Origin of the sequence: Bacillus sp. AFS031507 (assembly GCF_002584635.1) — a bacterium.
In the GTDB taxonomy this organism is placed as follows: Bacteria; Bacillota; Bacilli; order Bacillales; family Cytobacillaceae; genus Neobacillus.
Map to the genome: position 1 here is coordinate 1 of NZ_NUOW01000013.1, position 461,373 is coordinate 461,373.

The window sequence follows — 461,373 nt, forward strand, 5'->3', positions numbered from 1 at the left end:
TTACCTATCTGTATGAAGTACATAATTTTAATGACTGCAATTAAGCAGTAATTTTATCAACCCCAAGCTCCAACAACATTGACACAGACGGAGTATCCTTCAAAGGGATCTCTCGGGATCCTCTTTTATATCATGATCCGAAAAAGATCACAATTGCATTCCAATCGAAAAAATCCCTCGTGAGCCTTGGTCAGCTTGAGGGATCTTTTCTATTATATACTTAAGAAGAATAATGGATCATTTATCTCCTTTTGTTAGGTTTAACTCTTAGCCTGTAGTTTCTCTTACTAATCGGTGAAGTTCATCCTTTGGGTAACTAGCAATAACATTTTTCACAAACTCATGGTCTAACTCAACACCGTTTGATGTGAGTCCTCTTTGGTTCCCACGAATAACCACTTCTCGAATGCTACTGGTGTATGAATATTCTTTAATTATCCACCGTTCGAGACTATTTGCCTCGTAGGATTCAACAAGATAAATAAAGTTTTGCAACCGTCTAATTTCTTCTTTTGCACTTGGAACCGTTAATATTTTCACGTCAAAGATCCCTCCTTTTAACTACAAATTCGCTAGGAAGGATCACACCTTTCGTCAATTTTGTGAATTTCTTAAAATAAAAAAGGCACCCATGTGAGTGCCAATTTAATTATTAAATCAATTACTTTTTTAACTTAATAAGCATTTTCATTTGTTTAAATTCCTTAACATCTTTAACTTCCATTAATTTAAGGTCATTTCTAAATTCCTTCGTCTTCATATTAATTGGTGAAAGTACAAATTGGTCATTATAAACTGCAAGTGAAACGAATGTTTTATTTTTGTCTTTAACAAGGATATATGTATTAGATTCGGAAGCAAATCCATATCCAAGAAAAAAAGATGTCCCACATAATACGATAAAAACCAGCACTATTGAACCAAAAAAGCTCTTTCTTCTATATAAAAGAATAGAACTAAATATTAATATAGATGAAATAAAACCTGTAGAAACACCAAGTAAAACATAGTAAGTTAGGACTTTGATTTTAATTAAATACAATATTGTTGCTATAAATAACAAAACTAAAACTATATATAATACTAATAGGAACCGTAATAATCGAAATTTACCCTTTGTTTTCTTTTTATTTTTTCGACTTTGTCCACTAACTTGGTTTATTTCTGGGTTTGACTTTCGCTGTTTTGCTTTTTTTATCTTATTTAATAGAAGGACTATAACAATTGAACTACCAAAAAACGTTATTAATAACGGGGAAAAATGTAACATTGAATTAATAATGTTTTTAATACTAATCTCTATTAAAAATAGAGGAATTTTATAATAGTAAAATTGCCCGGCATAATACAAAAAGGAAATTACATATAATATTCCGGTTAAAATAGCAATTATAAAAGCAGTATCCAATGTTAATAATTTATTACTATCTGAACTCATTTCTTTTGACACTTCCTTATCAAATATACTGAAATATTTATTCAAAAAGACATAATTCGATAAAGAATGCGGATTTCCTTTTTTTATCAATTAAATAGTTTAAAAATATCGTGATTAAGATTAGTAGAAAATAATGATGTTACTTGCCTCCAAATAGTTTTGAAAAGAACGATCTCTTTTGAGGAAGTGATAATGGTCTCTCTTTGATTACTCCTGTTTTATAAAGTTCAACGCACTTTGCTTGTCCTCTTGTATATCCTCTTTCGTATTCCTCAATACAACCTTCATGTGTTCCCTCAGGAATATATTTAGCTAGGTTCCAATAACCATCATGTTGTCCAGCCTCATATAAGCCATTGAAACTAAGCTCCACTAACCAAGGTTCATATTGCTTTAAAGCATGCACCTTTCGTGTAAAGTCTTTATATTCAATTATAGGGTTGCAGGTATAACACTTATGTCCACCGTGTGTATAGTTTCTTCCGAACATTGATTGTGGAGCATGCCCACACTTGAAATCAATTTTAATAGAATTGGCGGATTGATATTTTCCCACAAAAGTATGGTTATCCTTTTCTAGTCTATGTGCGATGTCATCTAACACCCTTTTACTAGTTATTTTTACATCACCATCTTTTTTGATTAACGTTGAACACAATTCAATTCCTTTATAAGTTGTCATATCTTGCCTCCTCTCCTTAAGCCATAAATTTGGTCAAATACGACATTAAGATTTCTTTAGTTCCTCTGTCTCGGTTATATTTTCTGATGAAATACAAACATCTTCATGTAAGAAAACCATTAAGTTTTTATCCGGATCCCAATAACCTGTGTTTTTGAATAAAACATACTCAATTGCCTTTAGGACAAAATCTAAAGGTTTAAAACAATTGATATCCTCGAAGTTCACATGTAGGGATAGTTTCAATGGTTTAGCAGATTCTTTCCACTTTCCAACTAATTCAGGCATATTAATAAGTTTGCTAATATCCCATATAAACTCAGGGCATTCCCTAATATGCCTTACATTTGAATTATTTTCAGCATCTTCCTTTATCAAGAAACCATTTATACATTTATCTGTGTTAAAACGATGGAAAAGCATCTCATCCTTGAACTCTTTCCCCTTAAATTTAATTATTGGTGGTGAGCCTTCCTCATAGTGAATTTGAATCCCTAAATCAGCAAAAAAAGAAGAAAATATTTCATTTTTAATTATTGATTTTAAATTCAAAATTCCATTTTTCCGAAAACTACTATCATCTATTCCGGAAGTCAGATGGAACATAAGTAATTTATCAGGTAAAATTTCATCTTCACGTAAATTAAAATAATTTAGTACATCTTCAATATAAAGATTATCATAATGCCAACATTTATCTTTATTAGTTATTCGATACTTATTTCTCTTAATGAACAAATTTATAGTCTTTTCGTTAGTTTTAAGCAAATCAGATAGAGAATTTATTGTTGTTTCAACTGTTGAACAATCTAGTATACACAATTTAATTTCACCCTCATTGTAATTAATAGTCTTAATATTACTTCCGCTCACCCGTTTCTTGAAATAAAGAAAAAATACGCTTTACCCTTATTGAAGTAAAGCACTCCGTTAGTTAAAGAAGCAATATCAATATTAGGCATTATTTTTAAATAAGGATTTGGTTGTTAATATGATGTTCCATATGTTTAAGATAATCTTTTACGAGCCACTCTAATGTTTTTTGTTGATTATTTCCTATAGCACAAAGATTTGATAATCTCTCTTTTGGAATATTCGATATAATATTTATGATTTGCTTATTTAATGCTAAAAAAAGGTTTAATATCTCATCAAGTGGTCTTTCTTGATAATTCTGAAGTATTACCCATTGGTTTTGATTATATGATTGGATAACAAATGGTTGTTCTTCGTACTGAATCTTTATAAACCTATTAATATTATTTATTGCAGAGTCGCATAGATGTCCTAAAATCTCTTTTTTGGACCATTTATTTGGTAATGGGCGATTTGATATTTCTGTTTCTGACATTGAGTTATATACCTTCGGTAATGTTTGTATCCAGTGGTTTAATGCATTAATTATATCCTCCACACGCCTTCACCCCTTCAATATGTATCTAAAACAATATTCGTCTAAAGACATTAATATCCCTTCTTAAACTAAACTGCTTCGTTAGTTGAACAAGAAAATCAATTGTATCATTATTAAACCTTAAAAAATTGAGCGGGTCTTAAAAAGGCAAATTATCGTCCATAATCCTTTTCACTTCTTTATCTTCTAATTCCATTACTAACTCGGTAATATCTTGATCCCCATTCACTACAACTTTTTCTAACTCAGCATGTTGTGACATATTCTTTTTAATTTGTTTCCACCACTCAAGAGCAATGACTTCAGGCTTTTTGCCTCTCAGTGGAAAGGATCCTTGTTGTAAGGCTTTACTATTAGCATAATAATGGATCTCTATCTTTATCACGTTCATTTCTTTATATCTCCTAATGAAAGATCACATTTATAAATTGTACTTTTTCTTTATTTTATCCAACTTATTATTCAATTCACGGTTCTGTCGTTCAGAGAGGTTGACCTTTTTCTTTGGTTTCGTTGTGACGAAATGTACAAATATAACAAATACTATGAAACAAAAAACAGATGATGTCATGGTAAATCCTCCTGTGAAAAAACGATTAGTCGAATAAGTAAATTGTACCATGTTTTGGTAAAAAGCAAGCGATCAAAAAAAAGAGACCGCCGTAGCGATCCCAACTTACACATTTTTCAATGGACTAAACAAATTATGTTGTCTCTTGAGATCTAAGTTACTCATTTGAACGTACCTTTTGGTCATGGACATATCAGAGTGCCCCAATATGGTTTGCAAGCTAAACGGATCCCCACCGTTCATAATGTACAACACTGCACCAGTATGACGAAGAATGTGAGGTCGAATAGCCTTCTTGATCCCCGATTGTCCGGCTACTTCGTGGAGCCTTGTCCTCCAAGTGTTGCTCAACATCTCCCGCCCATCGTAAGTAAGGAATAAGAACCCTTCCTCGGTCTCTTCCGTTTCTTCCATGTATTCTTTCAATAGTTTGATCGTCTTGGATGAGATCAGCACCTCACGAGCCTTCCTTGTCTTTGTGTTCATCGCCTCTAGTTTTATGATGCCTTTCTTGAGATCCACATTGGAGCGTTTCATCGCAAGCAACTCGGAAATACGAACCATTGAATCAAGAAGAACCATAACCATGACTTTATCCCGAAATCCTACCCATGTTGAGAGATCGAAGTTATTCAGCAGTGTTTTGATCTCCACCGGAGATAATGTCTCGATCGGCTCTTGTACCGGTTTGCTCTTTGGTTTGAAATCCTCATGGATTGGATCCACAATATACTCCTCTTTATGGCACCAACGCAGAAATGCACGCATTGTCCGAATACGAATGTTGACCGTGTTATCAGCGAGTTTCATTACATCACGCATATGTTTTACCCATTTGAGAAATAATCCTAATGTCACATCATCAGCCGGCAGATCCTTTCCCAAGTAATCCATCAGCCAACGGAAATGAAGTTCATACTCTTCGATTGTCCTCGGAGCCAAACCCTCAGTGTTTTTGAACCACATAAATTTTTCGAACATTTCTGTCAAAGTGTACTCTTCGATCACCTTTTTCGTTGTTGCACCACGACCATGTTTACGAGTTGTTTTACGTTTGAAATCCATACAAAAAACCTCCAAATATTGTAATTTGAAGGTACATCAACACACGCAGTTTCGACCTTGCGAACTCTCCAAACTAGTCGAAAAACAACAATAAACTGTGTGGGTTACTTAAGCGTAAACCCATAACTATCAAAGACCTATGCCCCGCAACTGAATCGCAGTTTTGAAGACTGTGGAGGACACCAGTACCCCATTCAGCCCCATGGATGTTAAAATATCAAAGATGTTTGGACTACAGTAACACAGTCTTTTGGGGAAAGAAACAAATTACTTCGCTTCCCTATCATTTGATATCATATTACTATGGAATATGGTGATAATCAATAGAATCAATGGATTTGTCATTTTTTCGACAAGCTTTTCATCAGAAAACTACAGAACAATAAACTGTTTCGCACATTCATCATGATTCGATTCTTGATTAAAATCTAAAGTATAATTTCCTTCAATTTTGTCCAATACTTGTCTTAATTCATAAAAACAGACTATAATAAAAAGAAAAATAGTTATCTTGTAGGTGAATAGATATGCTTCATGGTTGGTTTCTATGGTTTATCCTGTTCTGGGTATTTTTCCTAGTTGGGTCATTTGCCATCGGTGGATTTTTTATGTTCCGAAAGTTTTTGAAGAAGATGCCGAAAGAAGATGGCAAATCCGTTATGGATTGGGAAGAACATTATGTAAATGAATCGCGGCACTTGTGGGGGCCCGAGGAGAAAGAACTCCTAGAGGATTTAGTCAGCCCTGTTCCCGAATTATTCCGTGATGTTGCCAGACATAAGATTGCCGGAAAGATTGGCGAAATCGCCCTTCGAGAAAAGGCATCAAAAATTACTCAGGACCTCGTCATTCGTGGCTATATTCAAGCCACACCAAAAAGAGATCATAAATTTTTACGAAAAAAGCTTTTTGAAAATAGAATTGATGTCGCTCCTTTTGAGCACTTATTTTAACCATCTAGCTAATAGATGGTTTTTTTATTTTGTCATCAACGGACACCATTGGATACATTTTTCATAGTTCTTTCCTAAAATTTGTCGTCAATAGCCCTCATTGGCGACACTTTTCTCTGATTTTCACTGACTTTTGTCGCCAATAGCCCGGAACTATGCAAACATTTTCGACCAATATTTCAAACTCATTATTTAACAAATCCTAAAAAGAAAAACTGATCCAATAAAGGACCAGTCTCTCACAAAATTATAATTGCTTATCACCATGAAGTTGCCTAAACAGCTTTTTGTAGTCCATATACATCGCAATCCGCCAGGGGACAATCATACAATAGGCAAGGAAAAAGAACATCCCACTTAATTCTCCCAAATCAATGCTTGCACTTAGTACCGACTTCATAACAAGGCGAACAACTAATAGACCAATTAAAATAAAGAAAAATGCCTTGGATCGCTTTAGATAAATATCGTTATCGCGGATCTCAAACTTTGAGGTTTTAATTAGTAAGATAGAGAATAGCATCCCAACAATCGCTGCCTCGATCATTTCTGCTCCAGTTAGTCTAAATTGCGGTTCTATATACATTAAAGCCCCACTCGACATGAAAAATGGAGGTAGAATTATTTTACGAGCATTCGTGGGTTTCTTTGCAGCTTTCATACGGACAACCAAGGCAAGGCTGCCCATAAAAACCGCTCCAATTGAAGAAGCAACAACTAAGTTCATTAGATTCATTCCTTATCTAATTTATTTACTAACCCATTATATCTCAAATAAATTCATTTGAAAAAAATTAACTCATGATAAAATGTTCCCAATTCCAACACTCAGGTGATTGACACAAAAAGGGAAAAAACCTTCTTAGGAATTTCCCTTTCAAAGAATATTATATTTTTATATATTTATCATTTTCGAGTTTACCTTTAGAACCCTGTAAAGCCGCCAAACAAATTAGAAAAAATCATAATGATTTTTGTCATCCAGTCAAAGAACAAAACAACCCCCATTACAATCATTATGTAACCGCCAATTTTTACAATTTTGCCGCTGTTCTTCTTAATCCAAGTCATGCGGCCAAGGAAGAACGAAAGAATAAAGAATGGTATGGCAAAGCCTAGACAATAGGCAATCATATACATCATACCTGAACCTGGATTTGTGGCTGCAAGGGAAATAACGAACGATAGAATTGGACCTGTACAAGGCGTCCAACCCGCGGCAAATGCCATCCCAATTAAAACAGAACCAAAATAACCTGAAGGACGATTTTTAAATTCAATGCGGCGATCCTTCATCATAAACTTCGGATTTAAAATCCCAACGATCACTAAACCAAAGAAAACAATAAAAATTCCACCTAGTTGACGAATAAGATCTTTATACTGTAAGAAAAAGCTTCCTAGAAACGAAGTTCCAAATCCAATGGCGATAAAAATAATCGAAAAGCCTAAAAGGAAAAATAATGTGTGGAGTAGACTCCGCTTTTGAAGCATGGCATTTTCAGCTTTAAGTTCCCCAACAGACATTCCTGTGATGTACGAGAGAAATGCAGGATAAAGCGGTAAACAACAAGGAGAAATAAAGCTTAAAAATCCTGCTCCTAATGCTAAAAATATATTTACATCTGACATATTAACACTCCCACTATAGTCGATACGTTTATATTCTAACAAATGTTTGATATAAATGATAATGGTTAACTTGAATATTTTGTGTCGGCGCTTTTTTTTGTTCCACTGAAATGTCTCCTCCATAAAATATATGCATAATTTTGGTTGGATATTTATTTACAAATGTCTTTGAAAAAATTTACATCATAGGTTATACTAGTAAAATCAATGTCATTTTGATATATTAGTAGTCTATTTGCACCATAATTTAGGAGTTACTCCGGAAAGGACATCGGCCGTGACAAAAAATGATTTAGTGACATTAATTGAAAAAAAACGAGCTGAATTAATACAAGTCGCCATTACGAACGGCTTGACATCCTCCGTTGCAATTCGTTACAGCCAGGAACTTGATCATCTCTTAAATGAATATCATAGAGTATATATAAACAAGATGCCTTCATCAGCTAGTTAAAAGAAAGTTCTTGTATGTCGTCACCATTAGAAATAGTCAATAGAACTATATAATGAAAAAAGCCTGGCAAATCGCCAGGCTTTTTTCTATCAATTTACAACATCCTCAAGACGTTCAACAGCTCCGTTTTGCAAAAGGAACATTTTATGGTACAAGCCACCTTGGGCAAGCAGTTCTTGATGGGTTCCCCGTTCAACAATTTCCCCCTGATGCAATACTAAGATTAAATCAGCATCCTGAATGGTTGACAGGCGATGCGCAATCGCAATTGTCGTTCGCCCATTTCGCATTTTGGCGAGTGCGGTTTGAATGGCTTCTTCTGTTTCTGTATCAATGTTGGCGGTCGCTTCGTCGAGAACCAATATTTTGGGATTAGCGGCGATCGTTCGGGCAAAAGCGATCAGTTGCCTTTGACCGCTTGAAAATGTGGTCCCACGCTCGACAACCTTATGTTCAAAGCCACCCTCCAACTTTTCGATAAAGGTGTGGGCTTGAACAAACTTTGCTGCTTCTTCGACTTGTTCATCCGTCATCTCATCCGAATGAAGGCGGATATTATCCTTTACCGTCCCGTAGAACAAGAATGGATCCTGTAAGACTAAGCTCATTTTCTCCCTGAGTTCTGTCTTTGTGAAGTTCCGAATCGATTGACCATCAATCAAAATGTCCCCCCGTTCATATTCATAAAAACGCATTAACAAATTGATAATCGAGCTTTTTCCACTTCCAGTATGGCCAACCAGTGCGACTGTTTCACCAGGATTTGCCTTAAAGGAAATAGATTTTATCACATCCCGTTTTCCATCATAGGAAAAACTTAAATTCGTAAACTCAATCATTCCTTTTTCAATGGAATTGGTCCGCTCTTCTTTTTGTATTGGTGCTAATTCTTCCTCATCCAGCAGTTTAAAAACACGGGAGCCAGCGACAATCGCTTGTTGGTACAAGGATAGCCTCATCATCATCTGATTAACCGGTTCGAAAAAACGATCCAAATAATTTATGAAGGCATATAACACGCCGATTTCCACCACATGGTTAAAAGACGTTATTCCAAAATAACTTAATACAATGATTAAGCCCAAAATATAAATTAAATCAATCGCTGGTCTTAATAGAAGGCCATCTATTTTGATATTTTTCATTCCTGCCTGATAGTGTTGGTCATTAATAGCTCCGAATTCTGCCCGGAGTCTTTTTTCCTGCCGAAACACTTGGATAATACCCATTCCAGATAATGATTCACTGAGCTTGGCATTTAACTGGCTTAGCCGTTCGCGCATATCAAGGTAAAATCGTGAACTTAATTTTCTGTATAGGTTCATGACAAACATTAATAACGGAAGGATCACCACACAAAATAAGCCAAGTTTGATGTTTAGAATAAACATCGCAATAAAAATACCTAGTAATAAAAATCCACCTTGGATAAACGTTGCAATAACGGTAACAAACATGTCTTTAATGGCTTCGGTATCATTGGTCACCCTTGAAACGATACTTCCTGCTGGGGTCTTATCAAAATACTTTAGCCCGAGCGACTGTACTTTAGAAAAAACATCAATGCGCAGCTGCTGGATAATTTTCAAAGCCAGTTCCTGGAATTTAACCAATTGAAAAAACATGAGAATCGCTTTAATGATTTGGATTGACATGTACGTGGAACCTAGGATCAATAGTGGCTGAAACTCTAGCTTCCCAGGAGTTAAATAATCATCGATAAATATTTTTACGATAATCGGCAAAACAATATCGCCGATCGTTGTTAATAGTAAGAAGATAAATGCTGTGACAATCGTTTTTTTATGTGGTTTCGTATAAGAAAGCAAACGGAATAAAATATTTCTTTGTTCACGATCTGTAAGCTGAATTTTCTCATCCATCTTAATGCCCTCCATGCTCAACCAACTCTTCTAGCTGCTGGCGTAAATACATTTCCTTATACCATTCACCCGATTCCATCAATTCTTCATGTGTACCTCTTTCGACAATCTTTCCATCCTCAAGAACGAGAATGAGATTTGCATGTTGAATGGCACTTAATCTGTGTGAAGTAATGATGGTTGTTTTTCCTTCCCTATTCTGTTTCAATGCTGAAAGAATGGCTTCTTCTGTTTTTGCATCTACTGCAGATAAGGAATCATCGAGTACTAACACCTCTGGCTTCATCAAAATAGCCCGGGCAATCGAAATCCTTTGCTTCTGCCCGCCCGATAAGGATACCCCACGCTCCCCAACAACCGTTTGATAGCCTTCAGTAAATTGAAGGATATCAGTATGGATATTGGCAAGCTTAGCGGCATTCTCGACTTCCTCTATTGATGCCCCGGAGTTCGTAAAGGCGATATTTTCACCAACAGAGGCTGAAAACAGGAAATGATCTTGAGGTACATAACCAATGGCCTCGCGTAATTTTTCAAGCCTGTAATCCTGCAGAGATTTCCCTCCAAATCTAATCTCACCTTGATAACTATCAAACTCACGAATGAGCAGTTTTAAAAGAGTGGTTTTACCAGCACCGGTTTTACCAACAATGCCCACCGTCTCGCCGGTATATAACGAAAAATATATATCCTTTAAAACCGGTGTGGTTTCTCCAGGATAAGTAAAGCTAGAAAGTTTGTATTCAATATCACCTGCGGGCACCACGTTTATTGCCCCCTCCTTATCGGTTATATCTTCTTTTTCTTGAAGGAGCATGGAAACTCGGTCATAGGAAGCACTGCCTCGCTCAACAATGTTAAATAACCAGCCAAATGCAAGCATCGGCCAGATGAGTAAACCTAAATATGTAGTAAACGAGAGTAATTGCCCGATAGTTAGTTCCCCATTAAGCACGTATTTTGCACCAAACACAATCGATAAGAAAAAGGAAAAACCAACAATGATCGAAATCGTTGGATCGAAAAGAGAATCAATTTTTGCGACGGTGATATTTTTTTGGACGACATCTTCTGATTGCTTCCGAAAATCCTCGATATCTTCCTTTTCCTGGCCAAACGTCTTAATCACTTTAATCCCGGTAATACTTTCTTGAGTTTTATCATTTAATGACGAAAATGCTTCCTGTGCCTGATAAAAGGTTCGATGGAGCATTGTTCCAAACCAGCTCGTAAGGATTACCATAAAGGGCATCGGAATTAAACAGATTAATGTTAATTTCCAGCTAATCGTAAATGCCATGGCACAGATGACAAACCCACCAGTTGAAAGAGAATCAACAAAGGTTAACACGCCGGCGCCCGCTGTTTGTTGAATGGCTGACAGATCGTTTGTGGCATGTGCCATTAAATCCCCAATCCGACGTTTTTGGTAAAATGATGGCGACATATTTGTAAAATGATGATATAGCCGATTTCGAAGCAACTTACTTAACTTAACTGATGATCCAAAAATCATAATTCTCCAGTAGTACCTAAGGAAATACATTGCAAGGGCAACAATAACTAATACGGCCATCCACTGCATGAGAATTCCCGTTGTCATCGTCCCATTCTTAATTTGGTCAGCAATGATTCCTATGATCTTAGGCGGCACTAGTTGCAATATTGCTACAAGCATTAGGAGGAAAATCCCGGATATATACGCTTTTTTCTCCTGTTTAAAATACCAGCCTAATTCTAAAAATACTTTCATTAAACCGCCCCCAAATCACGAGTAATCGAGCTGCCAAAAATTGAATACGTTGATAATTAAAGTTATTCGGAAAAATAATCCAACGGACTGAGGTTTAATTTTACCAAATTTTTATAAAATAATAAAGATTTAGAATATTATTATCAGCACGAAAAAAGCACCCATCTATATGAGTGCTAGTCCGTTTTATTTTGATTGTTGTTTGTTCATGGCAGCCATCATTTGGTTGATCTTCTTTTGTGATGGTTTTTGTCCCATTTGCATCATCATCATTTTTAACATTTGTTCATTGATTGGCGGATTTTTCTTTAAGTAGCTCATCATATATTTACGAGCAATGAAAAATCCTAGTGCTACACCAGCTGCTAATGCTAGTATACCAACTAGAATGTAATAACCCATATTCAACTTCCTCCTTCATGTTGTCTACCATACAGTGTACTAAATAAAACACGATTAGACAATATCTGCAATTAGATAAATTTTCTTTCCTTTATGGGCTTTAACCAACCGTATCGCTGATGTTCAAGGTCTAGTGCCAAAAAGGAAGACTCACATTTTCTTAGAACTTCAAAAAAAGCCGTCTCTGCTTCATAGCTTCCTTGTGCCTCGATTGTAATTAAGTCTTGAAAAACCTCTAATTTTGCCGTACTTAGTTTTCCACTTAATTCAATTGAATATGCACCATGCTCAGCTTTAAATCCCTTGATTTTTCCAAGCTGCTTTTGGGTAAGTTGATGGATCTTTAGAACCTCAACCTTTTTTGTTATATAGGAAATTTGTTTTTGTGTAATAAATTTAAATTCGCCGTTTGCTTTTCGATGTTCCTGAAAAAGCTGAAAAAACAATCGTTCTCTTCCGAAGTAATGGGTCGCAAATTCATCTTCTATTAAATATAGCTGATATTTTCTCACCACTGTTCTCTCCTTCGTTGATTATCCTTTTTACTATTATAAAAAAAGATTAACGAAACATATGTCTTACGGTGGCAAAAACTTTCACTATTTTTGTCGATTAGCAGGAATCTAAACTATTCTTCTATAAATTCTGTAGATTTGTTGAATTTTCCTGCAAATATTAACCTTGTTCATAATATTGTTGAAATTTGTACTCTTTGAGCCATCAAAAAAGGAGAACGGATGATTTCCGCTCTCCCTAAATTCTCATTATTTTATTTTTGCAAAAGTGCTTTTATACGTGCAACTACGTTGTTTACAGTGAACCCGAATTCTTCCATAATCTTTTCTCCTGGTGCTGAAGCTCCGAAATGATCAATAGCAAGAACATCGCCTTCGTCACCAGTGTATTTATGCCAGCCAAATGATGCTCCCACTTCAATTCCAAGACGCTTTTTCACACTTTTTGGCAGAACAGAGTCTTTGTACTCTTGAGATTGCTGCTCGAATCGATCCCATGAAGGCATACTTACAACCGAAACATGAACACCTTCTCCAGCAAGGGCTTTTTGAGCTTCCACTGCAAGGCTTACTTCTGATCCAGTTGCTAATAACAACGCATCTGGAGTTTCTCTTTCTGAAGGAGACACTACATATGCCCCTTTAGAAACTCCCTCGTACGCATTGGTATCGGTTCCTTTTAATGTAGGTAAATCTTGACGAGTTAAAACAAGTGCAGTTGGTTTGTTGGTAGACTCCACTGCAAGTTTCCAAGCAGCTGCCGTTTCATTACCATCTGCAGGACGAATGATTGATAATCCTGACATGGCACGTAATGCTGCAAGCTGTTCAACTGGCTCATGTGTTGGTCCATCTTCCCCTACAGCAATACTGTCATGGGTAAAGACATAAGTGACAGGTAATCCCATTAAAGCTGCTAGACGAATGGCAGGACGCAAGTAGTCAGAGAAGACAAAGAATGTTCCGCCAAATACTTTTACGCCGCCATGAAGAGCAATACCATTCATTGCCGCACCCATCGCAAATTCACGCACACCAAACCAAATATTGCGGCCTTCATACGAACCAGGCATAAAGTCTTTTGTATCTTTAATCATTGTTTTATTCGAACCAGCAAGGTCTGCGGATCCACCGATAAAAATAGGTAGATTCTTAGCAATACCATTTAATACTTCCCCTGAAGAAGCACGGCTTGCCAGGCTTTTCCCTTCAGGGTATACAGGGATATCTTTATCCCATCCTTCAGGAAGTTCATTATTTAATGCTTGTTCAAGCTGAGTAGCTAATTCAGGGTACTCTTTTTTATATTGAGCGAACAAATCATTCCACTCTTTTTCCTTTTTCTCACCATTTTCAACGATAAGTTTCTGGAAGTTATCATAGACTTCTTGCGGCACATGGAAATCTTCTTCAAATGTCCATTTATAAGCCTCTTTTGTAAGTTTTAATTCATTCGCTCCAAGTGGTGAACCATGAACACCTGAAGTTCCCGCACGGTTTGGTGAACCGTATCCAATTACTGTTCTTACTTCAATCATCGTTGGTCTGTCTAAATCATTTTTAGCTTCTTCAAGAGCTTTTGCAATTTCTTCTAAATTATTGCCGTCTTCGACACGGACATATTGCCATCCGTATGATAGGAAGCGATCTTTGACACTTTCTGAGAACGACTTATCTAAGTCCCCATCAAGTGAGATATCGTTTGAATCATAAAGGACTACCAATCGCCCTAATTTCAAGTGTCCTGCTAGCGAGGCTGCCTCAGCAGATACACCCTCCATCAAATCTCCATCTCCACAGATACTGTATGTAAAATGGTTCACAAGTTCATATTTATCTTTATTATAAACACTTGCAACATGGCGTTCTGCCATTGCCATTCCTACTGCCATTGCAATCCCCTGTCCAAGTGGACCAGTAGTTGCTTCTACACCTTCAGTGTGGCCATACTCTGGGTGTCCAGGCGTTTTAGAGCCCCATTGGCGGAATTGCTTTAAGTCATCCATTGTTAAGTTGAAACCAGACAAGTGAAGCATGCTGTATAACAAAGCTGAACCATGACCTGCTGACAAGACAAAACGATCACGGTTAAACCACTGTGGATTCTTTGGATTTTGGTTCAAGAAACGCGTCCATAAAGTATAGGTCATTGGCGCTGCACCCATCGGCATTCCTGGATGTCCTGAGTTTGCTTTTTCGATCGCATCAATGGAAAGCGTTCGAATGGAGGTAACAGATAAATCATCAATAGTATTAAACATGAATTACATCCTTTCTAATCACAAGGTTACTAAATACATTTTCAATTTTATATCGCTACCGTTTTTTATTCAACAAATAGCATAATAATAAGAAACAAAAGTCACTATTTTTTTATTTTTACACAAATATAGTCAGTATATGTAAAATAGGAATACAAAAAATGTATTCCTGAACTTTTAGTGAAGTGTATTTTTTTTCCTAGCCTTGATTTTTTCCGGTGTAACGTCATTTCCTTCCGGATCAATAAACTTGGTGTTGGTAAGGGTATCAAGCATATTCGAACGAAAAGTAGCCAAATATTCACTTCTTAATTTAGTTTGCTCTTTCGCTTCTGTTTCAGTCAATCCCGTTGCTTTTGCTTTTCGTGCCAGCTCATTAATTCTAGCCATCTTTTCTTTTGAAAGCATTTAAACACCTTCCTTTCAAACTATTTACATGACACCTGATTTTACTAAAAAAAAAACCTAATGACAAGGCAAAAGGTCTACTCTTCTTGTGATTCAATGTATTCCTGGAATCTTCTATGAACCGTGGCTTTAGAAATGTTATAGCCAAAACCTCTAAGTGTAGCAGCTATTTCTGAAAAAATTAATCCATTTTTTCTTAATCGGACAATTTCTCCAATTGGAACCTCAATTTTCTCGCGTCCAGAGGATTCTCCGAGATTTTTTAAGTTTTTTTCTGGTTTATATCCATTCTTGACTGCTCGCTTCATTCCACGTTTGATTTTTGCATTATGTAGTTTTCGTTGGTACTCTTCAACCATACTTACGATGTTCAAAACCATGGAATCCGATTCTGAAAGCTGTAATTCTCCACTATGGGAGATACTATAAAGTTTAATATTTTCTTTTAATATGCAATGCAAGAGTGCAATTTTGGCGTTACCTCTACCGAGTCGTGTTTCATCCTGAATTAAGATGGCTTGTACCTGCTTATCTCTAATTCGTTCTAATAATTGAAAAATCCCCTCACGATTGAAATCATAACCACTAGCCTTTTCTTTAATTACCCTATCAATCTCAAAGTGATAGGTGTTAGCTAGTTGCGTTAATTCCTCTTCCTGGCGCTTTAACGAAGATTCTTGTGTTTCCTTATTTGTGCTGACACGGCAGTATATAATTGCTTTCATAAAAATTCCTTTCTATTCACTAACGGCGCTAGCAAATTCATTCGTAGATGAGACTTCTTTACTCACCGGAATGATAATTTCGTCACCAGGAAAAATTTGATCATCATCTAATTCATTATGCTTTTTTATCCAAGCAACAAATTCCTTGTTTGATAATGAATGTTGACCCGAGAATTGATCAGAGATTTCCCATAGTGAATCTCCTTCTGAGATTGTAACCTTTAAATAATCATCTTGCGCGTTCGAATGATGTTGGAATGATAATATGATTGAAAGTGAACAACTTAAAATAATAAGAGTAATAGCATAGGAGTATTTGTTCCATAATTTTTTCATAAATAACACCTCTATAAGAATGTATGTTCGATTTGATATTTTCATTATAAATCGAACGTTTGTTTGTTGTCAACCATATTTTCGAACTTATGTTTGTATAAAAAATGCGAACATGTTATAATAAAGTCAACATTAACCAGGCGAGGTGGATTTTATCATGGCTAAAATATCAAAGAGGCAGCAAGATATCTTAGACTTCATTAAAAGTGAGGTTAAGAGTAAAGGATATCCCCCTTCAGTAAGGGAAATTGGAGAAGCGGTTGGACTCGCATCCAGCTCTACTGTTCACGGACATCTAGCAAGATTGGAAAGTAAAGGACTTATTAGACGAGATCCTACAAAACCAAGAGCAATTGAAATATTAGAAGCAGATGTTTCTGCACATATACCAAGAAATACAGTTGTCAATGTTCCAGTGGTTGGGAAAGTAACGGCAGGACTCCCAATTACAGCGATTGAAAATGTGGAAGAGTATTTTCCACTTCCAGAAAGTCTTGCACCTGCAGATGAACAAGTGTTCATGTTAGAAATCATGGGTGAGAGTATGATAGAAGCTGGGATCCTAGACGGGGATTATGTAATTGTGAAACAGCAGCCAAACGCTAATAACGGGGATATTGTTGTAGCAATGACCGAGGAAGATGAAGCCACCTGTAAAAGATTTTTCAAGGAAAAAGATTACATACGCCTGCAGCCGGAAAATTCTACAATGGACCCTATTATATTAAGGAATGTTTCGATTTTAGGTAAAGTTATTGGGGTTTACCGACATATTCATTAAGTTTAAGAGAGTTGGCATATACGTGCCGACTCTTTTTTTGTTGTGCAAATTAACCTCAAGCTGAAGGAATTACAGAAGCCGGGGTAGAGTGGGTCTACGTGACCTTTCTAGATGAATTCCTACGAGTTGGGGCACGTAGAGGCGGCCTACGTGACCGTTCCAGATGAATTCCAACGAGTTGGGGCACCTAGAGACGGACTACGTCACCTTTCCGGAAGAATTCCTACGAGTTGGGGCACCTAGAGACGGACTACGTCACCTTTCCGGAAAAATTCCTACGAGTTGGGGCACGTAGAGGCGGTCTACGTGACCGTTCCAGAAGAATTCCTACGAGTTGGGGCACGTAGAGGCGGCCTACGTGACCGTTACACAACAATTTCACAGAGTTGGGGCACGTAGAGGCGGCCTACGTGACCGTTCCAAAGAAATAACAATGAGGTCGTTTCCTGTTGTCTCTATGACAGAAGAGCTGCATTATTCAAACTAAAAAGGAGCAGCCATACGCCACTCCTTTATCTTCCTAATTCACTATTCTTGCTTGTATTTCAGATAGTTTCACCTTAAAAAGCACTTTATATACTTTCGTGTCCCCTTCATTAAAACTGGAATGTGTAACATACGTTCCTTTCAAGGTCTTGCGCTGTTCATCAAATAGAAAACATTCCTGACCTTTTGTTCCTGATTCTATCAAACTTAAAATAAGATCAGGCTTCTTATACGTCTTTTCTCGTAGTATTTCTTGGGTTAGAGCATTACAAATTTGCAGTTTATACAATTTAGAGCACCTCCCAAATGTTTACAACTTAAGCATATATTATTTAGGATTAAGTAAACCGTAAAAATTGTGAATTTTTAAAGAACATCAAGCACCTCTTCCTTTCTATTCTATTCCTATTAATTTTATTTAGAATGATCGAAGATGCCTAATTGGAAAAAGAGTCATTGTATGTATTGACGTCCGAAGTCGTTGAGAAAGAGTAATTTGGGTCAACAATCGGGCCTATTGACGACCGAACCTATTGAGAAAGAGCCAATCGGGTCGTCATTCATGCTTATTGGCTACCGTAATTGTTGTAATGGAACAAGCCTGGTAGCCAATGGGATAGCATTTTTCACTGAGAGAATTTTAGAAAAGAAGCGCGACATAGAAAAACCCTGACGCTAGGCGCCAGGGCTTTGATGAGATTAATACATGCTCATATATTGATCGCGTTCCCATTGGTGAACGACTGTGCGGAACATATCCCACTCGATTTCTTTTGCTTCAACAAAGTGTTCCATAATGTGCTCTCCAAGACCTGACACAATTACTTCGTCAGATTTTAGTTGATCTAATGCTTGAGCTAATGTTGCAGGAAGATCGACGATACCTTCTTCGATTCTCTCTTCTTTACTCATTACATAGATGTTTCTGTCAACTGGTGCCGGCGGAGTTAACTTGTTTTTAATTCCGTCTAAGCCAGCCTTAAGAAGAACAGCCATTGCAAGGTATGGATTAGCAGATGGGTCTACACTTCTTACTTCCACACGTGTGCTTAATCCACGAGAAGCAGGAATACGAATTAATGGTGAACGGTTTCTAGCTGACCAAGCCACATAGCATGGTGCTTCATAGCCAGGAACAAGACGCTTATATGAGTTTACAGTTGGGTTTGTTACCGCTGTAAAGGCTGGAGCATGTTTTAGAATTCCAGCGATAAATTGACGAGCATTATCACTCATTTCTAGATCACCAGATGGTTCGTAGAATGAATTAACTCCATCCTTAAACAATGAAAGATTCATGTGCATTCCAGATCCATTGACACCATACAATGGTTTTGGCATGAATGTCGCGTGCAAACCATGCTTACGTGCAATTGTTTTTACAACTAGCTTGAATGTTTGAATTTGGTCACAAGCTGTTAGTGCATCTGCATATTTAAAGTCGATTTCATGCTGACCTGGTGCAACTTCATGGTGGGAAGCTTCGATTTCAAAGCCCATTTCTTCTAATTCAAGCACGATATCACGGCGGCAGTTTTCGCCAAGATCGATAGGGGCTAAATCAAAATATCCGCCTTTGTCGTTTAGGTCTAATGATGGTTCGCCTTGTTCGTCTAATTTAAATAAGAAGAATTCTGGCTCAGGCCCTAAGTTAAAGCTAGTGAATCCAAGGTCTTCCATTTCTTTTAATACTCTTCTTAAGTTATTACGAGGGTCACCTTCAAATGGTTTTCCTTCTGGAGTATAAATATCACAAATTAAGCGGGCAACTTTCCCTTTTTCTGCTGTCCAAGGGAATACAACCCATGTGTTAAGGTCAGGATATAGTAACATATCAGATTCTTCAATACGTACAAAACCTTCAATTGAAGAACCGTCAAACATCATTTTGTTATCAAGTGCTTTTTCTAATTGGCTAATTGGAATCTCCACGTTTTTGATAGTTCCAAGGATGTCTGTGAATTGCAAACGAATAAATTTCACGTTTTCTTCGACCGCTAATCTTTTAATATCTTCTCTTGAATACTTTGCCATTTTCTTACCCCCTATTTTTTAAAAAGAAACTTTCACATTAATGAAAGAATCTTGACATATCTCCTTGACGTAAAGAGGATCGATTGTTTCGACCTAAATGCATCATTTCGTTGCGTAGCAACTTTCTAAGCTGTTCATCCGTTAATTCGCGCTTAGTTTTTTCTGTTTGTTGCTCAAGAATGTTTGATTGTTGCTCTTTTACTAGGAACAATTGTTTAATGCCTGCCATATTGACACCTTGATCAATTAAATCCTTAATTTCTAGAAGCCTATCAATATCATTTAAACAATATAGCCGTCTATTCCCCTCGGTTCTTGCTGGAGAAATCAATTGGTGTTCTTCGTAGTAACGAATTTGCCTGGCTGTAAGTTCCGTTAGTTGCATGACTGTTCCGATTGGAAACAGTGGCATGGAACGGCGAATTTCCTTTCCACTCATCTAATTCCTCCTCCCCTCGGGTTATTTATAATACTATTATATTTCGTGTTAGAAAAGTTGTCAATGATATGTTAGGTTTTCTTACATTAAAATTTTTAAAATAATTGGACACTTAGCTGTTCTCCTAAAACAATTCGATTAATCCTTTATCCGTTAATTGGTCTATGGCCAGACAAACAGCCATCTTTACATGTGCATAGGTTAATCCACCTTGTACATAGGCAACATATGGTGGTCTAATCGGTCCATCTGCGGTGAGTTCAATGCTCGCCCCCTGAATAAAAGTACCTGCTGCCATAATCACATCGTCCTCATACCCTGGCATATAGCTGGCATGGGGTGTGACATAAGAATTAATCGGTGATGCAAATTGAATGGCCTGACAAAAAGCAATCATTTTATCTCGGTCATCAAACTGGACAGACTGAATTAAGTCAGTCCTTTTAGCATTCCATTTCGGAGAAGAATTCATGCCTAATTTCTCCAACATCGCTGCTGTGAAAACGGCCCCTTTTAATGCCTGGCCAACCACATGGGGAGCAAGAAAAAAACCTTGATACATTTCTTGCAGACTATAGAGGGACGCTCCTGCTTCGGCTCCTATCCCTGGTGAAGTCATTCGATATGAACATGCCTCCACCCACTGTTTTTTACCAACAATATAGCCGCCAGTCTTCACAATCCCTCCGCCTGGATTTTTGATAAGTGACCCTGCGATTAGGTCCGCACCAACATGACAAGGCTCGATCTCCTCAACAAATTCCCCATAGCAATTATCTACAAATACGATCACATCTTGTTTAATTTCTTTGACAAACGTGATCATTTCTCCAATTTCTGCAACCGTAAATGATGGTCTTGTCGCATAGCCCTTGGAACGCTGAATGCCAATCATTTTTGTATTCGGTTTTATTTTCTTTGAGACAGCCTCCCAATCAATTCCACCTTGATTCGTCAGAGCTACACTATCATAGGAAATTCCAAATTCCTTTAATGAGCCAACCCCGTTCCCACGAAGTCCAACAATTTCTTCAAGCGTATCATAGGGTTTGCCCGTTATATATAGAAGTTCATCCCCAGGTCGAAGAACGCCAAATAAGGCAATGGAAATGGCATGTGTGCCCGAGATTATTTGCGGACGAACAAGTCCTGCTTCTCCCCCAAATACATCTGCATAGACCATTTCAAGTGTATCTCTGCCATGATCGTCATAGCCATAGCCGGTCGACGGATTAAAATGTGAATCACTCACTCTTTTGTTTTGAAAGCTTTTTAATACCCGAAATTGATTTGTTTCGATTCTATTGTCTATTTCTTTATGTACTTTAGTGATTTGTTGTTCAACTTCCTCAACCATCGGCTGAAGCTTTTCCCCATTTTTTAACTGTTGAAACATGTTGTGACTCCTATCTATATTGTGAATTTCTTTAATTGTCCTGTAATTTGATGATCCTGAAGTGTATATCCTTTGCATCGATAGAATTGATCTTCTTCATCAAATACAAGCTCTCTTAATATTGTCTCATTTTTTAATAAAGAAAGCAGCTTTCCTTCAGTGGACGGAATCTGAACTTCGTAAGAATCCATCATTTCCATAACTACCTTCTCCATTTGCTGCTTCAATGCTTGACGGTCCTCTGCATCAAATGCGCTAATAAACGCGGTCGGTGTATCAGCGGTTGGGACAAAATCTGAATGCTGTATATCTTTTTTATTATATACTGTTATTTGCGGGATATCTTTAACTTCCAAGTCTTCAAGCAACTTTTTAACTGTTTTTTCGTGATGGAAATAATCTGGGTTGGACATATCGACCACATGAAGAAGCAAATCAGCTTCCTTGACTTCCTCAAGCGTCGATCGAAATGCAGCAATAAGTGTTGTCGGTAAATCTTGTATAAACCCAACCGTATCGGTAATCAAGGCTAGGAAACCACTTGGTAAAATCAATTTTCGTGTCATTGGATCTAGTGTTGCAAACAATTGATTTTCCTCGTACGACTCTGCTTCGGATAAACGATTGAAAAGACTGGATTTACCGGCATTGGTATAACCGACAATCGCGACCTGAAAGGTTTTATTTTTCTTTCTTCTTTCTCTGTATCGATCCCTGTGCTGAACGATGACGGAAAGTTGGGTTTTAATTTCATCGATTCTGCGACGGATATGCCGGCGGTCAGATTCTAACTTTGTTTCACCAGGTCCTCTTGTTCCTATCCCAGCACCCAAACGTGATAATGCAGTTCCCTGACCAGCAAGACGAGGAAGCATGTATTGCAATTGGGCAAGTTCAACCTGTAATTTACCTTCTTTGGAGCGAGCTCTTTGTGCAAAAATGTCTAAGATGAGCTGGGTTCTGTCGATTATACGAGCATTTAGGTCCGTAGAGAGATTTCTTTTTTGACTTGGTGAAAGCTCGTCATTAAAAATGACTATATCTGCCTCCAATTCATCCACCAGGACATTAAGTTCCTCCACTTTCCCTTTACCTATATAGGTAGCTGGGTGGCGCCGGTCCCTTTTTTGAACGACTGACATCAATACTTCACCCTGAGCGGTTTCTGTTAGTGCACCTAACTCTTCCATTGAATAATGAAAGCGCAAATCAGTATCCCCATTGGTCTGACAGCCAACGAGGATCGCCTTCTCTTTCGTGTCTTTTTGTTCCATAAGGCATCGTTCCTTCCGTAATCTTCTATCTCCCATCATAACAAAAAAAGGTTGTATACTCTAATTTGCCCAACATTAGAAAAAACTTATTGTAATTTCCCCATATCCTGATATAATCTTACTGTTTTCTAATAACATTTTTATTACTATTTTCATAGAGTTAAATAAAATAAAGATTTCAAGGAGAATTCGGATAGATGACATGGGAAGTTTTAAGTATGATTGGAACAATCGCCTTCGCCGTTAGTGGGGCCATTGTTGCGATGGAAGAGGAATATGATATTTTTGGCGTATACATTTTAGGTATTGTCACCGCTTTTGGCGGTGGGGCGATTCGAAACCTATTAATCGGTGTACCTGTATCAGCACTTTGGGAACAAGGTTTATTTTTTCAAATTGCCTTATTATCCATAACTGCTGTGTTTTTATTTCCAAGTAACCTTTTAAAACACTGGCAAAAATGGGGGAACCTATTTGATGCGATTGGCCTTTCAGCCTTTGCCATCCAAGGTGCTCTTTACGCCGTTAAAATGAATCACCCGCTTAGTGCTGTTATTGTTGCAGCTGTGCTAACCGGAATCGGTGGCGGGATTATTCGTGATTTATTGGCAGGAAGAAAACCAATCGTCTTACGATCGGAAATCTATGCAATATGGGCAATATTGACTGGCCTTTTTATCGGACTTAAGATCGTGACGGATTCTTGGGAATTGTATTCTCTCTTTTTCATTGTGACGGTTTTACGCGTCCTTTCCTATACCTTTGATTGGAAGCTCCCGATACGTAAATTTGAGGCCAATTAATAACTAATCCAAATAGAAACGGCAGATTGCTTAGAATCTGCCGTTTTTTTGTCTCTAATCTTCTTCAAACACAAGATCATTACTTCTAATTGTCATTAATTCATGCCTGTCATAACTATTTAACATGAGCAGCCTCATGGCCTGGGCGCGGATCGATTTTTCAATGATATTTCGTACATACCTTCCATTTGAAAAACTATTTGGACTTAATACCGCTTTAACCCATATTAAATGTTCTTTTAACTTTTTTTCCGCCTCATGGCTAAACGTGTATTCTCTTTCGATTAACATCCTTGCCGAAATTTCCATTAGTTGATTTATATTGTAGTCAGGAAAATCAATAACTAATGGAAAGCGTGAATGGAGCCCAGGATTAAGTGTCAAGAAATACTCCATTTCACGAGAATATCCAGCAAGGATAAGAATAAACTCATGCTGCTTATCTTCCATATGCTTAACTAGTGTATCGATTGCTTCTTTGCCGAAATCCTTCTCACCGCCGCGCCCCAATGAGTATGCCTCATCGATGAACAAAATTCCCCCTTGGGCCTTCTTGATTAAATCCCTTGTCTTCTGTGCTGTATGACCAATATACTCCCCCACGAGGTCCGCACGTTCCGCCTCAATTAAGTGTCCTTTAGTTAAAACGCTCATTTTTTGAAATAACTTACCTATTAATCTAGCGACTGTCGTTTTACCTGTTCCAGGATTTCCTTTAAACATCATATGGAGGGCTTGTTTTCTTGCTTTCAAACCCATTTCCTCACGTTTTTTATTCACGTAAATCCATGCATAAATTTCCTTTATCATCTTTTTCATTTCTTCCATGCCAACAAGAGCCCCTAACTCCTCTTCAATTTCCTTTAGAGCCGAATGCTCAGGTGGAATGTCCTTTGGAACCACCTGAAAGTCAGGTAACTCTTTTGTCATCGTTTTCCCTATTTGCGAATTGAGAACTACTCTTATTTGGCCGTTACTTTTCATTCTGATGGGTTGGTCCAAAGCTTTCACCTCTCATTTTTACCAACAGTTTATATGATGCGTTTTTATGGCCACTCAGAATTTACATTCTGAACTGATTATTTGTACAAAGGAATGCATAATCCTTCATTTTATATGTATTCAAACTCCCTGAATTTCATTAAAAAAGTTTTTTAAAATAAATAGCAATGTTAAATTTCCATGTTGATTTCAGCTTCAGGCGCTTCGATTTCATCTCCAATCAACATGGTGCCAATATCAACAATGAGCTTTAACAGAGCAATATAAATAAAAAAAGCCCAATGTTTGGGCTTCTAAAAATGACTTATTGGTTATCCAGTTCAAGCTGCACGTTTCTTTGCGGTGCAAAAGTTGAAATTGCATGCTTATATACTAATTGTTGCTTTCCTTCTGATTCAAAAAGAACTGTAAAATTATCAAAGCCCTTAATTTGGCCTCTTAATTGAAAACCGTTAAGTAAAAAGACGGTAACATGTATGTTATCTTTGCGGCACTGGTTTAAAAATTGGTCCTGAATATTGATTGTTGTTTTCATTTATATTTCCTCCTCTTTTATCTCTACTAATATGTATTCGATTTTACTTTAAGCTTTCCTTCAACACAACGTGAAATTTCCGTTATTTTTTTTGAGGTGTCCTCCACATTGGTCATATCAAACCATGATACCTCCATTTTGTTCCGAAACCAAGTTAATTGCCGTTTTGCGTATCTTCTTGAATTTTGTTTTAAATTCTCAATAGCCGCTTCTAAAGGTACAATACCTTCTAAATAGGCATACATTTCTTTGTAGCCAATTGCTTGGATCGATTGACAATCGCGCAAACCCCTTTGATACAAACCTTTTACTTCCTCGATAAGCCCTTCCTGCATCATTAAATCCACTCGATAATTAATGCGCTCATAAAGTTTCTCGCGTTCCATCGATAAACCAACCATTGCTGTATTGTACAAAAGATCTGGTTGTTGAGTGCTTTGGAATTCTTGCATCGTCTTACCTGTAAGATGGAAGATTTCAAGTGCGCGAATGACTCTTCTTACATTATTTGGATGGATTTGTGAAGCACTACCTGGATCCACCTCCAACAATTCTTTATATAGTGCCTCATTCCCTATTTTCTGGGCTCTTTCCTCTAGCTTAAGACGATAAGTCTCATCGCCTGATACATCAGAAAATTGATAATCATATATGACGGACTGTATGTACAACCCTGTTCCACCGACAATTATGGGCAGCTTTCCCTTTTTAGCAATATCACCTATTTTAGCCCGAACAAGGAGTTGAAATTCAGCAACGGAAAAATTTTCAAAAGGCTCTTTAATATCAATCAGATAGTGAGGAATACCTTCCATTTCATCCTTTTTGATTTTTGCCGTCCCAATATCCATGCCACGATAGATTTGCATAGAATCTCCGCTGATAATTTCACCATTATAGCGTTTAGCCATGTCGATACTTAACTTTGTTTTTCCGACGGCGGTTGGTCCAATGATCACTAATAATTTTTGTTTTGAATCCAATATTTTCACACTGCCTTATCCCATTTTCAGTGAAAGCAGGTTTATGATTCCACTTCCACCCCTTTATCGTATCATAATTTTTAAAAGCAGTAGAACATCAAACTATTATATACATAAAAGTTCATTTCTATGCCGTTAATTGGACATGAATTTATTTTATCCATTTTTCTTCCCAAATAGGAATAATTTTCATGTTAATTTACAAAAGGATAACGGTTCATTTACAAAAGGCTTTCTACCCCCAAATTTATGGTAGACTAACGCGTAGCTTATTTTGAATGAAAAATAGGGAAATTAGGTGAAATAATATGTTATCTACTTTTGATATTGGTATTGATTTAGGAACTGCAAATATACTAGTTTATAGTAAAAATAAAGGAATCGTTATTAATGAGCCTTCTGTTGTGGCGATTGATACAGTGACAAAAAATGTTGTAGCTGTTGGTACAGAAGCAAAGGAAATGATAGGAAAGACACCAGAAAAAATCGTCGCCATTCGTCCCATGAAGGATGGCGTAATAGCAGATTATGATGTAACCACTGAATTGCTAAAACACATTATGCGCAATGCATCCAAAAAGATTGGTTTTGCTGTGCGTAAACCAAATGTCGTTGTTAGTATTCCATCTGGTTCCACAAGTGTGGAAAGAAGAGCGATTCAAGATGCAGTAAGACAGGCGGGGGCAAAAAAAATCAGCTTAATTGAGGAACCAGTTGCTGCCGCAATTGGTGCTGGATTACCCGTCGATGAACCAGTTGCCAATGTGGTAGTGGATATTGGCGGCGGCAATACTGAAGTAGCGATTATTTCCTTTGGCGGGGTAGTTGCATGCCATTCGATTAAAATTGGCGGTGACCGCCTCGATGAAGACATTATTCAACATGTTCGGAAAGAATATAATATCCTAATTGGTGAAAGAACTGCGGAAAACATCAAAATGGAAATTGGTTTTGCTCTCATTGACCATGAAGAACGTTTCATGGATGTCCGCGGTCGTGACCTTTTAACTGGACTGCCAAAAACGATTAAACTTTCATCCTATGAAATTCGTGTGGCGATCAAGGAAGCACTATTGCATATTTTAGAAGCCATTCGTGCAACCCTAGAGGATTGCCCAGCAGAGCTCAGTGGAGACATTGTCGACAGGGGTGTAATTCTGACTGGCGGTGGAGCATTATTGAATGGCATGGAGGCATGGCTAAGTGAAGAGATAGTTGTTCCTGTCCAGCTTGCCCCAAACCCTCTAGAATCGGTAGCCATAGGAACTGGAAAGGCCCTAATGTATATGAGCAAGCTCCCAGTAGCTGTGAAATAAGCAACTTTGGCGGCAAGATCATTTCCAGAGATTGCACTCAAATTAATAGTAATATCAAAGCTGCAGAAAAATCCTTTTCTGCAGCTTTTTTCTTTTGGGTTGTCATGAATAGCATGTCTACGTTACCCGATTCTTTATTTCCCCTCGGTTTCGGGCACGTAGAGCCATCCATCTTTTCAATAAAATCACTTAACCAACACTCAAAATAAAAGAACGCTCCTAATAAAATAGGAACGTTCTTCTTAGTTACATAACCCGTTTAAACATTTTCTCCATTTCATAAACCGAATAATGCACAATAATCGGTCTGCCGTGCGGACAAGTAAATGGATCAGATGCTTTCCTCAAATCATCAAGGAGTGCTTGAATCTCATCATTTCGTAAATGTCGATTTGCTTTTATGGATGCCTTGCAGCTCATCATAATCGCTGCTTCTTCACGTAGTTTCTTAATATCCACCTTTTTCATCAATAAAAGCTGTTCAATCATGTCTTCTATGATTTGTTTTTCTTCCCCTTTTGGGAACCACTGTGGATGAGAACGGACAATAAAACTATTTAGTCCAAATTCCTCAAGAAACACCCCGACCTTTTCAAGCTCACTTTGGTATTCATTTATTTTCAAAAATTCATCCGTCGAGTATTCAAAGGTTAATGGCACAAGCATTTCCTGCAGTTCTGATTGGACTTGCCCAACTTTCTCCCGGAAATACTCATACTTCAACCGTTCCTGGGCCGCATGCTGATCAATGATATAAAGGCCATTTTCATTTTGAGCAAAAATGTAGGTTCCATGCATTTGTCCAATCGGATATAGCCGTGGAACTCTGCTCTCGACCGAAACATTTCCTGTCTCAATAGGATTCACATTAGGTACAATCACTTTATTACTGTCATCTGGTTCATCATCTGATTCACTAAATGGATTAATAGATTGCCAACTGTCTCTTCCACCTGTCGCTTCATCACGCTGGAAACTCGGTAATTTTTTAAAAGGTGTCTCAACAGGCACTTCCAGCCATGGACGGTTCTCCTGGATAGTTGCAGCTGCAACTGGTTGTTTCCATTCAAACTCTTTCTCATCAGTTGCCGGTCTTGTACCTTCATCCAGAACCAATGAAGTTTGTTCTTCCTTCGGTACATCCTTTTTCACTGCTGTATATGCTGTCGGGATAAGGATCTTTGATTTAAACGCTTCTTTTATAATCGAAGTGACAAGCTCATTCAGTTCCGCTTCTTTACTAATGCGGACCTCCATTTTCGAGGGGTGAACATTGACATCAACGAGTAAAGGGTCCATTTCAATATTAAGGAGCACAATCGGGAACCTGCCGATCGGAAGCAAGGTATGATAGCCTTCTTGAATTGCCTTGGCTAATGGATAGTTCTTTATAAATCGTCCATTAATCATTGTCGAAATATAGTTTCTTGAGGCTCTCGTTACCTCAGGCATCGAAGCAAATCCATTAATTTTATAATCCAGCGATTGTCCGGTGATTGGAACTAACTGCTTGGCGATCCCCATACCGTAGATCGATGCCAGAACCTGACGAACATCCCCATTACCATTCGTTTGCAGCAGTTTGCGATCATTGTGTATCAGGCGGAAGGCCACCTCCGGATGAGAAAGGGCCAGTCGATTCACTACATCTGTAATATTTCCAAGCTCTGTATGAATCGTCTTCATATATTTTAAACGGGCAGGTGTGTTGAAAAATAAATCAGTAATCGAGATATCGGTCCCGCGCCTGCTTGATGCTTTTTCAAACGTTTCAACTTTGCCGCCTTCAATCACCAATCGATTTCCGGCACCTTCACCTGTAGAAGTCTTCATCTCGAGCCTTGAAACCGAGGCAACACTTGGCAGGGCTTCTCCACGGAACCCGAGAGTCCGGATACGGAACAAATCATTTTCATTTTTGATTTTGGATGTGGCATGACGTTGAAAGGCGAGTAAAACATCCTCTTCCTCGATGCCATTTCCATTATCAGTAATGCGGATTTTGGCGAGTCCCGCTTCTTCTACCTCAATTTCAATCACGGTGCTTCCGGCATCAATCGAATTTTCAACCAACTCTTTTACAACAGAGGCAGGCCGTTCGACTACTTCCCCGGCCGCGATTTTATTAGATAAGGCATCATCTAATTGAATAATTTTACCCATTCGGATTCACCCCCTACTTTAACTTTTTCTGAAGCTCGTACAACAGGTTGATCGCCTGAAGTGGTGTTAAATCCAATATATCAAGTTCCTTCATTTTCTCTATGACTCTTTTCTCCTTCGAAGACAGATCTTGCTTTTTCACTTCTTTTGGTTCATCAAAGAAAGATAGTTGGGCAGGTTGTTCTTGTACCTCCACTACTTCCACTACTTTTACCACATCTTTTTTTGGCTTGTCTGGTTGGATATCAGACTGCTCGAGTGCGGTTAATATTTCATTGGCACGGCTGATTAATTCTGACGGCAGCCCTGCAAGCTGGGCAACATGAATCCCGTAGCTCTTATCAGCCGGTCCTTCTTTAATTTTATGAAGGAAAACAACTTTTCCATTATGTTCAATCGCACTGACGTGAATGTTTTTTAACTTATCCAGTTCTTCCTCTAAAACCGTTAATTCATGATAATGGGTGGAGAATAGAGTCTTTGCCCCAATCTGGGTGTGAATATATTCAATGATGGCTTGAGCAAGTGCCATTCCATCATAAGTAGATGTACCGCGCCCAATTTCGTCAAACAAAATTAAGCTGTTTTGTGTCGCATTTGAAATCGCATTTTTGGCTTCCAACATTTCAACCATAAAGGTACTTTGTCCTGAGATCAAATCGTCAGCGGCACCGATGCGGGTAAATATTTGGTCAAAAATCGGCAGAACCGCTTCTGTGGCCGGAACATTACAGCCAATTTGGGCTAATATCGAGATTAACGCGATTTGGCGCATGTACGTACTTTTCCCTGACATGTTCGGACCCGTGATCAACATGACTTCGCGCTCGCTGTCCATGAAGCAATCATTCGGAACATATTCCTGGGCGTTTAATACCTTTTCAACGACTGGATGGCGGCCTTCCTTTACAACGACACGGCCTTCCATAGAAAACTGCGGTTTTATATAGTGCCGGTCTTCACTTACTTGAGCAAAACACTGCAAGACATCAAGCTCACTAATCGTTTTTGCCAAGGCCTGTAGGCGCGGGATTTGTTCCTTCACAATTTCGCGAATTTCGGTAAACAACTCATATTCAAGCTCACCGCATTTTTCTTCAGCTTGTAAAATTAATGCTTCTTTTTCCTTTAAATCTGGAGTAATAAACCTTTCTGCGTTCGATAAGGTTTGCTTCCGTTCATACTGACCTTCTGTTAAAAGATGCAGATTCGCCCGCGTAATCTCAATATAGTAACCAAATACACGATTATAGCCAACTTTCAACGATTTAATACCTGTTTTCTCGCGCTCCTCACGTTCAAGTTGGGCAATCCACGTTTTCCCGTTCCGGCTGGCATCACGATATTGATCGAGCTGAGCATTATATCCATCACGAATCATATTGCCTTCTTTTAAGGAAAGCGGTGGATTTTCAACAATCGACTGCTCCAATAGATCTGTGATCTCTTCACACGGGTCAAGAAGATCGGCAATTTGGCTCACCTTTTCATTTTGCATGCCTGCAAGGATTTGTTTCAAATAAGGGATCTGCATTAATGAACGCTTTAATTGGACCAAATCACGGGCATTAATATTGCCAAAAGCTACTCTTCCCGCTAATCGTTCTAAATCGTAAACTTCTTTCAGCTTTTCACGAAGTTCCTGACGCTCGAAATAATAAGACATCAGGACTTCTACGATGGTTTGACGTGATTCAATTTCATTCTGATTGATTAACGGTCGGTCGATCCAGTGTTTTAACATCCTGCCGCCCATTGCGGTCATCGTCTCATCCAGGAGCCATAATAATGAACCTTTCTTTCCTTTGGAACGAATCGTTTCCGTAAGTTCAAGATTGCGCTTTGAATAGTAATCAATTTTCATATATTGATGGATTTGATAGGTAGTAACTGGCTGAAGATGGTCCAAACTTCTTTTTTGTGACCGGTATAAATAGTTAAAAAGTCTTGCGATGGATTGCTTTAATTTTTCTTGATTCAAATCTTGAAGTAAATGAGAATAATTGATATCTATTGAACTATTATCTTCAAACGAAATCGCTAATACATCGCGTTCACGAAGTTTTTTTTGTAGTTCTCCGTCAAAACTGCTAGAGACAACGACTTCCTTTGCACTTAATACGGCTAACTCATTTAAAACTTCGTCAAAATTATTTGATAATAACGTAACCCGGCTTTCGCCGGTTGAGATATCATTGTAGGCAAAACCATAGGTTTGGTCATCAAAGCTTGTGATCGAGGCAATATAGTTATTCTCTTTATCATTTAATCCCTTGCCCTCCATCACTGTTCCCGGTGTGATCAATTGGACAACTTCCCTTTTTACCATCCCTTTGGTCAGTTTCGGGTCTTCAACTTGCTCACAAATGGCCACTTTATAGCCTTTTGAAATAAGTTGTTCAATATAGTTCGGTGCTGCATGGTAGGGAACGCCGCACATCGGAATCCGGTCATCGCTTCCACCTTGTCTGCTCGTTAAAGTTATTTCTAATTCTTGCGAAGCTCTAATCGCATCGTCAAAAAACATTTCATAAAAATCGCCTAAACGAAAAAATAAAAAGGCATCTTGGTAATCTGCCTTAATTGTTAAGTATTGCTGTATCATCGGCGTATATGCAGCCATAATGACCTCCACTAAATAAAGTCTTTCGATTTTCTTCGACAAATTATTATACCATAATTCGAGAAGACTTTATTAGGAAGAAAAAACCTAATCATAATCAAAAAGGAAATAATTAAAATTTCTTAAGAGGAGTAAAAGCAAATCCCATAGAATATAATTATTAAAGTAAAACTAGCATTAATTTACAATTGATAATTGTTTTGAATATTGTATACAGGGGTGGTGGTAATATGGATGGAGTGTTTGGCCGCAGTAACAAAAACTTTGATTTTGATATGTTTTCTGCAAGTCACTTTGTTATTATCTCTATCTTACTATTAGTTTCAGTCTGCCTGTTCCTGTTTAGGGATAAATTGAAGGCTAATGAATGGAGACGGACTGAAATCGGGGTCGCTATTTCGCTAATCATTATGGAATTGACTTATCATTTTTGGATGATTGTGAATGGACGTTGGGATGTAAGTCACGCTATCCCATTAGAATTGTGCAGCATCAGTCTGATATTAACCGTCATTTTATTGCTAACTAAGAAAAAAATAATCTATGAGATTTTATTATTCACAGCATTATTAGGCGCATCTCAGGCGTTATTAACCCCATCATTAAATTATGACTTCCCGCATTTTCGGTTTTTCCATTTCTTTTATACACATTTGATGGAAATCTGGGTGCCGCTTTATTTTACATGGGCAAAGGGATACCGACCGACGATATGGTCAGTATTAAAATTATGTATCTTTTTGAATGTGTTAATGCCGATTATTATGTTGATCAATAAGCTGGTGGACGGAAATTATATGTTCTTAAGTCATAAACCGGACAGTGCGAGTTTATTAGATGTTTTAGGACCTTATCCATGGTACATTTTATCGCTAGAAGGTCTATTAATTGGGCTTAGTATAATCGTCTGGTTGATTTTCCGTGAGAAGACTGCAAAAAAAACCGAAGTGGCGAGAGACCTGCCAATTCAATAATCTCAACTTTTTATTGACCTTTTAGAATTAACAAATTATAATAAATAACGTTCCTATTTGATTTGTCTCAGTAGCTCAGTAGGATAGAGCAACAGTTTCCTAAACTGTAGGTCGGAGGTTCGAATCCTCTCTGGGACATCATCGTTATTAAAGCGCTATGTATCGCGATTTGTCATCCGTCAATCAATACGGTGACAATGCGGTGACATGGCGTTTTTTTTTGTAGTCTGTAGGACGTGGTTTTTGACGCTGTAGGACGTAGACTGGTGAACGTAGGACACTTGCGGCTGAATTACAGAAGGAGCTAGAACCGTATGAAACGTAAGTTTATTGACGGTCGTCTTCGCCGGGCGCTTCTTGCTACCGTGTTCCTTTTATTATATACCCCAGGTAGGTATACTCGTAATGTCCTCTATAATTCCGTCAAATGAATAATATTAAGAAGGAAAACGCTTACAACTTGCCGAATGTATACTTTGAGTTACTAATAAAAGTACACGGAGGGATGTCTTTTGATGAACTGCAAAAAATGTGAAAAAGAGTTTTATTTCCAAGTTACGGAAATGAATGTCCCTGGAGGCAGAGAGCGTGAGTATATAAATTGCCCCCATTGCGGTGAAACAAATGGTTCAGTTGTAACGAGCGGTGTCGTGTATATTCATAAAATTGAGGAAAACTCTAAGAATTAATTATCGATACTTTACACGACAATTGGGCCCTGAACATAGGGCTTTCTTTAATTTTTGTACAAATAAAAACGCCACCGGTTAAGGTGACGCAAAGCAATCAATCAACGACCTTAACTCCGACAACACTATCGAACGCCACCCGCTCAAACTCTCCGACTTTAATTTCAATGCGTAGCTGATGCGTAATAGGATCCACGTGATGTATATGTCCGGTCATCTTCGTAGTAATGCCGTCCTCCCATACCGTAAGCCTCACCGCTAATTTGAACTCTATCGCGTAGTCTATCCGCTGGTCAAACTCCTCCGTATCGAATTCGCTTAGCAACGGCCATGGCTGGCGTTCTTGATCCTTGAACATTTCGCGCTGCTGCTCGAATACTTGCGGCATAAAGGACGTTGCATTCCATTTAATTAAACCGCGATCTTTTATCGTCATTACGGTCAACTCCTTCGCTATCATTATACACGAACGAACGTTCTGTATGTAGATAAAAAAAATCCAATGTAAATCTTTTCAGCATATTAATTCAAAATTGCGTATATTGTCGAAATTTTCTCATTCTTAATAATAAACAAATATGGTACTATTTTCTTATAAGCTTTAAAGCTTTAATACAGTAAAGGAAAACATCTAGAACGGGCTACAAAGCTTCATGCCTAAGGTTCTTCACTATGGTAGCTTAGCTATCAAAATATTTCAGGAGGATAGATGGATACAAATTTACCTAATGAAAAAGAACTAGATATGGAATGGATAGACCTAATTTTGGAAGCCCGAAATATAGGGATTTCTATCGAAAGAATTAGAGATTTCCTAATGCATTCTGCTTAGACCGTCAAGGGTCTTTTTTTTCTAAGCTATCTAATTTAGATTTGTTTATTACGATCGTAAAACAATTATTCACTTACTTTTTTATTTATTGTCGTTAATAACATAAAAAATGACCAACACACTGTCAAGAGAACCCTTATGTACACTGTGATTGTGAACATTTTAGTGAGAATGAGGAGTACATAAAATGTCAGATTTTAGACAAAAAAGCAGCTAACAACTTTATTTACATGTAAACTCTGTAATTATTCATGAACGTGCTTTCTAACCATTGTCAGCTTAGGGATTGTGTATATTAATAGACTTTGCTTAAGGAACATTTGCTCGACAAATTGTATACATTCTGTCATAAAAAGCTCAATAATTCCGCTGCTAAATACTTACGGACAGAGCTTAAAAAATTGCTGTGTACAGTGAACCAATGACTTAGGCAAAAAAAGAAGGTCAACCAATTTGGTTAACCTTTTTCAGAACGTTCCTTCAGCATACTATAAAGTTCTTCTTCGCTGACTCCAGTCATTTTAGTGATTCCTTCAATTTCCCAATCCCAGTCGTATAAATCCAATGCACTTGGATGGTCTTCTGGATTTACCTCTATCCTTCCTCTGGCTTTCTCAAGATCAGTTTTTGTTCCTTCCAGTTCTGCGATAACTCCAATCATATTGAACATAGCCTTTCCAACTGGAGTTGTTGTGTCGATTGAGTCACAAATGCTCACCAGATTGACTCCAAGCTCCTCTAGTTTCTCACTAATCTCAATTAAGTGTTGGATATTACTTACAAGTCTATCGAGCTTGTAAACAATGAGTATATCTCCAGAGCGTAACACGTCTAGACAACGGTCTAGTTCTGGAAGGGCTTTCTTTGTTCCAGACACTTTCTCTGTAAAGAGTCTTTCAACTCCAACTTTCTCTAGAGCGTCCAATTGTAAGTCCAAGTTCTGTTCCATTGTTGAACCACGAGCATACCCAATTTTCATTCCAAGCCCTCCACTTATTGGTTTTGTAAACAGTTAATAAAGGTATATGCTGACACATTAATTTAGAGACCACTGCTTATCTTAGTAATTTTCGTAAATTCAACTAATGTAACAGAATGTAAATTATGTTACATTCAGAACCTTATCAGACCAACATTCTCTTTATACAAATTCTTATACATTTCACAAACTTTGGATTCTAATTGATTCCAAAATGACCTTTTGAATAAAACCAACCGTGATAAGTGTTGGTTTTGAACGTCTAAATATCTTAATATTATTTAAATTTAGATTATTCGTAAAATATATATTTCATTGCTAATTTATATTTTCTCCATATAAATCATTACTCCACTCGAAGCTTCATTAAACTTGATTCAATCCATTTGACCGAACTTGTAATTAAGATTCCCATAATAATTATAACAATGATGCATACAAAAACACGGTCAACATTAATATTGGCTGATGATTGTGCCACAAAATAACCGATTCCTCCGGTAGAAACGACATTTCAGCGGCAATAACCCCAACAACCTGAAAAGGTTAGTCAGCTTGAGGATGAATGCGGTCTCATACGAGAGAAAGAAATTGCCTTTGCAAGGGAACCACTGGTTTCATCCGTGTCATCTGTATCCATCCCAATATTAATATAAGAAAAAACTGCTTGTAGCCGTAACAGTAGTGGGCTTTTCAGAGTTTATCCCTCAAAATGAAAATAACGAACTAGCTCATTATTTAATCCAAATCAGCAAAGATATTTCAGGTAGTTTCGGGTATATTTCACAAGTGGAATAGGAACTAGGATATATCAGTAAAAAAAGAGAAATAAATCTGATAAGGGACAAAACGAGGTTCGATTATAGAAGAAATGTCCTCCATCAAGCCGATGAAAGACAAAACTTGATTCGATCGCAGTAGAAATGTCCTTCATCATGCCTATGAAAGACAAAATTAAGTTAGATTATAGAAAAATGTCCTTCATCATTCCCATGAAAGACAAAATTAGTTAGATAGTAGAAAAAGTGTCCTTCATAGCGAGTATGAAGAACTTTTCCAACAAAAGGTTTCCCTCATTTCATCATTTGTTTAACCAATTCTCTATTGCGCTTCTTAAAGAGATCATTGTGGGAAGAGACCATCCCGATTTTACTTGCGTCAGGCTGAATAAATTGTTTTGCTTTATTTACTGCGTTCGCTGCATCTTGGAAGGCACCCGTTATTAAATTAACCTTACCAACATACATAAGGATATCACCGGCAGCATAAAGCCCCTCAATGGATGATTCACTCACTGAATTACCAGCAATATAATAATTGTCTGCTAGCTTTATATTTAAACTACTGTTTTCCAGTAATGCAGCGTCTTGTTCATATCCATGATTAATAATCACTTCATCAATTGGCAAATAAGAAACCTCTCCTGAAACATGGTTTGTCAGTTCCACCATTTCAATGGCTTCATGATTGCTGCTTGCAATCAGTTTGGTAATCGAGGTGTGAAATAAACAAACAGCCGAACTTTTCATTAACTGAGTTGCTTGTGCCTCGTGACCATTTAATGCATCTTTTCTATAGGTTACATAAACTTTTTTGGCAATCGACTCTAACTCATTCGCCCAATCAATGGCTGTATTTCCACCACCTGAAATGATGACAGTCTTATCTTTGAAATGTTTTAATGACTTGACTGTGTAATTTAAATTAGATACCTCAAATCTTTCAGCCCCTTCAATGTCCAGCTTTTGTGGGTTCAAGATTCCACTGCCGATTGCGACTATAACCGTTTTCGAAAAATGCATCTGGCCGGAAGCTGCTTGCAATACAAAAATACCATCTTCATTACGTGTAATCGACTCAACCTTTTCGTTTAACACTACGGTTGGATTAAACGTTAATCCCTGTGCAACCAATTGTTCTATTAATTTGGCTCCAGGAATGGGTGTTTGCCCGCCAACATCCCAGATCATCTTCTCTGGATAAACATGAATTTTCCCACCTAATTGCGGCTGGAATTCGATGATCTTAGTTTTCATTTCTCTAAGGCCGCTATAAAAAGTAGAATAAAGCCCTGCTGGTCCCCCGCCAATTACGGTCACATCAAATAATCCCTGCTGCTCCATCTATAAACACTCCCTGCCAAGACAATCTTTTTATGAATAATATGTAGTGGATTCATTACCATTTCGCGCATCACGTTCACAGACATGTTCAAAAGGACAAGATTCACAATTTTTTTCATTGTATACCTCATTAAATCTTGAAGAATTACCTAGTAAATGATTCATTAATTGCAAATAACGGATGCCTTCATCAATTCTTTCAGGTGTAGGAAAATAGGTATGCTTCCTTCCATCCAATAAAGTTGTCACTTCAATTCTACTAGGGATTTTATTAAATACCTTTTTTGAAAATACTGCGATTAAATAGTTATATAGCATTAACATGTCTTTTTCTGCGTCAACCAAGTATTTTTTAACAACAAAGGAGGAATTGGACCATTCCGCCACATCAATAGTTAACGAGAGATCCATATCTAGTTCTTGTATAGTGGATGTAAATTTTTCAAATAAAAACAAAGGCGGGGCTGAATCTGTTTCTGCGGTCAAATTTTGCATTAAGTAATCGGTAATTTTAGCTGTCATCGTATAATATTGAATTCGAGACTCAAATATTTGAGGAGAAATGTTGGACCAATATCGTTCAACCAATGAAAGTATCTTCGTTGCTGACCGCTGTTCAATTGGGAGTCGAAAATAGGAAAAAACGACATGATTTACCACCTGTTGCACCATATGTCTCCAGTCCTTTGGCCGTTTTTTCTTCTCAATATATTCATAATAAAATTTATAAGGACAAGTAATGAACTCTCTTAAATTTTCTTCTGTAAAATATTTCATTTCGTTCAGCTGGCTCTTCATGTCAAAGCCCCTCCCCTATCATCAATCCTACTCTGCTAATTGATAAATATTATCACTTAATCCCATTTTAATTGATAACGATTATCAATATCAAATGTTTTTTTAATTTTTTTGAATTTTTTTATTAAATTATCAACATCCACTCCGTCCTATCAACGATTTCCCACTCTTTTCACAACGATTCTCTGAAAAACTAAAAAAATAGTTATTGACAAGAAATAAATCGACCGAATATAGTTAGGTTTGAAAATGATAATCATTATCAACAACATGTTGTTACTAACTCTTGTTTAAAAGGAGGTCAATAATGGTTCGGTTATATACAGAGGATTTAAACATTAGCTATGATGAACAGTTGATTGTTAAAAATCTCAGTGTGAAAATACCCGATCGTAAAATTACAACCATCATCGGATCTAATGGCTGCGGGAAGTCTACATTATTGAAAGCAATCACACGGATTATTTCGCAGCAATCTGGAACCGTTTTGTTAGATGGAAAAGATATCTCAAAGGAAAATACCAAGATTCTTGCAAAAAAAATGGCCATTCTCCCGCAATCACCTGAAAGTGCCGGTGGATTGTCAGTGGGTGAGCTGGTTTCCTATGGCCGCTTTCCTTATCAAAAAGGCTTTGGCCGCTTAACGAAAAAAGATTATGAAGTTATTGACTGGGCACTTGAAGTCACAGGTTTACTAGACTTTAAGTTTCGTTCAGTCGATTCCTTATCAGGAGGTCAACGACAACGAGTTTGGATTGCCATGGCTCTTGCTCAAGAAACGGACATCATCTTTTTGGATGAACCAACCACCTATTTAGATATGGCCAATCAACTGGAAGTACTAGAGCTTCTTCAACGGCTGAACATTGAACAGGAACGTACAATTGTCATGGTCCTTCACGATTTAAATCATGCTGCGCGTTTCGCTGACTATATAATTGCTTTGAAAGAGGGCCATATCGTCAAGGCAGGAGATTGCGAGGAAGTTATGAATCCTGAAGTGTTGAAAAAAGTTTTCCAAATTGATGCCCAAATTGGACGAGATCCACGAACAAATAAGCCCATGTGTATTACTTACAACTTATTAAAAGGAGAAATTAATAATGAAAAAGCTGCTATTTCCGTTTATCCTGCTCCTAGTGTTAATTATTAGTGCCTGCAGTAACGAGACCTCAGGAAAAGAAGAGAGTTCCAGTAAAAAAGAAGAACAACCAAAAACCATTACATATCAATCAGAAAATGGACCAATAGAAGTCCCTGCCAACCCAAAACGTGTCATTTTGCTATCAGGATTCACCGGTAATGTCATTGATTTAGGTGTAAATATCGTTGGTGTAGATGTTTGGTCTAAAAATAATCCCACTTTTAAAGAAGAATTAAAAGATGTCGCAGAAGTATCTGATGAAAACCTAGAAAAAATTATCGAATTAGAACCAGATTTAATCATTGGGTTATCCAATATTAAAAACCTTGATAAATTAAAAGAAATTGCTCCAACTGTAACTTATACTTGGGGGAAAGCCGATTATTTAACTCAACACCTAGAAATCGGAAAATTGTTAAATAAAGAGAAAGAAGCCCAAGCTTGGATTGATGACTTCAAAACACGGGCCAAAACAGCGGGAGACGAAATTCGTTCAAAAATTGGTGAAGATACAACGGTTTCAGTCATCGAAGCTTATGATAAGGATCTATATGTATTCGGCAATAACTGGGCAAGAGGAACGGAAATCTTATATCAGGCCATGAATTTGAAAATGCCTGATAAGGTGAAGGAAATGGCATTGAAATCTGGTTACTATGCGATTTCAGCAGAGGTACTTCCTGAGTATGCTGGGGACTATGTGATCCTTAGTAAATACGCTGATGCGGATCACTCATTCCAAGAAACAGAAACATACAAGAATATTCCAGCCGTTAAAAACAATCGTGTCTTTGAACTAAATGGAAACGGTGCTTCCTTTAGTGACCCAGTTACATTAGATAAGCAATTAGACTTTTTTAAGAAGTCATTTCTCGGAAATTAATAATCTATGAGGGATTCTTATTCAAGAATTCCCTCTTCCCTTATTCTAGGAAAGAAAAGATGAGAGACTGATGACAAAAGAAAATTTCCCCTTTGTATATAAAATTATCGCTGCTTTCCTTGTTTTTGCTGGTATGACCATTGCTGCCTGTGTTTTTGGAGCGGCAGATACTACTGTCAAGGATGTATGGCGAGCGTTAACTTCAAATGTAAGTGATAATGCCACTTCGATGCTCCGTGAAATCCGATTTCCACGAGCAGCGGCAGCCATTTTTGTTGGTGCTGCTCTTGCTGTTTCAGGAGCAATCATGCAAGGACTGACGAGAAATCCACTAGCAGATCCTGGTTTACTTGGATTAACAGCTGGTGCGAATGCGGCACTTGCCATAACCATTGCGTTTATCCCTTCTGCCAATTATTTCAGCTTGACGATCGCTTGTTTTGTGGGGGCTGCTGTTGGAACATTGATGGTTTTTGGTATCGGTTCCATAAAGAAAGGCGGCTTTTCTCCGCTTAGAATTGTTTTAGCTGGAGCAGCGGTCTCTGCCTTCCTTTATGCAGTTGCAGAAGGAATTGGGATTTATTTCAAATTTTCCAAAAACGTTTCCATGTGGACTTCTGGAGGGATGATTGGGACGTCATGGAAACAGCTTCAAATCATCGTCCCATTTATTATTATTGGGATCCTTGTGTCACTTTTTCTCTCCAGACAGCTTACCATTTTAAGCTTAAATGAAGAAGTTGCCGTTGGACTAGGTCAAAAAACCACTCAAATAAAGACGATTCTATTTATAGTGATCATTCTATTAGCTGGTGCTTCTGTGGCACTTGTCGGGAATATGGCCTTCATCGGCTTAATGGTTCCCCATTTGGTTCGCGCAATCGTCGGAACGGATTACCGTTTCATCATTCCAATGTCCGCTATTTCTGGTGCCACTTTTATGCTTTTTGCTGATACCCTTGGCCGAACAATTAATGCTCCTTACGAAACACCTATCATTGCAATAATGGCTGTAATGGGGTTGCCCTTCTTCCTTGTTATTGTTCGTAAAGGAGGAAGAGTATTTTCATGATTCAACCTTCTTTATTAAAAAAACAGCGATTGCTTTTATCTATTTTATTAGTACTCATATTGATTTCAAGTATTATTGCCATGGGTTTGGGCTACTCCTCCCTTTCCTATGACAGACTCATACCAACCCTTCTCGGACATGGAACGTTTAAAGAAGATTTTGTTTTATTTTCTATCCGCTTACCAAGAATGATTATTACATTGTTAGCAGGGATGGCCTTGGCCTTATCTGGTTCTATTTTACAAGGAATCACACGAAATGATCTTGCTGACCCTGGTATTATTGGGATAAACTCTGGAGCAGGTGTTGCTATTACCGTTTTCTTTTTGTTTTTCCCGATCGAAGCAGGTTCATTTGTCTACGTGCTTCCCCTTGTTGCTTTTTGCGGTGCGATACTAACTGCCGCACTAATCTATCTATTTTCATATAAAAGAAATACTGGCATGCAGCCGGTTAGATTAGTTCTAGTTGGGATTGGTCTTTCGATGGCACTTTCTGGGGTGATGATTGTCCTGATTTCATCTGCCGAACGGGAAAAAGTAGATTTTATTGCTAAATGGTTAGCAGGGAATATTTGGGGAACGGATTGGCCTTTTATTTGGGCATTCTTACCTTGGTTATTGATTCTAATCCCCTACACATTATTCAAGGCTAATCGATTGAATCTTCTCGGACTAAGTGAGCCTGTAGCCATCGGTGTGGGTGTTTCGATAGAAAAGGAACGGATCGTTTTACTAGTAACAGCCGTGGCCCTTGCTGCTTCTGCCGTTTCAGTTACGGGAGGAATTTCCTTTATCGGATTGATGGCTCCCCATATAGCAAAAGCGTTGGTAGGACCTAGAAATCAACTATTTATTCCCTTAGCCATTCTAATAGGCGGTTGGCTCTTACTCATTGCTGATACAATTGGACGGAATTTGATTGAACCCAATGGTATTCCAGCTGGTATAATGGTTGCCTTAATCGGTGCTCCGTACTTTATGTATTTGTTATTGAAAAAATAAGAAACAATGAATCCCAATATTTGAGGGATTCATTGTTTCTTTATACTTCCTTGCTCATGCTCGAATTGTCCTCTTTCTGAATTCCTTCGGTGTCAGTCCATATTTCCCTTTAAATATCCGGTAAAAATAACTGATATTATCATAGCCAACCTGCTCCACAATTGAAGCAATCGCCATGTCGGTTCCTTCCAATAATTCTTTCGCTTTGATAAGTCGCCTCTCTTGCAGAAGCTCCTTGAATGTGTAGGAGGTAGCCTTTTTTATGGTTTTACTTAAACCATAGTGAGATTGTTTCAATCGATCGGCTAATTCATATAACGAGGCGTCCTTAAACTGTTCTTCAATATAATTAAGTGACTCTACTACCAAATAGTGATTGATAGATGCCTCTTCTTTTCTCTCCACCTTATCAGAATTTTTAATCAGTTCAATCAAGAAAAGCCCCATATACAGTTTAATGGTTGACTCTGAGAAAGCAGAAGGATGCATGATTTCCTCAATCATTTTTCCAATCATATCCTGAATAGCAGGTACATCAGCCACTTTAAAATAAAGGAATTGACCGTTCTGCGTGTTGTTATATAAGCTATTAAGCAGAAAATCACTGATTATATTTTCGGAACTTAAAAAGGAAAAAATAAAGTCGAAGAAAGAAGGACGAATGATAAAATTAATGACAATGTCTTCTTTGGAACAGGCCTTGATCTCATGTTCAATATGCTGATTTAATAAAAGAAGTTCTCCCTTTTTCAGGGTTAATTGTCTGCCGCCAACTGTTTGATTCAATTCCCCGTTATAAACATAATTGACTTCTATATAGTCATGTTTATGTAAGGGGAAATCAACAAATCTAGTGTGCTTTCGAACCATGATCATTTTGTCTTTGCTAAGGAATTTTTCGCTTTCAATAATAAAATTTGTCTTACTTGTGTATATGTCTTTACTTACTTCCGTTTTTTGCTCAAGGATGCTTTTCTCTTCATCCGTAATCTGTAAAAGTTCATTTAGAAGGTCATAGTTCATACAACTCACCTTTTTCCTGTGTTCTCTCCCAGCGTTGCATTCGTTAAGTCAAATCATATCATATCTCTCTTCACTCCATAGAACAAAAGACATGTTCCTTATTTCAGGAACACACCTTTGTTTACTTCTGATTAAATAAACAAAAACAGACCTCAAAGGTCTGTTTTTGTTTGGTCTTTTAGAATTAAACTAGCAAATCAATAAGATTTATCCTTCTAATAATAAAGAGTGCGGATCTTCCAACAATTCTTTCACTGCAACTAGGAAGCTAACAGCCTCTTTACCGTCGACAATTCGATGGTCGTAAGAAAGGGCAATATACATCATCGGGCGGTTTTCCATTCGTTCACGATCAATCGCTACTGGTCTTAATTGGATTTTATGCATACCGAGAATCCCCACTTGCGGACTATTCAAGATTGGCGTTGACATTAATGAACCGAAAACTCCGCCGTTTGTAATCGTAAATGTTCCACCTTGTAAATCATTTAAAGTAAGGGCATTATCACGAGCTTTTTTACCGAGATTACTGATTTCTTGTTCGATTTCGGCAAAGTTTTTCTGGTTCGCATTGCGTACAACCGGTACGACCAACCCCTCTGGTGCTGCCACGGCAATTCCGATATCATAGAACTTCTTCAAAATCAATTCATCGCCTTGAATTTCAGCATTTAAAAGCGGGAATTGCTTCAAAGCCGAAACCACGGCTTTTGTAAAGAACGACATGAACCCAAGACGAACCCCATGTTTTTCGAAAAAGGCGTCTTTCCGCTTAGTGCGTAAATCCATAACAGCAGACATATCCACTTCGTTAAATGTGGTCAACATCGCCGCTGTATGCTGGACTTCTACTAAGCGTTTAGCGATGGTTTGACGTCGGCGGGACATTTTCACACGTTCTACTGGTTTGTCAAACTCTTCATCTATTTGTTGTACGACGGGTTTTGGGCTGGTCTTTTCCAACTTTGGTTCTTCTTTAACCGCAGGTGTATGTGTATATGCTTTTACATCCTCTGTTCTAATTCTGCCAAGTGGATCACGGCTGCTTACTTGGTGTAAATCGATTCCCCGTTCTCTTGCCAATTTTCTTGCTGCTGGTGAAGCAATTGGACGTGCGGCTATCGAAAGTTCTGGCTCAGGTTGGTTGCTTTGTTGATTAAAAGTTTCTTCTGCCGGTCTTTCCGGAGCTGCATCTGGAACAGTTGGAGTGCCTGGAGTGGCTCCTGCAGCCGTATTCTCTTCGATAATCGCAATTACATCGCCTACTTCGACGATATCGCCCGTCTCTTTTAATAATTTTGAAACTATACCTGAGTATTCGGTATTTAATTCGATATTCACTTTGTCTGTTTCCAGCTCAACAACACTATCTCCTTTGGTCACTTTATCACCAATGTTAATGAGCCATTGTGAAATGGTACCTTCTGTAATGGATTCTGCCAGTTCTGGTACTTTTATTTCTATCATGTGGTGTATCCTCCTAGGTATGATGGTAAGTCTCCTATTATGCAAGTATTTCAACTATCGTAATTTGTGAGTGATGATGGTTAGTTAGAACTAAACTCTCTTTCTTGTTTCTGAGTATCTTCCAGACTCTATATAGTTCAAAGCCTGTTGGATAATGCGTTCTTGTTCCTTTTTATGAACGATTGGATCGCCGCCTGCCGTACTTGAACGCTCCTGACGTCCAATGTAACCAACTGTCAGGCTGCCGGAAGCAAGATCAAAGAGAATTGGGGCGATATAGTGCCACGCACCCATATTTTTCGGTTCTTCCTGTACCCAAATGATTTCCTTCAAGTTTGGGTAACGCTTCAAGATTGCTTCTACTTTTTCCTGAGGAAATGGATACAATTGTTCGATTCGAACGATGTGTAACTCTTCTAAGTTTTGATCTTCTTTCTTTGATTCGATCTCTACAGCAAGATCGATGGCCATCTTACCAGTTGTTAATACTAAACGCTTTACCTTGTCTGTCTCTTTTCCGAGCTGAGGCTGTTCCACTACTGTTTGGAAATGGCCTTCGCTTAGCGCAGTACCAGTAGAAGCAACCAACGGGTGACGAAGCAGACTCTTTGGTGTCATAATCACCAATGGCCGAACAAACTCTGTACCTAAGATGGAAGCTTGACGGCGTAAAATATGAAAATATTGGGCCGCACTTGTCAGGTTGGCAACTGTCCAGTTGTTTTCAGCTGCTAACTGTAAAAAGCGTTCCGGACGGGCACTTGAATGCTCCGGTCCTTGGCCTTCATACCCGTGAGGCAACAGGAGAATAAGCCCTGATTTTTGCCCCCATTTCGCTCTTGCGGATGAAACAAATTGATCATAGAGGGGTTGTGCTGTGTTGGCAAAGTCGCCATATTGTGCTTCCCACATGACAAGTGTTTCAGGAGCAAATACATTATATCCATATTCAAAACCTACAACCGCTGCTTCCGACAGCGGACTATTATGAACAGCAAACGAAGCCTGTGCTTGCGGAAGCTGGTGCAGTGGTGAATAGGTTTCGTTTGTTTCCGAATCATGGAGAACAATGTGCCGCTGCGCAAACGTTCCACGCTCAGAATCTTGGCCGGTTAGACGAATCGGCGTACCATCTTTTAACATCGACGCAAATGCCAACACTTCTGCTACCGCCCATTCTACTTTCCCGTTCTCTTCTAGTGCCGAATTACGGCGCTCCAGAATTCGTTTTAACTTTGGATATACATGAAAACCTTCCGGCCATTTCAGTAAATCTTGGTTTAATTCACGAAGGGTACCAAGGGGCACGCTTGTTTCTACCGGTGGAATTCCTTTGGCGATCACCCTCGGAACCTCTACTTCTGCAAGGGGTTCACTCTGCTTCTTCTCGGACGCTTTTTCAAACTCAGCCTGCAACAGTTCTTGCACGCTGCGGTTAATGTGCTCAACTTCATCTTGTATGAGAATGCCACTATTTTGCAACTGTTTGGAATACACTTCTCTTACCGTTGGATGGTTCGCGATTTTTTTGTAAACCTGTGGCTGGGTGACTGCTGCATCGTCCATTTCATTGTGGCCAAATCGTCGGTACCCAACTAAATCAATCAAAAAGTCCTTTTGGAACCGAGTTCGGTATTGATAAGCCAGACGAACGGCAGCCAGACATGCTTCTGGATCGTCCGCATTTACATGTACAATCGGAATCTCAAATCCTTTTGCTAAGTCACTCGAATATCTCGTTGAACGAGAATCGTGGCTATCTGTCGTAAAGCCGACCATGTTGTTGGCAATGATGTGGATGGTTCCACCTGTTCGATATCCTTTTAACCCGCTTAAATTCAAGGTCTCCGCTACAATTCCCTGGCCCGGAAAGGCTGCATCACCATGGACCAAAATCGCAAACGCCCTCTTAACATCCTGCTTAGGGTAACCGGCAGACTTTCGTTCTTCTTGGGCAGCTCTTGCAAAACCTTCGACTACCGGATCGACAAATTCAAGATGACTCGGATTATTGGCTAAAGTAATACGTGCGCGAACGTTTCCGGGGCCTTCCATGAATCGATTTCGGCCTAAATGGTATTTCACATCTCCAGTCCAGCCCTCACTTATGTCGACCAAATCTTCTGACGGACCCTGTTGTTTGGCAGACGAGTGCTGAAATTCAGAGAACATTTTTCTGTATGGTTTGTTTAACACATGCGCAAGAACACTTAGGCGGCCGCGATGCGCCATTCCAATCACTACATTACGTGCTCCATCCCCGACACCTTCGTGCACGGCTTCATTCAGCATCGGGACAAGCATGTCAACGCCTTCAATAGAAAATCGCTTTTGACCGACAAAGGTTTTATGCAAAAATTGTTCAAATCCTTCAACCTCTGTCAGACTCTGTAACAAGTTCGTTTGTTCTTCTTTAGATAAGGAGCGATGCAAAGAACCTGTTTCCACCATTTGAGTTAACCATGCTCGTTCATCCATATGTTGCACATGGTTAAATTCATAGGCTAGTGTGGAGGTATAACTACGCTTTAAATGGTTGATAGCATCCCATGCGGTTTGAATACCTGCTGGTGCCTCCTCCCAAACAAGTTTGGATGGAATCGCTTTCAGATCTTGCTTACTTACCCCATGTTTTTCTGGATTAAACAACTCTTGATTTTGTAGATTCCCCTCTAATGGGTTCATGTTTGCCGCTAAATGACCGTTTGAACGAATATCTTCAAGCAGTTTTACCACTTTAAGTACTTTCTGTATATTTATGGAATTATCAGGATTAACTGATTCATTATTGATGGTTTCTTCGGTATGACTTGATTCAAATGACAAAGGGGAGCCCCATTTAATAAAAAGCTCTTTTAATTTTGGATCAAGGGTGTCTTCACCGTTCGTGTACCGCTCATATTGTTCGATTACATAGCCCAGGTTTGGACCATTAAATTTCCGCCATGGATTATGTTCGTTTTTTTGTACTCCCATTCCCAATTCCCCCATTGTTGTGTTACTTTATATGTTTTGTTTCGGATTATTTAATGAAGTAATTATCAATTGCTTTAGGATAAGGATAATGTAATAATTGAAATAAATAAAATGCTAAAAAATTATATTAATCTATAAAAAATATTTATATCAGATAGATAGGTGGAAAAATGGATTACCGTGACTGGGAAATACTAAAGGTGCTTTATCATCAAAAGAATCTAACAAAAACAGCTCGCCTCTTATTTCTTACACAACCCGCGTTAACGACTCGATTAAAGCATATGCAGGAAGAACTTGGCGTTAAAATCGTAACTCGTGAAAGCAGAGGAGTGCATTTTACCCCACAAGGAGAATATCTTGTTCATTGTGCTGAGGAGGCCCTTGCTCATTATGAAAAGATTAAAGAAAATGTCCAAAATATGAGTAATAACGAAAGTGACGAAGTGGTAGGTACGTTGAAATTGGGGGTATCCAATTTTTTCGCGAATTATGAACTTCCATATGTTTTGAAATTATTTAAAATGCAATATCCACATGTGGAATTCAAAGTGGTTACAGGGTGGAGCAGAGACGTAACTCAACTTATACACAATAAGGATGTTCATATCAGCTTTGTTCGAGGAGACTATGGTTGGCGGGGATTATCAAAACATCAATTATTTGAGGAAGACATATGCATTGCGTCAATGGATGAGATTGATATAATGGATCTCCCTCGTCTTCCTAGAATCGAATATAGAGGAGATTATTTATTAAAATCAGTAATTGATCATTGGTGGGGTGAAAATTATTCGCAAGCGCCCTTTATTAGTATAGAAGTTGACCAAGTTGATACGTGTAAGGAAATGGTTATAAATGGTTTAGGCTATGGCATCCTGTCCAGCAGGGTACTTACCGGTATAGAAGATTTACATAAAATCCACCTACTTGATCAAGAAGGAAATCCCATATTGCGAAGAACGTGGATGTATTATCATAAGGAATCTCTGGAATGGAATGTTGTTAAGGCATTTGTACGCTTTATTGAAAACTTTGATTGGAAGGACAATTGAATTTAACAAGCTCAGTGGAGAATTTATTGAGCAAACAGGTTCCTAAATGTCAATATCGCTGACAATGCAAAAAAGAATATATCGAACAAAAAAACCAGCCGGAGACGCTTCCTGGCTGATTTTTGTTTCGTAACTATATTAAAATATATAATATTTTCAAACTTTCAAGGGAAGATAACTGTATAGATTAGATCCTTGACATCCTGACTGCCATGTATTGTCTGCCAGGGAGCTCGATTCGGAATTTTCCTTCATAGATTTCTTCCAATTCGTTAATTGTCATATTCCACGTATCAATTACTTCTACTTTATACTTCGTCTCTGGCTTCATCCGATATTCTCTGAAGCGAGGCTGGTTAAAGCCGTAATAGAAAAGATAATATTCGTCCGGTATTCCTGCCGCAGGTGCATCCCATGACATTTGCAAAGGATTCAATCCAACTTTTGGACCTTCTTCCATGATGCCCCTTAAGAATGCAATACGATCGGGACTGCTTCCATGCAGTTTGCCGCCTTTAGACCACCATAAAACCTCATCTGGACGCAGGTATGTTTCACCATGCCCAACATATCCTCCTCTTAAGGCACCTTCCCAGAATCGGCGTGTCATTTCTTCACCAGGAATGTTGCCCCAGCCTTGATCAATGTCTCCTTCATATGCACATTCGTCTATAACAATTGGCTTTTTCCATTGTTTCCGCCACTCATCAGTGCTTTCTGCCGTCTTGTATACATCAATGCGTTGAACGCTGCAATGAGTAATCCATGGTCGGTTGTAATCATAAAATTGTAAACAGTTGTGGATAGAGATCAAATGATTATAAGGGTCAATTTCCGTAATAATTTTTGCAAAACGTTCCCAATCATCTATTTTCTTAGACCACATTAAATCGTACTCATTGGCCAAAGACCACCAAACATGCCGATAGGCGGAAAGACGGGCAACGATGTATCGCAAATACCGATCGTCAGCGCCCTTTTTCATATCCGCAAATCCCCATCGATCATATGGGTGGAACAAAATCAAATCTGCTTCGATACCAAGTTTTCCGAGATCGATAATTCTTTGTTCCAAATGTTGAAAGAACAATGGATTGAATCGAGTATTATCCCAACCTTCCTCAATCGATCCCTCATACGGGTAAAAGGGAGGTTCGTTGGTATTGAAAGAATACGATTTCGGAAAAACACACATACGCAATTTGTTGAAAGGAGATGTTCCAAGCGTTTCCAGTGTTTGCTTAATCAAATTTTCCTCCTGATGGACCCAGGCATAACAAGTCGTACCGACCGGAATATACCTTGTTCCGTCCTCATGAGCAAAATGAAAGGTGTTTTGTACCCGAACCGGACCCTGATTCCCCTCCAATGCTTCCTTACAGACAAATTGACCTTCAATCCTATCAAGTGATCTGGCGGAGCTTTTCGTCCGAAATGCCCAGCTGCCTTCAGTGTCAGGCATAAATCGAATCCGGTAAACGCCTTCTCCGTCATAGAAACCTAGTGTTTCCAGTGTTCTATCTTCAAAACTAAATTCAGCACTTAGAGCTACGTCGACAAACGGATTTCCGTGATCCGGGCCCTGCAATTTCAACTCGAATACGCCCCACTTGTCGACATGATCAGGCAGTGTAATCGCCGCCGAACCTCTAGGCACCGATTCATTTTCATAATCAGTAGCAGGTGTAATCTCACCGCTGTCCTCCGACTCCTCCGAGACCTTTGCCAAATCCTGCTGCAGTGCTGTTACAATTTCCGACGTCAGTGTTAATTCTGGAATATACGAAGCAAGCTGTGGTAAATCAGCTAACCTAATAAATGTACCTAGACTTGGATCAAGCATTAAATCAAAAAGTTGAGGAATATGTTTTTCCAATATGCCCCTAGCTTCTTTATTAGACAAAACATTACCTAGTTTCGTTTTTTCTGTAAATTCCAAAATGATAACCTCCAGCTGGTAGAATTATTTAATATACTAAAACACCATTTACTGACTGTTTCCACCCTTGATAATACTTATCTCTTACATCACTTGTCATCAATGGGCGATACAATTCATGATCCTGATTAAGTTTATTTATTTCATCTTTAGATTTCCAAATTCCGACTCCTAAACCCGCTAAATAAACAGAACCCATTGAAGATAGTTCGGCTACTTCTGAAGCAATAACATCGCTATCCAACATATCTGCTTGATATTGCATTAAGAAGCGGTTGCTTGTTGCGCCTCCATCCACTTTTACACTTTTTATTTGAATATTGGATTCTGATTGCATCAGTTCAATAATATCCTTAACCTGATAAGCGATACTTTCTAATGCTGCACGCACGATATGTGGTTTTCCGGTATTGCGGGTCATTCCCATAATTGCGGCACGAGTGTACGGTTTCCAGTAAGGAGCTCCTAAGCCTACAAAAGCTGGTACAAGATAGACACCCTGATTATCTGATATAGAACTTGCCAACTGCTCAGCCTCATCAATTTCATCAATCAATTCGAGCTGATCCTTCAGCCATTTAATTGTGTCACCGGTACTATTAATAATCCCTTCCAGTGCATAACTTACTTTCCCATTCATTCCCCATGCAATGGAAGTGACTAAACCATTGGTACCATCCACCAATTCATCAGTTTGCATCAGTACGGAAGTGCCTGTACCATATGTCGCTTTGGCCATGCCCGGCTCAAAACATTTCTGCCCAAATAAAGCACCTTGAGAATCTCCAATTATCCCTGAGATAGGAAGTTGTGTGAACGGAAGAGCGGGATCCTCGGTAACACCAAATAGTTCATTGGAATCTTTTACTTCAGGAAGCATTTCTTTTGGGATACAAAAAAGTTCCAACAACTCATCATCCCACTGAAGGGTATGAATATTAAATAGAAGTGTTCGGCTTGCATTCGAATAATCGGTTGCATGGACTTTCCCGCCTGTTAATTTCCAGATGAGCCAGCTATCAATCGTTCCAAGTAGGAGCTCGCCTTCTCTTGCTCTTTCTTTGACGCCATCTACATGATCCATTATCCATTTTACCTTAGATGCAGAAAAATATGGATCTGCCTTTAACCCAGTTTTTGATTGTATAAGATGTTCATATCCCTGCTCTTTTAACTCTTGGCATTTGTCAGACGTTCTTCGACATTGCCAAACGATAGCATTATAAACTGGGATTCCTGTTTCTTTATCCCAAACGACTATCGTTTCTCGTTGATTTGTAATCGCTAAAACAACTAAATTTTCTTGTGAGACGACTGATGTTTGAACCATCTCTTCCAACAGTGTTTTAACATTTTCATAGATTTCAACCGGATCATGCTCTACCCATCCTGGGTGTGGATAGTATTTTGTATGACTTAAAGCACATTTATGAATTATTTGTCCTCTCGTATTAACGAGCAATACTTTTGTTCCCGATGTACTTTGATCAATCGAAAGAATATATTTCTCGTTTGTCATAGGAACACCTCATCCATTATTCACCATCTGCATGGCAATCTTCCTAACATTGGTTACACTTAATCCATAGTGTTCAAACACTTCAGCTGTTTTTCCTGCAACAGCTGGTTCGTCTGGCAGACCAAGAATCTTGACAGGTATCGGGTGGCTTTGTGAAACAACCTCAGCTACCGCTGAACCTAAACCGCCATAAATGCTATGCTCTTCGATGGTGATAATACTTCCTGTTTCCTGAGCAGCCCTTAGAATTGCTTCCTTATCTAACGGTTTGATCGTATGCATATTGATAACCCGACAATCGATTCCTTCCTGTTGAAGGGCTTCTGCGGAATCTAATGCAATTCTGACCGTCTCGCCAGTTGCAATAATGGTTATATCTGTTCCTTCTTTCATCGTCACTGCTTTACCAATTTGAAACTCATAGTCTTCAGATACATATGAATCTTCAACTGGATTGCGACCAATCCGAAGATATACCGGTCGATCATATTCAACTAATGCTTTAATCATTTTTTTCGCCTCATGACGATCCGCTGGCATCATTACATCTAGACCAGGAATGGCACGGGTCACAGCGAGATCCTGCAGAGAATGGTGAGACATGCCTAGTGCACCATAACTAACGCCGCCGCTAATGCCGATTAGTTTCACATTTGTATTGGAATACGCAACATCTACTTTGATTTGTTCAATACTTCTCATGCTTAAAAAACAAGCAGGTGATGCAACAAATGGTTTTTTACCAGAAGCCGCCAAGCCCGAAGCAATCCCAACGAGATTTTGTTCTGCAATTCCGACCTCTACAATTTGATGCGGTAATTCTTTCCCAAAATTCACAAGAGAAGCTGATCCTCTGGAATCACTGGTTAAGACTAAAATATCTCTATTTTCTTTCGCTAATTCTTCTAAAACCTCACTGATAGCTTGACGATTAGCGATCATATTTCCTTTTACACTTTTTAAAGCCTCTTTAGTCATTGTAGCACCTCCAGTTGCTTTGAAAGTTCTTCCATTGCTAATTCATATTCTTCTTTATTAGGTACGTAATGATGCCATTTTGCTACATTTTCAGCAAATGAAATTCCCTTACCTTTGACTGTATTGGCAACAATCATCGTTGGTTTTCCGCTCACTCTAGGCGTATTGCTCAAAACTTCTACTAACTGTTCGATATTATTTCCATCTACTTCTACGACTTCCCAGCCAAACGATCTCCATTTATCCCCTAACGGTTCAAGGGACATAACATCCTCGGTACTTCCTGTTATTTGCAATCTATTGCGATCAATAATAGCGACTAAATTATCCAGCTTGTACTGTGAAGCAGCCATAGCCCCTTCCCAAACTGACCCTTCTGCCTGCTCGCCGTCCCCCATTAAGGTATAGACTCGGTACGATTTTTCATCCATTTTGGCAGCCAAGGCCATACCAACTGAGATTGGCAACCCATGTCCCAACGCACCTGTATTCATTTCTACACCAGGCACTTTATTGTTCGGGTGACCTATTAATCTTGTATTAAATTGAGAGAATGTTTTTAATTCCTCTTTTGGAAAAAACCCCTTATCTGCTAATATCGCCCAGTATGATTCAACGGCATGCCCTTTACTCTGTATATATCGATCACGATTTTCCCATTTAGAATTCTTTGGATCCACATTCATAATATGATAGTAAAGAACCGTTAAGATATCGGTATTGGAAAGAGAGCCACCTGTATGACCGGTACCCGACTCATAAATCATTTTTAGCAGTTCCATTCGAATTTCTGTTGCTTTACGTTTTAGAAACTCAATTTTACTCATCCTTTTTACCCCCAGCTTTATTTATTAAGGTCGCTCCCACGAAGCCATGCTCTAATTTCACTTTCAGTTGGATCTACTGGATCAGGATTCAACCCAGGAATATATTCACATGCCTCAAACAGGACCGGGATAACGTTCGCGTGGACACCTACTGAGTGGTGAATATATGGTCCTTTCACTAACTTTTCTTCCCATAATGGCCAGTCATTTACTTCCACCCAAACGTATGAACCTCTGGTGAATGGACCTTCAATGCCCTTTGCTTTTCCAAGAAAGATAGAATATTCACCATGATCTCCGTCAAAACGTGCAAGCGTCATTTCTCCACCCTTTATTTCTCCTTCATGAGTTCCTGGAGAATGATCATCAAATAAGAAATGTTTGTTTAGCTTTGGCTTTTCTTCTACACTTAACGATACAGGGAAATTTCCGCAGTGGAATAATAACTCTCCATTTGGATTTTCAGGATGACGTACTGTAATATCTGCGAAAAACGTTGGTTTTGTATTTAATGTAGCTGCTTGAACCATAATGGAAGTTATCGCACCATGTATATCTGTTTCACAGGTTACTGGGATTTGTTCGTCTGTCAAAATCGCATTTGCCAAACATGGCATAATGCCAATAATATCTTGTAAGGTTGACCAGCATTGAATCGCAATCGCTGTACTTCCTGTATCTGCAGCCATTTGTTTCATCGCTACTTTTAATGAAGCGATTCGCCGGACATCCTGTTCTGTTACTCCACTCCAATCAAGCTTTTCCTTGATATAGCCAATTGCTTCATCTAATTCTGGGCTATCAGACTTTTCTATCTTCAATGTTCCTTTTTTCAACTCTTCGAGAGTGATCGGATGAATTTGTATTCCAAACGTCTCTAACAATTCACCCTCATTGCAGATAACAGACCAAAAGTCAGAGGGCCTAGTCGATATTTGCAAGATTCGTAGATTAGTAAATTGCTTTACAACATTGGCTGCACCAATAAAATTCTTAAACCCGCGTTCAAAAACAGGGCTATCCACACTGCAATTCGTAATATATGTAAACTTAACATTAAATCTTCTTAGCACTTTACCAGTTGCAAAAATTCCGCATTGTGAATCACGAAGGCGCATCCCATCTTCCAGTGGAGCCTCATCCCTTGGACCCCAAAGTAAAACAGGTTTTCCAATTGCTTTTGCTACTCGTGCAACAATATCCTCTGTTCCAAAGTTACAGTGTGGGAAGAATACAGCATCCACCTCTGCATCTCTAAATCGTTTAATAATGGCCGGTTCTTCTAATCGTTCATGCAACAACCCTTCTTCATTAATCCCTTCCAAATCAACAATTTCCATTTCCAATCCAAAGCTCTCAATTTTCTCTCTTATTAATTGTTTAAACTTCAATGCATCTTCTTTACTAAATACAAATCTTCGAGTGGGTGCGAATCCAAGCTTAATCTTTTCCATTCCCTATGCCTCCTAAGCAATTTCACATCAACTAAATTCAACTAAACATACTAAAACACTCATTTTATTTAAAGCGCATTCAAAAAACAAAAATGTTAAATAAACTAAAATTATTTATCTTATATAAACTACTTTAGTCAATAATATCAACAATTAAATTATCAGTCAATTATTTTGATAAATTTATTTAGTTGATTTCTTAGTTTTATGTAAACTTTTTTATTTAAGCAATTTTAATAACTTTCTCTTGAAACGTATAAATACTACCGAATTACTACTGAATATTTGTATATAAATTGATTTATTTTACTAAACATCCACTGAAAAAACTTGTCTTATGCTATAATCAAATGAAATAAGTTTATAAAACAGATCAGTACTTTTATCAACTAGGTAGGTGTTATATTTATGAAAATAGATGATATTGCTAAATTAGCCAATGTCTCAAAATCCGCTGTCTCTCTGGCGTTGAATGGAAAAAATGGGGTAAGTCAAAAAACGCGCGAGAAAGTCTTACGAATCGCACAAGAACATGGATACATTCCGCGCCCTATTATTAAAGCTGATCAATATTTTCAGCCAAACACAAAATTATTGAGATTTATTGCTTGCACAAATGCAGGAATAGTAACAGAGCAATATGAATCGCTCCCTTTTTTTATGGAGTTAATTCATAATCTTGACAAACAAATCGGCTCCAGTGGTTATTCTCTGTTGGTTTCATCTATCAGTATAGAAAGCCTTCAAGAAGAAGTATCGAGGCTCGAACAAGAACAAAAATCGGCAGGCATATTATTGTTAGGTACCAACTTAACGCCAGAGCAAATTAATCTAGTTGCAGACATACAGCCAAATATCGTTGTCCTGGATACTTGTTTTGAAACGTTAGATGTAAACTTTGTCGTGATGAACAACGTATATGGTGCGTACCAGGCAGGACAATATTTAATGGAGTTGGAACACCAGCAAATTGGTTATGTAGGGTCAAATACAAGAATGTATAATTTTGACATGAGGAAAAAAGGCTTTTTGCAAGCACTCACTGAAAACGGTTTAAAAATTGCCGAAAGTAATTACTTTTCATTATCCCCAACAGTGATTTCATCCCAAGATGCTTTTAAAGAAAAAATCAATAAACGGATGGGTCAATTACCCACTGCCTTATTTTGTGAAGCGGATTATATGGCCATTAGCGTAATTAAATCGCTCACTGAATTAGGTATAAAAGTCCCGGAGGACATTTCTGTTATCGGCTTTGATAACATTTTTGAATCACAAGTGATTACTCCTGAACTAACGACAATACATGTAAAAAAAGACAGGATCGCATTACTATCAGTAGAAAAACTAATTAGACAGATTGAAAATAATGACTCTGATAAAATAAAATTGTTTGTTGATACAGAACTCATTGAAAGGAATTCATGTGCAGTAAACAAAGAAACAAACTAGGAAGGATTAAATCAAAATTTGGTTTTAATACAACCTCTATTCGGAACTTTACAGACTCCGATTGGTGAATTTTGAACCCCTGTTGGTTGCCATGGCAAAAACCCACGGAATGTAATTTTCCGTGGGTTACTTATTTTTAAAATAAACTTGTGAGACAGCTTAAATTTGTTTTTTTTAATGCGGTTATTGTAATCCTTTCCATTAGGATTTCTTTGGGTCAAGCAAAAATTTTTCCTGCTACTAAACACGCTAAACAAATTTTAGTTTATATAATGAATTCTTTTCCTTATAGAAACTTTAAGCAGAGTAATTTGAACTAAAATATATCTTATTTATTTGCCCCCCTACTCAGTGAGAAGGGGGGCAAATAAGGTGTAATCTACTTATTTCTTAACAAAATTAGTTTCATTACTACCCGAGAATCGATTTAATTCGTCCATCAGATTTGTTAGCATTTCTTCTGTAAACGCACCCATGCTGAAGTTGACTAATGCACGAAGAGGCATATATTTCATCATGGCTTCCATCATTTCGGCAGCATCCCCTTCATTTGCTCCTAAATTCGGGAATGGATTGTGTTTATTTAATAATTCCGTCGCTAACGGTAGTAAAATTGGATCTGCCAGCAAATCACCAATTAAGGTATTGCGGTGAACCTGCTTTCTAATGGAAACTGTTGATTGAACAACGATGATATCTTTAAGGACAATCTCTTGCGACGATTCTCCTACTAAAATTTCAAACTCTCCTGTTTCCACATGCCAGTCTTTCATTTCCACATTATAGTAAGCAAATGCTCGCTTATTTAATAAGAACGTAACCGTTTTTTCCTCACCTGGCTGCAAGTCTACTTTTTCAAAGCCTTTCAGCTCTTTTTCAGGTCTGTTGACACTGCTCTTAACATCTTTTACGTAAAGCTGCACAATCTCTTTTCCAGCACGATCACCTGTATTTTTAACGGTTACACTGACTGCCACCGTTTCGGTATCTTGAATCTCTTTTTGACTGATTGAAAGATTGCTATATTCAAAAGTAGTGTAGCTTAATCCAAATCCGAACGGGAATTGCGGTTCAACTTTTTTCGTATCATAGTAACGATAACCGACAAAAATACCTTCCTTGTATTCCACTTTGTCGCCTTCTCCCGGGAAGTTCAAGAAAGAAGGGTTATCGCTTAATTGTTTAGGGAACGATTCTGCCAATTTTCCGCTCGGATTTGCATCGCCAAATAATAAATCTGCGATGGCACCTCCAAGTGCTTGTCCGCCTAAATAAGCTTCAAGTATACCTCTTACTTTTCCAATCCATGGCATTTCAATCGGTGAGCCGTTGCTTAACACGACAATGATATTGCGGTTCACTTCCGCTACTGCTTCGACTAATAGACGGTGGTTTTCTGGCATGCGCAAATGTTCGCGGTCATAGCCTTCCGATTCATACCGATCAGGAAGCCCGGCAAAAAGGATCACCGTATCAGCTTGAGCCGCCACTTCTTTTGCTTCTGCAAGAAGCGTTCCGTCAATTTCGTCAGAGTCGAGACTGTATCCTTGAGCATATAACACATTCGTGTTTTTACCAGCAGTTTTTTCGATTTCTTCCACAATGTTTTCAAGCTTTGTCGGTTTTACATGAGAACTTCCCCCGCCTTGATATCTTGGCTTTTTAGCAAATTCTCCAATAACGGCAATGGTTCCTTCTTTTTTCAGCGGAAGAATTGCTTCTTTATTTTTTAATAACACCATGCTTTCCCTTGCCATTTCTCTGGCAAGCTGGTGATGGGCATCTTTGTCATAGACAGCATTTTCTTTTTTATGATCAACGGCCATAAAAATAATCCGCAATAATCGTTCAACTGCTTTATTGAGTTTTTCTTCAGACAGTTTACCACTCTTCACAGCGTCGACAATCTTTTGGTCACCGATGCCATTACTAGATGGCATTTCAAGTTCCAATCCGGCTGATAATCCTTCTGCACGTTCATTCACCGCACCCCAGTCGGAAACGACAAAGCCTTCAAAACCCCATTCATCTTTCAGAATCTCATTTAACAAATATTCATTTTCAGAGGCGTATTCACCGTTTACTTTGTTGTAGGAGCACATAACTGTCCATGGCTGGGACTGTTTGACCACGCCTTCAAAACTGGCCAAATAAATTTCGCGTAATGTTCTTTCATCAACAACAGCATCCGTTGACATCCTGCGGTGCTCCTGGTTATTAGCTGCAAAGTGTTTCAAAGATGTTCCGACTCCCTGGCTTTGAACCCCTTTAACATGGTTGGCCGCCATTTCTGAAGCTAAATAAGGATCTTCAGAGAAATACTCAAAGTTTCTTCCACAAAGCGGTGAACGCTTAATATTCACTCCTGGTCCAAGTAAAACCGCAACATCCTCTGCCTGGCACTCCTCACCTAGAGCTATCCCTACTTTTTCAATGAGTTCGCGATTCCAAGAGCTGGCCATTCCGGCAGCTGACGGAAAACAAGTGGACGGGACACTGTTATAAATCCCTAAGTGGTCTGCACCCTGTGCCTGCTTGCGAAGACCATGCGGCCCATCTGTCACCATAAGAGATGGAATCCCTAGTCGTTCAATCCCTTTTAAATGCCAGAAATCTAATCCAGAGCATAGGCTCGCTTTTTCTTCTAATGTCATTTGTGAAATTAATTGTTTGATATCTCGCATTGTGAACCTCCTAGTATGGTTAATAGAAAACGCTTTCTATTTTTATATTGTATTAATTTCTCGTTGTTAGTTATGGTAATATTTATCGAAAAATAGTATTATCTTATTAACTAAATTAAATAATATTGAATTCGTTTACTTTAAAAGGGGAACTAACTAAGCATGCCATATCTTAATAGAGACCACTTAGAGTATATTTGCAGGCATATGAATGAGACTTTGAAAATTCCTTTTTACCTATTTGATTCAACCGGTGAATTACTTTTTGAATCCTCATCAGGTTATAGACAAAACCCACTAAACCTTGCAAAAATAGACTATTTAAGACAGCTAATGAGGAACGATGATTCATCAGAATACCCGATCATCAAATCGACTAAATTACTTGAAAATTACTTGATTGTTAATTTACAGGGTGGAGATACATTCCAAGGGAGTATTATTGGCGGTCCATCCGTTTTTACTAATTACTCTGAAGACATGATAAGAAGGATGAATCATGACCTTGGATTTTTTATCGATCAAGAATTCATTATTCTTTACTATCAATCACTTCCAGTTATGAAGCTACATGACTTGGCACGTGCCGGTATCCTTGTCCACTATATGATCTATCATCAATTACTGGATACAGAAAATGTTATCAAACAAAATCAAATAATGGAGCATCAGGAGGTTCTTACTGAAAGTCCCGACTTGGAAATATCTTTAAGACGTCAAAATACTAAATTCCATCATGATTATTTAATTGAAAAGAAACTTTTTGGAGCAATAACAAAAGGAAAAAAAGAGGAACTGTTAAACTATTTGAACATCGCTAATGAGGAATTTGAATATGGAGTCCTATCAAAGAATAGCCAATTAAGAAGTGAAAAGAATTTAACCATTTCAGGCATTACCTTAGCCACTAGAGCTGCAATGGAAGGCGGTTTATATCCAGAAATCGCCTATTCCTTAAGTGATTTATATATTCAAAGACTCGAAGAATTACAGGATATTCATGAGGTAAAGAAATTAATGGAAAAAGCATTTGGTGACTTTGCTGAAAGAGTTCACACAAGCCAAATTGAACAGTATTCTAAACCTATCTCACTCTGTCAGAATTTTATTTTTAACCATGTATATGAAAACATTACATTGTCTCAATTATCAGAGCAGGTACAATTGACTCCAAATTATTTATCCTCGCTTTTTAAAAAAGAAACAGGAGTTTCTTTGAGCGAATATATTCAAAAAGTGAAAATAGATGAAGCAAAAAATTTATTAACATTAACTTCCTATTCTCTTTCCGAAATTTGTACTCTATTAAACTTTACGGATCAAAGCTATTTTATAAAAGTGTTTAAGAAATTTACAGGTGTTACCCCCAAGCATTTTAAAGATAATCCTATAAATTAAAGAGACCGTGTATGTCTGCCACGGTCTCTTCAAAAATTATAAATGAATTTAGTAATCAGCTATCTGTTCATTTACGTTTTGCTCGTCTGGCTTCTAATTCAGCAATAATTTCATGATGCGGCTTTTCCCATTTATAGACAAAAGCCATAATAAGGATGGATACAACACTAAAAATAATTGGCAGCCAAAGGTAGCTAAGAGAAATCATTTGCAGAGTAGTCTCTGTTTGCTGTTGATTAGCAACGTAACCACCGGCAGCCAGTAACCAAGCAGGAATCGCACCACCCAGTCCAGATCCTAATTTAATTCCTATTCCTGCAGCTGATACAAGGATCCCCTGGGCACGGACTCCTGATTTCCACTCACCATAGTCAACAGTATCTGCCATTAAGGTAAACAGTAACCCTGCTGGCAATCCCATACCGATGGATCCTATGATCGTTCCAGCAATAATTATCGATACATTATCTCCACCTATAAAGATGATTAATTGACCAATGATATTGATAGCAATTCCTGTATTAATTAATAGTACTTTACTAAATTTCTTTGTTAAGAAAGGCACTGCCAAAATACCAACAAGTGAAAACATTGCAAGGGTGTTGACCGTAGAAATGATTTCAGGCTTACCGATGTTATAAGTCATGTAATAAATTCCGGCAGACAATTTCATGATATACAACATGAAGAAGACGATTCCTAATAAGGAAACAGCCATCCATGGGCGATTGCCTTTTATTGCTTTTAGACTTTCTTTTACAGGAATAGCTTCGTTACCAGAGATATTTTGAACACGTTCTCTTGTGTTTAGGAAGGTAACAAAGAACAAGATTAAACCAATAACAGAGAATAGTGCCATCGCATAGAAGAAACCTTTTTGCTGATTGCCAGCACCAAAATAAGCAACGAGTGGTAATAAAGATAAGTTAACAATTAATCCGCCCACCTGTCCGCCTAACATACGGAACACATTGGCAACGGTTCTTTCCTGAACATCGCTTGACATACTTGGGAGCATTGTTGTTAATGGGTTATTAACGGCTGCATATAACACATTGGCTGTAATATAAAATATGTAAGCGTAGGCCAATTTACCGGAAGCGCTTAATTCCGGTCCCATAAAGAGAAGGATGGAAACAATCGTAAATGGAATACTGGACCACAATATCCAAGGTCTTGATTTTCCCCATTTAGTATTTGTCCTATCGATCAAGACCCCAAAAATCGGACTATCAATCATATCTACAAATCTTGCAATTAACATTAAGGTACCAACTGCAGCCGCCCCAATTCCAAAAACATCCGTAAAGTAATACGTTAAATAAGTGGTTATAACCGTGTAAATTAAGTTTGAACCCGTATCTCCCAAACCGTAACTAACTTTTTCTAATAAGGACAGCTTTTGATTTGTACTTGAAGTATGGTTTACTTTTAGTAAATCTTGTTCTCTTAATGCCATGGTTTTTCCTCCTTAGATAGTTAAAACGTTTTCATTTTTGTTGATTTTTAATTTGTCATACTCTTTTCAACATGAGGTAAAATAATAAATTAATTTATTTTGTATTTTTAAAGCGCTTTATTTATTTATAGTATAAATAGATAGGAAGCTAGTTTATGGTATTATTTTAGGATAAATAGTATTTTTTAACTTTTATCAAAAATAAATAAATATTCTGAGATTACCTTATAAGGATAGTGAAATTACATAAAAATGGTCCAGGATAGCACCTGGACCATAGAAGAAATAATTATAGCTCAATTCTTAAAATGACTACACTATAAGCAGGGATTTCATACATATTACTATCCAACTGCAATACAGTTTCAAGAGGAATTACCTTGTTAGGGTCTTCCATTGTATTTGTATTGTTTGGATCGTCAGAGGTTAAAATAATCTGCTTACCCACTAGTTTCTCTTTCCCCTCAATATCAATCAATGTTCGTAGATTAAACTCAGAGGCATTAACTAATTTGACGATTACCTCATTATTCTTTTCATCAAGGGTGGTTACGGAAGTGAGATACGGTATGGTTACTATTTTATACTCATGCACCAGCCGACCATCAAGATAGCAATAAATAGAATCATTTGTAACTTTGGCACATAAATGATGAGCACCATCTGGATTAACATTCACAGCTTGATTAGGGGTCAGCTTCACTCGAGACCATCCATTGATATGAAGTAACCGACTCTCACCATTTGAGTCTAACTCCCAAAGAATATAGTTTTGCTGCCATTCTTTTGTGCTGTCAAGCAGTCGAATTTTTAGCCCCTGTTGCCCTAGCGTTGCATCCATAGTAACTGTATATTCTTTCCAAGAAGGTTCGCCAATCCGCAGTACATTCCATTCAAGGCGAGTTAATGAGTTATCTTCTGTTAAGTTTTCACTCTTAAATAGAAGTTGGTCACCACTTGTAATGCTTATTTCTTTAATCTTCTGAAGGTCATTTTGTGTGATTGCTACTTCACCTTTAAATGAAGGGAAGCGACTTTCTGTTTCTACTTTACTTTCTAGGACTATATCTCCCCTGTTTTCTGCAAACAATTTTTGAACATGATAGGATGGCGATACATACGAATCCGTTCCATTAAAATAAATGAGATTAGGTGTCCAGTTAATATGATTGACATTTGCAAATAATGGAGCGTAGGAAGACATCACGACAATATCCTGATTTCGTTCCATCCCTGTCATAAACGCAGCTTCACTTATCGCTCCTTTGAGAGCGCCCGCTCCATTGCCAAGTATCATTGCATATTCGCCAACATAGATCTTCGGACCATTCCGATCATAACTATCATACATATCGTGATACATGACATAATAATCAAAATCAGCATAAAAATGCTCATCTACTATTTCGACCGGCAAGCCTTTCGTCTCTGTTCCTACCTCCCAATGTGTATTCCAAATTGTGATAATTTCAGGATATTTTGCTTTTACTGCCTCATAAAACAATTTGTAGCGGACATTGTATTCGGGTCCAAAATTTTCATTCCCTATTTCGATATATTTCAAATTAAAAGAAGCTGGATGGCCGTTTTCAGCACGAAGAGAACCCCACTTGCTTGTAACAGGTCCATTCGCATACTCGATCGCATCCAGCATGTCCTGAATCCATTCATCAAGATCTTCTATTGGGACCTGCTCTCCTGGTCTTCCTTGACAAGTGAGCCCGCAGTTTACGACGTACATAAGCTCTAAGCCAAGATCCTCTGCCATTTGTAAATACTCATGGTAGCCTAAACCATTTGTTGACCGGTAATGCCAGAGCGTCCAGTGAGAACTCCTCTCGGTTACATCCCCTAGCGTTTTCTTCCAGCGAAAAGCCGTTTCCACTGAGAAACCTTCTACAAAGCACCCACCAGGAAATCTCAAAAAATTCGGCTTAAGGTCTGTAACCCTGTCAACTAAATCTGGTCGTAAGCCATTTTTCCTTTCCATAAAGGTTTTTTGGGGAAATAATGAAACAAACTCAAGCCAAAAAGTTCCTCTTTCATTCGTAGAGAATGCTAGAATTCCTTCTGACTCCTCGCCGTTACTTTCTAATACCAGCTCATATTTCTGCCAATTTTCGGATACTATTTCACAAGGTTTTGAGAACAATTTTACACCTTTTTTATTTTCAAGAGTGATTTCCAAATCTCCCGAAAATGTGGCGTCCTTTTTTGCATAGAAAGATAAATTGTATCTTTCATTTTTTTTCAAGGGGATTCCCCAAAATCCTTCATTATATACTGAAATCCATTTATCCAATGATTCTTCAATCTCTACCCTGAGAGAAAGAGGATTTTCATTATTAATAGGGTCATTTCTATCTAGGGAAATGCCTGCTTTACTATTCGGATCATCCGTGCGGAGATGCCAGCCTGGGATTGATCCCGGGGCTTCTTCAAAAGGTGAAACCCACCCTGCCGGTGAATGCAATTCACATCCCTCTACTTCGCAGCGGTCAGGAATGATCGTATCCTCAAAAGACCTATTTCGAATTAACTCCCCATAAATTCCTCCATCACCAGCACGGTTAATCTCCTCGAAGAAAAGACCATATAATGATAGACTTACAGGAAATTTTTTAGCTTTCGTATCAATGATTACTTTTGCTGACTTATTCAACAAAATCCCTCCAACTGAACAATTTCTTCATAATTTTTTATTGATTTTTAACTATTATTAATGATAAAAAAGGTGACCCCGGTATTAAAACCGGAGTCATTGGTTTACTTTAGAACAATCGTGTTAAAAGATTCAGGTTTTAAATCAAATTGATAGGATTTGCCTTGATATTCAAATACTAATTCCCGTTGTTTTTTTAGTGGATTGTTCACAATTAAGACAATGGAATTATCGGGATTTTGGAAAGCTAGCGAATGGGCCGTAAGATGACCGTTTGTTTCTAGTCTGACTGCTCCATTTTTCACAAAATGAGAATGGTGTTTTACTACATAAAATTCAGGATTATATGTGAAGTTGTTCGTTTCTGGATCCACGGTGATCATGGAATTTTGTTCCCAGCCCCAAGTGCTGCGGCCTTTAGGCTCTAGAACCGCATTCCAGTAAACATATCCATTAGCCCCATTGACAAAGTAATGGCGGAACAGGTTGCTGACATATTGAGCGTATTCCCAAGTATTTTTGCCGTTTCCACATTCATTTTCCGTTTGCAGAAAACGTATTTCAGGGTAGCTCTCTGCTGTCCGCTGGATCGCATGTTTTCCAGCCCATTGATAGCCAACACCACTGATATACTTATAGGCTTCAGGATCACTGAGTACAAGACCTGCGTACACATCAAAATCAGATGTCGTATCCGTCATTAACTCTTGCCAAGGTTCGGGTGCATTGATGGTCCCCAGCCAGATTTCTGTTGCAAGATTGTGCTTTTCAAAAGCGGGTCCAAGATAGTCTCGAATAAATTCCTGTAATTGTTCCCCTGTCCACTTACAAGAAGGAAATTTCTGGTCAGCCATTACTTCGTTTTGCACATGAATTTGGTTAATTTTTATTCCTTCGTTTTCATACGATTGGACAAATTTAACAAAATAAAGCGCGTAAGCCTCAAGTACTTTTTTCTCCCAGCGCAGTGTTCCATAATTATAAGCTTTCGGAAATTTCAGCCAAGTAGGAGGGCTCCAAGGTGAAGCGAAAAATTTCATATCCGGATTTCTTTTTTGTGCCTCACGAATGTATGGGATGAGATATTTTTGATCCCTTTCAATCGAGAAATGCTCCATCTCATAGTCGTCATCGGTTTCATTATGACTATACCATTCCAAAGCATAATCACTTGCACCGATTGGCAGGCGGCAAAGCGTAAACTGACAGTCTCCATCTGTCGCGAATAAAGAATCTAGCACTCTTGTACGATCCTCTTCAGACAGGGATTGAAGCGAATACATTCCTAGTTCATTAAAACAGCTGCCAAAGCCTTCAACGACACGGCCTTTATTAGCTGTTATGATTAAATTACGTTGGTTATCAGTAGTTTCAACAGGTTCCTTCGTTTGCCAATAATTATCACGAGTGGATTCAAACCATAAAACACTTTTTTCAGTCATGAATTCCATTCCTTTCAATTGCTAGTTTTAATTTATGTAAACGGTTTAATACTTGTCAGTTTATATCTTTTTTTAAAATATTTATGGTATTTTTTACGGAAAAATAGTATTTATCTTAGTCTATTGTCGAACAAGAACTAGTTTTTTATTTAACTCATCTAATTTTTCTGAAGAAGAAAACGAAGTGAATAATGGGAAATTAATTAATTCTTCCAATGATTTTTCAATAAATTGATCATTTTTTACAATCGGGTTATTTACGATTTCTGGCAGATTATTATTAATAATTTCTTTTGTTTCTTCATTGTTTAGAAGCTCTTTTAAACTACTGTTTGTGCTATAAGTTAAGATATAAGATTTTGTCGGTAGATATTGAAATACATATGTGCCTGCAGTAAGCTCACATAGAACTTCCTTACTATCCTGCTTAGCTTCCAAACCTCGATTAACGAGCAAGTCGCCATTTACCTTAATAGTTTCCAAAGCAGCATCAGGCAGGAAAACTTTAGCTGAAGTATTGAATGGTACAACAAAGCTAAAAGTTAACGACCCATCCTCTTTTAATTCCCAGCCGCTCTCAATATATCCAGACGGAGAAGAAAATTTCGCCTTGGCGTAGGATAATTTTCCATATGGTTTAGGACAAAGTTTAATCTTTCTAAACCCAGGTGCATCTTCAACCGGATTGATTCCGCACATATAACGATACATCCACTCAGCAATCGAACCATAAGCGTAGTGATTTAATGAGTTCATTCCTGTTCCACTAATGCTTCCGTCTGGAAGCACTGAGTTCCATCGTTCCCAAATCGTTGTAGCACCAAGTTTGACCGCATATAACCAACTTGGAAAATCATCATTTAACAATAAAGTATACGCATAATCATTAGCTTCATTTTCAGATAATACGTAACAGAAATAGGGCGTACCGACAAATCCTGTTTGTAAGTGCATTTTATCCTCACGAAGCTTAGCCATTAAATCTTCTATTAACCTTAGCCGAAAGCTTTCTGGTACCAAGTCCATATATAAGGCAACAATCATGGCGGTTTGAGTATTAATCGCACTTCTGCCATTTGGCGTAAAATATTCCTTCATGATTGCTTCTTTAATTTCAATTGCTAGATTGTCATATTGTTTCGCCATTCCAGTGTTACCCAAGACCTTTGCTGCTTTTGCCACTAGCTGTGCCGAATAACAATAATAAGCGGAAGCAATATAATAAGAATCGGTTCCACCCATAGGGCTTTGAGGATCCCTTCCATCTAATGCCAGCCAATCACCAAAATGGAAACCAACCTGCCACAGTCTCTTTGCACCTGATTCATCATCCACTTTTTTGATATAATCCACCCAGTCCTTCATTGCATCGAACTGCTGACGAAGAAGCTCTTTATCTCCATAGTACGTATATAATGTCCACGGAATAACAGTCGCAGCGTCACCCCATGCAGCTGACCCACTACCTGAAATAAAACCGTTTCCATCCTTTGGCTTTACGACAGGTACTGTGAAAGGTACGGAACCGTTTAACCTTTTCTGTTCTTCATGTAAATCAAACATGTATTTTTGGTAAAATGCAGGCGAATACATATTGTAGCAGGCTGTAGGGGCAAACACCTGTGCATCACCTGTCCAGCCCATCCGTTCATCCCGCTGCGGACAATCTGTAGGTACATCAAGAAAATTTCCTTTTTGTCCCCATAACGCATTTTGGAATAATCGATTTACCATTGGATTTGAAGTTTCAATTGTTCCCGTTTGTTCAATTTCACTGTAAATAACACAGCCAGTAAAGTCATCCAGGTTTATGTCTCCTTCAAAACCAGTAAGCTTTACATATCGGAAGCCATAGAAGGTGAAGTGAGGCTGGACCTCTCTTACACTTCCGTCAGAAATATAAACATATTCAGCTTTGGCCTCTCGCAAATTTTCGCGATAAAAATTTCCATTTTGAAGAATTTCACCGTATTGGAGCTGTAATATGCTTCCTTTCGGTGCATTGGTTTTAAAACGCACCCAGCCGGTAATTACTTGACCAAAATCAAGAACCACCTCTCCAGCAGGTGTATGTATAATCTCCATTGGTTTTCTTTCTTCCATGATTTTGATAGGCAAATTTCGTCTGGCTGTAAAACATTCTGTTTTGATTTCCGTTTTCCTTACACTAGTCCATGTACTGTCATCAAAATCAGGCAGCGCCCAGTTTTTACTCTCTAGATTTGCATCATAAATCTCACCATCATAAATGCCGCTAAATGTGATCGGTGCTGGTGCGCTCTTCCAGTCTTCATTCGTAGCAATGATGATGGTAGTTCCATCTTTTAGCGTTACAACGATTTCACCAATGCAAGCAAATTCACTTCCATATAATTCATGATATCCGCCTTCAAATCCAAAACGGCCTTTGTACCAACCATTGCCAAGCATAATACCAATCGCATTTTCCCCGCTCTTCAATACGTCCGTCACATCATAGGTTTGATACTGAAGCCAGAAATCATAAGCATTATAACCCGGAGTAAAATATTCCGCTCCAATTCTCATTCCGTTTATTTCAACATCATATAGACCCACTCCACAAAGATAAGCTCTGGCTGATACAATATCAGCAGGCAGTATAAAGTTTGTTCTAATCAATGGGTGGATTTCCTTATCCAATTCAGGCGTAATCCAATTTCCTTGCCATGACTCATTCATTTTTGCTGTTTCAAACCAGGCAGTTTCACTTGTTTCCACGTCACCAGCATTCCCCCATATAGTTACCCGCCAAAAATAACGAGAACGTGGTTTCAGCTGTAGGTCCGGAGTGTACCCTAAATTATCAATCTCTTGACTTTTCCCGCTATCAAAAAGAATCGATTCGAAGCCTGGATCAGCAGCTATTACCACTCTGGCGGCTGTTTGAAAAACAGAAGGGCTCTCCCCTGACTCGGTCACCCATGAAAGACTTAATCTATCGAATTCAAATCCGAGCGGATTCACAACGTGATTTGTTCTTAAATTACTAATCTCCATTTTTTTACCTCCTAATAAATCGTTTTAATTTCTTCGCATTGGCTTTTGCCTCTAAAATTAATTTACTTTAGTACTGCTTCCCGCGACGGAAAATTTAGCAGCTTTATTCATTTTTGCAAACACATAGTTACTAATCCACATAAGTAAAAATGCAATGAAACTCCCGCTGAAAAAAGGAAGAAGTCCTGGTAATTTTATAAATATAAAACAAAGGAACCCAGTCAGAATTCCCATACAAAACGTCGCCATAGGGTTAACAGTCATTAAAATAAAGGCATTTTTAATTCCTTCTGCCAGGCTGACATCAAAATGGACAAACACTGGAAAAATATATAAGAGAGTAAGTAGAAATATGAGAATAACAATCACATTTGGTATATATAGTAGTTTAAGTGCCTGTACCGTAGTTGCTTCCACGATTCTGATATTAGAATAAATAAAAATACCAACTAAAATAATGACAAGTCCTAATAGATTACCTTTTACAAATTCTTTTTTATAGGTGAGCCAAAAAGTTTTCAAGACTGGAATATCGGACTGCTTTAATATCCATTTACGAACCACTGTAAACATAGCAATAGTGGCAGGAAAAATGCCAAAAGCGATAAATCCCAGCATGGAAAATGCAATCCAAAGAATATTTACATAAGCAAACTTCATGATCCACTCCGAGATACTATAAAAGCCGCGCATAAAACCTTCCATCAGTTATTCCTGGTTACTAAAATCTATAAAAATCTACCCTTCGCCTCCAAACCAAGAAAAGAGACATACCGTGACGATTCTCACGTCATTCCATCAGGAAAGGAATTGAACCCTTGTCATGAACCTGCTGTTCAAGACACCCCGCGGTGCTCTGTTAGAGCCGGCGATTTGCAACAGACCATTCCTTCCATTGGTCAGCCTGCCGCAAAGATTGGATTTTAGTACCAGGACTACACCTCCTTGAATTGTAATTCCTGGTTCTTTATTATTAATGTTTTATGAATCACGTTCCATAGCTTCCAACAATGGTTTTCTTTGAATGTTTCTATATTTCTTAACAACATCCCCATATACTTCCGCCTTTGCTTGCCGTTTTTTGACTTTTTCTCGGATTCTTCCATTGACCCAAGAATGGAAATCAGTTTGGGCTTTACTAGCGTACGTACGTGGTTTAGGACTTCTTGCGGTATTTTTTCATCAAAACCAAGACCTCTTCTCCCAATGACAAAAGCAGCCGCTTCATGAACGGATAAGCCATATTTTTTACTATATTTAAACCGTCCAATGACAGATGTGTAAGCCGGGTTAACCTTTTTTATTTTAAACCCGAATTTAATTCCTCTTGAGATGATGGATTTTTGTATCTTTGTTTTTGCAAACGAATTTACAAGGCGATTGAATCGTTTATTCGTGTCATGATCTTGTTTTAATGTGATATCTTCTATGACCATAGCTCCCACGTTCCAAGTCAAAAGATACTGAATGATGTCTTTTGCGATTTCTCCTGAAATATTGGATCGGCGATTGCTTTTTACATATTCCATTTCATGAAAATAAAAGGTTAGGGATTCTAATAAATTTCCCTGTTTCGTTAAAATAGACACCGCTACTCGATCAATGTTCACATCAATCCCCGCCACTAGATCAGACAGAATCGTTTCATTCCCATTCCGTATTGAACCATAGACAACCTCATCGTAAGTGATATGGACATAGACCTTATTCTTTTTCCGTTTTAACTCAATGGAATAGGGGCTATATTCTTCGAGAGGTTTTTCCTTTGAGATAACACCAACTTCATTGGGGAACACGATCTCAACTATTTCATTGAAAAATTTGTCCGGAACTAGAAGTTTGAATCGTAATCTTGTACTTTTTTTTCGCCCCTCAACTTGCAGTGGATTTGCCACTTCTAGATAAAATTGCTGCTCCTTGTCATCGAATACGATTCGGGTATTCAAATTCCCCTTTTTAGACTTGTCACCACGAGAATAAAGAGTATTAGAACGTAAATCCCTCCATTCATCTCTCGAAATGTTCCCCTTCAATCGCTCATAAAAATTCCTTTTTCCACCAAAGATGACGGTCGGAATCGTCTGATCATTCTGGTGTTTTAATAAAATAGATTCCTTTATTTGAAGCTTTTCTAAGCGGGCACTCAACCCTTTTAAACAGATCTCAAGTGGGACTTTTTTCGGTCTTTTCTTACCTGTCTGATAATCTTCTATTTTCTTGCAGTTTTTTTTAATTTTCCCTTGTACGCCTTCGATTCTTAAGGGGAGAAGTTCTTTTTGACTTGAGATGATGGCTTGGGCTTGCATCACGGCATCTTCAGCATATCTTTTGTTCAAATGAAAGAGGGCACTTACCGATTTAATTAATCTACCTGACTGTTCACCCTCTACTAGGCGATTAAAGGAATACCGCCATGCAGCACAAAAAACAGCCATTAATCGATTTAGTTTTTCAAGCTCTACGGCATTCCCATCATCAATAAGGCAAATTTTCGTTACCTTCATTCCATCCACTCCTTCGGAACAAGTGTTCTATGTTAATTATAGGGATTTATTGGAAGTAATGCAAGAAATTAGTCGCCTTATCTTTGGTAGATTTTAATAATATTTTGTAGTTTCTTATAGATAATTTTAAGCAGTTGAAACCTCCTTTACTTTTACTCTTATCCTAGGAATATATCATTGGAAGGCCATTGCTTTGCAATCGACCCTCCATGTGATTAATTTAATTAATCATCCTTTAACAGATCCTAAAGCAATCCCTTTTACCAAATATTTTTGGAAGAATGGATAAGCAATCAGTATCGGCAGGACACCGATAACAGCAATCGCCATCCGTACACCAGTGGTTGGAACTTGCGAAGCAGCCTGGCTTGCGTTTGTGCCTAGATTGCTGCTTGCTAAAAACTGAATGTCTGACAGCATCCTGTTTAAGATGTTTTGGATACTAAATAATGACGGTTCAGTGATATAGATCAGTCCATTAAACCAATCATTCCAATATATGATCGTTTGAAGCAATCCAATCGTGGCCAGAATTGGCAATGAGAGCGGCAGAATGATAGAGAAGAAGGTTCTAAATTCACCTGCACCATCCATGCGTGCTGATTCAATAACTGGCTCTGGAATAGAAGTCATAAAGAATGTCCTCATCAACAATACGTTAAACCCGTTCATGAGTAACCCTGGAACTATTAGTGCCCAAATGGTGTTTTTAATATCAAATACTTGGGTATAAACAAGATAGGTCGGAACAAGTCCGCCATTGAACAATAGAGTAAAGAAAACCAGAAAAGCAAAAACGTTTTTATAAGGTAAATCGCGTCGAGAGAGCGCATATGCCAAGAACGAAGTCATCGCCAAGCTTACAAAGGTGCCAAATACCGTAACAATGATGGTGATTCCATAAGCCCTTAATATACTAGATGAATTATTTAGCAGGTAATTATATGCATCAAAGCTAATCTCCTTAGGAATAAAGGAATATCCCTCTTTCATGATGGCTGCTTCACTGTTCAGAGAAGAAGATAAAAGAATGATAAACGGAATGATGCTTCCTGCCGCAAGTATGATTAAAAAGATATGAGATACCCATTGTGTAATTCGATCAGATTTATACATCTTCTTCGACCTCCAGCTTAAAATAATGCATTATCTTTACTTTTTTTACGTACGAGATAATTTGATAATAATACAAGAACAAATCCGACGATCGATTGATATAAACCTGCTGCAGCTGACATCCCGATATCCCCAAGCTGCATTAATCCACGGTAAACATAGGTATCAATAACATTCGTTGTGTCATAAATAGCACCTGAATTCATTGGCACTTGATAGAACAAGCCGAAATCGGAGTAAAAAATGCGTCCTATCCCCAATAAAGTCATCATGATAATCACAGGCATAATTGAGGGAAGGGTAATGTGAATAATTTGCTTCCATTTGTTTGCCCCATCTAAAGTGGCTGCTTCATAGTATTCTTGGTCGATCCCGATAATCGCAGCTAAGTAAATGACGCACAAGAAACCGACACCTTTCCACATATTGATGAAGGTTAAAATATATGGCCAAAATTTTGCTTCGTTATACCACGAAATACCATCAAGCCCAAGTAACGGTAAAATTGTTTTATTCAGATAACCAACATCTTCGCTAAGGAAGGCAAAACCTAAATAACTGACAATAACCATTGAGATTAAGAATGGCAATAGGATGACACTTTGGTAAAAGCTTTTCGCCAGCTTATTTTTAATTTCATTTAACATGATCGCTACACCGATGGCCAATATCGTATTTAAGATAATAAATCCTCCATTGTAGAGAATGGTATTCCGGGTAATAACAAAGGCATCTCTTGTACTAAACAAATATTCAAAGTTTTTAAATCCAATCCAATCACTGCCGAATATTCCTTTAGCGTAGTTAATATCTTTAAAAGCAATCAAAAGGCCAAACATTGGTAAATAATTATTGATCAATAAGTAAATTAAGCCAGGCAGCATCATAATAAATAATGGCAGATACCTTTTAAATTTCATCATTCTAACACTCGTTTTTTTCCCAGTTGCAGCATGGACGTCCGTACTTAACGGCTTTACTGTAACTTCTGACATCCCCATTCCCCCTTGTTCTAATGAAATGTTTCCGCTTACAAAAACTATCCTTCCTGCTTATATATTTATTCTATTAGACTAGTAAATTTGTTACTATCCATAATACGACTTCTTATTTTTGTTTATCCGACTTTTCAGAATATATTTAAGTTAGTTTTTCAGCCATTTTAAATCTATGGATTTATAAAAAAAGAGAACTAGATCTACACTAGCTCTCTTCTCTTCGTTCTTATTTCTTTTCTTTCCACTTATCAAACTGTTTTTGTTTTTCTGCAATAATTTTATCAATGCCGGATGCATTAAGTTTCTTATTAAATTCCTTTAAACTTTTCTCTGGGTCTAAAGTACCAGATTCAATACCTAACTTATACTGATTTAATACGTTCGTCGATGCCGCAATTTCTGTTTTCACAGGATCTGGATTAAATGTAAAACCAAATGCCGGAGAAAATATCGCTGAATCATTATGTTTTTCCATAACTTCCCAATAATTCGCTGGATTTCCTTCCCAAGGGTATGTCAGGAAGTTATTACCGATTTGCCATTGGCCAAATACATATTTGGATTCTTTTACTCCTTCTGGCAATGTAATGACACCATCAGATTTAACTGCATAATGTTTCCCTTCAATACCGTTATCCAGTAAATTCATTATCTCTTTATCAGTGTAAAGTAAATTGATAAATTCCATTGCTTTTTCAGGATTCTGACTGTTTCTGGCAATGGACAAATTAAAGCCTGTTGCAGCATCGGTATACGAATATACATCCGTCAATTTTACAGATACCATTTCATGTCCAGTAATACCTTTTTCTTGTACTTCAAAGCCTGGTTTCATATGAGAGAAATAGCCAAATCCTTTATTAGCCTTCACAATGTTCGCTGCAACTTCTTGTGACGTTGCTGAATCCTTCATGATATAACCGGCTTTGAACCACTTTCTGGCTAACTGGACCGCATCAACATATTCAGGTTCTTCAAACATATTGTCGATTTTCTTGTCTTTAAAGGATACTACTCCTAGGTTGTCCCCAAGAATGTCAAATTTTCCACCTGCAATGACGGAAGCAACCGATACAGTTCCTGCGTTTACAATCGGAGTTAAAGTTGGTTCTTTTTCTTTGACAATTTTAAAAACACTTTCCAAATCAGCAAATGTTTTTATTTGAGAAAGATCAATTTTATATTTATCTACTATATCTTTTCTCATAATAAATCCATAATAAGAGCCCCAGTCTCTAATACTAGGAATTCCATATATTTTACCGTTTACCTTGTTACCCTCTAAAAGATTTTTTGGAACAACTTCCAAAATACCTTTTCCATTTGATTTAAGCAGATCATCTAATGCAACAAGTTGTCCTTTTGTGGCTTGTGTGTTGTAACCAAAAAAAGCTGACGAAACAACCAAATCAAGCTTTTCGTTTCCAGTCAGCATTAAGTTTGTTTGCTGTTGATAGTTCGCTGCATTAATCGGGACTAATTTCACAGTAGCATTAATCTTCTTTTTAGTAATTTTATTAATTTCTTCCTGAACTAAAGGAAGATCTTCTATATTCGTAAAGTTCATATACGCCATGTTAAGCTCATTTGGCTGCCCCTTCGTGTTCGTATCGTCCTTTGAACTTGAACTACTTTCCTTTGAACTACAGCCAGCCAATACTAAAACTGCTGACATTACAATCAGTATAAACCTTGAAAATGTCTTAAAAAATTTCATCCATTCTTTCCCCCTTATAATCTAGTTGATTCTATGATAACTCTTGTTGAAAGCGTTACCACTCATCTAGTTTTAGTATAGAGGTTGGCTTAAAAAACACTTACTAAAAATACGACCTTTTATTTTTGTTATTCCGACTTTTCTGAAAAAAACGACTTTTTTCGATATTCCATCGGATTTAATTGGGTTGATTTCTTGAATATAGTAGAAAAATAGGAAAAATTTGAATAACCTGCAGATAATGCCACTTCACTTACAGGCAGATTGGTTTCTATTAACAGTTTTTTGGCGTATTCAATCCGCTTCTGCTGCAAATAGTCCGATATGGATAAACCTGTTTGTTTTTTAAATATTCTTGTTAAATAATCAGGATTTAAATAGACATAATTGGCAATTTCATCACGAGTTAACCGCTGTTCTCCTAGATGATGATTAATATAATTTTTTACTATGTCCACCACTGATCCTTTTTCTTGAGGCTGATGGAGCTGGTTCATGGCAACATCGGCAATATATATGACCCATTCTTGGAGCGAGTTCAATGATTTCAATACTCTTTTTGGTTTTTCAGTCAGCAAATTTTGTGAATAAACCTGATTGGCTTGAATTCCTTTTACCTGAAGAACATAAAAGATTAATTGCAAAAAATCTTGATAAAACAAATGAAGGGATTGAGCGGTTATATTTCCATCCGATTTTTTCCAATCAGTAAAATACTGATTGACCGCATCTAAAAACTTTTCTTTTGGACCATTTTTCATTAGACTCGTCCATTCCGCGGAAGGAAGCAGCGGGGAAGTGCATAAACATTTTTTCTTATTGTTACATTTAATCGTCTGGTTACTTACAGTTACATTATTGCGATCAAATTCCTGCAAAGTATGGACCATCCCTACTAATTCTTCAATCGGAACCTGATTTCCAATGTAGCCACAAAGCTCACAAGAAAAAAACTGAGCGAATTGTGAAATAAAGTGATTACAATTTTCATTAAACTCCTTCAGGTTGATTGGCTCTACTAATGCAATAATCACTAAGACATAGCCAATTTCTACATTTAGCACATAACCATCCATATTATTCTTTTCGATTACTTCACCCAGTGCTTTATGAAGAGCATATTCGCTCACCTTTTCTTCATGGACAGATAGTTCCTCTTTCCATTGCTGAACATGAAATAAAATGGGTAGAAAAGTAGTTAATTCTGAATAGGATAAATGATAATTCTTCATTTGTTTTTCAATTTGATCTTTGGTTGTTGGGATAACTTGATTAATAAGATCTAACCAGAAACGTTCTTGCATGACTGAATGGTGGGACTTTTTCAATTGAAGGTAAGATTCCTCTACCATTCTTGTTTCTTGATCCTTTTTGATTTTCTCCAATGCGCTATGAATAACTTCTTCAAGTTCTTGGTAATCGACGGGTTTTAATAAATAATTAAAGCTTTTCAATTGCAGAGCTTGCTTTGCATAAGAGAAGTCTGAATGACAGGTTAAAAAAATCGCTTCAGTCATTGGGAAGTGTTCGCGCACCCACTTTAGCAAATCAATTCCAGAGCCTCTAGGCATTTCAATATCACATAATAACAAATCAACTTTGTTATTTAAAAACACTTCTTGAGCTTGTCTTAAGTTATTGGCTGTATAAACAGAAGAGATATCATGCTTTTCCCAATTGACACCAGCCTGGACACCCCTAATGGAATGAATTTCATCATCAACTATTAGAACCTGAAATTGATTCATAAACGCTAACCACCCTCTTGACTTAAATTATATTGTTCGGAATTCGTATCAGAACAGTCGCCCCTTTGCCTGGTTCATTCGAAAATTGGATATTTGATTTTTCTCCATATAACAAACTTAGTCGTTGTTTAACGTTCCATATTCCAATGCGCTCGCCTTCAGCATTTGTTAAAGATTCGTCTTCTTTCAAACTGCGTAAAACATCCTCAGGAAATCCATCACCTGTATCCTGAATTTTTATACTTATAAACCCAGGGACCTCATCCTTTTCTACCACTATTAGAATATCAAGAGGGTCATCTAGATTAAACGCATGTTTAATTGAATTTTCCACCATCGTTTGAATGACAAGCGGAGGAATCTTACATTCTAAAAGCTCTGGTGGTGATTCAACAGAAAACTTAAATGTATCGGGAAATCTGAGCTGTTGAATTTTCAAATAATTTTCCGTATGCTTTAGTTCATCTTCTAAGCTAACAAAATATGAATTACTCCGAAACATAAAACGAAAGTAGTTAGCCAGACATTTTGCCATCTCTTGGATGACTGCAAAATCCTTAACCGTAGCTAGGTTATAGATAATATTTAATGAATTAAGGAAAAAGTGCGGGTTGATTTGCAGCTGTAAATGTTTTAATTCCGCTCTTTGAAGATTTAGCTTTTCCTCATATACATTTATTTTAAGATCCTTTATCTCAGAAATCATATGATTGAAAGTACCATTCATCACCTCAAACTCAGTAGAATTTCGATGGATGGGAAGGCGAATATCCAAATCACCTTGTCGTAGTTTTTTCATAGCGGCGACAATTCGATTAATTGGTTGAAGAAATACCTTTCTCATGATAAAGATAAAATATAGTAAGAACAACACAGCTAAAAAAGTAATAACCGACGATATTCTTTGTAAAAATGGTAGTTTCTCTAGGATTTCTCTTTCAGGTATCAATGCTGCAAGATAGAAATCACTTTGTGATGATTTTTTTTTCATTAAAACAAAACGATTATCTTTCCCAGTAATAATATACTTTTCCTTCTTAATCGATAAATCTATTTTTTCCTTTTCAATAAATTTCTTATTTGTAATCGGTTTTAGGTCGGAAGTTGCCAACAAGGCTCTTCCTGTTTCTCCAAAATCAATATATTTAAACGGAGTAATAAGCTTGTCCATATTCACCCAGGCGCCTACATATACTCCATCTACTTTATAATATTGAAGCAAGTAATAATTTTTTGCACCCTTCCAAATATTCCATTTCCCTTCTCTAAGCTGCTCCGAGTTTTTCTCAAACAACTGGTAAATTTCGTCTCTTGCTTCATAGCGTTCAAAATAATTGTCAGCGGATTTTTGTGTAAATAGGAAATCCTTATAGGCATCCGAATAAATAAAAATGGAATCGATGGCAGTGTAGAAATAAGACTGATTGGTAATAGAATTAAATAAACGTATTTTTGCTTCTTCATAATCATTGGGATCTATCGTTTCATTATATTGAAGAAAATATAAATCTGTATTGTTTTGTGTAATTTGAAAGATATAGTTTCCAACACCCTCCAAACTTCGGTCAATTTGGTCCATATAAATATTCAGCATATTTTTGTTTGACTGGGCCACCTGGCTCCTAATAACTTCGACCGCATAGTAGTTATTTACAATGTGAACGACAATTAATGGTCCAATAATTAAAAACACACTCAAAAAGAGTTTAAACAGTAACGAATTGAAAACTAGTTTCATTTTTCCCATAGTGATCCTCCAGTTGTAAACTCTCTAAAATGTAATTCCAATTATACAATATAAATTAAAAAATATTCTGAAAAGTCCATTTTTAAAAAAGGCTTACTAAGGGAATCCTTCTAAAATAAGTGATAGTCAATAATAAAAGGCCGAGAGCTACTTTTTACTCACGGCTATTAGTTACGATTTAATTAATAGAAAGCGTTTTCATATTTACAATCTAATTATATTAATTTCTAACTTGATGTATGGTAATATTCATCGAAAAATAGTAATATTCTATTATATAAATAAAAAAAGGAAAAAGAATTTCATAAAAGAATCATACTCTTATTATTATAGGAATTTAATGAAAAACAAAAAGCCTTGAGCTAATTTTCACCCAAGACTTATTTTATAGAAGTTTTTTTAGGCTCAAAGTGCTCCATAAATAACAGATCGTAGTCTTGGCTGCTGAGAGTCCTCAAAGTTTGGCAGCATTTGCTGCATATAAACAGCAGAAAGATTTTCTTTTGGACAAATCGTTACCCATGTTCCTGACATGCCGTTCCAGCCGAATTCACCAACAGGGCTGTTGCTGCCTGACAATGGAGGATTCATCATTACCTGCACTCCAAGACCATAGCCATACCCGGCCAGGCGATCCCAATTATAATCAACTGAATTCTCCGAGTTTAGATGATTCATTGACATTAGTTCGATTGTTTTTCTTCCTATAATTCGATTTCCATTCATTTCCCCGCCACTGGCTAACATATGAGCAAATTGACTATAATCATTTAGCGTAGAGAATAGACCTCCGCCACCACTTTCAAAGCGAGTCTTTACTTTTGGAAACATATCCGAGCTTTTTATCAGGCTGCCTTCCTCATTCCGTATGTAAAAGCTGGAAAGGAAATCTTTTTTCTCATCAGGCAGATTAAAGAAGGTGTTATTCATTGATAAAGGTTGGAAGATTTCATCTTTTAAGAATTGGCCGAGAGTCTTTCCGGATACCACTTCTATTAATGCTCCCAAAACATCATGACTATAACCATACTTCCATCCGGTTCCGGGTTCAAACGCAAGCGGAATCGTACTTAGTGCTTTAGAAAGTGTTCGAATATATGTTTCTTGGGTAAAATCATCCTGACTATTTAATCGTTCCTCTACTCTTCTTACCTCGCTTTCCTGTTCTGTTGTTCCCCAGCTATAACTTAAACCGGATGTCATCGTGAACAGATCTTTGACCCTGATAGAGTTTGATGCAGGCGTTATAATCTGTTCTCCTTCTTTAGCAGTCCGGTAGACATGTGGATTTTTGAATTCAGGTAAATATTCCTCGAGCGGGTCATTTAACAAAAACAGCCCTCGTTCATATAAGATCATGGCAGCTGTACATGTAACGATCTTTGTCATCGAGTGGATCCGGAAAATCGTATCGGTAGTAACAGGTTTTTGAGTTTCTAAGTCAGCATAGCCAATGTACTCTTCAAATACCTTTTCTCCTTGTTGCATAACAGAACAGGCGCAGCCAACAGGCCCCCTTTCCACAAATCTTTTTAATAATGGGCTTAAGTTTTGAAACGACTTCATCCGGCTTTCATCTCCTCTTCATTTTTCGAGTTTCATTCTTAACTTTTTTCTTTCTTTTTTAGATTACTTTTTTCTATTTGGTTTTTTGATATTTTTTTGTTCTATCATCTTGAATCCTACCAGCCCAGTTAAGACCAAATGCGAAGTCATACACATGACCTTCAGAGTCTGCATGACACTCCATGTCATGGGCCACATCTTCCAATTGATCTTCGACGGTTTTCATGTTAGCAGGCATTTGCATTGGTAGAAGACCCGAAGGCTCAGCTCCGTCTGTTAAAATATCAAAAATAGCTTGATCCTGAACCCCAAAATTCGCAATAATAGCATCGACATTCTTTTCAAATTCATCCACCACTGTCGGGTTCGATAGGAGAAGCGAAACAATTACCGGTTTTCCTTTCATTACTTCAACTGTTTCTACCACCATATCCAAATCCTTGGTATTACTTGGAGTCACCGTTTTTCCTTTGTACGATCGGTTTAAAACATCACCCTCACGAGCGTCACCAGCAAGACTTTTTTCTCGAGCATAAATCGCCGTATAGGGTTTGTATTGAAGGCTGATTGGTACGTATCCATTTCCACCTTCCTTTACATCATCATGACTATAACCAGTTCCGGACTTGGGAGTGCTAATAAAGACCAATCCAAAATCTGCATCTTCAGGGTTATCCGTTACATTAAAATATTTCCTAGCAACATCGATATTAACTGGATATTCGAATTTTTCAGGTGTTGGATTACCAAACCAATCTTTGCCTGCAGGTGTATATTTTTTAGGGATATAGACGACTTTTTCTTTATTTAGTGGCAGGATGCTATTCCTATTTTTCAACATAACAATAGACTTAAGCTGCGCTTCATATCCTTCCTGCATATACTCTGGTTTCCCAACCTCATGAACACTTTCCTCAATTTTTATATAAGGATTTTCAAAGATTCCTAGACGGAAGATATTTTTTAATAAACGTACTGCTGATTCTTCAAAGCGCTTTCGCATCAATGCCTCACCATATTCAGCAATCCCCATTTGGTACGCTTCCAGGATCGGACCCGCCTCATTATTCCCTCCGAATTGATCGACCCCAGCCAAAATTAATTTATAATGCCGCTCGGCAACGGTCAGATTTTCAACACCCCATGGCTTCCCGCCGACAAACGTATCAATATTCTCTGGTTCATCGGCAGTAATGATCCAATCCGTGCAAACAACACCATCATAACCATATCTTTTTCGAAGCAATTCATTTATTAAGTAAGAATTGTAAGAGTTACCAACATTTTCTCCACTTACCGGATCTTGTTCCACTGAAATAGTGTAATAAGGCATAACCGCAGAAGCCATCTTTGTTTTTCCAGGTAAGTTAAAGGCACCTTCAGTAAATGGAATTAAATGTTCTTCAAAGTTGCCGCCTGGATAAACGGCAAACTTACCATATCCATAGTGTGCATCCCTTCCACTCTCGCCAGAGCCGCCTCCCGGCCAATGTTTTACCATTGCATTAACACTGTTATAACCCCAGCCTTCAGCAATTTCTTTATCACCTCCTGAATTCTGAAAACCTTCCACATAGGCTTGAGCCATGTCAGCGGAAAGCTGTGAATCTTCACCAAAGGTTCCATTAAAACGGAACCAACGCGGATCTGTTGCAATATCAATTTGCGGCGATAATGCAGTTGTAATGCCTAAAGCCCGGTACTCCTTTGAGGCTATTTCTCCAAATCTTTCTGCCACTTCTGGAATAAATGTTGCCGCAAGACCAAGTGGCTCAGGCCACATAGAAATGTTGCCGCCCGCTCCTGCATTAAATTCGGTACTAGAATCTGAACCATGGCGTGGATCTGAGCTGTTGTTTGCTGGGATACCAAGCCCTGTCCCTTCTGCAAAAGCCTGAATATTGTTATTCCATTGCACAGCAGTCTCAGGGCTTTCGACCGTAGTTACGAGGATATGCCTTAAATTATCTTTAGAAAGAAACTCGATTTGTTCATCGGTTAAGTCCCATGGATTCGCACCGCTTTCTTCGTAGGACTTACCCCCGTACGTACCAGCAAACCAACCCTTACTCCCTGCAGGAACGGCTTGATGCCTACTATATAACATGAGTCCCGCGATTTGCTCAATTGTCATTTTAGATGCAAGGTCCTTTGCTCTCTCCTCAGGAGTTAATCTCCAATCTTCATATTTATCTATTTTTCCATCTTTGTTTAAATCCTTAAAAAAATGGCCATCTTTTTGGATGATCGTAACTCCAGAAGTTTCGGAATATCCTAACGTTGGTCCACCTTTATTTTCCACATATTTGATATGATCTTCAGTATCGATTTTTGTTTTAACATTTTTCATTTATAATCCTCCAATGAAAACAGTGTAGTAGTGACCATCTTCATTTCCAAAGTTGCTCACAATATTCAATTTGCTCTTTTCTGAATTCTCACCATGTTTTGTTTGTTTAAAAATAATACGGAACAATAGACAAGGAGAAAAAATACCATTACGAAGGCTGAAAACAAATAAATAGAACCATAATTTGTTTTTGCTGCAATCAAACCAAGAACGGCAGACCCTCCTCCAATTCCTAAGTCAAATGAATTAAAAAACATGGCGGTTACTTTCGTATACCGTTCAGGCTTCGTATTATTCAGTGCCCAGGCCTGGAGGGAAGGGAATAATGATCCTGTACCCATCCCATATAGGATTGCAGCAATGATTAAATCACTTAAAGTAGTAGTTTGATATATTAATACAAAACCAATTATGACTGAGATCGAACTTGGAACTAACACCCAAGCATGTCCTTTACGGTCAAATACTTTTCCTGAAATGAAACGGATTAAGAATCCACTAACCGTATTTACGAAATAAAACCATTCTACACCTTCTATCTCTAACTCTTTTGCATAAAGTGCCATAAAACTAATGACTCCGCCCATGCATATGCCAAATAAAAGCATCAAGTAGCTAGGAAAAATAGCAGAAGGTTCAATCAATGATTTTAGGAATGATGTTTCTTTTTGATTGGAATTGATCACACTTTCGGGGAAAGAAATGAAACTAATACAAAACAGGAAGATTAGTAAACTAGCTCCTGCGGTACCGAATAATATGATTGGATTATAGGAATTAAACAGCCATATCCCAACAAATGGCGATAATGCTAAAGCAATCGTTGTACCATTCCCAAGCATACCCATCCCTTCGCCCCTTCTTTGTTTTGGAATAATCTCCGCTGCTAAAGTGGAAAGAATCGTGACAGCAAGACCAAAACCGAAACCATGCAGAATACGAATGGAAAGTGCAAGGATGAAGTTTGTCCCAAAATAATAACCTAGAGAGGAGATTAAACAAATAAGGATGGAGACTACTAATGTTTTCTTTTTTCCAAATTTATTGGTAAAGAATTCAGTAAAAGGACGAATGATAATGGCTGAAAAAGTAAAACTCCCGATAATTAATCCTATTTGGGATATATCGAGTCCCCCATGTTTTGCCAAAAAGAGTGGGAGAGTTGGCAGCAATATATCAAATGCGAAAAAAGCAAATGCATTAGCAAACATGATAATAAAAAAGGTTTTGTTCCATAACGATGGTGTATTCGACACGAATTTTTTACTCCTTTAATTAGAGGATCACCTTTTTGCTCAGAAACAGGTAGGAAAAAGGAGGATCTAAAATCCCCCATTTTCTTATTCTTGTTTGCCCGTTTATTAAAAGTCTATTGTTTTTCCTGTCTTAGCTGAGGTATATATCGCCTCTAAAATTTGTGTGACAACTAATGCTTGTTCCGGTTTAACAAGTGGTTCTGTATCATTAATAATGCATTCCAGCCACTGTCTCGCCTCTTTTACTCCAGGCTCCTCTGCCCCTGCATCAAAATAAGCAATTCCTCCGCCTGTGGCAGGTTTCGTTTCAACCAACTTTCCGTATTTTGTGCCATTGAAAACTAACTCACTTGTAGGTGAATTTGGTAATGCTTTCATTTCAGCACCACCTTCTGTGCCACATAAGGTTGCCATTGCTTCTCGAACATCCGTTGTATTTAATGCCCAAGAACATTCTAAAATGATCGTGGCCCCATTTTCCATTTTAATAAATCCAAACGCTGAATCTTCTACCCTATATGTTTCTGGGTCCCATGGTCCGAACAAATTTCCTTCATGTTTATCTGCAAGCTTATGGAAAACGGAACCTGTTACAGATTGCGGTTTGTAATTGTCCATACACCAAAGCGTCAAATCCAATGCATGTGTACCGATGTCGATTAATGGTCCGCCACCTTGTTGTTCTACATCAAGAAACACCCCCCATGTAGGAACCGCTCTTCTTCTAATGGCATGTGCCTTAGCAAAATAAATATCGCCGAATTCACCTTCTCTTGAAGCTTTGTACAATACTTCCGAGTCATCACGAAAACGGTTTTGGTAACCTATTGTAAGCTTCTTTCCTGTTCGATTGGCTGCAACAATCATTTCTTCGGCTTCTTTAGAATTGATGGCCATTGGCTTTTCGCACATGACATGCTTTCCTGCTTCTAGTGCATCAACAGTGATAAAGGAGTGTTGCAGATTAGGAGTAAGTACATGAACAACATCAATCGAGTCATCCTGTAATAACTCCTTATAATTGGTATAAACTTTTGCCTCTTCTGTGCCAAATTGCTGTGCTGCTTTAACGGCTCTATCCTCTACCACGTCGCAAAATGCAGTCATTTCTCCTAAATGACCAAGCTTTGCCAATGAAGGCATGTGCTTTTGATTGGCAATTCCGCCACAGCCGATGATTCCAATATTTAACTTTTTAGACATTAGGAACACTCCTCTTAATTAATTTTTGATAAGTCCTTTTACAGATTTCTCCATTACGGTTAAATCCCCCGAAATGCTTGTAAATTTATCTCCTAGCTGTCCTTCGTTTTCCACAATTGCATAACGGATGTATCCCAATTCATTAAGTTTTTGATAGGTTTCTTGAAAATTAACGATACCAGTTCCGAGATTGACAAAATCATTTGGCTTCACATACTCTGTATATATTTTCATCAGGTCATTGCTTTCTTCTTGGCTCGATGCGGTAAATAAACTAACTGGATTTACATGTTTGCCTAAGTCCTTCTGATGGATCATGTCGCAGCGATTCCCCAATTTCTCAAGCAATGCAAGAGGATCATATCCGCCTCTCATAACCCAAACGAGGTCCAGCTCAAATTTCACGTTCGCTGGATCGGTATTTTCAACTAGAAGTTCAAATAAGGATGTTTCTCCTATTCTCTTAAACTCATGCGCATGGTTATGATAGTAAAAGTTCATCCCCGCTTCTTTGCACTTTTTTCCTATTTGATTTAGATGTTCGGCTGTTTGAAGGGTATCCTCACGGCCTGATATAAAAGCCATCGGGAAAACAATAGACTGACATCCAAGTGTTGCATTTTCTTGAATAATCTTATCCCAATCAGCATCTAGTAACGCTTTACCAGGGGCAACACCTTCATGTGCTGCAAACGCTTTTAATCCTAGCTCGTCAAACTTCTGTTTGATGACTGGTAGGGAAAAGGTATCCGAAAAGCGCTCGCCTGTAGAAAAATTAGCAGAAATCAACTCTATATTTTTGTACCCTATTTGAGCTACCTTTTCTAACGTACCGAAATAATCCTCGTTTAACTCTCTAAATACTGAAAATAAATTTAATCCAATTTCCATTGTCATTTTTACTTCCCCTTTTTTTATAGATTCGTCGTTTAAAACATTCATTGGCTGATAAATTTTATTACTTATTAATCTACTGATGCCCCTATTAATGCTGTTAGTAAATCAGTTTTTGAATCTTCACCTCGTACATAGTTAAAATAATCAAAATGGGCAGGTGCAGTAGAAATCTTGCCATTTCCAGTCGCATACATTCCAAAAAATAAGCCCGTAAAACCCCCAGCAACTTCAGTCGCAAGTAAAGAACTTTCCACTTTACCCAAAGTGATTTTTTCTCCACTCGAGGATGTAAAAGAAAAGGTAAAACTAAAGTCATCTGCTTGAATTCCAAAGACAACGGTCGGCTCGTCATACTCTACTTCTGCTTCTACCTTCCACAGGCTGCCAATTCGGCGGCGGAATAATATAATAGACTTTCCTTCCTTAAGTGCTCTAGCAATTTCATAATGATAATTCTCGTTCATAAATACGGTAAGGCCTGCTTCCTCTCCATCTTCATTTGGGATAAATTCCATAAGGGCCGCAATCTCACAGTTAATATGCTGCTGCCTGCGCCCAACAAATGTGGGAGATCCTGAATCATTCAATGTGGAAGATTGACCATGTAGTGTTAACCAACCAGATCGTTCCGTTACTGACCAAGAGCCTGCAATCGGATTACGATAAAAATTCCAAACTGGCGAAAGGAAAGCGTTATCAAAATTTTCTTTTTCCTGCCATGGATGGGATTGATCTAATGGAAGTAATCTGGCTTCATTCACCAATTCTGCTCGTCCTGCTGCTCCAATAATGGGCCACCCTTCCTCTGTCCAATGGACTGAAGCAAGATTGGTTTCACGCCCAAGATGATGACGTTTTGGATAGCCCACAGGTCTGATCCCTAGAAACACAGACCACCAAGTACCGTCCTCTGCTTGGACCAAATCTGCATGACCGGTGGCTTGAATTGGTTCATCAGTACTCCGATTCGACAGGATTGGATTATTGGGATTGCTCTCAAAAGGCCCGTAAGGACTTCTGCTTCTTGCAATCGTTACCATATGGCCATATTCTGTACCGCCCTCCGAAATCATTAAATAATACCATCCATTGATTTTATATAGATGCGGCCCTTCCGGAGAGCTGCCCCCTGTTCCTTTCCAAATTAACTGACGCTCTGTTAACAGCTGTCCAGAATCAATATCAAGCTCAGCCTGATAGATTCCTACAGGTTCACTGGAACCAAAAGAGCTTGTTCCGCTCAAATAAACTTTCCCATCTTCATCGAAATATAAGGACGGATCAATTCCACCCCAGCCCTCAACGACTATTGGCTCGGACCAAGGACCTTCTGGCTGTTCGGCATGAACATAAAAATTCTTATTTGTTGAGATATTGGTTGTAATCACATAAAAGAGTCCATTATGATAACGGATTGTTGGAGCAAATATTCCTTGTGAAGGTCCCATTCTATGAATGCGGGCGAGCGGAAGCTGACTTTCACGCGTCAATACATGGCCAATCTGTTTCCAGTTAACTAAATCCGTACTATGAAAAATCGGAATGCCTGGAAAAAATTCAAACGAACTGGTAACCAAATAATAATCTTTGCCAACCCTGCAAACACTTGGATCAGGGTGAAATCCGCTAATAACTGGATTTGAATATTTCATTTCATTGTCACATCCTCTTTTCATTACGAATCTTATTTTGTAATGATTTATTTGCAGGAGAAATTTTAGATAGTTTGTTCTATATTAAAGATAAAACAAATGAAAACCCTTTCCTACTGTAAATCCGACTAATTTCTTTCAAAATTCCGACTTTTTAAAAAAATAAAAATAACTCACAGAGACAAATCAAACAAGCCATACACGTTTTAATGTTTGGCTTGTTCTAGCCCTGTTTCAGCTTACATTTCATGCTCTTTCACGTAGGAAGTGATTCTAAGTAACCGTTCGATATGTTTATGACTGGAGAGTTTATTTTCCTTTTCTGTCTCTTCTTTAAATTTTTGAAATAAGTGTATAAAAAAAACAGACCGGACTTGGCCTGCTAGTTGATAATTACTAACTTTATCTTTTTTTCTTCCAACTCGATTCTAGTTTCTTCCTTTATATTTGAATCGGTAATAATGCAATCGATGTTAGAAACTGGTGAAATATGCGAAAAAGCACGTGTCCCAAATTTGCTGGAATCAACCATTAGAATGGTTTCATCGGCTATTTCCATCATCTGCTTTTTTAATAACGCTTGCAATTCATTAAAATCACTTAGCCCTTTATCAAGATGTACCCCTTTGCAGGAAAGGAAGGCTTTGTTAACGTGATACATCGCAAGGGAGCGCTCAGCAAGTGGCCCAACATATGAAAGGGATTGTGACAATAACGTTCCTCCAGTGGAAATCACTTTTATTTGTTCCTTTTTACTAAGCTCGATGGCTACCTTTATTGAATTTGTAAGGACGGTTAAAGGCATATCTGGCAGTTCCTTTGCGACATACCATGCGGTAGTACTTGCATCCAGAACAATTTGGTCACCAGACTCAATAGATTGAACGGCTGCTCTTGCTATCGCTTTCTTTTCAGCAGCATTCGTAATCTCTCTTTCCAAATAGGAGGTCTCCGATTGATCTTTCTCAATACTAACCGCACCGCCATGGGAGCGCATTAATAAATTCTCTTTTTCAAGCTTTTCAAGATCACGACGAATCGTTTCTTCTGTCACAGAGAAAATCTTGCTAAGCTCAGTCACCCGAATACTTAATCGTTCATTAACCAATTCGACGATCTTTTTTTGTCTTTCTGCAACAAGCACTTATTTTGCCCCTTCCTGCCGCGATATTTTTATTTATGTTGTTTTGTATTTGTTTTTTATTAATTCTCACTATTACTATAACATATATTTTTGAAAAACAAACATATAAAAGTTGAAATGATAGATTCAATAAGGAGAAATTTTTGTTTTTGCAAAAAACAAGCCAATTGTTAAGAAGATTGGCTTGTTAGATTTATTATGAATTTACTAAAACTGTTTCTAATTCAAGCTTATTTAACTCATCAATAATGTCTTTTACTTTATCAACAGTCAGATTTACCTCTTGTAATTCTACCAATTCTTTCAAACTTCTTGCTTTCGTTGCAAAAATACCAGGTGGTTTTGTGATACCAGGCGCCGCTTTCTCTAAAATAGCAACTTAAACCTCCTATTTGAGTCTTCCCCTAGTAAATCCACTTATCTTTTAAATAAAACCTCTTGCTCATACGCTTTTACTTCTTCTAACCAAGATTCTTTTACTGGAACGCCCATTTTTTTACAGTAGTAATCCCAAACTGCACCAAATGGATAGGTCTTGAATTCTTCCATTAACGCTAATCTTTCTGTGAAGTTGCCTTCTTCTTGAAGCTGTTTTATATGCTCGTTTGGAACTAACATGGCATTAAGTAAAGCCTTAATCATATTGCGTGTGCCGATTGTCCAAGCAGCAACACGGTTAATGCTTGCATCAAAGAAGTCAAGTCCGATGATGACCCGGTCTAACGCATCATTACGTACAATTTCTAAGGCAATTTCCTTTAATTCATCATCAAGGATAACTACATGGTCACTGTCCCAACGTACAGGTCTTGAAACATGCAGGGCAAGCTTTTCGCTAAATAATAACATCGATGAAATTTTATTTGATACTGTTTCTGTTGGATGGTAGTGACCTGTATCTAATAGGCACAATTTATTATTTTTCATGGCATAGTTTAGATAAAATTCATGGGAACCGACTACGTAAGATTCTGAGCCAATCCCAAAAACCTTACTCTCTACTGCATCAAGATTAAATCTTTCATCTACTTCAACTGCAAAAATCTTATCTAATGATTCTTTTAGTCTTTTTCTTGGAGTCAGGCGGTCACTAGGAATATCCTTATAGCCATCCGGAATCCAAATGTTTGTTAATGCTGGAGTATCAAGCTCTTTTCCGAAGTACTCACCGATTTTCCGACTGCCAATACAGTGATTGATCCAGAATTCACGGATTTCTTCGTTTGGATGGGAAAGTGTCAAACCGTCATCTGCTTTGGGATGTGAGAATAGCGTTGGGTTGTAATCCAAGCCTAATCCATTTTCCTTTGCCCATTTTACCCAATTTTCAAAATGCTTTGGTTCTAGCTGGTCTCTTTCTACCACTTCTCCATTAGTTTCCGCATAAATGGCATGTAAATTGACGCGATGTTTACCTGGAATCAAGGAAAGTGCTTTTTCTAAGTCTGCTCTTAATTCTTCAGGTGTCGTTGCCTTACCTGGATAATTTCCAGTAACAGAAATTCCACCAGATAATTCTTTAGGGTTCACTTCAAATCCACCGATATCATCACCTTGCCAGCAGTGAACCGAAATCGAAATATTTTTTAAGGTTTCGATTACTTCATCAACATTAATTCCCCATTTTTCATAAGCCTTTTTAGCAAGTTCAAAGTTTTCTTGAATAGACATGTATTTTCTTCCTCTCCATGGTTAGTTTGTAATCGATGCAGTTGGCAAATATTTCTTTACCTCAAATGATTTTTTAACAATCGTGCGTGCTTCTTTAATATCTTGAATTTCATCGAGGGCCATTAACTGAGCCACGATATTACCGATCGCAGTCGCTTCAACTGGTCCTGCATATACTTCTTTCTTCGTTACATCAGCGATCAGCTGATTGAGCATTTCATTTTGACAGCCGCCGCCGATGACATTGATTTTTTCAAATCTCTTTTCAAAAATTTCTTCGATTTCGTGAACGGCATCCTGATAGCTGACTGCTAAACTATCATATACGCATTTTGCGACTTCTCCAGGTGTGCTAGGAATCGGCTGACCTGTTACCACACAATAATTCATGATTTCCTGGATCATGTTATCAGGTTTTAAGAAACGGTCATCATTCACATTAACAACGGCCTTAAAGTCCTTAGCCTCCCTAGCAAGATCAACAAGCTCCGCAAAAGAAAATTCATTATTGTAGTTACGTCGTACCTCTTGAATCATCCAAAGACCCATAATATTTTTTAAGAAACGGTATTGATAATCGATTCCGCCCTCATTCGTAAAATTGTAGTCCAGTGCTTTGGTTACACAGATTGGAAAGTAGTTTTCAACGCCAATCAATGACCATGTTCCAGAACTGATATAAATCGTTTCATTCTCTTCAGGGACGGCAATTACCGCTGAACCTGTATCATGTGTGGCTGGAAGTATCACTTGAAGGTCAAAGCCAAACTCTGAAACTAGTTCTTCCTTTAATGTTCCAAGGACGGTCTTAGGTGTTTTAATTTCATGGAACATTTCTTTATTAATTCCCAATATATCTAATAAATCATGATCCCATTTTTTCGTAAAAGCATTGACCAGTTGCGTAGATGTAGCGTTTGTATATTCGTTTGCTTTTTTTCCTGTCAGTAAATAATTGAAGTAATCTGGAATCATTAAGAATGATTTTGCTTTATCTAGGATTTCTGGAGAACTTTGTTTAATCGAATACAATTGATAGATTGTATTAAACTTTTGGAACTGGATGCCTGTTTCTAGATAAAGGCGTTCCTTTATGATTTTTTCAAAAACTTGCTCCATCATTCCGTCTGTTCTTGGGTCACGATAAGATACTGCTTCAGTTAATGGTTGATTCTTTTCATCCAATAACACAAAATCGACGGCCCACGTATCAATTCCGATACTGTCGGGTTTTATGCCAAGCTCATTGCACTTTTTTAAGCCATTTTTGATTTCTTGAAAAAGCTTATCGGCTTCCCAGCAATAGGCGCCACCTTTTTTGACAATTTGGTTTTCAAAACGATGAATTTCATCTAGTCTTAATAACCCATTTTCTAAATATCCTAGTAAAAGCCGGCCGCTTGATGCACCAATATCAACAGCAATACTGTATTTTGTCATTAACATCACCTCTCGGTTGGAAACGCTTACTAATAACTCTATCTTACTAGAAAAATACGATTTTCCTATAACGTAATTCGACCAATTTGTTGTCCTTATTTGCCAACCTTAATTCTTAAATACCAAAAAACACCACAGAATTTTTCTGTGGTGTTTTCATCTCATCGTCCCTTTCCATTTCTCAGGATGTATTGATAGTTTTTGTGAAAGATCGACCTTTTAGACCAATCAGTGGGAAGACTCTTTACATTACCGCTTTATTTGACCCAGTAGAAACCACGGTTTTTACCGATGGCATATTTGCAATAAATACGCCTAGTAATACCAAAATACCGCCAATGATTTGATTCAGCAAGATATGATTCCCTAAAATAAAATGAGAGGCTATGATGGCGACAAACGGCTGGATATTCATGAACATTGAAGCTGTACCTGCACCAACTTTAGCTACGCCTTTATTCCACCAAAACCCAGCAATACCTTGAGCCATGATCCCAGCAAAAATTAACAAAATCCACATAAAAAGAGAATGGCTGATGACAGAGCCGCTCACAAAGTTTTCGACTCCGGCAGCAGGAATCATTAGTACACTTCCTAGTACGGTTGAGTATATCGTAATAATAAATGTGTTCATAGTTTTTGATAAACCTCGGATAAATAATATACTAATCGAGAGGCAAAGCATGGCGATTAGTATGTTAAAATCTCCCCATGAGATTCCCAAACCGCCATTTGCAACACCAATAATTGAAAAAACACCAATTAAACTAATAATGGCTCCTGCCGATTTTTTAATGGTAAACTGGACTTTAAAGATGATTCGTTCCAATAGAATTGTCGCTATCGGTGCCAACGAAATTATTAATGAGGCGTTAGCTGGGGTTGTATGATGGAGACCCGTAAAGTAGAAGGTTTGATTTAACAGGGTTCCAAAGATTCCAACACCAATGAGGTATTTCCACTCTGAAATGGTGGGACGCTTCATTCCTTTATGAATCATGGCAACGATTATCAAAAAAAGTGAGGTAAAGCAAATTCGAACGGTTGATAAAAAAACAGGTGAAAATCCTTGCAGTAAATAGGAACTGACCGGATAATTGCACCCCCATAAAACAGAAACCAAAAAGAGACTAATAAAAGCTTTTATCATACTACTCGACATTTACCATAGACAACCCTTCTCAAAATGTTTTTGTTGGTGACTTTTATTAGTATAGCATGGTATTTCGCTTATCGAAAGAATTATCAAAAGGAATTTTCATTCCTCTTTCCTAACACTTCGTTTTATAGAGATTGATGGCGTAAAGGATCACGATTGTGAACTTGTTATTGCTTGGAAAAAAAAATATAAATCCATCTATTCAACTCTTTATAGATGTTATGACAAAAAGTTGACCCCTCTTATGGAGTCAACTTTTTATGTTAATTAATCTTAAATTGCTTTCTATCTAACTCATAAACTATTAAATCAATAAAGTCTTGTTGTAAATTTAACTCAATGGCTTTATTTAATGTTTCCAGCAATTGTGCAATGCTTAGTTTCTTCATTATATTTTCATTCCAATTAGTTTTCACATAACTATCTTACCTCGTAAACGCAGCTGGCACTCCGCCATCCACCGTTAACATACATCCAGTTGTTCTATCTGATTTTGATGAGGCAAAGAATGCGATTGATTCAGCGATATCTGAAGGATAGATATTAACTAAAAGAGTTGTACGTTTGCGATAGTGATCTTCTAATTGATCAGGATCAATTCCATATGCTGCAGCACGTTCTTCACGCCATCTTGATCCCCAAATAGCAGATCCTTGAAGAACGGCATCAGGAAGGACGGAATTGACACGAATGCCAAACTCGCCGCCTTCAGCAGCAATACATCTTGCCAAGTGTGTTTCAAGTGCTTTTACAGAACTGTAGGCAGCTGCATTTTTTCCAGCAAAAACAGAGTTCTTCGACCCGATAAACACCATGTTTCCACCAATGCCTTGCTGTTTCATTTGCTTGAATGCTTCGCGGGCAACTAAGAAATATCCTGTTCCTAACACATTCATATTTAAATTCCACTCTTGAAGCGTGGTTTCGTCGATTGGGCTTGATGTAGCAAGTCCCGCGTTGTTGACAATAATATCTACTCCACCAAATGTAAGTGCAGCTTGATCAAAAGCTGCTACAACTTGCTCTTCTTTGGTTACATCCATCTTCACAGCAAGGGCACGATTTGCTCCGTACTTTTCATTAATTTCAGCGGCAACCTTTTCTGCACCTTCAAGATTCAAGTCTGCTACAACTACATGTGCTCCTTCAGAAACAAAGCGACGGCAAGTTTCACTGCCAATTCCACCAGCTCCGCCAGTAACAAAAGCTACCTTTCTAGAAAACTCAGCTTCAGCTGGAGCAAGCGATAATTTATATAATTCTAATGGCCAATATTCTACGTTGTAGGATTCATTTTCACTTAATGAAACAAAGTTTCCCAGTGTAGTGGAACCTTTCATTACCGCAATTGCACGGTGGTATAATGCACCGCTGACTCTAGAGTTGCTAACATCCTTTCCAGAGTTCACCATACCAATTCCAGGGATTAAGATAACACGTGGAGCTGGTTCAAACATTTGATCGCCTTCGTGTTTGTTGCGGTCAAAGTATTCTTTGTACTGTGCTTTGAAATTGTCAATCCCTTCTTTTACACTAGCAATTAAGGCTTCTACGTCCTTCGTTTGTGGATCCCAATTGATATAAAGTGGAACCATTTTTGTGTGGACGAGATGGTCTGGACAGGCCGCACCTACTTGAGAAAGCTCTGGTGCTTGGTGACTGTTTACAAATTGAATAACATCTTCACCACGGTCAAACGTTAACAGCATTTTCTTTTCATCACTTACTGCTCCGCGGATCACTGGCATTACTTTTGCTAGGATGCTAGTTGCTTCTTCGTCGGTAAGAGATTCATATTTTTGACCGCCAAAAACAGTTTCTTCCTTAATTCTTTCATTTATATATAGTTCTGCTTCATTAATAATTTCAATGGTTTTGGCATAGGACTCTTCTGAAGTTTCTCCCCACGTAACAAGTCCATGTTTTTCCATTAAGACAAGCTCCGCATTTGGGTTATTTCTTACTCCTTCTGCGATCATTTTTGAAAGTGTAAAGCCTGGCCTTACATATGGAACCCAAACAAAACGATTTCCAAAAATCTCTTCAGCAAGCTGCTTCCCATTATCTGCACAGCATAGGCTAATAATCGCATCTGGATGTGTGTGGTCTACATGGTTATATGGTAAGAACGCATGTAATAATGTTTCGATCGATGCTCTTGGATGTTTACTGTCAATCATGCAATGTGAAAGATAGGACACCATATCCTCATCTGTCATTTCATCACGTTCAAATAGTGGACGGATATCTTCTAGGTTTAGGCCTGTAAAGTTATGAGCCTTCATTGTTGCCAAATCGGATCCGCTTCCCTTTACCCACATCACTTCTATATCACGACCGCGAAAATCCTTTTCAGTTGTCTTCATCGATGTATTGCCGCCACCCCAGTTACATACGGCACGATCTGATCCAATCAAGTTGGACCGATACACTAATTCTTCTACCCCTTTTAAAACTTGTGATGCCTTTTCAGTATCCCAAAGATTCTTTACCATTTGAATTCCCCCGTTTGTTTGTTTATATGTTTATTATGTTCTGTTTTTATTATAAAACATTTTTGTTTATTTTTGAATATACAAAATACAAATTTTTATTTTTATTTATTTCTGTTTGTACCTTTTTCTTGCACAATTAATAACCCAACATCATGTCGAAGGATTAAAGCGGACTCTAATTTATCTGCACGATTTTCGATATAGACAAAACATAAAGAAAGACCGCTACCATTTAGATAGCGGTCTACTCTTATTTTATAAGGTAAATTATGATGATTTGTTTTTATTATAGATATCAAAAGCTACTGCAGCTAATAATACAAGCCCTTTGATACCTTGCTGCCAATCTATTCCTAAACCTAGTATGGACATTCCGTTATTCATGACACCCATAACAAGACCACCAATAATAGCCCCTGGAACCGTACCTACTCCACCATATGCTGATGCACCGCCAATAAAACATGCTGCAATCGCATCAAGTTCAAAAAGATTTCCTGCTCTAGGTGTTGCAGCATTTAATCGAGCAGCAAACAGTAGCCCAGATAGAGCTGATAACACTCCCATATTTACAAAGACCCAGAATGTAACCCGCTTTGTTTTGACCCCTGATAAACTGGCTGCTTTTTCATTTCCACCTATCGCATAAATGTGACGCCCTGCAATTGTTTTTGTTGTAATAAATTGATAAGCCAATATTAATAAAGCCAAGATAACTAAAATATTAGGAATTCCTTCGTAAGTAGCAAGAACGTACACAAATACATTAATTAAGGCAACTATTGCAATAATCTTCAAAATGAAAATTCCTATTGGTGAAACATCTAAATTGTATTTTATTTCAGCTTTTCTAATTTTCAATTCATTGAAGATTAGAATGACAGATAGCAGAGCTCCAATGACAAGAGTTAAAATATGAAGGTTCGCTCCAGCAAACACATCTGGAATGAAACCTGAGCTAATTTTTTGAAATGTTTCTGGAAATGGGGCGATTGATTTGCCCTCCAACACAACCATAGTCAATCCTCTAAACAAAAGCATTCCTGCTAGAGTAACAATAAACGCAGGAATTTTGACATATGCCACCCAAAATCCTTGCCAAGCGCCAATAAGTGCACCAATTAATAATGAGATTATAATTGCGGCTGAGATTGGAACTTCATAATTAACCATTAAAATAGCAGATAGAGCTCCGACAAAGGCTGCTATTGAACCAACCGATAGATCAATATGTCCGGTAATAATAACTAAAATCATCCCTATTGCCAATACTAAAATATAGCTATTTTGCAAGATTAAGTTTGTAATATTTAACGGTCTTAATAATATACCATCTGTTAGAACTTGAAAAAGAATCATAATTGAAACTAGTGCCAAAATCATACTGTATTGTCTCAAATTATTTTTGAAAAGTTGTAAAATGTGATTTACTTTCGGTTCACGAACTGCAACTTTCTCGTTTTCAGCCGTTTTATGCGTTAACGATTGCATGTTTTGCTACCCCCTAAACCATACTTTTGGTCATATATTTCATAATACGTTCTTGAGTTGCTTCTTCTTTTAAAACTTCTCCCGTTATTCTGCCTTCATTCATTACATACACTCGATCACAAATCCCAAGAATTTCTGGCAGCTCTGAAGAAATGACTAAAATCCCTTTTCCATCTGTAGCCAACTGATTAATGATTGTGTAAATTTCATACTTTGCGCCTACATCAATACCTCGAGTAGGTTCATCTAAAATCAGGATGTCAGGCTCTGAAAAGATCCATTTACTCAATACAACTTTTTGTTGATTTCCACCACTCAGATTTCCAGTTTTCTGATGAATACTAGGAGTTTTAATTTTTAATTTTTCACGGAATTTTTCCGATTCAATAATTTCTTGGTTCTTATTAATAACAAATTTGTTGGTTATCTTATTAAGGCTGGCTAATGTAATGTTTTGTTTAATATCGTCCATTAAGATTAACCCGTTAACCTTTCGATCTTCAGAAACATAAGCAATTCCATGTTCGATTGCCTGACTAACATTATTCAAATGGATTTCTTTACTATCTTTATATATTTGTCCCGTTATTTTCTTTCCATACGATTTCCCAAAGATACTCATTGCCAACTCTGTTCTTCCTGCGCCCATCAAGCCGGCAATACCCACAATCTCACCTTTACGAATATGAATATTCACATTATCAATTAATTTTTGATTTGTATGCATTTCGTGAAAAACATTCCAGTTTTTCACTTCAAAAATAGTATTTCCTATTTTCGCATCCCTTTTTGGATAGCGATTCGTTAATTCTCTTCCTACCATTCCCTTGATAATTCTGTCTTCTGAAATTTTGTCTACTTTCATATCTAGAGTTTCTACGGTTTGGCCGTCTCGCAAAATTGTGATGGAATCCGCCACTTTGGAAATTTCATTTAATTTATGCGATATAATAATGGCTGACATGCCCTGTTTTTTAAACTCTAATAAAAGATTTAATAGGTTTTCACTATCGTGTTCATTTAATGCAGCAGTAGGTTCATCCAATATTAATAATTTTACATTTTTAGATAGTGCCTTCGCTATTTCTGTTAATTGTTGTTTCCCTACACCCAATTCTGCGATTTTTGTATTTGGTGATTCGTGTAAACCTACCTTTGTCAGCAGTTCTCTCGTCCTTAACACTGTTTCATTCCAATTGATAATTCCATTTTTCGCTTGTTCGTTACCAAGGAAAATATTTTCAGCAATCGATAGGTATGGAATCAATGCCAGCTCTTGATGAATAATAACAATCCCTAATTCTTCACTTTGTTTGATGTCCTTAAATTTACAAACTTTTCCATCAAACAGAATATCCCCAGTATATGAACCATGTGGATAGACACCACTCAATACTTTCATTAAAGTGGATTTCCCAGCCCCATTTTCTCCACATAAAGCGTGAATTTCGCCCTCTTTTATCTTTAAATTTACATTTTGAAGTGCTTTGACGCCTGGAAACTCTTTTGTAATATTCCTCATTTCTAAAATTATCTTTGACATGTTTCACCACAACCTCGCAATTTTATAAAATGATTTAGTGACGGTTCTTCAACTGTCACTAAATCATTTAAATCACTAATTATTTACTTAGTTCTTCCTTTTTGTAATATCCAGAATCAACTAAGACAGATTCATAGTTTGCTTTATCAACTGAAACTGGTTCTAGCAGATATGAAGGAACGACTTTTTTTCCATTTTCGTACGTTTTGGTATCATTTACTTCAGCTTTTTTGCCCTTTAAAACGGCATCAGCCATAGAAACAGCCTTTTTAGCCAATTCTCTTGTGTCTTTAAACACGGTTTGTGTCTGTTCACCTTTTATTATTGATTTAATAGAAGCTAGTTCAGCATCTTGTCCAGTAATAATAGGAAGTGGTTTAGTAGCTGATCCATAACCAACACCTTTTAAAGATGATATGATCCCGATACTGATTCCATCATAAGGTGATAAAACGGCATCTACCTTGTCAGTGGTATAGTGGGCACTTAATAGATTATCCATCCTAGCTTGTGCAACTGCACCGTCCCATCTTAATGTAGCACCTTGTTCAAATGACTTTTGACCGCTTTTTACGACTAATTTCCCCGATTCAATATAAGGCTTTAATACGGACATTGCCCCATCAAAAAAGAAATAGGCATTATTATCATCTGGTGATCCTGCAAACAACTCGATATTGAATGGGCCCTTTCCTGCCTTTAAACCTAATTTTTCTTCAATATAAGAGCCTTGTTGAACACCTACTTTAAAGTTGTCAAATGTTGCATAATAGCTGACATTTTTACTATTTTTAATTAAACGATCATATGCAATGACCTTAATCCCTTGCTTGTTTGCTTTGTCTAAAACATCTGTTAAGGCTTCACCGTCAATTGACGCAATTACTAAAACGTTTACACCCTTCGTAATCATATTCTCAATTTGAGATACCTGATTCTCTACTACGTCTTCTGCATATTGCAAGTCCACTTTATAGCCTAACTTTTCAAATTCTTTTTTCATATTTTGACCGTCACTTACCCATCTTTCCGATGACTTTGTAGGCATCGCAAGTCCTACAAATCCACTATCTCCACTTGTACTTTTACTTCCACATGCTGCCAACGAAAATAATAAGGTTATTAACATAATTACTGACAACAACTTTTTCATCTGAATCGCCCCTTTTGTTTTTTTCATATTTAATGTTTTATTCCTTGCTATGAATATATCACCCTGTCATTTTTTCGTCTTTTCAATAAAACAACTATTTTTATAAAAATACAACTTAACTTTAAGCGCTTTCAAAAATTACTGCATTATAAAAAACAGAAATCACCCACTAGAATTGAAAGCACCTTTTGTTCGAAATTCCCCGTAAACAAAATAGAACAGTCCAAATGATTTCATTTGGACTGTCCCTTAATACATGCATATTTGGCTAATAGTTACTCCTATTCTTTACTAGAAATCGAACTTGAAAAACCTGCACCTTTTCGATACTGGTTGGGAGATACACCCATTACTTTTTTAAAAGCAGTACTAAAATAATGCTGTGTGTCATATCCAACTTTTCCGGCAATTTCAAGAATAGAAAGTTCTGTGGAGTTTAGCAGCATAATAGCCTTGCTGATTCGCATATTTGTAATCATACTAACAAAAGAAGTACCTAATTCCTTTTTCATTATTCTGCTTAGATAAACAGGGGATACTTGCAGATACTGTGCCAATGATTCCAATGTCAAATCTGTTTCTGAAAAATGTTCACTAAGATAGGATCTCGCACGCCGGACGATCGGTGAGATCTTTAAATTTTCATACATCATTGTTTCGCAGTGTTTATAAATTTCAGAAATCTCAAATGTTTCTCCAGTAACTTGCTCAAAGTGCATATTCGGTGTCGTGTTCAAATAATTTTTTAATTTCTTTGACAACAATATTTCGAGATTTTCTTGTACATTTCCCCAAATACAAACTGATATAAACCCTGAAGGATCACGAAAAACAACTTTTTGAAAGGGTTCAAGTGCTTCAGCAACGATATCTTCTGTAAAATTAAATAATTGTTTTTTATTTTCATTCAATAAATGTTTATTAATATAAATTTCATGACATTGGATGAGACCAAACTGGTTCGGGCATTCTAGAGGCAAATGTAAGAATTTTAGTTGTTTAATAATTTCAGATTCTGTCATATTCCCTTTTATCCATTCCTGACAAAAATTTTGCTGTAAGAGAGGGATATTTTTTATGATTTGGTCTTTCGCCAATGCTAAGTACTCACTTTGCTGTTCTCTTTCTTCCAATTGTTTTCTTATACTCTGTAGGACGTTTTGTAATTGATCAGGATTTGCTGGTTTGAGAATATAATCATTAACATTTAAGCGTAATGCTTCTTGGGCATATGTAAATTCGTCATGACCTGAAATAATTATTATTTTACAGTTTGGCAAACTCTCTCGTACCTGTTTAATTAAAGTCAAACCATCCATAATTGGCATATTCAAATCTACCAGCAATATGTCTACTGAAAATTCGATGGCAAGTTCGAATGCTTCTTCTCCATCTTCAGCCTCTGCTACAACCTTCATATGAAGCTCTTGCCAATCTACTGATTCACGAATTCCTTCACGTATTATCGGCTCATCATCTGCAATCAATACATTCCAATGATTTTGCACACAATTTGCTCCCCTTTCGAACTCTTTCATCGTTTCATTTTTCTCTGATGGCAGGAAGGACAACCTTTACTGTTGTACCCTTACCTAATTCACTATCAATAGAAATACCGTAGGCATCACCAAAAGTCAGTTTAATTCTGGCTTGGACATTAAGCATCCCATACCCAAAATTCTCACTTCCTTTATATTGCTGAGATTGAGAAAATAAAGTTCCCAATTTACTTCTTAGAGCTTCAAGCTTTTCAGTAGGAATTCCCTTCCCATCATCCATTACATGGAAAACAATATTTCCTTCATGTTCTTCTGCTTTAACGATAATATGACCTGGCCCTCTCCTTTCTTTGATTCCATGATATATGGCGTTTTCTACGATTGGCTGTAATACAAGCTTTAATACATTGATCTTTTCAACATTTGAAGCAATATTTAAGGTGTAATTTAATTTATCTTGATATCTAGCTTTTTGGATCTTTAAATAACTGTTAATATGTTCCATTTCTTCTTTTAGAGGAATTATATCGTTACCTTTACTTAACCCAATGCGGAAAAGTCTTGATAATGACTCTACCACCTCTGCAACATCTACAGCACCTTTTTTTCGGGCCAGCCAATGAATTGTGTCTAACGTATTGTAGAGGAAATGAGGTTTGATATGAGCCTGAAGACTTCGTAATTCAGCTTCACGTTTTTGACGCTCTTGCAGCTCATTTAGTGTTATAAGCTTATTTAATTGAACAAGCATCGTATTAAAGCTGCGGCCAAGTAACCCGATTTCATCCATTCGTTCTCCTTTGTAACGGACAGACAAATCTCCAGATTCCGCTTTACGCATAAACGACATGAGTTGCCTGATTGGTCTTGATATAGAATAGGATAAATAATAGGAGGCCCCAAGGCCAAACAAACAAACGAAGAAGACAAAACTAATCACATAAAAATGAATTTCCCTTACCTCTAATACCGATTCTTTTGTAGAAAATACACCCACAGTTGTCCAACCAGTAAAAGGAGACTTTCTATATATGAATTGAAGCTTATTGCCTTTGACTTGTTTAGAGAAATTCCCGGATTCATTTGAATGGAGCCACTCAATAGGAATCTCGTTAAGAAAGGGCTCGGATGGTGAGTAGATATTTTCGCCTTTATCGTCAATCACCATTAAATAACCTGTTTTACCTAGGCGAACATCTTTTGTCGCTTCCGATATCACTCGGAGCTTCATATCAATTAATATTACACCCTTCACTTGCTGGGTTTCAGGGTCTAAAATTGCTCGTACAACTGATACAACCTCGTCATCCTTGTAATGTATATGGCTAGTTATGTTTCTGCTGAATGGGTGCCCTAAGATTTTGAAAATCCCTTCACTTTTCACAGCAGCTTGATACCACGACTCTTCAGTTAGGCTTTTCATCGAGCGGGTATACATGTCGTTACTGATGTACTGACCATTGCTGTTTACCACAAGAATGCCTGCTACTTCTGGATACAATGTTGTAAGCCCTTGCAGAAATGTTCGTATCTCATAATCATCATTTACCCCTTGGCTTTGCTGGCTTTTTTTCTCGTACAAAAATTGTTTAATTCCCGGGTTAAAAGATATCAAATAACTCATATTTTGCATGTTACCGGCATAGAAATCCAGTGTTTTATTGACTTGACCAATTAACTGCAGTGTATTTTGGTTCACTTGTCTCTCTATAATGCGGTCTACTGTCCATCCTGTCAGAAACCCAAGACCAATAGATGGCAGAATACTGATTAACATTAAAAGAACAATTAACTTAAATCGGATTGGAAGGTTGTTTATTTTTAAAAAAATTTTTTTGTCCAATATCTTCGAATCTCTCATTTTCTTGGCGGCTCACTTTGCATAATAATTTTCTACATTCTCTTTAGTAACAATAGAAATCCCTGTATCAACATATGAAGTCATTGGAGGTTTATCAGAAAATTCACGTTTTATAATTGGAGAATTTTTATGTTGGAGATCAAATAGAAACAGTAAAGACCAAAAACCCATCCTCCAGGTACCTTGAGCCAAGGTTGCAGATATGGTACCATCTTTAATCAGATCCAGAGTTTGTTTATCTGTATCAAAACTTACAATTTTCACTTTTTGATTCTTCTTGAGGAGACTGACGGCTTTACCGACCCCAACCCCTCCATTGGCTTCAGTAGCAAAAATACCCTTCAAATCCGGATACTTCTTTAAGAGGTTCATTGCAACCTTGCTTGAAACAAGCTGATCCCCCTTTCCATCTTTTACTGCTATCACCTCTACCCCAGTAGTTTCTTTCTTAATTGTGTCTAAAAATCCTTTTGTTCTTTCCTGATGATTTAATTGATTGGGAGATGTAATGACAGCCACTTTTCCTTTTCTACCAATTAATTCAACTAACTTATGAGCAGCCGTTATACCAGCTTTATAATTATCAGTCCCCAAAAAAGAAGACACCTTGTCCGATACAGCACCTGAATCGAATAAAACTACAGGAATACCCATATCCCGTGCTTTTTCAAAAGTTTTAGCTAATGCGTCAGGGTCGATAGCGGATATCGCAATTCCCGTAGGCTTTTTGGCAATCACCTGTTCCATCACAGTAATTTGTTCATGTATATCATGCTGCGTAGCACCCCGGTATTCAACTGATAAATTCAATTTCTGAGCAGCATCCTCAAACCCTTTTAAAGAGCTCTTCCAATAATCAATTCCTGACTGGAATGTAACCATTACGTACTTCTCACTAATTTCCTCCTGTCCTTCTCCTTGTGTTAGTTGGGATATATGCGACTCATTAATATGATAGTTATATAAGTAAAGAAAGTAGACGATAAATAAGAAGGCATAGATTTGTAATAGCTTTTTCAATTATGAATCCCCTTTCAAAAAACTATCAACTTATGTATTCTGTTTACTAAAATCACTAGTGTCATTTTTATAAAAGCCCTTACATTTCAATGATTGGAAGATTCATTGAGCATAAGTTTCAATTATTGCATCATTAATATTCTTAGCTAATAGGTGATTTATTTTTACTAACTCTGGATCAGAAAGTTCTTTATCTTTGCCATATCATACATTTTCCTGCGATAACTCTCAATACTTTTTCTTAAAAAAAGTGCTTTTCTCAAAAATCTTTAACCCTATTATCCTTGCAAACATTTTGGCCTTATTAAAAAGAAGCTTTGTTAATTCCCCACTCAGGAAATAACAAAGCTTCTCAGGTACTAGTAGGAGTCTGACTTATTTTTACTCATGTACAATCTGGTATAGTTCATTTCGATCAATGATGCTGCCTGTAAATTCATGCGTCAACTTTCCGTTCGAGTTAAAAATAAGGGTTTTGTTATCATGTATAACTTCCGAATTCTTTTTTTCAAAATGTTCACCAAGCGTGTCTGCCAAGTTTTGAATCTCATTCATATCTCCTGTCAGCATTTTTAAGTATGACATATCGAAATTCATTTTCTTTGCGTGTTCCTTCATGGCTTCTGGTGTATCATTTTCAGGGTCAAGGGAAACGGAAACGAGTAAAAGATTATCTGTATTGTTTCCCTTCGATTTCAAATCCTGTTGCAAGTTGCTAAAGTTCCCCAACAAAACCGGACATGCATTCGGATCCACGCAATTCACATAAGTAAAGGTCAAAACGACGGTTTTTCCAATCAGATTTTGTTTTGTGACTGAATTCCCATTTTCGTCGATTAACTTAAATTCAGGTAAGGTAACTTCTTGGGTCACTTTATGAGCATTCTCCAAAGTTTTTGCTTCGACAGTGAATTGCTCTTCTTCTTCAACCATTTCCCCGTCGTGTTCCACTTTAATTGAAGCTACCCAGTCACCGTTCATCGCTAAATTAGCAGTTCCTATATATTTGCCGTCACCTAATTCTTCCACAGTGACAGGAGTTGTCCCGTGATCCATGTTTTTCATATTTAAATTGGCATTCACTTCGGCACCCTCAATCGGATTTCCCTTATTGTCGACTACGGTAAATTGCATCGCAAATATTTTTCCTGGGGTAAATGTTTTTGGCGTGATAAGTTTCACAGTTAAATTATTGGATGCCCCACAGCCCGCGATAAATATGATAATAAGACTCATTATAAAGACAGAAAATCGTTTCATCTTGCCAAACCTCTCAGTCAGATAAATTTTAATATCTCAGCTCCCTTTCACTATATACTACAATCTTCATAAAAACTGTGAAGTATTATACAGTTTCACCCAAAATGAAAAGGTAGTTACCTGCGCTTTTCGAAGTACTCAAAGTTGGCGCATGAATTATTCATGCGCCTTTTTCAATCATCAATAGGCATTGAGTTTATCTTTCTCATCAACCTGTAGTCTAGAAAGCATCGGCCTGTTGTTCTTCCACTCCACATGAACTGGAAGATTGAAAAACGCCGTTAGTTTTTGACTAGATATCAATTCACATGTCTTTCCATCTGCAAAAACTTGTCCCTCTTTTAGTAATAAGGTTTTAGTGAAAACTGGTAAAATTTCTTCGATATGATGTGTTACATAAATCAATGTCGGAGCACCGGAATGTTCTGCAATTTTTTCAATCGATTCTAACAGTTGTTCGCGCGCGATAAAATCCAATCCATTCGTAGGTTCATCGAGAATGAGCAAAGAAGGTTCAGCCATCAACGCACGAGCAATTAAGACACGCTGCTTTTCTCCTTGTGATAATTTGTCGTAATTTCGGTTCGCATACCTTATACAACCAAGTGATTCCAATAGTTCAACAGCCTTTTTTCTCATTTCATCTGTCGGTGTTTCGTAAAGACCGATAGAAGCAAAGGCACCGCTTAAGACAACCTCAAACGCATTATCCCCTGGATGAAATTTTTCCTGAAGGGATGAAGAGACAAATCCGATCTGTTTACGCAGTTTCTCACTTAGATAGGTTTTCCCAAATTCCATCCCCAGTACAGTTACTTTTCCTTTTGTCGGGAAATAATAGGCATTTATTAAATTTAATATGGCTGTCTTACCCGAGCCATTTAATCCAAATAAAACCCAGTTTTCGCCTCTATTAATCTTCCAATTTACATCTTGTAAAATCCAATTTCCTTCTCGTAATAAAGAGACATTTTCAAGCTTTAAAACCATCATTTTTACTCCTTTCTATCATTCGTAGGTTGAATATAAAATTTTGGCAACCCCATTGTACCAAATTTTCAGAAAACAAAAAATAAGTCCTACCAAAATGAGGACTTAAAATAGGATTTTGAATCTTTTAGCTGAGTCTTCCTTAAACAAGAACCTTTTTCAGTTTCTCCGTAAGTGCTGGAATCACTGTCTTGTAGTCGGCGATTACACCGAGATTGGCCCGTTTAAAAATGGGTGCTTCTGAATCTGTGTTGATGGCAACAACGGTCTTTGCACTGATAATGCCTGCTAGATGTTGACTGGCACCGGATATTCCGACCGCAATATAAAGGTCTGGAGCAACAACAGCTCCCGTTTGTCCTACCTGCAGGTTAGAAGGAACCCATCCAGCGTCACATGCTGCCCTTGAAGCACCGACTGTCCCGCCCAGTAGTTCTGCAAGGGACTGCAAATCTTGAAAGCCTTCAGGTCCGCCAAGACCTCTACCGCCGGAGACAATAATTGTAGCATCCTCAAGACGGATATCTGACAAGGCCGACTGAATCTTCACCACCAGTTTTGTTAAAACAACTTCCTCTGGAACGGAGTAATCAACAGAAATGATTTCACCTATGCGCGTTGAATCAGGTACAGCCAGTTCCTGACTCTTTTGGCGAATGCCAACAACCACCTTAGGACGTGTAGTTGAATACTCCCCATATGCTTTATCACCATAAATTGGGCGCACCCATGTCAGCTTATCGCCTTCAGTTCTAAAATCAGTCACCTCTGTTATGGCAGATGCGCCACTGCGTGTAGCCAGTCGACCTACAAGATCCTTACCCATTCTATCGAAGGAGAGGAGCAGCGTATCGGCATCAGATTGTTGGAAAACAGTGAAGAGGCTATCCACGTAAAGTTCAACCTGATATTCAGAAAGTAAAGGATTATTAATGGTATATACTTTGCTTGCTCCAAAGGCAATTGCTTCCTTTGCACCAGCCTCAGTCGCGGGTCCAACCAAGACAGCCTCCACACTTCCGGCGGTGGCACTTGCCAATCGACTGCCGAATGCCAGTGCTTCCTTGGCACCAGGGCTTAGTAATTCTTCTTGCTGATTTGTAAAGATAAGGATTTTGGACATAGTTTGAGACCTCCTATAATATCTTGAGTGCCAAGAGCTTGTCAGTCAATTCAGCTGCGAGCTCTGAGCCATCGCTGCCAGAAAGGATTTCGCAATTGACATCTCTGTTTAGGACGTAGGCCCGCTCCAATTTAACACCCGGCTGACACCGCACATGATCTAAATCAATATCATCTGATTCAAATCGAGTGATTGGCTTGCTCCTCGCAAGTCGGATATCTTTAACCTTTGGGAGGCGAGGGACATTTGCCTCAGAACTGATAATTGTAAAAACAGCTGGAAACGGAACACTCGCCACAGTATAACCGCCTTCTGCTTCGCAAGTAGACCTCACACTGCCTTCATCCAGTTCAAGTTCGGAGACAAGCGTCACACAAGGAATCCCAAGTTCTTCAGCCATGACTGGTCCAACAAGGCCTTCCTCAATGTCACTTGCTTGATATCCGGTCAGTACAAGCTCCGCACCACCAAGGGTTTTGATAGTTTGCGCAAGGATATGCCCAACGGCCTGACCGTCGAGATTTTCCCACTCCGAATCCCAAACTCGTACGGCAGCGTTTGCCGTGAAGGCAAACGCTCGGCGCAGAACTTCCTCCGAGGATTCGTCACCCAGGCAGATGGCAGTCACCGTAGCACCCGGTGTTTTATCTCGAAGTTGAATAGCCAATTCAAGCGCGTTCTCGGCAAAAGAGTCCAAAACCATGTCGGAATCTCCATTCACCGGACAATTGGTCTCTGGGTCAATTTGAAAATAACGCGGAGTAATTTCCGGATCAAGAACATGCTTTAGGCATACGACGATATGCATCTCTAGTTCACCTCTTGTCTTTTTATTTGGTTAACCTTTTACTTCTACTCCTGCCCTTACTGCTAATCCTCGCTGGTTAGTAGGATTTGGGTATGGGTCTAATCCGTACATTTCTCGTAATCTTGCAACCGCTTCTGCTGGTGGTTTTGAGTTGTAGTAACCGCTCCGGGTCATATATACTCCTGATACTCTTTTTAGGTCCGCTAGTGATTCGCACATCTTGATTCCGGCACCAAATGAGTCAACGACAGGTACGTCACCAATCCTTGAAATCCCGAAGGTTGCAAGGAAAACGTTCATCGGCCCCTCGCCTGGGACAATCACATCGGCTCCTTGAGAGATGGCAGTCTCGGCTGCTCTTTGAAATGCCGCAATAACTGGCTCAGGATTACTGAAGCCTGCGAGCACATCATCAAAGCCTGATTTCAGCGGCACAATTGGTCCGAGCTTTTCGCCGAGGCCGTACCGGACGGCGTTTTGTCTAAGTTCGTCTGCCAATGGGGTTAAAAAATTGACTACTCCGATACGGTCTCCAAGCATGGATGCCATATGGAAGGAGGCTTGCCCATAACCAACCACAGGGATATCAACGAGCGTGCGTGCCTCCAAAAGACCTACGTCAGGAATGGTCCCAATAAACATCGCATCGTATCCTGCGGCTTCAGCCATTAATGCAGCACGAACGAACTGCTCCCGGTGCAGGTTCTGCAGGTAGGAATGAGTAATAAAATGCCCGGGGTAATGTGTGGGATATGTCTCTTCAGACATGCCATGTAGAACGACCTCTACGTCTGGTCGTGCAATCTTCCGCACATGGTTCATGATTGCATCTCGATATTGAGGAACCCGGTCAATCGTGGTTAGGCTCTGATGCCAGATTTTCATAAAATTTACCTCCTTTTTGTGATTTTTTCGAAAAAACATATAAAAAGTTCGTTTTTGTTATTAGATTTGTTTGGAAAAAGTGTATCGATGTTTATTTTTGCGGAAATTCATCGTTTGTTTGTGAAATTTAATAGTCTATGAGCGAATTCTCAAGCCATATCAGCGGATTCCCCGGTTCTATCAGCGGATTTCCGAGTTCAATCAGCGAATCCAATTTTATGAGCGAATTTAACCATTTTATGGGCGAACTCAACAATCTTATGAGCGAATTTTTTAGCTTTATGGGCGAATTCAACCATTCTATGAGCCAATCCTAATCTGAGCCTTTCCACTCCCATGCAATTCAATTATTTTACTGTTACCTCTTTCAATGCCTCTTGGACTGCTATCCGTCCAAAGACCGCACATTTCCCTAAAGAACTACCGGTCATGTAACCTGCCCCGTGGAATCCACCAGTCACCTCTCCAGCTGCATACAATCCTGGAATGGGCTCACCGTATGGATTCACCACTTGTGCCGCTTTGTTCACCGACATCCCTGCGTATGTTGCCAGCATCGCGACTGTCGACTCAAATGCATAGAATGGTGCCTTCTCAATTGGTGTTGGTTTTCCATAGTTATGTGTTAATGACTTCCTGCCGAATTGAGGATCTTCTCCGTCTTCAATCCCTTGATTGTATCTGGAGATTGTTTCTTCTAATACTTCATGCGGCACATCAATACAGTCAGCCAATTCCTCCAGTGTGTCCGCTTGATATAGAAGCCTGCGCCGCTTCAGTAATTCCAAATCATAGAGAGGGTCATCGTGAACACTCTTGTTCATAACCGTTTGGTCCCAAACCTGGAAACTCACTTGATCTGGCTGCTCGAAAGCGACCTTTCCTAATAGTTTATAAGAAATAGACTCGTTAACGAACCTTTTCCCAAATTGGTTGACCATGATTGCACCCTTGTAGAAGGCTAACCCTTGAGACTTTACTGGTCCTGCAGCTGTAGGATGAAATCCATAGGTCCCATTCAAGTATGGTAAATCCTTTAACCAGGCCCCATGCTCACATGCCATCCGTATTCCGTCCCCATGATTACCACGGCCGCCAATCCTTAGTGCTCCCTTTAATTGGGGGGCAAACTGCCCTAAAAGATCCTCGCTTTTTGCAAACCCTCCAGATGCAATGATTACCCCTTTGGAGGCATGAACAAATTGCTCTACCCCTTCGGCCATGTATAAAACACGATCAATCCGACCATCGTCATTTTTCAATAGTCTTCGTGCCGGAGCATTTAATCGAATGGTCACGCTTGACATCTGCTTAACCATTCGGTTAAGTGTTTGAATCGCTTGGTGTGGGTCAATAATATGTCCGCGGGGAACACTGTGACCGCTAACCGCTTCGAGTGAGCGGAACTCAACACCGTGCTCAATAAGCCAATTATATGTCTCTAATTGGTGCTGGCCATAGGCTTCAACAAGTGCCTGTTCATTCACCCCGCCGCCGACCTCAATCATGTCCTCCAATAAGGCCTCGGTTGAATCGATGATACCTGCCTTGTCTTGCATATCTGTTCCGGCAAAGGCCATATAACCTGAACTTAGAACCGTACTGCCGCCCAGTTCATCCTGTTTCTCCAGGAGAAGGACGTGTGCACCCGTTTCACCTGCCTCAACTGCAGCACACATCCCCGCTAACCCGCCGCCTAAAATAATCAAATCATAGGTTTCCATCCATCAACACCCTCTTACTCTAGGTTTTTTAGCACTTCTAATGCTGCCTGGCAAACCTGCATATCATGAGTATAATGTCCGCCACTAACCCCAACACCACCAATCAGTTCGTTATTGATTTTGATTGGATAACCACCGCCAAAAATAATCAATCTTGGAGTGTGAACAATCCCATGCAGCAATGGTGGATCATCCTTTAATCTGTCGTACCATTCGTGTGTTGCTCTATTATAAGTGGCAGCAGAAAATGCTTTATTTTGAGCAATTTCCAAACTTAATACCGGTGCACCGTCCATGGCGGCAAACGCTTTTAGGTTCCCCACACGATCAACGATTGAGATGCTAAACGGCATACCTAGTTCTTTTCCCTTAACAAGTGCCGCCTCTAACATTTTATTAGCAAGTGCTAGACTGATATTTTTTGATTCAATAGCTGGAATTAATTTTTCCATTATGATTTCCCCTTTCAACTTTTAGAAATATTTATAAATTTACTGGTCGTCCGTAACCAAATGCTTCAATCGCGGTAGCAGTTACAGCTTGACACTTTGGCAAACATAAATCGACGATTACATTAGCAAGGTCTATTGGATGCAACCAATTGTCTTTATTCACATCAAAATCGTCCATCATCTTTGTATTTACTGGACCTGGACAGACCGCATTCACTCTAATTTTGTAAGGCTTTAATTCTTCACCCAGTGCTTTGGAAAATCCGAGACATGCGTATTTGGAAGCAATGTAGGCACTTCTGTCAGGACCGCCTTTTGTTCCCCAAATCGACGATAGATTGATGATCACACCGTGTCTTTTCTCCATCATTTGCGGCACGACTGCTCGAGTACATAAATAGACTCCACGAATATTAACATCTTGTACAAAGTCCCATTCTTTAACCGTCATTTCATTGAACGGCTTAAGGAGCATGACACCCGCATTATTGATTAATATATCAATCGAACCCAAACTTTCTTGTGTTGTCTGGACTGCTTGATTTATATCCTCTTCTGAACGAACATCCCCAGTAAGGGCGATTGCTTCGCTCCCAACCATCTCAGAAATATAGGAAGCAGTTTCTTTGCTTTCAGATTCATTGTCGGAAAAAACAGCAACTTTAGCACCTTGTTTCGCTAAGAGAATACAGGTCTCTCTGCCGATTCCTCTTCCTCCCCCAGTTACTAACGCCACCTTGTCTTTTAATTCCAAAAAACCTCACCCTTTCTCAAGAAAACCCTCTACTAAACCTCTAATTTCTTTGAATCAGTTACGTAAGCAACAGCATGACCACCGGCACGGCGGCCAAACGCAAGACCCCTTAGCACAGATGTCCCGCCTGGATATTTCCCGTAATAAAGACCAGCCGTTTCACCGACTGCATATAAACCTGGAATCGGATCATGATCTTGAGACAGAACACGCCCATTCGTATCGGTAGCTAATCCACCATTGGTGAAAACATTGGAGCAGACAATTGGATAGGCGATAAACGGAGCCTTATTAATCGGAATCGCCCAATTGGACTTCGGGGGCGTAATTCCAATCGCCTGTTTTCCATCTTTTTTATCCCAATGAAATTCACCCGGTTGAACAGCAGCGTTATAGGATTCAACCGTAGCCGTTAATTGGCCGACAGGCACACCAATCTTCTCCGCCAGTTCTTCGATCGTATCAGCAACAATGGCCGGTATATCGGTTTCCACAGCTCGTTCATAGTTTGGAATTTCATACATCTTTTGATCGCCGATCATATAGGCAATATGACCAGGAAGATCGTGGAATATTGTCCGTGCAACCTCTTCATATTGCTCATCGACTGTTGTTTTCCCCTCATCAACGAAACGATTTCCATTCTGATCGACTAGAATAAAGTAAGGGTATGTCATTACAGCAGCCTCTTCCCGTTTACTTCTTGGGTCGACCGGTTCAGCATGGAAAGAATCAAATTGACCAGCCGTTTTTGCCCCTAGCTCCATTGCCATCCGGATTCCTTCACCTTTGTTAAACAATCCACCCTCGGCTACTGTCCGAACTTTATGAGCATCTCTGCCAACATATTGTGCCATCATCTCCTGATTTCCCTGAAATCCACCTGACGCTAACACAACAGCTCCCACTTTTAATTGAAGGGAAGTGCCACCTTTAACCCGCACCATCAGTCCATTGACGGCACCTTCGTCATCAAGAAGTAATTTCCAAGCAGTAGCCTCGTAAATAATCTCTACGCCAAGTCCACCTGCACGGCGGGATAGTGTGTCAACGATGGCACGACCGCCGCCTACTGGAAGTAAACGTGGCCTTGATGCGGTCAAAAACATTGTTGGCAGGTAGTCAAATTCAACCCCTTTTTCCTGGACCCAGCGAAGTGTGCTGCCAGCATCCTTGGCGAGAGTTTCTATGTACTCCCGATCGGAATAGTTGTCTGAAAAAGCGAGCATGTCTTCTACGAAATTATCAGCCACTTCATCGAGATTCTTCATCCGCATATAGGAGGCAGTCCAACGAGAATTTCCACCCCTATGGTCATAATCAGCTCGTTCTAAAATAGCTATTTTTAAGTTCTTATTTTCCTTTTTAGCCGTTTCAGCGGCAGATAATGCGGCTGAGGTCCCGGCAACTCCACATCCAATGACTATGATGTCGTAATCTACTTCTCTCCCCACAACTAAGTCCTCCTTTAAAGTTCTTAATTTATTAAAAAAGTAAAATCACTTTTTAATTAATGACTGATTTTCTCCATACTTGTTTTCCCACTCTTTAATCTGATTGAGTTTAAAGAGTGATTGTCGCTCTTCCCACGTACAAATTAACTCGTGAACATTTTCGTGTGAACCTTCGGCTTTTAATATTCTTAACGACTCTGTGATTCCTTTGATGGCAGAGCGAAGAACAGTATTAGCGCAAAGCATGATTTTAAATCCGATCTCTTCTGCTTCTTTCAAGGTAATCAGCGGGGTTTTACCGCCTTCTACCAGATTTATTACCTGTGGTATCCCTTTTAATGAGCTGGTAATTTGCTTTAATTGTTCCATGGTTGTCGGCGCTTCAACAAAAATAATGTCGGCTCCAGCTTCCGCATAGGCATTTGCCCTGTCCAATGCATCTTCCATGCCATTTACGGCTAATGCATCCGTACGGGCGATGATTGCTAGATTTTCATCTCTCCTAGTGTCAACAGCAGCTTTGATTTTCCCGACCATTTCATCTTTTGAAATAACATCTTTCCCATTGAAGTGGCCGCATTTCTTAGGTGAAACCTGGTCTTCCATTTGAATCGCTGCTACACCTGCTCTCTCAAACTCTCTTACAGTACGGATAACATTAATCGCATTACCAAAGCCTGTATCGGCATCGACGACAATCGGAATCGTCGTCACATCCGTCATCCTTGCTACAATGTCAACCACTTCTTTTAAGGAAGTCAGGCCTACATCCGCCCACCCTAATTGAGCATTAGATATTCCAGCACCAGTGGCGTATATCGCTTGAAAGCCGATTTCTTCTATTAATCTAGCAGACATTGCATCATAAGCACCTGGTAAGATAAATGAACCAGGTTGATGTAATAGTTTTTGGAACTCTTTCGTTTTATTCACTTTTTATTGCCCCCCTTTTTTAAAATTATCTTTTATTAAAACTTCTGGTTATCCGATTTGAACAACTCCTTGAATCCACCCATGCTCTTGATAAGAATTTTTCACTTTTCCGAGGATTTGTTCGTGCCAAATGATAGAAAGAACACCATTATCATTGGATGTTAACTCTGAAACTGATTTTAGCGGAATCAATTCTTTTTCTTTTGTAACAATCATTTCTAGCACTTGTGATTGATTTGCTCCTCTTACTGTGACTACATACTTTCCCGGAGCAGGCAATGTATAATGAGGCCTTACACTTAGTGAAGTACCGTCCCATTCACATACCACTTCATAGGGACGTCCTAAGAATGCTGGCAGATCCTCAATATTTCCACTGGCCAATTTTTCACGAATGCAGGTTGAACTAATTTTCTCCCCCTGGTATTCCACTTTATCTACCTTTGTCACTTCGAGGATCCCGCCTGAATCACTTATCAAGCGGTCCATATTTCCAACTCCACGAAAACCATAGGTATAATCAAAGCCGGCAACTGCATGGACGACACCAAGATCAACTAAATACTTAGCTGCAAACTTTTCTGGGGAAAGTGACGCAAATTCTCTATCGAATTCAACGATATAAAATATGTCGACCTCCAGTTCACAGAATATTTTTTCCTTATCAGAAAGCGGCATCAGATAATCAACATGTGTCTTTCCAATGGATAAAACTGTTTTCGGATGTGGAAAGAAACTCATCACAGATAGTGAAAGATTCCTTTCTTTTGCTTTCTGAAAAGCTGTTTTAATCACTTCACGGTGTCCATTATGAATACCATCAAAAAATCCTAGGGCCATGACGCTGAGGCTTGCTTTTTGCTGATAGTCCGCTAGATTTTCCGGGTTCAAATAAATCGTTTCCATGCAGTTCCCTCCTAATCATTTAATCTACGCCTCAATCATTATTAAATATTTTTCGTATTGCTTGAAAGACCACATAATTCTCGCCCAAAGTTTTCTTTGGAGGTAATTGGCGAAACTGTTCTGTGGGTGTATAAGGCAGCAAAGTCACGTCCGATTCTTTGCATCGGGTTCCCATTGCCCACATAGGCCGACCCCGTTGCAAGGATTAAGATATCGATGGCTTCCTTACAGGACTGCACCGCATAGCCGATATTGGCCAATGCTTTGACTCTTTCAAATTTACTCATGTACTCTCCACTTACAGCGCAAGCATCAAGGCGGTCAGCGACTTGGTAAAAGTGCATGGCAGCGGTTTCAATTTTTAGCGATGCTTCTGCTGCTTGATGATGAGTGGTGACGGCATCTCCTAAGTATTCAACCCCCAAATTCGCCGCTCTTCGATTTGGCAATTTTTCCATGAATAATTCTAAAGCAGCCTTCGCCATTCCTAAGCCCGGAACACCGATTGACATCGCCAGCGCAGGGAATAGTGCTGTATTATAGAGTGGAATATCTCGAAAATGATCAGATTGAAACTTTCCAGCAATGGCGTCTGTAAAGGATACAACCCGGTGATCTGGAACAAAAACATTTTTCATATTGATACTGTTACTTCCTGTGCCGCAAAGTCCCATTACATGCCAATCGTCCGTAATTTCCACTTGGCTCATTGGTAAAGTAATCAAGCCTTGATCAACGACGTTTCCATCTTCATCGACAATTGGCATTCCGAAGTATCCCCATGTCGCATGAAGGGAGCCAGAGCAAAACGGCCAATAACCTTCTTCAATGATGTAACCGCCTTCAACCTTTTTCACCTGAATCTTTCTTGGTTCAAATACACCTGAAAAAACAATATCACCACCCGATCCGTAAATTTCCTGATGCGTCTTTTCAGAAAAGGATTCCGATATCATCAATTCCCGAATACAACATAGGGCAACAATCCAGCCGGTTGATCCACAGCCACGGGAGATTTCCGTCACAATATCCGTATACGTTCTCATGTTTGTTTGGTAGCCGCCAAATTGTTTTGAGCGAAGGATATAGAAAAGACCGGACTCTTTTAATTCGTTAATTGTGGCATCTGGAATTCTCCGAATTTCCTCTGTCTCTTTTGCCCGGTCACGTAATCTTGGTACAAACGATCGTGCCTTTTCTACCAGTTCAGTCTGTACATCCAAGATAGTACTCGTCATCATTGCATCTCTTCCCTTCCCATTTGTTTTAGCCCATCTATTTTAGTAAGTATTAAATGAAGTTTTGTTCATAATTAAATTTTAGAAAATTCGGTAACTTCAATCTAGAGTAAAAATCGTTTGAGTTAGCGCAGTTTTTAGATAGTTTTTATTGGTTTTTTTATTTGCATGAAGTTTGTATCGAATTTTGATCTCCTTTTTTCGTTATTTATCCATAAAAAAACACCTAAAATTTGATTTAGGTGCTTATCTGGCGGATAACCTACCATTACTGGCGAATACGCATCTTTTACTGGCGGATACCACTTCTTTACTGGCGAATAGCGCCTTTCCTTCTAGTACCTAAGGGCATTCGATTCCAATCCTGCCAGAACCCGTCCGTAGTTTTCTTTTGTAATCGTTGGTGAAAGCGAGCGGTGTGAATACAGTGTCCAAAAATCACGGAAAATTCTTTGTAGAGGGTGTCCCTCATAAACAAACCCTGATCCGCTGGTGAGCATCAAAATATCGAGAGCCTCTTTACACATTTGATTTGCATAACCGATATCTGCCAATGTCTTTACTCGTGCGTGACGATCCATGTGTTTCCCGCTTTCCGCCCAGGAATCAATCTCATGAACGACACGATAATAATGCATTTCAGCGGTATCAATTTTTAAAGAGGCATCAGCCAACAGAAGATGGGTGCTTGTGGCATCTTTGGAGTATTCAACCCCAATATGACTAGCTCTTCGATTGGGAAGGAATTCCTGGAAGAAATCCATTGCAGCCTTCACCACCCCTAAGCCAGGCAAACCTAATGATAAGATCAGGGATGGAAAGAGTGCCGAATTATATAGTGGAATATCACGCAAGTGCTGTGAATTAAAATTTCCGTTCAAAACTTCAGAAAATGAAACGCAACGATGTTCTGGAATAAAAACATTGGTCATTTTAACACTGTTGCTGCCTGTTCCTTTTAAGCCCATTGTATGCCAATCATCCATGATTTCTAACTCATCAAATGGCACCGTCATTAAAGCTTGATCGGCTAATTTTCCGTCCTCATCTGTAATCGCCATCCCAAAGTATCCCCATGTCGCATGAAGGGAGCCAGAGCAAAACATCCAAAATCCTTCTTCAACCAAATACCCGCCATCCACTTTCTTCGCAATGCATTTTCTTGGTTCATAAACCCCAGCAAATAGAACATCTTCCTCATTTTCTCCAAAAATCTCCAAATGTGTTTTTTCAGTAAAAGATTCAGCGACCATTAGTTCCCGAATCGCACAGAGCGCTACAATCCAGCCAGTGGAAGCACAGCCCCGGGAAATCTCGACAATACAATCGGCATAGGTCTTCATATTGGTTTGTAAGCCGCCATATCGTTTCGGACGGAGCAGCTTGAACATACCTGCTTCCTTTAATTCCTTTATTGACGCTTCAGGGATTCGACGAATTTCTTCCGTTTCCGTCGCCCTTTCCCTTAATTTCGGAACTAGTGAGCTAGCTTTTTCTACAAGAATATTGTCAAATTCTTTAAGTTTCGTCATTAAAACATCTCCTCTTTTTCTTTTACTTGGGTAATAAAACGTGAGGCGTTTTCACCGGCAATTTTCCCAAATACCGATCCTGCCATTAAGCCAGCGCCACCAGGGTAGTTAAAGTAGAATAGGCCGCCTACCAGTTCACCCGCAGCATATAACCCGGGAATCGATTGGGACATTACATCTTGAACTTCGGTATTGGTGTTTATTTTTAAGCCGCCAAACGTAAAGGTGATTCCGCATGTGACGGCATATGCCTCAAATGGACCTTCATCTAATGTATTGGCCCAATTGGATTTCCGCACCGCTAACCCATCTGTACAACGGCCATCCTTAATATTAGGGTTGAATGGTATATCTTTACGGACAGCCTCATTGTATTCCGCTATCGTCTTTAAAAAACCTTCCTGATCCACATCGTCAAGCTTATCAGCCAATTCTTCTAAGGTATTCGCTTTTACCTTTGTTACCTTTCTTCCCCGATATTCGTCGCGTAGAAGCCCGGCTACTTTAGCATCGAATATTTGCCATGCAAATTGTCCTGGCTGCTTGAGGATCAATTTCCCATATCTCGCATAGGTATAATTGCGAAAGTCAGCCCCTTCGTCGACAAACCGTTTTCCTTCGGCGTTTACTAGGACTCCAAACGGATAGCTGAGTTTTTGGAACCCTTCTGTAAATTCAGGTAAATAACGATCTCCGCCAACTGAATGACAGCCTGACCAGTTTCCAGCTGCAAGAGCTCCAATATTTAGCGCCATTTGAATGCCCTCGCCGGTGTTAAAACGGCTCCCTCTTGCTTTAGCTAAATCCCAATTTGGACCCAAGTATCGAGTTCTCATCTCCTGGTTGGCATGAAAACCCCCAGATGCTAAGATAACTGCTTTCGCATGGACTTTTGTTGTTTTTCCATTATGTTTAAAAACGATCCCATGCACCCCATCATCATCGTGGATGAGTTCGGTCGCCATAGCATTAAATAATACTTGAACACCTAAATGTTCAGCTTCCTCGTGGAGTGCACCGACTAACCCTGGACCTCCACCAACAGATTCAACAATCATTCCGCCCCAAAATTTAAAGATGCCCTCCACTTTAAAGGCTTGGCGACCGTAAATCGGCACCCACCTGACTTTATGGGACTGCATCCATTTCATCGTTTCAAAGCTTTTACTTGTTAAGAGGGAAGCAAGCTCTGGGTCGGTTCGATATTCCGTTATACGGCACATATCATCAAAAAATTCTTCCTCCTTATAGGAACCAAAATCTGTCATTTCTATATCTTCCTGTGTAAGGTCAGGCATAATTTGCTTTAACTCATTGACATCCTTGTAGGCAAAACGAATAGAGCCATGGGTAAACGTGCTATTGCCCCCTTTTTCAACCTCTGGAGCTTTTTCAAGCACAATGACATTGGCACCATTTTCCCGTGCAGCTATTGCAGCACACATTGCGGCATTCCCTGCCCCTACTACAACAATATCAGTTTCATAGATTTTGTTTTCCTTCATAAGACTGTCCCTCGCTTTCAAAAAAGCTGACTCAAGCTATTTCCTGAGTCAGCTTATACATCACGCTTCGATCGTTGGTTTATTCATTTCCTTATCGCTTACGGTTTCTCCCCAATAGGTGTTAGCAATCGAGTGTTCTTCCTCCGTCCACTCGACCGGTTCCCAGTCTGGTTCAAAAATTAAATAGGATCCGCTAAATAATTCCACTCGGCAGCCGCTGCCAGGGTCACATACATAGAGATAAAATGCTTGAGATACCCCATGTTTACCAGGACCAATGAATTTAATGCCTTCTTCTGCAAGAATATCAGCAGCCCTTAGGATATCTTGGGCATTATCGAGCCAATAGGAAATGTGATGAAGCTGGTTCGGTGTTTCGGCTTGCGGTCTTGAAATAACTGCAATATCGTGAACTAAAGGAGTAACGCTCATCCAGCCTGCGACAGTCGTTTTTTTATGGTATTTCACATATTCACGTAGCTTAAACCCTAATTGGCTGCCTAAGTAATCTAGTATTTCACCGACATCCATGGAAGTAGCAATATTTACATGGTCAAATCGCCTTGGGGAGCAGCCGCGCGCCCATGATTTGTATGTTTGATTTTTTAAGACAGAACGTCTTTTTTCATCTGCTTTAGGTTTTTCTACATCATAGTAAATTTCAAAAGAATGCTGGCTTGGCAGTTTAAAGCGTATCGCCCTTCCTTGGCCGGCTTCTTCGCCCGCTTCAATCCAGTTAACCTCTGTTCCAGCTTTTTCAAGCAGTTGGGCAAATCCCTCCACATCTTCCGGTCGTTTCGTTCTCCATCCAATATGATCAACGTACCCTTTATCTCCTGCTGTTAATGAGAGGGAATGATGTTCAAAGTCACCCCATGCACGTAAGTAATAGGTTCCGTTTTTTTCTTCTGTTACTTCTAATCCAATAACATCCCTGAAAAACCATAAAGATTTTTCCAAATCCGGTGTGACGAGTGCTACATGTCCTAACTTTGCAATCTCTGGTAAAGTCATCTTTATACCCCCGCTCCTAATGTTTTTTAGATTGTACTAGAGAAATAGTTTTTAATTAAATTATTAAAACTTTCTTGGTTCTCAATTTGCGTCCAGTGGCCGCATTGACCGTATACATGCAATTGAACATTCTGGAGATGTGAGAGTAGGTAATAGCTAGATTCAACTGAGCAAACCATGTCATCACGTCCGTGAACAAGTAAGATTGGGTTTTGGATCCGTTTAAGTGCTGTTACTGGCACAGGGACAGCTGCTGTTGCAAAGATGGATTCGTTGGAAAGATGGATTTCTGGACGCATCGCTGTCTCATATCGAGTAGCAGCAAGTGAGTCAATTTCTGGGGCAAGTTTTTCCACATCATACACGAACCAGCCCATAATTTGACGCATTTTCTTTTCGGATGGATTGTCGTAGAAGCCCTTTGCCCGAGCTAGTTCAGGACTTAGCTTTGTATTCGGTGTCCCTCCAGGTCCCATTAAGACAACACGGCCAAAACGTTCAGGATATTCTAATAATAGTTCCAATGCAATGGAACAGCCTAACGAATTCCCAACCACGTGAGCCTTTTGTATCCCGTAGCGATCCAGCAGTTCAATCAGCTGATTTACCCATAGGTCCATCCATCCCTGTCTGTTCTTTGGAAGTGATTCAGGATGTCCACTCTGTCCGAAGCCAAGCAGGTCTGGAGCAATACAGTCATATGTTTCACCGCACGCATTTAATGCGTATCGCCAGTTAGCCCATGCGAAAACACCTGGTCCTGAGCCATGTAAGAATAATATAGTTTCAGAATTCCCCTCACCCGAGCGATTTACAAATGTTTCAAAGTTTTCCGTTTTAACTAATTGTTGAGTAATGTTTGCCATTTTGAAATTCTCCCCCTTCTGTAAATAAAACAATCATGGGAACATCCAATAGAATGTAACCCTTTTCATATTTTAATCCTATCTAAATTTTAGAAAATTCAATAATTTTAATCTAGAGAAAAAATCATCTGACTTCCTACTATTTTTAGATAGTTTTTATTGGTTTTTTAATTATATTTCTACGACTATTTTGTCTTCCATTTCATTCTGATCTTTCTTTGATAATTTAAGTGTTGTGAGTGTGATTAAACTGATAAGCAGGAATCCAGCTATGATAAACATCGCTTGTTTAAAAGTGAAAACACCCATTATATAGGGTCCAACGAAACCGCCTAATGAGGAAAGAGTGCTTACTAAAGCAATGCCAACAGGTGCAGTAGATTCTGAGAAGAAGAAAGTGATATATGCATAAAAAGTACCTGATATACCATATAAACCAGCGGAGGTAATGGAAAGCATTAAGACCATAAATGGAACGCTTGATACAAAAGCACAGCCAATGAATCCAACCATGGCAATAAACACACTTGCTCCTAAATGCAATTTGTGAGAGTTCGTTCGATCTGCATTCCATCCCGTAAAAAGAATCGACGGAATCGCAACAATCGATGGAATCATAGCTAACCAGCCAATTTGTAAGTTAGTTGTTGAAGATGAAGATAAAGATTTAATAATGGTTGGCATCCAATAAGAGAGTGCATTCACTGCGATAAAACCAGCGATATTAAATAAAGCTAATTTCCACAATTTTGACTCTTTCAACATGCCAAGATGAGAGGTTTTATTTAACTTGGCACTTAATTTTCGTTCCTTATCTAATTCTCCCTCAAGCCAAGCTTTTTCTTCCGTCGTTAACCATTTTGCGTTAGCAGGTTTATTGGTCAAATAAAATATAACCACAACCCCTAAAATAACAGCTGGCAAACCTTCTAAGATAAACATCCATCTCCACCCCGCCAAACCACTCCATGAAATTGTATCCATGATCCAAGTTGACAACGGGGCACCGATCAACGCACTTAATGGCAAGGCAACAAAAAAGAGCGCTGTTGCTTTCCCGCGTTCCCGTGCCCTAAACCAATATGTTAAATATAGTATGATCCCTGGGACAAATCCTGCTTCAGCTGCACCCAGTAAAAAGCGTAATATATATAAGTGGGTTGCTGATTGGATAAAGCCCTGTAACACAACGACAATTCCCCAAGTAACCATAATACGGGCAATCCACAACCGTGCCCCCACCTTATTCAAAATCATATTACTAGGAACTTCAAAGAGGAAATAACTGATAAAAAATAGACCAGACAACAAGCCATATACTTCAGCTGTTAATGACAAATCCGCATTCATCTGTAAGGCTGCATACCCCATATTAACTCGGTCTAAAAAGGCAACCACATACAAAAGCAAAATAAATGGTAAAATTCTTTTCATTGTTTTCTTCACCGTGCTTTTTTCAATCAGATTAATAGATTGTCCTTGATTCAAATAAATTCCTCCCTATAAATAGCTCGAATTTGAAATTGCTTACATTTTTATATTTTAGAAAATTACGCATATTACATCTAGAGTAAAAACTATTGGAATTTACACTATTTTCAAGTTGTTTTTGTTGGTTTTTATCAAATGATGAACTCAATAAATTAGAGCAATCCGATTAGGACTGCCCTTAGTTGTTTATATATTTAGCTCTCCTAATGCCATCAGTGAGTCAAGAATTAGCAAGAGCTGATAGCTTTGGGAAGAATCCCGCAAATCTTTATTGATGAGCGCTTCAATCTTATTGATTCGATACATTAGACCACTCATAGATAAGGAAAGGTCATCCATCGTCTGCTGAAGTTTTCCACCATTGGATAAAAAGACATAGAGTGTTTTCAGTAACTCTTTTTGTTTCATATCATTTAATTTATATAGTGGTCCTAATTCTTGTTTTGCGATTTTCTTAATCCCGCTTACATTTTTTGAATTTATTAGGACACCAACTATCCCTAAATCTTTAAATCCATTAATTTTTTTTTCTGTGGACATCCGTAAGGCAATTAATGACTCTTCGAAATAATCCAATATACTCTCAATATCCTCGGATTTATCGCTTATCCCGACTTTATAATGATAAGATGAATACGTTGTTTCAATATGTTTCAGGATTTTTTCCATTACAGCGATAATATTTGCTGTTTCGGGTATCAGCATTATAATCTGACCCTCATACTGACCAATTAACGCTTTATATCCTTGGATATCGAGATACTTGGCAATAGTCTCTAATATTTGGTCATAGTGATCAAAGCTATTCTGGGTGGTCATTCCCTTCTCTTTATAATCAATTGCGGCAATATAATAAGGGTTCTCAAGGTTAAATCCCATATGCCAGCCACGCTTGATAATTTCCTCCTTGGAGGAATATTGCCCCTTAAGGATTTGTTCTAAAAAATACCCCTTCATTTTTTCTAGTGCTTCAAAACTTGTTTTTTCGTTTAAAAGGTACAATGAGGCGGCATTGGCAACCCTCTCTATAAACATAATATCCGTTTCTGCGCTTTTCCCTAGGTCATTTATATAAAAAAAGGTACAATATCCAATTACTTTTTTTTGGACAATAATCGGCGTAATCAAACGTTCCTGATTTTCTGTCCTTATTCTAGTCGTTTCATTAAATAATGGCAGCAGGTTGTGATTATTCCTATTTTTTCGAATTAAATTCTCTTTTAGGTTGTGATTAAGACTAATATATTGCTCATCTTTCAGCCCTGAGTAAACAATTTTTTGGAAGCTCAAATCTTCAATAGAAATTGGGATTCTCAATAATTTAAAAGTGCTATCAGCAATATCCTGAAGATTGCTTCCATTCGAAACACTTTCCGTTAATTTCTTATGAAATTTAGATACGGTTTCGATAAAATTCCGCTGCTCTAACAATTGCTCATAAGTATACTCCAGTTCATCAATGATATTACTTTCATGATAGAATTTAAGTTCCTCTTGAATTTCATTTCCCCAATCCTCTTGCAGTCTTGCTTCGAAGCAGCATTCAGCATCTCCCATAGCAATACAGCTAATTTCCTTAACAATGACACTCTTCCTGCAGACAGTTGACATATAACCGCTTGCATATCCTGTCAAGGTATGACAAACCGGTGCTTCTGATTGGCCATGGTGCTTGATATGCTCCATTGCTTCAAATGAGTCAATCCATTTTCCTTTGCCAAGGATCGATTTAATGGTTTCTGAATCACTCATTTCGATTATTCTTTCGGACTTCATGTCTCTAAAATGTCCCGTGCTTAAATGAAGAATCGATGCTTGATTAAGAAGGTCATTGATCGATGAACTTGTTTTCATTGCTTCTTCTGCATCACTAACACCTAAATTCCAACCATAACGAAGTAGAAACCCTTTTGCTCTTTTAGTCCCTAGATTCTCTATTAATCCTTTCCTTAGGAGTCCAAAAGCAGCAGAAGTTGAAAGGATTTTTTTATTTCCATCTTCTGTGGAGCTAGGTTTATATGATTGGGTTAAGTTACTCAATATTAATTCCCCCTCTCAATTTAAGGGTTAAAAGGAGTTTACATGGCTTTTCTTTATACTTGGAACGACTTTATTTATTTGTTCGCCAAGATCGATTAATCCATTTGAGCTACGAATTTGGCAGCGAATGACATCGCCGTCCTTCAGGTATTTGCCACTGATTAATTGTCCTTCTTCAAGTAAATCCAACTTTTGTTGATAAGGAATAGCCATGTTTGATAAAAGTTCCAATACTTGTGGAGTTAGATTTAGAGCAACCCCGCCTGCAGTTCCAGTAACTATCAGATCCCCTGGGGATAAATCCATAATTTCCGAGAGCTCTGTAAGGGTTTCTGCCGGTTTGTAAAGCAGTTGATTTGAATTGGCAGATTGCCTTAATTCATCATTCACCCAGAGATTTAACTCAAGATCATGAAGCAATGGCAGCTCTTCCTTGTCAAGCAAATAAAGATAAGGACCTGTTGGACAAAAAGTTCGGTAGCTCTTACCTTTCAACCATTGCCCCTGAGAAAGCTGAACATCTCGCGCAGAAACATCATTAACAATCACGAGCCCGGCGATATACTGATGAAGGTTTTCGTCAGTTATATCTGACTCCTCTGAGATTTCTGTTCCAATTACGAGACCAAGCTCCAATTCATAATCTAGTAGTTTAACATCGCGCGGCCTTACAATTTCGCTAGTGGCGCCGCAAAGGGAACTGTCAGCTTTGCTAAAAATCATATTAAATGGAGCTCGTGCAGCTTCCATTCCCGTCTCAGCACGATGCTCTGAGTAATTGACTCCCTGACAAATGATTCGTGCTGGCTTTGTCACTGGACTCAAAATGGTCGCTTCTTTTAATTCAACACATTCTGTATTACCTTGAACATTGATGGTACGAGCTTCTTCTTTCCCATGCTCCAAAAAATCAGCTAAACTTTGGTATGTACCTGATAAAAGGCGGATTTGATCTCCTGATACCACTCCCCATTGCTCTTTTTGTTCCTTTTTGAATCTAACAACTTTAATACCCATTTTACTACCCCTCATTTTATGGAATTTTTTTTCTTACAATAAAGACTCCTCACATAACGATATACAAGGAGTCTTCAAACATAAATCGTACTAGTGTTTTATTTATTTTTAACGGTTTCTTTTGAAGCTCGCTGATACTGAACCCATATGTTCAAATTCTGCTGTGAATGTATCCCCATCCTCTATGACTATCGCCTTTGAAAGAGCTCCAGCTAGAATAACTTCACCAGCATATAGAGAGATACCGTAATTACCTAGGGCATTAGCAAGCCAGGCAACGGCCTGAGCAGGATTCCCCATTACAGCTGCACTTACAGCAGAGTCCAAAAATTCATTATTCCTAAATACATTCATGCCAATTTTGGTGAGGTCAAGCCCATCTATCTTAGCAGATGTTTTTCCGATAACCGCCCCTGCTGAAGAGCCATTGTCTGCTACCGTATCTTCGAACTTGATTTGCCAGTCTCTAATCCGACTGTCAATAATTTCGAGTGCCGGTACGATGTAATCGGTTGCTTCAATGACGTCATTTATTGTTACTCCAGGACCCTTTAAATCTTTTTTTAAGACAAAGGCGATTTCGAATTCAATCTTTGGCTGGATAAACTGATTTAGTCCAATCGTCTCTCCATCCTCATATATCATGTCATTAAGAAGGTGCCCATAATCAGGCTCGTTCACATTAAACACATCCTGCATTGCTTTACTTGTGAGACCGATTTTTTTCCCAACAATTACTGCACCTTTATCCACTTTATGATGAATTTGGTGCAGCTGAATTTGGTAGGCTTCATCCACAGAAATTTCTTCTGTGGATGAGGTAAAGGGAGCAATCGGCTGTTTCTCACTTTCCGCTTCCATTAGTGCTGTAGCAGCTTTTTGAATATCCATTACCATTGCTCCTTTATATCGATGCTATTAAAGCATGGTTGTGATTTTTTTAATTTGATGTAACAGTTGATTCCTCTAATAAGGTACGATAGCGTCCGCTATAAAAAAGAAGTGGTTCAGCATCTTCAAGCTTAATATCAGTCACCTTGCCGATAAAAAGGGTATGATCCCCTTCTAAGTGTTCAGCAGATACTTCACAGGCAATTTGGGCGACGGCACCAGCTAATACTGGTTTCCCATCAAGACGGTCAAAAATGACTTCCCGTGGCTCTTTTATTTGTCCAGCAAAAATCATTGAAAGTTCCTGTTGATCTGCAGCTAAAATATTGACTGAAAATGTTTGACTTTGTTTTATTTTCTCAAGGATTTTAGCTTTTTCCCCAATCGAGATGACAACTAGCTTTGGACTAAGTGACACGGACATGAAGGCATTTGCAGTCATTCCATGCACATCACCTTCGACATCTGTTGCAATAACGGTTACACCTGTTGCAAATTTCCCCATCGCGGTTCTAAATAATCGATCATCCATTCTAATGACCCCTTTCTTCTTTTCCGATTATGTTATCTTAAGTTATCTACTAAACTCTTAGGCTTCGATCGTCGGATTGTTTTCTGGTAGTGTGTCCGTTTGGTCGCCCCAGAAGGTAAAACCAACATCCATTTCATCCAAAGTCCACACGATAGGTTCCCAGTCTGGTTCTAAGATTAAATACCCATTGGTAAACAACTCTAAGCGGACTCCGCTGCCTGGGTCGACAACGTAAATGTACATAGCTTGGGAAATACCGTGTTTACCAGGACCTTTAAACTTGATCCCATTCTCAGCTAAGATATCGGCTGCACGAAGAAGGTCTTGGGCATTATCAAGCCAGTATGACAAATGGTGTATTTGATGTGTTGATTGTGAAAATGGATCATGGCTTACTGCGATATCATGTACCAATGGTGTGACACTTAACCAAGCACCAATTAAAGATTCATCTGGTGCTTGAACACATTCCCTCATTTTAAAACCTAGCTTTTCTATTAAATAATCAGAAATGACATTTGCCTTTAAGGATGACAGAATATTGACATGGTCAATTCTTCGAGGAGAAACACCACGTGCCCATGATTTATACGTCTGATTCTTTAACACGGACCGTTTGGACGGTTCTGCTAATGTTTTTTCCATGTCATAATAAATTTCAAAGCGATGCTCACTTGGCAATTGGAAACGAACCGCTCTTCCTTGCCCCGCCTCTACACCCGCTTCAACCCAATTTACTTCGGTCCCTGCTTCCTTTAGAAGCTGGGCAAATCCTTCAACATCTTCCGGTCGTTTTGTCCGCCAGGCAATGTGGTCTACATACGACTTCTCTCCTGCAGTAATTGAAAGCGTATGATGTTCAAAATCACCCCATGCACGTAAATAATGGGTACCGTTAACTACTTCTGTTTCTTCAAGACCGATTAACTCCTTGAAGAACCAAAGTGATTTGTCAAGATCCGTTGATACTAATGCAACGTGCCCTAATTTTGCGATTTCTGGTAAACTCATCTCATATACCTCCTTGATTTTTATGAAAATTATCAATTAATCCAATTTTGGTACTAGTCAGATATTTCAGGTTGCACTTTTGAAAAGATTAGTAGAAGGATATTAAACAAAATAAGTATTTGGTTCCTGTCCGCACAAGACTCTTCCATAGGTTTCAATTAAACTTGATGGAGTGATGAAGCCATGTAAATGCATGGTCAGAAAATCTCGATAAACTCTTTGAATCGGATTTGTCTCATACGTAAACATTGATCCAACCCCAGCTACTAGCAGATCAATCGCTTCTTTGCATAATTGATTTACATATCCAAAGTCTGCTTTTACTTTGATAATTTCATTTGTATCCATTACCTGTCCACGCTCAGCATAGGAATCAATTTTGTCTACTGCTCGATAAAGATGCATCTCAGCTGAATCAATTTTCAACTGCGCTTGGGCAACCTGGTGATGTGTTATTGGTGCCTCAGCTTGTTTGCTATAGAAGGTATTTCCAATCCCTGCTTTTGGAAGCCTTTCCATATATAAATCCATTGCTGCCTTTGCGAGTCCCAGCGCAGGTGCTACAATTGACAAAGTTAGTGAAGGCACAAATGAAGACCTGTATAAGGCGACATCTTTTAGCGGCTCAATGAGATAATGTCCTTTACTTGCTAGACGATCTAATGATACATGGTGATCTGGTACAAACACATTTTTAATATGACAGCTATTACTGCCTGATCCCTTTAGACCCATTACATACCAGTCGTCAAGGATTTCTAATTCGTGACGAGGTATAACCATAATGGCCATTTCTACACCGCCGTTTTCATCGAAGATTGGAAACCCAAAGTAACACCAGTCAGCATGTGGACTTCCTGATACAAACGGCCACTGCGCTTCCTCGATAAAATAGCCGCCATCTACCTTTTTGATGTCACATTTGATTGGCTTAAAGTTTCCGGCTAGGACGACATCTTCTCCTTGTTTGTAAATTTCGCTTAAAGCTTTTTCTCCAAACGTATAAGAAATCATATAATCCCTAATATTACTAAGTGCGACAAACCAGCCTGCCGACCCGTTTCCACGAGATATTTCAGTGACAACCTCTGTATATGTCCGCATATCTGTTTGAAAACCGCCAAATAGATGTGGACGTAATACCTTTAACGTACCTTCATTTTGCATATCATCAATAATAGCTTTGGGTAATGAATTAGTCTTTTCAATTTCTTCCCCATATTCACGTAATTTTGGAATCAGGGACCTGGCCTTTTCTACCAATTCTTTTTTTGTATCCAACACGCTTTGTTCCATTAGAGTACCCCCCGCAAAATAGTGGTTGTTCCTTTATTCATTAGCCCGTGGAATTAGTTAAATACACGTTGGTTTAAATCAATGTCCTGATATTTTTCTCCTACAAGCTTAGCTACTCGACGCATATGTTTCTCCATTAATCTTTTGGCCATTTTACTGTCCTTTTCTCGTAGACTATAAAAAATGATCCAATGCTCCGTTTGAGACTGTTTTCTTCGCTCATCTGTGAATAATTCTTCCGGATTACCTACAAAATTCAGGTAATCCCAAAGTGTCTTCGCGAGATTAAAGGTATAAGTTAACTTTGAGGCTTCATAAATGGTGCGATGAAAATCAATATTTAAGCTGGAGTATTCATCAGCTGATAACCTAGAATTATCCATTTTTGTTAAGATTTCTTCCAAAAAATGAAATTCCTCTTCGTTCAGATTTAATGCAGCCTGCTCAGTCATTAATGCATCTAAATTGGCACAAACCAATAATCGTTCTAAAACCTCTTCTGGGTCAGGTCTTTTTACAAAGACACCAACCTGCGGAATAATTGTGAGAAATCCTTCTTGCTCAAGTTTAGATAATGCCTTGTGGACGGGTGTCCGGCTCATATTTAGTTTTTCCGTAATCTCATTCACATTTATCGAGGTTTCTGGTTCCCAGATTCCTTCAATGATTAATCTTTTTATATAGCGATAAGCCTTATCAATTTTCATATCATACACCTGCTATTTTCTAGGATTAGTTACCCCTATAATATGTTAATTCACTAGCGAGTGTCTATTGTCACTTTAGGATATACTAGAGTTTTATCCTAATCTACTATAATGACGATCAAGGGTGTGTTAGTTTTAGTTTATAGGTCACCATTGAAAAAATCCGATGTTAATTTGATAAATCTTTCTTTTTGTTCGACTTGCGCCCAATGTCCACAGCGCTTAAAGACATGCAGCTGTGCATTTGGCAAATAGTCCATTACATATAGGCTGCTTTGGAGTGGTACAAAACGGTCAGCATGTCCGTGAATTAGTAAAATAGAATGGTCCATTTGTTTCAGTGCTGAAGGCGGGATAAGCATATCCGACAAATGTGATTTCGAGAAATTCTCCTCATATGATCTGCGAACTTCGGGCTTTAAAAATAGCTCTAATCGCTCAGACACAATGTTCTCCAATTCATCTTCAAGGATGCTTTTATCAAATAAGAACCAGCTTAATAAATTTTTGAATGCAACTGGATCTGGGTCTTTATGGAAGTTTGCTAGTTTTGCAAGTTCTGGAGTTGGTTCTGTTAAACCGCCGCCAGCCCCCATCAATACTACTTTATCAAATCGATCAGGTGCATACATGAGCAGATGAAGGGCAATGACACCACCGAGGGAATTCCCAACTAAGTTGGCCTTTTCAACCCCTAAATTATCCATTAACAGCAATACCTGTTTGATCCGCTCATTCATCCACTCTACACCATTTTTCGGATAGGTCTCAGGATGATCGGTATTGCCAAAACCGAAAATATCAAGTGCCACTACGTGAAATTTCTCATTAAAATGTGGTAATATGTGCTGCCAGTTTGATTTAGCACTTACCCCTGGTCCGCTTCCATGAAGAAAGATGATCGTTTCAGAGGAGTTGTCACCACCTTCATGGATAAAGGTTTGATAGTTTCCTGTTTGAACCTTCTTTGTTTCAACTGCTGTCATATTCGTTACCCTCACTTTGTAAAATAATTTTTAACATTAATTCTCTTGAATCTAAAATTTCAGTACTGTGTTATCACTATGAATTTAGTGGTTAAAATGGTAATAAAAGCGCTTTCTTAAACTAACTATAATTTTACCTTGGTTTATTTAACCTTGTCAATAAATTCTGAATATTTTTTTATTTAGAATTTGGTGAATTCCCCTAAATAAAAAAGAGGATGTCTAAAGCTTTTTGACATCCTCTATTAAATCTTCTATATGTTGGCTCTGTTAAAGTTGCCTGTTGATTTCCGCTCCAGGCACTTCGCTTTCCGCGGGCGGTCCGGGGAGCCTCCTCGTCGCTGCGCTCCTGCGGGGTCTCCCCTGCCCCGTCCTCCCGCAGGAGTCTTCGTGCCTGGAACGAAGGTCAACAGGGTGCCAAAATCAACAATAAGCTTTAACACAGCCTATATGTTAGAAATTATTCCAGCAATCTTGCACCAGCCATTGTGCCGCCGTCAATTACTAATTCCGATCCAGTTACGAAAGAAGATTCATCTGATGCTAAGTAAAGAACACCATATCCCACATCTTCAACTTTTCCAAAACGACCAAGCGGAAGTTGATCCATTAGGTTCCTGCGGACAATTTCATTTTCAAGCGCATCTTTTACAAGGTCAGTCATGATAAGTCCCGGATAAACGCTATTGACTCGTATATTGTCCCGTGCATATTCAATAGCCGCTGTTTTCGAAAGTGATCGTACGCCCCCCCTTTGCTGCACTATAGTGAGCAAAGCTCCCTCCCCTAAGAGCGGCAATCGAAGCTATGTTAACAATCGAACCACCGCCATTTTTCTTCATATAAGGGATAACAGATTGGATACCAATAAAAGTTCCAGTTAGATTTATTTCAATCATCTTATTCCATTCTGTTAATGTGATGTCTGACATTGCTGTTTCCTTATGTATTCCAGCATTATTTACTAGAATATCAATTTTCCCAAAGGACTCAATTGTTTTTTCTATTACCACTTTCCAATCAACTTCTGAAGAAATATCATGTTGCATCGCGATTGCGGTGCCATTATTGTTATGGATTTCCTTGACAATCTTAGCTGCACTTTCAAAGTCTATATCTGTGACAACAACGGACGCTCCCTCTTTGGCGAATAATTCTGCTTCAAACGCTCCCTGTCCATTACCGGCGCCCGTGATTATAGCCACTTTACCTTCTAATCTCTTCAATCAACTCTCCCCTTTCTGCACAGTCTATCATTTATTAACCTGTTTATTTTCTTCGGATGATAGGAAGGTAGAATTATGGGATATGATGTTACCCATGCTACCGCCAACAAAGATTTTCTGTCCTGTTACATAGTCAGATAATCCTGACGCTAAGAATAAACACACACCTGCAATATCCTCAGCCGTCCCCATTCTGTGCATCGGAACTTCTTTTTTGGAAAGTGCTGCTGTAAATTGATCTCGTTCAGGACCAGGAGGCATTAATTCATCCCAAAAAGGAGTCATAATCGGACCTGGCGAAATGACGTTAACATGGACTCCTAGCGGCGCAAGTTCAAATGCGAGATTATGGGTAAGACTCTCCACCGCACCTTTGGCAGCATGGTAATGCAGTACAACCGTATAAGCATTAAATGCCCCCATCGAAGAGAAATTAACGATTTTTCCATATCTTTGTTTTTTCATGTACGGTAAAATTTCCATAATTGGATTAAGGGTACCATTAAGATTTAACTTTATGGTTCTGTCCCAATCCTCCATGTTAATATTTTCACTGCTCCCGTTAGCACCAAAGGTACCTCCTGCAGAATTTACTAAAATATCAATTCTGCCAAATTCCTCCATCACCTGATCTACTGTTGCTTTAATCGTTAATTGATCAGTGACGTCTACCTGATTATAGGCGCGAGCTTGTCCTCCGGCTGTTTGGATGTTATCAGCAACGATACGAGCAGCATCAAAATCCAAATCAGCAATGACTACGGTCGCACCTTGTTCGGCGAATTTTTTAGATGTAGCTTCTCCCATGCCCTTTGCTCCACCAGTTATGACGGCTATTTTATCTTTTAACAGCATATTATATCCCCCTTTGCTTTTTGGATTGATGTCTATATTCCTCTTACACCGCCATCAGATACGATGGAGGTACCAGTCATATAGGATGATTCATCAGAAACCATGAATAAAATTGTTTTTGCCTGTTCTTCTGGTGTGGACATCCTGTCCAATGGGATGATTTTTTCCATATGAGGGGTATTCGGATTATCGGCAATCATTTCCGTATAGACGACACCCGGCAATAAGCAATTCACCCGGATGCCTTTTCCGGCATACTCAGCAGCTACTACCTTTGACATATGGGTGATTCCTGCTTTAACAAAACTATAGAGTGCATGGGTAGGCATGACACTGACCGCAGCTAAAGAGGTCACATTGACAATGTTTCCTGAAGACCGTTTTTCCATATGCGGGAGGACCAACTGCATGGCACGGAAATAAGAATACGCATCAAGTGCAACGAATTCATCCCAATCACTGGTTGTTAATTCAATAAATGGTTTTTCAATAATTCTCCCTGCATTATTGATAAGAATATCAATTTGACCAAATCTCTCTAACGTACTATCTACTAAATTTATGATTTGTTCTTCGTCCGTCATATCTGTCTGTACGAAAATCGCTTCTCCTCCCTGGCTATTGATGGAATCAACGATTCTTTCTCCGTTTTCCCTTCTTCTTCCGACAACTACAACTTTTGCACCCTCTGCAGCAAATAATTTAGCAGTTGCTTCGCCAATTCAGGAGGTACTGCCCGTTACAATCGCAACTTTATTTTGTAATCTTTGTAATGAATTCCCCATCATACGTCCCCTCTCATGTAATAATTTTTTTCATATAAAAAGCTAAAATGATGAATTTTCTACTCATCATTTTAGCTTTTTCTTTGTCATTGACTTAGAGTAGCCTCAATATCCCTTTTCGGCTTCATTACCGAAATAGCCCAAATGATTGCTAATGCAACTAATCCAATTGCACTAACTGCTAATGGGAATCTACCTATATCTTGGTTAAATATATTTTGAATCACTTGAAATCCAAAAGGCCCTAAAATCCCTCCAATCCCTTGCCCTGCAACCACTAAACCTACATTTGAAGGAGCACCTACTGGGGTTAACTCAGAAACCCTAGTAAATACTCCTGGAATGCCAATACCCATCGCAAAGCCACCGAATACACTTCCAATTAAGATCATTGTTAGAGTTGGAGAGTAGTAACAGATGGCCATTCCAACACCGGTCATTAAAACAGCAAGCGGTAAATACATGGTTGGAAGTTTGTGTTTTATCTTCCCAAAAAGGAAACCAGCTATTAAAGTACCAAAAGTAAAGATGGATATAGCCAAACCAGCTTCTGTGGCATTACCTAATTTATCCGCTTGGATGACAACTGAAATATTTACTACATAGCCAAAAATTAGCGCTGAATAAAAGACCTGTCCGAGACTTACCCAATAGATTGCTTTTGGCAATTTAATCTTTACGGCTGCCTGTTTACTATCGACTATAGCTACCTGTTTCTTCTCAGGCTCGGGCAGGTAAAGAATTGTAATAGCAAGAATCCAAATAGGGAACAGGTAGGTTAGGAAACCATAATGCCACCCATAAGCATCCGCTAAGATCCCTCCAACCAATTGGAAGAAAATTGCTCCGATACAGGCAATCGTTGATGTACCAAATCCAATCAAGAAATCTCTTTCTCTTCCATCAAAGAAATCTGTAATAACGTCCACCGATAACGGCATTGTAATCCCGACACCAAGCCCTAAAATCCCTCTCATAGCAATTATCAACCATAGGTTATCAATAAATGTTGGAAGGACTCCTCCGATGATGAAAAGGCTTAAGCCTACAAACAATAGTGTTCGCTTCTTGAACATTTTGGAAAGTTTACCATAAAAGAGAGCAGGAACAATTTGTATTAATCCTGGAAAAGTAGCAACTAACATAACAATTGTGGGGTCATATTGTGGAAATGCCTTAATGATGTCAGCCATTATTGATCCTGCTACCCCTGCAGCAACATCTTGGAAAGCAAGAATAACAACCAAAAACTTAAGAAAATTTCTGCTGATGGTCTTTACTGCCATTGTTAAACCTCCCATATCATTTCATAAATGTTTTGAAATAGATAATGAATCCGCTTTCAAAATAAAACAAAAATTTCGAGCAGGTTGTTTTGTTGGCCATCAAAACAACAGAACTAAAATTTTAATTTTACGTTTATTACTTTTTTAATTGTATAAAACGGTAAAAAAAGCGCTTTCTTTTACTAACTGTAATTCTACATACCAAATAAATACTTGTCAATATATTCTAAATATTATTTATTTTTAGAATTATAGTCGTTATTTCGCGAAAACACTAAAAAATGCCCTGAAAATTTCAGGACATTTTTTACATATCGTTATCAAGTAAAATTTTACTGATAATCTTTGCTTATCGAGTCTATTTTATATAATCTTTTCAAAAATTAGTAAAAAACTAACCAATCTGCTTAACCCACCAATTACTCTTCTGCTAACAATCGGTATTTTCCACTAAAATAGATTAATGGCTCAGAATCTTCAACTTTAAGATTGGTTACTCTGCCAATAAAAAGTGTGTGATCACCTTCATCATGCTCCGCTGATACTTCGCAAACAATTTGAGCAGTTGCTCCTGGTAAAACTGGTATACCCTCGAGGCGGTCAAACACAATTTCTTGTTGATTTTTCGACTGTCCCGCGAAAATCTTTGATAATTCTTGTTGATCTGCCGCAAGTATATTGACTGAAAAGCTTTTACTTTGTTTTATTTTTTCAAGCATTTGTGCTTTTTCAGCAATTGAGATTACGACAAGTTTTGGATTTAGAGAAACAGACATGAATGCATTCGCAGTCATTCCATGGACATTTCCAGCCACTTCCGTTGCGACCACCGTTACCCCTGTTGCAAACTTTCCCATTGCGTTTCGAAATTGACGATCATCCATAATTTCACCTCGCTAATTTTTATTTTTCTTTATTGCCTTTTTTTTCAAACGACGATACATCCGATATCCTTTTCGCACCGCATCGACGATAAAAAATGGGATAGGCGGATGATATTTATATATATATGGTAAATAAATCTTGTAATAAGCTTTTTTTAAATCTTTCCATTTTTTGCAGTACCCTTGTTTATAAAAATCAGAAATATCAACAATATAACCTCTCCCCTCAAACATGACGACATTCTTGCCGTGAACATCATAGGGATTTAATCCAACCGACCTCGCATAATCCAAACCTGAATCAATATCCTTTATGACAGCCTCAGGGATTGGAACTCCCTTTACCACAGCATCAAACAAGGTAATACCGTTAAGCTTTTTTAAGATTAGATAATTTTCCCCATAATCATAAAGTGAAGAATAACTTTTATGATTTCCTAACCTATTGTAAACATCAATTTCTTTTTTAAGCTCCTCGGGGCTTCGACCATAAACTTTTACCACCCACTCTGGATGAGCATCAAGTGTAAAGACCCCAGCATAATTGCCGCTCCCGATCGTTTTCCATAACGGTGACATATTTTTTACAATGATGGGGTCAAACGGACTATCAGACGTTAATTGTATTCTTGGTAATAATTCTGTTTCTATTAAATTTATATACTCTGCTTTTTGCATTTGCACACCTTCTAATCTATTAGGCATTCATTTTTTGAAAAGGGTTAATCTAAGAAATGATTTTCTCCACACATCTTACCACTATGTTAGATAAAATGTTCAACTAATTTTATTCAAAATTTAATGGAAATTTCTTATAAGCCATTATACACTATTAGTTAACAGAAAAATTTAGTATTCATTTGGAAATCCCCTTTTACCGCTCTTATTGAGTATACAGGTAAAGGGACAAATAGAGAGGGTTGCCATGACTTTTCCCATTTTAAATACGAAAAGACTTAAATTAATTGAACTAACACATCAGCATGTAGATTATCTATACGAGATTTTATCATTAGAAGAAGTGACCCGTTTTTATGGAACAAATCGTTTTACTTTACCTGTCGAAGCTTCAAGATTAATTGATATGTTTCATAAGAACCTGGTTGATAAACGTGGAATCCGCTGGGGTATCAAATTAAAGGAAAATCAAAGGATCATCGGCACTGTTGGTCTTAATAGTTTACATCTAAAAAATAAGCGCGCAGAAATTGGTTATGAGCTTCATCCCGACTATTGGAGGATGGGCTATGGTTCAGAGGCGATTAAAGAAGTGATCCGCTTTAGTTTTAATCAATTGGATTTATTTCGAATTGGAGCTATAGTTTACCCTGAAAATATGTCATCCGTAAATTTACTAATTAAGCTAGGCTTCACGAAGGAAGGTTTACTACGAGGGTATATCAATCAAAATGAGCAATTTCATGATACGTTTGTATTATCATTATTAAAACCAGAATGGAAGAAAAGCCAGGTTTAATATCCTGGCTTTTCTTATTCCTGAAAGTATTCCTTCATTGCTTTAGCATTTTTTTCTTCCGTATCATGATAATACGGATTATTTTCTGAAGTATCTTTTGGGTCAAGATTTGTTTTAATAACTAACATTGGCGAAGGAGAGCTTTCAGCGATAATTCTGTCATTTAATTGTTCAAAATCAGGCATATTTTTATTTCCAGGCTGTCTGGGTTCCATAGTAACACCTCCTTAAAATAGCTTGCTGATTTTAGCATCTAATCATTCTTAAATCAGAATTTTTCCATCCTTTTTCCGAAAAAAGAAAAAAACTAGGAAGTAAAAACCTCCTAGTTAGTTTTATTCTTCTTCTGAGCCGACTAAGAAATCAGGATTTAACTCCTCGAATTCTTCATCGTCTACGTCCATTCCCCACTCATCGTCATTGTCCTTGCAGCCTTCAGAACTGACGCGAACACAAACCTTAGTCTCGCCAATCACCTCTACAAGGAATTCCCTTTCGACATGGACGATGATTCTGTTACCATTAGGGGAAATGACCGCTTCACAGCAATTAGGCTGCTGTAGCACTCGAGCACTTATTTCATTGTCATCGAGGCAGTCATGGTCACGATACTTTAACTTAATGACATCTGTATATTGGACACGTTCTGTAACAACTTCTGTTTTGGTATTGTCATTAAATGAATACCAAACATTGATGTCGTAAGAGCCATGTATCTCTACAGTCTTGCCAACCTTTTTCGCATTGTATTTATGGTTGATGATCCAACAGCCAAGTATACTTGTTGGACTATGCGCCGGGCTAATCGTATGATTGGACTGGGTGAATTTACGTCCTTTCGCTACTACGGCCTTGGTAATTATCTCTCTATAGTCTCCCATTTCGCGCGAACCCTCCTCATTCATTTTCATTTCATCGTATGCATGATATAAGACTAGTGTGATATTTATTTTGATGAGTGCTGGATAAAAGTTTAGTCATAGTTCATTTTATGCGGGATTTATAGGTGTGTGCCTTCCTAGCCTGTACTTAAAACGAAGGTTAATAAAATGGCAGGAATCAGGGGAATATAAAAGTGGATAAGATTTATAAAAATGGCTCTGTTAAACTTGGCTGTTGATTTTCGCTCCAGGCGCTGCGCTTTCCGCTCCAATCAACTTACTTGGTTATAAATCAACATTGACCTTTAACACTGCCTAAAAAAAAGCCAGGCTTTGTTAAAAGCCTGACTAGAATATTAATGATCGTGATCGCAATCGTCGTGACCTTCACAAGCACCGCCGCCATTTTGCATGCTAGATCCAGTTTCTCCTAACAATACATCGCCGCCCGTTGAAATGATAATTTCATCGGTTACAGTATTCGAAATGGTTGAGGCAATGATTTGTAGCAATTCATTCACTTCTAATTGTGATTGTTTGAAATCCTGGACCACAGGTATTTCATCCAACTCTTGCTCAATTGAAGCAATTTTATCTTCTACCTTTTTTAGTGCTTCTGGTTTTCCATAATGCTGAAGGTTTACAGCCTGCTTTTGCAATCCCTTAATGTCAGCTATTAAGGTATGAACTTTCTTATTTTCATTTAATTGAGCCTCTGCTCGTTTAAAAAAGTCAACTTCTTCTGTTTCTGCAATCATCCGTGCTAAATCAGTTGCACGTGCAACGATATCGTCTTTTGTATATTTCGCCACTTTACTTCACCTCTGCTGGTTCTAGTTCTTCCACCATTTCTCCGTTTAATGACCATGTTTTTGCTTGTGTAATTTTCACTTTTACAATCTTGCCAATCGCTGATTTTGGTGCAACAAAGTTTACAAGCTTACTCCTAGAAGTGTAGCCTGCAAGAACATCAGGATTGTTTTTACTTTCCCCTTCAACAAGAACTTCAAGGATTTGGCCTTCATGTTTTTTCATAGCTTCTAATGAAAGTTCATTCACAAGAGCGTTTAGGCGTTGTAAACGTGCTTTCTTCACTTCCATCGGAACGTTATCCTCCATTTTTGCAGCTGGAGTACCTTCACGCGGAGAATAAATAAATGTATATGCTAATTCATAACCAACTTCACGATAGAGGGACATCGTTTCTTCAAACTGTTCGTCTGTTTCGTTCGGATAACCAACGATAATATCCGTTGTTAAAGCAACATTCGGAATGGCCGCTTTGATTTTTTTAACAAGTTCTAAATATTGTTCTCTTGTATATTTACGAGCCATGATTTTTAACACATCAGTTGATCCTGATTGCACTGGCAAATGGATATGATCCATTAAATTGCCGCCTTTGGCAAGGACCTCAATTAGACGATCATCAAAGTCACGCGGGTGGCTTGTTGTAAAACGAATCCGTGGAATATCAATTTTTCGCAATTCATCCATCAGTTCACCAAGTCCATAAGTTCCGTCCTCTAAATCTTTTCCATAGGCATTCACGTTTTGACCAAGCAAAGTAACTTCTTGGTAGCCTTGTGCTGCTAGATGACGAACTTCTTGGATAATTTCTTCTGGACGTCGGCTTCGTTCTTTCCCACGTGTAAAAGGTACGATACAATACGTACAGAATTTATCACAGCCGTACATGATGTTAACCCATGCTTTAATATTTCCACGGCGTACTTTTGGAAGGTTTTCAATCACGTCGCCTTCTTTTGACCATACTTCAACAACCATTTCTTTTGACATATATGCTTCATGCAATATATTTGGTAAACGATGAATATTATGGGTACCAAAAATCATATCGACCTGATGGTAGGTTTTGAGAATCTTATTAACTACAGATTCCTCTTGAGACATACATCCACAAACACCGATAAGTAAATCAGGCTTTTCCAATTTCAAGGACTTTAAATGGCCCAGTTCACCGAACACTTTATTTTCTGCGTTCTCTCTGATCGCACATGTATTTAAAAGAATGACATTGGCATCCTCCGTGCTGTCGGTTGGTTCATAGCCTAATGCTAAGAAAATCCCAGCCATTACTTCAGTATCATGTTCGTTCATTTGGCAGCCATAAGTACGGATATAAAATTTCCGCCCCTCGCCCATTCCACGAAATTCTTCAGAAATAGAAAAATCATTATGGTACTTTACTTCTTCTTTTCCGCGTTTCTTCGCTTCTGTTAAAGAAGGTGCAGTAATTACTTGTTCAAAGTACTTGCTGTAATCCTTTGCGGATTTTTTGTCCGAAGAATTAACAGACTCGACTTTCTGACCTTCTAAACGTTGTTTTTCATTCATTTGTTCAAATGCCCCTTTCTTTTCATATTACGTAATTCATCTATTAAATTTTTAAGATTTTAATCTGTGCAAAAGATGAATGAAGACTTCAGACTTTCTCCGCACATTATTATAGTATAAAGGTTAACTTGATTGAAAACAATAGAAAATCCCGTGACGTCAAGTCACGGGATTTTGCTTTTATCATTAAATAAATTCAGAAACTAATTTATCAAAATAATTTTGGTCAAGATTAAGGTCAGCTTTAGATAACGGTGCTTCCGAGTAGCCCGTGATCAGTTCTTGATAAGACTTACGCTCAGTATTTTGATAAATAAGTCCTGTAACAAGACCATTATGCTTCATTAATGTCTGCATCGCATCTTCGCGATTTGAAGGGTCATAACCCTCTATATCACTAAGTTTTGTTAGATTTTCTTTAAACCAATCATAGGTGTTCACTTTATTATAAGTAACACATGGGCTGAAAACATTGATTAAAGAAAATCCTTTGTGTTTTAAACCGGCTTCAATTAAAGCAGTTAAATCTTTTAGATCTGTAGAGAAACTTTGTGCAACAAATGTTGCTCCTACAGTCAACGCCATTTCCATCGGAGAAATTGATTGCTCAATCGACCCCATCGGAGTTGACTTTGTTTTAAAGCCAGTAGCTGAACGTGGAGAAGTTTGACCTTTAGTCAAACCATATATTTGGTTATCCATAACGATATAAGTTATATCAAGATTACGACGAATGGCATGAATCGTATGCCCCATCCCGATCGCATAACCGTCACCGTCACCACCAGAGGCGATAACAGTTAAATCACGATTAGCCATTTTAACACCTTGTGCGATTGGAAGTGAACGACCATGAATCCCATGGAAGCCATATGAATTAATATAACCGGAAATACGTCCTGAACAGCCGATTCCAGAAATTACAGCTAAGTTTTCTGGCTCTAAGCCTACATTTGCTGCCGCACGTTGCATTGCCGCTTGTACGGAGAAGTCGCCACAGCCAGGGCACCAGTTCGGTTTTACATTGTTACGAAAGTCTTTAAAAGTGGCCATTTAGAACAACTCCTTACATTTTGTATATACTTCGTGTGGTAGGAACGGATTACCATCATATTTAAGATGCTTAGTAATTTTTTCAGCATGTCCAACATTCATTTTCATAATATTGGCTAATTGTCCAGTTGCATTGTTTTCCACTACAACAACTTTCTTCGCAGAACGAACAAGCGGAAGAACATCGTCAGTTGGGAACGGATGGATCAAACGAATATGGGCATGATTTACTTTTAAGCCGTCTTTCTCTAAACGAGTCATTGCTTCTTCAATAACACCACGAGTCGAGTTAAAACCTACAAATAGTACATCAGCATCTTCGTGCTTAACATTTGTATATACTGGTGTATTAAAGCGGATATTTTCGACCTTCCGGAAACGCTTATCCATTTGCGCAATTCGGTTTGGAGCAGATTCCGATGGTTTACCAGTCTCATCATGCTCGACACCTGTTACGTGATGAATACCATTTTTCATTCCAGGGATTACACGTGGAGAAACTCCGTCCTCTGTTACTTCATAGCGTTTAAAATATGCATTGTTTTCGTTAGCGGGTATGTCTTCTGTTACTAATTTTCCACGTCTGATTTCAACCTTGTCATAATTTAATGGTTCAACCGTTTGTTTACCCAAGGATAATTGTAGGTCAGATAAAATAATGACTGGACATTGATATTCTTCTGCTAAGTTGAATGCTTCAGCTGTATCATAGAATGCTTCTTCAACAGTGCTTGGAGCCATTACAATTTTCGGAATTTCACCATGTGTTCCATAAATCATCGCCATAAGGTCTGATTGTTCTTGTTTTGTTGGTAATCCTGTTGATGGACCGCCACGTTGCGTGTCAACAATTACTAGTGGCGTTTCAGTAATACCTGAGAGGCCAATTGCTTCCATTTTTAAAGATAATCCTGGACCTGCCGAAGCAGTAATTGTACGAACACCGCCGTAGTTTGCTCCAATTGCCATTGTACATGCAGCAATTTCATCTTCGGTTTGAATTACAGTTCCACCTAGTGCAGGTAGCTTTTTAATCAAATATTCCATTATTTCAGAAGCTGGTGTAATTGGGTAGGCTGCCATAAAACGGCATCCGCCTGCAATAGCTCCAAGAGCAATAGCGTCATTTCCTATCATGAACATCCGCTTTTTGCCATCAGCCTTTTCAAGCTCCATTGTTTGGATGCCAACTGCAAGATTTTCCTTCATTTTATCAAAGCCAGCTTTGATCGCATCCATATTTTTTGCAACTACTTGGTCGCCTTTTTTACCAAAAATCTCGCGAACTACTACTTCAAATACATTAATATCTAAGTCTAATACAGCAGAAGTTGCACCAATTGCAACCATGTTTTTCATTAGAGAAGTTCCGAGCTCTGTGGCAATTTCAGTAAATGGAACCGCATACAATGCAGCTTCAGTATCTTCCGGCTTCTTTGGATTGAATTTTGCATCAGCAAGGATTACTCCATTACTGTGTAATTCTTTGTAGTTTACATCAATAGTTTCCTGGTCAAATGCTACAAGGATATCTAAGTCATCAGAAATAGAACGAACTTCTGTAGTACTAACTCTGATTTTATTGTTGGTATGACCACCTTTAATACGTGAAGAAAAGTGACGATAACCATACAAGTAATATCCCAGGCGATTCAGTGCAATAGCAAAGATTTCCCCAGTACTTTCAATACCTTCCCCTTGTTGTCCTCCAACTTTCCATGAAAGTTGATTGATCATGACTTACACCCCTTTGGATATGTAAAAATAAGTAGTTTTGATGATCCATTTATTAGTTTAGCACTATTCCGAGTAAATCACTAGAAATTAGCCCATTTTATATAAAAAGACTAATAAAAAGTAGAAAGGATATGTACTAAACGCTTACAATTCTAGACCTATGAACTAAAAATTGCAACCCTTAAAAGCGAAATAATGTTTAAAATATGAATATTTTTTTATTATTTGAAATATACTTGCTTTCTACAAGATAACAAATAAAAAAACATAATTTATCCGCATTATACGGCGTTTTGCAATATTAATTCAAGCTATGCACATTCATGATTTGAATTTTAAAATTTATTAAAGGTTATGGTAGAATAATACTTTAATAAGTAAATATCATTTAATACCAATTAGTGAGAAATAAAACCTAAAAAATACCTGCTTGTAAAACAAGCAGGTAAAGGTAAATGTCCCTTTGTTTGATCGCCTATAAATAGTCTATCTCTTTCAACGTGGTTCTACAATTAGCTTGATAGCTGTGCGTTCTTCCCCGTCAATTAAAATATCGGTAAACGCAGGGATACAGATTAAATCAACTCCGCTAGGTGCTACAAATCCTCGAGCAATCGCTACTGCCTTTACGGCTTGATTCAATGCACCCGCCCCAATTGCCTGTATTTCCGCTGCACCTCTTTCACGCAGAACCCCGGCAAGCGCACCAGCTACAGAATTAGGATTAGATTTTGCTGAAACTTTTAATATATCCATTTCTAGCTCCTCCTTAGAAAATCCCGATCCCGCATGAGCAGTTTCATGAACAAATCAGGTTATAACATTCCACTGCTACTATATTCATTTGTCAAAAAACATATTCCGGCTTGGACAAAAAAATTAGAAAAGCGGAGGCGCCCGGTTAGCAGCGGATGGACTGGAGCGCTTTGACTGAGATAAAGGAAACACGGAGAGCGAAGCGATTCGATGTTGACTTATCGTAGGGAAAAGAGCGAAGTCCACTAGCTGCTGGGCGCTTGAGCTAGACACTGTTCAAAGATATTTAGTAACAAAAAAATAAGAGCAAATGAAATTTGCTCTTAAGAGTAAAACGGATGGTCATCATTTATTAAAATGGGCTGTATCTTTTTTGTTAAGCCTGTTTTACGATCTAATTCAATCATAACTGCACTTAATTGATTTCTTCCTGCCGTTGCCACTTCAAACCGGACTGGCAGGCTGGTTAGGAACCTTTTAAGGACTGCTTCTCTCTCCACCCCTAAAATGCCATCATACGGCCCTGTCATCCCTACATCAGATAAATATCCTGTGCCTCCCGGTAAAACCCGGTTATCGGCCGTTTGAACATGTGTATGTGTCCCCACAACGGCAGAGACCCTTCCATCTAAATACCAACCCATTGCCTGTTTCTCACTTGTTACTTCCGCATGAAAATCCACAAAAATATATGGGGTTCTCTCCCTAGCAATTTCAACTAATTCGTCAGCTTTCTTAAAAGGACAATCCAATGAAGCCATAAAGGTTCGCCCCTGCAGATTTATAACAGCAACTTCTAAATCATTGACTTTAAAAAAAGCCATACCTTTCCCTGGTGTTCCTTCTGGAAAATTCGCTGGTCTAACCATATTTTTTGCAGAACCGATAAATTCAAAAATTTCACGATTATCCCATGTGTGATTACCCAGTGTTACCGCCTGTGCCCCATACCCTAAGAATTCACGATAGATTTTTTCAGTAATCCCCTTGCCTCCTGCTGCATTCTCCCCATTGATAATAGTAAAGTGAGGACGATATTTTTCTTTTAATTTTGGCAAATATTCCTTCACCATGTCCCGGCCTGGTGAACCGACAACATCACCGATAAAAAGTAGATTCATTTTGGTCCCTTTCGTTAAAAAAATTGTTATTGTATAAATTGTATCACATTCAGACTTTATTTAATCGGATAAGGTGCTGCAAAAAATAAAGCGGTGCATGCGCACCGCTTTATTTTGCGTATTCAACAGCCCGTGTCTCACGAATAACTGTCACTTTAATATGACCTGGATAATCAAGCTCTTCTTCAATGCGCTTACGAATATCGCGTGCTAATCGATGTGCAGCAAGATCATCAACTGAATCCGGTCTAACTATAATACGTACCTCTCGACCTGCTTGAATGGCAAAGGATTTCTCTACACCTTCATAGGATTCCGAAATCTCCTCTAACTTTTCAAGACGGCGAATATAGTTTTCAAGCGTCTCACTACGTGCACCTGGTCTTGCAGCTGATAAGGCATCTGCTGCTGCAACTAAAACGGCTATGATAGATGTTGCCTCTGTATCCCCATGATGGGAAGCAATACTATTGATTACTACCGGATGTTCCTTGTATTTAGTTGCAAGTTCAACACCAATTTCAACATGGCTGCCTTCTACTTCATGGTCAATGGCTTTCCCAATATCATGAAGCAAGCCCGCACGACGTGCCAAAGTTTCATCTTGGCCAAGTTCAGCGGCAAGTAAACCAGACAGTTGCGCAACTTCCATTGAATGCTTTAATACGTTTTGCCCGTAACTAGTACGGAATTTTAAGCGACCAAGAATTTTGATCAGATCTGGATGGAGTCCATGAACACCCACTTCAAAGGTGGTTTGCTCACCCACTTCACGGATATACTCATCTACTTCGCGACGTGATTTTTCTACCATTTCCTCAATTCGTGCCGGATGGATACGCCCGTCTTGGACCAATTTCTCCAGTGCTAAGCGAGCCGTTTCGCGACGAATAGGATCAAAACCTGATAGAATGACAGCTTCAGGAGTATCATCAATGATTAAATCAATTCCTGTTAACGTTTCAAGCGTACGAATATTTCTTCCTTCACGGCCAATAATACGGCCCTTCATTTCGTCATTTGGCAGGTTGACGACAGAGACAGTCGTTTCCGCAACATGGTCAGCAGCGCAACGCTGGATTGCTAACGAAAGTATTTCCTTTGCTTTCTTGTCGGCTTCCTCTTTTGCACGATTTTCGCTTTCCTTGATCATTATCGCAGTGTCAGTGATAAGTTCCTGCTCCATTCGATCAATAATGATTGTTTTTGCTTCCTCGCGCGTTAAGCTCGATATTCGTTCGAGTTCAGTTTGTTGTTTTCGTACTAACTCGTCCACTTTGCTTTCCATCTCTTCAATATGCTGTTGTCTTTGGTTTAGAGAATCATCCTTCTTTTCTAAAAGATTTTCACGTTTGTTTAACGTTTCCTCTTTTCGATCTAAATTCTCTTCTCTTTGCAGTAAACGGTTTTCTTGTTTTTGCATTTCATTTCTTCGTTCACGAACCTCACGCTCTGCTTCAGTCCGAAGCTTGTGAATTTCATCCTTTGCTTCTAGCAAAGCTTCCTTTTTCAATGAATCAGCATCACGTTTAGCATCTTCAAGAATCTGCTCTGCAGCATTCTTTGCACCTGCTACTTTTGCATCAGCAATGGATTTATGAACAAAATAGCCAACAACGGCACCGACGATAAGGCCAAGCAAAATGGAGATGATTGTAATTGGTTCCATCGTTACACCTCCTCTTGCTATGAACTTTTGTTACATTTTTTAAGTGTCGGCATGTACATTGTTTAGACTCAACATACAGCAAGCACCAAGGCTTTTTTCGAATTGTAATAATACCAAAAATGTAAAATATACATGTTAATTGTAAAGGTGGGAATATTCATTGTCAAGGCTTAGTCCTATTGGCTTTTTGAAATATTTAGAATAGGACATCATTTATTCCTCCTAAAGGCTGAAATCCATTGTATTTTAACAATTGGCTCTGTTAAACTTGGCTGTTGATTTCCGCTCCAGGCGCTTCGCGTTCCGCGGTTACTATCCGCCTCCTCGGCGCTATGCGCCTGTGGGGTCTCCCTGCCCCGTCCTCCCGCAGGAGTCTTCGCGCCTTCCGCTCCCCAATCAACTTGCTATAAAAATCAACAATAGGCTTTAACAAAGCCTAACTAATAAAACTTTGTTTAAAAATAACATTATGTAAAAAAAGAGCAAAACCATAAATAGCTTTGCTCATCTACATTAGTCTATTAATTCAAATTGTTCATCATCGTCTTTCTCAGTGACAAATTTTTCACCATCTAAACCATAATGTTCACGGATTTTCCCTTGAATTTCGAGGCGAACATCTGGATTTTCCTTCAAGTATAGCTTTGCATTTTCACGGCCTTGACCTAATCTTTCAGAATTATAGGAGTACCATGATCCGCTCTTTTCAACGATATCTAATTCTGCGCCTAGATCAATGATTTCGCCTTCTTTAGAAATCCCTTCACCATACATGATATCTACTTCAGCCGTACGGAAAGGAGGAGCGACTTTATTCTTAACTATTTTTATCTTTGTCTTATTACCTACAATATCATTTCCCTGCTTTAACGCCTCTGCACGACGAACTTCAATACGGACGGTGGAATAGAATTTCAATGCACGTCCACCTGGTGTTGTCTCGGGGTTTCCAAACATAACGCCAATTTTTTCGCGAACTTGGTTAATAAAGATGGCGATGGTCTTCGATTTATTGATGGCTCCAGATAATTTACGTAGGGCTTGCGACATCAAACGAGCCTGTAAGCCCATGTGAGAATCTCCCATTTCGCCTTCAATTTCCGCTTTTGGAACTAATGCTGCTACTGAGTCGACTACAATAATATCAATTGCACCACTTCGTACTAATGCTTCTGCGATTTCAAGCGCTTGTTCACCCGTATCTGGCTGTGATAGCAATAACTCATCAATGTTAACACCTAATTTTTGGGCATACGCTGGGTCAAGGGCATGTTCAGCATCTATAAATGCTGCTTGTCCGCCATTTGCTTGAACTTCAGCAATCGCATGCAAAGCAACCGTGGTTTTACCTGAGCTCTCAGGACCATAAACTTCGATAATACGCCCTCTAGGATATCCACCGACTCCAAGTGCTGCATCAAGTGCTAACGAGCCACTCGGACTCGTTAAAATCCTCGTATCTGTTTTCTCTCCCATTTTCATGACAGAACCTTTACCAAATTGCTTTTCTATTTGCTTTAACGCCATTTCTAAGGCCGCTTTACGATCATTACTCACGAATCTTTTCCTCCCTTATATAAACACAAGCAAATTGCTATAATCTATTAAATTAATTCCTACTAATAATATAACCGCTTTTCGGATATTTGTCGAGTAAAAAAACGAACATTCATTCGTTTATTTTCAAAACAAAATCGTTGTAAAAAAAGGAAAATCCCCCTGACTTTTGTATCATTTTGCATTTTTAGTAGTCCGAAAAGGATAATTTCCTCTATTGTCAGACTTTTTTCTAATCCTAGTTTATTAAGAGAAGCTCAAGCGCCCTATTCAGCGGCGTATGGCCTGGAGCGCTCCAACTGAGATAAAGGAAACACGAAGAGCCGAAGGCGCATTCGTGCTTGACTTATCGTAGGGCGGAGAGCGAAGGACACTAGCCGCTAGGGCGCTGGAGCTGGACAATTTTCAAAGTCGAAATGTTAAACTTTCTTATCTTGTCAAAAAAGCCACAGAACGCTAATTAGCATTCTGTGACTCTTTTAAAATTCGAAGGAGAAAATAGCAGCCAAATTTCACTGCACGGCTCCTGTTCGCTTCCCTTGTTCCGCCAAGTGTGATCTTTTCTACAATTGTCGGCCTTCCATTCATTGCAATCCCTACATAAATTGTACCAACTGGCTTGCCTTCAAGTTCTTCAGGACCAGCAACACCCGTAAAACTAATCCCAATATCGGTTTTAAATACCTTTGAAGCATTTTCGGCCAGCTCTCTAGCACATTGTTCACTTACCGCACCATGTGTTTTAAGCGTTTCTTCCTGTACATGTAATAGCTGTCGTTTCACTTCATTTGAATAACAAACTACACCACCGTAAAACACTGAACTTGCACCCGAAATTGATGTTAACTCTTGCTGGAATAGTCCTCCTGTTAAACTCTCAGCGGCAGTAATAGTTAAGTTTCTTTCTTTTAAAGATTTCATTACTTCTATCAAAAGCGACGTATTATCATAGCCATATAAAAATGCACCAAGACGCTGATTTATCGTCTTTTCTAGTTCATCCAGCATAGCCTGTGCTGCATTTTCGTCCACATGTTTTGCTGTCAGTCGTAAAGTAACCTCCCCATCTCCTGCAAGCGGGGCTATCGTTGGATTGCTTTGCGCATCAATTAAATCAATAATTTCTGTTTCCAGAGCTGCTTCTCCAATTCCAAAAAACCTTAACACCCTTGAGACAATTTTCTCGGTGGACTTGTTTCTTTTAGAAAGAGCCTGGGACCCATACTGGAGAAACATCGGTTCCATTTCCTTTGGCGGGCCAGGCAGCAGCATATACGTATGACCGCCGGATTCTACAACCATGCCCGGCGCCATCCCATGATCATTTGGGAGAATGTGAGATCCTGCTAATACGAGTGCCTGCTTTCGATTATTTTCTGTCATGACACGATTGGTCCGCTTAAAAAAAAGTTCAATCGATGCTAACGCCGTTTCATCGATAACGAGTTCTTTACCAAGCTGACGTGCAATCGTTTCCTTCGTCAAATCATCCTTTGTAGGCCCAAGCCCACCAGAAAATATTATAATCTCTGCACGTTTTTGGGCTATTTCTATTGCAGACTTTAGCCTGTCAGAATTATCACCAACAACTGTATGAAAATAGACATTAATACCAAGCCCAGCTAATTGCTGAGACAGAAATCTCGCATTCGTATTCACAATTTGACCTAGCAATAACTCCGAACCAACTGCAATAATCTCAGCATTCATAGCAATACATCTTCCTTTACAACATAGTAGAATTAAGTTTACTTTGAATTTTTAAGGACATGACTATTTTTTGCAAAATAATCCCAGCCAGACCAGATAGTAAAAATTAAAGCCACCCATAATGACACTATATCAAAACGGAATGGTATCATTGCAAAAATTATATTATGTAATAAAAGCGATGATATCGCGACAATTTGCGCCCATGTTTTAATTTTGCCGAGCATATTAGCCGCAACAACTTCGCCTTCCCCTGCAAGCAAGAGGCGTAAACCTGTTACTGCAAACTCCCTGCTAATAATAATAATAACTAACCATGAAGGTGCATAAACATCATTCAGTTCAACTAAAACGATAAGTGCAGCCGATACGAGTAATTTGTCAGCTAATGGGTCAAGAAATTTCCCCATATTAGTGACAAGGTTATATTTACGGGCATAATGTCCGTCAACCCAGTCAGTTGCAGAGGCTAAAATGAAGATCAATGCACCGACAAAATGGGTAACTGGAAGGACGGTCCCAAGAAGTTGCATGTCGCCCCATTTAAAAGGAGCAAGCATAATAATCAAAAATATTGGAATTAATAATATTCTTGATACCGTTATTCTATTCGGAATATTCATAGTTTTCCTCCGTTTATTTATTAAAAGTGAAAAATAGTCATCTACAGATGACTATTCGTCTTTCAGAACATATTGAATCGTTATGTTCTGAACATTCGCAGTCGCTGGGACTGCATACTCGAGCTTTTGGTCATTCACATAAATTTCAGTGTCAGCAGCATTTCCAACCCTGATCACAGCCATACTTTCTGCTGATAAATCTTCTGTCTGGCTCTCAGTTGTACCTGTTTTTAGTGTTCCTTGAAAAAAGGATTTCCCTTTCCCATTTTTAATACTAACCCAGGTTTGACCTTTAGAAACCAACTTCACAATAAATTTATCTGCATTTTTTAATTCATAGGTTGAATTCCTGCCACTGCTTTGAACTGCTGTAATTTCTTGTTTAGGTGTTTCTTCTACCGTTGTTTGTTCCTCTTCCTGTACTGCATTATCCTTCTGTTCCTCATTTACTTTCTGATTATCTTTATCATCTGCTTTTTCTTTTTCAAGATTCTTCGATGTAACAATTTTAACGGGTTCATTCTGCTTACTAATTGATTCATTTGAATTTCCACTAGCATGATTTGATATAAAGTAATATAAAAGGCTTGCTGCACCAATTACAAAAACACCGATTAATACCTTTGGCAGAATATCAAATATTTTGGAATTACCTTCAGTAATTGTTTTGTGTGTTTTCACTCTAGACAATTGCTGGGGTAAGTCATCATTATAGGTAGCAGGAATTTCGCCTTTATAGGTTTCAAAGATTTCATCAGGATTGAGGCTTAAAGCCTCTGCATACTGTTTAATAAATGCACGCACGTAGAAATTTCCAGGCATGCTCGCATAATTTCCTTCTTCAATACCAATTAAATACCGCTTTTGAATTTTGGTCATGGATTGGACATCATCCAAGCTTAATCCTTTAGCTAATCGGGCTTCTTTTAGTCGATTCCCTAATTCAGTCAACTGTTAACACCTTCCAATTTATTAAAAATCAAAATCACCAAAATCTGATCCGGAGAACATGTTATGCTGATCAACGACTTCATATGTAATCTCTTCTTCCGCGTCATTCCTAAGCTCAATAATATAATCAAAATCATCGAGTGTGTATTCTGAGTTTTGTACAAAGACATCAGGGTGCTCGATTACTTTTACTGACGGTAGACGCATGATTTCTCTGACAAGCTGCCAATGACGTTCATTTGCTCGTTTTGTTGATACTATTCCATCAAGAATAAATAGATTATTTTCGTTGTACTCATCTTCAATTAATTGATTGCGGATTGTTTGTTTTAACAGTGTCGATGAAACAAATAACCAACGTTTATTTGCACAAACACTCGCTGCAACTAATGATTCTGTTTTACCTACCCGTGGCATTCCACGAATACCAATCAGTTTATGTCCCTCCTGCTTAAATAATTCTGCCATAAAATCAACTAATAAGCCAAGTTCATTCCTTACAAAGCGAAAGGTTTTTTTATCATCAGCATCTCTTTGAATATATCGGCCATGTCTAACTGCAAGCCTGTCACGCAGTTTTGGTTCCCTAAGTTTAATTAGTTTTATTGTGTCCATAGTATGTAAAATTGACTCTAGTCGTTTAATTTGATCATCGTCTTTTGCTAAAATGAGCAAACCACGTCTTCCTTCATCCACACCATTAATCGTCACAATATTAATAGAAAGCATACCCAGTAGGGATGAAATGTCACCCAATAGCCCTGGACGGTTCTTTTGAATCTCATATTCTAAATACCATTCTTTTTTCACGATATAAACCTCCTATAAAGAAGTTTCGACACTTTTCTGCATTTCCTCATCTAACCCCTATAATAAATGATTTTGGATGAAGATGAAAGTAAAAACACAGATATTCGTTTCTTTAATGGTGTTTATAGATTTATACATACAAAAAGAGAGGAGAAACCTCCTCTCTTTTAGCGGGCACCATTATTTTGAATCAATTTAACCATGATATTTGCAATAGCTTGTTGTTCTTCTTTATCAGCAACAGACCAAAGATCAGCAAGAATTCTTTCTTGCTCGTTTTTTGGCTCTACTTGGCTTGATAAATAATCCCCAATTTGAAAGGCAAGATTATTAATTGCTCCCTCACTCATACCTTCATTTTGTGCATGGTGAAGACGATCAGCAAGAAAGTCCTCCCACTGTTTCCAGTTATCTAAAACAGACATTGTTTTCCCTCCTTTAAATTAGTACAAGTTTATTTTGCGATGAAGTGAAGGGAACTATACATGAATAACTTGTGAATTTTATGTATACCAGCCACCATTTAACGCAAGGACTTGCCCGGTCATATAGGAAGATTCATCTGAGAGCAAGAAAGCGACACACCTCGCTATTTCTTCTGGCTGACCAAGTCTTCCCATAGGTATCTCATAAGAAATCTGGTCCATCTCTTCTTGTGAAAAACCTTCCATCATTGGTGTCGCGATCGCACCAGGGGCGATCGCATTAACGCGAATGCCATTCAATGCTAATTCTTTACTTAATGCCTTTACGAAGGCAATTTGTGCACCCTTTGCGGTAGAATAGGCCACTTCACAGGCCGCACCTGTTTGACCCCAAATGGATGTAATCACGACAATGTTCCCTTTACCTTTAACAAGTAATTTCGGCAGGAGCTCTTTGGTCAGCATTAATGGATTTAGTACTTGAACATTCATTAATGCCTCTGCTTCAGACTGTAGCAAATCAATAAGAAGTCCATATTGACTGTTTCCACCGCAATGGATGATGGCGTCTAGCGAAAAAACCTCAGAGTAGACTTTCTTATAACCATTAGGGCCGCCAAAGTCTGCTTGGATAGGAATATACTCTCCACCGTATGGCAGCAGTTTTTCGATTAGGTCTCGAATCGATTGTTCATTTTTATTATAATGCAGATACAAATGATAGCCTTTTTCAGCGAGGTTAAGCGCAATGGCTTGTCCTATTCCACCACTTGCCCCAGTGATCAGTGCATATTTCATTTCTTCACTCTCTCTCTCTAATAAAAAACTTTTATACGAAGAAAAAGCGCCGTTTTACGACGCTTTCACTTTTCTATTTTTTCTTTGGAACTACTTGGCAAACTGAAAAGCGTTCTTCCGAGATCACCTCAGATGCTAGTGATTGTATATCATTTAAGGTGATTTTTTCAAGTGTTGGAACAACATCAAAAAGATTCATATCATTAAATGCATAGCGAGTAAATTGATTTGCGATATATTCAGGTGAATTAATCGCTCGTAGAAATGCCCCTATCTTCTTTCTTTTCGCTCTTTCCAATTGTTCTTCATCAAAAATCATTTGGCTTTTAGCCTTCAGAAGCATTTTTTCTAGTGTTTCAGCCAGCTTATCAGGTTCACCTGTATCCCCGCCAATCATCGCAAACCCAAAGCCTTGTTCCTGCGTGTAATCAAAGGAAAAGGTTTCATCAATTAATCCTTCATTATACAACTGATTATAATTTTTTGAGCTTTTTCCAAACAATAGATCCAGTAATACATTCATTGTTAATTCATTTTTAAGCAATTCATCGCCTGTTTGGTCGACATGAAGTGCTTTAATACCTAGTAAGCATTTTGACGTTTGAACATTCATTTCAAGTACTTGTTTCTTTTCAGCTGCTTGTGGGGGTTCTGTTTCAAATTTGCGCTTGATTTCAGGCATATCCTTGTATTCTTTTTTTGCTTGATTTTCTTTCACTTGGTTCATGAAACTGTTGGGGTCCACTGGGCCAACAATAAATAAAAGCATGTTGCTCGGATGATAGAAGGTGTTATAGCATTCATATAGCCAATCTTTTGTAATATGTGAAATAGACTCAATGGTACCTGCTATATCAATCTTAACTGGATGGTTCTGATATAGATTTTGGATTAATCCAAAGTATAAGCGCCAATCTGCATTATCATCATACATTGTGATTTCTTGCCCAATAATCCCTTTTTCTTTTTCAACCGTTTTTTCAGAAAAATAAGGATCCTGAACAAAATCAACGAGTGTTTCAAGGTTCTTTTCAACATCAGAGGTGCTTGAAAATAAATAAGCAGTCCGTGTAAAGGAGGTAAAAGCATTTGCGGATGCCCCTTGACGGCTAAATTGCTGGAATACATCACCGTCTTCCTTTTCAAAAAGCTTATGTTCTAAGAAGTGGGCTATGCCGTCTGGTACTTTAACATACTCCTCTTTGCCTAATGGAACAAATGTATTATCAACAGATCCATATTTCGTCGTAAAGGTAGCAAAGGTTTTATTAAAACCCTTTTTAGGCAAGATATATACATTTAGTCCATTGGCTAGTTTTTCATGATAAAGCTCTTCCTGAAGCTGGTCGAAAGTTATTTTCTCCATCTATTTGCCTGCCTCCGTTCCAGTTAAGAAGTATATGGTATCAATTTCGATTTTTTTTGCAACTTCTACAATTTCTTCTTTCGTAACCTTTTGCATTTCTTGAAGCCATGTATCCAAATTAATATTTGCATCGGCCACGACGTTATGATATAGAATTTCCGTAAGTCCTCTTGATGTGTCTATCGTCTCAAGAATTTGATTTTGAATCACTGCCTTGGTTTGTACGAGCTCTTGGTCTGTGAAATCACCATTTTTCATTGCCTCTAATTGATCATGGATAATGCCAACTGCCTGGTCATAATTCTTTAAATCAATGCCTGACATAACCATCATCAAGCCTTTGTGACTTTCAAGACGGCTCGCTGCATAATATGCAAGGCTTGCTTTTTCCCGCACATTAATAAATAATTTGGAATGCGAGAACCCCCCAAAAATGCCGTTAAACACCTGCAAGGCAAAATAATCTGGGTCCCCATAGACGATATTTGTCCGATAACCAATATTTAATTTACCTTGTTTTACATCTTGTTCTTCTTTTATTTCCTGTACCTGACTATTTCTGTTTATTTCCTGTGGTACTACCTTTTTCGGTTTTCTGTCCTCAAAATGTAAAAGCTCAGCAGCATAATTCTTTACCTCTTCTTCATTTACATCCCCGATGATATATAAATCCATTTCATCATTAATAAAAGCGTTTTTATAATATTCATATAGATTCTCAGCTGTAATGGCATCGACATCTGCTGCATCTCCATTTACCTCTAAGGCATAAGGTTCGCCTTTACACATTTCTTGTATTAGTCGGACATTCGAGTAGCGCATTTTATCGTCAAAAACTGATTGGATCCTTTGTTTTTGTGTCCGCTTCTCCTTTTCTACAGTATCATGGTCAAATGCATTTCCCTTAATATTTGGATTGGTTAATATTTCGGCTAACAATTCGAACCCTTTTTTTAATAATGGGCTTGGATCACTTAAGAATTTTTCATTGGCAATTTCGATAGAGAAACTCATTATATGGTTTTCACCTTTTTTCGAGAGGTCAACAAAAAAGGTGGCACCATATAATTCATCGAGATACGAACGAAGTGCCGTGGTTGTAAGGTACTTTTTAGTGCTACTTTGCAATACTTGAGGGAGAAGAGCGCGTTTGGTCACATCCTCCTTAGTTAATGGTGCTTTCATCTTCCAAATCAATGTATTGGTTTTATATTTTTCTGTTGGTATAAAGTGTAAATTATACCCCTTAAGTGGTGTTATTTTTTCTGTAGCAGTGGCCATTTACATTCCTCCTTAACTATTCAAAGGTCATACTTAACAATATGTAAACATTTTTCTTTATATCTTTTCCTTTGAAATAAAACCTATACTTATTACTATAATTTGACATGCTTGGTCATTACAAGCAAATACTCTTTGTTTCAAAAAAAAGAACCTCTGAAATAAAATCAGGGGTTCTTTTTTCAACCTATTATCGATTACCTTTGATGTAGTGGGTTCCACTAGCTTTTGGTGCATCGGCACGACCGATGAATCCAGTTAAAGCTAATATTGTTAACACATATGGAGCAATTAACAAGTATACATTTGGAATTTCCTTTAAGAAAGGTAAACTTGATCCAATGATACTGATACTTTGCGCGAACCCGAAGAAGATTGCAGCACCTAATGCACCAAGTGGATGCCATTTACCGAAAATCATTGCGGCTAACGCCATGAAACCTTGACCACTGATTGTCGAGTGGCTGAAGTTAGACGTAATGGATTGTGCATAAACTCCACCACCGAGACCACCAAGAGCTCCAGAAAGGATGACACCCAAATAACGCATTTTGGTGACATTTATACCCATAGTGTCTGCCGCCATCGGATGTTCACCGACTGAGCGGAGGCGGAGACCAAATGGTGTTTTGGTAACGATAAACCACACTAAAATGGCAACCAAAATTGCTAAAAACGATGTCCAATACGTATTTTGGAAGAAGATTTTACCGATAACAGGAATATCCTTTAAAACAGGAATATCAATTTTGCTAAACCCCTTACTGATAATTCCAGTTTCACCTTTATCATAAATGAGTTTTACAAGAAAAAGGGTAAGTCCTGTTGCGAGTAAGTTAATCGCCACACCGGAAACCGTATGGTCCGCCCGGAAGGTAATTGCCGCAACCGCGTGTAATAAGGAAAAGATTGCTCCTGCAGCCATTGCTATTAATAATGCTATCCAAGGTGTAGCACTGCCAAATGTATCAAATGTAGTTAAGTTAAACACGATCGCCGAAAATGCCCCAATTACCATTAAACCTTCAAGTCCAATATTAACTACCCCAGAACGCTCCGAGAAAATACCGCCTAATGCAGTGAAGACAAGAGGAGCAGCCCATAATAAAGTGGATGGAATAAGAATGATTAAAATATCCATTAAACTCAACTTACTTCCCCTCCTTCTTACTGAATCGGTCAAGAAAAACTCTTATTATATAGCTTGATGCAACAAAGAATACGATTAACGCAATAATGATATCAACTAATTCATTTGGTACTCCAGCTTCAAGCGGCATGTTTAGTGCTCCTACTTTTAGAACACCAAATAGTATCGCTGAGAAAAATACACCTAGAGCAGTATTACCACCTAGTAATGCCACAGCAATTCCGTCGAAACCAACGCCTGAGAATCCACCCTTAACAGCGGCATATTCGAATGTTCCTAGTCCTTCCATAGCACCAGCTAAGCCAGCAAAGGCTCCGGAAATAACCATTGAAAGGATAATATTTCTATTCACGTTCATGCCCGCATATTGTGCGGCATGTTGATTAAAACCTACTGACCTTAATTCAAACCCTCTTGTTGTTCTTTCTAATAAAAACCACATTATAAAGCAAGATATAATAGCAAGAATAATACCCCAGTGAAGTCTAGAATAGTCAGTTAGACTTTCTAACCAGCCAGATCGTAACGTTGCCGATTTATGAATAGGACCCGAATTGTCCCCATGATTTGTGATTACATTACGAATAAGATAATTCGATACATGTAAGGCTACATAGTTCATCATAATGGTTACAATTACTTCATGCACACGAAAACGTGCTTTTAATAGACCAGGAATAAATGCCCAAAGCGCACCTGCAACTATGGACGCTAAGATAGCAAGTGGTAAATGAATAATACGAGGCAGGTCAAAAGCTACCCCTACCCAAACCGCTGCAAGCCAGCCTACTAAGAATTGCCCCTCAACCCCGATATTAAATAAGCCCACTCGGAAAGCAAAAGCAACAGCTAATCCGGCTAAGATATATGGGGTAAACTGTCTTACTACTTCCCCGATATAATAGATATCTCCAAATGCGCCATTCCATAGTGCCGTAAAGGCCGCAATTGGATTGTACCCACTAAATAACATGATAATTGTTCCAACAATGATGCCTAATAAAACAGCAATAATTGGTGTTAAAATACTTTTAAACCGTTTAGACATGGTTTTGTTCACCCGCTTCCTTTCTATTCGATCCAGCCATCAACAATCCAAGTTCCTGCTCAGTCGTTTCCTTTGGATTAACAACAGCCACGATTTTCCCCTCATAAATAACCGCAATACGGTCACTAACATTCATAATTTCATCCAATTCAAAGGATACTAGCAAGACACCTTTCCCATTATCGCGCTGCTCGATTAAGCGCTTATGAATGAATTCAATTGCCCCAACATCCAAACCCCGAGTTGGCTGTGCCGCAATGAGTAGGTCAGGGTTACGGTCTATTTCACGTCCAATAATCGCCTTTTGTTGATTACCACCAGAAAGGGCACGTGCCAATGTGTATTCACTTGGTGTACGAACATCAAACTCACTTATTAGCGATTTAGCCTTTTTATAGATTTCACTAAAGTTTAAGATTCCGTTCTTTGAGAATGGCTTTTTATTATACGTTTGTAAAACCATGTTCTCTCCAATTGGGAAATTCAATACTAACCCGTGTTTGTGGCGATCCTGAGGAATATGACCTACGCCAGATTCAGTAATTTGCCTTGGAGTATGATTGATCAATTCTTTGCCATTTAATTTTACACTGCCAGTTTCAGCTTTTCGTAATCCTGTAATTGCTTCAATAAATTCAGATTGTCCATTTCCATCAACTCCAGCGATTCCGACAATCTCCCCAGCACGGATAGAAAGATTAAGACCATTAACAACCATAACACCACGAGGGTCTTTAACAACCAAATCCTTGATTTCAAGTACTTCTTGTTTTGGGGTTGCTTCCTTTTTATCCGTTTTAAAGACAACCTCACGTCCAACCATTAGGCTCGCAAGTTCATTAGGGTTTGTTTCGCTTACGGTTACAGTTCCAATCCCCTTACCTTTACGAATAACGGTACAACGGTCTGAAACTTCCATAATCTCTTTAAGTTTATGGGTAATGAGAATAATAGATTTGCCTTCTTTAATAAGCGTTTTCATAATTTGGATTAATTCTTTAATCTCTTGTGGTGTTAATACGGCTGTAGGTTCATCAAAAATAAGAATTTCTGCTCCACGATAGAGTGTTTTTAAGATTTCAACCCGTTGCTGCATCCCCACCGAAATATCGGATATTTTCGCTTGCGGGTCAACCGCTAGACCATAGCGCTCTGAAATTTCACGAACTTGTTGTTCTGCCTTTTTAAGATCAATTCGACCAGCTGAGGTTATTTCTCTACCAAGGATAATATTTTCAGTGACAGTGAAGGTATCAACCAACATAAAGTGCTGATGGACCATTCCAATTCCAAGATCATTAGCGATATTAGGGTTTGCAATGTTAACCGGTTTCCCTTTCACACGGATTTCACCTTGTTCTGGCTGATATAAACCAAAGAGAACATTCATCAAGGTTGATTTTCCTGCACCATTTTCTCCAAGCAAGGCATGGATTTCACCCTTTTTTAATTGAAGGGTTATGTTATCATTCGCAACGAAGCCATTAAACTCTTTACGGATGTTTAGCATTTCAATTACATATTCCATCTTTTCTCACTCCCTGTGATAAGGTAAAAGGAAAAATTGACCAACAGTAGTAAGAGGTCAGACCTTTCCGAATTTTAAAAAAACAGGGAATTCCTCCCCACTAAAATCTTAAATGAAGTGTAGAATATTTATTCTACACTTCAGTTAGGATTCCTTAGAAAGGAATAAGCGAGCACTTTTTAAATCCCGCTTATTCCTCATAAAAATTATTTTACACTAAAAGTCTTTAATTCAGCACGAGTTCCTGGAACCTTTACTGCACCTGATTTAATCTTTTCAACCCATTCTTTTACTGCAGCTTCAATCGCATCTTTTTTATCAGCTTTTGCGTTGATTGGCGCTACGCCCACTCCATCTTCAGCTAAACCGTATAATGCAACTTCTCCACCAGGGAAATTGCCATCCATTGCTTTTTTAGATAAATCCTGTACCGCTACGTCAACACGTTTTAGTGCAGATGTAAGAACAATATCTGGACCCATGTCGTTTTGGTCACGGTCTACACCGATAGCCCAAATTTCTTTACTAGGATCTTTTGCTTTTCTGTCAGTTGCTTCTTTGAATAGACCGTTCCCAGTACCACCAGCAGCATGGAACACTACGTCCGCACCTGAAGAATACATTTTAGATGAGATATTTTGACCTAATTCTGCTTTATCAAATGCACCTGCATACTGAACATCCACTTTCACTTCAGGTTTTGCAGCTTTAACGCCTGCTAAGAAGCCAGCTTCGAAACGTTCGATAACTGGGATTTCCATCCCACCGATGAATCCAATATGGTTAGATTTTGTTTGAAGTGCAGCTGCTACACCAGCAAGGAATGCTGCTTCTTGCTCTTTGAAAAGAACACTTGCAACGTTTGGTTGTTTAACTTCAGCATCAATAATTGCAAAGTTTGAATCTTTTTGTTGCTTCGCAATTTCTTCTACTGCAGCTTGCATTAAGAAACCAATTCCGTAAACTAAATCAAAATCTTGACGAGCAAGAGTATTTAAGTTAGTTGAATAATCAGCATCAGATTTTGATTGAAGGTAATCATATCCACCTTTACCTTTTGTTAAGCCATTGTCTTTACCGAATTTTTGAAGACCTTCCCATGCAGATTGGTTGAATGATTTGTCATCAACACCACCAACATCAGTTACCATTGCTACAGAGAATTTATTTGCCTTTTCTCCACCTGTAGCTGGTTCTTTACTTGTATCATCACTTTTTCCACATGCCCCCAAAAGTGTACCAGCAGCTAGAACTAGTGATAAAGCCATTCCAATTTTACGCTTCTTCATGGTATTGACCCCCTATGAATATGGTTTGATTTAGTAAAAATGTTTTTATAGCAAGACTGGTTGCGTTTTCAAAAAGGATAAAAAATTAAATTCTTTTCCTTAAAACATGAAAACTAAACTTGTCCGCTTTAAAATAGTTTACCGAAAACAGGATTGGTTCATCCATTTCATCGAAATGCATTTGTTTTAAAACTAACAAAGCAGTTTCTGGTTCGCATTCTAGAATTGGGGAAATTTTTTCATGATAGCCAATTGGCTCGATTTGAGCAACCGCGTATGTAATCCTTCGGTTTGCCTTATCTTCCAAAATACTGAAGAGTGATTCTTCTGTATGGGAAAATGTTTCTGGCAATATGCGTTCTGGTACCTTGTCGACACAGTAGACGACCGGTTCTCCATTTGCGGTTCTTACCCTCTCCATCACGAAAATCTCCTCACTTGTAGAACAAGAGAAACGACGAACATCCTCTTCGGTCGAACCTTGCGTTGATGAGCTAAGGAAAATTGTTCCTGGTATCATTCCAGCTTGCTCTATCATGGCAGTGACACTATTAAGTTGTTCAATCCCTGAAGTAAACAATGGCTTAACATTAACAAAAGTTCCAACACCGTGGCGTCTTATGATAACGTTTTCTTCTTCAAGTATTCGCAATGCTTCTCGAAGGGTGGCCCTGCTTACACCAAGTTGTTTAGCAAGATCAAACTCAGAAGGTAATTTTTCTTTTTCTTTATATACCCCATCAGCGATATCTTGTTTTAACCGATCGATTACTTGTAAGTATAAATGCCGGTTATCTGATTTTATAGACATGCTGTTTCCTCCAGCCTTATTCCTTAGACATCAGACATCTGATATCATTTCTACTAATCGAAATTATATTAACACTTTTTTGGGGATAAATAAATAGCTATTAAAAAATTTGTCGAAAAAGGCTAAAAGGTAATGTCACAAATATTACTAGGAATTTTCGCCCATTTTCTATTTAGAATCCCGGGGGGTATATGTAGGTATTATATTTATTATGACGAGACTTTAGTATCAAGTTCTACATTGTTGTAACCTCCTACTATTTTAGTATTTTATTTGACTCATTATTCATGGTATAAAAAAGCCTTTATTATGAGTTGTATACTTCAACATAATAAAGGCTGTGTTATAGATGTTAATTAACCTGTTCCGGACTTTCGATAATACTTTTAAATGATAACTTCTTATTCAATTATGAACTTTGTTCTTCTTTATCTTTAGGTTTTGGCTGTAAAACAGAACGTGGCTTACTGCCCTCATATGGACCAACGATACCGCGTGCTTCCATTTCATCAATTAACCTTGCAGCTCTTGTGTAGCCAATACGGAACCGTCTTTGTAACATAGAAACAGATGCTGTTTGCATTTCAATAATTAACTCAACTGCATCATTATATATATCATCATCGACCGCACCTGTTACTTCAGGAATGTCATCAGGAATCATCTCATCTTGGTATTGTGCTTTCTGTTGGGAAATAACAAATTCAACCGTGCCCTCGACTTCTTGGTCTGACAGAAACGCACCTTGAACACGAACTGGTTTGGATTCTCCAACCGGAAGGAACAACATATCCCCTCTTCCCAAAAGTTTTTCCGCACCACCCATATCTAAAATTGTCCTTGAATCGGTTGCACTTGACACTGCAAAGGCAATTCTGGAAGGAATATTCGCCTTTATTACCCCAGTAATTACATCTACCGATGGCCGCTGCGTGGCAATGATTAAGTGAATTCCCGCTGCTCTCGCCATTTGAGCAAGGCGGGTAATCGAATCTTCTACATCCGACGAGGCAACCATCATTAAATCTGCCAACTCATCAACAATTACCACAATAAAGGGCAGTAGTGGCTGTTTATCATTTTCCTCTAAATTATGCTTTCTTACGTGGTCATTATAGCCCTCAATATTACGTGTACCCGTGTAGGAAAACAATTCGTACCGTCTTTCCATTTCATTTACCACTTTTTTCAAAGCTTGTGATGCTTTTTTTGCATCCGTTACAACAGGTGCTAACAAATGAGGAATTCCATTATAAACATTGAGTTCAACCATTTTCGGGTCAATCATCATTAGTTTCACTTCATGGGGCTTTGCTCGCATTAAAATACTCGTGATAATGCCATTTATACAAACACTTTTTCCGCTACCGGTTGCACCTGCAACAAGTAAATGGGGCATTTTATTTAATTCAGCTAAAACAGCTTCACCTGTAATGTCCCGGCCTAAGCCAATTAAAAGCTTGGAGTCAGGCTTGTCATTTTGTGTTGCTTCTAATACCTCGCGAAGCGAAACTACAGCAACCTCAGAGTTAGGAACTTCAATACCAATTGCGGATTTACCAGGAATTGGCGCTTCAATTCTTATCCCCTTAGCAGCTAGTGCTAAGGCTAAGTCATCACTTAAACTGACAATTTTACTTACCTTTACACCTACGTCAGGATGAACTTCATATTTTGTTACAGCTGGTCCTAAATGGACCTGTGTTACTCGCGCTTTCACGCCAAAGCTTTGAAATGTCCTCTCTAGCTTTGCCGCATTTGCATGAATTTGTTCATATTCTCCACTCTGATCTGTTTTCTTTGGCAAATTGAGCAATCGAAGTGGTGGCAGCTCATAGGCAATATTCTCTACTTCCGTAAAGGTGATTGGCGGGATACTGTCCTCATTCTCTTCAGAAGTTCCTTTTCCATCCTTTGTTTCTTCTCGGTGATTCTTATCCTTGGCATCTTCTTCCACATATGCCTTATCGGCAAAACTTGATATAATTGGCTCAGATGTTCTAATTTCCTCTTGGAGTGGTTGAGTTTCTGCATTTAAGACAGGCTGATTTTGTTCACGATTTTCCTGCTCTTTTCTTTTTTGTGTGATTCTTTCTGCTTTTCGCTCTCGTTGTTTTTGTTTCCAATCTGTCATATCCGTTTTAAAGGCATCCCATTGACTTTTTGAAAAATCAACCATCACAATCATGATTTTCCCGATGAAATCTCCAAATGATTTACCGGTAAGTAAGATAATTCCAATTAAAATGAAAATAAATGCAATAATTTTAGTACCTGTTTCAGCGAATAAATAATGGAATAAGGCAAATAAAACTGCCCCAAGCATTCCCCCGCCAAGATCGGTGGTGCTTGTTTCACCTCTAAGTTCCATCATAAACAATTCCCAGGTATTACTGATAACACTTGGATCTTTAAATTTCCCATCATTTGTTAGCAAATGAAAAAGGGTGACATGGCTTAAAAGCAGAATAGCAGAAGTAATAAAATAACTTCCAACTAATTTAATATGGAAGAAAAAAGGAATAGTCCGTTTCCACATCAAATAAACGCTTAACACAACAAGCCCAATTAAACTGAGCATATACCATTCTCCCATCCAAAAACGGAAAAAGATAACGGTTGCCTTCCCAACTGCACCAAGCTTAGCTATTGATATGATCGCAATAGCTAAAAGAGCCAGTGCGGATAATTCAAATTGAACGGTCTTTTTCAAATGGTTATCTCTCTTTTTTGGTTGTCTTCTTTTTTTCTTTGCCATCTAATCACCTTGTTGTTTCATTATGGTATATTTAATCCTTTAGTAAAAGGAGTTAAAAGGAAGAAAGCAGCCATTCAGGCTGCTCTTTTATCTTACCCTGATTATACCATAATCTTCTATTCCAATGCGGACAATCCTTCCAGGCTCGCGAAAGAAATTTTTGCGCCTGGGCATATTTGATTATCCATATAATGCTGTGGATCCGTGCTCAGAATGCGGATAACTTGAACATTTTGCCCATCTATAGACTCGACTAAGAGTGGAATACCTTGATAGCTTGCCATTTGTTGATTGCCAGGTGAACTGGCCTCATATGGAAAAATGAGTTCTGGTGGCATCATCGTATAAAGAATCATTGAATCAACACTTCATTCTTTTCTTTATGAAGATCTATCAATTCATTTAACTTTTTCATTGCCTGCCCAAGTCCGCCAACTTCATCGATGAGACCTGTTTTTACGGCATCAACTCCAATGACATTTGTACCTATGTCTCTGGTTAAATTACCTTTAGCAAACATTAAATCTTTAAATGTTTCTTCGGTAATTTTGGAATGCTTTGTTACAAAATTGACAACTCGCTCTTGCATTTTATCCATATATTCAAAGGTTGCTGGAACTCCAATCACCAGGCCAGTCAATCGGATCGGATGGATCGTCATTGTTGCGGTTTCCGCAATAAAGGAGTAGTCACAAGAAACAGCAATCGGAACCCCTATCGAATGCCCTCCTCCTAATACAATTGAAACAGTCGGCTTTGATAGGGTAGCTAGCATTTCGGATATCGCTAGACCCGCCTCAACATCGCCACCAACCGTATTTAAAATAATAAGGACCCCCTCAATTTTTGGATTTTGTTCTATTGCAACGAGTTGAGGAATTAAATGTTCATATTTTGTTGTTTTATTTTGTGGCGGCAGTGCTAGATGTCCTTCAACTTGACCGATAATGGTCAGACAATGAATTTTAGAATCAGTTGAAAGCTGTGGAACATTGGTTTGTCCTAGCTGCTGAATTTTTTCTATCAATGCAGAAGAAGGTTTATCCTCTTTTTGAGGCTCACCGCCTTCTTGGTTTTCAGATTCGTTTTTTTGTATATCGTTATTCATCCTAATACTCCCTTCAAGCATGATATAGATTAGTATTTACCTGTAGGAGGTGATTTCATGCTTAAAATAAAAAGCACTGGATCGCCCAGTGCATTTTAATATGAGTAATATAGCATTTATGATATTTAGGTTAGCTTTTTAGATTTCCATAATTATCGGAAGAATCATTGGTCTTCTTTTTGTTTTTTCATATAAATTTCGGTTTAATTCTTCTCTAATATCCTGCTTTAAACTTGACCATTCAAAGGAATCTTTAGCTATATTTCTTTCTACAATGTCTCGAACTAGTTTTGTTGAATCATCCATCAATTTTTCGGATTCGCGAACATAAACAAACCCTCTTGAGATAATCTCTGGTCCCGCAGCTATTTTCCGATCTTGTTTTGTTAAGGTCACTACCACAATTAGAATTCCATCCTGCGATAATAGTCGTCGGTCGCGAAGGACTATATTTCCAACATCACCAACACCAATACCATCAATGAGTATATTCCCAGATGGAACCTTGCCAGCAAGGGCAAGGTTCCCTTCTTTCATTTCAAGGATATCGCCACGGTCTGGAATAAAGATTTGTTCATCGGTAAGTCCACATTCCATAGCCAATTTTCGATGTGCCTTTAGCATCCGGTATTCACCGTGAACAGGGATTAAATATTTGGGCTTCATCAAGTTAATCATAAATTTTAATTCTTCTTGGCTTCCATGACTCGATACATGGATGGTTCTTTTACCTGATATAACATTTGCCCCGGCTCTAAAGAGCATATCAACAGTCTTGAATAAAAATACTTCACTACCCCTAAGAGGTGAAGCTGCGATTAAAACGGTATCTCCCTTTTGAATATTAACCACTTTATCAATTTGCTTTGCCATTTTCTGCAATGCCTCTATAGGTTCACCTTGACTTCCAGTCATTAATACGACTATTTCTCGGTCTTGATAATTTTTTATCTCACTAATAGGAATGATTAAATCCTCTGCTACTTCTAAATATCCTAAATCAAGGGCAATATGATAAATTCTTTCTAGACTTTTGCCTACCACTGCGACTTTACGTCCATTCTCATTTGCTGCATTAAAAATATGCTGGATTCTATTTATATCTGAAGCAAAACAAGCAGCAATAATCCTCCCCGGTGCATTATAGAAAGCATTTGACATTTCACGCTCAACAATTGCTTCAGATGCGGTGTACCCCGGCTTTTCTGCTTCTGTACTATCAGACAACAAACATAATACCCCTTGTTCTCCGATAGATGCCATCTTCCCAATTTCTGGTTTATAAAGCTTTGTAGCCGCTTGATCAAATTTAAAATCACCAGTATAAACGATGATCCCTTCAGAGGTATGTATACAAACACCAACAGAATCAGGGATACTATGATTGGTTTTAAAGAAGCTTACATCAACAGCATCCAAGTTAATAATCGTATCCGAATCCACCTCAATAAAATTTGTTTTACCAAAATAATCTTGTTCTTTAAGTTTAGCATTTGCAAGGGCAAGTGTAAGCTTGGTTCCATAGACAGGGATATCTAATTGACGAAGTACATATGATAAAGCTCCTATATGATCTTCATGGCCATGAGTTAAGAAAATTGCTTTTACCCGGTCTTTATTTTCTTTTAAATATGTAATATCCGGAATTACTATATCTATGCCAAGCATTTCTTCCTCGGGGAACATTAAGCCGGCATCTATGATAAATATGTCCTTGTCCACCTCAACAAGATACATATTCTTTCCGATTTCTCCTATACCACCAAGTGTAATTAACTTAATGGAATTATTTATTTTCTGTACCAAATTGTAAATCCTCCTAAGTTGAAACGAGTATACGCCGTTAACATGCGCTTCCGCTTTTTAATTTCAGATCGAGATCAGTTAGAGTTATTATACTAGATTTCTGAAAACCTTTCCAACATTTATAATAATAATGATAATTCTAAACAAAAATAAGCCAACCGAATGATCCTTCGGTTGGCTTTAGGTAGTCAGTATAACTTATTTAATAAAGTAATTAACGCTGCACGTTCTTGTTCTGTTAGCCCTACGAGAGGAAGCCTAACTGATCCAACGTCTAATCCAGTTACCTGTAAGGCTGTTTTAACAGGCGCAGGACTAGGAGCAGTAAATAAACCTTGCATGAAAGGGAGGAGATGCTGATGCAATCTTGCAGCCTTTTCATTCTCACCATTAAAGAATGCTTTTACCATTTCTTGCAATTGATTTCCAATCACATGTGAAGCAACCGAAACAACGCCTGCACCGCCAATGGAAAGAACAGGGATTGTCAGGCTATCGTCCCCACTATATAATACAAAATCATCATCTGTATTGGCAATGATGTGTGTCATTGCATTTAAATCCCCACTTGCCTCTTTGACTGCAACAATATTAGCTAACTTAGAAAGTCTAATGATCGTCTCGGGAAGTATGTTAACTGCTGACCGGCCAGGGATGTTGTAGACCATAACCGGCAGGGATGTAGCTTCTGCAACGGCTTTAAAATGCTGATATAGACCTTCCTGATTTGGTTTATTATAATAGGGTGCGACAACCATTATAGCATCCACGCCAAGTTGCTCAGCTTTTTTTGTCAATTCAACAGATGCATAAGTATTATTGCTTCCTGTTCCTGCAATTACGGGAATCCGCTTTTTTACCGTTTTTACAACATGATCAAATAATGCCAACTTTTCTTCCTTAGTTAACGTTGGTGATTCACCAGTAGTTCCAGCAACCACAAGTGACTCTGTTCCATTTTCAATTAAAAAATTCACTAATTGCGTGGTCTTGGCAAAATCAATATGTCCTTTTTTATCAAAAGGGGTAACCATTGCCGTCGATACTCGCCCAAAATGAACCATATTCTTACTCCTCTCAATACAATCCAGCATACTAAAAACACTCATTTTCTCTTCCGAATTCAATTTAAGGATTTACCATTGAATTGGTGAAATCATCTATAAATCTGAAAGATTAAATTCAAATGATTCTTCTTCTAATTGAAAAGCATCATGAAGGGCATTTACGGATTTAACCAAGTCCTCCTGCTTTACAAGTACCCAAATCGTAGTATGACTATCTGCAGATTGTAGTATACGAATTCCATGATCCGATAAGGCCGTTACGATTTTCGAAGTAACTCCAGGAACTCCGGCAATCCCTGCACCAACAACAGAAACTTTTGCACAATGACGCTCTACGACAGGATCATGACCTAATTCGTTTAAAACCTGTATTGCTCGATCGGTCATTTCCTCTGTTACTGTATAGATTACTCCGTTTGGCGAAATATTGATAAAATCTACACTGATTCCTTCATTGGCCATCGCCTTAAATACTTCTGCCTGCAAGTAATATTGATCCTTTTTAGCGAATACCTTTATTTGCGTAACATTTGAAACGTGAGCGATTCCAGTTACAACTCGTTCCATTATGTCACTGCCACGATTATTTTTATTTAATGAGGTTACCAAGGTTCCTAATTTATCTGAGTAGGTTGAGCGAATCCGAATTGGTACTTTTGCCTGCATTGCGATTTCAACTGCTCGTGGATGAATGACCTTTGCACCTTGATAAGCCATATTACACACTTCTGTGTAAGTTACTATGGGAAGTGGTCGTGCATTTTCTGCAATGCGTGGATCGGCTGTCATAATTCCTTCCACGTCGGTAAAGATATCTATCCATTCTGCATTAAGGGCAGCACCTAAAGCTGCAGCTGAGGTATCACTTCCGCCACGGCCAATTGTGGTAATATCGCCATTTTTTGCAGCTCCTTGAAAACCCGCAACCACAACAACATCATTTTTCTCTAACTCAGTTAGCAACCTGTCACATTTCATTTCATTGATTTTTGCATTTGTGTGGTCATTGTTTGTTCGGAAGCCTGCTTGAGCGCCAGTTAATGCAACAGCATTAATACCATGTTCCAATAACATATTTACAAAAACGACACTAGAAATAATCTCTCCGCAGGACAATAATAAGTCGTGTTCCCTTTTTGAGATTTTGCTTAAGTTCCCATCGATTAATGAAAGTAATGTGTCCGTAGCATAAGGGTCACCTTTTCTTCCCATAGCACTGACAACGACAACCACTTTATAGCCATCAGCTAAAGCTTTCTCGATATGGCCTTCCGCATATTTCCTACCTTTTTCATCTCTTACAGATGTACCGCCAAATTTTTGAACAATAATTTTCATGGTGACACCAAAACCTGCCTTTTTGATGTAACTTATTTTACAATACCTAATTTAACTAAACTTTCTGCGATTTGAACAGAATTCCAAGCTGCTCCTTTGAGTAAGTTATCAGAAACCACCCACATATGGAAACCACGAGGCTCGTCAATGTCTTTTCTAATCCGTCCAACAAATACATCATTTTTCCCAACGCAATTCGCAGGCATAGGATATATTTGATTTTCCGGATCATCCTGCAAAATAACACCGGGGGCATCTTTTAATAATGCTTTAATGTCATTCGCACTTATGTCATCCGCTTCAATTTCAAAATAAACAGATTCAGAATGACCTACTGCTACTGGTAGTCTTACACAAGTAGCGGAAACCTGTAATTCTGGTAAGTGCATGATTTTTTTTGTTTCATTAATCATTTTCATTTCTTCAAATGTATATCCATTGTCTTGAAATTTATCAATTTGTGGAATCGCATTAAAAGCAATTTGATAGTGATTTTTATCTGATTTGACAGGTAAAATCTTAGGCTCATATGCTTCACCGTTTAAGATTGAACGAGTTTGTTCCATTAATTCCTCGACAGCAGCGGCACCAGATCCTGAAACAGCTTGATATGTTGAGACAATAACTTTTTTCAAACCAAATTGTTGACGGATTGGCTCAAGTGCTACAACCATTTGGATGGTAGAACAATTGGGATTAGCAATAATACCATTTTGATGGTGAAGGTCCGCTTCGTTCACTTCAGGAACGACTAATGGTGTATTCTCATCCATTCTAAAAGCGCTAGTGTTGTCCACCACGATAGCACCACGTTTAACAGCTTCTGGACCAAGTTCCTTGGATATACTACCGCCCGCACTGAATAAGGCAATCTCGACCCCTTCAAAACTCTCAGGCCTTGCTTCTTCAATGATATATTCCTGACCATTAACCTCCACTTTTTTACCAGCTGAACGTGCTGATGATAATAAAGTAAGTTTTCTGATTGGGAAGTTCTCTTTTATTAAAGTGTGAATCATTTGTTGTCCTACTGCTCCTGTTGCTCCAACAACAGCAACGTGAAATCCATTTTGTTGATTCATTACAGGTTCCCCTTCCATACTAGCTGGTCATTATATTTCAAAAAGGAATTGGCCTTTATATAGTTGCCAGCATGTTATTCATATTTTTTATTATCTCATCAGTGGGTAATGAAACTCCCCACTGATGATAGAATAATTTATTTTACCATATTCCTTTAAAGAAATAACCTTTTTTGATGAATGAGGGGGGGAGAATTAGTCAGAATCTTTATATCTTTCTACTAACACTGGTTGAATTTGTTTCCCTTCGATCGCAGCTTCAACTGTTTCTGTGAGTAACGTCATTCTTGCTACCATTGAATTTGGCTTTTTTATTGGGTCATCCTGGCCATAGGGAATAAAATAAATATTCTTTGTTGCCATAAGCCTCATTAAGTTTACTCCATTTAATCCAAGTGCATCGTTAGTCGAGATTCCGAGTACAACGGGCTTTAAATTTCTCAAAGTTGCTTTCGCAGCCATTAATACTGGACTATCGTTCATTGCGTTGGCAAATTTACTCATTGATACACCGGTTAATGGAGCAATGACCATACAATCAAGAGGGATTTTGGGTCCCAACGGCTCGGCTTTGACAATCGAATCAATGACTTTATTTCCTGTTAAATCTTCAATTCGCTGGATCCAATCCTCTCCTTTACCAAACCGGGTGTCTGTATTTTTAACTGTAAAAGTTACCACAGGCATTACTTCAGCACCGGCTTGAACTAATTTTTCTATTTCAGGGAATACTGCATCGTACGTACAATGAGAGCCAGTTAAGCCAAAGCCAATTCTTTTCCCCTTTAAACTCATTTCACTTTCCCCTTTCGCTTTCGTAAATCATCTTGGAGCAGTTGAGCAAGAACATTTGCCAGAATTTGCCCGGCTGTTTTTGGTGCAACAATCCCTGGCAATCCAGGGGCAAGCAATGCTTTTATCCCTCTTTTCTCCGCATATCTAAAATCAGTTCCTCCCGGCTTTGATGCAAGGTCAATAATGAGCGTATGTGATGGCATTTTAGATATAACCATCGCTGTTACGATTAAATGTGGTGCTGTGTTAATTAATATATCAGTATTCTTTACTTCATTTTCCAAATCCTTCAAATGAAACGGCGCTAAGCCCATTTCAGTGATTCTTGCCAAATGTTCACTTTTCCTAGCCCCTACCTTAACTTTTGCTCCAAGGGCTGCAAATGTTCTCGCCACACTCATACCAACTCTGCCTAACCCTAGAACCGTAATATTCGACCCATGTATTGTAAAATCAGTGTGTTGGATCGCCATCATAATCGTCCCTTCTACTGTAGGGATTGAATTATAGATGGCCACATCATCCCTTTCAAATAACTGAATAAGAGTCCGTTTAGCTTGCTTGGTAATCCCATTTAAATAAGCATTGCTGATTCCTGAATAAATCGCACAATGTTCTGGAGTCTTAGAGAGTAAATCCCCTGTCAAAATAACCTTTTCATTTGAAAAGATTGTTTCTACCTGCCCTTCTAAATTTGTACCAGGCACTGGCAAGATCAGGGTATCCACTGTTGAAAAGTCCACCTCATCCAGCTTTTCCTTGACCGCACCTGTAAAAGCATGATCAAGCTGTTCAAAACCAATAAGCGATAATCTCGCATCTAATTCAGTTAACTTGCGGATGATTTCCAGCTGTCTGGCATCCCCGCCAATCACGGCAATCTGCATCCCTGTCAGCATGAAAACATTCACCTTCTTCTTTTTAAAAATCCTACTAAGAATTCCTTTTCTGTATATCACTTCACCATCTTATGTAGGTTAACTTCATTCGGTGAGTTTTCCATACGTACTAAATAAAAAAGCCCAAGCAAGTTGACACTCGCTTGGGTTTTTTATGCTGAAGTGTATTAATCTTCATCCGGTACATCGATTATTATCATATCTGATCCTATCTTTTTAATGTGCTGCCAAGGAACCCTGATTTCTTCCCCTTGTTTTCGGAAACCAAACCATTTTATTGAAGGTATTAGCAGTGCTTGAATTTGTCCGGTGCCTTCATTAATTTCTAAATCGGTTTGTCCAAGTACACCTAGCCGTTCTGCCTTTTTTACGTCAACAATTTCCTTTCCGCTTAATTCACTTAACCTCAATACAAGATCCCCCCTTCATTTGCCCCTTATTAATAGTTTATAAGTGGAAGTCCCTATTTAGACTAAGAAATTCACAAGCACTGTTAAGTGGACCTTTAGTATCTAGGACAACAAAAAAAGAGGTAATCCATCAGCATGGAATACCTCTTTTCATTTACGATAATGTATTCGGAAATTCTCCGTCTGGACTAATTAATGTCACGGAATAGTTGTCTGTAAAAACGGCCTTTGTCATTTCGTCCACACTTTTTTTGGTAACTCCATCAATCTGATCAATAATTTCATCCAGAGAACGATGACGTTTTAATAAAAGTTCATTTTTACCATTACGACTCATCCTGCTATTTGTACTTTCAAGACTTAGCATCAAGCTGCCCTTAAGCTGCTCTTTACTATTAGTTAATTCCCTTTCAGTAATCCCTTCTTGCTTTAATTTATTAAGTGTTTCTTGGATGGTTTCAAATAGTACATTCAGCTGTTTAGCACCTGTTCCACCGTAAACCGTCACAATCCCACTATCTTGATAAGCTGAATGGTAAGAGAAAACTGAATATGCTAAGCCCCTTTGCTCACGGACTTCCTGAAATAATCTCGAGCTCATGCTGCCGCCCAATATATTATTTAAAGTAATTAAGCTGTAGATGTCTTCATGCCCAACCTTTAATCCTTCAAAACCAATACATAAATGAGCCTGTTCCGTATCTTTCTTTCGTGAAAGTCGATTGGAATGGAAGGTAGGAATATTTTCAATTGCTTGGTTGTTAGCACCTTTATAGGATCCAAAATACTTTTCGACTTCTTTAATAAATGTTTCAGATACATTGCCTGCGATTGAGATAACAACATTTTCAGGAGTATACCTTTCATGAATATATTCCTTTAACGTTTGGCCAGTAAACGTATTAAGTATTTCCTCTGTGCCTAGGATTGGATACCCTAGTGGATGATCTCCATACACTGCTCTGCTAAGTAAATCATGAACAATATCGTCTGGAGTATCTTCGTACATTTTTATTTCTTCTAAGACTACATTTCTCTCTTTGTTTAGTTCCTCTTCCACAAAAGTGGAGTTAAAGAACATATCAGCTAACACATCTAGTGCAAATTGGGAATGTGTATCAAGGACTTTTGCATAATAGCAGGTATACTCCTTTGAAGTAAACGCATTCACCTGTCCGCCAATACTATCAAAGGATTCGGCAATTTCCTTAGCAGACCTTGTGGTAGTACCTTTAAAGAACATATGTTCCAGAAAATGCGAAATACCATTGTTTTGTGGGTTCTCATCTCTTGAACCCGTACCAATCCATACGCCTATTGCAACTGAACGTACAGTAGGGATATTTTCTAAAACAATTCTAACTCCATTTTGGCAAGTATATTTATTAATCATCGACTTCCTCCAGTCTATATACAGAAGCTGCTATTACTCCATCTATCATTATACTTAGTAAAATGTTTTTTCTCCAATTTTCAGTATATCTTACTGTGATTATTACTCAACTCTTTCTTCGCTCATTAACTCAGAAACTGTTCCAATTTCAAGGTTTTTTTGTTTGATCTGCGTGATTAAGCGATCGAGCGATTTCGCAGTTGCTTCTGTTGGATGCATAAGGACCATTGAGCCATTATTAATTTTTGTCATTACACGATTTATAAGTACATCTGGTGATGGTTTTCTCCAGTCAACCGTATCAACGGTCCACATAACCGTCATCATTTTTAATTCGTTGGCAACTTTTATTGTCTCATCCCGAAAACTGCCACTAGGCGGGGCAAACCAAACACATTTCACTCCTGTAGCTGCTTCTATAATTTCATTCGTTTTCACCATTTGTTCCCTTGCTTTTCCAGCCGTCAATTGTTTCATATCAGGATGAGAATAGGAATGATTCCCCACTTCATGACCAGAACTGACTATCATTTTAGCAAGATCGGGATTTTTTTTGACCCAATTTCCTTCTAAAAAAAAACTAACCTTTATATTATGTCTTTTTAGAGTAGCAAGCATCTCCGATAAATATTCATTCCCCCACGCTACATTAATAATAAACGTTACCATTGGTTTATTAGGGTTTCCTTTATAAATTGGAGCTGGCGGCAAATCTTCGAGGTGAACCTTTGGCTTTTTCTGGGTAAAGACAAGGTTCTTTTCATTAAAAACACCTTTATCTTTCATATGCTTATAGGAAGCTGCAATGTTAACCTCTCGCCCATTATAGCCCGGAATTGCCTTCCAGACCCTATCAATAGTCGCATCTATAGGCGGTATTTCATATGTATGGGCATTTTTAACAATACTTTGATAAAGAGGGTCTGACTCTTTTGCTGTTGGCAGAGCTGATTCCTTTTTTATAAAAGGATTACCCACAGCAATCCAAACTGCTAAACAAATACCAATGAAAATAAATACCTTTTTCATTAACTTTCCCCCTTTCCATACAGATTATGTATAAGAGGGACAAGGTAGAACTTCAGGATACTGTTAGCGGCTGATTCTAAAGAACATAGAGCGAATTTATAAAACGATCATACATGGAAAAAGCCAGGGTTTGTCCCCTGACTTCCTTATCGTCTCAGAATAAATGTCCCGAGTCTCTTGTTATTGATTTTCAGCCTTTTCACGCTGTTCCTTTAAAATAGCTTTACGTGAAAGGTTTACACGGCCCTGTTTATCAATTTCGGTTACTTTCACTAGAAGTTCGTCCCCGATCTTAACAACATCCTCCACTTTACCTACACGTTCTTCGGCAAGTTCAGATATATGAACGAGACCATCTTTACCTGCAAAGATTTCCAGGAAGGCTCCAAATTTTTCAATTCGTTTTACCTTACCAAGATACATTTCGCCTACTTGAACTTCACGAACAATATCTTCGATGATTTTCTTTGCCATTTGGTTCATTTCTTGATTTGTAGAGGCAATAAATACTGTACCATCCTGCTCGATATCAATCTTAACGCCAGTTTCCTCAATAATCTTATTGATTTGTTTACCGCTCGGTCCGATAACGTCCCTGATCTTATCAGGGTTAATTGACATAGTTAAAATCTTAGGTGCAAACTGAGAAAGTTCTGCTCTTGGTTCAGTAATAGTAGCAAGCATCGAATCTAAAATGTGCATTCTGCCAACTTTTGCCTGTTGTAGTGCTTCTTCTAAGATTTCACGAGAAAGACCTTCAATCTTAATATCCATTTGAAGTGCAGTGACCCCTTTAGCAGTACCTGCTACTTTAAAATCCATATCCCCAAGATGGTCTTCCATTCCTTGAATATCAGACAAAACAGTATAATTTTCTCCAGATTTTACAAGTCCCATTGCAATTCCTGCTACAGGAGCCTTAATCGGAACACCTGCATCCATCATCGCTAATGTACTAGCACAAATACTTGCCTGCGAAGTGGAACCATTAGATTCAAGTACCTCAGATACAAGTCGAATGGTATATGGGAAATCCTTTTCAGATGGAATAATCGGTTCAAGGGCACGTTCACCAAGGGCACCGTGACCAATTTCACGACGACCAGGTCCTCGGATTGGGCCTGTTTCACCGACACTGAATTGAGGGAAGTTATAATGATGCATAAAGCGCTTTTCTTCCTCAATTCCAAGACCATCAAGAATTTGTACATCACCCATTGCGCCGAGAGTACAAATGCTTAGGGCTTGAGTTTGTCCACGTGTGAAAAGTCCAGAACCGTGGGTACGTGGTAAAATACTTATTTGTGAAGAAAGCGGACGGATTTCATCAATTTTTCGGCCATCAGGACGAACCTTCTCCACTGTTATTAAGCGGCGTACCTCACCTTTTACAATCTTGTCCAGTATTTGCTTTACTTGCTTCATATCTTCATCTGTAGCTTCTTGTTCCACAAATTTGGCAATCACTTGGTTTTTGACTTCTTTAATGGCATCTTCACGGGCATGCTTTTCTTGGACCTGAATGGCTTTTACCATATCAGCTTCGCATATTCCCCTTACTTCTGCCTCAAGTTCCTTATCTATTTCGTAAAGATTGATTTCTCTTTTTGGCTTGCCAATTTCAAGGACAATTTTCTCTTGGAACTCAATTAACCGTTTAATCTCATCATGGCCATACATAATAGCTTCAAGCATAGTTTCTTCAGGAACCTCTAACGCACCTGCTTCTACCATGTTGATTGCATCTTTAGTACCAGCAACAGTTAAATGGATATCACTTTTTTCAGCTTGTTCTACAGTTGGGTTAATAACAAATTCATTGTTAACCCGTCCTACGATCACACCAGCAATCGGTCCTTCAAAAGGAATATCTGATGTACTAAGTGCTAACGAAGATCCGAACATTGCAGCCATTTCAGTAGAACAATCCTGATCCACACTCATGACAATACTAATAACTTGTACATCATTACGAAAGCCATCTGCAAATAGCGGACGAATCGGTCTGTCAATTAGTCTGCTTGCCAAAATTGCCTTTTCACTCGGACGACCCTCGCGTTTAATAAAGCCACCTGGGATTTTTCCGACAGCATATAAACGTTCCTCATAGTTAACTGTTAATGGAAAAAAGTCTAAGTTCTTTGGTTCCTTTGAAGCTGTTGCCGTACTCAATACTGCTGTATCTCCATAGCGTACCAAGACTGCACCGTTTGCTTGCTTTGCTAATTGTCCAATTTCGACAGTTAATTTACGGCCTGCCCAAACCATGGAATATTCATGTTTCAATTGTTCCATATTTTTACCCCTCTCTATCTAAATCACTTAGGAGGATGATGCGAAAATTTTCACTTTCGCTGTACTCATCATACTAAATCTAACTATTATTAAAAAGCTTAGAAAGCTATTGTTTAAATGCGAAATCACCTTAATAGTATGCACAAAAAAGTCATGACTTAAAAATATGTATAAAAAATTCTTTATTTTCTTTTCCTCTTTTTAAAGCTAATAAAAAAGCGGGAATAATCCCGCTTCTGTAAACTAACGACGTAGACCAAGCTTATTAATTAACACACGGTAACGTTGAACATCTTTGTTACGTAGGAATGTTAAAAGATTACGACGTTTACCAACCATTTTCAAAAGACCGCGACGTGAGTGGTGATCTTTTTTATGAGTACGTAAGTGCTCATTCAAATTGTTGATTGATTCTGTAAGGACAGCGATTTGAACTTCTGCAGATCCAGTGTCGCTTTCATGAGTTTTAAACTCATTGATAAGTTCATTTTTACGTTCTTGAGTGATTGCCATCCGGATTCACCTCCTAAATTTTACAAATCCCCTGTTACCGAGCAAGCGTTGGTGATTCGTCTTGCCAAGTAGAGGTTATTTTTAATACGTTAATAAGAATACAACTTTTCACATCAAAAAGCAAGGCTATAACGAAGTTTATTGTAGGAAAAACGCCTTTTATAAGTGAGAATGTGGAAGATTGTCTTGTTTTTTAAAATAATCTAGTGAATTTTGCTTATCTCTTTCAATTTGTGCAACGAGCTCTTCAATCCCTGAAAATTTTTGTTCCTTACGTAAGGGAAGATGCCACTCGATGACCACTTCTTCACCATAGATAACTTTATTAAAGTCAAATAAATGAACTTCAACAGAAGGATGTAAGGCTTCCTTATTAAAGGTGGGTTTATAACCAATATTACAAACTCCATTGTACCATTGGGTTTCAACTTTCATTCTTACTGCATATACACCAGTCGGCGGGATCATGTAATCGTCATTTAAGTCAACATTCGCCGTTGGAAAGCCAATCGTCCTGCCTCGTTTATCACCATGAATGACTATGCCCGATGTTGTATAAAATCGTCCAAGAAGTGATAAAAGCGCGTCTGTTTTTCCTTCTTTAAGCAAGGTTCTAATTCTAGTTGAACTAACCTTTTGATCACCTTGTGTAAACTTTGGAACGACCGAATAAGAAAATTGATCTCTTGAATGGAAGGGCAATGTTTCCATCGTCCCCTTTCCCATACGCCCATAGGTAAAATCAAAACCAGCAACTACGTGCATTACGTTTAGTCTAATAACATATTGATCAATGAATTCCTGAGGAAGCAAATTGGCAAATTCAGAAGTAAAGTTAATGATAAATAAATAATCAATACCAAGTTCTTCGATAATTTTTATTTTTTCAGATAATGGAGTAATATATTGTATCTGCTGTTCCGTTTTTCCTAATACTACCGAAGGATGGGGGTCAAATGTCATGACCGCACTGCAAATCCCTTTTTCTTCAGCATGCTTTTTTGCCTCAAGAATTACCTGTTGATGGCCACGGTGCACTCCATCAAAGTAGCCCATTGCCATTGTTAGGGGCGGAAATTCAACATTTGTTATATCGTATGGAAATCTAAGCTTAATTACTTCCAATGAAACTCACCTTTTCTATACCGTACCTTTTTCTTCTAAATCATTACGTAACACTTTAACTGGTTTAAAGAGGTCTGGCTTGCTTGGATGTATTGAATAAATAGCAAGAGCTAGTCCTTCAGCAGTTTCAGTGACAATCGGTCCGTTACTAGATTTTAAATGCTCTGGCATTTGTAATAATGCCCCATTTTTCACTTTCTCTGCTACTTTATCATTAATTAGTAATTTCGGCAAATGAGAAAGTGCTGTTTCTAAAGGCCTTAGTACACTTGAAATTGTCCCAGCCTCCATATGTTTTTCAATTTCATCAAACGTCAAACAATCCTCTAATGAAAAAGCAGCAGATTGAACTCTTTGTAAAAAGGACATATGTGCAGGGAAGCCCAGAATTTCACCAATCATTACCGCTAAGGTCCGGATGTACGTCCCTTTACTGCAACTGACCTTAAACCTAAACTGTACAGTTTCACCGATAAATTCATCACGGTCATCTAATAATTCGATGGAATAAATCGTTACCTTTCTAGTGGGACGTTCGACTTCTATACCCTTCCGTGCATATTCATAAAGACGAACTCCTCCCACTTTTACTGCCGAGAACATAGGCGGTGTTTGTTCAATTTCACCGGTTATTGAATGAAAAACTTGGAGAATCTCTTCTCGTTGAATGGTCCGATCCACTGGTTTCTGCTCCACTATTTCACCAGAAGCATCTTCAGTAGTAGTCGAAAAACCAATTGTTACTTCTCCCTCATACGATTTACCAGCATCGGTTATGTATTCAGCAACTTTTGTTGCTTTCCCTATACAAATTGGAAGCACTCCTGTTACGTCTGGATCAAGAGTACCCGTATGCCCTACCTTTTTTGTTTTTAAAATCTTCCGCAATCTAAACACACAATCATGGGATGTCAAACCCGCAGGCTTATATAACGGTATTATTCCTTCCAATTAAAATCCTCCAATCAAAAAATTATCGAAAAAAAAGGATAGACAATGTCTATCCAATTATTCTTCTTCACTTTTTTCTAAAGGCTTTTCATCCTTATGCAGTTGATGAAGAAGTGTATCAATTCGATTCCCGTAATCGATAGATTCATCCCATTCAAAGATGATTTCAGGTGTTTTACGAAGGCGAATACGGTGGCCAATTTCGGTCCGAATAAAACCTTTTGCTTTGGCCAGCCCTTTTAAGGTATTTTCCCTTTGCTCTTCATCACCTAATACGGAAATATACACTTTCGCCTGTTGTAAATCTCCTGTTACTTCAACGTCGGTAACCGTCACAAAACCAATACGTGGATCTTTGATTTTGCGACCTATGATGTCACCTAGTTCTTTTTTCATTTGTTCTCCAACACGATTTGCTCTGTGGCTCATCACATTCACCTCTTAACTTAAAGCCATTCAATCTCGGTGATCGTTCTCTCTATTTCTGGAAATGAGTCGATTAATTTCAAAGCATTTTGCAACTCATGTTCCGTCGATACACGCGTGGAAGTTACGACAACTATGGCAATTTTCGTTCGTTGCCACATATCCTGAAAGCCAACTTCTGATACAGAAACATTAAATTTCTGTTTTAAGCGTGTAAGGATTCGTTGAAGGACAGCCCGTTTCTCTTTTAAAGAATGAGCATCATAGATCATACATTCACATTCGGCCACACCGATGATCATTTACGTTCAATTTCTTCCATTACATATGCTTCAATGATGTCTCCTTCTTTAACATCATTAAAGTTTTTAATTGTAATACCACATTCGTAACCTTGGGCAACTTCTTTTACATCATCTTTAAATCGTTTTAACGCATCAATATTACCTTCAAAAGTGACAACACCGTTACGAATTAAACGAATACCGCTGTCGCGGGTAATTTTACCATCCGTTACATATGAACCAGCAATTGTTCCTACCTTTGAAACTTTAAAGGTTTGACGGATTTCTGCTTGACCAATTATTTTTTCTTGGAATTCAGGATCAAGCATACCTTTCATTGCTGCTTCAATCTCTTCAATCACTTTATAAATTATACGATGAAGACGGACGTCAACTTTCTCCGCTTCTGCTGCACGTTTCGCATTTACATCAGGGCGAACGTTAAAACCGATGACGATGGCATTAGATGCAGCAGCAAGACTAATATCCGACTCATTAATCGCTCCAGCACCGCTATGAATAATTTTGATGTTAACACCTTCAACATCTATTTTTTGAAGAGAAGCGGCAACGGCTTCAGCAGACCCTTGTACGTCCGCTTTAAGGATGATGTTTAAATCCTTCATTTCACCTTGCTTTAATTGATCAAAAAGCGTTTCTAGACTAACAATGGATTTTTCACCACGTTGGGCTACCAGTGCTGTTTGAGCTCGTGATTCTCCAACTTGACGTGCAGTTTTTTCGTCTTCAAATACAACGAAACGATCTCCAGCTTGTGGCACGTCATTAAGTCCAGTTATTTCAACAGGAGTTGAAGGACCTGCCTCTTTGACACGGCGTCCTTTGTCATTCACCATTGCACGGACACGGCCAAAGGTATGACCAACAACAATTGGATCACCAATTTTTAGTGTACCGTTTTGGACTAGTAAGGTTGCAACGGATCCACGACCTTTATCTAATTGTGCTTCGATAACAGTACCAACAGCTTTGCGATTTGGATTCGCTTTATATTCTTCTACTTCACTAACGAGTAATATCATTTCTAGAAGGGTGTCAATGCCTTCTCCCGTTTTTGCAGAAAGTGGTACAAAGATAGTATCTCCACCCCATGCTTCAGATACTAATCCATGTTCAGTCAACTCTTGCATTACACGGTCAGCATTTGCAGCTTCTTTATCCATTTTATTAACTGCTACAATAATTGGAACCTCGGCAGCTTTTGCATGGTTAATCGCTTCAACAGTTTGCGGCATAACACCATCATCTGCAGCTACTACTAGGATGGTAATATCAGTTATTTTAGCGCCACGTGCACGCATTGTCGTAAAGGCAGCGTGTCCTGGTGTATCAAGGAAGGTAATCTTTTTCCCGTTTTCAACCACTTGATAGGCACCAATATGCTGGGTAATTCCCCCCGCTTCACCCTCTGTAACCTTTGTGTTACGGATGGAATCTAGCAAGGTTGTTTTACCGTGGTCAACGTGACCCATTATTGTTACAACAGAAGGTCTTTCCTCTTGAGAATCATCTGAATCTTCAGTAAAGTATACTTCAAGATCTGTTGTATCTACTTTAATTTCTTCTTCCACTTCAACCCCATATTCGCTTGCAATCAATTCAATCGCATCTTTATCTAAGACTTGATTAATTGTGGCCATGACACCTAATAAAAAGAGCTTTTTAATAATCTCTGAAGGCTCACGGTAAATTTTCTTTGCTAATTCGCCCACAGTTAGAGATTCACTGAAAGTAATTTTCGCTGGAAGCTCCTTCTCTTTTTTCTTCTGTGGCTGGGCTTGTTGAACTGGCGTATGAGTTTTTTTCTTATTTTTATTATTATTATTATTACGATTTTGATTATTATTATAAGGCTTGGCCTTAGCTTTATCAGCATTGCTGAAAACCTTATTTTCTTTGGATTGATATTCCTGGTTTTGCTTTTTGCCTTCGACCGTCTTTGGAGGAGAAACAACTTTTACCTTGCTAGGAGCGGCATTTTTATCAGCAGCTTCTTCAAATGCTTTAGGAGTTTTCGTCTGAACTTGCGGCCTTTGCGTTGACTGTGCAGGTCTTTGGTTTTGACGCTGCGTTTGAGTTGGACGAGAGTTTGTTCGTTGTTGCTGCTGTCCATTTTGTTTATTCTCTGTGTTTTGCTGTGGAGCCTTGTTATCCTTTTTACTGAATGTTTCGTCAAGCTTTTTAACTTCTGCGTCTTCTATTGTTGCCATATGATTAGAGACCTCTATATTCATTTCTTTTAGTTTTGTGATGATATCTTTACTTGAAATGTTGTGTTTTTTTGCATATTCATATACACGTATTTTACTCATCTTTTCACCCCCGCTAGATTTAATCGAGCAACGTTACCATTTTTTTGGCAAATCCATCATCCAGAACAGCTACAACAACGCGGGCTTCTTTGCCAATCGCTTGGCCAAGAAGATGACGATTTTCCACAATTTTATATGGAACCTCATACGAATTACACTTATCAGTAATCTTTTTTGTCGTATTTGCAGAAGCATCTGCGGATAATAAAATGAGATGCGCCTTTCCGCTTTGAATCTGCTTCACGGTAAGCTCCTCACCTGATATGATTTTGCGTGCTCGATTGGCCAAGCCAAGCAATGACATCCATTGATTTTGTTTCATTTGGATTGTCAATTCTCCTTCTCTATAAGCTCAAGTAGCTCTTCGTATAACGAATCATTTATAGAAACCTGTAAGTGATTAGATAGGGTATTTTTTTTCTTGGCAAGTAAGACAGCTTCCTTGTCCCTTGAAAGGTAGGCACCCCTTCCGGATTTCTTCCCCGTCAGGTCGATGGATACCTCCCCTTCCTTTGAGCGAACGATGCGAACAAGTTCTTTTTTCGGTTTCATATCACCGGTTGCAACACACTTGCGCATAGGAACTTTTTTCTGATTGTTCATTCATCATTCACCTCACTTTTTAGTCCAACTCTTCTTCATAATCGAAATCAGTATCAACTTGATCATCAAAAAGCCTAATGGTTTCTTCACGTGGATAAATTCCAATCTCACGTGCTTCAGTTTCTGATTTAATATCAATTTTCCAGCCTGTTAGTTTTGCTGCTAGGCGGGCATTTTGTCCTCGTTTCCCGATTGCTAATGAAAGCTGATAATCAGGAACAACAACTGTTGTTGCTTTTTCATTCTCGTTAACCATAACATCTAATACTTTTGAGGGACTAAGTGAGTTTGCCACAAACACTACTGGGTCCGCTGACCACTTAACAATATCGATTTTTTCACCCTTTAATTCATTAACAACAGCTTGAACCCTCGCACCCTTAGGTCCAACACAAGACCCAACTGGATCTACCTCATTATTATCCGAGTGGACAGAAATCTTCGAGCGATCCCCTGCCTCACGGGCAACTGACTTAATTTCAACGGTTCCATCATAAATTTCAGGAACTTCAATTTCAAACAAACGTTTTAAGAGACCAGGATGTGTCCGAGATACGAATATTTGCGGCCCCTTGGTGGTCTTTTCAACTTTTGTAATAAATACTTTAATTCGATCATGAGGCTTATAACGTTCATTTGGCATTTGCTCGTTTACAGGTAATAATGCCTCGATTTTCCCAAGACTTACATAAATGAATTTAGAATCGAGTCTTTGAACAATACCAGTCATAATATCTTCTTCACGGTCAATAAATTCCGAATAAATAATTCCGCGTTCAGCTTCTCTTACACGTTGAGTAACCACTTGCTTGGCAGTTTGAGCTGCAATCCGCCCAAAGTCCTTGGGTGTAACTTCCATTTCAACAATATCTTCAACTTGGTAATTTGGTGTGATTTGTCTCGCATCCTCTAAGGAAATTTCGAGACGAGGGTCAAATACTTGATCGACCACTTCTTTTCTAGCAAAAACGCGCATTGATCCTGTCTGTAAATTTAAATCAATCCGAACATTCTGGGCTTGATTAAAATTTCGGCGATATGCCGAAACAAGAGCTGCTTCGATCGCTTCAATTAAAACATCTCTGGAAATACCTTTTTCTCTTTCCAGTATTGTAAGAGCATCTAATAATTCGCTGCTCATCTTTTTGTATCCCCCTATCCTTTATCTATAATTTCATTACGAAAAAGTAACAGCTAATCGCGCGTTGGCTACTTTTTCATAGGGAATTTCAATTGTCTTCTTCCGGGTTTTAATCTTCATTTCGATTTTTAAATGTTGACCATCAAATTCTAATAATGTCCCTTCGAAGCTTTTCTCCCCATCAATCGGTTCATAAGTTTTGATAAAGACACTTTTACCTATTGCCTTTTGGAAATCTTTATCCTTTTTCAATGGACGCTCTGCTCCAGGTGAAGAAACTTCAAGAAAGTAGTTATGGGGAATCGGATCAAGCTCATCGAGTTTTTCGCTGAGTTTTTCGCTAACGAGTCCGCAATCCTCAATATCAACACCGTTGTCTTTATCGATATATACGCGAAGAAACCAGCTTTTCCCTTCCTTCACATACTCAATTTCCACTAATTCCAAACCAAGCTCTTGAAAAATAGGCGTAGCAAGCTCTTCTACAACTTCCGTTACCTTGCTCATGCTTTACCTCCTTTTCCGAAAATTTCACCCATATTGTATGTAGTTCACGGAGAGTTTTATCAAGTTACTAAGAAAAAAGATTTATACAAAAACGAAAGAGCGGGTTTCCCCACTCTTGATCACGAGAGTATTTCTTAGTATTTCCAATAAAACTATACCATAACCAACATTTTAATGCAAATAGCGCCCAAAAGCGGAAGCGCCTTGATCAGGGGCGCCAGCATAAGACAAGCGCTGACAGAAGGCGCTTTTTGCCTTCCGAAGCGATTGGCTTATGACTCGAGCCCGTAGGCGCTGGAGATAGAAGATAATCCAAGTTAAAACAGAGAAAGCTGGTTTTGCTCTGGAAGGGATGATAGGCACCCTTGTTTGTCTAAATATTCAAGGATAGTCTTAGATACCTTTCCTCGTTGCTGTAAATCTTCTTTGGATAAAAATTCTCCTGATTCCCTTGCCTTGACAATATTATAGGCCGCATTCGTTCCTAAGCCTGGAATCGAATTAAACGGCGGTATTAAGGTATTGCCTTCAATGATGAATTCAGATGATGAAGATTTATATAAATCGTAGTTCTGGAAAACAAAGCCCCTTTCAGTCATTTCAAGTGCTAGTTCCAAAACCGTTAATAAGTTTTTTTCTTTGTTTGATGCTTCTAGGCCTTTTGCATTTATTTCTTCTATTTTTGCACGTATCGATTCTGAACCGCGCGACATTGCTTCAATGTCAAAGTCTTCCGCGCGGACAGTAAAATAAGCGGCGTAATAAAGGAGCGGCAGATGTACCTTGAAATATGCAATTCTAACTGCCATAAGTACATATGCAGCAGCATGGGCCTTTGGGAACATGTATTTAATCTTCTTACAAGAGTCGATATACCATTCTGGAACTTCGTTTTTCCGCATCTCTGCTTCCATTTCTTCACTTAATCCTTTACCCTTACGAACTGATTCCATAATTTTAAAAGCAAAGGATGGGTCCAGTCCCTGATAAATTAGGTAGACCATGATATCATCACGACAGCCAATAACTTCACTAAGATTACATGTTTGATTATGGATTAATTCTTGGGCATTCCCAAGCCATACATCGGTACCATGTGATAACCCCGATATTTGAACAAGTTCAGAGAACGTTGTTGGTTTCGTATCCTCAAGCATTTGCCGAACGAATCGAGTTCCAAACTCTGGAATACCTAGTGTTCCAGTTTTACACATGATCTGCTTTTCAGTTACGCCTAATGACTCGGTCCCGCTGAAGATTTTCATGACTTCAGGATCATCTGTAGGGATTGTTTTCGGATCCATTCCGCTCAGGTCCTGAAGCATCCTAATAACGGTCGGGTCATCATGTCCGAGGATATCTAGCTTTAGGACATTATCATGGATGGAATGGAAATCGAAATGTGTTGTCTTCCATTCTGAATTTCTATCATCTGCCGGGAATTGAATCGGTGAAAAATCATAAACATCCATGTAATCAGGTATAACAATAATACCACCTGGATGTTGACCCGTTGTTCTTTTAACACCTGTACAGCCTGAAGCAAGGCGTTCTACTTCGGCACCACGCAGTTGTAGATTGTTATCCTGTTGATATGCTTTAACATATCCAAAAGCGGTCTTGTCTGCGACTGTACCAATCGTCCCAGCGCGGAATACATTATCCTCACCAAACAGGACCTTTGTATAATTATGGGCCTTCGGCTGGTATTCACCAGAGAAGTTTAAATCGATATCAGGAACTTTGTCCCCTTTAAAGCCAAGAAACGTTTCGAACGGAATATCGTGCCCATCCTTATGGTATTTTCCACCACATTGTGGACAATCCTTATCAGGTAAATCAAAGCCTGAACCGACAGAACCATCATTAAAAAACTCTGAATGCTTACAGGTTGGACACACATAATGAGGTGGTAGTGGATTTACCTCGGTAATTTCTGTCATTGTAGCTACAAGTGATGAACCCACAGATCCCCTTGAACCTACAAGGTAACCATCATCCAAGGACTTTTTAACAAGCTTATGAGAAATCAAATAAATTACGGCAAATCCATGCCCAATAATACTTTTCAATTCCTTTTCTAACCTGGCTTCCACTATTTCCGGCAAGTTGTCACCGTAAATTCTCCGCGCCATTGCATAACTCATTTCACGCATTTCTTCATCGGCGCCTTCAATTTTCGGTGTATACAAATCGTCTTTAATTGGTTTAATGACTTCAATCATATCCGCAATTTTATTCGTGTTAGTTACAACAATTTCTTTTGCTTTCTCTTTTCCTAAAAATGAAAAAGCATCAAGCATTTCATTAGTTGTCCTAAAGTGAACATCGGGAAGTTCATGGCGATTTAGCGGGTTAGCTCCACCCTGGGAATTAATTAATATTTTTCGATAAATTTTATCATTTTCATTAAGGTAATGGACATTTCCAGTTGCAACAACTGGCAATTCTAATTTATCACCAAGCGTAATGATTTTCGCAATAATATCTTCCATTGCTTTTTCATCGCTCACCAATTCCATTTCAATCAACGGTGCATTTACTTCTTTCGGCATGACTTCAAGATAATCATAAAAACGGGCAGCGCCTTCCACTTCCTCTGGGGATTTTTGCATCATTCCTTCAAATACCTCACCTTTATTACAACCGGAGCCAACTAAAATCCCTTCTCTGTATTTTTGCAAAACAGATCTTGGTAGTCTAGGAACTCGATAAAAATATTCAAGGTGTGATATAGATACGAGTTTAAAAAGGTTTTTTAATCCCGCTTGTGTTTGGGCTAAAAGTGTACAGTGATAAGGACGAGCCCGTTGGTAGGCATTTCCTTTCCCCATATTATCATTAAACTGGTCATGGTATTCAATTCCTTTTTCGAGGGAATCCTTTAACATTTTCAATAGGAGATAACCGGTTGCCTCTGCATCATAAATGGCGCGGTGATGTTGGGTTAATTCAATATCAAACTTCTTAGTTAGTGTATTTAAACGATGGTTTTTCATCTCTGGATAGAGAAATCGTCCAAGTTCAAGTGTATCAATAACAGGATTCTTTGCCTTTTCAAAGCCTATTTTTCTATATCCGACATTGAGGAAACCCATATCAAAGGAAGCATTATGGGCTACAAGAATAGCATCACCAGCCCATTCACTAAAATTCCGAAGAACTACCTCAATTTCTGGGGCGGTTTGGACCATATCATCGGTAATTCCAGTGAGGTTGATCGTTGTTGCCGATAAACGGTGATGAGGATTGGCAAAGGATTCGAAGCGGTCAATGATTTCACCGTCATGTATTTTCACAGCAGCAAGCTCAATAATTGTATTGTACACCGCTGATAGTCCCGTAGTTTCAACGTCAAATACAACATAGGTATCCTCAGCTAGTTGACGATGTGCATCATTATAGGCAATTGGCACCCCATCATCCACTAAATTTACTTCAACCCCATAGAGAATTTTAATATCATTTTTCTTCCCAGCACCATACGCTTCAGGGAATGATTGTGCAACCGCGTGATCGGTTACTGCAATTGCTTTATGTCCCCATTTTTTTGCCTGTGCAATCAGTGCGCTAACAGGTGTGACTGCATCCATTTGACTCATTGGTGTATGAAGATGGAGTTCTACACGTTTCTGATCTTCGGGTGCAGTATCCTTTCGGCCAACAGGCTTAATTTCATTAATATCATTTCCAATCATCACGAGGTCACGAACAAAGGTATCATTCTGAATGCTGCCTCGAACTTTTACCCACATTCCTTTTTTGACAAGCTGGAACAGGGCTGCATCCTCTTTATCGCGTGAAAACATTTTTACCATAATAGAGCTTGTGTAATCAGTTATTTTGAAGGTCAGCAGGGAACGGCCGCTCCTGAGTTCACGTATTTCCGCATCAAAGATAAACCCTTCTACAGCTATTCGTCTTTCTTCATCAACAATATCAATCAGACTTCGGAAGTCATTATTATCCTTAATGGTAAGTCCAATAGTAAGCGGTCCAGATGGAAGATCACCAGATGCCTGATCCTTTTCAGCTTCTTTTCTCTGCAATTCAACCATTGCTTGAAGTCCGCGTTCTTGATCTTCCTTTTGCTTTGCAAGAAGAAATTGTTGATATTCTTCATTTTTCTCGTTACTTTTTATTACTGTCTCAATCGATAAATTGGGAAATCCAAATGATTGATAGATCTTAGCGATCGTCTCGCCATATTTCCGCTTTAGTGCTTGTCCCTCAGTATCATTACGAACTGAAATTGTAAGCTTATTACCGTTCACTTCGGGAAGTTGTTCATGTAATAGTTTTAAAAGCGGCGGAGCAATTCCATCAATTTGCTGAATGCTATAACTCCAATAATCTCGTAATAATTCCGGTGAAATAATTTGATTTGTTACATTTATATGGAAGGAAATCGTTGCAATGTTTGAAAATGTCCGTTCAAGCTGTGACGTAAACATTACATAAACATTATAGGGAAGTATATTTTCAAATAAAAATTGAAAATGCCACTTTCTAGCTTTTTTTTCCACTAATAACCTTTCAATTTGCGCATTATTGAAATGCACTACAACAGCATCCTCGATCAATTGCAGCTGCTGGAGCAAGAGTTGGAATCGCTCTTTTTTGCCTAGGGCATGTTCGCTCATCGTTCTCTCTCCCATCTATTAAATATCGCTTTTTTTATCTCGTCAAAAAGTAATTATATCATATGACTCAAAATGATTCGGCTTTATTCGACAGAAAAATTTCTCCATTTTAGTTAAATAGTTTTCTTTAAACACAAGAATAGGGACCGTATTTAACGGCCCCCAAAATAAATTAAAGATTACATACTACAAGAAAAACCTTTGAATGTCATTCCAAGTTACAACAAGCATGAGCAGCATTAAGAGGGCGAATCCTATAAAATGAACCATACCTTCCTTTTGACGGTCAATCGGCTTGCCTCTAACAGCTTCGACAGCAAAAAACATTAATCTTCCACCGTCAAGAGCGGGAATAGGTAATAAGTTCATAATACCTAAGTTAATGCTTAAAATCCCTGCCCATTTCATTAAATAATAAATACCCGATTTAGCTACAGAATCTGTTGCTTGGTAAATACCAACAGGACCAGAAAGTGCATCAATTGAAAATTGGCCAGTGACTAATTTACCAACCATTACAAAAATCTGTTTCGTCCAAAAATAGGTTTCTGTGAAACCTGCCTTAATTGCTTGAATAGGAGACTTTTCAACAGGACTATAAACACCAATAAGCCCAATTTTCTTTCCTTCAACCGTTTTTTCAATTGGGGTTACTGTGATATCTAAATCCTTTTTGTCACGGAGAATAGAAAAGTCGAGCTTTTCATTTGGATTTTTCCGAATGACCTCCACTACATCAGACCAACTCGAAATTTCTGAACCATTAATCGTCTGGATGAGATCACCTTTTTTAAGACCAGCAGCCATCGCTGCCCCATCAGGAGTTATTTCACCTAACTTAGGTTCATTCGTAGGTACCCCCTGTATAAAAGCAATAATAATAAATAAAATGAATGCAAGTACAAAATTCATCATCGGACCAGCAAAAATAGCCATCGTTCTTTGTCCTAATGTTTTTGATCCGAATTGACGATCAATTGGAGCAATCTGTGACTCGATTCCATTTTCCACGATGACTGCTTTTGGGTCAATGATAAAGGTTTTTAATACTTCATCTTCATCTTCAGGAAATCCTTTAATAACTAAATCCTTTTCGATATCGGCATATTCCACTTCTACGATCCGACAATTAGGAAACTTCTCTTTATTATTTAAGATGATTTTATTTACTTTTTCATCCTTATCTAACAACAAGCCAATACGATAACCAGGCTTTATTTCAATCATTTCCGGATCTTCGCCAGCCATGCGCACAAATCCACCAATCGGAAGTAACCGAATGGTATATGTTGTCTCCGCTCTTTTATGGGAAAATACTTTTGGGCCAAAACCAATTGCAAATTCACGGCATAAAATACCAGCCCTTTTTGCGAAAATCAAATGACCTAATTCATGAAAGAATACGAGTGCGCCAAAAATCACTATAAAGGCAATAACTGTAGTCAAAATAAAACCACCTTTTTTTTCAGGATAAGAGAGATTCTTTTACTTGCGCTTCCGTTTTTCTTACAGGAGTGAATGAACATATTCTCTTGTTTCTTTGTCTATTTCTTGGATTGAAGTTAGGCTAGGGTGTTCCGTGATTTGATGGGCGGTTAGGGCTTTCTCAATCAAATCTTCAATCTGCAAGAACCTAATTTTCCCTTCTAGAAAAGCTGCCACGGCCACTTCATTCGCTGCATTCAATACCGTTGGCATCGATCCACCTTTTTTCCCAGCCTCATAAGCAAAACCAAGACAGCGGAATCTCGCGGCATCCATTTCCTCGAAATGCAATTTCCCAATCCTTGCCAGATCCAAACGTTTTGATGAAGGCAATGGCAAACGATCAGGATAGGTGAGCGCATATTGAATTGGCACTCTCATATCTGGCGTTCCAAGCTGAGCAATGATACTGCTATCGTGAAACTCAATCATTGAATGGATGATGCTTTCTTTATGAAGCAGTACATCAATTTTTTCATATGGCATATTGAAAAGCCAATGAGCTTCAATTACTTCTAAACCTTTGTTCATCATTGATGCCGAATCAATTGTGATTTTTGCCCCCATCGTCCAATTTGGATGGTTTAGTGCTTGCTCCACGGTAACATTTTTCAATTCTTGCCTGGAGAGGTCACGAAAGCTCCCGCCGGAAGCAGTTAGAATTAATCTTTCAATGTTTTTCTCCTTTTCCCCCTGCAAAGCTTGAAAAATGGCAGAATGTTCACTATCGACCGGAAGGAGTGGTACATTATTTCTTTTAGCCGCATCCATAACTAAATGACCTGCAGTAACCAGTGTTTCTTTATTGGCAATCGCGATTATCTTCCCACATTCAATCGCTTGTAAAGTCGGGTTTAACCCCACACTGCCAAGAACTGCGTTGACAAGAATATCGGCTTTTTCATAAACTGCTGTCTCGATTAGTCCTTCCTGACCAAAAGTGAATTTAATATTAGGAAATTCTGCTTTTAATGTATTACAGTCATGATAGTCTTGTACAGAAACAAGCTCAGGCTGAAATTCAACAATCATTTTTCGAGCCAAATCGATATTTTTACCCACAGAAAAGGCTGCTAATGTAAATTCAGATGGATGCTCACGGATAATATCTAAGGTTTGGGTTCCTATCGATCCGGTTGCACCCAATAAGCTAATGGTTTTCAATAAAAAGTCAACTCCTAAATGTGAAGCGCACGCGCTCTATAACCAAAGGTGAAAAAAATGTAACAAGGGCCAAACAAATAATAGGCTGTCAAATCGATCAAGAATTCCACCATGACCTGGCAAGATTGTACCAGAATCTTTGACATTAAAATGACGCTTAAAGGCTGATTCAACTAAGTCACCAATTTGTCCAAAAACGGAAAGGACGATTGTAATTCCCATTAATGTTAATAGACCGACGTTAATGTTTGAGAGGAGAACAAAGATGACAGCCACAACAACTGCACAGGCGATTCCGCCAATCGACCCTTCAACTGTCTTATTCGGGCTAATTTCGGGCCATAGCTTTGTTTTACCAAGAGCTTTTCCAATAAAATAAGCACCTGAATCAGTAGCCCAAATCATAAATAAAGAATATAAAATATAGACAAGTCCCCCATCCTGCCTCGTTTCAAAGAAAAAGTAAAAGCCAATACCTACATAAATGGCTGATAGGATAGAAAAAGAAACGTCTTCAAATGTAAATTGATTTTTGGTAATAACGGTGTAAGTTAATAACAAAAGAACTAATGCAATACATATCTCTATTTTTGAATAATAAAAGGAATCTAATATGGGATAATATTTTTCGGGAAAGAGCAACACCCACAGAAATAAAAGTGCTAACACACCATTAACCGAAAAAATAGTAAGTTTTTTCATTTTTAATAACTCATACAATCCGATCGTCGCTAAAAAGTAGGTTAATATTACAAGTGGAAATCCACCATAATAGACAATTGGTAAAAATAGTGCAGCTGCAACGACTCCTGTAATGATTCTTTGCTTCATCTAATATTTCATCACCTTTGTTGTTCTATATGCCACCAAACCGACGCTGTCGATTCTGGAACGTTTCAATTGCTTCAAGTAAATGTTCTTCATTAAAGTCTGGCCATAAGACATCTGTAAACCAAAACTCTGAGTAAGCCAACTGCCAAAGCATAAAGTTACTCAAGCGGATTTCACCACTAGTTCGGATTAAAAGATCTGGGTCTGTAAAATTAGCAGTCATTAAGTAGGAAGAAAAGACTTTTTCGTCTAACTCCGTCTCGTTTAGTTTACCACTTTTGCTGTCATTTAAGACTTGCTTCACAGCATCAAGAATCTCAGCCCTGCTCCCGTAATTTAATGCAAAGTTTAATACTAATCCATCATTATTTTTTGTTTCTTCTATAGCTTTTTCTATTGCACGCAGTGTATGTACTGGAAGTTGATTTTTATAGCCCATCATTTTCACTTGAACATTTTCCTCAATTAAATCTGGCAAAAATGTTCCTAAAAATTCATCAGGCAGACTCATAATATATTCGACTTCATTTTTTGGCCTTTTCCAATTCTCAGTTGAAAATGCATACAATGTTAAGGTTTTAATGCCGAGCTTATTTGCTAATTTCGTTGTTTTCCGAACAACCTTCATGCCCTCATGGTGACCAGCAATACGTGGTAATGCCCGTTTCTTAGCCCAACGTCCGTTGCCATCCATAATAATCGCCACATGCTCAGGAACAGGCGATTTTTTTATTTCCTCTATTTTATTTCGGAGTGTGGAAGTGTTATTTCGGTTCTTCCCAAGCCTTAATTTATTAAACATAACATTGCTCCTCCAATTAGTTAATCATTTCCTCCGAAAATTAAATCATATATCAATTCCATTGAAGCATGTGTGTTGTTATGTAATGGACATTTCGGGGTAGCATGTTTTTATCATACCAAAAAAGCAAAAAGATATCTCTAATATTTAACTTATGTAAAAAAACAGAGATTAAGAATAATGTTCAGACAACTTTCAGGGAACAATCAAAAATCCCCAAAATACATAATAAAATAGTGAAAAACCCCCTAAACAGAGGGTTCTTATTTATTAATTAGACTTCCAAAATTTCCTTTTCTTTGTCTTTTGTAATTTGATCAACTTTACTAATATATTCGTCGGTTAGTTTTTGGATATCCTCCGAATGACCGCGAAGACTATCCTCAGTAATTTCACCATTCTTCTCTAGCTTCTTCAATTCGTCATTACCATCTCGACGGATATTACGGATAGCTACCTTCGCTTCTTCTGATTCCTTTTTGACTAATTTTACTAACTCCTTGCGGCGCTCCTCAGTCAATTGTGGAATAGCAAGGCGGATTACCATACCGTCGTTGGTAGGATTTAATCCTAAATCAGATTTAAGAATTGCTTTTTCAATATCCCCAAGGGTGGATTTATCATATGGTTGAATAACAATAAGCCTAGCTTCAGGTGTTGAAATTCCAGCCATTTGGTTGACAGGTGTTGGTGCACCATAATAATCAATTGTAATTCTGTCCAATAACGAAGCGCTTGCTCTCCCCGCACGGATGCTGGCAAGCTCACGCGAATATGACTGAATGGCTTTTGTCATACGATCTTTAATGGTAGAGATGACTTGTTTTGGCATTAATGTTTCCCCCTAACAATTGTTCCTATTTTTTCCCCCATAACGGCTCGTTTAATATTCCCCTGCTCCATAATCGAGAAAACAATCAATGGAATATCATTGTCCATGCATAAGGAGGAGGCAGTAGAGTCCATAACTGCTAATCCTTCTTTAAGAACATCTAAGAAAGACAAATCTTCATATTTAGTAGCACTTGCATCTAATCGAGGGTCTGCAGAATACACTCCATCGACATTATTCTTCGCCATTAAGATTACTTCAGCATCGATTTCCGCTGCTCGGAGTGCAGCGGTTGTATCCGTTGAGAAATATGGATTTCCTGTACCCGCCGCAAAAATGACTACCCGTTTTTTTTCTAAATGCCTAATTGCACGGCGTCGAATATAAGGCTCTGCCACCTGGCGCATTTCAATAGAGGTTTGCACCCGTGATTCAATTCCTAAGTGCTCCAAACTATCTTGCAGTGCTAAAGAATTCATAACCGTTGCAAGCATCCCCATATAATCGGCAGTTGCCCGGTCCATACCCATTTCACTGCCAATTTTTCCGCGCCAAATGTTACCGCCACCGACAACGACAGCAACTTCTACACCAAGCTCTGCTATTTCTTTAACTTGAATGGCAATCGATTTGATCACAGAAGGTTTAATTCCAAAGCTCGATTCACCTGCAAGTGCTTCTCCGCTCAACTTTAATACTACGCGTTTGTACTTAGGACCGCTCATATAAACCTCCATTTATGTAATTAATTCTTTTTAAAAAAGGGAACACACCGTGTCCCCTATTTAAAAACCTATTTCATTAACATTCCCTTAAAACTATTTTGTTTTTATGCTAGAGAATAGTTTTTGATTATTTTTTGATTTGATTCATAACTTCTTCAGCAAAGTTATCTTCGCGTTTTTCGATACCTTCTCCGACTTCGTAACGGACGAACTCACGGACTGTAGCACCCTTAGATTCAACAAACTGACGTACTTTTTGATCAGGGTTTTTAACGAAAGTTTGATCAAGTACACAAACATCTTCAAAATATTTTCCAAGACGGCCTTCAACCATTTTTTCAACGATTTTTGCAGGCTTGCCTTCGTTAAGTGCTTGTTGTGTTAATACTTGACGCTCATGCTCAACTTCTTCTTGAGAAACTTCGTCACGAGAAACATACTTTGGTTTTAGTGCTGCGATATGCATTGAAACATCCTTCGCAGCATCCGCATCTGTTGTACCTTCAAGTACTGATAAAACAGAAATGCGGCCACCCATATGAATATATGCACCGAATGCATCATTGTCTGTTTTTGATGTAACAGAAAAGCGGCGAAGTGTTAATTTTTCACCAATCTTAGCAATAGAAGCATTGATATGATCTGCAACAGTAGCGCCATTCTCCATCGTTTGAGCAGATGCTTCTTCAACAGTTGCTGGCTTGTTCTTTAGAAGATGTGCAGCTAGATCTTTTACAAGAGCTTGGAACGCTTCATTCTTCGCAACAAAGTCAGTTTCAGAGTTTACTTCTAGAATAACTGCATCGTTACCTTCAGTTACAACATAAGTTAAACCTTCTGCAGCAATACGGTCACCCTTCTTAGCAGCTGATGCAATCCCTTTTTCGCGTAAGAAATCAATTGCTTTGTCCATATCTCCATCAGTTTCAGTTAGTGCTTTTTTACAATCCAACATACCTGCACCAGTTTTTTCACGTAGTTCTTTAACCATTTGAGCAGTAATTGCCATAATGTAAATTCCTCCTTTATTTTACTATGTATCCATATCTTAGCCAATGACAGCTATTCTAAAACTTTCCAATAAAAACCTTCTTTAAAAAAAGGTGATAAAGGGTCTCCCTCTTATCACCTTTTGATTTAATTAAGCCTGAACTTGTACTTCTTCACCTTGTTTAGCTTCAAGGATAGCATCAGCCATTTTACCTGTTAAAAGCTTAACCGCACGAATCGCATCGTCATTCGCAGGAATAACTACATCGATTTCGTCTGGATCACAGTTTGTATCAACAATACCTACGATAGGAATGTTCAATTTCTTAGCTTCTGCAACCGCGATACGCTCTTTACGAGGGTCAATAATGAAAAGTGCATCTGGAAGTTGTTTCATATCTTTGATACCGCCTAAGAATTTCTCTAGACGCTCTTGTTGTTTCTTTAATTGAACAACCTCTTTTTTAGGTAATACTTCAAAAGTTCCGTCTTCAGACATTCTTTCGATATCTTTTAAGCGGCCAATACGCTTTTGAATTGTTTCAAAGTTTGTTAAAGTACCACCTAACCAACGTTGGTTAACATAGTACATACCAGAACGGCCCGCTTCTTCTTTAACAGAATCTTGAGCTTGTTTTTTTGTACCAACAAAAAGAACTGTTCCGCCGTTACCAGCAAGTTCCTTTACCCAGTTATAAGCTTCTTCAACTTTTTTAACTGTTTTTTGAAGGTCAATGATATAGATACCGTTACGCTCTGTGAAGATATATTTCTTCATTTTAGGGTTCCAACGGCGAGTTTGGTGTCCAAAGTGTACACCAGCTTCAAGCAATTGCTTCATAGAAATGACTGACATGATTTTTCCTCCTAATGGTTTGTTTTCCTCCGCTCACCTCATCTTTAAACAGAAACTGTTATGAACAGCACCATCTGATTAAATCAATGAGCGTGTGTATTAACACCATGAAATAATATAGCATATGTAATAATAACAATCAAGCATTTGTTTAATAAAAAACAAAATCCCCAGTTAGCTGGGGATTAGTTATGATTAATTAGATCTTAATTTATCAAGTTCCATCAGAAACTTATCATTTAAAACTTTGATATATGTTCCTTTCATCCCTAGTGAACGTGATTCAATTACCCCTGCACTTTCAAGTTTTCTTAGTGCGTTAACGATAACAGAACGAGTAATACCAACACGATCAGCTATTTTCGAAGCAACCAATAAGCCTTCACGGCCATTTAATTCTTCAAAGATATGTTCAATCGCTTCAAGTTCACTATATGATAATGAACTAATAGCCATTTGAACCACTGCTTTGCTTCTAGCTTCTTCTTCAATTTCTTCAGACTTTTCTCGTAAAATCTCCATACCTACAACTGTTGCACCATATTCTGCAAGGATTAGATCATCATCGTGGAACTTTTCTTGTAATCTTGCAAGAATTAACGTGCCAAGGCGTTCCCCACCGCCAATAATTGGAACAATCGTAGTTAAACCTTCTTTAAATAAATCTCTGTTTTCTACAGGAAAAGCAGTATATTGGCTTTCAACATCAAGATTTGATGAGGTTTCTTGAATATTAAATAAACCATTTGTATATTCCTCAGGGAATTGACGATCCTCAAACATCTTTTTCATTCTTTCATTTTCAATTTGCTGATAAATTGAAAAACCAAGTAGTTTCCCGCGACGGCTGACAATGTACACATTTGCTTCAATAGTTTCACTCAATGTCTCGGACATTTCCTTAAAGTTAACCGGTTTTCCTGCTGCCTTTTGCAATAATACGTTAATCCTTCTAGTTTTTGTAAGTAAATCCATCTGTTTCTTCCTCCTAATTAACTACAACCATTATTAAATTATTAATTAATCTTCAAATACTACATTTTAGGGTATTTAAAAATGAACATTTCTTCATACATGGGATTATCAGACGTTCATTTTTATAAGATAAACTGACTTAAATCTTTATTTTTCGAAATAGCACCAAGTTTATCGTCGACATATTGTGGTGTAATAGTTATCTTCTCCATCGAAATTTCTGGAGCTTCAAAAGATAAGTCTTCTAAAAGCTTTTCGAGAATCGTATGAAGACGTCTTGCACCAATATTATCTGTATTTTGATTCACTTCAAATGCAACTTCGGCAATTCTACGAATAGCATCGTCAGAAAATTCAATTTGTATACCTTCTGTTTCCAATAATGCCTGATATTGCTTAATAAGGGCATTATCTGGTTCGATTAAGATTCTGAAGAAATCTTCCACAGTTAGCTTTGTTAATTCTACACGAATTGGGAAACGCCCTTGAAGTTCTGGAATTAAATCGGAAGGTTTCGCCATGTGAAATGCTCCAGCAGCAATAAATAATACATGGTCGGTTTTTACTGACCCATATTTGGTCACTACTGTTGAACCCTCAACTATAGGCAAAATATCTCTTTGAACCCCTTCTCTGGATACATCTGCAGAAGATCCTCCCGAATTTTTACTAGCGATTTTATCAATTTCATCGATAAAAATAATTCCAGCTTGTTCCGCACGATAAATGGCCTCAGAATTTACTTCATCCATATCAATAAGCTTAGACGCCTCTTCACTAGTCAGCACCTTGCGAGCTTCACGGACAGTCAATTTTCTCTTTTTGCGTTTTTTCGGCATAAAGCTGCTTAGGGCATCCTGCATATTCATTCCCATTTGTTCAATCCCTGAGCCTTGCAGCATATCAAACATGGATGGAGCTTGCTCATCTACTTCAACCGTAACGATTTCATCCTCTAGTTGACCAAGTGCTAATTTTTCTTTGACAATTTTTCGTTTTTCAGAAATCGAAAAATCCTCTTGATGTGTTTCTGGTTCAGTTGATGTATTCCCGCCTCCGAATAACATTTCAAGCGGGTTTTTATAGTTACTCGTTTTTTTGGCTGATGGCACAAGCAAATCAACTAGCCTGCTGTTGGCATTTTCTTCTGCACGTTCCTTCACACTTTGCATCCGTTCCTCTTTTACTAAACGAACAGAGGTTTCCGCAAGATCTCTAACCATGGATTCAACATCTCGCCCAACATAGCCTACTTCAGTAAACTTAGTTGCTTCCACCTTAATAAAAGGGGCACCCACAATTTTGGCAATCCTTCTGGCAATTTCTGTTTTCCCAACTCCAGTCGGACCTATCATCAATATATTTTTGGGGATAATTTCATCCCTAAGTTTTTCATTTAACAAACCTCTTCTATAGCGATTTCTTAAGGCAACAGCAACCGCTTTCTTAGCATCCTTTTGTCCAATTATATATTGATCAAGTTTTTCAACAATTTGACGAGGGGTTAAATTAGTTGTTTTTCCCATGATAATTAGTCTCCTTCCCGTTATAGCTCTTCAACAATAATGTTATGGTTCGTATAGACACATATTTCAGCTGCTATTTCTAAAGAAGCTTTTGCTATTTCCTTTGCAGATAAATGGTCTCCTGAGTATTTCTTTAAAGCACGTCCAGCAGATAATGCATAATTTCCACCTGAACCAATCGCAAGAATTCCATCGTCAGGTTCAATTACTTCTCCAGTTCCTGAAACAAGCAGCAAATATTCACGATTCATAACAATTAGCATCGCTTCAAGCTTCCTGAGCACTTTGTCACTTCGCCACTCTTTGGCAAGCTCAACAGCAGCTCTTTGAAGGTTACCATTAAATTCTTCTAATTTTCCCTCGAACAGTTCGAAAAGAGTAAAAGCATCTGCAACAGAACCTGCAAAACCTGCTAATACCTTTCCATTAAATATCTTTCTTACTTTTCTCGCTGTGTGCTTCATCACTACCGCATTACCAAATGTCACTTGTCCATCACCTGACATTGAATATTCACCGTTATGATGGATTGCAAAAATCGTTGTCGCATGAAATTGGTTCATTAAGATGAGCCTCCCTTTGGAGTGATTTCTATTCACATTACCTCGCAGATAAGTATGTAACAGGTGAACTACCATTTACATGAAAGTTATGAAAACTGACTATGTTAACTGGAATATTTGACCTCATTACTTTATGGGTTATTACCACCATGTAGATAAGAAATTTTACTGATGTCATGTTGATTAGGTTCAAGTGTATATTTTGAGTAATTAAATTCTATTTGTAAATACTCAATAATTAACTTTAAAAAAACATTCACATTTGTCATAATATTCACCTCGCAAGGGCTACTAAATCGTAACATACTTCGTATTCCCTTGCAATAAACTTTACAAAACTTTCACAAAGTTCTGAATTGTTTCTAACGCTCTATTTGCGTGTTCTAAATTCCTCTCCTGCTTTCCTTTAATTCTTACCGGCAGCTCTGGAAATAAACCAAAGTTAGCATTCATTGGCTGAAAATTTTTAGCGTTCGTCGTAGTAATATATCGGGCCATGCTTCCAATCGCGGTCTCTTCTGGAAATTCAAGAGGCTCCATCCCTTGTATTAAACGCACTGCATTTATACCAGCAACTAAACCGCTAGCAGCAGATTCTACGTATCCTTCAACTCCAGTCATTTGACCAGCAAAAAATAAATCTTCACGATTACGGAATTGGTAAGTTGCTTTTAGTACCTTGGGAGAATTGATAAATGTATTACGGTGCATCACACCATATCGAATGATTTCCGCATTTTCTAACCCCGGTATTAATTGTATAACTTCCTTTTGGGCACCCCACTTTAAATGTGTCTGAAAACCGACAATATTAAAAAGTGTGCCAGCGGCATCATCTTGACGGAGTTGTACTACGGCAAATGGACGTTTTCCTGTTTTGGGATCCTCTAACCCAACTGGTTTTAACGGACCGAAAAGCATTGTTTTCTTTCCCCGTAACGCCATCACTTCGATTGGCATGCACCCTTCGAAAAAGACTTCCTTTTCAAATTCTTTTACTGGAACTGTTTCAGCGGATATAAGCGCTTCATAGAAACGGTTAAATTCTTCTTCAGTCATTGGGCAGTTAAGATAGGCTGCTTCCCCTTTATCATAGCGGGATTTTAAATAAACTTTCTCTAGGTCTATACTTTCCTTTTCAAGTATCGGTGCTGCAGCATCATAAAAATAAAGGTAATCCTCACCGGTTAGCCCTTTGAGCTGCTCTGAAAGGTCTGGACTTGTCAGCGGCCCCGTTGCAATGATTGTTGTTCCCTCTGGAATTTCAGTTACTTCTTCATTAATAACCGTAACATTTTCATGGTTTTTAACCAAATCTGTTACTTTGGCGGCAAATTCATGGCGATCAACAGCTAACGCACCGCCTGCTGGAACAGAACAAGCATCCGCTGCAGCGATAATAACGGAATCAAGCTTTCGCATTTCTTCCTTTAACACCCCTACTGCATTTGTTAGTGTGTTGGCACGTAATGAATTACTACAAACTAATTCTGCAAATTTATCTGTATGGTGTGCAGGTGTTTGCTTCACTGGTCGCATCTCATATAAGCGAACTTTTACTCCACGCTTCGCAATCTGCCATGCTGCTTCACTTCCCGCTAATCCCGCACCGATTACGTTAATTGTGACATCTTTCATTTAGAATCCTCCTAATAGATACCATGGTTTTATGTAAATAAAAGGTAGTGCACGTACCTATCAATACTTTTCCCACTTTTAAGTCCAACTTGCATTGTACTATACGAATGAAAAAGAAAAAAGTTTTATGCAAATAACGAAGAGAGTGGACTATGCCCACTCTCACTTTAACTTTGCGGTTCTTCCTTGTAATCACATTTAACGCATTGAACTTGAACACCTTTTTTTAACTTCTTTTCAACAAGCAGCCCTTCACATTTTGGGCATTCCCTCGGTAATGGTTTATCCCAAGAGATAAACTCGCATTCAGGGTATTGTGTGCAACCGTAAAAGAGTCGCTTTTTCTTACTTTTACGCTCAATGATCTGTCCTTCTTTACAATTAGGGCAGGTAACACCGATTTCTTTAACAATCGGTTTTGTATTTCGGCAATCTGGGAAATTGCTGCAAGCCATAAATTTTCCGTAGCGACCCATTTTAAAAACCATAGGGTTTCCACAATTCTCACAGTCTTCACCAGCCGGTTCATCTTTGATTTCAACAGACTGCATCTCTTCTTCTGCTTTTTTTAAATGAATTTCAAAATCTTGATAAAACTCACCGATAATATTGACCCAAGGTACTTTCCCATCTTCGATATTATCTAAGCCCTGTTCCATTTTCGCTGTAAATTCGACATCTAGAATATCTGGAAAAAACTCTAAAATCAACTCATCGATAATTTCACCGAGCTCGGTTGGAACAAATCTTTTATTATCGAGTGCCACATAGCCCCGCTTTTGAATCGTGTCAAGGGTTGGTGCGTATGTAGATGGGCGACCAATACCAAGCTCCTCAAGTGTCTTAACAAGTCTTGCCTCCGTATACCTTGGCGGTGGTTGAGTGAAATGCTGCTTTGGCTCGATATCCTTTTTAAACACTTCATCCCCTTCTTTAAGGTCAGGAAGCATTCTGTCTTTTTCATCCACTTGGTCATCTGATCCCTCAACATAAAGCTTTATGAAACCAGGAAACTTAATTTTTGAACCATTTGCTCGGAAAAGGACATTACCATTTTGTAAATCTACGCTCATTGTATCCATGACGGCCTGAGCCATTTGACTAGCTAAAAACCGATCCCAGATTAATTTATATAATCGGTGTTGGTCTCTTGATAAAAATGTTTTTAAACTATTGGGATCCCTTAAAGTACTGGTTGGTCGAATCCCTTCATGTGCATCTTGGGCATTCGATTGTTTTTTCTCTTTTCTTTGTTCATCTTTTAAATAATCTTCACCATATTCTGAGCGGATGTAATTAGCCGCCTCTGTTTGAGCGACTTCAGAAATCCGTGTTGAATCCGTTCTCATATATGTAATGAGACCAACCGTACCCTCTTTGCCAAGCTCAATCCCTTCATAAAGCTGCTGTGCAAGCATCATCGTTTTCTTTGCTCGGAAGTTAAGTTTTCTGGCTGCTTCTTGTTGCAATGATGATGTAATGAAGGGAGGTGCCGGGTTCCTCTTTCTTTCTTTTTTGGTAACAGATACCACTTTGAATTTATTATCATCCATTTGTTTTAAAATGGTTTGGACATCTTGTTCAGATTTCAGTTCAAATTTTCCTTTGTCAGCTAAAGAAAAATATTGGGCACTAAAATGGTCTTTCCCCTTTAAAAATTCTCCATCAATCGTCCAATATTCTTCAGGGACAAAGGCTTTGATTTCCTTTTCCCTATCAATAATTAAATGGACGGCAACAGATTGAACCCGGCCTGCACTTAAACCTTTCTTTACCTTCTTCCAGAGCAACGGGCTGATATTATACCCAACCAGACGATCAAGAATCCTACGAGCCTGCTGAGCATCCACCAAATCCATATTAATTGGCCGAGGATGTTTAAACGACTCTTTTATCGCATCTTTTGTGATTTCATTAAAAACCACCCGGCAATCTGAATTAATATCGACAGATAAACTATGGGCTAAATGCCATGCAATTGCTTCCCCTTCGCGATCAGGGTCAGCTGCCAAATAGATTTTTTTTGCTTTTTTTGCCGCTGTTTTTAAGTCTTTTAAAACAGGACCTTTACCGCGGATTGTAATATATTTTGGTTCATAGCTATTTTCTACATTGACCCCCATTTGGCTCCGTGGCAAATCGCGAATATGTCCCATTGATGCTTTTACTTTATATTTATTCCCTAAATATCGTTCGATCGTTTTCGCTTTTGCTGGCGATTCAACGATTACAAGAAAATCTGCCATTTAAAAATCCTCCTTAAGAGGGAAAGTGTAGAAGCGCCCCGAATCTGGCAAATGCTGTTTCTAAGGTGCTAATCATTTGAGAAGCTTTCCTAAATTCCAGTTTTACCTAATTAGACCGGAGAAAATACTTTACAAAACTGCCCTATCCCAAGTTTTTCTTTATATATTAATATGAATATTATTTATTCCATTTCCAAATATTCTTTTTTTCGAACATCTGTTGGAAAATGTATAACAAATTAGAAAATAATGCAACCTTTTTTAGCTAAATTCTCCGTTTATTCATAAAAACCTTCAAAATTAACAATTTTTAAGCAAAATTTCTTTAGATAAGAGTCTTATCTAATTTCCTCTAAAATATCCTCTGCACCGGTTACAAGTTTAGCTCCTTGTTGAATTAATTCATTAGCCCCGATAGAATATGGATTAAAAATGCTTCCAGGCAAGGAAAATACATCTCTTCCTTCATTTACTGCAAAATTCGCCGTGATGAGTGATCCGCTTTTTCGTTTTGCTTCTATAATAAATGTCCCTTTTGACAAACCGCTAATAATTCGATTTCTAGATGGAAAATGCCATCTAAGCGGCTTAGTATCTGGAGGGTATTCCGAAAGAACTAGCTGGTTTTTCATCATTTCTAGGGCTAAGCTCGTATTTTCCTTTGGATAGATATGATAGAAACCACCAGCAATCACAGCTATTGTTTTTCCTCCATTTTTTATTGCATATTCATGTGCAAGGGCATCAATTCCCCGTGCTAAGCCACTAACAATTAGAACACCTTTGTCAATTAAACCTGGAAAAATCAACCGAATTGCATTTTTCCCATATTGAGTCGCTTGCCGTGAACCAACAACGGCAAGTTTGGGGTCTGTTTCAAGTAGCGAGAGATCACCCTTGGTAAACAATGCCCATGGCGGCTGATATATTTCTTTTAATAATGGTGGATATTCCTTATCTAAAATAGTAATGACTGTAATCTCATTTGTTTTGTATTGACGAATTTGATCACGAATAATGTCAGGATGAAGAGGTGCGCTAGAAGACTTTTCTGAAGGGTTATTGGTGGTAGTGGGTGGAAACAAGCATGTTTGCTGAGGGGATTGCTTTTGTAACTGATATAAGTTCTGCAGTGTCGGGTCTTTTTTAAGCATTTGTAAAACGGTGTTCCAGGAGATATTGGGGTAATGCAGCAAGGAAATAAGTTTTTCTTTGAATTCATCCATCTAAATATTTGCCTCCCTATAGATATAAAATTAGAATAAATAGCCCCTCGTTTTTGAGGGACTATTTGAAATTATCTAGTTGCACAATTATTAGTGGGTTTTACACTTTTCGTACAAACCTTGTTCTTTTAATACTTCAATTAATGTGTCACCCATCACAGATGGAGTGTCAGCTACCTTAATACCGCATTCGTTCATAACGCGGATTTTTTCATCTGCAGTACCTTTACCACCTGAAATAATCGCACCTGCGTGTCCCATACGTTTTCCTGGAGGCGCAGTACGTCCACCGATGAAGCCAACAACAGGCTTGGTCATGTTTGCTTTAACCCACTCAGCAGCTTCTTCTTCGGCAGTACCGCCGATTTCACCAATCATAATAACAGCATATGTTTCAGGATCTTCATTAAATGCTTTTAATACATCGATGAAGTTTGTTCCGTTTACAGGATCGCCGCCGATACCAACAGCAGTTGTTTGGCCTAATCCGGCTTGTGTTAATTGGTGAACCGCTTCGTATGTTAATGTTCCAGAGCGTGATACAACACCCACATGGCCTTTTGTATGGATATAACCAGGCATGATGCCGATTTTACACTCATCAGCTGTAATAACACCTGGACAGTTCGGACCGACTAAGCGCGTCTTTTTACCTTCCATATAACGCTTAACTTTAACCATATCCAATACCGGAATATGTTCAGTGATACAGATAGCAAGATCCAATTCTGCATCAACCGCTTCGATAATCGCATCTGCAGCAAATGGTGCCGGTACGTAAATAACGGATGCAGTTGCACCAGTTGCTTCAACAGCATCTTTAACCGTGTTAAAAACAGGCACACCTTCTACTTCCAACCCGCCTTTTCCTGGAGAGGTACCGCCAACAATCTGTGTACCATATTCAAGCATTTGCTTTGTATGAAACAGGGCTGTTGATCCTGTAATCCCTTGAACAATAACCTTTGTATCTTTATTAATAAAAACGCTCACGTTAATTCCCCTTTCTTCGATCCTATTTCACTAATGAAACGATTTTTTGTGCGCCGTCAGCCATGGATTCAGCAGCAATAATGTCTACACTTGACTCTGATAGGATTTTCTTACCTAAGTCAACATTTGTTCCCTCTAAGCGAACAACAAGTGGAACACTAAGTCCAACCTGCTTAGCTGCTTCTACTACACCCTCAGCAATAACATCACACTTCATGATTCCACCAAAGATATTGACGAAAATACCTTTTACGTTTGGATCAGAAAGGATAATTTTAAATGCCTCTGTAACCTTTTCAGCTGTCGCGCCGCCCCCAACATCAAGGAAGTTTGCGGGATCGCCGCCGTAATGTTTAATTATATCCATCGTTGACATGGCAAGTCCTGCGCCATTAACCATACAGCCAATGTTTCCATCTAAAGCAACATAGCTTAAATCATATTTAGATGCTTCAATTTCCTTTGCATCCTCTTCTTCAAGGTCACGGTACTCAAGTACATCTTTCTGACGATATAGGGCATTTGAGTCAAAGTTCAATTTTGCATCAAGTGCCATTACCTTACCGTCACCTGTAACAACGAGCGGGTTGATTTCCGCAATCGAGCAATCTTTCTCGATATAGGCACTATAAAGAGCCGTCATAAATTTTACAGCTTGATTAATTAATTCTTTTGGAATATTAATATTGAACGCAATTCGGCGAGCTTGGAATGGCTGTAATCCGACGACTGGATCAATTTCTTCTTTAAAAATTTTCTCTGGAGTCTTTTCAGCAACCTCTTCGATTTCCGTTCCGCCTTCTTCAGATGCCATTAGGACAACACGTGAAGTAGCGCGGTCTAATACTAAACCAACATAATATTCTTTTTTGATGTCACAGCCTTCTTCAATAAGCAGGCGCTTGACTTCTTTTCCTTCAGGACCTGTTTGGTGTGTTACAAGTGTTTTGCCGAGGATTTCGCTTGCATATGTACGAACCTCATCAAGGTTTTTCGCAACTTTAACACCACCGGCTTTCCCCCGTCCGCCAGCATGGATTTGTGCTTTTACCACACAAACCTGTGTGCCTAGTTCTTTTGCTGCTTCCACTGCTTCTTCTACAGTGAATGCTACTTTCCCATTCGGAACTGCTACCCCGTATTTTCTGAGGATCTCTTTCCCTTGATACTCATGGATATTCATTTCCCATCCTCCTATTCAAACTCTTCTAAAAACTGACTCCGTTTTCATTTTATATAATGACAGTTACCTTGTCTACCATTATGCTAAAAAATTATATACGTCTTTAAAAAATTCAGAATAATCAATCGTTTGTTTTGGATAAACCAAGGGAATCTACACCTTGTTTGGTATAATTTGTTTTCTACAATAATAAAAAACAAGCAGTGCCTGTTTTTTATTATTGTGTTTTATAATTAAACAAAATCCTTTATTGGTGCGAAACTTTTTCTGTGATAAGAGGTTATTCCGTGTTTTTGGATGGCTTCGATATGTTCCTTTGTTCCGTAGCCCATGTTCTGTTGAAATCCATAGACTGGATAGGTCTGTGAAATTTCCTTCATCAAATCATCTCTTGCTACTTTCGCTATAATCGAAGCGGCGGCGATAGAGATACTTTTTGAATCACCCTTAATAATAGACTCAGAGGTAAAGGGGGTTTCCAGCTTCATTGCGTCAATTAGCAATAAATCCGGCTTTGGATCTAAGGATGAGATGGCAGCTTTCATCGCTTTTTTTGTAGCTTCATAAATATTAATTTCATCTATTTCCTTGGCATGGATCATTGCAATACTGAAGGCAATCGCTTCTTTTCTAATAATCGAATCGAATTCCAAGCGTTTTTTTTCAGAGAGCTTCTTAGAGTCGTCTATCCCTGCTAAGTAAAAGTCTTTTGGCAAAATGACAGCTGCTGCAACCACCGGACCTGCAAGCGGCCCTCTACCCACTTCATCGATACCGGCAATCTTTTCATATCCTCTTTTGCGCCATTTATGCTCATAGACATTCATTTCAACAAACTTTTCTTTTAGTCGATGATTCTCCGCAAATTTCTTACTCCATCTATGTACCAGCTGTTGGACACCCTTCCGCTCATCTTGAAGAATACCCAACAAGAACGGATCAGTTTCTACTGATATATTTTCCAATTGTCGTTCAATTTCTGCGATTGTTAATTGTTTCATTTTATCACCCGTTGTAATAATACCTTGTCAAATTTGTAAAAACAATAAAAATAACACCCAATATTCCAGATAAATTGGGTGCTGTTCTCTTTTCTTAGGCTAAAACAAAGTCTTTAAGTTTAAATGTTTTGTTCGTACCAAAAATTTCTTGTTCAAGTCTTCTTCCTGTCGGAGTTGCTGCAAGTCCACCCTCTGCAGTTTCCCTTAAGGAAGATGGCATGGATTGGCCAATTAAGAACATCGCATGAATGACCTCATCACAGGGTATTCTGCTTGTAATGCCAGCTAGTGCCATATCGGCTGCAGTAATGGCATTGGATGCGCCCATTGCATTTCGTTTCACACAAGGAACTTCAACAAGGCCTGCTACAGGGTCACATACCAATCCCAGCATATTCTTCAAAGTAATTGCCATCGCCTCTGCAGCCTGCTTTGGTGAACCGCCAGCAAGTTCTACAATTGCAGCGGCGGCCATTCCACTTGCTGAGCCTACCTCTGCTTGACACCCGCCTGCCGCACCAGAAATGGAGGCATTATTAGCGACAACGAAACCGAACGCTGCTGAGGTAAATAAAAACTCTATCATTTCTTCTCTAGTTGGATTTAACTTTTCTTTTACTGCAAATAATGTACCAGGTACAACGCCTGCTGAACCAGCAGTTGGCGTTGCACAGATTACGCCCATTGCGGCATTTACTTCATTGGTTGCCACCGCTTTACTGACGGCATCTAATAAAATGTTCCCGCCAAGTGCCTTGCCGCTTTTAATATAGTTTTGGAGCAGCACAGCGTCTCCACCGGTTAGGCCTGTATGGGAATGCACACCATTTAGACCTCTTTCCACTGCTTGTTCCATGATTGTTAAATTTTTATCCATTTTTCCGATTACTTCTTCTCTACTAAGACCTGAAACTTCTATTTCTTGACGAATCATTATTTCAGCTATTTTTACTTGATTGCTTTCTGCAAGTTGTACTAGTTCTGCAACATTTCGAAACATGAATATTCCTCCTGATGGGTGACAAATTTATCACTAAACAACCATGCGAATGATTTGTGTTACATTTGAAAGATTCTTTAATTCCTCAATAACTATATCCTCAATTCTCTGGTCGACTTCAATTACCATTAAAGCCATTTCACCTTTTTCTAACCTCGAAACCTCCATATGGCCGATATTAATTTCATAGGTTGATAAAACATTGGTTACTGCAGAAATGATACCAAATCGATCTTGATGAACAACCAAAATAGCGGGATGTTCGCCCGACAGCTTTAACGGGAAAGAATTTAATTCTGTAATTTCAATGGTTCCGCCGCCAATAGAAATCCCCACCATTTCAAGCTCGTTTGCCTCATCATATAGATTAATTTTGACAGTATTGGGATGATCCACCACTGCCTCTTCAGTTTGAAATACTATTTCTAATCCATTTTCATTTGCTATTTCCAAAGATTTAGGCAATCGTTCATCACAAGTATCAAAATCTAATAGACCTGCGACAATTGCAAAGTCCGTTCCGTGTCCCTTATATGTTTTTGCAAATGAACCATACAATGAGATAATGGCTTTCTTTGGTAATTTTCCGAACAAGGTCCTTGCCACCCTGCCAATTCGTGCTGCACCTGCTGTATGAGAGCTTGACGGGCCAATCATAACCGGGCCGATAATATCAAACGCGGATCGATATTTCATTTAAAACGCTCCTTTTACCTCTAGTTGATAAATAGTAAAATTTACTATTTGGCTGCTTTTTTCTACAACATTTATTTCTTGTAATTCCTTAATTGTTTTAATTGGGTATTTTTTAAAAATAATCGAACCCTGGAGCTCCTATTACTTTGATGTGTATTACCGTTTTTCCCTTATTTTTAAAGTCTCATCAATTTGGTAATCATTGTGTGTTCGGATTTTTTGAAGATAATTGTAGATTGTAAACTTTGACACACCCAATACGCTAGCCAAGTACTCTGTCGAACCTTTTATCAAGAAAGCCCCTTTTTCTTCTAATCCACGAACACATTCAACCTTTTCGTCAAGGCTCAATAACCCTGGAGCTTTTTTAAATTCATGAATGACTTGATCCACCATATTCTGAATGACATCTTGGACAGTAGAATAAAAATTTTCAGATTTGGTATGTTCCAAATCATAGCTAATGAACTCTTCTAATTCCCCTCCAACTTGCATCAACAGAGAAATATCGTAATTCATACATAGGGCACCTATCACCTTTTGCTCATGGTCACGCAAAAAAACCGTTGAAGATTTCAAAATATTACCTTTACTTGATTGTGTTTTATAGTTGGGAATATCATGTACTTCAGAATAGGGCTTAGCTAGTTCTGTTAAGACTAAATCTGTTATAGGCGAGCCGATTTTTCTTCCTGTTACGTTACCCGCTAAATAAACTAATGACTTTTTCAAATCACTAAAATCATGAACCGCAACCTCACAGCGGCTGCCAAACATTTTCACTAGCATATCAGCCGTTCGAAAAGCTAAATTAAAAACAGGTTTATTACTGTCCTTCAATATTTTCCCCTCCCATAACTGAAAACGATTACAAAAGCATAAAATTAATTAGGTATGTCGTTTTTCAATTACATCAACAATCAAGATTGTATCATAGATTTCCTGACTTTAAAATAAAATTTTAATAGCTACAAAAAAATTGTAATAATTGAATTTTCATTAAAAATTGAAAATCAATAAGGATTGATGACAAAAAAATAGGCTCCCCAATTGGAGAGCTCGATTAAGACCTTATTCTTTATTCAACAATAAAATCTGCAGGTCGTTCAAATGTAATCCGACCAAACTTTTCTGACCTAATTTCCTTGATGACCAATTCTGAAACCTTATCATAATCAACGATACCACCAGCCATAAGACATCCACGCAGTACTCCTATTTTGTCAAACATCTCTACAACATCCTCAGGAAGGGTATCAAGATTGTACCGTTCTTTTAAACGATCTGGATATGCTCGTTCTAAATACTTTAGGGTATAGACAGTAAGATCCTGGAGATTTAATAACGTATCTTTGATTGCGCCTGTAACGGCAAGTTTTTTGCCGACTTCTTGGTCTTCAAATTTTGGCCATAATATCCCCGGGGTATCAAGCAGTTCCATTTCCTTCCCCACTTTAATCCATTGTTGGGCCTTTGTTACACCAGGCGTATTTCCTGTTTTAGCGATATTTTTCTTTGCCAATCGATTGATTAACGTCGATTTACCAGCGTTAGGAATTCCAACTATCATCGCTCGGATCGCTCTTGGATTGTTGACACCTCTAGCTCTTAAACGGTCAAACTTTTCCTTCAATATTTCCTTTGAAGCGTTGGCAATGTCTCTCATGCCTTCTCCCGCATGAGAATTTATTGCGAGTGCTTTAATACCTTTATTCGCAAAAAACTCAATCCATTCCCTTGTTGCTTCTTTATCCGCCATGTCAGCCTTATTTAATAAGACAAGCCTTGGCTTATGCTGAATGATTTCATCTATCATCGGATTTCTCGAGGAATAAGGAATCCTCGCATCCACTAATTCAAAAATAATATCTACTAATTTTAACTTTTCCGTGACCTCTCTGCGAGCCTTAGCCATATGGCCTGGAAACCATTGGATCGTCATAGCTGGCCACCTCCCAAACTCTATTTCACTGTTACGATATGTGCATCATTTAAAGGCCAGTAAACGAAACTGGTTTTACCGATAATTTTATCATAGGAAATGGTCCCAATATGCCGACTATCTTTACTAAAGCGGCGATTGTCACCCATAACAAACAATTCACCTTCCGGAACTGTTTTTCGTCCTATTTTTTCTTCCAAGGTAAATGGATCTGTTAACGGCCCATCCTCTACTTCTTTTTTATATTTATCCAAATATGGCTCTTTATACGCTTTTCCATTAACATATAATGTATCATCTTTATACTCAATTGTGTCGCCAGGCAATCCAATCACGCGCTTTATGTAATCCTTTTGTTCTGGTGCATGAAAGACAATGATATCAAATCGCTTTGGCTCACCAATATTATAACTAAACTTATTTACAATCATTCGATCCTGATCCTTCAATGTCGGCATCATCGATAAACCATCGACAACGATTGGAGCAAAAAGGAAGTACCGGATAACTGCAGCTAATATGACAGCAATCAAAAGGGCCTTTGTCCATTCCCAGAGTTCATTTTTCTTTTTTGTCATAACAATCCCCGCCATTCTACGTAAAAAAATGTTTTATAAATTTATTTTACATAACTTCAATAATTTTAACACGATGGGATCATATTTTTAATCAAACTTTAATAATTTGTTAAAAAATCAGCACCAATTTATAAACTCATAATTTAATATTACAAGGGCATCAAATCGATAATATAAAAAAAAGAGCCTGCTCCCGAGCAAGCTCTTTTTCTTTTCATATTATCGAATCTCTTTAATTCTTGCTTTTTTACCACGAAGGTTACGCAAGTAGTAAAGCTTAGCACGGCGAACTTTACCGCGACGAAGTACTTCTAGCTTCGCAATTTTTGGTGTGTGTACTGGGAAAGTACGCTCAACGCCTACTCCGTAAGAAATTTTACGAACTGTAAAAGTTTCGCTAATTCCACCACCACGACGCTTAATTACAACACCTTCAAATAACTGAATACGCTCACGAGTACCCTCGACAACTTTAACGTGTACACGTACAGTGTCACCAGGACGGAAAGCAGGAAGATCAGTACGAAGTTGTTCTTTTGTGATTTCTTCAATCAATTTTTGCATCGTTTTCAACTCCTTCCAACAGACGCTCATGCACATCAAACTCTTAATTATATTGCAGCGGAACATCGTTATAAGACCACAATCTGATTCGTATCAGCTCAAGTCACAAGTAGTATCATACCATAATTGCTAAACTCGCGCAATACTACTCGTATTCTTTTTTTACTTCTTTAAGCCATTTTTCCTGTTCATTAGTCAATTCTATTTTCTCAAGTAGGTCTGGACGTCTTAATATTGTTCGCCGTAACGCTTCTTTATTACGCCATTCTTCTATTAATTTATGATTACCTGATAATAGAACTTCTGGAACCTTTAGTCCCCGGAAATCAGCAGGTCTTGTGTAGTGAGGATGCTCAAGCAGTCCTGTGCTGAAAGAGTCCTTCATATGAGATTCTTGATTTCCCAGCACTTCTGGTAAGAGTCGGACTACACTATCAACGATAACCATCGCACCAAGTTCACCGCCAGTTAAGACATAATCACCAATTGAGATTTCATCTGTTACTACATGTTCACGAATTCGTTCGTCATAACCCTCGTAATGCCCACAGATAAAAATCAAATGGTCTTCCTTTGCCAATTCCTCCGCTTTCCGCTGCTCATATCGCTCACCCTGCGGACAAAGAAGAATCACCCGTGGATTCGTACTTTTTGCTTTTTCCTTGAGGGCTGTTACAGCATCAAAAATGGGCTGCGGTTTTAATACCATACCAGCTCCGCCGCCGTAAGGATAATCATCAACAGTTGAATGTTTATTATCAGCAAACCCGCGAAAATTGACGACGTTATAGTTGACCGCAGATTTCTCAGCAGCCTTTTGCAAAATCGATTGTCCCAGTACCCCGGTAAACATCTCCGGAAATAAGGTGAGAATATCTATTTGCATCATGAAAGTAACCCTTCGATTGGATCGATTAGTATGACTTTTTCTTTCACATCTACTTTCTTGACCACATCATGGATATAAGGGATTAGTATTTCTTTGCCGCCTTTATCTTTAACCACCCAAACGTCATTGGCACCAGGAGATAGAATTTCAGAAACTTTTCCAAGCTCCTCGCCTTTTGTTGTAGCAACAAGGCATCCAATAATCTCATGGTAATAAAATTCATCCTCATTTAATGTACCAAGCTGTGTTTCAGGTACTTTTAGAATTCCATCCCTAAATTTTTCTACTTCATTGATATTGTTATAACCTTCAAATGTTAGTAATTCAAAATTTTTATGGGTTCGGCGGCTTTTAACTGTTAGTTCAATCGGCGAACTAGAATTAGGCATAAACAAATATAATACATTTCCTGCCTTATAGCGTTTCTCAGGGAAGTCAGTCTTTGATATAACTCGGACTTCACCCTTTAGCCCCTGTGTGTTTACAATTTTTCCGACATTAAACCATTTTTCCATATCTTTACACCTCTAGCGAATATCTTCTATTATTCCGTCTTTTATGATAATTGTAGGTTGCCCAATCCGCCCGTCCCATATGTCACCTATCTTAATTTCAACGAGGGCTTGTACTTCCTTTTCCTTTAACTCACTGCCTAATGGCAGCATATGTAATTGTTCGATTTGAAACTCAATAAGCTTTTCTTTTTCCAAACGTTTATTGATTTCTTTTTCAAAATGATTCTTTAACGCTCCAGGGGAATATCCCTTGGTTTTTTCCAAACGCTTCAGCTCAAATTGAAGCTGACTAATCTCCCTTTGGTACTGCAGCTTTTGTGCCTCGTATTGGTCAAATAATCTTTTCTTACTATTTTCCGTTAGAATTTGTTTTACCACAACAGTTTGAATGATTTGCAAGGAAATGCCTCCCTCGTTCATTGAACTTTGAGAACTGTCTAGCTCCAGCGCCCAGCGGCTCCGCTTTTCTTATAGCAAAAAAGGGAGGAAATAATTCCTCCCTTTTATCTAGATGCAAAAAGCTATTCACCAATTTCTAGAAAAATTTTCTTTTGTTGTGATGATCCTGCTGCATAAACAACAGTTCTAATGGCCTTTGCAACGCGCCCCTGCTTACCGATAACTTTTCCCATATCTGTTTTATTAACAAATAACTGATAGGTTACACGGTTGTCGTCTTCCACGACATCCACACGAACGTCTTCTGGAAAATCAACTAGGGGCTTAACAATCGTTTCGACTAATTGCTTCATCGTCGTCCCTGAGTTACTTACTTAATTTTGCATTATGGAATTTTTCCATGATGCCTTGATTAGAAAAAAGGTTACGTACTGTATCAGATGGTTTAGCACCGTCTTGTAACCATTTAAGAGCTAATTCTTCGTTGATGTCAACTTTAGCTGGTTGCGCAACTGGATTGTAAGTTCCTACAACCTCAATGTAACGTCCATCACGTGGTGAACGAGAATCTGCTACTACGATACGATAGAAAGGAGTTTTGTTTGCTCCCATACGTTTTAAACGAATTTTTACTGCCATTTTAAATAAGCACCTCCGAATAGTTTCACACAAGATAGTATAATATCAATTCTTTTATAGTTTGTAAAGTGTTTTTTCTTTACATACAGTATTACCAATTTTCTACAGCTTAAAACGGCTTGAAAGGAAGTTTAAATCCACCTTTTTTCTTACCTTTTGCCTGCATTCCAGTCATTTGTTTCATCATTTTTTTCATATCTTCAAACTGTTTCAACAAACGGTTTACTTCAGTTACAGAACGACCGCTGCCTTTAGCAATTCGGTTTTTTCGTTTGGCGTTCAAGATTTCTGGATTATTTTTTTCAAGAGTCGTCATTGAACGGATGATTGCCTCAACATGAGCAATTTGCTTTTCATCAATTTGAAGATTATTTAACCCTTTAATCTTATTTGCACCAGGCATCATCTTTAATAGTTCATCAAGCGGTCCTAAATTACGAACCTGACCAAGCTGATCCAAAAAATCCTCAAGCGTAAACGTAGCTGTCCGCATTTTTTGTTCCAACTCTTTAGCCTTTTCTTCATCAACATTGGCTTGTGCCTTCTCAATCAAAGTCAGCACGTCACCCATACCAAGGATTCTAGATGCCATACGTTCAGGGTGAAAAGGTTCAAGTGCATCTAACTTCTCGCCTAGACCGACAAATTTAATTGGTGTTTGCGTTACTGCCCGGATTGAAAGTGCCGCCCCGCCTCTGGTATCACCATCCAGCTTTGTTAACACAACCCCAGTTAATCCGAGCTGTTCGTTAAAGCTTTGGGCCACATTGACTGCGTCTTGACCTGTCATGGCATCAACGACTAGGAAGATTTCATCAGGTTTAGTCAGTTCCTTAATGTCCTTTAACTCACCCATTAATGCTTCATCAACATGAAGTCGGCCGGCGGTATCAATAAGGACATAGTCATGATGCTCTTCTTTTGCTTTCGCAATGGCTTGCCTTGCAATTTCGACAGGGCTTACTTGATCACCAAGTGAGAAAACTGGCATGTCTAATTGCTTTCCTAGCGTTTCAAGTTGCTGGATCGCAGCAGGCCGATAAATATCTGCAGCAACAAGCAATGGCTTACGGTTATACTTTTTGCGAAGCAAGTTGGCAAGCTTTCCGGATGTTGTTGTTTTACCAGCACCCTGTAACCCGACCATCATAATGACCGTTGGCGGACGATTAGACACGGCGATTTTGCTTTGTTCTCCACCCATTAATTCCGTCAATTCTTCATTAACGATTTTAATAATTTGCTGTCCAGGTGTTAAGCTTTTCAGTACTTCCTGCCCAACGGCACGTTCACTGACCTTTTTCACAAAATCTTTAACAACCTTGAAATTTACGTCTGCTTCTAGTAAAGCTAGACGTACTTCACGCATCATTTCTTTTACATCCGCTTCTGAAACTTTCCCTTTTCCGCGGATTTTTTGAATTGTATTTTGCAGTCGGTCGGCTAATCCTTCAAATGCCATTCATGCCGCCTCCTAATCTAAATTCTCCAACTCGGCAACAGCTTCTAACATTGCCTGCTTTGAAGGGTGATCCTCATTGAGCAATTCTTTTACATTTCTTAAAAGTTTGCTGCGCCCTTGAAATTTCTGAAATAATAGCAGCTTTTCCTCATACTCCTCGAGCATTGCCTCCGTCCGCTTGATATTATCATAAACGGCTTGGCGGCTTACATCATACTCTTCGGCTATTTCTCCTAAAGAGTAATCATCTAGATAATAGAGAGACATATAGCTTTGCTGCTTTGGGGTTAACAACGAATGGTAAAAGTCATAAAGATAGTTCATTCGTGTCGTCTTTTCAAGCATGCAATCCCCTCCAATGCGCATGTTAAGTGAAAAGCCTTTACATAAGTAGTTTACAAGGTCAGAGATTATCTGTCAAGATAATACCTTTACATACATTAATCTGCTTTTTCCACTTCATCTGCAAATAAACCATACACATATTTTTCCGCATCAAATTCTTGAAGATCATCCATTTTTTCGCCAAGACCAACAAATTTCACAGGAATTTTTAATTCATTGCGGATGGCAAGGACGATTCCACCTTTTGCCGTTCCGTCTAATTTTGAAAGAACAATTCCACTAACATTTGTCACTTCTTTAAAGGTTTTTGCCTGGATCAGGGCATTTTGACCAGTTGTTGCGTCAAGCACTAAAATTACTTCATGAGGGGCCCCGGGAATTTCTTTTTCTATCACACGTTTTACCTTTTCAAGCTCCTTCATTAAATTTACTTTGTTTTGCAAGCGGCCAGCAGTATCACATAACAAAATATCTGTTTTCCGAGATTTAGCTGCCTGTATGGCATCGTACATAACCGCGGCAGGGTCCGACCCTTCCGATTGCTTAATAACATCGACGCCGACTCTTTCTCCCCAGACTTCAAGTTGTTCAATTGCACCAGCTCGGAAAGTATCTCCTGCTGCTAATAGTACTTTCTTTCCTTCTTTCTTAAACTTGAACCCAAGCTTACCGATTGTTGTTGTTTTTCCAACCCCATTAACTCCAACAAATAGAATGACTGTCAGCCCGTCCTCTTGAATATTTAATTTTGAGGATTGTTCTTCACCCGCATTGTAGATATCAACCAACTTCTCGGATATTACACTTTGTACTTCCTGTGGGTCTTGGATGTTCCGGCGTTTAACTTCCATTTTCAACTCTTCAATCAGTTTCATCACTGTATCAAAGCCTACATCAGCCTGGATCATGATTTCTTCTAATTCTTCAAAAAAGTCTTCATCTACTTTACGGTACCTAGCAACAAGGTCGTTAACTTTTCCTGAGAAATTATCCCTTGTTTTTGTAAGACCTTCCTTAAACTTCTCTGTCACCGTATCCGTGGATTTTGTGATTTTTTCTTTTAATTTTTTAAAAAAACTCATTTTTTTCACTTCCTAATTTTAAGATTCAACAAGCTCTTTTGTTTCCTCTAAGCGAACAGATACAAGCTTTGAAACACCTGATTCTTGCATAGTTACCCCGTAAAGCACATCTGCTTCCTCCATTGTTCCTTTGCGGTGAGTAATTACAATAAATTGCGTCTCCTTACTATATCGTTTTAAATATTGGCTGAAGCGTTGGACATTGGCTTCATCCAATGCTGCTTCTACCTCATCAAGGATACAGAACGGAACAGGCCGTACCTTTAAAATAGAAAAAAGAAGCGCAATCGCAGTTAATGCACGTTCACCACCTGATAATAAACCTAAATTTTGCAGTTTTTTACCTGGTGGCTGCGCAACAATTTCGACACCTGTATTTAACAAATCACCTGGGACAGTTAGAACGAGGTCGGCTCTCCCACCACCAAAAAGGGTTCTAAAAACCGGCTCAAAATGTTCACGAATTCCATTAAAGGTCTGTTCAAAGCGTTTCTTCATTTCTAAATCCATTTCGTCAATAACCATATAAAGGGTTTCTTTAGCTTCCTGGAGATCGTTCTTCTGTTCATTAAGGAACTCATACCGTTCTGAGACACGCTCATACTCTTCAATCGCACCAATGTTGACATTACCAAGTTCTTCAATGGCCAGTTTGATAAGTTTGACCTTTTTTCTCGCTTCTTCAATCGATATCGTTAATGGATATTGTACCTTCGCACCTTCAAACGATAAAAGATATTCTTCTCTTAACCGTGCAAAACGGTTTTCAAGATCGACATCCAAGCGGTTGATTTTTACTTCCTCGTCTTTTAAAACAACAATCATTCCTCGGTGGAGTCTTTTTAGTTCTTTAACTTCCAATTCTAAGTCTTCTAAGGCCGACTTTAAGGACAATCGTTCTTCTCTTCTAACCGTAATTAACTGTAATGCTGCTTCTTTATCCTGTTGTTTTCTAATTGCAGCTGTTTCTAACTGTTCTTCACCTGATGAACTGTTTGTCATTTCCGAACTTAACAGATTAAGATCTTCTGTATAAAGAGCATTCTTTTGTTCACTCTCTTCTAAATCTGCTTGCAGAAGTGTCAACCGTTCTTTTGTGCTCATATACTGTTCATTTTTAGAAGCAAACGCTACTTTTAAATCATTTATTTCAATAGTTAGAGTCTCTTTCGAGGTCAAATCACTCGACTTTTGTTCGGTAAGCTTCGCTATTTGCGCCTCAAGCTTATCTATCGTTGTTTTGTATGTCTCCATTGCAATGGCTAATTCTTTTTTTCTATTTGTTAAGGTTGTTTTCTCATCAGAAAATTGCCCTTTTTCAAGGTCATAAATAGCTAAACGTTCATTGATATTTTTTTCTTCGAGCTCTGCTTGGCGAAGGTCACCCTTCAATGAAAGTTCATTTAATCTCAACTCTTCGCCATCTTTGCGCATTTCTTCAAGTTGTTTTTCTGTACGATGAACGTCTTCTTTTAATGACTTTACAAGTTGTTCTAGATAGGTGGTTTTGTCATCCATCACAACTAATTTCTCTTTTAATTCCTCAAGTTCTCCTTTACGAGTTAATAAGGATGAGTTTTTTTGTTTAATAGCACCACCTGTCATTGAACCGCCAGGATTAACGATATCACCATCAATCGTTACCATTCGGCAGCGGTATTGAAGAATTTTCGCTAATTCATTGGCGCCTTTTAAGTCTTTTGTAATGACAACATTCCCAAGCAGACTACTCATAACCTCCGAGTACTTTTGATCAAATTTAACAAGACTTACGGCTGTTCCAATAAAGGATGAATGATTTTGGATGGAAGCTATTTGCGCGAAAGACAACGGTCTTCCCTTAATGACACTTAATGGTAAGAAGGTTGCACGGCCAAAAGAATTCTGTTTCAAATATTGAATTGCTGTCCGCCCATTTTGTTCATTATCAACGACGATATGCTGCAAAGCCCCGCCAAAAGCTGTTTCTAAGGCAGTTTCATACTGTTTCGGAACAGTCACAAGCTCGGCAACGGCTCCCTCAATTCCCTTTAGGTTTTTCCCACGTGCTTTAAGGATTTCTTTTACTCCCTGAAAAAAGCCTGAATAATCTTCTTCCATTTCTTCGAGCATTTCTTTTCTGGACTTTGCCTGTTGGAGAATTTGGTAAGCCTGATAGAGTGTCTTTTCTTGTTTTTGATAATTATTTCTTGTGGTTTCAAGCTTATGCTGCTTTTCTCGAAAAGCTCCTACTTGATCTTCTATTTTTTGTTGTACTTCGTCTAATGCTGATTGGATAGTTGCTTTTTTATCCTTTGCAATTTGCCGTTCTTCAATAAACTTGTCATTCTCAACATCAAGTCGTGAACTTCTTCTGTCCTGCTGTTCCAGTTGCTGTTCAATGTATTTTATTTCATTTTTTGCGCCCGCTTGATCGTTTAGCCATTCGATATATTCACTTTTTAAACTCTCTATTTTATCTTCAATATTTTCGGTAAATAACTGCAGTTTCGCCTGTTTTCCCTTTAATTGAGCTTGTAATTGGGTAACCTGCTTACCAAGATCCTCGGCAGTCATTGAAAGGATGTCGCGATTCATTTCTAGCTGGCTAATCTTTTCCGTTAGTTCCGAAATGTTCGTTTGAAGCTGTTCTTTATTTTGTGAAGCATTTTTCTTTCGTTCCTTTAAGACTTCTTTTCGGCCTTCCAGTTTTTCTAACTCCTCTGTAGCATGAAGAAGAACATTCTGTAGGTCGGTGATAGACTCATCAAATGCTGTCATTTGATCTCTTTTTTCAACTATTTTTGCTTCCTTTACTTGCAATTCAGAAGAGATTTTAAGTTCTTCCTCCTGATGTTCGTTCAACAGCTTGGAAAGGCCCTCCCATTTTTGATGAAGATCTTCAATTTCATACACTGTTAAGGCAACTTCAAATTTTTCAAGTTCCTCTTTCTTCTCCAGAAAATCTTTTGCCATTGAGGCCTGAATTTTTAATGGTTCTACTTGGCTTTCAAGTTCGTGTAAAATATCATTTACACGGTTTAAGTTGTCTTGTGTTTCAAACAGTTTTACTTCTGCTTTTTTCTTTCGATGTTTATACTTAAGTACTCCAGCTGCCTCATCAAATATGGTTCTTCGTTCTTCTGCTTTACTATTTAAGATTTCTTCCACTTTTCCTTGGCTGATAATCGAAAATGCTTCTCTTCCCAGCCCAGAATCCATGAATAAGTCGATAATATCTTTAAGTCGACACTGTTGCTTATTTATCAAGAATTCACTGTCACCTGAACGGGATACTCTCCTTGTGACACTTACTTCGTTATAATCAAGTGACACGCCTTGATCCTGATTATCCAAGGTTAAGGTTACTTCAGCAAAATTTAGGGGTTTTCTGGTATCGCTTCCCCCAAAAATAATATCTTCCATTTTACTGCCTCTAAGCGATTTGGCCGACTGTTCACCCAATACCCAACGAATAGCGTCGGTAATATTACTTTTCCCACTGCCATTTGGACCTACCACAGCCGTTACTCCTGGAACAAAATCAACTCCAATGCGATCAGCGAAGGACTTAAATCCAATAATGTCCAACCGTTTTAAAAACATTTCTTAATCCTCCCCATGCAGGCAAGCTGGACTACTTGCAAACATTTTGTCATTTCTAAGTTGTTTTTTCCCTTAATATGTCGAGAGCCATTTGGGCGGCATGTTGTTCGGCTTCCTTCTTTGATTTTCCCGTACCTACACCTAATTCCTTGCCATTCAACGAAACTTTCGATACAAATTCTTTATTATGGGCAGGCCCAATTTCTTGAAGGACGCGATATTCAATAGCGCCTGTCCCATCCCGTTGAATGAGTTCCTGTAGCTGGCTTTTATAATCCATCACATGAGAAAAAGCACCGGCATTAATTTTAGGAAAAACTATTTTCTCGAGAAATTTAATGACTGTTTCAATTCCTTGGTCTAAATAAAGAGCTCCAATGAACGCCTCAAAAACATCTGCTAGTAAGGCGGGACGCTCTCTTCCACCTGTCATCTCTTCCCCTTTACCCAACAAAACTAATTTTCCGAAATTCAGTTCGTTGGCAAATGATACAAGAGATGGCTCGCAAACAATTGCAGCCCGAAGTTTCGTTAATTCTCCCTCTGTCATCGTAGGATATTTTTTGTATAGGAATTGTGAAACAGTTAACTCAAGAACGGCATCTCCTAAAAACTCAAGCCTCTCATTATCTTCAAAAGGCTTTTTTCGATGCTCATTCACATAAGATGAATGAGTAAAAGCTTGTTTTAATAATTTCTCGTTTTCAATCGTAATACCAATCGTATTTTGAAAACCCTTAAATAGATTTTCTTTTGCGCGATTATTTAAATCTTTTTCATTATTATTTCTGCGCATATAAAACGTCTCCACCTTGCATTAAATAATTTACACACCACTCAAGTATAAGTTTAAAAAAAGTATTTAGCAAAACGCAAAGAAACTTGGCATCACAGTTGGAAGCCAAGTTCTATTTTACAGAATAAAGCTCCGTTTGAAAACGGAGCTTTTGTGAATAAATCCAACGATTACTTTGTGCTTTGTATGTAATTAACAGCGTCACCAACTGTGCTAATTTTTTCAGCATCATCGTCAGAAATTTCCATATCGAACTCATCTTCTAATTCCATAACTAGTTCAACTACGTCAAGGGAATCAGCTCCAAGATCATCTTTGAATGAAGCTTCAAGTTTAACTTGAGATTCATCCACGCCTAAGCGGTCAACGATGATTTTTGTTACACGTTCTAATACCTCTGCCATGCCTGTTCACCTCCCCTCAAGCTATTATAGAGTATTTCAACAAAATAATACACTAAGTTTTTATTAAAATTGCTTTGAACTTTTATTACTGTCTAGCTCCAGCGCCCAACGGCTTCCGCTTTTCTTGCTACATTACCATGCCGCCATTAATATGAAGTGTTTGGCCGGTTATATAGGATGAGTCATCTGATGCTATGAATGCAGTCATTTTAGCGATATCTTTAGGCTCTCCTAATCTTGCCAAAGGAATCTGTTTTAACATTTCTGTTTTTACTTCTTCAGGTAATTTATCGGTCATATCTGTTGTTATGAAACCAGGTGCAATTGCATTTACGGTAATATTGCGAGAAGCAAGCTCTTTAGCGGATGTTTTTGTTAAACCAATGACTCCAGCTTTAGCGGCCACATAGTTTGCCTGTCCTGGATTCCCACTGACACCAACAACTGATGCAACATTAATGATGCGTCCTACCCGTTGCTTCATCATTTGTCTTGTTACTGCTTTTGTACACAGGAAGACACCTTTAAGATTGATATTAATAACGTCGTCCCATTCTTCTTCTTTCATTCTCATTAATAAATTATCTCTGGTAATACCCGCATTATTGACGAGAATGTCAAGTTTCCCAAAGCGGTCTATCGTTCCCTTAACCATTTCTGCAACTTCTCCCGAGTTTGAAACATCACATTTTACAGCGAATGCCTCTCTCCCAAGTGCCTTTATTTCATCAACAACCTCATTTGCTTTGGCTTCACTGCCGGAAAAATTAACCGCCACATTTGCTCCTTGTCGTGCAAGTTCAAGAGCGATTTCTCTGCCAATACCTCTTGATGCACCTGTTACAAGGGCTGCTTTTCCTTCAAGATTCATAGTCTTTCCTCCTTTAACGCATCTATTACAGCTTGTGCGCTTTCCTCGTCCGATACAGAATACGTTGACACTGTTTTATCAATTTTTTTGATTAAGCCTGATAAAACTTTCCCAGAACCCACTTCAATGAAAGTATCGACACCCAAATCAATCATTTTTCTTACGGAGTCTTCCCATTGTACCGGGGAATAAAGTTGTTCAATTAACTTATCCTTAATTACTGAGGCAGAACTGATTGGTTCGGCAGAAACGTTTACCACGATTGGGATCCTAGCATCCCTCATTTCAATTTCGTCCAATACTTCACGCAATTGAACTGCTGCTGGCTTCATTAACACGGAATGAAAAGGACCGCTTACATCTAATGGAAGCACTCTTTTTGCCCCTGCTTCTTTCGCTTTCACGGCTGCAAGCTCTACCCCTTTTTTCGAACCTGAAATTACAATCTGACCTGGGCAGTTTAAATTTGCTAAAGACACAGGAAAACCAGAATCACTGATTTCTGACGTCACATTTGATAACGGAGCGCGATCAAGACCCAGCACAGCCGCCATCGATCCTTCCCCATTAGGGACAGCACTTTCCATAAACTCGCCTCGTTTTCTAACAGCATACACCCCTTCTTCGAAAGTAAAGGTGCCCGCTGCAACAAGGGCCGTATATTCACCTAAACTGTGACCAGCAACAAAATCAGCTTTAATCCCAGATTTTTGGAAGTATTCCAATATAGCAATACTTGTTGTTAAAAGGGCTGGCTGTGTATTATAAGTAATTGTCAATTCTTCTTTTGGTCCCTCAAATATAAGTTTACTCAGTTGAGTGTTTAGCTTTTCATCTGCTCTCTTAAAATAATCCATTACCTCGGAGTGTTTCTCTGCTAACTCTTTCCCCATTCCTACGGCTTGTGACCCTTGCCCTGGAAACACAAATGCTATTTTCTTCATTTCAATACTCCTTTACCGTTCTACTTTGGCAATACTCGCTTCTTCTGTTGAAATTTTAATTGATCCAACAACATCGTTACTTACCATTTCCCTCGTTTGCCGGATGGCGCTAAAAATAGCTTGCCCATTCGAAGATCCGTGAGCCTTAATTACAGGTGCATTTAAACCAAACAGTGCCGCACCGCCATATTCGGAATAATCCATTGTATTCTTTAAAGTTTTAAGATTCGGTTTTAACATAGCGGCAGCTAGTTTACTTGTAAAACTGCTCATTAAAGCCGTTTTTAACATTTTAAACATGGAGAGTGCCGTTCCTTCAATCGACTTTAGCACCATGTTACCCGTAAATCCATCGGTAACAACTACGTCAGCTGCACCATCAAGTAAATCTCTTGCTTCCACATTACCGACAAAATTGATATTAGCCGTTTTTAATAGTTCAAAGGCCTGCTTGGTAAGTTCATTCCCTTTCTTTTCCTCTGTGCCAATATTTAATAGACCCACTCTTGGTTGTGTAATTCCTCTTACTTTTGCACTATAAATGGAACCCATCAATGCATATTGCAATAGATGCTCTGGTTTGGCCTCTGCATTGGCCCCGACATCTAGTAAAAGGAAGCCTTCACCGCCAATGGTCGGAAGTGTTGGTGCTAAGGCCGGACGGTGTATCCCAGTTACCCTGCCAACCACAAAAAGGCCTGCCGCGACTAAGGCACCTGTATTTCCTGCAGAGATACACGCATCTGCCAAACCATCTGCTACCTGCTGGGCCGCTAGTACCATGGAAGCATTCTTTTTGCGGCGAACTGCTTTTACAGGCTCGTCTGTTCCGAGAATCACTTCGGTTGTATGTATAACAGAAATCCGTTCATGATCAGTTAACGTTTCTTTAATTTTATTTTCATCCCCGACAAGGGTAATATGTATATCAGAAAATGCTTGTACAGCTTTTAGTGCGCCTAAAACGATTTCCTTTGGAGCATTGTCGCCGCCCATTGCATCAATTGCTAGGTTCATTTTTTTCCTCATCCTTTACCGATTTTTCGAACGGTACATTTCAAATTCTCCGGTAAAAACAAGTTCATTATTTACAAAACTTGTCACTTCGACACTTGTTCTGCCTAAGTTCCCATCGATTTTTGTTACTCTTGCCTTGGCTATGACACGCTCATTTAATTTTACCAAACGCTTAAATTGAATATTCGCCTTTGCTGTCAACGCCAATTCATCGTTAATGACGGCTACTGCTAGGGAATTTGCCTGTGCGAAAACATGATGGCCACGGGCAATGTTATTACGAATAAACACATGTTCTTTTTTTACATCAAAAATCGAAATGGCATTTTGATCCAATTCTATATGAATAATTTCACCAATGACTTCTTCAAGCGGAAGGGAGCGAACCTCATCATCAAATCGTTTTTCAGCAACAGTCTTAATTCGTTCCCTTAATTCCGGGATTGATAACTCTAACCGATCAAGACGGATTGTTTGTACACTTACTTGGAATTTTTCTGCTAAATCTTCATCAGTAATAAATGGATTATCTTTTATTGTAGAGGTTAACAATTGCTGGCGCTCTTTTTTACTTTTTCTCATGAATTTTTACACCGTCCGAGATCTTATGACTAGGTACTAATAGTAGTATAAAATTTGAAATAGCAGATTGCAAGAGTTTGTTTTTTATACATAGCATCTGCTTTTTTTATTCTGGAATTCATTTAAAGGGAAAAAAACTTTATTAATCAAGCTTTTCCCCTTCTAATACACCTGATTCTTCAAGCATTTTTCTTAAAAATTGATATTCTTCCGCTGTCCAAAAGGTTTTTGATTGGATAAGCATCATCGCATCACTTCTCGCTGTTTCTAGTGCCCGATAATCATGAACCATATCTGCAACCTTAAATTCAGGAACACCGCTTTGTTTTCTGCCAAAAAAGTCGCCAGGACCTCTGAGTTCTAAATCCTTTTCACTTAGAACAAATCCATCGTTTGTTTCTGTCATGATCCGCATTCTTTCTTGGCCCACTTCTGATTTAGGACTAGCAAGCAAAATACAGTAGGATTGATCGCTGCCACGTCCAACACGTCCACGCAGCTGGTGAAGCTGAGACAGGCCAAATCTTTCAGCATCATAAATAACCATCATAGTCGCATTTGGTACATTAACACCGACCTCAACAACTGTAGTTGAGACAAGCACCTGTACTTCGTTGGTACTAAACGACTTCATTACGGAGTCTTTTTCTTCCGAACTTAAGCGCCCGTGCATAAGGCCCGCTTTATAACGGTTTTGAAAGTAGTGACTTAGAGTAGTAAATACATCAATAGCGTTTTGGACATCAAGCTTTTCGGATTCTTCAATAAGCGGGCAAATTACATAGGCTTGGTGTCCTTTTTGTAATTCTTTTTCAACAAAGGCAAGTACACGCTCAAGCATTTCCGGCTTTGCCCAGTAAGTTTCAATTGATTTTCGGCCAGCTGGCATCTCGTCAATAATGGAAACATCCATTTCACCAAACACAGTGATTGCAAGCGTTCGAGGAATCGGTGTCGCTGTCATAAACAAAACGTCAGGATTCTCGCCTTTTTCCCTGAGCACTCTTCGCTGCTCGACCCCAAATCGATGCTGTTCATCGGTAATAACAAAACCGAGTCTTTTGAAGGTGACCTCATCCTGTATGAGGGCGTGTGTACCAATTAATAGATCAACGTTCCCTTCTGCCAGTTCATGAAGGATTTCCTTTCTCCGTTTACCCTTAATAGAACTCGTTAAAAGCTCGCACCTGACATCAAATGGTTCTAGCATGCTTTTTAAGCTTTGTGCATGCTGCTCTGCTAAAATTTCTGTTGGTACCATTAGAGCACCTTGGTAACCTGCTGTTACACTGGCATATAAACCAATTGCAGCCACTACAGTTTTCCCCGAACCAACATCCCCTTGCAACAATCGATTCATACGCAGGGGTGATTTTAGTTCCGCTAACAATTCATTGACAACCCGTGTTTGAGCATTTGTTAACGGAAATGGAAGACTATTGATAAAACCCTCTACCTGAGTAACGTTATAGTTTTGGCAAATTCCTGGGGAATGTTCCCGTTCAAATTTCCTCAAGGCCTGCATTTTTAGTTGAAACATAAGAAATTCTTCATAAACAATGCGCCTTCGTGCCTGTTTCACATCCTCTTGGCTGCTCGGAAAGTGCATTGCTTCAATCGCACTCTGTCTATCAAGAAGGCGATACTTTTTTAAGAATGTTGCTGGCAGTGTTTCTTCAATAAAATGTCCATATTGCTGGAAAGCAATGCTGATAAATTTTCGTATTCCCTTTGTCGTTAATTTCCCTCTTAATGAGTATACAGGCTCAAAATCCTTTGTCTTGGCGTTTGTACCTGACTGCATTTCATTTGCAGTGATCGTTTGCCGATGGGCATCCCATTTCCCTGTGACCGTTATCGTTTCATTAATAATGATTTTATTTTTCAAATAGGGTTGGTTAAAAAAAACTACTTTGATTAAATGAGAACCAACGAAAAGTCGGATCATTAGTTTGGATTTCTTCCTTCCATAATAGACAAGAGAAGGCTCGCTATGAACCTTCCCTTCCACTGTTACTTTCTCATCATGCTGTACCTCTGTTATTTCACGAAGGCGATAATCTTCATAACGATAAGGAAAATATTCCAATAAATCTTGTATCGTAAAGATTTTCATTTCTGAAAAAATCTCAGCAGTCTCTTCACCAATTCCCTTAATGACAGTTATTGGTTGATTAAGATGTGGATTCACTATAACACGACTCCCCCACTAAGCGCTGTTTTATCTATTAATATTGTTTTAATATACTTTTTCTAACTTCTTTTTTACAAACAGGCTGTGTTATACATACCTGTTGATTTCCGCTCCAATCAACATTGCTACAAAAAAAAGAAGGGAACTCCCCTTCTATTTTAGCGGTTCATTATTCAATTGAAAAGATAAATGAATACAACGGTTGCCCGCCGTTATGGATTTCTACTTCTACATTTTCATAAGTCTCTTCCACAAACTGTGTCAGTTGATTTACTTCTTCTTCGCTAACGTCTTCCCCATAAATGATAGTCAAGATTTCTGAATCGTCCGCGAGCATTTGTGAAAGTAATTCTTCAGCTACTTTTCCTTTGTTCTTGTTCTTTACCACAATTTTCCCTTCAGCAATACCCATAAAATCATCTTTCTCGATTTCTAAACCATCAATCTGGGTATCTCGTACAGCGAAGGTTATTTGACCAGTCTTTACGTGTTTTAGGGCATCATTCATTGCAGACTCATTGGCGTGAAGTTCCGCTGACGGATTAAATGCTAAAAGAGCCGAAAGTCCTTGAGGGACAGTTTTGGATGGTATGACATAAATATCCTCTTCTGCCACATCGGCTGCCTGCTGGGCTGCCATAATAATGTTTTTATTATTAGGTAAAATAAATACCTTTTTAGCATTAACTTCCTTAACAGCTTTCACGATATCCTCTGTACTTGGATTCATCGTTTGCCCGCCTTCTATTACGGCATGGGCGCCAATACTTCTAAATAAATCTGCAATACCTGCTCCCATGGAAACCGCTACAATTCCGTATTCTTGCTGCTCTTTTGGCGGCTTCTGTTGTACAGCAACGGGTGCAATATGTGTTTCACCAACAATATTGGTATGTTGTTGACGCATGTTTTCAATCTTCATATTTATTAAATTTCCGTACTTTTGCCCGTAGCTTAGTACTTCGCCAGGCTGTTCGGAATGTATATGGACTTTTACAACGTCTTCATCCGCTATGACTAATAAAGAATCACCTAATTTGCTGAGGTCATTTCGGAAAACCCCTTCACTGAAAGGATGCTTGGCTGTCTTTTCCTGTTCAAAGCGAACCATAAATTCGGTGCAGTATCCAAATTCAATATCCGCCGTGTTAATATGTCCCTGGACATTTTTGTGGTGTTCAGTATTAACCAATTCATCCATAGAAAGAGATGCAGAAGGTGTATCGGGAAGTTTTTCGCCTTTTAGGACCGCAAGAAATCCTTCGTAAACAAACACAAGACCTTGTCCGCCACTATCGACAACACCGACTTCCTTTAACACTGGAAGCAGATCAGGAGTGCGCTTTAATGAAGCTTTTGCTTCTTGTAAAACTTCTTCCATAATTACAATAATATCATTTGAATTCTGGGCAGCTTGTACGCCCTTTTTAGCTGAATCCTTTGCAACAGTTAAAATGGTTCCTTCAACAGGTTTCATAACTGCTTTATACGCAGTTTCTACTCCAGCCTCAAGGGCATGGGCAAAATCATTCCCTGAAATTTGCGCTCTCATTTCTACTGCCTTAGAAAAACCACGGAACAACTGTGAAAGGATCACTCCTGAATTTCCGCGAGCCCCCATCAGCAATCCTTTAGAAAGGGCTACTCCAACTTTACCTATATGTTCTTGAACATTATTTTTTACTTCTTTCGCCCCTGATGTCATTGATAAATTCATGTTTGTTCCAGTATCACCATCGGGCACGGGAAAAACGTTTAGAGCATCAACCATTTTTGCATTTGCAGCCAAATGATTTGCACCTTGAATCACCATCTCGGCAAAACGTTTTCCATCTAAAGCTGTTATTGACACAAACTTTCCTCCTCTACTTGAGGTTCGTTACACGAACTTAAGGGTTCGTCACTCGAACTCCCTGAACGTAAATATTAACCGAGTCAACGGCAAGTCCAACAGTCTTATCGAGGGTGTATTTAACCTTTGATTGCACGTTGTGGGCAATTTCGGAAATTTTCGTTCCATAGCTAACAATAATGTACATATCAATATGTAATGCCTCATTTTCTTGGCGGACGATCACGCCGCGAGTAAAATTTTCTCTTCGTAGTATTTCCGTAATTCCGTCTTTAATTTGATTCTTTGAGGCCATACCGACAATTCCATAGCATTCGATTGCCGCTCCTCCAGCGATGGTCGCGATTACTTCGTTTGAAATATCAATTTGTCCGAACTTTGTTTTTAATTCAATGGACATGAATCGTTCCCCCTCTTGAAAAAATTGCTCCTTGACTACAGTCATTTTACTATAGTCAATGCAATATTGAAAGTTATTCCTGACTGTTTAATATAAGAGCATTTAAATAATAGGGATGTCAAGGTTTTTTTCTTGAAAGGTAACTATTGCAATCAAATAAGTTGTATGATAAATTATTAAGGTATCTCAAGTCTAGAAAATTTGTTCAAACAATTTTCTTTTTTCAGATGAGGATCTTAAAGATAGCTGTATAAAGCTTTTGGTAGTTAAGGAGGGAAATCATTATGCCACGTCAATGTGTTGTAACTGGAAAGAAAACAACAACTGGTAACGCACGTTCTCACGCTATGAACGCAAATAAGCGTACATGGGGTGCTAACCTACAAAAAGTACGTATTCTTGTTGATGGAAAGCCTAAACGTGTTTGGGTTTCTGCAAGAGCGTTAAAATCAGGTAAAGTAGAACGCGTTTAATATGGAAAAGGCATCCGATGAGGATGTCTTTTCTTTATATACAAAAAGTACAATTACTCTACAACCCTATTATTCCCTATTTAACCAAATAAAAAGCACCCAAATTAAAAGGGTGCCATTCGTTAATGAAAAGATTATCTAGATAAAAACCCATGCTATTCGTTCTTTTTAAACGCCCCAATCATCGCACGGACAAGTCCGCCTAAAAATTTCGGCAGTTTAATTGTATAGAATTTCATACTGTCCCTCCTCACAAATCTCCCCAGCTTATTCATCTCAACTTTTTTCGAACGCCCTACCATTTTATTCAAACGAACGAAATCAGTACCAAATTGTATTGCATATTAATCGTGACTTCTTATCACTATTAATATGCCTTCAGAAAATGAAAAAGTACCATATTCACTAATAAGTTCATTACTAATACATAGTGTTGACCCGATTGAAATATGACGATTTTCCAAAGGAAATTTAAAGCCCCTTAGGGTGAGATTGCTGACATTTAGCGTTAAAGGAACAAAGGAAATATATTTTTTTTTGTTTATTTTTTCAATTGTATAGTGCCCGGGTTCTTTAATAAAAATGATGTTATAGCGGTCAATCAAGCAGATATCAGCCGATTTTTTGGCTTTGAACTGATTCAGCAATAAGTGAACATTGGCAAATAAATGATCAAGCCTCCCCCCAGTTGCACCGAACATACAGATCATACTTGGATTCTGATCAAGTGCCCAATTGAGGGCTAACTCCATGTCTGTTTCATCTTTTTCCGGCTTATACTTCTTCAATTCTACTACCCGTTCTTCAATAAACATTAATTCCTCAGATGATACTGAATCGAAATCCCCAAAGGCAATGACCGGAGTTATATTTCTTTTTAACAAATGATAGACACCTCGGTCAACTCCGACCCAAATTGTATCCTTCTGTAGATACTCTGTTAAATCAGGTAATAGGCTTTCAGGTCCTCCGGCTAGAATATTAATTATCATAAAACTAACTCCTTTTCCATATGCAAAAAGCCAGCGCTAAAGCTGGCTCTTATCATTAACCTCTTATTTGCGAAATTGCCTTGGCATAATCTTCTTCATTATAAATAGCCGAGCCTGCAACAAGTACATTTGCACCGGCTTCCATGCATAGCTTTGCCGTTTCTGAATTAACACCGCCGTCAATTTCAATCTCAATGTCTAAGCCTTTTTGTTCTGCCATTTCTTTAACTTTTCTTATTTTCGGAAGTACCTCTGGTATAAATTTTTGCCCACCGAACCCTGGATTAACCGACATTAATAATACCATATCAATGTCTCCAATTATGTGCTGAATGGATTCCACGGGGGTTGCTGGATTTAAAACAACACCCGCCTTGATACCAAAGGATTTAATATTTTGGACTGTGCGGTGAAGATGGCGACATGCTTCCACATGTACGGTAATAAAATCGGCTCCAGCTTTGGCAAATGCCTCAATATATTGGTCAGGGTTTTCAATCATTAAGTGTACATCAAGTGGCAGCTTCGTAATCGGACGAATGGCCTCAACAATGAGCGGACCAATCGTAATATTTGGTACAAAGTGACCATCCATGACATCGACATGAATATAGTCTGCTCCACCTTTTTCAACAGCAATAATCTCTTCACCTAATTTCGAAAAATCGGCGGAAAGAATCGAAGGTGCTATTTTTACCATCTTTAATACCTCGGCTTTCTATCTTTTATCTCCTGTAGGAAATCCAGATAATGTTCATATCGGTACATGGGGATTTCACCTGATTCAACTGCATGTTTCACACCGCATTTCGGTTCGGTCCCATGCAAGCATCCTCGGAATTTACAATTCTCACTTGCTCTTTGCATTTCAGGAAAACATGAAGTCAAATCTTCGGCTTCAATATTGGTAAATTCTAATGAACTGAAGCCTGGTGTATCTGCTATTAATCCATTTCCAATCTTTATTAACTCCACATGTCTTGTCGTGTGTTTTCCACGGCCAAGATGCGACGAAATATCATTTGTTTTCAAATCAAGATCAGGTCTAAGTACATTTAGCAAAGATGATTTTCCTACACCTGACTGACCAGCAAAAACAGATATTTTATTATCAATGTGTGGACTTAACAGTTCAACCCCCGCTTCTGTTTCGGAAGAAGTTAGTATTACTTTATACCCTGCAGACGAATACTGCTCTGCATAAATCTTAATCTTCTTTTGCTGCTCTTCGTTTGTGAGGTCCATTTTAGTGATACAAATAAGCGGTTCAATCCGATTAAATTCAACTAGCACAAGGAAACGATCTAAAAGAACAGTACTGAAATCTGGTTCAACAGCCGAAAACACAAGAATCGCTTGATCTACATTCGCAATGGGTGGACGTATCAATTCGTTCTTTCGTGTCTTCACTTCCATAATGTAGCCTTCCAAGTCATTTTCTGCTTGAAAAACAACTTCGTCTCCAACAAGGGGGGTAATTTTATTCTTTCTAAATACCCCTCTACCACGGCATTGGATCAACTTGTCATCATCAAGAACATAATAGAATCCGCTTAATGCTTTAACAATTTTCCCTTCAGGCATAGCCACACTCCTTGTCATTCATTTCGAAAACATCAACTAATCATTCAAAATTCTGTTAACTGATTTGATAAAGAGCATATTAATATTAATTACTCTGTTTCTGGATAGTTAATTACATCCTCTGCTATCACCTTGCTGTCACGAATAATCTTATAGCCCGCTTTTCCGCCATATGGAATAGTAAGTTCTATTTGTTTTTTTGTCGTTTCAGTTATAAAAAATGATTCGGCAGGTTCCGTCATACTATGATTCATATCTTCGATGTAGATTAAAACCTCTTGTTTTTGTACAGGATCTCCTGGCACTGGCACTGGGACAGTCGGTTCATAATCAATTGTTATATCTTTAACTACCGTTTTTGGCGGTTTTTCTTCTTTTCCTTTTGAAATGATGACTGATACCTTATCGCCTTTTTTCAGTTCTGTTCCAGACTTTGGAGTTTGTGAAATCACCATGCCAGCAGGAATTTTTTCATCATATTTTTCATCTGAGACATCTAAAGTCAGCCCTACTAATAAGGCATAATCCTCGGCCCCTTTTAAATTGTATTCGGTTAGGTCCCTTAGGACAATTATTTCAGGTCCTTTACTGACTTCAAATTCTAATGCAGTATCTTCAGGAATAATTTCTTCGCCTCCTGATGGGTTTTGGCTAATAATGGTTCCTGGTTCACTCTCATCGTATTTCTCAGTTTTCAGAATATCTTTAAAACCCCTGTCTTCTAATAAACGGAAAATATCATCATATATCCGGCCTACATAATTTGACAGCTCAATTTTTTCTTTTCCAGTACTAATATATAAATTAACCTTTGCGTTCTCCTTGACTGTACTGCCAATTTCGGGGTCGGTCTTGATAACCTTTCCTTCAGCCACCAGATCATCAGGAATTTCAACCTGTTTGTCAACCACTATTCCGCTGAGCTGAAGCTCAGAAATCGCATCATCAACATCCATTCCACTTACGTCAGGAATTTTGACGTCCTTAGCAGACAATAAATCAGGTAAAAATGTAACCGTTAATAGTCCGAGAATGGAAAGTATAAGGAAAGTCGAAATTAAGATCATCGGCCATTTTTTCCGCTTTTTCTTACTAGTTTTCTCCTTATTAGGTGTATCATTTTTGGCAGGCAATATTTTATCATTACTATGCACTAATGTTTCATCAAGGTTTTTATGTGGACGGTCATTTGTTATGATTGGAATGGCTTTTGTTGCCTCATCATCAATTAGAATAATAAACTTTGGTTCATCCATTCTTTCAGGATTTAGCGCCGTCCTTAAATCCTCCTCCATTTCATCGACACTGTTATAACGATGGAATGGATCCTTTGCCGTTGCTTTTAGGACGATATTCTCTACACTTTGCGGTATAGTTGAATTCCACCTTCTAACAGAAGGTGTTTCTGACTGGAGATGTTTCAATGCAATCGAAACGGCTGATTCCCCTGAGAATGGAAGCCTGCCTGTTAAAATTTCGAACATGACAATCCCAAGTGAATAAATATCAGATTTCCGATTAGCCATTCCCCCACGAGCTTGTTCCGGTGATAAATAGTGGACAGAACCTAACACAGAATTTGTTTGGGTAATGCTTGTCGCACTTAAGGCCATGGCTATCCCAAAATCAGTAATTTTCACACTGCCATTAGGATCAATTAGAATGTTATGCGGTTTTATATCACGATGAATAATATGATTTTGATGGGCATGGGAAATTGCAGATGTTAATTGCATCATTATGTCTAATGCCTTTTCTACACGGAGTGACGAATGCTGGTTTATGTATTGCTTTAATGTTTGCCCATTCACATATTCCATAACAATATAGTAAAGAGAATCCTCTTCACCCACATCATAAATACTAACGATATTTGGATGGGTAAGACTTGTGGCAGATTGTGCTTCTCTATGAAAGCGTCGAATAAATTCTTCATCATTGGCAAAGTCAAGGCGGAGCATTTTCACGGCAACTTCTCTGTCTAGTATCATATCATGTGCTAAATAGACATTGGCCATTCCGCCTCCGCCTATCATTTTAAGAATTTTATAGCGGCCGCTGATTCTTTTCCCAATAATCACTTCTCATCACCCAATTCAAAATCATTAGCATATTCTAATATGATCAGGGTAATATTGTCTTCTCCACCGTTATCATTTGCAATATTAATTAATGTGGAAGCCTTTTGTTCAAGTGATTCTTCATTTTGAAGAATTTTAACCATTTCTTGTTCGTTGACTTTATTTGACAACCCATCAGAGCATAAAAGGAGAAAATCTCCTTCTTCGAACATTATCGTTTTTAAATCGATTTTTACATCCTGTTCTGTCCCTAACGCTCTTAATATCCAATTTTTCCTGGGATGATGTTCTGCATCCTCTTTAGTGATTTGTCCAGTTCGGACTAACTCATTCACAAGTGTATGGTCCTCCGTTAGCTGCTTGAAGCCTGTATCATTTAAGATATAACAACGACTATCCCCCACATGTGCAATCGTTGTAAAATTTTCAGAAGCAATCACTGCCTCTATAGTAGTACCCATACCTTCACATTCCACGTGACTTCTTGAATGGTCAAACAATAATTGATTAACCTGGAGAACATGGGTTTTCAGCCATGCTTCAGCTTGATCTGCTGTACGAATTCCTTCAGATTTCTCCCACATTTCTTGAAGATGCGAAACGCTCATGCTACTAGCAACATCACCGGCAAGGTGACCGCCCATGCCATCTGCTACGATGGCAAGACGGTGTCCATCCCGATTAACAAAAGTACCACCACTATCCTCATTATTCTGGCGAACTCTACCCTGGTCCGTTTTAAAAACAGCCTTCACTTTTGTCACCTCGTCTCCTCTTTCCGCTCCTTTGCACGAAGTTGCCCACATGCTGCAGCGATATCTGAACCTTGCTCCCTGCGAATGGTTACATTAATACCTCGGTTTTTCAATGTTTTTTCAAAAGCAAAAATTTTGTCTCTTGGAGTCCGTACATAATCTCTTTCAGGAACATAGTTTACAGGAATTAGATTCACATGACATTTTAATCCTTTTAATAATATAGCTAACTCTTCAGCATGCTCGACTGAATCGTTTACACCGCCAAAAAGACCATATTCAAAGCTTATTCGACGACCTGTCTTATCGATATAATACCTTACTGATTCCATTAAGTCATCAAGTTTATAAGCCTTATTAATAGGCATTAGCCTTGAACGTAATTCCGTATTGGGAGCGTGGAGAGAAATAGCAAAATTAATTTGTGTATTTTCATCTGCAAATTGATAAATTTTCGGAACGATACCACTTGTTGATACGGTTATATGGCGTGCTCCGATATTAAGAGCCTTTTCATGATTGATTATTTTTAAAAATGATAACATGTTATCATAATTATCAAATGGCTCACCAATTCCCATGATAACAACTGAATTTACACGCTCATCTGTTTCATCAAGTGTTTGCTGAACTTTTACAACTTGTGCGACAATCTCTCCTGCCTCTAAGTGTCTTTTTAAGCCGCCTAATGTAGAGGCGCAAAAAGTACACCCTATTCGGCAGCCTACCTGTGTCGTAACACAAACGGAGTTTCCATAATCATGACGCATTAGCACCGTTTCAATCGAGTACCCATCTTGAAGTTCAAAAAGGAATTTTATGGTTCCATCAGATGATGTTTGTTGAATCGCCGTATTTAATGTTGTTAATTCAAAATGGCTAGCAAGCTTATCTCTTAATCCTTTTGATACATTACTCATATCCTCAAACGATGTAATTCGTTTTTTATAAAGCCATTCATAGATTTGTTCGGCACGGAATGCCTTTTCAGCATTTTCAGTTAGCCAATTCTTTAATTCGTTAAGCTGCAATGAATAAATTGATTTCTTCTTAATTTCCTTAGCTGTGTTTGTCTCAGTTGTATTTAATTGTTCCAACTGTTACACCTTCTTCCTTAAAACTGCAATATAGAACCCATCAGACCCAAGATCTTGTGGGAATATCTGTAAATCAAAACCTGTAATCAATGGTTGGATAGCTTCAGGCATCCTGTTTTTAAATGATAAATCTCCTTCGAATTCAGGGTTATTCTCTAGGAATGTCTTAACCGTGTATTCATTTTCCTCTTTATCTACAGTACAAGTACTATAGACAAGTATGCCATCCTTTTTCAATAAAGGGGATACGGACATTAATAAGTCTTGTTGAATCGTACTTAACCGTTCAATATCCTTCTCTGTTTTTGTGTATTTCATATCAGGTTTTCTCCGCATTACTCCAAGACCCGAGCACGGAGCATCCAGAAGGATACGATCAAATGATTCTTTGTTGAATTTTTCCTGTATTTGTCTGGAATCAGAAACGCTTGTTTTTATATTTTCTAACCCTAGTCGCTTGGCATTATCATTGATTAATCTGACTTTGTGCTGATGGAGATCAACCGATATGACTTCTCCCGTATTATCCATTTTTTCAGCGATATGTGTACTTTTACCACCTGGTGCTGCACAAGCATCAAGGATAAATTCGTTCTGCTTTGCCCCTAATGCATAGGCGGCGAGCATCGAGCTTTCATCTTGAATAGTAAACATTCCATATTTAAAAGCAATGGTAGACGCTAAATTCCCCTTTAACGATCTGATCGCCTCAGGAATAATTGGACTTTTTTCGATTTGAAAACCATCTTCTTCTAAAATCGCAACACATTCATCTCTTGAAATTTTCGTGAGATTAACTCTAGCTGTTTGCAATGGTGCTGTTAGGTTTACTTCACACATTTCTTTTGTTTTTTCATAGCCAAATTGGTTAACCCATCGGGTAATTAGCCATTCAGGGTGGCTAGTTTCAAGTGATAGTCTTTTGGTTGGGTCCGAGACTTCCTCCATGGATGGGAGCCCTTCTCTTTGAATACTCCGCAATACTCCATTTACCAAACTTGCTATACCCTTATGACCACGACTTTTGGCAATTTCTACAGCTTCGTAGATCGCTGCTCTGTCCGGAATTCGATCGAGATAAATCATTTGATAAAGCGTTAGTCTAAGTAAATGATGAACCCAATTGGCTAATTTTTTATTATCTTTTACAAAAGGCTCTAAATAAAAGTCAAGTGCCATTCTTCTTTGTAAGGTTCCATACGTCAATTCCGTTAACAGTCCGACATCTTTAGGAGACAATTCGTGTTTTTCAATTGTATTATTAAGAAGTAAATTGCTGTAAGATTGGTTTTTCTCAATAGCAACTAAACTATCCATTGCGATTGCCCGTACATTATTTATTGTTGAAGTCATTTTATTCTCCCAGCTTGGTGCCTATTGAAATTTTTGAACCCCGTAAAAATTGTTCACTCATCATTTTTGTTTTTCCAGAGGGCTGAAGCTCAATGATTTTGATTGCCGTTCCATTACCGGTTGATACCGAAAAGCTATCCGATTCTATATTAATAATTGTTCCAGGTACTGCCACTTTCTGTCCAGATTCCTTTTCAGCCCGCCATATCTTTAAGACCTGACCATTCAAGGTTGTAAACGCAACTGGCCATGGATTTAGAGCACGGATATGATTAAAGATTTCTTCACCTGTTTTTGTCCAATTAATTTTTTCTTGTTCTCGCTTAATATTGGCAGCAAATGTGGCTTCTTCATTGTTTTGAGGCCTAGGCGTCAGACGGCCTTCCAAAAGAAGCGGCAAAGTTTCTGCCAACAATTTAGCCCCGGCTGTACTTAATTTAATATGCAATGTACCAACATTGTCCTCTTCAGCAATTGGGACTTCAATCCTTGTTAAAATATCCCCGGCATCTAATTTTTCAACCATATACATGATGGTAACACCTGTTTTTTGTTTTCCTTGCATAATTGCATAATGAATAGGGGCACCACCACGAAGTTCTGGGAGCAGGGATGCATGAACATTTATACAACCGTATTTAGGCGCTTCTAACAGCTTATTGGGTAGGATTTGCCCAAAAGCAGCAGTAACAATTAAATCTGGATTCAAGGAAAGGATTTTTTCAAGTTCTTCTTCTTGACGGATTTTTTCTGGTTGAAAGACAGGAATAGAATGTTTCAAGGCTTCTACCTTAACCGGGGGAGGTGTTAAAATCTTTTTTCTTCCCACTGGTCGATCTGGTTGTGTAACTACTCCAATGACATCATATCCATCTTTAATCAGTTGTTGTAAGATTGGCACAGAAAAATCTGGAGTACCCATAAAAACAATTTTGGTCATTCAACTTCTACTCCTTTTAACTCATCTTCCTCGAGATATCTCGTCACTTTAGATGTAAATAAAATCCCGTCCAGATGATCGATTTCATGTTGAATCGCCCTTGCTAGGAATTCTTCTGCTTCTAATGTGTATTTTCTGCCTTTTCGGTCAAATGCTTCAATTTTAACAAAATTGGGCCTTGTCACTTCACCAAATAATCCAGGGAAACTTAAACAACCTTCTGGTCCAGTTTGTTCACCGGATGTTTCTAATATTACTGGGTTAATCATTTCGATTGTCCCTAATTCATCATCGATATCAACAATTGCGATGCGTACGTCCAATCCAATTTGCGGAGCAGCTAGTCCCACCCCATCATATTCAATCATCGTGTCATACATATTATCAAGTATTTTTGCAAGCTTTTTATCAAACTTAATCACTGGCTTGCAAGTCTGCTCAAGTATCTCAGCAGGGTAATTTATTACTTTGAGTATAGGCAAATTATTTCCCCCATTAATTCCATTCTTATATAGGCGTTTTAAATTTATTAATTGCTTACATTTTCACCAAAAATGCGAAATAATAACCTTTGATGACCAGGTTACATTTGGCTAACTTACATTAATATAAATGGATTTACATCTATTGATACCAATAAGCCGCTTTTAGTATCTTTCTGGTGTTGATCCAAGATGGTTTTTAACATTTTTGTCAAGTTCGGTTCCCGCTTGTATTTTATCAGACATTGATAGCGATATCTATTATTAATCCTAGGAATCGGCGAGGCTGCGGGTCCTAAAACGACGGCATCCTTTGAAACCTGCGAACGTACATAATTAACAATTTTCTCTGTCGCTGTAACGACAGTCATCAACTGCTCATGACTGACTGTTATGAGTGATAGATAATAGAAGGGTGGATAATGATGGGTTTTTCGAATCATCATTTCTCTTTGGTAAAAGAGATCATAATCCTGTGTTCCTGCAAGTTCGACACTATAGTGTTCAGGGGTGTAGGTCTGAATGATGACCTCCCCCGGCAATTGATGACGTCCCGCTCTTCCGCTTACCTGTGTTAATAATTGAAAGGTTTTTTCAGACGCACGGAAATCAGGTAAATGCAGCATCGTATCAGCCGAAAGGACACCAACTAAGGTGATATTTGGGAAATCCAGCCCTTTTGCAATCATTTGAGTCCCGAGGAGAATATCTGCTTTGCCATTCTGAAAATCAGTTAATAATCGTTCGTGTGAGCCCTTTCGACCAGTTGTATCAACATCCATCCGAATAACCCTTGCTTCTGGGAGAATTTTACCAAGCTCGTCCTCGACCTTTTGAGTACCAGTCCCAAAATACCGAATATAATCACTGGAACACTCCGGGCATTGCTTTGGAACATGGCTTTCATACCCGCAATAATGGCATTTCATTTGTTCATTTACTCGGTGGTAGGTAAGCGATATGTCGCAGTTAGGGCAGTTCATCACATAACCGCAGTCCCGGCACATCACAAATGACGAATGACCCCGTTTATTTAAAAATAAAACAGATTGTTGTTTTTTTTCTATTCGGTCCTTAAGCATATCAAAAAGCTTACGTGAAAACATTGACCGATTTCCGTCACGAAGCTCCTCACGCATATCAATGATCTCTACTGAGGGCAGGGTTTGATTATTCATCCGGTTAGGGAGCGATAATAGATGATACACCTTCTTTTGAGCCCTGGCAAACGACTCGAGTGATGGGGTAGCGCTTCCGAGCACAACCGGACAGTTATACGTTTTAGCTCTTTCAACTGCAACATCCCTAGCATGATATCGAGGCATATCCTCCTGCTTGTAACTTGTTTCGTGCTCTTCATCAATAATAATAATTCCTAAGTTCTCAAATGGGGCAAAAATCGCTGATCTTGCTCCTACAGCTACTTTTACTTCTTTACGTTGAATCTTCCGCCACTCATCATATTTTTCTCCAGCTGACAAACCACTGTGCAAAACAGCCACTAAGTCCCCAAATCTTCCTTTAAAACGATTCACCATTTGGGGGGTGAGTGAAATTTCTGGTACAAGCACAATTGCTTCCTGTCCTCTTTCAATAACTTCTTGAATGGATTGGAGGTAAATTTCGGTTTTTCCGCTTCCTGTTACACCATAGAGCAAGAATACCTCATGTCGATTTGATTCAATCGCGTTTAGAATCGGCCCAATCACGGTCTGTTGAGAATTTGTTAATGGTAAGGGCTTTGTTCGTTTAAAGGTCCTATGTTCAAACGGATCGCGGTAAACCTCCATATCATACTCAGTAAGAAGTTTCTTTTCTACAAGTGCCTTAACAGTTGAGGATGTCGTATTTAATTCAGCTACAAGCTGCCTCACTTCGACTGGTTCGAAATGATTGATAAAATAGCTCAATACTAGTTTTTGCTTTTCAGCCTTTGCTGGAAATCGGACTACTTCATCTTTCAATTCAGCAAGCGATACAAGTGGGCGGACAAACTTACGCTGTTTCTTTTTGACCTTCTCCTTAACGATGTAAAGGACTTCAAGTTTACCTTTTGCTGCTTCCTTTTGTAATAAGGGAACCACTCCATTATTCAAAGCTTCTTCCCAGTCTATCATTGGATTGTTTTCAAAAAGAGTTTGAAGGGGTTCGGATAAATCAGCAGCCTCCACCCCTGAAGTAATCTTCACTTTTTTTTCGTATTTAGCTTTTAATGCGGCTGGAAGCATAACCTGAAAAGCAAAGATTTTAAAACAAAGTGTATTCTCAGTTAGCCAGTCACCCAGGTCAAGTAAATCCTTGTTTAAGATTGGCTCAAGATCCATGGGCTCGATAATTTCTCTTAATTTTTTAAATTCAGATTGTGTTTTAAGCGAAGTGACAAATCCTTGGATTTTTCTCGGACCAAACGGAACGATTACCCTCATGCCCGGCTGGATTGTTCCCCACCACTGCTCTGGAATTAAATAATCGAACGCTCTATCCGTTTGTTTTGCCGGTACATCCACAATCACACTAGCTATTTCCATTTTCATCCATATCCTTCAATAGGGAAGTAATTTCTTCGATAATCCTTTTTGCTACATCACTTTTTGACATAATCGGTAAATCTATATTTGAGCCAGACCGTTTGAAAAGTGTGACAATATTTGTATCTGTCCCAAACCCTGCACCTTCCGCTTTCACATTGTTTGCAACGATCATATCTGCATTTTTCGCCTTTAATTTTTTCCTTGCATATTCTTCAACATTTTCCGTTTCAGCTGCAAAGCCTACAAGCACTTGGTTCCTCTTTCTCTTACCCAACTCTAGCAGGATATCTTTCGTTCGTTCCAACTCTATACTCGAGTCACCGGCTTGTTTCTTTACCTTATGTTCATATGCACTTTTTGGACGGTAATCGGCAACGGCGGCTGTTTTAATGACTACATCCGCTGAGTCATAATACTTCAATACTGCATTATACATTTCTTCAGCGCTCTCGACCTTCACTACTTCCATACCTAATGGAGCTGGCAACCCCACCGGTCCCGAAACTAATACAACATGGGCACCTTGTTTTTTTGCCTCAACAGCAAGGGCATAACCCATTTTCCCTGTTGAATGATTGGAAATAAAACGAACAGGATCAATTTTTTCCCGTGTTGGCCCCGCTGTAACCACAACTGTTTTTCCACTTAAGGTTTGTTGGAATTGATCGGTAAAAAATTGTTGGACGAGCTGGACGATTTTTTCCGGCTCTTCCAATCGGCCCTTTCCTACATATCCACAGGCAAGATAACCTTCACTAGGTTCAATAAATTGATATCCGTACTCAGCCAATATTGAGAGGTTCTTCTTCACAGCAGGATGGTCGTACATATGCACATTCATCGCAGGGGCAATCCAGACTGGTGAGGTTGCTGCAAGCAGGACCGTTGTTATCATATTATCGGCTATTCCACCAGCTATTTTTCCAATCGTATTTGCTGTAGCAGGCGCAACAAGGATTAAATCTGCCCAATCAGCTAAATCAATATGAGCAATGACACGTGGATTTTTTTCGTCAAAGGTATCAACATATACTTCATTGCGGGATAACGCCTGGAAAGTTAATGGGGTAACAAATTTCTGTGCAGATTCACTTAAAATGATTTTTACATGAGCACCAGCCTGAACAAGCTTACTTGTTAGTGCCGCTGCCTTATAGACGGCGATTCCGCCTGTAACACATAATAATATTTTTTTATCCTGTACCATTATTGGATTCCCCCGCTTCTCGTCATTTCACTCTTTCTTTATTATGCTAGAATGAATGCAATTTTTCACCTTTTTCCACTCGTAATTCGACAAATTCTACATAACGAGGATAACCAAAATAAAAAAGGCTGACATGTAAGGATTTCCCCTTTTGTCAGGCCTTCTCTCAGAAATTTACTGTCAATTAATACCTATTTAAGACTACTCAGCAGATGTGTCTGCTTTTTTAGAAATTCGGTAGGTTAGTTCACCACTATATATTTCCTCTAGTGCTTTTCCAACATGTTTATGGGAAACGTATTTTGGCAATCTTTCATCTCTTACCTGAGACATCACGCGAGCGCGCTTCGCAGCTACGGAAACAAGCGAGTATTTCGAATCAATTTTCTCAAGCAGCGAATCAATAGAAGGATATAACATTATAATTCAACCTCCAGCAATTTTTTATAGCGGTGTTCAACACGTTCTCTGCGGCAATGCTCCGCAGTAACAATGGATTTCACGCGTTCACAGGCGTGCTCCACTTGATCATTTTCAACAACATAATCATATAATTCCATCATTTCAATTTCTTCGCGAGCTGAAAGCAGGCGGTTTTGTATGATGTCATCTGTTTCCGTTCCTCTTGTTACAATCCGGTTTTTTAGTTCAGATAAACTTGGCGGCATAAGGAAAATAAATAAACCTTCAGGGAACTTTTCTCGTACCTGACGGGCACCCTTTACTTCAATCTCTAAGAAGACGTCTTTTCCAGCATCCAAAGTGGAACGTACATAGTCAACAGGGGTACCGTAATAATTCCCGACAAATTCGGCATACTCTAACAATTTGCCTTGTTCAATTAATTGTTCAAACTCTTCTCTTGACTTAAAGAAGTAATCCACTCCATCAATCTCCCCATCTCGTGGTGAGCGGGTTGTCATCGAAATGGAGTATTCAAAAGCTGTATCCGGATGGGAAAAAATTTCTTTCCGAACAGTTCCTTTTCCAACCCCGGAGGGCCCAGAAAGTACAATCAGCAATCCTTTTTCCTGCATTTTCAGAAATCCTACCCTTCATCAATTATTTCATCACGATCAGCTAAGCGGTGCGCTACCGTTTCAGGTTGTACAGCTGATAGAATAACATGATCACTATCCATAACAATCACCGCTCGTGTCCGCCTACCGTATGTGGCATCAATTAATGCTCCCCGGTCCCGGGCATCTTGAATAATTCTTTTTATTGGAGCAGATTCAGGGCTGACAATTGAAATAATTCGATTGGCAGAAACGATATTTCCAAATCCAATATTAATTAATTTTATCGACATGGGACTCATCCAATCATTAATAATATATTTTGACCGTCTCAAACAGTTTCTAAACAAGGATCACTCGATATTTTGAACCTGTTCTTTTAGCTTCTCAAGTAGACTTTTAATATCTACAACCTTTTTAGCAATGTTTGAATCGTTTGCTTTTGAACCAATGGTATTTGCTTCTCTGTTCATTTCCTGGACGATAAAATCCAATTTTCTTCCAATTGGTTCCATACTCTCAAGGGTTTGCAAGAATTGTTGAAAATGGCTTTTTAATCGTGTGACTTCTTCATTTATATCTGCTTTATCAGCAAAAACGGCTACTTCCGTCAAGATCCTCGTTTCGTCCAATTGCCCATTAACAAACTCTTCCATTCTTTTTGTTAATCGCTCTTTAAAGGATTGAACAACGAGAGGAGCAAATTTCTGGAGTTCAAAAACATGTGATTCTAATTGAGATAAAATGGCGAGCAAATCCTTTTTTAATTCTTCACCTTCTGCCATCCGCATTTGTGTTAAATACTTGGCAGCTTCTTCTGTTGCAGCCAGAACTAGATTATCAAGCTCTTCATTGCCAGCTTCACTTTCTTCAATATGTAAAAGTTCACTTCTACTTAGCAAATTCTGAAGTGTTAACGTTCCTTCAACATCATATTTTTCACGAGCCTGTTTGATAAATTGATAATACTCATCAAGCAGTTTCCAATCCACGTGGACTTTGCGGGTCACGACGCCTTCACCCTCTAAGCTAACATAAACTTCTACCCTTCCACGGCGGATATACTGATTAAGTTTCTTTTTCATTCTATCTTCTATTTTTAAAAGCTGCCTTGGCATGCGGATATTCATTTCACAGAAACGGTGGTTCACTGTTTTTACTTCCACATTGACAGAGAAGCAATCTGATTCTGTTTTAGCTCTTCCAAAGCCTGTCATACTTATAACCATTTTGTGCACATCCAATCTTCTGAAAAATTGATCGGCTAGCTATATTTTTCAAAAAAGACAAAAGGTAATAGAGTGGAATCTATTACCTTTTGGATTATAACACACTTTATTTTGTTTTTCTTAACAAAAATGACCCGGCTAGTAAAAAAGTTGGTATCGATGATAATCCAACAATCAACAGCCAATCCTTAGCTTCTACCGGCAATGTGTGAAAAATAGGCTGTAATGGCGGGTAATAAATAACGACAAACATCAATGCAAGTGAAGATAAAACTGCCCAAACAAGGTACTGATTTCCGAAAGGATTTCTCGAGAGCACTGATTTCTCACTGCGGCAATCAAACACATGAATCAGCTGAGCCATGACAAGTGTTGCAAAGGCAACGGTTTGTGCATATTGCAACTTGGCAGGATCGTTATTGTAAACAATCATAAAGGATAGTAATGTTACCAGCCCTATTAGGAAGCCACGTGACACAACCTTCCAGCCCAGCCCTCGCGAGAAAACACCTTCATTTGGACTGCGGGGTTTACGTTTCATTACATTTTCTTCAGGTCGATCGAGCCCAAGTGCCATAGCCGGCAACCCATCAGTAACCAAATTCACCCAAAGGATTTGGATAGGAATAAGCGGCAGTGGCAGCGCTAAAACCATTGCAAACAACATGACCAAAATTTCACCAACATTAGAAGCCAACAAGTATCGAACAAATTTACGAATATTTTCATAGATATTTCTGCCTTCTACTATCGCAGCCTTGATCGTGGCAAAGTTATCATCCAACAATATAAGAGAGGAAGCTTCTTTGGCAACATCTGTCCCGGTAATCCCCATTGCGACTCCAATATCAGCGGCTTTAATAGCTGGCGCATCGTTCACACCATCACCCGTCATTGCGACAATATGTCCGCGATTTTGTAATGCTTTGACAATTTTCAGTTTATGCTCTGGTGAAACCCTAGCAAAAACTGAAACATCATCGACTATTTCTTCAAGCTCTTCGACTGTCATTTCAGATAATGCATTCCCATCAATGACCTTGCTTTTATTCGTTATAATTCCAAGTTGGGAGGCAATCGCTTTTGCAGTGATGACATGGTCACCGGTAATCATGACAGTTTTAATACCTGCTTCTTTACATTCCTTTACAGCCTTTTTCACTTCAGGTCTCGGCGGGTCAATCATTCCCTGAATACCAATAAGCGTTAAATTTTTCTCAGCTTCTCGTTCACTTAAAATAATCGTATTAGCCTGTATTGGTTTAAAGGCAATCGCGATCGTTCGAAGTGCCTTTGATGCGAGTCCATTTATTGCCTCCTGAACCTTCCCTTGTGTCTCTTTATTTAAAAATTGTGTCCTCTCGTCCCAAAGAACGGATTCACTAATATCTAAAATGACGTCCGGCGCCCCTTTTGTGACAATAAAATGCCGTCCCTGCTTGTCTTTAACGTGAACACTCATCATTTTTCTGGTTGAGTCAAATGGGAATTCATTTATGATCGTAAACTCGTCTAATAATTTGGGACGATCAAAACCTGCTTTCATTGCACTTACCAACAGCGCCCCTTCGGTTGGGTCTCCGTCAAGAATATAATCATCATCCTTAATGACTAAATCTGAATGATTACATAACATCCCAAAAATCAGCATTTGTTGCAATGCCTTTTCATCTTTAGGATTAATATTGCGTTCATTTCTATAGAAATTTCCTCGCGGCTGATACCCCACCCCATCAACTGTCCAAGTTTGACCCCCACTCCATAAATGGGTAACCGTCATTTTGTTTTGTGTCATTGTTCCCGTTTTATCTGAACATATGACCGAAGCACAGCCAAGTGTTTCTACTGCGGGCAATTTCCGGACAATGGCATTTTTCTTAATCATTTTTTGCACACCGAGGGATAATGCCACTGTCACGATAGCCGGCAGCCCTTCAGGTATGGCCGCAACTGCAAGAGAAACACCTGCTAAAAACATCTCATATATGTCGTGTCCTCGTAAAACTCCAACCACTACAACCAGAACAGTTAACAGTAAGGCTACTGTAATTAGTATTTTTCCCAGCTGCTCTAAGCGGCGTTGCAATGGAGTATCTTGCGCCTCTGCATTTTGAAGCAAATCTGCAATTTGTCCCATTGCTGTTTTCATACCTGTTGCAATGACGACTCCTATCCCGCTTCCCCTCGTAATCATCGTACCCATAAATGCGATATTCTCCATATCTCCTATGCCAGGGTTAGGGTTAGTCAGGATTTCTATATGCTTGGAAACAGGGACGGATTCTCCTGTAAGCGCTGATTCTTCAATTTCTAAACTTTTTGACTCAATCACACGGACGTCGGCACCGATGCGGTCCCCACTGACAAACTTCAAAATATCCCCTACCACAATTTCCTTCGAAGGAATTTTGATCCACTGACCATCCCGGAGCACAGAGACCTGTGGTGCAGATAATGCCTTTAATGCCTGAAGTGATTTCTCTGCCCGCCTTTCTTGAAAAAAACCAAGAAAGCCATTGATAATTACGATGGCAATAATAGCAATGGCATCAATATATTCGCCAAGCAATCCTGAGATTAAGGTGGCTGCGAGAAGAACTAAGACCATAAAATCCTTAAATTGACTAAAAAATAAGAGTAAAGCTGATTGCTTTTCTCCTTCGTCCAACTCATTTAGTCCGTGCAAATTAATTCTCTTTTTTACTTCTTCCTGTGATAATCCAGAAGAAAAGTCGGTTTCTAGAGACTTTTCTACTTGTTCTATCTGCATTTCATGGAATTTCATCCGACCATCTCACTTCCCCCTTTAAATACCTATAAATACCTGCTCTAAAGAAAGCTTATTCAGGGTCGTCCAAAAAAATGCTATGATATAGTGAAAGATAAATTAGATAATAAATGGAACCCTATTGATTGGAGCGGAAATCAACGGGCATGTTTAACAGAGCAAAAATAAGACAGTATTTTTTTAGTAGGATATAATAAATTCAATGATTGTAGTAAAGGATGTTTTCCATGTCATTTGATGGTTTATTTACAAAAGCAATGGTCGATGAACTTGTTCGTTCCTTAAAGGGCGGACGGATCAATAAGGTTCATCAACCCTATAAAAATGAAGTAATTCTCACGATTCGTGCGAATGGAGTTAATCAAAAGCTGCTTTTATCAGCACACCCAAGCTACGCGCGGGTCCAATTCACGAATGAAGCTTACGATAATCCTAGTGAAGCCCCAATGTTCTGTATGCTGCTTAGGAAGCATATTGAGGGGTATATTTTAGAGGATATATATCAAGTAGAAACAGATCGGATGATAGTACTAGAAATAAAGGGCAGAAATGAAATTGGCGATATCAGCTATAAACAATTAATTATTGAAATTATGGGCAGACATAGCAATATCGTCCTGGTTGATAAAACACGAAATGTCATACTTGATAGTATCAAACATGTCTCCTTTGCCGTCAATAGCCACAGGGCCATTTTGCCAGGACAGCCTTATGTATTTCCGCCAGAACAGAATAAGCAAAATCCGTTTCATTCGAGCGAAGATGATCTATTAAGAAAAATTGATTACAATGCAGGAAAACTCGACCGCCAATTAGTTGAGCAATTTGCAGGGATCTCTCCCCTTTTTGCCAAGGAAGTTATATTCCAAAGTGGTCTTGCCAATCGTTCTACAATTCCAGGAACGTTTAATCGTATGATTAAAAAGGTGGAAACAGGTGAGATTTCTCCTTCGATTATATCGTCTGGCGGTAAGGACGCTTTTTACTTATTTCCCCTTGAGCATCTAAAAGGAGAAATAAAGACCTTCCACACACTAAGTGAAATGCTTGACCGTTTTTATTTTGGCAAAGCGGAAAGAGACCGGGTCAAGCAGCAAGGAAATGATATAGAACGATTTATTCAAAATGAAAAAGAAAAGAATGAAAAGAAAATTAACAAACTGAAGGCTACTCTGAAAGAAGCAGAAAAGGCTGATCAATATCAACGCTCTGGCGAGTTGTTAACTGCCAATTTATATGCTGCTAAGAAAGGGATGCGTGATATTGAAGTTCTCGATTATTATGATGAATCTGGTGGAACGATATTAATTCCGCTTGACCCCAGAAAGACACCATCTGAAAATGCCCAAAAGTATTTTTCAAAATACCAAAAGGCAAAAAATGCAGTTGAAATTGTCGTTGATCAAATTGAAAAGGCACAAGTCGAAGTAGCTTATTTTGATAATTTACTACAGCAGGTACAAGCTGCCTCACCAAAGGATATTCATGAGATTCGTGAAGAATTAGTTGAGGGTGGCTATATCCGCGAACGGCAGAAAAAGAAATTGAAAAAGTCTCAGAATGCTAAACCAATTTTAGATCACTTCTTATCTACAGATGGGACGGATATCATCGTTGGAAAAAATAATAAACAAAATGACTATTTAACAAATAAGCTGGCAGCAAGGGATGAGATTTGGCTCCATACGAAAGATATTCCCGGCTCACACGTGGTGATTCGCAGCAAGGAACCATCTGATGAGACGATTCGGGAGGCTGCCGTTTTAGCCTCTTATTTTAGTAAAGCGAGGAATTCAAGCTCTGTTCCTGTCGACTTTACGAAGGTCCGGTTTGTTAAAAAACCTAGCGGTGCAAAGCCTGGATTTGTGATTTACGACAATCAACAGACGGTTTATGTAACACCGGATGAAGAATTGGTGCTGAAATTGAAGAAATAGAAGGAAAAGAGGGCACCCGGTAGAACTTGGATGCCCTCTTTTTCTATTTATCAGCGGATATTACCTGTTTATCAGCGAATTTCACAATTCTCTGGGCGAATCTCAAATTGAAAGATATCCCACTTCCTTATTTTATTAAAGAGTAACCTCATCAAATTGTTTACTCCATTCAGAAGGTGCCTGACTCCACGATAATAAACTCTCTTGATCCGTTTCCATTATGTAGCCTTTTTCAATCGCTACCTTTACTAATGCAGGAAAGTTAGTCAGTGACAGACTCTTAATATCAGCTTGTTCAAATGCTTCCTTTCCCTTTTCCAGCCCATATGTAAAAATGGAGACAACTCCAAGCACTTCACAGCCTGCTTCCCGTAATGCTTGAACTGCCGTAATCACACTGCCCCCTGTTGAAATTAAATCCTCAACAACGACAACTTTTTGACCTGATTCAACCTTGCCTTCTATCTGATTTCCTTTGCCATGCCCCTTTGCCTTTGAACGAACATAGCACATTGGTAAATCCATTAGTTCACTCACCCATGCTGCATGCGGGATCCCTGCTGTCGCCGTACCAGCAATAACTTCAGCTTCTGAAAAATTCTCAAGGATGAGTTTTTGCAAGCCAGCAGCAATTTCTCTTCTAACAGCCGGGAATGAGAGAGTTAGCCGATTATCACAATAGATTGGTGACCGGAGCCCTGATGTCCAAGTAAATGGATCCTGTGGCTTTAAGGCAACCGCATTAATTTCTAATAATCTTTCAGCAATCACGTGTTTCATTGTCGTATCCCCTTCCATACTTCCATCCATTTTTCATAGCTTTTCACTGGGTCAACTGACCGAGTAATCGAACGCCCCACAACAATAGAACTTACCCCCGAATTTCTCGCAAAATCCGGTGTAGCCACTCTCTTTTGATCTCCAACCTGATCAGACTCCATGCGAATTCCTGGGCATACGGTCAAAAACGATTGCCCAGCTTTCTCCCTAATAAAAGCAGCTTCCCATGCAGAGCAGACGATACCTTCCAGGCCAGCTTCTTTTGTAAGTAACGCATAATGTAAAACGGATTCTTCCAATGAAACAGGAATGAGCTGTTCTTTATTCATTTGCTCTTCTGATGTACTCGTCAACTGTGTTACCGCGATGCAATCAGGTCGTTTACGTCCTGCAGAAGTCCCTGCCTCCAGTCCTTCAAGTGCAGCTGCCATCATCTCTTTTCCCCCAGCAGCATGAACATTAACTAAGTCACATTCCAATCGGGCAAGCCCCTTCATCGCACTTTTCACAGTGTTCGGAATATCATGAAGCTTTAAATCCAGAAAAATATGATGACCTTTTTCTTTTAATTGATGAACGATTGAAGGGCCTTCCTGATAAAATAACTCCATGCCGACTTTCACAAAAAGCTCTCTGCCTTCAAAACACTGCAAAAATCGATTCACTTCGCTGCCATTGGCAAAATCAAGCGCGATGATAAGCGAGTTGTCCATCTTCCTTCCAGCTCCTTCCTGTACATTCACTGATGTGTTCAAAGCCTAATTTTTCTAGTAAAGCTGGTAATTCCTCAATAATGGTTGGACATACGAAGGGATCCACAAAATTTGCAGTTCCAACTGCTACGGCACTTGCGCCTGCATAGAAATACTCAATCACATCGGCAGCCGACTCAATTCCACCCATGCCAATAATCGGAATGGATACAGCCTGACTGACCTCATAAATCATCCGAATGGCCACAGGTTTAATAGCTGGACCTGATAAGCCGCCTGTACGATTGGCTAAAATCGGTTTGCCCGTTTTTAAATCAAGCCTCATCCCAACAAGTGTATTTATCATGGTTAAACCATCGGCGCCCCCAGCTTCCACCGCTTTCGCCATTTCTACAATATTAGTGACATTCGGTGACAGTTTCACATACACTGGCACTTCAGAAACTTCCTTTACCTTCCGGGTTAATTGCTTAGCTACTTCAGGTATTGTACCAAATGCAATCCCTCCCGTTTTTACATTTGGACAAGAGATATTTAGTTCCAATGCATGCACATTTGGTGCTTTTGATATTCTTCGAGCAACCTCCACATAATCCTCTTCGAGTGACCCTGCAACATTTGCGATAATCGGGACATCGTACCGGGAGAGCCAAGGCAGCTCTGCGCCTAGTACTTTTTCAAGGCCTGGATTTTGCAATCCGATTGCATTTAACATCCCTGATGTTGTTTCTGCTACCCTTGGGGTTAGGTTTCCGAACCGCGGTTCTACTGTTGTGGCTTTAATCATAATCGCGCCCAATACACTCAAATCATAAAATTGGCTGTACTCCCGTCCAAATCCAAAACATCCCGAGGCAGGCATGATAGGATTTTTCAGTGTTAAACCCGGCAAATCGATGTTCAAACGGCTCATATCAATACCTCCCCGGCGCGAAAAACGGGCCCATCGCTGCATACCTTTTTATAGGAAACTCCGGTTGGGTCATCTTTACTTTTACACACGCAGGCAAAGCATGCCCCAATTCCGCAGCCCATTCGTTCTTCTAATGATAAAAACATTTTTTTATCTGAATAACTTTGTTCAATTGCCTTTAACATTGGTGTTGGTCCACATGTATAAATACAATCAAATCGTAATTCCTTCATGACATCTGTTACAAATCCTTTCCTTCCATAGGAACCGTCAACAGTAGTTACGTAGGTTTCACCATTTTCTAAAAATTCCTTTTCGTAAAAAACCGCCGCTTCCGTTTGAAAGCCTAGGACATGGATAACCTTTACACCTTTTTCGACTAATTGATTAGAAAGTTCATATAGTGGCGGAACACCGATTCCACCGCCAACAAGCAAGGCCGTCTCACCTCTGCTGACTTCATCGACAGGAAAGCCATTGCCGAGCGGGCCAAGGATGTCAATTTGCTTCCCTGGACCCAATTCTGCTAGCATTGTTGTTCCTCTTCCTTCCTTGCGATAGATCATGGTCATGCTCTTTTGTTTTTTATCGAAGGAAGAGATACTAATGGGCCTTCGTAAAAGCGGGTCCCACCCATTTGAGACCCTAATATGCACGAATTGACCCGGGGCACTAATTTGTCCGACCAATTCTCCTTTAACAGTAAGCTCATATATGTCTGCAGCAATTTCTTTTTGGCTGCTGATTTTGCATAACTCTTTTCTAATCAAGCAAAGACAGCCTCCTTTTTTATTGAATCCATCGCTTCAGCCGAGAAGTTCATCGACTCAATCACTTTAAGGATAGCATCTGCTGTGTCTAATGATGTTAAACACGGAACCCCATTTTCAACAGCTTCCCGGCGGATTCTAAACCCATCGCGTTGCGGTTGTTTTCCTTTAGTCAGTGTATTAATAATGAATTGCGCCTCTCCATGTTGAATGACATCCAAAAGCGTCTTTCCTTCCGAACCAATCTTTCCAACCTCTTTGACTCTTAGTCCAGCCGCCTCTAAGATAGCTGCTGTACCGCTCGTTGCCATTAAACGATAGCCGTTAGCGGAAAATCGCTTCGCCAGCTTTAACGCTTCCTGTTTATCTTTATCTGCTACAGTAAACAATACCGTACCAAACTTTTGGATGTTCATTCCTGATGCAACTAATCCTTTATAGAGAGCCTTTTCAAGCGTTACATCCTTACCCATTACTTCCCCTGTCGATTTCATTTCAGGTCCTAGGGTTATATCCACACTTTTGAGCTTAGCAAAGGAGAAAACAGGAACCTTTACGAAAACCCCTTCTTTTTCAGTAGCAAGACCAGGAATGTACCCTTGATCAACAATCGATACGCCTAAAATTGCTTTAGTGGCTATTTTCGCCATTGGAAGATTCGTTATTTTACTTAAGAATGGAACCGTACGGCTTGAACGCGGATTGACCTCAAGCACATAGACTTGATCCCCTGCCAGAACGTACTGGATATTTAATAATCCGATAATGTTTAAGCCCTTTGCTAATTTCTCTGTATACTCCACAAGTGTTTGTTTTACTGTCTCAGTAAGAGTTTGCGGCGGATACACAGCAATCGAATCACCAGAATGGACCCCAGCTCGCTCGATATGTTCCATAATTCCAGGTATGAGTACATTTTCTCCATCACAGATGGCATCTACTTCGATTTCTTTTCCTGTTAAATAGCGGTCAATCAACACTGGATGATCTGGATTAATTTTTACAGCATTTTTCATGTAGTGAAGTAATTCGTCTTCATGGTAGACAATTTCCATTGCCCTTCCCCCAAGAACATAGGATGGGCGGACTAGAACGGGATAGGCGATTTCGTTGGCAATTACCACCGCTTCTTCCACTGATAATGCTGTTTTCCCTAACGGCTGCGGAATATTTAATTGTTGAAGAGCATGTTCAAACTTATCTCTATTTTCAGCACGGTCTATATCTTCAAGGCTTGTTCCAAGTATTTTAACCCCATTTTCAGCAAGATCTGCGGCAAGGTTGATAGCTGTTTGCCCGCCAAATTGGACCACAACCCCAATTGGATTTTCTAACTCAATAATACTCATGACATCTTCGATCGTCAGCGGCTCGAAGTAAAGCTTATCAGAAATACTGAAATCGGTGGATACCGTTTCAGGGTTATTATTAATAATAATTGCTTCATATCCTGCTTCCTTAATAGCTTTAACCGAATGAACAGTAGCATAGTCAAACTCAATTCCTTGACCAATACGGATGGGTCCCGACCCGAGAACAATCACACTTTTTCTGTCCGTTACCACCGACTCGTTTTCCTCTTCGTACGTACCATAGTAATAAGGTGTTTCCGATTCAAATTCTGCTGCACAAGTATCAACCATTTTATAAACAGGGATAATCCCTAAGCTCTTGCGCAGGTTAAAAATCTCTTTTTCAGTACTATTCCAAAGTTCAGCGATTTTTTTATCAGTAAAACCTTTTTGCTTTGCTTCAAAAAGGATTTCGTTATCAAAAGGATTAGCAGAGATATTTGCTTCCAGACATATAATCCCTTCCATTTTCTTCAAGAAAAATAAATCAATTTTACTCCATTGATGCAAGGTTTCTATGGTTAGTCCTCGTTTTAACGCCTCTGCAATGTAGAAGAGACGCTCATCTCCTGCTTTTCGAATCCGCTTCTCGAGTAATTCATCATCAATTTCCTCCGCACCATTTAATTCAAAATGGAAGACGCCCGCCTCAAGGGAACGAATGGCTTTTAATAGGGATTCTTCAAACGTCCGGCCAATCGCCATAATTTCTCCGGTTGCTTTCATTTGCGTCCCTAGTGAACGATTCCCTGATTCAAATTTATCAAACGGCCATCTAGGGATTTTTGTTACAATATAATCGAGAGCTGGTTCAAAACTTGCGTACGTTTTCCCAGTAACCGGGTTCAACATTTCATCCAGCGTTAAGCCAACGGCAATTTTTGCAGCAAGCTTGGCAATTGGATAACCAGTGGCTTTTGATGCTAATGCCGAAGAACGGCTAACACGTGGATTAACTTCGATTATATAGTAATTGTAGCTATCTGGATCTAAGGCCAGCTGAACGTTACAGCCCCCTTCAATCCCTAAAGCACGAATGATTTTTAGTGATACATTCCTTAGCAGTTGATATTCTCGATCACTTAGGGTCTGACTTGGTGCAACCACAATGGAGTCCCCAGTATGAACACCCACCGGATCAATATTTTCCATGTTACAAACGACAATTGCATTGTCGTTTCCATCGCGCATAACTTCGTATTCAATTTCTTTGAAACCGGCAATACTTTTTTCGAGCAAACATTGATTCACAGGACTATGCTTTAGTCCGCTAGCAATGATTTCCTCAAGTTCTTCTGTATTATGACAGATGCCGCCTCCCGTTCCACCTAGAGTATAGGCAGGACGGACAATCACAGGGAAACCAATCTGTTCAACAAAAGCCTTAGCTTCAGCTAATTCATGAATGATTGCACTATCAGGTACCGGTTCGTTTAACTCATTCATTAAGCTGCGGAATAGGTCCCGATCTTCTGCTTGTTTAATCGCGGAAAGTTTAGTACCAAGAATTTCAACCTCGCACTCAGCTAAAACTCCGGATTCAGACAACTCAACGGCCAGATTAAGACCTGTTTGTCCGCCGAGAGTAGCTAGAAGGGAGTCTGGACGTTCTTTACGAATAATTCTGCTGACAAACTCTACTGTTAATGGTTCGATATACACAGCATCAGCAATTTCTGTATCTGTCATGATGGTTGCAGGATTAGAGTTTACTAGAATAACACGATAGCCTTCTTCTTTTAGAGCGATACATGCTTGAGTACCAGCATAGTCGAATTCTGCAGCCTGCCCAATGACGATTGGACCCGAACCAATTACTAAAATGGAGTTGATATCTGTACGTTTAGGCATTTGCTGTAACCTCCTGTTTGTTCTCTTCCATTAGGGCAAGAAACTGATCAAATAAGCCGTTTGCATCTTCAGGTCCTGGAGATGCTTCCGGATGATACTGAACAGTAAATGCCGGATAATCTAGGTGTTTTAGTCCCTCAACCGTTCCATCATTTATGGCAATATGAGTAATTTGTAATCTTGTGCTTTTGATTGACTCTTCTTCAACTGTATATCCATGGTTTTGTGCGGTAATCGCAACTTTCCCTGTAGATAAGTCTTTGACAGGTTGATTGGAACCGCGATGACCAAACTTCATTTTTTCGGTGTTCGCCCCGCAGGCCAGGGCAAATAACTGATGGCCAAGACAAATTCCGAATAATGGGACTCTGCCTAAAACTCCTTTTAACATATCGATTGCTTCTGGTACATCCTTTGGATCCCCAGGTCCATTTGACAGCATAATTCCGTCTGGACTTAATTGAATAATTTCTTCAGCAGTAGTGTGATATGGTACAACGATCACATCACAGCCGCGCTGATTTAATTCACGTAAAATTCCATGCTTCATTCCAAAATCAACAAGTACAACTCTTTTCCCACGTCCAGGACTAGGATAGGCATTTTTAGTTGATACTTGGCGTACCTGATCGATTGGAAGTGATGTTCCACGCAATTTTTGTAGAACCTCATTTGCATCTTTTTCAATACTGCAAATTGCTCCTTTTAGTGTTCCATATTGGCGGATAATTCTTGTCAATTTTCGTGTATCAATCCCAGCAATCCCAGGGATTTTTTTCATTTCAAAATATTCGTCTAACGTACATTCACTTCTCCAATTGGACGGAAATTCAGCCGCTTCTTTTACAACGAATCCCTTTACAGCCGGATTGATCGATTCGAAATCATCACGATTAATCCCATAGTTACCAATTAGCGGATAAGTTAGTGTAACAATTTGTCCACAATAGGATGGGTCAGAAAGGATTTCTTGATAGCCAGTCATACCTGTGTTAAACACCACTTCACCAATCGTTTCAGTATCACTGCCAAATCCTTTACCAATAAAAATTGTACCGTCTTCTAAGATAAGCTGTTTTTTCATGCTAGTACACATCCTTTTTCCCAAGCAATTTGCCCTCCAGCAATGGTCATATCAGGCCACCCTTTACATTTCCAACCGCCAAATGGAGTATTTTTTCCTTTTGATAAGAATTCTTCTGGTTTAATTTCATATTCATCATCGAGGTTCAAGATTACTAAATCTCCTGGTGCGCCTACTTCTATTCTTCCATATGGAAGCCCGAATGCTTCCGCTGGTTTTATTGTTAAAAATTCAATTAATTGGTTAAGCGTGATGATATTTTTTAATACAAAATGTGTATACAGCAGTGGGAACGCAGTTTCTAGTCCAACAATTCCGAATGGAGCGAGAACCATTCCTTCACTTTTTTCTTCTGCTGTATGCGGCGCATGATCGGTTGCAATAAAATCAATCGTTCCATCTAGAAGTCCTTCGATTAGGGCCGTTCTGTCATCTGCACCACGAAGCGGTGGATTCATCTTGAAATTCGTATCAAGGCCTGGAATATCATCTTCAGATAATAATAAATGATGCGGTGATACTTCTGCGGTTACATTAATGCCTGCTCGTTTTGCATCCTTTACCACCCGGACGGATTCCTTAGTACTAATATGGCAGACATGATAATGACAGCCTGTGGCTTCGGCTAAGAGGACATCTCTTGCAATCTGAACTGATTCACAGATGGAAGGAATACCATTCAAGCCATGTTTCTCTGAGAAAGAACCTTCATGGACACAGCCTTTATTAATTAGCGTGTTTTCTTCGCAGTGTGCAACGATTGCCATATTATTAGCAGCCGCTTTCCGCATCGCTGCTAGCATCCTCTCAGCCGACTGAACACCGACACCATCATCGGTAAAGGCAAATGCCCCCGCTTCTTTTAATGCCTCAAAATCTGTTAGTTCCTGGCCAAGCTGTCTTATCGTAATCGATGCATATGGCAAAACCCTTACCTTTGCTGTTTCGTTGATTCTGTTTTGCAACCATTCCATTTGTTCCTTGGTGTCAGGCACCGGTCTTGTATTTGGCATCGCTGCAATTGTTGTAAACCCGCCCCTAGCTGCGGCAAGTGTCCCTGTAGCGATGGTTTCCTTTTTTTCGCCGCCAGGCTCACGAAGATGAACATGTAGATCAATAAATCCTGGTGAAACTAACTTCCCAGCTGCATCCACTATCCGATCCACAATCGCATCAATGTTCGATTCAACTCTTGTGATAATACCATTTTCTACCAATATATCAGTTTGTTTTGTTTCCCCATTAGATGCTATGTAGCATGCGTTCTGAATAAGAATGTTCATAATTTTTTCCTCCTTCAAGACTTTCGATTGATCTCTTAATTGCTGCCATTCTTACATATACACCGTTTTCCATTTGCTTAAAAATTCTTGACCGCTTGCACTCCACAAGACTATCAGCTATTTCTACATTTCTATTTACTGGAGCGGGATGCATAATGATACTGCCCGGCTTCATCATTTTTTCTCTTTCTAAAGTAAGCCCAAATTGTTTATGGTACTCATTTGCTGTAAAACTGCTTTTATTATGGTGCCGTTCGTGTTGAACTCGCAGCAGCATTACTACATCTGCTTCTTGTACTGCCTGATCAATAGGCCTATACCTAGATATATCTACACTCCTAGTATCAAACCATTCTTCTGGTCCAGAAAAAACCACTTCCGCTCCCAGCCTGGTCAGAACATCTGCATTGGAACGCGCCACCCTGCTATGTCGGATGTCTCCAATAATGGCAATTTTTAATCCTGCAAATTGGCAAAATTCTTGTTGGATGGTCAATAAATCTAGAAGCGATTGTGTTGGATGATGTCCGCATCCATCACCGCCATTGATGATTGGGATGTTAATCTTCCCAACTAACTCATCAAAGTATCGATCCTGATCATGACGAATGACAATCGTATTTACGCCAATTGATTCTAAGGTCTTCACAGTATCATAAAGTGTCTCCCCTTTTTGAACACTTGAGGTTAGAACTTCAAAAGGGATAACTTCTAATCCTAATCTTCTTTGTGCAACTTCAAAGCTGCTCTTAGTTCTTGTGCTTGGTTCGAAAAATAGATTGGCAGTAAACATTTGCCCTTCAGGATGCCACTTCATTCCGTTTTTGAATCCATGAGCATCTGCTAAGATTTGATTAATCTCCTCCACCTTTAATTCATTTGTGGTTAGTAAGTGATTTATCATCAGTCTTTTTCCCGCCTCTCATTTTGATAAAGAAACACCCTGACCATTGGTTGGTTCAGGGTGTAAGAATTCACGACTTAATCCATGAGATTAAAATCATGGAATCAAGCTTACACCCTTATAAATCTCACTGGATTTATTTAAAAAGTTGAAACTTTATTATGCAGTTTTCCGCTTTTCTGAGGATTGATTCTCCTCAAGCATATTTTCATTAATTGGTTCTTTGCCAGGTAGGATGAGATTTAAGAGAACCCCGCAAATTGCTGCCAATGCCATACCTTGGATTTGCAATGATTCAGATACTTTTATCACAGCGCCACCGATTCCAATTACCAGTATGACAGAAGATATGACAAGGTTACGCTTGTTTCCAAAATCAATTTTGCTATCAACCAGCATTCGCAACCCTGAAGAAGCAATAATTCCGAAAAGCAGAATCGAAACTCCGCCCATAACTGGTGTTGGAATGGTCCCGATTAAGGTCGTTATTTTTCCAATAAAACCAAAGATGATAGCGAAGACTGCTGCACCAGCAATGACATACACACTGTATACTCGTGTAATGGCAAGGACACCAATGTTTTCACCATAAGTTGTTTTTGGGGGGCCGCCAACCAAGGCAGAAATAATTGTTGCTGTTCCATCACCAAGAATCGAGCGGTGCAAGCCGGGTTCTTTAATATAATCACGACCAACTACTTTACTTAGTACTAACTGGTGTCCGATATGTTCCGATAAAGTTACAATTGCAACTGGTACCATTAACAGGACTAAATCCCAAGTGAATTTTACTTTATAGCTTACAAATGGAAGGATAAATTCAGGCATTTCAAACCATTTAGCATCTAATACTGGTGTGAAATCGACGATCCCAACTAATAGTGCATAGATATATCCCACAATAATCCCTGCTAAGATAGGTATCATGCTTAACATTTTTTTGGCATATATCGAAAAAATAATTGTTGCTGCCAAGGTTACAAGTGCGACGGAGAAATGAAGCAAACTGTACTTTCCGCTTGCAGGACTATTCATCGCCATATTCACTGCAGTTCCGGATAGAGCTAATCCGATAACAATGATAACTGGGCCGACAACAATTGGCGGCAGCAGGTTCATGATCCAGCGATGCCCCGCCTTGCTGATGACAAGTGCAACAATTCCGTAAACTAATCCTGCGAGAAAAGTACCGACCATCGCACCACCAGGGCCACCTGCTGCTTTGGCAGCAATGACAGGTGCGATAAAGGCAAAGGATGAACCCAGATAAGCTGGAACCTTGAATTTAGTTATTAATAAAAACGCCAATGTTCCAAGTCCACTTGAAATAAGTGCAATCGCTGGGCTTAAACCCACTAGGTAGGGAACAAGTATTGTTGCACCGAACATAGCAAACAAATGCTGTAAGCTTAATGTTATCCATTGAAAGGGTTTTGGGATCTCTTTTACGTCTAAGATAGGCTTATTGTTCATTTGGATTTCCCCCATTTAATCTACTGCTTTATTTTAGTATCTATTTTTTTCATAAAAAAAACCCTCTTTGCCGGTAAGGGTACAAAGAGGGTATGGAAATGCCTTAATGAAGTCTCATGTTGGCATATTCCCCTTTGTCAGCCTCACAGGACTAAATTTAAAAGGGTTGCTATTTATTTTTCAAATATACTTACTTGATCAACCTTATCCACTTCGGCTAACTCAACAACGATTTTTTCGTCACTTGAGGTTGGGATATTTTTCCCGACATAATCTGCCCGGATTGGAAGTTCACGATGTCCTCGGTCGACTAATACCGCAAGTTGGATAACTGATGGGCGTCCTATATCCATTAAGGCATCCAGTCCTGCTCTGACTGTTCTTCCCGTATATAAAACATCATCAACAAGAATTACTTTTTTATTATTTATACCAACCGGAATATCTGAGCCTTTAACAAGTGGTTCTTGACTTTCCGTCTTCTTAGTTAAATCGTCTCGATAAAGGGTAATATCTATCTCACCTATAGCAATCGACTTGCCCTCAATCTCTTCAATTTTTGCTGCAAGTCGATCCGCAAGATAGATGCCTCTCGTCCGGATACCAACCAGAATGCAGTCTTCTATACCTTTGTTTTTTTCAATAATTTGGTGGGCAATTCTAGTCAGCGCTCTACTGATTGCTTGTTCATCAAGGACAACAGCTTTTTGGTTCATATTACACCTTCTTCTTTAGTAAAAATAAAAAACCTCTCACCCAATTCTGGTGAGAGGATAACAAGTTAATTTATAGATATGGGCATAATTTGCCCATTATCTTAACCGTTTCCTTCTCAGCCTCTCGGGACTGTTTTAAAGGCTTATTAAGCTAAAATCATCTTACTTTAAATAAACGACTATGTCAACGATTATTTCGAAGCTGAGTTAGCAACAATTCGATATCTTCTGGAAGTGGAGCTTCAAATTCTAAATATTCGTTAGTTCTCGGGTGGTTAAATCCGAGCACACCTGCATGCAAGGCTTGTCCTTCTATGTCCAGTGTTTTTTTCGGCCCATATTTTGGATCACCAGCGAGCGGATAGCCAATATATTTCATATGAACACGAATTTGGTGTGTTCGTCCAGTTTCTAATTGGCACTCTACAAAAGTAAAGTCTTTAAACCGTTCAATCACATGGAAATGAGTGACAGCATGTTTTCCGTGGTCAACAACTGTCATGCTTTGGCGATCTTTTGTATCCCTGCCTAGCGGAGCATCAACAGTTCCAAAGTCATGTGGAATGACACCATGGACAATCGCTTTATATTTACGAGTAACAGTTTTAGCCACCAATTGATTGACAAGGCTTTCGTGAGCCATATCATTTTTGGCCACCATCAACAGCCCAGTAGTATCTTTATCAATCCGGTGAACAATCCCGGGTCTTAATACACCATTAATACCCGATAAATCCTTACAGTGGAACATTAAACCATTGACTAATGTCCCTGACAAATGCCCTGGTGCTGGATGAACAACCATCCCTCTTGGTTTATTTACAACCAATACATCTTTATCTTCATAAAAAATTTCTAAGTTTAGATCTTCAGGTAAAACATCTAGTTCTTCTGGGTCTGGTATTGTGATCTCAATTTGATCATTTGTGCTGCATTTATAATTGGTTTTAATCTGTTGTCCATTCACAAGGACATTACCTTCTTTTATCCATTGCTGTACTTGTGTTCGGGACCATTCTTCATCAAAGCTTGAGATCACCTTATCAATCCGATCTCCTTTTTGCTCCTCAAGAATGGTGTGTTCCATTTTCTCCATATGATTTCTCCTTTGATTCTCTCTCTTCTAACAACATTTGAATCATTAACATGATGACACCGATCACTAAAGCTGAGTCCGCGATATTAAAGACTGGGAAATTATAGCCAAAAACATACGTATGAATGAAGTCGACAACTTCCTTACGAATCACACGGTCAATAAAATTGCCTATGGCGCCTCCGAGCATTAATGCTAACGATAACCCTAGCAGCCATTTTCCTTTTACTGCTTTGTAAAGATAATACATAATAGCAACTATTACAATGACAGTAATTACATAAAAAAGCCACATTTGACCTTGTAATATCCCCCATGCAGCTCCCCGATTTCGATGAGAAGTAATATAGAAAATTTTATCAATGATGGTAATACTTTCTCCTAGATACATGTTGCTTACAATTAACCATTTCGTAATTTGATCTAATAAAATAACAAAAAGAGCAATTAAGTAATAAAACACTAAGAAATACCTCCACATCAACCTAGAATTACAATTCTAGGTGCTTTCGCTTTTCATACTTCTTAAGCATTTTAGCATACTTTTTCGCTAAACGAAAATGGAACATTATTAATTAAGAATGGTAAATTGATTTTTTGAAGTAACTTTCCAAATACTCTGAGTCTCTTTGTGATTTTAATGTCGGAATCATGTTTAATAAATCAGCGGATAAAAATTCACCGGAAATTTCACATTGCCCAAAATTCCCATTTTCCAATTTTCGGATTGCTGTAATAGTATCTGACAATTCTTCTTCCAAAATGGTTGTAAACCAATTTTTTACTTGTTTATTTTTTAACGAATACTCGATTTCTTCTTTCGTTTGACGGAGTTCAAAGAACAGCTTTTCCTGCGTGGCATTCATAGTTGTTACCTCCGTTACTCATTTGTCTTATTATTTCCGTCAACTATTTCTTAACTCGGAAAAACATTTGACAACAACTACAACAATTAACGGAGAAGGAAAAAATTAAAAGCCCTGTGCATTTTGCACAGGGCTTCGTTTTATTTATGCTAAATGGGTATAGTTTTCTTTTACTACGTCGGCACAACGGTTGCAAAGTGTGGAATGTTCTGGATTTTGACCCACTTCTGGTGTAACAATCCAGCATCGATCACATGTTTCTCCCTCAGCTTTCGTAATAACAATGGCTGCAGTTTCTAATTTCACCGCATGATCAGGTGCTTCCTCATATGTTCCCGCCACTTCGAAGCCTGAGATAATAAACAACTGTTTCATATTTTCATCAATAGAATCTAATAGCTGTCTCGATTTTTCATTAACATAAAGGGTTACTTTTGCGGTTAACGATTTTCCAATCACCTTTTGATTACGGGCTTCTTCAAGTGCTTTTAACACATCATCACGCAGATTCATGAATTCAGTCCACTTTTCTTCCAAAACATTTGTATTGCTCAACTCCTGGTATTCTGGAAGGTCAGTCAATTGAACACTTTCTTCTGTTACAGATGGAATGAATTTCCACACTTCATCAGCTGTATGGGACAGAATTGGCGAAACCAACTTAGTTAAAGCGAGAAGTGATTCATATAAAACTGTCTGGATCGCACGACGCTCATGATTATCTGTAGCCTCAATATAAAGGACATCTTTTGCAAAATCTAGATAGAATGAACTTAAATCAAGGGTACAGAAATTATTAATCGCATGATAAATACCTGCAAATTCATAGTTTTCATAAGCATTACGAACATTTTTAATCAGCTTATTTAATTTAACAAGCATGAATTGATCGACTTCCCGTAGATTTTCATAAGAAACTCTATCAGCAGGAGTAAAGTCTGCTAAATTCCCCAATAAGAAACGGAAAGTATTACGAATTTTACGATACACTTCAGCAACCTGTTTCAAAATAGCATCGGAAACACGAACATCTGCTTGATAATCAACGGAAGCAACCCAAAGGCGTAAGATATCTGCTCCTAATTGATTCATCACTTTTGCAGGGATCACTACATTTCCGATTGATTTACTCATCTTTCTACCTTCACCGTCAAGAGCAAAGCCGTGGCTTAATACTCCTTTATAAGGTGCTTCACCTGTCACAGCTACCGCAGTTGATAATGACGAGTTAAACCAGCCACGATACTGATCAGAGCCTTCAAGATAAAGGTCGGCAGGTCGAACTAAATCATCTCTTTCAAGTAACACTGCTTGATGTGATGAACCTGAATCAAACCACACGTCCATGATATCCGTTTCTTTTGTAAATGTTCCGTTTGGACTTCCTTGATGGGTAAAGCCCTCCGGAAGTAAATCTTTTGCCTCACGTTCAAACCAAATATTAGAACCAAACTCACGGAATAAATCTGAAACATGATTGATCGTTTCATCAGTGATGATTACTTCCCCATTTTCTGCGTAAAAAACAGGAATTGGTACCCCCCAGACACGTTGACGGGAAATACACCAGTCCCCACGGTCACGCACCATATTAAATAACCGCGTTTCTCCCCAGGCAGGAATCCACTTAGTTTCCTTCACCGCATCGAGTAATTCATTGCGGAAATCCTTAATAGAAGCAAACCACTGGGCTGTAGCACGGAAGATAACCGGCTTCTTCGTTCTCCAGTCGTGCGGATAAGAGTGAGTTATAAACGAAAGCTTAAGTAGTGCACCTGCATCTTCTAACGCTTGTGTAATTGGTTTATTAGCTTTATCGTAAAATAATCCTTCAAAGCCCGGTGCTTCACTTGTCATCACGCCTTTATCATCTACAGGGCATAATACTTCTAAACCGTATTTTTGACCTACAAAGAAGTCATCCTCCCCGTGGCCTGGTGCAGTATGAACGCATCCAGTACCGGCATCAGTTGTTACATGTTCACCTAACATGACCAATGAATCACGACCATATAGAGGATGGATGGCAAGAATATGCTCTAATTCATTTCCTTTTACCTTCTTAATAACTGTTGCTTCTTCCCAGCCAATAAGCTTCGAAACTTCTTCCAGAAGAGCTTCAGCAACTAGGTATTTGTTTTCATTTGCAGATACCACCACATATGTTAAGTCAGGATGCACTGAAATTCCTAAGTTTGCAGGAATTGTCCATGGAGTTGTCGTCCAGATAATAATTTGGGTATCCGAGTCAAGAACGCCTTTTCCATCCTTAACCTTAAAACCCACATAAATGGATGCAGACTTCTTGTCCTGATATTCAATCTCTGCTTCTGCAAGTGCTGATTCACTTGAAGGGGACCAATAGACAGGCTTAAGACCTTTATAAATATAACCTTTTTTGGCCATTTCACCGAAAACCTTAATTTGTTGTGCTTCATATGCTGGGTTAAGAGTAATATAAGGATTTTCCCAGTCACCACGTACACCAAGACGTTTAAATTGTTCACGTTGATTATCAATTTGTTCAAGAGCATATTTTGTACAAAGTTGACGGAATTCTGCAACCGTCATTTCTTTGCGTTTCACTCCCTTATTGGTTAACGCCTGCTCAATAGGGAGTCCATGTGTATCCCAGCCAGGTACGTATGGTGCATGATAACCACTCATAGATTTATAACGGACAATCATATCTTTTAAAATTTTATTAAGGGCATGGCCCATATGGATATCACCATTAGCATACGGAGGCCCATCATGTAAAACAAACATAGGACGTCCTTTGGTCCGTTCCTGTACTTTTTTATAAATATTCATCTCTTCCCATTTTGCCTGAATCTCAGGTTCTCTTTGTGGAAGATTACCACGCATCGGAAATTCAGTTTGCGGCATTAATAACGTATTTTTATATTCCATCTCTTCTTCCTCCTGTAATCCTCTTCATATAACAAAGAATAGCCAATAGACAAACAAAAAAACCCTCTCATCCCAAAATAGGGACGAGAAGGTTTTATTCCCGCGGTACCACCCTGATAAATAGTACGAAATAATCGTTCTATCCTCTTAAACATTCGTAACGTGAATAAAACGCCTAAGCCTACTTTCCTTAAAGAAGGAGGTTCGACCTGGAACTCGAGGGTGATTTTCCAATTTCCAACTTTACCGGGCTTCCACCACCCCCGACTCGCTTTTAAAAAGCCATAGAAAATTGTACTTTCCCTTTCATCGTCATTGACCATTCTTTATAACTGTTAAGAAATTATATGCTAAAAAAACGCATTTCGTCAAGCTAATGAATCTTCTTCTTGATGAATTTTTAGCTCTGTCGCATCTACCTCATACTCTAATAAATGATCCCAATCATCCGTGTTCAACATATCAAGCTGAGCTTCAATCAACATTTTAAAACGAGTTCGGAATACTTTTGATTGTTTTTTTAAATCCTCGATTTCAAGAGCAATTTTCCTTGCTTTTGAAAGTGATTCATTGACAATTCGATCCGCGTTTTTCTCTGCTTCCTTAATGATTAACTTCGCTTCCTTTTGGGCATTACGTTTTACATCTTCCCCAGCCTCTTGAGCAATGATGATTGATTTATTCAGAGTATCCTCAATAGTAACAAAATGACCAAGACGCTCATTCATATCGTTTAAGCGTTCTTCCATTTCTTTTTTCTCTCTGAGTACTAATTCATAATCTTTGATGACTTGATCGAGAAATTCGTTCACTTCATCTTCATCATATCCTCTAAAACCCTTATTAAACTCTTTATTATGAATATCCAACGGTGTTAACGGCATTGATGCCACCTCCATACATTCTCTAATTCTATATGTATAAGCATTTATTCGACAACATTCTTCGAATTTCCTTCTTTACTTATGTTGTTATTTTTGTTTACCGACATTTATTCGCCATTTTTCTTTTTTTGTTTTCCCTTCGATGGCAAGAATTTTTGCTCTGCCGTATCCTCTAACTGAAATCATATCACCAACATCGCATTCAAATGAAGGATTTTCGGTTAATGTCCAATTCACTTTCACGAGCCCTTGTTGAATAAAAAGTTGTGATTTTTGCCGTGATACATGGTAAATACCTGAAATAACAGTATCCAATCGTAGTGAAGATACTGTTAAATCACTATCGACCAATAATTCATTGATACGGATGGCATTCTCGATATCGGTTTCAGTTAGTTTAACGCCAGCCCTGCCAATTGTTTCAACATTAGTTTTTATATAGTCGCTTATTTCCTTTGCAGCGAAAAATTGGCATTTATCATCCTTATTAAGGATATCACCAAATTTCCCTCGCTTTAGCCCTAAAGACATTAACGTACCCAATACCTGTCGATGTTCGATCGTGACGAACTTGGTTGGATAATGGATTTCAAAAAGACTGATTTGAAATTCTTCTTCCGTGGCGGTTAGATAATCTGGAAAGATTAAGGCTCTTTTTCGTTCAACATCCGGGCTGCCGCCAAAAAGTTTATAATTTACTTGGCCATGTTCACCAATTAATATTTTTAGAATATGCTGTTCCCTTGGATCAAGAAAATCTGTTAACTTAGGAGTATATTGCGTCTCGACATAATCCTTCCAATTTAACACTTGGTCAATATATTCTCGTTCTTCTGGCCGAAAATGCTGGTAAATATTCATTTTTCAAAACACAACCTAGTTTCAGTATTCTTATGCAAGCCAGCGATATACACTGCCTAAACCACTGCTAGCGAAGTTTAAAACAAGAAATGCAACTATAGGTGATATATCCATCATACCAAGAGGTGGGATGATTTTTCTAAATGGCTCTAAATAAGGTTCACAAACTTTTGCTAAAAATTGACCAATAGAGGACTCTCTAGCATTTGGAAACCAAGACATTAAAATATAAATAATTAATGCCCACGAATAAACTTGAATTAACTGTTGTAATAAACTAAATACAAATGCCATTTAACATTACCACCTCATATTTTGATTATCAAAGTCAGGAATCAAATCGGATATATTTCCTGACACCTCAACATTATCAGGAGTACATAAAAATATACTTAAACCAATTTTTTGAATGTCACCACCGAGGGCATAGACAACTCCGCTTAGAAAATCAACAATTTGCCTGCCTTGTTCACTATCAATCCGCTGCAGGTTCACGACAACTGCCCGGCGATTTTTTAAATGGTCTGCAATATCAGTTGACTCAGAATATGTCCGTGGTTCAACTAATATTACCTTGGATGACTTTGATGAAGTGGTAGTTTTTTGGACGCTTTGCAAGCTAACAACATTTTGGTTTTTTACCACTGGCAGATGCTGTTGCTTTTGCTTTACGGGAGCCGGTTCAACTGTTTGTGCATAATCATCATTATTATCATCATATTCATCATCTAAAAAGAAAAATGTTTTTAATTTTGATTTAATCGTCATTATCTTCTCTCCTAACCATCTTCACCAACAAGCGCTGTGCCTATTCTTACCATTGTGGACCCTTCTTCAATAGCAATTACATAATCATTAGACATACCCATCGAAAGCTCTGTGCATGGGGCGTAATCCAAATTTAGGGCTTGAACTTGATCGCGAAGTTCTCTTAATTTGCGAAAACATTCTCGAATTTGGTCTTCATCATCCGTTAATGGGGCCATTGTCATTAAACCTTCCACGCTAATCCTCTCAAATTTGCGAAGCGATTCAATAAAAACTATCGCATCTTCAGGAGTTAAGCCGTGCTTAGATTCTTCCCCAGAGACGTTGACTTGAACCAGGCATTTTACCTTTTGTTCTGCTCGTTTATTGATTTCTTCTGCAAGAGAAATCCGGTCCAAAGAATGAATATATTCAACTATATTAATAATATTTTTTACTTTTCGCGTCTGAAGCGAACCGATGTAATGCCAATTAGGCTTGTCCTTAAGTACTTCCCACTTTTGAAGGAGCCCCTCATCACGATTTTCACCTAAATTTATTATGCCAGCTTGTAACGCTTCGATAGCTCTCTCCGTACTAACATATTTCGTAACGCCTATCAATTTCACTTCTTCAGGGTCCCGCTCTACTCGAAGGCATGTCTCAATAATTTGTTGTTTTATTTGTTCAAACTTTACTGCAACCCTCATAAACTTTTCATAATCTCCTTCCAGCCAATAAAACTTACCATTCTTCCTGTCCTACCTTGATCACGGCGGTGGGAAAAAAACTCTTTATCACAACTAGAACAAAAACCAGTCATCTGAATATTAGTATCAGGTACACCTGAATTGACAATAATTTGTCTATTTACTTCACGTAAATCTAAAGAGTATTGGCCATCATTAATTAAATTATAGGGTAATGTTTCGACATCTACTAGAGTATTTTCAACTAAATTTATAACTCGTTGATCAACAATATAACATTTTTCACAAATTGATGGGCCAATTGCCACAAAAATCTGTTGGGGATTAATTCCTTCTCTTCCCCATGCGTTTATCATTTCCTTGGCAATTTGACCCACGGTCCCTTTCCAGCCAGCATGGGCAATTCCAATCATCCTTGAATCAGGTGCAATAAAAAAAAGAGGGACGCAGTCGGCAAAGCAAAGCGATAAAAGAATACCCTCCTCATTCGTATAAAAACCATCAGTGTCTTTAAAAGAATCTTCATAGGAATTGGACCCTTTACCTCGATCTGCTTTTGAAATTTTCTTAAGATGAATACCATGTGTTTGTTCTGCCCCAACCCAGGTGTTTAGAGGAAACTTCAGAAGTTCAGAAACTTTTCCTCGGTTGATGCAAACATCGCTTCTGTCATCTCCAACATGAAAGCCAAGGTTTAGGGTTTTGTAATTCCCTTTACTCGCTCCTCCATTTTTGTTTGTCATACCCGCAGCCAAACCAGGAAATTGCCTTATCCAGCTTTCTATTGAAAAAAATGACTCATTCTTTAAAACAAAGGGTTCCATTTCCATACCTCTTTTGTTTTTTTCTATAGTTTACCATGAAACGAAAAAATGGTCACCGCAAATAACTATTGTCAATCCTCTGTTTCCGATGAAAATCTCTCTTCACTTCCTTTATACCTTACCAAAATTACATCCTGACCAATTTTAATGATATTTTTCCACGGAATAACCACGTCATCATCTTTTCCAAAAAAGCCGAGGACTCTGCCGCTGCCACTAATCACGACGGCATCAATTTTACCTGTGGTTAAATTGATCTCTATATCACCTATATTACCAAGCCTTTTTCCGTCTGATACATTAACCACATCTTTTATTTGGAATTCGGAAATTTTCACCATCATCTCTCACTCCCAGTTTTATTACTATAGAAAATATATGATTGTTCATATCATTTTAGTAAAAAGAATAAAAATAAAGCTGCCCAAAGGACAGCTTAACTTTGAATATTTTTATTCATTTGCCTTATGGCCGCTTTCTCTAGTCGAGAAACCTGAGCTTGAGATATCCCGATTTCATCCGCGACTTCCATTTGTGTTTTTCCTTGAAAAAATCGTTTACGTAAAATTAATTTTTCACGATCGTTTAACCTTCGCATTCCTTCTTTTAAAGCAATTTCTTCAATCCAGTGGATATCTTTATTTTTCTCGTCGCTTAATTGGTCCATTACATAAATTGGGTCGCCGCCATCATTATAAATTGGCTCGAAAAGGGACACTGGGTCCTGTATGGCATCAAGAGCGAACACGATTTCTTCGTGTGGAACTTCTAAGACCTTTGCGATTTCTTCTGCAGTGGGTTCACGTGAAGTTTCGCTCATCAATCGCTCCCTTACTTGGAGGGCCTTATAAGCTATATCCCTCAAGGACCTTGAAACGCGAATTGGATTATTATCACGTAGATACCTTCGAATTTCTCCAATAATCATTGGTACGGCATAAGTCGAAAACTTTACGTTTTGACCTAAATCAAAGTTATCGATTGATTTCATCAGTCCAATACAGCCAACCTGAAACAAGTCGTCAACAAACTCACCTCGATTGTTAAATCGTTGAATGACACTTAATACGAGTCGTAAATTACCGTTGACGAGCTTTTCTCTGGCATAAATATCGCCCTCTTGCATTTGCTTGAAGAGTATTCTCATTTCTTCATTTTTTAATACAGGAAGTTTTGCTGTGTCCACACCGCAAATTTCAACTTTATTTCGAGTCAATCCTTTTCCCTCCTCACAGGAGTTGCTGTACAAAAAACAGTATTTCCTTGAGAAGGAAAAATATGCACTTATCCACGATGGTGGACAAGTGCATATTTGTCGAAAAATGTAATTAAGTCGCGCATTTCTTAGGTTTTTCGAATGAAAAAAATTTTCTTTTCTTTAAGTTTGTAAGGGTGCATGTTGATTTCCGCTCCAGTCGCGTGCGGTACGGGGGCGGTACGGGGGCGGTACGGGGAGCCTCCTCGGCGCTAAGCGCCTGTGGGGCCTCCCCTGCCCCGTCCTCCCGCAGGAGTCTCACGCCTTCCGCTCCAAACAACATGGTGCCAAAATCAACAAAAGCCATAAATATTGCTTTTCTTATACCATCTTATTAAATTCTTTCCGTAATCTTTTTATGATTCTTTTTTCTAATCGTGAAATATAGGATTGGGAAATTCCCAGCATGTCGGCTACGTCTTTTTGGGTTTTTTCTTCCCCGTTTGTCAGACCAAACCGAAGCTCCATTATTTGTTTTTCACGGTCTGTAAGCTGATGCAGTGCTTTTGTCAATAACTTTCGGTCCACATTGGCCTCTAGGTCTTTTGTGATAATATCATCATCTGTTCCTAATACATCAGATAATAAAAGCTCATTTCCATCCCAATCAATGTTCAAAGGTTCATCAAATGATACCTCTGATCTGATCTTATTATTACGTCGTAAGTACATGAGAATCTCATTCTCGATACATCTAGAGGCGTATGTAGCAAGTTTTATTTTTTTCTCCGGATTAAAGGTATTTACGGCCTTAATCAATCCAATTGTCCCGATACTAATTAAATCCTCGATATTAATACCTGTATTCTCAAATTTTCTAGCAATATAAACAACTAGACGGAGATTTCGTTCAATTAATATCGACCTTGCGGCTTTATCACCACCCGGTAGTTTTTTTAACAACAACTCTTCTTCATCTTTACTCAAAGGAGGCGGTAATGCTTCGCTGCCACCAATATAATAAACTTCATCTGTTTTTAAGCCCAATTTCATTAATAGTTTATACCAGTAGTAGGATAGGCGAAGCCTCCATTTTTTCATGCGTGTTCCTCCTTCTAAAATATGTTTTTCTGAGTATAGTAATATTAACTCACCTTAACAGTTTCAGTTTGCTGTTTATGCCCAGTTAGCATTTTTGGATGAACAATACATTGAAATGCATCTTCACTAGAGAGTTGCTTTATTGTGAAAGATACAAGGCCTTTTTCACATAAATACTGAGTGCCGTTATGTTCGATCAATATGCTTTCAGGTTTAACCGCTATAATAAGCTGATGCTCTTGTCCAATCACGCGAGTAGGGATGATCCTGAGCCTGCTTTGCCATTCATCTGGGATTTCTCCACTCCCTTTTAAAAGTATTTCTGGATCATCCGCAAGTTTCTGTATCGTTTCTGGGATTGTATCTAGTTGGTTTTTAATTGAGACGAACATAACAGGAAGCTTTGACAACGGATCATAAAGTTGGTTTCCACTATCCACTAATCCTTTAAAAGTAAGTGTTTCATTGTCAATTTCCACGGTTACTTTAACAATTTGATCAAATTGAATTTTGGTCATCTCCATACTTTCTACATTTTTTCTTGAGAAATGCCAGGCAACTGGAAAACCAATAAGAACGAATACCCAACTAATTGGGTCTCCAAAACCTTTTACACTGGTCATTAGGACCTTAGTTGTCAATTCAGAGTCATATTGAATAAAATAATGTGCCCCCATTAATGCCCCGCCAATTAAAAAAGTTGAAATATATAGCGTCATTAAGGCTTTAATGAAAAAAGTCATTCGCTTATACCCAAAGGTAGTTAACACCATCAAGATTGAAAACATGAATTTTGAAATTGGATGGCTTGTATAGACATTTAATGGTGTAAAGGATAATAAAATTATCATTGAACCAATAAAACCGCCAGCAAGTAGTCTCCCTAATTTAATTTCTCTTTTTAGAAAAATAGCTGTTAAATACAGAAGCAGGCTATCAAATAACAAATTTAGTGCCCAAATCACATCTAAATAAATAGTCAACCAGCTTCCTCCCTTTAAATTGTCAGCTTTTCCTTTCTGTTTACGAAAAAGTATAACGTACTTGCATGGCTGAAGTGTGTCACTTTCTGTAATCAAAAAAACAGAATTTTCCACTATTCACAACGGATTTTGTCAGATAGATTTTGTTGCAATAAATAAAAGCTCTGTATACTGCCTGTTGATTTCCGCTCCAGGCACTTCGCTTTCCTCGGGTACTAACCGCCTCCTCGGCCCCGTCCTCCCGCAGGAGTCTTCGTACCTTCCGCTCCAATCAACATAGTATCAAAATCAACAATGAACTTTAGCATCATCTAAATAAAAAAAGACATGACCCATAATTGGCCATGCCTTTCTTAGATGATTCGTTATTTATCTTCTCCGATTTCGGTTACGTAAGAAGGTTGGAATATCCAAAGTTTCTTCTTGGGAAACTTGGGTGTGGCGAACGGGTTCTTGCTGAACCTCTTCGCGTTTTGGCTGCTCTCTCTTAACATTGCTAATTGTCGGCTTGGCTTGTCCAAAAGTAGGACGAGTAGCTTTTGGCTGCATACCTTCTTCTTTAAAGCCGGTTGCGATGACAGTAACAATAATTTCATCTTTAAGCGTTTCATTGATAACAGAACCAAAAATCATGTTAACTTCCTGGTCTGATGCGGTTGCTACAATATCGGCAGCTTCTTGCACTTCGTAAAGGCTTAAGTTTGTGCCTCCTGTAATGTTCATTAGTACTCCTTGTGCTCCATCAATAGAAGTTTCTAATAAAGGAGAACTTATTGCTTTCTTAGCGGCTTCTGCTGCACGATTTTCACCGGCAGATACACCGATACCCATTAATGCTGAACCCTTATTAGACATAATTGTTTTTACGTCTGCAAAGTCCAAGTTAATAAGACCAGGGACAGCAATTAAATCTGAAATACCTTGTACACCCTGCCTGAGGACATTGTCTGCTTCACGGAAAGCTTCAAGCATTGGCGTACTTTTGTCAACGATTTCTAGAAGACGATCATTAGGAATCACAATTAGTGTATCTACTGCTTCCTTCATCGCACCGATTCCGCCAGATGCTTGACCAGATCGTTTTTTACCTTCAAATGTAAACGGACGTGTGACAACACCCACCGTCAATGCACCTAAGTCACGGGCAATCTGAGCAATAACTGGTGCAGCACCAGTTCCTGTGCCTCCGCCCATTCCAGCTGTTACAAATACCATATCTGCTCCGCTTAATGCCGCTTCAAGCTGTTCTTTACTTTCTTCGGCTGCCTTCTTCCCCACATCAGGATTAGCACCTGCACCTAGTCCACGAGTAAGTTTTGCGCCGATCTGCATCTTAACTTCTGCTTTAGAAAGATTTAATGCTTGAGCATCAGTATTTACAGCGATAAATTCTACCCCTTGAACGCCATGTTCAATCATTCGGTTTACCGCGTTATTACCACCGCCGCCTACACCGATTACTTTTATTGTTGCAAGAGAATCTAAATTTGTATCAAATTCTAACATGACAATCCTCCTAATTCGTCGCTTCCTTTTTTGATTTTCCTATTCAAAAAAGTAACCAAGGAATTTTTTTACTTTTGATGACATCTTTTCTTCCGGATGTTTTTCTACTTTTGCTTTAGGTTGTTGTTGATGTTGATGTTGTTGTTGTTTTGGTACTCTCTTTTCTACAGGTTCAGAAATGGTCGATGAACCGATGGTACCACCTGGTAATCTAGCATTCTTGTAGGCATATTTAATTAAACCGACAGCTGTAGTATATTGTGGTTCTCTCACACCAATATAGTCAGGGACGGCAATCCGAACTCGATTTTGTAAAATCACCTGGGCAAGTTCTAGAACACCTTGCATATTTGCCATGCCGCCAGTTAAAACATAACCGCCAGGAAGGTCACTTAATCCTAGGCGTTTCATTTCATGTAAAACTAGTTCAAAAATTTCTTCCATTCTTGCTTCAATAATATCAGAAATCTCAAGTTGATTAAATTGTTGATGCTGATCACTGCCGATTATAGGAACACTGAATACTTCATCTTCTGAAGCCTCATCATAAAATGCGTGTCCATGTTTTACTTTGATTTTTTCTGCATCTTCTGTAGAAGTCCGTAACCCTACAGAAAGATCTTTCGTGATATAATCTCCGCCAACTGGAATGACACTCGTTTGGGTGATAAATCCTTCTTCGAAAACAGCGATTGTTGTAGATCCTCCACCAAGGTCAATAAGAGCTACCCCGAGGTTCTTCTCATCCTTTGACAATGCATAATCTCCAGCCGCCAAAGGCTGAAGGACAATGTCTACAATCTCAAGTCCAGCGCGTTCTACACAGCGAAGTGTATTAATGATGATCGATTTGGATCCGGTAATGAGTGTTCCATCCATTTCCAAGCGAACCCCAATCATACCGCGGGGATCATTGATTTCATCTTTACCATCCAGTATGAATTGTTTTCGAATAACGCCAATGTTCTCTCTCTCAGGCGGGATAGAACCAACGTGGGATGCTTCAATGACACGAATGACATCCTCATTCGTAATCTCTCGGTTTTGGCTTGAAACAGCTACAATACCATGACATTGTTGAAGCATAACATTGTTTCCAGAAATGCCAACCACCACATCTCTGATTTCCATCCCAATCATTCTTTCTGCTTGCTCAATTGCCCTTCTAATCGAATGAACGGTGTCGTCCATGTCCACGATCGACCCTTTGCGCAATCCTTCAGATAGCACATTTCCAACACCAATTATATTTAACGAGTCTTTACCCGAGTCATTGACCATTTCACCAATGATAACTTTCACACTGGATGTACCGATGTCAAGACTAACATATATTTCATTGCTGTTCATTCTTTGGCACCTCCTTTAGATTTCCTTAAGTTGAACAACAACTATTTTTTTGTTCAATAAAAGTTTCCATAGTAATATTTAAATTATTCGTCACAACTAAATGATTCCCTTTAAAAAATTTCAATTTTTTTCTACTTTTTCTTTGTTTGTTGACCATTTCGTCAATATTATTCGCCTTATTACGGCAATATTCTGAAATAATCTGACACCAAACGCGAAAACTGCCGCTAAATACAAGTCTACACCAAGATGAACACCGAGAAAAGCTAAACTTGCAGCAAGCATTATATTAAAAAAGAATCCTGAAACAAACACCTTTTCATCATATATATTTTGCAGGTAAGCCCTTATGCCGCCGAAAAGTGTGTCGAATGCTGCTAAGACAGCAATCGACAAATAATTGGAATATTCTTCAGGTATTCGAATCTCCGTTAACAAACCAAGTATGATTCCAATTATTAATCCAATGAATGGAAGCCACATTAAGAATCGCCTCCTTCTTTTGTCGGTTCCATGTAGCGGATACGAATGGAATTATCATAGGCAGGTACCGTGACGTTCGGATTTGGTTTTGAAATGGAAAGTCTGAGATTTTCAATAAAAAATTCTTCCGTAGATTTAGATACTTTCATCCGATTGTATAATTTTTCAGCTGTATTATTATCATCTACACCCACGATAACTTCTATCGGCAAACTATTAATTGTATGTCCATCGATTTTTGTTTCCCGATTGATGTCCCGAATGACAGTCGTATTAATAATTCTTCGCCCATCAATCGCTACATATTTTGCTTCGTACATATTCAATTCATTGAGTAATCTTTTTAAAAGTTCTGGTGAAACCACCCTATTAACTGGAGTACCCGGCTTTATTTCTTCGATTACTGGCTCAATATGTAAGGTAATTCCAGGAACAGTAATTTGGGATAATCCAGCTTCAATCTTTAATTCATCTAATGTATCCTTTAAAGCTTGTTCCTTACTTTGTTTTCGCTTAGATTCATAGGCTGCCAGCTTTTCTTCATTTGAACGAATTTCACTTAATAAATTGGATTGAAGTTCTTTTTCTTTAAGTAACGCTTCACGAAGCTGCCATATATCACGTGTGTCACGTTCAGCAGGTTTTTTTACTGTTTGAAATTGGATCGCAATCATGAAACCGACCAAGATTGCTATCAATGTAAAACTTGCATTAATTTTTTGGTTGTCCACATTTTTCACCTAACCTTTTATATAATCATCCCGTGGACACTACTTTGAAAATGGCTAACTTCCTAGAATTGGATTTAGGACAATTTCATCATTTTTTTCTAATGTAAAAACAATATTATCGTTAACTAGTTGGTCCTTAACTCCTCCAACTAAGTTTATTGATGATGAAAGGACGTCAGGGTCTCCGATTGCTGTAATAATAAATGGTGCTGGATGTTCAATTCCATCCACAGTAATAACCGGTCCATTACAAATAATATAAGAATGACTTGTCAGCCTTTGCCCATTTATAGCAACAGCTGCTGCTCCTGATATATATAGTTCATTCACCACTTTAAATACATGGTGTTCATGAACAAGGTAATTATTAATATTGTCTTCTTTTGGGTCGTATGCACCGTCAGTGAGAGTAATCTTAACCCCTTTCCCCTGTACCTTCACCTTCCCCAAGAACATACGATATTTTTCGGCATCCTCTGCAAGATTAAGAAAGACCTGTGCTTCCTTTGAGAGGTCTTTTTCATTTTTAAGAACCAAATCTTGTTTTTGATGTAACTCCTTTTGCAGTTCTCGATTACTCTTTTCTTCTGCAATTAATTGATTTCTTAATGCAAGTGTCTTTTCCCACTGTTTACCCGATACATTTGGCTTCTCATTTTTATTTTCTATTTGCGTCAAATGATAAGAAAAGGCAATCATAAATCCTAATACAAGGCAGACGAGGGACAAGATAACATGTTTACCCTTCACCTTTATCTTGCTCAACTTCTTTTTCCTCCCCTTCTGTTTCAAAAGCCTTAAAGTAAGATCCTACTTCTAAGTCAATAATTCCCTTTTTGTTAGGATCTAATTGGGAGATAATTGAGGGATAATGCACCATTTTTTCTGAAAAACTTCTTAATGTCGCACTCACCTCGAATCCGTCATTCATAAATAAGGATATATGAAATGGATCTGTTTTCTTGGGAGTATAATGGATTTCAGAGATCGAGTTTGAAATTTCTCTAGGAAGTTTTTCTAACTCTTTAACCAATTGATTGAGGGCTGCCCCTTCTTTAAACTCAAATAAAATTGGAGAATTAACAGGAATTTTATTTGCTTCTCGATTTTTTAAAATTTCCCCATTATCCATAACTGGAAGGAAATTATTCCCTTGTTTTAGGTAGGCAATTCTTTTATATTCTTTTACTTGAATAATAACTGTACTAGGCCAGTGAATCTGAATATCAGCTTTTTTGATCTCGGATAATCGCTGTAATTTTACAATGGTTTCTTCCTTTTTTATTTTCCAAATATTCGTATTATTCGAAAGGCCGCTCTGACTGACTAATTCTTCAGCGGAATACACTCCATTGCCTTTTATTGTTATCGTCTTTACATGACTTAATGGTGATTGTGTGTAGGCGATAACTACTATCATTGTAAAAAACAGAATTAACAGGAGTACAAGGCGTCTATTCGCTTTTCGTCGTCTTTGCTCTTTAAGTTGAGGGATACGATCCTCGAGAGCAACGATTTTACCTTTTTCCATTTATAATTCCTCCAAATAAAAAGCAGCTGCCTCAGGAATAGCTAACTAAGCCTGTCCAAACATTCGATAGTGTTACCTTGAAAAGAGAAACAACGGCACGAAAAATCATGCCGTCAGTTACTTTTCGAGGTTGCACCTATAATATTATCAGTAATTATAACACAATATTTGTCATTCGTACGATTATTTTCTTTCTTATTTCCGTCCGATTATTTCTACCTCTGTTTCCATTTTTACATTATAAAGGCTGTAAATGGTATCCTTTACATGTTGAATTAAGGCAAGCACATCTCCTGCAGTAGCATTTCCAGCATTTACTATAAAATTCCCATGCATTTCTGATATTTTTGCACCGCCAATACTATATCCCTTTAACCCAGCATCTTCTATTAATTTTCCTGCGTAATTCGGAAGCGGGTTCCTAAATATACTGCCAGCACAGGGAAAATTCCATGGTTGGGTATCTTTTCGATAATCCTTATTCTTGACCATTTTTGATACAATGACGGATTTATCACCTTCGACAAGTTGAAATGCAGCTTCTACAACAATGCCTGGTCTAATTTTCTGCAAGACAGATGTTCTATAAGAGAATTTCATTTCGTCATTCGAAAGCCACTCCATCGTCCCATCTTCAAATAAAATATGAGCCCTTGTCAGTATTTTGCTAATATCTGAGCCGTGTGCACCAGCATTCATATAAACAGCACCGCCAACAGATCCAGGGATTCCACTGGCAAATTCTAATCCGGCCATCCCTTTCTTGCTAATAAGTGTAGCCAAACTTATCAGGGAATGTCCGCCTCCCACTGTAATCTCTGTGCCATTAATTTTAAGTCCATCCACTCCAGAGCCAAGTTTAATTACCGCTCCTTCGATGCCTTTGTCAGAGACTAAAAGATTAGAACCTCTGCCAATCGCCCGCCAATTTATGCTGTGTTTTTTTACCAAACCCATCGCCTGTTTTAAATTTTCAACTGATGAAGGCTCAATAAAAAGATCAGCAGGACCGCCGATTTTGATTGTGGTGTGGTTGACAAGAGGTTCACTTATTTTCACTTTTCCTATATTTGAATTTTTCAATTCCGTTATTATTGCGTCCATATTTACCACCTATCTTTCGAAGATGCATTTATTTCAGTTTATGCTAAAAACGATTATGGGCTACCTTTGATTTGTATTTACAAGCTCTTGCATTAAGGAATACAGTCTAATAGCTGAATCAGGCACACCCATTTTTTTAGCTTTTAGCTTCATTTCCTTTAAATTTTCTTTATTTAAGAGAATACGATCGATGTGGTTCACAAGACTTTTATTATTTAAATCTTTTTCTAATAGTAATTCTGCCGCACCATGGTCACTTAAAGATTTAGCGTTTTTCTCTTGATGATTATTTGTAACATACGGGCTAGGAATAAGAATGCTTGGAATACCGAGCGAGGTAATCTCTGCTAGTGTCGTTGCTCCTGCTCTTGAAACGACTAGATCAATCCCCGCAAGTACCTCTGGCATATTATGAATAAATGGCTTAATTACTACATTTTTTGGGTTTCCAATTAGATCTACTTCTTTTTTAACATCCTCAAAATGAACGTCTCCTGTAATATAAAGAATTTGATATGGCTTTTCAGCCAATTCCCCAAATGCCTTTACAACAGCCTCATTAATTGGCCTGGCACCACGGCTGCCGCCAAAGATTAAAACTGCTGGTATTGTTGTACTAAGCCCAGCTGCAAGACGTCCTTGAATCCCATCCTTGCCAATTACTTCGGATGCACGAGGATTACCTGTGAAAACAGTCTTCTCTTTCGGAAAGAATTCTTTGGCTTCTTCAAAACAAATCGCAATTTTATTTACATAACGGCTTAAAAATTTATTGGTAAGTCCAGGAACACTATTTTGTTCGTGGATAATCGTTGGGATACCGAGCTTTGATGCAGCATAAACAACAGGTCCGCATACATATCCGCCTGTTCCAATGACAATATCAGGTTTGAACTCTTTTAACATTCTTTTACTGTCTTTTACCCCTTTTAGAAAACGTAGAACAGTTTTTATATTTTCAAAGGAAAGCTTTCTTTGAAAACCAGTAATATGAATTGCTTTAAAAGGAATATTCTCCATCGGAACAAGCTTACTTTCCAAACCATTTTTAGTCCCAATATATAAAAATTGTGCATCCTTATTCTGTTTTTGAATTTCTCTAATTAGTGCGAGAGCAGGATAGATATGTCCGCCAGTCCCTCCACCGCTAACAACTATTTTCATTTTTCCACCTCATTAACTATTTAACACCTGATTGCCATAACTATCTTACTATAAAAACGAACGAAATAATGCATATGAAAAAAGAATGTTATCTAATTGTAACCTTATGAACTAGATATCGCTTAAAAATAAAAAGAACCCTGCTGCTAAACAGGGGTAAGGTTCAAAATCGAGAATACCTGCTAATATTAAGAAGAACACCGACCGCCATCAACATCAAGGTCAATGAAGAACCCCCATAGCTCAAAAATGGCAAGGTAATGCCCGTAACGGGCATTAGCCCTGTGACAACTCCAATATTAATCATTACCTGAATAGCTACCATGGCGATGATCCCTACGGCTAAAAAACTGCCATATAAATCCGGTGCACCTAGGGCGATTCGAATACCTCTCCATAACAACAGTGCAAATAATAGTAATATAAATGAACCACCGATAAAACCTAATTCTTCAGATAGTATTGCAAAGATAAAGTCGGTCTGTGGTTCTGGTAAGTAAAAAAACTTTTGTCGGCTTTCTCCAAGTCCAAGTCCAAACAATCCGCCAGGTCCAATTGCAAAAAGCGATTGAATCATTTGAAAGCCACTTCCCTGCGGGTCGGACCATGGATCTAAAAAGGAAGTTATCCTTTTCATTCGATAAGGTGCGGAAGCAATTAAGCCGACAAACCCTGCTATACCCAACAGTCCAAGGAAAGAAAAATGGCTAATCCGTGCACCAGCAATAAAAATCATGACGACACAGGTTCCCATCATAACTGTTCCCGTACCTAAATCAGGTTGGAGCATGATCATTGAAAAGGCTAAAAAGGCAAGCCCTAATGATGGAACAAGACCTTTCTTAAATGAAGTAATGAGCTTTTGCCGTTCGGACAGATATTTTGCCAAAAAAGCTATCATCGCCAGTTTCATAAATTCTGAAGGTTGAATCGAAAAAGCTCCTACACCAATCCAACTTCGAGAACCATTTCTTTCATTACCTATTCCTGGAATTAAAACAAGAATAAGTAGGACAAAACAAATAATGATAAAGGTTTTCGACCAAGTCCTCCACGTCCAATAGTTGATGTTCATAATAAAAAACATAGCAGCGACTCCTACCCCTGCAAAAAGAGTTTGTCTTTTCGCAAAGAAAAAGGAATCATTAAATTTATATTCGGCCCAGATAGCACTTGCGCTGTAAACCATGATAAGCCCTATTGCCAGAAGCGTGAATGTTACGATCATTAAAATAAAATCGGGAGTTGTTTTTTTTGTCGGCACTACAATACACCTCAACTGCTAGTTTTAGGGCTTTGCAGAACCACGAAGCTATCTGGCTCTAGCTCCCAGCGACTAGAGTACTTCGCACTCCTCCTACGATAAGTCAACATCGAATCACTTACGCTCTTCGTGTTTCCTTTATCTCGTTCGAAGCGCTCCAGTCCTGTCGTGCGCTAAACGGGAACTTCCGCTTTTCGTTGGTACAAGCCCTTACTTAAGCTTATGCACCGCTTCGATAAAAATGTCTCCCCTGACCTCAAAAGTTTTATATTGATCCCAGCTCGCACAAGCAGGAGATAACAATATTACGTCACCTGATTCGGAGTATCGATAAGCTTCAGGCACTGCCTTGTCAACATTATCGACATGGATGATTGTTTTTATTCCAGCCAATGTCCCGATCCGTTCCATCTTAGGAGCGGTTTGCCCAAATGTAATCATTGCTTTTACATTTTTTAAATAAGGCAGGAGCTCATCAAACTCGTTACCGCGATCCAAACCGCCTGCTAGCAGAATAACTGGAGCTTCAAACGCAGCTAAAGCATTAATGGTTGCCAGAATATTCGTCGCTTTAGAATCATTATAGAATTTTCTACCGTTCACTTCTGTAACGAATTGCAGGCGGTGCCTGACACCAGTAAATGTACGAAGAACCCTTTGAATCGCGCTATTTTCTACCCCTGAAAGCTTTGCCGCAGCCATAGCAGATAAAATATTTTCAAGATTGTGGTTGCCGGGTAGAGCTATTTTCTCAATTTCCATCACTTTTTCTCTATTAAATATAATCCAGCCATCGGAAATATAAGCACCTTCCGACAGTTTCTTCTTTGTAGAAAAAGGAATGATGCTGGCCTTAGAGTGACGAGCAACTTCTAAAGTTTCTTCTTGATCCGCATTGACAATTAGATATTCAAGTTCTGTTTGATTTTTTGTTATGTTTGCTTTTGCTGTAATATATTCTTTTTTTGTCCCATGATAGTCCAAATGGGCATCATATAGGTTTGTAAGAATGGCAATTTTAGGATTAAAATTGACAATTCCCATTAATTGAAACGAAGATAATTCAATGACAATCGTATTGTCTGCTGTTGCTTCCTCCGCAACACCTGATGCCACAGTACCAATATTCCCTGCAATTAGCGGGTTCTTTTCATCCTCTTTCAACATTTCATAGACTAATGTTGTCGTTGTTGTTTTCCCGTTTGTTCCTGTAATAGCAATAAACGGTGCTTCCGAAACCTCATACGCAAGCTCTACCTCGGTGATTACCGGAATTCCTTTTTCAATAGCTCCAGCAATCATTGGGTTGTTATAAGGAATACCTGGATTCTTAACGATCAGCTCGAAGCCTTCATCAAGAAGTTCAATAGGATGTTCACCACAAATCACTTTAATCCCTTGTTCTAATAGCCCTTGTGCCTCAGGATTTTCCGAGAATGGCTTTTTATCATTAACCGTCACAAATGCTCCAAGCTTATGTAATAGAGCGGCTGCTGTTACCCCGCTTTTCGCCAAACCAAGGACAAGAATTTTTTTATGACTGAAAGTTTTAATCTGTTTCAATTTATAACCACACCTCTATATAGATTCCTAGTATCGCAAGGATTAATCCAACACTCCAAAAAGTGACGACAACACGCCATTCCGACCAACCTACTAATTCATAATGGTGATGCAATGGGCTCATACGGAAAATCCGTTTACCGGTTGTTTTGAAGGAGATAACCTGTAGAATAACGGATAATGTTTCAATGACAAATACTCCTCCGATAATGATCAGCAAAATTTCAAGTTTGGTAAGAATTGCGATAGTGGCAATTGCCCCTCCAAGAGCAAGTGAACCGGTATCTCCCATGAAAACCTTGGCTGGATGGGCGTTAAACACCAAGAACCCTAACACAGCTCCTACAACCGCCACAGAAAATATCGCAATTTCTATCTGTGATTGATTCCAAGCAAGTACTGCTAGAGCACCAAAAGCAATTGCTGCGGTACCTGACACCAGGCCATCAAGTCCATCTGTTAAGTTGACCGCATTTGAAAAGCCAACTAACCAGAATATGATGAAAAAGATGAAAAACCAGCCTAAATCAAATGTTGTATCAGTAAACGGGATACTAATTTCGGTCGAGAAACCTTGTTGTTTATAGATAAGATAAAAGATAATTGAAATAATGATTTGACCTGCTAGCTTTTGTTTAGAGGTTAATCCTAAATTCCGTTTTAACGCGACTTTGATAAAATCGTCTAAAAATCCAAGCAATCCAAAACCGAGGGTTACAAGAAGCAGCAAATATGTTTTAACGGTCGGTTCAGAAAATTTTCCAGTCATTACAAGTGTCGTAATAACGATCGAAAACAAGATCATCACACCGCCCATGGTAGGTGTGCCAGATTTTTTCTGGTGGGATTTTGGCCCTTCTTCACGAATGCTTTGTCCAAATTTCAACCTTCTTAAGAAGGGAATAAATACAGGAGAAAGCAATACTGATATAAGAAAGCCCATAATTATTGTGAAAAAAATAACTTGCTCGAGCATTTTATTCCCTCCTTTCAGATTCGTTTTTATTAATTACCTCGTTTAATAACACAGATATATCATATGTTTCGTTATTTTTATTAAGAAGTTTTTTATTTGAAAATTTAAAGTTAGTTATCGCCATAATTTTGTCTGTTTCTCCATTTAATTTTTCAATATATCTTTTTAAAATTGTTACAATTGCATCAGCAGGATCGTTTGTAAAAAATACTGGAAAATGGTTCGGAGTATACCTTGGAAGATCGTGTTCTTGATTCCAAATAGCTGCAATTGCTCCATTTGCAATCGCCTCTGAGAGCTCACCATTCATTCCGTTAAATGACACAAATAATCCTTTTGGCTGCGCTTCGTTTGCTTGGTCGCTAACCGAAGTAAACAAAAAATCATCTTGGATTCCACGGCTAGAATCAAATAGACCTTCCAAGTCTTTCAAAGCTAAATACATAGCTATCTCCCCTCAATCGCTTCCCGTGCTACCAGCCTGTCATCAAAATCGTGAACGACATTACCAATAATTTGATATGTTTCATGGCCCTTACCGGCTATTAAGATCACATCTCCTGTTGTTGCCTGTTGTATTGCTGTATGAATCGCTTCTTTACGGTCAGGTATGATCTTATATTTCTCACCCTCAACCCCCGCTTCCATTTCCTTCAATATTGCTAATGGGTCTTCACTTCTAGGGTTATCTGAAGTGAGGATAGGATCTGTGGCCAATTGACAGGCTATCTGAGCCATCAATGGCCGCTTCGTACGATCTCGATCTCCACCGCAGCCTACGATGACGAAGATTCTTTTTTTGGCAAAATGCTGAACCGTCTTTAATACATTTTCAAGGCTGTCAGGTGTATGGGCATAATCAACAATAACCGTGAAATCCTGTCCTGCATTTACAAGTTCAAACCTTCCTGATACACCTTCTACACTTTCAATGGACTTGATAATTTCATTAATTTCGACTCCGGACACAAGTGAAGCAGCAATACTTGCTAAAACATTATAAACACTGAATTTCCCAATTAATTGCATTTGGATCGGAAATTTTTCCGTTTCGACAAAGAGATTGAAATGAGTACCAGAGGAAGTCATTTGGATGTTTTTCGCTTGAATATCGGCCCTGTTGTCGATTCCATATGTAATTACATGTGCGGCAGTTGACCTGCTATACATATCAGAGGCAGGGTCGTCTGCATTTAAAACGGCAAATTTTGGTTTATGATGATCAAATGTATTACCGAGCTGGGCAAATAATAAGCTCTTCGCACGCTTATATTCATCCATTGTCTTATGATAATCCAGGTGGTCTTGCGTTAGATTTGTAAACACAGCCACATCATAATCGCAGCCATGGACTCTGCCAAGGTCTAAGGCATGCGAAGAAACCTCCATTACGGCAGTATTTACCCCTGCTTCAACCATTTGCTGAAAGGTTTTTTGAAGTGTCAAGCTTTCAGGTGTGGTGTTTTTGGTTTCAATCGTTTTTTCAGCTATTTTAGTGTACATCGTGCCAATCAAACCGGTTTTTTGACCAGCATCTACCATTATTTTTTCAATTAAATGACTGGTGGTTGTTTTTCCGTTTGTTCCTGTGATCCCAATTAAATGCAGCTTTTTAGTTGGCTGCCCATAAAGAGTATCAGCTAACACAGCCATTGCCCTTGTTGTATCTTTTACAAGAATAACAGGCACATCAAGTGATAACGGACGTTCCGCAAGTATGGCTGCTGCGCCGTTTTTTACAGCTGATTCTGCAAAATCATGACCATCAACTGTATAACCTTTAATACAAATAAATAAGCTCCCTTTTTGCACCTTCCGATTATCGTTTTCGATCGTTGTAATTTCCAGATCTTCACCTTTAAAAGGAACTAAAAGATGCAAATTCTTAAGCAGCTTTTGTAGCTTCATTTCTCTCAAATCCTCTCATGACCGTACATACATATTACCAGTATTTACCTCAAAATTCTTCTTAACGAAAGTTCCATCTTATTTTACATTAAAATATTTTATTTTGCTATTTAGTTATATACGCTTAAAGAAAAAATTAAGCGGCGGAAAACATTCCGACCGCCCTAACAATAAGAAGTTCAACTCGAGTTATTCTTCTTTACCAAAATAAAGCCTAATTTTTGACCCTTCCTTTACTTTGGTTCCGGCTACTGGAGATTGCCTAATAACCACATCTCCCTCCCCGCTGGCATCTACCTTTAAGTTAATAAGCTGATCCATTAACTCCATTTTTGTTAAACCGGTAAAATCAGGAAGTTTTATTAAAGGAGTATCTGGCCATTTTAGTTCTTTTTCAATTTGATCCTTTCTCGGCTCAACCCCCATTGCTTTCATGCTATCCTTCATAATATTACCTACAATTGGAGCGGTAATGGTTCCCCCAAATGCCGTTACTCCTTTTGGGTTATCAACAGCAACATAAACGACAATCTGTGGGTCATCAGCAGGGGCAAAGCCCATAAAAGAAACAATAAAGTTATTTTCTAAGTATCTGCCGTTTTGTGCTTTTTGTGCAGTCCCTGTTTTACCACCAACACGATAGCCTTCAACAAATGCCCTGCCACCTGTCCCTTGGGCCACTACACTTTCAAGTGCATGGCGGATTTCCTTTGAAGTCTTCTCGGAAATTACTCTTCTTTTTTCAACAGGAGAATTCCTCATTACAATCTCTTGGGTTACAGGATCAATTAACTCTTTCGCAATGAACGGCTTGTATAATATTCCACCATTGACCGCTGCTGACACTGCAGTTACCTGCTGAATCGGTGTTACAGATACTCCTTGTCCAAAAGCAGTTGTTGCCTGTTCAACAGGACCTACTCGGTTCAAATTAAATAAAATCCCTGTTCCTTCACCTTGTAAATCAATTCCAGTTTTCTGCCCAAATCCAAAATCCTTAACATATTTAAAAAGCTTTTCTTTTCCTAGTCGTTCGCCTAATTCAACAAATCCAGGGTTACACGAGTTTTCAACAACCTCTAAAAATGTTTGATCACCATGCCCGCCCCGCTTCCAGCATTTTAACCTTGCACCTGCTACTTGAACCGACCCAGAATCATGGAAATGTTCCTTTTCCAAGTTAACCTTTCCTTCATTCAATGCTGCAGCAAGTGTAATTATTTTAAAAGTTGAACCAGGTTCATAGGTTGACCAAACTGGCAGGTTCCGATTATAGACCTCTTGGGGTACATTCCGGAAATTAGCAGGATCAAAAGTTGGTCTACTCGACATCGCTAAAATTTCACCACTATTTGGGTTCATTGCAATGGCGATAATACCATCTGGGTTGTATTTTGCCTCAGCAATATCTAGTTCTCTTTCGACAATGGTTTGTATCTTTGAATCAATTGTCAGCTTCAAATCGAGACCGTTGATCGGCTGCTCATAATCATCTGCCATATCGTTCATTCTTTCACCTTTAGCATTCGCATAGAACTTAACTGAGCCCCTTTCACCACTTAGCTCTTTATCATAATATTGCTCTAGTCCCATCAACCCCTGGTTGTCCACTCCTGCAAACCCAAGTACATGTGAGAGATAACTCCCCATGGGATAATGACGCTTGGAGTCTTCCCCAATATAGACCCCTTCAAGACCCAGAGATCTGATTTCCTTAGCCTTTTCATGAGAAATTTTTCTGCCTTCCTTAATACGAACAATTCTCTCCCTTAATGTGATATCCCGGTATGCCTTTTCTTTTGACATATTTAAAACGGAAGCCAGCTTTTCCGCGGTTGTTGCTGGGTCCTTTATTTGTCTTGGGACTACCCAAACAGTGGGGGTACTTATATTTGTTGCCAACGGCACCCCATTACGGTCTACAATTTCTCCTCGTTCAGGTTCGAAAGGGATATTACGACTCCAAGAGTCTTTTGCTCCTGCAGTCAACCAATCACCCAAAACAAATTGAACATACCCAAGCCGCACATCAATAATTAAGAAGGTTAGAATACCAACGAATAGAGCAATCATTAATCGTTTACGGACAGTTACATTTGAAACTCGCATATTTTGAACGACCCTCCTTTTTCTATCGTTCATTTATATGCTTGTACTTTTTTTATTAGAACGCAGACAACCGGTAATAAATAAGAGAAAATCCCGCTCTAGTAAGCGGGATTAACGTTTAATCTTGAACTATTTCTTCAATGTTTTCTTCTGATTGGTCTTGGCCATTTGAATTAGCCTGATTTTCTTGAGTCCACTGTTCTTCAGGGGTTTTTAAATCAACTATTAAGAAATCACCGTTTCGCATAATCGTTTTTGGTTTGATATTTTGCTGAGTTACGTAGCCTTGTCCCTTTGAATTTAGTTTTAAGCCAGCTATATTAGCTACTTTCATTACATCTCTAAGTGACCAGCCTGTCATATCTGGGGCTAGTTTATCTCCATTTGTTTGGATGATTACCTTTTCCCCCTCTAAAACAGTCGTTCCAGACTCTGGTAGTTGTCTGACAACTTTTGTTCCTTTGCCTATTACAACGGTTTCAATGTCCTTTGCCTTAAGTTCTTTTTCTGTTGCCTCGACCGACTTCCCGATAAAATCTGATAGTTTATTTAATTGTGCTTTTTGACTCTTAGAAGGTTGGATATTTAAATATTGCAAGCTGTTTTTCATGACAGGATTAAAAATTGCCGAGACAGGAAGGGCACCTAAGCCGGTTCCATCAAGATCAGGCTGCTGAACTGCAACATATACAATCAACTTCGGATCATCCTTAGGTGCCATGCCTAGAAACGAAAACATATAGTTATCTGCCCCTTGTAAATATCCTCCGTTCGGTCCTGGGATATTAGCTGTCCCCGTTTTACCAGCGACACTGTAGCCATCAATTTTGTAACGGCCACCCGTTCCTTTAGGTGAGGTAACCACGGTTTCAAGGATATCACGAACCTGTTTGGCAGTCTCTTTTGATATAGGAGTTGAAACGACCTCAGGAGTGGTTGATTTAATCGTTTCTCCTGTGTCATGATTGACAATTTTTTTGACTACATGCGGCTTTATCATTTTCCCGTCATTAGCTATCGCTGTTGCCGCTTGAATTTGTTGAATCGGTGTAATTGCCGTTCCCTGTCCATATGCAGTTGTAATTTTTTCAATCGGATAAGTAAACTGAATCTTTCCTGAGGTTTCATCGGGAAGATCAATACCCGTAGGTTTATCAAAACCAAATTTTGTTAAATATTCTCTAAACTTTTCAAAACCCAACTTCTCCTTCGCAATCTTAGCAAATGCAACGTTTGATGAACGTTGAACACCTTCAAGATAGGTGATGGTTCCCCAGCCGGAGTAATTATGGTCATGAATTGCTTTATCCTTTTTGGTAACTTGATACGAACCAGATTGATAGGTTTCATTCGGATTAAAAACCTTTTCTTGCACCGCTGCTGCAAGTGTAAATATTTTCATTGTTGATCCAGGTTCAAATGAGGTTTCAATCGCTTCATTATGCCAGCCTTTATCAATTCCTTCTTTTGTTGTTGGATGGAAGGACGGTCGTTGCCCCATCGCTAATATTTCTCCTGTTTTCGGATCGGCTACAATTGCAATAATTTTTTGAGGTTTATATTCCTTATCTACCTTGTTCATTGCATCTTCTAAAAAGGTTTGAATTTTTTGGTCAATGGTCAAATAGACATCATTACCATTTTGAGCAGGAGTAATTTTTTCCTTCTCGTCCGGAAGTATATAGCCCCACAAATCACTCTCAAAATTTAATTTACCATTTTTTCCTGTTAATTCATCATTTAGAATTTTCTCGATTCCCATTTTCCCAATTGATTTAATCGTTTTATCCTTTTGCTCAATCCGGTCTGCATAACCAACTAAATGTGAAGCAAAAACTCCGTTTAGGTAAAAGCGTTTGGACTCACGGAGAAAAGTTATTCCAGGCAACTTTAAATCTTCTATCTTTTTCTTTGTCTGATTAGTAATATCTTTGCCTTCTTTGCCAAACTCAACCTGAAATTTCTTATTTCTTATTCCTGTAGTTAAAATACTATAAATCTCTGACTCATCCATTTCTAAGTATTTAGCTAATTCCTTTGCTGTTTTGTCTGGGTTTTTTACGTGTTGCGGGTTTTTGGGATTCGTCGTCATCTTCTTATCCAAAATAGCGATTAATTTATAGGCATTCGTATCTTCAGCAATTACCCCGCCATTCCGGTCTAAGATATTGCCTCTTAATGCCGCCAAATTCCCTTCCCTGCTATATTTTTCTTGAGCTTTCGCAGCAAGAGGCTGCCCGTCTACTTCTCCAGAGATTTGAATCGAAAAATATCTGAAGAGTAATACAAAAAAGAGCAAGCCAAATAATACAAATAAAATGGCTGCTCCTGCATTCATATATGGTTGTTTCTTGTTCATTTTAATGCACTACCTTGACATTATTTTCATTTTTAATAAGGCCCATTTCCTTGGCCTTTTCATAAATTCGATCGTAGGCACTTAATTCGCTTACCTGAACCTGTAAATCACTATTTACCTTCTGTTGTTCGGACACCTTTGCTTCGATAACCTGGATGTCCTTATTGACCTCGTAAATTTTAGATTGGTTCGAAATAATGTGAATGGCCCCAAAACATACAAATCCAGCAAAGGCTAATCCAATTATTTTTTCTCCTGGAGTAAGCCAGGATTTTTTGATAATTACTTGACCTTTTTTTTGGACTTTCTGCTCTGTTTGTTGCTGCTCTAGATACTTCCTGGCAAGATTACTCAAACGCTTCCCCTCCAGATTTTATTCATTTTCTACCACCAATGCCTAGGTGATGGTATTTTTTATAATTTTTCTGCAATACGGAGCTTTGCAGATCGGGCACGATTGTTTTGTTCTAATTCTTCTTCAGATGGAAGAATTGGTTTCCGTGAGATTAGCTTTAAGATCGGTTTATACTCATCTGGAATGATTGGTAAACCTGGAGGTAAATTAGGGGTTTCACTTGCTTTCTTAAGGGCTGCCTTGCAAATCCTGTCCTCTAGAGAATGAAAGGTAATAACACTTATTCTCCCCTCTGGGTTTAATAAGTCAATTGCCTGATTTATCGACTTTTCAAACACAGCTAATTCATCATTAACAGCAATTCTTACTGCTTGAAAAACTCGCTTGGCAGGATGTCCACCTTTTCTTCTAGCAGGTGCTGGAATAGCATCCTTAATCAATTCAACTAATTCTGCCGTTGTTTCAATTGTTTTTGCAAGTCTTGCCGCTTCAATTTTACGTGCTATTTGTTTAGAGAATTTTTCTTCGCCATAGCGGAAAAAGATGCGGACCAAGTCTTCATATGCCCAATGATTAATCACATCATAGGCAGAAACATCAGCATCATTATCCATCCTCATATCGAGTGGTGCATCATGATGATAGCTAAAACCTCTTTCTGGTGTATCCAATTGTGGTGAGGATACCCCAAGATCGTATAGGACTCCGTCAACTTTAGCAATTCCTCGATCATTAAGCTCTTCTTTTAAATATAAGAAATTGCTTTTAATTATCTCTAATCGGTCTCCATATTGTGCCAACTTCTCTTTAGCATGTGCAATAGCTGTTTCATCCTGGTCAAATGCAAATAGTTTACCGTGGGCTCCGAGTTTTGAAAGGATCAAGGAGCTGTGTCCCGCCCCACCCAAAGTACAATCAACATAAATACCATCTGACTTAATATTTAATCCATCAACAGCTTCCTTTAACAACACAGTTGTATGTTCAAACATGTAGTAACCACCTTTTCCAATCGAACGATATATAACAGAAAATATATTAACATAATTTATCCATTATATATCAAAGCCAATCATATTTTCTGCAATTTCCGCAAAAGATTCTTCAGACTGTGAAAAATAGTCTTCCCAAATCTGTTTGCTCCAAATTTCAATTCGATTGGAAACACCCAAAATTACACATTCTTTTTCTAGCTTTGCATATTGCAATAGTGGTGTTGGGATATTAATTCTTCCTTGCTTATCAAGTTCACTCTCTGTTGCTCCAGAAAAGAAGAAGCGGGTAAAAGCACGGGCATCTTTTTTTGTCAGAGGTAAGCCTTTTAACTTTTCTTCAATAAGCTCCCACTCTGATATGGGGTAACCAAATAAACATTGATCCAATCCACGTGTGATAATAAACATTTCACCAAGCTCATCACGGAATTTGGAGGGCACAATCATGCGGCCTTTATTATCAATGCTGTGATGGTATTCACCCATGAACATACCCATGACCCCCACTTTCTATTAAAAATGTACCACATTCCCCCACTTTCCACCACCTATTTTATAACTATTCGCTTTAATTCTTTATTATCCTGTTTCATTATGTTATTTTTTTACAAAAAAAAGAAAAACTCCACAATGTAAGTGAAGTTTTTCTATATTTTCATGACCTTGTGCCTTCCATCAAATTCGAATCTTCCAGTCATTAAGTCATTAATAAAATTCAATCCATATTGATTTAGATAATAAAATACATTCCAAACCCTCTCTTGCGGAAAACCATCAGGTCTTAAAGCAAGATCAACACGCGCATATTTTTTGATCATATTATCGTGCTTTAATCTCACTGCTTCATCAAGTTTCTTTTTCAAAAAATCGATTTCTTTTAATAAGTAACCTTCGTTTTTCTTAAATAATGGTAAGAGGCCGCGGTCTAACTCAGCTGTTTTTGCTTCAATTTGTTTATATTGCTTTACTAATTGGTCTTTAGTAATTGAAAATAGTGACTCCACTTCTTTGTCTTTTATCGCTTCTAGAAATTGGTGTCTTCCTTTGTCCGTTCCAAAGCTCAAAACCTCTGCTAAATTTAGATGCAATTCTGCAACATCTGTTTCCACCGATCGATCAAGGATGGTAATATTCAAACGGGGAACAATCGGCGGCATCTTCATATCAAAATGCTCAAAAACTAGTTTGAGTTCTGCCCAATATGATATTTCACCTGGCCCTGCAATGAAAGCAACAGTTGGAAAGAGCCATTCCTGCATTAACGGACGCGTCACCACATTATTGCTTAAATTTGCCGGACTCTCCTCAGCTAGCACCACTAATTGTTCTCTCGTAAATGCCAAGGTCCCATTTTTCCCCACAAAACGATCATTTCCTCGATCGTACTCAAGTAGAATCCGTTCACTCATTTTCTGATCATAGTAGAATAGGTTGGCATTTTCTTCACCTGCATCAAGCGTAATTGGAAAACCATTTTTTCCAATTTCCCTTTGTTGCTCCAATAATTTGTTTGTTATCGCTTCATGGTGAAGAATTTGACTTTTTAAAAATTCTTTCTGCAGCAAACGAAACTCTCTGTTACCTGAATCAACAATTAACAACCCATAATCCTTGAACAATTCCATAATAATATTCGCGAAGAAATCGACGAAGGTTGTTGATATGGATATTTGTTCTTTCGCAAATTCTAATAGTGTATTCGTATGCTCTGTCTCACCGAAATTCTCAATTAGATTATTAACCCATGCTAGACAGCTTTCTTTGTTTAACTGAATATCGGAGACCATTTTCTTATTAACTACTCTCTCCGGATAGGTCCATTTATCTACCTTTCGATTAACTGGCACAAACACATGATTAACTTCTTGGAAATCATGATCTTCGCCTGCAATCCAAAATACTGGAACGACTGGTACTCCAAGCTGCTCTTCCTTTTGCTCTGCTAATTTAATAATTGAAATGACTTTATGTATTGAATAAAGCGGCCCTGTGAGGATCCCTGCCTGCTGACCACCAATAACTACGAGGCTATTATTTGTTTTAAGTTTATCTACTGACTTGATAACAGCTTCAGACGATGGAAACTGCTTCATAAAGCTCTCAATGTGTTCAGCAACCTCTATGCGAGGAAATGACCGGTTACTTAGTTCAGAAACCCTTTTGACATCATCGGTTAATTCATTATACCTGTAATGAAAAAAAGGCTCGATTTCAGTAGACTGTTCCAAATAATTCGAAGCAAACCGATTTGTTGCTGGTAAAGAGAGATTTAAAATCTCCATTCATGTACTTCCTTTCTGATCACCCAAATTCATTCTTTTAAGAGTATACCACTACCAACCGGATTTGAAAAAAACTTTGGCTTGAAATCAGTTGGAAAAGGTAAATATTAATGCACGATGAATTAATCCATATAGCGTTAAAGTGATGTATGCAAGGAGAAAGAGGATAAAATTAAAACGCCAAAAACCCTTCATCACTTTTTTCAAAACAATTTCTTCTTTTACCTTCCAATGAACAAATACAAAAATCATCGCAATTAAAAGCATTATTAGTATTATTAACCAAAAAAGTGATTTACCCCAAATAGTAGCGATTAAAAAATGAACGGAAATAATAAATAAAATCGTTGTATAATCAAGTGCCATGTGGACTGATTTTCGCGTATTGTTTGTCACCAGTTTTGTTATAAAAAAAACGATGAATAATCCTAAAAATGGTAAAGTGAAGAAAATAGTTATAATGGAGGATAGAAAAGTAATCAAGAGTTCGCCTCCTTTATCACTTCTTTCCCCTTTATTAAATAATAAAGGTTCTCAACCTGAGGTACGGTCATTTCCTTAAATTGTGCTTCTTCTAAAATATAACCTAAGATTGCATCTACTTCTGTCATTTTGTTCGCTTCAATATCCCTAAGCATGGAGGAGCGGTTTTCGGAGGTGTTTTTACATATATCAATAATTTGTAGTTGATGTACTTCAGCATTTTTCAAATTTAATACCGTAGAAATTTCGGAAAATAAATTTTTCAATACCTGAAAATAGTATTGATTTTTTATTAATTCGCCATTTTTAACCTGAAGAATTGCCGTTAATGGATTAATGACTGCGTTGACAATTAGTTTATTTTGCAGCATTTGAAAGTAATCCTCTTTGAGAACAAGTGGAAATTCGATTGGTGCTGAAAAAATAAATTCACTTAAAAGTGTTGGATCTCCCTTGAAAACAGCAACATTAGTTATACCTTCACCATTATGAGATACAGTATATGAATTTTCTTTAAGGGCTCCGTGCTCCACTGATCCCACATAAATATTAGTAAACGGGATTGTTTCAAGCTGTTTTAAATGCCCCATGCCATTCTGTAAAAATAAAAGATTGTTAGGAATTACTGGTAATTGATTTATTTTCTCAATAATTGGATAAAGTTGATACTGTTTGACCGCGATAATTGTTATATCCTCTACTCCCTTCCACTCTGTAATGGGCAGGGCCTGTACAAAGGATATTGTTTGTTCTCCTTTTTTCTTTAGTACGATTCCATTTTTATTTATCTCAGATGTTTGCTCTGTTGATCTACAGTATATCGTAACCTCAAACACCCTACTAATATAAGCGGCAAATAATAAGCCAATTGATCCAGCACCTATAATTCCAACCCTCATAGTAACCCCTCTTTTTAGTCATCTTTACCCATATTTTATCAGATGCAGTCGATAGTTTGTTAGAAAGATTAGAAAAAATAAGCCCTATTCGACAACCGCCGAATAGGGTCTATTAAATTATACGGGGTAAACCGGATGCTTTCGCACACTGAAATTTAATTCTTTCGTTTCATAGTAAGAATAGCGTTGAATAAGTATATTTCGTAATTCAGACGGAGCGACGATTTCATCGATAATAAGCTCTGAAGCAAGTTTGTAAATGTCGATATGCTCTTTGTATTCATTCTGTTTTTCTTGGACAAAAGCAATTTTTTCTATCGGGTCGGTTATTTCATTAATTTTGTTTGAATAGACCGCATTGACAGCGGCTTCTGGACCCATAACGGCAATTTGCGCGGTCGGAAACGCGATGCAGCAATCAGGTTCAAAAGCGGGACCTGCCATCGCATAAAGACCAGCACCATAAGCTTTCCTAACAATTACCGATATTTTCGGAACAGTGCTTGAGCTCATAGCAGCAATTAATTTTGCCCCATGACGGATAATTCCTGCACGTTCAACCTTTGTTCCAATCATGAAACCAGGTACATCTGCCAAAAATAATAGCGGAATATGAAAAGCATCGCAAAGCTGAATAAATTTTGCAGCTTTATCAGCGGAATCAACAAACAAAACTCCGCCTTTTACTTTTGGCTGATTAGCAATAATACCAATAGCTCTTCCATCGATTCTAGCTAATCCCGTTATCAATTCTGGGGCAAATAATTTTTTAATTTCATAAAAGCTATCTTGGTCCACAAGTTTATCAATACATTCATACATATCAAACGGTGCGTTTTGGTTTTCTGGAATGATCGCTTCTAGTTCCCGGCCTTGTTTCGCTGCTGTGCCTTCAGTCATCTTTGGTTTTTCTTTAAAACTGCTTGGAAAGAAACTGATATACTTTTTAGCTGATTCAATCGCATCTTCCTCACAATAAGTGAGAACATCTCCACAGCCGCTGACAGAACAATGCATCCTGGCGCCGCCCATTTCCTCAAGTGTTACCTTTTCGCCGATAACCTTTTCTGCCATACGTGGTGATCCCAAATACATCGAAGCATTTTGATCAACCATAATTACAATATCGCAAAATGCAGGGATATAAGCCCCACCAGCAGCGGACGGGCCAAACAGAATACATACTTGGGGAATCATCCCGGAAAGCTTCACTTGATTATAAAAAATTTTCCCCGCACCTCGTCGATTTGGAAACATTTCTAATTGATCTGTTATTCTTGCTCCTGCTGAATCGACCAGATAAAATAACGGAACTTTTAATTTTTCCGCTACTTCTTGAATACGGATTATTTTTTCAACCGTTCTTGCTCCCCATGACCCTGCTTTGATTGTTGAATCATTTGCCATGACACAGACAGTCTGACCTTTTATTTTACCAATCGCTGTTACGACACCATCTGCAGGAAGGTCACCTGCCTTAAAATTGGCGAATTTACCATCTTCTTCGTATTTTCCTTCATCAAACAATAATTGAAGACGCTCACGAACAAAGAGCTTTTTTTGTTGTTTAGCCTTCTCATGATATTTTGGTTGTCCGCCGGATTCAATTATTTTACGGTTCTCGTTTAATTGATTATTCAATAATTCTCCTCCTTAAAAAACGTCCGTTAATATGTTTCATCATCATTTTCTAAATCTCCTGCAATCTTTGAAAACGCTATCTGAACTAATTTGAAGAATTTTTTAAGTTTTTGTTATATAATGAAGGTAATTCATTTGAATAATGCAAAATTAATTTCATATCATGTTATTCAGGAACAAATGAATATATACAATATTATGAGGTTTTCATATTTAGGAGGTCGACTATGGCAGTTAAAGTGGAAAGACTAAAAGTAAACTTTAAAACACTAGAAGAGTTCAAAAAGTTTAAAGAATATGGGATTCAAGAATTGTCAATGCTGGAAGATCTTGAAGCAAATATGGTTGATAACAATAGTGACTCACCATTCTACGGAATTTATTTCGGGGACAAACTAGTAGCACGAATGAGTTTATATCAAATTGATGCAAAATTTGACCGCTACTTCTATCCACCGCAAAGTTACTTAGAAATATGGAAGCTCGAGGTATTGCCTGATTATCAAAGTAAGGGGTATGGCAAAGTGCTTGTAGAATTTGCGATGAGCTTTGGTCTCCCGATTAAGACGAATCCTAGAGTTCAATCAAGGAGTTTCTGGGAAAAAATGGACTTTGCCAATGTAGAATACGATATGGAGCGTGACCGTGGAGAAAATCCATTGGTTTGGTATCCTAAAGGCGTCGAACCACAACATAATAATTAAAAAAAATGAAAAAGCGGACATTAGGTCCGCTTTTTCTACTTTTCTACTCTTTCAAGGTTCCCGTTTTTATCCATTTGGAATTTAACCTTTTGTTGTCGGTCCTCATCCTGAAGGACGACCATTTTTCGAGCTCTTTCCATAATTTCAATTAATGATCGATAATCCTCTTCGATTGCCTTTAAATTTTTGGATAATCTTTCATTTTCTGCAGCTAAATAGAATGCCTTCTTTTCCAACTCTTTGATTTTTTCAAAAGACCTCTTCCTGTCTGTTTCAAAATCGGTTGAAACTTGCGCTTTTTGATGAAGACCCTCTAAAAATTGAATAACAGCCGAAAACGTAATTGTGCTGCTTGGCACATTTCCTTTTGGTGAAGGAACGCTTTCTACTTTAACTGCTTCCTGAATAGTCTCTACTTCATTCGAGACTGGCTGCTTTTTCAACTCTTTACGCTGCTTTTTGGCTAGCTCTATTCCTGATTTATATTGTTTTCTAACAAATGAATTCCAGCGAAAGCCACAGGCTGCAGAGGTACGCGTAAGCTGCTTCCCTACTTCTTCAAACGCTTGCAGCTGTGTCCCGCCTTCACGGATGTGCCGTAACACAACTTCAGCAAGCAACAAGTCTTCATCTTGGGACCATGCATCTTGTCGAGTTGGTGACATTAAATCATCCCTCCTAGTGTTTTTATAATACATATGCATCTACTAGAAAAGATAGACTTAATCAAAAGCGGTGTTTTAATCTTTATTCATTGTTTTTGCCTATAAAAGTTTTTACATATTGATGATGGTCATCACTTTCCCAAAGTAAGGAACAATTTCTTACCTCTTCCTCTATTCTTTCACGCAGTTTAGTTTCCTCCCACTTTCTAATCCAAAGCATTTTATAGGATTTCAGCACACTTCGATCATTTGTTAACATTTTCTCAAGGTATACATCACAAGCCTTAAGAGAGTTACCCCTATATAAAGCATCGATAAAACCCATTTCGTTTAAATATGATGCTGTTTGCAGTTCAGCTTCCATTAAAAGCTTCATAGTAACTGAGACTGGGAACTTTTCTGATAAAATTGAACCTCCACCCCAGCCTGTTGTTATCGCTTGCTTGCCTTGTACAAACCCTGCCTTTATACCTTCTCGCGCAATACGAAAGTCGCAAGCAGCTGCAAGTTCGCACCCGCCGCCAATCGCTGTTCCATTTATGAGAGCCATGGTTGGAACTGCTAAGGTTAGCAACGAATAAAGAATATTTGCCATTTTAGAAAGCATTGGGTACGCTTCTTCCTTTGTGTGAAGCTTGTGAAAAACAGATAAATCTCCTCCCGAACAAAAAGCACGGTCGTCTTTTCCGGTAATCACAAGTGCCTTTATATCTGATTCAGAGGCTCTTCTTATCGCTTCAGCTAAGCCTTCCATCACGTCAAAATTAATAGCATTTCTTTTTTCAGTTCTATTAATCGTAAATAATAAATAACCCTTTTCCTGTTTTTCAATCGAATAAGACAATCTATCTCAACCTTTCATTACTTATTTAGAGTATGTATTTTTTTTTAAACGACAAAAGCACAAGGGCTTTAACACCCTTGTGCTTTCTATCTTACCTTAAAATTAGTCGTTCACTACGTCTTTTCCTTTGTATGTTCCGCAAGCTTTACATACGCGGTGTGAAAGTTTCATTTCACCACAGTTTGGGCAGCTTACCATACCAGGTACGTTTAATTTAAAATGAGTACGACGTTTTCTTTTTGCAGTTTTAGAAGTCCTTCTAAAAGGTACAGCCATTCTTCCCACCTCCTTAAAGAGTATTAAGAAAGTAATGAAGGCCAGGAATTCTGGTTCTTCACTTTGCTTCTTAGATTTGTCGATTATGATTCGGAAGAAGAATTGTTTTCGTCAAAAAACTTTGCGAGACCAGCAAGTCTCGGATCCATTTTTTTAGATCGATCTTCCTCATGAACAACTTCCCAATCCTTGCCAGACTGTGGAGCAGCGTCTTCATGATTAACATCGTCACAAAAAACTTGCATTGGAACTTCAAGTAAAAGAATCTCTCGAAGGATTGGCATTACATCAATCACATCGCTATTTACTTGATATGCTTCCTCTTCAGTTTCATAAACTGAACCTTGCAAGAGGAACGTTTCAGTTGTTTCGACATTAATTGGAAGTTTTACATCCACTAAAGTACGAGAACAAGGAAGTATTAAGTAACCTTCGATTTTTAAATGGAATGTCACTTTTGTTGAATCGATATCTCCCCGACCAGTAATATGCATCGGAGAAACTTCTCGGATGGTTGGATCATCTTGTTTGATCTCATCCACACGAACCATCTCATCAATCATAAAATCCTTGTTTCGATATTTTTGTAATTGACTTAATGTCCATTTCAATTGAATCACCCCAAGGCAACAAAGGTAATTATAGCCTTCGATAAATTTTTTGTCAATGTTTTTTCTTTACACCCCGTCAGGTGATTAAAAGCAATCGCTCATATAGGTTTCCTATTCTAGTTTAACCAGATAAGCTATTTGCAAACATCTTTAATATCTTATCATATAATTTGATTGGTTTCCTTAAATTATTGATATAATGTTAGTAGTTTAAAAAAAAAGGGAGAAAATAAATGAAATCTGTTGGTTTAATAGTGGAATACAACCCTTTTCATAATGGACATGCCTTTCATTTACAAGCATCAAAGGAGGCTGCAGAGGCAGATGTTGTCATTGCAGTAATGAGCGGAAACTTTTTACAACGTGGAGAACCGGCACTTGTTTCCAAATGGCAGCGCACCAAGATGGCATTGTTAAATGGGGTAGATATTGTCTTTGAGCTTCCCTATCGCTTCGCTACTCAGAAAGCGGAAACGTTCGCAAACGGTGCTGTGTCAATATTAGATGCAGTCGGCTGCAACTCTCTCTGTTTTGGCAGTGAAAGTGGAGATTTATCCTCCTTCATTCAAACTATCGATTACTTAAAAGAACAACAAAACTCATTTAATGAAAACATCAAATGGCACTTAGATACTGGTGTCAGCTATCCTAAAGCTCTTTCCTTAGCTTTTAAACAATTGCCTGATGCAAATAATTATTTGGATTTAGCAAAACCAAATAATATTCTTGGACTTGAATACATAAAAGCAATCCAACGACAAAAGAGTTCAGTCAGTCCGATGACAATCCCACGAAAAAACGCTGACTATCACGATGAACATTTTGCTTCTGCAACAATTGCAAGTGCGACGAGTATTCGTAAAGCCATTTTTACAGATAACGAAGGCCAAGCAGAAATTGATCAATATGTACCAGAGCAAACAAAACTTTTATTAAAAGAGTATGAACAACAATTTCAGAGATTTCACCAATGGGAAAATTATTGGAGCTACCTTCAATTTCGCTTGATTCATTCTAGCCCAAGTGAACTCAGGGAAATTTATGAGATGGAAGAGGGACTTGAGAATCGACTTCAAGGAGCAGCACTTGTATCTGATAACTTTCACAAATTTATGCAGCAAATTAAAACAAAAAGATATACATGGACAAGACTGCAAAGGTTATGTGTTCATATTTTAACGAACACAAAAAAAGAGGAAATGACGAGACACTCGGAAAAAGCCTCTTATCTTAGACTTTTAGGAATGACCAGTATGGGCAGGGAATATTTAAATAAGAAGAAGTCTCACCTTAGTCTCCCACTTATTTCAAAACTAGCCTCATTTAAAGAAAAAGAAATAAACCTTGATATTAAGGCAGCTCGGATTTATTCTCTAGGGATTCCTTGTCATTTAAAAAACAAAATGCTTCGGCAGGAATTTGAGCAACCGCCTATTTATATACAGGAAAAATAAAAATGATGATGCATACGCACCATCATTTTTATTTTTCCTTTAGCTTTTCTAAATACCTAACTGCGTCGTCAAATGTATCAATTGGAACGATCTTCATTTTGGTTTTTATGTCCCTTGCAGTTTTTACTGCATCCCGGTAATTGGAATTCATTATTCCTTTTTCATTAGGGGCTAAAAAGTACTCCGCCCCCGCCTTGTCAGCAGCTACGATTTTTTGTTCAATTCCTCCAATAGGTCCGACTGTTCCATCCACATCAATCGTCCCAGTACCAGCAATTTGATAGCCCTTAGTTAAGTCTCCTTCTGTTAACTGGTTATAGATTTCTAATGAAAACATGAACCCAGCAGATGGTCCCCCAATTTCATCTGTCTTTACTTTAACCTTTGGATTGACAACTATTTCTTTATCGTCCACTAGAGAAATCCCTATCCCCACCTTTTGAGGATTCTCTTTAAAAGGCTGAAGTTCTAATGTTACAGTCTTTGTACTTTTATTACGCAAGTAGGTTAATTTCACCTTATCCCCAGCTTGTTTTTTGCTTACGTAATCAATAAATTTTTCCGAAGAAGGCAATTGCTGCCCATCCACTTTAAAAATTCGGTCACCTGTGGAAAGCTTTCCTTCCGCAGGCATTTCTGGAATCACCTGCATGACATAGATCCCCTTATATTTATAATTTACAGGCAATCCCGCCTTACGGTAGGCAACTTCTATTGCATTAAGTTTTGAGCCAGCCATCAGATGGAGCTGTCTTGCATTGTATTCTTCCTCTGTTTCTTTTTTATTTAAAATCATATCTAATGGATATAGTTCTTCATAATTTCGTATCTTTGCTTCTAAATAGGAGTAAATATTTGCTCTACCCATTCTAACTGTTGTAAGCATAAAATTACCTTTATCTTTATCGCCGCCATCAACCATAATGATTGGTCCAAGTTCTTTCGCCATTCCAGGTTTTGAAACATAATAAGGCAATGAATAGAACATTCCCCAGATAAAAAAAATGGCAACGATAAGTGCAGAACCTATATATAATTTTTTGCGCATCGCATTTTCTACCCCTTCCACTGTTCAATCACGGTTTTTATTTGCTTTAGATGTTTTTTCGCTTCTTCCTCACCAAGATTAATGATCTCATCAATATTTGTGAAGGCTCGTGAACTATAAATTTCAACAGGGGGTCGAATCATTACATTAGCAGCGATCTCTCTATTGTTAATTATTTCCGCTTGCATAATGTCTATACTCTGCATAATCACATCGTAAATAGAGGTAATTTCTGCGTTCCGTTTCACTCTGGAGACATCTACTGCGATAACTATATCCGCCCCCATCTCTTTAGCCACAGAAACAGGAATACGGTCAGATACACCACCATCTACAAGGATTCTCCCATTATATTTTTCTGGAACAAAAATCCCCGGGATGGAAATACTTGCTCTTACAGCATCAGCAACCGGCCCCGTTTGAAAAACAACCTTTTCTCCTGTCAATAAATCAGTTGTGACGATACCTATTGGAATAGACAAGTCCTCAATGTTTTTTCCATGAGTAAAAACCTTAATAAATTCCTTTACTTTTTTTCCTGAGATAAATCCCATTTTCGGAACAGTAAAATCCAAAAAGTATTTTCTTTTAAAAGCTGTGGATAATTTATATAACCGATCCATGTCAATTCCTGCCCCGTAAAAACTTGCAACCAGCGCCCCCATGCTGCTGCCTGCAATCAGATGAATCGGAATTTCAGCATCTTTCAATGCTTTTATGACTCCTAAATGAGCAAACCCGCGTGCACCACCCGAACCAAGCGCCAAGCCTATTTTAGGGTGCTCCATTACTAAAGACCTCCTATTTAAACCTATTAGATGTTTTTTCTACCGTAACAGACAGGACTTCCCGAAGCCAATCCACAGAAATAAGAAATCTCGTTCAATCTTATGGTCTAAATAAACGTTCTATGAGTATATTTGTTTTATATGAGGACAAGTCAGGATAAGAATATTTCTTATTTTACCATTCAATTAATTGATTGCACAGTTTCATCGATCCCTCTCGGAAGGAGGTTCCTTCATTGTTTCGTTCCAAACTAAAAACTATTTTTTTATCTATATCCGTCACTATTTTAGCTGCCTCCCTTATTTCTTTTCCTCAAGAGTCATTAGACGCTTCTATACGAGGACTAAATATGTGGTGGGAAATTGTCTTTCCATCCCTATTACCTTTTTTTATTGTTTCTGAAATGTTAATTGGCTTTGGGGTTGTCAAATTTATCGGCGTATTATTGGAACCATTAATGAGGCCTCTCTTTAAAGTACCTGGTGTTGGAGGATTCGTTTGGGCGATGGGTATGGCTTCAGGATTCCCTGCAGGAGCAAAGTTTACCGCAAGATTACGTCAGGAAGGCCACTTAACACGAATTGAAGCAGAAAGACTTGTTTCTTTCACAAATTCTTCTAACCCTTTATTTATCTTTGGGGCAGTATCTGTAGGTTTTTTCTATAATCCTCATTTAGGTGTTATTCTTGCATTAGCCCACTATTTAGGAAATATTTGTGTTGGATTAATCATGCGTTTTTATGGGAATGAATCCCCTGACGAAATTAGTAAGAAAAATAAAAAGTTCAAAATCCGATTGGCTTTATCCGCTTTGCATCAAACAAGATTAAAAGATAATCGACCAATTGGTAAACTTCTTGGTGATGCAGTTAATTCTTCTATTCAAACTTTATTAATGGTTGGCGGGTTTATTATTTTATTTTCTGTGATTAACAAATTACTTTATCATTTACATATCACAGCGACACTTGCAAAATCAGTGGAGATCTTGTTATCCTCATTGTCTTTCCCTGAAATGTTAAGCATTCCTTTTATATCTGGTTTATTTGAAATCACATTAGGCAGCCAACTAACGAGTCTGGTTCAAGATGCTACTCTATTACAAAAAGCAATGATTACCAGCTTTATCCTGGCATTTAGTGGATTTAGTGTCCAAGCACAGGTTGCAAGCATCCTGGCACAAACAGATATCCGATTTAAACCATTTTTTATTGCAAGAATCCTTCAAGGTATATTTGCAAGCTTGTTTGCATTGATTTTGTGGAAGCCAGTTTACTTGCGTTTCAATAATCAAGAGCAACCTTCTAACGCATTACCTGTTGGTTTTTTTGAAGACGGTTCATGGGCAGATCATTTTTATCATAAAATGATGGAAGTTGGTCCGCTTATCACCATTCTCTCCCTTTTAGTGTATGTGCTAATTTTGTTTTCCCGCGTAAAAAAACAATAAAAAAGAGCTGACAAAGCTCTTTTTTATTGTTTTTTAAACTTCTTTTGTAATTCTTTTTCAACAATTGGTGGGACGAGCGTTGATATGTTCCCATTATATTTTGCCACTTCTTTTACAATACTGGAGCTTAAGAAGGAATATTGATTATTGGTCATAATAAAAAAGGTCTCGATATCTTCATTTAGCACTCTATTCATCGAAGTGATTTGCATTTCGTACTCAAAATCTGAAACTGCCCGTAATCCACGGATGATAGCATTAGCATTAACAGCCTTTGCATAATCAACAAGTAACCCAGAATGGACATCTACCTTAACATTAGGAAGATCTTTTGTTACAGCCTTGATTAGATTCATTCGCTCTTCAACACTGAATAATGGATTTTTAGATGAATTGTTTAAAACACTCACATAGACAGTATCAAATACTTTGGCACCTCTTCTAATAATATCTAAATGACCATATGTAATTGGATCAAAGCTTCCTGGACAAACGGCTATTCCTGTCAAAATGACTCCCCCTCACTCAATATCTGTTCGTAAATAAATAGTTACCGCGATCATTCCATACTTTTCATGTTTTATTTGGATAAACCGCCCTAATGATTTTGGTAATTCAACATCGAAGCTATGCTCACAGACAACGCATCCATCTATTTTTACTACATCCTGTTTATCCATTTTTTCCATTAAACTGACGAGTTGTTGTTTTTTATACGGCGGGTCTAAAAATATGAAATCAAAGCAGATTTCTCTTTTTATGAGAGCCTTTAATGCTCTATCGGCATCATTGCGATAGACTTCCGTTTGGTCCTCAAATTTACAAGCTTTAATATTTTCCTGGATCACTTGAATGGCCTTTAATTCTCTGTCAATAAAAATAACTTTATCCAATCCCCTACTAAGTGCCTCCAAACCTAATCCACCGCTTCCAGCAAATAGGTCCAATCCAATGCCGCCATCAAAATAAGGACCAATCATATTAAATAAAGCCTCTTTTACCTTATCAGTTGTCGGCCTCGTCGTATTACCTGGAACAGCTTTCAAAGGTCTACCTTTGCAAATCCCTGAAACCACTCTCACTACCATATCACCACATTTTTTCAGAAATAATTTTCTTAATCCATCCTACCATAATATACAAAAAGGAGACAATTAGTAAGTGAATATCTTTTCATTAGAGTAATGATTTACAGAATATGATTCTTTCATCAGGAAAATTTATTCGAAAGTACGTATAAGCTTTTAGGTTGTGGAAATAATGTAATTAACAACATCAATTCGAGGATGTTGTTGCCAACCGCGGAGAAGACTTACGTTTCCCCATAAGTTCTTCCTCCGGTTTCTCCTCTCCCTTTGCCTTCTATCCTTTATGAGGATATGGAAGGAACCTGCAGAATTTTCTGCAGGTTTTTTTTTACTTATTATTCAAAAGATCGGAAATTAGTGATAGAGTATTCTTGAAATAAGCCATTTTAAAGGAGAGTTTTCATTGATCCAGCGTTTTATTGAATTAGGAGAAGGATATTCAGATATATATGAACTGATTGAGCTTACAAATGCAAATCAACACCGTCTTCAACATATGCTCGCACTGCACACAAAGATTGATGATCAGGAACGAACCTCATTGGTTGTCGTATTAAAGCCAACAGACCCAGGAAAATTTCAAGCCCTATATATTTGTCGTGAGGGTATTCCAAACCCAAAATTTATATCAAATAAGAGGTATGATATATTTGCTTCTACTGCTGAAAAACATGGTAAGCAAATACATGAGCTATCTGTTAAGCCGTCAACCATTTTTTATGAAAAAGAGCTGTATTACCAGCACTTAATCGGCATTCTCCGTCTTAATCATTATTTACTTCCATTACAATAGGAAAAGCGCAAGCGCCCGTTTAGCGGCGTATGGACTCCTCGAAAAAGCTAACGCTTTTCCTTCGTGCGATGCTTATGCTGCCGAAGCGTTCCTTGTGGAGCGCTTTGACTTATCGTAGGGAAAAGAGCGAAGTACACTAGCCGCTGGGCGCTGGAGCTAAACAATAGGAAAAGGTGAGGGAAACGCCCTCACCTTTTTAAATACCCATTTTATAATCATATTCCTTTGCTTTATCTGGCGCCGAATTCTCATACTCCATTCTTAAAAATGGTTTATATGAAGGTTCTACTTTCTTTACAAACGAAAAAGAATTTAACTTTTCCATTATTTCATTCAGCTCTTCTTGATTACAATACAGAACAACATACTTCAACTTTTTTGAAACGTAATGAACGTTTCCGAAACGCCGAAGCATTTTAGCTTGTTTTAACGAGTAAAGCCAAACAACCAATCCTTGTCTTTGAACAAACATACTTTTTTCCCCTTCAACAAACCATCATTTTACATAAGTCTAGCATATTAAAACGTTCCTTTTCAATTCAAACTTTGCTACTTATTCCAGATAAGTGCTTAAAATCTGAAAAAATTGACATTACAAAAAAAATCAGCACAATCCGCTGATTTTTCAGCCGCACCCACAGCTTCCTCCACCGCCACAACCACTAACGTGGCTGGTTTTCGTTTCAAAAAACTGATTTCCTGTTGGAACTTTTATATGTTCAGAGACCGCACCGCCTACAATAATACTAATTGCATCTAGTAGGTCTTGCAAATCATTCTCAGCCAATTTGAATTCTGCTACCAGGGGATCCATATCCATTTCCCTTTTATTTTCGCGGATTTGTGTCATTACCTTTTTATAATCAGGATGGTATTTACCAAACCGCTGGACCTCGTCATATAACTCCTTTAGACGAACGAATTGATTTATTTTCCGCTGTGTTTCCTTGTTATTTTGCAATTTATATAAACATATTTGATATTGTTCGGCTATTTCAGATTCTAAAACCATCTTTGCCAATTGCTCAGCTTGTTCCAATAATTCGACTCTCTCTAACGTAGCTAGCATTTTACGCCCACCTCCAAAGATATTTTAACATGAAAGTGACAGTAATGTGAAAATTTCAGTTTATCTAGGGATATTTACCATAAATTCTTTCGCTAATCCATACGGTTCATTATTTGGATTGACAACTTCTAACTTTACCTTATGGGTTCCCGGTGAAAAACCTTTAATTATAAAAGCTGCCGCTTTAACCTCGCTATTTTTCTTTCCATCCACCCAAACAACAATCTTCCCGATTCTTCCTTTTGAAGGGTCTGCGTCACGGAAGCTGATTCCTGTAACAATACAATTAATTAAAACTGTATCACTTTTGATCTGGTGGTGGACATAAAGTGAAGGAATTTCAGTTCTAGGTAAGACATTATTAAATCCAGTAAGGATTCCAATCAAAAAGATCATTAGGACTAATTGCGGAACTAGCTTTTTCATTTAAATTCACTCCTTCTTTTGCTTGTATTGTTCGCCTCCTTTTCTTTTTTTAGTCTTACTCCGCTATGACAAATAAAAAAAGCCACAAAATAAATCCTGTGACTTTGTTTAATTTTGATTTTTCATCGCCTGAAACATGTTATACATCATCGAAGCCATTTGTACACTATTCGAAAATTTATTCACTTGGTCAGGAATTGTTTTCTTATAATAGTGTAAGGATTCAATTTCAAGCGATTGCAAATCATATGGATTTCTTGACAGCTTTCTATACCATATTGGTTGTTCGCGAATGAATTGTTTTAAGTCCTTTTGACTTTCAATATATTGCAGTAAATCTCTTCGCATAAGTTAAAGTTCCTTTCCATCAATCTTTTCTAAATAGAAATGGATGTTTAGGTCCTTCTGACGGCTTAACAGGACCTGTACCAGGGTTTTCTCCTTGAAATTGTGAAATTACACCTTGGATCGCCCCCAGAGCTTGACTTAGGTTATTCATGTGGTTTTGCATTTGATTCGGATCCATTTTCTTAACCATTCCCATAATATTAGAAAGCCAATCACCTTTAGACTCTGTGCTCGTTTCATCCACTGATCCAGTATCAGATCCCATCGATTCCCAGCGGCTATCTTCTTCACCTAATAAATACCAGTCTTCATATAGTTCCTGCCAAGTTGCCTGCCCTTTCCGTACTTCTTTAATTAGTTTTGGATTGTTTTTAACAAATTCTTTGAATTGTGACACGGAAGGGTGTAATTTTTTTTGTGTCATTTATCTCACCTCAGCCCAAATTAGTCCCAATAATACAATATGAAAGAATTTTACAAATGTGAAAGAACACCGCGATTAAAATATTTAATATTTGCCTTGTAAATGGTAAGATGTCAAAAGACAAAGAAATGAAAGAGGTAAGTATAATGAAAGATGAATTACGTCGATTATTAGAAACATGTATTGAAACTGGTTCAGAGGCTGATTTAAATTCTCTTGCCTACCTTTTATCGGGATTCCAAGTAAAAATTAAACAAAAGCGAAGTACATATATTGACGGAATTCTACAAATGGATAGAAAACTAAATGAGAAAACCTGCGAAATTACGATTCCTTTAGACCCAACTCTTAATAACAACCTAGATATTGTCCATGGCGGGATTACTGCGACGGTTCTTGATACAGCAATGGGGAGTCTGGCTAATTATCTTCAACCAGAAGGTTATGGAGCCGTAACAAATCAATTGAATATCCATTACACAGCACCAGCTATCGGAGAAACACTCTACTGTAAAGCGGAAATTGTTCATAGAGGCAGCAAAACAATGGTCATCTCAGGTGAAGCATATCGGAGTGACGGAAAAAAAATCGCCTATGCCACAGGAACATTCTTTATTATAAAAAAATAATAAGCGGAGGTGTGATCAATAATGGTCACCGCCATCGTAATCCCAATTATTTGCCTTTACTTTTTTTGGCTTACAAAAAAAGAGATGAAGGAGCACGATACAAAGTGGCTTGATACTTACCAAGTACAGCAAGAAGCAATCATAACAGGTGAAATTAAAAGTATTGTCGAAGAAAAGCAACGGTTTTATTATCATCGCTACATTTATGTTCAGTCCTTAAAACTACAAACAGAAACAAAAATAGTCACCGCCCAAAAGATCACACCCATTACTAACAATTTCAATAAAGTGTCTTTTAATGTGGGGGATGTGATCCGATTATACGGGAAATGGGAGCAAAACAGATTTATATTTAATCAATATAAGATTGAAAAAAGGTGACATATTCGTCACCTTTTTCATTGTTCTGTTTTTGATATAAAGTTTTGGGTATAGTACTTTTGGAACACCCCTACACCAAGATGAGAGTATTCCTTGTTTAACAGTGACTCACGGTGTCCTTTACTATTTAGCCAACCCTCGACAACAGCTGGTCCATCTGTATAATTTGCCGCAATATTCTCGCCTGCAGCCTGGTAAACCACATGGGCCGTTTTTAATCGTTTGGTAAGATCTCCAAATTTTTTGGAAGTATGTGAAAAGTCGTTGTTTACTGACATATCCTTACTGTGCTCAAACGCGGCCTCTGCCGTATTCTCATCCCATTTTAATTCCTTTAAATTATGTCTTACTCTTAAGACATTCGTTAGGTCAAATATCTCTTGTTCTGTATCTTCTTCAATGGCACGCCGCATTTCTTCACTAGGTTCAGGTGCTTTGATTAAATATCCACTATAAACAAGTTCATATGGCCTTTGTTTAATTAGTGTTTCTGCATTAAGGAACCGAACACTTGAAAGATTGCCAGTAAATTTATCTATGTAGAGCTGGACAAAGACATCACCCAATTGCACCATTGGCCGTAGATTTAAATCAGCATCATTCAATTCAAAATGATACGAATTACCATTATAGTCAATCTTAATATTTGTATCAATATAATGCGTATTAAAGATTTCCTCAACCGGCTCTCCTATTTCAAAAGGTGCTACATCAAGATTTTGGCCTATCGCGAAAATCGTAACTACACGTTTATTTTCAACACCCACTTGGACATACTTTTTATCTTCTTGATTATAAATATACCACTGGTAACCATACATTGACTCATCGATCCGATCTGGTGAACCAAGCATTTTTTCTAATTCCCCTTCATTTTTCCCAATTAATAAAGCCAAACCTTCTTTCGGTTTTTCCGAGACTATTTTTTTACTTGGCTTATTATCAGGATTTTGTGAAATAGGTTGTTTCATTTCTGAAGTACGATCTTCTTTAATTAAAATATTACTATCGTTATTTTCGTTTATACTCACATAAAAACCGATAGTTAAGAAAACTGCTGAAAGAATAAGAATTCTAGTCAGTGTACGCAGAGGCATTCACCCTCTCTATTACTTTCATGTATCATTATATATATAGATAAAATTATTATATCATCAATATCTTGAATAGTAATAGTCATTATCAAAAATGTCAGACAAATGAACTGATGAAAAGAAAACAGGCACAATGAGTACCTGTTTTCTAAAGTTAAAACTATTTTTTTATATAATAATTTTTAATGCTGTGCTCCATTATAATTTTGCTCAGATATTTCCGTTAATGCCTCTTTTGCTTGGTCGTCAGTCAATTCGCGGATCGCAAAATCACCAAGGGAAACAATTCCTATTAACTTACCTTCCTCTACCACAGGTAAACGTCGGATTTGATGCTTTGCCATTAATTTTGCTGCATCTTTACTGGAAGAATCAGGAGTAACAGTAATAAGGTCATTACTCATGATATCTTCTACTTTTGTTGAACCAGGATGTTTTTCAGCAACACCTCGAACAACAATATCTCGGTCTGTAATCATTCCGACAAGCTTTTCCTGATCAATAATTGGTATAGCCCCAACATTTAATTGCTTCATCTTTAAGGCGACTTCATAAACATTATCTAGTAACGTACAGCATTCTACATCTTCAGTCATTATATCTCGGATTTTTTCCATTTTGCTGCCCCCAAAGTTTATTTAATTCCTCTTACCATTATTTTAGGGTTTCCAACCAAGATTGTTTTATTCGCTGAAGGTATTCATTGCAAGTTGAAACATTTTCAACTATTATTAAATTGAATTATTATTGCTTTCCTACTTAAATAGGAAACATAGGGGCAATGGTATTGTTTTTAGGAGGGATTCATTATGAAATTCGAGAATACTGAAATTGAAAAGTTAAGGGCTGACTTAAACCGTTTAGATGAAGTAATGCTTGATCACGGTTTAGTTCGCGAAGGACAATGGGACTACGAACGAGTTACATACGACCGCAAGTTTGAATTAAAAGAAGGGGTATTTTACTTGCGTGTACGTGGTCATGCGGTTGAGGGCGATATTGGCGCTGATAAAGCAACTATTCAATTAATGACACCGCTTTTAGGCAAACATTATTACCCGCATGGTGTAGAATATGGTGAAGGCGAAAGCTTCCCAACCTCTCTTGTGAATCAATGTAAAAAAATTCTCGATGAAGTAAAGGCAGAAGTAAGTAAGTTTGCATTATAATCGAAAAAAGACGCATGGTTCTCATGCGTCTTTTTATTATTAGGAAGCGATTAATTTTTACAGTCCAAGTATTGCTTTTAGCAAAGATGTTGTCTGCCCGCCTCGATAAAATACATAAAGCAATAAGTATACGGCAACACCCGTGATCGCAGTAAAAAACCAAATGAAACTAGTTATCGGGCCCAGCTTACGATGGATAGAAAGTTTGTTTTTGTATCCTGTCATGATAGAGACTATCCCGAATACAGCTCCAGTCGTCGCAAGTGTAATATGGAAGATTAAAAATATTGTATAATAAATTTTAATATTATCTGGCCCACCAAACGAAGTATTCCCAATAAAGAGGGTTCTAGAAGCATAGATAACAAAAAAGATTACAGCAAAAATAGCAGCCAAAAACATTGTCTTTTTGTGGGCCTCAATATGTCTTTGCTTAATTTGCCACCATCCAATAGCAACAGTTATAGCACTTAAAACAATAAATGAGGTACTAATAGTAGGTAAAATCGGTAAGGAATTCATATAGGCGTCCTCTCTTTTCTTTTATTCTACAATAATAGTAGTTCAACGATCCTTATTTTTCAAACGATACCCAAGAAATTACGGCTTATCAGTAAAAAAATCTCCCAGGAGTATGGGAGATTATTTAATGAGCAACGGATTTAATGGTTGCTTCATTTCCTTTTCAGTGTCTGATTGATCTTTACGATACCATTCGAAGAAAACATGACCAAGAATGACACCATATATAATTTCTTGAATAATTTTCATTAAAACTCCACCAAGCTGCTGATCATGTATTAATGACATCGAACTAAAAAGTTGTGGACCACTCAAATTTAAGCTATCGAAGTTAGCTGGTCCAACACATAGGCTCATCACTTGTCCCCAAACATGGGGATCAGAATAGGTTGCATACATAGGTGTATCTGCAAAAATGATTAAGGCACAAGCTGGTGTTAACAGAATCCCATCCGCAAAAATATAACCAACCTTTTTCAGTCCGCTTAAGGTCTGATGTTCTGGGAGCTGATTAAGTAAAGGCCACCACATAAAGGTTGCTACAACAAATAAAAGGATAGAGTATCCAGCATGCATCCACCCATTTTGCATAACATGATCGAAAATAATAGGTACATGATAAAAGGAAAATAATCCATTAAAGACTACCAATGCAATAAGTGGCTTTGTTAATAAAGTAAATACGGAATTAATTGCTCCGAAACTAAAAAATTTTCTCCAAACCCAGTTAGGGATACTTATGATAAAAATAGGTGGAACGACTAAAACTAAAGCAGCCATTTGAATCATATGGACCCAAAACATTAGGTGTGCTAATAAATCAATAGGAGATCCTTTAATGGCATAAAGGAGAACCATCGATAAAATAAACAAAGCACTTTGTGTTTTCGTTAATGGTTCACTATCTGGAAACAAACTTCTGTATTTTGTGGTAAGGACAAAATACCCTACAGTTATGACTATCAAGATTAGTAAAAAATACGGGCTCCAAAGTGCTTTAAAACCGAATATATCTAATGCAAGCACCCAAATCACCTCATTAAGATTTAAAAATATTATTGGCTAAATTATACCCTTGGCCAAAACGAAAAGCAAAGAAAATGGAAACAACCCTTAGATAGGTCTAAAAAAGAAAATCGGCCATAAGCCGATTTTCTTTTTTGAACATATTACCACCAAATAATTGTAGTAAAGGCAAGGAGGGTTATTGCTCCTACCAATACTCCAGAGTAAAGAAATAATGATGGAGCTTCATGACCTTTATGACTCATATGCATGAAATAATATAGTTGGAATATTACTTGGACCACTGCTAAAAGGATGATAAATGGAACAGTAAACCATGCAGTAAACCCTTTAATAGCTACGGCCGCAAACGCAATGAGAGTTAAAAAAATCATCAATGCAAAAGAAACCAGTTGATATCTCATCTCTTCTGCATTTTTCTTGCGACGATATTCAATGTCAACTCTTGGGTTACCTGAATTTAGTTGTTGATTAGCCATCAGTTTATCCCACCATTCCCATTAAATATACTACTGTAAAGATAAATACCCAAACAACATCGATAAAATGCCAGTATAAACTAAATACATAGAATTTTGGAGCGTTGTATAGGTCTAAGCCTCGTTTGGAATTTCTAAACATTAATGTTAAACACCAAAGTAAACCAAATGCAACGTGGCCTCCATGAAAACCAACTAGTGCGTAGAAGGCAGATCCGAAAGCACTGCTTGTAAATGTATGTCCTTCATGAACATAATGGGAAAACTCGTAAACCTCAAGTCCTAAGAAACCTGCACCTAATAAAGCAGTAAGACCGAGCCAGACCATCATTTTTTTGAAGGCAAAGTTCTTCATGTGGTACATTGCGTAAACACTTGTTAATGAACTCGTTAAAAGGAGCATTGTCGCTACAAATGTTAATGGTAATTCAAATAAATCCTTAGCTAGATGGTGACTTGAATCAGGAACTTTATCCTTCAATGCAAGGTAAGTGGCAAATAGGGAGGCAAAAAGAACCGTCTCTCCCCCTAAGAAAAACCAAAAACCTAAGAATTTATTTTTTGATTCAAGGGTTGATTTTTCCGGCGCAGCAGGCCATGTTTCATAAGTAAATTTTTCATCTGCGTGCATTATGCCTTAACCCCCTTATCATCCTCATCGATTAAATCCTCTTTATGAATATGGAATCCATGATCATCCTTCACTGAACGTAAGAACATGGAGCCAAAGGTTACTAATAATCCGATGATCAATACTGGTAAAGCCCAAGCCTTATCATTCACATGGTACATTGCACCAAAGGCTGCAATGAATAATCCTAGTGCCATCATAAACGGTAAAAATGATGAATTTGGCATATGAATATCACCAAGCGGCTCTGCCGGAGTCATCCCTTTTTTACCATCCATTTTTTCTAACCAGTAAGCATCTAAACCGCGAACGAGTGGAAGTTGCTTAAAATTATAAAACGGTGGTGGAGAAGGGATTGCCCATTCAAGTGTTCTTCCGTCTCCCCATGGATCATTTCCAACTTTGACATTTTTCACAGAAGTCATAATGATGTTATATAACATTACGATAACACCTAAGCCCATAAACGCAGCACCTATAGAACTAACCATGTTAGCAGTGTCAAATCCTTGACCAGGAAGGTATGTGAAAACGCGTCGCGGCATTCCCCATAAACCTAAGAAATGTTGGATAAAGAATGTTAAGTGGAACCCGATGAAGAACAACCAGAAAGTAATTTTACCTAAAACTTCATTCAACATTGTTCCAAACATTTTTGGCCAATATAGATGTGTACCTGCAAAGACTGCAAATACCACACCACCCACAATTACGTAATGGAAATGTGCAACAACGAAATAAGTATCATGATATTGATAGTCGGCTGCTGCGGAGGCAAGCATTACCCCTGTTACCCCACCAGCAAGAAATGATGGAATAAACGCCATTGCCCAATGCATCGGAGTAGTAAATTTTACACTTCCTCCCCACATTGTTAAAAGCCAGTTAAAAATTTTAATTCCGGTCGGTACACCAATCGCCATTGTAGCAACTGCGAAAATGGCATTTGCAACAGGACCTAAACCTGTTGTAAACATATGGTGAGCCCATACCATGAAGCCTAAGAAACCGATTAATACAGTTGCAAATACCATGGAAGAGTATCCAAATAAACGCTTTCTTGAGAAAATCGGAAAAATCTCTGAGAAAATCCCGAAAGCAGGAAGTATTAAAATATATACTTCTGGGTGACCGAAAATCCAGAAAAGATGTTCCCAAATAATTGTATTTCCACCCATAGTAGCATCAAAGAAATTCGCTCCAAACAAACGGTCAAACATCATTAAAACTAAACCAACTGTTAATGGAGGAAATGCAAACAAAATGAGTGCTGAAGTGACAAAAGTTGTCCAAGTAAACAACGGCATTCTCATATAGGTCATACCTGGTGCACGCATGTTAATGATAGTGACTAGGAAATTAATACCACCAATCAAGGTTCCAATACCAGATATCTGTAAACCTAAGATATAAAAGTCTACACCATGTCCTTGTGAATGAAGTGCAAGTGACGCGTAAGATGTCCATCCTGCATCAGGTGCTCCTCCTAAGAACCAAGAGAGGTTTAGGAATATTCCTCCAAAAAAGAACAACCAAAATCCTAATGCATTAACAAATGGAAACGCTACATCGCGTGCTCCAATCTGTAATGGCATTACTGCATTCATAAAAGCGAAAACCAGCGGCATCGCAGCTAAGAAAATCATTGTTGTTCCGTGCATTGTTATAATTTCATTAAATAATCCGGCACTCACAAAATCATTATTAGGCACTGCAAGTTGGATACGGATAAATACTGCTTCAAGTCCGCCCACTAAGAAGAAAAATCCACCTGCAATGAGATATAGGATGGCAATTTTTTTATGGTCAACAGTTGTTAAAAAGTCCCATAAAGTTGCGCCAAATCCCTTTTTTTGAGCATAGGTACTCACAATTTTACCTCCCTTTCAACCAATTCCCCATTTATTGCTGGGCCTTTAAGCCCATTAAATAGTCTGCTAAAGCATCTAGCTGTTTTTCAGACATTTCCGGGTATTTTCCTGTCATCATGTTACCTGGTTTGTATGTTTCTGGATTACGAATCCAATTTTTTAACTCTTCTTTATTATGATCCAAAACACCGGCTACACGAGATCGTTCACCAAAGTTTGATAAGTTTGGTGCTAGACGTGCTGTTTCAGGCATTTTGTTTGATGGTGTTACAGCATGACAGCCAATACAGCTTTTATTAAATAGTTCTTGTCCTTGTGCCGCAGAAGCTGTCTGGGCTTTTTGTGGTTTTTTAACATTCTGCATCGAAGTTACCCAAGCGTCAAATTTGTCCCGGCTAATAGCTTTTACTTTAAAATCCATTAAAGCATGGGATGGACCACAAAGTTCTGCACATTTTCCATAGAAAAGATTTCCTGCTTCGTTTGCTTTTTTATCGTCAAACTCTAACCAGAATTTATTAATATTCTCAGTATTAGTATCTAACTTTCCACCCACTGCTGGAATCCAAAATGAGTGTTTCACATCAGATGACTTCAAGTTAAAATATACCTTTTCATTTGTAGGAACAACAAGTTCCTGGCTTGTAACAATCTTTTTACCTGGATATTCAAAGTCCCACCAATATAAGTGTGACCGAACATTAATTACAAGTGCCTTTGTATTTTTCTTGTCCATTGGAGATACATCTGCAAGTTTAAATGTTGCGGCCACAGTCGGAACAGCAAGAATTAATAGTAAAAGAATCGGCACAACAGTCCAAATAATTTCTAATTTGTGACTTCCTTCTACTTGTTTTGGTATTCTGTCATCCCTTCTTTTAAAACGAACCAAAATCAAAACGAAAATAATCGCAACAATAACAATAACCCCAACCATGATTAAAGTACTTAACTTCATTAAATCATATTGCGTTTCCGCAACTTCACCGGCAGGACTTAACGTGGAAAGGAACGGTTCGCCACATCCGGAGAGTACAAGCGCTAAAATCGCAAATAACGAGATTAAACGCCACTTTGCAAGCCTTTTCATAGCTTAATCAAACCCCTCTTTCACTAATAAAATTATTTAAAACATTTGGTTGATCAAAGAAGTATGTAGTATGATTGCTTCCATTTAAGCAAGAAACAATCATATGCAAAACTAAATTAATGTAACTATAACCATTGCTACAAAAATAATAGTTAAATATTGCAAAGAGTAAACAAACATTAGTTTTGCCCACTTTATGTCATCTTTGATTCTATATCCATAAATCCCTAATGCAAGCCACCCGATATTTAGTACGATAGCAAGTATTAGAAATGGGATTCCTAATTTGGTAAGAAAAAATGGGATTGGCTGAAGTGCTGCAACCCAAAGGATGATGTGAATTTTTGTGGTTTTAAAACCTTTCACTACTGGTAACATTGGGATCCCAGCTGCTTTATATTCTTTAACCCTTCTCATCGCAAGCGCATAAAAATGCGGAGGCTGCCAAACAAACATTAGCACAAACAATGACCATGCCATAATATCGAGATTAGCATCTACTGCTGCCCATCCGATTAGTGGTGGAACTGCTCCTGATATGCTCCCAATAATAGTGTTGGACACCAATTGCCGCTTTGACCATAATGTGTACAGGAAAACATAGCTAAAAACTCCAAGCAGTCCAATTACTGTTGCAGTCATCGTAGTAAAGAATAAAGACAGTGTTCCCAGTCCAATAAGTAAAATACCTAATACGAGAACTTTTATCGGAACTACTTTCCCGGTTACAGTAGGTCTTTCTTTTGTTCTTTCCATTAAATGGTCAATGTCACGATCAACATAATTATTGATTGCACATGAGCCTGCAATGATCAGTGAAGATCCTGCTACTGTAAAAAACACGATATCTAAATTATTTAGAAAGCTTTGTCCTGAAAAGTGAAGCGCAAGCCATAACCCCGTAAAGGTGGTAATAAGGTTGGAATTTACAATCCCAATTTTGATAAGAGCCATAAAGTCTTTCCATGCAGAGGTTTTTATATTGGCTTGCAAGCTCGCAGCGCCATTATCAATAGCAGCTTCTCCGAAGGCCTTAGAGTTCGACATTTGGTTTCTCCTCCTAAACCTAAATAACAAATATTCATCATTTAAGTAAGTGATAATTGATACTTAATTTATATATGCCCTCATTTGTAAAAAAAAGGAACGATGATAGAAAAGTTATATTAATTTTTTTCGATTAAATAAACAATCAACTTAAAAAGATAGTGATTATTAAAACACTTTCTCTGTATATTAAATCACACTTTTAGATATTTTTGTGAACTTTTTTTGAATAATTTTAGACTAAATTGTGACAAAGTTCATTTTATCGTTACTATCTTAGATTTTTATGGATGTATAGTTCCATTTATACAAATTATCCCCTAAATTTTAAAAAAATCCTTGTATTCACATGATTTAAAGTTAATTCCTCTTACACCTAAAAAGGTATAATTCTAATTAAACTACCACTAATATATTTCTAACAGACCATTTGCTAAGTTTCTACGGTTTTCACTATAATAATAGTGAAAACTATTTATTATTCCGCATCTGTTTTTATTGATTTTAGTTATCTTAAAATCTATACTTAATTTCTGTTCTTTTTCAACTTTATTCGTTATGATTAATAGGGAATTTAATAATCAAATTACTTTCCAATCTATTATACTGTCAGGTTTATCCAATGACAAATTATTGAACTTTTTTAAGAGGTGAATTTTTTGCGACGATCTTTGAAATGGTTAGCTGTTGCTACTACCATCGGAATGATATTTATCTTAATTGGCGGAGCACTAGTCACAAAGACTGATTCTGGAATGGGATGCGGGAGATCTTGGCCGCTTTGTAACGGTAAATTTCTTCCGTTGGAAATTACTCCAGAATTAGTTATTGAGCTAGCCCACAGACTTGTTTCTGGTGTAGTAGGAATGATGGTTCTCGTTCTTTCTGTTTGGTCATGGAAGGCGGTAGGACATATTAGAGAAACGAAATTCCTTTCCTTCCTGTCCTTTTTCTTTTTACTTTTACAAGCATTAATCGGGGCTGCTGCAGTAAAATGGGGACAATCTGGTTTTGTACTAGCATTACATTTTGGTATTTCACTTGTATCTTTTTCTGCTGTGTTATTGTTAACACTTCTAATATTTGAAATTGATAAGAGATTTGATGCAGAAAAACTATATATCGATAAGAGAATGGGGTTTCATATTGTCGGTGTTTCCATTTATAGTTATCTTGTCATCTACACTGGCGCACTCGTACGTCACACTAAGTCAAGTCTGGTTTGTCGAGACTGGCCGCTATGTTTAAATGACGCTCCTTCCTTGCCTTCCAATATGTACGAATGGGTGCAAATGGGACACAGAGCCGCTGCTGGATTAATCTTTATCTGGATTACTTACATTCTTTATTTAACTGTTCGCCATTACAAAAACCAAAAAGTTCTTTATTGGGGCTGGATTATTTCATTCATCCTAGTTTCATTACAAGTGATTGCAGGAGCTTTGATTATTTTTAGCAGCTTAAATCTGTATATCGCCCTGCTGCACGCCTTCTTTATAACTTGTTTGTTTGGCGTACTAAGTTATTTCCTTTTGTTATATTCTAGATCTAAAAAAAATAATCTATAAATAAGCTGCCAGGGATACCCACTCCCTGGCAGCTTTTTTTATTACGCTTTTGTTAATTCAATTAAAAGGTCACCGGTTAATATTGCCTCACCACTTGTGACATAGATATCCTTTACAACGCCTGAAAAAGGTGCTTGAACCGTAGTTTCCATTTTCATCGCTTCGGTAATTATTAAATGATCGCCACGTTCAACCTTTTCCCCTTTTTCAACGACAACTTTGACCACAGTTCCCGGCATCGAGGCTGCAAGGTGATTTTCGTCTTTTGGGTCTGCTTTCAGCCTAGATACCACCGTAGATTTTATATTCTCATCTTTAATGAGGACTTCACGCGGTTGACCATTTAACTCAAAATAAACGACCCTCGTGCCATCAGCTTGAGGATGACCCATAGAGACAAGTTTTACAATTAATGTTTTTCCCGTTTCTATTTCTACCTCTACTTCTTCACCCAATCGCATTCCATAAAGGAAAGTAGGAGTGTCTAGTACTGAAATATTTCCATACTGTTCATCCGTTTTAATGTAATCCATAAATACCTTTGGATATAAAGCATACGAAATGATCTCAAAAGCCGTTACCTGTCTGCCAAGTTCTTTATACAATTTTTCCTTCAATTTTTCAAAATCAACCGGTTCAAGCAATTCACCTGGACGAACTTCGAGTGGTTTTTTACCTTTTAATATTATTTTTTGAAGTTCCGCTGGAAAACCTCCATATGGCCTGCCAAGAAATCCTTCAAATAATTCAACGACAGAATCAGGGAAATCTAACATATGCCCCTTTAAAAGCACATCTTCCTCACTTAAATCATTTTGAACCATAAATAGAGCCATATCACCTACGACCTTTGATGAAGGCGTCACTTTTACAATATCACCGAACAGATTATTTACTCGTGAATACATTTCTTTAACTTCATCCCAACGCTCACCAAGGCTTACTGCTCTTGCCTGTTGTTGGAGATTGCTATATTGCCCACCCGGCATTTCATGTTGATATACTTCAGTGTGGGGGGAAATCATTCCGCTTTCAAAATCCTGATAATACTTACGGACATCCTCCCAATAATACGACAATTTTTCTAATGCTTGGATATTTACTTTTGGTTTCCGAGGATTCCCTTCAAGTGCATAAAATAACGAATTAGCACTAGGCTGAGAAGTTAAGGCTGCCATCGTACCCAATGCTGTATCAACAATATCCACTCCACCATCAATTGCACGAGCATAGGTATATAGGCCATTTCCACTTGTGTCATGAGTATGAAGATGTATAGGAATATTGACGGTTTCCTTTAACTCAGAAACCAATCTGTACGCTGCTTCAGGCTTCAATAAGCCTGCCATATCCTTAATTCCTAGGATGTGGGCACCTTGTTGTTCCAGCTCTTTGGCTAAGCTTTTATAATAGTGAAGATTGTATTTCATCCTTGTCTCATCTAAAATGTCCCCTGTATAACATATCGATGCTTCGGCAATTTTACCGCTTTGACGCACCGCATCAATTGCAACTTCCATACCTTTTACCCAGTTTAAGCTATCGAAAATTCGAAAAACATCAATTCCAGCTGAAGCAGATTGGTCAACAAATTCACGAATCAAATTATCAGGATAATTTTTATATCCTACAGCATTGGCCCCACGTATTAACATTTGGAACAGTACATTTGGAATTTTCCTGCGTAGAGTTACCAATCTGTCCCAAGGATCTTCTTTTAAGAACCTGTAGGCAACATCAAAAGTTGCTCCGCCCCACATTTCAAAAGAGAATAAATCAGGTAAAAGTTTTGCAGAGGGCTCAGCTATATGAAGAATATCAGTCGTCCGCATACGGGTTGCTAATAGTGACTGATGAGCATCTCGAAATGTTGTATCCGTTAATAAGACCTGCTTTTGATTCTTGACCCATTCCACAAGTCCATTGGCACCATACTTGTCAAGAATTTGCTTCGTCCCCTCTTGATACGTTAAATCGTAGGGTAAATTAGGAATTCTTGGCTTCGGAAATACTGGTCTTTTCTTCTTTTCAATACCTGGAAACCCATTAACAGTGACCGTGCCGATGTATGACAGCATTTTAGTTCCGCGGTCCTTTCGGAATGGGAAAATAAACAGTTCCGGTGTTGTATCAATGAATGAAGTATCATATTCGCCATTCCTAAACTTCTCATGCTTCACAACATTCTCTAAGAACGGGATATTTGTTTTGATCCCTCTAATCCTGAATTCCTGTAAATTTCGAACCATTTTTGATGCAGCTTGTTCAAAGGTTAAAGCCCATGTAGAAAGCTTTACTAATAAAGAGTCATAATACGGTGTAATAACAGCTCCTTGAAAGCCATTTCCAGCATCAAGACGCACCCCAAAGCCGCCCCCTGAGCGATAGGCCATAATTTTACCGGTATCAGGCATAAAATTATTAAGCGGGTCTTCTGTTGTTACCCTTGACTGTATAGCAAATCCATTCATTTGAATTTTTTCTTGCTGTGGTATACCGATAATTGGACCATGTAATTCGTGCCCTTCTGATACCAAAATTTGCGTCTGCACGATGTCGACACCTGTTATCATCTCTGTTACAGTATGTTCCACTTGTACACGTGGATTTACTTCTATAAAATAAAAGTCATTTCCTGAAACCAGAAACTCTACCGTACCTGCATTTAGGTAATCAACATTTTTCATCAATTTTACGGCCGATGCACAAATCCTTTCTCGCAACTCATCAGAAATAGACACACTTGGAGCAACCTCCACTACCTTTTGATGGCGTCTTTGAACCGAACAATCGCGGTCAAAAAGATGAACAATATTCCCATGCCGATCACCAATGATTTGCACTTCGATATGCTTTGGACTTTCAATTAATTTTTCAAGGTAAACTTCATCATTCCCAAAAGCGGCTTTCGCTTCCGACTTTGCTCGTTCAAATGATTCTCGGATTTCCTCTATGCGTTTAACAATTCTCATTCCGCGCCCGCCTCCGCCAAGAGCGGCCTTTATGATTATTGGTAACTTGTGTACTTTCACAAAGTCTTCAACATCACTTACCTCTGTTACGGGACCAGGACTACCAGGAATCACTGGTATTCCAGCAAGCTCTGCTTGATGCCTTGCTTTTACCTTATCTCCAAACATATCAAGTTGTGTAATGGACGGACCGATAAAAATAATCCCTTCTTCTTCACAGCGCTTAGCAAAATGAATATTTTCTGACATAAACCCATAACCTGGATGTATGGCATTTGCACCGCTTTTTTTGGCTATAGCAATGATACCATCAATGTCTAAATAGGCATCAATTGGTTTTTTCCCTTCCCCAACCAAATAAGCCTCATCCGCCTTATAACGATGATAGGCCCCAGAATCCTCTTTCGAATAAATTGCAACCGTTCGAATATTCAGTTCAGTACACGCGCGAAAAACCCTTATCGCTATTTCTCCCCTATTGGCAACCAACACTTTATTTATCTGTCTTGTCATTTAAAGCACCTCATATTCTATGTATTTTTAAAAACGCGAAGAAGCAAATATTGTCCTTCGCGTTTTGATTAAATATAGAAAACCTTGCCATCTTGTGATTGATTCCTATTAGTGACTTGATCCTGTTTATTTTTATATTTTTTTTCATATTTCGTGAACATAGAAACATTTACAAGTATTCCTGTCGCTCCCGCAAGCATCAAGAGTGATGATCCTCCGTAACTAATATATGGCAGCGGTACACCAGTCAGTGGAATTAGCCCAGAAACTCCTGCTAAATTGATAAAGGTCTGAATCCCAATCATACTCGAAATACCAATAGCAAGCAGACTACCAAAAGGGTCCTTACATTGTAAGCCAATATAAATTCCCCTTAATACAATATAAAAAAGGAGAACGATAACGAATCCTACACCCCAAATCCCTAATTCTTCCGCAATTACAGCCATTATGAAATCCGTATGTGATTCCGGCAGATAACCAAGCTTTTGAATACTTTTCCCGAGACCCAACCCATTTACTCCACCAGAACCGATGGCGATATAGGAGTTTGCCAAGTGAAAACCTTCATTATTTACATATTTATCATTAAATGGATTATCTAATACAGCAAAACGACTTAGTTGTTCGTCTGAAAAAAACTTCCCCCAGGAAACTAAAATAAGCGGCAGAAGGACGATAAGCGCCAAAATAAGTAATTTACCGATACTTTTAAAATTCATCCCAGAGCATAAAACAATCATACAAGCTATGGCTATGATAATAGATGCTGTACCGAAGTCAGGTTGAAAAATGATAAGTGCACATATGATAAAAAGATATACTAAAGGCGGGAGAACACCTTTGTTGAATTGATTGATATAGGCTTGCTTTTTCGCATAAACGGCTGCTAAATAAATGATGGCTGCAAGCTTGACAAACTCCGATGGTTGGAATAAGAAAGTGCCAATTGAGTACCAGCTTTGCGCATTATTTTTTTCTACCCCAAATACAAATAATCCTAATAGAGATAAAATAGATGATAGCACTATCAATACCAGAACTTTTTTGAACATCATGATCTTATATGGAATAATTGCTGCGATAAGGAAGATCACAGAAAAAATCATCAGCCATACTTTTTGTTTTTGGTAAAAATAATCAGGTGGATAACCATACCTTTGAACTGCGGAAGCCATGCTTGAGCTATAGATCATAACAAGTCCAAATGTACACAAAAGGATGGTGGCAATAATTAATGAATAATCATATGATTTCAATATTTTTTTCAGCATTTAAAAAGTCCTCATTTTCAATATTGATTTATATCACTCTATTATAATAGAAAATAAACAATTTTACTTGAGGAAAAGTTAATTTGTTACAACAATTTAATAAAGAATATTCTGAAATAAAGAAAGTGATGGAGCCCGTTTTTGTTTTCTTGAAATAATAAAAAACCCAAACAATAAACATGGATTGTTTGAGTTCTTTGCTACTATTTCCTTAACGATGAATCGTGAAGCGCTGATAATTCTCTTTCTAATGTATCTAGAATTGCCTTACCGTCTTTACTATCTATTAAGCCTAACCGAACAGCAAAATCTATTTCTCTTGATAAACCAAACATTTGTGTATCCAATACCTCTTCATAAAGAGGGCATTGAGGCATCGTGAGATTGTCCATTTGCACTTTGATTAGCTTTAATATTTTTTCAGCGTCAGCCTGAAGTAAGGCATATGCTTTTTCCTGGTGATTCACGATCATTTCAGACGCCAACATTGATCCCCCCATTTCAGAGCGATAATTCAACTTATCTATAAATTTTACCGTTTACAAAGGAAAATTGCAAGAACTATGAAGTGGATTGCACAAAGGAGTTTATTTAAAACGGCAGCTATTCAGACAGGTTCTATCTTCTTACGGAACCTCCTTTTACTATTATGACATTTTGCCCAAAAAAAGTTATACTAATTATGCAAGGGTTTAGGGGGAATGAAAAATGGAAAATATCATTATCATATCTGGAAAAGTGAAATATTCGATCACGCTTGATCCAGGTGTGTGGATTTTCGACGACCGACGAGTTGATTTAACGACCTTTTTTTCAACAAAATTAGAGAGTACCAATTCATTAGATGAATATACTAAAGCTGTTTCTAAGCATTGGGACCGTGAAATTATGGAGGGTGCAATTTATCCTCCTACATTGAAATCTGAAAAGAAATTCGAGAAGGAAAAGGTGTTAACTGGTACCTTTGGTATTCCATTGAAGCCTTTTTTATTAAATTCGGAGCCTGCTCGTGATGCTCACACTTTTGTAATTCAGAGCACAGAGGGTGAATATGAGTACCCTCTTGAAACAGCCTATGATTTTATATTGGGTTTCTCCGATAAAGGTAAACCACTTACGTTAGATGGTCCCGTTCATGTCTATTTAGGTGATGGTTCAAATCAACAAAGTCCCATTAAAAATATTAAGAGTTTTATCATAAAATAAAACGGGTGCCTTGGGCACCCGTTTTACTTTTAAGAATTATTTACAGCAAATCAGCTGCCAATAGTGCCAATCCTGACCTTTCCCCTTTCATTAATTTAACATGTCCGGAAATGACTTGATCCTTGAACTTTTCTACAACATACGTTAAACCGTTGTTATAGGCATCAAGATATGGATGATCTATCTGTTCTGGGTCACCCATTAAAACAATTTTACTGCCTTCTCCGACACGGGTAAGGATGGTCTTTACTTCATGCTTCGTTAAGTTTTGTGCTTCATCAATAATGATAAACTGCTTTGGCAAACTTCTGCCTCGAATATACGTTAATGCCTCTACCTCAATCGAACCCATTCCTGCTAAAATCGCATCAAGTTCACCAGGCTTTTTAGTATTGAAAAGATATTCTAGATTATCAAAGATTGGCTGCATCCATGGTCTTAATTTCTCTTGTTTTTCTCCCGGTAAAAACCCTAAATCTTTTCCCACAGGTACAATTGGTCTAGCCACTAATAGTTTTTTATATTCCCTGAAATCTTCCGTTTGCATTAATCCTGAGGCTAATGCAAGAAGCGTTTTCCCTGTGCCTGCCTTCCCCGTTAATGTAACTAGATGAATATCCTTACGAAGTAATAATTCAATAGCCATTGTTTGTTGTACATTTCTTGAATGAATCCCCCAAACATGCTCTTGGTTTAATGCTAATTTTTTTACCTTCTTACTCGTTTTATCTACCATTCCTATCGCTGAAGCAGAACTACCAAGAGCATCTTTCATTACTAGAAATTGGTTTGGATAAAATGGGTGATTGGCGATCTCAGAAAGATTTAACTCCCCTTTTTCATAAAAACGACCTAGTAATTCTATTGGAAGAAATACTTCAAAAAAACCTGTGTAAATATGATCGATTTCTACAACACGGTCATTTAAAAAATCTTCAGCATCTAAACCTATGGCATCTGCTTTTACCCTAACTAGGGCATCCTTACTAACGAGAATGACTGGCTTTCCATTTTCCTTTGTTTGTTCTTCTAAAAATAAATTTTTTGCCACAGCAAGAATACGATTATCATTTGTTTTTTCAACAAATATATCCTGAAGCTCATGAAAGGTACGATGATTCAATTCAATTCTGATGGTTCCACCGCTTTCAAGCGGGATTTTCTCGTGGAGTTTCCCTGAGGCCCTCAGGCCATCAATTAATCTCGAAACATGTCTTGCATTTCTCCCAACTTCATCCATATATCTTTTCTTTGAGTCCACTTCTTCAAGAACCACTGCAGGAATAACAACTTCATTATCTTCAAAGGAGAAGAGGGAATACGGGTCTTGTAACAAAACATTTGTATCTAACACGTATATCTTACTCAAAGCAACGCCTCCTGCTTTCCTTGTTGTTATGTTTGTTAAATTGCGGAACAACCCTTTTGCTAGATTGGACTTTGGTAAAATATATGTTTATTGGAATAAAGATAGAAGGAGTTCCGCACAATAAATGTTAGTGAGACCATTCAATAATTCGTATGAAGAGGTTTAATTTCAATTATTTATAAGTAATGCGGAGGTGGATAATAAATGAAGAAAACCTTAATTATTACTGCGTTATGTCTGATCCTAACCGGCTGCAGTACAAAAAGGGAACTAACAAACAATGAGAACGCATCATATGTTAAGGTAAAAAACAGCTACATTGAAAGTGTTGACCGAAAAACGGGGCAGGAAATCTCCAAACGATTAGTTAAGCTGGCGACAAGTATCCCAAATGTTAACGATGCAACTGCAGTGGTATTAGGAAGATATGCGATTGTCGGAATTGATGTAAATGCGAAAATTGATCGTTCCCAAGTGGGATCAATAAAATATTCTGTAGCAGAAAGCTTAAAAAAGGATCCTTACGGGGCAAAAGCAGTGGTGGTTGCTGATGCTGATACTACACAACGTTTAAAAGAAATACAAGTAGATATAAATAAAGGCAGGCCTATTCAGGGCATTATGGAGGAACTAGCAGATGTAGCAGGTCGATTAATGCCTGAGATACCTGGAGATTTAATTACTCCAAGCCCTAAAAATGCCACCGAAAAACCTGATAAAAAGCTTCCTGAAAAGGATAAAAAGAAACTAGAAAAGGAACAAGAAGACCAATCTAATCACTATAAATAAAAATGAGAAAAGCTTAGGGATTCCTAAGCTTTTCTCATTGCTTCCATAACTTGATTGTCTAACTTTTGGGCAGCGTTTTTATCATATGTTTTATCATATTGAACTTCAGAGACTATTTTAGATCCATAAAACATAACATCCCTTACTGCAGTTATCGCTACTTGTATCAAAGCCAGCTTTAATGGTACATCTTTAAGTCTCTCTTCTATTATCTGGGCTGTCCCATGAATTGCGTATGTAGATTCATTAGCAATTATATTAATAACGACTTGATTGTTATTAATTAAATTTTCAAGAATTCTGGAACGATTATCTACTGCAAAATAAATGGTACTTTCATCTTTTGCTAATACCCAAGAAATAGAACTAATATTTGGGCCCCCTGTTTCATGATCTACGGTTGCCACTGTCACGAACCGTTCCTTTTGCAGTTCATCATATAAAGGCTTGATTAGCCTTGGTTCCACTTGGTTTGCCATTAAAACATCCCCTTTACTTATTTCTTCACACTGTTAAAAACAGATATTCTCATATTACTACTATCCCATGCTTTCATCAAATTAAACCAATTGATTACATTCAAACTTTCTGCCATGATATACTAGAGGAAACAGTCGGTTATTAGAAATAGTTAAAGAGGTGTCTTAATGAGAGTTAAATGCGTAATTTGCGATAAAATTGAAGCGATTGAAGATGAATCGTTTGAGGCCAAGCGTCTACGTAATCGTCCCATCCATACATATATGTGTAAAGAATGTAAGACAAGAATAACTGAAAAAACTAATGCCAGATTTGAAACAGGCAATTTTCGATTATATCGTGCGAAATCTGAAGAAGATGATTGGTAAAACGAATAGCGGAAGCGTCCCTAGGCGCTGGTGCTGGACAAGAAAAAACCATCATGCTCATTCCAAAGTGGAATGAACATGATGGTTTTTTTAATCTTCGATTGGGTAATTCTCGTACTTTTCTGGCTCTTGATTGATTTGGTTTAGCATAACCTCAATTAATTCCTGAGGATAACGCGTTTTTTTTGTTTCTTCTCCTTGCTGATAGGAAACATAATACATGACATCATCTTTTGTTACCTCAATGTTTGAGAGCTGAAGATCAGCTATCATTTCTTCAAAAAGGTTTAGTGTATCTCGTGCTGCTGTGTCATCAGGCCTTGCGTCGCATACAACCTTAATAGTAAGCCAATTATATAGTGTATCCTGTACGGATTTCATTTAATTAAACCCCCGTTATTTCGCTTCAGCCTGATGCTTTTTCGTTTGATGTAAGCGTATTTTATAGATGATCAATAACACCGCCGCACCTGCAAGTCCTTCTGCAATTGGTAAGGCATAAGAAAAAATAAGCATTACAAAGCATCCAATTAAGAGGCAAATATAGATCACGATGTTTTTCAAAAGAGGCAGTTTTTTTGCAAAGCCTAACTTATATACAATTGCCGCTAAAATTACAATATATAAATACTGTAACCACACAGCAGTTTTTACATCTGTTAGTTCAATGAAAAATCTAAGACTAGGAGAGAATCCTTCCATCTTCTTGCACTCCTTTTACTTAACTCTGTTCAGCATATTTTTTCTTTTTAGCTGCTCTTTCACGTTCGTTTTTATCAAGAATTTTTTTACGAAGACGAATCGATTCTGGAGTAACCTCACAATATTCGTCATCATTTAAATATTCTAATGACTCTTCTAATGTCATGATACGTGGTTTTTTAATAACAGATGTTTGGTCTTTGTTAGCTGAACGAACATTTGTCGCCTGTTTCATTTTTGTAATATTAACGGTGATGTCATTTTCACGAGTGTTTTCGCCAACGATCATCCCCTCGTAAATTTCCGTACCTGGTTCAACGAAAATGGTTCCGCGGTCTTCTATTTGCATGATACCGTATGTTGATGCTTTCCCGGATTCCATTGACACAAGTACACCTTGGTGTCTTCCTCCTACTTGACCTGGCAACATTGGCTGATAGCTATCAAAGGTATGATTAATAATTCCATAACCTCGAGTCATTGTTAAAAACTCGGTTGTGTAACCAATTAACCCACGTGCTGGTACATTAAAGATTAAGCGAACTTGACCAGAACCATTGTTTATCATATCAATCATTTCACCTTTACGGGCACCGATTGATTCCATCACTGAACCAGTATGTTCTTCAGGCACATCAATTTGAACTCTTTCAACTGGTTCGCTGCGAACACCGTCAACAACCCTAACAATTACTTCAGGTTTTGAAACTTGAAGCTCATAGCCTTCACGGCGCATGTTTTCAATCAGAATTGATAAATGGAGTTCCCCACGGCCAGAAACGATCCATGCATCTGGTGAATCTGTATTTTCAACACGTAAGCTGACATCTGTTTGCAATTGGGCAAGAAGTCTTTCTTCTATTTTTCTTGAAGTTAGATACTTACCTTCTCTACCAGCAAATGGGCTATTGTTTACAACAAAAGTCATTTGTAGTGTCGGTTCGTCAATTCGTAAAATTGGTAGTGCTTCCTGATGTTCAACTGGACAAACTGTTTCACCAACATTAATGTCCTCCATGCCAGAGACAGCGATTAAGTCCCCAGCTACTGCTTCTTGTATTTCTTGGCGTTTTAATCCAAAGAAACCAAAAATTTTAGTTACACGGAATTGTTTAACCGTACCGTCTATTTTCATTAGTGCTACTTGTTGGCCAACTTGCATTGTCCCACGGAATACACGTCCAATTCCGATTCTGCCAACATAATCATTATAATCGAGAAGGGCAACCTGGAATTGCAACGGTTCTTCACGATTATCAACAGGGGCAGGGATATATTCAACAATTGCATCATACAAGGATTGCATGTTTTCGTCTTGCTTTTCCGGATCAGTACTTGCAGTACCATTAATCGCTGACGCGTAAATAACTGGGAACTCTAGCTGATCTTCATTTGCGCCAAGTTCGATAAACAAATCGATCACTTCATCGATTACCTCTGCAGGTCGAGCGAAGTCACGGTCAATTTTATTAACAACAACAATTGGAGTTAAATTCTGCTCTAACGCCTTTTTAAGAACAAAACGAGTTTGTGGCATACAGCCTTCATAGGCATCAACTACTAACAATACACCATCAACCATTTTCATAATCCGTTCAACTTCTCCGCCAAAATCAGCGTGTCCCGGTGTATCCAATATATTGATTCGTTTATCTTTGTATTGAATAGCTGTGTTTTTCGCCAAAATGGTGATTCCGCGTTCTCTTTCTAAATCATTGGAATCCATTGCACGTTCTTCTACATGTTCATTAGTACGAAATGTACCTGACTGTTTTAACAATTGGTCAACCAATGTTGTTTTACCGTGGTCAACGTGGGCAATAATTGCAATATTACGTATATCATCTCTTAATTTCAAACAATTCCACTCCTACCTATATTTTAAAAATAAAACTATTTATAGTTTCTCATTTATAACTAAAACATTATACCACAAATAAAGTGGAAACTCCTAACCATTTTATTGTAGAATAAAAATATACTTAAAACAGTGGGCCTTTAACTAGCTGTATTTCAATGAAAAAGGGGTATAAAATAATGAAAAACGTGAAGTGGCCTTTACTTGTGTATGCCATCCTTGCAGCCGCAAGTATAATGGGGATTGGAATCGCAATAAGCGAAAAAAGCTTAGTAGGAGCAATCGGTTGTTTCGTTGCAATTATTGTAATAATGGGAATGGGCTTTAAAACAAAAAGAAAAATGCGCGAGAACGGTGAGTTATAAAAAGAAGCCTCGATTGGCTTCTTTTTTACCATTTTCCCTCTTTTAAGTAATCCTTTAAGATTGATTGGTGTAGGCCAGGTTTAGCTGTTAGTAATGAATCCTGCGAAAGGAAATTCAGCTTATCTCCCTTTAAATTTGTCACTATACCACCTAGTTCTTCAATTATTACTGCACCAGCAGCAATATCCCATGGTGATAAACGCATGGAAATATAGGCATCCACTCTTCCTGTTGCCACAAAAACCATTTCGAGCGCAGCAGAACCATAAGACCTTGTTCCTCTCGCTGCTTTAACAAGTGGAATCATTAAATTGTGATCGATCCGATGATTTTCCATCACCCATGTGGCATTGAGTGCGATGATGGATTCCTTAACGGTTGTTTCCTTTAGTACATCTAGAGGCTTTTCATTTAAATAGGCCCCATTTCCTCTTTTAGCATGATACAATTCGTCATAAACCACATCATATATGAGTCCTATCTTTCCAACACCATTTTCATACACGCCAACGGAAATAGCAAAATTTCTTTGTTGATGGACGAAATTCATCGTCCCATCGATTGGATCAATCATCCAAACAATTCCCTCAAGACTATCAAGTGAATCACCAAATCCCTCTTCGCCCATTATTTTATGATCTGGATACACTTCTCTAATTTTACTAATAAAAAATTGTTCAATTTCTTTATCGATATTTGTCACAAGATCATTAGCGTTCGTTTTTGTTTCAATACTTAATGTTTCATTAAAAGATAACCTGATTTTAACCCCTGCCTCATTTACCCATTCCTTTGCATGAGCATATATTTGATCCCAATTCATAATTCTCCTCCAAATATCTTATTTCCTCATTAGATTTCATGTATGTAGTATGATGCTTGACAAATTAGATGATGTACCTTTAGCTTAATCAAATTGTTGTAACACAGCAACTTTTTGGCGTATTATAAGTTCCAATTATAGAAAAAGACAATAATAAACGAACCCCCCTCTTTTTTGCTGGAGTTCGTTTTAGATAAGTTCAGGATATATTCTATTTCGATTCATTCTTATTTATTTCTCCTTGGATAAAAAAACCGTCTTATTTATCAAAGAGCTTTTAATCGTAATAATTCTTGGCGGATTTTTTCTAATTTTTGTTTGCAATCCTTCATTTTTTTCTCGTTCTTTTCCTCAATCGCTTCGAATAATGTAGCTAATTCATAATCCATTTCCAATCGCAAAACTGCAGTTCTTTCCTTTTCGCCTGCTTTTTTAAGTGAGGTATTCATAAGTTGTTTCACGTTTCTCCTCCCCTTCCTAAATTTAACTATTTTTTCAGATTATTTTTTTTACTGTATAATATGAGTAAGGGAGATATGTTGCAACAAATATGTGCTTTAACCTAGAAAGCATCTCACTACTCGTCTGTTAAGCGGTATGCTACAATTAAGTACAATTGTTTTGTTGGAGGTTTGGTATATGAGCTTTAAGGGATTTACAAATGAGGATTTTGATGTTTTTTTAATAGATGGTTTAGAGGCTAGAATGGCAGCTCTTAAAGAAATAATTCGTCCAAAATTAGAAGAATTGGGAGAATACTTTGCCCCTTCAATATCTTTATTATCAGATGATGAAATGTTTGTCCATGTCGCCAAACATGCAAGGCGCACTATTAATCCGCCAAAGGATACTTGGGTCGCATTTTCAAATAGTCCTCGAGGTTATAAAATGCTTCCGCATTTTCAAATTGGCTTGTGGAATACCCATTTATTTATATGGTTTGCCGTTATTTATGAAGCACCCCAAAAAGATAAGATTGCTGCAAGATTTTCAAAAAAAATCACTAAAATTTTCAAAGATACACCAAAAGATTTTGTTTGGTCTATTGATCATACAAAACCAGAAACAATTGAACACCGTCAACTAACAAAGGATGATCTTCATTCGCTGTTTGATCGGCTGCAAAACGTAAAGAAAGCAGAATTGTTATGCGGCTATACAATCGATAGGGAACAAGTCATCCAATTAGGTTCAGATGGGCTAATTCAACAAATTGAGGACGTTTTTAATAAAGTAGCCACACTCTATAAAATCTCTCTTAATAAAAAGTAATAAGAAGAAGCTCCCAGACCAAATAGTTCGGGAGCTTCTTCTTATTTCATTTTAATTTTATCCCCAGATGAAGCCTCTTTTGCTTTTTTTATGGTCCGATAAGACGAATAGCCACTCATTTCTTCAAATTCACCACAAATAGTTTTTTCTTCCGCCTTGCTTGGGACGATTTCTTTAAAGCGACGATACGCCTTCATTACCGCATCACGTTCAATTCCGTTTTCATACGCCTTCTCAATGGTTTCAAAAAATGCAATTACATCAACAATTTCATCTGTGCTCCAATGATAATCAATGGGATATTGGTATTCCATTCTTTCACCTACTAACTATTTTAACTAAAATGAATCATACATTTAATTTCCCCACTTTGCACGAATTTGTTCAGCATCTTTCATCATTCGATCGAATAACTCATGAACCGAAGGGACATCTTTAATTAATCCCATCACTTGTCCTGCCCACGCAAAGCCTTCTTCAGGAACACCATCATATATGTAGCGTTGGTTAGCCATTCCACTAATAAAATCTTTTAACTGACCATAACCTCCATTGTTCTTTTCTAACTCGAGAATTTTTTCTGTCCAGCTGTTAGCAAGTGCTCTGGCGGGAGCTCCTAGAGTTCTCTTGATGACAACCGTTCCAGATTCATTTCCTTCCACTAAAGTCTTCTTATATATCTCGTTTGCATGAACACATTCCTTAGTCGCAATAAATCTCGTACCCATTTCAATCCCTTCAGCACCTAAGCTAAGGGCTGCCATGAGCCCTCTGCCATCACCTATTCCCCCAGATGCAATAACAGGTATAGAAACGGCATCTACCACTTGAGGAACTAAAACAATCGTACCGACATCATCGCGTCCCAGGTGGCCTCCCCCTTCTTGACCGACGACCATAACTGCATCTGCACCGAGTTCTTCTGCTTTAACAGCCTGTCTTCTTGCCGCTACAAGGACAAGCGTTTTAATCTGCGTGCCTTTTAATTGTTCAAATATGGGGGCAGGATTCCCTCCTGTCATTGAAACAACCGGGACCTTTTCATCAATAGCCACTTGGAGAAAATCAGCAAATGGCCTCCCATGCTGTCCAATCGCAAAATTAACCCCAAAAGGATTTTTCGTCAACTGCTTCACCTTTCGTATTTCGGCTCTAAGCAGTTCAGGTTCACCTAAAGACATAGCTGTGATTTGACCAAGACCTCCGGCATTAGATACCGCTGCGGCCAATTCAGAATAGGCTAGATAAGCTAGACCCCCTTGAACAATAGGAAATCGTATATTTAATAATTTAGTAACACGTGTTTTCCATTCCATTTTAAACCCTCCTAAAAACTTTCTATTTGTTATTTCGTCTCTTTAGGGTAATTTTCCTTTCTAAATGGGAAACTATCGTAAACCGACTAAGTAAAAACATTTATTTCTTTGCAATGAAAGGTATTAGTGCTATAATTCCTTTGTTTTTATGTTTTTGGATGACATTATTAGAGTATTTTTTATAAAGAGGTGTGGTTATAAATTGTCTCAAAATCAAACACCGCTATTTAGCGGTTTATTAGCACATGCGAAAAAGAACCCCATTCAATTTCATATTCCTGGTCATAAAAAAGGAGCTGGGATTGACCCTGAGTTTCGAAACTTTATCGGTGATAACGCCCTGTCTATTGACCTAATTAATATTGGTCCACTAGATGACCTTCATCAGCCAAAAGGAATCATTAAGCAGGCTCAGGATTTAGCAGCTGAGGCCTTCGGAGCTGATCGAACATTTTTTTCAGTACAAGGAACAAGCGGAGCAATCATTGCCATGATTATGGCTGTTTGTGGTCCAGATGATAAAATTATCGTTCCAAGAAATGTTCATAAGTCAATTATGTCTGCTATTGTCTTTTCTGGTGCCATCCCTGTATTTATCCAGCCTGAGATTGATAAGGAATTAGGAATTTCTCACGGAATAACACCCGATGCAGTAGGAAGGGCTCTAGAGCAACATCCAGACGCCAAAGCTGTTTTAGTAATCAACCCAACATATTTTGGCATCTCCGGAGATTTAAAAAAGATTGTTGAAATTTCTCATTCCTATCATATTCCTGTTCTAGTTGACGAAGCCCATGGTGTTCATATTCATTTCCATGATGACCTTCCACTTTCAGCTATGCAAGCCGGTGCAGATATGGCGGCTACTAGTGTCCACAAACTAGGTGGATCGATGACCCAAAGCTCGATTCTAAATGTGAAAGAAGGACTTGTTTCCGCAAAACATGTTCAGTCGATTCTAAGCATGCTTACTACTACCTCCACTTCGTATTTATTACTTGCATCACTTGATGTCGCACGGAAGCAATTGGCTACGAAAGGAAGGGATTTGATCGATAAAACCATCAATTTAGCGCAATCCATGCGGAAAAGAATTAATGAGATTGAAAATCTGCATTGTATCGGTGAGGAAATTCTAGGGTCAGAAGCTACCTTTGATTATGATCCAACCAAGCTTATCATTTCGGTTAAAGAACTAGGATTAACTGGATACGATGTTGAAAAATGGTTAAGAGAAAAACACAATATTGAAGTGGAACTTTCTGATCTTTATAACATTCTTTGTATCATCACGCTTGGAGACACAGAAGTGGAAGCCGACTTGTTAATTAATGCCTTAAAAGAATTGGCAGACGAGTGTGAACATCGCACCGAAAGAATTGAACCTGTTGAAGTTCTTCTTCCTGAAATTCCTGTCCTTGCCTTAACACCAAGAGATGCGTTTTATTCTGAAACAGAAGTTATTCCTTTTGAAGAATCTGAAGGAAGAATTATTGCAGAATTTATTATGGTATACCCACCCGGTATCCCAATTTTTATTCCTGGTGAGATTATTACTAAGGAAAACCTCCATTACATTCGAAAAAACCTTGAGGCAGGTTTACCTGTACAAGGTCCAGAAGATGATGAAATTAAGTCCATCCTTGTCATTAAAGAGTACAAGGCAATAAAATAAAACAACAAAAATACAGGATTCCGATATCGGAATCCTGTTTTAATTTATGTTTAGTTATTATAAATCTTCCTCTGAATGATGATCCACGCAACAATTGCATTTAGAATAAAGCACCGTTACCTTTTCATCTTCAAAATGATCAATAGTAGAGTTACAAGTTTGACATACTAAAGTACCCATTTGTTCAACCCCCTTTTCATTATTGAATAATCACAAAACGAAGTATTTATATATCATTAATGTAATAATAATATATCACATTAGAAACATCAAGCCTAAATTGTATGTCACATTTAAAAAAATAATAAAAAAAAGACCCTATAGGGCCTTCTTTTGATAAATTATTCGTACTGAGTCTCAAACGGAATGGTTGGTAGTGTTTCGCTGAAAAACTCAGCTAAATCTGCTGCTTGCTGTTGATCAGGGATACGGAATACGGTTTGAAGGTAATCAATATCTTCGATGTCTTTTGGGTCGAGGAGAGTGGAACGGCCAGTCTGCATGCAGACAACTAGAGGTTTTCCGAAAAACATGCTGGTGTAAATTATGCCGAAATCATAACGGGTATGTTCCGTTGTAAATCCAATAAACCTTACCTTCGCATTTTCATGTTCATCATAGAGCTTATCAAATAATTCCATAAGGCTCCTCCTTTTTTCTGAGAATGTTTAGAATATTATTATAATTCATTTTTACTAAAGAAACAAGAATACTTCTACTTTTATTTAAAGCTATAGTTGTCATAAGATTTTATTAAATGCTAGAATAGAGGGGCATATATAATGGACTAATAGGGGGGAATGATGATGGCTGTTAATGCATATATTAAGCTAGTGCCTTCATCTGCTAAACAAACAGTAACAATTGAAGAAGTTAAAGAATTATTTCATGAGTATAAAAATAACACTACAAAAACTGGTAATCAAATAGGTTGGCAATATGGAGAGTCAGCTTTTCCCTATGTAATTAAAGAAACAGCAGAAGCGGACGGAAAATGGTTCTATTTACACTCAAACGATGACCGCTACTATGCCATTTTATTAGGTGTAGACCGGGAAACTATTCTAAATGAAGAAGGACAAGAACTAGAACAAACATACATACAAGTGACATTACCCGAACAATCTACCTATGGAGATAAGGGTAAAGCAAATGAATTTTGTAAATACCTTGCGAAAAAGCTGCAAGGGGAACTCCACCTTTTTAATGAGAGAATCATGTATTATTATCCTCGTAAATAAAAAAAGCTCCTGTTGGGGCTACTCAGATTGTCGAGAAAGGTTCATTTTCTCGACAATTTTTTATTTTGTCTGATCCAAAATCCCGATTTTTATTAATTAATTGTCCCTGCTAACTGCCCTGTTGATTGGAGCGGAAGGCGCGAAGACTCCTGCGGGAGTACGGGGCAGGGGTGACCCGCAGGAGCGAAGCGACGAGGAGGCTCCCCGACACGCCCGCGAACCGTACGCGCCTGGAGCGCAAATCAACAGACAAGTTGAAAATCCTATAAATCAATGTGATTTTAACAAATTAACGCGGTGTATTATTAAAAGAAAAGAATAAAATAAAAGGCTATCGAAAGTTTTTCGACAGCAAGAAGAGCTCCTTCAGGGGCTTTCTTTAGTGAATAAACAATTCCATGGTATAGTGAATCGAAGTATATATAACAAGGCTTAAAGTAGTGATAAAAAGCGTTTTACGCACTGATTTTGTGACCTGGTTTCCTATTAAAAATGCTAAATAAAAGAACACAAAAAACATAATGACTTTATAAAATAGCTGGTCATGCTTTGATAACCATTCAATAAATGTATATCCGCTCCAAATGATAAATTGCAGTATCACCACAATATAGACCCTCATATTTATCACCACTCTTAATACATTCACTTCTTTTCAGAATGCTCGTTCTTAAGTATATGTTCTAAAAGCGAGAGATATATTTTGTTTTTAAGTTGACAAGGATTTTTTTGCTTTTATCTTTGTATAAATACAATTCGGTAAAAATAGTAAAAGTCCTTTCCGTTAGTTAACGAAAAGGACTATATATTTATGAATTATTTCATAATGTGGATTGGGCTTCCTAAGGCAACTTCCGCCGCTTCCATTGTGATTTCTCCAAGTGTTGGATGAGCATGAATAGTCATGGCAAGATCTTCAGCAGTCATCCCAGCTTCAATCGCAAGTCCCAATTCTGCAATCATATCTGATGCATTTGTTCCGGCAATCTGCGCCCCGATGACAAGTCCATCCTCTTTACGAGTAATTAATTTCATGAATCCATCACCACTGTCGAGTGATAATGCACGACCATTAGCTGCAAATGGGAATTTAGCCGCATTTACAACAATTCCTTCTTCTTTTGCTTGGGCTTCTGTATATCCAACTGAAGCTAATTCAGGATCAGAGAAGACAACAGCAGGAATACCTAAGTAATCAATTTCAGACGTGTGACCAGCAATTGCCTCTGCGGCAATTTTAGCTTCATATGAAGCTTTATGTGCCAATTGAGGGCCAGCAACAACATCACCAATAGCATAAATATTGCTTAGATTTGTGCGACATTGTTTATCGATTTCAATTAGTCCACGCTCAGTTAATTTAACACCAACTTGTTCTAAGCCCATTTCATCTGTGTTAGGACGTCGTCCGACCATTACAAAAACGTAATCAGCTTCGATTTTCTTTTCCTCGCCTTTTGTTTCGAACGTTACTACCACACCATTTTCAGTTTCTTCAACGCCCTTGGCAAACGCCTTTGTAAAGAACTCTGCACCTTTTTTCTTCATGCTTCGTTTTACGAGAGCAGCCATTTGCTTATCAAAAACACCAAGACCTAATATTTCTTCTGCACCTTCTAAAATGGTAACCTGACTGCCAAAGTTTGCGTATGCACCGCCAAGCTCAATCCCGATTACGCCTCCGCCGATAACGACGATTTTTTCAGGGATTTCATTTAAGTTAAGTGCCCCAGTAGAATTCAAAACACGTTTTGAATATTTAAAGGCGGGTAACTCAATCGGACGGGATCCAGTAGCAATAATGGCATTTTTAAAGGTATAAGTTTGCGCTGAATTTTCATCCATTACACGCAGCGTATTGGCATCGACAAAATATGCTTCACCACGGGCAATGTTTACTTTGTTTCCTTTTAATAATCCTTCAACGCCGCCAGTTAATTTATTTACTATTCCTGATTTAAACTCTTGAACTTTTGTGAAATCCACTTTTACATTTTCAGCAGTAATCCCGAAGGTTTCAGAATGCATCGCTGTTTCATAGCGGTGACCTGCTGAAATTAATGCTTTAGAAGGGATACATCCTACATTTAAACAAACGCCGCCAACATATTCTTTTTCAACAATTGTCACTTTTTGTCCCAACTGCGCTGCACGAATAGCTGCAACATATCCCCCTGGGCCTGCTCCGATGACTATAGTATCTGTTTCAATTGGGAAATCTCCAACGACCATTTTATTACGCCTCCATTAACAATAGTTCTGGATCGTTCAATAAACGTTTAATATGATTTAATGCATTTTGTGCTGTTGCACCGTCAATCATGCGGTGGTCAAAACTTAATGAAAGTGCTAAAACCGGTGCAGCAACAATTTCACCGTTTCTAACGATTGGTTTTTCTGCAATCCGGCCAACGCCCAAAATTGCTACTTCAGGATGGTTAATAACTGGTGTAAACCATTGCCCGCCAGCTGAACCGATGTTTGAAATTGTACAAGATGCGCCCTTCATTTCGTTAGGTGCAAGTTTGCCGTCACGGGCTTTTACAGCTAATTCATTAATATCATTTGAAATTGAGAATACTGACTTACGGTCTGCATCTTTTACTACTGGAACTAGCAATCCTTTTTCTGTGTCTGCTGCAATTCCAATATTATAATAATGTTTATGAATGATTTCACTAGTAGCATCATCAAGTGAAGTATTTAAAGCTGGGAATTCACGTAATGCACTTGTTAATGCTTTAACGATGTATGGTAAGAAGGTAAGCTTAATGCCTTTAGCAGCTGCCACTTCTTTGAATTTCTTCCGGTGTGTAACAAGTTTGGTTACATCGATTTCATCCATTAATGTAACGTGAGGAGCAGTGTGTTTGGAATTAACCATTGCTTTGGCAATTGCCTTTCTGATCCCACTCATTTTCTCGCGAGTTTCTGGATATTCACCTTGTGGAATAGCTACAGCTGTTGCTTGAGGTGCCTCCACTTTAGTTGTTTCAACTTCTACAGCTACATTTGTCGCAGCTTGTGGCGCAGGTGCTGCTCCACCGCTTACAAATAGATCGATATCACCCTTCAGTATCCGTCCATTATTTCCTGTTCCAGCTACTAAATTGATACTAATGCCTTTTTCGCGAGCATATTTACGAACAGATGGCATAGCAATAATCCGACGATTTGGATCAACGTCTGCTTGTGGTGCCACTGGTGCCACTGCTACTGCTGCTGGTTGTGGTGCTGCATCTTGTTTAACCTCAGGTGCAGGAGTTGATACTGCTGCTTTTTCTTCTTGTTTCGGTTCATCAGCATGTTCATCGCCTTTAAATTGTAGGTTTTCGTAACCTGGGGCATCAAAAGTGACTAAAACCTGTCCAACTGTAGCGACAGTTCCTTCTCCTACTAATACTTCAAGAACGGTTCCTTCAACTGGAGACGGAATTTCTACCACTGCTTTATCATTTTGAATCTCGCAAAGTACATCATCTTCTTGAATTTTGTCGCCTGGCTTTACAAACCATTTAACAATTTCGCCTTCATGAATTCCTTCACCGATGTCAGGCATTTTAAATTGAAATGACACTAGGATTCATCCTCCTAAATTACATGTATTTTTGAGCATCGAAATTATAGTAATTAGAGCGGCCAATTACGTATTTAATTAAAATGTTAAAACTTTTTTAGCTGTTTCAATTACATCTTTATAATTCGGCAGCCATGCGGCTTCTGCTTGAGGGAATGCAAAAACGGTATCAGGTGCAGCCACACGCAATACAGGTGCTTCTAAACTTAAAATTGCGCGGTCGTTAATTTCAGCAACAACGTTTGCAGCAATTCCTGCTTGTTTTTGAGCTTCTTGAACAACTATCGCACGACCTGTTTTTTCAACTGAAGCAATAATCGTTTCAATATCGATAGGACTTACTGTTCTTAAGTCAATAACTTCTGCAGAATGACCTTCTTTTTCTAGTTCCTCTGCGGCTTTTAATGACTCGTGAACCATTGCTCCATAAGTAACGATAGTAATATCAGTTCCTTCACGTTTTACTTCGGCTTTTCCTAGTGGAATTGTATATTCCCCTTCTGGAACTTCTTGACGGAACGAACGGTATAACTTCATATGCTCAAGGAAAATAACTGGGTCATTATCACGGATTGATGAAATGAGAAGTCCTTTAGCATCATATGGAGTTGATGGAATAACAACCTTTAAGCCAGGCTGTTGCGCCATAAGTCCTTCTAAACTGTCTGCGTGCATATCAGGTGTATGTACGCCGCCTCCAAATGGCGAACGAAATGTTACTGGAGCATTAAATTTGCCTCCGGTACGATAACGAAGACGAGCTGCCTGACCAGAAATTGAATCCATTACTTCATAAACGAAACCAAAGAATTGAATTTCTGGAACAGGACGGAAGCCTTGTAAACTAAGACCAACCGCTAATCCACCAATTCCAGATTCAGCAAGTGGCGTGTCAAAAACACGATCTTCGCCAAATTCATTTTGCAACCCTTCGGTTGCACGGAAAACACCACCGTTTACACCCACGTCTTCACCGAAAACTAATACATTCGGATCATTGCTTAATTCCACACGCAATGCATCTGTAATTGCTTGAATCATTGTCATTTGAGCCATGGCTTACTTCGACTCCTTTTCTTTATATATTTCATATTGCTCTTTTAAGTTTTGCGGCATTTCTTCATACATAATTGACATTAAATCAGTAACCTTTTGTTTAGGCGCTGCATCAGCTTTTTTAATTGCTTCTTTAATGTCTTCTTTTGCTTGTTCGATTACTTCATTTTCTTTTTCTTCCGTCCATAGACCCTTGTTTTCAAGGAATTTTCGGAAACGTACTAATGGATCTTTCTTTTCCCACTCATTGTCAAGGTCTGCTGTACGATAACGTGTTGGGTCATCACCAGCCATGGTATGAGGACCATATCTGTAAGTTAATGTTTCAATGAATGTTGGGCCTTCACCGTTAATTGCACGCTCACGTGCATCACGAGTTGCAGCATATACCGCTAAAGGATCCATACCGTCAACTTGAATACCAGGAATACCTGCTGCAACTGCTTTTTGAGCTAGAGTTTTGGAAGCTGTTTGCTTTTCAACAGGAGTTGAGATTGCGAAACGGTTATTTTGAGCAATAAAGATGGCTGGAGCTTTATATGCGCCTGCAAAATTCATTCCTTCATAGAAATCCCCTTGAGATGTACCACCGTCACCTGTATACGTAATTGCAACTGCTTTTACTCCACGCTTTTTCATTCCTAGTGCTACACCAGCTGTCTGAACATACTGTGCACCGATAATGATTTGCGGGATAGCTATATTAACGCCCTCAGGAATTTGTCCACCTTCAAAATGACCTCTGGACCATAAAAAGGCTTGGTATAAAGGTAATCCATGCCAGATAATTTGTGGAACATCGCGATATCCCGGTAGGATAAAATCTTCTTTTTCTAATGCAAACTGTGAAGCTAATTGAGATGCCTCTTGTCCTGCAGTGGGAGCGTAGAATCCTAATCTTCCTTGGCGATTTAAAGAGATAGAGCGCTGGTCAAGAATTCGTGAATAAACCATACGGCGCATTAATTCCTGAAGCTGTTCATCTGTAAGGTCTGGCATCGCAGCTTCGTTTACGACTTCACCAACTTCATTAAGAATTTGAAGTGTTTGAAATTGTTCCTCTACAACTTCTAGTGTTTTCTTCGCATCAAGCTTGGCGTTCTGAGTTTTAGAAACCATTTAGGTCACCTCTTCCTTTCAATTCAAAACTTAATTTTTTAAATATTATCCACTAAGTTAGAATACCCAAAAACTTAAGAATAAAAGACAGATGGACAACGTCATCCATTTTTCTTTATCATTTGGATAAACTCTTGATATTACACTCGATTTTGGTAAGGATTATACATGAAACATACTTTCAAATAGTTTTTCACATAAACGAAAAGTTAAAACAAAATATCTTTCACCTTATCATCATCTTATTCTGTACCACTATTTTATGTAACATCATTGATACAATTAATTAACACTTTTTAAGTTTACATCATTAGTTTTTGCACGTCAAATACTATGTTTCAATATTTTTCACCACGTTCATATTGCTAATATTATAAACACTTTTTCTTCTGTATTACTTTTTTTCAACATCTGTTATATATAATACCTCATTTAATTTATTTGTTATAATATACAAAAAATCGGCCTATTCAGCCGATTATTTTGATGAGATAATATTTATTTGCTTGATTTAAGCCCTGCCTGCTTATAAAATGACAACTTTTTATCATTGTATTGTTCTGTTAACATATTAAATTTTTCATTGGCATTATAGACTCTTTTATACGTTGCATTTAACTTATTTACCTGTGCTTCAAGGTCTTCAAGTGGAAGATTTTTATTTTTAAACATTTCATACAATTCTTTATCATTTTTCAGCGCTTCATTATACTCTAGGTATAACGCTTCATGCGCTTTATATCTTTCCATCATTATCTCATATAGTTCATTAGCTAATTTCGTTAAATCGCGATCTTCTAATTTATCCTTAATATCCCTGGCCTTTATGAATTCTTTCTGGGATTCTTTAATGCTGTTCGTTTCTTTCTCCATCAGCGCTTTTCTTTCATCAGCTAATAATATTGCTTCATCTGAAAGTTTTACGATTTGAGCATATTCTTTCATGCCAAGTTTGATAATCTGGTCATAAATTTCTTTTTCTTTTTTTTCATGTGTAACAAGGGGATTCTGTTGTTCCTCAAATTCTTTTTCGGCTGAAACGACTTTTTCTAAAACATCATACATTTTTTCGACTGGAGACTTTTCTTTCGTACACCCAGCAAAAATAACAATCAAAACGGATAAACATAAAATCAAACCATACTTTTCTTTTAATGACACATTATAAACCTCCTGCCTATTCCAATTCCTACTATATCGACACCTGGTTTGTTTGACAATACAATATCCCATAAAAAAAGGATGCAAATCAGTTACCTGAATCAAATATTAACTTTTTATCAATTGTCTGATAGACTATTTATTATTAATAATTTTAGTTTAAGCACAGGAGTGAGTGGAATCATGATTACGATGGAAGATATCATTCGAGATGGTCATCCTTCCCTTAGAAAAGTGGCTGCAGAAGTATCCATGCCGCCATCAGAAGAGGATAAACAAATATTATTTAGCTTATTAGAATATGTAATTAATAGTCAAAATCCTGAAAAGTCGGTACAATTTGGTTTACGCCCTGGAATAGGATTGGCTGCCCCGCAAATAAATATTCTAAAACGGATGATAGCCGTGCATCTTACTGATGACACAGGCACTCTTTATAGTTACGCATTATTTAATCCTAAAATTATCAGCCATTCTGTTGAAAAGTCGTATTTACAAGCTGGTGAAGGCTGCCTTTCAGTAGATAGTGCCATTCCAGGATACGTCCCTAGATATGCAAGGATTACTGTAAAGGGAACAAACCTTAACGGTGAAGAAGTGAAACTACGATTAAAGGGACTTCCTTCTATCTGCTTTCAACACGAAATCGATCATTTAAATGGTGTTATGTTTTATGATTATATCAATCATGAAGACCCGTTAAAACCAATCCAAGGTGCCATAGCTATCGAAAGGTAATCAAACAGGAGCTACATTGATTTTGGGCTACAGATGTATAAAGAACCGGCCCTTACTTGGGTCGGTTCACAATTTATATTAGCTGTAGTTCCTTTAACCCATTCCAGATACCATCTTCGGAAACATCGCTTGTAATAAGATCTGCAAGTTCTCTGGCTTCAGGGACACCATTTCCCATGGCAACGCCTGTTCCAACTGCCTTCAACATTTCTAAATCATTTAAACCATCTCCGAATGCATAAACATCCTTCAGCTCAAACCCCAAACGTTCGATCATTTTTTTTATTCCTTCTGCTTTTGAACCACCCTTTGGTAAAACATCGACAGAAAATGGATGCCATCTGATAAAATCAAATTGGGGATAGTCAGAGAAATATAAACTTTCATCTTTATTTTCACAAAAAAGGAGGCTTTGATATATTTTTCGATTGACATAAAAAGAATCATCTTCCTCAGGATGAGGAAAATTTAGGCTCCCCATGCTTTTTTCAACAAATGGATGATGCTTAACACTTGCCTTCATTGTTTTTTCATTCATAAACACTAATGGATGATTGTTTGACTTCGTATGGTTAAATAATTTATTTAGCTCATTTTCATTCAAAGGGTTCTCATATATAACTTCATTCTCAAAAACTACAAATTGACCGTTAAAGCTCACATAGGAGTCAATTCCAAGTACATTCCGCAGGCCTTCAAACATAAACGGAGCTCTGCCAGTGGCAATTGCGACAAATACATCATTCTTCTTAAGTAAATTGATGGCTTTTAACGTGCTTTCGGGTAGGTTTTTTTCATGATCGAGCAATGTGCCATCTATGTCAAAAAATACAATTTTCTTCATTTAATATGTACTCCTTTTTGTCGAATCCTCTAAACTGTGAAAATATACTCCCCGCAGTTCTTTATTCTTTAAAACACTAAACTTTATATTAAAAAAAGTCAATTTATAATTTGTCAATGTAATTCCATGTTTAACCATGATTGAATCACCAATTTCATCATATAATATAGTAAAAATACTCTTATTTTAAAAAAACTTCAATAATCTGCCATCGCTTACTTTACTTTGGACAAGGATTGTATAAAATAAGAGGTAAGGAGATGATCCACTATGTTAAAGAAGCTAAGGAAGAAGCTTTTAAAACAGTGGAAAGAATTACTGCGAAAGAAATCCATTGCCTAAATTTTTTTAGGGCCCTTCAAACTTGCGAAGGGCTCCTTCATTATTGTAAATTGTAAAAACAACGATTCTTTTTTACATACTTTTCATATAAGACTGATGGTTTCCAAAGAAAATAAATGAAAAAGATGAAAATGTTTTATATAATAGAAAAAGTTATGATTCAGTTAGGAGCGAAATTGTAATGATATTTAAAGTATATTATCAGGAAAACATCAAAGAAGTACCAGTCAGAGAGAATACAAAAACCCTATTTATTGAGGGAGAATCGGTAAGAGATGTCCGCTCAAAAATTGCCGACCGTGGGTTTAATGTTGAATTTGTTCAAGAAGTTAAAGGAGCTCATTTAAAATATGAACTTCAAAATGAAGACTATAAAGTATTGGAGAAATGATAATTTATGAAATTTGTTAAGAATGATCAAACTGCGGTTTTTGCCCTAGGTGGTTTAGGCGAAATTGGCAAAAACACGTATGCGGTTCAGTTTCAGGATGAAATAATATTAATTGATGCCGGAATAAAATTTCCTGAGGATGAGCTATTAGGTATTGATTATGTTATTCCTGATTATACCTATTTGGTAAAGAATCAAGATAAAATAAAAGGATTATTTGTTACACACGGACACGAAGATCACATTGGCGGTATTCCCTATTTATTACGCGAGATTAATGTTCCAATTTATGGTGGGAAACTCGCTCTTGGATTAATTAAAAATAAACTAGAAGAACACGGCTTATTAAGAAATGCTAAGTTGATAGACATTAAAGAAGACGATATCATCAAATTCCGCAAAACATCGGTTACTTTTTTCCGCACCACCCATAGTATTCCTGATTCTTATGGGATTGTAGTTAAAACTCCGCCAGGTCAAATTGTCCATACTGGAGATTTTAAATTTGATTTTACCCCTGTAGGTGAACCTGCCAATCTAACCAAAATGGCTGAAATAGGTAAAGAAGGCGTTTTATGTTTACTATCAGATAGTACAAATAGTGAAATACCTGAATTCACCATGTCAGAACGTAGGGTAGGCGACAGCATCAATGATATTTTCCGCAAAGTGGACGGGCGTATTATTTTTGCTACCTTTGCATCTAATATCCATAGATTGCAGCAAGTGGTAGAGGCAGCAGTAGTATACGGAAGAAAAGTAGCGGTTTTTGGCCGAAGCATGGAAGCAGCTATCAATATCGGACTTGAATTAGGGTATATTAATGCACCTAAAGAGACTTTTATTGAAGCGAATCAAATAAACCGTCTTCCTGCTGATAAAGTTACGATCCTTTGTACCGGAAGTCAGGGCGAAGCTATGGCTGCTCTTTCAAGAATTGCTAATGGCACACACAGACAAATTCAAATCATTCCTGGTGACACAGTGGTATTTTCATCTTCACCTATTCCAGGGAACACAATTAGTGTGAGTCGAACGATTAATATGCTCTATAGAGCCGGCGCGGAAGTTATTCACGGTAAACTAAGTAATATTCATACTTCTGGTCATGGTGGGCAGGAAGAACAAAAACTAATGCTGCGTTTAATTAGACCAAAGTTCTTTATGCCAATCCACGGTGAGTATCGAATGCAAAGAATGCACGCTAAGATCGCGGTTGATTGCGGAGTACAAGAAGAAAATTGTTTTATCATGGACAATGGTGAAGTGTTAGCTCTTTCTGAGGATACTGCTCAAGTTGCTGGAAAGATTCCATCTGGTTCTGTTTATATCGACGGCAGTGGTGTTGGCGATATAGGAAATATTGTCTTACGTGACCGTAGAATTCTTTCTGAGGAAGGATTAGTTGTTGTGGTCGTAAGTATTAATATGAAAGAATTTAAAATTGCTTCAGGACCTGACCTAATTTCTCGAGGATTTGTTTATATGAGAGAATCCGGTGATTTAATTAACGATGCTCAAAATCTAATCACCAAGCACTTAAATAAAGTGATGGAAAGAAAGACAAGCCAATGGTCTGAAATTAAAAATGAAATTACAGATACATTAGCGCCTTTCCTATACGAAAAAACAAAGCGCAGACCAATGATTTTACCGATCATAATGGAAGTGTAAGAATAAATAAAGCGGAAGCGCTTCGAGCGCTTCCGCTTTTCTTATTGTCTAGCTCCAGCGCCTAGGGGCTCGGGGTCATAAGCCAATCAGTCATGAAGGTTCAAGAGCAACCTTCACGCCTGCTCGTCTTATGCCTGTCGCCCCTGTTCAAGGCGCTTCCGCTTTCCTTATTCTAATACTTTTTTTTCAAATCGATTGATGTCTTGGTCGGTTCCAATCACGATTAAAACATCATTAACTTGAAAAGTTTCTTTGGCTTGTGGAGAAACAATAATTTCTTCTCCTCTTTTTATGGCGACAATATTCAAACCATATTTCTTGCGAATATCCAAATCCATAATCGTATGACCACTAAGTTTTCCATTCGCAACAATTTCAACGATACTGTGTTCATCTGATAGTTCAAGGTAGTCGACAACATTACTCGAAGCCATATTGTTAGCAATCCGTTTTCCCATGTCTCTTTCTGGGTGAACAACACTATCTGCACCAATTTTCCTCAAAACTTTTTCATGGTAATCGTTTTGAGCCTTAGCTGTAATACGCACTACACCCAATTCCTTAAGAATTAGAGTTGTAAGTATACTTGATTGAATATCATCGCCAATAGCTACAATCACATGATCGAAGTTACGTATCCCAAGGCTTTTCAAAACTGCTTCGTCTGTTGTATCCCCTACAACCGCATGAGAAGCAATCATTGCATATTCATTTACTCGTTCTTCATTTTTATCGATAGCAAGAACTTCCATCCCCTCATCGGTAAGAGTTCGGCAAATACTTCCACCGAATCGACCAAGCCCAATGACTGCGAAACTTTTCTTCATAAATAACTCCCCCGGTAAAATTAAAATCATTATCTTATTATGATTTTAGCATCATTCGTCAGATTTAAATAGAGAGAGCTATCCCTTCTTATTCCTGCCTCTGTCTGGACTTCCTCTTTTTAAGATAGTAAAGAAGTAAAAATACTATAATAAATAATATGGCTAGAACTGGCAGGTTACCAACGGTAAAAACAACCAAGCCTGATAAACCAACTAATAACATATTGATGCTGTTAATGAATTGTTTTTTGGTTTTCTCCCAAGTATTTAATTTATCTTTATTAATAGTAGGTACAACTACGCTTTTTTCGTAAAGGGTTATGTTAACTGTCGAAAGGGAGGTTTGGTTTTCTAAAAACTTCATCTTTCCTTCAATGATTTCAATTTCCTCTTGTACTGATGCTAAATCAGCAGAAATTTTCAATAAATCTTCTGTTTTTACTGCACTTTTCATAAAAGTGAGTAACCGTTCTTCCACCACCTTTTTTGATTTTAATCTGGACTCAAGATCAACATATTCCTCGGTTACATCCTGCCCTGTTATACTTCTTTGCAAAACCTCTGCTGCTTGACTCTCAGCATCATGTAAAAAGGTCTGAAAGTGCTTTTGTGGTATTCTAATTTTAATGCTGCCACTTACCTGCTCGTTGCCCTCTTTTGACACATTGGACTCTGCTATATAGCCCCCATATTTTAATACTTTTTCTTCAAGGATACGGACAGTCTGATCAAATTTCTTTACTCGCAATTGTAGATCAGCTTGATAAATGACCATTTGGTTTTGAATTTTTATATTTTCAGCTGCGGAACTTTTTTCAGCCTTTTCTGTTTCACCCGAGTAAAAGTCTGCTTGCTCCCCGCTGTCAGATTCGGCTGTATCCATAGATACATCATTACTTTCACTCATTTTTGCACTTTTATCTTCGCTGTTGGAACTGCACCCAGTAATAAAAATTAATAGGATAATGAAAAAAATAGAAAACAAACGTTTTGGCTTTTTCAACTTTTGACACCCCTTTTTTCTCTAATGGTTAAAGCTAGGTATATATAAATACCGACGATTAAAAGGAGGCAAGGTTACAGGTAAAAAAAAATAAAAATGCTGCCCGTTGAATATAACGGACAGCACTTAGGTTGTTTTTTATTCTGTTTTTTCCAATTCATCCAACACTCGGTTTACACGCTTCTCGAGCATTTTCATGCCACTTCCGCCTGCTTGGAAATGGCGGAGCTTGCCTTCTTTGTCAAATACATAATAAGCTGGTACATATTGATTTTCAAGGGCTTCTGTCAACTTGTGATCACTGTCGACAAAAATCGGTTGATTGATTCCATGCTCAGCTGCCACTTGTTTAATTTCATCTAGGTTAAGGTCGTTTTCAGAACGCGGCATATGAACAGCAACCACATTTAACTTGTCCTTAAAATCATCCCGGAATTGATTTACCTGCGGCATCGCTTCCTTACAAAGATGGCAGCTTATCGACCAAAAATGAAGCAATGTTGGTTTTTCTCCGATTAGGTCTGCTCTTGTCACTTCACCGTTTAACCATTCAGTTGCCCCAGTTAACTCTGGCATAGGTTCACGTAATTTCATCGATAATCCCCCTATTAAAAAGACCTAACACTTTAAAAGGTTAGGTCTATCTGTTTTGTACAAATTATACATTCAATGTAGCTTGTCCAGGCTTCCAGTTTGCTGGGCAAAGACCGCCAGTTTGTAACGCTTGAAGAACACGTAAAGTTTCATCCACGTCTCGGCCGATATTGTTGTGATTTACAACAGAATACTTTAATTCACCCTCAGGATCGATAATGAATAAACCGCGAAGTGCGATACCTTCTTCTTCAATTAATACTCCATAATCACGAGCTACCACGTGGTTAGTATCTGCAGCAAGAGGATAGTTTAAATCGCCAAGACCATTTTCTTTGCGATCTGTTTTAATCCAAGCAAGATGAGTGTGGATTGTGTCAGTAGAAGCACCAACGATAACTGCATCTAAATCATCAAACTCTTCATAACGATCGGACATCGCTGTAATTTCAGTTGGACAAACAAATGTAAAGTCCATTGGATAAAAGAACAACACAGTCCATTTATCGTTTTTCATGTTTTCTTCTAAACTTACTTTTTTAAATTCTTTGTTTGGCATTACAGCATCCATTTCAAAGCGTGGTGCTTGTTTACCTACCATACGTTCTGGCATTCAAATCCCTCCAAATAATTAATAAATGAGTATTTATAGCATTTCTCATTTGCTATCCTTTTCACAATTCTAATTATAGGACACATCTTATTTTGAGTCAATATTAAATTATAATTAATTTAATTAAATACTTATTATTAATTATAACCTTATTTCCCCTTCATAAGTTTTCCCTAATTGTGTGATAATAATCGACGATATGTAACAATTTCCCTTATAATTCTCTTTAATTTTATCATGATTGCTAAACTGAACAAAATAAAACGCCTTCTTATTTAAGATTTAATCTATTCCCTAGATTAGAGATATAGCTTGTCATTACTTTAACAGCTACTTCAATCGCACCTTCTTGTGGATTTAATTTTGAATGGTGTAAACCATAGGGCGAATCCACACCCAGCCAAAACATAAGCCCAGGAATCTCTTTAAGCATATACCCAAAGTCTTCTCCCGTCATCGCTTCCTTGCACTCGATTACTTCAACATTTGTTTCGTTTTGAAGATATTTCATAAAATCTCTTGTAATAGATTCAGTATTATAGACTTGATGATACATCGAACCATAATCAATGACAGTTTCACATTCAAAACCTGCCTCGATTCCCTTCACAAGCGCCTCAATGCGATGTTTAACCTTTTTCATCGATTCAGCAGAAAGCGTCCTGATGGTTCCCTCAAGCCTTGCATTTTCAGCAATAATATTTTGAACGGTACCGCCAGTGATTTTTCCAATCGTTATAACCGCACTATCTAAGGGGTCGACATTCCTTGACACAATCGTTTGCAGCTGATTTACCAATGTACATGCTGCGACAACCATATCATTCGTTTCGTGAGGTCTAGCGGCATGCCCGCCCTTACCCTTTAGATCAACAAACAGTTCAGAAGTATTAGCAAATAGTAACCCTTCCTTAACCGCGATAGTTCCAACAGGATACTCTGGTGCAATATGTAAGGCAAAAATCAGGTCAGGCATCCATTCAAGCATTTCTTCTGATTTTAACATCGGTTCCGCTCCGCCAGGTCCTTCCTCTGCAGGTTGAAAAACAAACAAAAGGTCGTCTGCAATTGGGTTATTCGTAAAATAAGTTAGTACCCCAAGAGCGATGCTCATGTGGAAATCATGCCCACATGCATGCATCTTTCCATCGTGGGTCGATGCGAAAGGTAATCCTGTTTCTTCGCTAATTGGAAGTCCATCGATGTCTGTTCTATAACCAATCGTTTTTTGGGGATTTAAGCCATGAACCTTTACAAACAACCCTGTCTCCCATTTTTTTATCGTGATACGATCTTGTGGTAAAGACTCAAGGTAAGACAATAAATAGGCTTGTGTCTCAAACTCTTGAAATCCTATTTCTGGAATTTGATGAAGGTCACGGCGGATTTTAATCAATGGATTCATTTATTAACTCTCCTTTTAAAAAAGAAGCGTGGATATGCTCCACGCTTTTCTGCTTATACTTAGAGAACTATCTAGCTCCAGCGCCCAGCGGCTAGAGTACTTCGGACAAAGGAAGCGGGCTTTTAAAGTTGACGAAGTTCCTGCATTATTTCAGTTTTTGACTTCGTTTTTTCATCAATATCTTTAATTTTTCTTGCCGGCATCCCTGCTACAACTGTATAAGGAGCAACATCTTGAGTGACTACTGCACCTGCAGCGACTACTGAACCTGTTCCAACTGTAACCCCTTCAAGAACAACGGCATTCGCTCCAATAAGAACATCATCCTCAATAATAACAGGCTTCGCAGATGGTGGTTCAATAACACCGGCCAAGACAGTTCCCGCCCCAATATGACAATTCTTCCCGACAGTAGCCCTTCCACCTAGAACAACACCCATATCAATCATCGATTTTTCACCAATAACGGCACCGATATTGATAACGGCTCCCATCATAATAACGGCATTATCACCGATTTCCACTTGGTCACGAATAGTAACACCTGGTTCAATTCGGGCATTAATATACTTATTATCTAACAATGGGATTGCAGAATTACGACGGTCATTTTCAACCACTTGATCTTCAATTTTTTCTTTATGTGCTTCTAACACTTCATTAATTTCAGACCATTCACCAAAAATGATACCCGTATTTCCATTAATAAAAGTTTTTGTATTGTTTCCAAAATCAATTCCTGCTAATTCACCTTTTAAATAAACCTTTACAGGTGTAGATTTTTTACTATTTTGAATAAAAGAAATAATTTCATTTGCATCCATCATCTTCATTATTTTACCCCCTATGTATTCGTACTAAAAAATACTTTAACAAACAAAAGAAACGAAAACAAGAAAAACTACCCTAATCTCCTGAAGATTCAGCGATATGCTCCTTAATTAATTCCACAAAGGCTGAAACTTGCTTTAATTGAAAGGCCGATTCATAGCCTAGTAGCCATGTATCACGCTTTAGAGGTTCATTATACTCATTTAAAAGCGGTATTTTGAAAATTTCCTTTTCTGCTTTAGTTAATGTTATGGCGGGCAGGATGGCGTAGCCAATGCCATTGAAAGCCATCTGCTTGCATGTCTCAATTTGATCAACCACAACGGTCCTCTTGGGTGAAGTCTTAAAATTGCGCATCCACCAATCTTGAATTTCTTGGAAATAATTAGAATCACTTTTAAATTGAATGAAGGGGCGGTCCGTATTTAAAACTTGTTCCGGACTAGTAATTTCCCTGTCAACTAAATATAGAGGATCGTTAAATAAATGAACCTTAATTCCTTTCCAATCGGGTGTACCACGTATAATCCCTATATGAACTTGATCATCATATAAGCATTTTAATATTTCGCTGCTCCATCCAGTTACTAATGAAATTTTGGCTTGAGGATATCGATCAATAAATTTCTTTAAAACCTGTGGGAGCCAGTTTTGGCCTACAATCGAAGCAACAGCAATCTTCAAAGTACCTGACACACCTGATTGAAGGGAATGAATGGTTTCACGCACCTTTTCTTGCTTAGTCAGCACTTCATTTGCAAATTGGATGACATGCTCACCTGAGGGGGTTAGAGCTAGACCTTTTTGCGAGCGAATAAATAATTTCGTTCCCCAATCTTTTTCGATAGTTTGCAATCGTTGCGAAAGGGCTGGCTGTGACACAAAAAGCCGTTCCGATGCCTTCCGCATATTCATCTCCTGAGCTAAAACGGATAATAATTGAAATTCTGATAATGAGGACAAGATTGTTCCCCTCCTTAAAAAAGCTCTGTGAAGTTACACAGAGCTATCGTTCTTTTTCGGTATAAAAAATATTAACAGTAAACTTATGATTGCCAAGGCGAAGACAACATAATAAACAGAGTGAAGGGAAAAGGTTAGCCCATTCTGCAAGAAACTCCGGACTGATTCAGAGAGATTTTCTCGCTTAGCAGATTTTAAGAGTAGATTGACATCATCTATTGATAAGGAATGATCATTCTCGCTTAAATATTGACTCAACCTGTTATTAAGGATTCCCCCCAGTAATGCTGCACCAATTGTATTTCCAAGATTTCTCATAAACATATTAGATGCCGTTGCGATGCCTCTCTGTTCCCAACCTACCGTACTTTGAATCGAGACAATAAAGGCAGTGGATGTTAAGCCCATCCCTATTCCAACGAAAAAAGAACCCACTGCTGCCCATAAAGGCCCTGAGGAGGCTGACATCGTCAAGAAGGCAATGCTGCCAATGATTAACGAGACACCACCGATTATAGATGTTTTTCGATAACCCATCGTTATCAATAACCGTCCCGCAAGTGTGGATGCTATTGGCCAACCAATTGACATAGCTGTCAAAGTAAAACCAGCAACAATGGGTGTTTGTTCCATAACACCTTGCACAAATGTAGGTAAAAAGCTCGATATTCCAATTAACATGATTCCCGTAGTAAGCGACGTAGTATTGGCAATTAGAATGGAGCGTTCCTTCCAAATTGAAAATGGCATAACCGGTTCACTAGCACGGGCTTCCTGAAATACAAACCCAAGTAATGTTACAGCGCTGAAAGCAAAAAAGCTTAGCGACTGCCAAGATCCCCATGCAAAGCGGCTCCCACCTTCTACAAGAATAAACATTAACGAAGAAATAGTCATCGTTAACAAAATAGCACCTAAATAATCTATTTGATGTTTTTTCCTTTGGACATTTTCATGTAGAAACAGCCATAGGCCTACTAAAGAAAGAATCCCCAGCGGAATGTTTATCCAGAATACATAATGCCAACTTACATATTGGACAAGTAAGCCGCCGACAGCAGGTCCAGTAATCGCGGAAATACCCCATACACTAGCTAGGTAACCCTGAATTTTAGCCCGTTCTTCTGCAGTATAGATATCGCCAATTATTGTTGTTGCAATCGGTGTGACAGCACCTGCTCCAAATCCTTGAATCAAACGAAAAATAATCAACATTTTCATTGATGTGGCGAATCCACAAAGAATGGATCCAAATAAAAAAATTAATATTCCAATCGTAAGAATTGGTTTTCGACCAAATAAGTCAGATAATTTACCATAAATAAGAACGGTTACAGAATTCATTAACAAGTACGCAGAGAATACCCAGCTATATAGTGTAAAACCGCCTAAATCAGCGACAATTGCCGGCATTGCGGTTGAAACAATCGTTGCTTCAATCGCCCCCATAAACATCGCTAACATTACGGCGGCTAGAACTAGTGGTTTTTTTGTTTGCCTGCTGTTGGACTTTCCTTTGGATATCTTCTCAGTAGAAGTACTCATATTTACACCTCAAACTTAAAAAAAATCAAGCCCCCTGCTTGGGGGCCTAAATACATCATTTTTCATTTTTTTTTATTATTTTATTTAATTGATTTAATAACGTACTTCTTGGCAAAATTCCTTCAAAGTATCCATCTTCAGTCTCCACACAAAGAAATGGTTGGTTAACAAGTAATTCAAGACATTTTTTTAAGGATGCAGTAATTTTAACTCGTGGAATAGAGCCTTTCATGACCTCTTCGACACGTTTTTTCTCAAGTTGTTCAAATTCAATTCTTTCTAGTCCTAGGATAGAATCCATAATAATCGGGGTGCTAATTAACCCATGAAGCTTGTAATGAGGGTCTAAGACCGGTATAGCCGTATACCCGCTTTTTGTTAAAACTAATAAGGCATGTTCGAGATTATTACCTATTTGGACATGCGCTACCCGTTCGGAAGGGATCATTAATTCTTTTATTGTTAATTTTAAAAATTCACCGTTGGGAAGACTGATCATCGCCGAAAACTCCTCAAAATTTGTTTTTCTACAGTTACATTCTACCATAGTATTCGGGAGTCTGTGCTAATTTTGGTAACGTATAATTAGAAACCTAAATACAATCTCCGTAGTGGTTGACACGAAAAATAAAGGAACCCTAAAGGTTCCTTATTGAATCAAATCAAAAATTTCAATTGTAATCATATCAACATTATCAAATTGATATCTTTTTGGTTTTTCCTTCTCATTATATACTTCTAATTCAAATGTCTCCGTTTTCGGATGAAATGTTACTTGACACTTTCTATCACCGTTTACCTCGAAATAGCGTTGTGCTGGCTCACCACTATTAGCTTGTTCCTGAAGATTTTTTAATCTTGTTAATATACCTTGAAGCTGTGACATATGCTCCGTCTCCTTTCAAACCAAAAAAAACATCTACAATTATGTTTCTCATTTGGCATTTTTCTATCCGAGTGGATTACTTTCATAATTTTCCAACCGCAATATTTTTATGCCAATATTAAAAGAATAAAATAACGCTGTCCATTTGTCCAAGTAAAAATAAAAAAATAAGGAATTTTTTAATACACTTCCCTAAAAAAGAAGATAAAAGCTAGCAATTTCTGTCTATTTTAAAGTAATTGATCATGTTGGAATAAATATTGATAGGATATATCGATAAACAAATAATCCTCCCCATTCATTGGGAATGAAAAAGTACGAATCGTTTCCCCAGTATCAATATCACAATATAAATCAGATAAGATTCCTTTTCGTTCATTTCTCATTTTGATAATATTTTCTAAAAAGTAAGGACGCCAACTCCAATTTTTTTGAATGTACTCGGATTGAATGCTCCAACCCTCTTTTCCTTTAAATATATTGGCAGATTTCTGGAAGCCGTCCTCATCACAAACATACATTCTAAAGGCAATCTGATCCAATTCTTTTATTAGTACTTGAAAAAGGTTTTGATAAGTGGCATTTCTGTTCTTAATAACAATTTCTTGAACTTTTGCTTGAAAAAATTCTGCAGTGGTATAAACTGCTTCTAATTTCTTTTTTTCATATGAGATAAAGTCATGAAACTTCTCTTTTAAGCGATCCTTTAGGAAATCACGTTGAATGAACTCTGCTGCTGGCGGGTGTAAATAATAACCTTGATAATATCGACCGCCATTTTTCCATGCAAACTGCAGTTGGTAGCTCATCTCTATATTTTCAAACAAGAGTGTAGCACCTATTTTCCTTGCCAAAAGAGACAAAGTAAACAAGACATCGTGATAATTTATACCTGTTGACGTCGATTTTAAGGCCTGTAGGTTAATTTTCAGTATATCTGGTTCAAGTTGTCCTATTCGTTCAAAATAGTTACTTTCACTGTCAATTCTTGCTATCGCTATTTTAATCCCATAAGTTCGATAATATTGCAATAAGTGATCAAATTGGTCTAAATCCCCTGTATAATTTCGATCTGAAATTTCCAGAACTATCCGATTTAACATCAAGCCCTTTTTTTCAAATGAGAGGAGCTCTTGTAAAAAGGGTTCACCATGTCCATACATTAATAAATCAGCATTCCGGTTCAGAAAAATACTTACATCCTCATCTAGATCTAATGCTTTTTCAAGTGCCATTTTGACTATTAACAAATCCACTTCATACTTATATTCATCTGGAATTTGATCATCCTGAAAAAAGTTCCCTAAACTAATAATATTCCCTTCAGATTCATATCTCCCCAATACCTCATAAGCAATTATGCGTTGTTCATCGGCACTAATAATCGGTTGAAAATAGGGAAATACATTTTCAAGATCCGATAGTATTTCCAATGCATCCATCCAAGTACCTCCAAAATTTTTTTCTCATTATACCATACGCAAAACGACGGATTCTCGTTCTTTTCCAAAAGGATACCATTATAGTCGCTTATAAACAATCATATCCTATACCTACGCTGTTATATAAGGAGGATAAGTATTGAAAAAACTTTGCTTATTAGCTTCGATCCTTCCCATGCTTGGATGCAGCCACTTTAATGCTGATACACATCCTAGCACAGAAAGTAAACAGCCTCTATCCACGATATCCGTGAAAGAGAATACTCAATCCACATCATCCGTCGATTTTGAAAATAAACGATTTACAATAAAAGAACTTAATCAACAAGTGATTTATGGAAAAAATGAAGTCAATAAGAGTGATTCGGTTAGTACTACTCCCAAAAAGAATTCTGCTATGCTAAATGTGGTATTAATTAAGCAAAACCCTGAACTTAGATACGGCTGTGAAGTCACAAGCCTAGCAATGGTGCTAAATTTTGCAGGTGTTAAAACAAGTAAAATGGATTTATACCGGTCTATCCGAAAGGATGTAGACCCGCTCATTAGATCTCCAAAGGGAGATATAGTACGTTGGGGAAACCCAGCAGATGGTTTTGTTGGGGATATGACAGGCGGAAGAGCAGGGTATGCAGTCTTTGACCAACCGATGATTGCCCTAATCAACCAAAAGCTCCCTGGAAGAGCCATTAATTTAACAAACATGCCATTTGAACGGGTCTTAGAGCATGTTTCTGCCGGATATCCAGTGGTTGTATGGACAACCGGGGATTACCGTCTTCCAGACCGTTGGGAGGGCTGGTATCACGGGAAACAATACATTAAAACACCGCTTGATCTACATGCTGTCGTCTTAGTTGGTTATGACACGAATTATATCTATTTAAACGATCCACTTTCTGGAAAAAAACAAGTAAGAGTAGGTAAACAACAATTTATTTCTTCTTGGAAAGCATTAAAAAGCCGTGCCGTAAGTTATAAGTAGGAAAAGCAGCCACATTGTTGGCTGCTCAGATTGTCGAGAAAGGGTATTTTTCTCGGCAATTTTTTATTCTCAGCATTTAATTATTCATTGTTCCTGCTAACGGGCCTTTTGATTTCCGCTCTAGGCACTTCGCTTTCCGCGGGCGTACCGGGGAGCCTCCTCGTCGCTCAAGCGCCTGCGGGGTCTCCCCTGCCCCGTACGCCCGTAGGAGTCTGCGTGCCTTCCGCGCAAATCAACAGACATGTTGCAAAGACTATATATTAATAACATTATAACGAACTAACGCAGTGAATTGTTAAAGTTATTGTAGAAAATATGAGGCTGTCGAAAGTTTCTCGACAGCCTGAGCAGCCACATTGTTGGCTGCTTTTTATGCATGTTTTATTTTTTATTGAATAAGAAATAACAATGGACCTTTTCACTTGCATTATCGAAAGTTTTTACTGAAAATACAAAGGGACCCTTCTTTTTTTGAAGGCGAATAAAAGATAGGTTGGTTGAAAAAATGGCTAAAAATCAGACGAGGAGAACCTTTCTAAAACGAACATTGGGTTCATTTCTTACCGTTCTCGGATTAAGTTCGGGAGGCTATCTTTATGCCAATCGAATTGAACCCTCATTACTCGATATTCAAGAACTTCAAATCAAACATCCACTAATCCCTAACAGCTTTGATGGAATAAAAATGATTCAATTTAGTGATACCCACCTTGGTTTTCAATATAATCTTCATCAATTTAATCAATTAGTTAAAAAAATTAATAGTCTTAAGCCAGACATTATTTTATTTACTGGAGATTTAATGGACGAGCCAAACCAATATACAGAAATTAATAAACTGATGCCTATTTTGAAGAAATTACAGGCTCCGCTTGGAAAATACTGCATTTTTGGTAATCATGATCATGGCGGCTATGGCTCTGATATTTACCGGAATATTATGGAAACAACTGATTTTTCCGTACTTTTGAATGATTCAGCACCAATTAAATTAAGTGATGGAAGCATAATCTATCTGCTTGGGATTGATGATGCGATGCTAGGGAATCCTAATTTACCTTTGACTTTAAAAAATGTGCCTAAAAATTCGTTTAAAATATTATTATCCCATGCACCCGATCTTGCAGAAACAGCTTCATTGTATCCAGTCCAATGGCAGCTAAGTGGTCATAGCCATGGAGGACAGATTAAAATCCCATTTTTAGGGGCTCTTGTGACTCCTCCCTTTGGCCAAATATATCCAGAGGGTCTTTATTCAATCGGTGAGCATAATCCCCTCTCACTATATGTAAATAGAGGAATTGGCACAACACGTCTCCCCTTTCGCTTTATGTCAAAACCTGAATTAACTGTCTTTACTCTAAAATCAGAAAAGTAGAAAACGAAAAAACCTTATCAGCAATAGATAAGGTTTTTTTATACAGCCTAGCATTCTATTCCATCGGTGCTTTCACAAAAAGAGCTTTCTTGAAAAGATCTTATAATTTACAAATAATGTTTTTACTTTCTTTTATTTCTATTTTACAATTAAATTTTCTGAAAGAAAGTAATTTATAGAAAATAAAGATTATTTCACGAAAATTTCTTTTAATTCTTTTTATAGTGTAGGATTAGGTTAACAGTCTAAACTTTCTTTTATTCGTAAGATTAGAAGAATTTTTATCATTTTCTTATCATAGTAGCCAAAAAGATGCACTGGATTATTCCTATTTCTTAAAAAAAGGGGTATAATATAGATGTTTTATATAACTGAAAGGAGAACATATTTTGAATTATGATCAGAAAGGCCCCCTAATAAATTTAAATCTAACCATCGAAAACCTCGCTCAAGCTATCTTTATTGTGAATCGCCATGCAAAAACGGCTACAAATCCCAAATTATTGTACAGATTGAAACAAGAAACGTTAAAAAAATTGATTGAAGAAGGCAAAGCAAAAAAAGTTGGTCTTCATTTTTCAGGAAATCCGCGAAATAGTCAGCAGCAGTCTGATGTCCTTGTTGAATGTGGAAGATACACATTTCATATTCCTCCAACTAAATCAGATTTTCTTGAACTACCTCATTTTGGAAAGTTAGATGAACGGGTGCGAAATCCAAAGGCAACACTCTCACTTAATTCATCAAAAGCCTTACTTCAACTATATACTGGCATCTCAGAACTCGATCAACCCCCAAGCAATCATAAAAAGAGCAAAACTTACCAAAAACCTATTTTTAAAAAATTAGGCGAAAGGTACTCTTAAAAATCAAAAAAGCCATCCTTGGCTTTTTTGATTTGTCTTATTTTTTCTCATGCTTCGTGATGATTTTGTGAACAACCTCACTAATATATAGACGGTAAATACATGCGGATTTACAATATAGTTATAAGTCAAATAATCTTTAGTTGAATAAACTTTTAAAAGAGGTGCTTGACCAATGAAAGGAACAGCGATTCTTTTTCAGGAACAAAACGTTACATTTATTGAAGATGTTGATCATTCTATTTATGAAGAAATTAAAGAGCAATGTGGCTGCGAGCATTGTACTTGTATGCTGGAAAGTAAAATAGTTAATTTTGGTTCTGTGTCACCCGTTTTTTGGCACGAGGACGAAGTTGACTGGGACTATGGTTATTAAAAAACTTTAATTTGAATGAAACTCCCTTTCCCCAAAAAGCGGTCTGATAAAAACTCAGATCGTTTTTTATTTCTACATAGTGGTAACTTTAGATAAAAATAGTCTATAATCATTATATTCATAACAGATAAAACCCTGTCGGAAGGATGGACAATATTGGAGCATTTAATTAATCAACGAGTAAAAGATATTGAAATCTCGGGAATTAGAAAGTTTTTTAATATGGTTGCGCATGTTGATGACCTGATTTCATTTACAATTGGACAACCTGATTTCCCGACCCCAGAACATGTAAAAAATGCAGGTATTGCAGCAATTGAACAAAACTTTACTTCCTATACCCATAATGCAGGGACGATTGAATTAAGGGAAGCGGCGTGCAATTTTGTAGAAAAAAAATATGGTTTGCATTATAAGCCTGAATCAGAAGTGATTGTTACTGCAGGGGCAAGTGAGGCAATTGATATTGCTTTTCGGTCTATTTTAATAGAAGGTTCCGAGGTCATATTACCTGGTCCAATTTATCCAGGCTATGAACCAATTATTCGAATGATGGGGGCAACTCCAGTGCATGTCGATATTCGCCGAAACCAGTTTCGCTTTACATTAGAAATGATCAAACCATTTATTACTGAGAAAACTCGCTGCATTGTACTCCCGTACCCTTCGAACCCGACTGGAGTCAGTCTCTCAGAGTCAGAGCTAAGAGAAATAGCAGAATATATTAAGAATAAAGATATCTTTATCCTTGCTGATGAAATATACAGCGAACTTACTTATGATCAGCCACATCAATCGATTGCTTCCTTTCTAAAAGAACAAACCATCGTAATAAATGGGTTATCCAAGTCCCACTCAATGACAGGATGGAGAATTGGCTTTTTATTTGCACCTGAAGGTATCACCAAACATATTTTAAAAGTCCATCAATATAACATTTCTTGTGCCACTTCGATTGCGCAAAAGGCAGCTTTGGCGGCCGTTACAACAGGTATTGATGATGCGATTGTGATGAAAAAGGAATATTTAAAAAGAAGGGATTATGTTTTCAAGCGATTATCTACTATGGGACTTGATGCCGTCAAACCGGACGGAGCGTTTTATTTCTTTGTGAAAATTCCTGATACCATCGCATTAAACAGCTTTGACTTTGCCCTTAAGCTTGTTCAAGAAACAAAAGTGGCCGTCGTACCTGGCAGTGCTTTTTCTGAATATGGAGAAGGTTATTTCCGGTTATCGTTTGCTTGTTCTATGGAATTATTAGAACTTGGCCTAAATCGGCTGGAACAATATTTACGAAATTGGAATTAAACGAATTTTACCCTCACATTTAATGTGAGGGTATTAATTTTAAAAATTATTGGCCTTTATATTTCCCATTGTTTTTAGGAGCCTTTTCTTTTTTAGCTTTTTCTTTATGTGCTTGATTTGCTGCAGCTGATCCAAATTCATTGGCGAATTCTTCGTTCGCTACTGCAGAATCAAACCCCTTTTTGTTTTTTTGTTCCGCGTCGTTCTTTTTTGTCCGTTTAGCCATTAACAATTCCTCCTAATTCAAGGTTTCTCTTATAGTTTCAAGAAGATGGGAGGAATTTATTCAACTATTAGTTCTTCCAATATTTATAAAGCGCATGTGTGCCGCTATTTTCTTCTCCCATTTCGGATAATTGGTCGTATAAAGATTTAGCTAATGAGAGACCTGGTACTTCCATTCCCATTCGTTCAGCTTCATCTATCGCTATTTTCATATCCTTTATAAAATGCTTTATGTAAAAACCAGGTTCAAAATTTCCGGCTAACATTCTTGGTGCAAGATTGCTTAGAGACCAGCTTCCAGCAGCTCCAGTTGTTATACTTTTCAGGACATTTTCTGGATCCAGCCCAGCTTTTTCAGCATATATAATTGCTTCACAAACACCTATCATGTTAGAAGCAATTGCAATTTGATTGCACATTTTTGTATGCTGGCCAGCACCTGGTTTGCCTTGGTAAACCACGTTAGTTCCAAGCATCTCCAATATAGGACGAACCCCTTCAAATGCTTCATTTTCACCGCCAACCATGATGGAGAGTTTAGCTTCCTTTGCGCCTACATCTCCACCAGAAACAGGTGCATCAATCGCCTGAATTCCTTTCCTTTTAGCCTGTTCATAAATTTTAATGGCAAGTGACGGAGAAGAGGTTGTCATATCGATAAGATAGCTTCCAGATGTCCCATTGTGAATTAAGCCATTTTCGCCGAAATATATTTCCTCCACATCGGTTGGATAGCCGACCATTGTGAAAGTTACAGATGCTTTTTCAGCTACCTCTTTCGGCGTTGCGGCCCAGACTGCGCCATTATCCAATAGGTCTTGTGCTTTTTCCTTTGTCCTTGAATAAACAACTGCAGAGTAGCCCGCCTTTAATAAATGTCCTGCCATACTTTTTCCCATTACGCCTGTGCCAATAAATCCAATTACCGTATTTTCTGGAGTAAGCAAATTAATCTTCCCTCTCTTTGGAATTTTCCTTATATATTTTAGCATTTAAATTTAGTTTGATAAAAAATTATGCATAAAAAAACCGGAACGTCCCAGTCGCTCCGGTTTTCGTGCTCCATCTCCAAAATTATGCACAAATATATTTTGCCCTTTCAACCGAGAACATAATCACTTTTTATAACTCTGAAGAAAAATTTGTTAAATAAGCTCGACCGAATACTTCTTGATTATTAAACACTTCAATCGAAACAGCATTATCCTTTTCAATCATGTTTTTAAGGTCAAGAATATGTAAATCTTCTCTTAGGGGCAACGGATCCATAAAAATATATTTCTCACCTTTTCCTTTTACTTCTAAATATTCACCGTTCAACACTTGATCTTCTCCGTATACTATTTCTCGTTTACCGATTGCGGCAGCTAATTTATCATCGTGAATCGTAACTTTCACTTTATATAATTGTTGCCCTGCTAATATTTCATTGTTAATTCGAAAACGGAATTGAAGTTCATTATTTTTTGTTAACAAGGCGTCGGCATAGCGGTTTACAATTAATTCATTGGAAAAAAGCAAACTACAGCCGCTTAGCAGAGAAGAACTGCATACTATTAAGATCAATACAGTAATGAATCGAATATTTTTCAGCATCTATAACACTCCCTTAATATTTTTACCATAGCCATAATACATCGGTAATAAACGTAAAGAAAGGTTAATATAGGAAAAAATAATTGGCTTATTATATCGCTTTGATCATCCCTCCATCTACTAAAAACGAACTGCCTGTCATATAGGAATTAGCATCAGATAATAGGAAAGCTGCAACATTTGCAAATTCCTCTGGTGTTCCGTATCTCTTTAATGGAATTCCCTCCTTTGCTTGCAATGCGATAGTTTCCCGATCGACTCCAAGTTTATCTGCATTTACTTGATCTAAATGATTGACACGGTCAGTTGCAATCCTGCCAGGAGCAATGGTATTAATAAGAATATTATATTGAGCCAGTTCTGAAGCAAGAGTTTTTGCTAGTCCAACTATTCCCGTCCGAAATGTATTCGAGAGTATTAAGCCTGGAATTGGTTCTTTAATCGAAGTAGAGGCGATGTTCAAAATTTTCCCGCCATGCTCTTTTAAATAGGGCAATGAAGCCCGGATCATTCGAACATATGATAATAAATTCAATTCAAAGGACTTCTGCCATTCCTCATCTGATAACTCCTCAAACGCCCCTGCAGGAGGGCCTCCAGCATTATTAACTAGTAAATCAATTCTTTGAAACGATTCTGCTGTTACTTTTACCAGCTGATTAATATCATTTACATTAGTTATATCAGTTTTTTGGTAGGCTATCTTTCCCATACCAAGAGATTCAAGCTGACTTGCTTTTTGTTTCAGCTTTTCCTCTTCCCGGCCAGAAATCATAACATTTGCTCCCTCTCTTACTAATCGTTCAGCTATTGCAAACCCTAAGCCCTGGCTGGAAGCAACCACCAAAGCTGTTTTACCAGTTAAATTCAACTCCATTGTTTACAATTCCTCCTTCATAAATATATTCTTAGTATACAGGATAAATTGAGGAAATACTTGCCAAAAAATCATACAAAAAGAGACAGATTTAATCTGCCTCTGTACCTATACTGAGTTTTTAGAATGTATGTGCAAAATCCCTTGCACGTGCAATCGCATTTTCTTTTATTTCTTCAGCCTTGTCAGGCATTGCATTATGGCCTTCCACAAACAGCCCCTCCAGGGATGGAACTCCAAAGAAACTCATCATCACACTGATATATCGGTGTCCCATTTCCATCTGTGCTGCAGGCCCCTCTGAGTAAAATCCACCCCGGGCTTGAATATGCAATGCTTTTTTATCCGTTAAAAGTCCTATTGGGCCCTGTTCCGTATATTTAAATGTCTTGCCCGCAACTGATACAGAATCAAGATATGCCTTCATAATTGGCGGAAATGAGAAATTCCATAAAGGCGTGACAAACACATATTTATCCGCACTAACAAACTGCTCACTTAACTCGTTAAGCCGGCCAACCTTTTGCTTTTCTTCCGCCGTTAATTCATCAAAGCTTTGACCAGAACGAAGTTTTCCCCAGCCGCTAAAGACATCTGCATCAATGTGAGGTATATGTTCTTTATACAAATCTAGATGTATTACCTCATGGCTGGAATTGATTTGTTTATAGCTATCAATAAATTCCTTACCTACCGCCATACTATAGGACTGTGTTTCATTGTGAGGATGTGCCGTGATATACAAAACACGTACCATTTAAGCTCCACCTTTCCTTTGAATAAAGACAATAATATTATTAGTTAAAATAAGAGAAAATAATCAAAAAGAATTTGCCCGAAGACAAATCCTTTTCATGCATCATTTATTCATTTGTATCAAGAGAGTAAGGGTTGTGACCAATGTTAATTCTCATTTCATCAGTCAACTGGAATGGTTCATTTAACAATGCCTCATTGGTTGCTTGACCTAGTAGTGAACTTCCATCAAAATGTACAGGTTTTTGTTCCATACTTTCATTCACCTCCACCATTTCAAATTTACCATGTCCAATAAAATACTTGCCTATTCCTGTCCATCTATCATTCTAAAGTACTGGTCGAAAAATAGGTACTATGTATTAGTTATTATTATACTCAAAAATCCATAATAAAAAAGAAAATACTGTGAAAAATCAAAAAATAAATGAACGACAGAAAAAGACCGGCTAATCATCAGCCGGTCTTTTTTGAGTATTGTGTTTACTTTGTGGCACCATTTACTGCTTCAATAACCTGTGCAGTTGTTTGCATATTTAAAACTTGTTGAGCTAGCTTCTCCATATCAGATTTTTTCAAATTCCTGATTTGTGAGCGAGCTTTTAAAATTGAAGTTGCACTCATAGAAAATTCATCAAGTCCAAGACCTAAAAGAACCGGAATGGCCGTTTCATCTCCTGCCATTTCGCCACACATCCCTGTCCATTTTCCTTCTGCATGTGCTGCATCAATAACCATTTTTACTAATCGTAAAATGGATGGGCTATAGGGCTGATACAGATATGAAACACGTTGGTTCATGCGGTCGGCAGCCATCGTATATTGAATCAAATCATTAGTTCCAATACTAAAGAAGTCTACTTCTTTTGCAAATTGATCAGCTAAGATAGCAGTTGAAGGAATTTCAACCATTATTCCAAGTTCAATTTCATCGGAAACCTTTTGACCTTCAGCAAGAAGCTTTTGCTTTTCTTCTTCAAGAATCGTTTTTGCCGCACGGAATTCATCCAGTGTTGCAATCATCGGGAACATGATTTTTAAATTCCCAAAGGTACTTGCCCGTAACAAGGCTCTCAACTGGGTGCGGAATATATCCTGCTCTTCTAAGCATAATCGAATTGCCCGGAAGCCTAAGAATGGATTCATTTCCTTTGGTAAGTCCAAATATGGCAGTTCTTTATCCCCGCCAATATCTAAGGTACGAACTACAACAGGTTTTCCTTTTAATCCTTCTAAAACGGCTTTATAGGACTCAAACTGTTCTTCCTCAGTTGGAAGCTGGTCTCTTCCCATATATAGGAACTCGGTCCTGTAAAGACCAACACCTTCCCCGCCATTTTCAATTACTCCCTTTAAATCCTTGGGAGTACCAATATTGGCGACCAATTCTACATGATGATCATCATTCGTTACCGTTGGTTCGTTAACAAGCTTGGCCCATTCAGCTTTTTGTACCTCATACTCATCATGAACTTTACGGTATTGTTCAACAAGCTCTGGAGTAGGATTTATATGTACTTCACCTTTTAAACCGTCAACAATAACTAGATCCCCATTATTGATTTCCTCAGTAGCCGTTTTTGTTCCAACTACTGCTGGAATTTCCATAGAGCGAGCCATAATTGCTGAATGTGAGGTACGTCCACCAATATTTGTTGTAAATCCTAAGACATATTGTCTGTTTAATTGTGCTGTATCTGAAGGTGTTAAGTCCTCTGCAACAATGATAACTTCCTCAGCAATCATGCTTGGATTAACCAGTTGAACACTTAATAAATGGGCTAATACACGCTTCGTTACATCACGAATATCTGCTGCACGTTCTTTCATATATTCATTATCCATTTGTTCGAACATCATAATGAACATATCTGCCGTTTCCTTTAAAGCAGATTCAGCATTCACTTTATCAGACTGAATTTTTTCTTCAATAGGTGTATTTAATTCAGGATCACTTAGGACAAGTAAATGTGCTTCAAAAATTGCAGCTTTATCCGCACCCAAGTCAACTTTGGCACGGTCACGAATTGCTTCGAGTTCTGCTTTAGATTTTTCCATTGCCCGTCGAAAACGGTCAACCTCTGCAGCAGCATCGTCAATTGTTTTTTGTTCAAAAGATAAATCTGGTTCAACAAGACGGTAAGCTTTCGCAATTGCGATACCGTTTGATGCTGCGATCCCATGTAAAAAAGTCATTATTCAGCCAATCCTTCTTTTTTCAATGTCTCTTCAAGGCTATTTAAAGCATCGTTTGCATCGTTTCCTTCTGCTGAAATCGTAATATCTGCACCTTGGCCAACACCTAGAGACATAACACCCATAATTGATTTTAAATTAACTTTTTTACCTTTATATTCTAAATGAATCTCTGAATCAAATCGGCTAGCCGTTTGTACTAATAAAGTTGCTGGTCTTGCATGTATCCCTGTTTCTGCGATTACCTTAAATTGCTTTTCTGACATGATCATCAAACTCCTTTAATATATATAAAAATATAAACTTGCTTCATTAAAAATAAACATTTCTCATCATTTAGTCAACTAAATCTTTAATTGGCTAAAGAGTTAAATTCAAATCTTTTTCGCTTATTTTTTCCAAAAGGAAAACAAATATGTTATGAATTTACACCCTCATGATAATGTTTTTTGTTTATTCAATTGATAGAATAGCACTTTCCACTTTATCAAACAACTGAAAAATCAATTTTATATCATTTGTCACAATTCTGTCAAAAACATTCATAAACTATCATATTTCCCCCAAGAAAAACATTAAAATCTGTCACTTTCGACAGCTTTTGATTATTTCAACAATTCTAATGGAAAGATCTTGGAAAAAATTGCGATTAGCTTCTAGGTTCTTTTAGATAATGATACAAAACATCCCCGCCCCTCTGACCAATTCCGCGGAAATGCTTAAAATCATTCCTTTTTACCAGGACCTGACGAAATTCCATGAAATCGTCATTTGTTACATAATACTCTGAAATTTCACCTGTCATTAGTCGATCCAAGATTTCAGTGATCATTTCTTCCTTCATTCTGTCGCACCACCTTTACCTGTTTATATTAACGTATATGACTTTTATTAAGCCAATTTTCGAAACTTACGATAACTTTTGAAAGCGTTTCCGATTCTTTTATGGCCTATTTTCTCATATAATTAAAATGTTTATAAAGAATTAACATAATTGTCAAATAAAAGCCTTTACGAAATGAATAAAGTAGTGCAAACTGTTATTTAACTGGATTTTATTATAGTTTTTGAGGTAAAGGAGAGAGACTAAAATGAGAAAAGCAGAAGTAGGAAATATCATAGAATTCCGCGGTGGTCTAAAGGGGATTGTTGAAAAGGTAAATGAAAATTCTGTCATAGTCGACCTAACATTTATGGACAATTATCGTGATTTAGAATTGGATCAACGAACAGTTGTTAATCACAAAAACTATAAGGTTGTAAAAGAAAGCGCTTATTAATTAATAGAATTATAGAAAAGGCAGTCTAACCATGGCTGCCTTTTTTTTTAAACCGTTATTCGCCTTTTCCAGCTTCCTTTGATAACTGCTTTAAACTTTTGACTTTCCCATGAGGATTTTGATCTTGTTTCCTAACTGTCCATTCTCGTTCTTGTTCACTCTTTGATTTGCTCATCCCTTTCACTCCCTTCTTTATTATTTTTTTCTTTTCTTGGTGTTCTAACCTATAAAAATGGGGAAAGGGGTGATGTAATGATTTCCATTTGAAAAACTAATTTGATAAAATAAATTTTATTGTTTCGAAAAGGAGATCGCGATAATGAAAAAATTCTTCCTAGACCCTCGCATACTTATTGGTTTTATTATTGCTCACGTTCTTTTATTTTTTTCATTTCATGATAGAGCGATCTTTTGGTATATATTTTCAGGATCAGTTCTGGTACTCATCGCATACTCAACCTTTCAAGACGAGGTGGATGATGAAGTATCATTTATTCAATTTATCCTACTAGGATCAATATCCGGTTTCTTATTATATTTTGTCTTTCGGGCTGGTATATGGGGAATGGAAATACTTCAGCTGCCAATTGGTACAAGCATTAAAAATCTCTATTATTGGTATGCCCCATCCTTATTTTGGCAGTACCTTGCGCTTGTTTTAGTTGCGGCACCTGGCGAAGAACTTTTCTGGCGTGGATTTATCCAAAAAAGACTCTCGAAATACTTAAATCCGGTTGTAAGTATTTTGTCTGCATCAATTCTGTACGCTTCCGTCCATATTTATTCGGGCTCATTTTTATTAGTTCTTGCTGCCTTTATTTCTGGTTTTGTGTGGGGATATCTTTATTTTTTAAAAAAGAGTATGCCTTTGGTTATTGTTTCTCATATCATTTTTGACCTTTTGATTTTTATTATTTTGCCTTTTAATTAGAAAAGCAGTGTGTCTGGTGGACACCTGCTTTTCTATTTTCTTATACATGGTGTAAATGGTTTCATCCATAGTAAAATAAAAAAAATCATGCAGATGTAACCAAACAATGGATACAAATAGGATAGCAACGTACCGTAATTCACAAGACTAATCAGGTAGGAAACAATAAAAATAAGCGTAACCGACACCATTGTCGGAATGGGCAAATATTGCTTCAATTGTCGGTCCAGTCCAAAGACATTTCCAATCACAGAAGTAAAAATCTCTCCATAAATAACGAGAACAAAAATCCAATAAAAAAAAGGGGCTAAGTTTTTCATAACAATTGCCATTGGAATATTATACTGTTCCAAATTAGGAAGCATGATTAAAGTGAAATGACCAGCAATCAATATCACGGTTAAAGCAGCACCCCCAAGAATCCCTCCCCATTTGATCGTCCAATCATCCTTTACCTCTGTTGCAATCGGTACTAAAACGGCTTGTGATAGCCCCAGATTCAATGCCACATATGAAAATGGTGCTATCACACTTTTCCAGCCATCGTCGGAATGAGGAACAAATAATAATTGATTGAGGAAGTTGGGCATTTGAATGGAATAGAACATTAAAATTATGCTGAATGTGATCATTACCGGAACAACAAACGTGTTGACAGCAAAAAGACCTTTTGTTCCAACTAGCATGACTAAAAAGGATAAAAAAATTGTCAGGAAAACACCGACTGCTTTGGGCAGATTTAACTGTTCCTCAAAAATAGCCCCAGCCCCTGAAAGCATCACTGCACTAACACCAAGAAGCATAAATAGCATAAAGACGTTAATGACACGACCAGGCCATTTGCCAAACAAGTACTCATTAAACTCTTGATAAGATTTTGCATCTATAAGTGCAGCCATTCTCATTAATTTTGAACCCAATGAAATAAAGAGATATCCGCTCATCAATATACTTATTAAGCCAAAGAAACCAAACCGCGAAAAAAATTCAACGATTTCTTTTCCCGTGGCGAATCCAGCGCCTACTACAGTGCCTACATAGACCGCCGCAATCTGAAATGCTTGAGTCCAATCCCTTTTCACATCATCTCCTCCTTAACATCAATATATGATGATAAGGACAAACAAAGACGAGCTTTTTTCCTGAAATAGCAAGCATTACCAAAAACAAATTTCTTGAAAGTCAAAAAAGGTCAGAGTATACTATCGTCATAAGGTCAAATATAGTCAAAGTCAAAGTGAAAATATGAATCTTTACAAGGAGGTAATTTGCTTATGCTTTGTCAAAAATGTAATGAGAACCATGCAAACATTCAATTAAATATGATTATTAACGGACAACGTAAGGAAATCAAACTCTGTCACGAATGCTATACAAAAGAAAAGCAAACTTTAGGTGCAGGTTTTGGTCCAAAGATGAATTCTTATCCAAGCTTCCCATTTGAAAATCTGTTCATGAATAACGCTTCTCATGATAAGGATGATAGCATTCATCCTCCACAACAAACGGGAAGAAAAACCGGAAAAGGTGGCTTTATTGAGCAATTCGGACGTAATTTAACCCAAATGGCAAAAGCGGGGTTGATAGATCCTGTCATCGGCCGCGATGGAGAAGTAATGCGTGTCATTGAAATACTAAACAGACGAAATAAGAATAATCCGGTATTAATTGGTGAACCAGGGGTCGGGAAGACTGCAATTGCTGAAGGTCTTGCCCAGAAAATTTCTGAAGGAGATGTCCCAGGTAAGTTACGGGGGAAAGAGGTATATTTGCTTGACGTCGCTTCTCTTGTTGCCAATACAGGAATCCGTGGCCAATTTGAGGAAAGAATGAAGCAAATCATTTCCGAATTACAGGAGCGGAAAAATATTATCCTTTTCATCGATGAGATTCATCTGCTAGTAGGTGCTGGCTCTGCTGAAGGCTCTATGGATGCCGGCAACATTTTAAAGCCTGCCCTTGCTCGTGGAGAACTTCAGGTGGTTGGTGCAACTACATTAAAAGAATATCGCCAAATCGAAAAAGATTCTGCTCTGGAACGGCGCTTCCAACCAGTTCATGTACTTGAACCGACTGCCGAAGCTGCGATTGATATATTAAAAGGGATACAAAAGAAGTATGAGGATTATCATGAAGTCGTCTATTCTGATGAAGCAATCCTTTCCTGTGTTCAATTGTCTCAGCGCTATATTCAAGACCGCTTTTTACCAGACAAAGCCATCGATTTGCTTGATGAAGCTGGCTCGAAATTAAACCTAGTTTCGGATTATAAGAGCAATGAACAAATTGAAATACGTCTAAAAGAGATTGCTGCTGAGAAGGAAGAAGCACTTAAAAATGAGCAGTATGAAAAGGCAGCATCCCTTCGCGATGAAGAAACAAACCTTGAAAAGTCTTTACATTTAATATCAAGCTCTGAAAGACCCATCGTTGATGTAGGGCTTATACAAGAAATCATCGAACAAAAAACAGGGATACCTGTTGGAAAGCTGCAACAAGATGAGCAGCTAAAAATGAAGGCATTAGAAGTAAATCTTAACCAAAAGGTTATTGGCCAGGAAAAGGCTGTAAATAAAGTTGCTAAAGCGATTAGACGTAGTCGAGCCGGCTTAAAATCAAAGCATCGCCCAATTGGTTCCTTTTTATTTGTTGGACCAACCGGCGTCGGAAAAACAGAGTTGACCAAAACCCTTGCTGAGGAATTATTTGGATCTAAGGATTCGATGATCCGCCTTGATATGAGCGAATACATGGAAAAACACAGCGTCTCCAAATTAATCGGCTCACCTCCTGGCTATGTAGGTCATGAAGAGGCTGGACAGCTAACCGAAAAAGTGAGGAGAAATCCATATAGCATTATTTTATTAGATGAAATTGAAAAGGCACATCCAGATGTCCAGCATCTGTTCCTGCAAATTCTTGAAGATGGCCGACTCACAGACAGTCAAGGAAGAATTGTCAGCTTTAAGGATACTGTTATCATTATGACAAGCAATGCTGGTGTGGGCCACAAGACAGTTCATGTTGGATTTGGTACAACAGAGGCGATCGAAGAAGCAAGTATACTTGACTCGTTAGGCGGCTTCTTTAAGCCAGAATTCTTAAATCGTTTCGATAGTATCATTGAATTCAATTCACTCGGTAAAGAGCATATCCTCTATATTGTCGATTTAATGATTAGTGAATTACAAGTAACACTTACTGAGCAAAAGATTGAATTAACCATTACAACAGAAGCAAAAGAAAAGCTAGCTATGCTTGGGTACCACCCCGCATTTGGGGCACGCCCGCTCCGCCGCGTAATCCAAGAAGAACTTGAAGATAAAATTGCTGATTTTATCTTAGAGGAACCAGATACTAAAAAATTATCTGCCGTTGTTGAAGAAAATCAGCTCAAAGTAGTTTCTAAAGTAACTTCTCTTAAATAGGTCAAAAGCGAAGCCATTTCTTGAACGGCTTCGCTTTTTTCATTTAACTATAGATTTTTATCATCCACAGATTTTAACCAATCATCAATTACACCCACAACTGACTCTACACAACCAACTTCAAAAGGAGAGATTAGATTTGCTGCCTCGACTAACTTTGTGAATGACATACTCCCGCCTAGCTTACAAAGCTTCACATAATCTGCCCAAGCTTCATCTTGATTCTCTCTTGAACGCTTCCAGAATTGGAAAGCACAAATTTGGGCGAGCGTATAATCAATATAATAAAATGGCGAATTATAGATATGCCCTTGGCGCTGCCAGAAGCCGCCATTCTCTAGGTATTCATTTCCGTCATAATCTTTATGCGGCAAATATTTTTTCTCAATCTCACGCCACTGGAGCTTACGCTCTTTTGGAGTAGCTTCTGGGTTTTCATAGACCCAATGTTGAAATTCATCAACCGAAACCCCATATGGCAAGAATAATAGGGCATCACTTAAATGTGAAAACTTGTATTTATCGGTGTCTTCCTTAAAGAACAAGTCCATCCATGGCCATGTGAAAAATTCCATACTCATCGAATGAATTTCACATGCTTCATAGGTTGGCCATGCGTATTCGGGAATCTCAAAATGACGGCTTGAATACACTTGGAAAGCATGACCTGCCTCATGTGTCAGGACATCAATATCCCCGGACGTTCCGTTAAAATTAGAAAAAATGAAAGGTGCTTTATAATTTTCTATAAACGTACAGTAGCCTCCGCCGGCTTTACCCTTCTTGGCAACAAGATCCATCAAATGATTATCTTGCATATAGCGAAAAAATGCCCCCGTATCTTCTGAAAGATCTTCATACATTTTTTGCCCATTTTCTATGATCCATTCTGGAGTACCTTTTGGAGTGGCATTACCAGTTTGAAAATTAAAGCTTTCATCATAGTACTTTAATTTATCCAGTCCGATTCTTTCTTGTTGACGTACTTTTAATTTTGTCGCAATCGGAACAATGAAATCCTGTACTTGACTGCGGAAATTGGCGACCATCTCAGCATTATAATCTGTTCTCATCATTCTGTAATAACCAAGTTCAACAAAGTTATTAAATCCAAGTGATTCGGCAATTTCTGTCCTTACTTTCACCAGATCATCATAAATTCGATCAAACTCTGCTTCATGTTCAACCATAAAACCAAATTTCGCTTCATTGGCTCGTTTTCTCATTTTTCTGTCAGTCGACTGCGCGAATGGTTCTAATTGTGCTAATGTTCTCTCTTCCCCTTCAAATTCTATCTTTGCCGAAGCCATTAGCTTCGTATATTCCGTTGATAGGCGATTTTCCTTCTGAAGTAAGGGCACAATTTCAGGTTTAAATGTTTTAAGTTGTCCTTCAGCTAGGGCAAATAGCTGCTTTCCCCATTTCTCTTCTAATTCAGGACGGAACTTAGAATTTACAAGCACTTGATAATACTTAGTTACTAACCCTTCAACTTCAGGCTGGATTTCATCCATAAAATCCTGTTCATCCTTATAAAACTCATCATTTGTATCAATAGAATGACGAATATAACAAAGGTTGAACATAGTACCTAGATCATTTCTTAGCTTATTAATCTCATTCATTACCCTGCTTTGTTCTTCAACCGATTCAGCATTTTTTAGGCTCTCAAGTGCCAAATGAAATTTTTCAGTTACCTCATCTAAATCCGGTCGTGTGTATGTATAGTTCTCAAACCCCATTGAACCATCCCCTTTTTGTACTTTGCTAATATTTCCAATCTATTTTATTATATACTACTCACTAACATTCCTAACAACAAAAAAAATACGACCCAATGGTCGTATTAGAACTTACCAGCAGGCAACCCTAGTTTTTTCAACAGGTCAATTGCTTCCAGTTTTTCAGTTTCAGTCAGTGATGACATGAGTTTATCAATTTGCTCAGCATGTTCAGGAAAAATATCCTGGATAAACTTTTTCCCATCTTCAGTTATTTGTGCATAAGTGACTCGTCGGTCCTTCGGACAGGCAATTCTTCTTAACATCCCTTTTTGTTCAAGTTTGTCGACCACGTAAGTAATGCTTCCGCTTGCAAGTAATATTTTCCCGCCTATTTGCTGCATTGGCTGATCACCTTTATGGTAAAGGAGCTCCAAAACTGCAAATTCAGTTGGATTTAAACCACTGGCCTGGATCACTTTATTTACATGCTCGTTAATTGCTTTATACGCTCTTGAAAGGACTATAAAAAGCTTTAATGAATTAGCCGTTGAATTATTTTCCATAAAAAACTCATCCTTTTAGGTTTATAAATTAGACTTACTTTGAGGTATCAATATGAATAAAATATCTTGATTTCAAGATTATTATAAAAAAATTTTTAAGAAATGTCAATTCACTCTAAAAAAATCAGGAATATTTCGTATCCAAGAGAAATAGATGCATGATAGGAATTTTTTAATTAGATGGCTTTGTTAAAGGTCATTGTTGATTTTAAGACTACGTTGATAGGAGCGGAAATCAACGGCCAAGTTAGACAGAGCCTATAAAATAATTAAAATAAAATATTTCTTATTTTTATGGTTCGGTAGTAAGATATGGTTATAAAAAAATTTAGTCTTTTAATAAAGAAGGGATTATTATGAGTTCACAAGCTGTTTTACCTGCAAAGGCTCCAAAGTCTTCTGAATCAACCATGTATAAAATTCTTTTTATTATTGGATTGTGCCATTTATTGAATGATGCAATTCAAGCTGTGGTGCCAGCCATGTTCCCTATTTTAGAAAAATCAATGGGGCTAAGTTTTACCCAGCTTGGTATTATTGCTTTTTCCCTAAATATGGTCTCATCTGTTTTGCAGCCAATGGTCGGCTACATAACTGACAAGAAACCCATGCCTTTCGCACTGCCGATCGGACTGACTTTCACGCTAGTCGGTATTCTTGGATTAGGGTTTGCTTCAAACTTTGGACTAATTGTCTTGTCAGTCCTTTTCATCGGTCTTGGTTCAGCAGTATTTCACCCGGAAGGTTCCCGGGTTGCGTATATGGCTGCAGGAAATCGACGCGGACTGGCACAGTCGATTTATCAGGTCGGTGGAAACACGGGTCAAGCATTGGCTCCACTAATAACTGCACTAATATTGGTTCCATTGGGGCAGATTGGTGCATCCTGGTTTACGATTGTCGCAGCACTAGCAGTGATTTTATTAATTTATATTGCAAATTGGTATAATCACAGGTTGATAGCTTCACCAAATATACTAAAGAAAAAGAGAACTAGCTTGTCTAACAATGTAGCAATAACTAAAGAGGTAAAAAATACCTTAGCATTGATTTTATTATTAATTTTTGCAAGGACTTGGTATTCTTCTGGAATTACCAACTTTTATACCTTTTATGCGATAAAAGAATATGCCCTTACGATTAAGCAATCCCAATTATTCCTGTTCGCTTTTTTAGTTTCCGGTGCCGTCGGTACTTTTTTTGGAGGTCCTCTTTCAGATCGGTTTGGTAAAAAAACAATCATTTCCTTTTCAATGTTAGCAACGATTCCTTTTTCAATTTTAATTCCACAGGAACCACCAACGTTGGCATTTATTTTCTTAATACTTACTGGGTTTATTTTAATGACTAGTTTTTCTGTAACGGTAGTATATGCACAGGAATTAGTCCCGGGGAAAATTGGGACGATGTCTGGGTTAACAGTAGGACTTGCGTTTGGAATGGGTGCAATTGGTTCTGTAGGACTCGGCTATATAGCAGACTGGATTGGATTACAGTCGATGATTACATGGCTCGGTTTACTTCCGATTCTAGGCTTAATTGCGTTTCTCCTTCCAACTGACCAAAAGGTTAAAGAATGGAATCAAAAGTAAAATAGGATGGGCCAGAGGCCCATCCTTTATTTTATGTCTTGGATTTTACGGTATAATTCTTCCTTTTCCTCTTCTGTAAGCATTCTTTCTGCCATTGGGAACAAAACATTTTCCTCTTTGGAGAAATGCTCTGTTAAAATAAAGTAGGCATTTTGAATTAGTTCAGCTGTTTTTTTAGTTTCTTCCGTAGACGCAAGACCACTTTCTGCTTTTCCAAGAAATTCTCCAATATTTGCTTTTGCCTGCTCATGTTCATATTCCATAACAGCTATTGGTCCAGATGTCGTCCCGATATATACACCCATCATAGGAAAAAGAACGCCTTCTTCTCTTCCTGAATGAGGGTCCAATGCTGCTTTAAATTCTTTTACTTTTGTAATTAATGCAGCAAAGTTAGTTTCTACATCTATTTCTTGATCAATTTTTTGTGTTAGGTCATACAATCCTTCTAATTGTCCTAATAACGGAGGATGTTCACTTTTTAATTGCTTAAGTCCTTTACTTAGTTCAGCTTGGGGCATTCCACCAAGAGCAATCATACAGCCACTCATCAACAATCACCTCTATCTCATTCTATTGCTTCAAGTATAAAATCAACCATAAATTTATGTAGTGACTTAGGTCACAATTACGATTAGGTTATGAATTTTTGTCAGTTTCATGAAAACTCGTTAATTTTTTTTAAAATTTTAACATTTATCACACAAAAAAAGTTTAAATGTTTCATATAATAGAGATAGAACATAAAAGGGAGGGAAAAAAAATATGAAAACCCCAAATTATCACGACTTTTATCAAAAGGCATTAATACCCATTGGTGTAAATGACCTAATTTCCTTACAGGAATCCGCAGCATACTACCCTAACTCACCTTCGACACATTGGCTTATTGCCGTAGAAGGGGTACAACTCCCACAGTCAAAAATATACTATCATTGGAAAGTAAGTATATATCCTGCCGATAGTGAAGGTGATTTCAATTGGAAAAAACCATATTATTGCTCACCGAGTATGGAGTTAATGGATCATGCGAACACATTTGCATCTTCGCTTGTCACAGCCAGCAAAAACGATAAACTTTCCTCAGCTACCATACTAGAGAAAATAAGCTAATCCCCTAAAAACTTACCTTCTGCTTCACCTTCTTTTTACGTTCACTTGTGAAATAACCCACATATAGTATTATTAAAATATCTACATAAATTAAGGAGCTGTTTGCATAAAACGCAAACAGCTCCTTTTTTATTTCCAATTTACGCTAAGCGGAATACAATCCCGTGTCCGCCTTTTGGATATTCCCATTTAATGTTCTGGTATGGGCAGCCGATCCGGCAGCTTCCACATTCATGGCATCCTTCGTAGCCTACCTGCATCCGTGTTCCTTCCCACTTATAAACCTCAGCAGGGCAAAATACTGTACAAATTTTATCGGGACATTTTGTCATGCATACATCATGATCCAGTACGGTCAAATGAGACTTTGTATCACACTTAAAACGGAGGAGATACTGTTTTTCCTCGATATTCTTCGTTGACATTATTTCACCGCCTTCCAAGCACGATAGATATCTTGCAATACTCTAATTGTTCCTCTTTCCGCAGTTACACTCTTCATTATTTGTTTTTGTTTTTCACGCTTAGGAGTCCCATCAACTGTAAAGAATTTGCTAATCGCTTTATTCATCATTGGAACATAGTCATTAAAGTATTGTGGGTATTTCTCAAACGTATGTGCAGCATCTTTGTACTTCTCTAAATCCTTCATTATGAAACTACTATTAAGCGCATCACGGTAGCTATTTAAGCTTGATTCACTGAAGTCCCCACTTTTATGTGCCTGAACTACGGCTTCAGCAGCCATCTTTCCTGATGACATCGCCATGTTCGAACCTTCCCGATGAATGGCATTTACTAGCTGTGCTGCATCACCGACGACAATAACTCCATTACCAGCTACTTTCGGTACCGAACGATAACCACCTTCAGGAATAAGATGAGCAAGATACTCAGCAGATTCCCCACCTGCAAGCATTGGCTTGACCATCGGGTGAGTTTTTAAGTAGTCTAGAAGCTCATATGGCTTGATTTTCGCTTTTATCATGCTCGATAGTGTTGTACCAACTCCGATATTCAAGCTCTCTTTATTCGTGTAAACAAAAGCGGTTCCAAGATTACCCTTTGTTGAATCACCAAAGATTTCAATTGTACAACCCTGGTTATCTTCCAAATTAAAACGGTCATTTATTTTTTCTTTTGGTAAATTAACAACTTCCATTACTGTTAAGGCTACTTCATCTGGACGAAATTCTTTATGAAAGCCTAACTGTTTTGAAAGAAGAGAGTTAACACCGTCGGCAAGCACCACGACATCCGCATATACCTCTCCATTCGGACGATCGGTACAAACCCCGACAACCTTGCCATTTTCAACGATACATTCAGTTACTACCGTTTCATTAATAAGTAATGCCCCAGCGTCTACTGCCTTTTTTGCAAACCATTGGTCGAACTGAGCCCGAAGGACTGTAAAGTTATTATATGGTTCCATACCCCATTCAAGACCTTTATAGCCGAATTGAACGACAGATTCCTTATCCATCATCCAAAAGCGCTGTTCAATGACAGGTCTCTCAAGTGGTGCTTCCTTCCAAAATTCAGGAACTAATTCTTCCATTTGTTTGCGGTACAATACCCCGCCCATTACGTTTTTTGCTCCTGGGTATTCTCCACGTTCAATAAGCAAAACGTTTAGTCCATTTTTGGCACACGTGAGGGCACATGCACTTCCTGCTGGACCTGCCCCAACGACAATCACATCAAATTTTTCATGCATAGCTTATTTCACCACCTTTTTCAGTTCTAAGCTGCTTAAATTCCTCGATAAGTTTTGGGAGAATTTCCATTACATCTCCTACGATTCCATATGTTGCAACATCAAAAATTGGTGCATTTGGATCTTTGTTTATAGCGATAATTAAATCCGAATTTTTCATGCCGACAACGTGCTGAATTGCACCAGAAAGTGCAATAGCAAAATAAATTTTTGGTGTAACTGTTTCACCAGTTTGGCCAATTTGAAGATGGTGTGGCAGCCAGCCTGCTTCAACCACATCACGAGTACCTCCAACAGTCGCTCCAATCGTTTCCGCAAATTCATATAGGCGCTGGAAGTTTTGCACATCTCCCATTCCTTTTCCTCCACAGACGATAACATGTGCATCAGCTAAATTGGCCTTTTTTGTTACGTCATTCACAATTTGTAACACTTTTGTACGCATATCTTCTTCTTGCAGTGATATTTTTTCTTGAATAATTTTACCTGTTCTTCCTGATACCGGTTCTAGTGCCTTCATTACCTTTGGTCTAACGGTTGCCATTTGCGGGCGATGTTTTTTACATAGGATTGTCGCCATGATATTACCGCCAAAGGCAGGTCTGCTTGCTTCTAGTAATCTATTATCAACATCCACATCAAGCATTGTAGTATCCGCAGTTAATCCTGTGTTTAAATCTGTTGCTACGGCACTAGCTAAATCTTTACCGTTTGGTGTTGCGCCATAAAGGATAATTTCTGGCTTATATTTTTCAGCGAGGAGCATTACGCCCTTCATATATGATTCAGTACGGTAATTTTTCAATACAGGGTGGTCGACCATGTATACGATATCTGCACCATAAGAAATAATTTTATTTGCTAAAGGTTTAACTTCATTACCTAGTAAAAAGCCCGCTAAAGGAACTTGTAATTTATCCGCTAGTTTCCTTCCAGCACCAAGTAATTCCATAGAAACGCCTTCTACTTTACCATCGTTTTGTTCGATGAATACCCAGACTCCCCGATAATCGTCTAGATTCATGTATATTCCCCCCCATGACAAAAGATAATCGTTATTATTTAGATGATTGGATTGTTAACAGGTCCTTTTTCTCCATCAACAGCGCCATTAGCTGGTTAACCTGTTCATCACTAGTACCCTCTAGTCTTTTCCCGCCTTCTGGACGTGGTGGCGTAAACATTTTTCCAACAATGGTTGGTGAACCTTTTAGTCCTAGTTGTGACCGTTCTACATTTTCAAAGTCACTTACTGCCCAAATAATTGGTTCGTACCTTGCCGCTTTAATCATGTTCGGCATGGGCGAATAGTCGATGTCATTAATTTCTTTTTCAACCGTCAATAAACATGGAAGATTGGATTGAATCAATTCATAGCCATTGGTTAATTTCCGTTTAATGAGAACGGTGTTTTCTTTCTGATTGACTTCAGAAACTTCAATTACATTAGTTATTGGCGGGATATCCATTCTTCTTGCAATACCAGGTCCAACTTGTCCCGTATCACCATCAATCGCGTGCTTCCCACAAATAATCATGTCAACTGGGTGTTCCTTATTGATTTTTTCTAAAGCTTTCGAAAGCGCATAACTAGTTGCCAGTGTATCTGCCCCTGCAAAGGCACGGTCAGAAATTAAATATCCTTTATCAGCACCTATTTCCACACTCTTCTTGATAATATCAGTCGCTTGGGGTGGTCCCATTGATAAGACGGAAATGGTACCTCCTGTTTTTTCCCTAATTTTTACGGCCTCCTGAACTGCATGGGCATCGTAAGGGTTCAAGATGGCTGGTGCACTGCGACGGTCGAGTGTGTTGGTTTTAGGATTAATTTTAATAATTTTTGTATCTGGTACTTGTTTGACACATACGACAATATGCATGTAGGACTTTCCCTCCTCCATATGATCTGAGATTATTGAAAGCGTTTGCTTCCTATGGTTTAAAAATGCTTTTATTTACGATATATGAATCGCAACACAAGCATAGTACCAAACATTGATAGTTTTCTTTTTTTCTTTCTCGATTTAACCTAAAACTAGTGATCATTTAACATTCTTAAAAATCTTATGCAGTAGCTAAGCAGTGGTTTGTAAAAGTTGAAGTTATTACAGTTTGTGGTAAGATATGTAGTTAATCGTGATGTGAATATTAGATAAAGTAGTACTAATATAACTATATGAAATATTAAGATATAAACAATGATAAAAATCACAGCTACTGTCTAATATTGTAGATATTTGATTTGGATTAATTGGACAAGAAAGGAGATGTGTAATGACTGAAGTTATTTTCGGAAGTGTTCTTTCGGCGTTATCTACGGGGGCAGGTGCACTAATTATACTTTTTATACCTCATTCCATTACACATCGTTGGAAAGATGTTTTATTAGCATTTAGTGCAGGAATTATGATGGCAGCTTCTACGATTGGGTTGATCCCTGAGGCATTAAGAACAGGAGGCTTTGGTTCACTTTTTGTAGGAGTTTGTTTAGGAGTATGGGTGCTGACTACTTTGGAAAAAAATATCCCTCATATTGACTTACAGCATAACAAAAAGGGAATTCAATTTGATGAGAAGGCGTTGTTAATTATATCTGCAATTACCCTTCATAATATTCCTGAGGGATTGTCAGTTGGCGTAAGCTATGCATCCGAACAGGGGGATACTGGAAATTTAATTGCTTTAGCTATTGGGTTTCAAAATGCGCCGGAAGGCCTACTTGTCGCATTATTTTTAATCAATCAGCGAATTAGTAAACTGAAGGCCTTCATTATTGCAACCTTAACTGGAGCCATTGAAATCATTACTTCCTTATTAGGGTATTTTTTAACCTCATTTGTTCAAGGACTAGTCCCCTATGGTCTATCATTTGCTGCTGGTGCCATGTTATTTATTATTTATAAAGAATTAATTCCTGAAAGCCATGGCGACGGAAATGAGCGCGTTTCCACCTATGCGTTTATCTTGGGGTTGCTTGTCATGGTGTACATAATTGATATTTTTTCATAAGAAATTTTTATCTTTAACTAAGCGGCTGAACAAATTTAAACTTTTCACTCTCTTACTTAATTATCGTTAGACTAAAATCTTCGGCCAAACCATGATCATTTGTTTAAAGGCAAATTTAATTTCTTCATTTGGCCTAGAGATTTGGTCCATTACTTTTTGATACTCATTTATTAATTCATCTAGCTCCTGGCTATATCTTATTGTCATCTCATTGGTAAACCCCTGTGTATTCGCGCTATTTATCATTAATTCCCTTTTAGCCTTTATCTCTTCGATCATTTCAATCTGTGTATTACTATACTCGCACACGATTATCCCCCTACCTCTTACTCTATTACTGTAAACAACAAAAAATTAGACTACTTGATGAATTATGACAAGAATTATTATAAAAGTAAACACAATCGCAAAAGTAGACAAAACATCCTATTTCTTTCGTTATTCGACAAATCCCTCAAATAAATTCTTGTTTTTACGACAAAATTCTTCTAGTTTGCAAGCGTTTTATTCCATTTCACCATTCTTATAGACACAATAAAAAAACTGGCTTGCAATAATCTGCAGCCAGTTTTAGTATCTGTTATTGATTTACTTCTTCTTTTTCGTAAATAGGTACCCATCCCTCGGTGGTAACAAAAATCCTTACAGCAACCACTTTCCGATCTTCTTCAAGGGTAAAATAGTGCCTTGTATTTTCAGGTACAGAAATCAAGTCTCCTGGATTGAGATGTACTTCAAAGAACTCACCATCTTTACCTTGGATGACAAAGACACCGTGGCCGCTGACTATGAAACGAACTTCATCATCTGTATGATGATGCTCATTTTTAAAGTTTGTCAGTAATACATCCAAATTTGGAGTATTTTCTGATAAAGAAATGACATCTTGAGCTTTGTAGCCACGTCTAGCAGAAATATCTGCGATTTCGCCTTCAAATGCAGCTAGAATTTCTACCTTTTCTTCATCGCTTAAAAGATACTTTTCTACGAGTTCAGCGGGAAGCTTACTAATATCCCAATTTTCATAAATAACTTCCTGCGACTCCAGAAAGCTTGCAACCTCTTCTAGTTCATGAATTTGCTCTTCTCTGGTTTGAAAAGTAATATAAGCCATTCTTCATCATCCTCTCATTTTTAATATTTTTTACACGACTTTAAATAATTGATATGGTTTATGCTCTAGTAAACGTAATTGGTAGCGGAATAAAAACTCTGAGGCTTCAAGGATTTTTTTAGCCTCAAAGGCATTTCTCCCCCATACCGTTATTCCATGGTTGCGAATCAAGATAGCTCCAGTATCTCCTGAAACATGTTCAGAAAACTTATTAGCAAGTGTCGGGATATGGGCATAATTGTGAATAATTGGTATTGTTAAGACTGCGTCCTCTTCCCACTTATCAAAGGCCTTGATTAACTCTTGACCTTTAAATGTGACCTCACCATTATCACCATAAACTTCTGAGATCACATTATTATCAATCGTATGCACATGGAGACTGCAGCCAGCATTGGTTCGACGGTAAATTTCGACATGAAGAAGTGTCTCTGCTGAGGGCTTTAAATGTGTTTCTTCAACTGCACGGCCAAATTCATCCACGAGTAAAAAATCTTCATCTGTTCGCTTGCGTTTATCTTTTCCACTTGCTGTTACTAAAAATTGAAGCGGATGATTACTTACTTTAATCGCCAGGTTACCGCTCGTACCCATAAACCAATCACGCTCAGCTAACTCATCCTTTACATCGGCTAATTCGTTCCATCTTTCATTTAGCATGTTAGTTCATCCACCTCAATTCTTTTATTAATTTCCTCGATACAGTCGAAAAAAGATGTAAATCCTTGATGATTGATTCCCCATTCCACACATTTTTCCTGAAGTAAATCTCTTGCTAACACAAAGTCCGCATGTTTTGCTGCCTCGAGATCAGTTACCGAATCTCCAATAACAATTTTGAAACGGTTTTCCTGAGTGTTTAATTTACGAATAATACTTGGTTTACAACATCCGCAATCATTGTTACATAATGAATCACATTCATTCGGCCATAGAATTTTTATTCTCTCGTCTGTAAAATCCGATTCATTGCAATAAACTCCATCAAATGGACCATATTTCTCCAAGATTGGATAAACAAAGAAGTCAATACCGCCACTAACAATATAAAATGGAATACCTTTTGCACGCGCAAATTCAACAAACTCTCCAAATCCTGGGCGAATCTTTGCATTTTCAATCGCAAACTCAGTCAGTTCATCCTTTAACTTACTTGGTAATAAGGAGAAAAGTTTCCCGACTCCTTCATTGATCGAAATCTCACGTGAGAGGATTTGATCTTTGATCCGTTCCCACCCTTGAGGAGCAAACTTTTCCATCATGCTAATGATGTTATCACTTTCAGTTACCGTTCCGTCAAAATCACAAAAAATCACTGGTTTTGTCATACGGTCACCTCTGCATTACCCCATAGTTTTAGTGCCGTATGGAGCTCAGGATGCTGTTTTGCACCTTCGGCTAATAACTTTCCTTTAAGGTTGGTATCAATCGCTTGACGGAACGCAAGGCCCCCTCCGCGTGCACCATCTGGATGGCCATGGACCCCTCCGCCTGCATTAATGACAGAATCAATACCGAAGTCATGAATTAATAAAGGAACCAAGCCTGGATGAATTCCCGCTGATGGAACTGGGAATGACTTTTTAAAGACATCTTCTACGGTTAACTCACTTGCAATCGACAGTGCTTTCGTCTTCTCTAACGCCACGGTTCCATATGGGGATGGGAACAACGACAAATCAGCACCAGCATAACGAAGCAACTTTCCAAGCAATAATGAATGGGATAATCCATAAACTGGAGATGATGTAAAAGCACCACTAACTGCAGGGTGTGCCATGAGCGGTAAGGCAATTTTATCGTCTTCTCTTAATTCCTGCAGGACGTCTATGCCATAGGAAAACACATTAAACAGTAAGAGGTCCGCTCCAAGCTCTGCAGCCTTCCTTGCTTTTTCCTTCAGCTGCGATGTTCTACCCGTTAGGTTAACTGCATACAAAGTTCGATGTCCTGTTTGGTCAAATACTTCTTGCAATGCCTTTTTTCCTTCGACAATTCTTTTTTCAAATGGTGTTAGCTCATTTTCAAAAAGGATTTCATCGTCCTTCACAAAATCTACACCACCAAGGGCTTGTTGCTTTAATTGCTCAACTAAAAATGCGAGATCTTTACCGAGCACTCCTTTAAAGATACTCATTAAAAGCGGTCTATTATAAACGTTTAATTTCTTCCGAAGACCTTCAATTCCAAACCTTGGGCCAGGGAACTGACTCTTTAATCCATCATCAAACTGTAAATCTAGTAATTTTATTTTTCCATCTAATGAAAGCTTACCGAAAACGGTTGTTAAAATAGCAGGCAGGTCATTAGAAAAATTAATCGCTGGATAGGATATGCGGATTAAAGATTGGTCACCTTTTTCTGCAGGAATCGTTTCAACTGATACCACACTGCCTTTATGCTTGCGTAATTGGCTTTGCTCTAGTTCAGGCAAGTTCGTCCATGAACCTACAGTTAATCCAAGTGCAATCTCTTCAGCCTTTTTGGTTGGCTTTTTTTCATCATGCAGTAAATATGTAGCAATTATTTTAGACATTCAAAAACACGTCCTTTCAAAAAACATAAAAAACCTCTTCAACAAAGAAGAGGTTAGCCGCAAACTAACATCTTCTCATCTATCAGCTTGTTGCTGCAAGAATTAGCACCGTGCCTAAAACTGGTTTAAGTCGGTTGCCGGGCTTCATCGGGCTTTTCCCTCCGCCTGCTCTTGATAAGAAAACGATTCGTATTTTATTAAATTTATAATGTTGTTTAACTTTAATTTGCATTATCGCAAGAAAAATAAAAAATGTCAATCGATTTAACAGAATATTTCCAAACGACTAATTCTTTCAACAGCTTCGGCTAATCGTTGTTCTGATGTTAATAACCCAACACGGACATATCCTTCTCCAAATTCTCCAAAGCCAATTCCCGGTGCAACCATGATATGTGCTTGTTCAAGTAAAATGTTAGCAAATTCCTCAGATGTTTTGCCCTCAGGAACTTTGAGCCACGCGAAAAAGGAACCCTTTGGCGCGGTGACATTCCATCCCAATGAACGAAGCCCATCAATCAATACATTACGTCTTCGCTCATAAAGATCGTTTAGTTCCCGTACACAATCCTGAGGGCCCATTAAAGCCTCAGCCGCTGCCTCTTGTACAGCCCCAAATAAACTAACATAAAGATGGTCCTGTAAAAGTTCGATGCTTGAAATCACACTCTCATTCCCAACAGCAAAACCAACACGCCAGCCTGCCATATTAAAGGTTTTTGATAAAGTATATATCTCTATCCCAACCTCTTTAGCCCCTTCAACCTGCATAAAACTTATTGGTTTTTCACCATCGAAACCAATAGCACCATAGGCAAAATCATGAACAACACAAATATCATGATCACTCGCTAGCTTAATAGTCTCATCAAAAAATTCATGAGTAGCTGTAGCTCCTGTTGGATTATTAGGATAATTGAGGAACATTAACTTTGCTTTTGATAAAACAGACTTATCCAGTTCGCAATAATCCGGCAGAAAGTTATTTTCCTCTCGTAACGGCATCGTAACCATTTCAGCTTTTGCAAGAGCAACCCCAGACCAATAATCCGGGTAACCGGGGTCAGGTACAAGGATGGTATCCCCCGGATTTAATAAGCATTGAGGGATTTCGACAAGTCCTGCTTTACCCCCAAACAAAATTGCCACTTCTTTATCCGGATCAATGGTCACTCCATATTCTCTTAAATAAAAATCAGCGGCAGCCTGTTTTAAATAACGATGTCCCTGAAAAGGAGAATATTTATGATTTAATGGATTCACTGCTGCATCTTGAAGTTTTTTAACAATATGAGAAGGCGTTGGCTGATCGGGGTTGCCTTGCCCTAAATTAATCACATCAAACCCTTGTGAAATATACTCCCCTACTTTTTTAACAAGTGAAGCAAAAAATTGCTTCGGAAGACTAGTTAATAGTTCTGATGGTGGAAATTGCTTCATTATTCTCACCTGCTTAATTATTTATAAGAATCATTATGAATTTCTAGTCACAAATGATATAACTTTTATAATGGCTTGTAAAGAAAAAATTCCGAAATTTCAAACGAGGTGAAGATTCGTGAAATTAAAAATTTCATGTCTGCAAATGGATATCGTCTTTGGCAATCCCAATAAAAACTACCAAACTGCCGAAAGACTCATTGAAAAAGCACTGATTGAACAACCCGATATCATTGTCCTTCCAGAACTATGGACAACGGGTTATGACTTGACCCGCCTTAATGAAATTGCAGACCCAAAAGCAGTACAAACGATTGAATTTCTGAGAAATGCAGCACAAAAAAATCAGGTTCATTTAGTTGGCGGCTCAGTTGCAAACCGAGAAGAAACAGGAGTAAAAAATACTCTCCTCATCATTAATAAAGATGGCACGCTTGTACACCAGTATAGTAAACTACATCTTTTTAAACTCATGAATGAGCATGTTTTCTTAGAGCCTGGCGCTGAGAAGGGACTTTTCCAACTTGATAATCACCAGTTTGCTGGGTCGATCTGTTATGATATCCGGTTTCCAGAGTGGATACGCGCTCACACATCAGAAGGTGCAGAAGCACTGTTTGTTGTGGCCGAATGGCCTGCACCCAGATTGTCCCACTGGAGGGCCCTTTTAATTGCAAGAGCAATTGAAAATCAATGTTATGTAATTGCCTGTAACCGTTCTGGAAATGACCCAAATAACCATTTTGCTGGTCACTCAATGATTATTGACCCGTGGGGTGAGGTCATTGCTGAGGCTGGAATGAAGGAAGAAATCCTATCGGCTGAAATTGAGATGGACTTAGTCAAGGAGGTCCGTAAGCAAATTCCTATTTTCACGGATAGAAAACCAGAATTCTATAAATAATAATTTTCAAAAAATATTGACACTTTCTCTTTGTTACTGATATGATTTTTACCAGTTAAATAGGTTTTCTCTTATCACGAGCTGGCTGAGGGATTTGGCCCTTTGAAGCCCAGCAACCGACCGGAAACCCATTGAAATGGGGCGCTTTTTTGCGCTGGGGATCCCCCCCTTTAAGGCACGGTGCTAATTCCAACAGAAGGATTATCTTTCTGAGAGATAAGAGGTGCGACAGACAATATTGTCTATCAGCCTCTTTCAGATGAGAAAGAGGCTTTTTTAGTGCCTGCGTGCATAACTAAGCCTCCCTAAAACGAGGAGGAACCATAATGAGTCTACTAAAACAAAAAACATACCAGCCTTTAACAAACGAGAGTGCAGTTGAACTGGCACTTGAATTGAAAATTTTTGACCAGCATGCAAAACTTTCCTGCAAGGAGATTGGCGATGGGAATCTCAATCTAGTCTTTCATATTGTTGATAAATTAGAAGGAAAAAGTGTTATTATCAAACAAGCTCTCCCTTATGCAAAGGTAGTTGGCGAAAGCTGGCCATTAACTTTGAAAAGAGCAAAGATTGAAGCGGATGCCTTAAAAATTTTCGGACAGATTGCTCCAGATTATGTGCCCCAAGTTTTTTTCACAGATGATGTCCTAGCTGTAACCGTAATGGAGGACCTTTCCCATCTTTCGATCGCAAGAACTGGCTTTATCAAAGGAGAAACCTATCCATTAATTTCAAAGCATCTAGGTGAATATCTTGCAAAAACACTATTTTACACTTCTGATTATGGATTAGGCCCTTCCTTAAAAAAGGAATATGTACAACAGTTTATCAATCCCGAGCTTTGCAAAATAACTGAAGATTTAATCTTTACCGATCCTTTTATTGATGCAGAAACCAACGATTTCGAGGAAGGACTGCGTCCTGGAGTCGAAGAGCTTTGGCAGGATGAAGAACTAAAATTTCATGTAAATATTTTGAAGAAACGCTTTTTAACAGAGGCTGAAGTTCTCCTCCATGGTGATCTTCATACCGGAAGTGTTTTTGCCGATAATTATGAAACAAAAGTAATCGATCCTGAATTTGCTTTTTACGGACCAGCTGGATTTGATATCGGCCAAGTATTTGCAAATCTTCTCTTTCAGGTAATAGCAAATGTTGAACAACGTGATCTTTTCCTCAATCATATTGAAACGGTATGGAATGTATTTGAGGATCAATTTACACAATTATGGAATACGGAGAATAAAGACGATTACGCTAAATCCACCACATATTTAAACTATAATTTAACTAAGTTTTTTGAGGACTCGATCGGCTTTGCAGGCTGCGAATTAATCAGAAGAACAATTGGTCTTGCTCATGTTGCTGATTTAGATGGGATCGAGGAAGATCAAACTAGAATTACTGCTAAGCAGAGAACATTAGATCTCGGTACAATCCTAATTAAACAACGAAAAGAAATAAAGAACCTTTCTTCTTTCATAACGACTGTAAAAGAAGCATTATAATAGGAAAAGCAATCCGAACTTTCGGATTGCTTTTCTAGTCAAGTTTTGCCCACATTTCTTCTGGATTTAGTTCATAAATACCATTTTCGCGGAACATGTAATGATTTATGATAAACTCTCTGCGAATAGTTGCATAATCATCATGGAATTGTTTTATATACTCGTTTAATTGTTTTTCTTCGTACTTTTCACCTATTTTTAAATCACGTACCATGTGTTCGAACACGATTAATTTCTTCTTCCTTTGGGCAGGAATGTTCTTTAGTTTCCCATTTTTCATAAAGAAGTTCTCGATAATTTTTTGTCTCTCGATACTTGACTCGACCATTTCATCCAACTCCTTCCCCTTTTTTTCTAGCAGCTCTGTAAACACCTTTGCCTGCTGGTTAATCAACGATTCATTTAGGTAAAAGTAAATCGTATTCTTGACTCTTCTGTCATACACCACATGGATCTCTCGTAATTTCTTTAAATGATGGGTAATCGTAGGTGCGGACAAGCCAAGCTTTCCTGCTATTGCCTGCCCATGGAGTGGACCTTTTGCTAATATAGCAACGATTCTAATCCGTGTGGGATCCCCCATCGTTTTATAAAACGCAACAACACGGTCTAATTGTATCAATGCACTACCTCCGCTTCATTCTAATTTGATATACATCTAATTAGATATATATCAAATTTAAAAAGCCCTGTCAATGACCAACAAAAAAACACATCCCAAAGGAAGTGTTTTTTGATTTGCTTTTTTTACAGCATTGGATTTTCATTCTTTGCTTTGAGTCTCTGCCATCTTTTCTCAACTTCTGCCTCAAATTCTTCTAGCATTGGCTTGTTTTCATCTTTAAGTAGGTGTTTTGTTTTCCCCATATATTTTAACCAATCAGAAAGTGGAATTCGCTTGTTCTTCTCTTCTGGATTGTAAGTTATGGTTGTAACACCTTGTTCTACCTCATAAAGCGGGAAGAAGCAAGAATCTACAGCAGCTTCGATAATCTTTGCACCAAAACGGTCATCAGATTTCCAGTTTAGTGGGCATGTGATGAGAAGTTTTCCATATACTGTTCCAACATTTTGTGCGTACCATTGTGCTTTTGCACCTTTTTTAACTAAGTCCTGTGGAAAGGCTTCCGAACCAGTAAACACATAAGGAATATTGGTAGCAGCCATAATTTGCGGAGTATCCTTATGGTGGAAAGCTTTTCCTCGCTGTGCTTTTCCAACTCCTGATGTACTTGTCATATGACCCAGTGGTGTTGAATAAGACATTTGTGAACCTGTATTCATGTAGCCCTCATTATCATATTCAAGCATAATCAGTTTATGTCCGCGAAGAGCAGTACCAATCGCTGAACCCATACCAATATCCATACCACCATCACCAGTAATCATAACAAATGTGGCGTCATCCGATACTTCAATTTCGCCGCGTCGTTTTAATTCCATGAATGCTTCAACAGTACCTGAAAGCGTAGCGGCACCGTTTTGGAACAAATTGTGCATCATCGTTTGCTTATGGGAGGTGCTAGGATAAGATGTTGTTGTTACATAAGCGCATCCCGTTTGGAATAGAGTAACAATGTCTCCCTCAATCCCTTTAAAGAATAACTCGAGTCCAGCAAAAATTCCGCACCCTGGACATGCCCCGTGACCGGAGGCAATCCGTTTCGGTTTACCAGTTAAAGCACGTAACGGCGGGATTTTCACCTTTAATTTTTTGGTTTCTTCATCCATTTTCACATCAATTAAACCTGTTTTAAAAACATCCCCGTGCTGTGGCAAAATAACAGGCTTAAGGATTTTTTCAGGATTACCTGGAATATGACCATAGTAATCAAATGGCTTTTCAGCATAGCCTTTTTCATTTGCATCAAGTGCCATTTCAAAGAAAGCCTGCGCATCAGTTGCATAGAAATCCTTACCGCCGAGACCAAATACGCGGCTTAACACGATCGTCTGGTTGTCTTTGTCATCTTGAAGTGCAGATTTCACTTCATGTGTAAGGTTAGGACCATTTGCTCCGTAAGAATCCGCACGTTCCCCAACTAATAATGATTTTACATTCTTAAGGGCTTCACGAATTTCCTTTGCAGGGAATGGACGGATAATATTCGGGCTAATTACACCTGCATTAATTCCTTTTGCACGAAGTTGATCCACTACATCTTTAGCAGATTCTGCCGCAGAGTTTAATAGGAATAATGCTACATCTGCATCTTCCATTTTATATAAATCTAGAACTGGATATTCTCTTCCAGAAAGCTTAGCATATTCCGCAGCCACTTCCTTAAATACCTCACCAGCATTGTACATTGCTTCTGATTGTTGGTAGTGATTGTTAATGAAGTCATCACCACTCATATGAGCACCAATCGTTACTGGCTTCCTCAAGTCTCTAACAAAGTTGTAATCGGTTGGACATTCACCTACAAATTGCTGTACAACACTGCGGTCCTTAAAGAATTCCACTCGACGCTTTTGGTGGGATGTAAAGAAGCCATCATAAGCAACAATAACTGGTAAGCGAACCTTTGAATGTTCGGCAATTTTAAGCGCCATAATATTCATATCATATACAGCTTGCGGTGTTTTTGCTGTTAAGATTACCCAGCCAGTATTTAATGCATAATAGAGATCAGAGTGATCGCCACGAATATCAAGCGGACCACTGACGGCACGAGTAACTAGATTCATAACCATTGGAAAACGAGTCCCTGATTGGACAGGCATTTGTTCAAGCATATATAAGAATCCATTTGCACTGGTTGCATTGATAACACGTGCACCAGTTGCCGCAGCACCGTAGCAAATACCTGCTGAACCGTGCTCGCCATCTGCAGGAATCAGTTTAATATCATGCTCCCCGCGCGTTTTCATTTGATCTAAAAATTGAGCAACCTCTGTTGAAGGTGTAATTGGAAAATATCCCATAATATGATAATTGATTTGTGCTGCCGCCATAGCAGCCATTTCATTTCCAGATTCAAAAGTTGAAATTTGTTCTGCTACACCTTTTGTTGTTAATTTATCTTCTAAAATAGCCATTATTGGATTCCTCCTGCAATATAAGGAATGTTTTGCTTTACGCGGTTATTATCTGCATACCTAAGCATTTCACGAAGATCACCGAGTGCGTCGGTTGGGCAAGCTTCCACGCATTTCAGGCAGCCTTTACAGTATTGGTAATCAATACCTTGAAGGAACATTTGTTTTCTTCCACGCTTATCTTCTCCTTCTTCCCAAACGAAGCAAAAGTCAGGACAAACGTTGTCACATGCAGCACAGTGAATACATTTGTCTTGTTGGAACTCCGGAAGGAATCCTTGGCGTGAACCACTTAAATCTTTAAAAATACTATTTGCTTGAGAAACCATGACACCACCGATATCCTGAGTCAAGTATCCAAGCTGTGGAAGTGGACGTGTGAAGGCTTTTCCTTCAGCCTCCTCTGGCACTTTATATGTTTTAAATTGAACCTCATTATAACCGCGGTCAAAAGTGCGGATATTTGGTTCAACAAGATGCGGGTATTTCTTCGTAAACGTTTTCCGAATCACGTCTCTCATGGATTCAGGATCTAGAAAATCACAAATACGATATAATGCTCCGAGCATTGCCGTATTTACTTTAGTTTTTTCCTCTACGGCTATCTGTAGGGCATCAACAATCGCTAGTGTACCGTAATCTAATTGTAAATCCGTTTTAACTTCATCAAAATCCCTTGCTGTATTTACTAAGACTATACTATCAGCATTCAAACCGCTAACAACATCAACCGTTCTATATAAGGCTTCATGGAAAACACCAACAATATGTGGTTGTTCAATTGGACTATGATCTCTAATTTCTACATCTGGTTCACAAAAGCGAATGAAACTCTTTACTGGAGACCCTTTTTTCTCAGAGCCGTAGGATGAAAAATTGGATCCTTTCAAGCCAAGACTTAAAACACCAGCCTCCGCTAACATTTTTCCAGCTAAGTTAGCTCCCAGCCCCCCAATTGATTCAAGACGGATTTCAAAAAATCCTAATTCATTTTTTTTCGGTAAAATAGACATAATGTCCCTCCCTAACTTCGTTCAATAAACTAACACGAAATAGACATAAAAATTTAACTTCCCAAAAACTATTGTAAGACAACTATTTTTATTACGCTGTGATAAAAGTCAAACATAATGATAATTATTTTGAAACAGATAAAATTTTTATTGAATAAGCGTTATCATATATGACTTTAAAGAGCTTTCATAATTATATAACAGGTATATTTGTGTTATATAACAGATTAAAAAAAAATGATCTGCATCCATTTCCGGATACAGACCATTTCATTTTGTTTAAAGATCGTTAATAATAATATAGGAAGCTTTTACTGGCCCATGGACACCAACAACTAGATTCAATTCGATATCCGCAGAGTTACTTGGTCCGGTAATAAAATTGATGCAGGAAGCAACATGCCCCGTTTCCTTGTGAATCTCCCTCATCTTTTGAGCAGCTTGCGTAATCCGTGGAACTAAAGTGCTTTTCGGTACAAGTGCAATATAGGTTGCTGGTAAAAAGCTAATCGTTCTTCCTTTATTCTCATTGCTAAACAAAACCACCGTTCCGGATTCTGCAAGTGTTATTTCACTTATGGTAATCCCGACATTAGCCTTTTCCGCTTTCGCGATATTTTCTTTCCCTTTGGTGTGATTCCATTCATATACTTCCATTTTCCGGCTAGGCCATTCTTGCTTAAAGAGAGGATCCAGCCCCCACTGAGAAAAGCGCTCATCTTTCCAGGTTACAATTGGACCGCCACCATAGCCTGAAACCACTTTGTTAAGAGTAGTTGCTAAATCTTTGCTGTCTGTTACATAGAGGTTTGTATGGATTTTCTTACATTGTTCTGTTAATACCTCTAACAAATCGTCCTGAGTAGCATCCTTTAACACCTCATATTGGGGCTGGAATTTCCAAGTCGGCCTTTCAACCGCCGAGGAAATTCGTGGGCGTTCAAGGCGGTCGGCAATTTGATTTAAAAATTTATCCCGATTTTGAATCGTCCCTACCATGATTATTTGCCTCCTTTTTCACGGTTTTTAAACCAATCTCTGAATCGCTCTTTATTTGGTGCCGGAAACTCACGAATATCTGTCCAAGCCTTTAATGGACCTGGCCCTTTTGATATTTTCTCTCCAACCGTAAACGGGTTCAATGCAGCTGGTGCCATTTTCGAACCAAGCTTATACAAGAGTGGTGATGCTGCCCCTAAACCAAAAGCCTTCATTGCCAGTTTCTCGGAAATAGGTGCTTTTCCTTCTTTTTCGACAATGATTTCACGGTGTTTGTGGAGAAGGTTATGTAACGGTATTTTTACCGGACATACCTCAGTGCAAGCACCACATAGAGTTGATGCGTAAGGCAATTCTTTGAATTCGTCATATCCACCTAATAAAGGAGACAGAACCGCACCTATTGGGCCAGAATAGATCGAGCCGTAGGAGTGTCCGCCCACATGACGATACACTGGGCATACATTAATACAAGCAGCACAACGGATACATTGCAATACCGACTGGAATTCCCCGCCAAGAATGTTGGATCTGCCATTATCGACAATGACAAGGTGGAATTCCTCCGGACCATCCGTATCCAACGCTTCTTTGGGTCCTGTTAGCACGGTAATATAACTGGTTAATTTTTGCCCTACGGCGCTTCTCGTTAATAAACTAACAAGAACTTCCATCTCTTCAAAGGTAGGGACAAGTCTTTCCATACCCATAACGGTAATTTGTGTTTTTGGTAACGCGGTAACTAAATCAGCATTTCCTTCATTCGTCACTAAACTAAAAGACCCGGTCTCTGCCACTGCAAAGTTACATCCGGTTATACCAATATCGGCTGATAGGTATTCCTTCCTAAGCATTTCACGTGCATGCCAGGCTAATTCTTCTGGTTTTGAAGTTTTTTTATAACCAAGTTTTTCAGTAAACACGTCGCGAATTTGCTCTTTATTTTTATGCAGGGCCGGCACGACAATATGAGATGGCGGATCATGATCATCAACTTGAAGAATGTATTCACCTAGATCCGTTTCAATTACCTCACAGCCTTGTTGTTCCAGCATTGCATTTAAGCTGATTTCTTCTGTTACCATTGATTTGGATTTAACAATTTTCTTTGCTTCTTTTTTCTTAACTATTTCACGAATATAATCATTAGCTTCTTCCTTAGTCTGAGCAAAAAATACATGCCCACCCCGCTTAGCTACATTCTCACTTAATTGCTCTAAGTAATAATCTAAGTGCTCTAACACATGTTGACGGATTTCTTCTCCATGTGAGCGCCATTCTTCCCAGTTTCCTAATTCTTCTGTTGCAACACGCCTTTTTACGCCCATACCGTCCTGTGCTCCTGCAACGGCACCCCGCATGAAGTCATCATGGATCCCTTTATCAACACGTTCTTTAAACTGATCCGTGCTAATCTTCATTGACATACGACCATTCCTCCACTCAAGTAAATTTTATTAAGCAAGTAAATAACTATCCACGGCTATTTAATACCTCAGCAATATGCAGCACTTTGATTGGCTTTCCTACTCGATCTATCCGTCCACCGATATTCATTAAGCACGCTGCATCAGCACCGATAAGGTATTCAGCACCAGTTTCTTCAACATGGCGAACTTTTTCATCGACCATTTGCTCTGAGATTTGTGCCATTTTAACAGAAAAAGTTCCGCCGAAGCCACAGCATTGTTCCTTTCCAGGCAATTCAGTAAACTTAAGGCCTTTTACATTGCTTAATAGAATCATAGGAGCTTTTTTAACTCCTAACAATCTCGTCATGTGACAAGAGGTATGGTATGTTACACTTCCTTCAAAACGGGCACCAACATCTTCAATTTTCATGACATCTACAATAAATTGTGTAAGTTCAAATGACTTTTCCGCCAATTTTTTTGCTTTTGGTTCCCAAACAGGGTCGCCCTTAAATATATGTGGATATTCGTGGAACATTGTGATGCAGGAACCGGATGGAGATACTATGTACTCGGCATCTATAAAAGTATCAATCATACGCTTCATTGCTTCTTTTGATTCTTTAACATAACCACTATTATATGATGGCTGTCCACAGCATACTTGGGATTCTGGAAAATCTATCTCACATCCAAGCCTTTCAAGCAATTCCACTGTTGCTTTTCCTACATTACTTTGAAACATATCTACAATACATGTCGCAAAAAGTGTAACCTTCATGTTTGTCTTCCTCTCCTAAATATCTGTTTTTCGTCAAATCATACAGGTGAACTGGTCATCAGATGACTTGAATAAAAAATATATATTACTTAATCTCTACTTTACTACAATACAAAAAAACACGCTGTAAAGAAAGTGCTTTCAAGAAAAATTTTATTATTTAAAGGCTATTTTATACTTGGCTGTTGTTTTCCGCTTCAATCAACATAGTGCCAAAATCAACATTTAGCTTTAACAGCGCTATTAAAAAAACATGCGTTCCTAATAAATTGGAGCCACATGTTTTTAATAAATCACTTTGCCAAAATACTACCTAGATAAATTGGTGGATTGGAAATATTTTTGTAGTAGAGCCTCAACATTTTCTAAGTGAATAAGCATAAACTTGCTAGCCTTATCTACATCTTGCTCTTTTATTGCTTCATAAATAGCAATATGTTCATTATAAAGACGTTCTACCGTTGTTTGCTTAGAAAAAAGCCATACTCTTCTAGTTTCCTTCATTGTTTCTTCCATTAATCCAGAAACATGATTCATTAAGCTAAGCAGCAGTGGGTTCTGTGCTGCATCTGCCAAAGCAAGATGAAATTGTAAATCAGCTTTTTCACCGAGTTCCTCATCCCCATTTGCATGTTTCATTTCTTCCAATGCACTCTCCATAGTTATGAGCTGCTGATTGGTTCTCTTTTTAGCAGCTGCAGCTGCTGTACCTATTTCAATGATCTTACGAACCTCTAATAATTGAGCTATATCCTCTTTATTCATTAACATAGCTGTTGATAGTGGAAAGGTTATTTGATCTGTTTCAAACTCATTTACAAATGTACCTTCTCCTTGCTTCATTTCAATGAGGCCCATCGCTCTTAAAGAGGTTAATGCTTCGCGAATGGCAGACCTCCCCACTTGAAAATTTTCCGCCAGCTGTTGTACTGAATCCAGTTTTTCACCTGGTTTTACTTGACCCGTTCGAATCATTTCATAAATAGCTTCTGCTACTTCTTCATATATCTTCTTTGGTTTAATCTTTTTATAATTCACCCATCCAGCCCCTAACAACCATTTCGTAATTTGGACGCATCTTTATTATACATTTTTTTGATAGAACTGCATCTAACATCTACGCTATCTTAAATAATAAAGTTTTTTATCTTCTTTACCGTAAAAATAATAAAAAGTCATATTTTAAAAAAAAGATTGAATTTCTTCCAAATCGTCCATATAATTCATTTTAGCACCAAGAGACATCTAGTCATCAGATGACCATAAAGCTATTTGAAAGCGGTTGCTAAAATTAAGGAGGGTAGATACCATTTCTTGGGGGAAGAAAAAATCAAAAAAAGCTAATTTGGGGGGATTAAGCTATTATGACATTTACTCAAAATTTTACAGCAGTGGGAGATAATCTCGTGCTTTCCGCAGTTGTTGCACTAATTCCAATTCTATACTTCTTCTGGGCATTAGCAATTAAACGGATGAAAGGCTATCTTGCTGGATTATCAACTCTAGCCATTGCCTTAGTAATTGCAATTGTTGCCTATAAAATGCCAGCAGGGATGGCATTTATGTCTGCATCCCAAGGAGCTGTATATGGTATCCTACCAATTGGCTGGATTATCATTACTTCAGTATTCTTGTACAAACTTACTGTAAAGACAGGACAATTTGATATTATCAGAACTTCTGTTGTATCTATTACTGAGGATCGCCGTTTACAAGCACTATTGGTAGCGTTTTCCTTTGGTGCGTTCCTTGAAGGTGCAGCCGGTTTCGGAGCACCCGTCGCCATATCAGCGGCTCTTTTAGTCGGTTTAGGATTTAATCCTTTATATGCTGCTGGGCTTTGTCTAATTGCAAATACTGCGCCTGTCGCATTCGGAGCAATTGGTGCGCCAATCATTGCCATGGAAGGTCCAACTGGAGTTGCTGCTACTGAAATCTCAAAGATGGTGGGGCGCCAGTTGCCATTTCTATCTGTCTTTATCCCATTTTACTTAGTATTTATTATGGCAGGCTGGAAAAAAACAAAAGAAGTAATGCCAGCCATTCTTGTTTCGGGAGTTGCCTTTGCCGTGACACAGTTTTTTACTTCTAACTTTATGGGACCAGAGCTTCCAGATATCTTATCAGCACTTGTTTCATTATTCGCACTTGCCATCTTCTTAAAATTCTGGAAGCCAAAAACTATTTTCCATTTTTCTTCTGAACAAGAGCTTGCTGCTACATCAACCGCAAAGAAATTAAAAACCCAAGACGTAAAACATACGGGAGGGCAAATTTTCAAGGCATGGTCCCCTTTCTTATTGTTAACAGGAATCATAACTTTATGGGGTATGCCTACTATTAAACTAGCATTAACTGGTCATTATGAAGGTGCAAATGCTATCTTAAAAGCTATTAATTCCATCGGACATGCATTAACCTTTATTCCAAATGTACCATTAATCAATAATAAAATTATTAACAGTGCTGGTGCTCCAATTCCTGCCATTTATAAACTTGAGATTCTTGGTGCCGCAGGTACAGCAATTTTAATCGCTGCGTTCTTGACAAAATTCATTGTTGGTATCTCTTGGAAAAATTGGCTCGTTACATTTGGTGAAACCATTAATGAATTAAAGTATCCAGTTATTACAATTGCTGCTGTTGTTGGTTTTGCGTATGTCACGAATGCCTCTGGAATGAGCACTACTCTTGGAATGACTCTTGCCAAAACAGGTTCATTACTATTTCCGTTTTTCTCACCTTTCCTTGGCTGGCTTGGAGTGTTTATTACTGGTTCTGATACTTCTGCAAACTTATTATTCGGTAACCTGCAAAAAATCACAGCAACTTCCGTCGGAATGGACCCAGTACTTGCCCTTGCAGCTAACTCTTCAGGCGGGGTAACTGGAAAAATGATTTCACCACAATCTATTGCAGTTGCCTGTGCAGCTGTAGGATTAGCAGGAAAAGAATCCGAGTTATTCCGCTTCACTATTAAACATAGCTTTTTCCTTGTCATTATAGTAGGAATTCTTACCTTCCTACAAAACGGTGTATTATCTTGGATGATACCTTAACCTTTTCAACACATGAAAGCTCATGCCCAAGCGGCATGGGCTTTTTGATTGTTTGCTTCCTATCCTTTTGGTCTAAAATAAGTTATAATAATATATTGTTTTCATTTATGTAAAGGAGTTTTTTTATGAATGTTATTTGTTCTACTTTGAATGCTAAGTATATACATACTAACTTAGCGATTCGATATTTAAAGGCTTATGCAGCACCAGAATTCAATATACAGATTAAAGAATATACAATAAAGGACCCGGTCTTAAATATCGTAACAGATCTTTATCAACTGAATCCTGAAGTCATTGGATTTAGCTGTTATATATGGAACATCGAGGAAACCATTAAAGTTGTAAATTTGATAAAAAAAGTAGATCCATCGATAATTATTGTTCTAGGCGGCCCGGAAGTAACTTATGATACCCGTGAATGGATGGAGAAAATACCTGAGGTTGACTTTATTGTTATGGGTGAAGGAGAACAAACCTTTAAACAGCTTCTGGCTGAAATCCAAAAAAACCGTAACTATAAAAAAGTACCTGGTGTCGCCTTCCGTGATAATCAGCAAGTTGTCATTACTCCCCAAATGAATAAGCTAGACCTTAAGGAATTACCGTCACCCTATCGCTTCCCTGAAGATATCGCTCATTTAGGCAAAAGAGTCACCTATATTGAAACTAGTCGCGGTTGTCCATTTAGCTGCCAATTTTGTTTGTCGTCTATTGAAGTGGGTGTCCGTTATTTTGATCGTGAAAAAATTAAAGACGATATACTTTATTTAATGACTCATGGAGCAAAAACCATCAAATTTGTGGATCGAACATTTAATATTAGCAGGAGCTATGCTATGGAAATGTTCCGGTTCTTAATTGATGAACATCTTCCCGGTACCGTCTTTCAGTTTGAAATCACTGCAGATATTATGCGGCCTGAAGTAATTGAATTTCTCAACCAAGAAGCACCTAAGGGACTTTTCCGCTTTGAAATCGGAGTCCAATCAACTAATGACTTTACAAATGAACTTGTGATGCGCAAACAAAATTATTCAAAACTTTGTAGAACCGTCACAATGGTAAAGGAAGGTAAAAAAATTGATCAGCATCTTGATTTAATTGCTGGTTTACCAGAAGAAGATTACGCTTCTTTTCGAAAAACGTTTAATGATGTTTTTGAGTTACGTCCTGAAGAACTGCAGTTAGGTTTTTTAAAAATGCTTCGAGGAACAGGAGTCCGACTACGTTCTGCTGAACAAAAATATGTTTATATGGATCATTCTCCATATGAAATATTAAGTAATAACGTACTCTCATTTAATGATATCGTTAGAATCAAGCAAGTCGAGGATGTTTTGGAAAAGTATTGGAATGATCACCGGATGGATGAAACAGTTGAATTCTTAATAACAAATGTTTTTCCATCCCCTTTTGATTTCTTCCAACAGTTTGGTTCCTACTGGGAAAAACAAGGCTGGTCCAGAATTGGTCATCAGCTTGAGGATTTATTCCGCAGACTTCATGCGTTTTTGGGCCATCAAAAGGTTAATGACCTAGATGTAATAATAGGCCTGATGAAATATGATTATCTAAAGAACCATAAATATAAACCGAGAAAACCTTGGTGGGAAGCTAGCTTTGATAAGGAAAAGAGAACACAAATTTACAAACAAATTTCTGAACACCCTTCGATGTTAGGACCATCGTTTATTGATTTAGGCCTTGATGAAAAGGACTTATATAAACATACCATGTTGGAAGAAATATCCTTCGATTTAGCATTGTATCAAACAACTGGTAAGATTAATAAACAGCCTTCCAGTGTATTAGCTTATTTTGACCCCATGAAGGGCCGAACACTAATATTTTCATTTCTTGAGAACTAACTAAAGCCGGCATTGCCGGCTTATTTCTTTTTATTGTTTTTCTTCTCTTTTTGTGAGACCTGGAGAATATCATATAATTTTGTGCCGTTAACATCGCCAAATTCAATGCTGAATTCTTCAGTCGGAATACGGGGTGGAGTTTTACGGCGGCTTTTCATTAGCTTCTTCCCTTTTTTCCTAATTTTGAATTTCGATTTTGAAACCTTATAGCATTGTTATTATCGGTAAATTCCGCAGAAAATTCACTTTCCTGAACATTTTTATGTGGTGTTTTTGTATATTTTTCTACTGCATCAAATTCTGCTTTGCGCTTAGCCATGGAATAATCCTCCCTTAAAAATTAATCTTACTACCATAGTTTTGAACAAATATAGAGTTATCATTCCTTTCCTTATTTTTCATAAATAAAATCCCATGACTCGAAGAAAATAAGAAAAAACAGGAGTGATGCAAAAATGAAAAATGCGAAGAATACACAGTCTGCGGATCAGGTAAGCATGAATGAAACGATGCCACATCAAATTAATGCCCCAAGCTTTGAAGGTACTGGAATAAAGATGGAGCCTCCTTTTGTAAATAAACATGGTGTGACAATTGGTGATAGTATATACGCCTCTTCTAATTCACCATTAGAAACCTGGACAAAAGATACAGACCCCGCTATCATGGCTGGAGATGAATGGGTTCACCCTACAAACGATATCGGCTGGAACACAGCCGAAAATCGTGATTTATTAGAAAGTAAAAAGAAACCACAAGCTTACCCTTTTATGCATCCCACAAAAGATGTTAGTAAAGGAAGCGATTAATTTATAATTTGATCACACTCTGGGATATCCACCCAGAGTGTTTTTTTTAACATACACCTCTAAATAAACATTGATATAATAAAAGTGAGCATTTTTCGGAGGTGCAGACGTTGCTATTACCTGAGTTAGCAGAAAAAATAGTTAAAGAAGTGAGAAAATTAATCGGTGAAGATATTATTGTTGTTAACACAGACGGGTATATCATTGTTACAGACTTAGAACGTGTCAGGACCTTCCATGAAGGGGCATTGGTTACTGCACAAAAAAGCAAAAGCAGATTATTACAGAAGAAGATCAATTAAAGTTAACAGGTGTGAAAGCAGGGATTAATTTACCAATCTTCTTTCAACATGATGTAATTGGAGTTATTGGAATCACAGGTGAACCAGATAAAGTCACCCCTTTTGGTGAAGTGATCCGAAAAATGACGGAACTCCTCATAAGTAAAAATTATTATACTGAGCAGTTTGATTGGCACACGCGTGCTGTAGAATCATTCATTATGGATTGGGTTCAAGCTAAAGAATGGAACGACTCATTTTTAAGCAGAGCAAAGCTTTTATCTATCCAAGACGGCTTCTCCAGTCTATTAAAGGTGTAGAGTATGCAGAAAATGAAAGACGCCGACCGTTGCTGTGGTTCGGCAGGAATATATAATATTATTGAGTCAGAAATGTCGATGAAAATGCTTGATTACAAAATGGTACAAGCAAAAGACACACATGCAGCAACTATTGTTACTGCCAACCCTGGCTGCTTATTGCAAATGAAAGTTGGGATTGAAAAAGAAGGACTCTCTGAGAAAATGAGAGGTGTACACATCGTTGACCTGCTATTAGAAGCAGTTAAAAAATAATGAAAGAGGAGCCGAAGGGCTCTTTTTTTACAAGATAAGAAAGCATAAATTGCGACTTTGAAAATTGTCCAGCTCCAGCGCCCTAGCGGCTAGTGTCCTTCGCTCTCCGCCCTACGATAAGTCAACATCGAATCACCTTCGGCTCTTCGTGTTTCCTTTATCTCAGTTGGAGCGCTCCAGGCCATACGCCGCTGAACAGGGCGCTTGCGCTTTTCTTATTAAAATCCAAAACCGAAAAACATTACCACTTATAAATCACAAAAATAAATAAATAATACTTATACAGAGCTGAAATTATCTCTGTACCGAAAAGAAGGAGTTGAATAAAATGGCCAATAGCAGTAACAAGTTGTTAGTGCCTGGGATTGAACAATATTTAGACCAGGTAAAATACGAAATTGCCCAAGAATTCGGCGTTAATTTAGGTTCAGATACTGTTTCAAGAGCAAACGGGTCTGTAGGTGGCGAAATTACAAAACGCCTTGTTCAACAAGCCCAAGCACAAATTTCTGGACAATTCACTCAAAAATAATTTAATAAATATGGAAAAAAGTCCGGGATAATATATCCGGACTTTATTTATCCTTTTGATTGTGATTATATTTTTGGTAACTTTTCCCATTTTGTTTTTCGCTGTTTTTCTCTTTATACTTTTGGTTATATTCCCCTTGATGTTCTCCGATATTTCTGCCTTTCCCTTTTTGACTGTCTTTATCTTTATTTATTTCGTTGCTTTTTGATTTTTGATTTCCAGATGATTTTTCCCTTTGATTATTTTGCTTTTTGGGTTGTTGTTGTTTCTGTTTTAGTTGATCATCTTCGATCTTTTTTAACTGCCCAGGTGGTATGAATTTGCCGTTTAACCATATTTTTTCAGTTTGCTTTTTATTTCCTGCAATCCCATTGTTTTCGATGGCCTTATTTTCTGTTTGTTTTTTGAATTGACCTAAGGGATTTGTGTTAGCCGAACTTAAGGGTATAGCTTTCCTATCAATTTTTCTGCCCTTATCTTTTGTCTTCTCATTTTGATTAATAGAACCCTGAACTTTGTTTTTCTTGTATTTCCCAGTTGTGATACCAAGCTTATGAGCTTTTTTCCATTCACTTTTCGTAGCTTTTAAAACTGTAATTCCTAACTTTTGTTTGTTCACTGACGCCTTGATCTCATCAATATTCTCTTGAAGCTTTTTATCAATCTTAACTTCAGCCTCTTTTGTCCGGACCGTGGAAATAATAATGTTTTCCTTAGTATTCAAGTAGCCTTCTTTTTTCATTTCAGCCAAAATAGTTTGAGCTACTTTAGAAACATCCTCTTTTTCCCATTTATTCAATTGGGAAATAATCTCTTTTCCTTCTTTGTTATAACCAGTTACCTCTACAACCTGCATTTTTTTATTAATACTTAACTCAATACTTGGATTTACATCGATGGACATATAGGCATATGCCTTATTATTTTGATACATGGGAAAAAACGAACCGAGGAAGATAAATAATGCTGCCATTAGCGCCCAAACTGGTTTTAATTTAAAAACATTTTTTAATGTATTAAAATGATTCGTAGTTTTAACACTTTCAATCGGAAAAAAATGGATTTCTTCTCCAATTGCATATGGCTGATTTTGTCTCTTGGCATGCAAAAACTCACCTTCAGGGGTTAAAAGCGTTAGGAATGCATCATCTATTTCCATTACAACTCCCTTTTTCATGTTTCAAGCACCCCCTTTATGTAATCTTTCATAAAGATATAATCACCCGCTAAAATAAGTGCAATGGCAATAATATATTTCCTGTTCCGTTCAATTGTCTTTCTGCTGACATCTACCATTTTTTCTAATTGCTTAATGGGAAGACGCTTGTTCGTAAATAACAATTCTTTTAATTCCTGATTTTCTACTAACATTTTCGCTATTATAATGGCATTTTTTCGGGCGTCGAAGTGCTTAGGTGAATTCTCAACTAAGTCACTGAAACTTAAATCAAAGGTATTCAATAATTTTTGAAAGTGAAGGATTTCATCTTTCCTTAGTTGATCATCATTCTTTTTATTGTAGTCATCAAGTGAGAGCTCGTTAACAATGATTGTTCCTGCTGACTCTTCGTCTTTGGTATCATTAGTTAAATCAAAACTTAGGTGTTGATTTTTTGACTGTTTACGGATATAGTCAATAACTCTTCTTTTGATTATGACTTCGGAAAAACTCAATAAAGAACTTCCGCGCTCAGTTGAGTATTTCTCAATCGCTTCGTTAAATGCGATGAGACCAATGCTAAATTCATCATCGGTTTCATAGATATATCGTCTACATACTGAAGACACTGTTTTTGCAATAAATGGCTTATAAGCACTGATAATTTCGTCAAGTAGGTATTGCTCACCTTGTTGAATTAAGAGAACGGTTTCTTCCAAAGTTCTTTTTTTCTTTTTGGCCATAAACAATAAACTTAGCATTTGCTCACCTCTATTCGACCAATTATAACATAATGCTGTTATATTTGACTTTATGGGTGTAAAGCATTTAGAAAAAGATAGCACCAAGAATGCCTATCATTTCCTGTTTATTGTTTAGAGGATTATTGCCTTTTTCTTTTTACTACATAGTTACGTTTCTTCTGAACCAGTTTGTGGGGGTTATAATAAAAAAAATTTTCCCAATAAAAAGCTTCAAACCAGATATATCCTGATTTGAAGCTTTTTATTCGATCTTTTTTTTTCGAAGCTTTATAGACATTAAAAATTTTAATACAAAGCCAATTAGCAGCCCTGGAATTAAAAACAACATTGGTAAAAATATAGGGCCTGGGTGAACTTTTAGAATCGTGACTTTAGGTGACAGCATTAAACCCACAGTGACGAAGTACGCACCGAAGACAAATGGTAAAAATGTGTATTTTTCCTCTTTAGGCATGGCAGAACGATAACCATCCCACATGGAAAACATATAGACACATGGATAAAACATAAGCCATTGATAATTTAGAACCGCATGTGCCCTGTCAATTTCTCCTAAGAAGCTCAACATAATTCCCATATTAAAGTGACTTTTGGCATTGATCATTACTTCTAATGCAACGAACAATATTCCTTTGATATATTGACCCATTAACAATTGACTAAAACCAGGAAAAGCAATATTCCATAAAACAGCTTCGAGTTTGCTCATTTTTTTCATCGTACAATCCCGCTTCTCATGGCATATTTTTGTAAGCTAAAAAACACTTCAACTTAGCTTATCCAGATTATGTAAAAAAATAACAGAAAATCAATATTATTTCCCAACCTTAATTCTTTTTTAGAATGCGCAAGTAGTATTGGGCAAATTTGACCCAATCTCAGTGAACTAGTCTGAATTTTCTGTTTTATCAATCTGTAAAAAAGGGCAGGTATCAAACCTGCCACTTTTCTTAAGTCTCCTGATCCATTGGATTATAGAGTTTAACTGTTGGATTTTTCTCTTGAAACCAACGGAGAGCAAAGTCATTTTCAAACAAAAATACATAATGGTCATATCTGTCTTTAACTAGAAGAGAACGGGAACTCGATAAATTTTCATCGACGGTTTCACCCTCAACCCAACGAGCTATTTTCGACCCCATCCGTTCCATTAATACTTCTGCATTATACTCATTTCTCATTCGATGCTCAAAAACCTCAAACTGCAATTGACCAACTGCACCTAATAAATAGTCATCCGTTTTAATTGTTTTATAAAGTTGAATTGCTCCTTCTTGGACGAGCTGCTGAATTCCTTTATAAAATGATTTTTGCTTCATCACGTTTTTGGCAGAAACTCTGACATACAGTTCTGGTGTAAACTGAGGCAGTCTTTCATATTGAAAATCATCTTTTCCAGAAGTCAGTGTGTCGCCAATTTGGTAAGTGCCTGTATCGTATAAGCCTATAATATCTCCACTAACTGCCTCATCTACCGTATTTCGTTCTTCCGCCATAAACGATGTCGATTGAGAAAGCTTTATTTGTTTATTCAAACGCGGAATATTCACTGTCATTCCTCGCTCAAATTTCCCAGAACACACTCGTACAAAAGCAATCCTGTCTCGGTGTGCCGGATTCATATTTGCTTGAATTTTAAAGACAAAACCTGAAAATTGGTTCCCTAATGGATCAATTTCCCCAATGGATGAATTACGCGCCTTTGGGGGCGGAGCAAACTCTAGGTAAGACTCAAGAAATGTTTGGACACCAAAGGCAGTTAGCGCACTACCAAAGAAAACAGGTGTCAGGTTACCAGCTGCTACTTTTTCCGCTGAAAATTCATTTCCAGCCTCATTAAGCAACATGATTTCATCAAGTGTTTGATCATAAAGTCCCGACGTTTTTAGCGGGTGGTCCCCGGCTATTTCCCCGTCTTCATTTAATGGAATAAATCGTTCTTCCTCATCGACACGGAACTGTTCAACCCTATTGTTAAATCGATCATAAATTCCAAGGAACTCTTTCCCCATCCCAATCGGCCAGTTCATCGGATATGATTCAATGCCGAGAACCTCTTCTAATTCAGCCAAAAGTTCAAGTGGCGGCTTGCCTTGGCGATCAAGTTTATTCATAAATGTAAAAATTGGAATACCACGCATCCGGCATACTTTAAAAAGCTTGAGTGTTTGTGCCTCAATCCCTTTTGCAGCATCTACGATCATCACAGCACTATCTACAGCCATCAAAGTACGGTACGTATCTTCACTGAAATCCTGGTGGCCAGGAGTATCCAAAATATTGACACGGAATCCATCATAGTCAAATTGCATTACACTGGAGGTTACCGATATTCCCCGCTGCTTTTCAATTTCCATCCAATCACTTGTAGCAAACTTTCCCGTTTTTTTCGCTTTTACAGTGCCCGCATCACGAATGGCACCGCCGAATAATAATAATTTTTCAGTTAGCGTGGTTTTACCGGCATCAGGGTGGGAAATAATTGCAAATGTCCGGCGTGACAATACATCTTCTTTAAAATTGTTACCCATTTCGTTTTCCTCTCTTTTGACAATAAAAATTTTTGTCCATAACCTCAATCTTATCTCTGAAACGCTAACTTTGCAATATTTCAATTGAATCAGCATCGATTATTTCTTTAATCCCGTATTCAGAAAGAATATAATGAAGGTACGCGGAAATCATTGTATTAAGGACCGTTCATACATAATCACAACGGAGGTAACGGGAAATGAATATTATAAAAATTGATCAGCAGACCATAAATTTATTGCATAAAGCCTTTGATATTGTTTTAAAGGAGAATAACATTTCTTATAAAAAAATTGGAATTGCTGAGGAAGGCGAACAGCTATTATTTTTGTATGAAGGAAAAGATGAAAAAGTTCATGTTTTTAAATGGAGTAAAGCATCGAGTATAGGTGCAAGCATTGGTGTGATTGCTCAGAGTGTATTGATGCCAATTATTCCACATCTACGTCTATTATCCTAATCTTTATTAAAGACACCACACTATTCAAAAAAGTGCTGGTGTTTTTTTCATTACGACACAAGAGTTTCCCAACGATTCCCACATCCATTTTTCTGGAAATGCCTTTATAATAGAGTAGTATTCTGTTGAAGGAGATGAAGGCATTGAATCAAAGTATACGAAAAATTTCAAAGTTTATTCCGCTAATTGCAGCGTTTATATTAGTTATTGCAGGAACGATCTGGGTCGTCCAGACCACAAATAATGAAGTCGCTATTCCCTTCTCTTCTGTTGAGAAAACCATTCAAGATCAACAAGGAAAAGTAGTTAAACTAATTGAAAAACCTGATGGGAGCCTATATATTCAAACAAGGGAAGGCGAATTTATTTCCCATGTTCCTCCCAATAGTCAAATGTTAGACAAACTGGTTGGAAAATATAATATCGAATACTCATACTCCACTAGCAGTAAATATGGAAAGTGGATTTTGGGTGGTGTTATTCTTCTTCTGGCTGGAGCAGCATACGCTCTTCAAAAAACAAAGGGCAGCCTCGGATTAAATAATTCAATGAAAAATAGTGTCGCCAATTCTCGCGCACTTCCTTCTATTAGCTTAAAAGATGTAGGTGGCCTTGGAGACGAAATGAAGGAAGAAATATTACAAACACTTACTACCCTAAAAGAACCGGAACGAGCAACAAAATTAGGAATTAAACCACCGAAAGGCATACTGTTGTACGGACCTCCTGGAACTGGTAAAACCTTACTTGCACAAGCAATTGCTCGTGAAATCAATGCTTCATTTTTTACAGCCAGTGGTTCAGCTTTTAATGAAATGTTCATTGGTGTAGGGGCCAGTCGGGTCCGTTCCTTGTTTAAAACGGCTAGAAAGCAAAGTCCAGCTGTTATTTTCATCGATGAAGTAGATGCTCTAGCTGCTAAAAGAAAGGCACATGGTGGCGAGGAAGCAGAAAAAACATTAACTGAATTACTTGTACAGCTTGATGGCGGACATTCAAATGATGGAATTCTATTTATTGCTGCAACCAATAGAAAAGACTTGCTTGATGAAGCCTTTCTGCGACCAGGAAGAATCGACTTCTCCTTTCATGTACCGCTGCCTGACACAAAAGGCAGAAGAGAAATCATTGGTATTCATGCTAAAGGTAAGTCTTTTGCTAAAGATGTACTTTCAAAATTAGATGAATTAGCAGAAAGCACCTCTGGTTTTTCAGGTGCAGAGCTTCAGTCCCTTTTTGAAACGGCAAGTAGGAGAGCAGTTCGAAATGGGCAGGATATGATTAAGAAGCATGATCTTGACTATGCCCTTGATAGAACCATCTTAGGGAGTACTTCCCGTTCATTACAAGACCTTGAAACAAAGCGGAGGGTTGCCATACATGAAGCAGGTCATGCCATTGTGGCATCACTAACGAAGCCAGGTTCTGTTAGAAAAGCAACCATTATCCCTCGCGGTGAGGCGTTGGGTTATGTTGCACCCATTCCAAAGGAACTACACTTGTCGACAACCAGTGACTTACTAGAGCGTGTGGCAATGGTATTAGCCGGCGGAGTTGCCGAAAGAATGCATTTGGGTGAACACAGTATCGGAGTTGGTGGAGACGTGCAGCAGGCAAAACAAATCATTGAACAAATGGTGGATACCGGAATGCTTCAAGAAGGATTCCAGTTGACCTTCAATAAACAAGATAAAGAAGAAAAAATGCAAGAACTATTTAGAAAAGCATTAGAAAAAGCAGAAAACCTCATTAATAGTCATCATAATCAGTATCAGCAATTAGTCGAGGCTTTATTAAAGAAAGAAACCCTTGAAGGCTCTGAAATCGAGGATATTGTATGGGGAACGCAGACTAATTTAAATGAAAACATTGTTTAATATAGTAGTAGAAAACCAGGTGCTCATACGCCTGGTTTTTGTTTTTATTTGTGATTTATTATCTCATGGTTTTTTTATTTTTGTGGAACACTAAGGATGGTCTTTTAAAAAAGGAAGTGGACAGGTTGTTAAGTAAAAAGAAGATTTTTGAAAAAGAGCAGCAAAAATATAATGTCAAAGCTAGAGATTTCCTCGGCGATCAGCAAAAAACACAAGGCTTACTAAACAAAGCAATAAAAATGGCAAATGAGAAAAAACAAAACTTAGAAGAAGTTTGGGAAAAATTGCAATTATTTTTTGATCTGGTTAAATCTTATTCGAAGGGTGAATATAAAAATGTCTCTCCCAGTACAATTCTTACCGTTGTCGGAACCCTGCTTTATTTTGTTTCACCACTTGATTTAGTACCAGATTTTATCATCGGGCTTGGCATATTGGATGACGCCGCCTTGATTGGCTTTACCGTAAAAAAAATTTCCAGCGAATTAGATGCATTTAGTAAATGGAAACGAGCCAATATATTTGCACAAGAGAACCCGCTTGATTAACCAAGCGGGTTCACCTTTTTAAATTCTTATCTAAAACAAGCTGCACCTACAATAATCAAGAGGATAAATAATACTACGATTAAAGCGAACCCGCCGCCGTAGCCACAGCCACCACCATAACCATATCCACATCCATATCCACCATATCCAAACATTTTCATGACCTCCTTTTTATATAAATAGAAAACTTAGTAGCACCATGAAGCCCCAATAATGATTAACAAAATAAATAAAACGACTAGTAGGGCAAATCCGCCGCCGTAGCCACCAGCTGCACCAGACATTTACATTACCTCCTTTTCTGATTTCCATATATCCTATTCACATGGATAAAAATGTGCGATAGACACATATCCAAATTACCCAGTTTTGAAAAAAAAGAAGAAGCCCATTCTTAACAACAAAAAGCAATTATCAAAATAGAAAAGTATGATCTAGCTGAATTCATTTTAATAAAATTCTCTTTGTTTAGTTGACAATTGCCACTGTTTTTCATAACATGTTCACAAATATATATAGATTGGAGTCCCAAACTTGAGGAATGCCGCAACCCTTTTGTTTCTGATTTTCATGGTATCTTATCGATTGATGACACGGTTAAGCTTAAAGGATAAACAACACTCTCCCTTGAAAATTGGCCATAGAGGTGCAGCTGGATACTGCCCTGAGAATACATTTGCATCTTTTAAGAAAGCCGTAGACTTAGGTGTAGATTACCTTGAAATCGATGTCCAAATGACAAAAGACGGTGAATTGGTCGTGATTCATGATTCAACCGTTAACAGGACAACGAATGGGAAAGGGAAGGTAAAGGACCTCACCTTGAAAGAAATTCAAAACCTTGATGCAGGAAGTTGGTTCCATAGTAAATTTGCTGGTGAGAAGATCCCTTCCCTCGCTGAGTTTTTCGATGAGTTTGCAGGAAAAATTGGTATTTTACTTGAATTAAAAAAACCCTCACTTTACCCGCAAATTGTAGAAAAGACTGTCGAAGAACTAATCAAAAGAAATTTAACATCAGGAGAAAATCATATAATTATTCAATCATTTGATCGTGGTTCACTTAAACGTTTTCATGAACTGCTTCCTTCCATCCCGATTGGAGTTTTAGTAAAGAATTCGGGTGTAAATATTATTTCAAATAAAGATTTAAGGTCTTTTGCAAGTTATGTTTCTTATGTAAATCCTAAAATAACCATGGTTAATAAAAGGCTTATTAAAAGAATTCATCAACATGGATTAAAAACGATTATATGGACAGCGAAAAAAAAGCATGAGGTAAATACTTTAAAAAATCTACATGTCGAAGGTATTATTACTGACTTTCCAGATTTGTGTTAAGAAAATCGATTAGGGTCTGGGTCTATATTTTATTTCCTGATTAGACCCTAATCTGCTCATTTTATTAACATTTCGGTTCAACAATGGGCAGTTCCCGATTAACTAATCTCGGGGATAAAGGTTGAATACTGCAAAAACAAGATAGATCAACTAAAATACAGTTATTCGTTTTTATTAATGAAAATACTTCGTCACAAAGGTCTACTGGAAAACCATCTATATCTACAGGCAAAAGCAGCGATAGCTTTGCACAGCAATGCCATGAATCAAGTTTTTCTAATCTGAATACTTGAGTAGTAAAAAATAGACCACTCTTCGTTTTCCCCAATACCTCAAATGGACATTTACTATTAGAAAGGACAAAGGGAATGGTATCAAACCCAATTTCATCGCATACAAATTGAAAACCTTCAAAGGATAATCTTTGTTGTTCATCAAGCAACTGTTCCATTTCATTACATAAACAATGCTCCTCGCACCGTCCTTTTTCCATGTCTTTCCCTCCTTCCGTCCCGTTGAACAATCCACTTATTTTAAAATATTCTATTCAGCAATTGTGGTATAGGCAACTTTCTTACGGAAAACGGGTAAATGACTAATTATTTCTAGATAGGTTCTTACCCGTTTATGTTTATTTGGGTAAAGAAACATAAAACTGGCTGCAAAGTTTGAAACAAAAAAAAGCAGCTTACATTTTGTAAGCTGGCTAAAATTTAAAAGAAAATAATATAAAGAATTAATGCCAAAACAATACGATAAATTGCAAACGGCAAAAGTTTAATTTTGTTAATTAGCTTTAAGAAAAAGCGGATGGATAATAACGCAAAAATAAAGGCACTAATAAATCCTGCAATAAAGAATGGCAAGGCATCAATCGTCATATATTCCCAGTTTTTTAATAAGGAGAGTAAACTTGCACCTGCCATAATTGGCACAGCCATGATAAAGGTAAAATCCGCTGCAGCACGGTGACTCATTCCCAGTAATACGCCACCTGAGATAGTTGATCCGGAACGAGAAAATCCAGGCCATAAGGATAAACATTGAAATAAACCAACAGCCAAAGCTTGTCCATAGGAAATCTGATCAACTGTTTGTGTTTTCGGATGTTTTGGACCAATAATATCTGCAAGAATCATTAATATAGCACCAATTACTAAACCAATTAAAACCGTTGCGGTTGAAAATAAGTGGTCATCAATATAGTCATTGAAGAGAACGCCTAGAACACCTGCAGGAATTAATCCCACAATAACTTGTGTTAATTTAAGACGGCCTTGCTCGTTAACAACTTTCTTATTGAAGCGGCCTAGACCTAATAAATCGATGAAGCGGTCCTTAAAGGTGACGACAACCGCAAGAATCGAACCAAGTTGAATAACAATTTTAAACGTGTTGGCTCCATGCTGCGTCAAAAACTTTTCAGATTGCAACCACATATCATCAACGATAATCATGTGCCCTGTGGAGGAAACTGGTGCAAATTCTGTTAAACCTTCTACTAATCCAAGGATAATGGCTTTAATAAAAATTAGTAATTCCATGTTATGATTTACTCCTAACCTATTGCGACAGTATCGTAAGTCATGATGATTTACAACCTATTTATTCTACTCATTAACTAACTACTTTGCAATATTTTTTTTATTTTTACCCCTCGTTATTAATAACGACGTAATTCATGTAATAGTTTCATTTATTTACTTTTTTCCACAAACAAAAATGTGGCCCGCTAAATTACATGGCCACATCAGACAATTTCCTCTACAGCATTTAATTATTGTTTGCCGTTGATGATTCTCATGACATGTCCATTAAATTTCTTTTTATAGTAACCACTCGTTAAATCTGCAATCGCAATCCCCGTCGAACTTTGTGAACCAATGAATTTACCTCCACCAAGATATATCCCCACGTGTCCGTCTATTTTATAAGTATCAAAGAATACAAGGTCCCCAGGTCGTGCTTCACTCCTTGATACTCTGATTCCAGTATTTTTCAAAATATCGGTATGGGCACCAACTTTAATCCCTGCCTGTCTGAACGCCCATGCAACAAATCCAGAACAATCAAATCTTCCATTGGCAACATCATAAGAATTTCTTCCCCCGCCAAAAACATAAACAGAGTTCCCTATGTACTTATCACCTGCGTGGATGACAATATTAAGCGCTTCATTTGTGGTAGTTGGTATCGAAACATTAATATTAACAGGTTCGGTATTCTCATCCTTAGAGGTATCACTTTTTATTTGTGCTTCCTTTGATGCAAGCGTACCATCTTGCATTTGTAAATCTGCCATTACAGTAAGTTTTTCTTGCTTTTACACCCCTGCCTTCTTAATTCCAATAAAGCAAACCTGTATCATCCTATTTTCTCTTAAATAGAAGTATAACTTCTAAATTTGTCAACTAGGTAATAATAATATTACATTAACATTTCATCGGTAACTTTTGGAAAGGATTTAACAAAGTGTTCATTCTTAGCTAAACTCTAAAGTCCAACGAAAATAAAAGAACCACAATCTCTTGTTTCTTAATGAAAAGAGATTGTGGTTCTAATATAGAATAAAATTTACCTATGTGGATCCTCAAAGTTTATTATTCTCCTTAGAAGGTAAAAATAATTATTGCGGTTTAATGAATTCTTTAAAGCTGGATTTGCTTCTGTCAACAAGATTCAAATGAGAATCTTTTGCAAATTCAACATATTCCTTCCTTACTTGGAGCCATGCATTTCGGCGTTCACGTCCATAAGCTACACTAGATTCTGCACTTTTTTCGATATTATCTTCCATTTGTTCAACAACATGAAAGATAGACTTAATTGGTGTAAGAGCGAGGTTCTCTAATTGTCCTGAAACCTCTACAAATTGTTTCTTAAGTTCTTCAGTTTCGGGTATTGGTAACACCTCGTCCTTGACATCTTCTTTACCGAATGGTAATTGATGAATCAGTTCTGAGACTATTTCCTTGTTAGTTGTTTTCGACTGTTGATACAAATTTGAAACGGATTTCCTAAATTGCTTATTAAATTTGATGACTTCCTTTAATACATTAATATATGCATCCTCACCATTTTCCCGTAACTGTTCTGCACGTTCACGTGATAGCTCGAATTGATCCCAAAATGTGTTAACAAATGAACCTACGGCTACCGATTCCTCTACTGCTTGATTAATTGTTTCTACTGCAGATAGAACCGTTTCATTTTTCTTCTGTGCCATCGTCATTCCTCCTCTGTCTATTATTGACTTTCTCTATGGAATCCTTCTTATGAAATGAAGGCATATAGAGCTCAAAGAAACTGGAATACATTTTGAAAAATTGATCCAATAACGATTGGTAGGATTCTAGTTGATTGGCATATCCCTTTAAGTATTTAATCCCGGCATTAGTTATGGAGTACCTTCTTTTAGCAGGACCACTCCCGTTAGTATCCCATTCAGATGATAACAGCTCGTCCTTTTCAAGTTGTCTTAACAACCTGTATAAATTTCCCTGATCAAGTGTCTTAAACCCGAATGCCTCTAGCTTCTGGCTAAGCTCATATCCATGAAGAGAAACCTTACTAAGAAGTAATAAAATAAATGGTAGCACAAAATTTTTTGAAGCATTAATTGATTGATTGTCTTGATTCACCATATCTTAATCACCTCACTCTATATGTATTTTACACTTATGGGTAATATTTTGTCAACATAGTAAATAAATATGAATAAAAGTAAAATATCAAAGTTTACATTTACCTTACTTTGGTAATAAACTAATAAAAATAGAAGGTGCTGTGAAATGGAAAAAGCAAAAATTAGTAAGTCGGGGGTCCCTTATTTACACTTGGGTAAGGGGGAACCATTGGTGTTGATCCATGGTTTAGGTGAAGTAAAAGAAGGTTGGGAAGACCAATATGAATTAGCAGATCAATTTGAGTTAATCATCCCTGATTTACGCGGTCATGGGGCGTGCAATAAATCAGATGGAATTTCGATTCGAAATTTTGGTTCAGACATAATTGGTTTACTGCAGGAGTTAGAAATTAAAACTGCACATATTCTTGGTCTATCAATGGGCGGTGCCGTTGCACAGGAAATTTACCGTCAAGCTCCCGACCGCTGTCGTACACTCCTATTAATAAGCTCATTCCACTATTTCCCCAAAAAACTAAAGGGTTTATTATTTGATTCACGAATAGGAAAACTTGAACGAATTACAACATCAGGTAAACACTCGGAATTTGCAGCACGCATGGCACTTTACTCTTGGAATAAAGAAACGCTTGAAAAATTCGATAAGTTTTTCCAACCTAAACAACATATTTTTATTGACTCCTTGGTAGCATGCTTTGAAGTCAATAATTTATCGTTATTACCGATGGTAAATGTTCCAACCCTTATTGTTGGGGGACAATATGACTCTATATTGCCGATTTGGATTCAAGCCTGGATGCACAAATTAATCCCGCATTCTGAATTTATTATTATGAGGAATACCGGTCATCTTGCCAAACTGGAAGCAAAAGAGCGATTTAATAACCTCCTGCGAAAATTCCTCGTTCAACAAAAAAGAGCTTCATAAATGATAAGCGGAAAGGATGGGGTTCTTCCTGCTTATCATTTATTCCTATACCCTATCAGTTTATGAGAGAAAATCCTAAATTTCTTGCGAACGAGAGGATAGCCACTTATCTGCGAAAATAGCAAATTTCCCAGTTAAGGCTAGTGAAACATGCCCGCCTTCAAAAACCTGGTAGGTTTTATCTTCACTAGATACCATGTCAATAACAGGAAGGCTTTGCTTCTCTAATATCAGCGTATCTCTTGAAGTTGAGAAGACAAAGAAAGAGCAAGTGATATTTTTTAAATCTACTTTTCTACCGCCAATTTTGAGCTCTCCTTTAAGGAGTTTGTTATCTTTATATAAATCATTAAATAGCTGTTTGAACGCTGCACCCGAAAACGATGCCGAGTCTTTTGTCCATTTATCCATCCGCCGCCACTTTTCAACATAATCTGCATCATGCGCTCGGGAAATTAGGTTTATCATGGGACTCACATAGACTGGAGAGAGTCCTCTGAACAATCCATACATAATTTCTGATGGGATTACTCCATACACTTCAGAAAGACGATCAAAGTTAATTACCCCTTTTTGCAGCCCTTTTAACCACTTATCCGGAACAATGCCAATGCTAAAGTCAATTGGAACTGTAGCAAGGACTAAATTCTTAATCGGTAATTTCGTTAGAGAAGCAAAGATGGCGGCAACAGTCCCTCCTAAACAATAGCCAATCATCGATATTTCTTTTGCCACGGAATGTCGTAAGGCCCGTTTGACGCCATTTTCCAAATAATCAAGGATATAATCATCAAGGGTTATTTCACTATCTTCGTAACCTGGAGAACCCCAATCTAGAAAATAGACATCATATCCTCGTTCTGTTAGTCCGCCTACTACACTGCTCCCTTCGCCGATATCTAAAATATAAGGTTTATTAAGGAGTGAGTAGACTATAAACAATGGAACCTGATACTTTTTTTCTTTTGCCGGATGATAATATAAGGTTGATTTATTTTTTTTCCAAATAATCTCTCTTGGTGTAGAGACAATATCCGGCTTCGGTTCTGTTAAGACTTTATAGACTCTATTCCACCTTGCTGATTCTTTTCCAACATCCAGAAGTGGTATAAAATATGTAACTGATGCATTAGAACTCATCATTTTCAACCCCTTTCATCCTTCGTGCCAGCACCAGTAAGAGTCAGTTCTTTTTCCTTGTCTTTTGTCTTTCCTTTTTGCATAAGACTTTTCAATTTTGCTAGCTCCTTCTTAATATCCGATATCTCTGTTATTCCTTGTTTCAATTCCTGGAAATCCCCTTGAATTTTTACAGATTCAAATGTATCACTAATTCCTTTTAACTCCGCTTTGATTCCCTTAATGTCCTCTATTTCTTTGCGCAACTCCTGAAGATTAATTTGGATAATTTTTATATCTACAAGACCCTGCCGTAATTCTTGAAAATCTTCTTTAAGTTTTTGTGTTCCCGTTATTTCTTCGGCCATTTTTTGGAATTCATTCTTCATTTGTTTAACGATGCTCACCATCTCTTGAAACATAGCCGAATTTTCGTTATTTAACGAACCTAAACTATCCTGCAAATTCCAAATTTGTTCCTCTAAAATATCAATTTTTTCTTCCGTTTGAAGCGACAACTTTGCTACATTAGCAACATCTTTTTTCGTTGGAATATTCATTACCCCAGCCATGAGTTCTTGGTTTTTTCTTAACAGCTCCATGTACCGTGCATGGCTTTCCGTACCAACCTTTAACAAACGAACAAACTCATTATTATCAGTTATCTTGTATAACAGACCATTCAATTGGTTTTCCCACATTTCACTAATTCTTCTGAATCTTAGAAATGGATCATATACTTTTTCCTTAGACATTTATGAACGCTCCTTGTTATTATGATTTTGTATGTTCTTCTACTTTTTCCATGTATTTATTTAATGGGAACATTAGTGATTTGATTTGTCTCGCAAAAAGATTCACAAACCCCTTTTGATTTTCATAGATAAGGTTACCAGCTTGTTTAACGGTTTTTATATATTGCTTCCTGCTTTTTTTCCTTACAGCAATATATTGATCAATAATTTCAAGGTATTTATCCATAGCTTGATTGTGGGTAATCGTTTGAAAAGGTTTGTGTAGAATCAACATAGTTCTTTTTTGAATTTGATCAATCTGGACATTGATTTCTTCATACGACCTTAACGGGAAGAAATGCTGCAGAGTAGTGGTGGACATCAAAAATTCCTCCCTTGTAGTTCTTTCCCATTCGGCAAATTCCTTATTAAATTTTTCTGATATTGCTTTTATATTGCCTTGATTCCTTTTGATGCTGTCAGCAAAAAACATTGCCTCTTTCAGGAAAACCTCATCCCGGAAATCCCCTCGCTTGGCCCATTCGTCTAATTCATTAAATGCTTTGTGCCAGAGGATATCTAAGCTAGAAAGTTGTGCTTCACTGGCGTCTTTTTCTATTTCGTTTTTGTCAGTCATCATTACTCGCATCCTTTCAAGAAATATTAGTGAAATCCTACTATTAATTTAAAGCAAATAAATATCTCCTTTTTAAACCTCCACTTTTTCATGTTCTTTTCGGAGCATTCTTATAAGTAGCTTGCCTACTGATGATTTAGGGAGTTCGTCTAGAAATTCAATTTCTTTTGGCACTTTATATGGTGCAAGATTGATTTTTGCAAAAAATTGTTTTGTTAATGTCTGGTTTTTAAGTTTATATCCCACTAAATGCCTGATGGTATATCTCCGCAAGTTCGCTAATAAATGGTTGTTTTGGATTGGCAATTGTGTCTTGGTCGTCGAAGGCAAGTTCTGCGAGAGCTGTTACTTTGCTTTCAAATTCTGTTTTATTGACTCCGTTTGCTTCGATACTCATTGGAATTTCCAGGTCCTCAGCAAGCTTAATAATTTCCTGAATTAGGCTTTCAACACCTTCCTCCGTTGTACTTGCAGGCAGGCCAAGCATGTTGGCAATTTCAGCATAGCGCTCGTCTGCAATAAAACTTTCATATTTAGGGTAGGTCATGAATTTATTTGGTTTTGCTGCATTGTAACGGATTACATGCGGCAAAAGAATCGCATTGGCACGTCCGTGCGGGATATTAAATTCTGCACCTAATACATGGGCAAGGCTATGATTTATCCCTAGGAAAGAATTGGCGAAAGCCATCCCAGCAATTGTCGATGCATTGTGCATTTTTTCGCGACCTAGTTCATCACTGCCGTCCCTATAAGCAAGTGGCAAATACTTAAAGACAAGCTGAATTGCTTTCAATGCAAGTCCATCTGTATAGTCATTCGCCAATACTGAGACATAGGACTCAATTGCATGTGTCAGGACATCCATCCCTGTATCAGCAGTAACCTGCTTTGGAACGGTCATGACAAACTGCGGGTCGATAATTGCAACATCAGGTGTCAATTGGAAATCTGCAAGTGGGTATTTAATATTTGCATTATTATCTGATATGACAGAAAAAGCTGTGACCTCTGAACCCGTCCCAGAAGTAGTCGGAATCGCAACAAATTTTGCTTTTCCACGAAGAGCTGGGAATTTTACAACTCTCTTACTTGGGTCAAAAAACTTTTGCGTTAAACTATGAAAATCAGTTTCTGGCTGTTCGTAGAATAACCACATTGCTTTCGCAGCATCCATTACTGAACCACCACCAAGGGCAATAATACAATCCGGCTGAAATTTTCTCATTCTTTCCGCACCAGTCATAACTGTATCAATGCCCGGTTCTGGTTCAATTTCGGAGAATGTTTCAAATTGGATTTTACTTGGATTCTTTTTAAGATAATAAAGAACCTTGTCGACATAGCCATTTTTCACAGGGCTTCCGCTGGTGACAATAAATGCCTTTGAGATTTCTGGGATTGAAGCAAGCGTTTGAATTGAATTTTTCTCAAAGAAAATCTGTGATGGCACTTTAAACCACTGGGTAAACGTTCTTCTTTTTGCAACCTTTTTAATATTTATCAGATTTTGTGCTCCAACATTTTGTGACACCGAGTTCCCCCCATAAGTTCCACATCCGATTGTTAATGACGGTAATGATGTGTTATAAATATCCCCAATTGCCCCATGGGTCGATGGTGTATTGACCATGATTCGGCCGGCTTTCATCCGTAGTGCGAACATATCTACTAAATTTTGATCAGCTGTATGAATCGCAGCTGAGTGTCCAAGTCCACCGTATTCCAATGTTTCCTCAGCAATATGCATGCCTTCTGCAAAACTATTAACCTTATAACAGGCAAGAAGCGGGCTTAGTTTTTCACATGAAAGCGGATATTTCGGACCTACTCCCTTTAATTCAGCAATGAGGATCTTGGTATTTACCGGGACATTTACTCCTGCCAATTTAGCTATCATCGAGGCGGGCAATCCAACGATTAAATGATTGATAGAATTGGTTTTTTCAAAAACTGCAACCTTTTCCACCATTAATCGCTCTTCTTCATTAAGAAAATAACAATTATTTGCTATCATTTCTTGCTTTACTTCTTCATAAATTTCTTGATCGATTATAAGAGCTTGTTCAGAAGCACAGATCATGCCATTATCAAATGTTTTTGATAAGATAATGTCGTTAACTGCGCGTTTGATGTTAGCGGTTTTTTCAATATAACAAGGGACGTTTCCAGCGCCAACTCCAAGTGCAGGTTTGCCTGAACTGTAAGCCGCCTTTACTAAATTTGGTCCACCTGTTGCTAAGATGAGGGATATCTTCGGATGCTTCATTAAGGCCTGAAAAGCTTCGTGTGAGGGAACTTCAATCCATTGAATACAATTTTCTGGAGCGCCTGCCTTAATAGCGGCTTCCTTAAGTAATTTTGCTGTCTCAGTACAGCATTTTTGCCCAAATTGCGGAAAAGCAAAAATAATTGGATTCCTTGTTTTAAGCGAAATCAATGATTTAAAAATAACTGTGGACGTCGGATTTGTAATCGGAATGACCGCCGCAATGACACCAACTGGCTCGGCAATCTCTACCATTCCTTCATTTTCGTTTTCGTTAATGACACCAACAGTTTTCATATCTCGAATATTGTTGTAAATAAACTCTGTGGCAAACATGTTTTTGAATACTTTATCTTCATAAACACCTCTTCTAGTTTCACTAACGGCAGACTTTGCTAGATTCTTATGATTTTGAAGTGCGATGAGAGCCATTTGTTTGACGATTTCGTCGATCATTTCTTGATTGAAACAACGGAATTCACCGAGCGCCTTCGCACCGTTATTAGCTAATGTATCAATCATTAAAGTAATCATCTGTTTATCTAGTACTGCCCTTTCTTCAACTGCCATTTAATATCTCCTCCAAATTCATTTCATTTCGGAAATTCGACTGAATATAGGTTTGTTTATAATTCAAATGCTATTAAGGTCACTCCCTTTTCTTTAACTGGCTAAAATATATCACGGTCGATAAATCGAAATTTGTCGAATTGTGCACAAAAATGAATGAATAACCATTCATTTTTAAAAAATTCACTAAATGTTCGAAATTTACGCAACATGATATTTCATCACCTTCGCTTTTGACAGGAAGAAATATATGAAAAAAGCCATAAACTCTTCTTTCGAGAGAGTTTATGGCTTGTACTTCAATATCAACCAGTATTTCGTAATCCTGCAGAGATCCCACTAATTGTCAGCAAAACTTCAATTAATAGTTCTTCATTAGGCTCTTCTTGATTTCTTAGTTCCTTTATTAATTCAACTTGTAAAAAGTTTAGCGGATCGACATATGGATTTCTTCTATATACCGATTCCTTTATATTTGGTGTATGATCTAACAATTCATTATCACCTGTTATTCTAAGGAGAACTTCTTTTGTTGTTTCGTATTCTTCAAGAATATTAGTAAAGATTCGTTCTGCAATGGTCTGGTCTTTCACAAGGGATAAGTATTCTCTTGCTGTCGTAATATCAGCTTTCATTAATGCCATTTGCAGGTTATCAATCGTTGATTGGAAGAACGGCCATTTTTCATACATTTGCTGAAGCATCTGCAAATTTTGTTCTCCATTAGCTACAAATCCTGCTAAACCAGTACCTGCTGCGTACCATGCTGGAAGCAATTGACGGCTTTGAGTCCAAGCAAACACCCATGGAATTGCCCTTAAATCTTCAAAGCGGCCCTGATTTTTTCTACTCATTGGCCTTGAACCGATGTTTAAGTCTCCGAGCTCTCTTAGTGGTGTCGCTTCCGTGAAGTAGGCAAGGAAATCTGGATCTCCAAATACAAGTGATTGATATTTGGTCAAAGCCAAGCTTGAAATTTCTTCAATCGACTCAACCCATATTGGATCACGTTGAAAACCTTGCTTCGCTTCTTTTGATATATGTGTTGCCGTTAAGAGCAGCGTGGAAGTAGCCTGTTCCAAACTCCGATAAGCAATATCCTCAAGTAAATAGCGTGAAGATAAAACCTCGCCTTGCTCCGTAATTTTAACCCCGTCGCCAATGGTTTCTGCCGGTTGAGACAGGATACTTTTATTTAATGGACCGCCGCCACGGCCTAACGAACCACCACGGCCATGGAAGAACTTAAGTCCGATCTGGTACCTCTTTGCCATTTCATGAATTTCAATTTGAGCTTTATATAGTTTCCAGTTAGCTGTCAATGTACCACCATCTTTGCTTCCGTCCGAGTAACCAAGCATTATTTCCTGCTGATCCCCCATTATTTGCAAATGATTTCGATAGACAGGCATCTCAAATAGTGTTTCCATAATTTCAGGCCCAGCAGTTAAATCGTCAATTGTTTCTAGCAAAGGCGCCACATGTAAATGACTTTCTAAGGTCCCATCTGCGTGAAGTCGATAAATCCCAGCCTCTTTAGCAAGAACAAGTACCTCTAGTAAATCACTAGGGGATTTTGTCATGCTTACAAGATAGACGGAAATCGACCGCTTCCCGAATTCTTCATGTGCACTCTTGATCATTTGGAAGACTTTAATCATTTCCTGAGTTTCCGCCGAATAATCTTCATTTAATAATAGAAGCGGGCGAGGATCCAATAGGATATTTTGCAGTATTTTTAGTTTTTCATCTTCCGCAAGCCCCGCATAATTATCGGAGATACTGACTTTGCGCAATATTTCGGTCATGGCTGCTTCATGTTCACCACTATGATTCCGAATATCTAGTGTCGCTAAATGAAAACCAAACAATTGAACTTGTCGAATCAGCTTTTGAATAGTCATTAATTCATGTGCTGCTGGATGATGCTTTTTCAAACTTTTTTTAATAATAAATAAGTCTTCTAGTAATTCATCGGAAGAATTATAGCCCAAGTCCGTTTTACCTACTTGTTTTACTCGTTCAATAATGATAGCAAATGCTCGACGGTACACTTCCGTTTGAATTGGCCATTTTTTCTCATCGGTTAAATATGTATCTTCTAGTTCAATTAACTTAAGAAGATCATTACTTACCTCCACTCTTGAAGTGGAATGACTGTATCGTTTCATTAAATCAACGAGAACATTTTTATATTTTTTTAAGACGAGTCTTCTCTGCCTATTTAGTGTCTCCCAAGTAACATCGTGTGTAACATTGGGATTCCCATCACGATCTCCACCGATCCATGATCCAAAACGGAGAAAATTTGGAACTTCCCATTGTGTTTGAGTGTAATTCTTCTCTAAACAATCTGCCACTTCCTGATGGATTTCAGGAAGAACCTCGAAAAGGGTCTGATCAAAATAATATAGTCCGTTTCTAACTTCGTCTAAAACCGTAGGCTTAGTTTGCCGTAATTCATCCGTTTGCCAAAGAATTGAAACTTCATTAAACAATCTCTCTTCAAGCTTTTTTCTTTCTCTACTTGTTAATAACGGATGATCGAGACTTTTTAGGATAACAGCAATCCGCTGCTGAATTTCAAGAATTGAACGCTTAGTTGCCTCTGTTGGATGGGCTGTAATAACCAGTTCAAGTGACAAAGTATTAAGGATATCTTGAATGACATCTTCCTTAATATTGTTCTCTTTAAGCGAAAGAATAGCACTCTCTATTGAAGCGGGTTGGACAATAGTTTCATCCTCTAGTTGGTACTGTCTCCGTCTACGAATACGATGATTCTGTTCTGCGGCATTAATTAAATGGAAATACATGGAGAATGCTCGAATAACTTGTTTCCTTAAAGGTGCGCTTAGACTAGCAATTTCTTCCTTTAATGCATCATAGATAGCTTGATCAAAATGTTCTCTTAATGTCTTACACATTAAACGTATTTTTTCCACTTTATCCAATAGTTCGGTACCACCGTGATTGAGCAGAATCTCTCCAAGCATTTTAGCCAGTAATTTCACGTCTTGTCGCAACGGAAGACTGCTGTCATTCAATTTCAATTCTATAGTCATACTGCCACCTTCCCTTAATCGAAAATTCGGTAAATTTTTTATTTATTAATATAACATAATTTTTTGCATCATGTTAAAAAATAAGTGCTGTTTTTTAAAAATAAAGTTTATTCTGATTCAAAAAAACCTGCCAAATGCAGGTTTCTTCAAATAAAAAAAATATAAAAGTTCTTCATTTTAAGATTCTTTATCAAATACTAGAACATATGTTTTTCGATCATCTTCGTTTGTTACGACAATAGAAATAATCGTTTTCGAGTCGTCTTCCAGCTTAATTGTTTCCTTAGTACTGCCTTCAATCAAAATTTCTGAATTGCTGGATTTTGCAATCGGGTTAAGAGTTACCTCGTCCATATCACTTGACACGGTTACATGGTAGGTAAACTCATCACTCGTAAAGGTGCTATCCCAGGATCCTTCTGAAACTGACAATGAGGAAAGTAACGCTTTACTTGTTTTTTCTACGTTCAAAGAACTCGCCTGTTGTGATGTAGGTTGGGTGGAATTGGACCGATTATTTGGTTGCGATGTTGATTGGGAAAGACCCGGTTTATTATTCTGATTTGAATTGGCATTGGTATTGGTTTTGGTATTGGTTTTAATCTCAGCAGCTGCTCTTGTAATGTGTAAGGTATAAATTCTTTTCTCACCATTTTCAGCTGTTACAGCTATAATAATATCCGACTCTCCGACGGGAAGTTCTACTGCAGCGCCATCTTTTGTTACTAAAGTTTCATTCACCTTAATAGTTGATGTTGTTTCAACAGATGTAGGTTTAATGGTAATCACAGGAACGTCATTTGGAACAACTACCTTGTAGTCTGTACCAGTAGAAGAAAAGTTTGGTGATAACTGCCCTTTAGATAGGTTAATACTTTGCAAAAGATTATTATCATTTTCCTCTCTCATTAAAGTCAGGTTATAGGTATTGGTTGAGTTACTGCCATTATCCACGGAAATAATAAATTTATTCTCACCTGTTTGAAGGGAATATGCACCGACAACTCCACTTATAACCGTCTGCCCATTTAATGTAATCGATGAATCTGGATTGCTGCTTTCTACTAATAACTTAATCGATTGAACCTCGTTTTTTACTGTGGCAGAATATTCCTTTGAATCTGCTGAAAACAGCTGGTCTAGCTTAATTCCTTCTATCTCTATTTTTGATAGTTTGCCTTCTTGTTGGTCCTCTTGGACTGGAGCCGTATTTGTTTCAGCATATGCTGTTGGTATGTAAGTTCCAACCCCCATCCATACCATTGAAATTACAAGCATTACATTTAGGGCTTTGCTTTGAATCGGTTCTTTCATATAGTCAATCCTCCTGTCTACTATCTTTGGGGATAGTGGAATTTGGACTAACTTTATCATTCATAGCTTAAGTTTATCTTAAGTTAAATTTTTATCTGCGATGAAATTCTTCTAGCTTTGAAGAGATTACTGATGCTACTTCTTCATCCGATTTTTGGAGCGCTTTTTTAAATAGCGAATTTGCTAAGGAGCCCATCGGCCCTGATGCATTGATTTCAAGAAAGCCTGTCACTCGAGTTTTATTTCTATTTATTGCTTTTGCTTCAAAGTAGCCTTCACCTAAATACTTTTCGTTTGACCTTTTTAATTCAAAACTTACCCTGGCAGGTTCATTCCACTCTTTAATATCAATCAATAAACTAACCTTCTTTTTCATAACGCCGAGGTCACTCTTAAATTCCCAGCAGATTTGACGTTCGTTTATTTTTTCATGTTGAATATAACCTGGTACAAGCGGTGCCCAATTATTTTCGTCTCGAATAAAGTCCCAAATCACTTCAATCGGGATATCTAATTCAAGATGTTGTAAATCGCTTAGCATTTGTATCCCTCTTTCGTCGTCAAAGTAAAAGACCTTCAAAGTGCAGAAGTTCCTTTTAAAAAATATATGTGGAATTTTTTGTTTATAGAAGAGACAAGTATCAGTTCACCAGAAAAATCCTAACACTAAAGATGTTAGGATTCATTAATTATTTTTTTAATGAGTATCCCATTAGGAATTCATGAATCCGTTCTGCCGCCAGTGAAAGGCGATCTGGAGGTTGTACCATGGCGATTCGGACATATCCTTCACCAAGATCTCCAAACGCATCTCCAGGAATCACTGCCACACCCGCTTGGTCAATTAATTCAAAGGCAAACTCACGGGAATTCCATCCTGAAGGAATTCTTGCCCACACAAACATGGTGGCAGGAGACTTAGTTACTTGCCAGCCGCTTTTTTCAAGCCCAGAAATCAACGCATCGCGACGAATTTCATATTCATTCACCTGTGTTTGAAGGAATGAAAAATCTGAAGTTAATGCCATCACAGCTGCCATTTGGATTGGATAAAAAACTCCATAATCAATATGGGATTTAAAGGAAGCCAAGATATCGATAGCTTGCTCATTGCCAACAACATAGCCTATCCGGCAACCCGCCATATTAAAGGTCTTTGAAAGCGAATTGAATTCAATTCCAACCTCTTTTGCACCGGGAACCGACAAGAAACTTATTTGTGGATTCCCATCGAATACCAACTCAGAATAAGCAAAATCATGAACAACCAAAATATCATGAAGTTTAGCAAATTCAACTACCTTTTCAAAAAAAGCCTTATCCGCTAATGCTGTGACTGGATTCCCAGGATAACTGATAATCATCATTTTCGTTTTATGTAAAACTTCTAACGGGATTTCATCCAGCTCTGGTTGAAACTTGTTTTCTGCTAATAACGGCATTGGGTAGATAACACCACCCGCAATGTTTACGCTAGCCTCATAGATTGGATACCCTGGATCCGGCACCAGCACATAGTCACCTGGATTAATTAAGGCTGTAGCCAAATGGGCGAGACCATCCTGCGACCCCATCAACTGCAATACCTCACTACTGGGTTTAAGTTCAACAGCATATCTTTGCTTATAAAAAAAACTAACTGCCTCATTAAATTCAGGTATCCCTTTCAGTGTGTAGCCATACTTACTGGGGTCTTTAGCGTAGTCACTTAATGTTTCCACGACAAATGAAGGCGGTGGAAAATCTGGACTCCCTACACTTAAATCAATTACATCTTTACCATCTTTGATAGCCTCTTGTTTCCGATTAGCTATTTCTTGGAAAATACTTGCCGACATCCTTTTTACTTTTTCAGAAGCAACGAGATTCATAGATATCCCCTCAATCACAATTTTGATAAATAATTTCAACTATTCAAATATATTTCAAATTATATCAGTGTAATGATTACAATTCTATATTTCTAATTAACAATTGATTATTATTGATTCATCCTTTAGAATCTTATGATAGGTTTAAATATTCGAAAAACGATGAGTAAGCGGAGGTAACTGAAGATGAAATTCTTTCAGTATTTCTTATTTTTTGCAGGATTAACCTTTTTCGGCTTGGGAAATGCGATTGCCGTTAAGGTTAAATATGTTGGGTTACACCCATGGGAAGTACTAAATGTCGCCCTATATCAGCATTTTGGTTTAACTATTGGTACTTGGGGAGTGATTTGCGGGTTAATTCTGATCTTCATTTCCTTTTTTGTTGCACGGAGCTATATTAGCATAGGTACAATCCTAAATGCCCTATGTATTGGACCTATCATGGACTTTTTTCTCTGGTTGGATATTCTCCCAAAAGCAACTGGTACATGGTTGGATTACCTCATTCTTCTTAGTGGAATCATGATTACAGGGATTGGTGGCGGCATGTATGTAGCAGCAGGGATTGGCGCTGGTCCACGTGATGGCTTCATGCTTTCGATTTCTGATAAAACAAAGTTGTCAGTAAGTCAAGCACGCATCATAGTTGAAAGCATTGTATTAATGATAGGTTTATTATTAGGTGGTCCTGTGTTTATTGCTACTTTCCTTTATACATTCATTCAAAGTCCTATTTTCCATCATTCTCTTAAGCTATTTAAGTCATTAGTAGAAACTGTCAAAAGGAAAAACAGCAAAACGCAAGAAGGTATTGTTATTTAAAATAACGGAAATTAAGCACTTGTTGGAAGTGGTGACTTAATTTCCGTTATTTCAGTTAAATAACTTCGACACTATCAGGAGTAAACTCTTTATAATATTTTCGATGGGAATCAGTGATGAAGGCCGACAATTTCCCTTCATAAATTAATTCTAAGGGTGCCGACTCCTTTATATCATGGGGAGTTACAAGGGATAGAGGCTTTTGACTTTTGATATCAATCCCGGATTCTTCCAAGATGGCTGCAACAAAATGGGAACAAAAGAAGGCATTTTTGCGGGTCATCTCCATATTCAGCATCACAGCAATTAACCCAATGAGATTGTACCTGTATTCTTCCTTATGGTCTTCCATATCCCTTAATTTACAGATCATTTTTTGAAATTGTTTTTCGGTAATCGTAATGCAATAAATAGCACAATCGGCATTCCTAAATAGACCACCACGTACGTTTTCTTCCACAAATCCTGCAAAGAAAGGATTTCTTGGATTTCTTCTCCCAAAACTATAAACCTTGTTGAATTGTTCATCAATCACAATTGAGGCATGATTAAGTGGTTTTTTTGTATAGAGCTTAATCATTTTCCCTAAAACTGTACCCGTGTCCGTTAGAAGAACATAAACTTTCCTGCTCATTTTTAAAACCCCCTATTCGATTGGGAGGAAAATATAGTAAATTCTAACCCTTATATTTTCTATAAGTTAATAATAATTAATTCAAATAAAAGGGAAAACAATCTGCAGATTTATTTTCTTCTAAGACCTAAGCCTTAGGAACAGTCTTTTTTTGCAAAAGGATGCAAATAAATATCCAAAATACTCCTAATATGATAAGGACTGATAATATTATGATAGTTCTTTCTTATTTAGAATTATAACAGTTCTAAGGGAAAATTTAGTATTTTTTACAAATAAAAGTATTAGCCATTACAAAATATTAATTACTTTATATAAGAAAAGCTTATAAAAAAACAGAAGATACACTTGGCATCTTCTGTGTTAAATATTTTTACGGATTGCCATAACCAAGGCTGCTAATGAAAGCGATGAAGCTATTCCTAATTAAATTAGTGATAAGTTTTTTATTGACTTCCCACTAAAACTTTGAAATCAGTGTCGATACTTTCTAACGACTTGGTTAGAACATGGACATGTACGTTCCAATGACCTGCCATGCTAAAATGCAAACCCTTCACTTCATACTTGCCATCAGCCGTTTTTGTTAAACTAACAGTTTCTTTTCCCATGTCCATTTCAAGCATGGTAAAGGTTAAGTGAATTTGTTCAATTTCTTTAATTGGCTTCCCTTCTCGGTCTTTTAAGGTAATCTCAAATAAATTCACTCCAATAATATTAGGCGTTGCTTCTAAAGTCACTTGCTTGGCTTGATTCACTATGTTAGTTTCCTTAAATGGTCCCGGAGATTGCATGGCTGTTGGTAAATTGGTTAAAACAACGGATAGGACTAAGATTAACAAACCAAGGGTAAGCTCACCCTTTAGAGATGCCTTCAGTCCCTTAGTGGTTCCCCTTTTTCCTTTAATAAAATTCACAGCTGCAAGGAGCAGCATCACCAAAAACAAAATAAGTTTCCACATTAAGGCTTTTCCATAGTTCGTTTGGACAAGTGCTGAAAGGTTTGGAATATATAAAAAACTGGTAAACAATCCAGTTAAAGTTAAAAAAAGAACAAGGATCAGTCCCCATTTGGAGAAACTTTTTATCATTTTCAAATAATTTTGCTTTATCTCTGTGTTTTTACGTAATGAAAGCAATGAGACAAAACCAGTTAAACTTCCGATCCAAATCGATGCAGCAAGTAAATGCAGAAAATCCATTGCTATTGTTAATAACGGATTTGGTTGTGCTGCGGCATGACTGGTCAATGCCTTTGTCAATAACAAGGCTGCCCCAAGACAAAAGCAAGTCCACAAAATAGCTCGTTTCGTGCTCTCGGCCATGCCTATAAAAGAAGTGAGCAGGGCAAGAGTTATAAGGAGAGCTATTTGAATAACCCAAAATTGACCATAATTTGTGTTCATTAAGATATTTTTGATGATTGAGAAGTTAAACACTTCACTCCAAGGATAACCAGATTCAATCGTTGCCTGTAATGGCAGACTTAACAGAATACTAAGAAATAGAAGAATCAAACCTGTGCTTATTAGCTTACGGAACTTCTTATCGACTGAACCTATTTCCCGTAATTCCTTGGGCACAATAACCATATAAAAAAAGATGAGTCCGACATAGAACGCATTGCTCAGATATTGCAGCCAACGGATAATGATTAGATCCGCTTTAGGGGTGTAGCCTTTCGTTTCATTATCTAAGGAGGTAGAGTCTTGACCTTTTTCACCAATTTGAAAAGGAATTACACCTTCAACAGGATGGCCGTCGCTTGAAACCACCTTCCACTTTATTCGATAGGATCCATTTGGAAGGTCCTTCTTTAATCCGCTCTTTAGGATAAAAGGTTGCTTTGGGTCAATCCGCCCATTTTTTTTATCGACTCGATTTCCTTCTGAATCAAAAACCTTAATTGAGTTAAAGGCAGGCTGGATAGTTTCATCAAATTTTATCGTTACTTCGGATGGGGCTTTTTCCACCGTCTCATTTTCTAATGGTGTAGATTTTTTTATATAGGCGTGTGCTGATGAAATAGACGGAAATAAAAGTACAAACAGGGACAGGATAACAAGAAATGTGCTGACTTTTTCTTTTATTTGCAATCCATCACTCCCCTTATTGTTAGAATCGTGTAGTAGTTGATATATATCACATGCAATAAAGTTTTCATTGTCGATACTATAATAATGATAAATTAGAATATTAACAATATCTTTATAGGACCAACTTGTGAATAATTGTTGAACTTTTTACAGTAATATTTAAGCCCAAACCTCATCGAGGACTTCTCTGAATAAATCATCTAGAATTGGGGTCATATCCTCTTTGGGAGCTCTAAGGGTTTTGGTGTATTCCTCAAGCCGGTTGATCTCTTTCTCCAAAAAGTCATTAATGGAAGTAATCTTTGGTTCGAGGTTTAGTTCATCTCCGCTAATTTTCCTTTCTAACAAGGTAAGGATTTCCTGCTTAAGTGGCCCCTCAACAAGGAGTTCCTCTATCAATTTCTGAAATTCAATCGGCGGTACTGAATTATATCTTTCAATCCACATACAAGCTAAAACTGGACGGAGGACATAAAAGTACTTTTTAATTTTCACTTGATCGCTTCGGAGGTAATCACGAAAATTACCTTTTGCCATATTTAAGTAGTGATATAGTGCTGACTGTGGCAAAAACACTTGATTTTGAATTGCTTTCAATTTATCTACTAACGAAAAAGCCTGATAATAAACTATCCCCGAATGGAGCCACTCCATTAGCGGGGGATTTGATTTTCTAAAAAGTTGGAGAGCTTTACGCAATTCCCAGCCATTAATATCAAGGAGATCATTAATTGGCAGTTCAATCACATCTCGCTTTTGGTCAATGCTCAAATACCAGTCCTTTTTATGGACATAAATAAACCGGACATCGTAATCACTATCCTTGGATGGGAAGCCCCATGCTCTGCTTCCTGACTCTACAGCAAGACAGATTCTTACTCCATATTCTTCCTCTATTTTTTTGATTTCTGTTAGTATTTTTTCTTTCAAGGTTATTCACTCCCTAAACCATTCCTTGACCACAGACTTTGACAATAATGGCGATATTCGCGATGTAATTGTTGAACTACTTGTCCCTGATTACCTGGTAATTGATGATCCTCAAATGTAGTAATTGGGACGATTTCTTGTATAGAATTGGTCACAAACATCTCATCGGCCTCATGAATGTGTTTTAATAAGTACAACCCCTCTTTAACACAAAGATTATGTTTCTTCGCTAATTCGATAACAAACTGCCGTGTAATCCCATTTAAAATACCTGTTTGTACTGAAGGAGTATATAAGACGTTACCTTTTACCCAAAAGATATTAGAGACGATGCCTTCAGCTAAGTATCCATCCTCAGTTTGGAAAATCCCTTCAATATCAGCAGCATTTCCAATCTCTCTTTTTGCCAGAATATTATTCATAAAATGATGTGACTTTACTCGTTCAATTCCTTCTGGACTGTTCCGTCTCAACTTCAATAAAACAGCCTTTTTTTCGGATAATTCTCCTGCCAGCGGTAACGGCTTAGGAAAAATAAGGATGTTCGGTTCCTTGTAAGGTTCCACCTGCAAACCAACATCACCTATTCCGGCTGAGACATTTAAGCGGATATAAGCATTAGATAAATTGTTTATTTCCAGTAAATCTTGCAAGATTCTATTCGTTTCTTCACGATGAAATTGGTAGGTAATGTTAAGCACCTCTAAACCTTGATTTAGACGTGCTAGATGATCATCTAATAAAAAGGGAAACCCTTCATACACTCGAAACGTTTCAAATAATCCCATTCCATATAAAAAACCATGATCCAACGGAGAAATCATCGCATCTTCTTTTTTTAAAAATTGTCCGTTTATATAAATCACCATACTTAATGACCCTTTTGCATTACAATATTTTTATAATGATGGACGAAGTTGCGCAAAAGATCTTTTCCCGAAGTAGTCAAAATAGATTCGGGGTGAAACTGAACTCCTTCAATTGGTAATTCCTTATGACGAATCGCCATAATTTCCCCGTCTTTTGTCCATGCAGAAATCTCAAAACAATCTGGAAGAGTCTCTCTTTTGACAATCAATGAGTGGTATCTTGTCGCTGGAAAAGGATTCGGTAAACCTTGAAAAATCGTCTTTCCATCATGATACATATCGGATGTTTTCCCGTGCATGAGTCTTTCTGCTCGAATAACCTCTCCATTAAATGCTTGGGCAATTGCTTGCTGACCTAGACACACACCAAATATCGGGATTTTTCCTGCGAATGCTTTAATTGCATCCAAGCTTATTCCCGCTTCATTTGGACTACATGGCCCTGGAGAAACCATTAAGAATTCAGGCTGTAGTTCTGAAATCTCGGCAATTGACGTTTGATTATTTCGCTTGACCACTAATTCTTCTCCAAGTGCACCTAAATATTGCACTAAGTTAAAGGTAAAGGAATCATAATTATCTATCATAAAAATCATTGTTGTTTACTCCTCTGCCATTTCTTTTGCCTTCCATAATGCAGCAGCCTTTTTCATCGATTCTTTGTATTCTTGCATTGGATTAGAATCAATAACAATCCCGGCACCAGCTTGAACATGAGCCATCCCATCTTTAATGAGCATGGTTCGGATGATAATGTTTAATTCTAGATCACCACTAAAATCAATCCAACCGAGTGAACCCGTATAAATTCCCCGTTGGACAGGCTCAAGTTCTTCTATAATTTCCATTGTTCGAACTTTAGGCGCACCTGTTATGGTCCCACCAGGGAATACTGCATCAATAATATCAATGCTAGATTTGTCTTCCGCCAAATCCCCTCTTACATTGGAGACGATGTGCATCACATGTGAGTATTTTTCAATGACCATAAATTCATTGACCTCAACGGTTCCGTACTTACATACCCTTCCAAGGTCATTCCGTTCTAAATCCACTAGCATTACATGTTCTGCTCGTTCCTTTTCGTTTTCAATTAATTCATTGGCCAGTTTGATATCTTCTTCGTGGTTCTTACCTCTTGAACGAGTGCCGGCGATGGGTCGGGTGCTTACTTCTTGTCCATTTTTTTTAACAAGCAGTTCTGGTGATCCACTTACAAGCTGAAATTCTGGTGTATGAAGATAGGCCATATATGGAGATGGATTTAAGGATCTTAATTGTTCATACACTTTAAGTGCCTCAACTTCAATCGGTTTTGATTGGCGGACTGCTAGGTTCACCTGGAACACATCGCCTTGTGAAATATATTGTTGGACTTTTGTTACTGCCTGTTTAAATTCATCTTCTGTCATCGAAACCTCTAATTGATCCATGTCAATCTTATCTGCTTTATGAGGTGGATTAGATGATGATTCATGAAGCCAGCGTTGTTCCCAAAATGCTAACCGTTTATCAATATCCTGATCGTTTTCAGCCACTATCAACAGCCATAATAGGTCTTGTTCATGGTCGTAAATAAACCATTCCTTTACTATGAAAAAGTAAATTTCCGGCATTTCTAAATCATCACTTGCTATCTCAGGCAGTTTTTCTATGTTACGAGCATGATCATAGCTGATGTAACCAATCGCACCGCCGAGGAAACTCGGTAGACCTTCTATTTTATCAACATGATACTGGCTCATCCATTCCTTCAATAAGAGAAGCGGATTTCCTTCCAACCTCTCGGAACCCTTATCATTGTGAATTTCAAGTATACGGTTCTTACCTTTGATAATCGTTTCAGGCTGGAACGCAGCAATACTGTAACGCCCGCCACGCCCACTTTCCAATAGCACATTATGGGTGCTATTCTCAGCAAGTACACGAAACTGACTGGAAAATCTTGAATAAGAATAAGGAATTTTTTTACTGTACAAATGAAGTTGATGCAAAGATTCCACCCCTAATTGTTTTTCTTTATATATCATACTTGAAATGGGTGTCAGGCACCACTGAAGAATTGTTAACTGACACCCATGGAGAGAGAACTTTTATTCAGTTATTAATGAAGGATTTTTTGAACTTTCTGTGGAATTTGGTAATAAATTAGTTGATTTATCTGGAGGCTTGCTTATGAAAAAGAATTCAATAATGGTGGTTGAAGACGAAGAAAAGATTGCAAGGTTATTGGAACTGGAACTAGAATACGAAGGTTATACTGTCACCAAAGTAATGGACGGAATGGAAGCTTTCCAGGTCTATAAGAATGTAAACTGGGATTTGATTTTGCTTGATGTTATGCTGCCCGGTATAAGTGGAATTGAACTGCTCCGCCGTATTCGTCTTCATGACAAGAATACACCGGTTCTTTTACTAACTGCCAAGGGCTCGGTAGAGGATAAAGTATCAGGTCTTGATTATGGAGCAAATGATTATATCACTAAGCCTTTTCAAATCGAAGAGGTTTTAGCTCGAATCCGCGCAGCTTTAAGGACAAAGGCAGTGGAACAAACGCAGGAAGACAGCAATTCTTTAACACTCGCAGACTTAAAAATCAATCAAAAAACAAGAGAAGTATTTAGAGGAGAAGAACAAATTGAATTAACTCCTAGAGAGTTCGATTTGCTTGTTTATTTAATGACCAATAAGCGGCATGTGCTGAACAGAGATCAAATTTTAGAAGCTGTCTGGGGTTATGATTTTATTGGCGACACTAATGTGGTAGATGTCTATATACGCTACGTCAGAAGAAAAATGGAACAGCCGAATAAACCTGCATTAATTCATACCGTACGTGGCGTCGGTTATGTCTTGAAGAAAGCAAAATGAAGCTGAGTAATAAAATAAACTTGTATACAACTGTCTTATTTGCCACTCTTTTAATCTTAATGAATATTTCTGTTTATTTTACCTTCAGCAAATTAATTCTAGATAGCGAGCTAAATACTTCCGCAAAGGAAATGGAAAAAACCACAAATGATATCGGTAAATCACTAGGTTCCGTTTCTGAAGCTGAACTTTTACGCTCTTACGCACCCATCAATGGAATGATTCAGTTTGTCACTTCCGATGACAGCCCATTATCTACAGTCACAAGCCCTACAGAGCAAAATTTAATTGAAAGAAAAACACAGTTTAATCAAGGAGAAGTTAGTACTTTCATTGTTTTTCAAAAAAGGACTTATACCTTTGAATCAATGCCAATTATTTTACTAGATGGGAATGTTGCTAATCTTCAAGTCACAAAAAGTATTAAAACAGCAACTGATAATTTAAATATCCTTCGTCTTGTCTTAATTTTGGTAACATTTCTTGCGTTAATTCCTGTGGTTGTTTCTAGCCGAATTCTGAGTAAGTTGATTACCAATCCAGTTACATCAATGATTAAAACAATGAAAGAAATTAGACAAAGCGGCCGCTTTAAACGACTAACTTTTGAGGGAAAATCTAAGGATGAACTTTTTCAAATGGGCGAGACCTTTAACCATATGATTCATTTGCTGGAAACAAATTACGAAAAACAAAAACAGTTTGTTTCAAACGCATCCCATGAATTTAAAACACCTTTAACAATTATTGAAAGTTATGCAAGTCTTTTAAAACGGAGAGGTTTAACAGAACCAGAGCTTTTTTCCGAATCAATTGAAGCTATTCATTCAGAGGCAATCCGCATGAAAGAAATGACCGAGCAGCTGTTACTCTTGGCAAAGCATCATGAGCAGTGGAATATTCAGATAGCAGTGCTTAATCTTGCCGAATTTTTGCAGGAAACAGTTAATGCTTTTCGAAGTGGATATCAAAGAGAAATTTATTTTCATACGAAAAATAGTCCCCAGATATCTGTTGTTACAGATGAAAAAAAACTAAAGCAGCTGCTGTATATCTTTCTTGATAATGCAAGGAAATACAGTGATGAAGTTATTACAGTCACTACTGGAATATTGCACGATGAGGCTTTTATCAAAGTAGCTGACAAAGGAATTGGCATCGATAATGATGAGCTGACAAAGGTCTTTGATCGGTTTTATAGGGTTGATAAAGCTAGAAATAGAAAAAAAGGCGGTTCAGGGCTTGGCTTATCATTGGCAAAGGAAATTGCAGATGCCATTGGTATCAGGATTCATCTTGAAAGTGAAGAAGGGGTTGGAACCACGGCAACTCTTTTTTTTAAAACTGATAAAATTTAATCCATTTCTCAGTAATTTCTAATCTTTATATTAGAAAATAAATGTACTTATACGTGGTGAGGTGAAAAAATGAAGAAAAAAACATGGATCTGGATTTTGATAAGCTTTCTACTATTTATTTACCTACTTTTTTTTAGTTGGCAAAAATTTGGAACTAACAACGTCTCCGCTGAAATTTTATCAAAGCAGGAAGCAAAAAATCTTGTCCAAGATCGCTATCAGGGAACTGTTACACAAATAAAACTAGCTGACGGGCAATTTCATATAGAATTAGAAAAAGAAGAAAATCTTTATAGTATTAAACTCGATGCTATCAGTGGTAAAGTCTTATCGTTTATCAAAAAAGGAACCAACTCTCCTCCTGCTAATCAACCTCCTGCTACACTTCTTTCTGAGGATGAAATTAAAAAAATCATCTTAGCTGTTGCAAATGGAACCATTACATCATTTGAAAAAATAGAAAGCGATAGCGGGACGATTTATAAGGCGGTTGTAAAAGAAGGAAATAAACAAACTACACTAACAGTACATGCCGTTACAGGTAAAATCCTTTCTTCGACCACTTCAACGATCAATGAATCCCCTAAAAGACTTACTGAGGCAGAGGCGCGGGAAATTGCTAAAAAGCAAGTGAATGGGACTGTTGATCATATTTGGCTTGAGACGAAAGGCGAACAAACCTACTACCTGGTAGAAATAAAAACCAAGGATGACAGAGAAGCAATCGTGCAAATTCATGCAATAATAGGCAATGTTATGTCTGTTACATGGGACGATGATAACAAAGATAATGATAATAATGATGACTCGAAAAATCGTAGCAAGGATGATAAAAAAGAAGACGATGACTAATTAATCAAACAGAGCAGTATATTTTCACTTACAATTATTCTCATTAATTTCTAATGTTTCTCCTCTATTTGCTCTAATCTTCACTGGATATTCTAGAAGTATAGAAACAAATACAAAGGAGGAATTATTAATGAAAAACAAACTTATTGTTGGTGCATTATCAGGGTTGCTTATTTTGGGTGGAGCAGTGGCTGTGGGAGCTTCAAAAAAGGATACTCGAGTGGATGACTCGATTCATCAGGATGACAAAAAGATAGGATCAAAGGTGAATGAGAAAAAGGTAGAAATTGAAACAGAACATGGTCAAACAGTGATAAAAGTAAAAGCTGATGATAATAGCAGTAGTGACATTACAACTGCCGATGACGGCGCTCATCAAAACAGACATAGCGGTGATGACGATAACAAGGCCGATGACGACAATAGCTGAGCTGAAAACAGAAAGAAGCCCATCCAATGGTTGGATAGGGCTTCTTTTTTAATAGTAATAGGATTAGTTAGTAAATGATTTAAGAAATTTTCTTTAGCTCTTCTGTTAACCTTAGGAATAATTCTTTATCCCCATGTTGTAATGTTTGGTCGATTTCCTTGCGGATTTTCTCCCTCTTAAACTCTAGCAGGGCATTGTTTAGAAACATCTCAGCAACTACAGCATCTGTATTCTCATCCGAATGTTGTGGTGAATTAAGTAATTTCTTTTCCATGGAAATCAACTCCTTACGTTTTTTCTAATTATACAAGGAGTTTTCTAAAAATTCAAACACTTTATTTCAAAAATCTAAAAAAAATTTTTACCAAATGATCAAAAACACAAAAAGCTGGTGTCAGGCACCGCAAAAAGACACTTTCCTCATTTGTCCACGACGGATGGATATACACCAAAAATATCCATTTTTATTAAGTATTATCAGATTTGTATAGGTTTTTTGTGCTAACTTTTTGAAAATTTTCGAACTATGTTTGGGCTGTTTTGCTATCTGCAGATTTTTTTGTGTATGTATCGATTTTTGGGGAACATTATACTCATCTATTTTATTGACGGAGCAGGTGAGGGATTTAGATGGAACAAACAGTCTTATCAGGTTATCGACCAGTTAATAACATTAATGTATATTATGAATTTTATCCAAATCATACATCGGAAAAAACGTTTGTATTATTACATGGGTTCCTTTCTTCAACCTTCACATTTCGCCATTTGATCTCATTATTGAAGAAAGACTACCAGGTACTATCCGTTGATCTTCCCCCATTCGGGAAAAGTGCGAAATGTAACCGTTATGTCTATTCCTACAAGAATTTAGCCCAAACTGTCATAAAACTTACGGAGTCTTTGGGGTTAAAAAAAATGACCTTTATTGGTCATTCCATGGGTGGGCAAATTGTATTAAATATACTTCATATGATGCCAGAGCTAGCAGACACAGCCATTCTACTCTGCAGTTCAGCTTATCTTAAACGCTCTAAATTGCCCTTAATCTTGACTAGCTACCTCCCCTATTTCCATCTCTTCGTAAAATATTGGTTTGCACGGACTGGTGTAAAAAAGAATCTTCAAGACGCACTATTTAACCATGCCATTATCAACGAAGAAATGATAAATGGGTACTTACAGCCTTTTTTAGAAGATGAGATTTTCGTCGCGCTTACAAGAATGATTCGTGACCGTGAGGGGGACTTGCCCGTTGAGATCCTAAACCAAATCAAAACACCTTGTTTATTACTTTGGGGGGATCATGATAAATCGATGCCGCTTAATGTAGGAGAAAAGCTAAATCAAGACCTAACCAACTCTGAGTTGATTGTGTTAAAAGATACTGGCCATGCCCTTCCAGAAGAGCGCCCTTTGGAAGTATTTGAATATATTAAAGGCTTTATTGATAATTACAAAACGGCAGCTGAAGCGTAGCTGCCGTTTTTACTGTAGAATATGAAGCCGAAATTTACTTACCTTTGTAACCTCAATTTGTTTGGTTTCTGGTATGGACAAGAAACATGTATAAAAGGACCGCTCCCCCACCAGCAGAAGAGATGACAATTCCCATTGGTATCGCTGTATGTTCTCCTCCTAATCCCACAAGGGGAGCAACAATTCCTCCAAAGGAAAGCGACATGACTCCTAGAAGAGCAGATGCACTGCCTGCTGACTTACCTTGTTTTTGCATAGCAAGGGAAAATCCTGCCGTATTAACAACCCCGACACTGGTTACCACAAAGAATAGTGGCAGTAAGACAAATAGTAAGTCAGCATGTAAAATCAAAAGAAGCAGTAGTATAATTCCACCCAAAAAAGACATCCCGATTCCAAAAACGAACAGCTTTGACTCGTGTATTCGACCAGCCAATCTTCCTGTCGTTTGACTAGCAATCATGATTCCAATTCCATTTATAGCAAAGATCAGACTAAACATTTGCGCAGAGGCGCCATATATATTCTGCACCACAAAAGGTGAGCCTGAAATATAAGCAAACATAGCAGCAAAAACAAGTCCTTGTACTAATGCATATCCCATGAAACTTCGATCCAGAATGAGGTTTTTAAAGGTAATAAATGTATTTTTCAACCCTCCTGCAGCCCTTTTTTCTTCAGGATGTGTTTCTGGAAGCCAGAAAAATACAACAAAGGACATCAGCAATCCGATTATACTTAAGACGATAAATATACCTTGCCAAGGTACAATTTTTAAGAACTGTGCACCCACCACAGGTGCTAGAATCGGAGCGAGGCCATTAACCAATGCAAGCAACGCAAAGAATTTGGTTAATTCTGAACCTGAATATAAATCCCGAACAACCGCCCGTGAAATAACAATTCCAGCGGAACCTGCGAGCCCTTGAATTAATCGTAAAATAATAAATGTCCAAATCGAGGGACTAAACACACATAATAGTGAAACAACAAAATAAGTGATCAATCCAATAAGCAACGGCTTACGACGCCCATAAACATCACTGAGTGGACCAGAAAACAGCTGACCAAAAGCTAATCCCAGCAAGAAAAAGGTTAAACTAAATTGAACCAGTGACGGATTTGAGTGAAAATCTTTTGCTAACTCAGGTAGAGCAGGTAAATACATATCAATCGACAAGGGACCGAATGCTGCTAACGTACCGAGGATAACAGCCATCCATAACCGTTGGGAGCGGGGCATTACCTTGCTGCCATCTATCTCATCTTTTATTGATTCTCCCATCATAAAATCAATCCCTTTCTGTAATAAACTTCCTTTACTTACTTTCTATTATAGTAAACTACACTTTTCAAAAAAATAAAACTTATTTGCAACCTTAATAGAGGATTGTCACCTGATTATAATTCAAGAAAAATTTAATCATTTATTTAGGATTTACATTTCCCCAAGTTTCTGACCTACTTAGATAATGCGAAAAAAAAGAGTGTTTTAACGGTGCCTGACACCGTAAAAACACTCTTTATTTGAACCAGCCTTTTTCTTTAGATTGAGTAATTGCTTCGATTCTATTTTTAACTTCAAGTTTGTCGAGGATGATGGAGATGTAATTTCTGACAGTTCCTGTTTTGATGCTAAGTTCTTCCGCGATTTCTTTCGTGTTTTTTCCGTCAGCTACAAGCTCTAGCACCTCTTTTTCCCGGTCAGTTAACGGGTTTTCTTCTCCATATACATCGTCCATTAATTCTGGTGCATAAATTCGTTTTCCTGACATCACACTTCGGATGGAGTTAGCCAACTCTTCACTAGGACTATCCTTCAACAAATAGCCGCTCACACCTGCTTTTAATGCCCGTTGGAAGTAACCGGTCCGGGCAAAGGTGGTTAAAATGATAACTTTACAGCCAAGACCCTTCAACTCTTCAGCCGCCTCCAGTCCGCTCTTGCCAGGCATTTCAATATCCATAATACAGACATCAGGTTGAAACTTTTTCACCAGCGCAACGGCCTCTTCTCCGTTCGAGGCCTTTCCAACAACTTCCATGTCATCTTCTAAATTTAGTAATGAACCAAAGGCTCCTAAAAGCATTTGCTGGTCTTCAGCAATAACGATTTTAATCATTTTTTATCCTCCTTATCCAAGCCAGGTTTGACATCATTTGGTACACTTATGATTAATGTTGTTCCCTCTTTTGTCAAAATGTCTAGACTGCCATTAATAAATTCCAGCCGTTCTTTCATGCCTATCAGCCCATGACCTTCTGCTAACTTTTCCTTCTCTCCCTTAAAGATACCATCATCCTGAACTCTTATTACCAATTCCTTCATAGTTTGTTCCATCGATATGGAACATGACTTAGCTTCACTATGTTTAACGACATTATTTACGGCCTCTTTCAAACACATGCTTAAGATATTCTCGGTTAACAGCGAGACATTTGATGGTGTAAAATCCCCTACACGCACAAAATTTATTTGGGCAGCGTTTAGGATTTGTTCAACACGGAGGATTTCGTCCTTTAAGCGGATCCCACGCATCGAAGAAACCATTTTTCTAACTTCACTTAATGCCGTCCGAGCTGTTTGCTGAACATCCTTCAATTCATTCCGAGCCTGATCAGGATCTTTCGAGATTAACTTTCGTGCCAAATCTGACTTCAATCCAATGAGTGAAAGCTTTTGACCGAGTGTATCATGAAGGTCCCGGGCAATCCGCTGCCGCTCTTCTATTTTGACTAGTTCCGAAATCCGTTTGTTCGCATCCACTAGCTTTTCTTCAAGCTGCCCTCTCTCCTTCCGGTTATGGATGCTAAACGGGAGAAGGATAACACTAATCCAGATAATGATTACAAAGGGCAATTGCTGTAGAAATAATTTTTCATGCATAACGATACTGAAGTTAATTGATACCGACGTACTAAACAAATGAATAAAATACAAGGTCAAAAAGGCTATCCTATCTTTAATATTGCCGATAAAGTAAGCAAGAAAAAAAGCAAAATAAACATAATTGAAAAGGCTGTTCGCAGTGATCGAAATACCGATCAAGATCAACGTCCATAGATAAACAGGCCAGCCTTTTGAAATAAACGCAATTCGGTAAAAGATAAAGAATAGCAGCGTGAGTAAAATACCTACAACAATTTCAATTGTGGAAGGTGATTGAAAAATAAAGTAAAACGGCAATATACCAAGAATCGTCCAAATATACGGTGCAATACCATTATTTTTTTGAAATGTCATATACTTTTTTATCATGAGCGAAACCTCATTTTCACTTAAAATCCTCTTATCCATCTATCATAACTCAAAGCAGCCTAGTTTTTCTCCCTTACAGCATTCATTTTAGCTAAAAACTTTACTCCTTTAAACCTGACAACATTTTTCATTTTAGTTACCATCTGCATTCCTTCCTCTTGTTTTCTCACTTTAAAGGATAAAAAGACTACGTGTACCTTTATATGTGTTTTACACCCATATGTAATATTTTCCCACAAGCAATTATATAATAAAATAATCAGAAGTATTTATGTATACACCGTTCAAATATTGGGAACATAAGTTGTATAAAACAACTAGGAGGAATGTAGGTTGAGTAAAATATTCAATAGTTACTCCGAGATTCCTTATTTGCGTCTTGGCGCCGGTGAGCCGTTAGTCTTTATTCACGGTCTTGGTGAGGTGAAGGAGGGTTGGTCACATCAGTTTGAATTCGCTAACCAGTTCGACTTAATTATCCCTGATTTACGCGGACATGGAGAGTATATTTCACCTGGGGAGATATCGATAGAAAACTTTGCTCGTGATGTAATCAGTTTAGTGAAAGGGCTTGGATTTGAAAGCGCACACATTTGTGGATTGTCTATGGGTGGAGTGGTAGCGCAAGAAATATATCGTCAAGCACCTGAAATGTGCCGTTCCTTAATGCTTGTAAGCACTTTACATTATGCTCCAAGAGAACTAGGCAAACTTTTTATAAAATTCAGGAAATTACGTGCAGAAAATAAAGCTCTCGAGGCTATAACAGAAAGTTCAGCAAAGGTCTGCCTCTATTCTTGGTCAAAGGAAAATCTCGAAAACTTTTCAAAATTTTACAAGCCTAACAAAGAATTTTTCTTTAAAGCAATGGAGGCATGTCTAAAAGTAAATAATTTAACTTTACTCCCTAAGATAAAAGTTCCAACCTTAATTATTGGCGGGCAGTATGATTCCGTAACCCCTATATGGATTCAATGCATGATGCATAAACAAATTCGCCATTCAGAATTTGTTATTTTCAGGAATACTGGCCATATTGTAAAATTAGAGGCGAAAGATGAATTTAACGAAGTTCTACGGACATTTTTGAACAAACATAAAACGGCAAGTTAGAGAGGAAGGATTTTCCTTCCTCTTCTATATTGCCTACACTTATTATATATTTCCTTGTCCCAAACTTTATTACACAATCATTTTGAAAGCGGATTTGAGCGACTGGATGCCCATTGATCAACAATTCCCGCAAATAAGCCAGATAATGCAAGTCCAACATGGCCTGATTCAACGCAAAGATACGTTTTATCCTTACTAGATACTAAATCCATAATTGGCTTACTTTGTTCTTCGAGAACTAAATTGTCTCTAGAGCCAGAGATTACAAATAGATTGGCATCAATATTACGTAAATCTGCCTTTTTATTTCCAACTACAAATTCCCCTTTAACCAGCTTGTTATCTTTAATCAGGTCATTTCCTAATTGTTTACAAGCCTCACCGGTAAATGGAACCTGATCAAGAGTCCACTTATTCATTCGACGCCACTTATCCACATACCGCTGATCGTGGGCTCGATTTAAAAGCATCGTATAGTTAGTAAAATAAATTGGTGATCCAACCGCTCTAAACATCATTTCAACATATTTTGGTGGAACAACCCCATAAACATCAAGGAAATGATCGATGTTAAAATCTCCCTCTTTGAGGCCCTCAGCCCATTTATCTGGCCCGATAAATGTAGAGAAATCAATTGGTACGGTTGCAACAATTAAATTTTTTATTGGTTCTTCCGCAATCGATGCATAGATTGCGGCAATCGTCCCGCCTAAACAGTAGCCAAATAATGTAATTTCTTCTACTCCTGAATGGCGGACAGCCCGTTTCACCGCTGTTTTTAAATATTTCTCAATATAGGTGTCAAGACCGATTTTTTTATCTTCATAGCCTGGTGTACCCCAATCCAATAAATACACATCATAGCCCATGTCGGTTAGGTTCTTAATAACACTTGTCTTTGGGTCTATATCTAAAATGTAGGGTTTATTAAATAACGAATACACGAAAAACAACGGAATCTCATACTTCTTCTGTTTTGCAGAATAATACCATAAAACTGATTTATTTTTTTTCCATACTTCAGTTCTTGGAGTCTGACCTGTCTTAGGCTCAGGTTCACTCAAAATCTTATAGACATTAGCCCAACGTTCCATTTCTTTCTGATAATCCAATTCGGGAATGAACCCCTTTAATGGTGTTTCAGTTGACAATGTCATACCTCCGTTTCATTTTTATTTGGATGAGCCTGATCCAGTTAACTCTTGTTCCGTACTTCTGTCTTTAAGAATAAGACCCTTTAAAGTCTCAAATTCTTCTTTAAAATTTGTTAATTTCATGATTTCAAACTTCATTTCTTGAAGTTCGGCGTGTAATTTTTTTGTGTCTGTCTGCTCTTTTTTCGTTTTTACTAATTCCGTTTTAAGCTGCTTAGTCAGTTTAATAATTTCTTTGGAAATTTCTATAACACTCTCAATCTCTTTGCTTTGCGTCTTCATGGAATCTTGCAGTTCCCAAATTTGTTCCTCAAGTGCTTCAATTTTCTCTTCCGCTTGGATCGTTAAAGTCGCAACATTAGAGACATCATTTTTAGTAGGCAAATTTAGTACACCAGCAAGTGCTTCTTGATTCTTTTTTAATTCCTCCAGAAAACGGGAATTAATTTCAGTCCCAAATTTGGACGTTTTCACGAAATCTTTGTTATCAGTCAACAGATAGATAAAATCATTAATCTGTTTTTCCCACAATAAACTTAACTTATGAAGGGATTCATATGGATCGTAAGGTTTTTTACCTGACATTACTTACACTCCTATATTGTTATTATTTAGGTTGCTCGGTTACGTCCTTCATATAATTTTGAAATGGCAGCATCGCTGTTTTGACTTGTTTAGTCAACATGTTCACAAATACTTTTTGATTTTCAAATAAAACATTGCTAGTTTTCTTTACACTCTCAATATATTTTTCTCTGCCATTTTTTCGATAAGCAATATATTGTTCAACTGTTTCCACATATTTATCTAGTGCTTCCAATTGACCAGTTATTAACGCTTGAGTAGGTGTTAATAATAGATTTGCAGTTTTATTTTGAATGTCATCTACTACTTGGTTAATTTCTTCATAGGATTTCACTGGAAAAAAGTTCTGTAGTGAAGTTGTGGTCACAAGTAATTCTTCGCGTGCTGCTTTCTCCCACTTTTTAAGTTCCATGCCAAATTGAACAGCAATCGTGATTGCATTTTCCTGATTCTGTTTAAGCTTTTCCACATAGTTCTTTACAGTCTCTAAGAAAAGTTCATCCTGTTTGTTAAAGCGCTCTGCCCAGGCATCCAATTCATTAAAGCCAAGTTTCCATACAAGGTCTAGACTTGTTAAATCCTTTTCCCCATCTACCACAGTTTCTTGGTTTTCAACTTCTAGTACAGTTTCAGTTTTTTTCGTCATTGTTATTCTCCTCCAAATTTAAATGATTTGTAAAAAAAAATTGTTTTAATTCTAAAAGCTCTGATTCTAGGCTTTTTATCTTGCAGTCGTGGATATCCTTTACTTCCTTTTCTAAAACGGATAGTAGGGCTTCACATGACTTCCGAACCATTCTTAACTGGGCATTATTCTTCAACTGGCTTTGTTTAATCTCGTAGATCGCATCATCAAAAAAATCTAATTTTTCCTCATAATCTACGATTCTTACAGAAATAGCACTTATTTCATCCTTATTCGGAAGGTCTAAATGCTTTAACCACCTAGTTGTCAACCTTTTGTGAATTCTTATCTGTTTCACATGTACTTCCAATGCCCTCCCAAAAGCCAAAGTAAAGCTGCGTTTGTTGGTATGGGCATGGATTTGTTCATTCCATTTTTTTTCAAGCTTTTTATAAAAAGCATCCATTTCTTGATGGGTGTACTTCATTTATACCCCTCTTAACTGCCTGTCAGTATCTACCTTTTACTGTACACTGGCAGTCGTGCCCCCGTCAACGACAAGTACATGACCATAAACATAGTTAGAAGCATCCGAAGCTAAGAAAAGTGCAGGTCCTTTCATATCATCATCAGAACCAAAACGGCCTGCTGGTGTTCTCTCAAGTATTTTTTCACCTGAATAGTCCAAGATGGTTTTAGCCATTTTAGTCGGGAAAAATCCAGGGGCAATTGCATTCACATGAACATTAAATGGTGCTAATTTAACGGCTAAATCTTTCGTTAATGTAATGACTGCGCCTTTGCTTGCAGCATAACCAATCGCATCCATTACTAATGGATCTTGACCGCCCATGCCAGCAATTGATGCAATGTTGATAATCTTACCAGCCTTTTGCTCCACCATTATTTTTCCAACGGCTTGAGAAAATAGGAACACCGCCTTAAGGTTAATATCCATTACCTTATCCCATTTATCGGCAGGCATCTCTAATGCAGGTGTTCCCCAGCTGCTACCACTGTTATTAACCAAAATATCAATCCGTCCAAATTCCTTCATGGTTTCGTCGACGACAGATTGGATTTCGTTTGGATTGGATACATCACATTTTAATGCAAGCGTGCGAACCCCCTTTTCTTTGAGGGCTTCACTAAATTGCTGACAGGCTTCAAGATTACGCGAACAAATCACCACATTTGCTCCTGCTTCCGCATATGCGACCGCGATTTGCTGTCCTAAGCCTCTTCCGCCGCCAGTGATAATAGCCGTTTTCCCTTTTAAACTGAAAAGTTCTTGATTATTCATCGATTTTCTCCCTCTCTATTAAGCTTTAACCCCTGATCTCTCCTGGTCTCTTAATACTCTTCTAAGGAGTTTTCCGACAGATGATTTTGGAAGCTCCTCAAGTATTTCTACTAGTTTTGGTGCCTTATAAGGGGCAAGGTTTTCCTTACCAAATTGTTTGATATCCTCAGCGGAAATAGTATATCCTTCTTTCAATTTGACAAATGCCTTTACGGTTTCACCGCGGTATAAGTCTGGGACACCAATGACAAGCACCTCTTCGATAGCTTCTAGATGATGAAGCACTTCCTCGATTTCACTAGGATAAACATTGTATCCGCTTGCAACAATCATATCCTTCTTCCGGTCTACAATATAAAAATAGCCGTCTTCATCCATTTTTGCGATATCACCTGTAAACAGCCAGCCATCCTTTAATACTTTGGCTGTTTCTTCTGGGCGGTTCCAATAGCCTTTCATCACCTGCGGACCTTGGATAATTAATTCACCTTCTTCTCCAACTGGTGCCTCGACATATCCGTCATCCGTTTCAAGAACTATTCTTGCGACCGTACTTTGGACAGGAATTCCAACACTTCCATATTTTCTCGGGACGAATGGTGGACTAAAAATGGCGGTTGGAGCTGACTCGGAAAGACCATAGCCATTATAAAGCATTGCACCTGTTTTCTTCTCGAAGGCTTTTACAGTTTCAACGGGCAGCGGTGCTCCACCGCAGCTTATGTAGTATAAATCATTAAATCCGCTTTCTTCTAAACCTGATTGACTGTTTAATGCAGTAAACATGGTTGGAACAGCTGACATTTGAAATGGTTTTTCAAGCTTTACGGTTTCCATGATTTCTTTAGAATCAAAGCGAGGTAAAACGATTTGATTTGCCCCTTCCCTAATACCGCATAGCGCAATGCTAGAGAGTCCATAAACATGGAACATTGGCAGAACCGTAATCATCTTCAAATCATCCGGTAAATTTTTACATGGTCGATAGCTAAAATCACAAACTTGGGTGACATTGGCTAAAATATTATAATGGGTAAGCATAACACCTTTAGAAACACCAGTCGTTCCTCCTGTGTATTGTAAAAGTGCTACGTCCTCATAATGATTAATCTCAACCTCTGGAATATTTACTTTCTTATGCAGGAATTCATCAAAATAATGATCGCCTTCAGCAAGGTCTATTCTATCTTCACCGAAACTGACAACGATTACCTTTTTTAAAGATGTAGTTGATTGAATCGCTTTAATCTTTGGATAAAATGCATCTAGTACGACTATGTATTCTGAGCCAGAATCATTTAATACATGTTCAATTTCTCTTTCTACATACATTGGATTAACTTGAACAGCGATTCCACCAAGACAAAAAGTACCAAAAAGCGTGAATATGTAATGCGGGCAATTAGGAAGCATAATAGATAAACGATCGCCTTTAGCAAATCCAGCTCGATGTAAGGCAGAAGCAAATTGATCTGTAATCACTTCTGTATCGTTGAAGGACCAAACCTTACCATAAAAGGTGAATGCAGGCTTTTCGTTATAAAGGTTTACTGAACCTTGTAAAAAATCGTAAAGTGATTTGTGTTCAATATTTACATGCTCGTCAAGACTGGGGTCATAAATTTTTAACCACGGTTTTTGCTGATAAACCATTAGATACGTTGCCTCCTTAGGATGATTTAAAGTCAAATATTAAATATTCCGTATAAATAAGGCTGCAAATTCTTCGAAGCTTTCGTCATTATCGTTAATTAAAATATTAATATAGTTACGATTATTGTAGTTAAATGAAAATTTGTAAACCTCGCACTCTCGACAAAATTCATCAAAAATCCACGTTTCCTCGAAAGAACAAAAACGAGCCTCTAGAAT

General features: G+C 38.0%; 439 protein-coding genes, 1 tRNA gene, 2 pseudogenes, 2 riboswitches and 1 other annotated feature. Of the genes and pseudogenes, 68 read left to right on the plus strand and 374 right to left on the minus strand.

The features are described from left to right. Positions 1-267: 267 nt before the first annotated feature. From COE25_RS12665 to COE25_RS12695, 7 genes are all read right to left on the minus strand, one after another. A complete protein-coding gene (locus COE25_RS12665; RefSeq protein ID WP_098932895.1) occupies positions 268-540 on the minus strand; it encodes a hypothetical protein in 273 nt (90 codons plus the stop codon). Between the two features lie 121 nt (positions 541-661). Then, positions 662-1,438 (minus strand): hypothetical protein, encoded by a 777-nt coding sequence (locus tag COE25_RS12670; RefSeq protein WP_098932896.1) that lies wholly within the window; start codon positions 1,436-1,438, stop codon positions 662-664. 139 nt (positions 1,439-1,577) lie between these two features. Further along, positions 1,578-2,120, minus strand: a complete 543-nt coding sequence (locus tag COE25_RS12675) for a hypothetical protein (protein ID WP_098932897.1) — start codon at positions 2,118-2,120, stop codon at positions 1,578-1,580. 45 nt (positions 2,121-2,165) lie between these two features. Further along, a complete protein-coding gene (locus COE25_RS12680; RefSeq protein ID WP_098932898.1) occupies positions 2,166-2,942 on the minus strand; it encodes a hypothetical protein in 777 nt (258 codons plus the stop codon). 145 nt (positions 2,943-3,087) lie between these two features. Further along, positions 3,088-3,534 (minus strand): DinB family protein, encoded by a 447-nt coding sequence (locus COE25_RS12685; protein ID WP_098932899.1) that lies wholly within the window; start codon positions 3,532-3,534, stop codon positions 3,088-3,090. A 139-nt stretch (positions 3,535-3,673) separates the two neighbouring features. Beyond that, entirely contained in the window at positions 3,674-3,925 is a 252-nt protein-coding gene (locus COE25_RS12690; protein ID WP_098932900.1) for a hypothetical protein, read from the minus strand. A gap of 285 nt (positions 3,926-4,210) precedes the next feature. Continuing rightward, positions 4,211-5,170: a tyrosine-type recombinase/integrase gene (locus tag COE25_RS12695; protein WP_098932901.1), complete on the minus strand. Its 960-nt coding sequence runs from the start codon at positions 5,168-5,170 to the stop codon at positions 4,211-4,213. A 527-nt stretch (positions 5,171-5,697) separates the two neighbouring features. Between COE25_RS12695 and COE25_RS12700 the strand changes: the two genes are divergently transcribed. Beyond that, positions 5,698-6,123, plus strand: a complete 426-nt coding sequence (locus COE25_RS12700; RefSeq protein ID WP_098932902.1) for a DUF2621 domain-containing protein — start codon at positions 5,698-5,700, stop codon at positions 6,121-6,123. Between the two features lie 247 nt (positions 6,124-6,370). Here COE25_RS12700 and COE25_RS12705 read toward each other — a convergent pair whose 3' ends face one another. Together COE25_RS12705 and COE25_RS12710 are read right to left on the minus strand one after the other, a co-directional pair. After that, a complete protein-coding gene (locus COE25_RS12705; protein WP_098932903.1) occupies positions 6,371-6,850 on the minus strand; it encodes a CcdC family protein in 480 nt (159 codons plus the stop codon). Positions 6,851-7,047: 197 nt separating this feature from the next. After that, positions 7,048-7,755 carry a cytochrome c biogenesis CcdA family protein gene (locus COE25_RS12710; RefSeq protein WP_098932904.1) on the minus strand — a complete coding sequence of 236 codons (708 nt, stop codon included), beginning with the start codon at positions 7,753-7,755 and terminating at the stop codon, positions 7,048-7,050. Between the two features lie 295 nt (positions 7,756-8,050). Here COE25_RS12710 and COE25_RS12715 point away from each other — a divergent pair, with 295 nt between their 5' ends. Next, positions 8,051-8,209, plus strand: a complete 159-nt coding sequence (locus COE25_RS12715; RefSeq protein ID WP_373605353.1) for an aspartyl-phosphate phosphatase Spo0E family protein — start codon at positions 8,051-8,053, stop codon at positions 8,207-8,209. Between the two features lie 89 nt (positions 8,210-8,298). On the opposite strand, the gene COE25_RS12720 is transcribed toward COE25_RS12715, so the two are convergent. From COE25_RS12720 to yneA, 8 genes are all read right to left on the minus strand, one after another. Beyond that, positions 8,299-10,092: an ABC transporter ATP-binding protein gene (locus tag COE25_RS12720; protein ID WP_098932906.1), complete on the minus strand. Its 1,794-nt coding sequence runs from the start codon at positions 10,090-10,092 to the stop codon at positions 8,299-8,301. 1 nt (position 10,093) lies between these two features. Continuing rightward, a complete protein-coding gene (locus COE25_RS12725) occupies positions 10,094-11,845 on the minus strand; it encodes an ABC transporter transmembrane domain-containing protein (RefSeq protein ID WP_098932907.1) in 1,752 nt (583 codons plus the stop codon). A gap of 186 nt (positions 11,846-12,031) precedes the next feature. Further along, the gene (locus COE25_RS12730) at positions 12,032-12,247 is read right to left on the minus strand and encodes a YneF family protein (protein WP_088086539.1); all 216 of its coding nucleotides are present in this window, start codon (positions 12,245-12,247) and stop codon (positions 12,032-12,034) included. A gap of 71 nt (positions 12,248-12,318) precedes the next feature. Further along, the gene (gene sirA, locus COE25_RS12735; protein ID WP_088086538.1) at positions 12,319-12,759 is read right to left on the minus strand and encodes a sporulation inhibitor of replication protein SirA; all 441 of its coding nucleotides are present in this window, start codon (positions 12,757-12,759) and stop codon (positions 12,319-12,321) included. A gap of 257 nt (positions 12,760-13,016) precedes the next feature. After that, positions 13,017-15,023, minus strand: a complete 2,007-nt coding sequence (tkt, locus tag COE25_RS12740; protein WP_098932908.1) for a transketolase — start codon at positions 15,021-15,023, stop codon at positions 13,017-13,019. A 177-nt stretch (positions 15,024-15,200) separates the two neighbouring features. After that, the gene (locus COE25_RS12745) at positions 15,201-15,431 is read right to left on the minus strand and encodes a DUF896 domain-containing protein (protein ID WP_088086536.1); all 231 of its coding nucleotides are present in this window, start codon (positions 15,429-15,431) and stop codon (positions 15,201-15,203) included. 77 nt (positions 15,432-15,508) lie between these two features. After that, positions 15,509-16,156, minus strand: coding sequence for a YneB family resolvase-like protein (locus tag COE25_RS12750; RefSeq protein WP_098932909.1), 648 nt, complete (start codon positions 16,154-16,156; stop codon positions 15,509-15,511). 12 nt (positions 16,157-16,168) lie between these two features. Beyond that, complete coding sequence (gene yneA / locus COE25_RS12755; protein ID WP_098932910.1) at positions 16,169-16,492, minus strand: cell division suppressor protein YneA; 324 nt, start codon at positions 16,490-16,492, stop codon at positions 16,169-16,171. Between the two features lie 157 nt (positions 16,493-16,649). On the opposite strand from yneA, the gene lexA reads away from it, so the two are divergent. Beyond that, positions 16,650-17,273 (plus strand): transcriptional repressor LexA, encoded by a 624-nt coding sequence (lexA, locus tag COE25_RS12760; protein ID WP_088086533.1) that lies wholly within the window; start codon positions 16,650-16,652, stop codon positions 17,271-17,273. A 520-nt stretch (positions 17,274-17,793) separates the two neighbouring features. Here lexA and COE25_RS12765 read toward each other — a convergent pair. The 5 genes from COE25_RS12765 to hflX form a co-directional block, all read right to left on the minus strand. Beyond that, a complete protein-coding gene (locus tag COE25_RS12765; protein ID WP_088086532.1) occupies positions 17,794-18,048 on the minus strand; it encodes a hypothetical protein in 255 nt (84 codons plus the stop codon). A gap of 410 nt (positions 18,049-18,458) precedes the next feature. After that, entirely contained in the window at positions 18,459-19,793 is a 1,335-nt protein-coding gene (glnA, locus tag COE25_RS12770) for a type I glutamate--ammonia ligase (protein ID WP_088086531.1), read from the minus strand. Between the two features lie 37 nt (positions 19,794-19,830). After that, entirely contained in the window at positions 19,831-20,232 is a 402-nt protein-coding gene (locus COE25_RS12775; RefSeq protein ID WP_088086530.1) for a MerR family transcriptional regulator, read from the minus strand. Between the two features lie 124 nt (positions 20,233-20,356). Continuing rightward, positions 20,357-21,628, minus strand: a complete 1,272-nt coding sequence (locus COE25_RS12780) for a methionine gamma-lyase family protein (RefSeq protein ID WP_098932911.1) — start codon at positions 21,626-21,628, stop codon at positions 20,357-20,359. A 14-nt stretch (positions 21,629-21,642) separates the two neighbouring features. Further along, on the minus strand, positions 21,643-22,902 hold the full coding sequence (hflX, locus tag COE25_RS12785; protein WP_088086528.1) for a GTPase HflX: 1,260 nt from the start codon (positions 22,900-22,902) through the stop codon (positions 21,643-21,645). 197 nt (positions 22,903-23,099) lie between these two features. On the opposite strand from hflX, the gene COE25_RS12790 reads away from it, so the two are divergent. After that, complete coding sequence (locus tag COE25_RS12790) at positions 23,100-23,705, plus strand: trimeric intracellular cation channel family protein (protein WP_098932912.1); 606 nt, start codon at positions 23,100-23,102, stop codon at positions 23,703-23,705. Positions 23,706-23,759: 54 nt separating this feature from the next. Here the strand turns inward: COE25_RS12790 and spoVK are convergent, their stop codons facing one another. From spoVK to miaA, 3 genes are all read right to left on the minus strand, one after another. Continuing rightward, on the minus strand, positions 23,760-24,707 hold the full coding sequence (gene spoVK / locus COE25_RS12795) for a stage V sporulation protein K (protein ID WP_088086526.1): 948 nt from the start codon (positions 24,705-24,707) through the stop codon (positions 23,760-23,762). 304 nt (positions 24,708-25,011) lie between these two features. After that, entirely contained in the window at positions 25,012-25,242 is a 231-nt protein-coding gene (gene hfq, locus COE25_RS12800) for an RNA chaperone Hfq (RefSeq protein WP_088086525.1), read from the minus strand. A gap of 26 nt (positions 25,243-25,268) precedes the next feature. Further along, on the minus strand, positions 25,269-26,225 hold the full coding sequence (gene miaA, locus COE25_RS12805; protein ID WP_098933168.1) for a tRNA (adenosine(37)-N6)-dimethylallyltransferase MiaA: 957 nt from the start codon (positions 26,223-26,225) through the stop codon (positions 25,269-25,271). Between the two features lie 308 nt (positions 26,226-26,533). Here miaA and mreBH point away from each other — a divergent pair, with 308 nt between their 5' ends. Further along, positions 26,534-27,541 carry a rod-share determining protein MreBH gene (gene mreBH / locus COE25_RS12810; RefSeq protein WP_088086524.1) on the plus strand — a complete coding sequence of 336 codons (1,008 nt, stop codon included), beginning with the start codon at positions 26,534-26,536 and terminating at the stop codon, positions 27,539-27,541. 246 nt (positions 27,542-27,787) lie between these two features. Here the strand turns inward: mreBH and mutL are convergent, their stop codons facing one another. Continuing rightward, positions 27,788-29,704: a DNA mismatch repair endonuclease MutL gene (gene mutL / locus COE25_RS12815; RefSeq protein WP_098932913.1), complete on the minus strand. Its 1,917-nt coding sequence runs from the start codon at positions 29,702-29,704 to the stop codon at positions 27,788-27,790. Between the two features lie 13 nt (positions 29,705-29,717). After that, on the minus strand, positions 29,718-32,327 hold the full coding sequence (gene mutS, locus COE25_RS12820; protein ID WP_180247499.1) for a DNA mismatch repair protein MutS: 2,610 nt from the start codon (positions 32,325-32,327) through the stop codon (positions 29,718-29,720). Between the two features lie 230 nt (positions 32,328-32,557). On the opposite strand from mutS, the gene COE25_RS12825 reads away from it, so the two are divergent. The 3 genes from COE25_RS12825 to COE25_RS30745 all read left to right on the plus strand — a co-directional run bounded on the left by COE25_RS12825 (position 32,558) and on the right by COE25_RS30745 (position 33,990). Next, positions 32,558-33,301: a YwaF family protein gene (locus tag COE25_RS12825; protein ID WP_098932914.1), complete on the plus strand. Its 744-nt coding sequence runs from the start codon at positions 32,558-32,560 to the stop codon at positions 33,299-33,301. Between the two features lie 64 nt (positions 33,302-33,365). Beyond that, positions 33,366-33,439: transfer RNA gene (locus tag COE25_RS12830), tRNA-Arg, on the plus strand. A 374-nt stretch (positions 33,440-33,813) separates the two neighbouring features. Next, positions 33,814-33,990 (plus strand): hypothetical protein, encoded by a 177-nt coding sequence (locus COE25_RS30745; RefSeq protein WP_180247431.1) that lies wholly within the window; start codon positions 33,814-33,816, stop codon positions 33,988-33,990. Positions 33,991-34,087: 97 nt separating this feature from the next. Here COE25_RS30745 and COE25_RS12835 read toward each other — a convergent pair whose 3' ends face one another. Continuing rightward, a complete protein-coding gene (locus COE25_RS12835) occupies positions 34,088-34,426 on the minus strand; it encodes a YolD-like family protein (protein ID WP_098932915.1) in 339 nt (112 codons plus the stop codon). Between the two features lie 273 nt (positions 34,427-34,699). Here COE25_RS12835 and COE25_RS12840 point away from each other — a divergent pair, with 273 nt between their 5' ends. Next, complete coding sequence (locus tag COE25_RS12840) at positions 34,700-34,822, plus strand: anti-repressor SinI family protein (RefSeq protein WP_098932916.1); 123 nt, start codon at positions 34,700-34,702, stop codon at positions 34,820-34,822. Positions 34,823-35,279: 457 nt separating this feature from the next. On the opposite strand, the gene COE25_RS12845 is transcribed toward COE25_RS12840, so the two are convergent. The 4 genes from COE25_RS12845 to COE25_RS12855 all read right to left on the minus strand — a co-directional run bounded on the left by COE25_RS12845 (position 35,280) and on the right by COE25_RS12855 (position 38,722). Next, the gene (locus tag COE25_RS12845) at positions 35,280-35,801 is read right to left on the minus strand and encodes a recombinase family protein (RefSeq protein WP_098932917.1); all 522 of its coding nucleotides are present in this window, start codon (positions 35,799-35,801) and stop codon (positions 35,280-35,282) included. Positions 35,802-36,147: 346 nt separating this feature from the next. Beyond that, a complete protein-coding gene (locus COE25_RS31555) occupies positions 36,148-36,282 on the minus strand; it encodes a hypothetical protein (protein ID WP_257208798.1) in 135 nt (44 codons plus the stop codon). A gap of 592 nt (positions 36,283-36,874) precedes the next feature. After that, a complete protein-coding gene (locus tag COE25_RS12850) occupies positions 36,875-37,924 on the minus strand; it encodes an NAD(P)/FAD-dependent oxidoreductase (protein ID WP_098932918.1) in 1,050 nt (349 codons plus the stop codon). A 30-nt stretch (positions 37,925-37,954) separates the two neighbouring features. Continuing rightward, a complete protein-coding gene (locus COE25_RS12855; protein ID WP_098932919.1) occupies positions 37,955-38,722 on the minus strand; it encodes a PD-(D/E)XK nuclease family protein in 768 nt (255 codons plus the stop codon). 307 nt (positions 38,723-39,029) lie between these two features. On the opposite strand from COE25_RS12855, the gene COE25_RS12860 reads away from it, so the two are divergent. From COE25_RS12860 to COE25_RS12875, 4 genes are all read left to right on the plus strand, one after another. Then, on the plus strand, positions 39,030-39,875 hold the full coding sequence (locus COE25_RS12860) for an ABC transporter ATP-binding protein (protein WP_098932920.1): 846 nt from the start codon (positions 39,030-39,032) through the stop codon (positions 39,873-39,875). Further along, positions 39,826-40,749, plus strand: coding sequence for an iron-hydroxamate ABC transporter substrate-binding protein (locus COE25_RS12865; RefSeq protein ID WP_098932921.1), 924 nt, complete (start codon positions 39,826-39,828; stop codon positions 40,747-40,749). The genes COE25_RS12860 and COE25_RS12865 overlap by 50 nt, the downstream gene beginning before the upstream one ends. 70 nt (positions 40,750-40,819) lie before the next feature. Beyond that, on the plus strand, positions 40,820-41,821 hold the full coding sequence (locus COE25_RS12870; protein ID WP_098932922.1) for a FecCD family ABC transporter permease: 1,002 nt from the start codon (positions 40,820-40,822) through the stop codon (positions 41,819-41,821). After that, positions 41,818-42,825 (plus strand): FecCD family ABC transporter permease, encoded by a 1,008-nt coding sequence (locus COE25_RS12875; protein ID WP_098932923.1) that lies wholly within the window; start codon positions 41,818-41,820, stop codon positions 42,823-42,825. Before COE25_RS12870 ends, COE25_RS12875 begins: the two co-directional genes overlap by 4 nt. 54 nt (positions 42,826-42,879) lie before the next feature. Here the strand turns inward: COE25_RS12875 and COE25_RS12880 are convergent, their stop codons facing one another. From COE25_RS12880 to COE25_RS12890, 3 genes are all read right to left on the minus strand, one after another. After that, a complete protein-coding gene (locus COE25_RS12880; protein ID WP_098932924.1) occupies positions 42,880-43,848 on the minus strand; it encodes a helix-turn-helix domain-containing protein in 969 nt (322 codons plus the stop codon). Positions 43,849-44,055: 207 nt separating this feature from the next. Continuing rightward, positions 44,056-45,315, minus strand: a complete 1,260-nt coding sequence (gene odhB, locus COE25_RS12885; protein ID WP_098932925.1) for a 2-oxoglutarate dehydrogenase complex dihydrolipoyllysine-residue succinyltransferase — start codon at positions 45,313-45,315, stop codon at positions 44,056-44,058. A gap of 90 nt (positions 45,316-45,405) precedes the next feature. Further along, entirely contained in the window at positions 45,406-48,291 is a 2,886-nt protein-coding gene (locus COE25_RS12890; protein WP_098932926.1) for a 2-oxoglutarate dehydrogenase E1 component, read from the minus strand. A gap of 170 nt (positions 48,292-48,461) precedes the next feature. On the opposite strand from COE25_RS12890, the gene COE25_RS12895 reads away from it, so the two are divergent. Then, positions 48,462-49,346 carry a LysR family transcriptional regulator gene (locus COE25_RS12895; protein WP_088086493.1) on the plus strand — a complete coding sequence of 295 codons (885 nt, stop codon included), beginning with the start codon at positions 48,462-48,464 and terminating at the stop codon, positions 49,344-49,346. A 187-nt stretch (positions 49,347-49,533) separates the two neighbouring features. Here the strand turns inward: COE25_RS12895 and COE25_RS12900 are convergent, their stop codons facing one another. The 5 genes from COE25_RS12900 to COE25_RS12920 are packed head-to-tail and all read right to left on the minus strand — an operon-like array spanning position 49,534 to position 56,063. Next, a complete protein-coding gene (locus tag COE25_RS12900; RefSeq protein ID WP_098932927.1) occupies positions 49,534-51,285 on the minus strand; it encodes a DUF5605 domain-containing protein in 1,752 nt (583 codons plus the stop codon). Between the two features lie 28 nt (positions 51,286-51,313). After that, positions 51,314-52,804, minus strand: coding sequence for a glycerol kinase GlpK (gene glpK, locus COE25_RS12905; RefSeq protein WP_098932928.1), 1,491 nt, complete (start codon positions 52,802-52,804; stop codon positions 51,314-51,316). 9 nt (positions 52,805-52,813) lie between these two features. Further along, positions 52,814-53,782, minus strand: a complete 969-nt coding sequence (locus COE25_RS12910) for a transketolase family protein (RefSeq protein ID WP_098932929.1) — start codon at positions 53,780-53,782, stop codon at positions 52,814-52,816. Then, on the minus strand, positions 53,779-54,609 hold the full coding sequence (locus tag COE25_RS12915) for a transketolase (protein WP_088086489.1): 831 nt from the start codon (positions 54,607-54,609) through the stop codon (positions 53,779-53,781). The genes COE25_RS12910 and COE25_RS12915 overlap by 4 nt, the downstream gene beginning before the upstream one ends. Before the next feature lie 17 nt (positions 54,610-54,626). Further along, entirely contained in the window at positions 54,627-56,063 is a 1,437-nt protein-coding gene (locus tag COE25_RS12920) for an L-fucose/L-arabinose isomerase family protein (RefSeq protein WP_098932930.1), read from the minus strand. 408 nt (positions 56,064-56,471) lie between these two features. Here COE25_RS12920 and COE25_RS12925 point away from each other — a divergent pair, with 408 nt between their 5' ends. Next, entirely contained in the window at positions 56,472-57,515 is a 1,044-nt protein-coding gene (locus COE25_RS12925; protein WP_088086487.1) for a LacI family DNA-binding transcriptional regulator, read from the plus strand. Between the two features lie 383 nt (positions 57,516-57,898). On the opposite strand, the gene COE25_RS12935 is transcribed toward COE25_RS12925, so the two are convergent. Then, positions 57,899-60,199, minus strand: a complete 2,301-nt coding sequence (locus COE25_RS12935; protein ID WP_098932931.1) for a glycoside hydrolase family 3 C-terminal domain-containing protein — start codon at positions 60,197-60,199, stop codon at positions 57,899-57,901. A gap of 162 nt (positions 60,200-60,361) precedes the next feature. Between COE25_RS12935 and COE25_RS12940 the strand changes: the two genes are divergently transcribed. Then, positions 60,362-61,597, plus strand: coding sequence for a helix-turn-helix domain-containing protein (locus tag COE25_RS12940; protein ID WP_098932932.1), 1,236 nt, complete (start codon positions 60,362-60,364; stop codon positions 61,595-61,597). Between the two features lie 67 nt (positions 61,598-61,664). On the opposite strand, the gene COE25_RS12945 is transcribed toward COE25_RS12940, so the two are convergent. From COE25_RS12945 to COE25_RS13240, 61 genes are all read right to left on the minus strand, one after another. Beyond that, complete coding sequence (locus COE25_RS12945; protein ID WP_098932933.1) at positions 61,665-63,056, minus strand: glycoside-pentoside-hexuronide (GPH):cation symporter; 1,392 nt, start codon at positions 63,054-63,056, stop codon at positions 61,665-61,667. 289 nt (positions 63,057-63,345) lie between these two features. Next, positions 63,346-65,718, minus strand: a complete 2,373-nt coding sequence (locus tag COE25_RS12950; protein WP_098932934.1) for an alpha-L-arabinofuranosidase C-terminal domain-containing protein — start codon at positions 65,716-65,718, stop codon at positions 63,346-63,348. A 104-nt stretch (positions 65,719-65,822) separates the two neighbouring features. After that, the gene (locus tag COE25_RS12955; protein WP_098932935.1) at positions 65,823-67,160 is read right to left on the minus strand and encodes a glycoside hydrolase family 30 protein; all 1,338 of its coding nucleotides are present in this window, start codon (positions 67,158-67,160) and stop codon (positions 65,823-65,825) included. Between the two features lie 120 nt (positions 67,161-67,280). Beyond that, positions 67,281-70,178: an alpha-L-rhamnosidase gene (locus tag COE25_RS12960; RefSeq protein WP_098932936.1), complete on the minus strand. Its 2,898-nt coding sequence runs from the start codon at positions 70,176-70,178 to the stop codon at positions 67,281-67,283. Between the two features lie 57 nt (positions 70,179-70,235). Continuing rightward, the gene (locus tag COE25_RS12965; RefSeq protein ID WP_098932937.1) at positions 70,236-70,883 is read right to left on the minus strand and encodes a YesL family protein; all 648 of its coding nucleotides are present in this window, start codon (positions 70,881-70,883) and stop codon (positions 70,236-70,238) included. Positions 70,884-71,113: 230 nt separating this feature from the next. Next, a complete protein-coding gene (locus COE25_RS12970) occupies positions 71,114-72,682 on the minus strand; it encodes an IS200/IS605 family accessory protein TnpB-related protein (protein WP_098932938.1) in 1,569 nt (522 codons plus the stop codon). Positions 72,683-72,910: 228 nt separating this feature from the next. Beyond that, a complete protein-coding gene (locus COE25_RS12975) occupies positions 72,911-73,798 on the minus strand; it encodes a carbohydrate ABC transporter permease (protein ID WP_098932939.1) in 888 nt (295 codons plus the stop codon). A 17-nt stretch (positions 73,799-73,815) separates the two neighbouring features. Then, a complete protein-coding gene (locus COE25_RS12980; protein ID WP_257208840.1) occupies positions 73,816-74,721 on the minus strand; it encodes an ABC transporter permease in 906 nt (301 codons plus the stop codon). Positions 74,722-75,022: 301 nt separating this feature from the next. After that, the gene (locus COE25_RS12985) at positions 75,023-76,513 is read right to left on the minus strand and encodes an ABC transporter substrate-binding protein (protein ID WP_098932940.1); all 1,491 of its coding nucleotides are present in this window, start codon (positions 76,511-76,513) and stop codon (positions 75,023-75,025) included. 128 nt (positions 76,514-76,641) lie between these two features. After that, a complete protein-coding gene (locus tag COE25_RS12990) occupies positions 76,642-78,261 on the minus strand; it encodes a response regulator transcription factor (protein WP_098932941.1) in 1,620 nt (539 codons plus the stop codon). Positions 78,262-78,283: 22 nt separating this feature from the next. Then, entirely contained in the window at positions 78,284-80,008 is a 1,725-nt protein-coding gene (locus COE25_RS12995; protein ID WP_098932942.1) for a sensor histidine kinase, read from the minus strand. A 405-nt stretch (positions 80,009-80,413) separates the two neighbouring features. After that, entirely contained in the window at positions 80,414-81,574 is a 1,161-nt protein-coding gene (locus COE25_RS13000) for a serine hydrolase domain-containing protein (protein WP_098932943.1), read from the minus strand. Positions 81,575-81,647: 73 nt separating this feature from the next. Then, a complete protein-coding gene (locus tag COE25_RS13005; RefSeq protein WP_098932944.1) occupies positions 81,648-83,924 on the minus strand; it encodes a glycoside hydrolase family 3 protein in 2,277 nt (758 codons plus the stop codon). Positions 83,925-83,989: 65 nt separating this feature from the next. Beyond that, entirely contained in the window at positions 83,990-85,180 is a 1,191-nt protein-coding gene (locus COE25_RS13010) for an MFS transporter (RefSeq protein WP_088086472.1), read from the minus strand. Between the two features lie 105 nt (positions 85,181-85,285). Then, positions 85,286-86,383 carry a Gfo/Idh/MocA family protein gene (locus COE25_RS13015; RefSeq protein ID WP_098932945.1) on the minus strand — a complete coding sequence of 366 codons (1,098 nt, stop codon included), beginning with the start codon at positions 86,381-86,383 and terminating at the stop codon, positions 85,286-85,288. A gap of 18 nt (positions 86,384-86,401) precedes the next feature. Next, positions 86,402-87,280, minus strand: a complete 879-nt coding sequence (locus COE25_RS13020; RefSeq protein ID WP_180247500.1) for a sugar phosphate isomerase/epimerase family protein — start codon at positions 87,278-87,280, stop codon at positions 86,402-86,404. A gap of 68 nt (positions 87,281-87,348) precedes the next feature. Then, positions 87,349-88,932: a glycoside hydrolase family 43 protein gene (locus COE25_RS13025; protein ID WP_098932947.1), complete on the minus strand. Its 1,584-nt coding sequence runs from the start codon at positions 88,930-88,932 to the stop codon at positions 87,349-87,351. Between the two features lie 382 nt (positions 88,933-89,314). Next, a complete protein-coding gene (locus COE25_RS13030; protein ID WP_098932948.1) occupies positions 89,315-90,076 on the minus strand; it encodes a DeoR/GlpR family DNA-binding transcription regulator in 762 nt (253 codons plus the stop codon). Positions 90,077-90,493: 417 nt separating this feature from the next. After that, positions 90,494-91,747: an L-rhamnose isomerase gene (gene rhaA / locus COE25_RS13035; protein ID WP_098932949.1), complete on the minus strand. Its 1,254-nt coding sequence runs from the start codon at positions 91,745-91,747 to the stop codon at positions 90,494-90,496. A gap of 21 nt (positions 91,748-91,768) precedes the next feature. After that, positions 91,769-93,187, minus strand: a complete 1,419-nt coding sequence (rhaB, locus tag COE25_RS13040) for a rhamnulokinase (RefSeq protein WP_098932950.1) — start codon at positions 93,185-93,187, stop codon at positions 91,769-91,771. Positions 93,188-93,431: 244 nt separating this feature from the next. Then, a complete protein-coding gene (locus COE25_RS13045) occupies positions 93,432-94,349 on the minus strand; it encodes a DMT family transporter (RefSeq protein ID WP_088086465.1) in 918 nt (305 codons plus the stop codon). Positions 94,350-94,609: 260 nt separating this feature from the next. Further along, positions 94,610-94,762, minus strand: a complete 153-nt coding sequence (gene sda, locus COE25_RS13050) for a sporulation histidine kinase inhibitor Sda (protein WP_088086464.1) — start codon at positions 94,760-94,762, stop codon at positions 94,610-94,612. 9 nt (positions 94,763-94,771) lie between these two features. Continuing rightward, on the minus strand, positions 94,772-96,841 hold the full coding sequence (locus COE25_RS13055; protein WP_098932951.1) for a bifunctional aldolase/short-chain dehydrogenase: 2,070 nt from the start codon (positions 96,839-96,841) through the stop codon (positions 94,772-94,774). A 267-nt stretch (positions 96,842-97,108) separates the two neighbouring features. Next, positions 97,109-98,224, minus strand: a complete 1,116-nt coding sequence (gene mmsB, locus COE25_RS13060; RefSeq protein ID WP_373605354.1) for a multiple monosaccharide ABC transporter permease — start codon at positions 98,222-98,224, stop codon at positions 97,109-97,111. A gap of 121 nt (positions 98,225-98,345) precedes the next feature. Continuing rightward, positions 98,346-99,875, minus strand: a complete 1,530-nt coding sequence (mmsA, locus tag COE25_RS13065) for a multiple monosaccharide ABC transporter ATP-binding protein (protein WP_098932953.1) — start codon at positions 99,873-99,875, stop codon at positions 98,346-98,348. A 79-nt stretch (positions 99,876-99,954) separates the two neighbouring features. Next, positions 99,955-101,028, minus strand: coding sequence for a multiple monosaccharide ABC transporter substrate-binding protein (chvE, locus tag COE25_RS13070; RefSeq protein WP_098933171.1), 1,074 nt, complete (start codon positions 101,026-101,028; stop codon positions 99,955-99,957). A gap of 281 nt (positions 101,029-101,309) precedes the next feature. Continuing rightward, positions 101,310-102,536 carry a response regulator transcription factor gene (locus COE25_RS13075; protein WP_098932954.1) on the minus strand — a complete coding sequence of 409 codons (1,227 nt, stop codon included), beginning with the start codon at positions 102,534-102,536 and terminating at the stop codon, positions 101,310-101,312. A 34-nt stretch (positions 102,537-102,570) separates the two neighbouring features. Further along, positions 102,571-104,304 carry a cache domain-containing sensor histidine kinase gene (locus tag COE25_RS13080; RefSeq protein ID WP_257208841.1) on the minus strand — a complete coding sequence of 578 codons (1,734 nt, stop codon included), beginning with the start codon at positions 104,302-104,304 and terminating at the stop codon, positions 102,571-102,573. A 96-nt stretch (positions 104,305-104,400) separates the two neighbouring features. Beyond that, positions 104,401-105,408, minus strand: coding sequence for a substrate-binding domain-containing protein (locus COE25_RS13085; RefSeq protein WP_098932956.1), 1,008 nt, complete (start codon positions 105,406-105,408; stop codon positions 104,401-104,403). 381 nt (positions 105,409-105,789) lie between these two features. Beyond that, positions 105,790-106,668 (minus strand): SCO family protein, encoded by an 879-nt coding sequence (locus COE25_RS13090; RefSeq protein ID WP_098932957.1) that lies wholly within the window; start codon positions 106,666-106,668, stop codon positions 105,790-105,792. Between the two features lie 180 nt (positions 106,669-106,848). Next, positions 106,849-107,658 (minus strand): ABC transporter ATP-binding protein, encoded by an 810-nt coding sequence (locus tag COE25_RS13095; RefSeq protein ID WP_098932958.1) that lies wholly within the window; start codon positions 107,656-107,658, stop codon positions 106,849-106,851. Positions 107,659-107,800: 142 nt separating this feature from the next. Then, positions 107,801-108,781, minus strand: a complete 981-nt coding sequence (locus tag COE25_RS13100) for an electron transfer flavoprotein subunit alpha/FixB family protein (protein WP_098932959.1) — start codon at positions 108,779-108,781, stop codon at positions 107,801-107,803. A gap of 13 nt (positions 108,782-108,794) precedes the next feature. Then, a complete protein-coding gene (locus COE25_RS13105; RefSeq protein ID WP_098932960.1) occupies positions 108,795-109,589 on the minus strand; it encodes an electron transfer flavoprotein subunit beta/FixA family protein in 795 nt (264 codons plus the stop codon). A 30-nt stretch (positions 109,590-109,619) separates the two neighbouring features. Beyond that, positions 109,620-110,474 carry an aspartate/glutamate racemase family protein gene (locus COE25_RS13110; RefSeq protein WP_098932961.1) on the minus strand — a complete coding sequence of 285 codons (855 nt, stop codon included), beginning with the start codon at positions 110,472-110,474 and terminating at the stop codon, positions 109,620-109,622. Positions 110,475-110,821: 347 nt separating this feature from the next. Next, a complete protein-coding gene (locus tag COE25_RS13115) occupies positions 110,822-112,198 on the minus strand; it encodes an FAD-dependent oxidoreductase (RefSeq protein ID WP_098932962.1) in 1,377 nt (458 codons plus the stop codon). 14 nt (positions 112,199-112,212) lie between these two features. Continuing rightward, positions 112,213-112,650, minus strand: a complete 438-nt coding sequence (locus COE25_RS13120) for a GlcG/HbpS family heme-binding protein (protein WP_098932963.1) — start codon at positions 112,648-112,650, stop codon at positions 112,213-112,215. Between the two features lie 31 nt (positions 112,651-112,681). Beyond that, positions 112,682-113,404, minus strand: coding sequence for an SDR family NAD(P)-dependent oxidoreductase (locus COE25_RS13125; RefSeq protein WP_098932964.1), 723 nt, complete (start codon positions 113,402-113,404; stop codon positions 112,682-112,684). Between the two features lie 32 nt (positions 113,405-113,436). Next, complete coding sequence (locus tag COE25_RS13130) at positions 113,437-114,858, minus strand: FAD-binding protein (RefSeq protein WP_098932965.1); 1,422 nt, start codon at positions 114,856-114,858, stop codon at positions 113,437-113,439. Positions 114,859-114,903: 45 nt separating this feature from the next. Then, the gene (locus COE25_RS13135; protein ID WP_098932966.1) at positions 114,904-115,791 is read right to left on the minus strand and encodes an isocitrate lyase/PEP mutase family protein; all 888 of its coding nucleotides are present in this window, start codon (positions 115,789-115,791) and stop codon (positions 114,904-114,906) included. 48 nt (positions 115,792-115,839) lie between these two features. Beyond that, a complete protein-coding gene (locus tag COE25_RS13140) occupies positions 115,840-116,697 on the minus strand; it encodes an FAD synthetase family protein (protein WP_098932967.1) in 858 nt (285 codons plus the stop codon). Positions 116,698-116,738: 41 nt separating this feature from the next. Next, a complete protein-coding gene (locus COE25_RS13145; protein WP_257208805.1) occupies positions 116,739-117,938 on the minus strand; it encodes an acyl-CoA dehydrogenase family protein in 1,200 nt (399 codons plus the stop codon). A 332-nt stretch (positions 117,939-118,270) separates the two neighbouring features. Continuing rightward, positions 118,271-119,467, minus strand: coding sequence for an acyl-CoA dehydrogenase family protein (locus COE25_RS13150; protein WP_098932968.1), 1,197 nt, complete (start codon positions 119,465-119,467; stop codon positions 118,271-118,273). Beyond that, positions 119,467-120,972: an FAD-dependent tricarballylate dehydrogenase TcuA gene (tcuA, locus tag COE25_RS13155; RefSeq protein ID WP_098932969.1), complete on the minus strand. Its 1,506-nt coding sequence runs from the start codon at positions 120,970-120,972 to the stop codon at positions 119,467-119,469. The genes COE25_RS13150 and tcuA overlap by 1 nt, the downstream gene beginning before the upstream one ends. A 60-nt stretch (positions 120,973-121,032) precedes the next feature. Further along, positions 121,033-121,986, minus strand: a complete 954-nt coding sequence (locus tag COE25_RS13160) for a VOC family protein (protein WP_098932970.1) — start codon at positions 121,984-121,986, stop codon at positions 121,033-121,035. 26 nt (positions 121,987-122,012) lie between these two features. Next, a complete protein-coding gene (locus tag COE25_RS13165) occupies positions 122,013-122,852 on the minus strand; it encodes an alpha/beta fold hydrolase (RefSeq protein WP_098932971.1) in 840 nt (279 codons plus the stop codon). 171 nt (positions 122,853-123,023) lie between these two features. Continuing rightward, entirely contained in the window at positions 123,024-124,340 is a 1,317-nt protein-coding gene (locus tag COE25_RS13170) for an MFS transporter (RefSeq protein WP_098932972.1), read from the minus strand. Between the two features lie 189 nt (positions 124,341-124,529). Next, the gene (locus COE25_RS13175) at positions 124,530-126,383 is read right to left on the minus strand and encodes a XylR N-terminal domain-containing protein (RefSeq protein WP_098932973.1); all 1,854 of its coding nucleotides are present in this window, start codon (positions 126,381-126,383) and stop codon (positions 124,530-124,532) included. Positions 126,384-126,410: 27 nt separating this feature from the next. After that, entirely contained in the window at positions 126,411-127,400 is a 990-nt protein-coding gene (locus COE25_RS13180; RefSeq protein ID WP_098932974.1) for a fumarylacetoacetate hydrolase family protein, read from the minus strand. A gap of 108 nt (positions 127,401-127,508) precedes the next feature. Then, entirely contained in the window at positions 127,509-128,291 is a 783-nt protein-coding gene (locus tag COE25_RS13185; RefSeq protein WP_098932975.1) for a 2-keto-4-pentenoate hydratase, read from the minus strand. Between the two features lie 49 nt (positions 128,292-128,340). Continuing rightward, positions 128,341-128,823, minus strand: coding sequence for a flavin reductase family protein (locus tag COE25_RS13190; RefSeq protein ID WP_098932976.1), 483 nt, complete (start codon positions 128,821-128,823; stop codon positions 128,341-128,343). A gap of 57 nt (positions 128,824-128,880) precedes the next feature. Next, positions 128,881-129,834, minus strand: a complete 954-nt coding sequence (locus tag COE25_RS13195) for a VOC family protein (protein WP_098932977.1) — start codon at positions 129,832-129,834, stop codon at positions 128,881-128,883. Positions 129,835-129,936: 102 nt separating this feature from the next. After that, positions 129,937-131,130, minus strand: a complete 1,194-nt coding sequence (locus COE25_RS13200) for an acyl-CoA dehydrogenase family protein (RefSeq protein ID WP_098932978.1) — start codon at positions 131,128-131,130, stop codon at positions 129,937-129,939. Between the two features lie 53 nt (positions 131,131-131,183). Beyond that, positions 131,184-131,837, minus strand: coding sequence for a GntR family transcriptional regulator (locus COE25_RS13205; protein WP_098932979.1), 654 nt, complete (start codon positions 131,835-131,837; stop codon positions 131,184-131,186). Between the two features lie 140 nt (positions 131,838-131,977). Then, entirely contained in the window at positions 131,978-132,823 is an 846-nt protein-coding gene (locus tag COE25_RS13210; RefSeq protein WP_098932980.1) for an alpha/beta fold hydrolase, read from the minus strand. 460 nt (positions 132,824-133,283) lie between these two features. Next, positions 133,284-133,598 carry an SDR family NAD(P)-dependent oxidoreductase gene (locus tag COE25_RS32115; RefSeq protein ID WP_306572535.1) on the minus strand — a complete coding sequence of 105 codons (315 nt, stop codon included), beginning with the start codon at positions 133,596-133,598 and terminating at the stop codon, positions 133,284-133,286. Next, positions 133,537-134,049 (minus strand): SDR family NAD(P)-dependent oxidoreductase, encoded by a 513-nt coding sequence (locus COE25_RS13215; RefSeq protein ID WP_306572536.1) that lies wholly within the window; start codon positions 134,047-134,049, stop codon positions 133,537-133,539. Before COE25_RS13215 ends, COE25_RS32115 begins: the two co-directional genes overlap by 62 nt. 27 nt (positions 134,050-134,076) lie before the next feature. Next, a complete protein-coding gene (locus COE25_RS13220) occupies positions 134,077-134,904 on the minus strand; it encodes an SDR family NAD(P)-dependent oxidoreductase (RefSeq protein ID WP_098932981.1) in 828 nt (275 codons plus the stop codon). A 32-nt stretch (positions 134,905-134,936) separates the two neighbouring features. Then, positions 134,937-135,626: an SDR family NAD(P)-dependent oxidoreductase gene (locus tag COE25_RS13225; protein WP_098932982.1), complete on the minus strand. Its 690-nt coding sequence runs from the start codon at positions 135,624-135,626 to the stop codon at positions 134,937-134,939. A gap of 149 nt (positions 135,627-135,775) precedes the next feature. Then, positions 135,776-136,975, minus strand: a complete 1,200-nt coding sequence (locus tag COE25_RS13230) for an MFS transporter (RefSeq protein ID WP_088086434.1) — start codon at positions 136,973-136,975, stop codon at positions 135,776-135,778. Positions 136,976-137,394: 419 nt separating this feature from the next. Further along, a complete protein-coding gene (locus COE25_RS13235) occupies positions 137,395-137,859 on the minus strand; it encodes a flavin reductase family protein (protein ID WP_088086433.1) in 465 nt (154 codons plus the stop codon). 12 nt (positions 137,860-137,871) lie between these two features. Further along, positions 137,872-138,537, minus strand: coding sequence for a protein kinase family protein (locus COE25_RS13240; RefSeq protein ID WP_098932983.1), 666 nt, complete (start codon positions 138,535-138,537; stop codon positions 137,872-137,874). A 247-nt stretch (positions 138,538-138,784) separates the two neighbouring features. On the opposite strand from COE25_RS13240, the gene COE25_RS13245 reads away from it, so the two are divergent. Continuing rightward, positions 138,785-139,336 (plus strand): GNAT family N-acetyltransferase, encoded by a 552-nt coding sequence (locus COE25_RS13245; RefSeq protein WP_098932984.1) that lies wholly within the window; start codon positions 138,785-138,787, stop codon positions 139,334-139,336. A 14-nt stretch (positions 139,337-139,350) separates the two neighbouring features. Here the strand turns inward: COE25_RS13245 and COE25_RS13250 are convergent, their stop codons facing one another. From COE25_RS13250 to COE25_RS13685, 88 genes are all read right to left on the minus strand, one after another. Then, complete coding sequence (locus COE25_RS13250; protein WP_098932985.1) at positions 139,351-139,551, minus strand: hypothetical protein; 201 nt, start codon at positions 139,549-139,551, stop codon at positions 139,351-139,353. Positions 139,552-139,671: 120 nt separating this feature from the next. Next, complete coding sequence (locus COE25_RS13255; RefSeq protein ID WP_088086429.1) at positions 139,672-140,217, minus strand: outer spore coat protein CotE; 546 nt, start codon at positions 140,215-140,217, stop codon at positions 139,672-139,674. Between the two features lie 356 nt (positions 140,218-140,573). Continuing rightward, the gene (locus COE25_RS13260) at positions 140,574-141,029 is read right to left on the minus strand and encodes a YlbF/YmcA family competence regulator (RefSeq protein WP_088086428.1); all 456 of its coding nucleotides are present in this window, start codon (positions 141,027-141,029) and stop codon (positions 140,574-140,576) included. A gap of 1 nt (position 141,030) precedes the next feature. Beyond that, complete coding sequence (miaB, locus tag COE25_RS13265) at positions 141,031-142,575, minus strand: tRNA (N6-isopentenyl adenosine(37)-C2)-methylthiotransferase MiaB (RefSeq protein WP_098932986.1); 1,545 nt, start codon at positions 142,573-142,575, stop codon at positions 141,031-141,033. A 186-nt stretch (positions 142,576-142,761) separates the two neighbouring features. Further along, entirely contained in the window at positions 142,762-143,628 is an 867-nt protein-coding gene (locus COE25_RS13270; RefSeq protein ID WP_088086426.1) for a 2-oxoacid:ferredoxin oxidoreductase subunit beta, read from the minus strand. After that, positions 143,629-145,365: a 2-oxoacid:acceptor oxidoreductase subunit alpha gene (locus COE25_RS13275; protein WP_142354474.1), complete on the minus strand. Its 1,737-nt coding sequence runs from the start codon at positions 145,363-145,365 to the stop codon at positions 143,629-143,631. 495 nt (positions 145,366-145,860) lie between these two features. Continuing rightward, positions 145,861-146,121 (minus strand): stage V sporulation protein SpoVS, encoded by a 261-nt coding sequence (gene spoVS / locus COE25_RS13280; RefSeq protein WP_026566505.1) that lies wholly within the window; start codon positions 146,119-146,121, stop codon positions 145,861-145,863. Positions 146,122-146,444: 323 nt separating this feature from the next. Continuing rightward, entirely contained in the window at positions 146,445-147,242 is a 798-nt protein-coding gene (locus COE25_RS13285; RefSeq protein WP_098932987.1) for a TIGR00282 family metallophosphoesterase, read from the minus strand. 109 nt (positions 147,243-147,351) lie between these two features. Beyond that, entirely contained in the window at positions 147,352-148,911 is a 1,560-nt protein-coding gene (rny, locus tag COE25_RS13290) for a ribonuclease Y (RefSeq protein WP_088086423.1), read from the minus strand. 513 nt (positions 148,912-149,424) lie between these two features. Next, positions 149,425-150,468, minus strand: a complete 1,044-nt coding sequence (recA, locus tag COE25_RS13295) for a recombinase RecA (protein WP_088086422.1) — start codon at positions 150,466-150,468, stop codon at positions 149,425-149,427. A 456-nt stretch (positions 150,469-150,924) separates the two neighbouring features. Then, positions 150,925-152,178, minus strand: a complete 1,254-nt coding sequence (locus tag COE25_RS13300; protein ID WP_098932988.1) for a competence/damage-inducible protein A — start codon at positions 152,176-152,178, stop codon at positions 150,925-150,927. A gap of 38 nt (positions 152,179-152,216) precedes the next feature. Further along, entirely contained in the window at positions 152,217-152,801 is a 585-nt protein-coding gene (pgsA, locus tag COE25_RS13305) for a CDP-diacylglycerol--glycerol-3-phosphate 3-phosphatidyltransferase (RefSeq protein WP_088086420.1), read from the minus strand. Positions 152,802-152,852: 51 nt separating this feature from the next. Continuing rightward, complete coding sequence (locus tag COE25_RS13310; RefSeq protein ID WP_098932989.1) at positions 152,853-153,752, minus strand: helix-turn-helix domain-containing protein; 900 nt, start codon at positions 153,750-153,752, stop codon at positions 152,853-152,855. A 21-nt stretch (positions 153,753-153,773) separates the two neighbouring features. Beyond that, positions 153,774-154,565: a DUF3388 domain-containing protein gene (locus COE25_RS13315; RefSeq protein WP_088086418.1), complete on the minus strand. Its 792-nt coding sequence runs from the start codon at positions 154,563-154,565 to the stop codon at positions 153,774-153,776. Positions 154,566-154,729: 164 nt separating this feature from the next. Further along, on the minus strand, positions 154,730-154,987 hold the full coding sequence (locus tag COE25_RS13320) for a DUF3243 domain-containing protein (RefSeq protein WP_098932990.1): 258 nt from the start codon (positions 154,985-154,987) through the stop codon (positions 154,730-154,732). Positions 154,988-155,065: 78 nt separating this feature from the next. Continuing rightward, positions 155,066-155,785: an elongation factor P 5-aminopentanone reductase gene (gene ymfI / locus COE25_RS13325; RefSeq protein WP_098932991.1), complete on the minus strand. Its 720-nt coding sequence runs from the start codon at positions 155,783-155,785 to the stop codon at positions 155,066-155,068. A 73-nt stretch (positions 155,786-155,858) separates the two neighbouring features. After that, positions 155,859-157,151 (minus strand): EF-P 5-aminopentanol modification-associated protein YfmH, encoded by a 1,293-nt coding sequence (yfmH, locus tag COE25_RS13330; RefSeq protein WP_098932992.1) that lies wholly within the window; start codon positions 157,149-157,151, stop codon positions 155,859-155,861. After that, positions 157,152-158,432 carry an EF-P 5-aminopentanol modification-associated protein YfmF gene (gene yfmF / locus COE25_RS13335; RefSeq protein WP_098932993.1) on the minus strand — a complete coding sequence of 427 codons (1,281 nt, stop codon included), beginning with the start codon at positions 158,430-158,432 and terminating at the stop codon, positions 157,152-157,154. A 190-nt stretch (positions 158,433-158,622) separates the two neighbouring features. Continuing rightward, on the minus strand, positions 158,623-159,582 hold the full coding sequence (locus COE25_RS13340; protein ID WP_088086413.1) for an ABC transporter permease: 960 nt from the start codon (positions 159,580-159,582) through the stop codon (positions 158,623-158,625). A gap of 1 nt (position 159,583) precedes the next feature. Then, the gene (locus COE25_RS13345) at positions 159,584-160,630 is read right to left on the minus strand and encodes an ABC transporter permease (RefSeq protein ID WP_088086412.1); all 1,047 of its coding nucleotides are present in this window, start codon (positions 160,628-160,630) and stop codon (positions 159,584-159,586) included. Further along, positions 160,623-162,158, minus strand: a complete 1,536-nt coding sequence (locus COE25_RS13350) for an ABC transporter ATP-binding protein (protein ID WP_098932994.1) — start codon at positions 162,156-162,158, stop codon at positions 160,623-160,625. The genes COE25_RS13345 and COE25_RS13350 overlap by 8 nt, the downstream gene beginning before the upstream one ends. Positions 162,159-162,364: 206 nt before the next feature. After that, positions 162,365-163,447 (minus strand): BMP family lipoprotein, encoded by a 1,083-nt coding sequence (locus COE25_RS13355; RefSeq protein WP_098932995.1) that lies wholly within the window; start codon positions 163,445-163,447, stop codon positions 162,365-162,367. An 85-nt stretch (positions 163,448-163,532) separates the two neighbouring features. Continuing rightward, a complete protein-coding gene (locus COE25_RS13360) occupies positions 163,533-164,258 on the minus strand; it encodes a GntR family transcriptional regulator (protein WP_088086409.1) in 726 nt (241 codons plus the stop codon). A 409-nt stretch (positions 164,259-164,667) separates the two neighbouring features. Next, positions 164,668-167,016, minus strand: a complete 2,349-nt coding sequence (locus COE25_RS13365; protein WP_098932996.1) for a DNA translocase FtsK — start codon at positions 167,014-167,016, stop codon at positions 164,668-164,670. A 116-nt stretch (positions 167,017-167,132) separates the two neighbouring features. Further along, entirely contained in the window at positions 167,133-167,372 is a 240-nt protein-coding gene (locus COE25_RS13370) for a YlzJ-like family protein (RefSeq protein WP_088086407.1), read from the minus strand. Further along, complete coding sequence (locus COE25_RS13375) at positions 167,369-168,124, minus strand: ClpP family protease (protein ID WP_088086406.1); 756 nt, start codon at positions 168,122-168,124, stop codon at positions 167,369-167,371. The genes COE25_RS13370 and COE25_RS13375 overlap by 4 nt, the downstream gene beginning before the upstream one ends. Positions 168,125-168,262: 138 nt before the next feature. Continuing rightward, the gene (locus COE25_RS13380; protein ID WP_098932997.1) at positions 168,263-169,930 is read right to left on the minus strand and encodes a ribonuclease J; all 1,668 of its coding nucleotides are present in this window, start codon (positions 169,928-169,930) and stop codon (positions 168,263-168,265) included. A gap of 188 nt (positions 169,931-170,118) precedes the next feature. After that, positions 170,119-170,994, minus strand: coding sequence for a 4-hydroxy-tetrahydrodipicolinate synthase (dapA, locus tag COE25_RS13385; protein ID WP_088086404.1), 876 nt, complete (start codon positions 170,992-170,994; stop codon positions 170,119-170,121). Between the two features lie 96 nt (positions 170,995-171,090). Next, complete coding sequence (gene dapG, locus COE25_RS13390; protein WP_088086403.1) at positions 171,091-172,335, minus strand: aspartate kinase; 1,245 nt, start codon at positions 172,333-172,335, stop codon at positions 171,091-171,093. Between the two features lie 32 nt (positions 172,336-172,367). Further along, positions 172,368-173,417: an aspartate-semialdehyde dehydrogenase gene (gene asd / locus COE25_RS13395; protein WP_180247501.1), complete on the minus strand. Its 1,050-nt coding sequence runs from the start codon at positions 173,415-173,417 to the stop codon at positions 172,368-172,370. 195 nt (positions 173,418-173,612) lie between these two features. After that, positions 173,613-174,212: a dipicolinate synthase subunit B gene (gene dpaB / locus COE25_RS13400; protein WP_026566481.1), complete on the minus strand. Its 600-nt coding sequence runs from the start codon at positions 174,210-174,212 to the stop codon at positions 173,613-173,615. After that, positions 174,209-175,111, minus strand: coding sequence for a dipicolinic acid synthetase subunit A (gene dpaA / locus COE25_RS13405; protein WP_098932999.1), 903 nt, complete (start codon positions 175,109-175,111; stop codon positions 174,209-174,211). The genes dpaB and dpaA overlap by 4 nt, the downstream gene beginning before the upstream one ends. A gap of 167 nt (positions 175,112-175,278) precedes the next feature. Further along, on the minus strand, positions 175,279-175,521 hold the full coding sequence (locus COE25_RS13410) for a YlmC/YmxH family sporulation protein (RefSeq protein WP_088086400.1): 243 nt from the start codon (positions 175,519-175,521) through the stop codon (positions 175,279-175,281). Between the two features lie 154 nt (positions 175,522-175,675). After that, complete coding sequence (locus COE25_RS13415) at positions 175,676-176,914, minus strand: M16 family metallopeptidase (RefSeq protein WP_098933000.1); 1,239 nt, start codon at positions 176,912-176,914, stop codon at positions 175,676-175,678. Positions 176,915-177,016: 102 nt separating this feature from the next. Beyond that, positions 177,017-177,943 carry a polysaccharide deacetylase family protein gene (locus tag COE25_RS13420; RefSeq protein WP_098933001.1) on the minus strand — a complete coding sequence of 309 codons (927 nt, stop codon included), beginning with the start codon at positions 177,941-177,943 and terminating at the stop codon, positions 177,017-177,019. 180 nt (positions 177,944-178,123) lie between these two features. Continuing rightward, complete coding sequence (gene pnp / locus COE25_RS13425) at positions 178,124-180,238, minus strand: polyribonucleotide nucleotidyltransferase (RefSeq protein WP_098933002.1); 2,115 nt, start codon at positions 180,236-180,238, stop codon at positions 178,124-178,126. Positions 180,239-180,481: 243 nt separating this feature from the next. After that, entirely contained in the window at positions 180,482-180,751 is a 270-nt protein-coding gene (rpsO, locus tag COE25_RS13430) for a 30S ribosomal protein S15 (protein WP_026566475.1), read from the minus strand. Positions 180,752-180,910: 159 nt separating this feature from the next. Next, complete coding sequence (gene ribF / locus COE25_RS13435; RefSeq protein ID WP_098933003.1) at positions 180,911-181,876, minus strand: bifunctional riboflavin kinase/FAD synthetase; 966 nt, start codon at positions 181,874-181,876, stop codon at positions 180,911-180,913. Positions 181,877-181,891: 15 nt separating this feature from the next. After that, positions 181,892-182,827 (minus strand): tRNA pseudouridine(55) synthase TruB, encoded by a 936-nt coding sequence (gene truB, locus COE25_RS13440; protein WP_098933004.1) that lies wholly within the window; start codon positions 182,825-182,827, stop codon positions 181,892-181,894. 57 nt (positions 182,828-182,884) lie between these two features. Next, positions 182,885-183,256: a 30S ribosome-binding factor RbfA gene (gene rbfA, locus COE25_RS13445; protein ID WP_088086394.1), complete on the minus strand. Its 372-nt coding sequence runs from the start codon at positions 183,254-183,256 to the stop codon at positions 182,885-182,887. A 17-nt stretch (positions 183,257-183,273) separates the two neighbouring features. Continuing rightward, on the minus strand, positions 183,274-183,555 hold the full coding sequence (locus COE25_RS13450) for a DUF503 domain-containing protein (protein WP_088086393.1): 282 nt from the start codon (positions 183,553-183,555) through the stop codon (positions 183,274-183,276). Then, positions 183,552-185,870, minus strand: a complete 2,319-nt coding sequence (gene infB, locus COE25_RS13455; RefSeq protein WP_098933005.1) for a translation initiation factor IF-2 — start codon at positions 185,868-185,870, stop codon at positions 183,552-183,554. The genes COE25_RS13450 and infB overlap by 4 nt, the downstream gene beginning before the upstream one ends. 19 nt (positions 185,871-185,889) lie before the next feature. Then, on the minus strand, positions 185,890-186,192 hold the full coding sequence (locus COE25_RS13460; protein WP_088086391.1) for a YlxQ family RNA-binding protein: 303 nt from the start codon (positions 186,190-186,192) through the stop codon (positions 185,890-185,892). A gap of 8 nt (positions 186,193-186,200) precedes the next feature. Further along, complete coding sequence (gene rnpM / locus COE25_RS13465) at positions 186,201-186,473, minus strand: RNase P modulator RnpM (protein ID WP_088086390.1); 273 nt, start codon at positions 186,471-186,473, stop codon at positions 186,201-186,203. Between the two features lie 19 nt (positions 186,474-186,492). Next, positions 186,493-187,614 carry a transcription termination factor NusA gene (gene nusA / locus COE25_RS13470; protein ID WP_088086389.1) on the minus strand — a complete coding sequence of 374 codons (1,122 nt, stop codon included), beginning with the start codon at positions 187,612-187,614 and terminating at the stop codon, positions 186,493-186,495. A gap of 36 nt (positions 187,615-187,650) precedes the next feature. Beyond that, on the minus strand, positions 187,651-188,121 hold the full coding sequence (rimP, locus tag COE25_RS13475) for a ribosome maturation factor RimP (protein ID WP_098933006.1): 471 nt from the start codon (positions 188,119-188,121) through the stop codon (positions 187,651-187,653). A 317-nt stretch (positions 188,122-188,438) separates the two neighbouring features. Beyond that, positions 188,439-192,764 (minus strand): PolC-type DNA polymerase III, encoded by a 4,326-nt coding sequence (locus COE25_RS13480; RefSeq protein ID WP_088086387.1) that lies wholly within the window; start codon positions 192,762-192,764, stop codon positions 188,439-188,441. A gap of 186 nt (positions 192,765-192,950) precedes the next feature. Further along, a complete protein-coding gene (gene rseP, locus COE25_RS13485) occupies positions 192,951-194,210 on the minus strand; it encodes an RIP metalloprotease RseP (protein WP_088086386.1) in 1,260 nt (419 codons plus the stop codon). A 60-nt stretch (positions 194,211-194,270) separates the two neighbouring features. Then, positions 194,271-195,413: a 1-deoxy-D-xylulose-5-phosphate reductoisomerase gene (dxr, locus tag COE25_RS13490; protein WP_098933007.1), complete on the minus strand. Its 1,143-nt coding sequence runs from the start codon at positions 195,411-195,413 to the stop codon at positions 194,271-194,273. A 36-nt stretch (positions 195,414-195,449) separates the two neighbouring features. After that, the gene (locus COE25_RS13495) at positions 195,450-196,244 is read right to left on the minus strand and encodes a phosphatidate cytidylyltransferase (RefSeq protein WP_088086384.1); all 795 of its coding nucleotides are present in this window, start codon (positions 196,242-196,244) and stop codon (positions 195,450-195,452) included. A gap of 25 nt (positions 196,245-196,269) precedes the next feature. Then, the gene (locus COE25_RS13500) at positions 196,270-197,046 is read right to left on the minus strand and encodes an undecaprenyl pyrophosphate synthase (protein WP_088086383.1); all 777 of its coding nucleotides are present in this window, start codon (positions 197,044-197,046) and stop codon (positions 196,270-196,272) included. Between the two features lie 274 nt (positions 197,047-197,320). After that, entirely contained in the window at positions 197,321-197,878 is a 558-nt protein-coding gene (gene frr / locus COE25_RS13505; protein ID WP_098933008.1) for a ribosome recycling factor, read from the minus strand. Continuing rightward, positions 197,878-198,603 (minus strand): UMP kinase, encoded by a 726-nt coding sequence (gene pyrH / locus COE25_RS13510; protein ID WP_088086381.1) that lies wholly within the window; start codon positions 198,601-198,603, stop codon positions 197,878-197,880. The genes frr and pyrH overlap by 1 nt, the downstream gene beginning before the upstream one ends. Before the next feature lie 127 nt (positions 198,604-198,730). After that, complete coding sequence (gene tsf, locus COE25_RS13515; RefSeq protein WP_098933009.1) at positions 198,731-199,612, minus strand: translation elongation factor Ts; 882 nt, start codon at positions 199,610-199,612, stop codon at positions 198,731-198,733. 132 nt (positions 199,613-199,744) lie between these two features. Beyond that, positions 199,745-200,449: a 30S ribosomal protein S2 gene (rpsB, locus tag COE25_RS13520; protein ID WP_088086379.1), complete on the minus strand. Its 705-nt coding sequence runs from the start codon at positions 200,447-200,449 to the stop codon at positions 199,745-199,747. 195 nt (positions 200,450-200,644) lie between these two features. Further along, positions 200,645-201,424 (minus strand): GTP-sensing pleiotropic transcriptional regulator CodY, encoded by a 780-nt coding sequence (codY, locus tag COE25_RS13525; protein WP_088086378.1) that lies wholly within the window; start codon positions 201,422-201,424, stop codon positions 200,645-200,647. 122 nt (positions 201,425-201,546) lie between these two features. Next, positions 201,547-202,950, minus strand: coding sequence for an ATP-dependent protease ATPase subunit HslU (gene hslU, locus COE25_RS13530; RefSeq protein ID WP_088086377.1), 1,404 nt, complete (start codon positions 202,948-202,950; stop codon positions 201,547-201,549). 20 nt (positions 202,951-202,970) lie between these two features. Beyond that, positions 202,971-203,513: an ATP-dependent protease subunit HslV gene (hslV, locus tag COE25_RS13535; protein WP_088086376.1), complete on the minus strand. Its 543-nt coding sequence runs from the start codon at positions 203,511-203,513 to the stop codon at positions 202,971-202,973. A 330-nt stretch (positions 203,514-203,843) separates the two neighbouring features. Beyond that, positions 203,844-205,151, minus strand: coding sequence for an FADH(2)-oxidizing methylenetetrahydrofolate--tRNA-(uracil(54)-C(5))-methyltransferase TrmFO (gene trmFO / locus COE25_RS13540; protein ID WP_098933010.1), 1,308 nt, complete (start codon positions 205,149-205,151; stop codon positions 203,844-203,846). A gap of 167 nt (positions 205,152-205,318) precedes the next feature. Continuing rightward, on the minus strand, positions 205,319-207,397 hold the full coding sequence (gene topA, locus COE25_RS13545) for a type I DNA topoisomerase (RefSeq protein ID WP_098933011.1): 2,079 nt from the start codon (positions 207,395-207,397) through the stop codon (positions 205,319-205,321). Positions 207,398-207,735: 338 nt separating this feature from the next. Further along, positions 207,736-208,623: a DNA-processing protein DprA gene (gene dprA / locus COE25_RS13550; protein WP_088086373.1), complete on the minus strand. Its 888-nt coding sequence runs from the start codon at positions 208,621-208,623 to the stop codon at positions 207,736-207,738. A 90-nt stretch (positions 208,624-208,713) separates the two neighbouring features. Then, positions 208,714-209,616 carry a succinate--CoA ligase subunit alpha gene (gene sucD / locus COE25_RS13555; protein WP_088086372.1) on the minus strand — a complete coding sequence of 301 codons (903 nt, stop codon included), beginning with the start codon at positions 209,614-209,616 and terminating at the stop codon, positions 208,714-208,716. Between the two features lie 22 nt (positions 209,617-209,638). Continuing rightward, a complete protein-coding gene (sucC, locus tag COE25_RS13560; RefSeq protein ID WP_088086371.1) occupies positions 209,639-210,799 on the minus strand; it encodes an ADP-forming succinate--CoA ligase subunit beta in 1,161 nt (386 codons plus the stop codon). A 233-nt stretch (positions 210,800-211,032) separates the two neighbouring features. Continuing rightward, a complete protein-coding gene (locus tag COE25_RS13565; protein ID WP_088086370.1) occupies positions 211,033-211,800 on the minus strand; it encodes a ribonuclease HII in 768 nt (255 codons plus the stop codon). A gap of 94 nt (positions 211,801-211,894) precedes the next feature. Next, the gene (sdaAA, locus tag COE25_RS13570; RefSeq protein ID WP_088086369.1) at positions 211,895-212,800 is read right to left on the minus strand and encodes an L-serine ammonia-lyase, iron-sulfur-dependent, subunit alpha; all 906 of its coding nucleotides are present in this window, start codon (positions 212,798-212,800) and stop codon (positions 211,895-211,897) included. A gap of 33 nt (positions 212,801-212,833) precedes the next feature. Beyond that, positions 212,834-213,496, minus strand: coding sequence for an L-serine ammonia-lyase, iron-sulfur-dependent subunit beta (gene sdaAB / locus COE25_RS13575; protein WP_098933012.1), 663 nt, complete (start codon positions 213,494-213,496; stop codon positions 212,834-212,836). A 156-nt stretch (positions 213,497-213,652) separates the two neighbouring features. Then, on the minus strand, positions 213,653-214,336 hold the full coding sequence (locus COE25_RS13580) for a helix-turn-helix transcriptional regulator (RefSeq protein ID WP_256942295.1): 684 nt from the start codon (positions 214,334-214,336) through the stop codon (positions 213,653-213,655). A gap of 238 nt (positions 214,337-214,574) precedes the next feature. Further along, positions 214,575-215,438 carry a ribosome biogenesis GTPase YlqF gene (ylqF, locus tag COE25_RS13585; RefSeq protein WP_088086367.1) on the minus strand — a complete coding sequence of 288 codons (864 nt, stop codon included), beginning with the start codon at positions 215,436-215,438 and terminating at the stop codon, positions 214,575-214,577. Positions 215,439-215,458: 20 nt separating this feature from the next. Then, complete coding sequence (lepB, locus tag COE25_RS13590; protein WP_088086366.1) at positions 215,459-216,016, minus strand: signal peptidase I; 558 nt, start codon at positions 216,014-216,016, stop codon at positions 215,459-215,461. 219 nt (positions 216,017-216,235) lie between these two features. Continuing rightward, a complete protein-coding gene (gene rplS / locus COE25_RS13595) occupies positions 216,236-216,580 on the minus strand; it encodes a 50S ribosomal protein L19 (protein ID WP_026566443.1) in 345 nt (114 codons plus the stop codon). Between the two features lie 145 nt (positions 216,581-216,725). Beyond that, the gene (gene trmD / locus COE25_RS13600) at positions 216,726-217,466 is read right to left on the minus strand and encodes a tRNA (guanosine(37)-N1)-methyltransferase TrmD (protein WP_180247508.1); all 741 of its coding nucleotides are present in this window, start codon (positions 217,464-217,466) and stop codon (positions 216,726-216,728) included. Continuing rightward, complete coding sequence (rimM, locus tag COE25_RS13605) at positions 217,466-217,984, minus strand: ribosome maturation factor RimM (protein ID WP_098933014.1); 519 nt, start codon at positions 217,982-217,984, stop codon at positions 217,466-217,468. Before rimM ends, trmD begins: the two co-directional genes overlap by 1 nt. 12 nt (positions 217,985-217,996) lie before the next feature. Further along, positions 217,997-218,383, minus strand: coding sequence for a YlqD family protein (locus COE25_RS13610; RefSeq protein WP_088086363.1), 387 nt, complete (start codon positions 218,381-218,383; stop codon positions 217,997-217,999). A 122-nt stretch (positions 218,384-218,505) separates the two neighbouring features. Further along, the gene (locus COE25_RS13615) at positions 218,506-218,736 is read right to left on the minus strand and encodes a KH domain-containing protein (protein ID WP_088086362.1); all 231 of its coding nucleotides are present in this window, start codon (positions 218,734-218,736) and stop codon (positions 218,506-218,508) included. Between the two features lie 13 nt (positions 218,737-218,749). Continuing rightward, positions 218,750-219,022 (minus strand): 30S ribosomal protein S16, encoded by a 273-nt coding sequence (rpsP, locus tag COE25_RS13620; protein WP_088086361.1) that lies wholly within the window; start codon positions 219,020-219,022, stop codon positions 218,750-218,752. 109 nt (positions 219,023-219,131) lie between these two features. After that, positions 219,132-220,484: a signal recognition particle protein gene (ffh, locus tag COE25_RS13625; RefSeq protein ID WP_098933015.1), complete on the minus strand. Its 1,353-nt coding sequence runs from the start codon at positions 220,482-220,484 to the stop codon at positions 219,132-219,134. A gap of 12 nt (positions 220,485-220,496) precedes the next feature. Next, the gene (locus COE25_RS13630; RefSeq protein WP_088086359.1) at positions 220,497-220,829 is read right to left on the minus strand and encodes a putative DNA-binding protein; all 333 of its coding nucleotides are present in this window, start codon (positions 220,827-220,829) and stop codon (positions 220,497-220,499) included. 95 nt (positions 220,830-220,924) lie between these two features. Then, positions 220,925-221,911, minus strand: coding sequence for a signal recognition particle-docking protein FtsY (ftsY, locus tag COE25_RS13635; RefSeq protein WP_098933016.1), 987 nt, complete (start codon positions 221,909-221,911; stop codon positions 220,925-220,927). An 18-nt stretch (positions 221,912-221,929) separates the two neighbouring features. Further along, positions 221,930-225,496 carry a chromosome segregation protein SMC gene (smc, locus tag COE25_RS13640; RefSeq protein WP_098933017.1) on the minus strand — a complete coding sequence of 1,189 codons (3,567 nt, stop codon included), beginning with the start codon at positions 225,494-225,496 and terminating at the stop codon, positions 221,930-221,932. Positions 225,497-225,551: 55 nt separating this feature from the next. Next, positions 225,552-226,292, minus strand: a complete 741-nt coding sequence (gene rnc, locus COE25_RS13645) for a ribonuclease III (protein ID WP_098933018.1) — start codon at positions 226,290-226,292, stop codon at positions 225,552-225,554. Positions 226,293-226,462: 170 nt separating this feature from the next. Further along, positions 226,463-226,696 (minus strand): acyl carrier protein, encoded by a 234-nt coding sequence (gene acpP, locus COE25_RS13650; RefSeq protein ID WP_026566432.1) that lies wholly within the window; start codon positions 226,694-226,696, stop codon positions 226,463-226,465. 127 nt (positions 226,697-226,823) lie between these two features. Continuing rightward, positions 226,824-227,567: a 3-oxoacyl-[acyl-carrier-protein] reductase gene (gene fabG / locus COE25_RS13655; protein WP_098933019.1), complete on the minus strand. Its 744-nt coding sequence runs from the start codon at positions 227,565-227,567 to the stop codon at positions 226,824-226,826. Next, positions 227,564-228,511: an ACP S-malonyltransferase gene (gene fabD, locus COE25_RS13660; protein WP_098933020.1), complete on the minus strand. Its 948-nt coding sequence runs from the start codon at positions 228,509-228,511 to the stop codon at positions 227,564-227,566. The genes fabG and fabD overlap by 4 nt, the downstream gene beginning before the upstream one ends. Before the next feature lie 12 nt (positions 228,512-228,523). Further along, positions 228,524-229,528, minus strand: a complete 1,005-nt coding sequence (gene plsX / locus COE25_RS13665) for a phosphate acyltransferase PlsX (protein ID WP_098933021.1) — start codon at positions 229,526-229,528, stop codon at positions 228,524-228,526. Positions 229,529-229,543: 15 nt separating this feature from the next. After that, entirely contained in the window at positions 229,544-230,110 is a 567-nt protein-coding gene (fapR, locus tag COE25_RS13670) for a transcription factor FapR (RefSeq protein ID WP_088086352.1), read from the minus strand. Between the two features lie 142 nt (positions 230,111-230,252). After that, entirely contained in the window at positions 230,253-232,301 is a 2,049-nt protein-coding gene (gene recG / locus COE25_RS13675) for an ATP-dependent DNA helicase RecG (RefSeq protein WP_098933022.1), read from the minus strand. A gap of 172 nt (positions 232,302-232,473) precedes the next feature. Next, positions 232,474-234,156 (minus strand): DAK2 domain-containing protein, encoded by a 1,683-nt coding sequence (locus tag COE25_RS13680; RefSeq protein WP_088086350.1) that lies wholly within the window; start codon positions 234,154-234,156, stop codon positions 232,474-232,476. A 37-nt stretch (positions 234,157-234,193) separates the two neighbouring features. After that, positions 234,194-234,556 carry an Asp23/Gls24 family envelope stress response protein gene (locus COE25_RS13685; RefSeq protein WP_088086349.1) on the minus strand — a complete coding sequence of 121 codons (363 nt, stop codon included), beginning with the start codon at positions 234,554-234,556 and terminating at the stop codon, positions 234,194-234,196. A gap of 284 nt (positions 234,557-234,840) precedes the next feature. Between COE25_RS13685 and rpmB the strand changes: the two genes are divergently transcribed. Then, a complete protein-coding gene (gene rpmB, locus COE25_RS13690) occupies positions 234,841-235,029 on the plus strand; it encodes a 50S ribosomal protein L28 (protein ID WP_026566424.1) in 189 nt (62 codons plus the stop codon). Between the two features lie 155 nt (positions 235,030-235,184). On the opposite strand, the gene spoVM is transcribed toward rpmB, so the two are convergent. The 17 genes from spoVM to COE25_RS13775 form a co-directional block, all read right to left on the minus strand. Next, complete coding sequence (gene spoVM / locus COE25_RS13695) at positions 235,185-235,268, minus strand: stage V sporulation protein SpoVM (protein ID WP_035445740.1); 84 nt, start codon at positions 235,266-235,268, stop codon at positions 235,185-235,187. A gap of 105 nt (positions 235,269-235,373) precedes the next feature. Then, positions 235,374-236,021, minus strand: a complete 648-nt coding sequence (locus tag COE25_RS13700) for a thiamine diphosphokinase (RefSeq protein ID WP_088086348.1) — start codon at positions 236,019-236,021, stop codon at positions 235,374-235,376. Positions 236,022-236,076: 55 nt separating this feature from the next. Then, positions 236,077-236,721: a ribulose-phosphate 3-epimerase gene (gene rpe, locus COE25_RS13705; protein WP_088086347.1), complete on the minus strand. Its 645-nt coding sequence runs from the start codon at positions 236,719-236,721 to the stop codon at positions 236,077-236,079. Between the two features lie 2 nt (positions 236,722-236,723). Next, positions 236,724-237,605 carry a ribosome small subunit-dependent GTPase A gene (gene rsgA, locus COE25_RS13710; protein ID WP_098933023.1) on the minus strand — a complete coding sequence of 294 codons (882 nt, stop codon included), beginning with the start codon at positions 237,603-237,605 and terminating at the stop codon, positions 236,724-236,726. A gap of 89 nt (positions 237,606-237,694) precedes the next feature. Next, positions 237,695-239,686, minus strand: a complete 1,992-nt coding sequence (gene pknB, locus COE25_RS13715; RefSeq protein WP_098933024.1) for a Stk1 family PASTA domain-containing Ser/Thr kinase — start codon at positions 239,684-239,686, stop codon at positions 237,695-237,697. Further along, positions 239,683-240,441, minus strand: a complete 759-nt coding sequence (locus tag COE25_RS13720) for a Stp1/IreP family PP2C-type Ser/Thr phosphatase (RefSeq protein ID WP_088090355.1) — start codon at positions 240,439-240,441, stop codon at positions 239,683-239,685. The genes pknB and COE25_RS13720 overlap by 4 nt, the downstream gene beginning before the upstream one ends. A gap of 5 nt (positions 240,442-240,446) precedes the next feature. Next, positions 240,447-241,538 carry a dual-specificity RNA methyltransferase RlmN gene (gene rlmN, locus COE25_RS13725; RefSeq protein ID WP_088086344.1) on the minus strand — a complete coding sequence of 364 codons (1,092 nt, stop codon included), beginning with the start codon at positions 241,536-241,538 and terminating at the stop codon, positions 240,447-240,449. A 3-nt stretch (positions 241,539-241,541) separates the two neighbouring features. Next, the gene (rsmB, locus tag COE25_RS13730; RefSeq protein WP_088086343.1) at positions 241,542-242,891 is read right to left on the minus strand and encodes a 16S rRNA (cytosine(967)-C(5))-methyltransferase RsmB; all 1,350 of its coding nucleotides are present in this window, start codon (positions 242,889-242,891) and stop codon (positions 241,542-241,544) included. Between the two features lies 1 nt (position 242,892). Beyond that, positions 242,893-243,831, minus strand: a complete 939-nt coding sequence (gene fmt, locus COE25_RS13735; RefSeq protein WP_098933025.1) for a methionyl-tRNA formyltransferase — start codon at positions 243,829-243,831, stop codon at positions 242,893-242,895. After that, positions 243,828-244,313: a peptide deformylase gene (def, locus tag COE25_RS13740; protein WP_088086341.1), complete on the minus strand. Its 486-nt coding sequence runs from the start codon at positions 244,311-244,313 to the stop codon at positions 243,828-243,830. Before def (COE25_RS13740) ends, fmt begins: the two co-directional genes overlap by 4 nt. 116 nt (positions 244,314-244,429) lie before the next feature. After that, complete coding sequence (gene priA / locus COE25_RS13745; protein WP_098933173.1) at positions 244,430-246,841, minus strand: primosomal protein N'; 2,412 nt, start codon at positions 246,839-246,841, stop codon at positions 244,430-244,432. Continuing rightward, positions 246,828-248,051 carry a bifunctional phosphopantothenoylcysteine decarboxylase/phosphopantothenate--cysteine ligase CoaBC gene (gene coaBC / locus COE25_RS13750; protein WP_098933026.1) on the minus strand — a complete coding sequence of 408 codons (1,224 nt, stop codon included), beginning with the start codon at positions 248,049-248,051 and terminating at the stop codon, positions 246,828-246,830. The genes priA and coaBC overlap by 14 nt, the downstream gene beginning before the upstream one ends. Before the next feature lie 201 nt (positions 248,052-248,252). Further along, entirely contained in the window at positions 248,253-248,471 is a 219-nt protein-coding gene (gene rpoZ, locus COE25_RS13755; protein WP_088086339.1) for a DNA-directed RNA polymerase subunit omega, read from the minus strand. Further along, the gene (gene gmk / locus COE25_RS13760; protein WP_088086338.1) at positions 248,471-249,088 is read right to left on the minus strand and encodes a guanylate kinase; all 618 of its coding nucleotides are present in this window, start codon (positions 249,086-249,088) and stop codon (positions 248,471-248,473) included. The genes rpoZ and gmk overlap by 1 nt, the downstream gene beginning before the upstream one ends. An 11-nt stretch (positions 249,089-249,099) precedes the next feature. Then, positions 249,100-249,363, minus strand: coding sequence for an extracellular matrix/biofilm regulator RemA (gene remA, locus COE25_RS13765; protein WP_026566410.1), 264 nt, complete (start codon positions 249,361-249,363; stop codon positions 249,100-249,102). Between the two features lie 60 nt (positions 249,364-249,423). After that, entirely contained in the window at positions 249,424-250,299 is an 876-nt protein-coding gene (locus COE25_RS13770; RefSeq protein WP_088086337.1) for a YicC/YloC family endoribonuclease, read from the minus strand. A gap of 106 nt (positions 250,300-250,405) precedes the next feature. After that, positions 250,406-253,084 carry a calcium-translocating P-type ATPase, SERCA-type gene (locus COE25_RS13775; RefSeq protein WP_098933027.1) on the minus strand — a complete coding sequence of 893 codons (2,679 nt, stop codon included), beginning with the start codon at positions 253,082-253,084 and terminating at the stop codon, positions 250,406-250,408. A 230-nt stretch (positions 253,085-253,314) separates the two neighbouring features. Between COE25_RS13775 and COE25_RS13780 the strand changes: the two genes are divergently transcribed. Then, complete coding sequence (locus tag COE25_RS13780; protein WP_098933028.1) at positions 253,315-255,024, plus strand: Rqc2 family fibronectin-binding protein; 1,710 nt, start codon at positions 253,315-253,317, stop codon at positions 255,022-255,024. A gap of 135 nt (positions 255,025-255,159) precedes the next feature. On the opposite strand, the gene pyrE is transcribed toward COE25_RS13780, so the two are convergent. From pyrE to COE25_RS14020, 46 genes are all read right to left on the minus strand, one after another. Further along, a complete protein-coding gene (gene pyrE / locus COE25_RS13785; RefSeq protein ID WP_088086334.1) occupies positions 255,160-255,804 on the minus strand; it encodes an orotate phosphoribosyltransferase in 645 nt (214 codons plus the stop codon). Beyond that, positions 255,801-256,517 (minus strand): orotidine-5'-phosphate decarboxylase, encoded by a 717-nt coding sequence (gene pyrF / locus COE25_RS13790; RefSeq protein ID WP_098933029.1) that lies wholly within the window; start codon positions 256,515-256,517, stop codon positions 255,801-255,803. The genes pyrE and pyrF overlap by 4 nt, the downstream gene beginning before the upstream one ends. Further along, entirely contained in the window at positions 256,489-257,430 is a 942-nt protein-coding gene (locus tag COE25_RS13795; protein WP_088086332.1) for a dihydroorotate dehydrogenase, read from the minus strand. The genes pyrF and COE25_RS13795 overlap by 29 nt, the downstream gene beginning before the upstream one ends. Continuing rightward, entirely contained in the window at positions 257,427-258,200 is a 774-nt protein-coding gene (locus COE25_RS13800; protein ID WP_088086331.1) for a dihydroorotate dehydrogenase electron transfer subunit, read from the minus strand. The genes COE25_RS13795 and COE25_RS13800 overlap by 4 nt, the downstream gene beginning before the upstream one ends. Next, positions 258,197-261,403, minus strand: coding sequence for a carbamoyl-phosphate synthase large subunit (gene carB / locus COE25_RS13805; RefSeq protein ID WP_098933030.1), 3,207 nt, complete (start codon positions 261,401-261,403; stop codon positions 258,197-258,199). The genes COE25_RS13800 and carB overlap by 4 nt, the downstream gene beginning before the upstream one ends. Further along, a complete protein-coding gene (locus COE25_RS13810) occupies positions 261,396-262,487 on the minus strand; it encodes a carbamoyl phosphate synthase small subunit (RefSeq protein WP_088086329.1) in 1,092 nt (363 codons plus the stop codon). The genes carB and COE25_RS13810 overlap by 8 nt, the downstream gene beginning before the upstream one ends. Further along, positions 262,484-263,770, minus strand: coding sequence for a dihydroorotase (locus COE25_RS13815; RefSeq protein WP_098933031.1), 1,287 nt, complete (start codon positions 263,768-263,770; stop codon positions 262,484-262,486). Before COE25_RS13815 ends, COE25_RS13810 begins: the two co-directional genes overlap by 4 nt. Next, positions 263,730-264,671 (minus strand): aspartate carbamoyltransferase catalytic subunit, encoded by a 942-nt coding sequence (locus COE25_RS13820; RefSeq protein WP_088090353.1) that lies wholly within the window; start codon positions 264,669-264,671, stop codon positions 263,730-263,732. Before COE25_RS13820 ends, COE25_RS13815 begins: the two co-directional genes overlap by 41 nt. Positions 264,672-264,833: 162 nt before the next feature. Then, positions 264,834-266,147: a solute carrier family 23 protein gene (locus tag COE25_RS13825; RefSeq protein ID WP_098933032.1), complete on the minus strand. Its 1,314-nt coding sequence runs from the start codon at positions 266,145-266,147 to the stop codon at positions 264,834-264,836. Between the two features lie 173 nt (positions 266,148-266,320). Further along, on the minus strand, positions 266,321-266,863 hold the full coding sequence (gene pyrR, locus COE25_RS13830) for a bifunctional pyr operon transcriptional regulator/uracil phosphoribosyltransferase PyrR (RefSeq protein WP_088086326.1): 543 nt from the start codon (positions 266,861-266,863) through the stop codon (positions 266,321-266,323). 184 nt (positions 266,864-267,047) lie between these two features. Then, positions 267,048-267,959 carry an RluA family pseudouridine synthase gene (locus COE25_RS13835; protein ID WP_088086325.1) on the minus strand — a complete coding sequence of 304 codons (912 nt, stop codon included), beginning with the start codon at positions 267,957-267,959 and terminating at the stop codon, positions 267,048-267,050. Beyond that, entirely contained in the window at positions 267,931-268,422 is a 492-nt protein-coding gene (lspA, locus tag COE25_RS13840; RefSeq protein ID WP_098933033.1) for a signal peptidase II, read from the minus strand. Before lspA ends, COE25_RS13835 begins: the two co-directional genes overlap by 29 nt. Positions 268,423-268,534: 112 nt before the next feature. Continuing rightward, positions 268,535-268,825 (minus strand): hypothetical protein, encoded by a 291-nt coding sequence (locus tag COE25_RS13845; protein ID WP_088086323.1) that lies wholly within the window; start codon positions 268,823-268,825, stop codon positions 268,535-268,537. 144 nt (positions 268,826-268,969) lie between these two features. Then, on the minus strand, positions 268,970-271,738 hold the full coding sequence (gene ileS / locus COE25_RS13850) for an isoleucine--tRNA ligase (protein ID WP_098933034.1): 2,769 nt from the start codon (positions 271,736-271,738) through the stop codon (positions 268,970-268,972). Between the two features lie 76 nt (positions 271,739-271,814). Next, positions 271,815-272,057, minus strand: a binding site (T-box leader). Positions 272,058-272,106: 49 nt separating this feature from the next. After that, the gene (locus COE25_RS13860; protein WP_088086320.1) at positions 272,107-272,622 is read right to left on the minus strand and encodes a DivIVA domain-containing protein; all 516 of its coding nucleotides are present in this window, start codon (positions 272,620-272,622) and stop codon (positions 272,107-272,109) included. An 87-nt stretch (positions 272,623-272,709) separates the two neighbouring features. After that, complete coding sequence (locus tag COE25_RS13865; protein ID WP_088086319.1) at positions 272,710-273,483, minus strand: YlmH family RNA-binding protein; 774 nt, start codon at positions 273,481-273,483, stop codon at positions 272,710-272,712. A 30-nt stretch (positions 273,484-273,513) separates the two neighbouring features. After that, on the minus strand, positions 273,514-273,777 hold the full coding sequence (locus tag COE25_RS13870) for a YggT family protein (RefSeq protein ID WP_088086318.1): 264 nt from the start codon (positions 273,775-273,777) through the stop codon (positions 273,514-273,516). A gap of 6 nt (positions 273,778-273,783) precedes the next feature. After that, the gene (locus tag COE25_RS13875; protein ID WP_098933036.1) at positions 273,784-274,251 is read right to left on the minus strand and encodes a cell division protein SepF; all 468 of its coding nucleotides are present in this window, start codon (positions 274,249-274,251) and stop codon (positions 273,784-273,786) included. 11 nt (positions 274,252-274,262) lie between these two features. Next, a complete protein-coding gene (locus tag COE25_RS13880; protein ID WP_098933037.1) occupies positions 274,263-274,940 on the minus strand; it encodes a YggS family pyridoxal phosphate-dependent enzyme in 678 nt (225 codons plus the stop codon). Then, entirely contained in the window at positions 274,937-275,764 is an 828-nt protein-coding gene (gene pgeF, locus COE25_RS13885) for a peptidoglycan editing factor PgeF (RefSeq protein WP_098933038.1), read from the minus strand. Before pgeF ends, COE25_RS13880 begins: the two co-directional genes overlap by 4 nt. A 71-nt stretch (positions 275,765-275,835) precedes the next feature. After that, positions 275,836-276,105 carry a YlmC/YmxH family sporulation protein gene (locus COE25_RS13890; RefSeq protein ID WP_088086314.1) on the minus strand — a complete coding sequence of 90 codons (270 nt, stop codon included), beginning with the start codon at positions 276,103-276,105 and terminating at the stop codon, positions 275,836-275,838. Positions 276,106-276,200: 95 nt separating this feature from the next. After that, positions 276,201-276,980 (minus strand): RNA polymerase sporulation sigma factor SigG, encoded by a 780-nt coding sequence (gene sigG / locus COE25_RS13895; RefSeq protein WP_026566385.1) that lies wholly within the window; start codon positions 276,978-276,980, stop codon positions 276,201-276,203. A 360-nt stretch (positions 276,981-277,340) separates the two neighbouring features. Continuing rightward, positions 277,341-278,060 carry an RNA polymerase sporulation sigma factor SigE gene (sigE, locus tag COE25_RS13905; RefSeq protein WP_088086313.1) on the minus strand — a complete coding sequence of 240 codons (720 nt, stop codon included), beginning with the start codon at positions 278,058-278,060 and terminating at the stop codon, positions 277,341-277,343. A gap of 44 nt (positions 278,061-278,104) precedes the next feature. Then, a complete protein-coding gene (gene spoIIGA, locus COE25_RS13910) occupies positions 278,105-279,043 on the minus strand; it encodes a sigma-E processing peptidase SpoIIGA (protein WP_098933040.1) in 939 nt (312 codons plus the stop codon). 369 nt (positions 279,044-279,412) lie between these two features. After that, complete coding sequence (gene ftsZ / locus COE25_RS13915; protein WP_098933041.1) at positions 279,413-280,549, minus strand: cell division protein FtsZ; 1,137 nt, start codon at positions 280,547-280,549, stop codon at positions 279,413-279,415. A gap of 39 nt (positions 280,550-280,588) precedes the next feature. After that, the gene (gene ftsA / locus COE25_RS13920) at positions 280,589-281,899 is read right to left on the minus strand and encodes a cell division protein FtsA (RefSeq protein WP_098933042.1); all 1,311 of its coding nucleotides are present in this window, start codon (positions 281,897-281,899) and stop codon (positions 280,589-280,591) included. Positions 281,900-282,019: 120 nt separating this feature from the next. Next, complete coding sequence (locus tag COE25_RS13925) at positions 282,020-282,382, minus strand: small basic family protein (RefSeq protein ID WP_066252602.1); 363 nt, start codon at positions 282,380-282,382, stop codon at positions 282,020-282,022. Next, entirely contained in the window at positions 282,382-283,113 is a 732-nt protein-coding gene (locus tag COE25_RS13930; protein WP_088086309.1) for a DUF881 domain-containing protein, read from the minus strand. The genes COE25_RS13925 and COE25_RS13930 overlap by 1 nt, the downstream gene beginning before the upstream one ends. Before the next feature lie 54 nt (positions 283,114-283,167). Next, positions 283,168-283,878, minus strand: coding sequence for a DUF881 domain-containing protein (locus COE25_RS13935; protein WP_088086308.1), 711 nt, complete (start codon positions 283,876-283,878; stop codon positions 283,168-283,170). Beyond that, a complete protein-coding gene (locus tag COE25_RS13940; protein ID WP_098933043.1) occupies positions 283,853-284,644 on the minus strand; it encodes a cell division protein FtsQ/DivIB in 792 nt (263 codons plus the stop codon). The genes COE25_RS13935 and COE25_RS13940 overlap by 26 nt, the downstream gene beginning before the upstream one ends. A gap of 195 nt (positions 284,645-284,839) precedes the next feature. Next, on the minus strand, positions 284,840-285,748 hold the full coding sequence (gene murB, locus COE25_RS13945) for a UDP-N-acetylmuramate dehydrogenase (protein WP_098933044.1): 909 nt from the start codon (positions 285,746-285,748) through the stop codon (positions 284,840-284,842). Between the two features lie 60 nt (positions 285,749-285,808). Next, the gene (murG, locus tag COE25_RS13950) at positions 285,809-286,912 is read right to left on the minus strand and encodes an undecaprenyldiphospho-muramoylpentapeptide beta-N-acetylglucosaminyltransferase (RefSeq protein WP_098933045.1); all 1,104 of its coding nucleotides are present in this window, start codon (positions 286,910-286,912) and stop codon (positions 285,809-285,811) included. A 163-nt stretch (positions 286,913-287,075) separates the two neighbouring features. After that, positions 287,076-288,176 (minus strand): stage V sporulation protein E, encoded by a 1,101-nt coding sequence (gene spoVE, locus COE25_RS13955; protein WP_088086304.1) that lies wholly within the window; start codon positions 288,174-288,176, stop codon positions 287,076-287,078. A 210-nt stretch (positions 288,177-288,386) separates the two neighbouring features. After that, entirely contained in the window at positions 288,387-289,739 is a 1,353-nt protein-coding gene (gene murD / locus COE25_RS13960) for a UDP-N-acetylmuramoyl-L-alanine--D-glutamate ligase (RefSeq protein WP_098933046.1), read from the minus strand. A 1-nt stretch (position 289,740) separates the two neighbouring features. Beyond that, entirely contained in the window at positions 289,741-290,715 is a 975-nt protein-coding gene (gene mraY, locus COE25_RS13965) for a phospho-N-acetylmuramoyl-pentapeptide-transferase (protein ID WP_088086302.1), read from the minus strand. A 1-nt stretch (position 290,716) separates the two neighbouring features. Beyond that, positions 290,717-291,160: a hypothetical protein gene (locus COE25_RS13970; protein ID WP_098933047.1), complete on the minus strand. Its 444-nt coding sequence runs from the start codon at positions 291,158-291,160 to the stop codon at positions 290,717-290,719. 2 nt (positions 291,161-291,162) lie between these two features. Then, the gene (locus COE25_RS13975; protein WP_098933048.1) at positions 291,163-292,623 is read right to left on the minus strand and encodes a UDP-N-acetylmuramoyl-L-alanyl-D-glutamate--2,6-diaminopimelate ligase; all 1,461 of its coding nucleotides are present in this window, start codon (positions 292,621-292,623) and stop codon (positions 291,163-291,165) included. A 189-nt stretch (positions 292,624-292,812) separates the two neighbouring features. Beyond that, positions 292,813-294,732: a stage V sporulation protein D gene (locus tag COE25_RS13980; protein ID WP_088086299.1), complete on the minus strand. Its 1,920-nt coding sequence runs from the start codon at positions 294,730-294,732 to the stop codon at positions 292,813-292,815. 118 nt (positions 294,733-294,850) lie between these two features. Then, positions 294,851-297,091, minus strand: a complete 2,241-nt coding sequence (locus COE25_RS13985) for a penicillin-binding protein (protein WP_098933049.1) — start codon at positions 297,089-297,091, stop codon at positions 294,851-294,853. Position 297,092: 1 nt separating this feature from the next. Next, positions 297,093-297,446: a cell division protein FtsL gene (gene ftsL / locus COE25_RS13990; RefSeq protein ID WP_088086297.1), complete on the minus strand. Its 354-nt coding sequence runs from the start codon at positions 297,444-297,446 to the stop codon at positions 297,093-297,095. 59 nt (positions 297,447-297,505) lie between these two features. Further along, on the minus strand, positions 297,506-298,438 hold the full coding sequence (gene rsmH / locus COE25_RS13995; RefSeq protein ID WP_098933050.1) for a 16S rRNA (cytosine(1402)-N(4))-methyltransferase RsmH: 933 nt from the start codon (positions 298,436-298,438) through the stop codon (positions 297,506-297,508). 63 nt (positions 298,439-298,501) lie between these two features. Beyond that, complete coding sequence (gene mraZ / locus COE25_RS14000) at positions 298,502-298,933, minus strand: division/cell wall cluster transcriptional repressor MraZ (protein WP_098933051.1); 432 nt, start codon at positions 298,931-298,933, stop codon at positions 298,502-298,504. Between the two features lie 155 nt (positions 298,934-299,088). Next, a complete protein-coding gene (gene bshC / locus COE25_RS14005) occupies positions 299,089-300,723 on the minus strand; it encodes a bacillithiol biosynthesis cysteine-adding enzyme BshC (protein WP_098933052.1) in 1,635 nt (544 codons plus the stop codon). A gap of 87 nt (positions 300,724-300,810) precedes the next feature. After that, complete coding sequence (locus COE25_RS14010) at positions 300,811-301,206, minus strand: DUF3397 domain-containing protein (protein WP_098933053.1); 396 nt, start codon at positions 301,204-301,206, stop codon at positions 300,811-300,813. After that, on the minus strand, positions 301,203-302,105 hold the full coding sequence (locus COE25_RS14015; protein WP_098933054.1) for a 2-dehydropantoate 2-reductase: 903 nt from the start codon (positions 302,103-302,105) through the stop codon (positions 301,203-301,205). The genes COE25_RS14010 and COE25_RS14015 overlap by 4 nt, the downstream gene beginning before the upstream one ends. A 117-nt stretch (positions 302,106-302,222) precedes the next feature. After that, positions 302,223-303,746 carry an acyl-CoA carboxylase subunit beta gene (locus tag COE25_RS14020; protein ID WP_098933055.1) on the minus strand — a complete coding sequence of 508 codons (1,524 nt, stop codon included), beginning with the start codon at positions 303,744-303,746 and terminating at the stop codon, positions 302,223-302,225. 227 nt (positions 303,747-303,973) lie between these two features. On the opposite strand from COE25_RS14020, the gene COE25_RS14025 reads away from it, so the two are divergent. Then, positions 303,974-304,450, plus strand: a complete 477-nt coding sequence (locus COE25_RS14025; protein ID WP_088086291.1) for an N-acetyltransferase — start codon at positions 303,974-303,976, stop codon at positions 304,448-304,450. Between the two features lie 35 nt (positions 304,451-304,485). Here COE25_RS14025 and COE25_RS14030 read toward each other — a convergent pair whose 3' ends face one another. The 4 genes from COE25_RS14030 to COE25_RS14045 form a co-directional block, all read right to left on the minus strand. Beyond that, positions 304,486-305,115, minus strand: coding sequence for an RsfA family transcriptional regulator (locus COE25_RS14030; protein ID WP_098933056.1), 630 nt, complete (start codon positions 305,113-305,115; stop codon positions 304,486-304,488). A gap of 82 nt (positions 305,116-305,197) precedes the next feature. Beyond that, entirely contained in the window at positions 305,198-305,959 is a 762-nt protein-coding gene (locus tag COE25_RS14035) for an enoyl-CoA hydratase/isomerase family protein (protein WP_098933057.1), read from the minus strand. A 102-nt stretch (positions 305,960-306,061) separates the two neighbouring features. Next, a complete protein-coding gene (rpmF, locus tag COE25_RS14040) occupies positions 306,062-306,235 on the minus strand; it encodes a 50S ribosomal protein L32 (protein ID WP_026566356.1) in 174 nt (57 codons plus the stop codon). An 83-nt stretch (positions 306,236-306,318) separates the two neighbouring features. Continuing rightward, on the minus strand, positions 306,319-306,846 hold the full coding sequence (locus COE25_RS14045; protein WP_088086288.1) for a YceD family protein: 528 nt from the start codon (positions 306,844-306,846) through the stop codon (positions 306,319-306,321). A 233-nt stretch (positions 306,847-307,079) separates the two neighbouring features. Here COE25_RS14045 and COE25_RS14050 point away from each other — a divergent pair, with 233 nt between their 5' ends. Continuing rightward, entirely contained in the window at positions 307,080-308,300 is a 1,221-nt protein-coding gene (locus COE25_RS14050) for a nucleotidyltransferase (RefSeq protein WP_098933058.1), read from the plus strand. 28 nt (positions 308,301-308,328) lie between these two features. Here COE25_RS14050 and COE25_RS14055 read toward each other — a convergent pair whose 3' ends face one another. Both COE25_RS14055 and COE25_RS14060 read right to left on the minus strand, forming a co-directional pair. Beyond that, on the minus strand, positions 308,329-309,348 hold the full coding sequence (locus COE25_RS14055; RefSeq protein WP_098933059.1) for a SepM family pheromone-processing serine protease: 1,020 nt from the start codon (positions 309,346-309,348) through the stop codon (positions 308,329-308,331). Positions 309,349-309,356: 8 nt separating this feature from the next. Further along, positions 309,357-310,136, minus strand: coding sequence for a patatin-like phospholipase family protein (locus tag COE25_RS14060; RefSeq protein ID WP_098933060.1), 780 nt, complete (start codon positions 310,134-310,136; stop codon positions 309,357-309,359). A 236-nt stretch (positions 310,137-310,372) separates the two neighbouring features. Here COE25_RS14060 and ylbJ point away from each other — a divergent pair, with 236 nt between their 5' ends. After that, complete coding sequence (ylbJ, locus tag COE25_RS14065; RefSeq protein WP_098933061.1) at positions 310,373-311,587, plus strand: sporulation integral membrane protein YlbJ; 1,215 nt, start codon at positions 310,373-310,375, stop codon at positions 311,585-311,587. 23 nt (positions 311,588-311,610) lie between these two features. Here ylbJ and coaD read toward each other — a convergent pair whose 3' ends face one another. Together coaD and rsmD are read right to left on the minus strand one after the other, a co-directional pair. After that, positions 311,611-312,096, minus strand: a complete 486-nt coding sequence (gene coaD / locus COE25_RS14070) for a pantetheine-phosphate adenylyltransferase (RefSeq protein WP_088086284.1) — start codon at positions 312,094-312,096, stop codon at positions 311,611-311,613. A gap of 12 nt (positions 312,097-312,108) precedes the next feature. After that, a complete protein-coding gene (gene rsmD / locus COE25_RS14075) occupies positions 312,109-312,669 on the minus strand; it encodes a 16S rRNA (guanine(966)-N(2))-methyltransferase RsmD (RefSeq protein ID WP_098933062.1) in 561 nt (186 codons plus the stop codon). A gap of 409 nt (positions 312,670-313,078) precedes the next feature. On the opposite strand from rsmD, the gene COE25_RS14080 reads away from it, so the two are divergent. After that, complete coding sequence (locus COE25_RS14080; protein ID WP_088086282.1) at positions 313,079-313,468, plus strand: DUF7147 family protein; 390 nt, start codon at positions 313,079-313,081, stop codon at positions 313,466-313,468. A gap of 196 nt (positions 313,469-313,664) precedes the next feature. On the opposite strand, the gene COE25_RS14085 is transcribed toward COE25_RS14080, so the two are convergent. The 5 genes from COE25_RS14085 to COE25_RS14105 form a co-directional block, all read right to left on the minus strand. Continuing rightward, positions 313,665-313,940: a YlbG family protein gene (locus COE25_RS14085; protein WP_088086281.1), complete on the minus strand. Its 276-nt coding sequence runs from the start codon at positions 313,938-313,940 to the stop codon at positions 313,665-313,667. 153 nt (positions 313,941-314,093) lie between these two features. After that, positions 314,094-314,537 carry a YlbF/YmcA family competence regulator gene (locus COE25_RS14090; protein WP_088086280.1) on the minus strand — a complete coding sequence of 148 codons (444 nt, stop codon included), beginning with the start codon at positions 314,535-314,537 and terminating at the stop codon, positions 314,094-314,096. Between the two features lie 60 nt (positions 314,538-314,597). Next, a complete protein-coding gene (locus tag COE25_RS14095; protein ID WP_088086279.1) occupies positions 314,598-314,963 on the minus strand; it encodes a hypothetical protein in 366 nt (121 codons plus the stop codon). Between the two features lie 108 nt (positions 314,964-315,071). Continuing rightward, positions 315,072-315,311, minus strand: coding sequence for a YlbE-like family protein (locus tag COE25_RS14100; RefSeq protein ID WP_088086278.1), 240 nt, complete (start codon positions 315,309-315,311; stop codon positions 315,072-315,074). Positions 315,312-315,330: 19 nt separating this feature from the next. Further along, positions 315,331-315,735 carry a YlbD family protein gene (locus COE25_RS14105; RefSeq protein WP_088086277.1) on the minus strand — a complete coding sequence of 135 codons (405 nt, stop codon included), beginning with the start codon at positions 315,733-315,735 and terminating at the stop codon, positions 315,331-315,333. Positions 315,736-315,881: 146 nt separating this feature from the next. On the opposite strand from COE25_RS14105, the gene COE25_RS14110 reads away from it, so the two are divergent. Together COE25_RS14110 and COE25_RS14115 are read left to right on the plus strand one after the other, a co-directional pair. Continuing rightward, positions 315,882-316,364, plus strand: a complete 483-nt coding sequence (locus tag COE25_RS14110; protein ID WP_088086276.1) for a PaaI family thioesterase — start codon at positions 315,882-315,884, stop codon at positions 316,362-316,364. Between the two features lie 21 nt (positions 316,365-316,385). Continuing rightward, positions 316,386-316,745: a hypothetical protein gene (locus tag COE25_RS14115; RefSeq protein ID WP_098933063.1), complete on the plus strand. Its 360-nt coding sequence runs from the start codon at positions 316,386-316,388 to the stop codon at positions 316,743-316,745. Between the two features lie 17 nt (positions 316,746-316,762). Here COE25_RS14115 and COE25_RS14120 read toward each other — a convergent pair whose 3' ends face one another. Both COE25_RS14120 and COE25_RS14125 read right to left on the minus strand, forming a co-directional pair. Continuing rightward, positions 316,763-317,842, minus strand: a complete 1,080-nt coding sequence (locus tag COE25_RS14120; RefSeq protein ID WP_088086274.1) for a CAP domain-containing protein — start codon at positions 317,840-317,842, stop codon at positions 316,763-316,765. A 179-nt stretch (positions 317,843-318,021) separates the two neighbouring features. Next, on the minus strand, positions 318,022-318,456 hold the full coding sequence (locus COE25_RS14125) for a CBS domain-containing protein (protein ID WP_098933064.1): 435 nt from the start codon (positions 318,454-318,456) through the stop codon (positions 318,022-318,024). A gap of 192 nt (positions 318,457-318,648) precedes the next feature. Here COE25_RS14125 and COE25_RS14130 point away from each other — a divergent pair, with 192 nt between their 5' ends. Next, positions 318,649-319,008, plus strand: coding sequence for a YugN family protein (locus COE25_RS14130; protein WP_098933065.1), 360 nt, complete (start codon positions 318,649-318,651; stop codon positions 319,006-319,008). A 57-nt stretch (positions 319,009-319,065) separates the two neighbouring features. On the opposite strand, the gene COE25_RS14135 is transcribed toward COE25_RS14130, so the two are convergent. The 7 genes from COE25_RS14135 to cyoE all read right to left on the minus strand — a co-directional run bounded on the left by COE25_RS14135 (position 319,066) and on the right by cyoE (position 325,674). Beyond that, the gene (locus COE25_RS14135) at positions 319,066-319,530 is read right to left on the minus strand and encodes a DUF420 domain-containing protein (protein WP_088086271.1); all 465 of its coding nucleotides are present in this window, start codon (positions 319,528-319,530) and stop codon (positions 319,066-319,068) included. Between the two features lie 120 nt (positions 319,531-319,650). Beyond that, complete coding sequence (ctaG, locus tag COE25_RS14140; RefSeq protein WP_098933066.1) at positions 319,651-320,556, minus strand: cytochrome c oxidase assembly factor CtaG; 906 nt, start codon at positions 320,554-320,556, stop codon at positions 319,651-319,653. A gap of 143 nt (positions 320,557-320,699) precedes the next feature. Continuing rightward, complete coding sequence (gene ctaF, locus COE25_RS14145) at positions 320,700-321,035, minus strand: cytochrome c oxidase subunit IVB (RefSeq protein ID WP_088086269.1); 336 nt, start codon at positions 321,033-321,035, stop codon at positions 320,700-320,702. A gap of 4 nt (positions 321,036-321,039) precedes the next feature. Beyond that, the gene (locus tag COE25_RS14150; RefSeq protein WP_088086268.1) at positions 321,040-321,666 is read right to left on the minus strand and encodes a cytochrome (ubi)quinol oxidase subunit III; all 627 of its coding nucleotides are present in this window, start codon (positions 321,664-321,666) and stop codon (positions 321,040-321,042) included. Then, entirely contained in the window at positions 321,666-323,537 is a 1,872-nt protein-coding gene (ctaD, locus tag COE25_RS14155) for a cytochrome c oxidase subunit I (protein ID WP_088086267.1), read from the minus strand. Before ctaD ends, COE25_RS14150 begins: the two co-directional genes overlap by 1 nt. Before the next feature lie 31 nt (positions 323,538-323,568). Further along, positions 323,569-324,627, minus strand: a complete 1,059-nt coding sequence (gene coxB / locus COE25_RS14160) for a cytochrome c oxidase subunit II (protein ID WP_088086266.1) — start codon at positions 324,625-324,627, stop codon at positions 323,569-323,571. A gap of 111 nt (positions 324,628-324,738) precedes the next feature. Then, the gene (cyoE, locus tag COE25_RS14165) at positions 324,739-325,674 is read right to left on the minus strand and encodes a heme o synthase (protein WP_088086265.1); all 936 of its coding nucleotides are present in this window, start codon (positions 325,672-325,674) and stop codon (positions 324,739-324,741) included. 659 nt (positions 325,675-326,333) lie between these two features. Here cyoE and COE25_RS14170 point away from each other — a divergent pair. After that, positions 326,334-327,242: a COX15/CtaA family protein gene (locus COE25_RS14170; protein WP_098933067.1), complete on the plus strand. Its 909-nt coding sequence runs from the start codon at positions 326,334-326,336 to the stop codon at positions 327,240-327,242. Positions 327,243-327,283: 41 nt separating this feature from the next. On the opposite strand, the gene pyc is transcribed toward COE25_RS14170, so the two are convergent. From pyc to COE25_RS14185, 3 genes are all read right to left on the minus strand, one after another. Then, entirely contained in the window at positions 327,284-330,727 is a 3,444-nt protein-coding gene (gene pyc / locus COE25_RS14175; protein ID WP_088086263.1) for a pyruvate carboxylase, read from the minus strand. Between the two features lie 68 nt (positions 330,728-330,795). Continuing rightward, positions 330,796-332,001, minus strand: coding sequence for an FtsW/RodA/SpoVE family cell cycle protein (locus COE25_RS14180; protein WP_098933068.1), 1,206 nt, complete (start codon positions 331,999-332,001; stop codon positions 330,796-330,798). A gap of 203 nt (positions 332,002-332,204) precedes the next feature. Continuing rightward, positions 332,205-332,486 (minus strand): Fpa/YlaN family protein, encoded by a 282-nt coding sequence (locus COE25_RS14185; protein ID WP_088090352.1) that lies wholly within the window; start codon positions 332,484-332,486, stop codon positions 332,205-332,207. Positions 332,487-332,709: 223 nt separating this feature from the next. On the opposite strand from COE25_RS14185, the gene COE25_RS14190 reads away from it, so the two are divergent. Beyond that, complete coding sequence (locus tag COE25_RS14190; RefSeq protein ID WP_098933069.1) at positions 332,710-333,207, plus strand: hypothetical protein; 498 nt, start codon at positions 332,710-332,712, stop codon at positions 333,205-333,207. A 40-nt stretch (positions 333,208-333,247) separates the two neighbouring features. Here the strand turns inward: COE25_RS14190 and COE25_RS14195 are convergent, their stop codons facing one another. Further along, positions 333,248-334,576: a PhoH family protein gene (locus COE25_RS14195; protein ID WP_098933070.1), complete on the minus strand. Its 1,329-nt coding sequence runs from the start codon at positions 334,574-334,576 to the stop codon at positions 333,248-333,250. A 204-nt stretch (positions 334,577-334,780) separates the two neighbouring features. On the opposite strand from COE25_RS14195, the gene COE25_RS14200 reads away from it, so the two are divergent. After that, on the plus strand, positions 334,781-335,365 hold the full coding sequence (locus tag COE25_RS14200) for a YhcN/YlaJ family sporulation lipoprotein (protein WP_098933071.1): 585 nt from the start codon (positions 334,781-334,783) through the stop codon (positions 335,363-335,365). Positions 335,366-335,388: 23 nt separating this feature from the next. On the opposite strand, the gene COE25_RS14205 is transcribed toward COE25_RS14200, so the two are convergent. Further along, positions 335,389-335,844: a pyridoxamine 5'-phosphate oxidase family protein gene (locus COE25_RS14205; protein ID WP_088086258.1), complete on the minus strand. Its 456-nt coding sequence runs from the start codon at positions 335,842-335,844 to the stop codon at positions 335,389-335,391. Between the two features lie 168 nt (positions 335,845-336,012). Between COE25_RS14205 and COE25_RS14210 the strand changes: the two genes are divergently transcribed. Beyond that, the gene (locus COE25_RS14210) at positions 336,013-336,213 is read left to right on the plus strand and encodes a YlaI family protein (protein ID WP_088086257.1); all 201 of its coding nucleotides are present in this window, start codon (positions 336,013-336,015) and stop codon (positions 336,211-336,213) included. A 90-nt stretch (positions 336,214-336,303) separates the two neighbouring features. Here COE25_RS14210 and COE25_RS14215 read toward each other — a convergent pair whose 3' ends face one another. The 3 genes from COE25_RS14215 to typA are packed head-to-tail and all read right to left on the minus strand — an operon-like array spanning position 336,304 to position 338,773. Then, positions 336,304-336,594, minus strand: coding sequence for a hypothetical protein (locus tag COE25_RS14215; protein WP_088086256.1), 291 nt, complete (start codon positions 336,592-336,594; stop codon positions 336,304-336,306). 15 nt (positions 336,595-336,609) lie between these two features. Further along, a complete protein-coding gene (locus tag COE25_RS14220; RefSeq protein ID WP_088086255.1) occupies positions 336,610-336,915 on the minus strand; it encodes a YlaH-like family protein in 306 nt (101 codons plus the stop codon). Between the two features lie 19 nt (positions 336,916-336,934). Beyond that, on the minus strand, positions 336,935-338,773 hold the full coding sequence (typA, locus tag COE25_RS14225) for a translational GTPase TypA (protein ID WP_088086254.1): 1,839 nt from the start codon (positions 338,771-338,773) through the stop codon (positions 336,935-336,937). 179 nt (positions 338,774-338,952) lie between these two features. Between typA and COE25_RS14230 the strand changes: the two genes are divergently transcribed. Beyond that, positions 338,953-339,138, plus strand: a complete 186-nt coding sequence (locus COE25_RS14230) for a YlaF family protein (RefSeq protein WP_098933072.1) — start codon at positions 338,953-338,955, stop codon at positions 339,136-339,138. A 25-nt stretch (positions 339,139-339,163) separates the two neighbouring features. On the opposite strand, the gene COE25_RS14235 is transcribed toward COE25_RS14230, so the two are convergent. After that, a complete protein-coding gene (locus tag COE25_RS14235; protein WP_088086252.1) occupies positions 339,164-339,964 on the minus strand; it encodes an inositol monophosphatase family protein in 801 nt (266 codons plus the stop codon). Between the two features lie 263 nt (positions 339,965-340,227). Then, positions 340,228-340,422, minus strand: a complete 195-nt coding sequence (locus COE25_RS14240; protein WP_088086251.1) for a hypothetical protein — start codon at positions 340,420-340,422, stop codon at positions 340,228-340,230. 178 nt (positions 340,423-340,600) lie between these two features. On the opposite strand from COE25_RS14240, the gene COE25_RS14245 reads away from it, so the two are divergent. Beyond that, on the plus strand, positions 340,601-341,233 hold the full coding sequence (locus COE25_RS14245) for a YktB family protein (protein WP_098933073.1): 633 nt from the start codon (positions 340,601-340,603) through the stop codon (positions 341,231-341,233). 41 nt (positions 341,234-341,274) lie between these two features. Here COE25_RS14245 and COE25_RS14250 read toward each other — a convergent pair whose 3' ends face one another. Together COE25_RS14250 and COE25_RS14255 are read right to left on the minus strand one after the other, a co-directional pair. Continuing rightward, entirely contained in the window at positions 341,275-341,547 is a 273-nt protein-coding gene (locus tag COE25_RS14250) for a UPF0223 family protein (RefSeq protein WP_098933074.1), read from the minus strand. A 42-nt stretch (positions 341,548-341,589) separates the two neighbouring features. Then, on the minus strand, positions 341,590-342,549 hold the full coding sequence (locus COE25_RS14255) for an NAD(P)H-dependent flavin oxidoreductase (RefSeq protein WP_098933075.1): 960 nt from the start codon (positions 342,547-342,549) through the stop codon (positions 341,590-341,592). 202 nt (positions 342,550-342,751) lie between these two features. On the opposite strand from COE25_RS14255, the gene COE25_RS14260 reads away from it, so the two are divergent. Continuing rightward, complete coding sequence (locus COE25_RS14260; protein WP_098933076.1) at positions 342,752-344,224, plus strand: aminotransferase class I/II-fold pyridoxal phosphate-dependent enzyme; 1,473 nt, start codon at positions 342,752-342,754, stop codon at positions 344,222-344,224. 57 nt (positions 344,225-344,281) lie between these two features. Here COE25_RS14260 and COE25_RS14265 read toward each other — a convergent pair whose 3' ends face one another. Next, a complete protein-coding gene (locus tag COE25_RS14265) occupies positions 344,282-344,404 on the minus strand; it encodes a GapA-binding peptide SR1P (RefSeq protein WP_098933077.1) in 123 nt (40 codons plus the stop codon). Positions 344,405-344,565: 161 nt separating this feature from the next. Then, positions 344,566-344,865: a DUF3055 domain-containing protein gene (locus COE25_RS14270; RefSeq protein ID WP_088086245.1), complete on the minus strand. Its 300-nt coding sequence runs from the start codon at positions 344,863-344,865 to the stop codon at positions 344,566-344,568. Between the two features lie 165 nt (positions 344,866-345,030). Here COE25_RS14270 and COE25_RS14275 point away from each other — a divergent pair, with 165 nt between their 5' ends. Next, positions 345,031-345,465 (plus strand): DUF1885 family protein, encoded by a 435-nt coding sequence (locus COE25_RS14275; protein ID WP_179195750.1) that lies wholly within the window; start codon positions 345,031-345,033, stop codon positions 345,463-345,465. An 816-nt stretch (positions 345,466-346,281) separates the two neighbouring features. Here the strand turns inward: COE25_RS14275 and lpdA are convergent. The 5 genes from lpdA to COE25_RS14305 form a co-directional block, all read right to left on the minus strand. Beyond that, positions 346,282-347,697 carry a dihydrolipoyl dehydrogenase gene (gene lpdA, locus COE25_RS14285; protein ID WP_098933079.1) on the minus strand — a complete coding sequence of 472 codons (1,416 nt, stop codon included), beginning with the start codon at positions 347,695-347,697 and terminating at the stop codon, positions 346,282-346,284. A 4-nt stretch (positions 347,698-347,701) separates the two neighbouring features. Next, positions 347,702-349,042, minus strand: a complete 1,341-nt coding sequence (locus COE25_RS14290) for a dihydrolipoamide acetyltransferase family protein (protein ID WP_098933080.1) — start codon at positions 349,040-349,042, stop codon at positions 347,702-347,704. A gap of 78 nt (positions 349,043-349,120) precedes the next feature. Beyond that, entirely contained in the window at positions 349,121-350,098 is a 978-nt protein-coding gene (locus tag COE25_RS14295) for an alpha-ketoacid dehydrogenase subunit beta (RefSeq protein ID WP_098933081.1), read from the minus strand. A gap of 3 nt (positions 350,099-350,101) precedes the next feature. Further along, complete coding sequence (pdhA, locus tag COE25_RS14300) at positions 350,102-351,217, minus strand: pyruvate dehydrogenase (acetyl-transferring) E1 component subunit alpha (RefSeq protein WP_098933082.1); 1,116 nt, start codon at positions 351,215-351,217, stop codon at positions 350,102-350,104. A 498-nt stretch (positions 351,218-351,715) separates the two neighbouring features. Continuing rightward, positions 351,716-352,378 (minus strand): YkyA family protein, encoded by a 663-nt coding sequence (locus COE25_RS14305; RefSeq protein WP_257208824.1) that lies wholly within the window; start codon positions 352,376-352,378, stop codon positions 351,716-351,718. A 183-nt stretch (positions 352,379-352,561) separates the two neighbouring features. Here COE25_RS14305 and def (COE25_RS14310) point away from each other — a divergent pair, with 183 nt between their 5' ends. Next, positions 352,562-353,116 (plus strand): peptide deformylase, encoded by a 555-nt coding sequence (gene def, locus COE25_RS14310; protein ID WP_088086238.1) that lies wholly within the window; start codon positions 352,562-352,564, stop codon positions 353,114-353,116. Between the two features lie 73 nt (positions 353,117-353,189). Here the strand turns inward: def (COE25_RS14310) and COE25_RS14315 are convergent, their stop codons facing one another. After that, complete coding sequence (locus COE25_RS14315) at positions 353,190-353,960, minus strand: Cof-type HAD-IIB family hydrolase (RefSeq protein WP_098933083.1); 771 nt, start codon at positions 353,958-353,960, stop codon at positions 353,190-353,192. A gap of 523 nt (positions 353,961-354,483) precedes the next feature. Here COE25_RS14315 and COE25_RS14320 point away from each other — a divergent pair. Then, positions 354,484-354,693 carry a DNA-dependent RNA polymerase subunit epsilon gene (locus tag COE25_RS14320; protein ID WP_088086236.1) on the plus strand — a complete coding sequence of 70 codons (210 nt, stop codon included), beginning with the start codon at positions 354,484-354,486 and terminating at the stop codon, positions 354,691-354,693. Between the two features lie 6 nt (positions 354,694-354,699). Further along, positions 354,700-356,367, plus strand: a complete 1,668-nt coding sequence (rnjA, locus tag COE25_RS14325; RefSeq protein ID WP_088086235.1) for a ribonuclease J1 — start codon at positions 354,700-354,702, stop codon at positions 356,365-356,367. A 167-nt stretch (positions 356,368-356,534) separates the two neighbouring features. On the opposite strand, the gene COE25_RS14330 is transcribed toward rnjA, so the two are convergent. The 11 genes from COE25_RS14330 to COE25_RS14380 form a co-directional block, all read right to left on the minus strand. Next, on the minus strand, positions 356,535-357,194 hold the full coding sequence (locus tag COE25_RS14330; RefSeq protein ID WP_098933084.1) for a potassium channel family protein: 660 nt from the start codon (positions 357,192-357,194) through the stop codon (positions 356,535-356,537). 88 nt (positions 357,195-357,282) lie between these two features. Beyond that, positions 357,283-358,197 carry a DUF4349 domain-containing protein gene (locus COE25_RS14335; RefSeq protein WP_098933085.1) on the minus strand — a complete coding sequence of 305 codons (915 nt, stop codon included), beginning with the start codon at positions 358,195-358,197 and terminating at the stop codon, positions 357,283-357,285. Positions 358,198-358,335: 138 nt separating this feature from the next. Then, a complete protein-coding gene (locus COE25_RS14340; RefSeq protein WP_088086232.1) occupies positions 358,336-358,791 on the minus strand; it encodes a TlpA disulfide reductase family protein in 456 nt (151 codons plus the stop codon). A 64-nt stretch (positions 358,792-358,855) separates the two neighbouring features. Further along, positions 358,856-359,404 (minus strand): peroxiredoxin, encoded by a 549-nt coding sequence (locus COE25_RS14345; RefSeq protein WP_088086231.1) that lies wholly within the window; start codon positions 359,402-359,404, stop codon positions 358,856-358,858. A 271-nt stretch (positions 359,405-359,675) separates the two neighbouring features. Then, entirely contained in the window at positions 359,676-360,809 is a 1,134-nt protein-coding gene (locus COE25_RS14350) for an N-acetyldiaminopimelate deacetylase (protein ID WP_098933086.1), read from the minus strand. A 122-nt stretch (positions 360,810-360,931) separates the two neighbouring features. Beyond that, complete coding sequence (dapD, locus tag COE25_RS14355; RefSeq protein ID WP_088086229.1) at positions 360,932-361,642, minus strand: 2,3,4,5-tetrahydropyridine-2,6-dicarboxylate N-acetyltransferase; 711 nt, start codon at positions 361,640-361,642, stop codon at positions 360,932-360,934. A gap of 73 nt (positions 361,643-361,715) precedes the next feature. Further along, positions 361,716-362,603: a transcriptional regulator CcpC gene (locus tag COE25_RS14360; protein ID WP_088086228.1), complete on the minus strand. Its 888-nt coding sequence runs from the start codon at positions 362,601-362,603 to the stop codon at positions 361,716-361,718. 33 nt (positions 362,604-362,636) lie between these two features. Continuing rightward, positions 362,637-364,148: an MDR family MFS transporter gene (locus tag COE25_RS14365; protein ID WP_098933087.1), complete on the minus strand. Its 1,512-nt coding sequence runs from the start codon at positions 364,146-364,148 to the stop codon at positions 362,637-362,639. A gap of 55 nt (positions 364,149-364,203) precedes the next feature. After that, the gene (cbpB, locus tag COE25_RS14370) at positions 364,204-364,647 is read right to left on the minus strand and encodes a cyclic-di-AMP-binding protein CbpB (protein WP_088086226.1); all 444 of its coding nucleotides are present in this window, start codon (positions 364,645-364,647) and stop codon (positions 364,204-364,206) included. A 150-nt stretch (positions 364,648-364,797) separates the two neighbouring features. After that, positions 364,798-365,034, minus strand: a complete 237-nt coding sequence (locus tag COE25_RS14375) for a YkuJ family protein (protein WP_066252435.1) — start codon at positions 365,032-365,034, stop codon at positions 364,798-364,800. 230 nt (positions 365,035-365,264) lie between these two features. After that, positions 365,265-366,476, minus strand: a complete 1,212-nt coding sequence (locus COE25_RS14380) for an EAL domain-containing protein (RefSeq protein WP_088086225.1) — start codon at positions 366,474-366,476, stop codon at positions 365,265-365,267. Between the two features lie 139 nt (positions 366,477-366,615). Between COE25_RS14380 and COE25_RS14385 the strand changes: the two genes are divergently transcribed. The 5 genes from COE25_RS14385 (at position 366,616) to COE25_RS14405 (ending at position 371,392) form a co-directional block, all read left to right on the plus strand. Further along, complete coding sequence (locus tag COE25_RS14385; protein ID WP_257208829.1) at positions 366,616-367,461, plus strand: C39 family peptidase; 846 nt, start codon at positions 366,616-366,618, stop codon at positions 367,459-367,461. Between the two features lie 505 nt (positions 367,462-367,966). Then, positions 367,967-368,839: a metallophosphoesterase gene (locus COE25_RS14390; RefSeq protein WP_088086224.1), complete on the plus strand. Its 873-nt coding sequence runs from the start codon at positions 367,967-367,969 to the stop codon at positions 368,837-368,839. A gap of 389 nt (positions 368,840-369,228) precedes the next feature. After that, positions 369,229-369,705 carry a YkyB family protein gene (locus COE25_RS14395; protein WP_088086223.1) on the plus strand — a complete coding sequence of 159 codons (477 nt, stop codon included), beginning with the start codon at positions 369,229-369,231 and terminating at the stop codon, positions 369,703-369,705. A 175-nt stretch (positions 369,706-369,880) separates the two neighbouring features. Beyond that, positions 369,881-370,081, plus strand: a complete 201-nt coding sequence (locus COE25_RS14400; RefSeq protein WP_098933088.1) for a hypothetical protein — start codon at positions 369,881-369,883, stop codon at positions 370,079-370,081. Between the two features lie 156 nt (positions 370,082-370,237). Beyond that, complete coding sequence (locus COE25_RS14405; protein WP_098933089.1) at positions 370,238-371,392, plus strand: aminotransferase A; 1,155 nt, start codon at positions 370,238-370,240, stop codon at positions 371,390-371,392. Between the two features lie 46 nt (positions 371,393-371,438). Here the strand turns inward: COE25_RS14405 and COE25_RS14410 are convergent, their stop codons facing one another. The 9 genes from COE25_RS14410 to COE25_RS14445 form a co-directional block, all read right to left on the minus strand. After that, positions 371,439-371,618: a hypothetical protein gene (locus COE25_RS14410; protein WP_088086220.1), complete on the minus strand. Its 180-nt coding sequence runs from the start codon at positions 371,616-371,618 to the stop codon at positions 371,439-371,441. 67 nt (positions 371,619-371,685) lie between these two features. Further along, on the minus strand, positions 371,686-372,564 hold the full coding sequence (locus tag COE25_RS14415; protein WP_098933090.1) for an NAD(P)-dependent oxidoreductase: 879 nt from the start codon (positions 372,562-372,564) through the stop codon (positions 371,686-371,688). A gap of 175 nt (positions 372,565-372,739) precedes the next feature. Continuing rightward, on the minus strand, positions 372,740-373,213 hold the full coding sequence (locus tag COE25_RS14420) for a hypothetical protein (protein WP_088086218.1): 474 nt from the start codon (positions 373,211-373,213) through the stop codon (positions 372,740-372,742). A 91-nt stretch (positions 373,214-373,304) separates the two neighbouring features. After that, positions 373,305-374,090, minus strand: a complete 786-nt coding sequence (locus COE25_RS14425; RefSeq protein WP_098933091.1) for an SDR family oxidoreductase — start codon at positions 374,088-374,090, stop codon at positions 373,305-373,307. 121 nt (positions 374,091-374,211) lie between these two features. After that, positions 374,212-374,847, minus strand: a complete 636-nt coding sequence (locus COE25_RS14430; RefSeq protein WP_098933092.1) for an FMN-dependent NADH-azoreductase — start codon at positions 374,845-374,847, stop codon at positions 374,212-374,214. A gap of 106 nt (positions 374,848-374,953) precedes the next feature. Then, positions 374,954-375,100 (minus strand): hypothetical protein, encoded by a 147-nt coding sequence (locus COE25_RS30750; RefSeq protein ID WP_179195749.1) that lies wholly within the window; start codon positions 375,098-375,100, stop codon positions 374,954-374,956. Between the two features lie 229 nt (positions 375,101-375,329). Next, entirely contained in the window at positions 375,330-377,042 is a 1,713-nt protein-coding gene (gene ptsP, locus COE25_RS14435; RefSeq protein ID WP_098933093.1) for a phosphoenolpyruvate--protein phosphotransferase, read from the minus strand. After that, the gene (locus tag COE25_RS14440; protein ID WP_088086214.1) at positions 377,042-377,308 is read right to left on the minus strand and encodes a phosphocarrier protein HPr; all 267 of its coding nucleotides are present in this window, start codon (positions 377,306-377,308) and stop codon (positions 377,042-377,044) included. Before COE25_RS14440 ends, ptsP begins: the two co-directional genes overlap by 1 nt. A gap of 383 nt (positions 377,309-377,691) precedes the next feature. After that, positions 377,692-377,886 carry a hypothetical protein gene (locus tag COE25_RS14445; protein WP_098933094.1) on the minus strand — a complete coding sequence of 65 codons (195 nt, stop codon included), beginning with the start codon at positions 377,884-377,886 and terminating at the stop codon, positions 377,692-377,694. Between the two features lie 247 nt (positions 377,887-378,133). Between COE25_RS14445 and COE25_RS14450 the strand changes: the two genes are divergently transcribed. After that, positions 378,134-378,322 (plus strand): YkvS family protein, encoded by a 189-nt coding sequence (locus COE25_RS14450; protein WP_066252404.1) that lies wholly within the window; start codon positions 378,134-378,136, stop codon positions 378,320-378,322. 55 nt (positions 378,323-378,377) lie between these two features. Here COE25_RS14450 and COE25_RS31570 read toward each other — a convergent pair whose 3' ends face one another. Then, positions 378,378-378,497, minus strand: a complete 120-nt coding sequence (locus tag COE25_RS31570; RefSeq protein WP_246869713.1) for a DUF6254 family protein — start codon at positions 378,495-378,497, stop codon at positions 378,378-378,380. A 144-nt stretch (positions 378,498-378,641) separates the two neighbouring features. On the opposite strand from COE25_RS31570, the gene COE25_RS14455 reads away from it, so the two are divergent. Beyond that, positions 378,642-379,253, plus strand: a complete 612-nt coding sequence (locus COE25_RS14455) for a CPBP family intramembrane glutamic endopeptidase (protein ID WP_098933095.1) — start codon at positions 378,642-378,644, stop codon at positions 379,251-379,253. Positions 379,254-379,285: 32 nt separating this feature from the next. Here COE25_RS14455 and COE25_RS14460 read toward each other — a convergent pair whose 3' ends face one another. Continuing rightward, the gene (locus tag COE25_RS14460) at positions 379,286-380,335 is read right to left on the minus strand and encodes a YkvI family membrane protein (protein WP_098933096.1); all 1,050 of its coding nucleotides are present in this window, start codon (positions 380,333-380,335) and stop codon (positions 379,286-379,288) included. A gap of 192 nt (positions 380,336-380,527) precedes the next feature. Between COE25_RS14460 and COE25_RS14465 the strand changes: the two genes are divergently transcribed. Next, the gene (locus COE25_RS14465) at positions 380,528-382,681 is read left to right on the plus strand and encodes an ATP-dependent Clp protease ATP-binding subunit (RefSeq protein ID WP_088086210.1); all 2,154 of its coding nucleotides are present in this window, start codon (positions 380,528-380,530) and stop codon (positions 382,679-382,681) included. Positions 382,682-382,728: 47 nt separating this feature from the next. Here the strand turns inward: COE25_RS14465 and COE25_RS14470 are convergent, their stop codons facing one another. After that, positions 382,729-384,423: a M3 family oligoendopeptidase gene (locus COE25_RS14470; RefSeq protein WP_088086209.1), complete on the minus strand. Its 1,695-nt coding sequence runs from the start codon at positions 384,421-384,423 to the stop codon at positions 382,729-382,731. A gap of 104 nt (positions 384,424-384,527) precedes the next feature. Beyond that, on the minus strand, positions 384,528-384,968 hold the full coding sequence (locus tag COE25_RS14475) for a MarR family winged helix-turn-helix transcriptional regulator (protein WP_088086208.1): 441 nt from the start codon (positions 384,966-384,968) through the stop codon (positions 384,528-384,530). Positions 384,969-385,324: 356 nt separating this feature from the next. Between COE25_RS14475 and COE25_RS14480 the strand changes: the two genes are divergently transcribed. Continuing rightward, complete coding sequence (locus tag COE25_RS14480; protein ID WP_098933097.1) at positions 385,325-386,560, plus strand: MFS transporter; 1,236 nt, start codon at positions 385,325-385,327, stop codon at positions 386,558-386,560. A gap of 26 nt (positions 386,561-386,586) precedes the next feature. On the opposite strand, the gene COE25_RS14485 is transcribed toward COE25_RS14480, so the two are convergent. Further along, positions 386,587-387,111: a hemerythrin domain-containing protein gene (locus COE25_RS14485; protein ID WP_257208830.1), complete on the minus strand. Its 525-nt coding sequence runs from the start codon at positions 387,109-387,111 to the stop codon at positions 386,587-386,589. A gap of 214 nt (positions 387,112-387,325) precedes the next feature. Here COE25_RS14485 and COE25_RS14490 point away from each other — a divergent pair, with 214 nt between their 5' ends. Beyond that, positions 387,326-387,673: a hypothetical protein gene (locus tag COE25_RS14490; protein WP_098933098.1), complete on the plus strand. Its 348-nt coding sequence runs from the start codon at positions 387,326-387,328 to the stop codon at positions 387,671-387,673. A gap of 140 nt (positions 387,674-387,813) precedes the next feature. Here the strand turns inward: COE25_RS14490 and COE25_RS14495 are convergent, their stop codons facing one another. The 4 genes from COE25_RS14495 to COE25_RS14510 are packed head-to-tail and all read right to left on the minus strand — an operon-like array spanning position 387,814 to position 391,276. Next, complete coding sequence (locus COE25_RS14495) at positions 387,814-388,098, minus strand: ferredoxin family protein (protein WP_066252392.1); 285 nt, start codon at positions 388,096-388,098, stop codon at positions 387,814-387,816. Further along, positions 388,098-389,393, minus strand: coding sequence for an FAD-dependent oxidoreductase (locus COE25_RS14500; protein WP_098933099.1), 1,296 nt, complete (start codon positions 389,391-389,393; stop codon positions 388,098-388,100). The genes COE25_RS14495 and COE25_RS14500 overlap by 1 nt, the downstream gene beginning before the upstream one ends. Then, positions 389,386-390,417 carry an electron transfer flavoprotein subunit alpha/FixB family protein gene (locus COE25_RS14505; protein ID WP_098933100.1) on the minus strand — a complete coding sequence of 344 codons (1,032 nt, stop codon included), beginning with the start codon at positions 390,415-390,417 and terminating at the stop codon, positions 389,386-389,388. The genes COE25_RS14500 and COE25_RS14505 overlap by 8 nt, the downstream gene beginning before the upstream one ends. Before the next feature lie 34 nt (positions 390,418-390,451). Then, positions 390,452-391,276, minus strand: a complete 825-nt coding sequence (locus COE25_RS14510; protein WP_088086203.1) for an electron transfer flavoprotein subunit beta/FixA family protein — start codon at positions 391,274-391,276, stop codon at positions 390,452-390,454. A 394-nt stretch (positions 391,277-391,670) separates the two neighbouring features. On the opposite strand from COE25_RS14510, the gene COE25_RS14515 reads away from it, so the two are divergent. Next, positions 391,671-392,405: a ZIP family metal transporter gene (locus COE25_RS14515; protein ID WP_098933101.1), complete on the plus strand. Its 735-nt coding sequence runs from the start codon at positions 391,671-391,673 to the stop codon at positions 392,403-392,405. Positions 392,406-392,471: 66 nt separating this feature from the next. On the opposite strand, the gene COE25_RS14520 is transcribed toward COE25_RS14515, so the two are convergent. From COE25_RS14520 to COE25_RS14545, 6 genes are all read right to left on the minus strand, one after another. Beyond that, positions 392,472-392,714 carry an aspartyl-phosphate phosphatase Spo0E family protein gene (locus tag COE25_RS14520; protein WP_088086201.1) on the minus strand — a complete coding sequence of 81 codons (243 nt, stop codon included), beginning with the start codon at positions 392,712-392,714 and terminating at the stop codon, positions 392,472-392,474. Between the two features lie 271 nt (positions 392,715-392,985). After that, positions 392,986-393,519, minus strand: coding sequence for a 1,2-dihydroxy-3-keto-5-methylthiopentene dioxygenase (locus COE25_RS14525; RefSeq protein ID WP_088086200.1), 534 nt, complete (start codon positions 393,517-393,519; stop codon positions 392,986-392,988). 30 nt (positions 393,520-393,549) lie between these two features. Continuing rightward, complete coding sequence (locus COE25_RS14530) at positions 393,550-394,179, minus strand: methylthioribulose 1-phosphate dehydratase (RefSeq protein ID WP_088086199.1); 630 nt, start codon at positions 394,177-394,179, stop codon at positions 393,550-393,552. Continuing rightward, positions 394,173-394,847, minus strand: coding sequence for a 2-hydroxy-3-keto-5-methylthiopentenyl-1-phosphate phosphatase (locus COE25_RS14535; protein WP_098933102.1), 675 nt, complete (start codon positions 394,845-394,847; stop codon positions 394,173-394,175). Before COE25_RS14535 ends, COE25_RS14530 begins: the two co-directional genes overlap by 7 nt. Next, positions 394,844-396,055, minus strand: a complete 1,212-nt coding sequence (mtnW, locus tag COE25_RS14540; RefSeq protein ID WP_098933103.1) for a 2,3-diketo-5-methylthiopentyl-1-phosphate enolase — start codon at positions 396,053-396,055, stop codon at positions 394,844-394,846. Before mtnW ends, COE25_RS14535 begins: the two co-directional genes overlap by 4 nt. Before the next feature lie 72 nt (positions 396,056-396,127). After that, positions 396,128-396,236: riboswitch (SAM riboswitch) on the minus strand. An 83-nt stretch (positions 396,237-396,319) separates the two neighbouring features. Continuing rightward, positions 396,320-397,495 (minus strand): pyridoxal phosphate-dependent aminotransferase, encoded by a 1,176-nt coding sequence (locus tag COE25_RS14545; RefSeq protein WP_088086196.1) that lies wholly within the window; start codon positions 397,493-397,495, stop codon positions 396,320-396,322. A gap of 118 nt (positions 397,496-397,613) precedes the next feature. On the opposite strand from COE25_RS14545, the gene COE25_RS14550 reads away from it, so the two are divergent. Together COE25_RS14550 and mtnK are read left to right on the plus strand one after the other, a co-directional pair. After that, a complete protein-coding gene (locus COE25_RS14550) occupies positions 397,614-398,399 on the plus strand; it encodes a carbon-nitrogen family hydrolase (RefSeq protein WP_098933104.1) in 786 nt (261 codons plus the stop codon). 68 nt (positions 398,400-398,467) lie between these two features. Next, positions 398,468-398,622, plus strand: a riboswitch (SAM riboswitch). 103 nt (positions 398,623-398,725) lie between these two features. Further along, the gene (gene mtnK / locus COE25_RS14555) at positions 398,726-399,910 is read left to right on the plus strand and encodes an S-methyl-5-thioribose kinase (RefSeq protein ID WP_098933105.1); all 1,185 of its coding nucleotides are present in this window, start codon (positions 398,726-398,728) and stop codon (positions 399,908-399,910) included. A gap of 34 nt (positions 399,911-399,944) precedes the next feature. Here the strand turns inward: mtnK and COE25_RS14560 are convergent, their stop codons facing one another. The 7 genes from COE25_RS14560 to COE25_RS14590 all read right to left on the minus strand — a co-directional run bounded on the left by COE25_RS14560 (position 399,945) and on the right by COE25_RS14590 (position 408,195). Further along, positions 399,945-400,529 (minus strand): DUF2087 domain-containing protein, encoded by a 585-nt coding sequence (locus COE25_RS14560; RefSeq protein ID WP_098933177.1) that lies wholly within the window; start codon positions 400,527-400,529, stop codon positions 399,945-399,947. A gap of 128 nt (positions 400,530-400,657) precedes the next feature. Continuing rightward, complete coding sequence (locus COE25_RS14565; protein WP_098933106.1) at positions 400,658-402,952, minus strand: transketolase C-terminal domain-containing protein; 2,295 nt, start codon at positions 402,950-402,952, stop codon at positions 400,658-400,660. Continuing rightward, positions 402,952-403,965, minus strand: a complete 1,014-nt coding sequence (locus COE25_RS14570; protein ID WP_098933107.1) for a 2-oxoacid:acceptor oxidoreductase family protein — start codon at positions 403,963-403,965, stop codon at positions 402,952-402,954. The genes COE25_RS14565 and COE25_RS14570 overlap by 1 nt, the downstream gene beginning before the upstream one ends. Positions 403,966-404,244: 279 nt before the next feature. After that, on the minus strand, positions 404,245-404,964 hold the full coding sequence (locus COE25_RS14575; protein WP_088086191.1) for a LutC/YkgG family protein: 720 nt from the start codon (positions 404,962-404,964) through the stop codon (positions 404,245-404,247). Positions 404,965-404,966: 2 nt separating this feature from the next. After that, positions 404,967-406,391: a LutB/LldF family L-lactate oxidation iron-sulfur protein gene (locus COE25_RS14580; RefSeq protein WP_098933108.1), complete on the minus strand. Its 1,425-nt coding sequence runs from the start codon at positions 406,389-406,391 to the stop codon at positions 404,967-404,969. Between the two features lie 46 nt (positions 406,392-406,437). Further along, positions 406,438-407,157 carry a (Fe-S)-binding protein gene (locus COE25_RS14585; RefSeq protein WP_098933109.1) on the minus strand — a complete coding sequence of 240 codons (720 nt, stop codon included), beginning with the start codon at positions 407,155-407,157 and terminating at the stop codon, positions 406,438-406,440. A gap of 309 nt (positions 407,158-407,466) precedes the next feature. Beyond that, the gene (locus COE25_RS14590) at positions 407,467-408,195 is read right to left on the minus strand and encodes a FadR/GntR family transcriptional regulator (RefSeq protein ID WP_088086188.1); all 729 of its coding nucleotides are present in this window, start codon (positions 408,193-408,195) and stop codon (positions 407,467-407,469) included. A gap of 326 nt (positions 408,196-408,521) precedes the next feature. Here COE25_RS14590 and COE25_RS14595 point away from each other — a divergent pair, with 326 nt between their 5' ends. Continuing rightward, the gene (locus COE25_RS14595; RefSeq protein WP_098933110.1) at positions 408,522-410,216 is read left to right on the plus strand and encodes an L-lactate permease; all 1,695 of its coding nucleotides are present in this window, start codon (positions 408,522-408,524) and stop codon (positions 410,214-410,216) included. A 125-nt stretch (positions 410,217-410,341) separates the two neighbouring features. Then, positions 410,342-412,087, plus strand: a complete 1,746-nt coding sequence (locus COE25_RS14600; protein WP_098933111.1) for a B12-binding domain-containing radical SAM protein — start codon at positions 410,342-410,344, stop codon at positions 412,085-412,087. A 20-nt stretch (positions 412,088-412,107) separates the two neighbouring features. Here COE25_RS14600 and COE25_RS30755 read toward each other — a convergent pair whose 3' ends face one another. After that, positions 412,108-412,245, minus strand: a complete 138-nt coding sequence (locus tag COE25_RS30755; protein WP_168242602.1) for a hypothetical protein — start codon at positions 412,243-412,245, stop codon at positions 412,108-412,110. Beyond that, the gene (locus COE25_RS30760; protein ID WP_166257651.1) at positions 412,245-412,406 is read right to left on the minus strand and encodes a hypothetical protein; all 162 of its coding nucleotides are present in this window, start codon (positions 412,404-412,406) and stop codon (positions 412,245-412,247) included. Before COE25_RS30760 ends, COE25_RS30755 begins: the two co-directional genes overlap by 1 nt. 136 nt (positions 412,407-412,542) lie before the next feature. On the opposite strand from COE25_RS30760, the gene COE25_RS14605 reads away from it, so the two are divergent. From COE25_RS14605 to COE25_RS14620, 4 genes and pseudogenes are all read left to right on the plus strand, one after another. Continuing rightward, positions 412,543-412,896: a DUF3905 domain-containing protein gene (locus COE25_RS14605; protein ID WP_088086185.1), complete on the plus strand. Its 354-nt coding sequence runs from the start codon at positions 412,543-412,545 to the stop codon at positions 412,894-412,896. Positions 412,897-413,045: 149 nt separating this feature from the next. After that, positions 413,046-413,497 (plus strand): annotated as a pseudogene (locus COE25_RS14610) (sugar diacid recognition domain-containing protein). Continuing rightward, positions 413,464-413,752: pseudogene (locus COE25_RS14615) on the plus strand (heterodisulfide reductase-related iron-sulfur binding cluster); the annotation flags it as partial. The pseudogenes COE25_RS14610 and COE25_RS14615, both read left to right, overlap by 34 nt. A 328-nt stretch (positions 413,753-414,080) precedes the next feature. After that, positions 414,081-414,284 carry an alpha/beta-type small acid-soluble spore protein gene (locus COE25_RS14620; protein ID WP_088086184.1) on the plus strand — a complete coding sequence of 68 codons (204 nt, stop codon included), beginning with the start codon at positions 414,081-414,083 and terminating at the stop codon, positions 414,282-414,284. Between the two features lie 43 nt (positions 414,285-414,327). Here the strand turns inward: COE25_RS14620 and COE25_RS14625 are convergent, their stop codons facing one another. The 4 genes from COE25_RS14625 to COE25_RS14640 all read right to left on the minus strand — a co-directional run bounded on the left by COE25_RS14625 (position 414,328) and on the right by COE25_RS14640 (position 418,738). Continuing rightward, positions 414,328-415,461 (minus strand): anti-sigma factor domain-containing protein, encoded by a 1,134-nt coding sequence (locus COE25_RS14625; RefSeq protein WP_098933112.1) that lies wholly within the window; start codon positions 415,459-415,461, stop codon positions 414,328-414,330. Then, entirely contained in the window at positions 415,458-416,204 is a 747-nt protein-coding gene (sigI, locus tag COE25_RS14630) for an RNA polymerase sigma factor SigI (RefSeq protein WP_098933113.1), read from the minus strand. The genes COE25_RS14625 and sigI overlap by 4 nt, the downstream gene beginning before the upstream one ends. Before the next feature lie 244 nt (positions 416,205-416,448). After that, complete coding sequence (locus COE25_RS14635; RefSeq protein WP_098933114.1) at positions 416,449-416,925, minus strand: hypothetical protein; 477 nt, start codon at positions 416,923-416,925, stop codon at positions 416,449-416,451. Between the two features lie 232 nt (positions 416,926-417,157). Continuing rightward, complete coding sequence (locus COE25_RS14640) at positions 417,158-418,738, minus strand: peptide chain release factor 3 (RefSeq protein ID WP_098933115.1); 1,581 nt, start codon at positions 418,736-418,738, stop codon at positions 417,158-417,160. Positions 418,739-418,938: 200 nt separating this feature from the next. On the opposite strand from COE25_RS14640, the gene COE25_RS14645 reads away from it, so the two are divergent. From COE25_RS14645 to COE25_RS14655, 3 genes are all read left to right on the plus strand, one after another. After that, a complete protein-coding gene (locus COE25_RS14645; protein WP_098933116.1) occupies positions 418,939-419,199 on the plus strand; it encodes a hypothetical protein in 261 nt (86 codons plus the stop codon). 143 nt (positions 419,200-419,342) lie between these two features. Further along, positions 419,343-421,076 carry an AAA family ATPase gene (locus tag COE25_RS14650; RefSeq protein WP_257208834.1) on the plus strand — a complete coding sequence of 578 codons (1,734 nt, stop codon included), beginning with the start codon at positions 419,343-419,345 and terminating at the stop codon, positions 421,074-421,076. Between the two features lie 125 nt (positions 421,077-421,201). After that, positions 421,202-421,624 carry a YkvA family protein gene (locus tag COE25_RS14655; RefSeq protein ID WP_257208835.1) on the plus strand — a complete coding sequence of 141 codons (423 nt, stop codon included), beginning with the start codon at positions 421,202-421,204 and terminating at the stop codon, positions 421,622-421,624. 26 nt (positions 421,625-421,650) lie between these two features. On the opposite strand, the gene COE25_RS14660 is transcribed toward COE25_RS14655, so the two are convergent. Then, the gene (locus tag COE25_RS14660; RefSeq protein WP_142354475.1) at positions 421,651-421,779 is read right to left on the minus strand and encodes a YjcZ family sporulation protein; all 129 of its coding nucleotides are present in this window, start codon (positions 421,777-421,779) and stop codon (positions 421,651-421,653) included. Between the two features lie 33 nt (positions 421,780-421,812). After that, entirely contained in the window at positions 421,813-421,908 is a 96-nt protein-coding gene (locus tag COE25_RS14665; RefSeq protein ID WP_026566235.1) for a YjcZ family sporulation protein, read from the minus strand. 250 nt (positions 421,909-422,158) lie between these two features. Between COE25_RS14665 and COE25_RS14670 the strand changes: the two genes are divergently transcribed. Continuing rightward, the gene (locus COE25_RS14670; RefSeq protein ID WP_098933118.1) at positions 422,159-422,965 is read left to right on the plus strand and encodes a glycerophosphodiester phosphodiesterase; all 807 of its coding nucleotides are present in this window, start codon (positions 422,159-422,161) and stop codon (positions 422,963-422,965) included. A gap of 64 nt (positions 422,966-423,029) precedes the next feature. Here COE25_RS14670 and COE25_RS14675 read toward each other — a convergent pair whose 3' ends face one another. The 5 genes from COE25_RS14675 to phaQ all read right to left on the minus strand — a co-directional run bounded on the left by COE25_RS14675 (position 423,030) and on the right by phaQ (position 426,609). Next, positions 423,030-423,458 (minus strand): CotY/CotZ family spore coat protein, encoded by a 429-nt coding sequence (locus tag COE25_RS14675; RefSeq protein ID WP_098933119.1) that lies wholly within the window; start codon positions 423,456-423,458, stop codon positions 423,030-423,032. Positions 423,459-423,678: 220 nt separating this feature from the next. Further along, positions 423,679-424,509 (minus strand): undecaprenyl-diphosphate phosphatase, encoded by an 831-nt coding sequence (locus tag COE25_RS14680; protein WP_088086175.1) that lies wholly within the window; start codon positions 424,507-424,509, stop codon positions 423,679-423,681. Between the two features lie 233 nt (positions 424,510-424,742). After that, positions 424,743-425,252, minus strand: a complete 510-nt coding sequence (locus tag COE25_RS14685; protein WP_306298925.1) for a C40 family peptidase — start codon at positions 425,250-425,252, stop codon at positions 424,743-424,745. A gap of 339 nt (positions 425,253-425,591) precedes the next feature. Continuing rightward, positions 425,592-426,191 carry a hypothetical protein gene (locus COE25_RS14690; RefSeq protein ID WP_179195747.1) on the minus strand — a complete coding sequence of 200 codons (600 nt, stop codon included), beginning with the start codon at positions 426,189-426,191 and terminating at the stop codon, positions 425,592-425,594. Further along, positions 426,172-426,609: a poly-beta-hydroxybutyrate-responsive repressor gene (gene phaQ, locus COE25_RS14695; protein ID WP_088086172.1), complete on the minus strand. Its 438-nt coding sequence runs from the start codon at positions 426,607-426,609 to the stop codon at positions 426,172-426,174. Before phaQ ends, COE25_RS14690 begins: the two co-directional genes overlap by 20 nt. Positions 426,610-426,756: 147 nt before the next feature. Between phaQ and COE25_RS14700 the strand changes: the two genes are divergently transcribed. Continuing rightward, positions 426,757-427,539 (plus strand): alpha/beta fold hydrolase, encoded by a 783-nt coding sequence (locus tag COE25_RS14700; protein ID WP_098933120.1) that lies wholly within the window; start codon positions 426,757-426,759, stop codon positions 427,537-427,539. A gap of 75 nt (positions 427,540-427,614) precedes the next feature. Here the strand turns inward: COE25_RS14700 and COE25_RS14705 are convergent, their stop codons facing one another. From COE25_RS14705 to COE25_RS14740, 8 genes are all read right to left on the minus strand, one after another. Further along, positions 427,615-428,682: an alpha/beta fold hydrolase gene (locus COE25_RS14705; protein ID WP_257208836.1), complete on the minus strand. Its 1,068-nt coding sequence runs from the start codon at positions 428,680-428,682 to the stop codon at positions 427,615-427,617. A 2-nt stretch (positions 428,683-428,684) separates the two neighbouring features. Continuing rightward, positions 428,685-429,413 (minus strand): hypothetical protein, encoded by a 729-nt coding sequence (locus COE25_RS14710; protein ID WP_088086170.1) that lies wholly within the window; start codon positions 429,411-429,413, stop codon positions 428,685-428,687. Between the two features lie 19 nt (positions 429,414-429,432). After that, positions 429,433-430,032 carry a hypothetical protein gene (locus COE25_RS14715; protein ID WP_256942286.1) on the minus strand — a complete coding sequence of 200 codons (600 nt, stop codon included), beginning with the start codon at positions 430,030-430,032 and terminating at the stop codon, positions 429,433-429,435. A gap of 232 nt (positions 430,033-430,264) precedes the next feature. Further along, entirely contained in the window at positions 430,265-432,868 is a 2,604-nt protein-coding gene (gene adhE / locus COE25_RS14720) for a bifunctional acetaldehyde-CoA/alcohol dehydrogenase (protein ID WP_098933121.1), read from the minus strand. Between the two features lie 305 nt (positions 432,869-433,173). Next, positions 433,174-435,933: a phosphoenolpyruvate carboxylase gene (ppc, locus tag COE25_RS14725; RefSeq protein ID WP_098933122.1), complete on the minus strand. Its 2,760-nt coding sequence runs from the start codon at positions 435,931-435,933 to the stop codon at positions 433,174-433,176. Positions 435,934-436,110: 177 nt separating this feature from the next. Then, the gene (locus tag COE25_RS14730; protein WP_180247502.1) at positions 436,111-437,247 is read right to left on the minus strand and encodes a cadherin-like beta sandwich domain-containing protein; all 1,137 of its coding nucleotides are present in this window, start codon (positions 437,245-437,247) and stop codon (positions 436,111-436,113) included. Positions 437,248-437,338: 91 nt separating this feature from the next. Beyond that, positions 437,339-437,788 (minus strand): SRPBCC family protein, encoded by a 450-nt coding sequence (locus tag COE25_RS14735; protein ID WP_088086165.1) that lies wholly within the window; start codon positions 437,786-437,788, stop codon positions 437,339-437,341. Positions 437,789-437,936: 148 nt separating this feature from the next. Continuing rightward, the gene (locus COE25_RS14740; protein ID WP_098933124.1) at positions 437,937-439,118 is read right to left on the minus strand and encodes an LL-diaminopimelate aminotransferase; all 1,182 of its coding nucleotides are present in this window, start codon (positions 439,116-439,118) and stop codon (positions 437,937-437,939) included. A 180-nt stretch (positions 439,119-439,298) separates the two neighbouring features. On the opposite strand from COE25_RS14740, the gene COE25_RS14745 reads away from it, so the two are divergent. Next, positions 439,299-439,943, plus strand: coding sequence for a YczE/YyaS/YitT family protein (locus COE25_RS14745; protein WP_088086163.1), 645 nt, complete (start codon positions 439,299-439,301; stop codon positions 439,941-439,943). Positions 439,944-439,998: 55 nt separating this feature from the next. Here COE25_RS14745 and COE25_RS14750 read toward each other — a convergent pair whose 3' ends face one another. The 6 genes from COE25_RS14750 to pabB form a co-directional block, all read right to left on the minus strand. After that, positions 439,999-440,577 carry a hypothetical protein gene (locus COE25_RS14750; protein ID WP_098933125.1) on the minus strand — a complete coding sequence of 193 codons (579 nt, stop codon included), beginning with the start codon at positions 440,575-440,577 and terminating at the stop codon, positions 439,999-440,001. Between the two features lie 446 nt (positions 440,578-441,023). After that, on the minus strand, positions 441,024-442,673 hold the full coding sequence (locus COE25_RS14755) for a copper resistance CopC/CopD family protein (RefSeq protein ID WP_257208837.1): 1,650 nt from the start codon (positions 442,671-442,673) through the stop codon (positions 441,024-441,026). A gap of 159 nt (positions 442,674-442,832) precedes the next feature. Beyond that, the gene (locus COE25_RS14760; RefSeq protein ID WP_098933126.1) at positions 442,833-443,603 is read right to left on the minus strand and encodes a nucleotidyltransferase domain-containing protein; all 771 of its coding nucleotides are present in this window, start codon (positions 443,601-443,603) and stop codon (positions 442,833-442,835) included. A 2-nt stretch (positions 443,604-443,605) separates the two neighbouring features. Next, positions 443,606-444,472: an aminodeoxychorismate lyase gene (pabC, locus tag COE25_RS14765; protein ID WP_098933127.1), complete on the minus strand. Its 867-nt coding sequence runs from the start codon at positions 444,470-444,472 to the stop codon at positions 443,606-443,608. A gap of 2 nt (positions 444,473-444,474) precedes the next feature. Beyond that, positions 444,475-445,068 carry an aminodeoxychorismate/anthranilate synthase component II gene (gene pabA / locus COE25_RS14770; RefSeq protein ID WP_098933128.1) on the minus strand — a complete coding sequence of 198 codons (594 nt, stop codon included), beginning with the start codon at positions 445,066-445,068 and terminating at the stop codon, positions 444,475-444,477. Between the two features lie 6 nt (positions 445,069-445,074). Next, on the minus strand, positions 445,075-446,466 hold the full coding sequence (gene pabB / locus COE25_RS14775) for an aminodeoxychorismate synthase, component I (protein WP_098933129.1): 1,392 nt from the start codon (positions 446,464-446,466) through the stop codon (positions 445,075-445,077). A 181-nt stretch (positions 446,467-446,647) separates the two neighbouring features. On the opposite strand from pabB, the gene COE25_RS14780 reads away from it, so the two are divergent. The 4 genes from COE25_RS14780 to COE25_RS14795 all read left to right on the plus strand — a co-directional run bounded on the left by COE25_RS14780 (position 446,648) and on the right by COE25_RS14795 (position 449,983). Continuing rightward, a complete protein-coding gene (locus tag COE25_RS14780) occupies positions 446,648-447,343 on the plus strand; it encodes a response regulator transcription factor (protein WP_098933130.1) in 696 nt (231 codons plus the stop codon). Next, complete coding sequence (locus COE25_RS14785) at positions 447,340-448,701, plus strand: sensor histidine kinase (protein WP_098933131.1); 1,362 nt, start codon at positions 447,340-447,342, stop codon at positions 448,699-448,701. Before COE25_RS14780 ends, COE25_RS14785 begins: the two co-directional genes overlap by 4 nt. 69 nt (positions 448,702-448,770) lie before the next feature. After that, positions 448,771-449,553: a PepSY domain-containing protein gene (locus COE25_RS14790; RefSeq protein WP_098933132.1), complete on the plus strand. Its 783-nt coding sequence runs from the start codon at positions 448,771-448,773 to the stop codon at positions 449,551-449,553. A gap of 130 nt (positions 449,554-449,683) precedes the next feature. Continuing rightward, positions 449,684-449,983 carry a hypothetical protein gene (locus tag COE25_RS14795; RefSeq protein WP_098933133.1) on the plus strand — a complete coding sequence of 100 codons (300 nt, stop codon included), beginning with the start codon at positions 449,684-449,686 and terminating at the stop codon, positions 449,981-449,983. 79 nt (positions 449,984-450,062) lie between these two features. On the opposite strand, the gene COE25_RS14800 is transcribed toward COE25_RS14795, so the two are convergent. Then, positions 450,063-450,257: an IDEAL domain-containing protein gene (locus COE25_RS14800; protein ID WP_098933134.1), complete on the minus strand. Its 195-nt coding sequence runs from the start codon at positions 450,255-450,257 to the stop codon at positions 450,063-450,065. 356 nt (positions 450,258-450,613) lie between these two features. Between COE25_RS14800 and COE25_RS14805 the strand changes: the two genes are divergently transcribed. Then, positions 450,614-451,462, plus strand: a complete 849-nt coding sequence (locus COE25_RS14805; RefSeq protein ID WP_088086153.1) for an alpha/beta fold hydrolase — start codon at positions 450,614-450,616, stop codon at positions 451,460-451,462. Between the two features lie 52 nt (positions 451,463-451,514). Here the strand turns inward: COE25_RS14805 and COE25_RS14810 are convergent, their stop codons facing one another. The 3 genes from COE25_RS14810 to COE25_RS14820 all read right to left on the minus strand — a co-directional run bounded on the left by COE25_RS14810 (position 451,515) and on the right by COE25_RS14820 (position 454,721). After that, positions 451,515-452,750, minus strand: coding sequence for a multidrug effflux MFS transporter (locus tag COE25_RS14810; RefSeq protein WP_483861193.1), 1,236 nt, complete (start codon positions 452,748-452,750; stop codon positions 451,515-451,517). Between the two features lie 235 nt (positions 452,751-452,985). Beyond that, entirely contained in the window at positions 452,986-453,585 is a 600-nt protein-coding gene (locus tag COE25_RS14815; protein ID WP_088086152.1) for a response regulator transcription factor, read from the minus strand. Then, a complete protein-coding gene (locus tag COE25_RS14820) occupies positions 453,582-454,721 on the minus strand; it encodes a sensor histidine kinase (RefSeq protein WP_098933135.1) in 1,140 nt (379 codons plus the stop codon). Before COE25_RS14820 ends, COE25_RS14815 begins: the two co-directional genes overlap by 4 nt. A 333-nt stretch (positions 454,722-455,054) precedes the next feature. On the opposite strand from COE25_RS14820, the gene COE25_RS14825 reads away from it, so the two are divergent. Beyond that, entirely contained in the window at positions 455,055-455,834 is a 780-nt protein-coding gene (locus COE25_RS14825) for an alpha/beta fold hydrolase (protein ID WP_098933136.1), read from the plus strand. A gap of 77 nt (positions 455,835-455,911) precedes the next feature. On the opposite strand, the gene COE25_RS14830 is transcribed toward COE25_RS14825, so the two are convergent. From COE25_RS14830 to COE25_RS14855, 6 genes are read right to left on the minus strand one after another with little or no spacing between them, the layout of a single operon-like run. Continuing rightward, positions 455,912-456,985 (minus strand): alpha/beta fold hydrolase, encoded by a 1,074-nt coding sequence (locus COE25_RS14830; RefSeq protein WP_098933137.1) that lies wholly within the window; start codon positions 456,983-456,985, stop codon positions 455,912-455,914. 21 nt (positions 456,986-457,006) lie between these two features. Continuing rightward, entirely contained in the window at positions 457,007-457,573 is a 567-nt protein-coding gene (locus COE25_RS14835) for a polyhydroxyalkanoate biosynthesis repressor PhaR (protein ID WP_098933138.1), read from the minus strand. A 22-nt stretch (positions 457,574-457,595) separates the two neighbouring features. Next, complete coding sequence (locus COE25_RS14840; RefSeq protein ID WP_098933139.1) at positions 457,596-458,219, minus strand: hypothetical protein; 624 nt, start codon at positions 458,217-458,219, stop codon at positions 457,596-457,598. Next, a complete protein-coding gene (locus tag COE25_RS14845) occupies positions 458,203-458,685 on the minus strand; it encodes a hypothetical protein (protein ID WP_088086147.1) in 483 nt (160 codons plus the stop codon). The genes COE25_RS14840 and COE25_RS14845 overlap by 17 nt, the downstream gene beginning before the upstream one ends. 36 nt (positions 458,686-458,721) lie before the next feature. After that, entirely contained in the window at positions 458,722-459,501 is a 780-nt protein-coding gene (locus COE25_RS14850; RefSeq protein WP_098933140.1) for an SDR family oxidoreductase, read from the minus strand. A gap of 18 nt (positions 459,502-459,519) precedes the next feature. After that, positions 459,520-461,154, minus strand: a complete 1,635-nt coding sequence (locus COE25_RS14855) for a long-chain-fatty-acid--CoA ligase (RefSeq protein ID WP_098933141.1) — start codon at positions 461,152-461,154, stop codon at positions 459,520-459,522. Between the last annotated feature and the right edge of the window lie 219 nt (positions 461,155-461,373).

Excerpts from the sequence above, each read along its gene's own strand:
- COE25_RS12670 (WP_098932896.1), bottom strand. The coding sequence starts at position 1,438 with ATGAGTTCAGATAGTAATAAATTATTAACATTGGATACTGCTTTTATA.
- COE25_RS12675 (WP_098932897.1), bottom strand. The coding sequence starts at position 2,120 with ATGACAACTTATAAAGGAATTGAATTGTGTTCAACGTTAATCAAAAAA.
- COE25_RS12690 (WP_098932900.1), bottom strand. The coding sequence starts at position 3,925 with ATGAACGTGATAAAGATAGAGATCCATTATTATGCTAATAGTAAAGCC.
- COE25_RS12695 (WP_098932901.1), bottom strand. The coding sequence starts at position 5,170 with ATGGATTTCAAACGTAAAACAACTCGTAAACATGGTCGTGGTGCAACA.
- COE25_RS12700 (WP_098932902.1), top strand. The coding sequence starts at position 5,698 with ATGCTTCATGGTTGGTTTCTATGGTTTATCCTGTTCTGGGTATTTTTC.
- COE25_RS12705 (WP_098932903.1), bottom strand. The coding sequence starts at position 6,850 with ATGAACTTAGTTGTTGCTTCTTCAATTGGAGCGGTTTTTATGGGCAGC.
- COE25_RS12710 (WP_098932904.1), bottom strand. The coding sequence starts at position 7,755 with ATGTCAGATGTAAATATATTTTTAGCATTAGGAGCAGGATTTTTAAGC.
- COE25_RS12720 (WP_098932906.1), bottom strand. The coding sequence starts at position 10,092 with ATGGATGAGAAAATTCAGCTTACAGATCGTGAACAAAGAAATATTTTA.
- COE25_RS12725 (WP_098932907.1), bottom strand. The coding sequence starts at position 11,845 with ATGAAAGTATTTTTAGAATTAGGCTGGTATTTTAAACAGGAGAAAAAA.
- COE25_RS12730 (WP_088086539.1), bottom strand. The coding sequence starts at position 12,247 with ATGGGTTATTACATTCTAGTTGGTATACTAGCATTAGCAGCTGGTGTA.
- tkt (WP_098932908.1), bottom strand. The coding sequence starts at position 15,023 with ATGTTTAATACTATTGATGATTTATCTGTTACCTCCATTCGAACGCTT.
- COE25_RS12745 (WP_088086536.1), bottom strand. The coding sequence starts at position 15,431 with ATGCTTTCAAAAGAAAAGATGGCTAGAATTAATGAGCTGGCACGAAAA.
- COE25_RS12750 (WP_098932909.1), bottom strand. The coding sequence starts at position 16,156 with ATGAAAGCAATTATATACTGCCGTGTCAGCACAAATAAGGAAACACAA.
- yneA (WP_098932910.1), bottom strand. The coding sequence starts at position 16,492 with ATGAAAAAATTATGGAACAAATACTCCTATGCTATTACTCTTATTATT.
- lexA (WP_088086533.1), top strand. The coding sequence starts at position 16,650 with ATGGCTAAAATATCAAAGAGGCAGCAAGATATCTTAGACTTCATTAAA.
- glnA (WP_088086531.1), bottom strand. The coding sequence starts at position 19,793 with ATGGCAAAGTATTCAAGAGAAGATATTAAAAGATTAGCGGTCGAAGAA.
- COE25_RS12775 (WP_088086530.1), bottom strand. The coding sequence starts at position 20,232 with ATGAGTGGAAAGGAAATTCGCCGTTCCATGCCACTGTTTCCAATCGGA.
- COE25_RS12780 (WP_098932911.1), bottom strand. The coding sequence starts at position 21,628 with ATGTTTCAACAGTTAAAAAATGGGGAAAAGCTTCAGCCGATGGTTGAG.
- hflX (WP_088086528.1), bottom strand. The coding sequence starts at position 22,902 with ATGGAACAAAAAGACACGAAAGAGAAGGCGATCCTCGTTGGCTGTCAG.
- COE25_RS12790 (WP_098932912.1), top strand. The coding sequence starts at position 23,100 with ATGACATGGGAAGTTTTAAGTATGATTGGAACAATCGCCTTCGCCGTT.
- hfq (WP_088086525.1), bottom strand. The coding sequence starts at position 25,242 with ATGAAAACAACAATCAATATTCAGGACCAATTTTTAAACCAGTGCCGC.
- mreBH (WP_088086524.1), top strand. The coding sequence starts at position 26,534 with ATGTTATCTACTTTTGATATTGGTATTGATTTAGGAACTGCAAATATA.
- mutL (WP_098932913.1), bottom strand. The coding sequence starts at position 29,704 with ATGGGTAAAATTATTCAATTAGATGATGCCTTATCTAATAAAATCGCG.
- mutS (WP_180247499.1), bottom strand. The coding sequence starts at position 32,327 with ATGGCTGCATATACGCCGATGATACAGCAATACTTAACAATTAAGGCA.
- COE25_RS12825 (WP_098932914.1), top strand. The coding sequence starts at position 32,558 with ATGGATGGAGTGTTTGGCCGCAGTAACAAAAACTTTGATTTTGATATG.
- COE25_RS12835 (WP_098932915.1), bottom strand. The coding sequence starts at position 34,426 with ATGACGATAAAAGATCGCGGTTTAATTAAATGGAATGCAACGTCCTTT.
- COE25_RS12840 (WP_098932916.1), top strand. The coding sequence starts at position 34,700 with ATGGATACAAATTTACCTAATGAAAAAGAACTAGATATGGAATGGATA.
- COE25_RS12845 (WP_098932917.1), bottom strand. The coding sequence starts at position 35,801 with ATGAAAATTGGGTATGCTCGTGGTTCAACAATGGAACAGAACTTGGAC.
- COE25_RS12850 (WP_098932918.1), bottom strand. The coding sequence starts at position 37,924 with ATGGAGCAGCAGGGATTATTTGATGTGACCGTAATTGGCGGGGGACCA.
- COE25_RS12855 (WP_098932919.1), bottom strand. The coding sequence starts at position 38,722 with ATGAAGAGCCAGCTGAACGAAATGAAATATTTTACAGAAGAAAATTTA.
- COE25_RS12860 (WP_098932920.1), top strand. The coding sequence starts at position 39,030 with ATGGTTCGGTTATATACAGAGGATTTAAACATTAGCTATGATGAACAG.
- COE25_RS12865 (WP_098932921.1), top strand. The coding sequence starts at position 39,826 with ATGAAAAAGCTGCTATTTCCGTTTATCCTGCTCCTAGTGTTAATTATT.
- COE25_RS12870 (WP_098932922.1), top strand. The coding sequence starts at position 40,820 with ATGACAAAAGAAAATTTCCCCTTTGTATATAAAATTATCGCTGCTTTC.
- COE25_RS12875 (WP_098932923.1), top strand. The coding sequence starts at position 41,818 with ATGATTCAACCTTCTTTATTAAAAAAACAGCGATTGCTTTTATCTATT.
- COE25_RS12880 (WP_098932924.1), bottom strand. The coding sequence starts at position 43,848 with ATGAACTATGACCTTCTAAATGAACTTTTACAGATTACGGATGAAGAG.
- odhB (WP_098932925.1), bottom strand. The coding sequence starts at position 45,315 with ATGATAGAAATAAAAGTACCAGAACTGGCAGAATCCATTACAGAAGGT.
- COE25_RS12890 (WP_098932926.1), bottom strand. The coding sequence starts at position 48,291 with ATGGGAGTACAAAAAAACGAACATAATCCATGGCGGAAATTTAATGGT.
- COE25_RS12895 (WP_088086493.1), top strand. The coding sequence starts at position 48,462 with ATGGATTACCGTGACTGGGAAATACTAAAGGTGCTTTATCATCAAAAG.
- glpK (WP_098932928.1), bottom strand. The coding sequence starts at position 52,804 with ATGACAAACGAGAAATATATTCTTTCGATTGATCAAAGTACATCGGGA.
- COE25_RS12910 (WP_098932929.1), bottom strand. The coding sequence starts at position 53,782 with ATGACTAAAGAGGCTTTAAAAAGTGTAAAAGGAAATATGATCGCTAAT.
- COE25_RS12915 (WP_088086489.1), bottom strand. The coding sequence starts at position 54,609 with ATGAGTAAAATTGAGTTTCTAAAACGTAAAGCAACAGAAATTCGAATG.
- COE25_RS12920 (WP_098932930.1), bottom strand. The coding sequence starts at position 56,063 with ATGGAAAAGATTAAGCTTGGATTCGCACCCACTCGAAGATTTGTATTT.
- COE25_RS12925 (WP_088086487.1), top strand. The coding sequence starts at position 56,472 with ATGAAAATAGATGATATTGCTAAATTAGCCAATGTCTCAAAATCCGCT.
- COE25_RS12935 (WP_098932931.1), bottom strand. The coding sequence starts at position 60,199 with ATGCGAGATATCAAACAATTAATTTCACAAATGACATTAGAAGAAAAA.
- COE25_RS12940 (WP_098932932.1), top strand. The coding sequence starts at position 60,362 with ATGCCATATCTTAATAGAGACCACTTAGAGTATATTTGCAGGCATATG.
- COE25_RS12945 (WP_098932933.1), bottom strand. The coding sequence starts at position 63,056 with ATGGCATTAAGAGAACAAGATTTACTAAAAGTAAACCATACTTCAAGT.
- COE25_RS12955 (WP_098932935.1), bottom strand. The coding sequence starts at position 67,160 with ATGACTGAAAAAAGTGTTTTATGGTTTGAATCCACTCGTGATAATTAT.
- COE25_RS12960 (WP_098932936.1), bottom strand. The coding sequence starts at position 70,178 with ATGGAGATTAGTAATTTAAGAACAAATCACGTTGTGAATCCGCTCGGA.
- COE25_RS12965 (WP_098932937.1), bottom strand. The coding sequence starts at position 70,883 with ATGGAAGGTTTTATGCGCGGCTTTTATAGTATCTCGGAGTGGATCATG.
- COE25_RS12970 (WP_098932938.1), bottom strand. The coding sequence starts at position 72,682 with ATGAAGGTAACGAAAATTTGCCTTATTGATGATGGGAATGCCGTAGAG.
- COE25_RS12975 (WP_098932939.1), bottom strand. The coding sequence starts at position 73,798 with ATGTATAAATCTGATCGAATTACACAATGGGTATCTCATATCTTTTTA.
- COE25_RS12980 (WP_257208840.1), bottom strand. The coding sequence starts at position 74,721 with ATGATGAAATTTAAAAGGTATCTGCCATTATTTATTATGATGCTGCCT.
- COE25_RS12985 (WP_098932940.1), bottom strand. The coding sequence starts at position 76,513 with ATGAAATTTTTTAAGACATTTTCAAGGTTTATACTGATTGTAATGTCA.
- COE25_RS12990 (WP_098932941.1), bottom strand. The coding sequence starts at position 78,261 with ATGAATCAATTTCAGGTTCTAATAGTTGATGATGAAATTCATTCCATT.
- COE25_RS12995 (WP_098932942.1), bottom strand. The coding sequence starts at position 80,008 with ATGGGAAAAATGAAACTAGTTTTCAATTCGTTACTGTTTAAACTCTTT.
- COE25_RS13000 (WP_098932943.1), bottom strand. The coding sequence starts at position 81,574 with ATGAAGTCGTTTCAAAACTTAAGCCCATTATTAAAAAGATTTGTGGAA.
- COE25_RS13005 (WP_098932944.1), bottom strand. The coding sequence starts at position 83,924 with ATGAAAAATGTTAAAACAAAAATCGATACTGAAGATCATATCAAATAT.
- COE25_RS13015 (WP_098932945.1), bottom strand. The coding sequence starts at position 86,383 with ATGTCTAAAAAGTTAAATATTGGAATCATCGGCTGTGGCGGAATTGCC.
- COE25_RS13020 (WP_180247500.1), bottom strand. The coding sequence starts at position 87,280 with ATGACAATGGAAATTGGATTAAATTTATTTTCAGTATTTAGAGAGTTA.
- COE25_RS13025 (WP_098932947.1), bottom strand. The coding sequence starts at position 88,932 with ATGAAATATTCAAATCCAGTTATTAGCGGATTTCACCCTGATCCAAGT.
- rhaA (WP_098932949.1), bottom strand. The coding sequence starts at position 91,747 with ATGTCTATTCAAGAAAACTTTGAACTTGCTAAAAAGGCTTATGAAAAA.
- rhaB (WP_098932950.1), bottom strand. The coding sequence starts at position 93,187 with ATGACAAAATACAGTATTGCTGTTGATATTGGTGCATCAAGCGGCCGG.
- COE25_RS13045 (WP_088086465.1), bottom strand. The coding sequence starts at position 94,349 with ATGTCGAGTAGTATGATAAAAGCTTTTATTAGTCTCTTTTTGGTTTCT.
- COE25_RS13055 (WP_098932951.1), bottom strand. The coding sequence starts at position 96,841 with ATGGTAAAGAATCTTTGGGATACTGAAAAGGCATCACAAGTTTTAAAA.
- mmsB (WP_373605354.1), bottom strand. The coding sequence starts at position 98,224 with ATGATTTTGGCACTAGTTTCAATTATGATTCTTTTTCAAGTTCTAACA.
- mmsA (WP_098932953.1), bottom strand. The coding sequence starts at position 99,875 with ATGTCAAAGATAATTTTAGAAATGAGGAATATTACAAAAGAGTTTCCA.
- chvE (WP_098933171.1), bottom strand. The coding sequence starts at position 101,028 with ATGAAAAAGTTGTTGTCAGTAATTATGTTAATAACCTTATTATTTTCG.
- COE25_RS13080 (WP_257208841.1), bottom strand. The coding sequence starts at position 104,304 with ATGTTAATCAGTATTCTGCCATCTATTGGTCTTGGGTTTCTGACAGGA.
- COE25_RS13090 (WP_098932957.1), bottom strand. The coding sequence starts at position 106,668 with ATGAAACGATTTTCTGTCTTTATAATGAGTCTTATTATCATATTTATC.
- COE25_RS13095 (WP_098932958.1), bottom strand. The coding sequence starts at position 107,658 with ATGGTTTTAAAGCTTGAAAATGTCTCTTTATTACGAGAAGGAAATTGG.
- COE25_RS13100 (WP_098932959.1), bottom strand. The coding sequence starts at position 108,781 with ATGTCCAAAATCCTTATCTTTACAAATCAGCAAGAAGAATTACTAAGC.
- COE25_RS13105 (WP_098932960.1), bottom strand. The coding sequence starts at position 109,589 with ATGCATATCGTCGTATGCCTAAAGCATGTTCTTGATCCGGAAATTACT.
- COE25_RS13110 (WP_098932961.1), bottom strand. The coding sequence starts at position 110,474 with ATGAAAATCTGGCATCAGAGCCTAACCACGATTGACCGGGTTCCTCAA.
- COE25_RS13115 (WP_098932962.1), bottom strand. The coding sequence starts at position 112,198 with ATGGAAACCTATGATTTGATTATTTTAGGCGGCGGGTTAGCGGGGATG.
- COE25_RS13120 (WP_098932963.1), bottom strand. The coding sequence starts at position 112,650 with ATGGAAAAATTAATTCCAGCTATTGAATCAAAAAATATCAGTCTAGCA.
- COE25_RS13140 (WP_098932967.1), bottom strand. The coding sequence starts at position 116,697 with ATGGAAACGATTTATTTGAACCCGGAAAATCTAGCGGACTATCAGCAA.
- COE25_RS13145 (WP_257208805.1), bottom strand. The coding sequence starts at position 117,938 with ATGATGACGAGTACTATCTTGGATGTACAGACTGAACTGGTAGAAAAG.
- COE25_RS13150 (WP_098932968.1), bottom strand. The coding sequence starts at position 119,467 with ATGACGAAACTTAAAGAATTTGACAATATTCTTGTAGAAAAAGCTAGC.
- tcuA (WP_098932969.1), bottom strand. The coding sequence starts at position 120,972 with ATGAAGGAAAACAAAATCTATGAAACTGATATTGTTGTAGTAGGGGCA.
- COE25_RS13160 (WP_098932970.1), bottom strand. The coding sequence starts at position 121,986 with ATGACTTTACCAGAGATTGCAAAGTTAGGACATGTAGCACTCGTCACA.
- COE25_RS13165 (WP_098932971.1), bottom strand. The coding sequence starts at position 122,852 with ATGGCAAACATTACTCAACAATTAGTTAAAACGGAAAACTTTGAAACA.
- COE25_RS13180 (WP_098932974.1), bottom strand. The coding sequence starts at position 127,400 with ATGGGTATTAAAGTTGTTAGATTCAAAAAGGAACAAAAAGAGCAATGG.
- COE25_RS13185 (WP_098932975.1), bottom strand. The coding sequence starts at position 128,291 with ATGGATATTCAAAAAGCTGCTACAGCACTAATGGAAGCGGAAAGTGAG.
- COE25_RS13190 (WP_098932976.1), bottom strand. The coding sequence starts at position 128,823 with ATGGATGATCGATTATTTAGAACCGCGATGGGGAAATTTGCAACAGGT.
- COE25_RS13195 (WP_098932977.1), bottom strand. The coding sequence starts at position 129,834 with ATGAGTTTACCAGAAATCGCAAAATTAGGGCACGTTGCATTAGTATCA.
- COE25_RS13200 (WP_098932978.1), bottom strand. The coding sequence starts at position 131,130 with ATGGAACAAAGCGTGTTGGATACAAAAAAAGAATTGGTAGAAAAGGCC.
- COE25_RS13205 (WP_098932979.1), bottom strand. The coding sequence starts at position 131,837 with ATGAAAATTGATAAGGCTTATCGCTATATAAAAAGATTAATCATTGAA.
- COE25_RS13210 (WP_098932980.1), bottom strand. The coding sequence starts at position 132,823 with ATGACAGCAGTTGAAACAAAGAAGGTTCAAACAGGAAACTATCAAACC.
- COE25_RS13220 (WP_098932981.1), bottom strand. The coding sequence starts at position 134,904 with ATGCTGTTAAAAGATAAAATAGCCGTCATAACTGGTGGAGCAAAGGGC.
- COE25_RS13230 (WP_088086434.1), bottom strand. The coding sequence starts at position 136,975 with ATGGCAGTAAAGACCATCAGCAGAAATTTTCTTAAGTTTTTGGTTGTT.
- COE25_RS13235 (WP_088086433.1), bottom strand. The coding sequence starts at position 137,859 with ATGGATGATCGTCAATTTCGAAACGCAATGGGAAAGTTTGCAACAGGG.
- COE25_RS13240 (WP_098932983.1), bottom strand. The coding sequence starts at position 138,537 with ATGCAAAAAGCAGAGTATATAAATTTAATAGAAACAGAATTATTACCA.
- COE25_RS13245 (WP_098932984.1), top strand. The coding sequence starts at position 138,785 with ATGACTTTTCCCATTTTAAATACGAAAAGACTTAAATTAATTGAACTA.
- COE25_RS13250 (WP_098932985.1), bottom strand. The coding sequence starts at position 139,551 with ATGGAACCCAGACAGCCTGGAAATAAAAATATGCCTGATTTTGAACAA.
- COE25_RS13255 (WP_088086429.1), bottom strand. The coding sequence starts at position 140,217 with ATGGGAGACTATAGAGAGATAATTACCAAGGCCGTAGTAGCGAAAGGA.
- miaB (WP_098932986.1), bottom strand. The coding sequence starts at position 142,575 with ATGAATGAAAAACAACGTTTAGAAGGTCAGAAAGTCGAGTCTGTTAAT.
- COE25_RS13270 (WP_088086426.1), bottom strand. The coding sequence starts at position 143,628 with ATGGCCACTTTTAAAGACTTTCGTAACAATGTAAAACCGAACTGGTGC.
- COE25_RS13275 (WP_142354474.1), bottom strand. The coding sequence starts at position 145,365 with ATGATCAATCAACTTTCATGGAAAGTTGGAGGACAACAAGGGGAAGGT.
- spoVS (WP_026566505.1), bottom strand. The coding sequence starts at position 146,121 with ATGGATATATTAAAAGTTTCAGCAAAATCTAATCCTAATTCTGTAGCT.
- COE25_RS13285 (WP_098932987.1), bottom strand. The coding sequence starts at position 147,242 with ATGAATCTACTTTTTATCGGTGATGTTGTCGGTTCACCAGGCCGGGAC.
- rny (WP_088086423.1), bottom strand. The coding sequence starts at position 148,911 with ATGGAACCAATTACAATCATCTCCATTTTGCTTGGCCTTATCGTCGGT.
- COE25_RS13300 (WP_098932988.1), bottom strand. The coding sequence starts at position 152,178 with ATGAATGCTGAGATTATTGCAGTTGGTTCGGAGTTATTGCTAGGTCAA.
- pgsA (WP_088086420.1), bottom strand. The coding sequence starts at position 152,801 with ATGAATATTCCGAATAGAATAACGGTATCAAGAATATTATTAATTCCA.
- COE25_RS13320 (WP_098932990.1), bottom strand. The coding sequence starts at position 154,987 with ATGTCTGTTTTAGATAACTGGAAACAGTGGGAGGACTTTCTTGCTGAT.
- ymfI (WP_098932991.1), bottom strand. The coding sequence starts at position 155,785 with ATGAAATATGCACTGATCACTGGGGCAAGTGGTGGAATAGGACAAGCC.
- yfmH (WP_098932992.1), bottom strand. The coding sequence starts at position 157,151 with ATGGAGAAAATAACTTTCGACCAGCTTCAGGAAGAGCTTTATCATGAA.
- yfmF (WP_098932993.1), bottom strand. The coding sequence starts at position 158,432 with ATGGCCACTGCTACAGAAAAAATAACACCACTTAAGGGGTATAATTTA.
- COE25_RS13345 (WP_088086412.1), bottom strand. The coding sequence starts at position 160,630 with ATGTCTAAACGGTTTAAAAGTATTTTAACACCAATTATTGCTGTTTTA.
- COE25_RS13350 (WP_098932994.1), bottom strand. The coding sequence starts at position 162,158 with ATGGAATATGTAATTGAAATGCTAAACATCCGTAAAGAGTTTAATGGC.
- COE25_RS13355 (WP_098932995.1), bottom strand. The coding sequence starts at position 163,447 with ATGAAGAAGCGTAAAATTGGAATGGCTTTATCACTAGTTCTAGCTGCT.
- COE25_RS13360 (WP_088086409.1), bottom strand. The coding sequence starts at position 164,258 with ATGTCTATAAAATCAGATAACCGGCATTTATACTTACAAGTAATCGAT.
- COE25_RS13365 (WP_098932996.1), bottom strand. The coding sequence starts at position 167,016 with ATGGCAAAGAAAAAAAGAAGACAACCAAAAAAGAGAGATAACCATTTG.
- COE25_RS13370 (WP_088086407.1), bottom strand. The coding sequence starts at position 167,372 with ATGATTCTTTATACGATGATGCCACCAGAACTCATTTTTCCATATGAG.
- COE25_RS13375 (WP_088086406.1), bottom strand. The coding sequence starts at position 168,124 with ATGAATAACGATATACAAAAAAACGAATCTGAAAACCAAGAAGGCGGT.
- dapA (WP_088086404.1), bottom strand. The coding sequence starts at position 170,994 with ATGGTTCATTTTGGGCGAGTATCGACGGCAATGGTTACCCCTTTTGAT.
- dapG (WP_088086403.1), bottom strand. The coding sequence starts at position 172,335 with ATGAAAATTATTGTTCAAAAATTTGGCGGTACATCTGTAAGAGATGAA.
- asd (WP_180247501.1), bottom strand. The coding sequence starts at position 173,417 with ATGAATCAACAAAATGGATTTCACGTTGCTGTTGTTGGAGCAACAGGA.
- dpaB (WP_026566481.1), bottom strand. The coding sequence starts at position 174,212 with ATGAGTTTAAAGGGGAAAAGAATTGGCTTTGGCTTAACTGGCTCTCAT.
- dpaA (WP_098932999.1), bottom strand. The coding sequence starts at position 175,111 with ATGCTGACAGGGATGCAGATTGCCGTGATTGGCGGGGATGCCAGACAG.
- COE25_RS13415 (WP_098933000.1), bottom strand. The coding sequence starts at position 176,914 with ATGATTAATAAATATACTTGCCAAAATGGAGTTAGAATTGTTTTAGAA.
- COE25_RS13420 (WP_098933001.1), bottom strand. The coding sequence starts at position 177,943 with ATGAAAAAGGTATTTATTTTCATTGGTATTTGTTTAGCAGTTTGGATT.
- pnp (WP_098933002.1), bottom strand. The coding sequence starts at position 180,238 with ATGGAACAATTGAAACATGAATATTCCATGGTTTGGGCAGGCCGTAAA.
- rpsO (WP_026566475.1), bottom strand. The coding sequence starts at position 180,751 with ATGGCAATCACTCAAGAACGTAAAAATGAACTTATCAATGAGTTTAAA.
- rbfA (WP_088086394.1), bottom strand. The coding sequence starts at position 183,256 with ATGAGCCACAGAGCAAATCGTGTTGGAGAACAAATGAAAAAAGAACTA.
- COE25_RS13450 (WP_088086393.1), bottom strand. The coding sequence starts at position 183,555 with ATGATCATCGGTGTGGCCGAATGTGAATGTATGATCTATGATGCTCAT.
- infB (WP_098933005.1), bottom strand. The coding sequence starts at position 185,870 with ATGAGTAAAATACGTGTATATGAATATGCAAAAAAACACAACATTTCA.
- COE25_RS13460 (WP_088086391.1), bottom strand. The coding sequence starts at position 186,192 with ATGAAACAAAATCAATGGATGTCATTGCTTGGCTTGGCCAATCGAGCA.
- rnpM (WP_088086390.1), bottom strand. The coding sequence starts at position 186,473 with ATGAACAATCAGAAAAAAGTTCCTATGCGCAAGTGTGTTGCAACCGGT.
- nusA (WP_088086389.1), bottom strand. The coding sequence starts at position 187,614 with ATGAGCAGCGAATTATTAGATGCTCTTACAATACTGGAAAGAGAAAAA.
- rimP (WP_098933006.1), bottom strand. The coding sequence starts at position 188,121 with ATGAGCAAGGTAACGGAAGTTGTAGAAGAGCTTGCTACGCCTATTTTT.
- COE25_RS13480 (WP_088086387.1), bottom strand. The coding sequence starts at position 192,764 with ATGAGCGAACATGCCCTAGGCAAAAAAGAGCGATTCCAACTCTTGCTC.
- COE25_RS13495 (WP_088086384.1), bottom strand. The coding sequence starts at position 196,244 with ATGAAGCAAAGAATCATTACAGGAGTCGTTGCAGCTGCACTATTTTTA.
- COE25_RS13500 (WP_088086383.1), bottom strand. The coding sequence starts at position 197,046 with ATGTTTAATAAATTAAGGCTTGGGAAGAACCGAAATAACACTTCCACA.
- frr (WP_098933008.1), bottom strand. The coding sequence starts at position 197,878 with ATGCCAAAACAAGTCATCTCTACCATTAAAGATCGTATGACAAAAGCC.
- pyrH (WP_088086381.1), bottom strand. The coding sequence starts at position 198,603 with ATGAGCGGTCCTAAGTACAAACGCGTAGTATTAAAGTTGAGCGGAGAA.
- tsf (WP_098933009.1), bottom strand. The coding sequence starts at position 199,612 with ATGGCAATTACTGCTCAAATGGTTAAAGAACTACGTGAAAAAACTGGT.
- rpsB (WP_088086379.1), bottom strand. The coding sequence starts at position 200,449 with ATGTCAGTCATTTCTATGAAGCAATTGCTTGAAGCTGGTGTACACTTT.
- codY (WP_088086378.1), bottom strand. The coding sequence starts at position 201,424 with ATGGATTTACTTACAAAAACTAGAAGGATTAACGTATTATTGCAAAAG.
- hslU (WP_088086377.1), bottom strand. The coding sequence starts at position 202,950 with ATGGGAAAAACAACTAATTTAACCCCTCGTCAAATTGTTGAAAAACTT.
- hslV (WP_088086376.1), bottom strand. The coding sequence starts at position 203,513 with ATGAACCAATTTCATGCGACAACGATTTTTGCAATCCATCATAACGGT.
- trmFO (WP_098933010.1), bottom strand. The coding sequence starts at position 205,151 with ATGAAAGATGTCACAATTAACGTAATCGGTGCGGGATTAGCGGGAAGT.
- topA (WP_098933011.1), bottom strand. The coding sequence starts at position 207,397 with ATGGCAGATTTTCTTGTAATCGTTGAATCGCCAGCAAAAGCGAAAACG.
- dprA (WP_088086373.1), bottom strand. The coding sequence starts at position 208,623 with ATGGATGAATTCAAAGAAAAACTTATTTCCTTGCTGCATTACCCCAAT.
- sucC (WP_088086371.1), bottom strand. The coding sequence starts at position 210,799 with ATGAATATCCATGAGTATCAAGGGAAAGAGATCCTCAGAAAATACGGG.
- COE25_RS13565 (WP_088086370.1), bottom strand. The coding sequence starts at position 211,800 with ATGAAACAATTAACAATCGCAGAAATTGAACGACAATTGGAAAATATA.
- sdaAA (WP_088086369.1), bottom strand. The coding sequence starts at position 212,800 with ATGTTTCGAAATGTTGCAGAACTAGTACAACTTGCAGAAAGCAATCAA.
- sdaAB (WP_098933012.1), bottom strand. The coding sequence starts at position 213,496 with ATGAAATATCGATCCGCGTTTGATATTATCGGCCCGGTTATGATTGGC.
- ylqF (WP_088086367.1), bottom strand. The coding sequence starts at position 215,438 with ATGACGATCCAATGGTTTCCAGGCCATATGGCTAAGGCTCGCAGAGAG.
- lepB (WP_088086366.1), bottom strand. The coding sequence starts at position 216,016 with ATGACAAAAAAGAAAAATGAACTCTGGGAATGGACAAAGGCCCTTTTG.
- rplS (WP_026566443.1), bottom strand. The coding sequence starts at position 216,580 with ATGCAAAAATTGATTGAAGAAATCACAAAAGAACAACTTCGTACTGAT.
- trmD (WP_180247508.1), bottom strand. The coding sequence starts at position 217,466 with ATGCAAATAGATATTCTCACCTTATTTCCGGAGATGTTTACCGGGGTA.
- rimM (WP_098933014.1), bottom strand. The coding sequence starts at position 217,984 with ATGGAAAAATGGTTTAATGTCGGAAAAATTGTAAACACACAGGGGCTA.
- COE25_RS13615 (WP_088086362.1), bottom strand. The coding sequence starts at position 218,736 with ATGAAGCAATTAGTCGAAACGATTGTTAAGCCCCTAGTTGATTTTCCA.
- rpsP (WP_088086361.1), bottom strand. The coding sequence starts at position 219,022 with ATGGCAGTAAAAATTCGTTTAAAACGTATGGGAGCAAACAAAACTCCT.
- ffh (WP_098933015.1), bottom strand. The coding sequence starts at position 220,484 with ATGGCATTTGAAGGATTAGCCGACCGACTGCAAAATACAATTCAAAAA.
- COE25_RS13630 (WP_088086359.1), bottom strand. The coding sequence starts at position 220,829 with ATGCTTGAAAAGACGACACGAATGAACTATCTTTATGACTTTTACCAT.
- ftsY (WP_098933016.1), bottom strand. The coding sequence starts at position 221,911 with ATGAGTTTTTTTAAAAAATTAAAAGAAAAAATCACAAAATCCACGGAT.
- smc (WP_098933017.1), bottom strand. The coding sequence starts at position 225,496 with ATGTTTTTAAAACGGTTGGACATTATTGGATTTAAGTCCTTCGCTGAT.
- rnc (WP_098933018.1), bottom strand. The coding sequence starts at position 226,292 with ATGCGCAGAAATAATAATGAAAAAGATTTAAATAATCGCGCAAAAGAA.
- acpP (WP_026566432.1), bottom strand. The coding sequence starts at position 226,696 with ATGGCAGAGGTATTAGAACGTGTAACAAAAATCATCGTTGACCGCTTA.
- fabG (WP_098933019.1), bottom strand. The coding sequence starts at position 227,567 with ATGAATCTTGAAGGAAAAGCAGCCCTTGTAACAGGTGCATCAAGAGGT.
- fabD (WP_098933020.1), bottom strand. The coding sequence starts at position 228,511 with ATGAAGAAAATAGCATTTGTGTTTCCAGGGCAAGGGTCACAAGCCGTA.
- plsX (WP_098933021.1), bottom strand. The coding sequence starts at position 229,528 with ATGAACCTAGCAATTGATGCAATGGGCGGCGACAATGCTCCAAAGGAA.
- fapR (WP_088086352.1), bottom strand. The coding sequence starts at position 230,110 with ATGAGAAAAAGTAAAAAAGAGCGCCAGCAATTGTTAACCTCTACAATA.
- COE25_RS13685 (WP_088086349.1), bottom strand. The coding sequence starts at position 234,556 with ATGTCCATTGAATTAAAAACAAAGTTCGGACAAATTGATATTTCAAAC.
- rpmB (WP_026566424.1), top strand. The coding sequence starts at position 234,841 with ATGCCACGTCAATGTGTTGTAACTGGAAAGAAAACAACAACTGGTAAC.
- spoVM (WP_035445740.1), bottom strand. The coding sequence starts at position 235,268 with ATGAAATTCTATACAATTAAACTGCCGAAATTTTTAGGCGGACTTGTC.
- COE25_RS13700 (WP_088086348.1), bottom strand. The coding sequence starts at position 236,021 with ATGATAATTAATATTCTAGCCGGAGGACCTGAAAGCCTATTACCTGAT.
- rpe (WP_088086347.1), bottom strand. The coding sequence starts at position 236,721 with ATGGTAAAAATAGCACCTTCGATTCTTTCCGCCGATTTTTCGAAATTA.
- rsgA (WP_098933023.1), bottom strand. The coding sequence starts at position 237,605 with ATGCCTGAAGGGAAAATTGTTAAAGCATTAAGCGGATTCTATTATGTT.
- rsmB (WP_088086343.1), bottom strand. The coding sequence starts at position 242,891 with ATGACTTCAACAATAAATAATGTACGGGCAATCGCAATGGATAGTTTA.
- fmt (WP_098933025.1), bottom strand. The coding sequence starts at position 243,831 with ATGACCAAAATTGTTTTTATGGGTACTCCAGATTTTTCTGTGCCAATC.
- priA (WP_098933173.1), bottom strand. The coding sequence starts at position 246,841 with ATGGAAATAGCTAGTGTGATTGTGGATGTACCGGCAAAACAAACGGAT.
- coaBC (WP_098933026.1), bottom strand. The coding sequence starts at position 248,051 with ATGGTACAGGATAAAAAAATATTATTATGTGTTACAGGCGGAATCGCC.
- rpoZ (WP_088086339.1), bottom strand. The coding sequence starts at position 248,471 with ATGTTATATCCTTCTATTGATTCGCTGCTTGAGAAAATTGATTCGAAA.
- gmk (WP_088086338.1), bottom strand. The coding sequence starts at position 249,088 with ATGCAGGAAAAAGGATTGCTGATTGTACTTTCTGGGCCCTCCGGGGTT.
- remA (WP_026566410.1), bottom strand. The coding sequence starts at position 249,363 with ATGTCGATAAAATTAATTAATATTGGATTTGGAAATATCGTTTCTGCC.
- COE25_RS13770 (WP_088086337.1), bottom strand. The coding sequence starts at position 250,299 with ATGGTTATAAGTATGACAGGCTTTGGAAGAGCTAAAACAGAATCAGAT.
- COE25_RS13775 (WP_098933027.1), bottom strand. The coding sequence starts at position 253,084 with ATGAAATTCCATGAAATGCAGATAGAACAAGTAGAAAAGTCTCTAGAA.
- COE25_RS13780 (WP_098933028.1), top strand. The coding sequence starts at position 253,315 with ATGTCATTTGATGGTTTATTTACAAAAGCAATGGTCGATGAACTTGTT.
- pyrE (WP_088086334.1), bottom strand. The coding sequence starts at position 255,804 with ATGAAACACGTGATTGCTGAAAGATTATTAGAAATTAATGCGGTTGCC.
- pyrF (WP_098933029.1), bottom strand. The coding sequence starts at position 256,517 with ATGGACAACTCGCTTATCATCGCGCTTGATTTTGCCAATGGCAGCGAA.
- COE25_RS13795 (WP_088086332.1), bottom strand. The coding sequence starts at position 257,430 with ATGAGCCGTTTGAACATCGATTTGCCGGGTTTAACACTGAAAAATCCT.
- carB (WP_098933030.1), bottom strand. The coding sequence starts at position 261,403 with ATGCCTAAACGTACAGATATCAACTCCATTTTAGTAATTGGTTCGGGT.
- COE25_RS13810 (WP_088086329.1), bottom strand. The coding sequence starts at position 262,487 with ATGAAAAAACAGCTTATCTTAGAAGACGGTACAATTTTTATTGGTAAA.
- COE25_RS13815 (WP_098933031.1), bottom strand. The coding sequence starts at position 263,770 with ATGAACATTCTTATTCAGAACGCATGCTACATAGCATCTAATGGGGAA.
- COE25_RS13825 (WP_098933032.1), bottom strand. The coding sequence starts at position 266,147 with ATGAACAATAAGCCTATCTTAGACGTAAAAGAGATCCCAAAACCCTTT.
- pyrR (WP_088086326.1), bottom strand. The coding sequence starts at position 266,863 with ATGAACCAAAAAGCTGTTGTCCTTGATGAACAAGCAATCAGTAGAGCG.
- COE25_RS13835 (WP_088086325.1), bottom strand. The coding sequence starts at position 267,959 with ATGGAGAAAATGGAACACACCATTCTTGAGGAGCAAAAAGGAGATCGG.
- COE25_RS13845 (WP_088086323.1), bottom strand. The coding sequence starts at position 268,825 with ATGAATGCCACGCAGGAAAAGCTGTTCTTTGAACTCCGTCAAACGAAA.
- ileS (WP_098933034.1), bottom strand. The coding sequence starts at position 271,738 with ATGGAATATAAAAATACGTTATTAATGCCGCAAACTGAATTTCCGATG.
- COE25_RS13860 (WP_088086320.1), bottom strand. The coding sequence starts at position 272,622 with ATGCCGTTAACACCGTTGGATATTCATAATAAAGAGTTTAATAAGGGT.
- COE25_RS13865 (WP_088086319.1), bottom strand. The coding sequence starts at position 273,483 with ATGAATATTTACCAGCATTTTCGGCCAGAAGAACGAGAATATATTGAC.
- COE25_RS13870 (WP_088086318.1), bottom strand. The coding sequence starts at position 273,777 with ATGGCATTTGTATTTAGTTTATTACAACAGTTAATTCAAGTTTATTCG.
- COE25_RS13875 (WP_098933036.1), bottom strand. The coding sequence starts at position 274,251 with ATGACGATTAAATCAAAATTAAAAACATTTTTCTTTTTAGATGATGAA.
- COE25_RS13880 (WP_098933037.1), bottom strand. The coding sequence starts at position 274,940 with ATGAGGGTTGCAGTAAAGTTTGAACAAATAAAACAACAAATTATTGAG.
- pgeF (WP_098933038.1), bottom strand. The coding sequence starts at position 275,764 with ATGGAACCCTTTGTTTTAAAGAATGAGTCATTTTTTTCAATAGAAAGC.
- COE25_RS13890 (WP_088086314.1), bottom strand. The coding sequence starts at position 276,105 with ATGGTGAAAATTTCCGAATTCCAAATAAAAGATGTGGTTAATGTATCA.
- sigE (WP_088086313.1), bottom strand. The coding sequence starts at position 278,060 with ATGAAAAAATGGAGGCTTCGCCTATCCTACTACTGGTATAAACTATTA.
- ftsZ (WP_098933041.1), bottom strand. The coding sequence starts at position 280,549 with ATGTTAGAATTTGATACAAATTTAGATTCTCTTGCAACAATAAAAGTA.
- ftsA (WP_098933042.1), bottom strand. The coding sequence starts at position 281,899 with ATGAACAGCAATGAAATATATGTTAGTCTTGACATCGGTACATCCAGT.
- COE25_RS13925 (WP_066252602.1), bottom strand. The coding sequence starts at position 282,382 with ATGTGGCTTCCATTCATTGGATTAATAATTGGAATCATACTTGGTTTG.
- COE25_RS13940 (WP_098933043.1), bottom strand. The coding sequence starts at position 284,644 with ATGGAAAAAGGTAAAATCGTTGCTCTCGAGGATCGTATCCCTCAACTT.
- murB (WP_098933044.1), bottom strand. The coding sequence starts at position 285,748 with ATGGACGCAATAATAACGGAATTGAAAAATTCAAATATAGGAAAAGTG.
- murG (WP_098933045.1), bottom strand. The coding sequence starts at position 286,912 with ATGAAAATAGTTGTTAGCGGTGGAGGGACTGGCGGACATATCTATCCT.
- mraY (WP_088086302.1), bottom strand. The coding sequence starts at position 290,715 with ATGCTCGAGCAAGTTATTTTTTTCACAATAATTATGGGCTTTCTTATA.
- COE25_RS13970 (WP_098933047.1), bottom strand. The coding sequence starts at position 291,160 with ATGTATTTAGCTTTGAAAGACTTGGAAGGTCTATTTGATTCTAGCCGT.
- COE25_RS13975 (WP_098933048.1), bottom strand. The coding sequence starts at position 292,623 with ATGAAGCTACAAAAGCTGCTTAAGAATTTGCATCTTTTAGTTCCTTTT.
- COE25_RS13980 (WP_088086299.1), bottom strand. The coding sequence starts at position 294,732 with ATGCGAGTTTCAAATGTAACTGTCCGTAAACGATTAATGATTGCTCTA.
- COE25_RS13985 (WP_098933049.1), bottom strand. The coding sequence starts at position 297,091 with ATGAACAAGAAACAACCATATATGAATGCAGGAGCAGCCATTTTATTT.
- rsmH (WP_098933050.1), bottom strand. The coding sequence starts at position 298,438 with ATGTTTGAACATACAACTGTGTTGTTAAAGGAAGCTGTTGATGGATTA.
- mraZ (WP_098933051.1), bottom strand. The coding sequence starts at position 298,933 with ATGTTCATGGGTGAATACCATCACAGCATTGATAATAAAGGCCGCATG.
- bshC (WP_098933052.1), bottom strand. The coding sequence starts at position 300,723 with ATGGAGATTTTAAATCTCTCTTTACCAGCAACAAATCGGTTTGCTTCG.
- COE25_RS14015 (WP_098933054.1), bottom strand. The coding sequence starts at position 302,105 with ATGAGGGTTGGAATTATAGGTGCTGGATCAATTGGCTTATTATTTGCC.
- COE25_RS14025 (WP_088086291.1), top strand. The coding sequence starts at position 303,974 with ATGGCAGTTAAAGTGGAAAGACTAAAAGTAAACTTTAAAACACTAGAA.
- COE25_RS14030 (WP_098933056.1), bottom strand. The coding sequence starts at position 305,115 with ATGTCACCAACTCGACAAGATGCATGGTCCCAAGATGAAGACTTGTTG.
- rpmF (WP_026566356.1), bottom strand. The coding sequence starts at position 306,235 with ATGGCTGTACCTTTTAGAAGGACTTCTAAAACTGCAAAAAGAAAACGT.
- COE25_RS14050 (WP_098933058.1), top strand. The coding sequence starts at position 307,080 with ATGAAATCTGTTGGTTTAATAGTGGAATACAACCCTTTTCATAATGGA.
- COE25_RS14055 (WP_098933059.1), bottom strand. The coding sequence starts at position 309,348 with ATGCGCAAAAAATTATATATAGGTTCTGCACTTATCGTTGCCATTTTT.
- COE25_RS14060 (WP_098933060.1), bottom strand. The coding sequence starts at position 310,136 with ATGGAGCACCCTAAAATAGGCTTGGCGCTTGGTTCGGGTGGTGCACGC.
- COE25_RS14085 (WP_088086281.1), bottom strand. The coding sequence starts at position 313,940 with ATGTTTGTTCAAAGACAAGGATTGGTTGTTTGGCTTTACTCGTTAAAA.
- COE25_RS14090 (WP_088086280.1), bottom strand. The coding sequence starts at position 314,537 with ATGCTAGCTACGTTAGAGAGAGTCGAATTATTGGAACAAGCTGAGCAA.
- COE25_RS14095 (WP_088086279.1), bottom strand. The coding sequence starts at position 314,963 with ATGAAAAAGCTAGTTCCGCAATTAGTCCTAATGATCTTTTTGATTGGA.
- COE25_RS14100 (WP_088086278.1), bottom strand. The coding sequence starts at position 315,311 with ATGCGAAGAGATTTACTGCAATATATTGAAAGTCAAAAGGACTTAAAA.
- COE25_RS14105 (WP_088086277.1), bottom strand. The coding sequence starts at position 315,735 with ATGACACAAAAAAAATTACACCCTTCCGTGTCACAATTCAAAGAATTT.
- COE25_RS14110 (WP_088086276.1), top strand. The coding sequence starts at position 315,882 with ATGAAAGATGAATTACGTCGATTATTAGAAACATGTATTGAAACTGGT.
- COE25_RS14115 (WP_098933063.1), top strand. The coding sequence starts at position 316,386 with ATGGTCACCGCCATCGTAATCCCAATTATTTGCCTTTACTTTTTTTGG.
- COE25_RS14120 (WP_088086274.1), bottom strand. The coding sequence starts at position 317,842 with ATGCCTCTGCGTACACTGACTAGAATTCTTATTCTTTCAGCAGTTTTC.
- COE25_RS14125 (WP_098933064.1), bottom strand. The coding sequence starts at position 318,456 with ATGGAAAAAATCCGAGATATAATGACTGAAGATGTAGAATGCTGTACG.
- COE25_RS14130 (WP_098933065.1), top strand. The coding sequence starts at position 318,649 with ATGAAATTCGAGAATACTGAAATTGAAAAGTTAAGGGCTGACTTAAAC.
- COE25_RS14135 (WP_088086271.1), bottom strand. The coding sequence starts at position 319,530 with ATGAATTCCTTACCGATTTTACCTACTATTAGTACCTCATTTATTGTT.
- ctaF (WP_088086269.1), bottom strand. The coding sequence starts at position 321,035 with ATGGCTAATCAACAACTAAATTCAGGTAACCCAAGAGTTGACATTGAA.
- COE25_RS14150 (WP_088086268.1), bottom strand. The coding sequence starts at position 321,666 with ATGCACGCAGATGAAAAATTTACTTATGAAACATGGCCTGCTGCGCCG.
- coxB (WP_088086266.1), bottom strand. The coding sequence starts at position 324,627 with ATGAAAAGGCTTGCAAAGTGGCGTTTAATCTCGTTATTTGCGATTTTA.
- cyoE (WP_088086265.1), bottom strand. The coding sequence starts at position 325,674 with ATGTCGAACTCTAAGGCCTTCGGAGAAGCTGCTATTGATAATGGCGCT.
- pyc (WP_088086263.1), bottom strand. The coding sequence starts at position 330,727 with ATGACAAGACAGATAAATAAAGTGTTGGTTGCCAATAGGGGAGAAATA.
- COE25_RS14180 (WP_098933068.1), bottom strand. The coding sequence starts at position 332,001 with ATGCTGAAAAAAATATTGAAATCATATGATTATTCATTAATTATTGCC.
- COE25_RS14190 (WP_098933069.1), top strand. The coding sequence starts at position 332,710 with ATGGAAAATATCATTATCATATCTGGAAAAGTGAAATATTCGATCACG.
- COE25_RS14200 (WP_098933071.1), top strand. The coding sequence starts at position 334,781 with ATGAAGAAAACCTTAATTATTACTGCGTTATGTCTGATCCTAACCGGC.
- COE25_RS14205 (WP_088086258.1), bottom strand. The coding sequence starts at position 335,844 with ATGGCAAACCAAGTGGAACCAAGGCTAATCAAGCCTTTATATGATGAA.
- COE25_RS14210 (WP_088086257.1), top strand. The coding sequence starts at position 336,013 with ATGAGAGTTAAATGCGTAATTTGCGATAAAATTGAAGCGATTGAAGAT.
- COE25_RS14215 (WP_088086256.1), bottom strand. The coding sequence starts at position 336,594 with ATGAAATCCGTACAGGATACACTATATAATTGGCTTACTATTAAGGTT.
- COE25_RS14220 (WP_088086255.1), bottom strand. The coding sequence starts at position 336,915 with ATGGAAGGATTCTCTCCTAGTCTTAGATTTTTCATTGAACTAACAGAT.
- COE25_RS14230 (WP_098933072.1), top strand. The coding sequence starts at position 338,953 with ATGAAAAACGTGAAGTGGCCTTTACTTGTGTATGCCATCCTTGCAGCC.
- COE25_RS14245 (WP_098933073.1), top strand. The coding sequence starts at position 340,601 with ATGAGCTTTAAGGGATTTACAAATGAGGATTTTGATGTTTTTTTAATA.
- COE25_RS14250 (WP_098933074.1), bottom strand. The coding sequence starts at position 341,547 with ATGGAATACCAATATCCCATTGATTATCATTGGAGCACAGATGAAATT.
- COE25_RS14255 (WP_098933075.1), bottom strand. The coding sequence starts at position 342,549 with ATGGAATGGAAAACACGTGTTACTAAATTATTAAATATACGATTTCCT.
- COE25_RS14265 (WP_098933077.1), bottom strand. The coding sequence starts at position 344,404 with ATGGGTACTTTAGTATGTCAAACTTGTAACTCTACTATTGATCATTTT.
- COE25_RS14270 (WP_088086245.1), bottom strand. The coding sequence starts at position 344,865 with ATGGAATTATTTGATAAGCTCTATGATGAACATGAAAATGCGAAGGTA.
- COE25_RS14275 (WP_179195750.1), top strand. The coding sequence starts at position 345,031 with ATGGCTGTTAATGCATATATTAAGCTAGTGCCTTCATCTGCTAAACAA.
- lpdA (WP_098933079.1), bottom strand. The coding sequence starts at position 347,697 with ATGGTCGTTGGAGATTTCCCAATTGAAACAGATACTATAGTCATCGGA.
- COE25_RS14295 (WP_098933081.1), bottom strand. The coding sequence starts at position 350,098 with ATGGCTCAAATGACAATGATTCAAGCAATTACAGATGCATTGCGTGTG.
- pdhA (WP_098933082.1), bottom strand. The coding sequence starts at position 351,217 with ATGGTTTCTAAAACTCAGAACGCCAAGCTTGATGCGAAGAAAACACTA.
- def (WP_088086238.1), top strand. The coding sequence starts at position 352,562 with ATGATTACGATGGAAGATATCATTCGAGATGGTCATCCTTCCCTTAGA.
- COE25_RS14315 (WP_098933083.1), bottom strand. The coding sequence starts at position 353,960 with ATGAAGAAAATTGTATTTTTTGACATAGATGGCACATTGCTCGATCAT.
- COE25_RS14320 (WP_088086236.1), top strand. The coding sequence starts at position 354,484 with ATGATATTTAAAGTATATTATCAGGAAAACATCAAAGAAGTACCAGTC.
- rnjA (WP_088086235.1), top strand. The coding sequence starts at position 354,700 with ATGAAATTTGTTAAGAATGATCAAACTGCGGTTTTTGCCCTAGGTGGT.
- COE25_RS14330 (WP_098933084.1), bottom strand. The coding sequence starts at position 357,194 with ATGAAGAAAAGTTTCGCAGTCATTGGGCTTGGTCGATTCGGTGGAAGT.
- COE25_RS14340 (WP_088086232.1), bottom strand. The coding sequence starts at position 358,791 with ATGAAATTACGTGAACCTATGCCAGAGTTAACTGGGGCAACTGAATGG.
- COE25_RS14345 (WP_088086231.1), bottom strand. The coding sequence starts at position 359,404 with ATGCCAGAACGTATGGTAGGTAAACAAGCACCACGCTTTGAAATGGAT.
- COE25_RS14350 (WP_098933086.1), bottom strand. The coding sequence starts at position 360,809 with ATGAATCCATTGATTAAAATCCGCCGTGACCTTCATCAAATTCCAGAA.
- dapD (WP_088086229.1), bottom strand. The coding sequence starts at position 361,642 with ATGAAGATGATGGATGCAAATGAAATTATTTCTTTTATTCAAAATAGT.
- COE25_RS14365 (WP_098933087.1), bottom strand. The coding sequence starts at position 364,148 with ATGAGTACTTCTACTGAGAAGATATCCAAAGGAAAGTCCAACAGCAGG.
- cbpB (WP_088086226.1), bottom strand. The coding sequence starts at position 364,647 with ATGATCAGTCTTCCCAACGGTGAATTTTTAAAATTAACAATAAAAGAA.
- COE25_RS14375 (WP_066252435.1), bottom strand. The coding sequence starts at position 365,034 with ATGTCACAGCTTCAAGGTATATTAACAAGATTAAAAAATCTTCAGGAA.
- COE25_RS14380 (WP_088086225.1), bottom strand. The coding sequence starts at position 366,476 with ATGGATGCATTGGAAATACTATCGGATCTTGAAAATGTATTTCCCTAT.
- COE25_RS14390 (WP_088086224.1), top strand. The coding sequence starts at position 367,967 with ATGGCTAAAAATCAGACGAGGAGAACCTTTCTAAAACGAACATTGGGT.
- COE25_RS14400 (WP_098933088.1), top strand. The coding sequence starts at position 369,881 with ATGAAAGGAACAGCGATTCTTTTTCAGGAACAAAACGTTACATTTATT.
- COE25_RS14410 (WP_088086220.1), bottom strand. The coding sequence starts at position 371,618 with ATGGCTAAACGGACAAAAAAGAACGACGCGGAACAAAAAAACAAAAAG.
- COE25_RS14420 (WP_088086218.1), bottom strand. The coding sequence starts at position 373,213 with ATGCTGAAAAATATTCGATTCATTACTGTATTGATCTTAATAGTATGC.
- COE25_RS14425 (WP_098933091.1), bottom strand. The coding sequence starts at position 374,090 with ATGGAGTTGAATTTAACTGGTAAAACAGCTTTGGTGGTTGCTTCCAGC.
- COE25_RS14430 (WP_098933092.1), bottom strand. The coding sequence starts at position 374,847 with ATGGTACGTGTTTTGTATATCACGGCACATCCTCACAATGAAACACAG.
- COE25_RS30750 (WP_179195749.1), bottom strand. The coding sequence starts at position 375,100 with ATGGAACAAAAACCTGTACATTTTGATGGAAGTTCACTACTAGGTCAA.
- ptsP (WP_098933093.1), bottom strand. The coding sequence starts at position 377,042 with ATGACTTTTTTACATGGGATCGCAGCATCAAACGGTATCGCAATTGCG.
- COE25_RS14440 (WP_088086214.1), bottom strand. The coding sequence starts at position 377,308 with ATGTCAGAAAAGCAATTTAAGGTAATCGCAGAAACAGGGATACATGCA.
- COE25_RS14445 (WP_098933094.1), bottom strand. The coding sequence starts at position 377,886 with ATGAAGGAAGAAATGATCACTGAAATCTTGGATCGACTAATGACAGGT.
- COE25_RS14450 (WP_066252404.1), top strand. The coding sequence starts at position 378,134 with ATGAGAAAAGCAGAAGTAGGAAATATCATAGAATTCCGCGGTGGTCTA.
- COE25_RS31570 (WP_246869713.1), bottom strand. The coding sequence starts at position 378,497 with ATGAGCAAATCAAAGAGTGAACAAGAACGAGAATGGACAGTTAGGAAA.
- COE25_RS14455 (WP_098933095.1), top strand. The coding sequence starts at position 378,642 with ATGAAAAAATTCTTCCTAGACCCTCGCATACTTATTGGTTTTATTATT.
- COE25_RS14465 (WP_088086210.1), top strand. The coding sequence starts at position 380,528 with ATGCTTTGTCAAAAATGTAATGAGAACCATGCAAACATTCAATTAAAT.
- COE25_RS14470 (WP_088086209.1), bottom strand. The coding sequence starts at position 384,423 with ATGGGGTTTGAGAACTATACATACACACGACCGGATTTAGATGAGGTA.
- COE25_RS14475 (WP_088086208.1), bottom strand. The coding sequence starts at position 384,968 with ATGGAAAATAATTCAACGGCTAATTCATTAAAGCTTTTTATAGTCCTT.
- COE25_RS14480 (WP_098933097.1), top strand. The coding sequence starts at position 385,325 with ATGAGTTCACAAGCTGTTTTACCTGCAAAGGCTCCAAAGTCTTCTGAA.
- COE25_RS14485 (WP_257208830.1), bottom strand. The coding sequence starts at position 387,111 with ATGAGTGGCTGTATGATTGCTCTTGGTGGAATGCCCCAAGCTGAACTA.
- COE25_RS14490 (WP_098933098.1), top strand. The coding sequence starts at position 387,326 with ATGAAAACCCCAAATTATCACGACTTTTATCAAAAGGCATTAATACCC.
- COE25_RS14495 (WP_066252392.1), bottom strand. The coding sequence starts at position 388,098 with ATGTCAACGAAGAATATCGAGGAAAAACAGTATCTCCTCCGTTTTAAG.
- COE25_RS14500 (WP_098933099.1), bottom strand. The coding sequence starts at position 389,393 with ATGCATGAAAAATTTGATGTGATTGTCGTTGGGGCAGGTCCAGCAGGA.
- COE25_RS14505 (WP_098933100.1), bottom strand. The coding sequence starts at position 390,417 with ATGAATCTAGACGATTATCGGGGAGTCTGGGTATTCATCGAACAAAAC.
- COE25_RS14510 (WP_088086203.1), bottom strand. The coding sequence starts at position 391,276 with ATGCATATTGTCGTATGTGTCAAACAAGTACCAGATACAAAAATTATT.
- COE25_RS14515 (WP_098933101.1), top strand. The coding sequence starts at position 391,671 with ATGACTGAAGTTATTTTCGGAAGTGTTCTTTCGGCGTTATCTACGGGG.
- COE25_RS14525 (WP_088086200.1), bottom strand. The coding sequence starts at position 393,519 with ATGGCTTATATTACTTTTCAAACCAGAGAAGAGCAAATTCATGAACTA.
- COE25_RS14530 (WP_088086199.1), bottom strand. The coding sequence starts at position 394,179 with ATGCTAAATGAAAGATGGAACGAATTAGCCGATGTAAAGGATGAGTTA.
- COE25_RS14535 (WP_098933102.1), bottom strand. The coding sequence starts at position 394,847 with ATGACAAAACCAGTGATTTTTTGTGATTTTGACGGAACGGTAACTGAA.
- mtnW (WP_098933103.1), bottom strand. The coding sequence starts at position 396,055 with ATGTCTAAAATAATTGCTACATATTTACTGCATGATGAAAAAAAGCCA.
- COE25_RS14545 (WP_088086196.1), bottom strand. The coding sequence starts at position 397,495 with ATGAAGCAATTTCCACCATCAGAACTATTAACTAGTCTTCCGAAGCAA.
- mtnK (WP_098933105.1), top strand. The coding sequence starts at position 398,726 with ATGAGTCTACTAAAACAAAAAACATACCAGCCTTTAACAAACGAGAGT.
- COE25_RS14565 (WP_098933106.1), bottom strand. The coding sequence starts at position 402,952 with ATGGCTATTTTAGAAGATAAATTAACAACAAAAGGTGTAGCAGAACAA.
- COE25_RS14570 (WP_098933107.1), bottom strand. The coding sequence starts at position 403,965 with ATGTCTATTTTACCGAAAAAAAATGAATTAGGATTTTTTGAAATCCGT.
- COE25_RS14575 (WP_088086191.1), bottom strand. The coding sequence starts at position 404,964 with ATGGTAGGGACGATTCAAAATCGGGATAAATTTTTAAATCAAATTGCC.
- COE25_RS14580 (WP_098933108.1), bottom strand. The coding sequence starts at position 406,391 with ATGTCAATGAAGATTAGCACGGATCAGTTTAAAGAACGTGTTGATAAA.
- COE25_RS14585 (WP_098933109.1), bottom strand. The coding sequence starts at position 407,157 with ATGAAGGTTACACTTTTTGCGACATGTATTGTAGATATGTTTCAAAGT.
- COE25_RS14595 (WP_098933110.1), top strand. The coding sequence starts at position 408,522 with ATGACATTTACTCAAAATTTTACAGCAGTGGGAGATAATCTCGTGCTT.
- COE25_RS14600 (WP_098933111.1), top strand. The coding sequence starts at position 410,342 with ATGAATGTTATTTGTTCTACTTTGAATGCTAAGTATATACATACTAAC.
- COE25_RS30755 (WP_168242602.1), bottom strand. The coding sequence starts at position 412,245 with ATGAAAAGCCGCCGTAAAACTCCACCCCGTATTCCGACTGAAGAATTC.
- COE25_RS30760 (WP_166257651.1), bottom strand. The coding sequence starts at position 412,406 with ATGGCTAAGCGCAAAGCAGAATTTGATGCAGTAGAAAAATATACAAAA.
- COE25_RS14605 (WP_088086185.1), top strand. The coding sequence starts at position 412,543 with ATGAAAAATGCGAAGAATACACAGTCTGCGGATCAGGTAAGCATGAAT.
- COE25_RS14620 (WP_088086184.1), top strand. The coding sequence starts at position 414,081 with ATGGCCAATAGCAGTAACAAGTTGTTAGTGCCTGGGATTGAACAATAT.
- COE25_RS14625 (WP_098933112.1), bottom strand. The coding sequence starts at position 415,461 with ATGAAAAAGGGAGTTGTAATGGAAATAGATGATGCATTCCTAACGCTT.
- sigI (WP_098933113.1), bottom strand. The coding sequence starts at position 416,204 with ATGCTAAGTTTATTGTTTATGGCCAAAAAGAAAAAAAGAACTTTGGAA.
- COE25_RS14635 (WP_098933114.1), bottom strand. The coding sequence starts at position 416,925 with ATGAAAAAAATGAGCAAACTCGAAGCTGTTTTATGGAATATTGCTTTT.
- COE25_RS14640 (WP_098933115.1), bottom strand. The coding sequence starts at position 418,738 with ATGGGTAACAATTTTAAAGAAGATGTATTGTCACGCCGGACATTTGCA.
- COE25_RS14645 (WP_098933116.1), top strand. The coding sequence starts at position 418,939 with ATGAATATTATAAAAATTGATCAGCAGACCATAAATTTATTGCATAAA.
- COE25_RS14660 (WP_142354475.1), bottom strand. The coding sequence starts at position 421,779 with ATGTTTGGATATGGTGGATATGGATGTGGATATGGTTATGGTGGTGGC.
- COE25_RS14665 (WP_026566235.1), bottom strand. The coding sequence starts at position 421,908 with ATGTCTGGTGCAGCTGGTGGCTACGGCGGCGGATTTGCCCTACTAGTC.
- COE25_RS14675 (WP_098933119.1), bottom strand. The coding sequence starts at position 423,458 with ATGGAAAAAGGACGGTGCGAGGAGCATTGTTTATGTAATGAAATGGAA.
- COE25_RS14680 (WP_088086175.1), bottom strand. The coding sequence starts at position 424,509 with ATGGAATTACTAATTTTTATTAAAGCCATTATCCTTGGATTAGTAGAA.
- COE25_RS14685 (WP_306298925.1), bottom strand. The coding sequence starts at position 425,252 with ATGCAAGATGGTACGCTTGCATCAAAGGAAGCACAAATAAAAAGTGAT.
- COE25_RS14690 (WP_179195747.1), bottom strand. The coding sequence starts at position 426,191 with ATGGCACAGAAGAAAAATGAAACGGTTCTATCTGCAGTAGAAACAATT.
- phaQ (WP_088086172.1), bottom strand. The coding sequence starts at position 426,609 with ATGGTGAATCAAGACAATCAATCAATTAATGCTTCAAAAAATTTTGTG.
- COE25_RS14700 (WP_098933120.1), top strand. The coding sequence starts at position 426,757 with ATGGAAAAAGCAAAAATTAGTAAGTCGGGGGTCCCTTATTTACACTTG.
- COE25_RS14705 (WP_257208836.1), bottom strand. The coding sequence starts at position 428,682 with ATGATGAGTTCTAATGCATCAGTTACATATTTTATACCACTTCTGGAT.
- COE25_RS14710 (WP_088086170.1), bottom strand. The coding sequence starts at position 429,413 with ATGTCTAAGGAAAAAGTATATGATCCATTTCTAAGATTCAGAAGAATT.
- COE25_RS14715 (WP_256942286.1), bottom strand. The coding sequence starts at position 430,032 with ATGATGACTGACAAAAACGAAATAGAAAAAGACGCCAGTGAAGCACAA.
- adhE (WP_098933121.1), bottom strand. The coding sequence starts at position 432,868 with ATGGCAGTTGAAGAAAGGGCAGTACTAGATAAACAGATGATTACTTTA.
- ppc (WP_098933122.1), bottom strand. The coding sequence starts at position 435,933 with ATGACTATAGAATTGAAATTGAATGACAGCAGTCTTCCGTTGCGACAA.
- COE25_RS14730 (WP_180247502.1), bottom strand. The coding sequence starts at position 437,247 with ATGAAAGAACCGATTCAAAGCAAAGCCCTAAATGTAATGCTTGTAATT.
- COE25_RS14735 (WP_088086165.1), bottom strand. The coding sequence starts at position 437,788 with ATGCTAAGCGATTTACAACATCTTGAATTAGATATCCCGATTGAAGTG.
- COE25_RS14740 (WP_098933124.1), bottom strand. The coding sequence starts at position 439,118 with ATGAATCTCGTTGCTTCTGAAAAAGTAAAAAGGATGTCGGCAAGTATT.
- COE25_RS14750 (WP_098933125.1), bottom strand. The coding sequence starts at position 440,577 with ATGAGCAGGAAAGTTTATGTTCTTCTAACGGACACGGGTACAGTTTTA.
- pabC (WP_098933127.1), bottom strand. The coding sequence starts at position 444,472 with ATGGTGATTTATATAAACGGACAATTTTTAAAAAAAGAAGATGCGATG.
- pabA (WP_098933128.1), bottom strand. The coding sequence starts at position 445,068 with ATGATTTTTATGATAGATAATTATGATTCCTTTACCTTTAACTTAGTG.
- COE25_RS14780 (WP_098933130.1), top strand. The coding sequence starts at position 446,648 with ATGAAAAAGAATTCAATAATGGTGGTTGAAGACGAAGAAAAGATTGCA.
- COE25_RS14785 (WP_098933131.1), top strand. The coding sequence starts at position 447,340 with ATGAAGCTGAGTAATAAAATAAACTTGTATACAACTGTCTTATTTGCC.
- COE25_RS14790 (WP_098933132.1), top strand. The coding sequence starts at position 448,771 with ATGAAGAAAAAAACATGGATCTGGATTTTGATAAGCTTTCTACTATTT.
- COE25_RS14795 (WP_098933133.1), top strand. The coding sequence starts at position 449,684 with ATGAAAAACAAACTTATTGTTGGTGCATTATCAGGGTTGCTTATTTTG.
- COE25_RS14800 (WP_098933134.1), bottom strand. The coding sequence starts at position 450,257 with ATGGAAAAGAAATTACTTAATTCACCACAACATTCGGATGAGAATACA.
- COE25_RS14805 (WP_088086153.1), top strand. The coding sequence starts at position 450,614 with ATGGAACAAACAGTCTTATCAGGTTATCGACCAGTTAATAACATTAAT.
- COE25_RS14810 (WP_483861193.1), bottom strand. The coding sequence starts at position 452,750 with ATGATGGGAGAATCAATAAAAGATGAGATAGATGGCAGCAAGGTAATG.
- COE25_RS14815 (WP_088086152.1), bottom strand. The coding sequence starts at position 453,585 with ATGATTAAAATCGTTATTGCTGAAGACCAGCAAATGCTTTTAGGAGCC.
- COE25_RS14820 (WP_098933135.1), bottom strand. The coding sequence starts at position 454,721 with ATGATAAAAAAGTATATGACATTTCAAAAAAATAATGGTATTGCACCG.
- COE25_RS14835 (WP_098933138.1), bottom strand. The coding sequence starts at position 457,573 with ATGTCAGGTAAAAAACCTTACGATCCATATGAATCCCTTCATAAGTTA.
- COE25_RS14840 (WP_098933139.1), bottom strand. The coding sequence starts at position 458,219 with ATGACGAAAAAAACTGAAACTGTACTAGAAGTTGAAAACCAAGAAACT.
- COE25_RS14845 (WP_088086147.1), bottom strand. The coding sequence starts at position 458,685 with ATGAAGTACACCCATCAAGAAATGGATGCTTTTTATAAAAAGCTTGAA.
- COE25_RS14850 (WP_098933140.1), bottom strand. The coding sequence starts at position 459,501 with ATGAATAATCAAGAACTTTTCAGTTTAAAAGGGAAAACGGCTATTATC.
- COE25_RS14855 (WP_098933141.1), bottom strand. The coding sequence starts at position 461,154 with ATGGTTTATCAGCAAAAACCGTGGTTAAAAATTTATGACCCCAGTCTT.